We start from the raw sequence: 461373 nt of genomic DNA, 5'->3' as shown, positions 1-461373 counted from the left end.
TCATATTTCATATAACGAAGGATCGGCTCAAACTCTAGCCACCCTTGACCTACAGGGACTATTTTTATGGCTCCTTCTTGGACGATAAAGTCTTTTAAATGAATGACAGCAATTCGATTTCCTAGAAGCTTCAAAGCCTCCGTAATAATAGCTTCTTGATGCAAGTAATTTGTAGGCGACATTAGATTTGCGCAATCCAATATGACCTGAAGATTGTTAGAAGGGACTTCATCCAGAAGTCGGCGGGTTAAGGGCGCGGTGTACAGCGGATGATGAAGTCCTGCTTCGATTCCTACCGTCACACCAAAACGTTCGGCCTCCGCCACCATGGCCTTAACTGATCCCACCACCTCTTGGAAGGCTTCTTCTGTAAAATTATCTATGGTATACCCAAGTCCCACACTTCCGGTTTCCGTACCTACCAGACTAGCGCCGAAATCTCTGGCCAAGCGCAGATGGGTATTAAACGCGGCTAACGCTTGCGCCCGTTTGTGAGGATCGGTGTCTACAATATTTACATAGCAGCCCAGAACCGCAATCTGAATACCTGTTTGTCTAAAGGCATTGCCATAATAGCTGGCTGTTCCAGGGCTTATAGCCGTCAGGCTAGGGGCACTATCAGGAAAAGATTTCTTAAGTGCGAACTGGATATGAGTGAAATGATAGGACTTAATCTTCTCAATTAACTCTTGCAATGGAACTTGTGTGAAATCATGTGCTCGAACACCTAGTTGAAGGGGAATGCTCATATGATCGATCGCTCCTATTAGTATTGTTGTTTGTGAGGTGCTAATTTGTCCCAGTCAAAGGTAACACCAGTGCCCGTTACTTCTGGCGCAACTGCCATCCCATTGTCTTTATTAATCACTAGCGGACGTGTAGTGTATTGATCGATAGGGAAGCTATGCATTTCGAGATAACCTGCATTTGGCATAGCTGCTAACAAACTAACGTGCAATTCCTGCATTCCATGTGTGGAAATGGAAAGGTTATAGGCTTGTGTTAAGTGAGCTACCTTTAACCAGCCCGTAATTCCGCCTATATTGGAAGCATCAGGTTGAGGAAAATCAACATGACCATATTGCAGCATGTGATGGAATTCGGTTAATGTGCGCAAGTTCTCTCCGCCTGCAACGGCCATTCCTGTTTCTTCAGCAATCCGTGCATAGCCGGCATAATCCTCCGGAATCGTTGGTTCTTCTAGGAAGAGAATGTCGTATTTCAAAAATTCACGTGCGGCTTTTATCGCTTTTTCCACACTCCAGCTCATATTGGCATCGACCATAAAGGCTACATCCGGGCCGACCAATTGGCGTACCGCAGCCACTCGTTCCACATCTTCAGCTAATGTTTTTTGGCCTAGTTTAATTTTGATCGCCTGGAGGCCCATATCTAAGTATTTTTGATTGTTGCGCAGGAGCTTTTCTAATGGGAAGTTTAAATCAATCGCTCCACCATAACATTTGACCTCATTGCTTGCGCCACCCAGAAGTTTGTAGAGAGGTTCATCTGCTTTCTTTGCACGTAAATCCCATAACGCAATGTCACATGCCGCAATGGCGAAGCTAGCCAAGCCCCCGCGAGCAACATAATGTATTCCCCAGTTCATCTGCTCCCAGATACTTTCCACACAGCTGGCGTCTTTGCCAACTAAGATATGTGTTAATTCATTAGCAATTAGTGAGCAGATCGCTTTGCCGCCAAATCCGCCAGTATAGGTATAACCTACACCTTCACGACCGTCATCCGTTCTAATTTTGACAATGGGAACTTCAAAATGAGTATGCAAGCCATGTTTAGCATCCTCCATGATTTCTGGCAAAGGGATACGATAGTATTCCGTAATAACTTCTTTAATTAGAGACATCTTTGATCACTCCTTATAAAAGTTGTTGTAAGTTTGATAGAGATGAGGCTGTATTTTGTTTAAGAGCTTGAACCACAAGTTTAGCAATTTCCCGGGCACCTTCATCTGAGAAATGAGTATCATCCGTAACCCCATTTGGGTAATTGGGATGTGTTTTCGCTGGCAAATGCATGAATAACTTCTTGGATTCCTCTTCGCCTAATGAACGATAGAGCGCTTGCGAGGCTGGGAAAATATCAAGTAGCGGAGTGTGCGTTTCTTCAGCCACTTGTCTCATTACCTCGGGATAAGCACCTACAGCAAACGGGTCCAGCTCTCCATCGGCGTTAAAGCGGCGGCGACTTACAGAGGTTAACAGAACCGGAGTCCCCCCTAGCTGCCTAGCAGCATCTATATATTGAATGAGATTATGGCGATATTCGGTTTCAGGATCGGTGTAACGTAATGGATCCTCTTTTTTCTCATCGTTATGTCCAAATTGAATAAACAGGTAGTCGCCGGGTTGGAAGTCTTTTCTGATAGCATCGAGGCGGCCGTCTGTTATGAACGATTTGGTGCTTCGACCATTAATTGCACGATTCTGGATTTGAATAGAAGTCCGAAAATAACTTTGCAGGTATTCTCCCCAGCCGGTCATAGGTTTTTCTCCAGCGCCTTTAATGGCCGCAGTGGAATCGCCTGCAATAAATAGTTGTTGTCTCATAAGGTCTTCTTCTCCTTTAACGTATTGGCGTTCTCTTAACCAATTCTCAGCAAGGGAAAGCCATTGCTGGCAATGAGGGTGTTCTTTTGCAAGCCCTAAACCATGCCGCCCTTCTTCAAAGATATGTAATTCAAAAGGAATTCCCTGATTAGACAGGGCAGAGGCGAACAACAGACTATTCTCCACGGGAACGCTGGCATCGTTCGCTGTTGTCCAGATAAAGGTTGGAGGTGTGAGTGAATCCACCTGGGCTTCTGAGGAAAAGGAGTCAAGCTCCGCTTGTGATGGGTCGTCTCCAAGAAAATGTAGCCGGCTTCCCTTGTGCGAATGGGGCTCTTGGAAAGTGATTACAGGGTAACCTAATAGAAGAAGGTTTGGTTTCTCTGCTCTAGTGGTAGAAAAGATAGAAGCTAAGTGTCCTCCTGCCGAGAATCCAATCATCCCTACTTTGTCTGAGATCACATTCCAAGCTTTGGGTGCTTCCCTAATCCATTTGAGAGCTTCCTCAACATCATTTAACAAAGAAGAGACGTTGAAATCTCCGACCTGATAATCTAGTACACCTGCATGAATACCTAGACTGTTTAGCCATTGAGCTACAGGTTCTCCTTCATGTTTGGCTAAGTGCTGATAACCTCCACCAGGCAATACCAATATAAAAGGACGGGGGTGATCCGTCTCGAGCGGATAGAGGGTGAGTAGTGAGGTTTCCTGAGAAATCGCATCTTGTTCTACACGGTTAGTATTTAGACGAAAGTTCAACATTGCGTTCAAATTCCTCCCTAAATGGTTATATGCACACGTTAACATATTTTCCGAAAAAAAGAGAGACTCTTTTTTTTTAGATTCGGCCTTGAACGATTATTTTGTGATTTTTACATAGATTCGTCAAATGTTGGTTTGGATTTAGTGCCTGTATTGTTATCCCGGTACTGTCCAGGGGTCATCCCTTCCTGTTTACGGAAAGATCGAATGAAATTTTGAGAATTGTTGTATCTTAATTTGGCTGCAATATCTTTGATCGGCATATCGGTTTCCTGCAGCCATTTTTTCGCCATTTTAAATCGGTACATCGTTAAATATTCGCTGAAATAGTATTGGGTCTCCTTACGGAAGACACTGCTGATATAGTTGGCGTTGTAATGCAGCCGTGAAGCGCATTCTTCCAAGGTTAGATCCGTATCATATTCATGTTGGATCAGATCAATGATTTTCTCAGAGATGTTTTGGTATTGGGCATTTTGCCTGCTGATAAAAATTTTGATCATCGGGTAAATGACCATGCTCCAGAACCAATCCTCAATCTCAGCCACGGTATGAAGGTCATGTAATTCCTCAAAAATAGAGCCATTAGCATGATAGATCTGATTTAAGCTAATGCCCGATTCCTGCATCATAATGAGCAAGTTATTGAGTAAGCGGGTCAACGGGATTTGATATTCCTGTGGTGAAAGCTCAAGGGCAAAGATAGATTTAAAAAGCAAATGAATCAGTTCCTTGGCTTTATCCGTTTCAGCCAGCTTGATCGCATCCATTAGATCGTTTTCTTTATGCGTAGGGTAGTTCAAGTTCAGATAATGTTTGCCGGAGTTAATGTTCTCATATTGAATAATAACGCCTTTGCCAAGCTTAATGCGATGTTTCAGTGCTTCAAGACCTTCTCTGTAGGCGATGGCTAGTTTATCGAACGCGTTGAAGGGAAGGCTTAGCCCAATACTCACCTGCACCTTTAGATAATTGTTTATTTCTTGCTGCAGCTTCTCCGTTAATGAGTACAATGTCTTATGAAAAGACTGGGTATCGCAGTCTGGACTGCCCAATAATACGACTACCGCATGGTCCATGATCACTGGAGCCAGCCGTTGTTCAGGACAGATTAATTCTTCGATCATATTGTGGGCAGCGAACAATAAGAGGCTGAGATCTTTTTTCTCATAGCTGGAATCCTCGGCATAATCAATAGACAACGTAATTACTGCCATGGTTTTCCATTCTTCAAGCTGGGTTTGGTAGCCGAATTGCCCTAATTCTTCGAGTAAATCACGTTTCTTAACATTGCCGTGGAAGGCATTGATCAGAAAAAATGTACGAACCTGCTGAAAGTGTTGCCGGACTTCTTTTTCCAGCTGTGATTTGGATTGGAACAAAGAATGAACTTGTTCTCCTATAATCTGAAATTCATTGCGATGTCTCGATTTAATATCCGGTTTGCGTTGGCCCATCTGATTAAGCAGTCTTTCGATAGGGGTGTACATACGTCTGGAACCGATCCATGCTAGAAGAATGGAGAACAAGAGCATAATGGTGCACACGATTATCGTAAACATCCCGATTTTATTGGACTCCTTCGTCAAGCTTTCCATAGAAGTAACCGATAGATAAACCCAGCCATTTAACTGAGAACGCATGAAAGTGACGGAGTAATTCTTTTTGTTGATCACAGTCTTGAACTGTCCGGATTGTTTAGAAGGATCAGAGATTAAAGGGACTTCTTTAAATCCGCCTTGCTCTTTAGGTTTTCCGATTAAGCTGGTATCCGGATGGAGCAGGAAGCGGCCAGCTTGATCCAGAACGATAATGTCATCGAGTGGCTGCACATCTGAATTAATGAAATCCTGAAGACTGCAGACCGGAATATTAGCTAGGGCAAGCCCATATTTTTGCAGCTTATTGGTGGGAAGTTTTTTGATAAGACTGATACTGTAATTGCAGCCAGTGACGTTAATGCTCTCCTCGCTATAAAATAAGGACGATGGATTCAAAATCCATGAAGTATCGTCAGCTATATTCATTAGATTAGAGAGTTGCGCGTGGTTTTTGTATTCATTCAGACGGTAGACGCCTGAATTTTTGATCATCCAGTTCTGCTGCTGATTGAGCAGGATGACATCCTCAAGTTTCGTATCGAAGGATTGCATATTACGGATTTCGTTTCTTAAATCATTATATAAAATGAAATCGGTTTCACTTAAAGGGTTATTTAGTGCTTTTTTTAATACACTAGAGTTGATCACTTGGTTTAATGTTTGATTGACAGTTGTTAACTTATGTTCTACATTTGAGGTGATTTGTAATATAAGTTCCATTTTACTGTTGTTTACGTTCTTTTGGATCTCATTAGATGATGTGAAATAGGAAAAAGAACCGATGAATATCACCGGCAACGTGCTAATTACAAAGGCAAAAATCGTTAATTTACTTAAAAAGCTTAATGGTCTCACGGGACTCAGCACCTTTACTTATGTAGAAGTAGACACTTGTTCTTAGTGTATGAAACCTGGTGGAAAATAACAATAATCATCTCGTTCTGTAATAATCATTAACCCTAATTATGACTACAAAATGGAAAATCTTCAAGCTGTAGGGTGAAAATCCTTACAATACCTTAGGAGGCTGTAGAAATGTTTAGACAATTTTTGTGTAGAAGGGCAACGTTATGTTGCTGCTTATTTTTCATGCTTGTTTTCCCTATGTTAAGCGCTTGCAGTGATGGAAAGTCAGCTGGTTCTGTACTGCAAGAAGCTCGCCCGAGCATCTCCATTTTGGCACCTCTTCATTTTCCACAGCAGCCTTCAAAAAAGATTATAGCTGAGATTGAAAGATTAACAGGGGTGGAGCTTGATATCACGTGGGTGCCTGAGGGTGTTTATACCGATAAAATGAATACAGCGTTGACCACTAATTCCTTGGGAAAAGTCACCTTTGTGAAGTTCTCAGACTATAATCTGGTGAAAAACGCCATCCGTTCTGAAGCATTTTGGGAGATCGGCCCATATCTTCAGGAGTTCCCCAATCTTAAAGCACTGGACCCCGCTATTCTTAAGCAGACAGCTGTTGATGGTAAGATCTACGGCCTGTATACAGAACGCCCTTCCTCCAGACAGGGTGTCATAATACGTAAGGATTGGCTGGACACTCTTCATTTAAGCAATCCACAGACCTTAGATGACCTATATGAAGTAATGAGGCAATTTACATATAACGATCCGGATCAGAATGGCAAACAAGATACCCTTGGATTAGTCGATCGTAATGATCTTGTTTATGGTGTATTTAAGACACTAAGCTCTTATTTTGGCACACCAAATAATTGGAAGCTAGAGAATCATCAATTTGTTCCGGAATTCGTAACAGCGGAGTATATGAACACAATGAATTTTATGAAGAAATTATATGATGAAAAAATCATAAATCAGGACTTTGCTCTTACCAGTAAAGAGGTTCAACGCGATAAATTCATTAACGGTATCGCTGGTGTGTTTATTGGCAGCATGACTGATGTGCAGCGGTTGTCAATTGAAGCTCAAGCATACAATCCAAAGGCTGAACTTACGCTGATCAATCGTATCGAGGGGCCTGATGGATATAAAGTGTGGTCTATCCCCAATTACAACGGACTGTATCTCTTTTCCAAAAAGTCCATTGCCACAGAGGAGGAGCTTCGGCAGGTGCTTGGATTTTTTGATCGGACCATGGATAAAGATGTAGCCAATATAATGATGTATGGCTTTGAGGGGCGGCATTATAAGCTTGAAGGCGGCAAAATTATCCTTCCCGAGGAAACCTCACAACTGCGGGTACAGGAAGTGAATCCGCTATATGCTTTAATGATTGCGGACATTAGTAATAAAAACATTATGGAAGTGGCTCAGAAGGAGCAATTAACCTCTCTAGCAGATCAGCTGAGTAAAGATAATGAATCTTTTCTGGTTGATGACCCGACAGTTTCTCTGAGCTCATCTACTTTTGATGAGAAGAATATGGAATTATCTACAATCATTGTGGATGCTACATATAACTATATATTAGGTAACATTACCGTCGAGGGATTCCAGCAAGAGGTTGAGAAATGGAGAGCTCGTGGAGGCAATCTTATTATTAAGGAATATGCTGAGGCTGAGTTTGGGACAGAAAAGTAAATAGGTTAAAAAGGTTTTGATCCACTGCGGATAATGCGGTGGATTTTTTTTGTGCTGCGATATCCCGATAATCATTTGCTCAGATCCCTTTCAGAACGCGCCGTTATGGGGAAATGATTGTTTTCGTAACCTTGCCGACGATGTAACGTGGAACTCGTAACCAATACAAATTATGGAGGTCAAAATGGTATGAAGAAGAAATCCTTCACCATGTTGTTAACAGCACTGTTAACATTCAGCACATTGTTAGCTGGATGCGGTGGTAACAACAATAACAAAGAAGAAGCAGCAGCCCCAACTACAAGTGCAGAGAACACTACGAAGGTGGAAGAGACTGAAGCACCTAAAGAGGAACCTACAGAAATCAAAATCATGCTTCCATTGAATACATCAGAGACTCCGCCTGATACGATTAAGAATGAACTTGAGAAATTGACCAACACGAAGCTGACTTATCAATTTTTTCCGGCTGATACTTATGAAGAAAAACTGAATTCATCTTTTGCAACGGGTTCATTGCCGCAAGTAACATATTTGAAGAATCAGACAACCTTCATTCAGATGAAAGAAGCGATAAAAGACGGACAATTCTGGGAAATCGGTCCACTATTAAGCGAATTTCCGAATTTGAGCAAATTGAAACCAGAAATTCTTAATAACACGAAAGTAGATGACAAGCTTTATACCCTATATATCGGGCGTCCACTTGCACGCCAAGGGATCATTTACCGCAAAGACTGGGCAGATAAATTAGGACTTGCTGCACCAGCTAATGTAGATGAATTATTTGAAATGGCTAAAGCCTTCACAGAACAAGATCCAGACGGTAATGGAAAGAAAGATACTACCGGTATTATTGACCGTAATGAGTTGACCTATGGAGCTTTCAAAACTGTTTCGTCTTGGTTCGGAACACCGAATACCTGGGGTGAGAAGGATGGCAAATTAGCGCCTGAATTTACCTTCGATGAATATTTCGACACAATGGATTTTTTCAAAAAAGCTCGTGATGGCGGATACATTAATCAAGATTTCGCTGCCACCAGTAAAACGGATGCAGTAAATATGTTTAAGGCAGGAAAGGGTGGACTCTATATTGGGGGCTCCATGCAAGATATTGATTCCCTCAATAAAGATACTATTAAGAATAACCCTGACGCTGTTTTGGATGCGCATAGTATGGTTGCAAGTCCAGATGGAAAATATGCTCAATGGATGATTCCAGGCTATAACAATGTTGTCTTGTTCCCGAAATCTGCTGTCAAGGATGAGGCAGAGCTGAAGAAGATTCTTGCTTTCTTTGATCAAATGATGACCCCAGAAGTAGCTAATTTGATGTATTGGGGAATTGAAGGTACTCACTATACCGTTGAAGACGGTAAAGCAAAAGCTACTGACGACAAAGAATTGATTGAACGTGAAGTAAAGGGATATAAGGACAGTGTTATCGGCGAAGCTGAAACCAATGGAATGTACGAGAACTATAACACGCTGCCAGGAAGAATTCATGCAGATCAATTGGTTCTTGAGAATGTCAAAGTTGGTGTAGCGGATCCAACAGCTGCTATGGATTCGGCTACCTATACAGAAAAAGGCGTAGAGCTTCAACAGATTATTACAGATGCAACCTATAAATATATTTATGGTCAGATTGACAAGGCTGGATTTGAGAAGGAAGTAGAGAACTGGAAGAGCCGTGGTGGAGATAAGATTATTGAAGAATACAACGCCTTATACAAAAAATAGTAACCCGTACTCGAATAGTTAAGCGACAAATTGTAGCTGAAAAGGTTGTTGATCTTGTTTCAACAACCTTTTCTATTCCTCACTGGGTTCAGAAATATCGTGTTTGAATAAAGAAGGAGAAAGGAAGAATATCATGCAGGAAGTCACCGCACAGCCCAGCTCAGCTCCTCAAATGAATCCTAAGCCTGAAATTTATAAAAGCAGCAGCGAACTGAAAAAGCGGCTGTGGAGAAATAAATGGCTCTACGTCATGCTAACTCCGGGAGTACTGTATTTTTTGATTTTTAAATATCTTCCAATGTACGGATTAATTATCTCATTTCAGGATTACAAACCCTATCAAGGGATCAACGGTAGTGACTGGGTAGGGATGAAGCATTTCAGCAGGTTGTTCACAGAGCCGGATTTCTTAAATATATTAGTGAACACACTTATTCTTTTCGGATTAAATATTCTTATCTATTTCCCGATGCCGATTATTCTTGCCCTGATGTTAAATGAACTTCAAGGCAGCTTTTTCAAAAGAACCTTTCAGACGATCTTCTATTTGCCCCATTTTCTGTCATTGGTTATCATCGTCTCCATTTCTTATGTAATGGTCACGATGGATGGAGGGATTATCAACGAGCTGCTTGTCTATTTTGGCTTTGAACCAATCAATTTCCTGCTTAATCCAGGGTGGTTCAGGCCCATGTATATTATTCAGGTGATTTGGAGAGAAGCAGGTTGGGGAACGATTATTTATCTAGCTTCCATAGCTGCGATTGACCCAGGGCTTTATGAAGCATCGCGTATGGACGGAGCTGGAAGACTTAGACAAGTCTGGCATATCACTCTTCCAGCGATTAGAGGCGTAATTATTACATTATTTATTCTGAAAATTGGTTCCGTTCTTGATCTTGGATTTGAACATGTATATCTGCTACTTAACTCCATGAATCGAGAAGTTGCGGAAATTATCGATACGTATGTATATACTGCTGGTTTGAGACAGGGCCAGTTTAGTTACAGTACAGCTATTGGATTCTTTAAATCGATTGTAGGCTTTGTAATGGTGATGATGGTGAATAAATTATCCAAGAAAATGGGAGAAGAAGGCGTTTATTGATATTTTGTGGGAGGAATCGAAATGGTAGAAGATAAAACAATCAGTGGTAGAATCTTTTCTGCTATAAACTTTACGCTGCTTGCGATCATTGCTTTAATTACTGTGCTTCCCCTTGTTCACGTTGTAGCAGGCTCTTTCACAACGAGTGCAGAACTAGCTTCTAGCAAATTTGTACTGATTCCAAAGGTATGGAGTCTGGAAGCGTACAAGTTCATCTTTTCGACGAATACAATATTTAAAGCCATGGGTGTTTCCATTGGTGTCACGGCAATTGGTTCTATTTTTAGTTTGTTTATAACTTCTTTGATGGCCTACGCTCTTACCAGAAAAGATCTGGATGGTCGTAAAGTGGTTAACTTCATGGTTGTGTTCACCATGCTTTTTCATGGTGGGATGATTCCAACGTTCCTCGTGGTGAAGGAATTAGGACTAATTGACACGTACGCCTCACTGATTCTACCGTCAGCGATTAGTGCCTTTAATATGATCATTTTGAGAAACTTTTTCCAAAATATACCTGAAGGTTTGGAGGAATCGGCCAAAATTGATGGTTGTAACGATTTTGGAATATTATTTCGGATTGTATTGCCACTATCCTTACCTGCGTTAGCGACTATCGGATTGTTCTATGCGGTAACGTATTGGAATACCTACATGAATGCGATTCTGTATTTGAATGATAGTGCGAAATGGCCAATACAGGTTCTGCTCAGACAAATTGTCGTCCTTGCCAGCGGTATGGATCACAGCGCTACACTGGATGCTGCTGTTCCACCGCCAGATCAATCAATTAAAATGGCTGTTATCGTTGTAGCTACCTTACCAATAGTTTGTGTGTATCCGTTCCTGCAAAAGCATTTTGCCAAAGGTGCCATGCTGGGTTCTATGAAGGGCTAGCAAGAAAGAGAGAGACTATACTTAGGGGAGGAGCTTAGAGATGACTGTACAGATACCTACAACGCCGATAGAGTGGGCAAAAAAAGCTTGCGATTCACTAATGGATACTTACAGGGCGGGAGAGCTTCCCCCCGCGCATCGATGGCACTATCATCAGGGTGTATTTCTGTGTGGCATGGAGCTTTTGTGGAATGCTTATCAAGAAGACCGTTATATCAACTATATTCAGGAATATGTAGATGATTTGGTGGATGAATACGGGAACTTTTATTTTGCACGTGATGAGCTGGATGCGGTTCAAGCAGGACAGCTACTATTCACTCTTTATGAACGGACAGGCAAACTAAAGTATCGTATTGCAGCAGAGAAGCTAAGGAATTTACTGCTCACACTAAATAAAACCTCTGAGGGCGGGTATTGGCACAAGGATAAGTACGCCAACCAAATGTGGTTGGATGGACTTTATATGGCAGGCGTATTCTCCTTGAAATATGCTAATGTCTACGATGAACCAAGCTTGCGTGAAACGGTCCTTCATCAGGAAATGTTAATGCGCAAGCATATGAAGGATGAGACAACGGGTTTGTTATACCATGCCTGGGATGAGAGCCGGCGGATGCCTTGGTCGAATCCGGAGACGGGTTGTTCACCGGAGTTCTGGAGCCGATCATTAGGATGGTATGGTCTCGCCTTATCGCAATTTCTGGATCTGTTACCTTCCCATGATTCAGCCCGGACAGAGCTTTCTACTACGCTGAGAGATTTTGTGGATGCACTTATTCGCTACCAAGATCAAAAAAGTGGACTTTGGTATCAAGTCGTAGATAAGGGACATGAGCCAGATAATTGGCTGGAGACTTCAGGGTCATGTTTGTTCGTCTATACGATTGCCAAAGCCGTGAAGCATGGCGTTGTAAGTGATGTGACTATCGCTACAGCTGCCGCTAAAAAAGGATATGAAGGGTTAACCAAAGTAATCCAGTGGGATGAGCATAACCGATTAGTTCTGCCGGACATTTGTATCGGTACCTCAGCTGGAGATTACGAGAGTTACGTGACTCGGCCTAAGGTTAAAAATGATCTGCATGGTGTGGGCGCATTGGTGATGGCTTGTGTTGAAATACAGTCAATGCTTCAAGAGTTAATCGCTCCGTATCCTTACTAAACAATGACTTGATTCTCTGAGATTGCAGAGAATCAAGTCGTATTATTTTATGTGCGAAGAATCCTTAAATCGGCTGAACCTATTTTTAGTTTTTGAGCTCTTAAATTTATAAATATTTTGGGGGTTGGGATGAAGAAATCACAGTGGGCAATTCAAACGGCAGACTCTATTATGGCGCGGACACCGAAGCTTTATGAAGATAAAGGCTACAAAGGAAGCTGGACCTACGATTATGGCGTGGTATTGAACGGTTTTGAATGGCTTTGGAAGCAGACCGGTGATTCGAAGTATCTGCAGTTCATTCAAGATAATATGGACTATTTTATTCAGGAAGATGGCAGTGTCAAGGGCTACCACCTAGAGGAGTATAATATCGATCATATTAACAACGGAAAATTATTATTGACTCTATATAAAGAAACGAAGCAAGAAAAATACAAAAAAGCGGCTGCTTTACTTAGAAAGCAACTTGAGACCCATCCGCGAACCTCGGAAGGTGCTTTTTGGCATAAAAATATATATCCCTATCAGATTTGGTTAGATGGACTTTATATGGGCGCTCCTTTTTATTTAGCCTACTTGCTAGCTTTTGAAGAAGGGCAGGGACTTGAGGATGTAACCAAACAATTTATCTTGTGTGAGAAGCATACGAAAGATCCGGTAACAGGTCTGCTATATCATGCATGGGATGAGCAGCGTATTCAACCTTGGTGCGACCCTGAAACAGGACATTCGCCTAACTTTTGGGCCCGTTCACTTGGCTGGTATCTCATGGCTTTAGTTGATGTTCTGGCATTGCTGCCTAGTGAGCACTCAGATTATCCAGAGCTGGTACGAATACTAAATGATACCTTAACTGCGGTGAAGACATATCAGGATAAGGAATCCGGGGTCTGGTATCAAGTGATGAATCTAGGGGAACGCAAAGGAAATTATCTTGAGGCCTCTGCTTCAAGTATGATCGTGTATGCCATGGCTAAAGGTATCCGATTAGGCGTGTTAAACGCTGGATGGTACGAAACATTAGATCTGGCTCAACAAGGACTTATCTCGGAGTTTGTACTAGAAACCAAAGAAGAATGGGTCAATTTAAATAAGAATTGCCAAGTAGCCGGATTAGGTGGAGTGGACCAACGTGACGGTACTTTCGCTTATTACATTAGCGAGCCTATTGTCACTAACGACCAAAAAGGTGTGGGTGCTTTCCTACAGGCTTGTGTGGAATATGAACAATTAAGAGGCTGGATCTGATATAGAACAGGAGGGATATGAATGTTGATCTACAATATTGAGGATTTTGGAGCGCTTAAGAATAGTAAAAAGTTAGCGACGGAAGCGATAACGCGTGCGATTGAAGCGGCAAATAAAGCCGGTGGAGGAACCGTTTATGTACCGGCTGGTACGTTCTTAACCGGTGCAATTCATATGAAAAGCAATATCGAATTGAATTTAAATCCTGGTGCCATTCTTTCATTCAGTACGAACCCGGAGGATTACCCTGCAGTGGAATGCAGATGGGAAGGAGTGAAGCAGCAGGTTCATTCACCTTGTATTTATGGAAGAGAGTTAGTTAATGTATCAATCACTGGCAGCGGAATGATTAACGGAAATGGTGAACTCTGGTGGGAGAAGTTTCGGAACCGCCGGGAAGAGCTGCAGTATCCCCGGCCGACTCTAATCGGCTTGGACAGCTGTCAGCGGGTAACCCTTAAAGATATCGCGCTGGTCAATTCTCCAAGCTGGACCGTTAATCCGATAGGCTGTTACAATGTGACTATTGATAATATTTCCATTCTGAACCCGGCCGACTCTCCGAATACAGATGGCATTAATCCAGAGTCTTGCACCAATGTGCGAATTAGCAATTGCAATATTGATGTCGGTGATGACTGCATTGCGATCAAGGCAGGAACTGAGGACACCAAAGAACGAGTTCCTTGTGAGAATATCACGATCACCAACTGCACTATGGTACATGGACACGGGGGTGTCGTACTCGGTAGTGAAATGAGTGGAGATATTCGTAATGTCACGATTAGTAATTGTGTGTTTAAACAAACCGATCGTGGAATCCGGATGAAATCAAGACGGGGACGCGGGGGAACGATTGAAGATATTCGGATCAGCAATATTGTAATGGAGGATGTTATTTGTCCGTTTACTCTAAATCTATATTATTTCTGTGGACCACGCGGGAAAGAAAAATATGTGTGGGATAAAAATCCTTATCCGATTACAGAGGAAACGCCGTGTTTTAGACGCATTCATTTTGCCAATATTACCGCACGTAATGTTCATGCCGCAGCGGGTTTCTTATACGGGCTTGCTGAGCAGTATGTATCCGAGATTACGTTTACCAATGTGGACATCTCCATGGCGACGAATGCAATTCCCGGCCATCCAGACATGATGACAGGGATCGAAAACATGAATAATCGCGGGTTTTTCCTCGGGAATGCAAGAGATGTTCAATTTCATCAGGTGACGATTGAGAACCATGAAGGGCCTGCTTTTTACATTGAAAATGGAGAAGCTGTAGAGATCATAAATTGTCGATCAAAAAACACGAAGAAGCCGGAAAAATTAGTAGAACAAGCTACAGTGTCACCTGAAGCACAGAATGTCTGTCCATAAGAGAGAGTCATCAATTTATTGAAAGGAAAAGAATCCACTATGCTTGTTGTAGGAAAAGAATCCTTTTGCGCTTATCACACGATTCAAGAGGCGGTAGATTCACTAGAGCAGGAGCCATCCGCTCAAGCGGATACGCTTTATATTTTGTCAGGGGTCTATAAAGAGGCAGTGCGGATTTATCGTTCTAATCTTACGATCATAGGGATTGGCTACGTGGAGATTGTTATGAATCGTTACGCGAAAGAGCGTGATGAAGCGGGCGAAGAAATCAATACATTCTCTACACCAACGTTATTTCTGGGCGGGAGCCATCTGGTCTTGGAAAATCTGGTGATTACCAATAATGCAGGGCAGGGTGAAAATATCGGGCAGGCGGTAGCCGTGTATGCTAATTGTGATCAAACCGTATTCAGAAATTGTACTTTAAAAGGGTATCAGGACACGTTGTTCACGGGACCTTTGCCACCTGCACCCAAAGAGCGATCTACGTTTGGAGGTATACCACTGAGAGAACACCATTCCCAATATCGGCAGTTGTATCAGCATTGCTATATAGAGGGAACAGTGGACTTTATATTTGGTGGGGCTACAGCATATTTTGACAGATGTGAAATTCGCAGCTTGCGCCATAGTGAGAATCAAGCAGGTTATATTACGGCTGCCTCCACACCTGAGGGACAATCGTATGGTTATATTTTTAAAAATTGCTTTTTAACAGCAGCTCCTGATATTGCTCCGGTGTTTCTGGGCCGTCCTTGGCGTGAGTATGCTAAAACCGTATTTGTAGATTGCCAGTTGGGTGCACATATACATCCACTTGGCTGGGATAACTGGGACAACACCGCTAATGAACAAACCGTTAGTTATCAGGAATATGGCGTGAAGGATGCAATTCCCCTGAGTAAGCAACGTGTGTCTTGGGCAGATTGCTTTGAAGATGGCGACGAGACGCTGGATAAAGAGTTTGTTTTTGCTGGAACGGATTTTTGGAAATAGATAATTTAATTAACGAGTACACAAGTAAAAAACGGTAGTCTAGACAGAAGCATAAAGTCTTAGACTGCCGTTTTATTTAAATGTTGTATCACTTTATTTTTAATATGATCTTTCCTTTAGCTCTGCCCGATTCGGAATACTCCATCGCTTTCTGCGCCTCTACAAAAGGAAACACTTGATCAATAACAGGTTTTATTTGTCCGGATTCAATAAGCTCTGAAATGATTTCTAATTGACTGCCACTTGGTTTCATGAACAGAAAGCTGTATTTAACCTTGTACTTTGCCTCTAATTTGCTCAGCTTCCGGGTAATCAAGCGAAAAATATTAGTTTTTATGAACCCAGCTCCATACTCTTTTCCGAAGCGTGCATTAGGCAACCCTGAAACCGATACAATTTGTCCTCCCTGTTTGACTGTTTTAAAAGCTTTTTCTAATGTTTCACCGCCAATGGTATCGAATACTCCATCATAATTTTGTGAAATCTTATCAAATGCTTCGGTTTTATAATTGATAATTTGATCGGCTCCAAGTGACTTGACCAATTCTGCTCCAGCATCGCTTGTAGTAGTAGCCACGTATATCCCCATCGCTTTGGCAAGTTGGATAGCAAAGGTGCCAACACCGCCCGCTCCCGCTTGAATCAATACCTTTTGTCCTGCCGTTAGCTGTAATATATCATGTAATGCTTGATAAGAAGTAAGCCCGACTAATGGGATGGATGCAGCTTCCTCAAAGGAAAGATTGTGAGGTTTGAGAGCTATATCCTCTTCATGTACGGAGATATATTCTGCGAAGGTTCCAATTCTATCTTTTCTGGGCCGTCCGTAAATCTCATCACCTATCTTGAATTTTTTAACATTCTTTCCTACTTGGATGACAATCCCTGAAAAATCATTTCCTAAAACTAGGGGCATGTTGTATTTCAACAGCGTACGTACTTTGCCATCCCGCACTTTGAAATCGATAGGATTAATACTTGCTGCGTGGATCTCTGCCAATACATCGTAATCACCCACTGCGGGTGTTGGGATGTCGGCTAGTTGAAGAGGGTAATTCCCGTATTTTTTTATGATCATTGCTTTCATCCTAAAAACTCCAATTCATTAATTATTCATTTTTGCTGATCCAGAAAAATAACTCATCTCAACAGGGGAGATGTTTTTTGATTTCGATTTGTCCTCGCTTTTATCTGAGCAGTCTCGGCGATATTTCCCTTGTTCCAGCTTCATATCAATAAAATCGACAACCTGCTGCAGCGACGAGATTTGGCTGACGATGTTTTCTCGATGGTTCCTTAAATGCTCCACCAGTTCAGGATAATCTGCGGGATCAGCGTCAGCGGAGACCGCCAAAAATGGTTGCATTTCCTGCAAGGGCATGCCTGTTTTTTTGAGGCAGGATAGCAGCAGGATTGTATCTATGTCTTCCTGCCGGTAAACGCGGTGCCCGTTGTCCTTCCGGTCTGCCCGGGGAAGCAGCGCGATCTTTTCGTAATAGCGGATTGTATCCTCGGATATTCCGGTTTGCACGGCGGTTTCTTTTATCGTAAACGTTTGCTCTGCCTTCATACTGTACCTCCTGGAGATTGCTTTGTGTGTGCATTATACAACTTGGAGCTGACTCCAAGTCAAGACCTTATCTCTGGGACAAAATCTTTTTATTACGCCTTGACTTGGAGTCGACTCCAATTAATAAAATGTGCGTTATAAGAAGAAGATATCCCGAATTCAGGAGGAGATTTACAATGAGCACACAGCAACGTGAAAATATCGCATTGATTACAGGCGCTAACGCCGGGATTGGATTGGAATTAACTCGAAAATTGCTAGCGGAGGATTGGCAGGTGGTTGCTTTGAACCGTTCCGGTTTTCCAGCCGATGATGAGAACATCCAAAAAGCCATCAAAAACGGTTGGCTTCGTATTTATAAAACAACCGATCTCGCGGATTTTGCCAGCTTGAGAGGGACACTGGAAGAGATCAAAGGCAAGGAGCAGCGGATCGATATTTTGTTCAACAATGCCGGCGGGAGCTTCCCTGAACTGAGCTATTCGACACAGGGGCGCGAAAAGCACTATGAGTTGATGACCGTTGTGCCGTATATTATTTTAATGGAATTGAAGGATATCCTACAAAAAGGACGCTTAAAAACGGTGATCAACACCTCATCCTCCGCGCTTAAGTTTACGAAAGAGTTTACGATTGAAATCCTGGAGCGTCCCACCACCTTCCGCAAGCTGCTTGGTCCTTACGCCACCTCAAAGCTGGCATTATCGTTATGGACACAGGCCGCTGCGCCGCAGCTTGCTAACGAGGGCATCATGATTCGCAGTGTTGATCCGGGTAGCAATAACACGCTGCGAAAAGGAAAAAATTCTGGACTGCCTCTAATAGTTAAACCGTTGATGAAGCTGTTTTTCTCTCCGCCTACCCACGGCGCCGACCAATTGTATGAGGGTGCTCTGGGAGAACACCGTGGGGAGACGGGGGTGTTTCTTTGGAAAGGCCAGGTTGCGGATTTGAAATTTAAGGATCAAGCCCGGAATGTTTTGGAAAGGATTAGTGATATTTACGAAAATGAGTATCTTCGTTATTAATCAGATCTTTAGTTGTCTCTAATTATTTTTTGTAATTCCTCCAAACGTATGAGATAATAGAGTTTTTCCGTTGATTCTATTTTTCATGGCATGGTAGAGATGCCTGATCAAATATTGGAGGTAGGCTTGTTGGCGAAACAGTATCCTTTTGAATATGATCGGACCAAACCTTTTATGGAGCAAGTAGGGGAATGGGTCGGAGATGTATTCTATGAAATTCTTCCTGAGGCTGGATTTGAAGTACGTGATGAACAGATATATATGGCCTTTCAGGTAGAGCGGGCTTTTGCCGAGAAAAAGACGATTTTTGCTGAAGCAGGGGTCGGAACAGGCAAGACATTAGTGTATTTGTTGTATAGCATTTGTTATGCGCGTTATATGGGCAAACCTGCGATTATTGCATGTGCGGACGAGTCCTTGATTGAGCAGCTTGTGAAACCGGAAGGCGATATCGCCAAGCTTGCGAAGCATCTGAACATGAATATTGATGCTAGACTAGCGAAATCTCCGGATAAATATATGTGTCTGAAAAAGCTGGATCAGGCTCGGAACCATGATGATGAAAGCTTACCACTGGAGAGCTTGTACAGTACATTACCTGATTTTGTACATTCACATGCACCGATGCAGCAATTCCATGCTTATGGAGACCGCAGAGATTACCCTGATCTGAATGACGAACAATGGAACAAGATTAACTGGGATACGTTTCAGGACTGCTTTACTTGCGATATGCGTCACCGCTGCGGGCAGACCTTGTCCCGTGATCATTACCGGAAATCAAGTGATCTGATCATTTGTTCCCACGATTATTACATGGAGCATATTTGGACCTATGAAGCGCGTAAGCGGGAAGGGCAAATCCCTTTGCTTCCGGATCACTGTGCGGTTGTATTCGATGAAGGACATTTATTAGAATCAGCGGCCATGAAGGCGCTTGGCTATAAGATGAAGCATGTCGTCTTTGAAGAATTGATTTCTCGCCTGCTACAGAATGAAATCCGTGAAACGCTGGCGGTTCTGATTGATGAAGCGATCATGCAAAGTGAGCAAATGTTCAAAGCGATTCGCCGTCAATGCCGAAACATACCGGGATCAGATCGGAAAAGCATTGCGCTGAATGCTTCATTGATTCGTGAGGTACACCGGATGCGGAGTGTAATTGCTGCTATCGAAGAAGAATTAGTATTCGAGAGCGGACTCTACACGATTGATGAATACCAACTGCGAATTGTGGAGGAACGTTTGGAGACCATAGAGATCGCTTTGCGATTGTTTGAGGATTCAGGGGCTCTAATCTGCTGGGCGACAGAAGAAAGCGATGGTCTAACGCTGTCGGTCATGCCACGAAATGTCAAAGAGGTACTTCAAGACAGCCTGTTCACGCAAAAAATGCCAATCGTATTCTCATCGGCTACATTGTCTGTGGATAAATCATTCCAATACTTGAAGGACAGTCTTGGGATACAAGATTTTTTATCCTTCTCTGTAGACTCACCTTATGACTATGAGCACCAGATGAATGTCTATGTGCCAGAGCTTCAGAGTGGGGATTTTGCTGAGAAAATGGAAATTTCCCTGAAGCTTATTCAGCGGACTGAAGGTAGAGCGCTGCTACTGTTCCGTACTCGTGAAGAGCTTCTGCAATTCAAGCAGCTTAACTCATTACGACCGGAAAGCAGTTCATATTCATTTTTATATGAAGGGGATCAAGAAATCAGCTATTTGATTTCGGCGTTCCAACGGGATGAGCATAGCGTGTTATGTGCGGTCACCTTATGGGAGGGGCTGGACATCCCTGGACCTTCATTATCTAATGTGATCATATGGTCGCTGCCGTATCCTCCGCTTGATCCAGTGTTTATGGCAAAACGGGCGGAAACCTCCACTCCCTTTGAAGATGTGGATTTGCCTTACATGCTGTTAAGACTCAAACAAGGGATGGGGCGGCTGATTCGAACCGGTACAGATCAAGGAATTGTAACTGTACTTGCGGAAGAGGAAGGGCAACATCCGGTACACGAATATATAACTTCTGTACTTCCAAAAGGGACTCGATTACAGAAGCTGGAAGCTTAAATATCACTAACGATTATAATTGCTCCTTTGGTGAGGCAGATGCTACGGCATTTATGTTTCACTCGAAGGAGCTTTTTTGTCTAAAATTAAGCATAAGTATTCCTAATCTTACGGATAGGATATTGGTATTTAACTTCCGGGCGGTGTCGTATTATTGTTGAGTCATGGGATGTATTTATACAGCATCATCTAGAGATTCATCAAGGAGTGTATACGACATGGGTCAATCAGAAGGTTTGTATCAACCAGATCACAACAAAAAGGTTGGGTTTGCATTAGGGATAGGGCTAACCTTAGTTATCGCATTATTGGCGAAATTTTTAGCGGGTTTTCCATTCCTATCTATTATGGGGCAATTGGTCATTGCCATCTTAATCGGGATTATTTGGCGAGCTACGATAGGAGTGCCAAATAGCATCACACATGGCACCGATTTTTCCAGTAAAAAACTGCTTCGTCTTGGGATTATCTTGCTCGGTATGCGGCTTAATCTAAAGGATATCGTTGCGGCAGGACCCCGGGTATTTCTTTTGGCAGTCATCGTCATTATATTTGCGATCTCCGTTGTATACGGACTGGCTCGACTGTTCAAAGTAGATAAGCGCCTCAGTATCTTAACTGCCTGCGGAACTGCGATTTGCGGTGCGGCAGCGGTGGTTGCCATCGCTCCACAGATAAAAGCCAAAGATGACGAAACTGCTATTGGTGCAGCTATAGTAGCTATATTAGGCACAATATTTACACTGCTGTACACATTTTTATATCCTTTTCTCGGCTTATCAGATTTAGGTTATGGGGTATTCTCAGGAGCGACTTTACATGAAATTGCTCACGTTATCGCGGCTGCGGATGCTGGTGGAAATGCTGCCGTTGATATGGCGGTCATCGTTAAATTAACCCGGGTGGCTTTACTTGTGCCGGTGGCTATTTTAATTGGGATTTGGTCCAATCGTGAAGAAAGAAAAGTGCAAGGTGGAGCGGCAAAAGCTTCGTGGAAAAGCATTCCAATCCCTTGGTTTATTCTAGGATTTCTAGTTGTCAGTGGTGTGAATTCGTTAGGAATCGTCTCCGCATCAGTAGCCAATGGGATCGTTACGATTGCTTATATGTTAATCGCTATGGCGATGGCAGGGCTTGGATTAAACGTTGATTTGGCGGCATTTAGACGGCTTGGAATGAAGTCTTTTGCAGCGGGACTTATAGGTTCGGTCATGTTATCTTTAGTTGGATTTATGTTAGTTCACTTACTTGCGCTAGCGTAGTTAGCATGTACACCCTGAGTATGAAATGAGTTACTTCATATCCAAACAGCATCCTTCTCTTTATCATTTAGTGTGGTAGGATATGCATGAAATGAATGGAGGGACTTCAAGTGAAGTATTGCATAGGTGAATTTGCTTCCATTCTCGGGGTAACTGCGGATACGCTGAGATTATACGAGAAACATGATATTGTTAGGCCTACAAAAGATAACAGCAATAATTATAGATATTTTAATGATTTAGATGCAAGGGATCTGTTAATGAGCAGATGGTATCGCAGTATGGAAATTCCATTGCCCGAAGTGGCACTTCTGATGAAGGATTCCTCTATTGAGCAAGTTATGGGATTGATGCAGCAGTCTCAGCAGAGTTTAGAAGAAGAGATTAAGCAAAAGACGATGCTGCTAAACAAGATGAATGAAATTCATAAAGAGCTTAAGGAAATAGAGTCCTCATTATATATATGTAAACTTAAACAACTGCCAGGCATGTACAGGCTTAAGCAAACGGATAAAAATGCATTATTAAAAAATGATATCGTAAAAAGCCTCGTCAACACTTGGATGGATAGGCTTCCTTATGCGTTTTATTCTTTTAAGATTGAGGACGCGGGGGTGTTATCCGGTGATAATAACTTTGACTATAGCTGGGGGCTTACCTTACCCGAGGAGGAAGTGCAGAAATTTGCAATGGATATCGATGAATATGTAGAGTACATTAGCCCGAGTACCTGTATCTCTGCTATCATGTTATCTACGGATGGACATTATATCACGAAGAAATCTTTGCAGTTTATGATAGATTACATCGAAGCAAATGGTTATACCATAGCGGGTGATGTGGTGGGTAAATTAATGCTTACTGAAAAAATAGAAGGCAATAACCGCTCATATTTGGAAGTGAATATTCCAATTGTATAAGTTTATTTTTATAAACACCTGCTCTAAGAGCGGGTGTTTTTTCTTTTTGGACAAGAATTGGACATTGACCTTGGTGCTGCACCAATGTTTATACTTCGGTATATAGCTTGGCAACGTTCGGTAGATATGTATAGATATGAATGTGAAAAATATCACGTTCTTGGCGAGCTATAAGATATTAGATACTGGGGGAGAAGAGAATGCGCAACAGAAATTTCACCAAGAAAATGCTCATGTTAACTTTTTGTATGGTGCTGATCGTTTCCATGCTGAGCGGATGCAAAGGAAATGGGGAGTCGGCAAATTCGTCATCATCATCTTTTAAAGCCGGTACATTCGCAGGGGAAGCGGAAGGCAAAGAGGGCGTGATTAAAGTAGAAGTCACTATGGATGAGCCAGATAAAATTAAAGATATTAAGATCGTAAGCCAGTCAGAAACGGGTGGTCTAGGCGATAATGCACTTGAAAAAATAAAAGATCAAATTCTGGAAGGACAAACCTTGGCAGTAGATGCTGTTAGTGGTGCGAGTCTTTCCAGTGAAGCAATGCTCGCGGCAGTTGAAGATGCCGTAACCAAAGGTGGAGGAAATCTGGAAGTCCTTAAAGCCGGTGGCGTGCAAAAAGCAGGTGAAGGTAAAACGGAAAAGCTTGAATCAGACGTAGTGGTAGTAGGCGCCGGTGCATCTGGTGTGTCCGCAGCGGTAACCGCTGCTGATAAAGGTGCCAAGGTTATTATTATCGAAAAAACAGGAGTTATCGGGGGAGCAAGTAATCTATCCTGGGCCGGTAAGTTCTATAATTCTTCCGCAGCTACTGACAATAATCTTAAAGTAAATGTGGAAAAAGAAATTGCCGATTGGATTGTCAACAATCACTGGAGAGTTGACGCTGCAGCGATTAGACAATACGTAACGAAATCCGGCGAAACTTATGATTGGTTAGCAGAAAAAGGGTATAAAACCAGCTTCCTAAACTTCTTCGGAGAGCAGCTGCATGTGCTGCCAGCTTATGAAACCCGGGAAGAGACCCTTCGGAAAATGTTGGCTGAATCGGTTGAACAAAAGGGTGGACAAGTGATCACCGAAACCACTGCCAAAAAGCTGATTACCAATGAAGCAGGAGAAGTTACAGGTATTGTGGCTGAGAAATCGGACGGGACTACTCTTGAAATCACAGCAAAAAGTGTCGTAATGGCAACAGGCGGTTATGCCGCAAATTCGGAAATGGTTAAAGAAGCTTTTGGTTTTGAAGGGGTTAACGGAGGACTAGGTCAGAATGTTGGGGAAGGTCTGAAAATGGCTTGGGAAGCAGGAGCCAAGGTTCCTGATAACTTCGGTGGACAAATGCTGCACCAAACATTAGCCAGAGCAACACAAGGACTAAAAGCACAATATGAGCCTTTTGAAGCAAGTTATCCGCTGATGTTGACGTATCTGCCTAACTTCATGAATGTCGGTTCTTCCGGAGCACGTTTCAGAGATGAAGCAGCTACATTAACATCGGTCGCAGCAGCTAATACGAGTGCATTTAATGGTGCTTACCATATGGTTATCGTATCAAAATCTCAATTGGCTGCTCTTCAGTCCAAGGGGATGAAAGGTGTTAACGCACCAAGCCTGCCAGGAATGCCACCAGAATTTTATGCCGAATTTGCAGATCAATTCACGTTAGAGAATCCATGGGTAAATGCAGAAAAGGTGTTTGATTCTATGGTAGAAAACGGAGATGGCTACAAAGGAAATACAATCGAAGAATTAGCAACAAATGCAGGTATGGATGTAGATGTGTTTGTAGAAAATTACAATAGTTATAAAGAAGCTACAAAAACTGGTGTGGATACTGAATTTGGTAAAGCTGCTGATTATTTAGAGCCAATGGGCGAAGAAGGACCGTATTATGCCATCGTCGCTGAAATCAACAACTTGGGTTCTGTAGGTGGCTTGCTGGTAAACACTAAGTTCCAAGTGCTAAATGATAAACGTACACCAGTAAAAGGATTGTTTGCTGTAGGGCTTGAATCGGAAGGCGTATTATTCAATGATACCTATGTGGGCAATGGGGTCGGAATTGGTTATTCCTTTACCTCAGGTCGTCTAGGTGGAGAGAGCGCGGCAAACAGTGCTTTGAAAGCTAATTAACGACAATTTCCCGGAAAATAATTCAATCTTTTTAAAGCCGCAGAGTAGACAACTCTGCGGCTTTTTTTTGCTGGAGATTAGAGCCAATCTTCTTTTAGCAAAGATTTAAGAAGCTCTACATTTGTTACTCCCAGCTTGGCAGCGATCTGCTGCTCTAATTCAATTTTGGTGATCATCATTCTGTTATTGCATTCTATACCCTTTGGAGTGAGGACAATATTTTTGTCACGCTGATTTCCTTCGACTTCAACGGCTTCAACATAACCACGGGATAACATGCCTTGAATGCTTTTATGCGTGCCCTGTCTTGAAATATGAATTATTCTACTGATTTCTGAGATCGATAACATTTCTCGGGCCTCAAGAACTGCAAGAATGTGGGATTCGGTCTTATTGATTTGATCCGGGTCTTTGTCTGTCACTATTTTACGTAAAGCTAGATGCTTCTCACTGAGTAAATCAATCAGGTTCATTTTTTGCAGCTGCTTATTCATTAGAACACTCCTAAATGATGGCTCGTTTATCCCAGTATAAGTCATTTGCGATTATTGTCAACTTGGTTGACTTGATTTGAGGATTTGTGTTATTGTAATCCAAGTTGACAATATAGAGATAAAAGGAGCTTGAAGATGGGAAAAAACAAAAAAGAGGCATTTTTATTTACGTTCATCATGTGTTTTTTGATGGTGCTGGGGATGAGTATTTACAATGTAGCACTAATGGAGGGTTGGTCAGGCACGATAGTTAAGGATGTGATTGTCGGCTACTTGCCTGCATTTATAGTTGCACTCATTCTAGATGTGTTTGTTGTAGGCAAGGTTGCGAAGGGGATCGCGCATAAGCTGGTTAAAGAAAATGATCCGATGATCAAAAAAATCATGTTCATATCCTTTTTTATGGTGACCGGAATGGTATTGTTCATGTCCTTCTATGGCGCAGTTCTCCATGTTGGATTTTCTGCTGAACTACCAAGAGCTTATCTGTCTGCCATAGGTAAAAATTTTATTTTTGCACTTCCACTGCAAATCATTTTAGTTGGGCCGCTTACACGATTTATTTTTGTGAAAATTACTCCAGCTGTGTCTGCGTAGGGAATAAATCAATAGAAGCAATGTACAACAAAACGCTCTCCGTCTGCCCGAATAAGCAGAAGTGAGCGTTTTGTTTTTTTAAAGATTAGAGACGTTTATCTATGGCTCGCTCGTTTACGCAAGCGCGTGAACTCTCTTTTTTACAGGTTCGAGTAGATTTAGGGCATACTCATTTCCGCTACCTTTGGGACTATCGTTACGGATATGCTCCTCCAGACATAATCTGGAATTGTGATCCGCTTGATAATCAGGATGAGTATCCAGATACCCCATTAGGGCTTGCCATGAGCCGTAGATATCATCAGTGCTTTCTGTCAAAGCATAGAGGCCGCCGTCGAGCCGCATTTCCTTTAGATGAGCTGGTATCTTCACATTTTCCGGAATTGAGGCACAGAATCCATATCCGTAAGGTTTATTCTCACCACTTGGATGCGGGTTCGTATTGCCGCCAAACAGCCGTGCTGTGCCTAATAGTTGACTAGCGTCCAGCCAATCATTAACTGGAATCATAGCTTCATCTTCTGGAGAGGTACTAACCGCAACATTGTAGGCAAATCTCATAGCTGGGAGAGTAATGAATCTTACATGAATAGGGGTAGAGTGATTAATAGTTGGCATAGATATAACCTCCTCAGTTTTAGTCATACCATCCGATGGACTGCATGACTTTTCGTTTAGTTCAGATAATAATTGATTTGTAATGGGTTCCTCGAGATGGGCGGATATCCACTGTAAAAAGAGATGGATTTCACCTTCTCTATTTGTTAGTTCTGTTTTTTGATTGTGAATAGAAGCCGCTTGCTGGCTGAGCGCTTCGTACATGGACTGAACGGACATATTTTTAAGCACGGTTCCAATATCCTTGATGCTAATATCCAGCTTTCTTAATAATGAGGTAACCCGAATGGCGAGTATTGCTTTCTCATCATAAATCCGCCAGCCAGAGCTGCTGTCCCGCTTACTTTCAAACAATCCTTGTGCTTCCCAGTGACGCAGAGTCCGACTCGTCAGTCCGAATTGCGCAGAAAGCTTATCAATGGTAACAAATCCGCTCATAGACAACTCCCATTTCATAGTTTGATAAGGCGCCTTATGTGGATTATTTTAGCATTTAACGTTACGTCAATTGCAAGGAGAATTAATGATTGGGTATTCGACATAATTTACATTTCTCATACAAAACATTGTCCAGTATTTAACGTCCAGCTTCTACAATCAAGATATTGGTAGAATGTACCTATTGCAATATGAAGCTTTATACGGAGGATGATATTGTTGAAAGCTAGGTCTATGCATCTAACTATGAAATGGAAGTTGATTTTGAGTTTTTCCGCCGTTGTTCTTTTCTTTTTGGGAGTAGCGTTTTATCAAAACCATAAAATCAGCCAAGTGGAGATTTCTATGGAAACGCAAAAAGCTGAGATGGAAAAACGAATTACCGTGTCTATAATTATGCAACTGCTGCAGGAAATGAATGCGGTAGAATCTTCGTTAGCGGGTTCGAGTGATTTGGAATTCGTCCAACCTTTTAAGGACAAGCAAACAAAGCTGACTAAAGAGTTGGCGACGGTGAATTTTGCGGCAGATTCGCCGGCATTTAAAGAGTTAGAACAATTACATAGTCAGATTGGGGAATATACGGGATATTTTGACGAATTGGTAAAGACCATAGAAGACGAGCAGCTTGATCCCATGAGTGTGCTGGAACAAATCGATGAATTACATACGAAAGCTACAGCGTTGAGTGAAGTCATGCTAGTGACTAATGAACAATTGTATACGGCAGCAGCAGAGAATGCAGAAAAAGCACAGGATTATTCTTTTGATCTGCTTAATCTGACCACCTCTATAGTTGCTTACGCAGCTGTGCTAGTGTTTATTTTCACATTAGTGATTGCGGTTATGCTCATACGTTCCTTCCTCAATCCTATTCATAAACTGCAAGTGGCTCTGCGAAAAATTGCCGAAGGAGATTTGCGTCAGCAGATTAATTCACCTTACAACGATGAGTTGGGCAGTTTGAGTCATCATTTTGATCATATGGTGGAGCGGGTCCGGGAAATGCTTCAGCATACCCAGTCAGTAGCCTCTTCGCTGGCAACTTATTCGCATTCTTTTCAAGAATCTTCATCTATAACGGCGCATACGAATCAAGATATCGTAAGCACTATACAGGAAATCTCGGTAGGCGCAGAACAGCAGGCAGGACAATCTGAGCAGAGCGCTGGCCTGATACAGGAGCTGGAACGTGAAGTGAATGAGATCACGGAGTATACCGAGGTTATGCTGGCTACCAGTCAAACGGCTAATCACAATACTCGTAAAGGATCTGAATCCGTCATCGCCCTCCGGGAGGTGTCTGAGCATTCGCGAGAATCTGTTAATAAAGTATATCTGGCTTTAACCAAACTGAGTGATCAATCAAAGGACATCTCGCGCATCACTAAATCCATAACAGATATTTCTAATCAGACCAATATCCTCTCACTTAACGCAGCAATTGAAGCAGCCCGGGCAGGTGCCTACGGAAAAGGGTTCGCTGTCATCGCTGATGAAGTAAGACAATTATCTGTGCAGACCAAAGAGTCCTCCGTACATATCAGTCAGATTATTAGCGAGCTGCAATCCGGGATGGATGAATTCCAGCAATATATGCTGGTGACCAAAGGAAATCTTGAGGAACAGGATCATAAAGTGGCCGAAACGTTGTCCTCTTTTGAAGCGATTGATCAATCTATTGTGGAGATTAGTAAACAGATTGGGCAAATTCACGACAAAGTGGATATGACTCAGACTATGAACCGTAGACTCGCAGAGTCTGTGCATGCCGTCGCGGCCATCGCCGAGGAAACTGCGGCCGGGGTGCAAGAGGTGAACGCCTCCAGCGTACAGCAGGATCATGCTATCCGTGATATAGCCCGTCAAGCCATTGAGATTAACGAAATTTCGCAGAATTTATTCAAAGAAATCAACATTTTTAAGATTAATTCGGATGGGGACGATGGGGTCAGCGATGAAGGTGGTAGGGATACAAAGCATGCTGGCAATCCAGAAGCTGGGGACACATTAGGAGACGCATTAGGAGACGCATTAGGAGACGCATTAGGAGATGATACATTAGGTGCTGGTGATCCTCCAGATGATGGCGGTACTCCAAATGATGGTGGTACACCAAATGATAGCGGTACTCCAAATGCAGACGCTTCTAAAGAGGGGTCTTATCTGACAATCTCTGCTTAGCTCAGCGGGAATTGGCATTCGTAGCGTAAGGTGGAGTAGAGAGTAGAGAAAAGAGTAGGGAGAAGGGAGAAGGGAGAAGGGAGAAGGGAGAAGGGAGTAGAGAGTAGTGAGTAGTGAGTAGGGAGAAGGGAGTAGTGAGTAGGGAGTAGGGTCTAGAGATTAGAGTTTATAGAATAGAGTTTAGAGATGAGAGGCTAAAGTTTAGCGCTTAGTGAGGTTCTACCTGCCGTTTTGATTTTAAGTGTATTTTATACAACTAAAAAAGTTTGTATTTAGCTTGATTAGGGTTTAGTTGTATTTAGTGCAGTTATTTCGAGGCGAAATGACGATAACGGTGGTTTGGTGGGGATATAATTGCATGAAATACAACTAAAACCAGATGGGAGTGCACATACCTGAAAATAGTTGTATAGAGTGCAATTAAATCAACGTATAATTGTGTTTGGTTACATGAAGAAGCTGGCTCATTCGTGGGAGTGTCCACGAAAAGCCAGCTTTTTATCGTAGTAACATAGTTGGTAATTAGTCCTCATAAGTTTGATTTAGGGTGCTAACTAACTCTGGGAACCAGTCGCTTAGAGTGAGAAACTTGTATCCCTCCGATTGAGCTTTAGCTGTATCCATAAACCAGGATTGTGTGATCCCGAATGGAGAATTATGCGCATCCGCTGTTTCGCTTTGAATGACGGCTTGTTTTCCGGTCTCTTTTTCAATCAGCGAGATAAGGTCTTTAATACTAACGGTACCGTCTGAGCAAGCGTTGAGAGGACCCGTCAACGTCGAGTTGCCGAGCCAATACAGAAAATCAGCGGCTTCGTCCGAGCGGATAAAACAGATATTTGCATCTGGATTCGGAATCCCGATGGGCAGTTCGTTACGTACATGTTCTATATGAAAATGGAGTCTTCGTGTATAATCGTCAGTTCCCAGAACAATCGGAAAGCGGACAGCAGCTACAGGGAAGTTAGCTTGTTGGATAAGGACGGCTTCCGCCAGTCTTTTCCCCTCCTGATAGGTGAAATCCTTTCGTCCTCCATAACGAATTGGGTACGTTTCAGGATCGAATATCTCTTCCGTCAGCGCTTGCTCACTGAAATCATAGACAGATAAACTTGAAGTCAGTATGTAACGTGTGGTTTTGCCGTCAAAAATACGGCGCGCCTGATCCGCTTCATCAGGTGAAAAACAAATATTATCGTAAACCACATCCCAACTCGTATCACCTAATGCTTGAGCGAAGGCCTCCGGTTGAGACCGATCTACCTGTATCCGGTGAACGAGATTGCCAAAAGGATCGCTTGTTTCCCCGCGCGTTAATATGGTTACTTCGTTCTTAGAATCCTCAAGCAGACGCTCGACCAAACGTTTTCCAAAAAAGCGTGTGCCGCCTAAAATAAGAATCTTCCTCATCAACCTCACTCCTTGATTGCTATTAATGGTTATTAAAACGACTGTTTATTGGTTTATATAAAGCTTCTGACTCATTGTAGATAAGCAGCGGGATCAGCCAGATCAGCAGCAATGTATTGAGTTTTGAGTGATACAAATTGGACTAAAGGGAAAGAGTTAGTTTGATTGTACCTCGTGCAATAGAATTCGTATTAGAGTGGAGAAAATTTGATCCTATTGCACTCTATACAATCAATGGATGAGCAAGTGGCATTAAACTAACTTTTCACTAGAATCTATTGCAGAGAGTGCAGCAGATTCAATTTTTGCGGCCAGGACGGCGGATTCTGTTGCACAATATGCAACGTTTGTAGCTAGTTACCACAAACAGCCCAAATGTTAATTACATATTAAGCGCACTAATCACAATCATATCTGTTCGTTTTTAACGTAACGAGACACTTAGCTGCCCGAGATCCAGCTTAACGAAAAACTACGCCACCATACACATTCCTGGCGTGGTATAGTTCCAGCTGTTTGAACTGAATCCACCAGCTTGGAAGGTCTGGAAGCCTTGCAAGCTTTGGCTCGATACCGCCATTACAGGTTCCTGGCTTTCGTCCGCAAATACAAGCTCGATCAGCTCGTCAATTTCCCCATGTTCATACGCGGCTGCAAGGCGGCTCAAGACGATCTGCATGGCTGTGTCCTGTGGTAAGGAAGGACCATCGGCCTGAAGCAGCTCTTGTCTTACGAGAGGAAGGGCTTGCCGGGCTCGGTGCAGAGCGGCTTTTATTGCCCCTTCTGTGGTATCGAGAATCTCGGCAGCTTCCATTGCAGAGTGTCCCAACACATCTCGAAGCAGGAACACCGCCTGCTGCAGCGGAGATAAATACTCCTGTAGTGCTTGAAAAGCAGCTTCAATCTCAAATGAACCATACTCCGCAGAGGCCTCAGTGGGGGACTGATCCAGCTCCAACACTCGTGACAAGGTGGCTTTACGCCGCATGATATCAATCCATGTGTTTCGGGCAATCCGAAAAAGCAATGCCTCAGGATTTGGGTGATTTGTAGAACGGGTATGATGAGTAGAATTTGTAGGAATCGTAGAATGCATTGCAGATTTTGTAGACGGTGCAGTCTTAGATGGCGTTACAGCCTTTGCAGCCGTTGCAGCCGTAGAAACCATATAGTTCATTTGATTAGTTTGATTAGTTTGATTAGTTTCAAGTTTTTGATTAGCTCTATTAGCTTCATTAGCTTTATCATTTTCAATGGTTTCTTTATTTTGTTTAACTTCATTCATTGGACTGTTCCCATTATTTGCGCTCGTTGGGTTCGAAGTCTTCATATAACCTAGAGCCTTGACCCATGTATCCTGAGCTAAATCATCGGCATCCCACGGGGATTGTGTCAATGCAAGACAATATCGCTTCAGAGCTTTCTGCAAAGACCTGGTGTTACTTTCATCCGGCGCATCTCCGGTGCTAAGCTTCTCAAGGATGATCACTCTGCATAACTCCTTTTCCAGTAAGGTGATTTCGATTACTTCTAATAATAAACGAATGAGCAGGAAATTAAGATACGCAATTTTAAAAAATAAAAATTCTCACGCCTAACGTATCCTATCCCCATACTAATCCGTTTACAGGGTAGATTTCAAAACTCTAAAACAGATGGAGGTCGAATACGGATGGCGTACGTTCCTTATGTAGTCGAACAAACGAATCAAGGTGAAAGATCTTACGATATTTATTCGCGGCTGTTGAAGGACCGGATAGTGTTCGTAGGTGCGGAAATTGAGGATCAGCTGGCTAACAGTATTGTTGCCCAGTTATTGTTTTTATCAGCAGAAGATCCGGATAAAGATATACACATGTATATTAATTGTCCAGGTGGCTCTATCACCGCAGGCTTCAGTATTTATGACACGATGCAGCTTATTAAACCGCCGGTGAATACCATTTGTACAGGAATGGCGGCTTCCTTTGGTTCTTTGTTGTTATTGGCTGGGGCCAAAGGGAAACGTTATGCCTTGCCGAATAGCGAGATTATGATTCATCAGCCGCATGGTGGGGCGCAGGGGCAAGCTAGTGACATTGCGATCAGTGCCAAACGTATTTTGAAGGCAAGGGAAGTGCTTGTGCAAATTACAGCGGACCGAACTGGGCAGACGGTAGAGAAGGTACTGCAAGATATGGATCGAGATTATTTCATGTCAGCCGATGAGGCGGTTGAATACGGAATTATCGATAAGGTCATCACAAATCTCTAAGACGAAGGAGTGAAGAAGGCTATGCTGGAGGTTTTGCAGGGAAAAGAGGTAACAATCTATTTTGTGGATGGCTCCAACGCTACAAAAGGAGTGCTGGAAACGGTAAGTGAAAAGTTCGTCAAATACCGGACGGATTTTGAAGAGTTTTATATTCCAATCAGCTCGATCTGTTCCATCTCTCTAGATACCAAAACGCGTGAACGAGCCAAAGTAGGATTCACACAATAACATCAACAACATCATCTGTATAAAAAAGGGTTAGGAGCTCCACAGCTCCTAACCCGTACTTTCCCGAATAGCCAAATAATGAGCCACATTTGCATGATGCGGCACAACGGTCTCCCCTTTAATCAGCTTGATTAAGGTTCGGGTGGCGGTCATCCCAATCTCCGTTCCAGAGTATTCAACCGAGGAAAGCTTAGGTCGAACGATAGAGGCAATGAAGCTGTTATCAAATCCGAACACGGCAACATCAGCTGGCACCCGTAGACCGTTATCGATTAAATGATTCATGGCTCCAACTGCCATCCAATCTGTAGAGCAAAACACCGCAGTAGGTAACTCCCCGCTATCCATAATTCGGCGCATGGCGTCGCTCCCATCTTCGACGGCCATCGCACTTTCTACTACCCATTCTTTTCTTAAGGTTATGCCTGCATCCATAAGGGCTTGTAGATAGCCTTTATACCGATCCCCACCCACCGCATTATCTCCCGAGCCGCGAATCATAGCGATTTTGCGATGACCTTTTTGAATCAGATAAGTAACAGCTTCATAAGAGGCAGTTATATTGTCCAGATGAACGGAAGGAATCGTATCCACCTGCGATTGTTGCCCGACAAGCACGCAAGGTGTATTTGAGCTGCGGATGATCTCCAAATGTTCATGGTTTGGAATAGAACCCACAAATATATTTCCTTCTGTCCCCATCCGCTGGAACATCTTCAAATAATGTTGTTCACTTTCTGCACTGCCGTCCGTTAATCCGACCATAATGTCGTATCCATACAAATCCGCGAGATCGCGAATGCCAACATTGAAGTCATCCAGTACAGTGTTGCTATTCTGCGGAATGATCACACCGATCAGCTGTGTATTAGCTTTGTCCGTTTCAAGGCCGATGACATTCGAACGGTAGTTGGTTTGTTTAATAGCTTCCAGTACTCGTTTACGGACATCATCGTTAACTGGTTTGCTGTTATTGATTACCCTGGACACCGTAGAGATCGAAACGTTCGCCAATTGGGCTATATCTTTTATCTTTACCTTCAAGAAGATCACCATAACTTTCCATATGATTCACTTGGTGTTTCAACTCTCGCAAGCATATCACGGATAGCTTCAAGAATCCAAAAGATTGTTGTTGACCTAGGAAATAAAAGGTCCTATAATGATCGCTGTAGGAAAATTATTTCCTTGAAAAATGCTTGTTTTGCACGATAAAGTTGAATTTTTGCTAAAAACAATAACTGAATTATTAATTCTAATGAATTTCGGGAAAATATTTTCCTGTGAAGGGTATATGAATACGAAGGAGCTGCATGCATTGAACAGAACATGGTGGAAAGAAGCCACAGCGTATCAAATTTACCCACGGAGCTTTATGGACAGCAATGGTGATGGTGTAGGCGATCTGCAGGGAGTCATTTCTAAACTTGATTATTTGCAGGAGCTTGGCATCAATGTCATTTGGATCTGTCCTATTTATAAATCCCCAAATGATGATAATGGTTATGATATTTCGGATTATCAGGATATTATGGCGGAGTTCGGCAGCATGGCCGACTTTGATCAGCTGCTGCACGAGGTTCATGCACGAGGCATGAAGCTGATTCTGGATCTAGTGATTAATCATACTTCGGACGAACATCCATGGTTTGTTGAAGCACGTTCAAGCAAGGATAATCCGAAGCGGGATTATTATATTTGGAGTGATCCCAAGGACGGGAAGGAGCCGAATAACTGGGAGAGTATTTTCAGCGGTTCGATTTGGGAGCTTGATCCCGCTACAGAGCAATATTTTATGCATGTATTTTCCAAAAGACAGCCAGACCTCAACTGGGAGAATCCTGAGGTGCGCCGTGAATTGTATAGCATGGTCAACTGGTGGCTGGACAAAGGAATCGACGGCTTCCGGGTGGATGCCATTTCACATATTAAAAAAATCACCGGACATCCCGATCTGCCGAATCCACAGAATCTTCCGTATGTTCCGTCTGGCGATGGGCACATGAACCGTGAGGGGATTCACGATTTCTTGCAGGAGCTCAAGCAGGAGACGTTTGACCGATATGACATCATGACAGTTGGCGAAGCGAGTGGTGTAAATGTTGATCAGGCGGAGTCGTGGGTGGGTGAAGAGCAAGGCAAATTTAATATGATTTTTCAATTCGAGCATTTAGCTCTTTGGAATAAGAGTGTGACAGGTGGATTGGATGTTCTGCAGTTAAAATCAGCGCTCTCCCGTTGGCAAAAAGGTCTTGAGGGCAGAGGCTGGAACGCATTGTTCATCGAAAATCACGACCAGCCGCGTTCAGTTTCTACTTGGGGAAATGATGGCCAGTATTGGAAAGAGTCAGCTAAATCGTTGGCTACGATGTATTTCCTGATGCAGGGAACACCATTTATTTATCAAGGTCAAGAAATTGGGATGACCAATGTAAGATTTGAATCAATGGATGATTACGATGATGTGGCGATGAAGAACTTGTATCGTTTGGAGACTGAAGCCGGTAAATCACATGAAGAAGTCATGGAGGTAATCTGGAAGAACGGTCGGGACAACTCTAGAACACCAATGCAATGGAGCGACTCTGAAAACGCTGGTTTCAGCAGCGGCAAGCCATGGATGAAGGTGAATCCGAATTATACGGAAATCAATGTGGAGCGGGCGAAGCAGGACCCTTATTCCATCTATCATCATTACAAAAAGCTTATCGCTCTTCGGGCTGCTAATCCCGTTACTGTTTACGGGACATATGATCTCATTTTGCCTGAAGATGAACGTATTTATGCTTATACGCGGACGCTTGGAAATGAAAAACTGCTGGTTATGTCTAACCTGACAGCAGAGGAAGCACTGTTTGACCTTCCATTTGATTTGGAGTTTGATACTACTGAATTGCTCTTGCATAACTATGAGGTTGATCCTGCGGAGCCGATTGAGACTGTCGCATTACGGCCTTACGAGTCCCGAGTGTATATGCTGGTTAACGCACCTGTAGAGCAAGAGGGTAGCAGTGAACTTGTACCTGCACAAGAGTTAAGTGAAGCTTCTTTTCCAGAAACCGTTTAATATATTCATTGTAATTCAAAGCGTCCGGTTATCCGGGCGCTTTTTTTGTTGCGGTAGTGTAGGGCTCTTGCACAAAATGAATGCGCTTACTTAGGCGAGTCGTATAAAAATATTATTTTTTCTATTATTTTTGTTCCCAAAATTAATAGAATACTATATTATGTTATGAATACAGATTCATATAAGTGTATATTCATTCAATTTGGGGTGAAAGTAGACAAAATTATAGGAGGTAAAAAATGTCCAAGAGAATACTATCTTTATTACTAGCTTTTACACTTATGATGTCGGGTCTGCTTCCAGCTGCATATGCAGGTGAAGTTGCAACCGAAATTAACCCGCAGGCGGTTGTTGCTCCGGTTTCTACGGAGAACACAGCTGATCCAGCGGTGCTTTCTTCAGAACAAACTACGGTAGCGACTGCTGTCTATGAACAAATAGCGGCGACAGTTTCCACAGAAGTATACAAAGCTTCTATGACGGAAGCTAGAACATTAGAATTGACTTTAGATCTTCCTGATGGGGCATCGCCTCAAGATATCATCTGGAATTTTGGCAGAACGGCGGAAGAGATGAAGCCGCTGGCAGAGTGGAAGAAATGGAATAAAGATGCGAAAGATTATTCAGGTAATCCTTTCGTAACAGTGACCTATGAGCCGATCTCAGGTTCAAAAGTAAAGGCTTTAATTCATTTTGATTTGCTGTACGGAGAGAATCTTTCATTAACGGGTATACGTGCAGAGTACGTCAAACGAGTGGGAATTTATAATCTAATCGGGACATTACCTGCTGGAGATGTGCTGGTAGAGCAGCAAGTCAAACTAAATCCATATGAAACCTATCATACATATGATGAGATTAAACCGGCGATCGATAGGATTACTGCTGAAAGCAATAATAAATATGATCGATATGTAGAGTATCAGCAAATTGGGACCTCAACTCAAGGTCGTGCCATTCATTTCTCTATTGTTGCTAAGGATAAGTCCTCAGTAGATCAATATTTGAACGAGACCTTACCGCTTATGATGAATGGTCCTGAAGCCCTGCAAAAGAAAATTAACGACGGGGATCTGCAGGATTATAAGGTACCTATCTGGTTGAACAACATTCATGCCGATGAAGCCAATGGTGTCGATGTAATCATTAAGTTTTTGGATACGCTGATGACACAGCAAATTGTCACCTATGATACCACTGATGAGAATGGAAATCCGAAAAAGGTAGTTCTGAACATCGACGAAGCGCTTGACCATGTGATTTTCCTGCTTGATTATGTAGAGAATCCTGACGGTCGCGCGTTAAACACGCGTCAAACTTCAACACTGCTTGATCCAAATCGGGACAACTCTTACCAGACCCAGCCTGAGACACAAGCGGTAACTGCACAAATTGCTAAGTGGACGCCGCTTACCTTTTTGGACATGCATGGATTTGTAAGTGGCTTCTTGATTGAGCCTTGCACACCACCTCATGATCCTAACATTGAATATGATCTTGTAATGCCAAGTATGCTTGAGCAAGCAAATGCCATGGGGAAGGCGGGAATTGCTAATACTAAATATGATTCCTACCATATCCCTTATGAAGAATACGAAAAAACACAACAGGATCCGAACTATAAAGGAACGAATGCAACAGGTTGGGATGATGCTTCACCAGCCTACACAGCTGTATATGCCATGCATCAAGGAGCACTTGGGCATACGATTGAAGTGCCTGAATTGAATGAAGATTCACTGGATGCCTTTTATTATGCGGCTTTGGGGGCAACCGATTATGTGATCAACAACAAGCAGGAACTGTTCCTGAATCAATTGGAAATCTTCAAACGGGGTATCCAAAATGAGAATACTAATGCTGCTGTTAAAGATTATCTAATCAATGCACAGAATGAGTCCATTGGACGTCCAGGGGTAGATGAGAATACGAATTTCTTCCCTGAGTATTACATTCTTCCGGTTGCAAAAGATTTGCAAAAAAATGATCTGGAAACCTACAAAATGGTTCAGTACCTACTGCGTAACAATGTGAAAGTAGAACGGACAACAGCCAGTGTAACTGTAGATTCTGTAGTCTATCCGGCTGGAACCTATGTGGTGAATATGCATCAAGCCAAAAGAGGTTATGCGAATCTTGTCTTGTATGATGGACTAGATGTCTCGGATTTTAATGAGATGTATTCAGATACGGTACAGAATTTCTCGGCTATGCGTGGTTTTGACCGATATATTAGCCGTTCTGTTGGAACATTCACTGGGAAGACAGAACAGGTTAGCAGTGTAACGATCCCTAGTACGAATCTGGATCAATCTCCGTTCGAGCAAAATTATGTGATTAAAAACAGCAACAATGATGCGATAAAAGCTGTGAATGAGCTGCTAGCCAACCATAAGGCAGTGACACTGCTGGAGAATGGGGGGACGGGTTACGAGAAGGGAAGTTTCCTTGTATCCAGATCCAACCTTAGAACGGTATCGTCTAAATATCTGCTGGATATTGTGCCGTTTAGTGCTTCAGAGAACAGAACGGGTAAATTGCTTAAGGCTCCTAAGGTAGCTATTGCAGGAGCGACTGCATTTATGCTGAAGGATCTTGGATTTAATGTAACTACGGATACAGTGGCAGCAGATGTTCTAATCAATTCGGGAACGAATCTGATTGCTACAGGTAAACCATTTATCGGTTATGGAAGAACGATGCTGAAAACTGTTAAAGGGCTTAAGGTCCTCCCTGGACTGGACTATTCAACTCCGGTCAATAAGGATGGCAAAGAAGATGCTCATGAGGGATTGTTTAAGGCTGAGGTCTCTCAGGACAATGTAATTACAGCGCCTTATGCCGATAGCGAATACCTCTACACGGTTTCCGCGGCTTATATTACAAAAGTGCCTGAAGGCGCAGAGATCTTGGCGAAATACGGATCAGGCGCTGACTTTTTCAAAGCAGGCTGGTGGCCGAATAACGAGGCTGCACAAGACCAAGTATTGGCGCTTACTTACAATACAGACAACATTCATGTGACGTTATTTGCGAATGATCTGATGAATAAATATCATCCGCAAAATCAATTCAGATTGCTTGCCAATTCAATCTATGCTGCCGCTCCAGCGGCGACTGAAGAGGATGGTATGGATAACGGGGTGAATGAACAAGAGCCAACAATACCTTCGACACCGTGGCAGCCATCTGTAACATCAACACCTGCACCGACCGTGCAGCCGTCTGCAACACCAACGCCAGCTCCAACTCCAACTCCAACTCCAACTGTGCAGCCGTCTGCGACACCAGCCCCAATAGGTTCTAACTTCACGGATCTAGGTAAGGTGGCGTGGGCAGCATCGGCGATTAAAGAGCTGGCGGCAAAAGGGATTCTGCAAGGGGTGAGCGATAATACCTTTGCTCCGCTTAAAGAGGTGACGCGTGCCGAGTTTATTACCATGATCGTGCGAGCTTTTGATCTGCTTGATGTGAAATCATCCGCTGCCTTCAGTGACGTGAAAGCTTCTGACTGGTCTTACGGATACATTGCATCCGGGGTCAAGAACGGATTGATTAACGGTGTAGGCAATGGAAAGTTTGATCCTAACCGTGCGATTACACGCGAGGAAATGGCAATCATTGTATCCAATGCACTTAAGAAATTTAAAGGCAAGTCGGTAAGTGATACAAATGCCGCTTTGGCTAACTTTAAAGATCAGGCAACAATCGCTGCTTACGGTAAAGAAGCGGTGGCATTACTAACTCAGGAAGGTATTGTGCAAGGTCTGACTGCGGATACCTTCGGTCCTAAAAACATTGCCAACCGTGCTCAAGCAGCAGTGATTATCGATAGGATGTTGAAGCTTAATTAAGTTTTAGATTCTTATAAAAAAAACAAAAATGCCCCTCAGCTATTTGGCTGAGGGGCATTCTTTTTATAGTTACTTTGCATCATCCGTAGAAGGTAAATCCGGCAGTTGTTGAATGTAGCTGTTTGACATATTTAGAAGCCGCTGAACGGCGTCAAATTGTTCTTTTGTCGAACCGCCCTCTGTTTCAGAGCCATCGATTAGATTAAAGTTGTCTCCATCGTCGTAATCGACACCAGTTAAATACATGCTTGTGTCATTAATGAAAGAGCCGGTAGGCAAAAAGTGTCTGACAGGCAGCATGTTGGTCTGTTGGTTCATCAGGTCTTCTCCGAAGTGGAGCTGGTCTTTCATTGAAATCCCTAACAGGTTAGCTACAGTTGGCATAATGTCGATTTGGCCGCCAGTTTGGCTGTACACGGCAGGTTCACCTACACCAGGGGCATGAACGATGAAAGGAACATTGAACATATCGGTATAACCATATTCGTGGCCGACCATTTCTTCCATTAACGATTTCTCGTTGCCATCAAGGGAATATAGCGATACACCCTGATGGTCACCGTAAAAGACAATGACGCTATCATCCCATAGACCACTGGACTTTAATTGATCCAGGAATTGTCCCATTGCATAATCTGCGTAATTTTGAGCTAGAATATAGTTGCCAACTAGGGTGCCTTCATACCGTTTAGGCAGTGTCATTTTATTTTTTAACTCTGGCATTTTATAAGGGTGATGAGCACTCATAGAAATGACCATCGCGTAAAAAGGATCATCTTTAGCATCCATTTTGACTAATTCTGGAACAGTCTTGGCATAGAGTACCTCATCTGAAGCACCGAATGCGATATGATCATCATCCCCATAGAACGCTTGATCATAATACTTATCAAAGTCTAGAACTTTGTATAGGGTTTTGCGGTTCCAGAATTCTACGCTATTGGTGTGAAAGGTTGCTGTGTTATATCCATTAGCTTTCATTAACTTAGGCAGGCTCGGAAGCGCCTTATCCATATAATTGGATGAAGTGGCTACTTCGTGGTGAGGAACGTACAACGAAGTATTCACTACAAATTCAGCATCCGAAGTTGTTCCTTGCCCGGCATTAGTATAGAAGTTATTGAAATAATGTTCGCTTTTCAAAAGCTTATTTAGATTGGGTGTTACTTCCTGCCCGTCAATGCTCAGGCCCAGCAAAAAGTTCTGAAAAGATTCCATTTGTACCACGATTAGATTCTTACCTTGAGCTGCCGCCCAGTACTTCGGTGAGACAGGTTCTGTAATCCCTTTGGTCTCGTTAATGGATGGTTGCGTGATTTCTTTGCTGTCGATTATTTCTTCTGTTTCCCTTGTATCGGCAAAAATAGTATAGACCTCGTAATTAAGAATCCCCATACTCTCCGCTTTTTTGTTCTCGTTCATACTGGCATGATTTGGCCAAACATTAAAGACACAGACCGCCAAAGAAACACTGATGATTCCAAACAAAACAGTCCGGTTCATGCGGCGGTTCATACCTCTTTCTTTCCAGATCGCAATATATTTCGGACGGAACATAAAAAACATGAAAACTACAATATCCACAAAAATGAACAAGTAGTAAGGGTCCAGCAATGAGTATGTGCTTTCTCCCACCTTAGTTACTTTATCTGCTTGTTCTAAGGCATGATAAGTAGCAATTACACCGTAATATTTGTAATACATTAGCACGGCAAAATATATGACTGAAATCAATAGGTTGGCTATCATGTAATACAGAAACTTTCGTTTGGAAGCCATCCATTCTATGAGTCCAAATACGATAAAGAAAAATGGGATCTCTGTCAGCAGCATGCTCCAGTTAGGACCGTCGCTAAAAACTACGAACCAGGCCACTGCGCATTTTAGCAGCAGGACGAAGCTAAAGACTAGGAAGGGTTTATTTTTTATATCAAAATCTTTTTTCACTCGTTATCATCCTCTCTGATGCAATTACACCAAGGTCCTGCATATACCTGTATTTCATGGAAATCCGTTGCAATATGCCGAAGCTTATTATGCTCTCGAAGTTAACAAGTGTCAAAAGGTGGACGGGAGCCCTAGAGCGAAGCAACAGGCGATTTATGCCGCATAAGCAGGTAAAATCAACGCCAATCCCAAACTACAGGGTCCTATGCGTATAAAATGATTTTAATAATTTCCAGTATCCCGCAACTTTGTATAATATTCCTCAGTCTAAATATAGAGGAGTGATTAGAGAGGCGGGAATCAGATGACTAAGCGGCAGTTTGTAACGATGGTAACGATTTGTTTTTTTGTACTCTTAAACTCTGGATGTAATCAAGGGGAGAACTCCATAGGTGTGGAACCTGCTGCCTCTATAGCTTCAACGTCTGTACCACAGGTAACGCCAACATCTGCTCAAGTAACTATGATTCCCGAAGACTTTTTGCAAACACTGGATTATAAAGTTCAGAGCCATCCGGAGGCATTTGCAGTTGAGGTACCGCAGAACTGGGAGGTTAAGCTGGGGGAGTATCCAGTGGGACTTTACTGGCAATTAGCGAATGAGTTCTCTAAAGATGCAGGATTGGATTTGACACTGCTGAAGGGGACCACGGTAGAGGTACAGCGGTATTCCTTAGTCGATGGTTTACCTGGTTCTGGCGAACAAAAAGAATTTTCTTATCCCTCCAACCTCGTTTTGCTTGTGCAATCAGGGAATACCGTTGGTGCGTGGCTGGAATTTAATATTCAAAGTATCGGCCCGTCTATTAAGAAGCGTAGCTTGACTGACATTACAGGACTTACATTTGAGGAGTGGATGGAGAGAGAAGGTTTGTTTGCTGAGGAAGGAGAGAATGGTGATTTAGCCTCATTAGGCCATTTCGAGCTGCTGGATGCTTTTTTTCAGGCTATTCAGGATGGTAATCATACCCGTGCCCGCGCATGTTTGAATCCTAATGCCTTCCTCACTGCATTAACGGTTAACCGTCAAGCGCATCAACTCTATAACCCGGGTTTTGGTGGTGAAAATGCTCTCAGTGAAAGTATTGTTGAGGCTAAGCCTTCCTCTTATAAAGTGATGGATTATGATACTGGCTCAGAAATTAAAGACATCGGCGACCGCACAACGTTAAATATTGTGGTCGATCTGTATATGAAATCACTAAATCCTGTTTTTAATACCCCAGATGGCCGGGAAACTCGCTTTGCAGTGTTGACCAAACACGCTAACGGCTGGAAGATTGGAGGTTTTGGAACGGGACCGTGAGTTGTTGCGTTATCTATTTTTTAATAAAAAGGAGTGATCTCAAGTGTTTAAACAAAGTTTGATGTCAAAAGTGCAGGTAAGTCGGATTTGTAGAGTTGTTGTTGGGACTGTTCTTTGCCTGACTATGGTCTCACCTTTAGTGGCAGCAGCAGATAATGTGAATTCACTTGAAGAAAAGAAATTATTGTCTGGCATCACCCAACTGGACGCTGGTGACAGAAGTGCGTATGCCGTCACTGCGGATGGAACAGCCTGGGCGTGGGGTGGTGGGTATGGCTCTATTGGTAATGGGGCGACCACACCAGCGTATACTCCCGTCAAAATGCATATCGATCATGTAAAGCAAATCTCAGGTGGTTATCGCCATAACTTGATGTTGAAGGACGATGGTACAGTGTGGGCGGTAGGGGGGAACGAGCATGGACAACTTGGCATTGGAACACAGTCTTCTAAGATTCTTGTAGAGCCTGTTCAAGTGCAAGGGCTAACAGATGTGAAAGCTGTTTCTGCGGGGGGCACCTTTAGCTTAGCTCTTCTTAAAGATGGAACGGTCTGGGCGTGGGGAGGCAATGAACAAGGAGAACTCGGTGACGATTCGCGGAAAAACAAGCTAACCCCGGTGCAGGTGAAGGGACTACCCACCGTCCTGTCTATAGCAGCGGGATCGAATAATTCAGTGGCTCTTGGTAACGGCGGAGAGGTATGGGTGTGGGGATCACAGCAACCACTGGGAACTCAGAAGGGCGTAATCTTGAAGCCTACGCTTATTAAAGGAAGCGGAGAATATAGAGCGGTTGATATGGATGGAGCCTATGGACTTTATGGGGCGGCATTGAGATGGGATGGCACAGTATGGATTTGGAATAATTACATAGATCCATATCTGGGAGAAGCTCTAAAGCCTGTTCAGGTTCCAGGACTTACAGACGTCATTTCGCTGACAACAGATTCCGCAGTGAAGGCGGATGGGACCGTGTGGCAGTGGACGGTTGGTGATAAGAACAAGATTAATGTTACACAGTCTAAAGGCATCCAGAATGCAGTTTCCGTTTCTAAAGGGAGCAGAAATCATTATGTACTCTTAAAAGATGGTCATGTCCTTGCCTGGGGGGCAAATGAATTTGGACAGACGGGTCTGGGGGTCAGAGAGATCGAGGTGAATACGCCTCAGCTGGTGAAAAAATCTATTCAAGTGTTGTTGAATGGGAATGAAATGGAACTGACTATGCCGCCGTTACTAATCAATAATTCGACATATGTTCCTTTAAGAGGAGTCTTCGAGCAGATGGGAGTTAATGTTCGTTGGGATGTTCCATCGAGAGCTGTGGTTGCTGTGAAGGGATCTACAACGCTGATCTTGAATTCGGTAACTGGACAAACGACTGTTAATGGAAAGATTATCGCAACAGATCAAAAACCGGTCTTCATTAATGATAGCGTTTATGTACCCCTCAGATTGATAAGTGAAATGTTGGGGGCGCAGGTAGAATGGGATGCAGATGCTTATGCCGTTCGAATAAATTCCAATAAATAAGTTGACTATATATTAGAAGCTTTAGGCTGAACTCTCCTTCAGGGGAGCTCAGCTTTTTTGCGTGGAAGGCAGAAGATTTAGGGGGATATGCAATGACCGTAAACAAAGCGTACGCGATTTTGAAGAATGTGTGCGGGAATCTTTTCGAGGATTCTTTATACGGATGATGATGAATATTGGAAAAATGGGACAACTTATAATTATCCCAATGATCGTTCAATTATGGGCGCGAAACGGATGGGCATAGCAACAACGATTAATATTGGGACAAAAACGGGTAAGAGTATATATTACGGCCTCTTTGTATTTGCTGCAGTGCTGTTGATTGGAATGTGTGGAAACCGAACTTCTTTAGGCGGAGTTGAAAGGGTGGTGAGATTTTTCATTGATTTTAAAATAAATCGTATGAAGTATAACCCTCTTGTGATAGAATAATCTAGTTGCCCTAGTTTCTGAAAATTCACTCTGTTCCAACTAAACACCTGATCTATAAACGTGGATAATCGAGGAAATATGAGCATTTAAGAGTATTAACAAGATTTCTTAGAGATTTTACACAAAACACATCATTTTTTGTCGGTTTTTATTGATTTATTCAAAAATATTATGTATAATCAGCCTTGTTGATTTTGCAAATGGAATTTTAGGAGGTTTTTATTTTGGGAAAAGCGTTAATTATTGGCGCTGGCGGCGTAGCAAGTGTTGTTGTTCATAAATGCTGCCAGAACCCGGATGTATTTGAAGAGATCTGCATTGCTAGCAGAACTGTCGCGAAATGTGACGCTCTGAAAGATAAATTAGCCGGAGGCCGCACGAAGATTTCTACTGCTCAGCTCGATGCAGATAACACGGACGAAGTCATTGAACTGATCAAGAGCTTTGAGCCGGATGTCGTTATTAATGTCGCTCTCCCATATCAGGACCTGACGATCATGGATGCGTGCCTGGCAACAGGAGTGCACTATGTGGATACTGCCAATTATGAACCACAAGATACAGCGAAATTCGAATATTCCTGGCAGTGGGCTTACAAAGAAAGATTTGAGAAAGCTGGCCTTACCGCTTTGCTCGGCAGTGGATTTGACCCAGGAGTAACTGGCGTATTCACGGCTTACGCGCAAAAGCACTATTTTGACGAGATCCATACCATTGATATTGTTGACGCCAACGCTGGCGATCATGGATATCCATTCGCTACAAACTTTAATCCTGAAATCAATATTCGTGAAATTACAGCTAATGGCCGTTATTTCGAGAATGGCGAGTGGATTGAAACTGCACCACTTTCTGAGAAGAAAGTTTACGATCTTCCGGAAATTGGACCTAAAGATATTTATCTTTTGTACCATGAAGAGCTGGAATCCTTGGCTGTTAACATCAAGGGCGTGAAAAAGATCCGTTTCTGGATGACTTTCTCACAGAACTACCTGACTCACTTGAAAGTGCTTGAGAATGTGGGTATGACTTCTATCGAGCCTATCATGTACGAAGGTAAAGAGATCGTTCCTTTGCAATTCTTGAAGGCAATGCTGCCTGACCCAGCTTCCCTGGGACCAAGAACAAAAGGTAAAACTAACATTGGATGTATCATCCAAGGTACTAAAGACGGTAAGCCAAAAACTTATTATGTATACAACGTTTGCGATCATGAAGAATGTTATGCAGAGGTTGGCTCCCAAGCCATTTCCTATACTACAGGCGTTCCTGCAATGATCGGAGCAATGTTAATTATAAAAGGAATCTGGAAGAAACCAGGCGTGTACAACGTAGAAGAGTTCGATCCAGATCCATTCATGGAAGCTTTGAATAAACATGGTCTGCCTTGGCAAGAAGATTTCTCGCCAACGCTGCTAGACTAAGGCGCGATTGATGGATATTGATATCAGCGTTGTCCCGTCACCATGTTACCTTGTAGATGAAAGATTGCTTACCCGCAATCTTGAGATTATGAATTCTGTACAAGAACGTACAGGAGCTAAGATTTTGCTCGCGCAAAAAGGCTTCTCTATGCACTCCTTGTATCCGCTAGTTGGCAAGTACTTGCATGGCGTAACTTCCAGCTCCTTATTCGAAGCCAGACTTGGCTATGAAAAAATGGGCAAAGAGGTTCATGTCTACGCACCAGCTTATGTGGACAGTGAATTCGATGAGCTTCTTGAATACTCCGATCACATTGTGTTCAATTCTTTTGACCAGTGGAATCGATTCAAGGATCGTGTGAAAAATGCACCGAAGCACATCAGCTGCGGCATTCGAGTGAATCCGGAGTATTCCGAGATCGAAGTTCCGCTGTATGATCCATGCTACAATTATTCCAGAATGGGAGTAACTCTCCCTAACTTTAGACCTGAAGAGCTTGAGGGGATTGATGGATTACACTTCCATACCATGTGCGAACAAAATTCTGACACACTGGAGCGTACGCTCAAGGTAGTCGAAGAGAAGTTCGGACCTTATCTCAAAGGGATGAAATGGCTTAATTTTGGTGGCGGTCATCATATTACACGTCCCGATTATGATCTGGAGACCCTTGTCCGCTGCATTTTGCATATGAAAGAGACTTACGGTGTGGAAATCTATCTGGAGCCAGGTGAGGCCGTTGCGCTTAATACTGGATATTTGGTAGCTACCGTTCTGGATGTTATGCATAACGGAATGGACATTGCGATTCTCGATACTTCGGCTGAATGCCACATGCCAGATGTACTGGCTATGCCATACCGTCCGAACATTATCGATGCTGGACAACCTGGGGAATATCCTTATACGTACAGATTAGGTGGAATGACTTGCCTAGCCGGAGATGTGATTGGAGATTATTCCTTCAAGGAGCCTTTGAAATACGGCGATAGACTCGTATTCCTAGATATGGCGCATTATTCTATGGTGAAGAACCATATGTTTAACGGCGTGAATCTGCCAGCTATCGTCAGCTACAATGACGAAGAAGGAATTAAAGTAATCAAACAGTTCGCTTTCGAAGATTTCAGCGGACGTTTATCTTAATAGAATGATCTAAAAAGGTGTCCCTTCAGGGACACCTTTTTTGCTATGGTTCCAGTCCTTTGAATGCGCGATTACATCTAGGAAAAGAGAAGTGAAGCTAAGGACCGTATAGCAGCTATTGGTATTTATTAGCTTATTTAGCTAAGGTTATGGACAGTATAGCTCTTATTGGCCGGATAGTGACTATTATTAGGGCGCATTTGGTAGAATTGCTGCAACTGAGTCCGATTGTATGCTGATACAGCCGATTTTTCGGAAATAGAGTCTCCTCGGTCCGCTTCATGCTCGTGGGGATGGGGAGAAGATAGATATCGAACCGTTTTTTCATAGGGATCCTTCTCTTGTTATTGGGTCTAGCTTACAGTTGTATACTTGTATTGCTGGAAAAGTTTCTTCATAATTAGCCGCTCACAAGTAAGGTCTCATGTGATACAATAATTTAGTCTGTTTTTAAAAATAGTTATTGAAGGGTCCGTATCTGAGGAGGAAGTCAGCATCAATGAAACATGCACCGTTTATTGCAGTGGAAGGCCCGATCGGGGCTGGAAAAACAACATTAGCTTCGATGCTTGCAGAGGAATTAAACTTACCGATTATTAAGGAGATTGTTGATGAGAATCCGTTTCTGGCTAAATTTTATCAGAACATGGATGACTGGAGCTTTCAACTGGAGATGTTTTTTCTCTGTAATCGGTACAAGCAGCTTGAAGATACAGTAACTCAATACATAGATAAAGGTAAACCGGTGATCTCGGATTATCATATTTATAAGAACCTTATCTTTGGGGAACGAACGCTGAAGGGAACGAAACGAGAAAAGTATCGACAAATCTATCATGTGCTGACGGATGACCTGCCGAAGCCAAATATTATTCTCTATATAAAAGCGGATCTCGATACCTTGTTAAAAAGAATCGCCAAACGCGGACGCCCTTTTGAAGGGGACATGGATACTGCGTATTTGCAGCAATTGATAGAAGATTATGATGATGCGATGGCCTCTCTAGCGATTCAAGAGCCGTCTACCGCTATTATTACCATAGATGGAAATGCAGTCGATTTCGTGGAGAACCCAGAACACTTCGTCGAAATTGCCTCTCACCTAAAGGAGCTAATGAAATGAATCCATATAACATCCCAGATAACGCCATAATTACCGTGGCAGGAACCGTGGGGGTAGGAAAATCCACTTTAACAGGTGCTTTGGCTAAAAGGTTGAATTTTCAAACCTCGCTGGAGCAAGTTGATCATAATCCTTATCTTGAAAAGTTTTATCATGATTTTGAGAGATGGAGTTTTCATCTACAGATCTATTTCCTAGCCGAACGTTTTAAAGAACAGAAGAAAATGTTCGAAATGGGCGGTGGTTTTGTTCAAGATCGCTCGATTTATGAAGACACTGGTATTTTTGCTAAAATGCATGCGGATCAAGGCACGATGTCCAAGACAGACTATGAAACCTATACAAGCTTGTATGAAGCTATGGTTATGACACCTTATTTCCCGCACCCTGATGTGCTGATTTATATTGAAGGCAGTCTTCCTTCTATTTTAGCGCGAATTAATGAACGTGGCCGTGAAATGGAAATACAAACGGACGTGTCCTACTGGGAACATATGCATGGCAGATATTCGAAATGGATCAATGAGTTTACAGCTTGCCCAGTGCTCCGACTGAACATTGATGATTATGACGTGAATGATTCGGCATCAATGGCGGATATTCTTACGAAGGTAGGCAACACCATTCGTAAGCCTGTTGATACAATATAATAGTTGATGATTAGCAGCTCCCGTGGTTTGGGGGTTGTTTTTTTATGTGCTCAAAAAAAGACCCAAATCTATGATTTGGGCCTAATAGGGAAGTGTCAGTTGTCCTAATCATAAAATACGAAAAGTAAATTAAAATGGTGTGGACATTGTAATGTGCTTAAGGGCCACCTCCTATTTTATTAGCCCTTTTTTATAAAAATAGGTTCCAGTCTAATAGAAACTAGTTATTGGTCCATGTCTAAAATTAATAAGATGCGTACACTGAACTATCTTTATAGGGAGGTGTACGCATTGAGTTGTCCAGACGATAAAAAGTGTCATAAGAAAAAAGTCGCCACTGTATTTCCTTCGAAAAGAAAAAGAAAAGAACATCGCCGAAAGGTTATTAAGAAGATTGTAAAAGTAACCTGTCCTCCACCAGAAGTGAATGTTACTACTCCGACAGTTGTTGGTGCTACAGGACCGCAAGGGCCGCAAGGAGCACAAGGACTCCAAGGAATACAAGGGGCCCAAGGCATTCCCGGAGCTCAAGGAGCACGAGGATTCCAAGGAGCTGAAGGACCTCAAGGACCTGCCGGCGGACCTCCGGGACCCCAAGGACCTCAAGGTGAACCCGGGCCAGCGGGAGCGATTGGTCCTCAGGGTGTAGCGGGCCCCGTTGGTCCTCAGGGTGCGCAAGGCGTTCCGGGTGCCCAAGGAGTTGTAGGTCCTCAGGGATCGCAAGGTTTACCGGGTCCTGCAGGAGCTATAGGACCACAAGGTTTTGTAGGAGCAACCGGAGCGCCGGGAGCGCCGGGAGCACCAGGAGCACCGGGAGCAACCGGAGCAACAGGAGCACCGGGAGCGCCGGGAGCGCCGGGAGCGCCGGGAGTAGCTGGAGCAACAGGAGCACCGGGAGCGGCCGGAGCACCGGGAGCAGCAGGAGCACCGGGAGCAGCAGGAGCACCGGGAGCAGCAGGAGCAACGGGAGCAACCGGGGCGCCGGGAGCAGCAGGAGCACCGGGGGCAGCAGGAGCCGCGGGAGCAACCGGAGCACCGGGAGCAGCAGGAGCAACGGGCGCAACCGGGGCAACAGGAGGCGTATTAGGTTTTGCTGATTTTTTTGCCCTAATGCCTCCTGATAATGCAGCAACTGTAGCACCGGGCACAGACGTAAGTTTTCCTCAAAACGGACCTACTAGCGGGACAACAATTGCACGAACAGGTCCTAGTTCTTTTAATTTAGCGGCAATAGGGACTTATCAGGTGTTGTTTCAGGTTAGTGTAACCGAAGCGGGACAACTAATCTTGACTCTTAATGGCGCAGATCTCGCTTATACCGTAGTTGGACGCGCAACAGGTACATCGCAAATCGTAGAAATGGCTATAGTGCAAACAACGGTCATTAACACCATCCTGACCGTTCGCAATCCTGCTGGTAACTCTACTGCACTTACTATTACTCCTCTCGCTGGAGGAACAAGATCTGTTTCAGCACATCTCGTTATTACACAATTAGCGTAATGAAAGCTCTGACCTAAAGATAATTTGGAAGTTTGCCACCTCTAATTAGGTGGCTTTTCTTATGAGTTTAATTAAAGGAAGGATGTACAAGCTACCTGCCCTTACTTGGCGTCTACTGGTATTTTTATTTGACTTCAAATCAGAGTTGACGCAAAATAAAAGGGAGATGATGTAAATTTGATTTTTTTAGGGAGAATTGTACATGAATAATAAATCAGGTCGTCAATCCTTCCGAGAGCGACTGGATCATATGATTGGAAAGCTTCGTACGGATATTCTGAGTGGAATTCTACAGCCAGGTGCTTATCTGCCAGCTGAGAGTACATTAGCGAAGCAATTTGAACTAAGTAATAAATCGGTTAGAAGAGGGCTGGATGTGCTTGTACAGGAAGGCCTAATTGTTAAAATTGATCGTGTAGGCAGTATGGTTATGGAATCTGTGCAGGAAAGAATCCGTATCCATTTTGGCTGCAGTGCGTCGCTGACCAAAGACTTTCTGTTGGATGATCTAATTGGCGAATTTCATCGGCTGCATCCCGGCATTCATATTCTTCCACTGGCCCTGAATGATTTTGATCATGTGAATTCTGCTGTGGAAATGATTAATAATGGAATGCTCGATGCCGTATCACTGAATAGTACACAGTTTCAGGAAATGGCCGAAAGTGGATCGGCGGAATTGTTGGAAACGCTTGATCCGGATCCCGAATTGTATCCAATTGCGACGGAAGCTTTTTATCATGGAGAACAATTGTATGCTTATCCGATTTCTTTCTCCCCCGTGGTGCTTTGCTACAATAAGGCACATTTTCGGGAAGCTGATCTGCCGGAACCGGATAGCTACTGGACCTGGGATGACTTGATTGATGCGGCTCGTCAGTTGGCTGAGAAACGTGGACGCCATGCCATTTATTTTGTGCCCGCTTCCGAGAACCGTTATTCTGTATTCCTGCTGCAGAGCGGGATTCAAACTGTGGCAGACGGAGCCGAGCATCGTACACTTAGCCCGGAGACGGCTAATAGTCTAAGTGTGTATAGTCGGTTGGTGAACAACCATCAGATTTTCCCGAAATATCTTGCCGGCAATCATGAAGATGAAACGATATCTTTGTTCGTTCAAGAACAGGTTTCGATGATTCTAACGACATTTTTTAATTTAAATGATTTCAAAGATTTAACGCTGGATTACGATCTCGCACCATTACCTAGGCTGAAAACAAAAGATCCCCAGAAGACGCTATTAGTGACGATCGGGGCAGCAGTGGTTGGGAATTCAAGACAAAAGGAAGCGGCTCGCCAATTCGTCAATTTCCTTGCTTCAGCAGAAGCTCAGAAAATCATCCGGGAGCGAACAGTTAGTATTCCGGCTCGAAAGCGGATTGCTGAGATGAGCATTACGGATCATTTGAATCGACCTTCGAGATATCTGATGTACAGAGAGCTATTTCCAACCTTTTCATATCTCAAGGATTTAGGGCTTCCCATAGCCGTTCTTAAAAGCTTTCGTAAATTGTTAAATGCTTATTGGTCAAAGATGATAGATGAGGCTACGCTTCATGAGGAACTAAGTGTATTGATATCTGAGCGGGATAGTACGGCCGAAAGGGATTCATAAGTGAATAAATGTTATGGCGTGATTATGGTACTACTATGCCATGATTACGCATTTTTTTAAATGTTTTTTGTAAGCGTTTTCTATTAAATTTGATGGATTTCTGCATTTTACGACAGGTACATGTCATATAAGATTACACATATTAGAGATATTTCTTATTATTATATTGACAGCATGCAGGCTGGAAAATATAATAAAATACATCAGATGTATATCAGATTAAATGCAAAAGAAGTCTGAAACTCTGATTTGTAAATCAAAAAGAAGTCAGTGTGCTTGTTTTTGTCTATTCTAAGTAGAAAAGGGGCCAATGAAAGGAGGATATACCCTATTAAAGGTTATTTACAGTAGGATTATTCATTTAAAAATTTATTGATGTATCGTTGATTCCTTCTTCTTGATGTTAGTGAATATATCATAATGATTATCTTATTTTTAGTTATTAATAGGGGGTTGAATTATGAATGTTGCTAAAAGGAAGTTAGTTCTGCTGTTTCCTGTCCTCTTAGTACTGGTCATACTCGTATCTGCTTGCGGCAGTTCGAACAGTAATGCAGGCAATAGCGCAAACCCTACTGCGGATGCTCAGAAATCTACGCCAGCGCCCGCTAAGGAAGGCACAACAGTAGGGGGGCTGCAGCTCCCGATTGTTTCAGACAAATTGGATCTGTCTCTCTGGTCGCCTAGCGGCGGTAATTTCAGGGGAACTAATTTTAATGAGAAATTATCCTTTCAGCAAATGGAAGAGAACACAAACATTCATATCGACTTTCAACATAGTACGGAAGCCAGTGCGGAAGCCTTCAGTCTGTTAATGTCATCGGGGAAGTTGCCGGACATTATATACAATGACTTGTGGGGCACGGATTCCGGAAAATATGGCACACAAGGCGCGCTTCTTCCACTCGAAGATCTGATTGAAAAGCATGCGCCAAACTTTAAAAAAATCCTCGACGACAACCCGGATATTCGGGGACAAATCACCTCGCCTGAAGGCCACATTTTTTACCTGCCTAATCTCGTTCTTGATTCACAAGATCTCACTCAAATGTTCCCGCAAGTGCGGAAAGACTGGATCGATAAGCTGGGTCTGTCTATGCCGGAAACCACAGACGATTGGTACAACATGCTTAAGGCGTTCAGGGAGCAGGATGCCAACGGAAATGGTGCTAAGGATGAAATCTCTCTTGTTACGGTCAATCTGGAGAATATCATGATGTTATTTGCTTCTGCATTTGGCGTTGATTACGGCTTCTTCGTTGAGGATGGGCAAGTAAAATATGGCCCAAATGATCCACGATTTAAGGATGTCGTAACTTACCTGCATCGTCTATACGATGAACAATTACTCGACCCGAACTATTTGGTAGATACCACATTCCAGACACTGACGGAGAAAGTGACCACGGATGTAGCTGGCGCCTGGTTTGGCTGGTCTGGCTCCTATATGGGGAACTTTACAACCCTGATGGAAGGGAAACATCCAACCTTCAAAATAGCACCCGCAATTCCTCCTAAAGGACCCAATGGTGATCAACGTCATGTCTCTTTCCGCTGGCAGGCAGCAGCACACGGTTTGGCCGTCTCCTCAAGAACTGAGCATCCTGAAGAAGTGATCAAATGGCTGGACTATCAATACTCAGAGGAAGGGATTCTGCTCAACAACTTTGGGGTTGAAGGCAAGTCCTACGATCTGGTGAACGGAGAGCCTATCTATAAAAAAGAAGTAACTCACCCCACTAATGGGTTGACGAATACACAAGAATTGTTGAACCATACCATCGGCGGCGGAAGCTGGGCTACGGTAGCCGATACCAGATATGCTCAACAAATCCGGGAAGCGAACGGACAGACGGAGAATCCATTAGAGCTTTATAGCGACTATATTGATTTTGATAGCAAATTGCCTCCAGTACAATTCACGACCGAAGAAAATGACGTTGTTGTTCCATTGATGGCTGATATCCAGACCTATGTTGCAGAAACGGCCAATGCCTTGATCATGGGGCGCCAAAAGATCGAAGACTACGACAAAGTAATTAAGCAGCTGGAGAAAATGGGGATTAACGATGTGCTGAAAGAATATCAGACGGCCTACGAGAGATTTAAAGGTAAATAACTAATAACTCAGCTTGTGAGAGGTTGTCGTGTCGAGCGGCTCTGAGTAATTTAGGTGACCGCTCGCCACAGGACAGCTATGACTAACGCCAGTGTCCGGGAGAGGAGAACTTTATGGCTGTACCTGTAAAAGTCGCCAAAGTTAAAAGCGGGAAACCTCTGGGCAAGATGAGCTCGATTTCCTGGAAACGAATAGCCTCTAATCGCTACCTGTACCTCATGCTGCTCCCTACCGTTTTGTATTTTCTGATCTTTGAATATAAGCCAATGTATGGTGCGATCATTGCTTTTAAGAATTTCAATCCTTATTTGGGAATCGCGGATAGCCCTTGGGTGGGTTTCAAGAATTTCGAGAAGTTTTTTGAAAGCTATTATTTTCTCAGACTACTTAAAAATACCTTCCTAATGAGTTTCTTCTCACTGATCTTCATTTTTCCTGCTTCGCTAGCTTTTGCTTTGCTGCTCAATGAGCTGCGCCTTAAGAAACTCAAGTCCTTTCTTCAGACCGTGTCTTATCTGCCGCATTTTATTTCACTGATCGTAATCTGCGGGATGATTATTGATTTCACTAAGCCTGGTGGGATTATTAACAGCCTGCTGCTAGGCATCGGCATCATTTCTGAACCTATTCAGTTCCTGATTTTGCCGGAATGGTTTCGGACGATTTATGTGGGTTCTGGCATGTGGCAGAGCCTCGGCTGGAATTCGATCATTTACTTAGCGGCATTATCCGGCATTAATCCGAGCTTGTATGAGGCTGCAGTTGTCGATGGGGCGGGACGCTGGAAACAGCTTATTCATATTACGCTGCCGGGAATTCTGCCAACGGTGCTAATTCTCTTAATTTTGAATGTGGGTACCTTGCTGAATGTGGGCTGGGACAAAATAATATTGCTTTACAATCCCGGAACGTACGTGACCGCGGATGTTATTTCGACATTTGTTTATAGACGAGGTGTAATGGAGGCGGATTATAGCTTTTCTGCGGCGGTTGGATTATTTAATTCCGTGATTAACTTTACATTATTAGTCATAGCGAATCGGATCAGCCGTAAAACAACCGAAAGTAGCCTATGGTAATAACCTGTATTCAAAGCGAGATATGCTGAAGCTGGATTAACGCAGTATAGCTTTAGGAGGGTAGACAATGGTTGTGAAACGCAGTCTTGGTGAAATCATATTTGACAGCTGCAATATGCTGTTTCTGATCTTGTGTTCATTTCTGTTTTTGTACCCGATGTGGTACGTGCTAGTCTCTTCATTCAGTGACGCGCATGCTATTGCTGCGGGGAAGGTAAGTTTCCTTCCGATTGGTTTCAATCTGGATGCTTACAAGCTGGTATTTGAGGATGAGCGGGTCTGGACAGCTTACGGCAATACTTTCTTTTATGTACTTGTTGGAACACTGATTAATCTGGTATTAACGACACTTGGTGCTTATCCGCTGTCCAGAAAAAATCTGGAAGGCAGAAATATTATTATGGCGTTCATTGTGTTTACGATGTTTTTCAGTGGTGGACTAATTCCGGCGTATCTGAATGTTCGAGAGCTTGGGCTGTATGACACGAGATGGGCACTCCTGTTGCCGGGTGCGGTTAGTGCCTTCAATTTGATCGTGATGCGGACCTTTTTTCAGTCTATCCCAGATAGCCTGATCGAGTCTGCCAAAATAGACGGTGCCCATGATTTCAGAATCCTGCTGCGGATCGTGCTTCCGCTCTCAATGCCGGTTCTGGCTGTGATGACTCTCTTTTATGCGGTTGGCCACTGGAACAGCTGGTTCTCAGCCATGATTTATTTACAGGATAGAAATTTATTCCCGCTTCAGCTGATTTTGAGAGAGATTCTGATTCAATCCTCTGCTCAAAATATGCTTGCAGGCGTCACTCAGGATGAGGTATTTCGTATCAGTGAATCTATTAAATTCGCTACGATTATCATTGCTACCGTTCCGATTCTGATGATCTATCCATTTCTGCAAAAGTATTTCGTTAAAGGTGTCATGATCGGTGCTCTGAAAGAGTAACAGCCAGAGAGAAGATGCTGCTTGTGACAGTATCGTTTCTAAAGCAGCCGGGAGGAGAAAATGTATGAAGGCGGTAGTATCTCAAGAAGGACAGATTCGTATGACGGATGTTCGGACACCTGTTATAGAAGATGGATTTGTACTGGTGGAGACTGAATATTCGGCAATTAGCCCCGGAACGGAAATGATGATGAATGGCCTGCAGCGAACCCATCAGATTGTTCTTGGATACAGTGCGGCAGGTGTAATTCGAACGCGGGGAAAAGGAATGGAACATTGGCCCGAAGGACTTCGGGTAGCTTGCTACGGTGGACCCTATGCAAAACATGCGGAATGGCTGCTGATGCCTCAGCATCTGATGGTGCCTATTCCTGATCATATCAGTTCAGAGGAGGCATCGACTGTAGGGCTTGGAGCTATTGCAATACATGCATTAAGGCAGGTTCTCTTGCAGTTTGGGGAGACGCTTGTGTTGATCGGTGCCGGAATTCTTGGGCAGTTGATTGCGCAGATTGCCAGAGCCGCAGGATGCCGGGTGATCGTTTATGATCTGCTTGCGGAACGCTGCGAGGTGGCTGAGAGCCTAGGAATTAGGCATATCGCAACTAGCCCCGCGCAGGTGGAAGAGCATCTCGTTAACCTGACAGCGGATATGGGTGCTGATGCAGTCATCGTATGCGCGGGTGGAAAGACTGGAGAACTGATCGATCAAGCGCTGAAGTGGGTACGGGATCGCGGCAAGGTATTGCTAGTTGGCGATATTAAACCGGATTTCTCGCGTGAGCTGATGTTCGGCAAGGAAGCTCAAGTTCTAATTTCTAGGGCTGGCGGCCCTGGAAGATATGATCCTGTTTATGAGCAACAGGGGGTGGACTACCCTTACGGCTACGTTCGATGGACAGAAGGTCGTAATATGGCAGAATATATTCGGTTAATCTCCGAAGGGGACATTCAGGTGAAACCATTGATTAGTGCAGTGTTCCCGGTTGAGCGATGCGAAGAGGCCTTTCGGCGTTATGCCGAGGATCCAGTGGATTTGCTGGGAGCGGTGTTAGCTTATCCTGCGGCAGTTTCTATACCAGAAATAGTTGGCAAGGAACAACAACTGACGGAAAAAGGCGGGAGCCGATGAAGGCATTTCGGATCGGTGAGCCACTTCATGGTTTGGCGGTATGGGCTTCAGCTTACGGTTCATGGCAAGGAACAGAGTGGGTTTACGCGGTTTCTTCTGGAAGCCCCTGTATTTTATTTGTCCTGGACCCCAGCGGTGAGAAGACCACTGGACGATATGCGCTTGAAGGATCCGATCATTGCTGGGGCGTAGTGTCAACGGCAAGCGGGGTATACATCGGGGGAAGTGGCATCTTGTACAGATACACCCATGATAGGGGTGTGGAGAATCTTGGGGAGATGATTCCCGGCGAATTCTATACCTGGCGGCTGGCGGCAGATGAGCAAGGCAGGATCTATGGAGGTTGTTATCCTGGTGGCAAAGTATTTCAGTATGATCCAGTAACAGGAATCTTCAGGGATTACGGTGTTATGGTGAGCGGGGAGCAATTTGCTCGCTCGATGGAGGTGTGGAACGGTAAGCTCTATGTGGGTGTGGGTACCCAGTCCCCACATATTGTTGTGCTGGATACAGAGACGGGGAGCCGCTCAGAAATTGGGCTGCCTGATGAATGCTGTGGTGAACAGCTGGTCTATGACTTAAATATCATTCATGGCAAGTTGTTTGCCCGAGTCACACCGTCTGCACGATTGTACATTTATGATCTGGAACAGCAGGAGTGGGGCGACGTTCTGGAGTGTGTAAGTGGACTAAGTGTTTCACCCCCGGATGAGCAAGGAAATGTGTACTTTATTAAAGATGACTATTTACAGCGATTTGATCTTCAGACAGGGAGTTTATTTGTTACCTCGTTAGCTATGTCGGAGCCTGCGGGAGATTATGGTTGGCTCCATAATCATCCGCTAAATTCCAAGGGCCGATGTTTAATCGGTGTGTATAGGGATGGAAGCTGCTGGATCTACGACCCGGATACTGATCAACATAGGGTTATGGATTTCGGGCTACAGGGTCAGCCGGTTCATCTGCAATCCATGACCCGCGGCCCTGACGATGCGTTATATATTGGAGGTTATTTTGCAGGCGGGTTAGCCAGATTTGATACGTCTAGTGCTGAGTTAATCTCTTATCGGGGGATTGGGCAGACAGAAGGCATGCTTGCTGGGGACGACTGTCTTTATTTAGGAGTATACCCTAGGGCAAATATTTACAAATATGATCTGAGTCGAGAATGGAAGCCAGGAGACAATCCAGAGCTATTGTTCTCCCTTCAGGAAGAAGAGCAGGATCGTCCTTTTGCGTGGACTTGGGCGGGCGATCAATTGGCAATCGGAACGGTTCCTGCCTACGGTCGTCATGGAGGTGCACTCACTTTCTATCATCCTGCGAGCGGTGCGCGAGAAGTGTTCAGAAATCTTTTGCCGCTGCAGAGTATAGTGTCCTTAACTAGCCGGGATCAGCTGCTGTTCGCTGGAGGGTCCGTATGGGGTGGGCTTGGAATTTCGCCGCAGCGAGAGGATGCATCTTTGTTGATCTGGGATTTGCAGAATCGTTGCAAGGTATGGGAAGGGGTTCCAGTGCAAGGGGAACGGGCAATATCTGCTTTGGTACTAGATGATGAAGGTAATCTGTGGGGCTTGACGGCGGGACTTCTGTTTCGGTTCGATCCACAGCTGAAGTGTACTGTGCAGACCTACTCTTTATTTTCGATGGATTGGACTGTTGTGACTCATTTTTGGCGTAGTGGCAATGAACTGCTATACAAGGATGGCATGTTATATGGCGTGTTGATGAATCGATTGTTCAAGTTTGATGTGAAGCGGGAAGAGCTTGAAGTACTGGATGATGAGGCAAGATTGCTGACGATGGATCGTAAGGGTGACCTGTATTTTGCAAGAACAACGGTATTGTATCGCATGCAATAGAAGAGGCAGCACTATCCTTGGAGAAGGGTGGAGAGAGTTTGAAAATTCTATATTTTTATAAGTTCTGTGTTCTGGGCGGAGTAACGACTCAACTTGCCAATCGACTTAAGTTTTTGCGGCATCACTCGGAAGTGCACTTTGCCTTTCTGGAGGATTATGGCGGGGCGAGCGCTTTTGAAGGATATGAGCATGTCCGTATTCTCGGGACTGTAGAAGAAATTAAGAGTTATATTGCAGCCTATAATTTCGACGTCATTATTTCTATCGATACTTATGAACTTTACGAAGCACTTGGGCCTGTTGAAGAAGGCAAGGTTATTATTCATGAAGTGCATACCACCTATTCTGAACCCTTGCAGAAGTTGGCTCATTCTAAAGATAGCTTGCCCTTTCACTATGTGATCACTCCATCCGCTTATATGAAGGGTTATTTGCACAGCATTGGCATAGTGGGTGCTTTTCATATTAATAATTGCCTGGATACCGATTTGTTCCAGTATGAAGCGGATACGGAGCAGAGGCCTGCCACTATTTTGTGGGTTGGCAAACTGGATGATCATAAGAACTGGTCGTCCTATTTGAACATAGCGGGTAAGCTGAATGCCAGGATGCCAGAGCTGCAATTTATGCTTGTTGGGGGATACACTGCTCCCGATGAGATCAAAAATCAGCTTATGGTTAAGGTGGAGCAGCAAGGGATCAAACATTTTAAGTGGATTTCTAAAGTAGATTACGATGAGATGCATAGCTACTATTCCTCTGTTGCACAGAGTGGTGGAATATATGTGAGTACCACAATCAATGAATCCTTTGGAATGACCGTACTGGAGGCGATGGCTTGTAGGTGTCCGGTGGTGGTTCCGAGTGTCGGAGCGCTTCCGGAATTATTGGATGGACCGCTGAACGTTTCCTTGTATGAGTCAGGTAATGAAGCAGAATGTGTGGACAGATTAATTACATTGTTGGAGCGGAATACCTTGAGGGAAGATTTGAAGTCATTGGGAGAACAGAAAGCAAGAACTACTTACAGCATCGAACAAGTGGGAAGAGAATATATGGAACTCCTAGAGCGTTGTAAAGAAGAACGTTTAATTTCGAACAAGTGTTGATATGAAAGAACTGCAGATTGGTATGGTAGGAATGGACACCTCACATAGCAGAATCTTTGCTGCGCTGCTGAATGATAAATCACACCCTTTGCATGTTCCGGGCGGTAGACTGCAGTGCGGTTATCCAGGTGGATCTCCAGATTTTGAGTTGAGTTATTCACGTGTGAAAATGATTAGCAGTGAGTTACAGATGAGTTATGGTGTTGAACTGCTCCATTCTATCGTGGAGGTTGCAGAAAACTCTGATGCTATCTTGTTGACCTCTGTAGATGGGAGAGTGCACAAGGAACAGTTTGCAATACTGGCTCCTTACGGAAAGCCAATATTCGTGGATAAGCCGTTTGCTGTTACCTCTGAAGAAGCAAAAGCAATGGTGCGATTGGCGGAGAAATATGGAACCCCATTTTTCTCCAGCTCCATGGTTCGATTTGGGAAACCACTAACAGCACTTTTGAAGGATAATACCGCAGGCGCTATTCTAGGTGCAGATTGCAGTGGGCCGCTCGAACTGCAGCCGACACAGCCGGGGTTGTTCTGGTACGGCATACACACTGTCGAGATGCTCTATGCAGCACTGGGGGAAGGCTGCCTATCGGTACGGGCGATCCGTCACGATAGGCAGGAATGGGTGGTCGGACAGTGGAAAGACGGGCGGATTGGGACGGTTCGAGGTAACCGTACGGGTGGATCTGATTTCTATACCGTACTGCACCGTCAACGTGGCAGTGGTGGAGTAAATGCGCTTGGAGTGCATTATAACGCAGGGCATCAGCAACTGCTGAAGCGCTTTATAGCTATGGCACGAGGGGGAAAACCGCCGATACAACCTTCTCTAACGCTGGAGCTGATACGCTTCCTTGAAGCGGCTAACGAAAGCAGGGTAAGTGGAGCTACCGTTCTTTTATAAAGGAAAGTACAGCCTGAAAGGAGTGAAGAGAAGTGATCAGGACAGCAGTAATCGGATGCGGGGGCATGGGGAGTATCCATGCAGATCGTTACAAGTCTATGCCCGAAGCAGAGCTTGTCGCCGTATGTGATATCGATGAGAAGGCTGCGGAGGTACTCGGGAATTTAGTGGGAGTTCGCTATTATATATCCGCCGTGGAAATGCTTGAACAAGTGAAACCGGAAGTGGTGAGTATTGCTGTGCCTACCTTCATGCATGTTCCACTGGTTCGGCTAGCGGCTGATCATGGCGTACATGTGATCTGTGAGAAACCACTCGCATTAACTTCGCAGGAAGCGGAGGAAGCTATCCGTTATTGTGAGGAGCGTGGCGTGAGATTATTTGTAGGCCATGTTGTCCGCTTTTTCCGGTCCTACAGACAGCTCGCAGAGGGAATAAAGCAGCTCGGCAGCGCTCAAGGCGGGATATATCATGCTAAACGTGCGGGTTCGCATCCCGGTAACGTGAAAGCGTGGTTTCGGGATCCACAGCTTAGTGGCGGCGTCATTATGGATTTAATGATTCATGATATTGATTACATCCGTGGAGCCTTCGGAGAAGCGCTGGAGGTGTATGCCTTCCAGCATCAGTCGGAAACCATAAATTACGCCTCAGCTACCTTTCGCTTTAAGAAGGGTACCCTTGCTCAGCTTGAGGCATTTTGGGGTTACCCCGGATCGTTTCATTCTTCCTTTGAGTATGCCGATGCAGAGGGAATTATCTCAGGGGGAGCTAATGATGGCGAAAGCTTGCATATTCGCAGATCGGTGGCAAGCAGCTCCGCTTCGGGAGCTGTGGAGACCCCTTCGAGCGTGCTGCTTAAGGACCCATATTTTGAGGAACTGGAGCATTTTCTCGCCTGTTTGAGAAGTGGGGAAGAGCCTATAGTTACTGCGCAGGATGCACTGGAGGCTGTGCGCTGGGCAGCAGCTGCTCAGAAATCGGGAGCAACAGGTCAGCCAGTGAGGCTTGATGGAATGGAGGGGATTTAATGAGCCGGCTGAATATTGGGATGATTAGTTTCGCGCATGCTCATGCTTTTGATTATTTGGAGAATCTGCTGCGTTTCTCAGAAGTGATAGTCGGTGGAATTGCCGATGAGGTGCCTGCGCGAACGCGGGCCTTAGCGGAGAAACATTCCATTCCCTATTATGCCAATTATAAGGAGCTTCTGGCTGATCCGAAGATTGATGCCGTAATTATTTGCTCGGAAAATGTGTTTCACGCCAAGCTAACAATAGATTCAGCCCGGGCAGGCAAACATGTGCTGTGCGAGAAGCCGTTAGGTCTTTCAGTGGAAGAAATGCAGCAAATGATATCGGTCTGCGCCGAGGAAAAAGTCCAATTAATGACAGCCTTTCCTTGTCGTTTCTTGACTCCGGTTGTGCGGGCTAAGGAAGCGCTAGATCGTGGGGATATTGGAGAAATTATCGCGTTCAAGGGAACGAACCGGGGTTCCTTTCCGGGACCCAAATGGTTCGCTGACGAAGCTCTCTCAGGAGGTGGCGCTGTTCTGGATCATACTGTGCATGTGATGGATCTGATGAACTGGTTCGCTAATTCTCCGGTTGATCAGGTTTATGCCTATGCGGATACGCTGTTTGATCCAGAACACAAGCGGACAATTGATGATTCTGGCATGGTTCATGTCACTTTTGAGAATGGTGTATTCGGAGTGCTGGATCCGAGCTGGTCACGTAATCCAGGCTTCCCGACATGGGGGGATGTGACGCTTGAAATCATTGGCACTAAAGGTGTTATTTCTATTGATGCATTTAATCAGAAAAATAATGTATATGGAAGAGCATCTGGCAAAGGAAATTGGTCCTTCTGGGGTGACGATATGAACGAGCTGATGCTAAAGGCTTTTGTCCAGGCGCTTTTGGAAGAGACGGAGGTGCCAGTTTCAGGAGTAGACGGACTCCGATCCACGGAGGTCGCGCTTACCGCATATCAGTCTGTGCATGCTGGTCACCCGGTACGGTTAAGTAAATGAGGTAAGTTGTGTACACACAATCTTGAGGAGGGTGGGACCGCTTATGAAGGATCAAGAATTGTTCGACAGCATGTGCGAAACGCTCTATTCTGCGGTAATCTCTGATACATTGGATCAATTGGGTTATCGAAATCAGGTGATGCGTGAAAATATCAATCCGATAGATCCGACCTGGATCATCGCCGGACGAGCAAAAACCATTCTGTCTGTGGATATTCATCACCTGCCGGATAATCCGTACACTAAGGAGATTGAGGCAGTGGACAGCGTCAAACCCGGAGAAATTGTCATCGGCTGCACAAATGAATCACGGCAGAATGGACTGTGGGGAGAGCTGCTGTCCACCGCTTCCAAAATGAGAGGCGGCCGCGGAGCGATTGTGGATGGATTAATCCGCGATACTGCCAAAATTCTAGAGCTCGGCTTTCCTGTTTTCGCTACCGGGACTAAACCCGTTGATTCTCAGGGACGTGGAATTGTCATCGATTATGATATTCCGGTGCTGTGCGGGGGTGTGATGGTTCATCCCGGAGATGTTATCTTTGGTGATCGTGACGGGATCGTTGTAATCCCGGGAGCTATCATCGATGAAGTATTTCAGCTGGCAATGGATAAAGTGACTCGGGAGAATCACACTCGGGATGAATTGCTGAAAGGATATACGTTGCGGCAGGTCTACGATAAATACGGGGTGCTCTAAGCTGAGCCAGAGGAGTGATGAACATGAGGCTGGCTGGCAAAAAAGCACTGGTCACAGGTGCAGCAAGAGGGATTGGACTGGGGATCGCTCACCGATTTCTGGAAGAAGGCGCTCAAGTGGTGCTGTTAGATCGAAATGAGGCGGAGCTCCTCACTGCGCTGGAAACCTTGAAGGTGTATGGTGAAAAAGCCGACATGGAAATATGTGATCTGCGTGACGTGTCACAGTTAGAGCAAGCCGTTTCCCGCGCTTTTGCAAGATTCGGAGGGATAGATATTGTAGTGAACAATGCGGGCATCGCCTTCCGCGAACATTTTCTCGATATTTCTGCTGAGCACTGGAACGCGGTTTTTGATATTAATGTAAAGGCGGTTTTCTTCATTGGCCAGCTAGCAGCAAGACAAATGATTTCCCAAGGTGGCGGTGGGGTCATTATTAATATGAGCTCCAAAAATGGTCTGGCGGCAAGCTCCGAGCTTGCGCATTACAATGCTTCCAAAGCTGCCGTTATTTTGCTCACTGAATCTATGGCCGTGGAGCTGGCACCTTATGGTATCCGGGTAAACGCAGTTGCACCGGGATTCGTGGATACTCCACTTGACCGTAAATTAAGGGAGGTTTCGAAGCTCCCGGCGTATTCGGAGCATACGCCCATGCGGCGGGCGGCAACCATTCAGGAAGCCGCTAATGTATTTCTATTTCTAGCATCTGACGAAGCTTCTTATGTTACTGGAGAGACGATTCGGGTGGATGGTGGACATCTGGCTAATGGCAGTGAACTGTAAAAATAAGAAGGAGTGAAGGTTTTGAAAATTACAGAAATTCAGGCAGAATTGATGCTCAGGCTGAGCTAGGGGAAGGACCACATTGGGACGCTGAATCCAATCAGTTGTACTGGGTGGATATTATGGGCAGGAAGCTTAGAATATACGACCAGATTACAAAAAGTGAAGAAGTGCGCTCTTTTGATCTTATGATTAGCGCGGTTATTCCAACCGCTGAGGGTGAACTTCTTCTGGCAATGGAGGATGGAGTCTATCTCGCTCAAACTGACGGATCCCCGGTTCTGCTGACTTCGATAGAAGCTGATCTTCCGCGCAATAGAACGAATGATGCCAAATGTGACCGACATGGCCGGCTGTGGCTGGGAACGATGAGCATGGATAATGAGCCAAAAGCTGGAGGATTATATGTCCTTGAGCCTGGTGGTACCTGTCGCCAAGTGTTATCTGGCATCGGGATTTCGAATGGGCTGGCTTGGGATTATGCACGAAGCAGAATGTATTACATTGATACGCCTACGGGACAGGTGGATGTATTTGATTACGATGAAGATTCTGGAAATATAGACAATCGTAAAATAGCGTTTCGGATTCCTGCCACGGAAGGAAGTCCAGACGGAATGACGATAGATGGCGAAGGAATGCTTTGGGTTGCTCATTGGGGCGGCGGTTGTGTCTCCCGTTGGAACCCGGATACGGGTGAGCAGATTGGACGGATCCGAGTTCCGGCGCCTTTGGTTACCTCCTGCACCTTTGGCGGCAGTGATCTAACAGAACTTTACATTACGACTGCGAAGACAGGGATGAACGAAGAAGAGCTGCGTCGATATCCGCATGCAGGCGGATTATTTATGGCTAAGCCTGGTGTAAGTGGTTTGCTGCCTAGCAACTATCGGGCTAAGGAGTAATAGAGGAGGAAGCTCAATGCGACTCAAAGATAAGATCGTCATTATAACCGGAGCAGGCTCAGGGATTGGGAAAAGCACAGCCGTATTATTTGCTTCAGAAGGAGCGACGGTAGTTATTGCGGATGTTCAGGTGGATTCAGGAAAAGCCGCAGTCGCTGAAATAGAGGCGGCGGGTGGGAAGGCGTTGTTCATCCCTTGTGATGTTACCGATGCTGCCAGTACAAGGGTAATGGCTGATCAGGTCGTTAATGCTTTTGGGCGAATCGATGTGCTCTTTAATAATGCAGGGATCAGTGGCGTGGGGCCTGTACACGAGGTTGCCGAGGAAGTATGGGAGCGGGTTATGCGGGTGAATGTAACAGGCGTGTTCTTAACCTGCAAGGCAGTTTTACCTTATATGATGAACAGTAAGACGGGTTCGATCATTAATATGTCCTCAAGTATTGCCGAGATTGGTGTGGCACAGCGAGCTTCCTATAGTGCTTCTAAGGGGGCAGTCTTGTCCTTAACCAAGACCATGCAAGTCGATTATGCGCCATACGGCATTCGTGTAAATGCTCTGCTGCCCGGTACCATTATGACTCCGTTCGTAGAAGAATATTTAAAGGAGTCACCGGATCCAGAGGCTTCGGTTGCGGCAATCAAGCGGAGACAGCTTAGTGGTGAGCTGGGTAAGCCCAAGGATGTGGCGCGAGCTGCATTATTTCTAGCTTCGGACGAGTCGGAGTTTGTGATGGGTTCGCCGTTTTATGTGGATGGCGGCCTTGTCTTCGGCAAAAATGCATAAAGTAAAGGGGTGTTTTTTATATGAAGCTAATTACATTTTTGCAAAAAGAGGATAATCATATGGGTGTGCTAACCGACCGTGGAGTGGTGGATATTGAGGCTGCACAGACTGCCTTATCCACACGGCTGGAGGCTCCGGTTCCTGTAACAGTTAAGCAACTGCTTGACGGCGGCATGGAGGCGCTGAATCAACTGAGGAATTTTGTGAATGAGCTGCCTATGGAAGAAGAAAACCCAGCCTGGCTGAAGCAGGTGGAAGACTTGACCTTCGGTCCCTGTGTTACCGATCCTGGCAAAATCATCTGTATCGGCCTGAATTACCGCAGGCATGCAGAAGAGACAGGAATGGCAATTCCGGAATATCCGATCTTGTTCAATAAATTTAACAATACATTAACCGGACATGGCTCGGAGGTTCCGTTGCCGAGGACCGCTCACAAAGTGGATTATGAAGCAGAGTTAGGCATCGTAATTGGACGGACTACGAAGTATGTTGCCGAGGAAGCTGCCTTAGATTATGTATTTGGATACTGTTCTGCTAATGATCTGTCAGCGCGTGATTTGCAGCTGCGGACGAGTCAATGGTTAGCTGGAAAGTCCTGTGACAAATTTTCACCGATTGGACCCTATCTTGTATCTGCGGATGAGGTGGGTGATCCCAATCAGCTCGATATTCAGTGCACGGTGAATGGGGAACTGCGTCAGAGCTCGAACACTTCGGATATGATTTTTAACTGCAAGCAGATTGTTAGTTATATTTCTCAGTGCATGACACTTTCTCCGGGTGACATTATTCTGACCGGAACACCGGAAGGAGTCGTGATGGGCTACCCTCCAGAGAATCAGGTTTACCTGAAGACTGGTGATGTGGTGACGGTGCAGATTGAGAAGCTTGGCGCCCTTACTAATACGATGGTCAGCGAATAGGAGGAAACAGGGATGATCTTCGATTGTCATACCCATTTGTTTGGGCCGGGCATGGTTTCAGGACCTACGGATGAAGCGATCAAACGAGCTTGGGGGCCGGATATGAATATCGAAGCAACCCCTGAGCAGCACCGCCGTAATTTGGAAGGTTTCTCCGGTGCTATTGTACTTGCTATGGCTGCGCATGCAACGGGACTTGTCGTGCCAAATGCTTATGTCGCTGACTACTGCCGCACTGATCCAAACCGGCTATTTGGTTTTGCCAGCGTAGATCCTAACCATCTGGATTGTGTTGCTGAATTTGAGACTGCGATCCGGGAAATGGGGTTAAAAGGGCTGAAGCTTGCCCCTATTTATCAGAACTTTTACCCTGATGACCCCAAATATTTTGCTCTCTATGCCAAAGCTGAACAGCTGAATGTGCCTATACTTTGGCACCAAGGCACCTCATTTGTGCCAGAAGGATATCTGGATGCCTCCAGACCGGCGATGCTGGATCCCATTGCCCGTGCTTTTCCAAAGCTGAAGATGATTGTGGCGCATATGGGCCATCCGTGGGTTGACGAATGTATTTCGCTGGTACGTAAGCATCCCAACATGTACATGGATGTATCTGCGTTAGGTAGCAGACCTTGGCAATTCTACAATGCGCTCGTATCTGCTATGGAATATGGGGTTCAAGACAAACTATTGTTTGGGTCAGATTATCCGTTTTTTGGGACACAGAAAATGCTAGAAGCGCTTTACCATATTAATGATCTGGCGGAGGGAACAAAGCTGCCGCAAATTCCGCAGGAATTCATTGAAGGCATTATTCATCGCGCTACACCGGAAATTCTCGGGCTGGTTTAGTCAACAACTGTGGTTGCTAAAGGAGATGGGGTCATGGCGGAGTGTAGAGACTGCGAGGAGAGTGCAGCTAGATTCGGTGGTAAGTTGAAGAGTGAAGCTTTTTTTCAGGAAAAGGATCTTTGGGGATTCATCCACCGTTCCTTTACGAAGTCGATGGGATACACCGAAGAGGATATCCACAAACCGGTGATTGGCATTTGCAATACGTTCAGTGAGCTGAATAAATGCCATTCACATTTTAATGAATTAGTAGATTATGTGAAGCGCGGCGTTTGGCAGGCTGGGGGAGTGCCGATGGAATTCCCGACCATCTCTATCGGTGAGCCTTATGTGAAGCCAACGACGATGCTGCTGCGAAATTTAATGGCGATGGATACGGAAGAAATGATGAAGGGGCATCCCATTGACGGGGTAGTGCTGCTTGGGGGTTGCGATAAAACAGTGCCCGCACAGTTGATGGCAGCAGCTAGCGCCAACATTCCAGCCATTGTGTTGACAGGTGGACCCATGCTCAACGGGCGGTTGGGTGGCCGCAGTCTCGGAGCGTGTACGGATTGTTACGGTTTTACACTGGAACACAAAGCAGGAAATATCAGTGACGAGGAACTGGCTATTGCAGAGAACGCAATCTGCCGCAGTGACGGTCACTGTATGGTAATGGGCACAGCCAGCACTATGGCCTCGATTGCGGAGGCCATCGGCATGGCTTTACCAGGCTGCGCAGCTATTCCGGCTCCGGACAGCAGACGCCGACATATGTCTGAGCGCACCGGCAAGCAGATCGTCGAGTTGGTACGCCGCGATATCCGTCCACGTGACATCATGACTGCGGCGGCGATAGAGAACGCGATCACGGTTACGATGGCCAGCGGCGGCTCGACGAACGCGATTATCCATCTCGTGGCGATCTCCCAGCGCCTTGGGATGAAGCTCCCGCTGGAGACCTTTGACCGCATCAGCAGCCAGACACCGTTCATTTTGAATCTGCGCCCTTCCGGCAAGTATCAGATGGAGGAGTATTTTGAGGCGGGTGGAGTGCCAGCCTTAATGAAGGAGCTGGAGCCGCTGCTGCATGGGGATTGCATTACTGTCACAGGTAGAACGGTTAAAGAGAATCTGGTTCAGGCAGCCACACTGGACAGGGATGTGATACGTACCTTGGAGGAGCCGCTCGACAGCCAAGGTGGAATTGCTGTATTGCGCGGAAATCTGGCGCCGGATGGGGCGCTGATCAAGCAAACCGCTGTATCGGCGCATCTCAAAAAGCATATCGGACGCGCAGTAGTCTTTGAGAGTCCGGCTGATCTAAACGAGCGGATCGATGACCCTGATTTGGTCGTGGATAAGAACAGCGTGCTGGTGCTCAAGAACGCAGGGCCTAAGGGCGCGCCTGCCATGCCGGAGATTGGGCAAATTCCGATTCCGCAAAAACTGCTGAAGCAGGGCATCCGCGATATGGTCCGTATCTCTGATGCTAGGATTAGTGGGACCTCTTATGGCGCATTGATTGTACATGCGGCACCAGAGGCGGCCATTGGCGGAACGTTAGCACTTGTGCAGGATGGCGACGAAATTGAGTTGGATATTTCCGCAAGGCGCCTGGAGTTGAAGGTGGCGGATGAGGAGCTGGCCCGTCGGCGGCTCTTATGGCATGCGCCTAAGCCGCACTATGACAGGGGCTATGGCTTGCTGTTTCACGAGCGGGTGCTTCAGGCGAACCTTGGTTGTGACTTTGACTTTCTTCTGCCTGTTGAGCTTAGGGAAGAACTGCTGGGCGCTGCGAGTTCGCTTCACTCGAAATAATCTAATACATGCGCGTAATAATTGTACTTTATACAACTATAGCCTGCCGAAATGCCCTTTTTGAATTTTAACTGTATTTTATGCAGTTAAATCTTAGCAAACTATCATTTGTAGCCTCATGCTGAACTATTAATTGCAGAAAATACAACTAAATAATCATCTATGGATTTGCGAGGCGTTTTAATTGTATGAAATACAACTAAATTGCGAAATCACTAATGTGGCTGCCATAGAACGCTACAGTTAACCAACTGTCCAATCCATCTTTCATCATATAAACGTAGCTTGTTAACAGCCAACAGAGGGGAGAGTTCAATGATGCAAACCGTTCAAGAGCTGGAAGACCGCTTAGCCCGTCCGTCCGCAGCACTGATTGATGAATTGAGCCAGCTTGATGGGGATATTATGCTGCTGGGTGTGGGGGGCAAAATGGGTCCAAGCTTAGCAAGGTTGGCCGTGAACGCGATTCGCCAAGCAGGGCTGGACAAGAAAGTCATCGGCGTTTCACGCTTTTCGAACAAGGTGCTTAGCCGCGAGCTGGAAGCGGCTGGGGTTGAAATTATCTCCGCTGATTTATCAGACGATAAAGCATTGCAGGCACTCCCTGAAACGCAAAACATTCTCTATATGGCCGGGAATAAATTCGGCACCACAGGCAATGAGCATTTTACTTGGATGATGAACGCCTATTTGCCGGGACGCGTAGCAGAACATTTTCGTAATTCCCGGATTGTGGTGTTCTCGACAGGTAACGTTTATCCGTTCACTCCGGTTGGTCAAGGGGGAGCAACGGAAAGAACCTCTCCGAACGCAAATGGGGAGTATGGGCAATCCTGTTTGGGCCGGGAGCGGATATTTGAGCATTTCTCACATAAAAATGGAACACCGATGTTTATATATCGGTTGAACTATGCTATTGATCTGCGGTATGGCGTGTTGCTGGAGCTGGCTCGGTCGGTTAAGGAAGGCCGGTCCATTGATATAACAATGGGTCATGCCAATGTGATTTGGCAGGGCGATGCTAATGAAATCGCCTTGCGAGCGCTGCTTCGTTGCAGTTCCCCGCCAAATGTGATGAACATTACCGGACCGGAGACGTTGTCTCTCCGCTGGGCCGCTAATGAATTTGGCCGAAAACTGGGCGTTGAGCCGATCTTTACGGGGCAAGAAGCACCCACCGCACTGCTAAGCAACGCGGCGAAGGCTGCCGCCACTTTCGGCTATCCCCAGGTATCGCTAGCCGAAATGATCGATTGGATTGGCGATTGGGTAGGACGAGGCGGAGAAACCTGGAACAAACCCACGCATTTTCAGGAGCGGGAGGGCAAATATTGATGACGCTGAAAAGAAAACCTCTGACTACAGCTTTAAATGCCGCACTTCATGATGGATTGGCTATTCCCGCGCATCCGCTTGCTCTAACTAAGGAACGAAAGCTGGATGAACGTCGTCAACGAGCGCTGACTCGCTATTATCTCGCTTCTGGGGCGGGAGGAATCGCGGTCGCAGTGCATTCCACTCAATTCGAGATCAGGAATCCGGAAATAGGGCTGCTAGAGCCCGTGTTACGTCTCGCTGCGGAAGAGGTAGAACGTGCCCAGCTAAATCGGCCATTCTTGAAAGTGGCAGGCATCTGCGGTGGGACGGAGCAGGCGGTCCTCGAAGCTCGACTTGCTGTAAGCTTTGGTTATGAAGCCGGACTGCTCAGCATGGGAGGTCTGCAAGCCTTAAGTGAGAAAGAGCTCCTGGAACGGGCGCGCAGAGTAGCGGAAGTGATTCCTGTATTTGGTTTCTACCTGCAGCCATCTGTGGGCGGGCGGATCTTAAGCTTTGATTTTTGGAAGGCATTCGCTGAAATAGAAGGCGTGATCGCCATAAAGATGGCACCATTCAATCGTTATCAGACGCTGGACGTAGTCAGAGCCGTACTTGACTCCAGCCGTAGTGAAGAAATTGCCCTCTATACCGGAAATGATGATAATATTGTCAGCGATCTACTCACAACTTTCCGATTCATGGTGAACGGCAAGCCGGTTGAGAAAAAAATAGTTGGTGGCCTGCTGGGTCACTGGGCGGTATGGACGAGCAAAGCTGTGCAAATGCTGAATGAGATTAAAAAGATCCGCAGTGAACCCTCGTTAGCAGCAAGCTGGTTAACCTTTGGGGCTGAGGTGACAGACAGTAATGCAGCGTTATTTGATCCGGCCCATCATTTTCATGGCTGTATTCCTGGTATACACGAAGTGCTTCGCCGACAGGGATTGCTTGAAGGCTTATGGTGTCTGAATCCGGAAGAACAATTGTCACCGGGTCAAATGGAGGAGATCAACAGAGTCTGTAAGGATTATCCCCATCTGGTGGATGATGAATTTGTCGCTGCTCATTTGGATGAATGGCTGCAATAATTCGAGGTTGTACCAGAGTGAGTTATGGAGAGCGTGCTTTTGCGAGTGCGTTCTTTTTTTGTGCAGTATGCCATATCGGTTTCCTCATGATACAATAAAAGATAAGTTTATAAGGATGAGGTGACTTTAGTTGAAGTATGATTTCGATCGCGTAATTGACCGCCGTAATACTAGCTCTTACAAATGGGACCAATCCGAGAAGTTGTTTGGTGAGAAGGATATTATGCCGCTTTGGGTGGCAGACATGGATTTTGAAAGTCCTCCCGCAGTGAAGGAAGCCATTCTGCGCCGCGCAGAACAAGGAGTTTACGGTTACAGTGTACCTAGTGATACTTATAAAGAAGCCATCACGTCATGGTTTAAAAGACGGCATGATTGGCAGATCAAACCGGAGTGGATTTCAGATTCTCCCGGAATTGTAACTTCCTTAAGCCTCTCTGTTGAACTGTTTACTGAGCCTGGGGACGGGGTTATTTTACAATCGCCAGTTTATTATCCCTTTTATGATGTCATCCAGATGAATGACCGGAAGGTTGCCAAGAATCCGCTTATCGTCCGTAATGGGCGCTTTGAGATGGATTATGAGCAATTGGAAGGGTTGATGTTGGGTGGAGCGAAGCTGCTGCTGTTATGCAGTCCGCATAATCCAGGCGGTAGAGTATGGGAAAGAGAAGAGCTGTTGAAGCTCGGTGAACTGTGCTTGCGTCACGGAGTGACAGTTATCTCTGATGAGATCCATTGTGATTTGGCGCTTCCAGGTTATGAGCATATTCCTTTTGCATCCTTGTCTGAGGAAATTGCCAATATTACGTTAACCACCCTTGCCGCTACCAAAACCTTCAATCTTCCGGGGCTTCAATCCTCTTTTATCGTGTCCTCGAATCCGGAATTGAAACGTAAATTTGATCAAAAAATGAAAGCCTTGAGCTTACATATGGCTAGTTTCTTCGCGCAAGGAGCGGTACAAGCCGCTTACAATGACGGAGAAGAATGGCTGGATGAGCTGTTACAATATGTATCAGATAATGTGGATTATACGGTCAGCTATTTGGCGGAGCATTTACCACAGGTTCATGTGATGCAGCCGCAAGGAACCTACCTGCTCTGGGTGGATTGCCGCGAACTGAACTTGGAAATAGACGGTCTGAAGCAGCTGATGTACAAAGAGGCTAAAGTGGCTTTTAATGAAGGTTCTGTTTTTGGAACAGAAGGCAAAGGCCATCTGCGGATTAATCTGGCCTGTCCGAGATCCACGTTAGTTGAGGCATTGGAACGCTTTTGCAAGGCAGCCGCAGCTTATACAACGAAATAAACGGTGATTACTGAAGCTTGATGATTCCGCTAATGGGATCGTTAAGCTTCTTTATTTTGCAATAGGGTAAAAAGAATAATAAAATGGAGTCCATTACGACAAGCAGGAGGACTGCAAATGAAATGGGTAGCTCAGCTTCCGTATTATAAGATACAACGAGAAATTAGGGATGGAGAACAACGAAGTGTTGCTTCCAATCGGCTAATGTATCTGTATCAAGATAGAATTGTAACACGTCATCGGGAATTCCCGCTAAAAGATATTTTCGATATGTCTTATCGCTCAATGGGGGATATGGGCGGCATGTTCTATCTCCACACGAGTAAGGGCGTGTATGCTTATTTGATAGAGTGCGATCCTGAGCGGTTTATTGAAGCCTTTAAAGAACAGGAATTGAACAAAAATTGAGCGACCCTCGTTGGCCGTGATATGATAGCTTTTATGAAAAAAACATAATGGGAGAGAACATAAATGAGCAAAACACGAATTATTATTGATGCAGATACAGGTATTGACGATGCAATGGCGATTCTATATGCCTTACGTGCTCCAAACGTAATTGTAGAAGGAATTACAACCGTTTTTGGGAATATTGAGGTCGAAAAGGCGGCGGACAATTCACTGCGGCTAATTGAGCTTGCTAAGCCCGGTTATGAGATTCCTGTAGCGATCGGAGCATCCAAGGCACTTGTTCGTGAGCACTCAGGCTACGCCACTCATGTGCATGGTGAGAACGGTATTGGCAATGTGGAAATTGCTCCATCCAGCCAGCGTCTCATTAGCGAAACTGCATCTGAGTTTATTGTTCGGATGGCTAATGAGAATCCCGGAGAGATTGTATTAGTCACACTGGCACATCTAACCAACCTTTCTATGGCGCTTGATATGGACCCTGGTATTAAGAATACTTTGAAAAAAGTAGTGGTGATGGGCGGTACGATCTTCAGTCCCGGCAATAGAACACCGGTTGCGGAAGCGAATATTGCCGGGGATCCGGAAGCTGCTGATCATGTATTTACATCTGGGCTTCCTGTTATGATGGTGGGTCTAGACGTTACGCTTAAGACGCGGATTACACAAGAGCATATCGATTTATTAAAACGTTTTGGACGTGAAGAAAATAAAGCGATCATTTCGTTTATGGAACAATCGCTTACTCATTATTTTAATTTCTATCGTGAAGCGAACTTTTTGATCAACAGCGCACCGCTGCATGATCCACTCGCACTTATGGTTGCGCTGCAACCAGATCTAGTAACCTACAAAGAGATGAATGTTCGTGTGGAGCACAAAGGTGAGTTTACATCGGGAATGGTCGTAGCGGACTTGCGGGCTCAGCCAAAAGTGGGTAAACCCATACAAGTTGCAGTGGATGTAGATGTTGAACGAGCAGTGGGAACCTTTTTGAGCGTGTTTATGTAATTTTGCCGACCTCTTCTAATATGACAAATAATTTCGAAGCTCATAGATGACAATCTATTAATTTTACAATTGGATAATCTTTGGTAAAATGGTAGAGGACATATAAGAGTTTACAAGATTAGACTGCATATCATAGAAGAGGGAGACTTAACATTCATGAATAAGCGAATCGGTAAATTAGTATTATGTATGGCTATTTCGCTAGGAGGCACCACGGCGTTATTCCAAAATACCACACAGGCAGCCACAGCTGGTGGAGTTAGCATTGTGCTGGATGGTTATCCACTACCATTTCCAGTAGAACCTGTTGTGATGAGCGGAACAACGATGGTGCCATTCCGAGCTATATCTGAAGCTTTGGGAATTAATGTCGAGTGGAATCAAGCGCAGAAGAAAATTACGGCTACCAAAACAGATACTGCAGGGACCAAAGTGGTAACCCTGACCCTTGGCAGCAAAAATGCAGGTGTTAACGGCGCGGTTGTGAAGTTAGGAGTTGCTCCGCAGACGATCCGGGATACAACGATGATTCCCCTTAGCTTCTTCGGCCAGCAGTTTGGTGCGGGTGTAGCTTGGAATCAATCTACGAAGACCGTATCTATTACTTCGCCGAAGACTGAGCTGTACACTCTTGGTTTCTATGCTCTGAGTTCTTATAGTGAGATTTCCTTACTTCCTAATTTTGATGCTATGGCCTTCGGTTGGAGTGGGATTGATAAAAGCGGGCAATTCACCACAACGGGGACTGATTTCAAATGGCCTCAGGCGGCTGGTGACGTAACACCAGAATCGATTGTCACGAATGCAGCGGCAGGTGGAACTGCTCCTTATCTGATGGTCTTCTCTGGAGACACCGCATCAGAGTTAACTAAGAACCTGGAAGATAAGCAGCTTCAAGAACAGACGATTACTGGAATCGTAGATCTTGCAACGCAAAAAGGATTCCAAGGCATTACCCTGGATCTGGAGGGCCTAGGTCTAACCGGTGATAAGGCGAAGGTGCAAGCAGATTACAATGCTTTTGTGAAAAACCTATCACAAAAAGCACATGCAGCAGGACTTAAACTTACCGTTATTCTTCATCCATTAAATAGTTCTTATAAAGGTTATGATTACAAAACTTTAGGAACACTTGCAGATGATTTGGTCATTATGGCGTACGATTATTTACAAGAGAAAAAAGTTCCAGAGCCGATGAGTTTAGTTGATGAAGGCATCCGGCTTGCGCTTCAGCAAGTGAGTAAGGATAAGCTGATCCTCGGGATCTCTGTGTATAGCGAAAACGAATCTTCAGTGAATTCTAAGGTAGGACTTGCTAAACGTTATGGTCTTAAAGGAATTGCGATCTGGCGTTTAGGTCTGATCGGACAGCCTGTCTGGAACGAGATGGGGAAGTCAGTAGAGCTGTAAGTGGAATTTGTATTGACAGGGAATAATTACTAAATATATACTAGGTCAAAATACAATACGGAATAAACGTAATGATTGGGAGTATTAAGGAATAACTACTGCCCAGAGAGCTGCCGGTTGGTGCAAGACAGCGGAGTAGGTTCCCCAACTCACCCATGAGCGGTAAGATCGAACCTCAGTAGATCTTAACGGCTAACCCTCCGTAATCGGGTTCTAAGATTCGTTGTTTATTATACGCAATATGCAACGATCAAAAAGAGTGGTACCGCGAAGGTTAAACCTATCGCCTCTTTGGAGGCGATAGGTTTTTTCTGTTCTCTACAGAAAAAAATACAATTGAAGGCGGGTGTTTTGGTAATGGGCAATATTATTGATTATTACTCCCAATTTGATGAGTGGGGAAGATTGGATAGGGAGCCGCTGGAGTTCATCATTAATCTGCATTATATAAAACAGTATTTAACTACCGCACAATCTATACTGGATAATGGTGCTGGGCCCGGTAAATATGCCATGGAGCTGGCGAAGCTCGGCTATAACGTAACGTTATCGGATCTTACCCCTAAGTTAGTTGAAATAGCTCAGCAGAAGGTTAATGAATTAGGATTAACTGAGCAATTTAAAGGTTTTCATGTGCTGAATGCAACTAGTTTAGAGGGAATATCAGACGAGAGCTTTGATGCTTCTCTGATGTTAGGCCCTTTATATCATTTGCAAGAAGAAGAGGATCGGATTTTAGCAGTTAAGGAATTGTTTCGTGTGACAAAGAAGAATGGCATCGTATTTGTAGCCTTTCAAAGTCGGATGAGAATGACTCTTACATCCTTACAGTTCCCACAACATTGGAAGCCTAATGACAACATGGATTCAATACAAGAATTTTATGATAGCGGGATTTTTAATCATAAAGATGAAGGTAGGTTTACGGGAGCTTATTACTTCAATATTGAGGACATAAAATCTTTCATGGAGGAGAATGGATTTCAAACCATTGATTTAATTGGTTCTTCTAGCCTAGGAGCATTACTGACAAATGAGCAGAAACAATACTGGACTGACCGGGGTGAACATGAGGAGCTCTTAGAATTTCTCATTAATGCAGCAAAGGATCCATCCATTTTGGGGATTTCATCTCATCTGTTGTATATAGGGCGAAGAAAATAAATAAGAAAAAAATCATTTAATCATCACGGGATTGAGGTAGGTCTAGTGAACAATGATTACAGGGTGCGTATTCAGACGGTTCTTCATTTTATTGAGGACAACTTAGATCAAGAAATAAATCTAGAAACGCTAGCTGAAGTTTCTAATTTTTCTAAGTATCATTTTTCTAGAGTTTTTTCTGCAATTACAAATAAAACACCAATGACCTATCTGACGGAAAGACGTCTACATCACGCGATAACCTATCTTGAAACAACCCATAAAACCATGCTAGATATCTCAACTCTATGCGGTTTTAATTCCATCTCAAGTTTTAATTCATCCTTTAGGAAACTGTTTAAGACAACCCCAAGCGAGATGAGAAGGTCAAGGCAAGAACATAGCAATTATCAGTTAATGTCCAGCAATAATCAGGAAGAATTGTCTCCTTCTAAAAATTATGATGTGAGTATCAACATAAATAATTTTTTAAGGAGAGTATGGGAAATGAACATTGAGGTAAAAGAACTTCCAAGTTATCAAGTGGCATACGTAAGGCATGTTGGCAGCTATCTTGAAACGTATAAGGCATGGGGAACACTCAGCAAGTGGGTTGAGAAAAATGATTTACCGTCAACAGAATACTTCATTGGTATTTCTTTAGATGATCCCAGCGTGACTGACGAATACTCTTGTAGATATGATGCCTGCATAACCATTCCAGAAGAGTTTGTTAAAGAGGGTGATTCGAGCGTAGAGTTCAAAACTTTATCTGGTGGTCTTTATGCCTTATATTCGTTTTATGATACGATCGACAAATTGGCTATTGCCTATCAAAGTGTGTACGGTCAATGGCTAACTAACAGTGATTATGAACCGGATGATCGGTATGCGCTCGAATTTTGTATGAATGATCCATATACAGACCCTGAAGGTAAAGCAAAAGTTGATCTTTATATCCCTATAAAAAGTGTCGGTGGACATCACCAGTTTGAAGATAACCTGTAATATACATGCCTGAATGCGTATCGGTTTATCCATCACTCCACGAGGCTTTCGGACTTGGATGACGTTATTTGTATGTTATCAGCTATCAAAACATGATTTCGGACTCCGCTGACGCTATTCATTGGCAAAAGGCTCATATTGGGCGTTTTTCCGGTCAATAGGTGCACTGGAGTCCGTTGCCATTCTTAAAATAGGATAATTTTAGGTTTAGGGTCAGCTGAGTCCGTTACAGATTACTATGCGTATCTGAAAGTGATTACGCATGCGCTTCCGACTAATTCGTTAATCAAACCGTACATTCGAATGTTATAAAACTCACATTAACCTAAGCCATAAACCTATATAATCTCTAAGGTTGAACTTTTGAACTAAATTCATTATTTTTCGGGAGGACTTTAGAGTATGAGATATAAAGCATTAGAGCTCGACAAACCGCTTACTTATGAGCTGGAAGGGTTAGAAATAGGGGTAACTTCGAACTGTAATTTCCGCTGCGATTATTGCTGTGCATATAATAGAAATGATGGACAAAGCATCAAAGCCAAAGAGGTCATCCGCATTCTGGACGAACTTCCAGGCCTTAAAAGAGTACGCTTATCAGGTGGAGAAGTGACGCTGAAATTCGATGACTGTGTGGAAATTGTAACCTACTGCGCATCCAGAGGGATTCAGACACAGTTAAATTCCAACGGCAGTCTTTTAAATGCTGAACGAATTGGCCAATTGGTCTCCGCAGGATTAACGACTATACATATTTCCTTCAATTTTACTACTGCGGAAGCTTTCTCAAAATATTATAATATTCATCCAAGCATCTATGAAAAAATAAGAGAAAATATTACCCTATTCGCTGCAACAAGTGTGGATACCGTACTGGAGACGCTGCTGTTCAGTGAAACCCAGGATAATATGAAGGAGATCAGCGATCATGTCTACGCAATGGGCGTGCGCACACATGAAATTCAGAACAGTATTATCATGGATCATACAGGTTGGAAGTCTATAGCTGCACGGGAACAATTAAAGAATGCAGTGAGTGAGCTGATCGCACGGAAGAAAGAAGATACGATTCTGTATTTCACCTGTATGGACCGCTTTATGGACGCCCTTGGGTTCGAAGAGCAGCCGGGTGTGTATTTTCCTCACTGTATCGAGGGGAAGAAGCAGCTTCATCTGCATGGAAATGGCGACATTTTGATTTCAGAGCTTTGCCATCCGGTGATTATCGGCAACATTTATCAAGGAACTTCACTAAAAGATTTATACAATAATATGCCAGCGCCATTGGCACAGTTTTTGGATAAGCAACCCTGCCCAGCACTGGATGCATTGTTTCCACAAGGCATAGAAGTTTAACACTCTATATAGATTACTTCGAGGGACCAATTTAAGAATTGGTTCCTATTTTTTATGGTAGACTGAATAAAAAACATAGATAAGGGATGTATGAGCTTCATACATAAGGTGTACTGCCAAGTGTTTGCTAATATAAGAAATGGACTCATCAAATCTAATGTTGTTCTAGAAAAGATTATGCCGTTATTAACACCCACGGCCATCGTGGTCGGGGTACTTAACGAAAGCAGACTGCTGCCGTTCACAGGTCTCGTGCCCTGGATTTTCGCTGTAATGACGCTGATAGGGAGCTTGAAGTCCAATCTAAAGGATCTGCTGGGGGTACTTCTGAAACCTCAGAAGCTGATTATTCTAATGGTAATTTTACATATTGTAATGCCGCTGATCGGCTGGCTTGCAGCCATGGCTTTTTTTCCGGGAGATCCATATACAGTAACTGGTTATGTATTGCTGTTCGCGATTCCTACAGGTGTTGTAAGTGTGGTATGGGTGTCGATGTACGGAGGGAATATTGCGCTGACATTGGCGCTTATTCTGATTGATACGCTCTTGTCGCCCATTGTTGTCCCGGGTACCTTATATTTGCTGATGGGAGCGAGTGTTGAAATTCAGCTAGGCGATATGATGAAAGGGCTGCTATGGATGGTAGTCATTCCTTCTGTAGTTGGGATGCTGCTGAATCAATGGACAAAAGGGAAAGTAAATACGGTATGTGGACCGCCGCTTGCTCCGTTTGTTAAAGTCGGATTGTTTGTAGTTGTTTCTATTAATGGGGCCAGCATTGCCCGTTATCTGAAACATCCGGATGGCAAATTAGCGATCATTATTGGAGTGACCTTCATAACCGTTGTGCTTGGCTATGTGATCGGAGCTTTGGTGTCACGCCGTTTCCGCTTTAGTTATGAAGATTCCGTTGCGGTGCAGTTTAATTCGGGTATGCGGAATTTAAGTGCAGGAGCTGTATTAGCGGTGAAATATTTTCCTCCTGCTGTTGCGCTTCCAGTAATTTCGGGGATGTTATTCCAACAAATACTCGCTGCGATGTCTGGTCTATTTTTACGTAGTAGAACTAAACGACTGTTAAGTGAGGGTGCATTAATGCAAGCGAATACGGTCTCTCAGCTAGAACCACATAGTTCATCTAGGACAGATGACAGGCCTTGTTAAACATCTTGTGAAGGATATATGACCTAAAAGCTGTGATATTTTATTCATTTACATGAAAAATTTCGACATTTTATGATATATTTCTTATTTTTGCGCGATTTATATTCACTATTCAACTTTGCCACCCGATAGTAATTGTATTATTTACAATTTCATTGTTCGCAAATGAACAAGCAGTCGGAAGGATGAAAAGAATATGAAGATTCGTCTAAAGTTATCACTTGTTATGATAGGTGTGACCCTTTTATGTATTTCTGTAATGGGGATATTTACGTATTTGAAATCAACTCAGGCGATTGTGAATCTTACTGAGAATTCTATGAAGCAGGTCAATACGAACAAAGCTCAGACTATATCAGCCATGATAGCAAAAGAGCAGAGAAGTACAGAGCTTATTGCGAGCCGTTCGGAAATTGTTGATCTACTGCTGCAAGCTGGGAATGGTGGAGTTAACAAAGGCGATAAGCTTCAGAATGAGGTGAACGCCAGTCTACAAAGCATTGTGGAGGAAGCGGGAAACCTTGAGCACATTCTAGTCAGTGATATGAAAGGTATTAGTGTGGCTGACAGTGATACTAAGCTTATAGGGACAGATTTTAGTGAAAGAGATTATACGAAAAGAGTAATGGAGACGGCTGAGCCTGTGATCAGTGAAACGCTGAAATCAAAATCTACAGGAGCTTATGTAGTGGCTTTTGTACAGCCCGTAAAGAGTAATGGAAAGATGATTGGATTTATTGCATCGGCTGTTTCCGCAGATAGTATGATTAAGTATTTGGCCGATACCAAAGTGGTAAACACGACGAGCTCCTACGCTTATTTACTGGATGAGAACGGCAATAAATTATATTATCCGGATAAAACACAAATTGGTCAGCCTATTGAGAATACGCAGATCGCAGCTGTTATGGAGCGTGTGAAATCTGGTGAGAAGGTAGCGGATGGCCTGCTCAATAATACATATAATGGTGTGGAAAAAAAATCAACCTATACAGTTTTACCTGAGACGCACTGGTTGCTTGTATTAACCGCAGACCTCGATGAAATCGTGAAACCTGTCACTGATATGAGAAATTTCAACTTATTTCTTGGTGTGGGAAGTTTGATTATTGCCTTGCTGATTGCTCTTTATTTTGCTAAAAAAATCTCTTCTCCGATTGTTAAACTAACGGACATGATTAATAAAACGGCAGAATTGAATTTAACGCATGACTCAGAGTATGAGTATTTGACTAAAAACAAAGATGAGACAGGGACGATCGCCAAAGCGATGTTCAGCACTCGGGCTACACTTCGTGAGATGGCTGGAAGCTTAATTACGATCTCGTCCAAAGTGCTTGAAAATGCAGAAACGCTGGAGAAGCTGTCTATAGATGTGCGGGAAAATGCCCACGATAATTCAGCGACTACGCAGCAGCTATCGGCAGGTATGGAAGAGACCGCAGCCTCCACAGAGGAAATGACAGCAGCAATTACTGAAATTGATAACAATGTATCCGGGATCACCAATAATGTGAAGGAAGGCGCTGCCGTTTCTAGACAAATTAGTGAGCGGGCGCTGGCTCTCCAAGATGAGGCAACAGAATCTACGACGAATGCTAAACAAATTTATGAATCCGTGCGAATGGATATGGAAAAAGCGATTGAGCAGTCGAGCGCGATTGCAGAGATTAATGTACTGACGGATACGATTCTCTCCATTGCCAGTCAGACCAATCTGCTGGCCCTGAATGCAGCTATAGAAGCGGCAAGAGCGGGTGAGGCAGGTAAAGGTTTTGCGGTTGTAGCTGGTGAGATTCGGAAGTTGGCTGAGAAGTCGTCTAAGATTGCGGCCGGAATTCAAGGTGTGGTAACAGGTGTTTATTCCTCTGTTGAATCCATGAAGGAGAATTCTGAGGCATTACTTTCTTTTATTGACCAGAATGTCCTAGCAGATTATGAACGATTAACTGAGGTAAGTCAGCAATACAACAGTGATGCTGCCACCGTAAATACGCTGTTAAAACAATTCGAGAGCGCAGCTGATCATTTGAGTATGGCTATATCAAGTATTAATATTGCCGTTAATGAGGTAGCTGCTACAGTAAACGAGGGAGCTATAGGGATTCAGGATATCGCGGTAAAAACGGCGGATATCGTGGAAAAAACATTCCTGGAGGTTACTATGGCTGATGAAAATACTCAAAGTGCCAAAGAGCTTCAGGGGTTAGTAGATAAGTTTAAGATCTAAGGGTTTGAAATGAATTAAGGGAATCCTTATCTCTTTTTCATAAAATATTAAGCTTGCAGGGTTATAGTACATGTATAACCTCCCTTATATATAGACTTTACCCCGCCGGTCGCCGGCGGGGTCTTTTTTTTATGCAGATCTTTTTAGGAGGATATCAGGCAGCAGTTTAGCCAGTAATAAGGTAGATAGCTTCATCTAATGGAACTATAACTTCTGTTTGTTCCTTCATATCCTTCAGCCGCACCTTATCCACACTGGATTCACTCTCGCCGATCAGAATAACGTAACGGATTTTTTTGGATGAGGCTGTGGCGAGTTGCTTTTTAAGTTTTCTTTTACCGGATACCAGAGTGGTCCGGATAGAACAGGCACGGAGCTCGGCGGCTGCAATTAAAGCCTGTGGGAGCGTCTCGCCAATCGGAATGACCATAACCTCTGCTGTCTTGCGCTCTTGGATAGGACGTTCTGCAAGGAGCGCCATGATAGACTCCATACCAAAAGATAAGCCAACCGTAGGATATTGAATATCCTCTCTGCCCACTAGCTGTCCGATGATAGCGTCATATCTGCCTCCACCACCCAAGCTTGAGGTAAAGGAACCGGATGCATCAAAGATCTCGTAGACGGTTCCAGTGTAGAAAGAAAGCCCGCGGGATAAGAAGGGATCGAAACGGCAAGTCTGCTGCAGCTGAATGTCTTGGAGCAGCTTTTGCAGGACAAGAACCTCCATTGCTCCCGGTTGTCCGGTAAGACTATATTTTTCGCATAACTGCTCAAAGCTTGGATTGTCCATTTCAATAAGCTCTAGAATAGCAGCGATGGTTGCAGATTCGATTTCCTTGCTGATCAATTCATTTTTCACGCCGACGAGGTTGATTTTTTCTAATTTATCCAAGGTTAGCATAACGGACAGTTGGTCCTCGGCAGGTACACCAATCGATTCCAGGATCTCACCGAGAAAACGTCTGTTGTTCCATTTTAGGATGATCGGGATGTCCAGCTTACGAAAAGCTTCTGTGGCCAGCTGCATCAATTCAGCTTCCGCCTCAGGTCCTGAAATACCAACAACATCAACATCGCATTGCAGAAATTCACGCAGGCGCCCACGTTTCACGGGACCATCACGGAATACTTTTCCGATCTCATAACGCTTGAAGGGAAACACTATTCCAGGATTTAAGGCGATCACTTTGGCAAAAGGGAGGGTCAGATCATATCGTAAGCCCAGCTTGCGGTTGCCTTGATCGGTGAGTTGGTACATCTCCTTGAGAATTTCATCCCCACCTGCATATTTCGAGGTTAATAACTCCAGTTCATTTAATAATGTGGTGTCCATGGATTCAAAATCATAGAGTTCGAACAAATCCTGCAGCGTATTTTGAATGTTCTTTCTGAGCGCCTGCTCTTTTCCGAAGTAATCATAAGTTCCTTTAATGTTTTGCATCGTTAGTAGCTCCTTTGAATTGGCATAGTTTAGAAATAAAAAAACGCGCAGGACCTCATGGTCCTGCGCGTGATCTATGCCGCAGGGAGGCCAACGCGAGTAGCGTTAGCCTCCCTGAGAATTTCAGGGTTGCTAACGCTGTTTGTGATAATAATGAAGTTGATTCAGCATGATTGTTATGGTGTTCATCAGAATCAATTCCCTTCGACATTTTGATTACTGCCGATTATAGCGGATCATTTGGAGTCGTGCAAGTAAGAATTTGTTATAACGAAGATTTTTAGTAGGCGAATGGACAGGCAATCAGCTATAATAGGGCTTCGATATTTCATAGGCGAGGGGAGCTTGTTGACGATGAATCAACCTTTAATAATAGCCCGGGCGGAAGAATTTGTGAAAGAACAACTGGGACAAGATACTACGGGGCATGACTGGTGGCACACCCATCGGGTCCGCAGCACGGCATGTGAAATTGCTGAGATCGAGCGTGCGGATGTTTTTATCTGTACGATGGCAGCCTTGCTGCATGATGTTGCAGACGAGAAGCTTAATCCGTCAAAAGAAGCAGGTCTGCTTAAAGTCCACACTTGGCTTACGGCAAACCTTACAGAGGAGGAGCAAATTCGTCATATCATGCTGATCGTTGAAACGATGTCTTTTAGTGGTGGTGGAGGAGAACCTATGCAGACTCTGGAAGGTCAAGTGGTGCAGGATGCAGATCGACTAGATGCACTTGGCGCGATTGGCATTGCCAGAACCTTTATTTTCTCAGGCGCAAAGGGACGTCCGGCTTATGATCCGGAAGTTTCTCCACGCGAGGAGTCGCTGCAGAAGGAATACAGGGATTATAGCAAAGGGACGGCTGTGAATCATTTTTATGAGAAGCTGTTGAAACTAAAATTCTTAATGAATACGGCTTATGGACGCAAGTTAGCGGAAGAACGGCATGATTTCATGTTGAATTTTCTGGACCAGTTCTATAAGGAATGGAATCAAGGACGCCAATAACTGTTATAATGATAAGTATGCACAAGATGGAAGGATCGCGGAGTTTCCGCTTTAACCAGAACAATCGGCATAGAAGAGGTTGAACGATGAGTGAATTGCAATTTAGAGATTATGAGTTAGACGAAGAGATAATTAAAGCACTGGATGTTCTGAAATTTATGACACCTACGGAGGTACAGAGCAAGGTAATTCCTGTGGCTTTGCAGCAAAAGGATCTGATTGTGAAATCGCAAACAGGCAGTGGCAAGACGGGAGCTTATGGTATTCCGCTTTGCGATCTGGTGGATTGGGTGGAGAATAAGCCGCAGGCTTTGATTCTTACGCCAACTCGGGAGCTTGCGATGCAGGTGAAAGAGGATATTACGAACATCGGACGTTTTAAACGGATTAAAGCAGTTGCTCTTTTCGGCAAGCAGCCCTTTGCCCCTCAAAAGATAGAGCTTACGCAAAAAACACATGTTGTCGTAGGTACGCCTGGACGCGTATTTGACCATATTGAAAGAGGCACACTTCCGCTAAATCGAATCAAATATTTGATCATCGATGAAGCTGACGAAATGCTGAGCATGGGCTTTATTGAGCAGATCGAGAAGATCATTAAGCAGCTGCCCAAAGAGCGAGTAACGATGTTATTCTCAGCTACCTTACCCGAAGTCATTAAGAATTTGTGCCTAAAATATATGAGCGATCCAACGGATATCGAGATTCAGGCAAGTGGAATTACGACGGCTACGATTGAACATGCGTTGATTGAAGTGAGACAAGCTGCCAAATTCTCTTTGCTAAGCGATATCATAACGGTGGAGAATCCGGATAGCTGTATTATTTTTTGCCGTACGCAGGAGCAGGTAAATGCTGTATTCAGAGGATTGGCGGATCTGGAATATCCTTGTGATAAGATCCACGGAGGTATGGAGCAGGATGAGCGCTTTGAGGTCATGAATGCTTTTAAAAGAGGGCAATTCCGCTATTTAATCGCTACCGATGTAGCGGCTAGAGGGATTGATATCGAGAATATCACCCATGTGATTAATTACGATATTCCACTGGAAAAAGAAAGCTACGTGCATCGTACAGGCAGAACCGCGCGTGCAGGCAAGACGGGTAAAGCGATCACTTTTGTCACTCCGAATGAGCAGAAGTGGGTAACTGAAATTGAAAGCTATATTGGCTTCAGCATTCCGCATATGAAAGCTCCTTCGGACGACGCAGTTGCCTACGCAAAGGAAGCGTTCGAGCAGAAGATCAATAAGCAACCTGTCCGCAAGAAGGACAAAAGCGAAAGCTTAAACAAAGAGATTATGAAGCTATACTTCAACGGCGGCAAGAAAAAGAAGCTAAGAGCCGTCGATTTTGTCGGCACAATAGCAAAACTTGAAGGTATTTCCGCCGAAGATATCGGGATTATCTCGATTCAGGACAATGTGACCTACGTGGATATTTTGAACGGTAAAGGCGCAATGGTGCTGCAAGCGATGAGAGAGACCACCGTGAAGGGTAAGCAGCTGAAGGTTCATATTGCGAAAAAATAAATCAAGGATGACAGCTTATTGCTAAGCTCCTTGCAAATATGCCGCTACTGATGCGGTTTATATGAAGAGGGAGTCGTGTTCACAACACGGCTCTTTTTTTTATTTGTTGTTGTATCTCAGTATCTCCAAGGAATGCCGAAATGAACGGTAAAACTCCCGTACAATTGGTCGATTCAGCTGGAAGTGGCGAAATGAACGGTAGAAATCCCGTACATTGTGCTGATCCAGCTTAAAGTGCCAAATTGTACGGTGAAAATCCCGTACAATGCGTTGATCCAGCTGAAAGTGCCGAATTGTACGGTAGAAATCCCGTACAATGTGCTGATCCAGCTGGAAGTGGCGAAATGAACGGTAGAACTCCCGTACATTGTGCGGATCCCGCTGGAAACGCCGAAATGAACGGTAGAACTCCCGTACATTGTGCGGATCCCGCTGGAAACGCCGAAATGAACGGTAGAACTCCCGTACATTGTGCTGATCCAGCTGGAAGTGGCGAAATGAACGGTAGAACTCCCGTACATTCAGCCAGCATGTTATGTAACCCAAGAGACAACACCATAATGGTGTCGTCTCTTGGGTTTTTTCGACGCTAAACGGATCTGATAACGCAGATCCGTTCAGCTTAAGTAAGATAAGATCGAAAAAAATTAATTTTAGTTCCATAAATGGAAACAAATGTGATATTATGGCGATATAGAGCCCATACTTCACGGATGACCTGCCTAGCTTGGTTCCTCCTGAGGATAGGCTCTGATTTTTTTATGAGGAAGGTGGTGTGGCCCGAGCGGTATCGGGGACAGGAAGAAACGAAGCCATAAGGTTCGAACCTAACTCAGAAGGGAGAATCGAAGCGATGAAAAAAGGAACTTTTTTGAAAGCGCTTAATTTTGTTTTGGTTTTATGTTTGCTTGTACCTGCGTATTGGGCTGCACCCGCACATGCGGAGAACACGCTTATTCAGCAAAGCGATTTTGAAGATGGCACTGTTCAGGGTTGGAGTGGACGTGGGGAAGTTGAGGTGCTTACAGCCAAAACAGATGCGGCACGCAGCGGCACATATGGCCTGGAGGTAAGCGGCCGAACAAAAACGTGGCATGGACCTTCACTGGATGTGACTAGCCAGCTGGAAGTGGGACAAACTTATGTGTTTATTGGATGGGTGAAGCTGCCTGCCGGATCATCCAACGCGAATATCTATATGTCACTGCAGCGGACATTACCTTCTACCATTCATTATGACAATTTGACCTTTGGAGCAGTGACAGCGAACGGTTGGGTGAAGCTTCAGGCGCAGTACAAGCTATTGGAGCCGGCAGATCAGCTTTCTATTTATTTTGAAGTGCCGGGTAGCGCGACAACTTCTTTTTATTTGGATGATTTTCGATTGGAAAAGCTACCGGATCTCGGTCCAATTGTCATCGAGGATGCGATTCCTTCGCTGAAGGATGTGTTTGCAAACAAATTTCTGATCGGCTCGGCGTTTACGAATAGTGAGCTGCTGACAGCTCCGGATCGGCAATTGTTGGACAAGCATTTTGATAGTGTAACGCCAGGAAATGTTCTGAAATGGGATAGCACGGAGCCGCAGGAAGGTGTGTTTAATTTCGCTGAAGCTGACACGGCAGTAGCTTTTGCTACCGCAAATGGGCAGCAGGTACGTGGACATACCCTGGTCTGGCATTCGCAGACACCGGATTGGGTGTTCCGTGACGCCAGCGGTAATTTGGTCTCCAAAACGGTGTTATATGAGCGGATGAAGAGTCATATTAAGACCGTTATGGAACGTTATAAAGGTGAAATCTATGCTTGGGATGTCGTCAACGAAGTGATTGACACTTCGCAATCTGATGGCATGCGCCGCAGCCTGTGGTACCAGATCGCGGGTGAAGAGTATATTGAGAAGGCGTTCCAGTTCGCTCATGAAGCTGATCCTAACGCAAAACTGTTCATCAATGACTACAATACCCATGAGCCAGCCAAAAGCCAGGCGCTATACAATCTGATTGTACGACTTCAGGCTAAAGGGGTTCCTATTGACGGAGTAGGGCATCAAACGCACATTAGTTTGTATTATCCTTCGCTCTCTGAAATCGAAAATTCGATTATCAAGTTCAAGGCTTTAGGGCTGGAAACTCATATTACTGAGCTGGATATTAGTGTGTATTCTGATAATTCTCAAGCCTATGAGACCTTCCCTGATAATTTGAAGCAGCGCCAAGCGGCTTTATACAAATCATTATTTGAGATCTTCCTGCGGCACACGGATACGGTCACGAATGTCACTCTCTGGGGGAAGGATGACAGTAATACTTGGCTGCGCACTTATCCGGTAGCCCGTAACAATTGGCCTTTATTATTTGATGAGCGCCTTCAATCTAAGCCGGCCTACTGGTCCGTATTGGAGACAGTGGCAGCTCCCGTAGTTCCAGCAGCTCCTGCTAACTTGAATGCAGCTGCAGGCAATGGGCTCGTGAATCTTAGCTGGAGCACCTCGGCGGGCGCAACTTCCTATACGGTGAAACGGTCACTTACGAGTGGTGGCCCTTATACCACTCTGACTACGGCTACCGGGACGAGCTATAGCGATGCGGCGGTTAGCAACGGAACGACTTATTATTATGTTGTGAATGCAGTCAATAGTGCGGGTACGAGCAGCAATTCTGTACAAGCGATGGCTACACCGCAAGGCTCGGGGCCTGTCGAACCGGTCACCGGGCTTGCAGTGGCGTATCGGACAGCGGATACTAACCCAAATGACAACCAGATGAAGCCCTATTTTAATATTAAAAATAACGGCACAACTGCAGTCGATCTTAGCGAGCTGAGCATCCGTTACTGGTATACGATCGATGGAGACAAGCCGCAATCCTTTTTCTGTGATTATGCCCAGATCGGCAACAGCAAGGTAGCAGGCAGCTTTGTAAAGCTGGACACGCCTCGAACGGGAGCAGATTACTATTTGGAAGTGAAATTCAACGCAGGTGCGGGCATGCTTGCCGCTGGAGGAACTTCCGGGGATATTCAGACCCGGATACACAAGACAGATTGGAGCAATTTTAACGAGGCCAATGATTATTCGTTTAATTCACTTCAGACCGCTTATGCGGATTGGAACAAGGTGACCCTTTATCGGAACGGAGTGCTGGTATGGGGAACAGAGCCGCAATAGCTAAAGTAGGAGAACTGAGCTTTAATTGTGCCGTTTTTAATTTTTAGGGAAAACCTCCCTGAAAATAGCTAATTTTTGCTGGTTACTTAGCTTTTCAGGGAAATCCTCCCTAAATATTGCCTGAATTCCACTATTAAGAGCAAATTGGGGTGAATTGCGGGAGGTTTTCCCTGATTGCAAGGGTTAGAGCAATAAACCAAAGAAAATCAGGGAGGAATTCCTTAATCAAGCAGCACGTTTGCTGCAAACAGAGGAGTTACGTGAAAAAGCAAGCCTAGTCGCCAAAAACATGGTGACTAGGCTTGCTTCATTTTTGCCCAGCTGTGGCAAAATACTTTTTAAAAGTTATATTGCGCCTGATGCAGACGGCTGTAAATTCCACCAGCATGGACTAATTCCTCATGTCTGCCTTGCTCAGCGATTCCTTCTTCATTCACGACCATAATCCGGTCGGCATTTTTGATCGTCGTCAAACGGTGAGCGATGACGAGTGTGGTTCTGCCTACGGACAGATCAGCCAGGGATTGCTGAATCGCGGCTTCGGTCTCTGTGTCCAGCGCGGAAGTAGCTTCATCCAGAATCAGAATCGGCGGATTCTTGAGGAACATGCGAGCGATAGCCAGGCGCTGCTTTTGTCCACCGGACAGCTTCACACCGCGCTCCCCGATGACTGTCTCCATTCCATCTGGCAGATTCTGAATGAGCTCCTCCAGATGAGCACGTCGCGCAGCTTCCCAGATTTCAGGCAGCTTTGCATCCAGTTTCCCATAGGCGATATTCTCGCGAATTGTCCCGGAGAACAGGAAAACATCCTGCTGCACGATCCCGATTTGTTTGCGCAGCGATTCCAGCTTCATGTCACGGATATCGATGCCATCAATCGTGATGGCCCCGGCTGTGACATCATAGAAGCGCGGAAGCAGGCTGCAGATTGTTGTTTTGCCTGCGCCGGACGGCCCAACAAAGGCAATGGTTTCGCCAGCCTTTACGTTAAGGCTTATATTTTGCAGAACCGGACGATTCTCTTCGTATCCAAAAGATACATCCTGGAATGTAATATCACCGCGCAAAGCGTTGATCTCCACGGCATCCGGTTTGTCACTGATGTCAGGTTCCGTGTCAATGATTTCCAGATAACGTCTGAAGCCGGCAATTCCTTTAGGATAACTTTCGATCACGGCATTGATTTTCTCGATAGGGCGGAAGAAGATATTAGACAACAAGATAAACGCCACAAATTCACCGATTTGCAGCTCGCCATTGATAAAGAACCATGCGCCGCAGATCATCACCAGGATAGTAATGAGGCGGGTCATCATATAGCTGACGGACAAGCTTCTAGCCATGATTTTATAAGCCATAAGTTTTGTTTTGCGGAACATTTGATTATCTACTGCGAATAGTTCTTGTTCATGCTGCTCATTGGCAAAAGATTGCACGACCCGAATCCCGCCGACATTGTCTTCGATACGGGCATTGAAACTGCCTACATTTCCAAATAGCTGGCGATAAGTTGAAGTCATATTGCGGCCGAAGTAGATGATTACCCAAGCCATAATTGGAACGATAATAAAAGTAATAATCGCCAGCTTCAGATTAATATCAGCCATTAGGAGAAAGGCTCCGACAAGGGTCATGATTGCAATAAATACATCCTCAGGACCGTGATGCGCCACTTCGCCGATATCATTTAAGTCATTGGTGATTCTTCCGATTAGATGGCCTGTTTTATTATTATCAAAGAATCGGAACGAGAGTTTCTGAATATGGTCAAACATTTTTTTGCGCATATCAGTTTCGATATTTATGCCCAGCATATGACCCCAGTAGGTGACAATATACTGCATCACCGTATTTAAGGCGTAAATCGCCAGCAGCGCAACACAAGCGATAAGAATAAGCGGCCAATCTTGACCAGGAAGCAAATCATCAATAAATTTATTGACGGCTACCGGAAAAGCCAGTTCTAGCAGTCCCGCAAAAACAGCGCAGGAGAAATCCAATATAAATAATTTTCTATACGGACGATAGTAGGAAAAAAACCTTCGAAGCATTCTGTTCACTCTTTTCTGTGGTTTAAATATGAGTTCAAATGAAATTGATTCTCAACTACCCGATGATATGGATACTAAAGATGGTCAGCGGTTTTGTCAATAATTCGGGTATAAAATTACTTAAGGGTTGTAACTTCTAATAGAATAGTAGATGATGGTTCATAGTGTTTAAAATATTTCAAATCCTTGACAAGCTCTGTGCTTGGCGGGGTTATTTGTTTGTAATTTAGGAGGATACACGATGAAAGCTTCACAAAGCGAAGGACACATTCAGAATAATAGCTTAATGGACAGCAAATATGATCGCTGGCTACTTGTGCTGGGAATTATTTTTATCGCTGCAGCGCTGCGGGCTCCATTTACTTCTGTGGGTCCATTAATACAATTGATTCAGGATGACCTCGGCTTATCCAATACTCTAGCAGGAGCTATTACTACTTTACCATTATTGGCTTTTGCCATCTTGTCCCCGTTTGCTCCAAAGCTGGCCCGCCGTTTTGGTTTAGCTAATGTGTTATTAGTTGCCATGGTCATGCTGGCTATGGGAATTCTAATTCGCTCGGGATCTGGAGCAGGTCTGTTGTTCACAGGTACTGCTATACTTGGATTATCCATTGCCGTGTGTAATGTACTGCTTCCAGGTCTTATTAAAGGGAAGTTTCCTCACAAAATCGGGCTAATGACAGGTATCTACACAGTTTCTATGAATTTATGCGCAGCTATTGCCTCAGGTATTAGTGTACCGCTGGCAACGAATGCTGGATTCGGTTGGAGAGGGACCTTGGCCATCTGGTTTATGATCGCAGCTCTAGCAACAGTGTTCTGGATTCCGCAAATGCGTAAGCTTAATCAAGGAACCGGCTCTAAGAGTGCAGCCTCAAGCAAAAATATGTGGCGTTCATCTCTTGCTTGGAAAGTCACGATCTTTATGGGCTTACAGTCACTGCTTTATTACGTCTTTATTGCCTGGTTTTCGGTTCTCCTTGGTGAACGGGGAATGTCGTCGAGTAATGCGGGTTGGTTTCTCTCGCTCATGCAATTGGCACAGCTACCCTTTACTTTCTTCGTACCGCTGTGGGCAGGCCGGATGAAGAACCAACGTATTCTAGTTATAATCACTGCTGTTCTTTATTTCATCGCATTAGGTGGCATCTGGCAAGGCAGCGGCGCTTTAATGGCTGTCTGGGCGGTATGCTTTGGTATTGCCGGAGGATTTGCCTTCGGTCTTGCGATGATGTTCTTCAGTCTAAGAACAAGAAGCACGCAAGAAGCGGCGGAGCTGTCAGGAATGGCCCAATCTGTGGGTTATGTACTGGCAGCAATGGGACCGGCATTATTCGGCTGGCTGCATGATGTAACGAACAGCTGGACGGTGCCATTGATTTTACTGCTGGGTGCAAGTGTGCTGTTGATGGTTGTGGGACTTGGCGCTGGCAGTGATCGGTACGTTGGAGATAGAAAATAGGATCCCGTGTAAAAAGAGTGTGCTAGCGCGTGTTAAGCGCCAGTGCACTCTTTTTTTGGCTATTGAACATGAGAAGTATTTCTTATCTATTCTAGCTTCGTTTGTAAGCAACAATCCGGATTCTGCGATAATCCATTACCCAGCGGCCGTCCTGATATAGCTTGGGTTTCAATTTCTGTTCCATAGAAGAGAGAACTTCTGCGCGTTCGGTGGGTGTGAGCACACTTAAGATTCCATCGGCAAAAGTATTCAGCCACCGCTGAAATCCTTGCTCCAAGCCTTCCAGTGGTGTTGGCCGGTCAAAACAAAGAGCGAGGTCCACGGTCAGTCCGTGCTTCTCTAGAAGAGTTGCATACTCGCCAACGCTTGGAAAGTACCAGGGCAAATGCAGCTTATGACTACAGCCAATGGCTGCAAAAGCTTGTGGAAGGCCAGCGACGATGGAAGCAATATTACCCAGTCCACCGAACTCGGCCACGAAACGGCCGCCTACCCGCAGGCTGGCCACGATGGACGCCGCCGCTCCGTTTGCGTCTGTTAGCCAGTGAAGGGCAGCGTTGCTGAACACAGCATCGACTGGCTGTTCCGCGACATAAGTTTGCCCATCAGCTAAGACAAAGCTTAGATGGGGATGTTTGTCACGGGCTGTCTGAATCATTTCGGCAGAGGCATCAATACCTGTCACAGTGGCGCCCCTAGCAGCAATGGCTGCCGCCAAATCCCCGGTTCCACAGCCCCAATCGATAATCTGTTCGCCTGGCTGTGGGTGAAGCAGCTCAATTAATGATTCTCCAAACTGAGACACAAAGGCCATATCAGTATCATAGGTTTGGGTATTCCACTGCTGGTTCATAAGTATTCATCCTTTCTATTGATCGATTATTCCGACATCTCCGTCATAGCGCCTTACTTTATCTCTGTTGTACCATAGGAGGCTTTATAATAGAAATATATAAACTGAATAATATTGATTGGTTGTGCCTATGAGTCTATATGAAGCCTATTTCAAAAACACAAAAACCTTGCGTTTTAAGTGCAGAGGGAGTATAGTATTATGTACAGGCGGTTTTGGTCGCCAGTTACATAATATGCGGTCATGGCGGAATTGGCAGACGCGCTGGCTTCAGGTGCCAGTGGTAGCAATATCGTGGAGGTTCGAGTCCTCTTGACCGCATCCTATCAACAAAAACAGGTTTCTGATTTACCTATTCAGGTAGATTGGAAACCTGTTTTTTTTATTGAATCAGGTTCGAGTTCTTCTTCGAAAAAATACTTACTTAGCTAAGTATTGATATTCACCGATTACTATGTTATTATTTTCACAATCTTAAGGAGGAGGTAATACATATGTTAACTACTTTTAAAGCGACAGCTAAAAAACTGCCTAATGGAATGCAAGTTGAAACCAATTCTAGAGGTTTTAAGATTATTATGGACGAACCAGAGGATTTGGGGGGGACCGATGTTGGTTTGAATCCCGTCGAGGCGTTATTGTGTGCCTTTGGTGCATGTCAGTCCATTGTCGCTAGTGCCTTTGCAGACGCTAACGATTTTAGCTTCGAAGAATTTTATGTTGAACTTGAAGGAGACTTAGATCCGGATGGTTTCATGGGTCTTGCAGATGTGAGAAATGGTTTCCAAGAAATTCGTTTTGTTATGCATTTTAAAACCAACGAAAGCCAAGAAAAGGCAGATGCTTTTGCAGACTTTATCGAGAAGACATGTCCTGTTGGGGATTGTCTTGCTAACGGTGTGAAGCTGGTAAAAGCAGGCGTAGTCATTCACTAATACATTCGCTTGAGGGGGCTCTTTATGAGTCCCCTCAAGGATATGAGGAGCATAACGATGGAAATAAAAATGTCTATGATTCCAGGTGGCAAAAAGGGGAAAGCAGGCAAGATAAATGTAAATATCGGAGACAAGATATCTGCAGGAGATACCTTGGTACAGATTGAAACTGGAAAAGGCAACAGATCGATTGAAGCGGCAGAAGAGGGTATTATTATCAATATATTATTTGAAGAGGGGGGCGAGATTGCCTCAAATCAAGTCTTATTTGAAGTAAATCCAATCCAGGTGGAGGCTCCGGTCCAATCATCTGTCCCACAACCTGCAGTCGCCGTGCAACAAACTCATGCTATAAACCCTGACTTGCTTATCATTGGAGCAGGACCAGGAGGTTACGTTGCCGCTATTTATGCAGCAAAAAAAGGACTTCAGGTAGCGATGATTGAGAAAGAAGAATTAGGAGGTACCTGCTTAAATGTTGGCTGTATCCCTACAAAATCTTTAGTCAAATCATCTGAAATCTGTCATGAAATAAAAAACTCCTCTTTGTTTGGTATAACAACAGGATCTGATCTTCAAGTGGATATGAAGCAGGTTATTCGTCGTAAAAATGAAGTCAAAGAGAAATTGGTCTCCGGCGTTGGTTATTTAATGGAAAAAAACGGTGTTCAGGTTGTTCGCGGCCACGCTTCGTTCCTATCGGCGCATGAAGTGAAGGTAACCGGCGAAAATAGTTACCATATTTCAGCAAAAAATATCATTGTGGCAACAGGCTCGAGGATTTCCAAGGTGAACATCCCAGGAATTGATCTGCCATTTGTAATGAACAGTACTGAAGCGCTCGCCTGCGAAGAGTTACCAAAGGTAATAACTATCATCGGTGGTGGGGTTATCGGCATGGAATTCGCCTTCATTTACCGTAACCTAGGAGTTGAAGTTCATGTTGTAGAATTTATGGACCGTCTGCTAACGATGCTGGACAGTGATATTTCGGTAGAAATTATGTGTTTAGCTCAGCGGGCTGGGATTCATATTCATACCAACTCCAAAGTTTCCAAAATCCAACGTGCGGATGATGGTCAGGCGATTGTAACCTATGAGAATAGTGAGGGTGAGCATCTGCTAGTTAGTGAAAAAGTATTGGTCGCTATTGGACGCGAGCCTAACCTAGAGGGTCTGGATATCGAAAAAGCAGGTATTCAACTAAATGAACGTGGTAAAGGTATTGCCGTTGATAAACAAATGCGTACGAATGTAGAAAATGTGTATGCGATTGGCGATGTAACTAACATTATTCAGCTTGCTCATGTTGCTTCACATCAGGGCATTACGGCTGTAAACACCTTACTCGGTGAATCCCAAGATATGCATTATTCCGCGGTACCGAATGTAATTTTCACCTCTCCAGAGATTGCCAGCGTCGGGCTGTTGGAAGATGAATGTAAGGAGAATGGGCTGGACTATCGTGTGAGTAAGGTATCTTTTGCAAGTAACGGAAAAGCATTGACAATGAATGAACCGGAAGGTTTTATCAAATTAATCAAAGATAATGGCTCCGGACAGATTGTGGGAGGGTCTATCATTGGTCCCGATGCGTCTTCTCTGATTAGTAGTCTTACACTTGCGATTGCCAATGGGCTTACGGAACAACAGATTACACAGACAATCTTTGCCCATCCAACTACTGGGGAAGTAATTCATGAAGCAGCATTCGGTTTAGGAATTGGGGCGTTGCATCAAGGATAAGTTGTTCTAAGTATCTCGGGAGACGGATCCTGCTGCAGCCTAAATAAATGAACTATGTGATCACTTGAAAAGTATGTTCAGCTTCCTTAATATATTTTGCTATAATAAATTAGAAAAGAGTTGATTATTTTAAGATAAAACAGTTGGGATTGGTTGGTGTAAACAGTGTTTAATTTAGATGACTGTATGGCCTTTATTGCAAACCGTAGTGCAAAAATATTCGCGGAAGCCTTAGAAAAGGAATTTCGGCCATATAATATGACCCGGAGCCAATGGATTGCGATGTATTACATCTATACTAGTGAATCCATTACCCAGAGAGAACTAGCAGATAAAATGTCTATAAAAGAGCCCAGCGTAGTCAGGCTGCTTCAAAAATTAGAATCTGAGGGGTTCTTGCATCGCTCTGGTACCCATGCGGATAAGCGAGTCAAGCAGTTGGAATTGTCAGATAAGGGAGTACAGATCTATCTCGATTTACTGCCAGTTGCCGAAAAGTTTAAAGATGATACGATCACCAATATTTCCGAACAGGATCTTCAAACGTTTAAAAATGTATTAGGTGTTATGGTTGAAAATGCCTCAAAAGAGAGACCATAAAAAACTATGCAGAACAAAATAAAGAATAGGTCAGGTTGGGTATGTTCCTTTTTTACATATCTTATCTGGCCTATTTTTTGTATAGACTTTTGTAGTTTTAGAATCTGTACGAACAGTGTCAGCTAACGGACCGTATGGCCGCTATTATTGATTTTTGGCACATTTTACAGAGGTTTCGGACTGCATAGCGCTTATTGCTAAGGAATCGTGTGAAAAGCGAGTGTTTGGAGACGAATAGCTGCATCTGAGTCCGAATGTAAGCTGAAACACGCTATTTTTCGGAAATAGCGGCATCTCAGTCCGATACATCATAATGGGGAGGAATAGTTGCCACGGTGGGAGTATCTAGCTGTTGAGTAGCCCCCCAACAAATCCGTCCTAGCTAAGTGCTAGGCGTTTTTTTGTTGCGTTCATGATCGCTGCGATTGAAAAAAATGGGTGTTTTTGTATTGACAATTATATCGGCTTCCGTAATAATGATATTACGTAAGCCGATATATCGACAACAGTAATAGAATGGGGATGAAATGATGCCTGAAAGCACAGAAAGAGGCGCATTAACTGAAGCTGTATTTTATATCTTATTGTCTCTATATACAGCAATGCACGGATACGCAATTATGCAGAATGTGAAGGACTTAAGTAACGGTCGGGTTGATCTGGGCGCGGGCACTTTATACGGAGCACTTAACACTTTACTGGAAAAAGGCTGGATAAAAGCAGTGGAAGGGGAGCAAGGTTCCCGTAGAAAAGAATACGAAATTACCGGCTTAGGAAAGTCAGTGATTCAGGGAGAGATCATCCGTCTGGAAGAATTGATAGCGAATGGGAAGAGAATAGCTGGAGGTGAGTCCAAATGAAACATGTGGTTCGCAAGCTAATTTGGGATTATGAGAAGGAAGAAAAGTGGCTTAATGAAATGTCTGCGAAGGGGATGGCTCTATCAGAATTATCTTGGTGCAAATATGTGTTTACAGAGACCCCCAATAATGAGTACACGTATAGAATTGAGCTTTTAGATAACTTGCCGGATCATCCGGATAGCATCAAATATCTCAAGTTTTTAGAGGAAAACGGTATAGATTGTGTGAGTACTTACATGCGCTGGGTTTACCTTAGAAAGAAGTCAGTGGAAGGTCCGTTTGATATTTACACAGATCTGGAATCCAGAATAAAACACTATAAGCGAATCAACAGGTTATGGAAATCTGTAATGTGGTTAGAGTTGATTTTAGGCCTATTTAATGTGATGATTGGTGTAATAAATTATTCTTTTTCATCACAGAATCTCAGTATGGTAAACGTAATAATGGGCGGTATGTTGATTTTGTTAGGTTTTGCTTTTTTAATTCTTGGTGCACCTATCCGGAAGAAAATTAAGAAGCTTCAACTGGAAAATTTGATAATAGAATAGGACTTTAGAGTTGTAACATGCACACACGGCAAGTTTCCTTATCAGAGGGAGACTTGCTGTTTATTTTTGCGGAGTTTTACTGCGAAAGTTACCAGTCTATCATTTAGGACTCAACTATCAAGCTTATTTACCGAAAAAAAGGTATACTGAAATTATTACAAGTTTGTTAATATAGTCCCCCATTTTCAAAAGAGGAGGCTTACAGGTGTCTGATTTTCTTTTTAAACAGCTATACTTACGGTCTTCTATCGGGATTGCGGTAGTCTCTCCGAAGGACGGGACGTTATTACAATCGAATCCTGCGCTATGCCAAATGTTTGGTTATGCAGAAGAAGATCTTTTGAATATAAATTATCTGGATCTTGTGTATCCGGAAGATAAAACTAATAACGATCATTCCGTTATCCTGAACGATTTGCTAGCTGAGCCTGGGACTGCATTGGAGAAAGAACGGCGGTTCTTGCGTAAGGATGGAGAAATCATCTGGGTAGCCCAACATATATTTTTAATCTATCAGGAGAATTCCAGTGAACCCTATGTCCTGATTTCTGAGTTAACGGATATCACTGACCGAAAACTTGCTGAACAAAAGATTCATGAAGATGAGCAGTTATATAATTTGATTACGAAAAATACACCGGATATGATTTCTTTTGGCGATCCTGACGGGACACTGCACTACGTATCTCCCTCAGTGGAGCTGCTATTAGGTTATTCTGCACAAGAAATGATAGGTACCAAAAGACCCGAGTATTATCACGTAGATGATGCTCTAGAGATGATTGAACAAGGTAAGATATATTCCGATACGGACGTATTTACTCGTAGAGCCCGTCATAAAGATGGACATTATTTGTGGATAGAGAGTTCTTCCCAAGTGGTACGTGATGAGCAGGGGAACGTTAAACAAATATTAACCATTGGTCGCGATATTACTCAGCGCAAGAAATACGAGGATATGCTGGCTAAAGCGCAACACCTTGCGAAGATGGGATCCTGGGAATGGGACATGACAAAATCACGGCTGACGGTTTCCAGAGAGATGCGTAATATTTTTGGCTTTTTGGAAGATGAGAGCAATCATTCTTATTTTGATTACAGACGTGTTTTTGCTTGCATTGATCCTGACGATTTCATCAGACTTGAACGGTTAGTACATCAATCCATGGAGAATGGGACTAATGGCGAAGTAACGGTCCGTATTCATAGTGCGGATGGAGAGCTGAAATATCTGGATGCGCACTGGGAAGTGATTACGGATGAAGAAGGAAGACTGCTGCAGATCAGCGGGATAGCCCAGGATGTCACCGAACGTCAACGAATGGAAGAACAACTGCGGGAAAGTGAGCAGAACTATCGTCTGATCTCAGAAAATTCTATGGACTTCATTTCACGTAATGCAGCGGACGGGAGCTTTACCTATCTTTATGCCTCACCCATCTGCCAGACTATGTTTGGCTATGCACCAGAAGAAATGTGCGGAACTAGAGGGATTGATTACATACATCCGGAGGACAGAATCAAATTAACTTCATATCTCAGCAATTGTATGGAGGGGAAGAAGCTTGAGCCTGTTATTCTCCGGTTTATTTGCAAAGACGGAACCTGTATTTGGACAGAAACGACACTGCGGTATATTTACTCTGAGACCTGCGGGAATCAGGAGCTTGTCTGTGTAACCCGCGACATTGGGGAACGTACGCGTCATTTTGAAGAAATACAGAAATTAAGTAACGAGTATGCGCTGATCTTGAATTCGGTCTCTGAGGGCATATTTGGGATGAACCTTGAAGGCAACACGATGTTCATTAATCCAGCAGCCATTACTATGTTGGGTTTCGATCCTACTGAGTGGGGAAACAGCAAATTTCATGCGATTCACCAAACCTGGCTGGATAACGAGTCTTTTACAGGAATTCAGAAGACGCTGCTTCCTTCGCGCTCCAATAATCTCACTATTGAAGATAGGGAGGGTGTGTTTTGGAGGCAGGATGGTTCAAGCTTTTTAGTCAGATATCGAATGACCCCACTGTTTGATGGTGATGAACGGATTGGGGCGGTTGTCGTCTTTCGTGATATCACGGAGGAGAAGGAGATTGTGCGGGCGAAGGAGTCTGCCGAGGAAGCGGACCGGGCAAAATCGGAGTTCCTAGCGATCATGAGCCATGAGCTGCGTACGCCTATGAACGGTATTATTGGGATGGCTGATCTTTTATCTGGGACGGAGCTGGATGAAGAGCAAAGCTACTACACACAGATCATTAACAAAAGCGGAGAGGCATTGCTTCATATTCTGAATGAAGTGCTGGATTTCAGCAAAATTGAAGCAGGCATGATGACGCTTGAACTGCAAATGGTGGATTTGCATGAAGTGATACAGAACGTTTGTGAACTGTTTTATCCGAAGGTTAAGGAAAAAGGGCTTTTACTTACTAGCGAGTTATCTCCTGAGCTTCCAGCCGTCATCATGACTGATGGGGCGAGATTGCGTCAAATTCTCGTAAATCTGGTTGGGAACGCAGTGAAATTTACGGAGACAGGTGAAATCAGTATCTCTGTTATGCTAGAAGCCTCAGAGGCATCCGGAAATCTTATCGTGAAATTTGTCGTAAAAGATACTGGGTTGGGGATTCCAGTTTCCAGCCAAGGTCTATTATTTCAATCCTTCTCGCAATTGCATCCGTCGATCAATCGTAAATATGGCGGAACAGGGCTTGGCCTTGCCATTAGTAAAAAGCTGGCCGAGCTTCTTGGCGGATCTATCGGTGTAAATAGCTGTGAGAATGAAGGCTCGGAGTTTTATTTTACAGTGGAGGTTTCTCTACCCAAAGAGGAATGGGATCAGAAATTGACCGTCAACGCCTCAACGGATTTGGTCAGAAATGATAAATCCACTGTTAAAGAGTTAACTACCGGTGAATATGGACCGATGTCCATTCTTATTGCTGAAGATCATCCTGTGAATCAGCAGCTTATGCAGGCGTATCTGAAAAAGAGGGGATATGTTCCTGACATCGCCTTAAATGGTGAGGAAGCAGTTCGGGCTGTGCTTTCCAATCATTATGATCTGGTATTTATGGATATTCAGATGCCTATTATGGATGGAATAGAAGCAACAGGAATCATACGTGAGAAGCTTGGGCTGAATCCAATCATCATTGCGGCTACAGCCTTTGCCAGAGATGAAGATAAGATGATGTGTCTTAGTGCTGGAATGCAGGATTTCATTTCTAAACCCATCTCGATAAAAGAGCTCGACCGGGTATTAAGAGAGTGGTCTGCCCAAATTCGTTTAGGTGAGCATCATTGACAAATAAGGTTATGATTAATATATTGATATTAATCGTAATCATTACGTATATTATTTGTCATGAAAGGATTCTTATCTTGCTAACAATGAAGCGCGGGGATATTTTAATTATTGTGATAGCCTTGTTAGCTGCGGGCTTGATTTATGGCATGAAGTGGTGGGACAGCAGCAATGAGCAGTATCAGCAAGGGGATTTGAAAGCTATAATTACGGTGGACGGTAAAGAGTACAAAACCGTTTCTTTGACTAAAGAAGAACAAATTATAGATATTCAAACGAAATTCGGTCACAATACGCTAAAGGTGTTTGATTATGGAATCCAAATGACCTATTCTGATGCTCCCTTAAGAATTGCTTTGGAAATGGGGTTCATCTCAAGACCCAAACAGCAAATTATCTGTATTCCAGCTCGTATTATGGTAGAAGTATTTAATCCTAATAAGTCTGAGAATGATGAGGATGAGCTAGATGCGATTATTTAGTAATCTTAGTTGAGCCTTCTAGCCCCTTCCATGCGGTGATAGAGTCAGGACTGGTGTAGATGTAAGGTGTTACGGGTTGTTTGATAGGTGTAATAGACTCTGCACTAATTTGCATAATTTCTTGACCTTTATAGGGAACAACTTGAAGCTTGCCCCGGACCTCTATCCAGGTATCGGTAGGCAGGCTTTTTAGCTTGCCGGAATCCACTAATATCCCAAAAGGTGTAGCATCGGCAGTACAGCATTGGACCAGAAATCTACCTATGGCAAAAGAATTCTCTGAATGTTCACCTTGATCACGATATAAAAAGCCGGAAATAGTAATTTCTTTGCCTGCAAATTGTTGTTTGTACAGCTCAAGCGCACCTAAAGTTTCGGAGAAAATCGCCGAATAAACTGGGACCACAGGTTGTGCATAAAGGATCTTGGCCAGCTCGGTAAGCTCTTCATGGTAAGGATCAATGGACTCGAATCTCGCGGAATTTTTAGCTTCAGTGGGCAAGGAGGATAGGGAGATTCCTTTTTTAGCAGCAGCCATACTTCCCAATGCGCGATCAGGAAGAAGAAATCCGAGCAGCAGTGGAAAAAGGAATAATCCATATAGCGCTGTACTTTTGAAAAAAGAATGTGGGAGCCGATGCTCGCAGTCACAGAGAACACTACCTTTGCCAAATAAAGCCTGTATGGTCAGACTGAGCGCCATAAGTGTCAGCGGGATTGGGCATAATTGAACCCAGCGTGCCAGTTTAGGAGCTACATAATAATGCAAAGCGTCCTGCTGTACCAGATGCCCGATATAGAGGGCGAAAGCGAGCAGAATGACCGCCCTTAAGAAATAGTGAAACCGGATGCTACGAGAGTCATTCATGCTCTATCCTCCTACCCATGTTGTAAGCAACAGCTTACCACCTCTATGAATTACAGCCACAAGGACATGAATACCGCCCCAACAAACACGCTTGCGAAGATCAGAAAGAACAAATAAAGAGCGAATTTGGTCTTAAACAGTGAGAGCAACATCAATGAATTTTTGAAATCCAGCATGGGTCCGAATACCATAAAAGCGAGCAGAGCCCCCGATGGAAAAGAATGTACGAAGGTGGAAGCTACAAAGGCATCTGAGGTGGAGCAGAGCGAGAGCACAAATGCCAGTCCCATCATGAAGAAATATGACCCCAGCGGCTTAGCTCCGATCGCGGCCAGACTGTCTTGAACCATAAATGTCTGAATACCAGCGGTTAACAAGCAGCCGATAATTAAATATTTCCCCATCTCAAAAAACTCATCTGAGGTATGGACGAAGACAGCGGCTATTTTTCCCCCACGAGAATTATTGTGGTGAGCTTCCCCCGTTTCACGCTGAACATTTAGGCGGATGGGAGATTTTTTGACCGTTGCGTAGATTATCAAGCCTATGAGACAGGCTACAACAAACGCCAGACCCATACGGGCATAGGCCAGCTCCGAGTGGCTGCGAAATGCTGTCATGGTCGCCCCATAGACGACAGGATTTAGGATCGGTCCGGACAAAATAAAGACGATAGCCACGTAAACAGGCATACCTTTATGGATAAGTCGGCGGACGAGTGGGATCATTCCACATTCGCAGACCGGGAAAATAATTCCGAGCAGACATGCGAACAGAATGGCCGGAAGAGGTCGCCGCGGAATCCACCGGGAAATCATTTCATCCGGGATAAAGACGCGAAGCAGTGAAGATAACAATGCTCCTGCTAATACAAACGGCAAGGCTTCCAGCAATATACCGATAAAAGCGGTTTTGAAGGTGTCGATGTACGCATTATCCAGCAGTTCCAGATGATTCGGCAGCCATACAAAACCAATGATAATCAGGAACGAGATCGGGAGGAGCAACGGCAGTATTTTTAATGGTGAAAAGGTAGTCAAAACTCGAATAAGGCGGACCACCGATCTGCCAGCTGTTCTTCATCTATATTCATCCCGATGAACACTACATAAGGCATACCAGGATAACGAGAGGCATCCCAGGTAGTACGCATCCCCGCATATTGAACAAGCTGAACCGGCTCCTGTTCGGACAAAAGAATATGCCCCTTGGCACGTAATAGGTTGTCACCCCATTCTTGGAAGAAGGCCTCTAGGCGTTCTTTAGAAGGCATAGTTGTCCTTACCTGCGGAATGGTTAACGTGATGGCTGTTACCTGCGAGAAAGAAGCATGCTGCTCCTCATGCAGCTCTTTTACAGCGGTTCCCCCATGCTCTGAATGCATTTGTTTCAATGATGCTCCTTTGAAGGTTTGAGGCGCTCGCTGTGGAGCCGGAGCTATGATTTTACGTGGGATAATTCCTGACAATATCGGAGACAGGTTGATTTCGCTGTAATGGGTGTATACAATTTCAGCCTCCGTATTTTGTTTACGAACTCCCTTTTCAATTCGCCATAAGGTTTCCGGTTCTACGAGATCACTTTTATTAACGACAATAAGATCAGCTGTGGAGAGCTGCTTACGCAGGGTCCGAACGAGCTGTTTGTCAGAGGAGAGTCTGCTGTTATATTCCAGAGCATTTTCCGCATCTAACAGAGTGATGGTATAGTGCAGCTCCACCAGATCCTGTAGAGGAGTTTCCTGCAACGTTTTGGCGATTTCTTCAGGATCGGCGACGCCGGTCAACTCCATATAAATGGCATCTGGACGTCCTCTCAGCAGCACCATCAGGCTATCTGCCAAATCCTCTTTACGGCTACAACATACGCATCCGTCCAGCAGTTTAGTTACAGCTGTACCGGTATGCTCCTGCAAAATATACCCGTCCACATCTCGTTTGCCCAGTTCATTCATTACTACTCCTGGATTCAGCCCTCTTACCTTGCTCTCTTTCAGCAGGGACAACAGCAGAGTTGTCTTCCCGCTCCCCAGAAACCCGCTCAAAATAATTACTGGTACCTTCATGATCTCCACTCCTGCCTGATTCTCTAGGAATTACAAGAATCATATTTTTTATAATTCCATCTATACGTAATTTGTCCACCAGAAAGACCACAAAATTAAGAGAGTTGAAATTTTTACAAGATCATAGTTGACAGATTGTGAATAAACCGTGTACGATGTGTTAATCGTAATTATTACGATTTAATCAAAAGGAGATGGAAATGATGAGAGTAATCATTACTCTGGCATGTACGGAGACAGGAGATCGCAACTATACCACTACCAAGAATAAACGAAATCATCCAGGGCGTATGGAAATGAAAAAATATTGTCCACGCCTAAAGAGAGTAACCTTACATCGCGAAACCCGTTAAGGGCGGATGTTTTTAATCTTGATTTTATAAACGATAGGAGTGGTATAGTTGAAAAAGCTCCCTGTTACCGTGCTCAGTGGATATTTGGGCTCTGGGAAAACAACATTGTTGAATCATATTCTGCACAACCGTGACGGTCTTAAAGTAGCTGTTATTGTAAATGACATGAGTGAAGTGAATGTGGATGCGAATCTGGTGAAGTCCGGAAATACGCTTTCCAGGACTGAAGAGAAATTGGTTGAGATGTCCAATGGTTGCATCTGTTGTACACTTCGTGATGATTTGATTGTCGAAGTACAAAAACTGGCTGCGGAAGGGCGATTTGATTACATCCTGATTGAATCCTCAGGCATTAGCGAACCTGTACCAGTAGCACAGACCTTTACCTATGCCAATCCCGAGTTGGATATTGATCTGACTTCGCTTGCTCAATTAGACACGATGGTGACTGTTGTGGATGCTGGGCGTTTCTGGCATGACTTCTCCTCAGGTGATAGTCTGATGGACCGCAACCAAACGGCTGGAGAAGGGGATTTCCGCGATATTGTGGATCTGCTTATTGATCAGATCGAAACTTGTGATGTCTTGCTGCTTAATAAGTGCGATCTGTTGAAAGAAGATGAACTCAATAAGCTTGAAGCTGTGCTGCGTAAGCTTCAGCCGTCTGCTAAGCTGATCCGTACAATTAACGGCGTAGTAGATCCAAAGGAAATTCTAAATACCGGATTGTTTGATTTTGAGAAAACAAGCTTATCCTCTGGTTGGATCGCCGAGCTGAATAAAGAGACCCATACCCCTGAGACGGAGGAATACGGGATTTCTTCTTTCGTCTATCGCCGGAGAACACCGTTCCACCCGCAAAGATTAAGTTTTTTCTTTAGCAACTGGCCGGAAGAGGTCGTTCGGGCAAAAGGGGTGGCATGGGTAGCGGCAAAAGGTGATCTTGCAGCTACTGTAAGTCAGGCAGGACCTTCCATTCAGTTCGGACCTGCTGGTTACTGGTTGGCTACAATGCCTAAGGATCAGCAGCTGGAGGTGCTGGAAAGCGAACCTGAGCTGCGGGCAAAATGGGACGAGCAGTGGGGCGATAGAATAAATGAAATCGTATTTATCGGTGTAAATATAGATCAGGCACAACTCGAAGCCAGATTGGACAGATGTCTGCTGACAGCGGAGGAGCTGAAGCAGGATTGGACAAAGTTCAACAATCCACTTCCGTGGCCTGTTGAAGAACTCCTTGCGGCTGCTGAGGAATAGATACTTAGTAAATTAACGGTGGAAATCCGGAATCCAGAAGGTGGGATTCCGGATTTTTGTTGTATTCGAAAAAGGACTAATAGTTATTATTACGATTAATTTTCAGTTTTGGGTTTACAAATCGTAATGATTACGATATTATCAAATTTGTTAAATCGTAAAACTTACGATTTAATCTGGGTTGGACATAATATCAGTCAGAAGGGAGGCGAGGCATGATGATCCTATCATCCATGCGGAATGTAGTGTTCGGGTATGGGGATGAACCTGTTCTTGATGATATCTCATTAGATATTCATATCGGTCAGTTTATTGGTATAACGGGACCCAATGGTGCTGCTAAAACCACCCTGCTGAAGCTAATGCTCGGCCTGCTTCGTCCATGGAGTGGAACGGTTCAGTTGAATAAAGAGTTATCAGATAACGGAAAGATGGTTATCGGCTACGTTCCACAGCAGGTAGCTTCTTTTAACGCAGGGTTCCCAAGTAAGGTGATCGAACTGGTTCGCTCGGGTTGTTATCCAAGGCTTGGATTATTTAGACGCTTTACACCTGAGCAGGACGAGATCGTTGAGCGAAGTTTAAAGCAGGTGGATATGTGGCATTTGCGAGACCGGAAGATAGGAGAACTGTCAGGCGGCCAGAAGCAGCGGATTTGCATCGCTCGAGCATTAGCACAACAGCCGCAGATATTGGTTCTCGATGAACCTACTACGGGGATGGATCTGGACAGTCGTATTGGGTTCTATAAGCTGATGCGCCATGATGTCAGTGAACACGGCCGGACCGTAATCATGGTGACGCATGGCCTGGAAGAGACCAGCTCCTATCTGGATACGTTGATCAGCCTGGAACGAAAGGAGAATGAGGGTTGGCAATGTTTAGTTACGAATTCATGCAACGTGCATTTTGGGCCGGTGGATTAATTGGCATTATCGGTCCGCTACTCGGGGTATATCTCATGCTTCGCCGTCAGGTCCTAATGGCGGATACCCTCTCTCATGTTTCGCTTGCAGGAGTAGCACTAGGCTCAATACTACAGCTTAATCCGGCACTAAGTGGCTTCATGGTAGCGATTCTCGGTGGTATTGTCATCGAACAGCTTCGACGTTCTTATCGTACATATAGCGAGCTTCCGGTAGCGATTATTATGACCTCTGGATTAGCATTGGCAGTTGTACTTATGAGCTTAAAGCAGAATTTAAGTAAAAGCTTCAGTTCCTATCTGTTTGGTTCCATCGTTGCGGTCAGCGACACTCAACTAAAGATTATCGCTGTGGTTGCTGTAATCGGTCTGATCTATTTTATTGTGTTACGCAGATCCTTATATAATCTGACCTTTGATGAAGAGACAGCTAGTATCAGTGGAGTTCATGTGGGCTGGTTATCATTTTCGTTTGCTGTACTAACTGGAATGACAGTCGCTGCTGCGATGCCAGTTGTTGGAGTGCTGTTAGTCTCAGCGCTTATTGTTTTGCCAGCTTCGATTGCTTTGCGTATAGCGTCTGGTTTTACGACAGCTATATTGATCTCAATCGGCGTAGGATTACTCGGCGTTTTTAGTGGCCTAAGTGCCTCGTATTACATCAATACACCGCCTGGTGGGACGATTGCTCTTATACTGCTATCGTTCTTATTAATCGCAATTTTGGTACAGAAGCTGATCCGACTAAGAAATCGTCGGCGAATTCATAAAACTATTTCCAGTAAAGGAGTTACACCTCTCAATGAAATTTAGAATCCATCATTTAGCCATTTTGTCCCTGTCCGCGTTACTTATTGCCGCCGGTTGCGGTAATAATGCTGTTAATTCTTCTACTACTACGAATGCTTCTGGAGCCGCAGAAGCTACAGCCCTTCCGGAGTCATCTAAATTAAATATTAAAGTCAGTTTCTATCCTATTTACGAGTTTACCAAAAATGTGGCAGGAGATCTGGCGGACGTGGAAGCACTCATACCGGCAGGAATCGAACCCCATGATTGGGAACCGACTGCAAAAGATATGGCAGAAATCTCAGATGCGGATATGCTGATCTATAATGGCGCAGGAATGGAAGGTTGGGTAGATCAGGTGCTGGAAAGTGTATCTGGCACTCCGTTAATTACTGTAGAAGCGAGCAAGGGTCTGGACATCATGGAAGGCACGGAAGAGGAAGAAGCTGACCACCACCATGAAGATGGAGAGCATGCTCATGAAGAAGAGGAGCATGCTCATGAAGAAGGAGAACATGCTCATGAAGAGCATTCGCATGATCACGGTGGATTAGATCCGCATGTGTGGCTCAATCCTACATTAGCCATTCAAGAAGTGCGTAACATTGAAGCAGCTTTAGCTGCTGCCGCACCTGAACATGCCGAGGATTTTAAGACAAATGCAGATGCTTATGTAGCTAAGCTGGAGCAACTGGATCAAGAATTTAAGGACGGTCTTAAGGATACTAAACGCAAGGATTTTATTACTCAGCATGCGGCTTTTGGATACCTTGCCAAGCAGTATGGATTAACTCAGGTCCCGATTGCCGGACTATCTCCGGAGCAGGAGCCTTCTGCCGCAAATATGAGTAAGATTGTGGAGTTTGCGAAAGAGCATAAAGTGAAGACGATTTTCTTCGAGACACTTGTATCCTCCAGTGTGGCAGACACAATAGCAAAAGAGATTGGTGCCAAAGCAGCCGTTCTAAACCCAATTGAAGGATTAACAGAGGAAGATCGCAGTCAAAACCTGGATTATTTGAGAATCATGCGTCAGAACCTGGAAGCCTTGAAGAGTGCATTGAACGAGTAGATTTAAAGGATGGAAGGAGAACGAACATGGCCAAGAAATCTAAAGTTGTGAAAGAATTGAAGAGACAAGCACTAGTCGCCAAATACGCTGTTAAAAGAAAAGAACTAAAGGAACAGGGGGACTATATGGCTTTGCAAAAGCTGCCACGTGATTCCTCCGCAACTCGTCAAAAAAATAGATGCCAAGTGTCTGGCAGACCTCGAGGCTATTTGCGGAAATTTAATGTTTCCCGAATTGTATTCCGCGAATTGGCGCATAAAGGTCAGATTCCGGGCATTACCAAGTCGAGTTGGTAAATGAGAACGGCTAATCCTCCGTAGTTTAGAGGATTGGCCGTTTTTTCTGTTCATCCATCATGGGCTTTAGAAAATTCGGCTATGCTTAGAATAGGAAAATGATTTATCATATAAGGAATATATTTCTATTTAAGATGGAGGGGATGCAAATGAGCTATACCGATACTTTTATTCGTGTAGCAGAGGACTGTCCTGAGGAAATAGGAGTTCCTCCGATGTCTTGCCGAACGCTCCCGCCTGCACATGTGATTCAATATGAACTGTTAATCAATGAGCCCTACAAATACAATCATGAAGAACTTCTGTACGAGGTTCATGTGCGCCATAAACAAATTCCACAGGAAGAACGTTTGGCCCGTAAGGAAGAAATATGGAACGAACTATTTTCCAAAAATCATCCTTGTCTAAGGGCTTCACTGTTGCCGAAGCGTTTTGGTTGGGGTGTTCATTATAACGGTGAGGGGAAAATAGCTCTCTATGGCAAAGAGTCTCCCGAATATGACTATTTCACCTCCCAAGGGGAGGGAGCTGTGAAATTACTGCCTGCGATGCGTAACAAACGTGCTTCAAAAGGAGCGGATTAAGCTGTATAAATTCATAGAAGAAATCACACTTAATACTTGGCCGGCGGAGCAAAGCGTTCTCCTGCAGGGCTGGATTCTACGTTCGGCAGCTGGTTATACAAAAAGGGCCAATTCGGTCAATCCATTATACGGGGCTGACAGCTCTCAGGTTGAACTCACAGAACAAATCAAGCTTGCGGAGCGTTATTATGAGCATGCTGGACTACAGTCCGTGTTCAAAATAACCCCCTACATCCAGCCGCCAAAGCTTGATGAGATTCTTGCAGAGCGTGGCTATACAATTGCCGAGCCTTCATCTGTAAGGCTTCTTGATCTGGGGGACTTAGCGAGCCCCGATCTGCGTTATACGGTTCAGATACAGGAGAGCTTGACTGAAGAGTGGCTGCACACCTTCAGTGAGCTTACCGGCTTGTCTGATAAGAACCGGGAAACCTTAACTAGAATGTTGTCTGCATCACATTTGCAGCAGGGTTATGTCCTGTTGTTTAATCATGGTGTTCCTGTCACCTGCGGTCTTGGTGTGATTCAGAACGGGTACTTGGGTCTGTATGATATTGTCACTTCCCCTGCTCATCGTAGAAAGGGAATGGCGGAACAGCTGCTGCTAGCGTTGCTTAATTGGGGTAGAGCAAAGGGAGCAACAACTTCCTTTCTGCAAGTTGTGCAAGCGAATACGGGGGCTTCAGCCTTGTATGACAAGCTGGGTTTTAAGGAGATCTATCAGTATTGGTATAGAGTGAAAAACTAGCTGAGGAGGGGATGCGGTGAGAAAATTAGGATTGAATCTCCTGATCATTATTGTGTACTGTTTTCCATTTGTATATTTCGCGATGGATAAAGATTTCAATAATGGTTCAATGGTTGGTTATTTAATGATGATCGTCATAACATCACTAATAGCTTTTTTGGGAAAATGGTCTAATAATATAATTGCTATAGTCATTGGGAATATCGCTTCTGCATTTGTCTCTTATTATTTTATTAGCAACTTGTCAGGGGAAGGCGGTTGGGACGGGACGTTTTTCAAACCACTTGGACCTACAGGATCGTTTATATTTTTTAGTATGCTAAACCTGATCCCTCAGTTCCTTGCGATGAAATTAGCGAATAAATTTAAAAAGAAGGTCTAATCTATGTCCGAATACTGGAGTCGAAGATTTGCTCAGGAAGGAATGATCTGGGGGAGTGAACCTAGTCCTACAGCTCAGGCAGCAAGGGATATATTCCGGCAACATAACGTGAAATCAGTTTTAGTCCCGGGTGCGGGATACGGAAGAAATACGAAGGTGTTCTCAGATGAGTTTAAGACCTTAGGCATTGAGTTGAGCGAGGACGCGTTAAAGATGGCGGCAGAATGGGATCCCAAGAGCCATTTTATCTCAGGTTCCGTATTAGATCCTATTTCTGAAGTACAGGTTGATGCTGTCTACTGCTATGACGTATTGCATTTATTTCTCGAAGAGGATCGCCGCAGGCTCGTAGCTAATTGTCTGGAACAGCTGCGGCCGGATGGCTTGCTCTATTTTACCAGTTTTTCCGATGAGGATGCGAACAACGGCTGTGGAACACTTTTGGAACCGGGAACCTACGAATACAAAGAGGGAAAATACGCCCATTTTTTTAGTGAAGAAGATTTAAGACAACATTTTGCAGGTACGAAAATAATTACGACCGGCTCATGTGTGGAGACTTTATGTGGGCCGCTTGGAAAAAAACATCAATACATACTGAGATATATCGTCGCACGTAAATCTGCACTAAGCAAGTAATTTAGGGAGGAACTCCCTATAATTTCGTTGAATATCCGTAGAATCGGCTATATCAAATGAATTATAGGGACTTTTTCCCTAGACCTCTGTGCGCTGATCAGGAGTACCTTTTTTACACAAATTTACCTTGACCCGGTAGCGCCATTTCTTTGAAATTTTTGCACAAATGAGCAAGCTGAGTAGACAGCTCCTCACCTTCCATGGGTACTCCATGTCCCGAAAGAACAAGATGTGGATTCAGCAAGGCAAGGGTACGGACCGATTTCTCAGCAGCTTCCCAGTCTGTCGTGAAATAAGAGGGTGGGCCATGCACCACCTGATGCTGCGTAGCCACTGCAAATACAGATTCCTGTTTGACCGTAAGGAACGTATCACCTGCGATCAGAACTCTATCCTCAGGCCTGAACAGGGAGATATGTCCGGGACTATGTCCAGGGGTATGGATCCATTCCCAGCCCTTCGCACCAGGGACAGTCCTGTCTTCCGGCAAGGGATGAACGGCTGAACCAAGGTCAATGCCATGATGTGAAAATAAAGGGGAAATCATGCTCATAAGCCCGCCGCCTACGGCCGGATCGGCTGGAGGGTAGTCTTCTTTACCTGTCAGAAAAGGTAGTTCTAGAGGATGAGCATATACAGGCACATTCCATTCCTCAACAAGCCTTTTTACACCCCCAATATGGTCAAAATGCCCATGCGTCAGGATAATTGCCACCGGAGGTTTATCATAATGCTCCGTAGCAAAATCAATAATATTGCCTGTATATGAGCTAAGACCAGTATCTACAAGAACCCAATCCGAAGAGGGCTGGCCAATTAATGCGACATTTACAAACATAGTGCGAAGTCCAATGACACCAGGGGCCACTTTCCAAGTATCGGTATAGCCCTTTGACAGAATTCCGTTAAGTTTCATCTTGCGCCTCCTGACCCGTTCTTTAGTACTAGACAATATATTTACACACAGTAGTATGACCTCTTTTTAAGAAAAAAAGGTATGGCAAATAACCCTTCTCATGATTTCTTGAAGAAGGGCTGTGTTAGACGTGTTTTGTGAGAGGATTGTATTAGAGCGTTCCGCAGTCTGCAAATAGAATATGGCGTGGAATCCGAAAGAAAGCTTCGGCTTTTTCCTGCAGAGCAGGGGTCGGCAGATGGCTGTTGTGGAGCCATTTTCGAAATGTTCCAGGATGGACGCCTATCCAGATACTTACATCCGTTACTGAGAAATCGTAAACCATACAAAGTCCGGTCAGGATAACATTGCTGCGCGGTGAACTGGTAATACTTCTTTTCATAAAACGTGAAGGTGTAGGCTGACATACAATGGGGCTTTGACGAATCAACGCTTCATTGAACAGAATGTGGGGTGGGTACCCCAATAGGCGGCAGGTCTTGTCAATGTTATTGTTGGAAGGGATACGACCTTCGTATACCCAAGCGCTTACACTGCGTGAGGATATACCAAGCTCTTCTGCGAGTCGTGACAGCTTGATATCCTTAGCCATCAATACAGCAAGCAGCACACGGTTTCTAATCTGGCTGCGCTTTGGACGGCGAAATCTTTTGACTCGAACGCCTTGTCCAAGGTATTTGCGATTGATCAGAGACCACGCCTGGATATTATGAGTTTCTTGTTGGTTATTAGGCATAATTCCTCCGATTTTTTAAAAATATACTACAACACTTTCTGGTATATCGGCAATGGTTAATGCTGCTATTTCTGACAACACCGTTTAAGTTTCTTTCAGAACAGCTACGCTTATGATATATTTTTAATATCTAATTACAATATTACATTAGGGAGCGATATAGAATGATCAAACATATTGTGTTTTTCAAATTAAAAGATCGGTCCGAAGAAAGCGTAGCGGCAACGGTAGCGGTACTGCGTAATATGGAAGGTAAGATCCCGCAGCTTCTCTCCATCGAGGTGGGTGCTGACATCATTCATTCCGATCGTTCCTTTGATATTGCTCTAGTCACAGAAGTGGCTTCTCTAGAGGATTTACAGGCGTATCAGGTTCATCCGGCGCATAAAGAAGTTATTGCTCACATTAATGAAGTCAAAGAACTCTCGATTGCTGTAGATTACGAAATTTAAGCAGCTGCTTGAATATAGTATCATCATTTTATACCGGAAGCGGTGACAGGAATGCGTGAGCTTGAGTATCCAATGGAAGCGTTAACTTATTTAGTCGTTTTTCTCGGAGCATGTTTCGTAATGTTCTTCTGGCTGAAACGCCGTGGCAAACGCGGTAAGTAGAGATTAGGACGATTCTCTAACAATTATCGACATGGGGGTATTGCTGTGTATTATGTCAACCGCAATCAAATCGAAACCATTCTTGCTCAAATCCCTGATATTACCGCTGGTCTTCGGACTGTATCAGCTTCCTGGGATGGTACAACATTAACTGGACTAATACAGGAACGCTGCCTCCATCTGGCAATAGAGGTTGTAACAGACGTTGGTAGCTGTCTCATTGACGGGTTTATTATGCGTGATGCTGGAAGTTATGAGGATATAATTTCTATTATTCATGAAGAGAAAGTGCTAGGTCAAAGTGAAATTTATGAGAGATTGATAGAATTAGTTGCTCTGCGTAAGCCACTCGTTCAGGATTATTATGCCTGGGAGAGAGGTGATCTGCATCCACTTACCCCCATTCTTTCGGAAGTACTTGAGCAGTTTGCCGTTGAGGTACGGAAATATTTGGACCAGGAGCTTGGAGCCAGTGTACCGCTATAATAGCATAGGGTAGAATCACATAGAATAGGCGATAGCCGTGAAAGAGAGGGGTTCCTTTATGATGAAGATGGGGCAGGAAAACGGATCGACAAGACAAATGATTATGACGCTCCTGAAGACGAAAGGAACACTGACCATCGGCGCGCTGGCAGAAGAATTGGGAATTACAGAGATGGGTGTCCGTCGTCATGTGCTTCAGCTGGAGCAAGAAGGGCTTGCAAAGACAAAAGTGGTCCGGCAAGCGATGGGGCGGCCTTTACATATGTACTCATTAACGGAGAGAGCCGAAGAATATTTTCCAAAAAGTTATCACAACTTGGCTTTGGAGCTTCTGCGTGAATTGGATTACGGCAGTGGACTGGATGCTGTTAATACATTATTTGAAGGACGCCGCCGCCGAATGCTCGCTCAGTATGCTCCGATGATGGAACGGCGGAATTTGGAAGAACGCGTCGCCGAATTATCTTCCATCCAAAATGCCGGTGGATATATGGCAGAATGGAACCGCGAAGAGGATGGCTCATATGTCATAAAGGAGTACAATTGCCCGATTCGCCAAGTGGCTACCCAGTATCGTAAGGCTTGCCAATGTGAGCATAGTCTTTTCGAAGAACTGCTGGATGCTAAGGTAACACGTAATGAATGTATGGCAGAGGGCGGCCATTGCTGCCGCTACGCTATCGTACCCAAAAATGTTACAGACAAAACTTCTGAAAAGTTATAATAATTAGTCACAAGACAATCCCCTGCTGCTTATGATATAGCAGATATAGGCATTAGCCCGGTAGAGCGGGGAGCAATGAATTTAAAGGAGAGATGAAACGATGAAAAAGGACACCAAAGGCTTATTATGGGGCGCTTTAGTCGGCAGTGTGGTTGGATCGGTGACAGCATTGCTGTTCGCACCTAAACCAGGTAAAGAGCTGCGCAAGGATATTGCGGAAGGAACTGCCGCTGGTATTGAGAAGGTTCAAGAAATTGCCGTTCAAGCCGGAGACAAGAGCATTGAGATTTATGACAAAGCAAAAGATTCGATTGGGCATGTAGTGCATGAAGTTCGGGAATGGAGCAAATCATGTGCGAATGCTGTTGATGAAGAAGAAAAAATCACAGTAACTGTAAGCGGTATTGCTACAGAAGATGCTGTAGAAGCAGTTGACGCTGTAGAAGCTGTTGAAGAGGCTGCTGCCACTTTGGAAATGGAAACTGAGTTGGTTGAGGCCACTATAAGTGAAGATGTAAGCAAAGAAGTTAGCCTGGAAGAAGTCGTTCAAGATGACAAGGTTGATAAAGAAATTCTATAATGGGACCGTGGTTTAAATCCTCTGTTTCAGTGGTAAAAGAGTACTCATTCTCTTATAATAGAGCCGCTTTTTCGCATTGGGCGGAGGGTGGCTTTTTTAATTAGTTTGCACCCGCTTGTTAAATGATGGAAGAAGACTAGTCTTGAACTAAGAGGGCAAAAGGAGTAATATCTGCAATTGGGGCTGAAAGCCAGGTACATTTTGTTTTCACCTTACATAAGCTACACAAAACAAGTAGAAGGAAGCGGTGTGTTCGTGCAGCAAGCTATAGCAATATTAGACTCAGGTGTGGGAGGGTTAACAGTTGTCAAAGAAGTGATGAGGCAACTCCCGCGGGAGAAGATCATTTATTTCGGAGATACTGCCCGAGCTCCGTACGGACCCCGTTCGACCGAGGAAGTACAACTGTTTACTGAACAAATTGTAGATTATTTGATCCAGTTTAATCCTAAAATGATCGTTATCGCTTGTAATACCGCAACAGCTGCGGCACTCGATTATATCTCAGCCAAGGTCTCCATCCCTGTAATTGGGGTGATTCATCCCGGAGCCCGCGCAGCAATTAGCGCAACCAAAAGCGGACATGTCGGCGTGATCGGTACGGTAGGAACCATCAACAGCGGAGCTTATACTAACGCATTAAAGCAGTTGTCCCCTTTTGTTGAGGTTGTAAGTCAAGCCTGTCCAGCGCTTGTCCCACTTGTCGAGCAAGGCAAGTTCCGCTCAGAGAAAAGTTACGATATCGTAGAAGAGGCACTCGAAGGCATTAAAGACACTAACATCGATACTTTAATTTTAGGATGCACTCATTATCCATTTCTTGTAGAACCCATTGGTGAGACTATGGGATCAGGAGTCAAGCTGATCAGTTCTGCAGATGAGACCGCTCGTGAGATCAGCACAATTTTATATGACAAAGGCAAGCTGTCCATCGGCGATGAAAGTCCAATTCATCAGTTCTTCTGCAGCGGTGATGCTGAGATGTTTCAAAGCATCGCGCGAGACTGGCTTGGAGAACAAATTAGACGTACTCCAGTAGTGTGGCAAGTATCCACGTTATAAGCAGGAGCAATGTTGAATTGAATAGGGACAAACTCCATGGGAGTGTAAAAAGAAAAACAGACTGGGAAAGCACATTTCCCAGTCTGTTTTTTTGAAATATAAGCATTTATACGCTGCGGATCTGTAATATCCTTATTTTCATGAGAAATGGTTGCCATCTATAAAGGGCGATGACGTTGTTTTTTCTTGTGATTCATTTCTCCTTCATGCCGGGTAGTGGCGCTTGCATACAATAGAGTTAAGTGCTGTATGCCGCTGTTTTTGTATTGCTGTATCAGCAATTTAAGGCCGAGAGGATGAGACCTAATGCGACAATATATTGCAAACAGGGGAGATACCGTAAGCCGAATTGCCGCTCTACATGGATTAACACCTGAGCATGTTATTCAAGGTAATCCATGGGTTGGGAGGCAGTCTTATTTATACCCAGGCCAGGTTTTATTTCTGCCATCTTCGCCGCGTAAAAGGTATGCTGTGCAGGAAGGGGACACTCCAGAACGGATAACCTCATTATTTAATGTGAATTTAGAGGATTTGGAGAAGCTTAATCCTGGTGTGACCTCAGGGCGCTGCTGTACACCTGGAAAAATACTTGTCATTCCACCCCCGATTCCAGACCGCGTGGTGTTTCTGCGCGGGGAGTACGGTCCGGCTGATGTTGAGAGTGACATTGACAGCTTGCTTGTCCAATACCCGTTTATACAAGCAGCCACAATAGGCACGAGCGTACTCGGCAAGCCACTCCATGTACTCAAGATCGGGAACGGCACTCGTCATCTGCATGTTAACGCCGCTTTGCATGCCAATGAATGGCTGACTTCGCCATGCTTGATGTCCTTCATAGAGGAGTATGCGGCAGCTTATGCTGAAGGCTTGGAATGGAATGGACATAACCCTGAGGTTTGGTTCCAAAACTGGACATTATGGGTCGTGCCTATGGCTAATCCAGATGGTGTGGAGCTGGTTCAGGAAGGGGTTTTGCCTGACCATCCATTTTATGATGACCTCATGAGATGGAATGGTGGACGAAGCAGCTTCCGGCATTGGAAAGCTAACATCCGCGGTGTGGATCTTGGGGATCAATTTCCCGCTCATTGGGAAGAGGAGCGGGAACGTCGGGGAGTAAGGCAGCCCTCACATCGGGATTACAGCGGCCCTGAGCCGCTGAGTGAGCCTGAAGCAGCTGCTCTGGCAGCCCTGGCTGAGGAAGCGCCTGGCGAAGCTGCAGTGTCTCTGCATAGCCAAGGAGGAGAGATTTATTGGAACTACCGCGGGTATGAGCCTCCCGAGAGCCGTGAATTAGCCGCGCAGCTGGCAGTTGCGAGCAGTTACCGGGCAGTGGAGCTGACGGGAAGTGATGCCGGATATAAGGATTGGTTTATTCAGACCTTCCGCAAACCTGGATTTACTGTGGAGCTTGGGATTGGCAAAAATCCACTGCCACTAGCAGATTTTGAAGATATGGCCCTGGAAACAGGACTTATATTAGCAACGCTCCTTTCCAATGTGAAATAATTATGAAACATTTACAGTAAACTTGCGTAAAATAAACCATAGGGTATGGCCGCTGTCGTCATTACACGTTATCCGCGGCTGTATCCTTTTTACTTGGGAGGAGGGTCACCATGAAACTGAAAAAAATACTGTCACTAAAACAATGGTCCCATATCTTCAGTAGCTCCTGGCAATACATCCGCTCCCCTAAAGTAGCAATGGGGGACAAGCTGTTATTTACAATTCCAGTATTGCTCTATTGGGTCTTGCCGGACTTCATGCCATTTATTCCGATCGATGATATTGGAGTGACCATGCTGCTAATGGGCTGGTTCGTGTCACGAATGGGCCGGAAATATCCTACCCTTCAGCAGGGTGAAGGATAGCACCGCACATTTTCGACAAGAACTTCAGAGCTAATTAGCCAATATAGTTGCTTTTAGATGTCATTTACCTTTAAAATAAGTAATTGAGTATTTAATTTTCGGACTAGGAGATGGAATATAGATGAAGGTCAAAATTACCCGTAATGCGGCTAAAGTGATAAAGAAACAAATGGAGCTGGAAGGAAACAGTGAGTTGAAGCTGCGCGTAGCAATTACACATGCACACGGTGATCATGCTCACTACGGACTGGACTTGGACACGCCTAAAGAGAACGATGTTGTAGTATCGACAGATAAGGAAATCGATGTTATTCTTGATCCGAGCCAACCACTCCTTGATGGCGTGGTCGTTGATTATTTGTATCTTCCACAAGAAGGTTTTGTCATTACGAATCCCTCTAAAGGTAATCACGGCGATCACTAAACACTCGCCTGTAAATTTCGAACACAAAGAAGGGTTGCTCCATGGCTAACGAAATACAAGTGTGCGATGAATGTAATTTCATGAAGTTGAAAAGTATTATCCCAAAGCTGCAAAAAATGGCACCTGATGCCGAGATCAAGGTCGGCTGCAAGTCGTACTGCGGTCCATGTGGCAAACGGGCTTTTGTTTATGTGAATGGTCGTTATGTGAGTGCTCCAACGGAGGATGAAGTGTTGAAGAAAGCGGAAGCTTTTATCAAACAGCCCTCCGTTCAGAAATAATACTGAGTTCTTATCAACTAAGATAATAGGGTCGATCCCTCTTCATTCTCAGAATAAGTAAAAGTAAACAGAGCAGCGATTCTCCTGTTATTTGGAGGATCGCTGCTCTGTGTTTTCTGGCCATTGACGGCTTACTTCAATCGTGCCCATCATCCCATCATTTCTCCGTCTCATCATCTCATCTTCCCACCATCTCACCGTCTCATCGAGCCCACCATCCCATCATCCACCATCCTATCATTCCACCATCCCATCATCTCCTCATCCCACAGGTGTTACGGACTCAGATGACGTTATTTGCCTGTTTTTAGCCTTTAAAGCAAGATTTCGGACCCCAGTGACGCTATTCCTTAAAAAGAGGCTCATATCGGCGTTTTCTAGGCTAATAGCTGCTCTGGAGTCCGTTAGCATTCCAAATCTCGGATAATGCTGCGTTTAGGGTCAGCTGTGTCCGTTAGTGAGATACTTCGCGGATCCAAGTCGGAAAACCAAACGTGCTTTCAACAACGATCAAGTGGTAAATGTCCAACATAGAGAGGATATCGCAGCAGCCCTTTTCGATAGTTTTTTGGACAGTCTCTTCGTTTACCCGGATGTAAGCTTAAGGTGCAGATTGTGTGTTCTTGAGCCTCTTGATTCCATCATATTTCATGATATCGTCGGAGATCTGTAGCCGGAGCTTGCTGGTCTCATACCCGATGCTGCACTTCCCTACGTCAATGGCTTCGCGGCTTTCGAGACTATAACAGGTTCCGCTGGCAAATTGCCCATTTTCGCTGGGGAGATAAGACAGCTTTGCATCGGCATAGGCGCCGGATCGCAGCGTTACAAGACGCTCATGCCCGCTAAACAGATTATTGCCCATGAGATAATAAGGATCACGTGAGATCCCCAGCAAATGGAGCAAGGAAGGTGTAAGATCCAACTGACCAGCTGGAGCTGAATCTAGGACAGAGGCGTTAGAGCCTGGCAGATGAATGAGCAAGGGAACCTGATGCATTATTTTCTGCATATCGAGTGCGCTAAGGCTTTTGCCGAGAAATTGTTCGTAATAAGAGGTCTCCTGGATCGAATTATCATGATCTCCATAGAAAGCAACAATGGTATTATCCCACAGCCCACGCTGCTTCATCTCTTTGACCATTTCCCCTAAAGCTTCATCCGTATAGTGAACAGCCTGCAAATAATCTCCGAAGATCGTGCCCTTGAACTCTCCAGTATCAAGCCCTTGTTTATCTGCAGGGAGAGAATAAGGATGATGGCTGGATAGTGTAGTCAAAAATGAATAAAAAGGCTGCTGTATCGTTTCTGAAGTGTCCATAATATCGAGGGATTGCCGCAAAAAGGATTTGTCACCCAGAGACCAGCCTAGAGGTTCGTCTATTGTATAGTCTTTTTTGTTATAAAAATGGTCATAACCCATCGCGTTATACATAATCTGCCGATTCCAGAAGCTACCTTCGTACGCATGAAAAGCATTGGTACTGTAGCCCTTTGATTTCAAAATAGCAGGCAGCGTGTGAAACTGATGATCCGGGTAACGGACAAATACCGAGCCGGAGACCAGCGGGTACAGGGAAGCGTTGGACGTGAAATCCGCATCGGAAGTTCGGCCTTGTGAGGTCTGATGGTAGTAATTGCTGAAATAGGTGTTTTCTTTGATTAGAGCGTTCAGATTAGGCGTGATCTCCTGGCCGGATATTGAGCGTCCAACTACAAAGTTCATAAAAGCTTCAGCTTGAATAACAACGAGGTTGCTTCCGCTGTATTTTCCAAAGCTGTCATTATTGGCATTTTGCTCAGTGTTTTGTTTATTGAACCAGAGCTGCATTGAGGTGGCTTCTTCTTGCGAAAGCTCGGGCTGCGGACCTAGATGATCTTTAGCATATAAGTAAATATCATAACCGTGAAAACCGATTAGTCCGGTTACGTTATACATCGCCAGACTCCACCAGTTGCCAGTGAATAGATCTTTAGCCCAGGTAGTAGCGTAGGTGTGGATAGGGCCAAAGGTCAGCGCGCAACCTAGCGCCAGAGCAACGATGCCATTTACGCTTCTTTTTAGCATCCTGCTCAGGCGTGAAGAGCGGCGGGAATAACCGTTTTGAGAATAAGAGTGAGATTGCCCATAACGGCGAGGGGCGGCATTAGACAAGTATGTATGGGTTTTCCGGTGGTAGAACCCTATTCCGATTCCATAGGCAATAAGCAGAAGCCAGTCAGCGAACAAATAAAGATCGGAAGGACGCAGTAGGGCGAAGATACTTCCACCAAGCGCATCCATCTGTCCAGCCTGAAACAATACGGGTACCGTGATAAAATCCTGAAAATAACGATAGTAGACGATATCCGAATAAATAAGCAGTGTCAGAAGCAAGTTTATACTTAACAACGCTATCGTCTGTCCCCGGCGGGGAAGCCACAGGGTCCAAAAAGACAATAACATGACTGAACCTACAGCAATCCATTTGTCCTGCCGGTTCATATCTATATTGGGAGCATGCAGCCCACTATGCAGAAATAATAACTTGGCCAGCATGATGCCAAGAAAAAGGAGATAACCGATATATCGGGAGCGAATCACAGCTATTGTACTTGTTACGGTTGTGCTGCTCCGACTTGATGGAAAGCCAGACATTATAAAACCTCCTAACACAGAAAATAAATAAAACCAGAATAAACAACGTTGTTGTCTTTTTTAGATGATAAACGTTTCTTGTAGAAATATATGAGCGTAAAGTTATAGGCGCTAAACTAAAACAGTCTTATACTCGGAGAAAAACGGACATCCTCCTCATACGAGGTAGATGTCCGTTCTGCATTCAAAACAATGGTGATCCTAATTATTTCGGATTTCTAGGTGGAAGTGGACCCAAGTATTGATAATATTGACACTCGATACGTCCGTTATACAGTTTGCGGCGTTTGTCTGCCTTACGACCGTAAAATTGTTCGAATTCCTTGTAAGGGCTGATCGCAAAAAATGACCATGTTGGCAGATATATCATCATTTCACCAAACTGGCGGGTCAGCTTCTCCACTTCTTTGTCATTACTGATCCGTTCCCCATATGGAGGGTTAGTAATGATACAACCATATTCTCCTTCAGGTCTTGCTTTGGCGGCAGCCATCACTTTGAAGGTAATTTCTCCGGACAGTCCAGCACTCTTGGCGGCAGCTTCAGCAATTTCAATTGCTTCTGGATCGATGTCCGTACCTGTTAATTGCAAAGGATAATCATCGCGCACCGCATCGAAAGCTTCTTCGCGAGCCTCTTCCCAAAGATGTTTGGGGATGACTGGCCAATGTTCAGATGGAAATGAGCGGCGTAGTCCTGGAGCAATATTCCAAGCGATCATGGCAGCTTCAATTAACAGTGTTCCCGAACCACAACATGGATCGAAAAGCGGCCGATGGCCATTCCAGCGGCTAAGCTGGATTAGTGCAGCAGCCATTGTTTCCTTCAGCGGAGCCTCTGTTGCATGTCTGCGGTAACCCCGTTTGTGAAGCGCGGGTCCTGTGGTATCTAATGTGATCAAAGCGATGTCATTTAATAAAATCACTTCGATCACATATCGAGGACCGTTCTCCGGGAACCAGTCTGTATGATACGAAAGCTTCAGCTTCTCGACGATAGCTTTTTTGACAATCCCTTGGCAAGCGGGTACACTCGTTAGTTGTGATTTATGGGACCGTCCTTCAACCGGGAATTCTCCATTCTCTGGAATCCAGTCTTCCCAAGGCAACGCTTTAACCCCTTCGAATAACTCGTCAAAGGTTTTAGCAGGGAATTGGCCCATTTTAACCAATACGCGGTCAGATGTACGCAGCCACAAGTTACAGCGACAGATATCGATGTAATCACCGCTGAATAATACTCGTCCGTTCTCGACCTTGGTCTCATAACCCAGTTCGTTTAATTCGCGTGCTACCACAGCTTCTAAACCCATAGGGGCAGTAGCGATTAATTGTAATTTGCTCAAATACTCTCAACTCCGTTTAACTTGTAGATAAATACAAAAAGCCAGTACAATAAGAAGAGACGGCATTGTCGTCCTTTAAAGCATCCATACAAGTATAGGGGAATGTGGGACACTTCACAATGCCCGGCATTCCATAAATCATAAAATGTTCCCCGTCATCCCTTACTATGAGCAAACGGGGGATCCTCAAAGGAGAATCTTTATGCTTACGCAAGAAGAATACAGTGAACAACTTTATACAGAGGACGAAATTCTGCTTCAAGTAAAAGAAGCAATCGTCCAAGCAGGCATGCCGCCGGTGTCTGTCGAGCCAGGGTACGGAAGACTGCTCACCATGCTAGTTAGACTGTCTCGCTCTAAGCGTATTTTGGAAATTGGCGCACTTGGCGGTTACAGCGGAATTTGTTTGTCCCGCGGTTTCTCTGAAAGTGGCACACTGACTTCGCTAGAGCTGAGAGCCGACTATGCCGAGCTTGCCCGCCGTAATTTAGAGCTGGCAGGCTTCGGCGATACTACGGAGTATAGAATAGGACCCGCAATGGACAGCTTGAAGGCACTGGAAGCAGAGGGCGCTAGGTTCGATTTCTTTTTCATTGACGCAGATAAGTTGAACTACACTAACTACTTGGAATATGCCATCAAGCTGGCCAATCCAGGAGCGATCATTGCGGGTGATAATATTTTTCTCCGTGGACGGACCTTAAATACAGATAGAAATGGTCCTGCCATCCTGGCTGTGCGCCACTTTAATGAGATGATCGCCACGGATGAACGCCTTATCAGTACATGTCTGCCTGCCTATGATGGACTGGCACTAGCGATGGTCAAATAGCTGATTAGCGAAATAACCGCGGTGTTGTTACTTTGTACAGCTTCAATCGAACCCAAATCGTATTAACCAGCAGCAAGCAGCCGGATATAATGAAGAGCCCCTCAATTCCGATGTAACCTGATAGAAAGCCGCCCAAGATAGCTCCCAGCATATTGCCTAGCGCCAATGTACTGCTGTTGAAGCCGAATGCGCGGCTTTCTTTTCCGTCAGGGGTATAGGAGCGGATAAGCGCATTAACGCTGGGCAACAGTCCGCCCATGAAGACTCCCATTAGGAAACGGACTATAATCAGCTGCCAGACACTAGTTACGAATGCCTGCGGAATTAGGAAGAGTGAAGCGCCAATTAACGCATAGGTCAGAATACGATGTGCGCCGACTTTGTCACTTAGCTTCCCAAGCAAGGGAGAAGCCAGCATATTGGAGATCCCTGTAACGGCACTGACCATCCCGGCCAAGAAGGCTATATTCTCAGCGGGTCCATTTAATTTTTCTACATAAAGTGGCAACAAGGCCATAGGACTAATCATTGCAAATTGCAGCAGAAAGGTTACACCGAATAGAGCTGGAAGCTGAGGGATTTTGATTAATTCCTTCAAGCCTGCGAGTACAGAAACCTGTGGCTCTTGTGCGGCTTCGGCGCGGTCGAATTTTTCTTTAACAAGAAATAATGCCAGCAGAGAGGCGATAAAGAGCAAGGCTCCAACGACATAAAAAATCGGCCGAAATCCGATTAAATCGGCAAGTAAGCCACCAATCAGTGGCCCTAGAATTGTTCCTGCTACAGATCCTGATTGCATCAATCCCATGGAGAAGCCCATACGTTCTTTGGGGGTAGTACCTGACACCAGTGCGATGGAGGCGGGATTGAAGCCAGAGATTGTACCGTTTAAGAGACGGAGCAGGAGCAGCTGTAAAGGGGATTGTGCGAAGCCCATTAATACCATGACAATAGCCATCCCAAAGCTGGAACGCAGCAACATGATTTTGCGTCCATATTTGTCTGCAAGCTTGCCCCATAATGGCTGGAATATGAAAGAGGTTAAGAAGTTTGCGGCAAAAATAAGTCCCGCCCAGATTCCAATTTCATGTTCACCCTGGACACCAAGATCCTTCGCAAGGTACAAGGTCAGGAAGGGTGTAATCATTGTCATTCCAGCATTCACCAAAAATTGCCCGAACCAAAGCACTAAGAGGTTGACCTTCCAGGTCTCCCATTTCTTCATAGTGCTTTCACATCCTTTCAAAGAATTTCAGAGAATATATGATTCACGGAAAAAATGCCATTTTATCAGTATATCATTTTTTGCAGCTTCATGTGTGCAACACATGTCATAGTAATGTCATAGGATTGTCATTCCAAACTCTTCGTATTAGTTGTTACAAGCTTTTAAAAAGGGCATAATAGTAGATATGCCGATTAAAAAAATCTAATAAAATATAATGGAGATCTTATCATGACCTACAATGACACTTTTATCCGCGCCTGCAGAAAGCAGGACACGGAGCACGTTCCCGTATGGTACATGCGGCAGGCCGGCCGTTATGATCCCGAGTACCGTAAAATTAAGGAAAAGTATTCGTTGCTTGAAATCTGCAAGCAGCCTGAGCTGGCGGCAGAAGTAACCATGATGCCCGTTCGCAAGCTGGGTGTGGATGCGGCCATTTTGTATTCCGACATTATGAATCCAGTTGCTTCAATCGGAGTGAAATTCGATATCGTTAAGGATATCGGTCCAGTGATTGAGAATCCGATCCGTAGTGCAGCTGATGTGGAGAGACTAAAACCCATTGATGTGGAGGGTGATCTGAGCCACATTTTGGAAACGATTGCTATTCTGGATAAGGAACTGGACGTTCCTTTGATCACTTTTGCAGGCGCGCCGTTTACAATTGCCAGCTATTTGATCGAAGGTAGACCTTCCAAAGGATATATCCGTACGAAAGAGCTAATGTACAGTGAACCCCGTGTCTGGGAAATGCTGATGGACAAGCTGGGCGATATGATTATCACTTACCTCCGAAGTCATGTGCGGAGTGGAGGCAAAGCCTTCCAATTGTTCGACAGTTGGGTTGGTGCGCTTGCTCCACGCGATTTTGAAACGTACGTGCTGCCGACGGTTTCTCGTATTTTTTCCGAATTATCTGATCTTGATGTACCTAAAATATACTTTCCTGGCGTAAGCTCTGGAGAATTGCTGCCAAGCCTTACGAAGCTTCAAGCAGACGTAATCGGGCTGGATTGGCGAGTTAGCTTGACTGAAGGCCGACGCAGAATAGGCAATAAATTTGCGATTCAAGGAAATCTTGATCCATATTTGCTTACAGCTCCGATGGACCTCTTGAAAGAACGCGCGAAAGCACTGATCGATGAAGGTGTGCTTGAGCCAGGTTATATCTTCAATCTGGGCCATGGATTATTCCCGGAGGCCTCATTAGACAAACTTAGAGAATTGACGGAGTATATTCACGCTTATTCTCAGGAAGTATTACAAGAAACGGCTAAGCAACGTTCGTAAAAATATAAGAATTTATATGTTCCACGCTATTAAATTGTAAAGGGGACGGAATCCGTGACAGTAAAAATAGGTGTTCTCGTCATGTCGTATGGCACTCCTAAGAGCCTAGAAGATGTTAAAGCTTATTACACGCATATTAGACGGGGGAATCCGCCAACAGCGGAGCAGCTTAAAGAGTTAACCGACCGTTATGAAGCAATCGTCGGGGGGGTATTCCCACTGCGGGAGAATACAGACCGGCAAGTAGAAGCTTTACAAGCAGCATTAAATGCGGATAAAGCGGGAGCAGATGTTGAATTTGTCTGCTATCAAGGCTTGAAGCATGCCAGTCCCTTTATTGAGGACGGCGTGGAGGCTATGGCGAAGGATGGCATTACTCAAGCAGTGGGTATTGTTTTGGCGCCACACTATTCCAGTATGAGTGTAGGGAGCTACATCAAGCGTGCGCAGGAAAAGGCTGATGCATGCAAGATTGACATGGGTTTTGTGGAGAGTTACCATATGCATCCTGAATTGATCGATGTGTTAAGCCAAAGAGTGTCGGCGAAGCTGGATCAATATATTGAAGCAGGTGCGACCCGTGATGAGATTCGCGTATTATTCAGCGCTCATAGTCTTCCAGAACGTATTCTGGCTATGGGTGATCCATATCGGGATCAGCTGCTGGAAACTTCGCAGGCAATTGCAGCTCAAGCAGGCATAACCAACTGGCAGTTTACTTGGCAAAGTGCTGGCCGCACAGCTGAACCGTGGCTTGGTCCAGATATTCTGGACACGCTGCAACAGCTTAGTAAAGAACAGGTGGAATACGTATTGGTGGCCCCTATCGGATTCGTATCCGATCATTTAGAGGTACTGTACGATCTCGATATTGAGGCAACAGCCGTAGCTGCAGAGCTTGATATGCGTCTTATGCGGATTGACTCACTGAATAGTGATCCCGCATATATGTCTGTATTGAGCGATGTAATTCGTAAACGACTGGAGCAGATGAAGGCCGCTCAATCATGATTGGCCCCACAAGAAAAATTGTTATCATAGGCGGAGGGCTGAGCGGACTCAGCGCCGCCTTTTATATTCGTAAATTTTATAAAGAAGCGGGTATTAAGCCTGATATTGTCTTGCTTGAGAAAGAGAAAAACCTCGGTGGAAAGATTGAAACCTTACATCGCGATGGTTTTGTGATTGAAAAGGGACCGGATTCATTTCTGGCGGAAAGGGCGGAGATGTGCGAGCTGGCTAAGGAATTGGAATTGGATCACGAGCTGGTATCCACTAACCCTCTTGCTAAGAAGCGATATATCTTGCAGCGGGACAAGCTTAATCCTTTGCCAAACGGTCTTGTACTCGGTATCCCTACCGAACTGAAACCTTTTTTATCAAGTGGGTTAGTTTCGTTTGGGGGCAAAATACGTGCGATGATGGATTTTATTCTTCCTCCGCGGCGTAATGATGAAGACGAATCGCTTGGTGAGCTTATTGAGCGCCGTCTAGGGTCTGAAGTGCTGGAGAACTTAACCGAGCCACTCCTCTCTGGCATGTACGCCGGAGATATACAAAAAATTAGCCTGCATGCTACTTTTCCGCAATTTGGACAATTAGAACAACAGTACGGCAGCCTTATTCGTGGAATGCGCACAGGGCGAAAGAATAAAAAGGCACAGGAAGGTACTACACAGAGTACCTTCTTGACGTTCCGCAAAGGGCTGCAAAGTCTCGTGCATAGTCTGATTTATGAGCTGCATGATGTAGAACAACGGACGGAATCTAACGTAGTTTCTATTCAGGCTGTTGGGAGTCCTTCTATTTATGAGGTAGAGCTGGAGAATGGCGAACGGTTGCTTGCGGATGATGTATATATCACTACGCCTAACTTTTCGGCTGCTGACTTACTTCGTCCCCATATGGAGGTTACGGCGCTGGAAGCGGTGGATTATGTTTCAGTAGCGAATCTAGTCATGGCTTTTAACAAAAAGGATATTGTTAACGAATATGATGGATCAGGTTTTTTTGTGCCTCGTAAAGAAGGGCGAAATATTACTGCCTGCACATGGACATCTACGAAATGGCCGCATACGGCTCCTGATGATAAGGTGCTTTTGCGCTGTTATGTGGGTCGTTCTGGTGATGAACAGAATGTTCAGCTGCCTGATGAGGCTTTGACGGAGCTTGTGCTTAAAGATTTGCGAGAGATCATGGGCATTACTGCGAATCCAATATTTACGGAAATCACCCGCTTAGAGCATTCCATGCCTCAGTATCCTATAGGACATCTTGATAATATTACCGAATTCCGCAAAGAATTAGCGGCTTCGCTTCCTGGTGTGTATGTCATTGGCGCCGGATTTAATGGCATAGCAATGCCGGATTGCATCAAGCAGTCCAAGCTTATTGCGGAAAGCGTTGCTAAACAGCTAATGAATGAAATGTGAGTACGATGACTAAATAAAACAGTGAAGCGAAGCATGAGGCGCTTCACTGTTTTTCTTTAGTTAGTAAAATTTTCTATTTCTATCGACTCTCTTATTTGTAGGGTGCTGTGATAGATATGCTATAATAAAAACAATTTGAGAGTAGAGGAGATCACAGAAACCATGTATCCGCCGCGATCGCGTTCTAGACAAAAGAACAAACATAAGAGCAAACGCAAGCGCAGAACGGCCTGGGCTTGGATCAATGCAGGTCTTCTTTTGATGATTACCGTGTTATTGACTTATAGCTTTACGAATGACCCTGACAAGAAAAGCGCCTCACCGCCTCCGGTAGCAGAAGCGACAGCTACGCCTATACCAGAGAGTAGTGATCAGCCTCAGACAGCACCTCCGGTGGTTGCAGTTGCAACGCCTGAAGCTACAGAGACGCCAAGCCCTTCTCCTACGGCAACTCCAGAGCCAACGCCTACACCGCAGGAGGAGCCCGAAGAGATTATTGAAACACAAGCTCCTGAAGCGACAGCGACCCCTGCGAAGGATGAGGACAGCTCGGAAGCAGCAAATAATGATGCAGTGTCTGGTCTGCCGTCAGATGATAACGCGTCTGGTAAGACGGTAACTTTGAATTTTGGTGGAGATGTTATATTTTCCGGGAAAGCTGGAGAACTGCTGGAGAAGAAAGGTTATGATTATTCGTATGCCGCATTGGAGGGTCTGTTCAAGAAAGATGATCTTACGATCTTGAATCTGGAAACTCCAGTGACCACAGGTGGCGTAAGTGCCACTAATAAGCAATTTGTATTCAAAGGATCACCACTCGCTCTGGATGCGCTTAAGTCAGCGGGTGTGGACGCAGTAAATATGGCGAATAATCACACGCTTGATCAAGGAGAGCAAGGCTTGCGGGATACCCTTAACCACCTTGCTGAAAGAGGAATTCCTTATGTGGGTGCGGGGCTTAACAGTAAAGAAGCATATTCGGCGCAATATTTTGAACGTAAGGGCATTAAGATCGCTTTGCTGGGATTCACCCGGGTGATTCCTGCGTCGGATTGGATGGCAGGGAAAAATAAGCCGGGACTTGCCTCCGTATACGATAGTGCAGAAGGACTGAAGGCTATTGCTGCAGCCAAAAAGAAAGCCGATTTGGTGGTCGTAGTGGTCCATTGGGGTAAAGAACGGGTAGAACAATATGATAAAACGCAACAGTCGCTGGGCCATAGCTTTATCGATGCAGGAGCCGATCTTGTCATTGGCGGCCATCCACACGTGCTGCAAGGCGTGGAGCCATACAAGGGCAAATGGATTGCCTACAGCACCGGGAATTTTATTTTTACGAGATCTACAGTGCCTGCCACTTGGGAAACTGCGGTTTTTCAGGCGGAATGTAGTGTAAAAGGTCAATGCTCCTTAAAGCTGAAGCCTATGAAAGCCGAGCTAGCACAGCCTGTGCCGATGAACGAAGTGGATGGAAAGCTTTTGTTAAAAAGAGTAGAAGCTCTATCCTCAGGACGGGTAAAGATCGGTAGCGACGGTAAAGTCACTCAAGTTACCAAATAGGGTTCCTGGGAGGTCCTTATGATGAACAATTTGTGTGTAGCCCATCGAGGGTTTTCCGGTAAAGCTCCAGAGAATACATTGGCAGCCATTCGGATGGCGATTGCCATGCCCTATGTGCACTGGATGGAAATTGATGTCCAGCTCTCCAAAGACGGCGTTCCTGTTGTCATTCATGATTATACGTTGGACCGGACGACCAATGGTCATGGCAAGGTGAAGAACATGGACTGGGAATATATCCGGCGTCTGGATGCGGGGAGCTGGAAAGGGCGTTCTTTTCAGGGCGAGCGGGTGCCTTCTTTGGAAGAGGTGCTGTCACTAGCCTCCGGAAGATTGCATCTGAATATTGAACTGAAAACAGTGGGAGATATGTATCCTGGCATTGAGAAGACGGTGACGGATCTTATTTCTGCAAAAGGTATGCGGGACGACGTGATCTTGACCTCTTTTGATACTGGAGCATTAAAAAAAGTCAAGGAAATTGATCCCCGTTTTCGCACCGGATTGATCTTTGATTCCAGATTTGGCAATCCTGCACGCAGGCTGCATGAACTGGATTGCTCTTTACTTTCGATTAGCTTCTCGCGTCTGAATCCTAGACTGGCTAAGCTTTTGTCCGAGCGTGGGGTGGAAATTATGGCTTGGACTGTGAACAAAGCGAAAGAGATGCGTCGCTTAGCCGACATGCATTCTGATATAATGATCTGTACAAACCGCCCGGATATATGGGGCGACACCTTTCTGAAGGTATAAATAATCCAAATCGATGGGAAAGAGAGCTGACTGTTTATGTGCGCTGCTGTTAATAATCTATATTGTGTTGGACGCAACTACAAGCTACACGCGGAGGAATTGGGTAACAATGTGCCCGTGGAGCCGCTCATCTTCATGAAGCCCTCACATGCGGCTGTTTCCCTCGATAAAACAGTAATTAAGCTGCCAAAGGATGCGGGTCAGATTCATTATGAAGGTGAACTTGTACTGCGTATTGCACGTGATTATACACCAGGCATGAGCGTGGAGGATCTGGTAGATGTTATGGCACTGGGACTGGATTTCACGCTGCGTGATGTGCATAATGATCTGCAGAAGAAAGGTTTGCCGTGGACGCCAGCTAAAGGCTTTAAAAATGCCGCACCACTCACCCCTTACATAGCGTTTCCAGATAAGGAAGAGCTGGAGGGAACTGATTTTACAGTGGTGAAAAATGGGGTGGAAGTACAACGCGGCAATGTTAAAAACATGATTTTTTCACTTCAAAAAATTGTTGATTTTATCGCGGAGCGCTACGGGTTAGGGAAAGACGATGTGATATTTACAGGTACTCCGGCAGGCGTGGGTCCTACTGTAGCTGGCGACGCTTTCGAGCTGTACTGGGGCGACAAGCTGATGGGGACTTGCCTGATCGGTTAATAGATCTGTTGGAGATGAATCTATGCAGTGGGTTATTGGCGCTTTAGGCGCTTTGATTGTTGCGGGAGCGGCATATTGGAAGCAGTCTTTAAGTCTCTCTGGCATGATTGCCGCGGTAGTGATGGGCACTATTTATTTTGGTGCCGGAAATGCTTTTTGGTTTGGGATATTGCTGATCTTCTTCATCACTTCAAGCCTGCTGTCCAAACTTCATCATGATAATAAAGCAGAATTAGAGCTGACGTATGCTAAGACGGGCCGCCGCGATGCCGGGCAGGTCTTTGCTAACGGTGGACTTGGCATGGTTCTGGTTCTTCTGAATGCGATCTTCCCGCATGAGCTGTGGGGGTTCCTATTTATTGGTGTAATGGCTACAGTAACCTCGGATACATGGGCTACGGAGATCGGAACACTGAGCAAGAAACCGCCTCGTTCTGTCCTTACGGGTAAAGTTCTTCCTGCCGGAGCTTCGGGTGGTGTATCCAGCTTGGGTACGCTGGCGGCGGCAGCAGGAGGCGCACTCATCGGTGCGTCAGCTTGGCTGCTGCGTATGATATCCGGCATGCCGGATCACTCTTTCGTGCTGCTTACCCTAGCAGGACTTGCCGGAGGATTAGTCGGCGCCTTTGCCGACTCTATCCTTGGTGCAACCGTGCAGCAGATGAACCGCTGTACTGTATGCGGCCGCGAAGTGGAAGGCTCACAGCATTGTGGGGCTCCAGCTGTACACGCAAGAGGCTGGAAGTGGATGAGCAATGACGCAGTCAATGCCATCAGCTCTATCCTAGGAGGTGCGGCAGCCTTACTGCTGAGCATGATCATTTAGCATTTGAATTTAAGCTTTGAACGGCACAGTTTAGGGAGGGACCGATGAGTAGCACATCCAATCAAAAACATACTGCTATTCTGGATGCCGCATACGAGCTCTTCGGTTCAGGTGGATTTTACGAAACGAAGATGTCGGAAGTGGCGGAGCAAGCCGGGATAGCAAAGGGCACCGTTTATTTATACTTCAAGAGCAAGGAAGAATTATTCATGGCAGTGACTCGCCGCGATTGTGAGGGATTTCTCCTGCAATTACAGGAAAGGCTGAAGGCTAGTGATACTTTGGCCGGTAAACTGTCGATCATTGCTAAACATCACCTGAATTATTATTATGAACGCAAGCGGCATACGAAGCTCTTTTTCCGTGCCCCTAACAATAATCCTGAATTAGTGGCGTATATGACTCAATTTATGGAGCAGTACATGCAAGATGTGGTCAAGGTATTATTAGAAGGTGGAGCATCCGAGCCTGAGCTTATGGCACAGTCCTACATAGGGATGCTGGATCGTTTGAAGATGGATATTTTATTTGATCCGTCTTTTACGGAGGAGGACGCGTATAAACGCGCTGATTTCGCTGCTGGTCTTTTTATTAGAGGGGCCATGATCACCTGAATTTTGGATAGGATGATAGACCGGATAAATAGCATTGGTTAGATGCGGGCCGGTTTTATGAAAATATAAGGCAAGCGAGGAAATAGCATGAATATTATGACCGTGGAACATCTTTCCAAGAGTTATGGCGAGAAAGTACTCTTTAGCGACGCTTCATTTGGTATGGACGATCGGGATAAAATTGGCTTGATCGGTGTGAATGGAACGGGTAAATCAACCTTTTTACGGATTATTGCCGGTCTGGATACTCCGGATGGTGGACAAATTGCCATCGGGAATAATGTAAGAGTACAATATTTGGCGCAGAATCCTCCTTATGATCCTATGAATACAGTTTTGCAGCAAGTGTTCGCCGGGGATGATCCAGACCTTGCTACCATGCGTGAGTATATGGAGACTATGTCCCAGCTTGAACAGCAGCCTGGTAATGCTGAACTGGAAGGAAAACTAGTAAAGATTGGGCAGGCGATCGACGCTGCGGGAACATGGCATTTGGAGAGTGAAGCCAAAAGCGTGCTTACCAAGCTAGGCATCTTAAAGTTTGATGCGTTAATGGACACACTTTCTGGTGGACAACGTAAACGTGTGGCTCTGGCAGCTGCACTGATTACCCCCTCTGAACTGCTGATTCTTGATGAGCCTACCAACCATATTGATACGGATTCCGTGGCTTGGTTGGAGCAATATTTGCAGAAACGGCGCGGCGCTCTTTTGATGGTGACGCATGATCGTTACTTCCTGGAGCGTGTGGCTAGTGTCATGCTAGAGCTGGATGGTGGCCAGCTTTATCGTTATGAAGCTAACTATTCACGGTTTCTAGAGCTTAAAGCCGATCGAGAAGAACGAGAAGCCTCTGCCGAACAGAAGCGTAAGAATCTGTTGCGTACAGAGCTGGCTTGGATTCGTCGCGGTGCCAAAGCCCGTTCAACAAAACAGAAGGCAAGAATCGACCGCTTCGAGAAGCTGAAAGAGAGTACGGGAAGCAGCTCGAACGGTTCATTGGATATCTCTGTGGCTTCTACACGTTTAGGTCGCAAGATCATTGAAATTAATGACCTGTCGAAAGCGTTGGATGGTCGTCAGCTAATCAAAGATCTCAGCTATATCGCTGTACCCCAGGATAGAGTGGGCATCGTCGGCCCGAACGGCAGCGGCAAATCAACACTCTTAAATATGATTGCAGGTCAGCTGCAACCCGATAAAGGTGAAGTTCAGCTTGGCGCTACGGTTAAGCTTGGTTACTTTACACAAGAGCATCAGGATATGGATGACAGTATGCGTGCCATTGAATACGTGAAGGAAGAAGCAGAAGTGATACGGACAGCAGACGGCAGTGTGATTACGGCTGGTCAAATGCTGGAACGCTTCTTGTTCCCTCCTGCGATGCAATGGACACCGATCTCCAAGCTGTCCGGGGGCGAAAAAAGACGCTTGTATCTGCTTCGTGTATTGATGGGAGCGCCTAACGTATTGCTTTTGGATGAACCTACGAACGATTTGGATATCGGCACATTGGCTGTTTTGGAAGATTATCTGGATGAATTTCCGGGTGTCGTCTTTACCGTATCCCATGACCGTTATTTCTTGGACCGTACGATAGATAAGCTGATTGCTTTTGAAAATGGCGATATCCGGATTCACGTTGGCGATTATACGGAATATGAAGAATGGCTGGCCAAAAATGTACCGTCACGCATTGGAGAACCGAACAAAGAAGGAAGCTCAAAGCAAAAAGAGGCCGCGGACACTGCCAGCAACCCTGCAGCTTCAACGGCTCCCAAAACAAAACTCAAATTCAGCTTCAAGGAACAGCGTGAATATGAGGGCATTGATGAGCAAATTGAGCTTGCAGAGCAACGTTTGACGGATATTAGTGTACAGATGGAGGCGGCTTTTGCTGACTCTGGAAGGCTGCAGGAGCTAGTAGAGGAGCAACGCCTAGCCGAAGCAGAGCTGGAGCGTCTTATGGAACGCTGGACCTATCTGAACGAGCTTGCGGAGAAAATCGCTGGTAAGGCTTAAACCCGTTGGATGGCTTTGAATGAAAATAGGGGAGGGCTCTGTGTGGAAGATAAACTTAAAGCTGCCGTAGCCCTACGCAACGCTGGTAAAGCGGAAGAAGCCAAAATGATGCTGTTTGAGCTATATGAGCAGAATGCTGGGGACGCTGAACTTCTATATCAATTGGCCTGGACGCATGATGTGCTGGGTTTGGAGCGGGCGGCAGTACCCTTTTATGAGAAAAGCTTGGCGTTAGGATTACCTTCTGAGCAGAGAGTTGGCGCTCTATTGGGACTGGGCAGCACCTACCGGACACTCGGAGAATACGAGAAGTCAAAAGGTCTTCTGATGCTGGCTGTTCAGGAGTACCCGGAGAATAAGGAATTTCCGGCGTTCCTAGCCATGACCTTGCACAATCTTGGAGAGCATAGTCAAGCGATGGAGCTGCTGCTTAAGCTGTTGGCAGAAACCTCTGCGGATGAAGGGATAAGAAGTTACAGTAAGGCCATTTCTTATTATTCAGATAAACTGGAGCAAGTCTGGGATTGATGCTTGTTTTTAGATCACATTAATACTTACGAAGTACTATCCGGACACCACTGACCTTAAACGCAGCATTATTGCACATTTGGAATGTTAACGGACACCACAGTCGCTATTGACACTAAAAGCACCCGATACGTTCCTTTTTTGCGTGAATAACGTCGCTTGGGTCCGAAACAATGCTCCAAAGGCTAATAATTTGCGAATAACGCCATCTGGGTCCGTAAGCACCAGCCGTAAGTGATGACCACCGGAAAGTCCGGCAGTGTCTGTTGAAGAACAAGCGAACCACCAATAAAAAAAAAGAGTAGGGTCCTCCACTAATTGGAGAATTCTACTCTTTTATTTTTCTACTTATTTATTTCGTTCCGTCCACAGCAATCATTTGTACTACAGACCGAGAATCGCCGGGTACAATGATTTCCTTCGCATTCATCTGGGAAGAGCCATCTCCGTCCAAGAAGATGCCCTCCAGACCCTTAGCAGGAACTGTCTGGAGGATCGCTGAGCGGAACTCTGCCGCTGTTGAGAGCGTTGGGGTAACAATCAGCCAGAGCTTTCCTGTGTTGTCATACACCATGCCTGAGCGCAGGCGTTTCTCATCAGCGTAAGGAAGATGCTCTTCAGCTACTGCCGCTTCCCATAAGTCTTCGTGTCCCAGATTCATACTAATGCCACCTTGCGCAAAATAATGCTGGCGATCAGTAATCTTCAATTCTTCTCCAGAAGAGACAACCTGTACGGAGAAGCTACGGCTGGCACTATCCCAGACAAGGGTTCCACGTGCGTATTTAGCATTGAACCAGCCAGACCCATAACCCTTCTGGGCTCCGTTGACTGGAGTATCATTCATGATAGCCATGGATAAAAGCGCATCTTGATAGAAAAAACCACCGTTAATCCCATATGCATTAACTTGCCGTAAAGGGACACCCGCGGCCCTGAGCTTAATATCCTCAGGTGAAAGTGACATCATATAGAGCTGCACGTTATCTGTACTCACTGTTTCCAAAAAGCTATAGGCGTGAGGAAGACCTTTAAAGGGATCTTCCTTATGATTTCTAAATACCAGAAACAACGATAGCGCTAACCCCACTATCAATAACACCAGAAGTGAGACGATAAGTCCCTGTCTGCGCCTCCAGAGCTGGTTCAGCTTGCCAGAGCTACCCTCAGTTTGTCCCCACATAAGCAGCGAGAAGCTTAGCAGTGTTCACTACAGCTTGCTTATGCGTACGTTCCATGGAGTGGGAGGCATGTACACCTGGGCCAATCAATGCTGCACGGATATTGTTTCCGCCTCTGAGCGCTGCGGAAGCATCGGAGCCGTACATAGGATAAATATCAACGGCATAAGGAATTGCGAGTGCTTCTGCCAGTTCAATCAAACGACCTGTCATAACATAATCGTAAGGGCCGGAAGAGTCTTTTGCACAGATGGATACATCGGTTTCTTTACAGCTGAGATCATCACCCATGGCGCCCATATCGACGGCAATCATTTCATTGATTTCACCAGGAATCCAAGCTGTACCATGTCCCACTTCCTCGTAGTTAGAGATGAGGAAAGAAAGGTTGTGGAGAGGTTTCCAGCCTTCACGTTTAATACTTTCCAGCAATCCGAGAAGGGCAGCCACGCTTGCTTTGTCATCTAAATGACGGGATTTAATGTAGCCGCTAGGCGTAATCACTGCACGTGCATCGAAAGAAATGAAATCTCCGACGGAAATGCCAAGCTTAAGTACGTCTTCTTTAGAAGATACCAGCTCATCAATACGTACTTCCATGTTCTCCTCTGATCGTTTGAAGTCACGAGCGTCTGGATATACGTGAACAGATGGATGGCTGGTTAAGATGGTTCCTGTATAAGTTTTGCCGCTACGGGTATGGATCGTGCAGTATTCATTCTCAATGCTGTGCATGGCGAAGCCACCCACAGAGGTCAGACGCAGTGTGCCATTAGCTTTAATCGAGCGGACCATGGCACCAAGTGTATCCACGTGAGCGCTGATGCCAATAGTACGAGAGGGATCTAAGCCAGGGACGTTAAGAATTACGCCGCCTTTTTCATTCCAGCTTAAAGGTACGTTCAGCGCAGCTGCTTCTTCAGCAACTAGTGTCATTACCTGTGCGGTGAAACCGCTTGGGCTGGGGGTGTCGAGTAATTTTTTTAGGATGGAAAGTATGTAGTCTTCATTAGGTTGAATGGTAATCATTAGTTAAGCCCTCCTGTTAAGCCATCATTGTCTGTGTTAAAAGAATCCAGTGAAGTGTCGGCATCACGAAGCTTGGTAAGCTCAGCAGTTAAGCTTTTAATTTGCTTTTGTAGTTTGTATTGACGAAAAATGCCGTAAGAGCCCACGATGATTCCGCCAATTAACGCGCAGCCAAGAATAACGAGTATAAGTGGTATATTAACCACATCAAAACCGAAATTGACTTGAACGGGATCAACGTTGATGACTGCGAATATGGCGGTTAGCAGCGCGAAGATTAGACCCGCAATTAGTGACCATTGAATTCTCATTGAATTCTTCCTCCTCAGGGGGATATAACAATATAAAATCCCCTGCCCAGATAGGGCAAGGGATTAATGTAATACTAAGCTCTCTGCCTTATTTGGTCAACTGTTCCATTTGCTCGATAACACTTTCGAACACACTCATCGCTTCGCGAATCGGCTCAGGAGACGACATATCAACGCCTGCTTTTGACAAAATATTGATGGAGTAATCACTGCCACCGCTCTTCAGGAAGCCGAGGTAACGATCTACCGCCGGTTTACCTTCTTCAAGGATTTGTTTGGCAAAGCTAGTCGCTGCCGAGAAGCCTGTTGCATATTTGTAAACATAGAAGCTGTTATAGAAATGCGGAATTCGTGCCCATTCCATCTCGATATCCTGATCCACAACCATTTCTTTGCCGTAGTATTTGACATTCAGGTCGTAGTAGATACTCGAAAGATCTTGTGGGGTAAGCGAATCGCCCTCTTCAACACGCTGATGAATGATCTTTTCAAATTCTGCGAACATTGTTTGCCGGAAAATCGTCGTCCGGAACTGATCGGCATAGTAAGTGAGCAGATACATTTTTTCCTTAGGATCTGTAGACTTTTTGAGTAGATAATCCATAAGCAAAGCTTCATTGGTAGTTGAAGCAACCTCTGCAAGGAAAATGGTATACTGTGCATTCCGATAGTTCAGAGCGTTGTCTGAAAAATAAGAGTGTAGAGCATGACCCATCTCATGTGCCAGAGTAAACATACTGTTTAGATTATCGTTATGGTTCAGCAGGACGTATGGGTGTGTGCCATAAGGGCCCCAGCTGTATGCTCCAGAGCGTTTATTCTCGTTCTCATAGACATCAATCCAGCCATTGTCGTAGCCTTTTTGCAGCACATTCAGATAATCTTCACCCAGCGGTTTGAGGCCTTCTTTGGTAATTTTCTTCGCTTCTTCGTACGTGATATCCAGCTTATATTCATCTACTAGTGGTGCAAATAGGTCATACATATGTAACTCATCCACACCAAGCAGCTTTTGACGCAACTTTATGTAACGGTGCATTAAAGGAAGACTTTCATGAATCGTATCGATCAGGTTGGTGTATACCTCTTTTGGAATGTTATCACCGTAAAGAGACATTTCCATTACAGATGGATACTTGCGGACGTGTGAGAAAAAGACGTTTTTGTTCACATTGGCGCTAAGCGTTGCTGCGATGGTGTTTTTTTGCTTACGATAGGTTTCATAGACTGCTTTAAAAGCATTTCGGCGAACCTCGCGATCGGAGCTTTCCAAGAACTTGATATAGTTGCCGTGAGTCAGCTCGACCTCTTTGCCATCTTCATCTTTAATCTTAGGGAATTTCAGATCTGCGTTGTTCAGCATACTAAAAATGTTCTGAGGCGCTTGTGCTAGGTTTCCAACTTGGGCAAGCAGAGCTTCCTCAGCCTTGGACAATACATGCGCTTTCTCACGTTTCATCTCTTTTAAAGTGAAGGTGTAAGCGGACAGTTCAGGATCAGCAATAAATTGATCCAGCTTCTCAATAGGCAGTGCCAAGATTTCTGGGGTTACAAAAGAAAAGGCTTCGCCTGCTTCGATCCCAAGCTTCTTCGCTTTGGAGGACAAAGCTTGATATTCAGGATTAGCAGTGTCTTCATCCTGACGCATATGAGCATAGACAAAGAGTCGCTCAGTGGAGACGGACAGCTTGTCATCCAGCTCAAAACATTGTTTCACAGCTTCTGCGGAATCAAGTTTACCTTGGAAATCAGCAGCTTTTTTGATCAGTGATTTAGCTTCAGCATATTCTGCATCCCAATCCTTCTGAGAGGCAAATATATCTTCAAGCTTCCAACGATTCTCAGCAGGTACTTCACTTCTCTTCAATAATTGTTCCATAGAAACCCTCCTAGAATGATGAGATGTAGTAGGCATAATCTCCCTCGGCAATACTGTGGATGATATTTCACCCGGTAGCAAGCTGAGCACAAGTAGAAGAGGGATGGACTTGAGTGTAATAGGCATGACGTCCTCCTCTTTGAAAAGTAGAGTCAGCTTATTATGTCCTGCTAAGTCCTGATTATTAATATTTAGTCTTCTTTATATGGTAGTTATGCCAACAAGCTATAAATAACAAAGATGAAAGCAAACAGAATCATTACGACCGCAGCCATGGCCATGCCCCGCTTTAGTTTCGGCGGGACACGATCCTTGGTCATAATTAATACTGCGCCTAGACAGAGGACTAGGACAACATAAATCGTGAGATTTTCGTTATTCATTTCCTGTTATACCTGTTTGAAAGCTGCAATGATGTTTTTGTACTCTTCTTCATTGTCTTTATAAGATTCTTTGTTGAAGCGGTTATTCACCCATTGCATCATCGCTGGACGACTCAGGAAGGTATGTGTTTCTTCTCCCCATTGATCGGAAATTTCGCGGAGTACAATGTAGCGGCCTTGAACTTCTACCGTCATCATATTCCATTTGTCTGTTTTGTATATTTCATGTTTTTTGATCATTATCATTACCACCCTGGCGATTTTTGGCTTTTGGCTCAATGATAACGCACTGGAGAAGGGAAAAGCAAATTAAATCATATATTAAGGGTTGGGTTTGATTGATTTGAACAGAAGATTGCAGTATACTATAGTTATACGCCATATATGGCGGTTATTTTTAGGAGGTTGTTCAATTGAAAGGTACAGTAAAATGGTTTAACGCAGAAAAAGGTTATGGTTTTCTTCAAGTAGAAGGCGGCGAAGATGTATTCGTACACTTCTCAGCAATTCAAGGTGAAGGATTCAAGACTTTGGACGAAGGTCAAGAAGTAGAATTCGACATCACTGATGGTAGTCGCGGACCGCAAGCTGAAAACGTAGTAAAATTATAAGAAACAGCAGGACAGTTAAGCTGTCTGCTACAAATATATAATTTACTTGGCAAGCCCTTGCAAGAGTGGTTACCAACTTACAGAACACAGTTCTTTCGGGAACTGTGTTTTTTTACGCCCACTATAGAAGTTATCCAAAATGAAAAAGGTCGTTTCACTCCAGTGAAGGGGAGTGAAACGACCTTTTTGTATTATGGAATAACACCAACCCTAATTATAGGGAGGCTTTTTTGTTCTTTTTTCTGAAATAATTGATCGGCTCCAGGTTGGATTTCAATAAATGCTGTCCCAGAAACCCTGCAAAAGCAAGCAAGCTGAAACCCGTAGCCACTATATAAAAAATATAACGCCCCGCCTCTTGATAAATAATGCCGCCAAAGGTACCGCTAAGCAGCCCAGAGGCACTTGACCAAACGACGGTGAAAATGGCAAGACCTGTTGCCCGAAGGCGATCCGGGATAATCCGGGTGATATAACGGACAGATGTTACATAAAAAACACCAAATGATATACTGTGCATGGCTTGAATGGCAATCATTGAGCCTGGATGATCCGCCAGGGACATCAAAAGAAAACGCAGAGCATACATCAGACTCCCCAAGGCCAGCAAGGGCAATTCTTTGAATTTGTCGCCGTATCTGCTGAGGATAAATAATACAGGGATCTCACTAAGAGCTGACGCGAGCAATGCCCAGCCAATGATTTCCTCACCTGCGCCTAGTTGTTTTAGACTGATCGTCAGAAAGGCTTCGTTCATTCTATGGCCTAACGCGAGTACAAACACACAGCCGAAGAACCACAGCACCTCTTTTTGCAACAATATATCTTTAAGTCCATTTTTGCTATTATCAGCTTCAGCTGTGTCCTTATCTTGATTCGTTGTTTCTATAACAGCAGGTCTCTTAACATCCTTAAGACCTAGGGTAATTAAAAGTGCAGCGATAATGATGATGATACATAGGGTCAAGCTCCAAGTAGAGCCCAATGCTCTTAATGCATAGCCAACGGTTAGAGCAAAGAAAGAGTAGCCTAAGGAGCCAAAAACGCGAATGGTAATGAAGTTCCGTCCGTGCCTTTCGGCAACTTTGATAGCCATTGTATCGGCAAGCGGAAAAACTGGGTAATAGAAGAAGTAGAAGAAGGACAAAATAAGCATGACAGATGAAAATTCGGCCGCTCTGGCTAATAGAAGACCAGTTACTAATTGACCCGCAAGTAGTATGAACATGATCTTTCGAACGGTGCCTAACTTATCGCTTATCATACTCCAGAATAGATTGGATAGGATGGAGATAAGGGGGCCGAGGGAATACAAGTAGCCTATCTGAGAACTGCTAAACCCTAAATGTGTGTAGAATAAAGGAAAGTAGGATACTACAAGGACGCTGGTACCATATATGGTAAAGAGAAAGGAACGCAGCCAGTTTTGATCGCTGTAAAGGCTGCCGGTCCGTTTTGAAACCATGGATTGCACTCCTCCGAAATTGAAATATGCCTAGTATAGCATAAAGCAATGGGGAGATGTTTTTAAAAACTGCTGTATTTCTGAATCTTTCATGATTTTACGAAAGTGATTTTGTTGTTTGTACAAATACGCCTGATCATATTATAATAAGTGGTGATTTGGATAAGGAGACAACAATGTGGAGGCACTGTCATTGAGTGAATTAGAGCAAGGCCGTTACCTTAGCCCGCGTGGTCCACTGGGACTTATGAACAGGGTCTATAAGTACGTGCTGCCGGAAGTGAGAGAATGTCTCCATTTCTGGCGCCAAGATGCGAACGGGATTCCCGATCCCGAGCTCCGGAAGCAAGCACTTGCCAGCATTGAAACTAAAGAGTTTCATTGCATAGGCGGTGGTATTTATGCCGCCGGCAATTTATCGATGAAACATATACTGATTCCGCTAATTGTTGCTTATCAAACTATCAGTGATTATCTGGACAACTTATGTGATCGCAGTACTTCGCTTGATCCTGCAGATTTCAGGCTGCTGCATCAATCTATGCTGGATGCTATTGATCCAAATGCTGAGCCAGGTAATTATTATGCGCTTCGAAGTGAACAGAATGACGGCGGATATTTGTACAGGCTGGTTCGTAAATGCCAAGAAATGATTTCTTTGTTGCCAGGTTATTCCGCTGCTGCAGCGGAGATTCGAGAACTGGCTGTGCTCTATACAGATTTACAAGTGTATAAGCACATCCGCCCGGAACTCAGGGAAACAGCCCTGAAGGAGTGGTGGGAGGAACAGGGCAGTCGAGCGCCGCATCTGCAATGGAATGAGTTTTCGGCTGCAACGGGATCAACGCTAGGTGTATTTATGTTATTTCTATCTGCATGTGATCCGAAGCTGAACCAAGCTTCTGCGGCTTCGATTCGAGCCGCGTATTTTCCGCATGTATGTGGTCTGCACATTATGCTGGATTATCTGATTGATCAGGAAGAGGACCGAGCAGGCGGTGATCTTAATTTCTGCAATTATTATGATGACACGGATACCATGCTGAGTCGGATCGCTGCAATGGTTGAGTGGGCCCGTAAGGATGTTCGTAATCTTCCAGAGTCTTCGATGCATCGTATGGTGATTGAGGGATTGCTGGCACTTTATTTATCTGATCCGAAAGTTAGCGAACAGCGGGAAGTTCGCTCTGTATCTAAAAGCCTGATGAAAGGCAGTCCGCTTACAAGACTGTTCTTCTTCGCTAACAGCCGTTGGATACGCAAACGCTTTTTGTAACCATGTCGCGAAGTTATTTTTATAAGAAGTATCAGACTTCGCACAATTTTAAGGAGGAACAACAGAATGTCTAAAATTCAAAAAATCGCAGTATTGACTAGTGGTGGAGATTCACAGGGAATGAACGCCGCTGTTCGTGCGGTTGTAAGAAGCGCACTTTATTTCGGTATTGAGGTATTTGGGGTGCAACGTGGTTATCAAGGTCTGCTGAATCGCGATATCTTCCCAATGGATCTTCGCAGTGTAGGAGATATTATTCAACGTGGCGGTACTGTTCTGCAGTCTGCAAGATGTCTGGAGTTCACGAAACCGGAAGGACAACAAAAAGGCGCGGATATCCTTAATGAACTGGGTATCGATGGTCTAGTAGTTATCGGTGGAGATGGTTCTTATAAAGGAGCTAACAAATTAAGTAAACTCGGTATCAAGACTATGGCTTTGCCAGGTACGATTGATAACGATATCTCCTTCACAGACTACACTATCGGTTTTGATACAGCGGTTGGCGTTGTTGTAGACGCTATTAACAAGTTGCGTGACACTATGTCCTCTCATGAACGTTCTTCCATTGTAGAGGTTATGGGACGCCACTGTGGCGATATCGCGCTGCATGCTGGACTGGCTTCCGGAGCAGAAACAATTCTTGTGCCGGAAATGCCGTATGATTTGAATGAAGTTGCTGACCGGATGCGCGATAACTTTATCAGAGGTAAACGTCACAGTATCGTAATTGTTGCCGAAGGCGTTGGCAAAGGTGAAGATGTGGCTCAAGCTCTGAAAGACCGTCATGCTTCTCTGGACGCACGTGTTACTGTACTCGGACATATCCAACGTGGTGGAACACCAACTCCTGGAGACCGGAATTTGGCTAGCCGTCTTGGCGATTTTGCCGTACGTAAGCTAATCGAAGGTGAATCCGACAAGGCTTGTGGTATCATCAAAGGTGAATTAACCCTTACGGATATTGATCTCGTTGTGAATACGAAAAAAGGCTTTGACCTGGAGCTGTACGAGCTGGCTTCCCGTCTTTCCCAATAATTAGCGACCCTATATATAAAAAGGAACAGCTGCGAGATGCGCACTGTTCCTTTTTTGTGTAATATGGATCGTTAACTCTGTGGTTGTTCCTGTATGTATTGTGCGGCATAACGCCGTTGAACTTTGATAAGCCGAGACAATAGCAGGGTCGCACCGATGGCAAGACCGGTGATAAGACCAATCCAGTAGCCGAATGCTCCTAGATCTGTATAAGTTGCAAGTATATAACCTGTAGGTAAGCCAATTACCCAATAGGCAATAAAACAAATGATAAAGGCTGGGTTAACATCCTTATATCCGCGAAGCGCCCCTTGAGTAGGTGTAGCAATTGCATCTGAGATTTGAAAAAAGATTGCATAGATCAGGAAATGCTGAATCAACGAGATGACATCGGGTTCATCTGAATATAGACCAGCTACATGATTTCCGGCAAACAAGAGTAATAAAGCTGTGGCCAGCGAAAGGATTGCCGCCAGCCCGATACCCATTATGGCATATTGGCGTGCATCCTTTTGTCTGCCAGACCCGGTCTCGAAGCCGACGAGGATGGTAAGGCTGATGCAAATACTGAGCGGAATCATATAGAGTGTTGTTGCAAAATTGATTGCTGCCTGATGCGCGGCAATTGTTACGGTATCAAATCGGCTCATTAACAAGGTTACAGCGGAAAAGACAGCCGTTTCGAAAAAAATCGAGAAACCGATGGGTACTCCGATTTTAAGCAAATCTTTAATGCTGTTTAACGATATGAAGTAGAAATTACGGAATAATCTGAGATTTACAAAGGCCTGAGAACGATATATGAACAATAGAGCAACGGCAAATATAACCCAATAGGTAATGGCTGAAGCTACCCCTGCACCAACACCCCCGAGACGAGGGAATCCGAAGTTCCCGAAGATGAGCAAATAGTTCAAACCTACATTTACAGGCAAAGCTATTAGTGTAATACACATGGATACGCGTGTTTGCCCTAAAGCGTCTATACAGCTACGAAGTACCGTATATCCAAACAGGGGGATAATTCCGAACGAAATAGAACTGAGGAAGCGGAAAGCAACAACTCTTACACCAGGCTCCAAGTTCATAAAATTAAGAATAGGTGACAAGGCAAAGCTGCCAATCAGCAAGACGATGATCGAAACAATTAGTGACAGCCAAATACCTTGTGTGACTTGAAAGGCGACATCCTTATCTTTTTTGCTCCCGATGAGCTGTGAAACAATAGGTGTGATCCCCATAAGAATACCGCTGAGACCGGTTTGGATTGGAATCCAAAGACTAGTTCCTATCGCAACTCCTGCCAGATCGACGGTCCCGAATTTACCGGACATATTAGTATCAAAGAAGGTGATCGCGGATAAAGCAATTTGTGTAACAAGGATTGGGAATAAAATATGAAAAAATTGTCCTGCCTTTTGTTTTAAAGAGGTGGTCTGTATCATAATTCTGTGCCTCATTCTTTATGATTTTTCATGGAATAGGTTAAATAGTTCAATAAGTTTCCGTTAAAAGACCCGGCAAACGCCGGGTCTTTAGCATACGTATATCAGATCAGCTATAAATAATAAGGGCTGTATTCATTGTTTTTCGTAATCAACATCGGCTGTATAGCGATTGTTGGCGTTCCAGAGAAGGAACTCATCCACATTCTCATCTTTCAAAGCGCGGATTTGATCTTCCACCTGTTTTTTACCATATTTCACATAATGACCACTTCCGAGCCAGCTTGCTGTAAAGTCTTGAATCCAAGGCCGAATAACGGGTTTGTAGCTGCCCAGTGGATCAAGCTTCTTATGTGTATCAACCATGGAGCCTTTGATTGTAGCGTAAGGATCTAAGTCGGGCTCTTTCACGCCAAACCATCCCGTTGAATAGTGACTTGGATAAACCATTGGACTGATAACATCCACATTCTTGGATATTTTAACAAAGTCTTGGCCGATACCCTCAGCAGGGGCAGATGCGGCATATCCAAAAATATCTACGGACACACGGACACCAAGTGGAGCTAGCTCTGCTTTGGCATATTTAACAAAATTAGATACAATTTCTACGCGTGAATCACTGGTTTTAGTGTATTTAAGGGTTTCAGCGCGTTTTTCGAATCCTTCCGGAAAACGAACATAGTCGAACTGAATTTCTTTGAAGCCGAGCTTGACAGCTTCCTTGGCGATATCCACATTGTATTTCCAAACATCTTCATTATAAGGATTAACAAAGCTGTCGCCGCCCTTATTCTTCCATACAGTGCCATCAGAATTAACAAAAGACATCTGCGGGTTCTTCTTGGCAAGAATAGAATCTTTAAAAACAACAATCCGGGCGATAGGATAAACATCATGTTTCTTCAAACGTTCCATTAACTTGCTGATATCTCCAATAAAAGGCTGAGGGTTACCGAGTTTCTGAAGGTCGGCATTATCGGTCTTATACGTGATATAACCCGCATCGTCCTTAATGTCTATAACCATTGAGTTAAGTTCGGTTTGGTCAAGCAGTGTAAGCAGCTTTTCCATTCGTTCCCCACCAGCACTGTAGGCGGTAACATAAATGCCTTTTACTTTGGGTGCATCTGGCTGTGGATCGGTGTGTAACATACTTTCTGAGTTTGTTGCTTCAGGTGAAGCGCTTGGAGCCGGAGTTGCTACATTCGAATTGTTGTTTTGTTGTGCAATGATGGGGGGATTCATGGCGGACTTCAAAGCGATCGCCACTTCAGCGTCATGTTGGTTCTGTTGTACGCCTACGCTTCCCAAGGCCATCATCAGTAGAGCCCAGGTGATGTTCATTCGTTTTTCTCTCCCTTTATGTACTTTCCCCTAAATTATATAGGAACGGTTGCTCCCAAAAAGAACAGTGTTGTAACAATATTAGCTCAGATTGGGAATAAAAAACCGCCTTTGTTGTTTATAAACGAGATGTATGGATTCGAAACGGTATGAAAAAAGTAAATGCCGCCTTAAATCGGCAACAGGGCCGAACCCAAGGCGGCAACTATCAAGACTTCTCTTGCGGCTTGCTCATTGAAGATACGCAGAATTCTGATGTTCACAGATGCTGTAATGGATAATATCCATGGCATCTGCAGGTTCCAGAATACTTAGCCCGTCTCGCAGAACGATTACTGAATTTAATTCGTCCTGTTTGAGAAACGGCATCATATCAGGATACCACCTCATGACGATTGCTGACAGTTTTACCGTTTCCATTTCCACAAAAATCACCCTTTCCTTTTTCGATAGTTCTGAATAGATTCAGTGTTCATCGGAAAACGAAGTGCTTTGGAAAAAAGAGGGGTAAATCTCAATCTTTATGAAATTGTTAGGGTTCTGCGTGTGTATAATATATCATAATTCTGAGTTTGGTGCATTTTCCAATACTAGGAATTTTTATTTCCTCATTTTGTCTTTCCGGAAGGAACCCATAACACCCACTGTTTCAACAATATTTACAAAAGCTTGCGGATCTGTCGTGCGGATGATACGTTGCAGTTCTGCAAGTTCGTAGCGGGTTGTTACCGTCATTAGCATGTCCTTTTCAACGTGAGAATAAGCGCCTTCTGTTTTAATCTTTGTGACACCTCGTTGAAGGCCTATTAGATGTTGCAGTAATTCATCTGTACGGTTTGTTACAATATATACGGTTACCTTTAAGTGGCTGATATGAATCATATCCAACACTTTACCTGTTACATATATAGATACCATTGATGAAAGTGCTAAATTCCAGTTCTGGTCAAGATAAGCGGCCGCCAGGATAACTAGTCCATTTAAACTTACCACTACATTGCCGACCGGGAAATCACGGTATTTAGTGATAATTGAACCCAAGATGTCAAAACCTCCGGAAGAACCTCCTGCACGGAAGGAGATACCGCAGCCAATCCCAACGAGAACTCCGCCAAATACAGAGGACAGCAGCATATCTGTAGCCACCAGATGCTCAGGAATCACCGTTAAGAACCAGGTTGTAAACACAACGGATAACATGCTCATAATAATAAATCTCCGGCCTAACTGGAACCAGCCTGCAGCCAGCAGAGGAATATTAAAGAGCAAGTATAGGAGGCTTATGTTTAATGGGGTGAAATAACCCACTAACATGGAAAGCCCAGATACGCCACCACTTAGTAAACGGTGTGGAATTAAAAATAGATTAAATCCACTGGCGATCAGTGCTGCCCCTAAAAAAACAACCAAACAATTCAAAATCTGTCTTAACAAGTAAATCCACCCTTATATATATATTTAAAAAAATAAAACATGAAAGCAATGAAAAGAAAGGAACCCACTGGTATTCTCACATGTGTTTGTGATATAATGTATAGGATATTCTTGAGTAGAACGTTACAATGGTATTTTTGCATTGCATCGGATGTAAAGCTACAGTTGCTCAGGTACAACAAGGTACCTGATGATTAGGGAGGCTTTTCGTCCCAAAAGCGCTATATCATGCAGAAAATAGAGCATGATTGGACAGCCTATAAATGTGTTTACCGCTACTTAAGAATACAGACAAGCATGTGGAATGTCCACTGTATAGAAGGAGCATGAATAATTTGAAAACATTCGCAGAATTTGGCTTGGAGCCAAAAGTGCTACAAGCAATCACAGAGTTAGGATTTGAGGAGGCAACACCGATACAGGAACAGTCGATCCCATTAGCATTGACTGGGTCGGATCTGATCGGTCAAGCTCAGACTGGTACAGGTAAGACTGCTGCTTTTGGTATCCCCCTCATTTCGAAGATTAACCGTGAAGACGAAAAAATCTTGGCCCTTATTATGGCACCAACTCGTGAGTTGGCCATCCAAGTGTCAGAAGAAATTGGCAAACTAAGCCGTTTCAAAGGTCTTCGCTCGTTGGCGATTTATGGCGGACAGGATATTGGACGTCAAATCCGTGGATTGAAAAAGAAACCACAAATCATTATTGGTACACCTGGTCGTTTGCTCGATCACATCAACCGTAAAACGATCCGTTTGGATGATGTTCAAACCGTTGTATTGGATGAAGCAGATGAAATGCTGGATATGGGCTTTATGGAAGATATTCAGACGATCTTGAAGCTCGTTCCTGTAGAACGTCAAACCATGTTGTTCTCTGCTACAATGCCACCAAACATTCAACGCCTAGCTCAACAATTTCTTAACAACCCGCAACATGTCTCCGTTATTCCGAAACAAATCAGTGCCCCACTGATTGATCAAGCTTATGTGGAAGTGCCTGAGCGTCAAAAGTTTGAAGCTCTTAGTCGTTTGATTGATATGGAATCTCCTGAATTAGCTATCGTATTCGGACGTACTAAGCGCCGGGTTGATGAGCTTGCTGAAGCTTTGCAAAAACGCGGATATTCTGCTGATGGATTGCATGGTGACTTGTCACAGAACCAACGTGATGCTGTAATGCGTAAATTCCGTGATGGCAGCATTGACGTGCTGGTAGCTACTGACGTAGCGGCACGTGGTCTGGACGTATCCGGCGTAACTCACGTAATTAACTTTGACTTGCCACAAGATCCTGAAAGCTATGTACACCGTATTGGTCGTACAGGACGCGCAGGTAAAGAAGGTACGGCTTGGTCATTCGTTACTCCACGCGAAATCGATCACCTGCATTTGATCGAACGTGTTACTCGTCACCGGATTACTCGTAAACCTTTGCCAACAATGGCTGAAGCTATTGAAGGTAAACAACGCGTTACTGCTGAGCGTTTGCTTGAAGTGGTAGAAAGCGGAGAATTGAACGAGTACAAAGGAATTTCTATTCAATTGCTTGAGCAATATGATTCCGTACAATTGTTGTCCGCAGCTATGAAGCTTCTCACTGGCGACAAGAAGGATTCTGCAATTGAATTGACTCCTGAAGATCCAATTCGTGCTAAACGTCGTGGTGGCAAAAACGATATCCGCAGTGGCCGTAAACCTAATGGTGGTTATGGCGGAAACCGTGGCACTTCCGGTGGCAGCAGTAGCGGTGGTGGATACCGTGGTAACCGTGATAATAACGGTGGCGGTAGTCGTGGTGGCTATAGCAGCGGTGGCAGTAACTACGGTAGCGGCAGTGGCGGCTATGGCGGTGGCTATAAAGGCAACCGTGATGGCGCACCAGCTCGTGACGGTGGTGCAAACCGCAGCGCAGAGCGTAAACCATACACTCGTCCAAGCAGCACGAGCACTCGTCCTGCAAAACGTGAAGATTTCGATAATTAATACTTCGTCAAGATACCAAAGAAGACGAGATGCCGCATTGCGGTTCTCGTCTTCTTTTTGCTGAAATATAAGGATGTTTGGTGAATTGTTGTGTCCTTATTAGGGCGCCAATTTGTTTTGTGAGATATTAGTATCCGAATGTACGAGTGATGATAACGAGCAAGATAAACAATACGAGGATCGTGCCTGTAGAAGTCCAACCGCCGAAGCCAACAGGTGTAGACATGAGATAACCTCCTTTAGAATGTGGGGATTTTGGTATTTCTTATGGTTACAATCCTAATATATGGACTATAAAGGCTTTACGTATAGACGATAGTCTATAATTCAGAAAGTTGGGCTATGGAAATGAGGAGGTCAAATGAGGTATAGTTAAGATATGTAGTATGTAAGAGACAGAGGAGGAAGGGAATTGGAGTTTAAAGGAGCAATGGGCGGCTTATACCGCGTGACAGAATGGATTTCACGTATCGCAGGAAGTAATATCTTATGGGCACTATGTTCCGCCCCGTTTTTGTTTTTTGGTGTTTTAAAGATGATTATGTTAGGGACAGGCGCAGGTGGAGCGAACGAGCAAATTACATTGAACTGGGCAATGGGGATTCTAGCGCCCTTTACGGTGTTTCCAGCTTCAGCCGCTTTATTTACTGTAGTACGTAAGTGGGTAATGGGGAATACGGATGTAGGAACTTTTCGTACATTTTTCCAGGGGTATAAAGAGAACTATGTAAAAAGCATGCTCGGAGGAGTTATCTATACATTGATGTTCGTTGTTATGTACGTTGATGTAACAGTTTACATGACACAAATGCCTAACTTCAGAATTGTTGGTATTTTGATGTTGGTGCTGATGATACTTTTGTCGGTATCCATGTTTAACTTCTTTTCCATTGTGGTTCATTACCAAATGGGCTTCAAGCAAGTGATGACCAATTCTATATTGCTGACTATAGCACGCCCAATTCGTGTGTTCTCTACATTGATTGCAGCCGCGGTTCTTGTTTATATCGGTCTTAGATATCCGGCTCTGTATTTCATTTGTATTCCAACGTTGATTGCAATGGCGGCCTTCTTTAACTTCTACGCTACTTATAATAAGCTACAGCTGCAAGTAGAAAAGAAGAAACTGAAAGAGCAGGAAGAAGCAGAAGCAGCAGCATTGAACAATCGGGCGGATGAATACGACGACGATGACGATGACGATGACTACGAGGATGAAATTGATGAAAAGGACACCAAACGCATTTAACAAAATGCTGGATTAAGCGTTGGATATTTCCAGGTAATTAATTCCTGTGTAAAAATAAAGCGCATACAGGTTTACTTTTTCGTTAAAACGCAATATAATAATAACAAATCCTGCGATGTACGTTACGGTTACTCGTTGTTTTGAACCAATGATAATGTCTTGGGAGATCTACACGAAGCGCAGCTGAACCGCCCTGTCTATATGACTTGGGGAATTCAAAAACGTTTTCTGCGATCACCCACCTGCTCTAGCAGGTTCAGAAGACACTGTAGCCGGACGGCATAAGCGGGTTTTCTCTTGTTTAAGCCAAGGCGCCCTGTTTCCCGTGAATAATGGGAGCGGGCGCTTTTTTGTATGTCTGGAATAAAGGGAAAGTGAGTTATACCCTTTTGTTCCTGAGACAAGAGTGTTACACTTATAATAATGAACTTGGGATTTGTAGAGGGGGAAGAATTTTGTCGTTAAAAAGAACCTTGGTTGGCTTATTCCGCAGTCATGATGGAACAAGCGACCGCGCCAAAGATCCGACATTAAAAACGCGTTATTACAATCTAACTAAAGACAAAGCATGGGAAGAAGTTTCATCAACTTTAAAGAAAGTTCCTGGATTTAAGGTGCTTCACGAAGTGGAGTCTGTAGGTGAGATTACTCTTGAGAAAAGAACGGCATTTGGCCGTACGCTGGACATTACGGTATCGGTGCTAAATACGACGCCTGTTCGTTGTGGTGTAGATATGTATTCTGCATCTAGAGGTTCACTTGGTGATCTCGGGGCGAATTACCGTGTGATTCAACGCTTGTATGCATCTTTGGACAAAAAATTAGGAAAATACAAAGCAGACTGAATTTTAGAGGCCCGTCAAACCCTTCTTGCTTAGGGGTAGTATGAATGCGTTTACGTAAACGGTGAGCTGCTCAGTGTGTTATCGATAAATCTTTCTATTACAAAAAAAAGCGGGAGAAGGATGGACCTTCTGCCGCTTTTTTAACAGAGATAATTAAGTATTGTTGGAATAACCGCTACTGATTAAAGAATTAGAGCAGCTTCTTCACGGCAGCAATAGCATCTTCATAGTTAGGGTGCTCGGTCATTTCACTCAAATATTCAACATATACGATCTTGTCGTTCTTATCCAGAACAAAGATGGAGCGCATATCTAAGCGGAATTCTTTAATCAGCACACCATAGGCTTGTCCAAATGAGGTTGCTTTGTGGTCGGATAGAGTAATAACTCGATCGATACCGGCAGCACCGCACCAGCGAGCTTGGGCAAACGGCAGGTCCGTGCTTACCGTGAGAATTACCACATCGTCACCAAGCTCTGCGGCTTCACTGTTGAACCGGCGGGTCTGTGCGTCACATACCCCGGTATCAAGAGAAGGGACAACACTGATTAGCTTGATTTTACCGGCATAATCACTTAGAGACACGTCTTCTAGAAGATTCTTGCTCAGAACAAAATCGGGTGCAGGATCACCAGCTGTTAGCTTAGGTCCTACGAGAGTGATGGGGTTGCCTTTAAAAGTAGCTACGCCTGTTTTTTCTTGCGTCATATCCTTGTTTTCCTCCTCGAATTATAATATTGGATTCTTACTGCCACAATAAATTATAATCTTAATAGCAGGAAGATGTCCAACCGGACAAGATATATATGTAAAGGGATGGGTGTTATGATATTTATTCGATACGAAAATTGGAAAAGTTATGTCCGGTATTATCCGGTAACCTGTTTGCTCATATTGGCCAATGTGATCATGTTTATCCTGACGGTAATTAACGGAGGATCAACTAATATTCAAACGCTTATTGATTTTGGTGCTATAGTAGATGTGAGTCCGTACAAAGAGGAACTGTGGCGCTATCTGGCCGCTATTTTTTTACATAATGGGTTTTCCCATCTGTTCTTTAATTGCTTCGCTCTCCTGGTGTTTGCACCGCCTCTGGAGCGATTGCTGGGCTGGTGGCGTTATGCGCTGCTCTATGTGGCGGGTGGTTTTCTGGCAAATCTGCTTACAATTGCGATTAGTGCCCGCTCAGTAGTAGAGGTTGGTACGGTTTCGGTTGGTGCTTCTGGAGCAATCTACGCCATTTATGGTGCATTTTTATACATTGCCGTTATTCAACGGGCGATGATGGATGAGGGCTCGCGTAAGACTTTATACGGATTGCTAATGATCGGGATCATTATGTCGTTTGCTACACCGAATGTGAATTGGGTTGCACATCTCGGAGGTTTGGTTTCTGGCTTTTTCGTATATGGGCTAATTATTCGTATATTCAAAAAAAGCCTAAGACAGGGGCGATGATGGAGTGGAGCTAAGACAGCTGCAATATTTTTTAAAGGTAGCTCAAAAAGAACATGTAACAAGAGCGGCAGAAGAGCTTCATGTAGCGCAGTCTGCGGTAAGCCGTCAGATTCATCAGCTGGAGCAAGAGCTTGGGGTTGATCTATTCATGCAAAAAGGGCGCAATCTGCAGCTTACCCCTGTTGGGCAGCTCTTTTGCAAGAAGGTTGAGAGTATCCTTAAGGAGCTGGAGCATTCGGTAAATGAGGTGCATGAATTTCTGGATCCCGAGCGTGGTGAGATTCGGATTGGATTCCCGCATAGCCTTGGCACACATCTCATCCCGACTATCGTTGCAGATTTTCGTAAGTATTATCCTCATGTCAAATTTCGTTTTAAACAAGGATCTTACCCTTCTTTGATAAAAGACGTATTGTCTGGCGAAGTGGATTTAACTTTCATTTCGCCTTTTCCGGAGAATGATGAGCATGTCTCGGGGGATATTGTAATGACTGAAGAGTTGTTTGCGATTCTTCCTCAGAATCACCGGCTGGCAGGAGAATCTGAAATTCGGTTGGAACAGCTGCAAAAAGAGAAGTTTGTTCTATTCAGCCAAGGCTATTCGTTGAGACCTATCGTTTGGCAAGCTTGCTTGCAGGCGGGATTCCAACCGCAGATTGCTTTTGAAGGTGGAGAGACCGATACCATTCGTGGTTTGGTGGCCGCAGGGATGGGTGTAAGCCTGCTTCCGGAGATGGCGTTCTATCAGACGAATCCTCTTCAACCAGCCCAGGTGAAGGTTGTGGAGCCTGCGGTGACGAGAACGGTTGGCTTGATCTACCGTACAGATAGTAAATTACCGCTGGTGGCACGTTCCTTTCGGACTTTTTTAATCTCCTACTTTAAAGCTAGGCAAAATAATACCCCGGTCGGCTCTTAGCCTTCCGGGGTTTTTGTTGTTTAGAGGTATGTGATATTAGTCGCGGTTGCCTAAAAAGACGGTGATCAAGCGGAGCAATTCAAGCAACGATACTAGAGCGGCTGCAACATAAGTTAAAGCAGCGGCGTTGAGAACCTTTGCTACTCCGCGTTCTTCTTCGTTGCGGATGAAACCTTGTTCTACCATGACCTGACGAGCCCGGTTACTGGCGTTGAATTCTACAGGCAGCGTTACGAGCTGGAATGCAACAGCTGCTGAGAAGAAAATGATACCCAAGCCTATAAGATTAAAGTAACCGAAGATGAAACCTGCCATCAGCATGAAAGGCGCGATGCCTGATGCGAAATTAACTACCGGGAACATCCGGTGACGAAGTGTCAACATAGGATAACTTACTTTATGCTGAATCGCGTGGCCTACTTCGTGACAAGCGACAGAAATTGCAGAGATGGAACTTTCATAATAGACAGGCTCAGATAAGCGTACAACTCTGTGGATGGGGTCATAATGGTCTGAGAGTGTACCTCTTACAGGTTCAATCGGAACATCGTGTAAGCCATTAGCGTCGAGCATACGTCTCGCGGCTTCATATCCAGTCAGGCCGTTCGAATTGGCTACCTTTGACCACTTGCTGAAGGTTCCTTTAACTCTAAACTGTGCCCACAATGAGAAAAGAAAAGCAATAATTACTAATAGGTACATAAACATAGATGCATTCCTCCACTGTATTGTAAATATGGTATTTACATTGGCGGTCCTTGCGTAAGCAATAGCCGGATCGCTTCCATGCAGGCTAATCCCTGAGGGAGCAGATTTGAAAGTACGCGACTGGCCTGTCCTGGCTTCAAACCACTAATAAGAGGTTCAAGGGCTTTTACTTCCCGTTCTAGCCGCTGCATTTGCTGCTCTAACTCAACTAATTTATCAGAGACGTCAGTTTCTGGTGTTGCCTCGTTCCATTTGCCTAGCATAGATTTGATTTCTTCCAATGAATACTTGTCATGCTTTAATTGAGTAATACGTTCTAAAGCAGCCAAGGTTTCATGGCTGTATAGCCGATAATTTTTGGTGCTTCTAGATTCCGGGGAGATTAATCCCAGTTTCGTGTAATAATCAATAGTTCGTTCACTAATGTGAGCAGCCTTAGCTAATTCTCCAATTCGATACAAAATCATATCCCCATTTAATCTCGCCTCACTAATTGAATACGACTGCCGATAAGTGGCGGTCATCTCCTAAATTGATGGTTTCTTATGCTATCTGTAATGATAACAAACTGGAAACCATACAGTCAAACGTCATACTTTCATAAAGTATATGCAGTAAAGAAGGGTTAATTCATGAACGGTGATCTGTAGTTTCTATACAATACACTCAAACTCAAAGGGATATCAAATTTGAAGAATGATTGGGGTTGAAAACTATAAGTTACCCCAATATATAACATTAAATGTTATGTATTTTGTGATTTTGGTAAAAGATGCGTTCAATTATCAGGTAATATAAATGAGGTTGTGCGCGTAGTTATTTTAATGAAAATGCAGCTAGAATCAGGCCTTTAGGACCTCTAGTCCATTAGTACTGTGAAAATTTCGTGTGCTCAAATAAAATAAAATAAAAACATTCCTAAAATAGTCTTGTCAATTTACCTGACTTCTGATTATAATGACATTAAGAGTTTCACGCTTTGTTAGAAAATATAACATTGGGGAGTGGGGTAAAAATGAAAAAGAAATGGTTGATGATGTTACTGGCCATGATTACACTGATGATTTATCCGGTAAGTGCTTTTGCAGCGGACGGTCCGACGAACGTTGACTTACAAGTCGGATTGGACACAGCGTTTACCTTCCTGGCATTCATTTTAGTATTCTTTATGCAAGCAGGGTTTGCAATGCTCGAAGCGGGTTCGGTTCGGATGAAGAATGCAGGGCACGTAGCAGGTAAGACAGTACTTACTCTGGCTATCGCAAGTCTTTGCTTCTGGGCTATCGGCTTTGGACTTGGTTTCGGTAACGGCAATGGCTTCTTCGGTACTACAGGCTTCTTGTACGGAGGAGATTCAACCGCAGCTTCTTTTGAATCACTTGCATTTTCTGATGTTACTTTAAATGTTAAATTCTTATTCCAAATGGCCTTTGCAGCAGTTTCCTTGGCTATCGTATCTGGTGGTATGGCAGAACGTGCGAAGCTAAGTGTGTATATCATTTTCGGAATTTTGTTCTCCGTCGTAATTTATCCAGTTGTAGCTCACTGGGTATGGGGCGGTGGCTGGTTGGCTGAGCTGGGTATGCAAGATTATGCAGGTTCCACGGTTGTCCATCTTACAGGTGCAACGGCAGCAGTGGTAGCAACCATATTGCTTAAGCCTCGGCTTGGTAAGTTTAATAAAGAAGGTAAACCCGTGATCATTCCAGGTCATAACCAAGTATTTACTGTACTCGGTGTTATTATCCTCTGGTTTGGTTGGTTCGGATTCAATCCAGGTAGTGCTTTGTCCCCAATGGGCGGTTTCTTCGGTCACGTAGCCCTAACAACGAACATCGCAGCAGCAGCAGGTGGTTTGGCAGCATTGATTGCTTCTTGGTTGTACTTTGGTAAATCTGATATTCCAGCAATGCTGAATGGTGTTCTGGCTGCATTGGTTGCAATCACAGGAGCGTGTGCTTTCGTTGATCCATGGGCAGCAATCATTATTGGTTTTGTAGCCGGTGCTTTTACATTCATGACTTCCCAATGGCTGGAACGTGCAGGGCTTGATGATCCAATCTATGCTTTCTCGGTGCATGGTATTGCGGGGATCTGGGGTGCAGTTTCAACGGGTCTGTTCGCTGTACCTGAGCTTATTACTAAAGGCGGCTTGGTAGGTGAAGCTGGGTTGTTCTACGGTGGCGGTTTCCATCAACTAGGGGTTCAAGTGCTTGGTGTGGTTGGAACATTTGTTTTCGTAGCCGTTCTTTCTTTCATCATCTTGTATGTAATGAAGGTAACTATCGGACTTCGCGTTACAGAAGAAGAAGAATTAATGGGTCTGGATATCAGTGAGCATGGTACTTACGGATACCCTGAGCAAATGAAATTGATCGCAGATTCGGAATCCAAAACCCTTAAACAATAACATTTCAACTCGGACAGGGAGGCGGACCGTGTGGCATCGATGGAGTTAACAGATGAGTATAATGAAGAAAGCTTTAGGACCATCGTATTGGCCGGTTCGTCAGAGGAGCTTAGGGAGAGGCGTGTTGCCTGTCAAAAAGTACTTCTCGAACAGTTGAATGTTATTCCTATAGAGGAATGGATGTTCCGTGTGAATACTATGCATGATCTTATTGCCCAAACCGCAGTACTCATATGTGAGGCGCAGATGAAAGAGGCGGGCTATGGCCCGCCTCCCTGTGCTTATTCCTTTATTGTGTTTGGCAGCAGTGGGAGGCAGGAGGCAACGCTTTGGAGCGATCAGGATAATGGCCTGATAGTCGAAGGAGAGCCTGATGGGGAAAAAAATCGCTATTTCGAATTTTTCGGAACTTTGTTATCCGATATGCTTGAAGAAGTAGGATATGAGAAATGTGCGGGGAAGGTAATGTGCTCCCAAGTCATGTGGCGTAAGACATTATCTGAATGGATAGAGCAGCTTGATAGCTGGAGAACTCAGTTGGAATGGGAGCCGATCCGGTATCTTATTATCTCTTCTGATATGCGTCATGTGGCAGGAAGCGTGAAGTTATCAGCGAAGTGGCAAGAAGCTTTCTATGAAGGCTTTGAGGAAAATGAGCAGCTGTCTAATGCTGTTCTTCGCAATACAGTACGCCACAAAGCGACTTTGAATTTACTGGGACAGGTGTTAACAGAACGGTTTGGTGATTATGCAGGCGGATTTGATGTTAAGTATGGGGTCTATATTCCGTTAGTGAACATTGTTAGACGGTTGTCATTACTACATGGCATTAGAGCTGGCTCGACATTAGAGCGGATTGAAGCGCTTGATAGGCTTGGGAAATATCAACATTTAGAGGATATCCGCAGAGCTTTCTTATTAGCAATGCGGTTGCGAGTGAACACGCCATATAGTGTTCAGGATGGATTGTTAATCAGCAGTGATTATGTAGCTGAGAGTGAATTGAAGAATAAGCAGCTGCTGTCTGAGCTGCGTGAAAGCCTGCTGCTTGTCAGACGCCTTCATCGGGCGCTGCAGCGTCAGCTCCGCTCAGCGGAAAGGTGGCGGTCATGAGGGAGCCGAACAAAAGCGGAGGATTCTGGAGTAATCTAAGACAAGGTGGAATGCCCTCGGCAATTGCTTCGATGAGAGGTGGAGAAACTGCACAACAGACTGCGCAGCAAATGGCCTTTATTAGATCTTTGATGCGAGAGAAACGGCGGCCTGAGGTGCTGCATACCCCATTGTCTGAATTAGAGACAGTGATCTTTGATCTAGAGACTACAGGCTTTTCCCATCAGCATGGGGATGAGATTATGTCTTTTGGAGCCGTCAAGGTTGTTGGAGAGCAGATCAAAGAAGAGGAATGCTTTTATACACTGGTGAACTGTCAGACGGCTATTCCGGAGGATATTACAAGGCTGACTGGGATTACGGAAGAAATGACACAATCCGCTCCCTCCTTAATGGATGGCCTTCATAATTTTATGTCCTTTGTAGGTCAGAATGTGCTGGTTGCACATGCAAGCTCACATGATAAGGCTTTTCTTAATGCTGCTTTATGGAAAACCTCTAAAGTTCAGCTAACACACCGTGTGCTGGACACGATGATGTTAGCGCGATGGCTTGAGCCACAGCGAAGTAATTATTCGCTGGATGAGCTGCTATATGTGCATGAAATTCCGATTCATGGCCGTCATCATGCCTTGGAAGACGCAAAGATGACAGCACAGCTGTGGGTGATCTACCTGCGGGAAATTTCGGAGCGCGGCCAAGTGGATACCTTGGGTGATCTTTATGCTTATTTAAGTAGAACGTGAAGCGGGGCTTGAGATAAACCGCGGAACAAATTACCGCCGCGGTCATCAGGCAAACGCTCAATATAAAATCCGTTCAGAATGGGATTGCCGCTATCTTTGGTGTTGGGAGAACCTATAAGATAAAGCGCAAACTCAGGTCCTAGTGCTGTTAGTCCTTTATAATCGGCAACTGAAGGGATAGGTGCTGAATGTGGGTGGGAATGAAATAGTCCGATGATAGTTGGTTCATTGTACAATACATTAATCCACTCTTCAGGGTGGGGAGTAAAGGTTTGCAGCGGGTCTGGCGCTACGTTGCGCAAGGGTACGTAAGTATCTATGAGCATGCCACCCGCTGCGGCAGCACCCAGCAGGACTCCGCATGCTTCATGCGGATAACAGGACAGCAGGTGCTTCCCCAGTGCTTGCTGTACGGAATATTTCAGTCTAATAGGCTGGACATTTCCCTGGAATGCTGCCATTTGTTCACCCCTCTCTCTTCATTAGGGTTTCGTCGCAGACGAAACCCTCTTTTTTATTATAAAAGTATATATTATTGTGTAAAAAATGGATGGTTTGAAATTTAACCTATTGAGGGTACAATAGTAGAAAACTATTCCAATCGTAAAGGAACAGATGACTATGAAAGCAAGTAATAAATTAAATATAACAGTATTACTCATAGTTGTATGTGTTGCTGTGTTTGCGGTGTGGCATAATCGTGAGCCCAAAGCAGAAGCTGTGCTTGCGCAACAAAATGAGCTGCCGATGAAGAGCGGACCTAAGGCTGGACTGCGTGCACCTTCGTTTTCACTTCAGGGAACAGATGGGACTACCTATGTTGTTGATGGCCCCAGAGATAAAGCGGTAATCCTTAATTTCTGGGCTTCATGGTGTGATCCCTGCCAGCAGGAAGCTCCTGAACTTAATACCATGGCCACTAAGTATAAGGATGTTCTAGATATTTACGGTATTAATGTGAGCAGTCAGGATTATAAACCCAATGCTGAACGTTTTATCACGAAATACGGTCTTGTGTTTCCGGTTATGTTTGATGTAAAAGATGAGGTGTACAGCAAATATAATGGAGCTGTTTTTCCCACCAATGTGCTCATTGATAAGAATGGAGTGATCTCTGAGATTATTCTAGGTATTCTTAGTCCTGAAGAGTTGGAGGAGAAAATAATCAAGCTTACCGAATCATGAAGCAGGCTATCCCATGTGGAGCCAGATCTGCTTTTTTCTCCAAACAGCAAAAGTCTACAGATCAGCGATTCTTCTTATTGGAGGATCGCTGATCTGCGTTTTTGGTCAGCCGCGATTTACTTTAGTAGACAGCAAGCATTAATTTCACTATACCGTGGAGCAGAAATGGTTTGAACCCCGAAGGAAGCCGAGTTAGAACAATTGGGGAATTTCTCCCTATTATTTCGAGATCTCGGGTCATTCAACGAATAATTAGGGAAAATATCCCTCTAATCTAGCTGTTTTGGTGGGAAATAATGAAATTACCTTGGTTTTTAGGGAGGAATTCCCTATTTCTGTTCATTTATAGCGAATATCGGCTATTTTCAGGGAGTTTTTCCCTAATTACTCTACCGCACCCGCACCCGAACTCGCACCCCACGCACCCCGCACCGCACACTGCCCACCGGCCATAGTCTATGGGCTAAAGTAATAGTCCGTTATATAGCCTATTTAATAAAAAAGAAGCTGCCCTATAAGTAGAATTCTACTTTTGGGAAGCTTCTTTTTTGTCTTACAAAATTCTATAAGTGATCAATTAATGATTGACCAGGCCTCTAGGTTCATTGCTGGTCGTCTTCTCATTCTCCAATGAGAGCTCATTGAGAAGCGCGTAGCGCATACTGTCAACAAGAGCCTCCCAGCTGGCTTCAATTACGTTACTGGAGACACCAACCGTACTCCAGGTGTCTGTGAAGTTCTTGGATTCAATCAATACCCTTACCTTCGCTGCAGTCTGATCCTGTTCATCTATTACACGGACTTTATAGTCGGATAGATGCATTTCCTTTAATTGTGGGAAATAGGTCTGTAATGCTTTACGAAGCGCGTTATCGAGTGCGTTGACTGGACCGTTACCTTCAGCAGCAGTATAAAGATTCTCACTGCCAACTTTCAGTTTCACGAACGCTTCAGATACTACTGGATGTTCTGCGGTTTTCTCAACTAACATCTTGAAGGATTCAAAGGTAAAGGTTTCATTCATCTCGCCGGTAGCTTCCCGAAGGAGTAGCTCCAGTGAGGCATCGGCACCTTCAAATTGATAACCTTGATGTTCCATCGTTTTAATCTTCTCGATCACCCGGCGAGCCTGCTCGCTGCTTGGATCCAGATTTAAACCCATGTCCTGTGCTTTGGAGAGTACATTGCTCTGTCCGGCAAGTTCGGAGACCAGCACACGCTGCTTGTTCCCGACAAGCTCAGGAGCGATATGCTCATAGGTCCGTGAATCACGCATGATGGCGGAGACATGGATTCCACCTTTGTGTGCGAAAGCTGCATTTCCGACATAAGGCTGATTTACCGGCAGATTAACATTAGCCACTTCACTAATATAGCGGGCAGTGTTGGTAATCTGCGATAATGAATCGCCTGGAATACAGTGATAACCCATTTTGATCTGTAGTGTAGGAATAATAGAACATAGGTTGGCGTTACCACACCGTTCACCGTAACCATTAATGGTACCTTGTACTTGCCGTGCTCCAGCTCCGATGGCGCTAAGTGCATTGGCAACCGCTAGCTCACAGTCATTGTGAGTGTGAATTCCGAGATTGGCTCCGGGCAATTGTTGATTTAGAGCGGTAACAATCTCATGAATTTCGTAAGGTAAGGTCCCACCGTTGGTATCGCACATTACAAGCCAATCTGCTCCGGCTTCCCGGGCTTTGGACAGAACAGCTGCTGCATATTCAGGATTATTCTTGTATCCGTCGAAGAAATGCTCGGCATCAAAAATCACTTCAAGGCCTTGGCGTTTCAAGTAGGATATGGAGTCGCCGATCATGGCGAGATTCTCCTCAAGCGTAGTCTGTAATGCAGTGTGTACATGGAAATCCCAAGATTTTCCGACGAGTGTAGCAGCAGGAACCCCTGCGTCAATCATACGTTTTAAATTGTCATCGTTTTCGGCCAAGGAATTCTTCCGCCGAGTGCTGCCGAACGCTGTAATTTTGGCGTTCAGATGAAGCTCCTTGACTCTTTTGAAAAATTCAATGTCTTTATTGTTGCTTCCCGGGATGCCACCTTCAATATAGTGCACACCCAGATCATCGAGTTTCTTGGCAATCTTCAGCTTGTCGTCAGCCGACAGACTGATGCCTTCACCTTGGGTGCCGTCGCGTAATGTAGTATCGAAGATGGAGATGGACTTAGACATGAGAGTCCTCCTTATAGGGAAATGAATTTATATATTATAGCATTTTTACGCGGGAATGTAACAAAGAACTTTACAGCCTCTTAAGTTGACCTAACCGCAGCGGAGAGTTATTCTAAATTGGACAATAGAAAACCTGAGGATAAGAAGGTAGATATTGTGCAGAATGTTGATCAGTATTATCCAACGAGTGGCAGGGTTATCCTGCATGTCGATATGAATGCTTTTTACTGCTCTGTGCATGAGGCAGAGGACCCTGACCAATATAGAGGCAAAGCTACTGCGGTTGCGGGTAGTGTTGAATTGCGGAAAGGGATCATAGTGACTTGTTCCTACGTCGCCCGCAGAATGGGGATTTCGACGGGAATGCAGGTTCAGAAGGCGCTTCGTATTTGTCCATCGCTTATCGTTATTAAACCGGACTTCCATTTATACCGCAAATATTCTAATGCTTTTATGCAGATTGCATATAGCTATACTCCGTTACTGGAAGCAGTGTCCATCGATGAATGTTACCTTGATATAACTGGCTCCAGACAATTCGGTACACCCATGGAAATAGCGGAGACGATTCAGCGCCGTATAATGGAAGAATTGGGCTTGCCATGCTCAGTGGGGATCGCTCCCAATAAGCTGCTTGCGAAGATGGCTTCCGATTTAAAAAAGCCAAACGGCATTTCGGTGCTGCGGCTGCGGGATGTGCCCAAGATATTATGGGACAAGCCCTGTAACGAAATGTTCGGCATTGGTGGAAAAACAGCAGAAAAGCTCCGCAAACTGGGCATTTACAGTATTGGTCAATTAGCAGCGGCTGATGAAAATATGCTGGTTGAGAATTTCGGAGTTATGGGCTCATGGCTAAAGCGTGCTGGCAACGGTATTGATCATGGGATCGTTAACCCTGAGCGGGAGCAGAGTAAGTCGATTGGACACACCACAACATTGCCGCGGGATGTCATAGGTCTAGCTGAGGTACGACCGATTTTGTTGAATTTAAGTGATCAGGTAGCCCGGCGCTTGCGTAAGCAAGGTCTTGTTGCCTCAGGGGTGCAGCTGACCATTCGGACACCGGATATGAAGACCATAACCCGTTCGCGTCAGCTAGAGGCTCCTTCGGAGAGCGGGGAGGATATCTACAAGTCCGTCTGCGATCTATATGTTCGTCATTGGAATGGGGAGAAGCCTGTGCGGCTGCTGGGTGTGACTCTGCAGGGCTTGATTGCTAAAGAGGATTCCGCCATTCAGCTTGATTTGTTCGATTACGAACGTCAGCCTAAGAAAGAATCTCTTAACAAGACTATGGACATGCTACGTAATAAATTCGGTGAAAATGCAGTGTTGACCGCCGGGATGTTAAGCGATTCTCACTCTGCAAGGCTCCGCAATCATAAAGAACGTGGCACTTCGTTGCAAAAGGATAATCTTCTATCTGTCGAGTCTGATAAAGAGTAACAAGATCATTCTACGACATGTCAAAATAGATGCCGTAGAATGCGTCAGAAATGCAAACGTATTGAAAATCAATTGAAATTGTATTCTTTTTATATTAATATGAGAAAATATAAGACGCTGGTACAACAGCGCTGTATTGTTCAACGGGAGGCAGAGATAAAATGGCTAAGTACACTTGGGTCGAAAAAGACACTTGTATCGCTTGCGGTGCATGTGGCGCAACGGCTCCTGATATTTTTGATTACGATGACGAAGGTTTGGCAGAAGTTATTTATGAAAATGACGGAAACCACGGCATCACAGTGATTCCGGATGATTTGTTTGATGATCTCCAGGATTCTTGTGATGGATGCCCAACCGACTCTATTAAAATTGCGGATGAGCCTTTTAACAAAGAGGGCTAATTAGCCGGGATTTTGTAACTTCTAGCACAACATAAAGACATCTCCTGCGAACTTTTGTTCAGCTAGGGATGTCTTTTTTGCGATGTCTGACCGATATTAATGTAGGATGGAATTATAAAATTTCGGAGGTTCCGATGAAAAATTCTCAGCACCTCAAAGCATATGTACAGATGCATCCAGACAATAAGATGGCATGGTACTTGCTGGGTAAGGAATACTATAAGAACGGTCAACAGGGGAAAGCTAACTATTGCTTCAATCAGGCTGGAGAAGTATATGAAGCTTTCGAGCATAGTAAGGTGCCTGCGGAAACGCTACGGGAATATGAGGAAGGGCTGCTTCAGGCAAGCCGCCAGCGGGACCGAAGGCAGCAAAGATTCCGCTACATTATGCTTGGGCTGATGCTTCTATTACTGGTTATGGTGCCATCGGCTGTGGCTCCGGGTCTAGATATTGCGGGAGATCAGGATACGGTCCAAGACACGGTTACTTCTGAAGTTAAAGATCCGCTTGATCAAAAAGATGTTGAGAAGGAACCCGTTCTAGAGGCACGAAAAATGATGTATACAGCGCAAGAGAGTGGAGCTTCTGCTTCGTCAGGGAAGCTGATGGCAACTATGCTAATGCGCGAGGAACCGTTTCAAGCTGCTATTTTGGGCATGGAGCGGGAAGGGAAGTGGCTGCTGTGGAAAGAGAAGCTTCCGCTTAATTCCACACTGCAGAAGAATGGGAACGGACGGTTGGTATACCAATCCTATGATCCAGCGGCATGTGCATGCGAACCGCCAGAGCAAGGGGAACTTGCGGTGGATGCAGCTAAGTGGCAGGGGGATCAAGAGGAGCTAGCTACATTATGGAGTGCAATGAGGTCTTATCAGAATCATAAAGGCAAGCTTCCGGCTTCTTTGGCGGAATTGACCAGACCTTTTCCGGAAAATTGGATTGGCGGGACGACACCAGTTATGAAGCGTGAGTTCAAATCTCTTAAGGAAATAGCAACTGCTAAGGCACTGGGTACACCGGAAGTTGCAGGTGAGCCTCCAAGCTCAACTGCTGAGGCGGGAATGGTCATACCGACAGCGCTAAGTGAGAGTGCAAGTAGTGGGAAGGGTGTTCCCTTTTTTGACCAGCCGCTTAGAGTGATTGTGGATAAACAAAAACACCGCTTGGCAGTAGTCAGCGGCTCTGTTATTCTACGAAATTATGAGGTAGGGCTTGGGGGAGACAAGACCCCGGAAGGCAACTTCATCATTACAGATAAAGTGGTCAATCCAAACGGTCATGATAATGGGGAGTTCGGAAGCCGCGGACTACAACTTTCAGATAGTAATTATGCTATTCATGGCACCAATGAGCCAGAAAGTGTCGGCAAGGATGAATCCCTTGGCTGTATTCGGATGAGTCGAGAAGATGTGGAAGAACTATTCGCTATGATTCCAAAAGGAACAAAAGTGGTGATTAGTAAAGGGGTTCTGCCTGACAAGCAGCTGCTGCCGGCGAAACGCTTCAACCCTGCTGCTCCGTATGATCAGACCAACCCCCACAAAGTATACCACTGGCTGAATTAGTTCCCGGCAACTATAAACAGAACGATGATGAGAAGAATTAGTAAAGTTAAACTTACGCCGATCCACATTAGCGCTTTACGATTAACTTCTTCTTTCTTTTGCTGCAAAGTTGGTGGTTTACGTTTAGTTGACATCCAGCATACCTTCTTTCTCTCTTAATCGCTGATTACCCCTATATTGTAATGCGTTTACAAGAAAATTACTATACTTTGGGTTAAGCCTCTGCACACTTACAGGGTAAAATGCTTTTCTTTTGTTCAAGAAAAGGCTAAAATTAAGAAGAAACCTACAGAATCGGGTAGACACGTGGATTAGTGAAGTACCCCTTAAGGAGCGAGAACGGTGTTGTATCGTAATTTTGGTAAACCAATTTTCTTTAAGCTGGACCCTGAGAAGGCTCACCATCTCGTCATAGGTGGATTGGATAAATCATCATCAGTTCCAGGGGGAAGCGCGGCATTGCGTTTAATGTATGGCGTTCCTGAAACGGCAGATTTAGCAGTTGATCTGTTTGGCATACATTTTCCGACTCCAGTTGGACTGGCAGCAGGCTTGGATAAGAATGCCGAGGCTGTTTCTGGATTCTCTTCGATCGGATTCGGATTTATGGAAGTGGGGACGGTTACCCCTAAGGGTCAACCGGGAAATGATAGCCCACGTTTGTTCCGTCTTCCCTCTGATGAAGCTCTGATCAATCGTATGGGCTTCAATAACGAAGGGGCTGACGCTATGGCAGAGCGTCTAAAAAAATTAAAAAATCGCAGAGTTCCAATAGCAGTAAATATTGGACGGAATAAAATAACTAGTAATGAAGCGGCTCATGAAGATTATCGTCAGTGTATCCGTACGCTTTATCCGTACGGTGATTTTTTTGTGGTCAATATCAGCTCACCAAATACACCGGGGCTGCGCAGTCTCCAGCATGGCAGCGAATTAGCGTTCCTGCTAGCACAAGTAAAGGAAGAAATGGAGATTCAGCGTAAAGCCACCGGCATGAATAAGAGCTTGTTGGTTAAGATTGCTCCAGATGTAAGTGATTCTGAATTGGAGTATATGGTTCAATCACTGACAGAAGCTGGTATGGATGGTATTATTGCTACGAATACTACATTGAACCGGGATGGACTTAGTCATGAAAAGGCTAATGAGACAGGTGGATTAAGCGGTAAGCCACTTCGTGACCGGTCAACGGAAATCATTCGTAGGATTTATCGCCAGACTGAAGGGAAGATGCCGATCATAGGTTCAGGGGGCATATTCACCAGTCAGGATGCGTATGACAAGATAAGAGCAGGCGCAAGTCTGGTCGAAATTTATACAGCACTCATCTACGAAGGACCGGAGGTTAACCGCAGGCTGCATGCCGGATTACGGCAGCTCTTACGGCGGGACGGATTCAGTCATATCTCTGAAGCAGTGGGTGCTGATCATCACTGATTGAAGGAGTCGAAAGGACAGGAGGACGAAGGCGATGGACGGCAGGGACTGGGGAACTTTTTTGCTTCCATATGAACAGACTGTGGAAGAATTGAAAGTTAAATTCAAAACAATGCGTTCGGAGTTGAAGAAAAGAGAGGAATACACGCCGATTGAATTCGTAACTGGTCGTGTAAAGCGGCTGTCAAGCATTTTGGAGAAGGCTAAGCGCCTGAATGTGAAGATGGAGGATCTGGAGACAGGCATTGAAGATATAGCCGGGATCCGGATTATGTGCCAGTTCGTGGAGGATATCCGCAGAGTGGCCGAATATATCCGGGCTCGTAAGGATCTTGAAGTCCTGTATGAGAAGGATTACATCACCAATTATAAAGAGAGCGGGTATCGCAGCTTTCATATGATTATTAAATATCCTGTGCAGACAGCTCTGGGACAAAAAATAGTGCTCGCAGAGATCCAAATTCGTACACTAGCTATGAATTTCTGGGCAACCATAGAGCACTCTCTGAATTATAAATATCGGGAAAGCTTACCGGATGAAATGCGAGTGCGCCTGAAAACCGCAGCTGAAGCAGCCTCCATCTTGGACAGCGAAATGTCCAGTATTCGTGATGAAATCCTGGAAGCACAAAAGACCTTCGAGGAAAACTCGAATATGACGACTCAAATTCTCAAATCTATTCATCAATTGTATTTCTATCATTTGGTGAATGAGGCTATAGATACTCAGGCTCGATTTAACGAAATATGGCAGGCTCAGGACATGGAAGCGATGAAGGAGCTTCTGGATCATGTACGGGGACTTCTCTCCGCAGCTAAAAAGGATAGTTTGCCGGATGGCTTATGATCCGTTGTACTTGGCGTATCTAGTGTACTTTAATCGTGACCGGGATTATTTCGAATGTCACGAGGTGCTCGAAGAGCTATGGCTTGCCAAGCAACGCGACCCATTGTACAAAGCACTTCTCCAAGTAGCTGTTGGGTTGTACCATTGCCGCAATAATAATATGCGTGGTGCAACGATTATGCTAAGCGGGGCTGCTGCCAAGCTGGAAGAATATTCAGCAGTGACACTCGGCATTAATTTGGCTAAGCTAGTGGTGGAAGTGAAGGATTATGTTCGCCGCATGGAGTCGTGTGAGCAGCAGCCATTTTCTTATTATGATCTGACTATAGAAATCATTGATCAAGGTCTAGCGGATGAAGTGAACTCTGCGGCTGAGGTGATCACACCGAATAATCCTCAACGACGAGGTCCTCAAAGACCGACCTCTTCTCATCGTAAATAATGATCCTCTATAAATGAGTATTGCCAAAGGGACACCCGTAAGGGTGTTCCTTGAATCTTTAAACACCTAAATTTTAGCAGTACTATCAGGAGGACGGCATCATGGCGGCACAACTGCCCAGTTCTTTCAGCGAGCGTATGATGGACTTGCTGGGAACGGATTATAATCAATTTGCGGATTCGTACAAGGAGACCCCTAACGGAGGCGTTCGTGTTAATACCTTGAAAATTTCAGTGGAGAAATTGCAAGCTCTTTCCACTTTAGAGCTGGAACCCATTCCGTGGTGTCCAACCGGATTCTATACAGAGGATGGGGCCAGACCAGGTAAACATCCACATTATCACGCGGGATTGTATTACATTCAAGAGCCAAGCGCTATGGCACCTGTGGAACTGCTTGATGTACAGCCAGGAGATCGTGTCCTTGATTTATGCGCTGCACCTGGGGGCAAATCCACACAGATTTCTGCCAAGCTCTCAGGAGAAGGCTTGTTGGTTACCAATGATCTTCATCCAGAACGCACGAAAGCCTTAGCCAAAAATCTAGAGCTATATGGGGTGCGCAACGGTATCGTATTAAACGAAAGTCCAGATCATATTGCAGCGGCATTCCCGCTTTATTTTGACAAAATCTTGATTGATGCTCCTTGCTCAGGTGAAGGGATGTTCCGTAAAGATGAAGACATGGTGAAGCAGTGGGATTCAGGTACACCTGCCAAATATGCTGCCATGCAGCGGGATATTTTACGTTCTGCTGCAACAGCGTTGGCACCGGGAGGTACACTTGTCTATTCAACCTGTACATTTGCTAAAGAAGAAAATGAAGAAATTATAGCGGAGTTTATTTCTGAACATCCACAGTTTTCGGTGATTACAGTTGGAGGCACTGGCTCATTTGCTCCTGGTTTTGGAGAACTATCAGGGACAGCAAGACTATGGCCGCATAAAGTAAAAGGTGAAGGACATTTCATGGCTGTGCTGCAGCATGTGGGGCCAAAGGTATCTGCAGAGGAACGTGATCAAGCCGAAGTTAAGTTGAGTGCAGTTACACGGAATACGAATAAAAAAGGCACTGCTCATATTAAATCCGCAAACAAACCAGAAGCCAGACGAGGGAAAGAAGGTAAGTTCTCTAATAAATCTGCTGCTGGCGCTGAACGTGGCCGTCAAGGTTCAGGAGAAGAGCAAGCCTTGGCTGCATATGGAGATTTTATAAAAGACCAGCTTGGCTGGGAGCCAAAAGGGTATCCGATTTTCTTCGGTGATCATCTGTACATCTCCCCACTACCTAAGGAAAGATTAAATGGATTAAAGGCGATTCGTCCAGGATGGTATGTAGGACATGTCCGTAACGGCAGATTTATCCCAGGACATCCAATGGCTACCGCGTTACACCCTGAAGAGAGCTGCCGAAGTGTCTCACTTTCCAGTACGAGTAATGAAGCTATTTCCTATCTTAAAGGAGAGACATTGTTGATTAGTCAAGAACGTCTCTCTATTAAAATAGGAACTACCCAAAAAGGATACGTACTGGTCTGCATAGATGGTTATAGTGCAGGCTGGGGGAAGTGGCAGGACGGTGTGCTCAAGAATGAATATCCCGCAGGCTGGAGGTGGATGTAAGAATGAGCCTATCAGGGAAAACTGCAAAAAAGCAGCGTTTAGATAAAGTATTGTCCCATATGGGGGTAGGATCACGCAGCGATATTCGTAAACAAGCCAAGCAAGGTTTAATTACCGTGAATGGTGCAGTCGTCAAGGATAGTGGATTTCATGTAGACCCTTATCACGATAAAATTGTGGTTGGCGGCGAGCTTGTTACCTATCGTGAATTTATTTATCTTATGATGAATAAGCCACCGGGAGTTCTGTCGGCAACAGAGGACAAGCGGGATCGGACCGTTCTGGATCTTTTAAAGCAGGAATATGTACAGTTTGAACCTTTTCCTGTAGGAAGGTTAGATAAGGACACAGTAGGGCTGCTTCTGCTCACCAATGATGGAAAGCTTGCTCACGAGCTACTATCGCCACGCAAGCATGTCCCTAAGACGTATGAAGCAACAGTTGAGGGAGACGTAGATGCAGACGATGTAGCGGCTTTTGCGGCAGGTGTCGAGCTGGAAGATGGATATGTTACTTTACCTGCACAGCTAACTATATTGGGAAGAGAACGCGGCAGTAAAGTAATCTCACATATTTCGCTGATCATCACAGAAGGAAAGTTTCACCAGGTGAAGCGAATGTTCCAAGCTGTCGGCAAAAAAGTCACTTTTCTGAAACGAGTATCTATGGGAGAATTGAAGCTGGATGAAAGCCTGCCACTGGGAGCTAGTCGTGAAATTACGCTAGAGGAACTGGCACTCTTAAGTACAGAAGCATCAGAACAATAATATAGAGAAAAAATGGTATATAAATTGAATTTGGAAACTTGGGATAAGGGAATGGAGTGGCGGAGGGGAAATTTGGAACTGTAAGAGCGATAGCGGCCGCCTTTGTTTCCGGATTTCAACCACTAGTAAACGGTATAAATCAAGAAATCTGGAAACAACAGCGGCTGGAAGTCCAAATATTCACCGCAGTTGCGACTGAAACTTAACTCAAATAGCCAGGTTCAATATATATAGAAAAAGAAAGACAAGGATGGTGGGAGTATGAGATACAAACTGATTGCACTAGATGTAGATGGTACACTGTTGAATGATGATCACCACTTGAGCACTGAGAATAAAGAAGCCATTGCTGAGGTTACACGTCTTGGAGGACAAATCGTGTTATGTACCGGCCGCAGTCCGCAGAACTCGATTCCTTTTATGGAGGAAATGGGGCTGTCTGGTTATGTGCTGGGTCATAATGGAGCTGCTACGGTTCGTGTGAAAGATCGGGAAGTGCTGCATCAATACGGTATGGATGCTCGTGGTCTTGACCCTTATATTGATTATTGTAGAAAGCATGATATTCATTATGATGTGAATACGGCTTTTGATATGTATGTAGATAATGTAGAAAACCTGACCAAAGAAGCCAATTATATGTATGAACACTTCCGTATCGTGCCGGCTACACTGCCAGCATGGGAAGATTTCCGTGAACCGGTTGTTAAGTTTACTGTATTTACACAACCAGAAATCCTTGACGAAGCTGAACGTGAATGGCGTACTTGGACCCATGAGTACAATATTTTGCGCAGTGGTGAATTTTTCGTTGACTTGATGCATCCGGAAGCCTCCAAGGGCAACGCCTTAAAGAATCTGGCTGTGAAGCTGGGAATTCCGCAAGAGGAAGTTCTTTCGATCGGTAATTATTTTAATGATATTTCTATGCTTACATACGCGGGTATGGGCGTTGCGATGGATAATTCTCCGGTTGAGGTCAAAGCGGCAGCGAATGCTGTCACGGGGTCTAACAACGAGCATGGTGTGCGAGATGCGCTGGTTAAATATTGTTTATCTTAATAATGGAAAGCATAAAGCGGACTTGAGTCCGTTCTATGCTTTTTTTGTTGTGAAGGAAATAAAAGAGATACCTAAACAGAAATGATTTTATCCATAAATAACCCGCCCTTAGGATTAACTAGAAAGGGCGGGACATAGATTAACTTCCTGCATTAAAGTTTAATTTCCTCGTTCCGGCTAGGATCGCTATATTTATAGATACCAGGGTTCAGTTCGATTTTTTCGTCGAAAGGGATATCTTTGTAGCTATCAATATTAGTTCCTGTAGATATCATGCCCTTAGGTGTAATTTCAGGCACCACTTCTTTGCCATTAATCCGTAACGTAGTTTGGTTAACGCTTTTGAAGCCAGAAGATTTGGATGTTGATTCGACAATCAAATTTTCGCCCTCAGTATAGTAAGTGAATTCAATTTTTAACCCATCGACATCAAGTGAAGTGAACTGCTTTTCTTCTTTAGGTTTGTTTATAGTGATCCAATTCTTAGTAGTATCACGTTTCTCAATGACAGCATCCTTTAATATAAGTTTCATTGGAACATCGGACCAGTCGTTATACCATTCCGGAGATTCGAATTGAAATAAATGCTGGTAGCTTTCGGAATGATCTCCTTTCAAATTCCAACCCCCAGTGATTGTTTGATCACCTATAACCAACTGAGCGGTATTATAGTGGACAATTCCTTTTTTAAGCGAATCATTTTCATCTATTAGAATTTGGATATCCAAAGGGGTAACTACTAGCTGATCTAAGGTTATACCTGTCTTTTCTTGAAATTCAGGACTGTTATACAGTTTCTTAGTGTAAATCGCCTCACTTGCTTTTTGTCCATCTGCGTTAAAATCGAACTTCCACGTACCTGAAAATCGTTTCGCTTCTTCAATGTAACTAAAATGAAGACTAGCTTCCTTCCAATCTGATTCAGTTATATTGAAGACCTGTTCAATAAATAAATCCGATCCTTCGTTAGGCATGATGGTTGGAATTGCTTCATTCTCTTGACCACCAGTACTAACTACCAAATGTGGGTTACCCCGTCCTAAGTCAGATGGTGATGCAGCGACTTTGTAACGGATAATGGTTTGATTGGAAACATATCGAACGGATTCGATTTGAAGGCTTGGATATTGCTTAACTCCAGTATTGATAGTATCCCCTGCTTGATGATTAGATTGTAAGGGGATATTCCGATCACTGTAAAAAATGAGATTCCGTGCTTCAAACCTGTAGTCCTTTTTATCATCCTTTAATGTATCAGGTGTCTCATATACTCCAATGAGTTTCTGGCTTTCAGGATCGTATTCTAAATAACCGTATACCTTTGCCTCGGCACCGGATTCACTAGTCATGATGTTTTCCTCTGTAGCAAATCCAGTATATTTGGATAGATCAGATTTAGTATCAAGTGATAACAGCATTTTCATTTTTTCTCCATCAGTTACAACACCGTTCAAATTCATTGTTACTCCTGAACTGGAAGTTTGAAGATTATACTGTTGACCGATGCCGTTATTTAATGCATTACTCACACTTCGACCACCAATTTTATCCCAATTAATCGTCATACTAGCGAATACAGGAATGGCTACAAGTAAGAGGCATGAGAAGACAATACTGATAGGAATAACCTTTTTATTAGACCTAGGAATATTCTGGGAGGCATGCAGATTTCTTTGACGTGTATATGCTTCTTGTTCTATGGCAGTCCACATCAAATCATAATCCGGTCGGGGAATATGTTTATCTTTTTCAATATAGAGACTCATTACTATTCAGCTCCTTTAGTTGGGTTCCACCCATTCTATTTAGTATTTTAAGTCCCATGTTCAGTCTGGATTTTACAGTTCCTTCGGGTATGCTCATAACTTTAGAGATCTCGGGTACAGTCAATTCGTTTATAAAACGAAGGACTACTACCATTCTGATTTTGTCGGGAAGCTGACTGTATAACCCTTGTAATTCTTTTTTAGTTTCCTGTCGATCCAAACGTTTTTCTACAGGGTTTGATTCCTCAGACCTGGATAGTAAATAATTACGTACTTCTTTCATCCACCCCGTCTTACGCCTTTTGATCACACTGTTGCACTCATTCGAAGCAATTCGTAAAATCCAAGCTTTCAAGTTTCTTACCTTCGACTTATCCGCTAAGATAACTTTTACAAATACCTCTTGGGAAATATCCTCCGCATCTGCCTGATTTTTCATTAAGTAGTAACAAAAATAATATACTTGTTCTTTATAGAGCTCGAAAATTTCCCGGTCACTCATTTTGCTGCACCCCCTGTCTTTGCTGTTCTCATTAATAAGACTTATAAGCGTATGTAATCGTTCATTTTTCATTTTGATTGTAGTATTTCTTCTGAGTATCATAGCGAATTCGAATGGAAGATAAGTCGTTTACAGGTAATTATAACCATGATAAAATTAGCGGTGGGACATGCGTCCGTAATCTATTAAAACTAATTGAATGTCCGCGTTAAAGGTAAAATCATCGAAAGATGATGACACAAAGCCATGGGTCTAAAACCTTTCGACAGAAGGAAATGATCGCCAGGCCGCCATAGGGATGTCTTATGAAGCATAAAGGATAGCTCTAAGAATATGTAGTCTATTTTGAGCTCTTTTATTATTTCGACCTATACGGCGTTACATTATCGCAAGGGGCCGAAAGGGGAAGTACATGAACAGTTTTTTCAAAACAATAGGTACTAGTTTGGCAGTAGGTGCTTTATTGCTGTCCGGAACGATCGGATGGATGTCTAATCCAGGAGTAGTGTCAGCAGCTACCTCAACAGTAGTAACCGCGGATCAGATGATCAGCAAAGTAACGGCAGCCTCCAAAGCAATAAAGAATTTCCATCTGGATGTGACCAAAAAACAGGATATTCAAAGCGGCGGGGTGCGTATCAGCAACACCAACACTCTGAAGCTGGATATCAACCGTCTGCCGAATTTTGCCGCAGCAGGCACTGTCGCTAGTAGTCTTTTAGAAACATCGTACAGTCTATATGCCAATGACAAGGAGTTTTACTATCTTGTAGACGGAAGTGAACTGATCGATGAATCTGAAGATGAAGGTTACGACGATGACGGGGAGCCAATCGATCCTGATGCACAATATTGGCTTGGACTGGAGAAAACGGAATGGGATGCCTTTTACTCTAAAGGCCAATACGATCCTGTTTCCATGCTTGATTCGGTCAAAAGTTATAAAAAATCCATGAAAGTCAGCACTGCTGGCGCACAAACAGTCTTACAATTCACGGTAACCGATCCGACAGCAGCTAAGGGGATAATCAAACTCTATGACCAGGAGAACCTCTGGGATGGAGAGACAGTTCAACCCAAAAGCGTAACGTGGAAATTATTCGTCAATACTAAGACCTGGCAAACGGAAAAGCTGACAGTCGATCTGAGTTATGTGCTGGTAAGTGATGGAGCTAAAGATACATACACCACGAAAATCGAAGCTAAATATTCCAAAAATAATAAAGGTGCAGCCATTGTAAAACCGGCCGAACTAGAATAATAAGGACGATTCATAACGAGCGAAAAGCGCTGTTCAGCGGAACAGCGCTTTTTGTTGTATCCAACAGCAGTTCTTTATTAGTTGACAAGAATAAATCATTGCTGTAATTTATATGTATGCGCATGTATATAATAATTTCTCTAAATATAATTTAATGAAAGTTGGGAAAAAGATGATAGCACTAGACACAGCATTAACTTTTCGCAGAGGGCTGACATTAAAAAACCGAGTGGTTATGGCTCCAATGACCACGCGAATGAGCTTTTATGACGGTGTAGTAACACAAGATGAATTGAAATACTATTCGCTAAGAACGGGCGAAGTAGGTGCGGTCATCACTGCGGCAGCAAATGTACAAGAGGGTGGAAAAGGATGGGAAGGTGAACTTAGTGTTTCCTCCGATGAATTTATTCCTAGCCTCAGCCGATTAGCATCTACTATTAAACGAAATGGAACAAAGGCTATTTTACAGCTATTCCATGCAGGAAGAATGACAGATTCAAAAATATTGCGTGGCGTACAACCCGTTTCCTCCAGCGCCATTGCTGCCGAACGCCCGAATGCAGAAATTCCAAGAGCATTAACAGAAGATGAAATTTTCGGTGTAATTGAGGATTTTAAAAAAGCGACTCAACGTGCTATTCAAGCTGGATTTGACGGGGTAGAAATTCATGGAGCAAACACATATTTAATCCAACAATTCTTCTCTCCACACTCCAACCGTCGTGAAGATCAATGGGGAGGAAGCTTAGAGAAAAGATTTAATTTCATTAACCAATTAGTGGATGCAGTTATTGCTGTCGTTGACAATTCAAAGGTTAAGGATTTTATTGTCGGTTATCGTTTTTCTCCAGAAGAATATGAAGAGCCTGGAATTAAAATCACCGATACCTTTTATCTTATTGATAAATTAGCTGATAAAAAGCTGGATTATCTGCATATTTCATTAGGGGATTTTAAGAAAGTATCTGCATCAGAAGATTTTAAAGAAAAATCAATCCTGCAATATGTGCATGAGAAAATCAATGGCCGTGTACCTTTAATTGGGGTAGGAGATATCCGTACCAAACAGGACGCAGAGGACACGTTGACAAATGCTGAATTAGTAGCAGTAGGACGATCTCTTATCATTGATCCTCATTGGACAAGTAAAGTGCTGGAGGGTAAAGAAGATATCATCAGAAGAGTACTTGCTGATCAAGATAGAGAAGAACTCGTAGTAGAGAATGGTATTCTAGAATTCCTTAAATTAATGATGCCTGATCGTTTACGCTAAACTCAAACACAGTTTTGAGGTCTAAATCTATAACGTTCCGCGGTAAATTCCGCGGAACGTTATTTTTCTGTAACGACTCTATTCCCTCTTTAAGATTGTTGTCGTATGTTTCAACATTCGATTCATGAGATTTCGCCGCTCTGTTTTTATGTCGGTGTCGCTTCTCTTTAATGCGTCGCGGATGGGGATGATCTCTGTAATTTTCCTGCCGCTTTTTATTCTTCGATCTACACAAGTCGGGATGTAACCTACGTTAGTTATACTCGTGTGTCCTTTTTCATCCTTCTTTATTTTAAGCGTAAGAATGATACCGCTTTGTGTATAAGGAATATTCATTAGTTTAGTAGAAACAAAATTCCCCAATGAGTAAATAACGAATTGTTTTTTTCCACGAAGTGCTAACGGTTGAAGAACATGTGGGTGAGACCCCAGTATGATGTCGGCGCCATTTTTAAAAAAGAGATTGACCAGCTCTTTTTGTCTCTTGTTTGGAGTGTAACGATATTCGCTTCCGAAATGCAGATAAAGCAAGACTAGATCGACTTTCTTTTTTAAATCTCGAATCTCCCGAATGATCTTGGGCGTAGATATCCGGTTAACCAGCCATGGCTTACTCACTGGTACAGGAATTCGGTTAGTTCCTGCTGTGTAGGAGAGGATGCCAATCGTAATTCCTTTGACGTTTTTAATAAGCGTTCTCTTGGATTCTTCTAATGATTTAGCTGTTCCCGTGTGGTCGATTCCATTACGGTCCAGAACTCGTAACGTCCGAACCAGACCCGGGGCACCATAATCCATGCAATGATTGTTGGCCGTTACTAATACGTCGAATCCGGCTTCCTTAAGTGCAGGGGCCAGTTCGTCTGGACATTTGAATATCGGACCGCCTGATCGGGGACTTTTCCGGCATTCGGGGCCGCTTCCAGCAAAGGTGGTTTCGAGATTGCCAATCGTCAAATCAGCCTGTTTCAGATAAGGAGCTACTTTTGCAAACAGGGGGCTGAACGAATAGGTTCCGTCAGGCTGTTTAGCATCCGAAATAATATAACGTTTGACCATTAGATCTCCCACAGCAGCTATTTGTATTTCAGTCATGGATATCCACCTTTTTATTATTTTCATTAGGATATGGCATAAAGTTGTTAGGGGTTATTCTTTCTTTAAGGCGAAGTGCAAACATTTGTGTGGCTTTTTATTTAAAATGTGACTCAACGCATAATCACTTTATTTAGATCGTCTAAATTTAAGGTATTCATTTTTTTCAAACTTTTATAATTTGATTCAAATCCTCTTTTTTGTTTGGCAGCCATAATAAAATAAGGTTGTTGATAAACATTATCAATCAAACATTGGAGGTTAAAGAAATGAGTACACAATTCAAAAAAATCGCCGAGGATACTTACTGGATAGGCAAAATCGATAACCGCCAGGTTCCATTTCACCGCCTGATTCTGGCAAAAGGAACTACCTATAATTCTTATTTATTAAAAACAGGTAAGCCAACTGTCATTGATACCGTAGATATGGAATTCGGACGTGAATATGCCGAGTGTCTGGGTGAAATGATTGATCTTCTAGATATCCATTACATTGTAATTAATCATACAGAGCCTGATCACTCTGGTGGACTGGCAGCTCTCGCTGCCAAGGCTGCAAATGCCACGATCGTATGCACCGAGATTGCTGTTCCCGAATTGCAGGAAATGTACAAGCTTCATAGCCGGAACTTCCTGGTGGTTAAAGACGGAGATAAGCTGGATATTGGCGGGAAAACGCTGCTGTTTAAAGAAACACCGTATCTCCATACCGCAGAAACGATGATCACCTATTGTATCGAAGATCAAATCTTATTTCCTTGTGATATTTTCAGCACGCATGTTGCGGTGGAGAGTCTATTCAGCGATGAAGCCGGGTTTGATATTACGGAAGATTTCGAGGGCTATTACGCAGCAATTATTCATCCTCACAGAAGATATGTAAGAACCCTGTTAGAGGCTGTTAAGGATCTTGAGATCCGGATGATCGCTCCTTCCCATGGATTTGTGATCCGGAAGGACATACGTAAATATATCGGGATGTACGCCACATTGAGCCGTGAAACAACGCAAGGAAAAAAGGCAACCATCGTATATACCACCATCAAAAACAGTACCAAGAAGATGGCCAAAATCATACAGGATTGCTTGCAGGAAAATAATATAGAGACAGAGGTCTGGGATGCAGATAAAAGTAGTGCCACTGATATTCTGAACAGCATAACGTCAGCGGACGCGGTCTTTATTGGCAGCTCCACTAAATACGCGGACATGATTGGGAACCTGGAGAACATTCTGAAAGAATTGCACAATATGAATCTGGAAGGTAAACTTGCTGCAGCCTTTGGCTCCTACGGCTGGAGTGGTGAAGCCATTGAAGTCATTCAGGATTATCTGAATGGAACAAACATGACGGTGCAAAGCACATCTGAGGTTATTAAAACCACGGGGATGACACATGTAGAGTTCCCTGTACGAATCAGATTTTCCCCGAAAGAGCCTGAGAAAGTTCAAAAAATTAAAAATGCGGCTGAATTTGTTTCGGATTTGCTGCTGAGTTCATTTTAGGGAGGAGGAACATAGGATGACAAAACATTACGTTATTGTTGGCGGAGGAGTAGCCGCCGTCCATGCCGCCAAAGCCATCCGTGATCAAGACGCAGAATCGGAAATTTCGATCCTCGGGGAGGAAAGTCAACTGCCCTATAACCGGATTAAGCTGACCAAAGGGCTGTTTACCGACCTGCACAGTGAGAAGGTGCTGATTAAAAAGGAAAAATGGTACCGCGATAACCGTATCTCCGTAAAAACCTCGACCCGAATCCGTTCTGTCCACCCGGACCGGCAAATAGTTGTGACAGAAGATGGGCAGAGTGTTTCTTATCATAAGCTTTTATTGTGTATGGGAGCGAAGAATCGTGCACTCTCCCTTGAGGGCTTCGCCCTGAACAATGTTCATACCCTCCGGGATATGAACGACGCGGACAGATTGAAAGAAAACCTGCAGGATGGCAGCCATGTAGCCGTAATCGGTGGGGGAGTGCAGGGAATCGAAACCGCTTGGGCGCTGCATGAAGCTGGATATCAGGTAACGGTGATCGAAGCTTTTCACCGGTTGATGGGCAGACAGCTTGATGAGAAATCCTCACAGCTCCTTAAAGAGAACCTTGAACAAGCAGGTGTGAAGGTTATTCTTCGAGCTGATGTAGCGTCTATAACAGGAACTGAGTATGTTACCGGAATTACGCTGCACGACCAATCTCATTTTTCCTGTGACCATGTAGTCTACTCTATTGGTATTGTACCGAATACGAAACTGGTAAGTGGCTCGAATATTCAAGTCCGGCAGGGCATTATCGTAAATGAACAAATGCAAACAAATGATCCGCATGTGTATGCAGCCGGAGATGTGGCTGAAATTAACGGGCATGTGGAAGGACTGTGGGGCGGAGCGATTGAGCAGGGCAGGATTGCCGGCAGTAATATGGTCGCCAATCTGACGGCGTATCGTAGAACTGTTCCGGTTACCTTGTTTACCGCCTTTGGTATCTCTTTATTTTCGATAGGCAACGTGGATGAACAGTGTTGCGATACGGCGGTAAGCGGAGATGACAATGGGGCGTATACGCGTATCTATGTGAAAGATAACACAATGATCGGTGCGATATCCTGGCAAGGTGCAGCTGCTTCTCTGGGGTATAAAACCGCTGTAGAGTATGGCATCTCCCTTGAGGGGATCGATGTTAACGGGAGTAGCATCGAGGAGATTATGGCTGAAGTACAAACCAGGTTGAACTAAACTATTAACTTTTTAGGAGATGATAAAGATGAAAAAATACATTTGTCTACCCTGTGGTTATATCTATGATCCGGCATTAGGCGATCCCGATGAGGATGTTGTTGCAGGCACTGCATTTGAAGATTTGCCTGAAGATTGGGTCTGTCCGGTATGCGGTGAAGATACCAGTCATTTTGCGCCGGTTGAAGATAAAAAAACTTCTGTATCCTAAAGGAAAGTAGGAGTTGTACAAAAAAATGAACAACAGGGGGGACAGTTATGAAGGAGTATTCTTGCCAATACGCTGCTGAACCTTGTACCCGCAAGGTGCCTATTTTTGCTGCGTTAAGCGATGACGATCTCTCCCGGATCAGCGCTATGATCAAGCATCGTAAGTTTACTAAAGGTCAACCTTTAATTCTGGAAGGGGCGCCGTCAGATACGCTGTACATTATTCAGCGAGGGCATGTTAAATTATCCAAAACAACTCCTGAGGGCAAGGAACAAATTTTGCACATCTTGACGAATGGAGACTTTTTCGGAGAACTGAGCATTTTTAACAGCGATGAGCTGAGTAACTTCAGTGCTTATGCTCTGAAAGACACTAACATTTGCATGCTGACCCGAACGGATATGGAGCAGCTAATGAGGGATAATCCGGATATTTCGCTCAGACTACTGAAGAGTGTGACCAAAAGACTAGCCCATACGGAAAATCTGGCGCAAAGCCTGGCGACCAAAGATCCCGAAATACGAATTGCTTATATGATCATGGAACTCAGCGACAAATATGGTAAGCAGCGTGGCACTCATATTCATATTGACCTTCCGTTGTCTCGTGAAGAGCTGGCCAGTTATGTTGGGGTCACCCGCGAAACTATTAGCAGAAAATTCTCAAGGTTTGAAGATTCAGGTCTTATTGAGCTAATCGGAAACAAGCAAATGCTCATTATAGATCCAGCCGGTTTGGAGAGTTATATGGGGTATTAAGAGGATTACAGTGTATTGACCGCTCTGTATGACACCGTGGGTGCAGAACATACGCTATATGGGGCCAGACTCCGATACTTGTCGTTCCCAAAGGATTTCAGTATGATGAATACTATATAAACTTGTCCCTATGGGCTCGATTAATCGGAAGATGGCGAGGAAACCCAATGCAGAAAAGGAATAGCAGAAAATTTTTCCGTATCAGGCTAGAGGAAATGATTCAAACTTTGCGACATGAAATTCATTCGGGAAGTATAGCGATCGGCAGTTATCTTCCTTCAGAAAGTGACTTAGAGGTGCGCTTCGGACTTAGTAACGCTTCTGTGCGCAACGGGCTTAAGGTGCTGGTGGATGAAGGATTAATTGAGAAAATTCCGCGTGTTGGCAATCGGGTAATTCCTCCGGTAGAGGAAGGCAGAACGACGATCAAGTTCGGATATGTGAACACCATCCCCAAGCTTGTAGAGATGCAAGAGCTACTGAATGAGTTCGGCAAACGCTATCCGCATATCGACGTTCAGCCGCTCGAGTTGTCTTCAGGAAACTACTCGACATCTTTGAAGGAATATTTGCAGTCGGAAATCATGGATGTCGTACTGATGAATAATAACAATTATCAGGATTTTTTGGAGCAAGGCTGCACGGAGCTGCTGGAGCCGATGGAGGAACAGCCGGACACGTATCGTTTTCTTTCCGACCCGTTCCGGTATGGTGACCGTAATCGCGTTCGCCCCTTCATTTATTCTCCAGTCGTGCTTTGTTATAATAAACAGCATTTTAAGGAAGCCGGCGTATCACCACCAGACAGTAGCTGGACCTGGGACGATTTGTTTGCTAATGGTCGAAAGGTAGCTGAAGGTCATGACTGGTATGGTTTTTATTTTTATTTGCCCTCTCGTAACCGGTGGCCGTTGTTCCTGCTTCAGAGCGGTACGACGTTTGCGGCAGAGCAGGATGACGAAGGCAAATTCCGGTTCAGTGGCTCAAAGCTACTCGACAGTTTAGGAACCATTCGTAAGCTGATAGGCATGAAAGATGTATTTCCAGCCGTATTGTCCGAGAGCGATGCGGATGCGGAAGCCTTGTTCTTGCAAGGTAAAGTGTCCATGATTATGACGACCTATTACTTCTTGAATCAATTGCGTCAATCCGATTTGGCATTCGATATTGCTCCATTGCCGCGGCTGCAAAATGCTGATACGCTGCTGATTATAAATGGACTGGCGGTTAACAGCAAATCACAGAACAAGGATGCATCCATGCTGCTCGTTGATTTTCTCACCTCACACGAGGCGCAACTGATCATTAGGCGCAAGACGCTGAATATTGCAGCCAACCGTTTGGTGATGGATTGGGAAGGTGAGGAAGTGGGTTATCGTCCGGCCCGTTTTCAGCTTTATCGTGAGATCTTCCCTACCTATCGTCTGGTTACAGAGCTGGGTTTAAGCAACCTCCAGTTGAAAGAGATTCAACGTGATATCATGATGTTTGTTTCAGGTCTACTGGACAACGACGAGTTATGCCGCAGACTTGAGGAAATATTGAATGCGGTAAATCAGGAGACTCAGCACTCTTGAGGACTGAAAGTTTATTTGAACATCCCGGCACAGGTTCAATTCTGAATCTGTGCTTTTTGTTATGTTGAAGTATTTGTTTGTCGCACAAGAATTGACTCATATATGACTCATAACAAACAAAAAAACTTGTTGACTATGCTTTTGTTGTTATTATATGATGCAATAGAAGTCAGATATGAGTTAATACGAACTCAATTTTATTAAGGTGGTGTAGCTGCAAAGATGGAAAAGGAAGGCGTTTATTTTCACAATGTTTCGGAGCTGGTTCATAAACCCTATCAATCTGGATTGCATCTCCAGCGTTTTCCGCAGCATGTGCGCAATGGCTTGTCAGAGAAAGGAAGAACCAAAGCTATACAATCGAACGGCTGTGAATTGCGGTTTGTCACCGAATCCAAGCATGTTAGGGTCACTGTCGGATCGAATGATAGTAACGGCCGCGTTGTGGTATGCAGAGGGGATTTTTTTCATTCTCAGCATTTTCTGCAGGCGGGTACGGTAACCACTCTGCACTTGGAGGAGCCGGAACGTTTTACAGAGGTATCAAGTAAGCGGCTGAATCAGTCTGGATTTTCCTCTAACGTATGGCGTTTGCATTTTGATCGTTTCGGAGCTGTTTACTACGATGTGGATGCTTTTGGTTGTGAAGTACGTGCGCCTAGACCGGAAGAGGTACCGAAGCTTACGATGCTCGCCTATGGATCTTCCATTAGCCAGAGCGCGGGATCCACGCATCATTTCAATGGTTACTTACAGCAGACAGCGCGCAGACTTGGTGTGGATGTGCTAAATCTTGCGCTTAGCGGATCTTGTTATTGCGAGGACGTAGTTGCCGATCATCTGGCTGAACGTGAGGATTGGAATTTTCTGTTTCTGGAACTTGGTGTCAATATGCGTGCTGTAGTGTCTCCCGAGGAATTCAAGCGTAGAGTGTCTTACATGCTGGACCGGGTTATCAAAAATCATCCTGACAAACCTGTGTTCGTTACTACGATTTATCCGAATCGTGCAACGTATTTTCTTGATACAGGCCATCTTCTTCATGTCCAAGAGGCGGTTTTTAACGAAGTGCTGCTTCGTTACTGTGAGAGCAATAAACATCCACAACTACATCTGCTGGATGGCGCATCAGTCATGCGCGATCTTACCTCGCTGACCTCCGATCTGATTCATCCTTCCGATTATGGACACACACTAATGAGCGAGCATTTAGCAAAGCTGTTGCGGCCCATGATCGAACCCCTCCGAACTTCTAGTCATTCTACTGAAGTGTCCCCAATTTTATAATAGGGAGTTGATGGAAATGAAGCGTTGGATGCTTACCATGGTGGGAGTTTCATTATTAGCCGTCTCTATGAATGGATGTTCCTCTTCTAATAAGGGGGGAGAAGAGCAAGCGGGGGAGAGTCCAGAAAAAACCACTGCTTTCTCCATATCGTTCCGGAGCGGAAACATTTCGTATGCAGACAATCATCCGAATATCAATGATGACAAATGGGTCAAAAAGCTGGAGGACCTTACAAATACAGATCTTAACATCCGTTTGATGCAGCAGAAAAATTTTGATTCGCAAATGATTCAAATGTTCGCGATCAACGACATTCCGGATGTCGTGCAAGCAAGCTCTGGGTTGACGAACCCTCAGTTGGCAGGTTCCGTGGAGGCCGGAGTATTCATGCCCCTAAATGAATTGCTTGAGCAGTATGGGCAGGATCTTCTCAAGAAAGTTCCGAAGGAGGCATGGGAGAAGGAGACCGATGCCAAAGGTAATATCTATGCGATTCCGGAATGGCTGTCCAATCCGTCACGCCGGGCAACTTGGATTCGTGCGGATCTTTTGGAACAAACAGGGCTGCCAGAGCCTAAAACAGTAGATGACTTCCTGAATGTCATGCGTGCTTTTAAGAAGCTGGGTGTGGAGAATCCTTATATGGGCCGGGAGGACTTTGTATATTCGGATATGTTCTTCGGATCTTACGATACCTTTGCTAATTTCTTTATGAAACAAGGGGATCAAATTGTCCCGAAATTTATGAATATCGAAAATATGCAAAAGACGATCCAAACGTACAAGACAATGTTCGACGAAGGACTGATCAACAAGGAATTCGTCACAATTAATCCCACGAAATTTAAGAACGATATTCTTGCAGGCAAGGCGGGCATCTGGAACATGAATGCGAACCTGTTGATCCAATGGGATCAGCAGCTAAGAGAACAGGTGCCTACTGGTAAAATGAAGCTGATCGCCTCGCCCACAGGGCCAGACGGTAAGGGGGGACTTCGTCTTGTCGGTACGGTGCCGCGAGCGTATTTAATTAACAAGAATGCGAAAGACCCTGCCGGGATCGTCAAGTTTTTCAACTGGATGGTTAGTGACGAAGCGGAGAAGTTTTTTACCTTCGGAATTGAAGGGGAAAACTACACTGTAGAGAACGGAAATATTAACTATAACAGACCGAAAACAGCTGATGAAGTTGATGAAGAAACGTTCCGTCAAATCCTGCTGTGGTTCGTACAGGATACTACCTACAATAAAGGTGCGCTTAGTCTCACACCCGAAGGAAAAGATTTGATGAAGCTCTACGACACAGTACTTGCGAATGAGGGACGCGACGGGATTCAATTTGAACCGCAAGTAAAAGGCTATCAGAAAAACCCGGACATCACCCCAGGTGGAGATAAATTGCCACCAGTTATATTGACGCATGTGATCAATATGGTATACGGAAAAAAGCCGATTTCCGACTATCCGAAGGTGGTGGAGGAATGGCTGCAGAAAGGGGGAAGTGACGTCGTCAAGGAAGCAACAGAACGTTATAACAATAACGACGGTGTGATTTTGTCCCGACATTAATAAGCTGCATCTCACAAGAGGTTTGAACTCCATAATGCTTGTGATTACCTATACCATGTCAAGGAGGAATTTATTTGAGAAACGGACTATATAGGAAAGCTTTTCGAGTGGGCATTAGAGTACTGTTGTCTTTGGCTTTGTTATATTCACCTTTGGAAATGCAAGCGCTTACCGAAGTTTATGCAGACGGAATAACCGATGACTATGTTACGCTCTACGAGGAAAACTTCGATGACCCTGACAATTTTGGATCTACCGGTGGTATTGCCATTCCGGGGCCTTGGCTGCAGGAAGGCGAAGGAAACAGTATGGCGAAAACTTCGGTTTCGTCCACGGCCCCGTCCGTACCGAATCTGGTGAAAATCGATGGCAAGGATGCATTGGCGCTGTCAGTGAATTCGACGGGGTACCGCAATCTTCAATTGAGTTATTATACACGGGCATCCTCCTACATCGGAGGAAGCGTCATCGTAGAATGGTCAAGTGACGGAGGGATAAATTGGACAACGCTGGAGGAATTTAAGCTGCCCCCAGGAATGCTGGAACAAAAGAACAGTGAGCCGAACCAACTCAAAGTCCAAAACTTGGGCAGCGGAGCTGACAACAACCCGAACGTCAAAATCCGGGTTCGTGTGGGGGAGCTTATGAGCGCGAATATGTACATCGATAGTGTCGCCCTCAAAGCTCAAGCGATTCCCGGAATACCACCCGCAGAGACACCGGTGCCAATCCCTACACCGGCTGAACCTAAGCCGTTTGTGGTTCCTGAAGGCGTTAAGCTGTATGAAGATGTGCGGATTGGGAATGCTGGAACGCGGCCGATTTATACTTCGATTGCCGTACCCAAGATCCTGCCTCAAGCACCCGTGCCAGTGATGGTATACATTCATGGCGGAGGTTGGAATCACGGAGACCGGAAGCAAGCCCTTGCCAGTATCTGCAACTATGTAACCAAGCGAGGATATATCGGAGTATCGCTGGATTACCGCTTAACCCCGGAAGCGCCATTCCCGGCGCAAATTCAGGATGTGAAGCTTGCTATTCGTTACTTGCGCGCGCATGCGGCAGAATACCATCTGGACCCGAGTCGGATCGGTGTATGGGGTTCGTCATCAGGGGGGCATCTGGCCTCACTGCTCGGTACGACTAGGAACATTAAGTCAGGCGAGACAATCACATTGGATACAGGACATACCGTAAATGTTCCGGATTTGGCAGGAAATGGCGGTTGGCAGCAATATTCTGATCAAGTGCAAGCCGTTGTCGATCTCTACGGTCCAGCGGATTTTACAACAAACTTCGCTAATAGCTATAAATCAGTGAAAGCGCTTTTAGGCGGGAACGACGCGTTCTCTGTGCCAGACCAGGCAAGGTTGGCCATGCCTGGCACTTATGCGTCACCGGACGATCCGCCTTTTTTCATCCGCCATGGGGATGTGGATGCAACGATCCCATACACGGACAGCATTACGTTCTCCAATCAATTGAAGGATGCAGGCGTGAAAGTGGTCGATGTAAAAATTGTACCTAAACAAGGTCACGGTTTTATAGGCGAAGCGGCTGAGCAAGCAAGCGCCGAGGCTTGGGCTTTTATGGATCAATATGTAAAGAATCGAATGGCAACAACATCTGATGATGAGGTTGTATACCGCGATCTAGCCAGTCTGGCACCGAGCGACGATGCAGTCATCGACAGCAGCAAGCCCACTGTAAACTTTAATAGCGCGACGGGCAGCAGCAATGGATTGTTCAGTATTTCTTCTGGCGCCGAGAACAAGAAATATGTGTATTTTAAATTTGATGTCTCTTCATATAGCAATTCTGCAAACAGGTACATTTTTAATGTTGCTGCCAAAAAGGGTTCATCCAATGCGGACCTCGAACTTTCGTTATTCGGCCTAAAGGATACAAATTGGACTGAATCGGAGCTGACTTGGAGCAATGCGCCTGTCACAGATCTGACCATTGCTTCGTTAAGTGGGAAATTTACCGTAACGGCAGACAAATCAGGAGCTCCACAGGTTTACAGCATCGATGTGTCCGAGTTTGTCAGAGAAAGATTGTCCGCATCGGGCGGTAATATCGCTTTTCTGCTTGGTGATGCGGCAAGCACTGGAATTTCCCTCAATGTCTATTCGAAAGAAGCTAATGGCAACAGCAACCCCCGTCCACAGCTTGTTGTTCAAGAAGCGGTTGCACCTTCAAGCGACCATGAGAAACCTTCCTGGCCGGATGGAAGTTCTCTGGAAGCTGTCAATATAGGTACAGAGTTCATTCAACTTTCATGGCCGGCCGCCAGCGATAATCAAGGTATCGGCTCCTATCGCGTATACCGGGATAACACCCTGTTATCCAATGTTACCGGTGCAACGTATACAGCCGTTGGGCTTAGCCCTAGCACGGCGTACAGCTTTAAGATTGAAGCGGTGGATCAGTCGGGCAATACATCCGTACCGCTTTCTTTTACGCGGTCAACGCTTACAGAACCCATCATTCCTTACGCGATTGCAAACGTGACAGCCAGCGACAGCGATGGCAATATCGCAACGAATACCATCGATAATAACTTGTTCACCCGTTGGTCCGCCGCAGGTAACAGCCCGTGGATCCAATACGATTTAGGCGAACGGAAGCAGATCAGTTATTTAGGTATTGCCGTTTATAAAGGTGACACGCGTACGGCTCAATTGAGTATCGAAACTTCAAATGACGGTTTGGCTTGGACTACGATATGGACTGGTGCAAGTATGTTCAGGACCATAGAGATGCAACCTTTTGATTTTCCTGACACAGAAGCCAGATATGTGCGGATCGTGGGTCTTGGAAATTCTGATGGCAGCGCGTTTACAAGTTTATCGGAGGTAAACATCTATGCGCCGTTCGCAAATGGCGATACACCTGTAGCCAGCATCCCGAACTACACACCTAATCCCCCCCGGGAACCGATCCCATTCACAGCTCCCGGATTAACCGAACCTGAGGGTACGGTGCATCCGGTTCATTCCTCACCTACTACCACTGGGCGCATCTTGAACGTGCTGGACTATAATGCTGATCTCGCCGATAACGACACAGATGACGGTATTGCTATTCAAGCTGCCATAAACAGTGCTGAGCCCGGCGATGAGGTCTATTTGCCGTCTGGGGTTTATAATTTGAACTCAACATTGGATACTCTTGTCAATTTGAAGCTCAAGTCAGGAGTAAACCTTCGCGGTGAGGATCAATCAACAACCATCCTCAAGACATCTCTCAATAAGGTAAAAAACAGCGCCCTGATGAAAGTATCCGGACAGCATGATCTGTCCATAACTAATCTCACATTGACTTCTACATGGAACGGTGTCTACACGACGGATCACAAAGTGAACAACCCGGACGCCGGTGGTCCCGACAGCATGATTACCATCGCAAATTTTGGTGAAGTTCCGTCATACAACGTCACGGTTGATGGAGTTACTGTAGAGAAGTATTCACGTATGGGTGTGCGTATCGACAACAGCCGTGATATCGTCGTACGCCGCAGCACGTTCCGAAATGCGACAGATGTAGGTCCGGGCGGTGCTGGCTATGGTGTGTCGATTCAGGGCATGGCCAAGCAGGATCGCAACGGGTATGAGAACGACACGGTTTGGAATGTTGTGGAGGACTCCCATTTCGAAGGCCCTTATTTGCGGCATGGGGCGCTGATCCAATTTGTTGCCCATAACAATGTCCTGCGAAACAATCAGTTTATGAATACAAAGCTGGATGCCATCGATCTGCACGGAGAACTCGAATATTTGAACGAGATATACGGCAATGTGATTAGCGATATTCCCTACGGCGCGGCGATCGGACTGGGAAACACCGGGGGTACAGCACCCAGCAATCACAGTAAGTCAGGACCGCGTAACTATATCCATGACAATACGATTCGTAATACAAGAGAAGGAATCAATGTAACTATGGGCACCCCGGATACAGTCATTGAGCGAAATGTGATTGAGAATACAACGCATATAGAGAACGCCAAGGGCATTCAGATTTTGAACGGGCCAGGTACTATCATTAAGGAGAATATCATTCGCAACAACACCGCGTCGAATTATTGGGCTGTATCCCTTGAGCATGATCCCGGCGACAGCAAAGCAAATGATATCGGAGCGGGCGACCCGCAGGACGTTCAATTGATCGCAAATTCGCTGATTGGCAATACGAACGGTATTCGACTTCTTGCTGGAAAAGGGATCATCCTGCAGGGGAATCTTATTAACAGTATAAGTTGCAATTATTTCAAAAATGATCATGTAGTAGTAGAGGGTTGGCCGTTACCGATTATACCCTAAAGAAAACACAAGCTCACTCATAGAAACTCCATATTGCAAGCGCTTTATTGTAGGTAGAATGAGGTTAGATTCATTCACTATTTAAGGAAATGGAGGAAAGCCGATGCCACATATTGAGATTAGGATGTACGAAGGCCGAACGAGTGAGCAGAAGGAGGAGATAGTCACCGTATTCACGCGGGAGTTATCCCGAATTATTGAACGGGAGGAACGATTTATTACCGTCGAATTTCAAGAAATTCCCCTGGATGAGAATGCTCCGGCGAACCTGCTGAAAACAGGACCTATAGGAAACGGTTATGAAAGCTAAGTTAACTGGGGTTGACCTTATTAACTACAAAGCCGACACGAAAAGGTCCTTGCTTTTAAACATGTGGAAATTCAGAGCACTCTATGTGATTGCGATTCCCGGGATCTTGTATTTTATTATTTTCAAGTACTTGCCGTTGGCTGGTTCAGTTATTGCGTTTCAGAACTACAATATTTTTAAAGGCTTTACAGGCAGTGAATGGGTGGGACTCGAGCACTTTAGGACGATGTTCCAATACCAGGATTTCGGAAGAATCTTGAGCAATACAATTCTGCTAGGCTTGTATGATCTTATATTCGCCTTTCCGGCTCCAATATTGCTTGCGCTTCTGCTGAATGAAATTCGGCTTGTGTTTTACAAACGGTTTTTGCAAACGGTGGTTTATATGCCCCATTTCCTATCTTGGGTAATTGTCAGCGGTATCGCCTTGGGTATCCTCTCCCCAGGAACAGGGATTGTGAATCAGGCTTTACAAGCTTTCGGCTTTGAACCGATTTATTTTCTTGGTGAAAATTCATACATTCGCACGATTTTGATCAGTTCCGGTATCTGGAGGGATTCCGGGTATGGTACGATCATTTATCTGGCCGCGTTGGCAGGAATAAACCCAGATCTTTATGAGGCTGCTGAAGTAGACGGAGCCGGGCGCTGGAAACAAACCTTAGCCATTACACTGCCGTCTCTGATACCGACGATTATGATTTTGTTCCTTCTCCATATCGGGAGATTTCTTGATCTTGGCTTCGAGCGGGTATGGGTATTCCTGAACGCGCTTAATACCGGGAACGGGGAGATTCTGGACACTTATATCTATAAGGCGGGGCTGCTGTCTCAGCAATACAGCTATACAACAGCAGTGGGGCTATTCAAGTCGGTAGTTGGACTCATTCTGGTGCTCATCGGCAACATTTTGAGCAAAAAAACAACCGGTGAATCGCTGTATTAATCGCTCTTTATGGAGGTAGGGATGATGAGAGTACGCTATACTCGCGGCCAGAATCTATTTAATGTGTTCAATCTTTTGTTTCTGACCGCTCTCGCTTTGGCTATGTTTCTGCCGTTTCTGAATGTGATTGCCCAGTCCTTTAGCAGCTCTGAAGCAATTATTAATGGCAGGGTAGGCTTGCTGCCAAAGGAATTTACCGCGATCAATTATCAGTACGTTTTCAGCGATCATTCCATTTGGCGGGCGTTCGGTGTTTCCGTCTATATTACGGTACTGGGCACCGCCATTAATCTGATTGCGACAGCTTCTCTCGCTTATCCGGTGTCGCGGCCGGAATTCGTAGGACGTAAATACATCGTCATGATGGTATTGTTCACTATGGTATTCAGTGCCCCTCTTATTCCAAACTTTATCCTGATCAAAAATTTGGGGCTTATGAACTCCTTATGGGCACTTATGATTCCGGGGGCCATCAGCGCATTTAACTTTTTCGTGATGAGAAGCTTCTTTATGCAGCTGCCTCAGGAGCTGATAGATTCCTCCAGAATCGATGGGTGTGGCGAGCTGCGGATCATAGTCAATATGGTACTGCCGTTGTCCAAACCGGTAATGGCCTCATTGGGGATTTTTTACGCCGTCGGGCACTGGAATACGTACATGAGCGCTCTGTATTATATCAACAAGCCGTCATTATGGCCTCTGCAAGTGATGTTGAAGAAGCTCTTCGAGACGGACGATATCAGCATTGATCCGGCTTCCTCAGTTTATAGCTCTTTGGCCCACACCTCACCTGAGGGCATCAAAATGGCTGTTATCATTGTCGCTACTATTCCGATTATCATGATTTATCCGTTTCTTCAACGCCATTTCGTTAAAGGAATGATGGTCGGATCCGTCAAATCCTGATCTATCATAGTGTGGTAGAATAGGAACGCGTTAAGCGAGACGAATCGGAAGGTGGTATCCATGGATGAGATGTGTATTAATCGTAGACGACGAGCCCATGATTCGAAAGGGACTTTCTATCATGATCCAGCAATGCGGCGAGCATCCGTATAACATTAAGCTGGCCCAGAATGGCGAGGAGGCCATCCAGCTCATTATGGAGGAGCAGCCGGATTTTCTTTTTACAGATATCCGTATGCCCAAGGTAGACGGACTGGAGCTGTGCCGGCGGCTGTCGGAGATGGAGACGGATATTCAGACTGTTGTCATCTCGGGTTATGGGGATTTTGAATACGCCCGCCAATGCGTGTCCTATGGAGTGAAAGAATATCTCCTGAAACCCGTGAGCAAAGGGAACCTTCAAAATGTGATCGCCAAACTGGAAGCGCATAGAGAGAAGTTAGAGAGTTTTGTCTCTGTCGCTAAGCTCGATGAATGGGTCGTGCGTATGGATGATGCCATCTGGACCTTGGATAAAGAAAGGCTGTACCTTGTACTGAAGGAATGGGAAACTGACTTCCTCCAGCGTAAGATGAGCCGAATTCAGCAAAAAGAGCTTCTGGAAGAGGGCTATGCTTTACTCGTGAAGAAGCTGCTTGTCAATTCAGTTACACCCGGTAAAAGCGTGTTAGACTTGTCCGCAGCAGCTGGACCTGAGCAGTTATTTCACTGCTTCGCAGAAGCGTCAGCAGCTATATTGGAAGAGCTTCGTAGAAAGCGCAAGGGTAAAGCGAAGGATCCGATAGAGGAAGCTAAAGCATTTATTGAAAAGCACCTCGCCCAGGAAGTATCGCTGGAAGAAGTGGCGGAAGTGCTTGGGCTAAATGCCTCTTATTTCAGCCAGATGTTTAAGCACTCAACAGGAGAGACCTTTGTACATTACCGCATAAAACGCAGGATGGAGAAGGCCAAAAGATTACTTGCCGATGCAAGCTATCGGATCACCGATATTTCCTATGAAGTCGGGTATGCAGACCATCCTCATTTTACGAAGACGTTCAAAAAGTTCACCGGGCTGGCTCCTTCGGAGTACCGCAACCAGCTGGGGATCGATTGATGAGAAAGAGTCTGTCGAACAAGCTGTTTGCCTCCTTTCTGACCGTCATTCTTCTATCCTTGTCCATGGTTGGATTTATCTCTTATTTTCAGGCTTCGGCTGAGCTGGATAAGTCTTCTGAGAAGTCCATTGCTCAAGTCATCAGAAGTGCGTCTTATCAAACGGATCTGTATTTGCAAAATTATGAAAAGGCTAGCGATTCCATCCTGTCCTACAATCAAGTCAAGGAGTTCTTGGATATGGACCCGGAGGATAGCTTCTCCTACTATCAATATACGAATGACATTCAGAAGTATTTGTTTCGTTCTTTGTTTATTCTGTATCCCCAGATTAATCTGATGTACGTCATCGGTGAACACGGCAAGGCCATTAGCGATGATAACTCCTATCAGGCACATAGCCTGCAGTTTCATCCTCAGGAACGCTACCGTTTCTTAAGCGAACATACGCCGGAGAGCGGCCGCATCACCATTCTCAACACGAATGTGATGAATGAAGGGGATAAGAACATTATTACGATGGTCCGCCGAATCAGAGGGGTCTCTTCCTATCGTCCCAAAGGTATAGTCGCCATTGAATTCAAGGCAGAGGATCTGGCCCGTATATGGGAACCTCTTGATCTGGGACAGGGCGGGTCCTATTTTATCATGGACGAATTCGGCAAGCTCCTTTACCGGGCGGAAGGGAATAATAACCACCCTGGGTTATCTGCTGAGCACATTCAGAACGTATTTCAACACCCAAATGACTCTGTGGTGGAAAAAGTAGACGGGAAAGAGTATTTGTTCGTGTCGAGAAAATCCGAATATTCCAAATGGCAGCTTGTAGTATCCATACCCGTTGGTGAGCTGCGCAAGCCTATTTCTACCATTCGTACGACCACGCTGGTGGTGGGAGTTCTCACGCTTGTCGGCACACTGCTCCTTGCAGCCTGGTTCGGACGATCCATCACGAAGCCCATCCTGATTCTTAAGGAGGGCATGAGGGAGACGGAAAAAGGCAAGTGGCGCAGGCTTGAGATGAACGGCCGTCAGGATGAACTGGGGGGATTGATGCGCAGCTACAATCTCATGGTGACCCGGCTGTCCGAAATGATTGAGCGGGTATACGAAGCGGAGCTTACCACCCAGAAGGAGGCTCTGGAGCGTCATCAAGCTGAATTCCAGGCACTCCAGCTGCAGATTAATCCGCACTATCTATATAACACATTAGAAACTATCAAATGTTATGCGGTCGTTCAGGATTCGGATGAAATCACAGAAATAGTGGAGGCCATGGCATTCATGCTTCGCTACTCCATCCAAACTAATCTGGAGGAAATTACGATTGCCAATGAGCTTAATCATGTACTGAGCTACATGACGATTCTCAAGCACCGGATCGGCAGAGAGTTCGAAATTGACGTAGTGATTCCGCCGACGCTGCTACTGGCTAAGATGGTCAGGCTGACACTTCAGCCCTTGATCGAAAATATTTTTCAGCATGCGTTTCCCGAGGGAATTGAAGACAAGCACTATATTAGAATCGACGCCAGAAAAGAGGGAGATCGTTTTCTAGTTCTTGTAGAGGATAACGGCGCAGGGATGTCCCGCGAACGGCTTGATAAGCTTCGTGAGAAGCTGAATCTGAATCAGCTGGCGGATACGGAAGGAGACTCCCTCTATCATAGAGGTGGAATCGGGCTCATGAACGTGCACCGGAGAATTCAAATGGTGTTCGGTGAACAATACGGATTAAGTGTCGAAAGCGTGGAGAATGAGGGAACCCGGTTGATCTTATCCATGCCTGCGGAGTGAGGAAAAAGATGTTTTCAGAAAAAATTACTATTAGGAGGAAATAGGCAATGAAAATTGATTTGACTGGTAAAATTGCGCTTGTTACAGGGTCCAATGCAGGGATAGGCCGACAAATCTTGGAGACTTTGGCTGCTTCCGGCGCCAAAGTGGCGGTAAACTATTTGTTCGGTTCTGCGGAGGAGACGGTGGACGCGATCCGTCAGGCCGGAGGAGAAGCTTATGCATTTCAGGCAGACGCAACAAGTCCTGGTCAACTGGACAATATGGTGAAGGAAATAGAGGAGCATTTCGGCGGAACCATCGATATTCTCGTCAACAATGCAGGCGGCATGATCAATCGGGTTCCCAATACTGAAATGAACGAAGAGCATTACAACAAGGTGATGGACGTCAATTTTAAATCATGCGTGTTTGCCTGCAAAGCCGTATCCGCAGGGATGATTGCCAAGAAAAGCGGTAAAATCATCAATGTATCTTCCCTTGCGGCCCATGACGGCGGCGGACCGGGCGCTTCCATTTATGCAGCGGGCAAAGCTGCGGTATGGTCTTATACCAAGGGACTTGCCAAGGAGCTGAGTCCTCACGGGATTAATGTAAACGCTATCTCTCCTGGATTTATCGGTCAGACCGCTTTCCATGCTACCTTTACTGCGGATGCGGCAAGACAGGCAACGATTGCGAAGATTCCGCTGGGCCGGGAAGGTGCTCCACAGGATGTGAGCAATGTGGCACTCTTCCTCGCTTCAGAGCTGTCGGATTATCTGACAGGCGAAATTATTGAAATTAACGGAGGCTTGTTCATGCGATGATGAACCTTAAGGAGAAAGCAGATACTTTTTCCTGGGTTGGTCTTGAGGTGGATAAATTGAAAATGGAGCTGGATCCCTTCCGGAGAGAAGAGATTCTGCTCCCGACAGAACCTGGTGGCTGGTGGCACCAATATGTATGTCCCCAGCATCATACTGAGCTAATCTTCGATGTTATGGAGCAAGATGCGGTTGTCTTTTCTTGCCCGAAGGGCTGCAAGCTGGAAGGTGAACCCTACCGGGGAGCGTGGCTGGTATACCGGCATCAGGCAATGGCGCGATACGCCCTGCAAGCTGCCGTGGTATTCGCCGCAGACGGAGAAGAATTCTACAGCAGCTTAGCCCGGAAGATTCTTGTCGGTTATGCGGAGCAGTTTCCTTTGTATCCGGTTCATCCCGATGCTCAACCCTGGATGCTTAGTGGCCGTGCCTTTCATCAGGCGCTGACAGAGGCTATCTGGTCCACTACGCTTATTCGGGCCTATCTGCTGCTTGTGGATCATGGAGTAACGTTCACTGGGGAGGAAGAGGTAAAGCTGCAAGTGTTCTTCACGATGCTGGAGGAGAGTATGGAGCAATACCTCCACATCCTCATTTACGAGAAGAAGAATGCAGAGAACAATTATACCGCATGGCTGAATGCTAGCCTGGCTTGTGTATATGCCGCCAAGGGTACCAGAGAAAAGCTTGCTTCTTTGCTGGAGGGAGAAGGCGGATTCTATCATCATCTGTCCATTGGCGTGAAGCCAGATGGTTTTGAATTTGAAGGCAGCACGTACTACCATATTTTTGTATTGCGGGCTTATCTCATAGCAGCCGAGATGTACGGGCGCTTCGGGATTGACCTCTATGCTGCCAAAGGAGAACAGGGACAATCCATCCGTGGCATGTTTCAGTTGCTGGCAGAGCTTAGCGGCGATAACGGGGAGCTTCCAGCCGTGCATGATGGTCCTTATGCGCGCGTTCCTTTCGCCCGAGAAATTGCTGAAGTATTTGAAATAGGTATTGCGGTTTACAAAGACCCGAGTCTCCAGCCAATACTGGCGAATGCTTATAGATATCTATACGGGCAGGAATTAAGGACTGGTCTGGAGGCAGTGCTGTATGGAGCAGGTGAGAGTAAGGAGCTTCAGACCAGTTACAGGGTGAGAGACTCTGTCCTACTGCCGGATTCCGGATTCGCCGTGCTCCGCCACCCGGGCAATCCGCTGTCCGTGCTGGCGGATTTCGGAGAGCATGGCGGATCACATGGACATTTCGACAAGCTTCATATCACGATTATGCACCGATGGGGCGAGGTTGCTCCCGAGCTGGGTATGGTTCCTTATGGATCTGTTTTGCGCAAGGAATGGTATTCCGAAACTGCGAGCCATAACACGGTCACCATCGGAGGTCGTTCCCAAGCTCCACATACCGGAAGCTGCTGTCAATTTCGCCAGGAAGGCAACGCTACGTACTTATGGATTCGTTCAGACAGCGCATATGAAGGAGCTGTTCTAGAGCGGCATCTTGTATTGGCCGACGGTTGGCTGCTGGATTGGTTTCATGTTGAGCAAGTAACGGAGCGGAGTCAGGAAGTAGACTTATGGTTTCATCCGACGGGACATTTGCTGTTACTGTTCGACCCTCACCGTGTCCAGACGGACTCTCCGACAGTCCTTGGTCTGGAAGCTGGTTATGGCTCAGTAGAAGTACTGTCCGCAATGAAAAATGAGACGGACTGCCCGTTAAATACGGAGTGGAATATCCGTTATGATGGAGTGAGCACCGGCCGGGAGTATGAAGTATCCACGAGTACTCTACTGGCGCCTGGCTCCACTATGTATGAAATCCGCACACCGGGTAATGCCGAAGACCCGAGTAGATTGCTACGAGGTATTATGCTTCGGCACAAAGGCCCGTCGGTTGATTTTATTACGGTTTATCGGGACGGTCACGAACCTGCTGTACTGAAGCTAGTGAGTCAGGTGGGCGAACCGCCCCGAATCCAAATAGCAACAACTGGGCAAGCAGTGGTGTATTGCCTTGACCCTAAAGCGGGACTGATTCAGGAAAAGTCCCGGAATACGGAGGAGTAGAGATGTTAGAACCTTTATTTCAACCTACCAGCGGCGTACTCGACCTGTCGTATGGGCCAGATGAACATATAGATGTTGGAGAGAATCCTCCGCGGTTTACTTGGATGCCTGCTTGTCTGGAAGAGAGCATGTATGAGCTGCAGATCTCCTCAAAAACTGAATTTGAGTCTGAAGATACGTTGACCTACAGTAGAATTCCCTATAATTTGTTTACCCCGGATAAGCCGTTGGCGCCCGGCTCGTATTATTGGCGATACAGTCTTATCGGGGAGAATGATATCCGTTCCGAGTGGAGTAAAGTAAGAGCTTTTGTGGTGGAGGATGAATTGCCGCTAACGCCACTGCCTTCCCGTACAGAACGATATTCAGCTGCTTCCGCCAACCATCCGCGGCTTTGGCTTCAATCGGAGCAACTTCCGTCTTACCGGGAAGTTGTCCGCCAAGACCCGATTTCAACTGGCTGGGAAGACTTCCTGAAGCATTCCGTTCTACCCTGGACAAAGCGCGAGCTTATTCCCGAGCCTGCACCGTATCCAGATAATAAGCGTGTCGCCACACTATGGCGGCAGATGTATATGGACTGCCAGGAAGTCTTCTATGCTATCCGGCATCTTGCTATAGCTGGAGTTGTGTTGGAGGACGAGGCGCTTATCGCCAAAGCTAAAGAGTGGCTGCTTCATGCTGCAAGCTGGAACACAGATGGTAGCACCAGCCGGGATTACAACGATGAATGTTCCTTTCGCATAGCCGGAGCGTTGGCATGGGGCTATGATTGGCTTCACGGCTCTCTGACGGAAGAAGAACGCCTTAAGGTAAGGCAGGCGCTACTGCGAAGAACCGGGCAGATCGCATTCCATGTCATCGAACGCTCCCGCATCCATCAAGTTCCTTATGACAGCCATGCGATCCGCTCTTTATCCTCTGTTCTCGTACCTTGTTGTATTTCCATGTTGGGTGAGGAGGAGAAGGCGCAGGAATGGCTTGATTATACGCTGGAGTACTTCTCCGCCATGTATACCCCATGGGGTGGCAAAGACGGCGGGTGGGCCGAAGGTCCGATGTATTGGACCACTCAGATGGCATTCGTTACGGAGGCGCTCAATCTAATTCGCAAATACATGGCAATCAATTTCTATGACCGTCCTTTCTTTCGCAAAACAGGTGACTTTCCGCTCTATTGCTTCAGTCCGGATACCATGAGGGCCAGCTTCGGCGATCAATCGTCACTGGGAGATCCGGTCAATCTTAAAACGGGCTTCAATATCCGTCAATTCGCGGGTTTAACCGGGAATGGCCAGTACCAATGGTATTTTGAGCAAACTAAGGAACTGAACCCTGACACCCAGATGATCTTTTATAACTACGGCTGGTGGGATTTCCGGTTCGATGAGATGGTTTATCGCACAGATTATCCGCAGATTTCTTCAGAGCCACCGGTGGCTGCAGAACCTCTGAAGTGGTTTCAGGATGTGGGATGGGTGGCCATGCATCATCGGATGGAGGATCCGCAGGAACATATCATGCTGTTGACCAAGAGCAGCCGTTACGGCTCTGTGAGCCATAGCCATGGGGATCAAAACGCCTTCCTGCTGCATGCCTTCGGCGAGCCCTTGGCTATTGAAAGCGGCTATTACGTTGCATTCAACAGTACGATGCATATGCAGTGGCGCAGGCAGACCCGCTCCAAGAACGCAATTCTTATTGACGGCAAAGGCCAATATGCTGGCACGGACAAGTCGAAGAACATGGCAGCCTACGGCAAGGTGTTGAAGGCGTATAGTACGCCCGGAATCAACTACACGCAAATGGATGCCACCGAAGCCTACCGCGAGAATGTGCCCTATATCAAGCGGTATGTGCGGCAAATATTTTTCTTTGATAACGCTTACTTCGTTATCACAGACAGTGTCGAGCTGGAACGTCCGGGAAAATTGGATTGGCTGTTTCATACGCTGTATCCCATGAAGCTGAAGGATCAATCTTTTAAAGTACATGGTAAAAAAGCTCAGTTGGAGGGCAGATTTGTCTATAGTTCCTCGGGAGAAATGACACTTAGCCAAAGCAATCAATTTACAGATGTAGATCCGAAAGAATGGGAAGGGCTGCCCGAGCATTGGCATTTGACTGCCTCTACTCAAGAGGCCGTAAGCCATCGGATCGTCACTCTTCTGATTCCCCAAAAAGCAGGAAGCCGGGATTACGTATCGTACTTTATGGACGATCAGGACCATGGGGTTCATGTCTACTTTACGAATCAGGGAATTACCCACCGGGTTGAGATCCCAAAAGCTTATTAGTCTTAAGATATCTTCATTTTACGTATACACCCCATTGTACAAGGAGAGGGTTATATTATGAAAAAATGGATTGGCATCTGTCTGGCTATCGTAATGGGTGCTACCGTTATTGCAGGTTGCTCGAACAAGGACAAAGAAGAGACTGCCGGAGGCGCGTCAAATACGCCGCAGAAAACTGAATTCTCGATCTCGATGCGGACGCTGGCTTTTAACTATGTTGAGAAATCACCCGACTTGAATAAGGACAAATGGGTGAAAAAGCTGGAGGAGATGACAAACACAGACTTGGATATTGTGTTGGTTCCTCATAAAGAGTTCGAGCAGAAAATGGTGCAGATGTTCGCTACTAATGATATACCGGATGTCGTTCAAGGTTCGGGCGGCGTAAATGGCAAGGAGATGGCTGGTTCTGTTGAAGCTGGTGTGTTCATGCCCTTGGATGATCTGCTGCAGCAAAACGGCCAGAACCTTTTGAAAGTAATCCCAAAGGAAGCTTGGGAGAACGTCACCTATCAAGGGAAAATTTATGCAATACCGGAGTTTCTGTCCAATCCCTCCCGCCGGGCGACTTGGATTCGCAAGGACCTGCTGGATCAAACCGGCTTGCAGGTTCCAAAAACGGTCGATGAGTACTTGACTGTGTTGCGTGCCTTCAAAAAGCTGGGGATAGAGAACCCGTACATGGGCCGCCAAGACTTCAAATATGCGGATGCTTTCTTTGGCGCTTATGATGTTTTTCCGTATCTGACTATGTTCGAGGAAGTAAACGGCCAGGTTCAGCCGAAGTTTATGGATAGCGAAAATATGATGAAGGCGTTACAAACCTACAACACCATGTATACAGAGGGTTTGATCAACAAGGAATTTGCTACCATTAACCCGACCAACTACAAAAATGCGATTCTCTCAGGCAAAGCGGGCATGTGGACGATGAATGCCAACGAGCTTCTGCAGTGGGAGCAGCAACTGAAGGCTACGACGCCATCCGCCAAGCTGGAGATTATTCCTTCGCCAGTGGGACCTGATGGAAAAGGAGGCTCCTACTTGTACGGCTCCGCCACGCGCACCTATTTTATTAAGGAAGGTACGAAGAATGCTGCGGATATTGTGAAATTTTTTGACTGGATGCTGAGCGAAGAGGCAGAAACCTTCTTTACCTTTGGGATTAAGGACGAAACCTATAAGGAAGAGAACGGCAAAATCGTATACACTTCTCCTGCGGATTCCGCCGCTATAGATGAGGAGCGCTACCGCCAGTCATTCCTCTGGATGGTGCAGGATACTACTTATAATAAGGGTGTCCTTAACATGACAGAAGAAGGTAGAAGCTTGATCAATGTATACGATACTATTCTGGCTAACGAAGGCCGTGACGGAATTCAGTTCGACCCGCGGCTAGATGCCTTGGTGAAGAATCCAGACATTGCACCTAACTCGGACACGGCTCCTCCGGTACTGCTGACGCACATGGTAAAGATGGTATATGGCAAGGAACCTATCAGCGACTGGCCGAAGGTTGTGGAAGAGTGGCTTTCTAAGGGCGGTAACGATGTCATCAAGGAAGCTACGGAAAAATATAACAACAAAGCTGGCGTCACCATGCCTCGCAGATAGACTTATCCTACAGGGGAGTTGGAATTCAATTAAGGGCTGCCGAGAGGTAGCCTTTTTAGTTAGGGTCAGTTTACTTTAATATAATATCCAAAGTATGGATTATATGGTAAGTTAAATGGAGACATTCTAATGAACTATATAAAAAGAAATGGAGTGATTTCATGAAGATGCGGAATTCAAAACTTTTATATTATCTTGTCTGGATCATAGTGGGGGCGCTCTTATTACATTATGGAAACTCGCTAATTAGTCATTACACTGAAGAGGCACAAAAGAACTATCAATTAGAAAATACTGTATGGATCACGGCTATTATCCCGTTTGTCTATGGAATCTATCTGGCATTATTAGAAGGATTACCTAAAGCTTTTGTTGTTAATTGGCTTCTGTTGTTTATTGTGTTTCTTCCAAGTTTTCTTCTGCTTATGTATCCAACTTTAGTAATGTATTTTAACATTTCGAATATCGAGATCTACAAATTTGCAAGCATACATGATGGAATAGTATTTGGTCTGGTTAGTGGAATGGCACTAGTTAAATCTCTAACGACAAACCGTTAACGAGATTACAGCATTGCTGTTACAGAATTATTGGAGCAGTATAAAATAGTTATATGTAAAATCACCCTTTCAATTATTTGGGTTTTATTGCAAGATATTTATGCATCATGTATTTTATTGAATAATAAGGGGGAGTGCGAATAATGTTATCATCCACAGAGCTTAGCAAGCTGAACGAAGTGAATTACAGGGAGGACCGTTTAGAGGTAGTTAATCATTTTTATGAGGATCTCTGTGATAAAAAAGTAGTCGATGGTTATATTTATTCTCTTAGTCGTTACGGGAAAATCTTTGCTAGTGCTGCCGGAGGTCGTTTCAGTTACGAAGAAGAAAGCACCCAGGAAATGAAAACGGATACAATTTTTCGTGTTGCTTCAATTACGAAGCTGTTTACGGCGACAGCGATTTGGCAGCTTGCGGATGATGGTAAGATTTTTATGGGGCAGCCTGTGAGTTCTATTCTTCCAGAGTTTGATGCCGACCCTTTTAAGCCGATTACCATTGCACATTTACTGACTCATACCTCTGGCATCGCTCCCGATCCTGGCACTATAAGTGATACTTACTATAAAAGTGCATGGTGGTATATTTTTGAATCAGAGCTTGGAAAAGAAAACTGGATTAAAGCCGGTCTATCTAAAGGGATTCATTTTCCGGTAGGGACTCAATGGATGTATTCATCGTTTGGATACGCGATCTTGGGTGCAATTATCGAGAAAATAACGGGTGTTTTTGCAGAAAAATACATAATGGACCACATTGTAAAACCGTTAGGCATGAAAGATACCTTCTTTGATATACCAGCAGAAAAAGCAGGTAGGATCGCCATTCGTTCGGAAAGGGCTAAGGAATATCTTCAGAAGCTGCAAAACGGGGAAATTACGGACGCGGGACATAGGTCTGAGGAAGAAATCAACGTTCCCGAAACTGGTGGTGGGTTATATTCCACAGTTGCTGATCTGCAAAAGTTCGGGATTATGCTGCTTAATCAAGGGGAATACGAAGGGGGTCATATCTTAAGCCGTATGGCTGTACAAAGAATGACCAAGCGGTTTAATTCTGAGAAAATTCCAAACTACGCATGGGGAGATGCAGGAGCGGATCGACCATACGGACTGGGACCAGACCTTCGCTATAATGTGAGTACTTCTTACTCTGAAGGCACTTTTTTTCACGAAGGGGCTGGGGCCTGTGCCTTATTCGTTGACCCGGTTGAAAAGCTGATTGCCGTTTGGTATCTTCCTTTTCACAAAGGGGTATGGGACGGTAGAGCGGTATTTGGCACCCACAATGTGATCTGGTCCGGACTCGAATAAGAAAAAGACTTTTTTTATGTGATATCTATAGATAGGCAGGATGTGACTTATGTTTGAGATGATAAAGCACCGCTTTCGCATTATGAGGGCGGTTGCTTTTGTTACTTATAAGGAATGGAGTGCGTACAGGACGCATTCGATGGTTTCTATTTTTGTAGGCCCAGTGTACTTTTTAGTGCAGTATTATATATGGAGCGCTGTTTATAGCGGGGAATCTTACATCAACGGGATGTCACTCTCCCAAATGCTTTCCTATTTTTGTGCTACGATGTTGATCAACTATTTGACGATGGATTTTGCCGATTGGAATTTACAAATGCTTATTCGCACCGGGAAATTCATTACGTTTTCGTTAAGACCGCTAAATCATATGTTCTTTGCTTTGTCTCAGAAGGCAGGGCATAGGGTACTTGGGCTTTTATTTGAATTTTTACCCTGCTTTATGATCTTTTTCTTTATTTTTCATATTGATGTCTTACCTGCAAATTTACTATACGCGATTCTTTCGATAGCTATGGCGTTTATGATGAATTTTTTCATTCATTATAGTATTGGAATGGTCGCCTTTTGGATGGTGCAATCCTCTAGTATTCGTAATTTTTTTAATCTTTGCGAAGGGATATTTTCAGGATCGCTGATTCCATTAGTATTTTTCCCAAAATCCTTACAAATGGCGTCCTTTTTCTTACCCTTTCAATACACGGCCTTTCTTCCTGCAATGGTCTATACAGGTAGCTATACTTTAGCGGATATAACCTTACCTATTCCTCAAGTGTTATTGCTGCAGCTCATAGCGGTAATTATTGCCGGAGTTGTCTGCCGGGTGCTGTATGCGGTGTCGCTTAAGCATTTTACGGGGGTGGGCGCATGAAACGTATGTATCAAATATATAAAACCTGCATGAAGGCGAATATTGCTTCTGCTATCACTTATCGTGTTAATTTTATTCTTAATAGTCTTATCATGCTCATAGGGAATGTGCTGTTTCCTCTAGTAACGGTATTCATTTATAATTCGAATGCTTCATTTGCAGGTTGGACCTTTAAAGAGGCGCTGTTGATTCAATCCGTTTTTATTCTGTCTACGGCTTGTGCCGGGATTTTTTTTAACGGAATTATGTGGAATACGATGTCTCATGTTGTAGAAGGGACTTTGGAAGTGGTATTAATTAAACCGACCTCGAGCCTTTTTCTGCTGTTGGCCAGATCTTTTGAGTTCGAAAGTATCGGGCTTTTAGGCGGAGGAGTAATCATGTTCGTATACGCACTTAGCGGAATCGATGGGATGACCATCGGCTCTTGGTTATTGTTCCTGTTGTTGTTTGGCGCAGGGCTGCTTGTTATGTTCGGCGTGGCGCTTATTGTGGCAGCGATTTCCTTCAAATGGGTAGCGAATTCCCGCTTGCCGGAGATGTTTGAGAGCATTAAGTCTTTTGGACGTTATCCAGGGACGATTTTTCCTAAAGCAGTCGTAGCCGTGAGTTCTTTTCTGTTTCCGGTTTCCATGATTGCTTACTTTCCAGCATCTACACTGATTGGCCGATGGGAACCTTATTTTTTTATAGCGATTATCCCTTGTGTGTTATTTGCTGCCTTCGGAATTTGGCTCTATACATACATGCTTCGCAGTTACAAAAGCGCCGGAGGATAAAAGATTAGTTTAGCTCTAAGAAGGAGAATTTCACTTGGACATTATTATTACCGTCAAGAACTTAACCAAGCAATATGAAACCTATCACCGTGGACAAGATGCAAAAAGCGTATTTAAAAGTCTGTTTCACCGTGAAAAATCGATCATTACCTCTGTAGAAGATCTTTCGTTCAGTGTTGGAAAAGGAGAAATCATTGGCATTCTGGGTCCAAACGGTGCGGGGAAATCTACGACTATTAAAATGCTGACAGGCGTCCTTTATCCTACCTCGGGCGAAATAAATGTTCTAGGGTACAACCCTCATAAGCAGAAAAATCAATATGTAAAACAAATCGGGGTATTGTTCGGACAGAAATCGCAGTTAATATGGGACATACCCCCTTTGGATAGCTTTTATATGAACAAGGAAATCTATGATATTCCTACGAACGACTTTCGTACAAGACTAGACCGATTTGTAAACATGTTTGAGATTGGCGATATTATCACTAAACCCACACGCACCCTTTCCCTGGGAGAACGAATGAAATGCGAGTTTATTATGGCGATGCTTCATTCACCACCTGTGGTTTTTTTGGATGAGCCGACGATCGGGCTGGATGTGATAGCTAAACAAAGAATCAGAGAATTCATTAAGCAAATGAATCAGGAAGGCACCACATTTATTCTGACAACACATGACTTGGAAGATGTAGAGCGTTTGGTTCAAAGAGTACTTATAATTCATCAAGGGAAAAAAGTATATGACGACAAGTTTTCTGAACTTCGACTGCATCTGGGCGCCAAAAAAGTAGTTAGGCTTTCAGCCGCCACAACTATTGGAGATATTGATCTGCCTGGGACTCTGATATCGGAAAGAATATCGGATTACGAAGTGGAGCTGCTGATCGATACCGAGCAATGTAAAATGGGCGAGTTTCTGCATATTCTTAGCGAAAAGGTAGAGATCCTTGATATATCTATTAAAGAGATTCCCATTGAAAAAATCATCAGCTCCATTTATGAGATGGATACGGGAGAGCATATTCAAGCTTGAGAACGGATCATCTGCAGATTTAGATCGAGCATGGACCATAACTTTTCAGTGATCTCTTTTGCAGAGCAAGGATTACTATGAGTAAACCACCATTCAATCACTCCGACAGTCGCCGAACTCAAAAATTGCACAGATATATCTTTACTCAGCTCATCCAGGTTAAAATTGTTTTCTGAAAATTGTACCTTAATCTGCTCATTTATCATTTCTTGTAATTGGTTTCTAAAGGAGAGTAAAGCTTTGTTTCTTAATAAAGTCTTATAAAAGAGAGCATTCTCCTCCAATTGTTCCAGCGTGCGGAGCAATGACGCCTTCGAGGGATTAGGTTCGGTTTCATCCTCCACTGCGGAGCAGCTTTCGATTAGTTGCCGGATCTGAGCCTCCAGACATTTATCCATCAGATCGTATTTATCCGCATAATGGGAATAAATCGTTCCGCGGTTTACATCAGCGCGCTCTGCGATTTCGTTGATCGTTATTTTTTCAAAATCTTTTTCAGCCATCAGTTGAATTAATGCATTCATGATGGCTGTTTGGTTTTTTTTAATTCTTCTGTCCATGGTAAGACTCCCTTTTTATTAAACAATGTATTGTATTCTGTTGAAAAATCAACAAAATCGATCAAACTAACGATTGAACCCTACCGGAGATGTGATAATCTGATTTTATCGAACAGTTGATCAAAATTCAACAAATGTCTAAAAAGGGATAGAGGAGTTAAATATGAGAGTTTTAGTTTTTGGAGCGGGAGTATTAGGCAGCTATCTTGCACATGTTCTAGTGCGTGGGGGAAATGATGTCACCATGCTTGCCAGAGGGAAGCGAGCAGAGCAATTGACGAAAGACGGACTTGTGCTTCGCCATTATTTTCAAAATAAAAACACTGTGGATACAGTAAAGGTCATCTCTACGCTTAGATCCGATGATCTCTATGATCTTATTTTTGTTGTTATGAAATATAATGATTTTCCATCTGTGCTACCTATTCTAGCTGAGAATCAGAGTCAGAATATAATTCTTGTGGGGAACAATGGCGATGCTCCTGGCATGCAAAAGGATCTACAGGAAGTGAGCAATGTGAGGAAAAATATACTCTTCGGATTTCAGCTTAGTGCAGGAATTCGGGAAACGAGCGGTCGCGTTATCAAAATACACGCAGGAGGGCAAATGGTACTTGGCAGTTTAGACGGTGAGATTCCAATAAAGCCTGTACTGGATGATGCGTTTAAAAATGTTAAGTATAAGCTAACTTATCATGAGGATATGGATGCTTGGCTCAAAAGTCATATCGTGCCTATAGTGGCTTTGAACTCCCTTAGTTATCTGCATGACGGGGATTTGAAAAAGGTATCCAAAGATAAGAAGCTATTAAAACAAGCCATTTCAGTAATGGACGAGGGGTTTCAAATCATGGAGCAATTAGGTTATACTGTCACTCCAGCAGGGCAAGTCAACTTTGTTCGAAAGCACAAGCAGGCTGTATATTATGGTCTGACAATAATTCATAAATTACCGTTTATGAAATTAGTGGACGGTTCTTTCAGCGAAATAGCAGCTTTGTTTGATTCATTTGATATTTTGAAGCAACAAGCAAACATCGCAACGCCCAATTGGGATCAACTTAAAAAACAAGCGTTTTCGAAGTTTAATGCAAATGTATAACAATCTTGTTCAGGAGGTATACAATCGATGGCTATATATTTTATAAGGCATGGAATAGATGAAGAAGGTTTTCGTGGGGGTTGGAGTCAACGTGGACTTGTAGTAGAGGGATATAGACAAGCCGAACGTCTTGGATATTATCTTAAGGAAAATCAATCTAGCTTTAACATAACCCGTATTCTTTGTAGTGATTTGCAACGTGCGTTAGATACAGCAAATGAGATCGCCAGAGAGCTTAATTTGCCTGTTGAAAGCAGCCAGTATTGGAGAGAAACGAACAATGGTGTAATCGCTGGAATGCCCCATGAAATCGCAAATGAACGATACCCGGGTCTTTATTTCTCGGCTTTAAGAATGGATGAGAGATTTCCAGGAGGAGAAAGTCCTCAGGAATTTTTTGCGCGAATAAGTTCAAGTTTCTCAAAACTATGTAATGAACTGGAGAGTACTGATCCAAATGAAAATGTAATTATGGTCACTCATGGTGGCGTAATTAATGTTATATACCATATTTTAAAAGGGCTAACGTGGACGAATAAGAATGCTCATTTCCCGACTTCATATACTAGTATTCATAAAATAGAGTATCAAGCAGATAAGTGGGCAGTTACAGCAGAAAATCTTACGGAACATATATCAAGGGATCAGGCTGCTGGTATGGCCAATTGATTGGGAGGTACAAATATGGGTTTATTGAATGCGCTGATTGAGCAAGCCAAGAATCCTAGAGGGTTCGTAGGAAATATCATGATCAAAATCATGAATCAGGCACATACCAGCATCACAACATGGGGGCTTAGAAAAATAGAAATCAAGAGCGGCACTCCTATCCTGGACATAGGCTGTGGTGGCGGTCAAACTATACATACTTTAGCAAAACAAAATAAACAACATGAAATTTACGGCATAGATTACTCACAACAAGCTGTAGAGACATCTATTCAAAAAAACAATAAGGCTGTTGCCGCTGGTAGGGTGAGGATTAGTCAGGGAGATGTGTCGGCGTTACCGTACAACGATGGATTTTTTGGGACGATCACAGCGATTCAGACGCATTATTTCTGGCCGGACCTCGAACAAGATATAAGTGAAGCATTTAGGGTGCTGATAGCAGGCGGTACATTTGTTATTATTTCTGAGATCTATAAAATCAATTATCATATGAAGCAATTCACTAAGAACGAAGAGATGGAGCAGTTATTATGGAAATCGGGCTTTCAGACGGTAAATATTCACGAGAATAACAAATGGAGATGTTATGTCGGAAAGAAATAAAGCGGCCGCACCGCCCAAAAAAGGACGACACAGCCGCTTCGTTTCACCAGCTAATTAAGCCGGGAAGGTTTTAAACAAACAACGAACGGGAAATGATGACCAGCAAGATGAAAAGTACCAAAATCGCTCCGGTCGAAGTGAAAGCTCCTCCTTGAAATTCACCCATGATTTATTCCTCCTCAACTTATGTCTTCTTCTCAATTGCTGTGACTGGTGTCGCAGCTTTCTGAGATAATGACATCATATGCCGAAGAGGGCCTGTTGCACTGGTCTATGGCCTATTGCTCGTCAATATGGGCTTTTAGGATACGTAATCCTTTAGGGAGATGATTTTTAAGCTGGCCTAAACTCGCCTTGCCCCAACTAATTGGCAAACCATCTAAAGTTACAAGCGTCCATCCATGTAATTCGCTGGGGACAGGCAGGCTTTCACCGCGGAGCCAAGCATGTATTTCCGGGCCCTCACTGCTGAGATCAAAGCTTCGTGATGCTTGTAGGGGCTGAAGTGCCATAGCTAATGCATGAGCAGGTTCAATCCGATTTTTCTTCAAATGGGCAATATGTAGTCCAGCTCGTGGAATACGCAGTCCGTCCAGCAGCCCGGTATGGAGGTTGCCATTAAAGGATTCTGGCAGCAAATAAAGAGATTCACCGAAGAGCAGGGGTACACCTTGGCATGAAAGACCAGGCAGTTCTACCGCAGCCCAGTCTTGAAAAAGCTGGTAGGCATCACGTACAGAAGAATTAGTTTTTGGGTTGTTTTTGCTTCGGCGTTTTTTGGCGTTGCGGTTGGCATCGTCATTCACGGATACAGTGTCAATTTGCTTACGCAGGAGTGCAACAAAGTGACCTTCGCCCTTTTCTAAATGCGGCCAAAGGCGTTTGCAGGTGAGTAGTTCCATATCGGGGTAACTAGCCGTCAATCGAGCAATGGTTTCTTCATTCTCTTGACGGTTAAAGGTGCAGGTAGAGTAAGCTAAAGTACCCCCTGGTTTAAGCATAATGTAGGCGTCTTGCAGGATATCCCATTGTCTCGCTGCGCACATAACTACATGAGCAGGAGACCATTCTTGAATGGCTTTTGGATCTTTTCGGAACATGCCTTCTCCAGAACAAGGAGCATCCAGCATAATTCGGTCAAAAGCTTGCGGGAAACGCGCAGATAGCTGTTCTGGTGTTGCACAGGTTACGAGGGTATTCTTAATGCCCAGACGTTCAACGTTCTCTGCTAGAATTTTTGCGCGTTCCGGATGGATTTCATTAGAGATTAAGAGGCCTTGTCCCTGCATTAAACCAGCGATATGCGTAGTTTTACCTCCAGGGGCTGCTGCAAGATCGAGGACGGTTTCACCGGGTTTAGGTGCCAGCAGTTCAGCTGCGGACATTGCGGAAGGCTCCTGAATATAATATAGTCCAGCTGCATGGTAAGGATGTCTGCCTGGTCGAGCGGGCTCATCATAATAAAACCCGCCCTGGCACCATGGGATAGGCTTCAAATTAAATTGTGAGACTGTACGGTCCACCGCAACTTGGCCTATGGCTGAGGTGCTTTTTAGCGGATTAAAGCGCAGTCCTTGAGTTCGTGGTGCTGAATAACTTTCTAGAAAAGCATCTGCCTCTTGCCCCAGCATTTCTTTAATAGATGCGGTGTAAGAGGCAGGCAGCTGTTCTTCCTTCATAGATCATTCTCCTTTTTCTTAGTTGCTGTTTCATGTTTATACCGATAAAATCAAGGTATGGGGAACGTAATCGTACCTGAAATTCTACATATATTCAACTATATCATAATTGCCGAGTCTTACAGTACACAGGGCAATTGTAAAGGGGATGTACCATATGAATTTGCTGCAAGCGCTCTTCTTCCCGCCGGAGCAACCCGGTGGTGTATCATCTATGATCCCTTATCTTCAGGAAAGATTCCGTTCAAGCCGTTGGGAGATGGATTTGTTTTGGCTGCCTAAGCGGATTCGCAATAAGGGGCATGAGGAAGTAATATTCGAGACGTTTGATTGGACGCAGTATGGAGAAAGTCCGATCGTTCAGAAATATATTCAGACCTATCGTGATTATTTATGGTGGACAAAACTGCGGATGAGTAAGCCTTATGATCTTATTCATTCTCATCATCCGATTGCTGGCTTAGCGATGAAAAAAGTGTTCCCTGATACTCCGTTAATTCATACCCTGCATTCCAGTTACGAGCGAGAATTGATTCTAAATGGAGCGATTTCCGAGGATGGCTTGGAGCATCGTTTTCTAGTCTCACTTTATCGTGAACTTGAGCATGTTAGTGATCGATTAATGACGGTGTCGCGATCTTTTGCAGAGTATGTGGCCCCTTATATTATTGATCCTTCTAATATAGGTGTTATACCGAATGGTTTTGATGAAAAAAGATTTAAGCCTGTTCCGCATGATAACGCTATTCCGCAGCTAGTGACCGTGACACGTCTGGTTCCGGCCAAAGGAATAGATATATTACTCAACGCTTGCGCGGAGCTTAAAAATCGCGGCCATGAGTATGTACTGCATATTATTGGCGACGGTCCTTCACGTGCAGATCTGGAAAAGATGGCCCAACATTTAGGGATCTATAATGAAACGATCTTTTACGGATATACGCTGCACCCTGAAGAATTCATGCCATTCTTTGATATTTTCGTATTGCCCTCTCGGGCGGAGGCGTTCGGTTCAGTGTTTGCGGAAGCGGCACTTAGCTGCCTGGCTTTAGTGGGGACAAATGTGGGCGGAATACCGGAGCAGATTGAAGATGGTGTGAATGGTTTATTGGTCAGTCCTGACGATGAGATTGCTCTTGCTGACGCATTAGAGAAGGTGATATCTGATCCGGCTTATCGTTATGAGCTTTCACGTTCCGCATGGGATAAAGCCAAAAGCCTATATTCGTTGACACGAGTTGCTAATGAACTTAAAAAAACCTATTTACAGTATCCTTCAGGAACGAAAGGGTGAGCACCTATGATTCCATTTCGCTTTCTGCATACTGCTGATTTACATCTGGATAGCCGTTTTGCCGGGCTGGCGCATATTTCGCCAGCCATTCGTGCTTATTTACGTGAGTCTACCTTTGCCGCCCTCGGGCGGCTTGTCCGCGTTGCGATCCAAGAGAACGTTGATTTTATTGTCATTAGTGGAGACGTGTATGATGTTTCAGATGCATCATTACAGGGACAGCTGCGATTTCAGGAAGCGCTCAAAGAACTCGGTGAGCATGGGATTCACGTGTTCCTGATTCATGGCAACCACGATCCGCTTGACGGACTGCGTCTGACAACGGAAATGCCAAGGCATGTTACCGTATTTGGCGGAGAGAAGCCAGAACACGCTACAGCTTACCGCCGTATAGATGGCCAAGAAGTTGCCATCGTTAGTGGAATCTCTTACCCAACGGCGAAAGTTTCAAACAACACGGCTGTAACCTTTTCTCGTAAACCTGGCAGCCGCCTGTTTCATATTGCGATGCTGCATGGCAATGTAGACGGTGATTTGCTGCATGAGACCTATTCTCCTTGCAGTCGCAGGGACCTTATCGAACGGGGGTTTGATTATTGGGCGCTTGGACATATTCATAAACGTAGTGTATTGCATGAAAAGCCTGTGATTGTGTATCCAGGGAATATACAAGGGCGCAGCATTAAGGAAACCGGAGCTAAAGGTTGTTATATTGTGGATGTAGATGAGGCTGGAAGATCCACTCTGCAATTTCATGAACTGGATTTCGTTCGCTGGCAGGTTAGAGACTTATCTATAGAAGGATTAAGCAATGAAGCTGAATGGATACAGAAAGTGGAGCAGGTTATTGAAGACATCCGCGCGGAGCTCCCGGAGCTCATGTCGGTGGTCAGATTTCGTCTGATTGGGCGAGGGGACGTACATAAAGTATTGGCTGAAAAAGGGGCAGCAGAGGATTTGCTGTCTGAACTCCAGCGCCGTGAGGCGATTAGGGCTGAGCGTAAAGATTATAAAGGGCTTGTCTGGACGGAAGGGTTCGCTATAGAGTCCGGTTTGGCTATTGATCGCCAACGCTTATTGGAAGAGGATAGTTTTCTTGGAGAAATGCTGCGCATTGCAGAGCATACGGAACATTCCCCGGAAGCGCTCGAAGAACTATTAAATAGTGCGCTTAAACCGCTATTGGAGAATCAGGAGCTGCGAAAGCTGTTGTCTATGACTAGTCAAGAAGAGAAATTGAGCTGGCTACGTGCTGCAGCAGAGCAGGGAATCACGATGCTTGGCGGGATGGATGATACTGTTGAAGCGGCGGAAAGTCTTTCGTATCAACAATCCGGAGGGCAAAACGATGAGAATTGAACATTTGCATATCAATGGCTTCGGGCGTCTTCACAATCGAGAGATTCATTTAACGCAGGGAGTGACCGTACTTTATGGGCGTAATGAAGCAGGAAAAAGTACGGCACTGCAATTCATACGCTCTATGCTGTTTGGAATTCCAAGCCGTGGAAATCCCTTGGAAAGGTATGAACCTATGCAAGGCGGATTGCATGGGGGAACCTTGAAGCTACGTGACAGTAATGATGGTTTGTGGACCATTCGCCGTTTTGCTTCAGGTGCTGAGGGATCAGGAAGAAATGAAAAGCTGAACATTACAGTAAATCATCCAAATGAAATGACTCAAGAGCTGGGACAAGCTGAAATGGAACGACATTTACTTGGGGGGATCTCTAGGAGTATGTTCCAGCAATTGTTCGCAGTTTCACTGGACGAGCTGCAGGAGCTTGCTGCCCTTCAATCTGAGGAGATGAGCAGCTTTCTTTTTCATGCAGGTATGGGCGGTGGCGGTGCAATCATGCGTGCGGAACGCCGTTTGGTGCAGGAAGCTGAGAAGCTGTACAAACCTCGTGGCAAGCTGCAAGAAGCAGCAAAAGTTGTGCAAGCCATTGAAAAGCTTGAGCGACAAATGGTTGAGAGCCGTTCTTATCTTCCGCGATATAACGATAATATAGTAGCATTGAGGGTAACGGAGTCGGAGCTAGATGAATTGGAGCAACAGCGCAAGCTCACTGGAGAGCAGCTAGTGATGTTTCGAAAAGCACAGGAAGTCCGTGAGCTGTGGTTAAAGTGGAGCGAGGCTCAGCTAGAGCTGCAAGGATTGCCATTGATTTCAGCCTTTCCTGAAGAAGGGGCAACTCGCTTTCAGGCGGTTGAAGGAGAAATTCGTAATGCACAGGGATCAGTAGTACGTTATGAACGTCTTCTAAGCGAGCTTACTATTGAACTGGCAAAGAACCCTCCAGATGAAGTATTAGCAGCGCAGGGGCCTGTTTTAGAGCGGCTGGACCGGCATCGGAGCAGTTACGAGAACCGTAGAACGGAAAGACAGCGGCTTGAGGGAGAATTAACGGCGCTGAATGAGCATTTGCGGCGAATTCTGCGCGGCATTGATGTGAGCTGGGGCCCTGCAGAGCTGACTTCATTCTCTGGGACAGCGGCGGATCGTGAAGCTGCACGGAAGTTTGCGGCGGCGTTCGCTAGTTATGACCGCCGCATGGAGGCGGAGGGTGCAACGCGGCAGTCGTTGCGCTCCCGTTTGGCCGCTGCCTCAGCGTCGCTCCAAGCAGCAGAACGGGCGCTGGCGCGTGAGCACGCTACCGGCGCGGAAGCTTTTGCGCAGCTGGCTCCGCGCAGCGCCCGTGAAGTGCTGCAGCTGTGGGACGAGCTGCAGCAGGCGGCCGAACGCTGGCGCGAAGCGCAGCTCAGCGAAGGGCCAGCGCGCGGCGCCGGAAGTGACGGCCTTGGCGCGAAGCGCATGGCCGCGCTCTACCGGCGCCTGCTGTGGGCCGGGGCAGCACTAACCGTGCTGCTGCCCGCAGCGCTGTGGCTGACCGGTGCTCCGCCGGCCAGCGCCGTGCTTGCGATCGGCCTGCTGGGCGCGGCCGATCTGGCCCTTTGGGCCGGCTTGCGCGGAGCGCGCCGGCCGGAAGCGTCCCCGCCAGAGCATGGCGGGGACGTCAGCGCAGCCGCAGCCGAGATGCTGCGGCTGCGGGGCAGCTGCTCTCCGGGGCGGAGCCGGAGAGCATTGTGCCGGGGCGGCGGACGGCCGCCCTGGGGTCCAGCCCTGACGCAGGCGGGCTGGAGGCCTCCATGAGGGAGCTTCGCAGGCTCATGGAGGCTTGGTCAGCTTGGCGGCAGCGCATCGAACGCTATGCCGCCGAGCGTGATGCCTGCCGCACGGAGCTGGAGACGCTGGCAGGCCAAGAGAAGCTGCTCGCTGAAGAAATGCACCGGGCGGAGGCGGCATTCACGGAAACGGCTGAGCAATATGAAGAATGGCTTCGCCAACGCAGGTTGCCTGAAGGATTATCTCCTGAAGGGCTGCCGGATATTTTTGCTATGGTTGAACAAGGGAATGAGCTGCTGCGCCAAGAGAATAAACTCTCCTTACGATTGAAGGAGCTGGAAGCAGAATGTAACGTGTTTGAGGAGGAGCTGCTCGCTCTTATTTATGAGTCGGGTGCTGATCTTGGCGACGAGTCTGGTGTAGCGGCAGCTGGCTTTGAAATAGATCCGCAAGAGGGGAAACGAGTATCTGCATTAACCTTACTAAGCTGGCTGGAACTGCGAAAAAGAGCATGGGATGATCTGAAAAAGGACTTGATTCGCCGGGAAACTATTCAGTCAAGATTGCAGGATGTGGATGAAGAACTCAAGGAGAGCCACAGGATATTAGGTGAGCTGAGAGAACAGCGTGAGCTTCTGATACAGGAAGGCGGGGCGACTGGTGGAGAGGATTTCTTACGCAGGTCAGCAGCTGTGCAGCGGCGCAGTGATCTGAATAAATTGATTCGCCAGTGGGAGCTTGCTATGTTCGGTGGTTGGGAGGAGGAGCGGGTTGCTGCTCTGCTGGAATTATTAAATTATCATGATGCGGAAGCATTGCAGCTGGAGCGGTCATTGGCTGAAGAATTGATGGAACGGCAGGAAGAGGGTTGGAACACCCTGCTGGAGCAACGAGGCAAGCTGCTTCAGGAAAGGGAGTATTTGAAGGAGCGCTGCGTGGAGGATTCCGTTATTCAGCAACTGGAAGAGCAGAGAGCAGCCTTGCGGATCGTGGCTGATAAATATGCAGTGGCAGCGATAACTGCCGAACTAATCGGGCGAACTCGCCGTGTGTATGAGCAGGAGAAGCAGCCACAGGTATTACTGCTTGCCTCAGATTATTTCTCCAAGCTGACGGAAGGGGAATACAAAAGGGTTGTTATGACACTAGGGCATAAAGAGCTGAAAGCTGAACACAAGGACGGGGGACTGCTGGACAGTGGACTGCTCAGCCGAGGGACGGCAGAACAGCTGTATCTTGCCATCCGGCTGGCATTGGCAGAGACCATGTCACGGCAAGTATCGCTGCCGCTGTTATTCGATGATCTCTTCGTTAACTTTGATGAGTCTCGTCTTCATGCTGTGCTTGGACTTCTTGGAGAACTGTCGATCTCCCGCCAGATTGTGATGATGACCTGTCACAAGCATGTGGCGGAAGCGGCAGCACGTATGATTCCTACAGCAGCGGTTATTTCCGTGTAGTTCGGGTGATTGGTTTTACAGATACGAGACTGTTCCCCTTCTCCTTTGAGTTCGATAAGGTATTATCTCCTGGTGGAGTGGACCATGGCGTTCGCAGCAGCTTGACAGCCCAGACTAATGATAAGCCTCCGAAGATTGGGTAGAACACCGAGAGAAGTGAACTAAAGCCAAACTGGCTCAGTAAATAGCAGACCAACATCAGAAGAGGTGTGATTAGTGCAGTTGATAGGGGAAGCCGTTGCTTAAGCTGTACAGCTACTCCATAAATATCGGCGACAAAAGTGCTGAAGATCTCCAAAAAGATCAGCAGCAGATATATAGTTTGCACTACAGTACCCAACCGGACGGCGATGCTGCCCATCGGAATTTCAAACTTGAGAATCCCTGGCATCTGTGAGCTCATTGCGAAATGTGCGGCAATCAACATAAAACCAATCCCGGTACCCCCAATAATACCGCCCCATACAAGGGATTTTTCTTCCTCTGTGTGACGAGCCATTGGGACTAAAACAGCTTGTGCCATCCCTAAATTAAAGGCGGTGTAGAGCAGCGGTGACATCCATGCCCCAAAGAGAGAGCGATCGTTATCAAGGAACAGGAACCTTCCAGCTCCCGGAATTTGAAAAGTATTAAAAATAATGATAAGTGACAGAGTAAGCATTAAAGGAACAACAATACTGTTCATTTGCAGAATACCGGAAATCCCTCGTTTTAGCAGAAAGTATGAACCAAGCAATGTGATAAGTAGTCCAGTCTGATAATGAAGTCCGAGATGCTCCTGAAAAATAGCGCCGGCCCCTGCAAGCATAATACTGTTTACACCGATCAGGACGACCATCGTGAACAAACTGATGGTGCTTCCGACCTGTTCGCCGAAGAGGTGACGGTTAAAGTCTTCATAGGATTCCGCTTCTATTCGCCGAGCAATGACCATCATTTTTGTACCCAGCCATATGAACAATATAGTTGAGAGCAGGATGGTCAGGACTGCCCAGTGCCCGTAACGTGTGAAGAATTTTAATATTTCCTGCCCGGTGGCGAATCCGGCTCCTACAATGGTGCCAATATAAGTGAAAGCGATCTGTAATGTTCGGACATGTGATTTCATGGCTCCCCTCCTAATAGTTTTACGAAGCTAAAGAAAAATCATAACGAGTGCTATGCAGGATAACCTTGTGTACTCTGTATAGTACAGGTTATGATGAGGATCAGTAGGACATGACTTCCGTCGTAATTGCTTTATGATCAGTGATTAATTTGTACGGAATGTCTGCGATTATAAAGGGTATTGGAGGTTCAAAGTCATGGAAGTGTTGAAACAGCGGATTTTGGAAGAAGGTGTCGTCGTTTCGGATGAGGTGCTGAAGCTGGATGCACTGCTAAATCATCAGGTTGATCCACAGCTTACGATGGAAATGGGACGGGAGTTTGCCGGGAGGTTTGCGGACTCAGGAATTACACGTATTGTGACCGTTGAATCCTCGGGCATTGCCGTGGCATTTGCCACCGCGTATGAATTAAAGGTGCCGCTAGTTTTTGCACGCCGCAAAAAAACACTGTTAGCTGATCCGGATGCGCTTTGCGAAAGAGTTCCGTCTTTTACAAAAGGTATCGTTACCGATATTATGTTGTCTCGCCAGTTCATCTCTCCAGAGGATAAAATCCTCTTTATTGATGATATTATTGCCAATGGTGATGCAGCGCGTGGCTTGATTAAGATCATTCAACGTTCTGGCGCTGAGCTAGTTGGTCTTGGTGTTGTAGTAGAAAAAAGCTTTCAGGCAGGGGCTCGGACGATCAGAGAGCAAGGCATTCGTCTGGAGTCACTCGTAAGAATCACCTCTCTAAATGGAGGCACCATCGAATTTGGGGAATAACCTAATTGGCAATAAGAACAGGCCTATTTTTTAAACAACTGCTTTTCACCCTATGGATTTTCCTTTATAATAAAAATTAGACATAGGGAGGAGGCGTCACAATGGGGAAAGAACCGGTGACTGAACAATTTTTTATTGATAAATTAACCGAGGCCAAGGATCATTTCGAGCGTGCGCTGGATTGCAAACACACGGAATTCGACGATCTGTATCCCTATATGATTGAACATCCTCAGTTTTTTTGGTACAAACGCTATGTAGCCTGGTCAGAGCTTCTGACAATCAAAGGTTTGTGCGAAGAGTTATCCTTCCCGTGGAGGGAGAAATTCACAACTAACCAAGTGGAGTATCTGGAGCAACGTGTGATGTCCGCTAAAGTTCTTGACTTCTGGTTTGAGAAGAATGAAGCGCTGATATAAGAATGCTTTAGTAGACATGCAAGTCGTTAATTGCCTACATGAGACCCAGATGATTTATCATTTGGGTCTTTTTTCTGAGACTAAATAGGACAAGCTATGACAGGAGGGATTAATGATGATTAGCGATGAGCAATTGGATGCCTATCGGATTTCCGGTGAGAAAATTCGTGTAGTGCGTGATGGCTTGGAAAGTAACGATGTAAAAGGGATAGTTCTTGCTTGGGATGATTCTCAGGTGATGATACGTCGTCAGAATAGACGAGTAGTGAAGTTGGATCGCAATTATATATTCCAGCCATTTAGTGAACCAAGACAAGATCCGGATAATATATAATCTTCACAGTAATAATTTCCGCAGTAATAATCTTCATAATACAAAACAGCTCTCGCCCTACTGGGCGGGAGCTGTTTCTGTAATGTCATTTGGGACTATATAGTTAGAGCTAATTCAGACGCATTCTCTTCTCTGGAGAGTATGGAGAGTTCTGTGGACAGTCCAAGATACGCGCGCATGCGCAGCATCATTTCTCTACGGAAGCCTGGCCATAATATATTCATCTCTCCTTGAAATCCTCTGCAGGAATATAAGGCTTCGACTCCTCGCTGATCTTGGCGAACGGTAGTAATCTTCAAATCATGGGAGCTCAGCTCGCGCGTAACCTCTTGAAGCATTAGTGACGTCTTCTTAGTGGCACCAGATACGAGCTCCATATATAGCTGAGGGGTCTTAAACAGGCCGCTTCTACTGATTACACGGCAGTCACGTTCGAAAACTTTATGAATAAACGTTAGCAGCAAATAGCTTCTGACCAAGGACAGTTCTTCTTTAGTTACTTCTTCATCAATAATGGATGTGTTTAGCTTAGTAGTCGCCATTATAAATCACCTCATTTATATTATGCGAACTTTTGTTCTCATTATACCTTATATTCGGCAACAAAAGCAATAATTATCCATAAATTAATGAATGATAAGAAAACGACGAAAATATATTGACGTGGAATTCTCAGCGTGGTATGATCTATCTTGTGACCGCAATAAGCGAGTCATTATAATACGCGGTCATGGCGGAATTGGCAGACGCGCTGGCTTCAGGTGCCAGTGGTAGCAATATCGTGGAGGTTCGAGTCCTCTTGACCGCATAGCTAAAAGGATTATAGAACTGCTCTAGTAGCAGTTCTATAATCCTTTTTTTATGTTTTTCAGCAGACGGTAGTGCGAAAGAGGAAGGTATCCTAAGAACCATCACCTGAGGCTAACGGACCCAGATGAAGCTATTTGCTCATTTATCGCCTTTTGAACGTAGTATCGGACCCCAGTGCAGCTATTGCATGGAAAAAGGATCACAATTGGCGTTTTTTATACCAATAGCGACTGTGGGGTCCGATAGGAATCCAAATCTGCCCTAATGGTACGAATAAGGTCAACGTGGTCCGATAGGAATCTAAATGTGCTCTAAAGCTGCGAATAAAGTCAGTTGGTCCGATAGCGTCTCTCCACGCGCAGATTGGAGAAATACTAATTTTTATTTTGCTTCTAAGCTATTCGCCCCGCGGAGTCGTCATCATCACCTGAGGCTAACGGACCCAGATGAAGCTATTTGCTCATTTATCGCCTTTTGAGCGTAGTATCGGACCCCAGTGCAGCTATTGCATGGAAAAAGGAACGAATTAGGCATTTTTTATACCAATAGCGACTGTAGGGTCCGATAGGAATCCAAATGTGCTCTAAAACCACGAATAAGGTCAGCTGGGTCCGATAGAATCCAAATGTGCTCTAAAACCACGAAAAAGGTCAGCTGGCTCGATAAAATCCAAATGTGCTCTAAAGCCACGAATAAGGTCAGCTGGATCCGATAGAATCCAAAATGCTCTAAAACCACGAATAAGGTCAGCGGAGTCCGATAGAGCCTTCGGACGCGCTGATTAGCGAAATACTAATCTGTGTTTTGACCCGTCGATATCTGCAATAGCGACACTGTGTTTGCTTCTAAGCTACTCGCCCCGCAAAATCCGATAGTACCATCGCACGCGCAACTATGCTCGAATCCAATAAAGTTTGTTGTCTAGATCAAAGTCTAAGACACGAAAGAAAACAGGTGCACCCGGCATGGCTTTTGGGACACACCTGTTTTTTTATAGGATAATGAATTACACTGTTGCTCTACGCAGCATCAAAAACGATAAAAGAGCGTATACAACTGTCAAAGGCATGGACCACAAAGCAAGTTCAAATGCGGTATATCCAGCAAACCAGTTGAAGAGGTCTACCCACCACTGATTATAGGTCATTAATAATACACCGAGACTGCACAGGATAAACATAGCCCCTGAGAAAATGAACAAACCGCTTCGGCCAAATCTCCGGAAGATGCTGGATATCATTAGCCCCAGAAAAAACATATTAAGAAAGAGCACAAAATACATCCACAGCTGTTCCATGGCATTACCATCATTTAAAAAGGGCAAATGAAAATAATGTAGTTCCAAACCCCAGCCACCCGTAAGCTTGCTTTCAATGATTGCGAGCAGGTAGAGGAGAATTGAGTAGGTGGCGCTAGTTATAATAGCCATTAAGGAAGTGCCTATGAAATAATCCGTTCTTCGTTGGCTTAAGCCCAGAGCAAAAGGGAAGGTCTGCACCAAAATGAGTATACCGGTGATTAACATATAAATGAAGATGGAGACGAGACCGCCGGTATAGATTGGTTCTTGGATGAAAGAAGCGACGATGACATTTACCAAGAAGCTGGATAACAAGATTACCCAAGGCATATACAACCATAACCACTTATCTCTGAAATGCATTTTTATCATGCCTGCCGTAGGATTCATTACACGGTCACTTCCTTTCCTAGAGTTTTTTTATTTGTGAGATGAACGATTAATTGCTGTAAAGATACAGGTGAGATCTCTAAGCCTAACTTTTCAGCATGTGCGTGATCTTTCGCGTTGAAACCGATAATGGTGGCCGTAAGCAATCCGCCAAAAGACTCGCGGGAAATGACTTGTTTGCCGGCGATAAAATCTTCGATCTTCGCTGTCGCGCCGATTACCGTAACAGCTTGCCCGCGAAGGGCTTCAGCATCTTCGTTAATAATTAGCTTGCCGTTGTCGATGACGATAACATGCTCTAAAAGCTGACTTACCTCATCGATCAAATGGGTGGACAAAACAACTGTGCGTGGATTTTCAGCATAATCTTCAATTAGGCGATCGTAAAACAGGCTTCTAGCTACAGCATCAAGTCCTAAATAGGGTTCGTCAAAAATGGTAAGCGGGGCACGGCTGGCTAGACCTACTACAATTCCTACAGCCGAGAGCATACCTCGGGATAGCTTTTTTATTCTTCTTTTTAATGGCAGATTGAAATCCTTGATTAAAGAGTGAGCATATTCCCGATCAAAGTTTGGAAAAAATAATTCGGATACCTCCAGTACATCGATGATTCGGTACGTGTCCGGATACCTTTGGCTTTCCTTAATGAAGCAAATCTGCCTGAGAACCCGGTTATTCTCGTACGGATGTTCACCAAATACGTTCAGGACACCACTTGTGGGGAAAAGCTGAGCTGTGATCATATGCATTATTGTGGTTTTTCCTGCACCGTTTCTGCCGAGAAGCCCGTATATCTTGTTTTTCTCCAAAGAAAAACTGAGTTCATGGATGGCAGTGACATTTCCGTATGACTTAGTCAATCCTTTGATTTCAACAACTTCATTCATGACTTGTTGTCTCCCCTCTGAATCATAATTGTTAATTGATCCAACGTAATTCCTAATTTTTCAGCTTCACGGATCATGGTTACTACATACTGTTCATAAAATTGTTCTTTTCTCTTCTCCATCAATACTGCACGCGCTCCAGATGCCACAAACATACCGATTCCTCGTTTTTTGTACAATATCCCTTGATCCACAAGCAAATTCACACCTTTCGCAGCTGTAGCCGGATTGATCTGGTAGAAAACAGCAAACTGATTTGTCGAAGGAACTTGTGATTCCTCCAGCAGTGTTTCTTCGATGATGTCATTTTCTATTCGTTCGGCGATCTGCATAAATATCGGTCGTGTATCATCCATTAAGTTTCCCATGTATTCACCGCCAACTTCATTGGTTAGTTAGTTATGTAATTAACCATATATGCAACGAAGTTAATTGTCAATATTTTTAATTATTTTGGGCTGTATCCACATAAATAAAGGCTGCCCAGAATGCTCTGGATAGCCTTTTATTTGCACAACATATCTGCTATGATTTTGTCCTTGGTAAAAAAGAAGGGGGAGTTCAGCTATGAATGATTATGGTCCGGATCTGTTCAAAGATACTGCAAGCTATTACACCAGATATCGCCCGCTATATCCGTCCTCACTGATTCGATATCTAGTGGACAAATTCTCACTTCACGGAGAGGGCCGGTTGCTGGACTTAGGTTGTGGTACTGGGCAGTTAGCGCTAAGGTTTACGGATTGGTTCGAAGAAATCATTGGCGTAGATACTGAACTAGAGATGCTAGATGAAGCAAAGCTGTTATCACAGTACAACAGGGTTGAGAATGTTAGCTGGCAACAGGGGAGAGCGGAAGAACTATTCAATGACTGGGGTTCCTTTCGTCTCATCATGATGGCTAAGGCGTTTCACTGGATGGACCGAGAATCCATACTTGAAGTTCTCTATCATAGTTTAGATGATAACGGTGGTATTGCTGTAATTGATACTTTTAATGAACAACAAGAACCGTTACCTTGGCAACAAAAGGTAGAGGAAGTAGTGAAACGCTGGTTGGGTGACGAAAGAATAGCCGGAAAAAGTACATATAAACATCCCCAAGAAAGACATGAGGATGTTGTAAAGCGATCCAGTTTTAAAGACGTTAAAAGACGGGTATTACCGAGTTATTCCATCACTTGGACTGTTGATTCGATACTAGGAAATTTGTATTCTACGTCTTATGCTTCTAAGCGATTATTTAGAGATAACTTAGAATGTTTTGAAGATGATATGAAATCAGCTTTATTAGAAATAGAACCTACAGGTGTATTTACAGAGGATTTGTCGGTTTCCGTCATTACTGCCTTTAAAAAAGAAGCGGATTTACGATAAAAACCGCGCATTGATCTCACCGCATCCTGCTGTGTTAGGACTTAGTTTAAGGCGATACGTGTTCTTTTTTAGTATGGATTTTACTTGCTTAGGCGTAAGAGAAGGGTTCTTCTGGAGTAATTGCGCGATCACACCCGAGACGATAGGTGTTGAGACACTGGTACCGGACAGCACAAAGTAATCTTTAGCTATCCGCAAATAAGGAAGCTCGCGATCCAACTTGGATCGTGGAGCACGAAGGGAGATGATCGTCTCGCCTGGAGCAACGAGATCTGGTTTCTTCCTTCCTCCCGGTGCGGGTCCGCGACTGGAGAACCAAGTAATTCGGTCGTCCGCTTGTGTGAGCGTGCGACGGTCATCCACTGCACCGACAGTAATTGCTGAAGGACTAATCCCTGGAGATTCGATCGTACTGCGTCCCGGGCCGCTGTTTCCAGCAGCTATTACAACGTTAAGTCCGGCTTTAATTGCTTTTTCTACAGCTTGGCAGAGTGGATCATCTGAACAAGGAAGATTCACCTTACCCCCGAACGACATCGAAAGAATACGAAGATTAAGTCTTCTCCGATTCGCAATACACCATTCAATTCCTTTAATGATTGTGGAGTCATATCCATCGCCATTTTTATCTAGTACTTTGACACCTACTATCCCTGCCTCTGGAGCAGGGCTTTTGTATTTTCCTTTACTCATCCATCCGTTGCCTGCTGCATCCCCTGCGATATGAGTTCCATGGCCGTTATCGTCATAGGGCTGTTTTCTATGATTGATAAAATCTTTAAAAGCAACTATACGGTTAACAGGGCGAAACAGGTCAGGGTGCCGATACACCCCTGTATCAAGAATGGCAATGTTGATGCCTTTTCCGGTAAGCCCCTTTTTCTTTTGGGCGGTTGTAGAACCAATGGATGGTGTGGCTATATTAAGGGATGTTTTTTTGACTTGATCCAAATAAATTTTCTCGATTCCATCCCAGCGGCACATCCGGTTCAAGCAGCTTTTTGAAACTTTGGATGATATCGAATTGAGCAGGTGAAGATGATGTCTGATCGGAAGGTCGTGGGATTTTAAATGCTTTTGTAAAGACTGTAGCTGGGCTGTAGTTATTTTTTGTTTGAATTTAATGATAACTGAAATGGTATTCGCTTTATGCCCTGGAAGATAGGAACGTTGAACTCTTTTTCTCAAGGAATGTTGTATTTTCGAATGATATTGCTCTAGCCATTTTTGACCGTTCATTAGTAATGAATCACCTCTTGAAGGTATTATATGCACTGCAGAGCTAGTGGACACGAAACTATGAAACTAGGATTTAACACATTTTCAGATTTGTAGGTGAAAGAGAGGTCAAACCTTACGATTCTTGCATTTACTAACGTATCCTAAAAAGAAAGTGGTGAAGTAAATGGCAATTATTAAAAAACCAGTTAACAAGAAAGCAGTTATGGCTAGCAAAGTTCTCGCGGCTAAAAAAGCGAAAGCAGCTCCTACAAGAAAAAAACGTAGAATTAGACAGACTCTGGATAGATTTATTGTTGTTGCTATTGGTACAAATGCAACGGGTACACCTAAAGATACTACGGGGTGGACAGCTTCATTGAGAGCTGGAACTACAACAGTTACTGCTGATTTTGACGAATTTGGTGTAGTTAGATTTCCAACAATTAGTACCTTAACATCGGTACCTTATCTTCTCACTTTGAGAGATGAGAGTGGAGCTACTATAAGAAGTTTTAACGTTCCCGCAGACCGCGAATTTTTTGTGGCTAGATTCTAGTTTGGACAAGCCAGGTCAAGTAAACAGCATTCGTCGATTTTATATCGATGCATGCTGTTTTTTTATTTTTCTAACTTTGATTCAAGTGAGTGATTTGTTACAGACAAACAGATTGAGGGGATGCCATACTTTCAGCATCATAATTTTGGGAATATAGTACAAAAATGGACAATATATAAGGCGGGTGAGAGGTTTCGTGAAAGAAAAAGGGAATATATCAGGTATTCAATATTTTTTATTAGGACTGCTTATAATTTTAATGTTAGGAATGGATATGTTCATCATGGGATTAGATCAATGGTTATGGGGGGATTTGTTTAATATAGACGACTTTTTTGTCAGCCCTTGGTACGTACTAGTTGTTCATTGGAGCATAGTTACCCTATTGTGGGCAGTAGGAGCTATGATGTTTCTACTTTGGTTCAGGAAGAGGAAGTTGATTGAACAGGTTATATCTTTTCATTGGAGCTCTAAGGTCATTCCTTTGTTAATTGTAGCTTTTATATCAAGCTTTTTGTTCGCTGTGTTGGAATTTTGGATTAATGGGGAGAGCATTCCACAGATTTATAGAGAATATGAAAACTTCAAGTTAGAACATGGTTTTATGGGCATATGGGTTGCCTTGGTTCAAAACATATATTACATTGTGGAAGCTGTACTAGTTGTACTATTGGTTGCGCTAATGCAGCGTGCAGGAGAAGTATGGTTTAAGAATCCTTCTCTTCCTTATGGGGGAATAGGTTTAATGCTGACTTGGGGATTAGGTCATTTGACGCATGGTCTGCAAAGCGGCTTGTATATTACTGCTTTTTCTTTGGTATTTGGCTGGCTGTTTGTGAAAGCGGGCAAGCAGTGGTGGCCAAGTTTTCTGTTTATCTGGCTTGTATTTGTTTTATAATATTTAGTTTAACGGGGGGGACACCATTGTACAATTCAGAGAAGAGAACAATTACTACTGAAAGATTGATTTTAAGACCTTTTGCATTGTCTGATGCACAGCATGTCAGTGAGCTCTGCAATAATTATAATGTTTACAAAAGTACATTAACTCTACCTTATCCATACCCTATTGATTGTGCATTATCATGGATTGAAACACATGAAGTTGAGTTCAATAATGATAATTCATATGAATTCGCTATTACTGATAAAAATACAAACGAACTGTATGGTGCTATAGGTTTGAGAAATAACCGGACACACAGAAATGGCGAGCTTGGATATTGGATAGGCGAGGAACACTGGGGTAATGGATATGCTACAGAAGCAACAAAAGCGGTCATTAATTTTGCTTTTACAGAAAAACATTATCACAAAGTGTACGCCAGATTCTTTGCTTCAAATCCTGGTTCGGGACGAGTTATGCAAAAATCTGGCATGCTGAAAGAAGGCGTTTTGTTACAGCATATTTATAAAGAGAATGAGTTTGTAGACCTTATTCATTATGGGATATTAAATACGGGAGTTACTAACTAACGCTTGGATTTCATACACCACTATTTGAAGTCACGCCCATAGGGCGTGGCTTTTTTATTAGAAATGCTAGTTGGCTTCAACGGACAATAATGAAATTCCTTCTTATTTAAAATTAAAATAAAATTCTTGACACTTCTCATTGATAACGATTATCATAGGAATCGATGAGTGAAAATGAAAATCATTATCACTACATGAAACGTATAAATATACATATTTGGAGGGATAGATTTTGAAAAAAATATTAGTACTACTGGTTATTGCAGCGCTTATGGCAATGACTGCATGTTCGTCTACAAATACAGCGGACAATCCAAAAAATGAAGCGGTAACGAATACAACTGCTAATGAATCGAAAGAAGCAAATGCAGCAAAAACAACAGAAGTAGCAAATACAGCGGAAGCTGCCGGCAAGGTGTACAGTCTGGAGAATGATGGTGTGGATGAAGCGTTGTTCAACGAAGCGTTAAGCCAATTCCCAGCCAAAGTACCGGAGCGTATTGTAACAACTTCTGTACCGTTAACAGAAATGCTTTATTTGCTCGGCATAACACCGGTAGGTGTACCAACTTCAACGAATCCAATCCCTGCTGATTTCGAAACAATTGATCGTATTGGATCACCTATGGCGCCGGATCTGGAGGTAGTAACCAAACTCGAACCGGACTTGCTGCTGGGAGCGGAATCTCTTCGCAGCACCTTGGACAAATCGCTAGAAGGAATCGACCTACAAAAAGCATATTTGAGAACAGAATCATTTGAGGATCTAAAGCTTAGTCTCAAAGTATTAGGCACTTATTTTAATAAAAAAGATGAAATGAATGCTGCTTTAACTAAGATTTTGAACAAAGAAAATGAGCTGAGTCAATTAGCCGAAGGCAAAGAACTGCCAAGCGTGCTGCTAGTAATCGGAACCGCAGATTCCTTTATGGTTATGAGTGAGAAATCTTATTTAGGTAGCTTGGTTAAAAAGCTTGGTGCTGATAACATCGCAACTTCTGTATTGCAAGTTACTGACACTTACTCACCTATCAATATGGAGAACATTGTAGCCGCTGATCCAGACATCATTCTCGTACTCGCTTCAGGCGATCACGGAGCGACTGAGGATAAGTTCAAAAAAGAAATAGAGAAAAATGAAACTTGGACAAAGCTTTCGGCTTATGCAAATAACAAAATCAACATTCTAGATTACAGCGTATTCGGTGTCACTTCGATTATTAACGCGGAGACAGCCTTAACCGAAATTGCAAAATACTTCTATGAATAATTAAAGGAGACAGCAAGTGATAAATACATCTCGTAGCAGAATTATTGTTATTGTAACGTTAGCACTTGCGCTCGTTGCCGCTATAATTGCGATTGGACTAGGCTCAGTATACATTCCTATACCAGACATCCTAAGCACGATCTTTGGTTCAGCGGCAAAAGCGGTGAATGCGACCATCATATGGGATATTCGTTTGCCGCGTGTATTACTGGCGATGATCATTGGGGCAAATATCGCGGTTTCGGGTGCTCTTCTGCAAGCCGTGATGGGCAACCCACTTGCTGATCCAGGATTGACCGGTGTAACGAGTGGAGCGGCTGCATGTGTGCTTGTCATTATGCTTGCAGCCCCACAATATACGGAGTTCATTCCAATTGCGGCTTTTGTGGGTGGACTAATTGCTGCAGGGATTGTATATGCATTAGCGTGGAGAAGAACCGGTATTTCGCCCATCACTATTATTTTATCAGGAGTTGCTGTGAATGCTCTTTGCGGGGGATTAATAGGACTCCTGACCATCATGTACAGCGACAGACTTCCGGCAGCGGTCCAATGGTTAAACGGCAGTCTGGCTGCTAAAGGGAACAATGCTTTGATGATGGTTTTCCCGTATGCCATAGCAGGCTGGATCTTATCCTTTTTCGCGATCCGCAAGGCGAATATTATACGTTTAGGGGATCAGGTAGCTTCGAATTTAGGTGAAAATGTGGACCGAATTCGTATTCTACTTTCCTTGCTGGCAGTATTTCTAGCGGCTATCTCTGTAGCGGCTATTGGGATGATTGGCTTTGTAGGGCTTGTTGTGCCACATATGGCTCGATTGTTGGTGGGTTCAGACTATAAATTTCTTTTGCCGATGAGTATGGGACTTGGTGCATTGGTATTGTTGATAGCAGATACAGGTGGACGTACCCTATTTGCACCTTTAGATATTCCTGCGGGTATCCTTATGGCGGTGATCGGTGGACCTTATTTTCTATACCTGATGAGAAAGAAGGCGTTCTAACATGTTTACTGTCGATTCTATTTCGATCCGGTATGAGCAGAAAAACATTATTAACAACTTCTCTTTTTCCGTAAAAAAGGGTGAAATCGTCTCGATTATAGGACCAAACGGCTCAGGTAAATCTACATTGCTTAAGGCGGTATCACGGCTAATTCCATATCATACGGGTGCGGTCACACTCGAGGGTACGGATCTAAAGTCTATGACTGCCAAACAAGTCGCTCGAAAAATGTGTATGCTGAGCCAGAAGAACCAAGCACCTAATGATATGACTGTGATCGATCTCGTCTCCTATGGAAGGTATCCACATAAAAAATGGTTCGAAAAATTAAATCATGAGGATATGGACATTGTCGACTGGGCACTGGAGAAGACACATTTAAAGGATTATAAGGATCGAGCCGTTTCCTCGTTATCCGGTGGTGAATCACAGCGTGCTTGGATTGCTATGGCCTTGGCGCAGCGTCCTTTGGTTATGTTGCTTGACGAACCGACCACTTACTTGGATATTTCGCATCAGCATGAAGTTCTTGAGTTAGTACGTGAGCTAAATCAAGACATGGGGATGACCGTCGTGATGGTGTTGCATGACCTCAATCAAGCCTCTACCTATAGTGATAGTATTGTTGTGGTGCAGGCGGGTGAAAAAGCGATGTATGGGACACCAAATGAAGTTATGACAACCGATATGATCCGGGATATATACCGAATGGATGCCGAAGTTCAATATGTTCCTACAGAGACGAAACCTCGTATTCATTTGCTAAGTACCGTTCGCTAGATTCGTGGCTAGATTACATAACCTATTAATGGAGGGATTTTATAATGAAGAAGCCTGTAGATGTTGAAAAAAATAAAGAAAACTATTTGCAATTTATTGCGAATCGTAAAAATCTGATTTTGAGCTTGATTGATGACGAAGGAAAACCTTTTATCAGCTATGCTCCTTTTGTTAAGCATGAAGGCAAGCTGTATATCTACATTAGTAAGATCGCCGAGCATTACAGATATATGGAAAATAACGATTTTGTAGATGCGCTTCTAATTGCAGATGAGTCTGCGACGAATAATAAATTTGCAACGGAACGTGTGCGGTGGAATTGCACATCAAGCAATATCGGGAATGACGGGCATGAGGAGATCTTTGAATTGTTTAATGCTGATCATGGGGCGGCAATGGTGAATTTGCTGCGTGGATTGGATTTTTCATTGTTTGAATTGACCCCTCTCCAAGGGCGTTATGTTGTTGGTTTTGGCTTGGCCTTTGACATCGACGTAGATGCGAACCTGTTCAACCATGTGGTGATCGACAAGAAAAAAGACGAAGAAGCCACTGTACAAGGGAGCAAATAATCTATGGCTTTCACTTCAGTGTTGCCAATCTGGCAAGCGGTGCAAACGCGATTTCATAAAATGGTGAAGGCTTTGCCGGAAGAAGATCTTAACCTTAAGCTAGGGAACTCTACGATTGGGGGATTAATTCAGCATAATGCGGAGGTTGAGTTTATGTTCGCAGAGTGGTTTTTTGGAAGACCTAATCCTCAAGGCGACAAGGCGACATATTCTACATTAAGTGAACTCGTTGATCTGCTGACTGTTTCCAATGAGAATCTAACTGCTGCGATGCAGGAGCTTCCGGACGAAGCGTGGAATGTGAGTGTGGAGTCGGCTTTTGGCACATCTACACCGCTTGAAGCGATAGGCAGACTTATGTATCATACAGGCATTCATGCCGGACAGATTTCGCTTATACAGAAAAATGCAGTTCGAAGTGAAGTATAGTGAATTGGGAAATGATTGATGAGAAAACGGCAGAAATGTCGTTTTTTTTGTGCGTAAATAAGGAGTTTTTAAAAAGGAGTTTGGGTAGTTGTTGACGTTCTTTTGATGTCCTCTGCAGCCTCTGTTTGGTATAATATAGGGGATTCTAAGGGGGCACTGATTATGACAGAGTACTTGCGAGGCCAAATTGCCAAAATGGCGAATGTGAATATGGAGACGTTAAGGTATTATGAAGAGCTCGGATTAATTAGCACTCCCTTACGTTCGGAAGCTGGTTATCGTCTTTATTCGGATGAGGTGTTTAGCCGACTTGTTTTTATACATAATGCTAAATTGTGTGGTTTCACTTTAAAGGAAATTAAGAAGGCACTCACTAAATCTGAAAGCAGCGGCATTAGCATAGATGATTTTGTAAATGTTGTGGATAAGAAAATGGATCGAGTTCGTGGCGAAATTGCAAAACAGGAAATAAAACTAACAGCCCTCGCAGATTTGAGAAAAAATTTGTTAGCCACAGATAAACATCCAGGCGTACAGTCCACGCTCGAAATCCTAAAAATGGATTCTTAACTTGACCTTGTAGTCTCCTACAGCCTTTACAATCTGAGTTGAAAAGAATTGTAGGAGGGATTTACGAGATGGAAAAGACAAGTACAGAGCAGCTTGCAGCGATCAAAGTTTATTTGCGACAAAGCAACCGATTGGATTGCAAGTCTATCGGGCAAATACGGCAGGAGATGGCCGCGACGGCTGCGAACATGCCCAGTCCTACGGATGTTATCGTCGAGCGGGTCATGATTGGACCCTTAAGCGGAGAGTGGATTATTCCTGTGAATTCTGCTCCACCCGCTGATGAAGTGATCCTTTATTTCCACGGTGGGGGTTTTATTTCGGGGACTTGTGAATTTTATCGGGATCTGGTTACACGAATTGCAAAATCTAGTGGCACGAAGATCCTAATCATTGAATATCGCTTGGCACCAGAGTTTACTTATCCGGCTGCTAATGAAGATTGTATAGACGCTTATCTGTGGCTGCTCGCGAATGGATATTCTGCCGGGAATGTCGTGCTTGGAGGGGATTCTGTTGGAGCCAGCCTTGCGCTGATGACGTTGATTACTTTACGGGATGCGGGTGGAGAATTGCCGGCGGGTGCTTTTTTAATCTCACCACATACAGATCTCGTCCATTTGGATGGTGAATCGTATCTGAGTCGAGCGGAGTTTGATCCAACAGGCAGCTTAGACGGAAATAAACGAATAATTGATGTTTATCTAGGTGCTCGGACAGAACTAGCTCCTATATTATCTCCCTTAAGGTTGGATTTGCAGGGATTACCTGATTTATTTGTTCAAGTAGGCGACCACGAGGTATTGTTAAGTGATGCAACGAGGTTGGCTGAACGAGCACAAGCTGCGGATGTTCATGTAGAACTGGAAATATGGGAGAACATGTGGAGTGTCTTTCACTTTTTAGCTTATATGCTGCCAGAGGCGCAGCAAGCGATTGCGAATGTCGGTAAGTTTGTTAGAACGAGACTAGATCGGATTGAGCAAAAAAGCAGCTGATATTCCCCGCCTTCTTGAGAGATCAAGGAGGTTTTTTGGTGAAATCGTAGGTTAGCAGAAGGTGGATTGCTAGATACTAGGCTTCTTCATCGTAACGGACCGTATTGCAGCTATTTGCTCAATTTGGCGCGTTTGACTAACTTTTCGGACTGCACAGCTCTTATTGGCACATAAGAACGCTGAAAAGGTGGGGATTTGGGTGAATAGCTGCATTGGAGTCCGATAGCATGGCGAATTACGGTGATTTCTGAAAATAAGGGCTCCTCAGTCCGAATTCATGTAGTACGGGGGCTACGGAGAATAAGATACTAAACTGGGACTTAAGTTTAATAATTGGGTGCGAGTATATACTGATAATGATTTAACGAATGACAAAGTGGTAATATTGTCAGTTCGTTTTTGAACATAATATGCTATGATAATTACCACCAGAGATAGAGCGAGGGGAATACATATGTCGAATGATCTTCCATTATCAAAAGAAAACATTTTGGACGCGGCTGAACAAGTGCTCCGGCGTTTTGGCCCGGACAAGACTTCTGTTGTAGATGTAGCGAAGGTGCTTAAAGTAAGTCATGGTACGTTGTATAGACATTTTTCCAGTAAATCTGCTTTGCGAGAAGCCGTAACCGAAAGATGGTTGCAGTATAATATTTCAGAGCCTTTAAAGAATATTTCAGAGCATTTTGATGGGAATGCCAAAGAGCAGCTCCGATTATGGATGGATACGCTGATTCGTAGTAAACGCACCTATGCTGTGGATGATGCCGAAATGTTTGCTATGTACGCAGCTGTAACTTTAGAAGCGGTGGATATGATTACCCTACACGTAGATCAATTAATTGGGCAAATCGCAGGCATTATTGAAAAAGGCATACAATCCAAAGAGTATAGAGTGGTTGAACCAGTGGTAACGGCTAGAGCAATTTTTAATGCTACTTCGCGGTATCATCATCCAGCACATGCTATAGAGTGGCAGTCGGCTACGATTGATCAGGATTTCGCCTCCGTTTGGGATTTGATTATTTCCGGGATTTCTTTGTAACATCTACTTAAAACCTTCTGATATTCAGGAGGTTTTTTTGTGTCTTAAAGAGGTATAAATCCCGTAGATATGATTGAATTGTGCGACTAGCGGCGAATGAACGGTATAAATCCCGTAGATTAGTCTGAATGGAGCGACTAGCGGCAGATGAACGGTATAAATCCCGTTGAATTGATTGAATTGTGTGACTAGCAGCAGATGAATGGTATAAATCTCGCAGTTTAGGCTGAATCGAGCGACAAGCAGCAAATGAACGCTATAAATCCCGTAAATTAGTCTGAATCGAGCGACTAGCGGCGAATGAACGGTATAAATCCCGTAGATTAGGCTGAACCGAGCGACTAGCGGCAGATGAACGGTATAAATCCCGTAGATTAGGCTGAATCGAGCGACTAGCGGCGAATGAACGGTATAAATCCCGTAGATTAGGCTGAATTGTGCGAGTTGCAGCAAATGAACGGTATAAATCCCGTAGATTAGGCTGAATCGAGCGACTAGCGGCGAATGAGGCGAATGAGAGGTATAAATCCCGTAGATTTGATTGAATCGAGCGACTAGCAGCAGATGAACGGTATAAATCCAGTTGATTAGGCTGAATTGAGCAACTAGGGGCGAATGAACGGTATAAATCCCGTGTGCAAAACCAATATTAATGACAAATATTAAAAAATGTCACTTGTAATTTGTAATCGATCGATTTATAATCAGACCAACAAGAAGGACAAAGTGATAGGAGGAGTAATTATGAATCAGAATTTAGCTGGAAAAGTAGCATTAGTAACAGGTGCATCGAGAGGCATGGGCCGGGAGATTGCGGAGAACTTGGCACAACAGGGTGCGAAGGTGGTCGTTAACTATTCGAGTAACCCCGGCAAAGCAGAGGAAGTCGTAACCGGTATTAACCTGAAGGGTGGAGAGGCCGTCGCTATTCGGGCAGACATCAGCCAGGTGGCAGAACTTGAACAATTATTCCAAACCACACTAGAAGCCTATGGACAACTCGACATTCTCGTCAACAACGCCGGGATTATGATTACGAAGCCGATACTAAATATGACGGAAGAAGATTTCGACAAGCAGTTTGCGATAAATGTAAAAGGCACCTTTTTTGCTTGCCAGCAAGCAGCTAAATATATGAATGATAACGGACGGATTATCAATTTTTCAACTTCCGTTACGGGTCAAATGTTCCCGACCTACAGCGTCTATGCAGGAACTAAGGGAGCAGTGGAACAAATCACTCGTCAGCTGGCCAAAGAATTTGGACGAAAAGGAATCACTATCAATGCTGTTTCACCTGGACCTGTGAATACGGAGTTATTTACCGTAGGGAAATCAGTGGAAGAGATTGCGACCGTGGGGAATATGAATTCCTTTGGACGTTTAGGCGAGCCTGAGGATATCTCAAACATTGTGTTGTTCTTAGCCAGCAAAGAATCACAGTGGGTTACAGGTCAGACGATCCGTGTGAATGGTGGATTTATTTAAGCTGGTGGTTAAAGGGATCTTTTTAATAGCTGAATGTGGTCAATCCTTCTAATATGAATGTAAATAAAAGGAGGAGTGAAAACATGACGCAGATCATCTGCTCACCGACTAAATATATACAAGGACATGGTGAAATTCGTAAGCTGGGAGATTATTGTTTGCAGCTAGGAGCGACAAGAGCTTATGCCATTATTGATCCTTATATTTTCTCTGTGTACAAAAAAGAGATCACATACAGTTTTGAAATGAACGAAATGCCACTAGTGATGTGTGAATTCAAGGGCGAGTGTAGCCGTAATCAGGTCAATGAGATAGTAACCGCAATTGGCTTGAAGGATACCGAAGTCATTATAGGGATTGGCGGCGGCAAGACCTTAGATACGGCAAAAGCAGTAAGCCACATGAGTAACCTCCCGGTGGTTATTGTACCCACAGTGGCTTCAACGGATGCACCTTGCAGTGCTTTATCAGTGTTGTATACGGATGAGGGAGACTTTGACTGTTATCTTCCATTAAAAAGAAATCCTGATCTGGTTGTCGTAGATGTCGATATCATTGCTAAAGCTCCTGCAAGATTACTTGTTGCCGGAATGGGAGACGCTTTGTCCACTTTTTACGAAGCAAGAGCTTGTCGAGAATCTGGGGCTATTACACACGCAGGTGGGACTAGCACAATTGCAGCCCTTTCATTAGCTCGTGCCTGTCTGGATACCCTTCTTGCAGAGGGTGAAACGGCATTAAAAGATGTTAAGCAAGGCATCACCTCTCCTGCGGTGGAACATATCATTGAAGCCAATATTTACTTGAGTGGCATTGGGTTTGAAAGTGGAGGACTTGCTGCGGCGCATGCGATTCATAATGGATTGACGCTGCATGAGGAATGCAGGAATACTCTTCATGGTGAAAAGGTTGCTTTTGCTACGATCATTCAGCTTGTACTGGAGAAAGCACCATATGAAGAGATTGATCAGGTGATTGGTTTCTGCAAAAAAATCGGTCTTCCCGTTACTCTCAACGATCTTGGAATTACCAGTAAGGATATTGATCCATTGATGATGGTGGCGGAAGCTAGCTGTTCTGAGGATAGCCCCATCTGGAATATGCCATTTGAAGTTAAAGCTGTGGATGTGCTGGAAGCAATTCTTGCCGCAGACGCGCGGGGACAATAGAAAAAGCCCGATTGTAAATTATTGCGAACCCTCCCCGTACATATTTAACCTTCGTGAACCAAACAATGAGAATAATTGTTTAAGACGAAGGAGGCGTTCCTCTTGATGAAGGACAGTCGAAAGTTCAAACGTTATTTACTAATTTGGATTGCTGTTGCTGTTTTAATGGTTACTTTAATCGCTCCCATGCCACCGTCTGTTTCAGCTGCCGAGTCCAGAGACAACCCTACAAACACACCAAGTGAAGAGAAGACATCTCAACGTAATAAGGTCGTAATTATTATTGACGATTTCGGCAATGGCATGAAGGGGACGGATGAAATGTTTTCGCTGCCAATAAAGCTTACTGTGGCGGTTATGCCCTTTTTGCCTACATCTGTGAAGGATGCCACACGCGCGCATGAACGCGGAGATGATGTTCTGGTCCATTTGCCGATGGAGCCCCGCCAAGGGAATCCTAAATGGCTTGGACCCGGAGCTATACTGGCTAAGATGTCTGATGAGGAAGTGCGTCAAAAGGTGGAGGCAGCGCTCGATAATGTGCCCTATGCTATCGGTATAAACAACCACATGGGCTCTAAAATTACTGGGGACGAACGGATTATGGGTGTGATCTTATCCGTGTGCAAAGAGCGGGGATTGTTTTTTGTGGATAGTAAAACCAACTACCGTTCTGTTGCTGGTAATATGGCTTATCGAATGGGACTGCCGCGCGTAGAGAACCATATCTTTTTGGATGATACACATACAGCTAATCATGTGCTGAAACAAATGGGTCTCGTAAATAATCTGGCGAAGGATCAACGATTCTGCGTAACTATCGGTCATGTTGGTGTATATGGAAAAGAAACCGCCGCAGGCATCCGCAGCGGTGTGGAGCAAATAAAAGATGATGTTGAATTTATAGGCATTTCTGATCTCGTTAAAAACGAAATGAAATGGAACTCGAATCCTACACTTCCATAAGATAAGCTACTATGCCGCCAGCAATTGCTTCAGCAATTTCTTGTTGCCCTTTAGGGGTGCACAGCTTTTCGCGATCTGTCGGACTGCTTACAAAACCCGCCTCAACAATTACGGTTGTGGCGGTTATTTTGTTGAGTAAATAAAAAGGTTTACCTGGTCTTGTCTCAGCCTGGATATTATAGAGACTGTTTAATTGTTGCTGAATGGTCTGGGCAAGAATAAAGCTGCGGCCTTCTTGGCGATATAACACAAGCGGACCATGCTTGGATGGTGAAGGTGCCCAGTTAACATGGATGCTGACCACTACAGTAGCTGGTAATGTCTCAGCCAGCTCTTTACGCTGGGCAAGGTCGCGCAGATGCCGGGATTTACTGCGCAGCCAGCGGTTCTCATCGCTTGGGGCGTAATCTCCATTACGATTTAAGGCAACGTCAAATCCATCGCTGCGCAGCAGCAGAAATAATCGGCGTGAGATATCTAATGTAATATCCTTCTCAAGAATGTTGCCGTAGGAAGTTCCTCCGTCGATCCCCCCATGTCCTGCATCAATTAAGATCATCCGGTGGCCGTGGCTTAAGAGATGCTGACGTTCATCATTCACTACGGGTTTGGATGGAGTTGCAGTAGCATATGCACTCCCCATAAACAGCATTAGAAGTCCAACTGTGGTTAAAGTAATACGCAAGCCGCATATTGCAGCTGCTGTCTTGGAATAAGCTTTATTTCTCCCAATGTTCAAATGAACTCCTCCTTGCATGTGAATAACCTCGTGCCCTAGATTCTTTGTTAGATTGTGCTTTAATAGGTAAACCTATTCGAACAATTCGAGACAAGAGTTTAGATATATGCTCGGTGGTGCACACTAAGAGCATGGAACGACGCTGGCTATCTTAATTCACTTACAATGTAGGAGGTGTTACAAATGGCTTCCGGCGGCGATGAGCTTGTAAAGTATATCACTGAGAAGGTAGTTGTTTATATCGAGGATCCGCGTGCCATTCATGCTCGTAGAGCGGCTACAAAGCAGCCGTGGTCACAGAAATGGTTCGGTATGCTTCCGCTTGGTTGGTCGATCTGGCGAAGCAAATGGAGCCACAGTGACAAGGATTGAATTTCACAAATAACAAATAACCTTCCAGTGCCTTGTTGAGGGTGGCAGCGGAAGGTTATTTGTTATGTTTAGTTATAGATATTTCTGTCGGGCAGCTTGTGCAGTGTTCCTATAGCCTGCAAGGCAGTGAGTGGCAAATACCGTCTTCCTTCTGGCCCTGATGCTGCGTAAACGGTAGGCATGTTGTTTATTGCTTTTGTTTTATTCGAAGCAGGCAACCAGTTTTGATAACCTGTAATCATAAAAGGTGCCCCTACGATATCATTTCGGCCAGCGGCTTGATAAGCAATACTTTCCTTGGGACGAATCAGTGTGGCGATATTGTCACCGCCTACAGCAAGCAGTTTTGGGGAGGTCAACCACATGATATCTTTATAAGGATCATCTGTTCCCCCGCTTTGATAGGCCGAAAGCGGAGACAAATCAGTAGTTAGGTTAGTGATTACATCCGTTTCTGTCTGCTGTCCTTTAAGCACTTCTTCCGCTTTACTTAGCGTCCACGGTAAAACTTGCGGCACGGAAGCATTGATAAATATTGTCTTATCGTCAATGACGATTTTCCATACGGGTAGAAGTGGTGCATATAAGGCTGTGAGTTTTATTTTTCCTGTATAAGATGAAGGTATAAGTCCTTCCTGCACCAAAAATTGGCGCAGTTCTAACAAACTATAGGGGAGTCCGTAAGTGCCAGCTCCATATTCGCTAAGCATATAACCACCTTGATCCGTAGCGGAAATGATCATGTAGCCGATCCGCTGTTCACCTTTCATAACGTTGACAAGCCAGCTATGAGTACCTGGACCCAGAGGATAATATTCTATTCCTGCGTCCTTCCAGGCTGTAAATGGAGCTTCTGCTGCGAGCTTGTTCAGTGTACTCTTGGCAAATTCTTGGACCGTACCGGGTGAAGGTAAGACATCCATCTGCAGTACAGGTATCAAATCCTGTGTGACTGAATCAACTACACTTACTCTGGAAGCGGCAAGCGCAGAAGAGGAACCGGAGCTCGTTGCGATGAGTCCGATGCATAGAAGCAGGAGGAAGCAGCTTTGACCTGCAAGAAGCAGCCTCCGCCGTACACTTATTTTCATGGCGTTGTTCACCTTTCTTTGTTATGAAATATCAGAAAGTATAAGCTTCCTTTTTATTATAGAGGACAAGCTATAAAAAGGCTGTTGCTTGCTGTCGCGCCGGAAGGCGGAAGTTCTCTTGTTTTTTTGCCTGCTTTTAGCGAGTAGGGTCGCATTCTATAGGCTCCGCAGATGAAACAGTCCATAGGTCACCGCAGAAACTGCGATTTGCGGCTCATATTGCCAAATGGTCTCTTGTCGACGCCGATTATACTGCTCTTGAGTCGCTAGGCGTTTTTCTTCGTCAGGCTCCTTCAGCAGCTCTCCATAATAGACATCAATGATGTCCAGTTCAACCCTTAGCCGCTCACGTGCCTGTTCTGCCCAAGTGTAGTCCAGTTCGGCTAACTGAGTGGTAAGATGAGTTTCCAATAAGTCGGTAGCGGCTGCTACTGTCATTTCATAAGGCTGGATATGCACATTTTCCGGCAAGCGTGGCATCATCTCTTTTGTGGAAACTTTTGCATTAAAGTCATCAATGATGGTTCCCTTTGTTAGGGAGATGCCAAGATAATGGAGTTCTTCACGTTTCAAATCGCAGCTCATCTCCACTTTATAGCAGACACTAAGCCATGGCTCGTAAGCGGCAGAGAACAGCGTGTTTCGCTGCCTGCTGCCCGGGTCCTCAAATAAGTAAAGGCATTTCCCTTCGTCCCGAGCGGCGTTCCAAATCTGTTGCAATCGCTTGCTTCCGTAAATAATATCCTCTCTGCGGATCATTCCTGGCCCAATTCGTGGGAGTGCCGGCACAATGCCGAAGTAGCGGGCTAGGATACTTTCCTCCGGGTCAGTAGATGGAGCATTCACTGCTTCTGAGCCCGGGGAGGCGGATTCGAGTAAGTCAGCGCTAGCCTCTGCATCGTTTGTTCCGCCTGTAGCTAGGCTTCCGGTGACAACTTGATTCAAAATGCCAGCACTACGATTTGCAATGGGGGGAACCTCTACTGCAGCTTGACTGTCGTATTTTTCCGGATCAAAAACAAAGGTGAAAGAAAGGGTCTCAGGATCTACACCTGTGCGCTCCACGAATCCCCAATAATACGGCCGGTCGGTGAGCATTTTGTCAGCTCTAGGTGATAATTTCACAGTTACGTGAAGGGGCGAAGCCTCAATGATGGAGCATTCAGTGGCTTCAAGATAGTCCATCACATGCTTGCGTACTTCCTGTGCGGTGAGGGTCATGTCGCAGTCCCACTTTCTTTTTTTATACCCTGTGTCAATTCACTGAGGGATTCACCAATATGGTCCAGCTCATGCCGCAATTCTTCGTCGGAGCGGGATTCGAGCATGATTTTGTATAAACTTTTCTCCAGCGATTCCTTCTTTTCAAAACGTTCCAGGATTACATCCAGCCCGCCAATCACCATTTCAAACATATTGATTTTTTCATGCAGCAGATGCAGGATATGTTCTTCAATCGTGCCTTGCGTAGACAAGTTGTAGATCACTACGTCATTTTCTTGCCCTAACCGGTGGACACGGCCGATACGTTGTTCCACGCGCATGGGATTCCAGGGCAGGTCAAAGTTGATCATATGGTGGCAAAATTGCAGGTTAATTCCTTCACCACCGGCTTCCGTTGCAATCATAACTTGAGCGCGGCCGCGGAAAAGATCCATCATCCAATCTTTTTTTCCACGGTTCATTCCGCCGGAATAAGAGACACACATCAGCCCATGTTCACGGAAATACTGTAGTAAATACTCTTGAGTTGCGCGATATTCCGTGAAAACGATGACCTTTTCATTCATTTCTTGAATGAGGGCTAAGGTTGTTTCAGCTTTAGTGTTTGTTTTAACGGTACGGAGGGTCTGTAGCAGCTCCATCATCCGGTCTCTTTTTGGGGAATCCGCAGGCAGCTTTTTGATCAAATTAACTAAAGTGATAAAGACGGCATCCCGGCTGCTGCACACCTCACGTTGAAGGGTTACCAGAGAAAGCATACTGCTAAGATTGCCGCCGGATTCCTGATACTGGTCTTTGACAAAGGAAGTAACACTGTTATACAAATCTTTCTCTTCTTGGGAGAGAACTAAGGGAATATTACGGACTTTTCGTTTCGTGAAATTAACTGGACCTTCACCACGGCGATTGCGGATCATGACCTTCGAAAGCTCGTCCCGCAGTTGACCTTCATTCTTGGGCTGGCGTTTATCAACCACGAAATTCGAGGCAAAATCGCCCTGATTTCCAAGTTGCCCCGGCTTCAGTATAGTGATCAGATTAAAGAGTTCGCCCAGATCATTCTGAACGGGAGTCGCGGTGAGCAGCAGGCAATATTTTTTGCGTAATTGCTGTACAAATAGATAATTGGTCGATTTTTTATTCTTCAGCTTGTGAGCCTCATCAATGATCAACATATCGTATTCATTTTCCAGCAAGATTTCCTTATGAGGATCTCGTTTGGCGGTATCCATCGATGCGACGACTATGGCGTTGCCCCAAGAATAGGCTTTTTTCTGAGCGACAGCAGTGATGCCAAATTTCGCATTCAGCTCACGAACCCATTGCAATACTAGAGAAGCAGGTACGAGAATAAGCACTTTGGAGACAAGACCGCGTACGAGATATTCTTTGAGCACCAGTCCTGCTTCAATGGTCTTGCCCAGTCCAACCTCATCTGCAAGAATCGCGCGGCCTGACATTTCGAACAGAACCTTATGCGCTGTATCCAGCTGATGGGGAAGAGGGGACAAGCCGGATAAATGCTTCATACATTGCAGCTCATCGAAGCTCGTTACTAGACCTGTTTCCTCTCCTTGTACGGCAAGCTTAGATAAACGGTAGTCTCCCCATGGGCCGCCCTTTTCCAATTTGAGCTCCAGATCTTGCAACCAATTCCGGTCAAAAGAAAGAGGAACAGGCAGTATCGGCGCGGGTGTTCCCCCTTGCTGGGGTAGAGAATTACGGAATAATTGCGTCATAATGCAGCCTCCTCAAGCTCGGATTTATATCACCATTCGTAAGAGTAGTATGCTCGTAAACGAGAGAATTCATAACCTCCTATTTTTCACGATAGCCTTTAAAAAAGAGAGCAAGAGCGAGAAAAAGCAGCAACGTTTGCGATAATTCGGCAACTTGACTCTATTTTCGAATAAGACCTTCGATACAATATGTGGTATAGTTTAAAAGCTGACGCACACAATATATTGTGACAAAAGCTTGAAAATGTATTTTTTATAGAGTGCTTAGCTGGTATTTGTTATTGACAAGATGAGCTTCCTACATACACCTGTTAAGCAGTGGAGGATGGTAAGGGAGTTTTTGTTGTGGGCCCATACCTTGGACCGGAAACTAATATCTACTACACATGCGGGAGGTTTTTTTATTGAGTAAAGTGGAACGTAAGCAACGCCTTGAAGGGCTAAGTGAAAAAATATTTTTGGATCGTTATGCTTGGAAGGATGCAGACAGCAACAATGCTAAAGTAGGCGACGTTGTATTGGTGCTGACCAAAGATGATCCGAAGTTTCCAACTAAGGAAGTCGGAGAAATTGTAGAGCGCAGTGGTCGAATCGTAACTGTAAAGACGCGCAGTGGCGAACTTGTGAAATCGGATGTTGAAAAGTTGACCCTTAATATAGAAAAAACTCCTGAGGAAATGTGGGACCGTCTATCCACAGCGATGGCTTCTGTAGAGAAGACATCTGAGCTTCAAGCAGAATGGGCGGGCAAATTCCGTTCAATCCTAGATGATTGGAAGCTTGTGCCGGGTGGACGTATTGCGGCTGGTGCAGGTGCTAGTGAAGAATTAACATTGTTCAACTGTTATGTAATCCCTTCTCCAAAAGACAGCCGTGGCGGCATCATGCAGACATTGTCTGAAATGACGGAGATTATGGCCCGTGGTGGCGGTGTGGGCATTAACCTGTCTTCATTGCGTCCTCGTCGTGCGATTGTTAGAGGGGTTAATGGTTCATCCAGTGGTTCCGTATCTTGGGGCGGTTTGTTTAGTTATACTACGGGGCTTATTGAGCAAGGCGGCAGCCGTCGTGGTGCGCTCATGCTGATGATTAATGACTGGCATCCCGATGTTGAGGACTTCATTACCGTGAAGCAAACGATGGGCCAAGTCACTAATGCTAACCTTTCGGTATGTGTGAGCAATGGTTTTATGAAGGCTGTAAAAGAAGATCTGGACTGGGATCTCGTATTCCCGGATACAACCGATCCTGAATATAACGAAATGTGGGATGGCGATCTCGACAAGTGGAAAGCTGCCGGCAAAAACGTTATCCATTATCGCACCGTAAAAGCGCGTGACGTGTGGCGTACGATCATTGAATCGGCATGGAAATCCGCTGAGCCAGGCGTCGTGTTCATGGAATACTATAACCAGATGTCTAACAGCTGGTATTTCAACCCGATTATTTGTACAAATCCTTGTGGAGAGCAAGGCCTGCCAGGCTGGGGAGTCTGCAATCTGTCTGCGGTGAACCTGTCCAAGTTCTACGATGAGAAAAATCATGATGTAGATTGGGAAGATCTTGCGACTACAACCCGTTATTCGGTCCGTTTTCTGGACAATGTAATTGATAAAACACCTTATCATTTCCCGGAAAATGAAGCGAATCAGAAAAAGGAACGCCGCGTGGGTCTCGGAACCATGGGATTGGCGGAGCTGATGATTAAATTGAACATCCGTTACGGCAGCCCGGAATCGTTGGAGTTTCTGGACAAGCTATACGGCTTTATGGCTCGTGAAGCCTACCTTGCTTCGGCAGAAATTGCTGGAGAGAAGGGTTCCTTCCTAGCTTTTGATACTGAGAAATATCTAATGAGCGGCTTTATGAAAAATATAGTCGAAGCGTATCCAGAGGTTGGCGAAGCGATTCGTGAACATGGTATGCGTAACGTTACAGTGATTACACAAGCACCTACAGGTAGTACAGGTACAATGGTAGGTACTTCTACGGGAATTGAGCCTTATTTTGCCTTCAAATATTTCCGTCAAAGTCGTCTTGGCTATGACGAACAGTTTGTTCCAATCGCTCAAGAGTGGCTGGAGGCTCATCCGGGTGAAGAGCTGCCTGACTACTTTGTAACTTCGATGGATCTGTCAGCTAAAGATCATATCCGTGCGCAAGCAGCGATCCAACGCTGGGTAGATAGCTCTATTTCCAAAACAGCGAACTGCCCGTCTGACTTTACGGTTGAGGAGACGGCTGAGCTATATGAAATGGCCTTTGATCTAGGATGTAAGGGTGTTACGATCTACCGCGATGGAAGTCGTGACGTTCAAGTTCTGGAAACCACGAAGAAGGAAGACAAAAAAGAAGCTGCTACGGTTGCGGCAGAGGAAGCTACAACTACTGTAGAAGCGAGTACAAATGTTGTAGCAGCAAGCCCGGCGCCTCAAGTGACTACAAAAGAGGCGGATAAACAATACAAAAAACGTCCGCAGGTTCTGCGCGGCGCTACCTATAAAATCAACACACCATTTGGGATGGCATATATTACGATCAATGATCTTGATGGAATACCGGCTGAAATCTTCCTGAATGTAGGTAAAGCAGGTTCTGACGTATTTGCTATGGCAGAAGCATTAGGCCGCGTCTGCTCCTTGTTCCTCCGTTACGGAGATCATGGTGAGAAAGTGGAGCTGTTGATTAAACATCTGAAAGGCATTGGCGGATCAGGAGCTATCGGCTTCGGCGCGAACCGGGTTGAATCCATTGCTGACGCTGTAGCTAAGGCACTGGAATCACATGTGCTGAACAATGCTCATGATGATCATGTACCTGCTCCGATTGCGGCAACTTTGGAGCTGGAGGATTTCAATGAAGCATTAAATGCGGAGTTGAAATCGAGCGTTCCGTCAGCTACGGAAGATGGACATGGTGGTCATCATGGACATAACCATGCTACGGCTTCCCGTGACCTTTGCCCATCCTGCGGCAGCGCCTCGCTGATTAATATTGAGGGTTGTAAGACTTGTGGCAATTGCGGTTATAGTCGTTGCGGGTAAACGGTAGAGCCGATAAGTGTTTTGTGGGAAAATGTGTGGTGGATCACCAAAGCTGCGAAAACGACCAAGAAATCTGCGAAAAATGGCTCATGAAAAGTGAGAAAAATGGTCGGCACTCAATATTTTGTATAAATATTCATTTAGGTATATTTATATGTTGCATTGAATAATTATTCAAATGTTGTTATGTGTTTGATTCAAGCAAACAATTATATTATAACTATACAAAAGGTCCCGATTAGGAAATTTCCTATATCGGGACTTTTATCTGATGTTGGATAAAGCCACTCCACTAACCCTAAGGAAGTATTCCCTCGAAGGGTGTGCATCCACCTGTTTATCCAATACCATACTGTAGTGTATTACAAAAATGCACTGAAGGGGCCCTTCTGAAGTGGGACATCGCTTTAAACAAGGCTTATCAGACTTTGTAGGAGATTAAGGAGGAGCGAAGAGAGTCCTTTACTACCAACCTTCTGGTCCAGCCATCCATCATCCGCGCTATACCAGGCAGACCATCAACTATGTATTGCAACAAAATTTGTACTCGCTGGTTCCACAAAGGGAAATATCCATGTGCGTGGCCGAATCTTGGAAGTCGCAAAGGAACTTCAGAACGCATTCATCATCTGCCGGATAAGAGATTGTGAAGGGAATGAGTGAGGAGTAATATTTCACATTTAGAAAGGCGATGTGTTGCAATCATAATTATTTATACGAAGACCAGCCCGGTTTACTATTTACATGTAGACGACACCCTGTCTTTGTTGAAAATTTGAACTACCACTATGTTCCTTTTTCCTGCTCTGGTGAATGTATAGTCGATTAAGACAATTGAGTCAATCACAAGCTTTTATATAAGCTCTCACAGTCTGGGGGTCATAGGGACTGTAATCTGGAATCAACTGACTTTTTTACTTATTGTACAGACAACACAAGGCAGTTGAACAATATTCCTCCGTTAATGAAGATCACGAAATTGCAAAGCAACTTTTATATGCTTATTTAAACCCTCAGTTGCCTCTTAATGATAAATTAGAGCAAGCAGAGGGCGCCTAGGATATGAGAAAAATGGCACGTGAAAAATGAGAAATCAATGAATTTTGTTACATTAATATTCAATAGAGCATATTTATGCTGAATTTTGCAATGACATTCACTTTGTTTTTCTTTTGTTTCTAAGATTAAATACAATATAGTTTTATTCTCAGAAATTTGTATTGGAAAAATAAATAACTATTCAAAAAGTCCCGATTAGGAATTTCCTATATCGGGACTTTTTGAATGTAATAAATTATGTTTGGCATTTTTTATTATGTCGAATATCTTTATTGGAATTATAAGTAAATGAGTCGATGACTCTCATATTAGGGAGGGAGCAATTAATGCCGCAATTTGCTTTTTTGGAACCGTTTGATGGTTGTGAGTAGGTTATCCCTAGTGGAGAGCTAGAAGAAATAAGCGAGCAGAGATTTATAATATGAGATACAGAGAAAATAACTTCTGTAGAAGTAGCCAATTTGAGCGTCAGAAAAGCCATTTAATTTGCCCAATCTGTGATGAGCGAGATTTTTTCGTATCAATGAAATTTATTGCGGTATTTATATAAGTTGATGATATAGATGGAACATTAAGTACAAAGGGCATTTTAATGATGATTGCTCCATTGGACTGTAGAAACAATTCCTGTGGATGTTTGAGGCTGTCGAGTGTGAGGCTCGAAGATACCTAAATGTATTTTCCCGTCGGCCTGCTCCCTTAAGGGAGCATTTTTAATTGGTATAGCGTCAAGATATCGGGATTGAAAGGACGCATTACATACCGTATAGAGAAGTTGCTGTGAGTTGCAATTCAAATTATCATCGTTTGAAAAGCACGTATTGGCTTCATTCAAGACATAGTCTCTCTGCGATCCGCAGGCTGAGCGTCAGTTGCAGAACGTTCTTTATCTCAGTCTCAGTCTACTACATATTTTTCAATGCTTATTTTTTCGTGCCCAAAAAGCTGATGAAATCAACTGCTCCAGTTCACCTCTTTATTTTCATAACATTTTTTTGTTTTGCCTGGGCTTACTCTTCACAGGAAAAGCCCATTTATACATATAATGCAGCAATGATAGCAGGGAGGTAAATCACTTGAGCATAAACAGCAATATTGACATCGTACAAAGAAAGATCGCACCATGCACAGGACCTTTGGTCTGTTTTACATTAATCGGTAAAGGTGATTATAAGATCGAAGCTGTAGTTGAGCTTTATTCGCTGAAAGGCAGTGAGGTTGACCTTGCAAGAGTTAAATTCAGGATCGGAACTTCATACATGGTCATTGAAGGATCATCGATTGACCGTGTGCTGTCGGACAATAAAAGTTTGGAGCAATCCACCTGCTTTGTATCCGGGATACATGGCTGTCCGCAAAAGTTCCATGTATGCATCAGTTACGTGCCAGCGGTCGACCGCCAGAGCGGGAAAATATATGTCCAGGGATTACTTACAGACCGATATGGCCACTCTCCCAAATCCGTTTCCTATTTAATCGCAGAATGGCAGGGAATGGCGAACCTCTGTATCACGAGGCTATGCGGCGCTCCTATAACAAGCTCTCCGATATGCGGTCCGCTGAGAATGGATATTGAACTTTCGAAAGATTTTGTGAAGGAGGCTAATTCCTGCCCAGCAATTAATGTGGCTTCCATATCTTTCGTCGATATAGCAACAGGTTTAGGTTTGGTTCAAGCCTACAAGGTGGGAAGGAGACAAAAGGACCCAATCTTTCTGTTCAATCAAAATCTGGAAGAAAAATACGTCGCATTATTTCCGGCAGGAGGCCCTTTTTCAGATAGTGTTGTTAAAGAGATCAGGATTAACAGTCTTCGCATGACCATTCCGAGTGCAGAAGTATATGGGAGCTTATGTATAGATGGATATTACTTAGCGCAAAATAAATGGCATTGCATAGAGCCGAATTTGTTAAAACAATGGACTTAAATATTAGTGAATGAACTCACATCAACGGATGAGGTGATATATCATTGTTTTATAAAAAAATGAGCAGTCGAAGCTTATTTGAGGCCGAGGATGACCCTTCTGTTGGCTGGAGGGGGTATCGACCTCGTGAGGGGACATACGAGCGGGATACTCTGAGTTTGGTTGAAGCTTGGGGCGATAAGGGAATATTCCTGTTTGCGGCAATTCGTCCGCAAGAAAATCAACTTTTAGATGCTTTGGAAGAGTACGAGCGAAACAGAAGAGATTCCGATGAAATCCAGCTTATCTGGCTGAACACTATTGAGCTTGACAAATGTAGTATCCTCAAGATCGTATCTGGTATTGGGGGAATGAAAGTAAAAGAAAATCTAAATGTAATGATAGGAAATGGCGCCTATGAATTAGATATTGATATGAGCGTAAAAGTTAACTTTTTGTACGAGGACATGAGACTTGATTTATGCAATACCACCTCTGCGTTTATTGATTTTATGAGCAATGATAATGCAAGCATTGATGGAGGAGTGATCCATCTACCGTTTGCCGGCAAGGACGCCGGGACCTTTCGATTTCGCATCGAAATACCCTCTGATTCTGTGTTTGATGAGAACGGGAATTTTAATGTCGGACTTAAATATTTTTATGCGCAACAGAATGGGCATACCATTGCAACTGAGGAACATAACTACCCGGTTTTTGAGAAACAAGATGGGAAGTGGCTTCATTATCTGGTGTCTCTGGATGAGCTTGATCCATTTAACCGGAATTATGAGACTCTGCCTGATTTAGGTCTTCGGTCTTATCTAGCCTTTGATCCATCGACGGATGCATTGCCCAGTCATTTCCGAACCCCATTCGGTCATACTATAGAACTCCAACCAGATGTCCGATTGGAACCAAATGTTGAAGGGGTACTGCCGCGACCGTTGCCTGGCAGTGGATTGCTGGTGTTATCTCCGAAATATAAAATAGCGGCATTCGAACCGGCATATACGGTCCCACAAGGGAACTTTTACCTTTCAGTCTCCGATGCAGAACCGTTTGCAGGAGCTATGCGCCTGCTTTGTGGCAGCACTGGAACGGAAACCATTGCTTTTGTACCTCAAGGCAATGGTTACAGAGGTGACCGCATGGAGTTCATACGGGGCAAACCTGCTTTCTGGTCCTCTGATCCAGCCGGTAGCGAAACAGAACAACCTCCAGAATTAACGGATGAGGCTTATACGTCCTGGATAGCAGTACGCCCGAGCGACAACCGTATTTTCGAGGCTCCACCAATCACTTATTCGGCACAGCCTGAGGATGATCCTCATTACCGCCCGGCGGCTGAAAGTGTTAGTCACTTTCATGAACCGGTTATCTTCGATTGGACAAGGGATACAGATAACAGTATACCTCTGGTTCCTCTTCTTGGGGTTCAACGGAATGATGAAATGCAGCTCACACAGGCGCTTACATTGGAGCGGCGAGGAATTGCCCCGGATCGCAAGCGGCGTATGAACCAACTCTCAGCGAGATCAGCCATCAACAGCACTGCCTTTACAGATGGCCTTTCGAGCACACCGCAAGGCTTGTTTGTTCAGGACATCGCCGGACAGTGGTCGGAATTAATTATCGGGCAGAACATCCGAAACGCAGCAGGTCTCGTTCCGGGGGCAGCCGAAGCATGGGACATGCTGAAATTTACTAACCCTTCTGCGACTTTCCGAAACGCCCTCTTGTCCAGCAGGCTCTTTCTTGTCGTTTCAATGAATCCCACGGCTTCGCCGCTATGGGAAAAGTTTGATGACCTGGTGACTATATCGGGTTGGCCCTTCAAACTGACAGTACCGGGTGGTACGAATTACCAGAATATCCTCATCTTCAAATTTTGCCAAGGATCGTTGTTGGATGGCATCGAGCAGCCCGGACGTTGGACGGATGGTGAAGCATTCAATCAAGCAGGGCAATTGGGCATATTATCAAAGTGGTTGAGCGATTACTGTATGGGTGGAGCGGCCGAAAATGAGATTCCCCCAGAATTGGTTCCATTTTACCGGATGTGCCGTGATCCGAAATGGAACGGAATTCTTGCTCTCAATGTGGATATTATACCGGAACAGATGCCGGATGATTTAATAGGTCTTATTGGCGGCATTAAACCAGGAAGCCTGCGCGCACACCATGTGGGCCTCGATTCCAGCCTGGTGGAGTGGGATGCTGTTGCCGGCCTGAAATTGGACAAGCCAAGCTCGCTATTCGGGTATGTCAGGTACGAGGATCTGGATACTGTCGATTGGGACATTCATACTTACAAATTTCGCGTAACCGAGCTGCAGGCCCGATTTGTAAACACAAAAATTGAATTGTTCCACGCCAAAATTGAGCTGCTTGTGCGTACGTTATATGGGAGTCCAGTAATAGTCAGTGAGGATGGTGGCCCTGAGTTCCCAAAGCCTATCCTTACTTTATACGGATCGATGGAGCAGCATGAAGGTGTACCTACCTATGTCTTTCAGACGAAGACACCTGTGCGTGCAACTCTCCAGAAACTGGTTCTCCCACCAATATTACAAAACTTGCGCTTAGACAAAATCAGCTTCCAGACGCTCGACGCTTCGGATAAACAAAATATAAAGACTGTATTTTCCATATACGGTTCGAAAATTTTTCTTGATAAGTTGAACCCAGAGGTTGATCAGGTGATTGATTTGTTTGGCTATGGAGTCGATGAGGGTTTGTTAGGTCTCTTGTTTGGCAACTTAAGGGTCACAATGGATTTTGACATTAATGACCCCGTAAATTCCGGTAAGTTTGCTTTTGATATCTCACAAGTCTCCCTCGATCCCGCCAAAAGCAACGGACGTCCTGGCAGCTTGGGCGCCAACTTTCCGCTCCGTCTTCGCTATCTGGTATCCGTAGAATCTGTGGCTGATTGGAATAAGCTTGGTTACCGTGATGTGCCCATTGCCGGATTGCCAAACCATAATGCTGCAAACGGACCATGGTACGGACTCGGTTTTGACTTCGAAATGGGTACTCTTGGCAAGCTGTTGCCCGAGGGCATGCTTGTCGGCAATTTTATTGCAGGCTGGAATGCAGAGGGGAAGTTTTATTGCGGGCTCAAAATACCAGGGCTTGATCTGGATAAGGAAAAGGGGCTGCTGGCTCTGGAGGAAATGTTGGATCTGAAGTTGCCAAACGATCTTCAGCTTGCTTTGACCAGTGATGGTTATCTAATGAGCACTCAAGCTGCTGTACGATTGTTCGGGACAAGCTACAAGACTCAATTTACGATCTTTCAAGCCAGTAATCAAAAAGGACAGATCGGCTGGTATCTAACAACTGTCTGAAAGGAGAGCGAGAGAACATGAGTGATCTGTTTGCAGGATTAGGTCAGTTTGTTAGTTCTGATGAGTTTAAAGCAGATATGAAGACCAAGGCAACAGTCGATAGAATAAAAGACTTATTTACAGTGATGCATGATGGCCATTTACCAAATGGTCTATTTTATAACCCCAATGCCAGATGGCTCGCCGGTATCCAGTTCAAACCGGTTCCATTCGTTGATCTTTCCGCTTTATTTCAGGATGAGCATAACCGTTATGGCATTTTTGTTCAATTACTTGGAGATGGGGCAGGTCCCTTCGCTGGATTGAACGGTGATTTCAGTTATGAAAAAAGAAAAGGCTCCGTTGGACGGTTCACCGGAGCTATCAGTCTACCTGAAGAACAGCGGCGTATCGAGATGGGCGCAGTAACCGTGATCGTCCCCGAAGTTGCACTCGATCTCTACCGAAACGGAGATTTCAAGATCGATGTCGGGTTTCCGGTCGGCTTGGATTTTAGCCGTTCATTATGCATAGAGGCTCCGCCGTATGTTGGATGGGGAGGCTTTTATTTTGCCCGCTTAAGCGCTGAGACGTCTGCGTATAGCAGAGTTCCAGAAATTAGTGCGACAATAGGTACTTTCAGTTCAATTATTGAGGCCGGACTAGCTGTCAATCTGGGGTACGGCAAATACTTCAAACGGGGAGTGCTGAATGCTGGACTTAGTTTGACGGGGATTGGAATCCTGGAAGGAACGAATGCAACGTTTAACGCGAATTGCGACCCTTCCAAGAATGGAGCAAAGTTCAGCTGGTACCAAGGAATATTGGGACTATCCGGCAAAGTTTTTGGAGAGGTGGATTTAAAGGTACTTAAGGCCGTAGTGGATTGCGAAGTCAACGCAACGGCCAACATGATCATTGAAGCCTATAAGGAAACGAATATCGATTTTGTGCTGGAAGTCCATGCGCATGGAGAAATAGAAGCCGATTTCGGTATCGCAAAGGGGAAGATATCACGAAGCTTTCACGACAAAATGAATATGGATTTTGTAATGGGCAAAGAGACTACAGCTCCATGGGATACATGCTCTCCCCTTCAATCCCCACACCATTCATTGACTACGGACAATCTGGTCTGGTGGCCGGTTATCGTTCCTGCGCTGGAACGGCGCAAATTAACGCTCTATTGTATGCCGCAGCTTTCCGTCGGAGAAGAGGGCGGCAGCAAGAAGGTTCAGTGCTCAGCCATGTTGTACATGATTGACGATCCTCTTCAACCCGACGGATTTAAGGCATGGGCTAAGGGGGTACTGCTATGGACGCTGAATGCTTACTTGAACCGTAATTCTAGCTCAGGTACTCCCATCGACAGGTTGCTTCAACAGAACATTACTAAAGAAGAATTAAAGAGTATTGAAAGATACACAACAGACGGCCAATCGCCGATTATCTATAATCAGAGCGGAACGGGTATTGTATCATTTCTGGCCGAATATTTTGAGATTTCGATATGCCATCCGGAAATAGGTTGCAGCGGAACGCCGGAAATCAAACAATTAGTATTTTTTCCGATCTTCCCCGATATCGAACTGACAGTCGAACAGGCACTCCTTGGGGTAGCAATGCCGCAAACCTCAAAAATTGATTTCACAAATAACCAAACGATCTCCACGGATAAGCTTGAGTATATAAGACAACATTCGCGTCGGATGATGGCCGAGCCAGTTCATGAAGATAAGTGTGAAGAAACTAACCCTCAACCCGATCCTCTACCATTGCTTAATATAGAGCTATCAATGGCTACCTTGTGGATTCAGGATGTTGTAACCATGTGTACGCGTGCCCTGGCCAGAGAAGCCGTTGATCAATCAGGCTTAGGTTTGCCAGGGGATATGATATTAATAAGCGATCTTGTCGATAAAGTCGTCGATAATAATGAGCGGATGAAAATAGTCGCGGCAAGCATCTCCCAATTCACTCTGTTCGGGCTCCTGGTGAAGCAGAGTAAGTCTTCGGAGCAAAAATCTGTTTATAGCGAGATTGGGCAGCAATTTCCGTTATCCGATTCGTTGACTGGGCTTACCTTAAAACTGGAGCTTCTGCCAAGCAATTTGCCGGTAACAATGAACAATTGCACAGAGCCTCACGGTGATCTGTCTACCCTCACGATCATTTTTCCCGATTGCGAATTGGATCGGATAACGGCGTTGCGACATACCGAATTACCGAATGATGATTGGTCATGTGTCCGTCCGCTTACACCCTATGTTGACGTTCCCAACACTTATCCGGGGAAACAGCTGCAGATATGGGAAAACACCCGTTCAGCGACAGGAATCAGACGGAAACTGAGTGTGTTCACGGCAGCGCTTGGTCATAGATTGGCGGCACAGGCAGGAACTTTGGCTTTGTGGCAAATGGATAAGCAACAAGCACATAAACTAGATCCCGCCAGAGACGAATATCGACTTGCGACATTTGTAGAAATCCGGTTGTGGCCAACTAATGTTCTTAATATGTATGAGCTGAAAGGCGCGAGCGGATACGGACAACTGCTTCTTGAACGGTTAAGCCGGGAGATCGCAAATGAATCAAGTAGAGGTCCGGTAGGTCTGGAGAGTGTTCATGTTCTTCACTTGCGTAAAGAATCGGATGGTCAGGTTATTTGGAGTTCGGACAGCAAGCTGCCTCTGGTTCTCAGCAGTAATCTGACAAAGTTCACTGAACCTCCGGTAAACGGCTTGTCTGCGGTGACAGCCCAAACTCCCGCAACATTCGCACAACTGCTGCATACCAGCGGCACTATCCGATCCGGAGGCTTTTATCTTTGGTATGAGAATCCATTTGACCAGCCGCCAGACCCGGATAATCCTATACTTGCACAGATCCTTTTCCGGTATGTTAACAACGCGCCTCTCGGTGCATACGTGAATGCGGCGGATACGGTAATAGGTTCCGATTCGGATGAAGCCTTTTATTTTCTGGATACCCTCCGAAGCAGCAAACCTGCATTTCCTTCCGGTCATGCAGGCATTGAGATATACCGTCCTGCCGACAAGGAGTCAACGGATTTGCAGGCGTATTTGCGCCGGATGTTTTATCTGATCGGTACAAAGCTGAAGGGTAATCTGGCGTTTGCTGAGCAGGATCTTTCAGACGTGCCCATCGCACCGGTTGGGGAAGTAGATGCACTGCCCTGTGATTTACCCACAGATCCCTCCAGGTGGCCGGGACCATGGTATCAGTATCGGCCTGTATTGCCGATTGTCAAGCATGCTATACAGCCGCCGGAGACTGTAGAATGCGATAAGCCCGCGGGTAACCCCTATGCCGGTCTGGGAGAAAAAGTAGTAATAACCCTATATCCACGGGATGTTCTTGGAAATACACTGTCCAAACCAAAACACGATTACATTATACCGGTGCTTTACCGTGATTTTGTTATTCCTCCTCACCAGTGGCCGGGGACAACCCTGTGCTACCGTCTGGATCAGAACGGGCTTGTTGTAACTCTGGCTTTTTTTGCGGACGGTCTGACAGATGAACAAGCCCGTGCTGCCAAAGACAGCTATGCGCTGGCTTATCATCAGTTGTCGCAGGAGTATGTCGAAGTGGGAGTGACCTTGTCGATTGATGAGACGAAGACGCATGATGTGAAGGATATCCTGACTGAATATGCCCTGGAATGCTGGCGTTCACTTTGCAAGAAGCTTTCCGGCGAGCCTTATAATCGGGTGATCAAAAAGTGTGAAATTGATCCTTCAGCGATAACACTCACCAAGGAGAAGCCTCTCTATGAGCTGACCCTTGAATTGACAATATTACGCGCATTCGAAGAGCATATAGATCCTGACATGAAATCCATTCCAGAGACAGTCAGTGGCACCAGCCGCATCCAGCATGAATCGTCAACCAGAATTGCTGGAACACAAACGATCGAAGCGTTCGCCCGATATTTTGAAGTGGCCTTTGATCGAAAGATAGGTGCGGGTGCATGGCGTGATAGCGAGGATAGCAACCGACTCTGGGTTGTCGGTATAGGTACCAAAGCCACAGCTTGCTTGAAAACAGAACGACAAGCCGCTGAATTCTTCTACGGTGCAGCACCGTTTGAGACCATGAAGCGCAGCCGCACATTAACCGTTCAGCCGTATGAATTATTCTCTGCCACAGGCGGTACAGTATTGGCTGATGCTCTGGAGACGGAATCCGTGGAAGACTTGGATATTTGGGTTCAGCAAGTGTTCGCTTTCATTGACGAAATGCTCGACAAGGATTGTCTGAGCGTGATAGGCAAACATGATGGAGCCATACAATTGGAGAGTCTTCGCAAGGCAAAAAGCGAAATAGCCGAAGCATATGCGAGCAAAGTCAGTCATCTGGGCAAGCTGAAGGTTTCCGATATTTCCGATTTGGCCGCTGCACGTGAACGATTCAAGCAGCAAATGCTGGTCCAGCTCGCCGAAGCCTATAAGCAGGATACAGTCATACAGCAGCCGTTTAACGTGGGAATCGCTTGCGGTGATCCGGGTGAAATGGATCAAGTGAGTTTTTATGGGCCGATTGAGGCGGAAAGCTTCATTGGATTGTCTGATGAATGCAAGGCGGAACCGGGAAGTGAGATTTACGTCCAGGCAAGCTTTACTCCGGCTAAACTGTCGCTTCACAGGGGTACACAGCAATTGACCTATTTGTTTAATGTTAAGAACACCGGTCATTTTCCGCGGTATCAAGCCAAAGGTGTGAATTATCGGGTTACACATTTGGAATATGCGCTTGAGGAGAAGGGGGTTGTTTCATCAGCCTGGATATCGTTAATCGTACCGTATGATCTTCCATTGGGAGACATGGTTATCCCTGTAGTGATAAAAGGGCATCCGGAGCCCCCGTTGCTTCTGCGCCATGGTTATATCGACCCGGAAGAACCGGATATTGACAATGCCAGGACTCTTCTTGATTTGACTAAAGAATGGAAGTATACGTTTACGTATAAGCTTCGGCAAGAAATGACAGGACAAGATCGTTTGAAGCATGAAATTGTCTGGAATGAAGAACTGCCAGTTGCTAAGCGCACATTAGCAGATGAGCTTCCTCAGGCTCTTGCCCAGCTCATCCATATCATGCCGGATATACGCATGGCTTTGCAGCCTGAAGCTGATTCAACTGGAGTTTCCAAAGCGGTGGAGTGTTTGAAGAAATGTATGGAACAGATCGTCTCGAAATGGAATTCCTGGCTCTCCAAGGCGGCATTCGGAGTGAACAGCGGCGAGCCCACCACGTTCGATACGTTCGATACGTTCGATACTTTGGAGCAGCAGGATAGTTCTTCCCTGTTGAAAGTGATGCTGGATAAGCTTACAGGTCCGATCTCGGTAGGGGATTTCTCCATGCAGATAGGTAAATACCAATCCGAACCCGCCGGCCCGGGAGCATTTCTCTTCTACTTTATGGGGGCAGACGGGAACCGGGAATATCTGCTGTTTGATCAGCGTATGCTGCCGGAAAATACGGAGCGGACTGTTCAAATCGAGAAGTTCAACATTTTCAGACTCCAGAGATCCCGGATAAGTCTTTATGAGACACGCAATGAGAGCTTAATGAAATGTTGCAGCTCCTATGAGGAAGCAACGGCAGAAGAGTTTGTTTACCGGACGCCAAAGGTCAGCCTCACGGAATCCATTGCACCTTGTTTAAGAACGACAAGGGAGATTGATTTTTCAACACTCTCCGGAGCCATGGAACATCCTATTAAAGAGCATGTAGGCACCTTATTGAACCAGCTGTTCGAAGATGGAGGTATTCCATTGCTGTCGCATTCGATAGTCTGCTCAGCATCCTATAAGTATGCGTACCTGTCCGTACACACCTTTCAGGACGACGCCACAGGGGAAATAACAGTTCCGGTCTGTTTTAAACATGCTAACCTGTATAAGGAAAATGAAGGATCAGTTGTGGAATTCTGCAGACAATTGAATGAGTGCATGAAACGAAAGGATGGACCTCTAAACAAACAAGGAAGGTTTGTCATTCAACTCAGCATTTACCCGGGAAATGCAGTAAATGCTAATACACTCCCAGTGTTGGTGATAGAAAAGCTCACATTGCCGCTTAATAAAATCAGCATTGTGGAGTAAGTATAATTAATGCAAGAGTGAGGGGGCTCATAAGCCATGAAATGGCTACTTGGGACACCCTTCTTTTTTTGTAGGGTCAACGTGAATACTCGGGTAGATGCTCCACCAACGGACTGTTATTCTGATCGCTATGCTCTCAAGATTTCTTTCATTCGCCTTAATGGTGAAAATCCGGGGAATAAGACGACATTTCGAATGGTTGCCAGGTGTGGTCAAGATTTTCTCGAAAGTTTTTCATCCCATGCGTCTATCAATTCAATCAATTTATAAATCACTGGAGCTTTCCAGTTGAACTAAATAAAGAAACAAAAACTGTAATAATTATACTTAATGAAAATATTCTTTTCATATTATATTCCCCCTTTATTATTTCTAACGATTAGATTTTTTCTTATTTTGATTAGATAATATAGAGTTAAGATAAATTGTATAATAGAAATACTCCAAGGAAGCAGAAAGAGCATTTCCACTTGATATTTTGGAAAAAATTCAATAGAAACGACAACTCCATATTCAATATCACTGTCATCTTGCATTGCATTGAAAAATAAAAGAAGTAAGAGGCTGGATAGCATAGTTACCAAAAACCAAATGGCATTGTACTTTATCCTCTGAGTCCTTATAAACAAAAAAGAATTAATAAAACATAATAAAAGTGGTATAAAGTACACCTTAAATGAAATATTTAATAACTCCGTTCCCCATCCCTCTATTCTTATCTTTAAAAAATAGATTAAGATCAGATGCAGTCCAACCACCAGTATTACATAAAGAATGGCTTGTAGTCCTGTCTTGAATGACTTCATCTTTCGTTCCCCTTTTCCATTCGTTCACTTAATGCTCTAATGATATCATCACCCTTCATCGAGATTTTCTTCTTACTTCAAGCACCTATATACCACCCCTGAAATTATATGGATTAATTTTAACTAAAACACTAAATATCCTTATAATGTAATCATCGGGAATTTTAAGGCGAAAATTAATAGTAAACCCCTCTTCCGAGTAACAGTACTAACTCAACCCCGACAATTGTAATTGGACTTAGCAATATAAAAGTCATAACAGCAGGCAATCTATTTAGTTTTGCAATTTCTAAGGATGGAAATGTGTGGGGCTGGGGAGCTAACACGAATGGCGAACTGGGAGATGGTACGAGAATTAATCCAGTTTCACCTGCATGGTAGCCTTAACTTAAAAGAGACGTGTAGAGGAGTTTTTTATTTTGGGAGCGGCAGGGAGTATTTTTAAACCAAAAATATTGAGCAAGAAACCTGGTATTTTAACATATGGGATGACACCACCGAAGGTAAGCCATTCACCAGAAAAGATATCAGAAATTGCACAGAAACAGGTTGAAAGACTTAAAAACGTTGATTTAGATGCTTTAATTCTTTACGACTTCGAGGAGGAGGTAGAAAGAGTTGATCATGAAAGACCTTACCCATATTTACCAACGATTGATCTGGCTATTTATGGTGATAAATATCTAGGACAAGTGGAGGTCCTAGGATTTCATTTGAAGGAGCAAACAGTATATTACATTATTACGTTAAATGAAAAGTGTACCCATTTTACGGTACTCTTTTTAATAGCGCATTTTCTCATTTAAAATGAAATATTAGATGATTATTAGTTACTGGGGATTTAAATTCTCAATTAAATTGAAACAGTCTCTCTTATTTTATAAGGGTTTTCTAACAGTGAATTCTCATTTAAAATGAAACATCACAGGAAAACTAGAAATGTGACTATGCATAGCTACTAAAAGCAAGCGATCATCGAGAGGAAGTGTTTATCCTTTTATCTCAATGGATCGCTTGTTTTTTATTATTGATGATGTTCATTGAGAGGTTTTAACTATATGAGTTTTAGATACTATAGAACTACATACAGACTATGATAAAGAATTTATTGAATTTAGGGTAAGAAATGCTTTGGAAATGATAAAGGTAGTATTTAAAGAAAAAGATAAGGTTGGAATTGCGATTTGGTAAGTAACAACGTATTTACGCGGTGTGTCTGGTCTGTGAACTCTGTGTTCTGACTAAGCTTTTTAACACAAAAAACACGCGTACTTGTCTAACACAGGTACGCGTGTTTTTGTTATTCCACTACGAGAGGAATTATTTTTACATATCTAAATTTTTGAATGCATAAGGCAATAAATCCTTTAAACTCAGCTCTAAGATCTCTTTTTTCTCATTGGTTAAATAGACAGGCATGTCAGGCAAACAGAATTCCGATAATACTTGTCTGCAGATGCTGCATGGCGGCAGAAAATCCATTGTGTCACCTGCTACAGCTATAGCCTGAAAATCACCTTTAGTATAGCCCTTTGTAATAGCTGTGAAGATTGCTGTTCTCTCTGCACAATTAGTAGCGCCAAAAGATACATTTTCTACGTTTACTCCATTAATAACATTTCCATCTTTAAGCAATAAGGCTGCTCCAACTGGAAATTTAGAATAAGGGGCATAAGCAGCTTTCTTTGTGTTACGTGCGCTTTCCATTAATTCTTCTTTATTCATAATACTCACCCTTTTTAAATAAGAATGAACCTTTCGGTCCCCTTATCGCCAACTTTAAGGTTGGCAGGACTTCTAATATTATAGTCACATCAAATGGTTGTCAACATGTACTACTCGATAAGTATCATTAAGGAATCATAGCTTTAAAATATAACTAGATATAGTAAATAGAAGTTACACATATTAAGCCTGCCATGGTAACCTTATCTTAAAAGCGACGAGTAGAGGGGTTTTGTAATGTGGGAGCGGCAGAGAATACATTTAAACAAAAAATATTGAGCAAAAAACCGGGTATTATAACATATGGGATGACACCACCGAAGGCAAGCCACGCACCAGAAAAGGTCTCGGAAATCGCCCAGAAACAGGTTGAGAGACTTAAAAACCTTGATTTAGATGCGTTAATTCTGTACGACGTTCAGGAAGAAGTAGACAGAGTGGATCATGAAAGACCTTATCCCTATTTACCAACGATTGATCCGGCTGTCTATGGTGATAAATATCTAAGACAGGTGGAGGTCCCGAAAATAATTTACCGGTGCGTCGGTAATGATACTAGAGCTCAGTTCGAGGATTGGGTTAAAACTGACGAAAATGAAGATAGATTTTCCGTGTATGTGGGCGCTTCGTCAAGTAAACAAGAGGTGAAATTGAATTTACCAGATGCTTATAGGCTAAGTAAACAGCTAAATAACAATTTAACTTTTGGCGGAGTTGTCATTCCGGAAAGACATATAAAAAAGAATGATGAGCATATACGGGTTGTCGAAAAGACCAACAGTGGGTGCAACTTTTTTATTACACAGGCAACTTATAATGTAGAGGCATCTAAGAATTTATTGTCTGATTTATATTATTACTATACAAATAACGGTTTTGAGATGGTTCCTATTTTATTTAATCTTGCACCATGCGGCACCGCGAAAACATTACAATTTATGAAGTGGTTAGGGATCAGTATCCCGGGATGGTTAGAAAACGAGTTAAAATACTCGAATGATATTTTGGATAAATCAATCCAGCTATCGCAAAAAATCTTTGAAGAATTACTAGATTTCGGGCTGGAGAAGGGAATTCCTATTGGTTGCAGTATTGAAAGTGTTTCAACAAGTAAGTTGGAGATTGAAGCATCCGTACAGCTTGTTAAAGATGTGAAGGCCATTTTAGATAAGAAGCTGCCTACCAAATAGAAAAAGATTCCTCAAATTATTGAGAAACCCAGGTCATTTAAAGACCATGGGTTTCTTTTTAGGTTATATACCACTAGGTCAACTTATTAAACATTATAGCCGAAGCCAAGTATAGTAAAAGACTTGTCCTGATCTTCCGGCACCATTCTGATTTCTACCTGATGCTCCCCGCTAACCTCATTTTGATAAAGAATTACCGGATTGCAATGTGTCCAGTTGTTCTCATGTGGATCAGCGGTGACTACAAGACAACCATCGACGTAAATGTTCGCCTTGCCGAATTCGCTGCTGCCAGAATCCTTGTATACGAGGATGAGATTTTTGCTTGTTATCGTCAGCTTGAAGCTGTGTTCCCCAGAAGACGCTGAATGCATCCAATTATGAGGGAATTCCGGAGTTCCGAAAGGATCGGCATCCATTTCTACCCGCTGCAAATCGGTATCGATCCCCGAAAATCCGCCCACCTCGATCCTGCCTGCGTCAATATGGCTTTTGCGGTCCAGCAGGAGGGTTCCCACAAAATCATTCCCGATGACCGGATGTTGATCCAATAGGAGATCATCTTCGTCCATTAGCGTTTTGTGGGTTTCGGAGAATAAATAAGCCAGACAATCAGCCATTACCCGGTGACCATCATTAGTAGGATGATAGATATCATAGAAAAATTGCCGTTTCGAGAGGATGTTCCCCTCATTTTTGCTTAGGCGGAACTGCCCGGATACCGCATCTTTTACACTAACCATAGGAAGATTATAACGCCGCCCAATGGGGGAGAGCCGTTCCTGCAGGTTCCAGTCATTCATAAACACGCTGAACAGGAGAACTACTGCCGGCCTATTATCGGCGGAAAGTATTTTTAGGCATAAGCTTTCAAAACAGTTGCCTTTCGTTTCATCTCCTTCGTCGTTTACCGCAAATTCTACCACCACGATATCAGGTGTTACAGAACCTTCCCGGAGAATATCCCTTTCATAACGGATGACCCCAAGCTCGGACGGAGTTCCACCTACCCCAGCCTTCACAAAATGGATGTTCTCACCACCATTCGTACCGAATAATTCCTTAAATCTCAGATACGATTGGTAGGCATAACATTCTGTATGGATCGGCTTAGCACCTGCTCCCTGTGTAATGGAACCCCCAATATAAGCAATCGTGACATCCTCACCTTTTATAGCCTTATGGATGGCCGTTTTTAATCTTTTATTATTGCCCGGATGAAGCAAGGATTGGGTAATGATCTCCCGGTATTCGTTAGAATCAAACGCTACAGGCGGTTCAATGATTAGCTCTGGTACAGAATAACCGTCATGCAAATAAAAAATTATACTCGCGATGGCCAGTTCGCCTTCATGTTTAAATTCAAAAGCGAATTTGCCGAGCACCGCATCCTCTTCAGACCATTCCAAATCCTCTAACTTCAAGAGGACTTCGGAACCGTCGGAGGGACAGGGCACACGTATGCTGCTGCCTGTTTCGTATTTGCTGGTTTTGCCCCAGTTCTGCAATAGAAAAGAGATGGGCTCGTTCTGCTCAGGATCCCTTCTCACAGACACTCCGATACTATGGACTAATTTGCGAAATCCAACGCAGTTTCCTAGCAGCTCCAGTATTGTCTCATCAGTGACGCCGCCAATATATCTGGCCTTGTCGATTAGATAGTTACCTTCCAGATAAACTTCCTGTGAAGGTGGACCTTCGGCCCGGGCTGTCGCCTCAATCGCGGTTTCGTAGAGCACAAAAAAACCGTTCCTGCGTTCAGCCGGATCCTTGGGCGCCTTTGGACCTTCAATCTTGCCTCCTGTAATGATCCCGTTATTGTTTTTCATATTGATCATCCTCGCTTTTTGTATAAGCTTTTCTTGTTATGGATGCGCTTGCAAAAGACATATTTTTATTAGAAGGAATACCTGTTAACAGTAACACCAAATATCCAGATTGTTCAACCGATAAACAAAGTTTCATTTAATAATTACAAAAAGTTGCTAGTTTACACATGGATGTTGAAATCGCTTACTTATATAATGTGCCTAGTCATACGAAAATAGGATGCTTAAGGGGAGAATTATCATGCCTACGAAGGAATTGCACCTTGTGAAGCAGGGCAGTGCTGCCAAGATTTACGTGGACCCTAAGGGGAAAGATTATGAGGGATTACGCCGGGTGGCACAGTCTTTTGCAGCAGATGTTAAACAGGTAACAGAGGTAGAACCTGAGATATATACACAATTGAACAAATTGGATGGAACAGTCATAATCGCTGGATCGATAGGCAGCAATGATTTTATCGATGATTTAATCGCGGAGGGAACCGTTGATGTATCGGTCATCCAAGGTAAAAGAGAATGTTATAAAATTCAGGTGGTTGAACAACCCACAGCGGGAGTGGACAAGGCGCTCGTCATTGTAGGAAGTGATAAACGGGGGACGATTTACGGGTTGTATTCGATCTCCGAAAAGATTGGAGTTAGTCCTTGGGTGTACTGGGCGGATATTGTGCCGGAGAAGAAGCCGGCATTGTCCATTCCTGATAACCAGCTTCATGTGATCTCCAAGGAGCCTTCGGTTAAATATAGAGGTATTTTTTTGAATGACGACTGGCCGTCTTTAGGTTCTTGGGTAACTCAAAGATTTGGTGACTTTAATGAAGATTTCTATGACAAGGTATTTGAACTCATTCTTCGCTTGAAGGGGAATTATTTATGGCCGGCGATGTGGAGCGCCGAATTTAGCCTGAATGGTAAAAGCAGCCCGATTGCCAACGCTAAGCATGCGCAAGAATACGGAATTATTATGGGAACCTCCCATCATGAACCCTTATTCCGGGCAGGCAGTGAATGGCAGAAGGTATACAGCCAATACGGGACAAGTAACCTATGGGATTTCGCCCGTAATAAACAGGCGATTACAGATTTCTGGGAAGACGGAATCAAGCGCAATCAGGACTTTGATAACTTGATTACCCTAGGCATGCGGGGGGAAAGTGACTCTGCGCTGGAGGGCTCCGACCAGGAGAATATTGATCTGCTGAAGGACATTATACTTACGCAAAAAGAACTATTGAAGAAATACAATCTTGAACATGCGCCGCAAATTTTGGCCGTTTATAAGGAAGTTGAGAAGTACTGGTATGGCACTGCCGGGGTGGAAGGGTTGAAGGACTGGGATGTTCTGAATGACGTTACGATCCTGCTTGCTGACGATAACTTTGGCAATCTCCGCAAAATCCCGACAAAAAACGAACGTAACCGCAGCGCAGGATGGGGGATGTATTATCATTTTGACTATCATGGTGGTCCGCATTCCTATGAATGGTTAAATACGACCCCGCTTGAAAAAGTCTGGGAGCAAATGTGTATGGCATACGATTATGGCATCCGTGATGTATGGATTGTGAACGTCGGGGATTTGAAGCCTATGGAATTGCCCATTTCCTACTTTCTGGATTTGGCCTACGATTTTGAGGCTTGGGGGACAGGTGCAATCAATCGGACTGTGGAATACACCAACCGTTGGGTAGAGAAGCAATTCGGATATGTGCTGGAACAAGAGACATGTCTGGGAATCGCACAATTGTTAGGGGATTATATCCGGATGAACGGTCGGCGCAAGCCTGAAATTATTTATCCGTCCACCTTCAGTCCTATCCATTACAATGAGGCGCACAGAGTTCTGGAGCAAGCGGTGATGATCGAGAAGGCTGCCGGCAAATACGATGAGCTAATCCCGGAACAACTAAAGGATGCTTACTTCCAGCTCGTATATTTCCCTGCTGTTGCCTCGGCCAATGTGGTCAAAATGCAAATTTATGCTGGACTGAACCATCTATACGCTAAGCGAAATAGTATGTTGGCAAATACTTACGCTGCTCTGACCCGCGAAACCATCGAACGGGATAAGTATCTGGAGCTGGTTTATAATAGCGGAATTTCGGATGGAAAATGGCAGGGAATGATGAGTTCCCCTCATGTAGGGTATATACATTGGAATGCAGAAGGGTGGAAATATCCGGATGTAAACACCTTGACGCCCGCCAGAGGTTCTTTAATGATTGTCGATGTGGAAGGAACGGAACAAGCGTATGTTTCCGGCACAGCTAATCTTCGGGTATTTACAAATCTCCAAAAAGAAAACTATCGCATCACAATCAGTAACGGTGGAGAAGCGGGTTTTGAATATCAGGTGCGGAGCAGCGTAGATTGGATCAAGCTTGAGAAAATACGCGGCTGGATTGAGGCAGGGGAGACGCTTCAGGTTTCCGTAGATTGGGAGAAGGTCAAAGAAGCATCGACGGGCGAAATTACGATCTCCGGTGCCGGGAATATAGTTAAGGTGAAGGCAGCCGTGGATTGGATAGACATTCCGGATGTTCCACCGATGACATTCATCGAGACCCATAATATCGTGTCCATTGAAGCGGAGCATACCATAACTCGTGTTTCGAAATCAGGGGTGGTATGGAAGACCATTGACAGCTATGGACGTTCTTTATCCTCGGTTAAAATGTTTCCGGATGCTGTATCTTTTGAACAACCGGAGGATGCACCTTGTCTGGAATATCGGATTCTAGTGCAGCAGGACACCGATTATAGCTTAACCGCGTATATTGCGCCGACAAACAATCTGTCACAAACTAGCGGGTTAAAATATGCGATAGGTTTCGATGATGAGGCACCCGTGATTAAGGATGCTTTACCAACGAACTTTGAAGGCGGCAATCATGATAATGAACCGTGGTGCCGTGCGGTTATGGACAATATTCATGCTGTAACCACCAGCCATGCTTTAACGAAGGGTCTTCATACCCTCCGCTTTTACGGATTGGATGCGGGTCTGGTTCTGCAAAAGCTTGTATTGTCCGCTGCCCAGCTTCCTTATTCCTATTTAGGGCCGGAGGAGAGCTTTTATACTAGCGGGACGGCGTCCATTCTTAGTTAGGTTGAATTAAAAGGGCGAACAACTAGGTTGTTGCTTCGAATCCTCCGTTATTTCAGGGCAGATGACGGAGGATAACCCTTTATATTTTTGAAAACGTTGCTGAAGTAGGCGACATCTTGATAACCACAGTGCGCTGCCACTTCGGACACATTAAAACCACCTGCCGATAGAATCATCTCAGCATTGTTCACGCGCACCTTGTTTATAAATTCTTTACAGGTGGAGCCAGTGTTCTGCTTAAACAGCTTACCAAGATATACGGGATTTAGGGCAACCAAATCTGCCAGCTCCTTGATCGTAACTTCCTCCGAATAATGATCCATGATATAGGTCATCACTTTTTGGATTCTTAGATCTATCAGAGGTGTTTCTTGATGGTGGGCGATACTTAATAAGCGGTACACAATCAGTTGAAAGATGGCCCGGGCCTTCATTTTGTAGAAAGGTTGTTTGCCCATCCAGATATGTGAGAATTCTTTAATATCCTCTAGAATCTCTTTAGTTCTCCAATTCCTAGTTACAGTCTCAAAAGGGAGCTGCACATGATTGTCCTCACCCTCCCAGAAGAAATTGAAGGCAAAGGAACGCATGGGTGCCTCCTTGAAAGTCTGAGCTTCCCGAATGCTGCCAGAAGGGGCATAGAGCATATCCCCGGCTTCAACCGTGAATTTCTCTCCATTAATAAAATAGTCAGACTTCCCTTCTACGATGAAGGTAAGATCATGGAAATCAATTTTACTCCTCGTAATCTCCCAATCCGGGAAGGATCGGCGATCAACGAACAAAAAAACACGGGGAACAAGATTTTCGTATTTGGTAATGTCCATTTCTACCATCCCTCTTTCCTTATAAATAGATCCGCGCTAATGCCGATTGGTATATTATACAAAAATGAATCCGATTAAGAAATGGGATTGTAAATTGACTTTGCGCAATCAGAAGAATACAATAGTTTTATGACTATCGAACAATATTCCTTAAAAGATGATGAAAAGCGAGTGAAGATTTTTAAAGCATTAGCAGAAGTGAAACGAATTGAAATGATTCGTTATCTTCATCTCCATAAGGAGAACAATACATGTGGGTCCATTGGTGAATCTATGGGAATGGATAAATCCAATGTGTCGTACCATCTGAAGATTTTGTATGAAGCTGATTTAGTAAGTGTCACACGTATGGGGCAGAATAAGATTAGCCAGCTTCGAGAGGATACGTTTAGCGAATTATTACCGGGTTTCTTGGACAGTTTATAATATGTCCGGAAACCTATAATTTTTTCTTGATAGTTTGATAGTTTTATAACTATTTGATAATCATGTACAGGGTTTGGTTAATAGTTATAGGTAGCAGCAAAAATAAATATTAATGGAGTAGTGATCTATGAATCAGTTGAAAAATAAACAGGTCCTGTTAATTTCACGTCCTGTAGGCATGCCAACCCAGCAAAATTTCGAGTTCAAAGATATTCCTGTAGTTGAAGCAAAAGAAGGACAAGTTGTTGTACGTACGTTGTATTTGTCAGTGGATCCTTATATGCGCGGAAGAATGAATGATTCTAAATCGTATATTCCTCCTTATCAGCTTAATGAAGTCATCGCTGGAGGACTTGTGGGAGAGATCGTAGAATCCAAATCGGAGCGATTCAAAGCTGGAGATAAAGTCATCGGTATGCTGGGCTGGCAGTTATATAATACTGTAGATGCTAAAGCAGTAACCAAAATCGATGATTCGATTGCACCTGTATCGGCTTACTTAAGTGTTCTAGGTTTAACAGGGCTCACTGCATATTTCGGTTTACTTGATATCGGGCAGCCGAAAGAAGGAGAGACTGTCGTAGTGTCTGGAGCAGCGGGTTCAGTGGGGATGTTTGTTGGACAGATTGCCAAAATCAAAGGCGCTCGTGTCGTTGGGATCGCAGGTAGCGATGATAAATGCGACTATTTGAAAAAAGAACTTGGCTTTGATGCAACCATTAATTATAAAACAACGGAAAATTTAGACCAGGCTTTGGAAGAAGCATGTCCAAATGGTGTGGATGTTTATTTTGACAACGTGGGTGGATCGATTTCAGATGCTGTGATGAGCTTGCTTAATGATTATGCACGTATTCCCCTATGTGGCGCTATTTCTTCCTATAATAGTACAGATGGAGATATGGGTCCACGTATTCAGAGCAGATTGATCAAAACCCGCTCCCTTATCAAAGGATTCGTTCTTAGTGATTACGCAGCCCGCCAGTCAGAAGGCCTTCAAGAGCTTGGAAAATGGCTAACAGAAGGTAAATTAAAATATGAAGAAACAGTTGTTGAAGGATTCGACAATGTGGTTGAAGCATTCCTGCAATTGTTCCAAGGTGCGAACCTCGGGAAGATGCTTGTTAAGGTGAGCGACTCCGAATTCTAAAACAACACAAACAGCTCTGGTAGAGATTTTTATATATCAGGGCTGTTTGTATTATTACCAATCAAATCCGTTCAGACCATACCCTGTTTGGACTTCATGCATTTAAGATTGTATGTGCGGCCATAGGCTTTTGCATATTTGACGATTCGCTCAATCATGCTGGTGTCATTCAGTTTGGTAAACGGGCACGGATCGGGGGCAGTATTTACTTCCAAGATCCATGGTTTAAGGCGTCGATCCAAAGCAATATCCACACCGATTTCCTGCAGGCCGGGATAGGCTGTGCTCAGCTGTCTGGCGGAGTTCACTCCGATTTGTTGCATGGACCGGATCAACGCGCTACTATTCTCTACGTTTGTGTAGGATTCTAATAATGCCTCTACCGGATAAATCGTTCCCCCTTGGCTCCCATTCGTAACCACTTTGCGAGGATGAGCTACGCGACCCGCAATGCCTGTAGCTTTCCACCCACCCTTAAGATTTCTTTGCACCATAACCCGGATATCAAATGGCCTTCCCTCATAAACCAAAAGCCAAATCCCTTTTTGCACCAAATAGGACTTTCCTTGGGTCTCGCTAGAGATTGCCCGATAAGCCATCTCGTAATCAGAAAATGTATGTTTATGCGTACCGGACTGATAGCTGTAGGCTGGTCGTTTTTTGGGGGAATGATCTTGCGATCTTTCAATCCGGATTACACCCTGTCCCAAAGATCCACAGCAGGGCTTAATGTACACCATTTTATGTTTTTGCAACATCTCATAGAGTACGTTTTTATTCATTTTTTTCGTTACCGGGATATACTTCCTTAGCTCTTGTTTTCTAAGCAGTACCCTTGTTTTCGTCAGCTTATTGGATATCCGCCGTATTGGCTCCTTCATTTTGTTCCTCCGTTCTATATATCTATAGGCTATATTACGGGAATACGCAGTTTTTGCTTGGGCAAACACAGAATAATAGAACACATGCAAAGAATTCTACATATGAATATTGGAGGCATTTATTAAACTTGGGCTGCAGCATGCGGTCAACGGGAGGCGGCTATGATGCTGCTCGGGAAATTGCAGAATAAGGTGCAAGAAGTAATGGACGAATACCCTTGGTACAAGGGGCTGATTGATGGGGAGAAAACGAATTATAACCTGCAGAACTTACCTCTTATGTCTTCGAAAATACTTGAAACCTTCTATTATAACCAACCCATCGATCCTTCTTGGACTGTTTATAGGACGTCTGGTACAAGCTCAGGCCGTAGAAAAGCAATCCTTTACTCTGAGGAAGATGACAAACACTATGTGGATATTAAAACGAAGCTATTCGGCGAGCTTATTGCGGGAAGCGGATGTAACAGAGCGTTGGCGGATATGGGCACTGGACATGCAGCAAATACTGCGCTGGCCATTTTTGAAAGGTTAGGATTGGAGAAAAGTTCAATACCCTTTGAACTGCCAATCGAACAGCATATTGAACAGCTTAAAGCTTTTAAACCTGACTTGCTCTATACGATGCCGTCCATCCTTGACCATATCGTATATGCTGCCGGAAACCCGCGTGAATTCGGAATTCGCAAGATTATTTTGGTAGGGGAAATTGCTCCGCCTGAGTGGCAGCGGAATATGGCTGGCTTGTTTGGTATTGATCCTAGAGATATCATCGATACTTACGGCTCCATTGAAATCGGTACGATCGCTTATTACTCCCATGATCACGGCAGGTACATTTTTGCCGACGGAATTTTTGCGGAAGGAATCGGGGTTCAGGAGTTAGACGAAGAAGTAAGGCCGCTTCGAAACAATGAAAGTATTCTGGTGCTTACCTCAACTGTCCGCAAGATGCTGCCAGCTCTTCGTTTTGTTACTTATGACGTCGTAAGGGATTTTAGGCCTGTGATGATAGACGGCGTTGAACAACAAAGCTTTGAGTCCATTGTAAAAAGAGTGGGTCAAGAACTGAAGCACGGTGAGAAGATCAGCCTGTACGATATCGAACAGGTCGTATACCGTCATATTGAAGATGCAATCATTCGGGTCAAAGTAAAAAACAATGCGCTCTCTATTTATATCATGAGTAAATCTGTGAAGCCCTCTATTATTCCGGTAATCAAAGAGGAAATCAGGGAGTGTATTCCGGAAATCGGGATGATGATTCGCAACCATCTGCTTGATGATATTGAGATCATTATAGTAGCTAAAGGGGAGTCGCTGGCCAGCGGGCAGGTCAAGAACAAGAAGTTATATTATCAGAAGGACAAAGCTAAGGTGGACATAAATATCCAAGGCGGTATCTTGTCGACTATCGGAAAAACGCCATTAATCAAGCTGAATAATCTGTTCCAGAACAGTGAGTTCGAAGTCTACGCAAAAATGGAACTGCTAAATCCGGGAGGAAGTGCGAAAGACCGTCCAGCTCTGCGGATGATCCATGAGGCATGGAAGGAAGGGAAAATCGGGCCGGGAACTACTATTATTGAGTCAAGTTCGGGAAATATGGCGATTAGCTTGGCGATGATTTGCCAATATTTAGGGCTGCGGTTTATTAGCGTGGTTGATCCAAGAACCACCACAACAAATCTGCAGATTCTGAAAACATTAACTGCAAAAATTGACTTTGTTAGCGATCCCGACCCCGAGACCGGTGAATATCTGCCTGCTAGACTGAATCGAGTGCAGCGACTCTTGGAGGAAATACCGGGCAGCTACTGGCCGAATCAATATGCAAACGCAAATAACTATTTGTCCCACTACCATACGACCATGAAAGAAATCGTGACTGAGCTTGGCGAAGTAGATTATTTGTTTTGCAGCGTAAGTACATGCGGCACGATTCGAGGTCTCGCGGAATATGTAAGGGATCATGGTCTGAAGACTAAGATTGTTGCCGTCGATGCGGAGGGAAGTACTATTTTTGGTGGCAACAAAGAGAAACGGCGGTTCCCGGGACTGGGTGCTGGCATCGTACCCCCTTTCTGCAGAACGGATTTAATCGACCGTATCGTGCATGTCTCAGACTTGGATATCGTAAAAGGATGCCGAGCACTCGCTCAGAATGAATCGATTCTGGCCGGTGCATCCTCAGGGGCTAACCTTGCCGCTGTTAGGCGTATGGAGCAAGAATTGGCTCCAGGATCTGTCTGTGCGGTGATCCTGCATGACAAAGGGGAGCGTTACCTCGATACGGTATACTCTGACCCATGGATTCAGAATGAATTTGGGCAGGAGTTCTCGGCTGACGGTGGAGATGTCCTTGCTTAACGAACGGCAAAAGGAGGTTGTGGAATGCTGTATTTAAACGATCGGGACATCCGGGAGGTGGGGCTTGATTGGCCTTCTCTCGTGGAATCGATAGAAACTACGGTGCGCATACTTGATTCTGGAGATTACGCGCAGCCCGTAAAACCTTATCTAAGGTATAAAAATCCCCAAAATCGTATTATTGCAATGCCCGCATACGTAGGGGGGAACGTGAACGCAGCAGGGATCAAATGGATTTCCAGCTTCCCGGATAATATCCAGGTTGGTCTTCCCCGCGCGCATAGCATCATTGTCTTGAATGATCCCATTACGGGCGAGCCTATATCCGTCCTAAGCTCTCCGCTCCCCAGCATCGTAAGGACAGCTTCCATCAGTGGACTGATGATTGGCTACTTTTTGCAGGCACGTTCACTTGAACGGATTCATCTTGGCATTATCGGCTGGGGACCAATCGGGCAATATCATTTTCAAATGGTTATGGCATTGTACGGAGATCGAGTTGAACGTGTCCGCATTTTTGATATAAGGGAAGTAGATTTGTCAGACATCTCATCTATATATAAGAATAGGATAGAAGTGGAGGAGACGTGGGCGGACGTTTATCGAAAGTCCAATATCTTTATCACCTGTACCGTATCCAATCATAGATATATCGATATGCTTCCGGCGGAAGGTAGTCTTCTACTGAATATTTCACTGCGTGATTATAAGCCTGAGGCATTAGCTTCGGTGAAGGCCATAATCGTCGACGACTGGGATGAGGTGTGCCGCGAAAATACTGACATACAGCAGCTCCATCTGAAACATGGGTTAACTCGTGCCGATACCCGAATGATTACCGATGTCGTCTCGCGCCATTGCCTGAATGAACTCAGAGCAGATGAGCCGATTTTCTTTTGTCCGATGGGGATGGCGGTTTTTGATATCGCAACAGCGGTATACTTCGTGAAGAAGGCTAGAGAAAAAGGGATCGGGACTGAGCTACAGTAAGGTTGTAGGCATACGTTCGCTATGGGATTTTTTATAGATTTTTCTGATGTAACTAGACTATGATCCGTCACTTTTAAGGGTGGATTGCTGTCTAGTTTTTTTATTGTCTTGTTAACGTTCCATTCATAATACTCTGATAATCTCTATAAGTGTTAGGCGGATGATCATCCACCCCAATAAATGATGACTCGGAGGATAATAATGTTGACACCTATGAAAAAAAGGCTGATCGCTGGTCTGACCCTATTGGCTGTGATTAGTGCCGGCTTTGGCGCAAGCTTGGTATTTCCCGGGAAACGGGCCTCTGCTGAGAACCAAACGGGTCAAACCGGACTGCCGGCAGCGCAAATTGAAGCATTTGCCAATCTCGATGATACCTCGGGACTGACTAGCTTCGTTGATGGAATTATGGAAAAAGATATGAACCGGCTGCAAATTCCGGGAGGGGTTATCTCCATTGTAAAAGACGGCAAGATTATTTTGGCCAAAGGTTATGGCAGTTCCAATCTGGAAGAAGCGGCACCGGTTAATCCGACAACCAGCATGTTTCGAATCGCTTCAACAACAAAGCTGTTCACCTGGACAGCGGTGATGCAAATGGTCGAACAAGGTAAGATAGATCTGGACACTGATATTAACACCTACCTGAAATCATTGAAGATCCCTGCTACTTATCCTGAGCCGATCACGATGCGCCATTTGATGACACATACAGCGGGGTTTGAAGAGGGTGGAGTGGGTTATCAAATCACTACCGACCCTGCCAAATTGCCGGGATCAATCTCGGAAACACTCAATAAGCATATGCTGGCACGGGTAAGACCCCCCGGAGAGATGAGTTCTTATTCGAACTTCGGGGCTACTCTCGCGGGTCTGATTGTGGAGGAAGTCAGCGGTGTTCCTTACAATGACTATATACAAAAGTATATTTTCGATCCGCTCGACATGAAATATTCGACGGTGGTAGAGCCTTTGCCGGAGTCATTCATACTCATACCCAATCAAGTTGTAGGGTACACGAGTGAGAACGGTAGCTTTATTCCTGGCACACCTACCTTCGAGGGCGGCTTTCGTCCTGCCGGCTCGGGTACAGTATCAGCAGTAGACATGGCGCACTTTATGATTGCCCATCTGCAGAACGGGAAATATGGTGACCAGCAGATTCTTAGAACGGAGACTGCAGAACTAATGCATTCAACGGCGTACCAATTCGATAAACGTATGCCGGGAGTAGATCTGGGGTTCTCTGAGAAACGCATCAATGGTCTTAGACTAATCACTCATGGTGGTTCCGACCCTATGTTTAATACGGAGTTTTATCTTGTGCCTGCCAAGCATGTAGGTATCTTTGTTTCCTATAACGGCGGTCAGGGCGGTGATTCCGCGGCAGGCCTAGTCCATGCCTTTTTTGAGCGCTATTATCCCGATCCTGAAGCGAAGCAGCCTGAATTCTCCACTTCTGCAGAATCTGTTCAGAAATATGCGGGAACCTATCAATTCACACGCCGTAACCACAGTGATATTGATAAATTTTTCAATTTTTTTGCCCAGCTAAATGTTAAGGTAAAGGACAATAAGCTATCTTTGGGAAGTGGTAGTGAACAACAGTTGTATAGAGAAATCGCTCCGAATCTGTTCCAGCTCGAGGGAGGCACCGAACAAATCGGCTTCCGCACAAATGAGTCCGGTAAGGTTACACATATGCTCTTAGGTATGGCACCGGAAATGCCACTGGAGCGTACGCCACTCTTGAATCAGAATAAGTTTTGGCTTATCGTACTTGGCGGCTCGGGGTTGATTTTCATCACTGCATTGCTTGGACTAATCTTCTCAAGACGCAAGATCAAGGCGATGACGCCTCCGGAAAAGTGGGCCATCCGCTTATCTGCGGGAACTGCTGGGTGGGCGCTGCTATCTTTCGTTACGATATTTATGGTGGTTATGTCCATGGATACGATGCAGAAGTTCAGCGGTATCAGTCTTTCGCTTTCTCTCAGTTTAGTTATGCCAATCCTTTTGGTTGGACTGACTTTAGCTTTGCTAATCTCGGCTATACTGGTTTGGAAGAATAAATACTGGACAGCTTTCAAGCGTGTGCATTATACACTAGTGGCACTTTCGGCTGTAGTGATGACTCTGTTTTTCTACTATTGGAACCTGTTGGGTTGGCAGTTCGGATAACTTCGTTTCTTGTCAAGAATATATCATATATAATGTAAGCTTAAGAGAGGAGGACAATCGTGGCTACTATACTTATTGCTGATGATGATGATAACATCCGAAAGCTAATGTCTTTGTTTTTGCGAAAAGAAGGTTTTGACCTCAAAGAAGCCAGGGATGGTACCAAAGCGCTGTCCATTATAGAGAACTCGCGAGTCGATCTCGTCATCCTAGATATTATGATGCCAGGATTGGATGGTTGGGATCTGTGCAGAGAAATCAGGCGCTCTGATGCCAACATTCCCCTCCTCATGGTGACGGCTAAAGGAGAATCTGCACATAAAGTGAAAGGTTTTCAACTCGGCACGGATGACTATTTGACCAAACCGTTTGATCCGCTTGAACTGGTGATGCGAGTAAAAGCTTTGCTTAAACGCTCGCTGGTTGTTTCTTCCCAGTCTGTGCAGTTGGGCAATGTGGTGCTTAACCGCCGCACTTTCCAGGTTACGCGTGATGAAGAACCGGTAACGATTCCTTTGAAGGAATTTGAGCTACTGTTTCTGCTGGCTAGTCACCCTAGGCAAATCTTCACAAGAGAACAGTTGATTTCTCAAATCTGGGGATTGAACTATGAAGGAGACGGCCGGACTGTAGATGTGCATATAAGCCGGTTGAGGGAGAAATTCTGCGGTAACGACGAGCAATTTCAAATCGAAACGGCCCGCGGCCTAGGATACCGGCTGATCCCTGCGCTATGATCAAGACATTGTATGTACGCGTCGTTCTCACGTTTCTAGGCATCATTATCTTTAGTCTGATCTGTTCCTTTTTCATTGGTTTGTATGTCTTTCAGAAACAAATAAGTTACGAGGGACAGAATGAAATGATCACAGTGGGGAAGGAGATCATTCACCGTTATGATGACGCCAAGCCTGAGGATACAGACGAGTTCTTGAATAGTATGGTTAAGGTATCTGCATACCCTATCCACTTGTATAATCATTCCGGGGAATATACCTTTTATAGGCTCAAGGATAGTCCGGCCGTCACTATCACCCCCGAGGCTGTGAAACAAGTGCTGCAAGGAAAACTCTATCGTTCCTCCGCGAAAGATAAGGATACCTTTATCGGGATGCCCTTTATGTTTAACGGGGAGTGGCAAGCAATGTTCTTGCAGTATTCTGCCGAGAACGAAAATATCGTCAATCGGATGCTGCTCTTTGTGCTTTTACTCGTGCTTTTACTGGGTAGTCTATGCATTCTTATTGCCGCCAGATATTTGGTGGAGCCGATCAAAGCTTTGACGAATGCGACAAGAAGGCTGGCCAAGGGTGATTTCGAGGTAGAGCTTAAAGTAAACCGAGTAGACGAAATAGGGGAACTGACACAAAGCTATGTGGAGATGGCCGGGGAGCTGAAGCAGCTGGAACAGATGAGGCAGGATTTCGTATCCAACGTTTCTCATGAAATTCAGACACCGCTTACGTCTATTTCCGGCTTTGCCAAGGCATTGCAGAACAATGATCTAATCGTGGAAGAGGAACGTTCTGAATATCTTGATATCATCATTGCAGAGAGTGAACGTCTGTCGAGGTTAAGTGATAATTTGCTGAAGCTCGCTTCCCTGGATTCTGAACATCATCCCTTTAATGCAGGTTCCTTCAATCTTGACGAGCAGATTAGAACCATCGTTGTGACCTGTGAGCCACAATGGTCAGCCAAAGGCATCGTTATCGATCTTGAGCTGCCGGAAACTGTCAAAATTAAGGGTGATGAAGATCAGCTGAAGCAAGTATGGATGAATTTGCTGAGCAACAGCATCAAGTTCACACCTGAAGGCGGGAACATCCGCATTAGTATAGATGACAGTGCAGCAGATGTATCGGTCACCATCAGTGATAACGGGATCGGGATTTCCCCGGAAGAGTTCAACGCCGTATTCCAAAGATTTTATAAAATAGACAAGTCACGGAATGGAAACAACAATGGCAATGGCTTGGGACTTGCAATCGTTAAAAAAATTGTCTCCCTGCATCAGGGAAACATAGAAGTGGACGGTGCGGTTGGAGCGGGAACGACGATTATCGTCAGGTTGCCCCATAAGTGAAATTAAGGGTTTGTCTGATTCTTGGATTGCCGTACGCCAAACATAATGAAATCCTTGAATTGCCGGTCCATAACCCGATCTTCCTCCGTAACCACACCCCCCCGCTGATGAGTAATAATGACGGCTTTTTGTAAATACATGAAATACAGGTGGGTGGACTTGTGCAGAATGTCCAGCCACTTATTTTTTTCCTCCGGAGCGACTGATATGGACTCAAGGAGAATTAACCGTGAATACCAGCCTTCTATAGCCTGCTTAAAGTCAGGAAGTTCCGCGGGATTTTTGGAAAGCGTGCTGTAGTAAACTCCAAAAATGGCATCATAGTAGATCAGGGCTTCCTGCTGATCTCTTAATGCCAGATATTTATCGAGAATGTTCTCCAATGACTGTACAGGGTGTTCAAAATCAAAATCAAACAGCAGTTGTCCAAACATCCGCTCCAGATTAAGGACATAGATTTGAGCGGCTAACTCTTCCTTGTCTTTATAATGATGATACAAAGTACGCCGGGAGATGCCGGCTTGTTCCGCAATCTGTGCCATATCCGTGCGCTCAATACCTTGAGCACAGAATAAGCTAAGCGCTGTATCCTTAATGATCTCCCTTGTCATTTGCATTTGCTTTTCCCGCAAATTCATTGATTTTCTCTCCTGTCTTGTTGCAACTCTTCCGCTGCTTCTAGCACTATTTCTGAGCTGGCTTCGAATTCATGAGGAATTTGCTGCCCACTGAATAGGGGTTCTGCCGGTTGATCGCATCACCTAACCAATTCAGAAGCTTCACACCATCCTGTTCAGCCTGAAAGAAGGTCTCTCTGGTGGCAAAAGTGTGCGGAGTTGTACCCATCTTAGCGTTCAGTCCATAGTCGGTGAGATAGTAATAATAATTAGGTAAAGTGGCTGCCAAAGAAGAAACAGATTGCCGCATTTCCTGTGACCACTCATTAATGATGCTTTGATCTCTTGGCCCCTTGTAATCGTTGATATTGTTCTGAAAGTGGATTAGAATCTCGTCAAATACCGAGTAGGATTGCAATATTATCGCATTCGCAGGAAGTAGATGGCCGTTCGCTTTAAAAGCTGCCCCGATGATATCCGCTTCAGGGGCATATCCGAAGTTCTTCACGAAGTCTGCCTGCCATTCCTGCTTCACAACATTTGGCCACTTGTCTGATTTCAAGAAGGAACTGTCTGAATATTGGAAAATCTCGGAGTTCTTGTAATGAGAGGCGATCTTGGGAGCCCAAAAAGCGGACCCGAAGCCACCGGCACTTTCGCCAGCAATCAGTAGTTTGCCGGGTTTATCCACGTTGGCATATATCCAATCGAGGCTGCTTCGCACATTATTGCTGCCGTTATAACGCATAGTAAAGGGGCTGCCGTCATCTTTTTTATATTCAACTGTGCGGTTGCCGATATGGAAGTCACCGGTTGAATAGGGAAGGTAGACCACATTCCAGCCATGAAAAGGATTGGCAGGGTTATCCGTATCCATCATGCCTCTCAGCAATGTCAACATATAGAAGGGGATGTTCTGGAAATAGTTGCCTGTATCTCCACCTTTAATAAAGTTCATAAGCTTGATGGGGTGTGCGGCACTTTGGGCATCCCAGCTGGCTCCGCCACCGGAAAAAAAGATGATCCAGTTATTATTTTCACCCTTTTTATTCCACAAAAAATACTCTGATCCATCACTTGATATGACATTTCCGTCTAGCGTGACTTTATTCCACTTGTAAGGCTTCACTTCCGCAATTACAGGGGTGGTAGTCGCCGGTCTTTTGATTACAAAAGCGCTGATTGCAAACATGGCAATCAAAACAAGGCTGAATAATCCAATACCTGTGAATATTGTGATTTTCCTCATTTTTCTCATATCCATCTCTCCCTTACTCGGAGTATACGTCAAGATCACTCATTACACAAGGTGTATACCTAAAATCATAAAACAATCGTGAGAAAATATATAAAGAGGTGTCCTCGCAGCCTTTGATCCATGGCTACAGGGACACCCCGATTTTTGTATGTTACTTTATTTGTATGTTACTTTATTAATTTTGCTGCTTCAATTTCAAATGTTTTTAGTTCGTAAGGTTCAAGTATAAAAGTAATGACAGGTTCAGTGTGGACTTCCCCTTCAGGACGCTCCATTAGATTACACTCTTGCCACGAAATAATATTCAAGTCGCTAGTCATATCAATTTGCTGACGGCTTCCGGAATAGTCGTGCACACGTACGATTAATTTTTGACCATCCTCAGACTTCTTGATCGCAGAAACCATAACCGTCTGAGTAGAAAGGCGAATAAGCGACTTGGATGCTCCTTCTGCTTGCCCCATGGTGCTCCGTAGAGGGTTGTTGACGGACCAAGCTTGACGGACGGTGTCACCCTGTAGCCAATCCCCAGTATGAGGCAGGATAGAGTAGGTGAAAGTATGTTCACCTTGATCCGCTTCAGGGTCAGGGTGCGTTGCCGATTTGATTAAGGATAGACGCATCACATTATCCTTGATGTCATAACCGTATTTGCAGTCGTTCAGCAAGCTAACGCCATAACCACGATCTGATAAATCTGCCCACTGATGCCCCACAGTCTCGAATCTAGCATAATCCCAGCTAGTGTTCCAATGTGTTGGACGCGTAACATTACCGAACTGGATATCATAAGTGGCTTCGGTAGCTCGTATTGCAACAGGGAAAGCTACTTTCATTAGCTGTTGTCGCTCATGCCAGTCTACCTTTGTCACGAAATCGATACGACGATGGTGTGCATGTAAGATCATTTGCTGCTTAATCGTGGAATCCATATAACTCCATGTGAATTGTACAACACATCGCAGTGAACCCTTTTCTATGACTTCAATGCTACGGCAGTCGATTACTTCGCGCATTTTTTGTTGATAGTAGATGTCAATATCCCACGCTTCATGGGCCAGGGGTTTATCTTCAAAGACTTGGAACACGTTACCGTGACTTCCGTTTGCTAATACTTGTCTTTGTTCATTTATATCATAGACGGATACTAATTGACCTTGTTCGTTCCATTCAATTTCGAAGTGAGGCGTTGAGATTCCTGATTCATTTAGCTTGAATGGAGCGCTTAGTGACTTAGAATTCACATCTTCTACGAAGGAGATCGTTGTGTATCCAAGAGAAGGAATGTTAGATACTTCAACGATCCAGCGGTCACCTTCACGCTGAGCTTGTAGTTGTTTTCCTTCTGAGCTTATCCAATGTCCTGTTTCCATCCCGGCTTCAACAGTAATTTCTACGAGTTCTGTCAGCTCCCAAGCAGCATTGTTCCAGATCGTATATTTACCGGCTTCATTTCCGCTCACAAGTGCCTTACTGGATTGCTCCCAGACAGACTGACCTATTGCTTCTGCTTGTGCATATTCAATAGTACTGTCTTCATATACTTCACGAATCGAAGAGCCCGGAATAATATCATGGAATTGGTTGCGCAAAATAATTCTCCAGCCCTCGTCTAACTCGGTCTGACGATAGTTCGACCAGTCACCTGTCATCACACTTTGCAGTGTATTTAGCCATTCCGCCTCACGGTATAGCAGCTCAAGCTTACGGTTCATCCGCTTATTGTAGGCTTGGCTTGTGTAGGTGCCGCGGTGATATTCTAAGTAAAGCTCGCCATCCCATACATGGACATAACGATCTGTATTTGCAACAGTTTCTTGCAGGGTACGGAAGTAGTCTCCCGCTGTTCCTGTTTCAATCTTCGGCAGACCGGGAAGATCGTTTAGCCGACGGCGCATCTCTAGCATTTCACGGTTCACACCCCCGCCACCATCGCCATATCCGTAAGAAAGTAACAGATTGCGATTCACTTCTTTATCCCGGTAAGTATCCCAAATTCCTTTCACAGTCTTAGGAATAATCCGGCCATTATAAGTGTAGAACCAAGAATCTTCTTCGGACCAAGGCTCAGGCGTTGTAATAAAGTGTGTTAACACCTCTGTGCCATCAATCCCACGCCATTGAAAGGTATCATGTGGCATCCGGTTATATTGATTCCAGCTAATTTTTGTGGTCATGAAGGTATTAATTCCTGATTTTTTTAGAATTTGTGGCAAGGACCAGCTGTAGCCAAATACGTCCGGCAGCCATAAATAGTCACATTCAACCCCAAATTCATTACGTAAGAAGCGAGTTCCATAGAGTAATTGACGGACTAGAGACTCCCCTGAGGTCAAGTTGCAATCTGCCTCAAGCCACATGCCGCCGCCAGCTTCCCAGCGTCCTTCAGCTACACGTTCACGAATATTTTCATAGATTTCTGGATAGTCATTTTTGATATATTCATAGAGTTGCGGCTGAGTCTGTAAAAAGGTATAGTCCGGGAACATTTCCATCAGACGTAGTACGGTTGAGAAGGAACGCGCACATTTCTCACGGGTGTGTTTCAATTGCCACAACCAAGCCACATCAATATGGGTATGGCCAATACAGGTAACTGTGACGGGTGAGGATTTCTCCATTTTGTTAATTTCATCACGCAAATAATTGCGGGCTTCCCCGATCGAAGCGTAGAAGTTGTCTGAACCTGGACGAGACCAGTCGATCAGAAGAAAGGAGCGGTCTACTGTACTCATAAGTTGTGTATATTCTGGAGTTTTGGCATCGAGTACGTTCAGCGTCTCAACTACAGCAAGCGCGGTAAAATAGAAATCATCCGTTGCTTCATCCAGCCAACAAATTTCAGCCATGCGAATGCCATGTGTCTGATCTTTTTTAGGGCCGCCACCTTCGAGTCCCGACCATAACCGGAAGGTCAGTGGAAGCTGAGTGCCTGCCGTTTCATTTGGCAAGAACACTTCGGTATGATTGGAATCTACACCTTGATAGGGTTTGCCGTTGAAAAAGAATAAAGATTCAAATCCGGAGTTGTTTCCAGCACCCGTCTCGCCAAAATCAAATCGACCCAGTACTTTACGGCCTGCCCAAGTAGCGGGTACGTCTATATTTGTCGTTAGCCATAAATACAAATCGCGGCCTTTCCAGGTATCGCCAACTCGTAGCTTAGACCATTCTCCATCCACGGGCGGTACGGCTGCAATTTCACCTTGTTCGTCAATCATTGAGTTGAAAAAAGGAATGTGTATACGATCCCTGTAACGATATTCGGAAATTTCGTTTAGTTGGGAGTTGAGTTTGCGTTTGGTTAGAAACATGAGTAATAGCCCCTCCAATATGTTGATGGGGGACGAGGAAATTAAGATCTATTTGGGTTATTATAGGTTTGTTTGGGGGGTAGAAATCAACTATAGACGATTTTGTGTGAGTTGTAAACTCTCGGTGGAGAGAAAAGTTGGAGCGCTAGAATATATAAATAAAAAAATGCATGCGCTTCCATTGCAGAAAAAGAAGTGTGATGTTAAGCTTCTAATCCTAAAGGTGATATTCAGAAAGAAGGTGGCTTTGTTGAATGTAAAGAAATTTTATCAAAACCATTTGCAGAAAAAACTGTTCAATAAAATTTTAGCTATATACTCTTCGATCATTATAATTACGTTAATTGCCTCATCCATTACCGTATATAAATACTATGAACAGACGATCACTCGCCAACATGTAGATGCCAATCGGGAGGTGCTGGATTATGTAAGTTTGTATATGAATCAGCAGTACGAAAGCATCCAAGTGGCTATCCAGCAAATTTATAGCGATGCCTCTGTCAGTGAGGATTTGTCCTACTTTTTGCAAAATGATTATGGGGATTATCTTAAATACCGTTTAGATCAATATGCAGACATAGGGAGCTCCGTTCCTCATACGTTCGATACTTATTTCAAAACCTATTTGAATCAGAAAAACGGGATTTATGACGTTATTTTATACAGTACAGAGAAAGAATTTTATTATTTATATAAAAATAATACCCGACAATTCTACTTGAGCGACATGGACGGTTCTAAGCAAAAGTTATCCTTACCGAAGAATGGCTGGGTCTCGCATGAAACCAAATTAGTGCTTAAGGAAATAAGAGAAGACAATAACAATTTGTATACAATGACTAGGGAAATTAAAGATCCGATTACACTGAAAACGATCGGGATGCTCATAGTAGATTTTGACGCAGAACTTATTTCAAAATGGCTTGGCACAAAAGTTGCAGAAAATAATGGTCAATTGTTGGTCTTAACCCCAAGCGGTGACGTTATATATGATTCATTGGGAAGGTATATGGGACAGCGATATCCACATCTCGATGCGCTTCATGCGGATGGCTGGACAACACTGGATGGGATCTCCAAGGTTAACTTAAATACAACGAATAGCTCAGGTCTCATTATGGCAGGGATCATTCAGAAGTCACAGGTCAACAACGAAATGAAAACGGTTCGAACTTGGATTATCGGGATTACCACAGCGCTTATTATTACTGCAATGTCTTTTACATACGGAATTATTTTACGTTTTTCTAAAAAAGTGAAGATCATTATCAAATCTATGAAGCGCTTACAGGAAGGTGATTTAAGCACACGTATTCACCTAAATCGAGAAGATGAATTGCAGCTAATTGCCAACAACTTTAACTATATGTGTGAAAGGTTAGAACTCTATATTAATAAAGTGTACATTTCGGAGCTTACGCAGAAAAATGCAGAGCTAGTTGCACTTCAATCGCAGATTAATCCACACTTTTTATATAACACACTTGAGGCGATTAGGATGCGGGCAATTACGCAAGGAGCGAAGGATGTAGGTCAGATGATTTACATTTTATCGACATTATTTCGAACGATGATTAAGAAAAGCATGGTCGTTACAATATCTGATGAGATTGAATACTGCAATTTGTATCTGGAGCTGTTTCAGATTAGACATAAAGATAGGCTCCAAATCATATCACAAATAAGTCCAGTTGCCATGAATTGTTCTATCGTTAAATTGCTCATCCAACCGGTCATTGAAAATTATATTGTTCACGGATTTAGACCTGACCGTTTTGGCAATCTCATCCGTATTGAAGTTACTGAATCTGGCGGGGAAATTCAAATTGCTATAAGTGATAACGGGAATGGAATTACTGCCAGCAAGCTGACAGAGCTACAGCAAATGCTTCAAGTCAGTATGAGAATGGATGAACCTCCTTCTTCGGTAGGCCTATGTAATGTGAATGAACGAATTAAACTTTATTATGGGACTGAATATGGATTAACGATCGCTAGTGAAGTAAATAAAGGAACAATAGTCATCATGAATATACCAGTAGTAAGGGAGAGTACTAATAATGCACAATATACTTATCGTGGATGATGAACCTCTTATTCTTGAAGGATTACGTTCAGTGATTGAATGGGAAAAATATGGATTGAGAATCGCGGGACAAGCGTCTAATGGGGAAGAAGCTTTAGAATTTCTACGCAATCATAATGAAGGGATCGACATATTAATTACTGACATTACGATGCCAAAACTTACGGGACTTGAACTGATTCAGCTAATAAAGGTTTTTGATTCAAAAATGAGGTTTATAATCTTGAGCGGGTATGAGCAATTTGAGTATTTAAAAGCTGGAATGAGTCTAGGCATTGAAAATTATATTCTCAAACCCATTAATATACATGAGTTGGAATCAACCATTGAACAAATTGTTGAAGTGCTGAATCAAGAGGATGTTGAACAATTTCATGCTAAAGATGATTGGCAAGTTCTACGCAATAATATTCTAAACCGCTGGGTAACTGGCAATATAGGCCGGCAGGAGCTACAGCACCGTTCAAAAGTCTTAAATATCTCACTGGACTGTTCATTTTTTACGGTGGCTGCGATTCGGCTTATCACCGAACAGGATGACGATGAGGGCCAGGATAAACTCCATAGGAATCAGCTTATGGATGAATGTTATCGTATCGCTGTGAAATCATTAGAGCAACTTGGAACCGTTATTGTATTTATAGATATGGAAGGTGATCTTGTTCTTATTATTGCTGAGCGGGCTGAAGCTGAGAACAAAGAAGAGCTTTATTGTGTACTGGAGCAAGTGCAATGTGAGATTATGCATGAGTTAGAAAAGTCTGTCTGGATAACGATAGGAAGTAAGGAGCATGCTTTTCAGGAAGTCCCAAATAGTTATAAAAAGGCGAAGAGTTTATATGTTGATCATCTTATGCTACCGGGTTACCCGATTATAGATGTGGAACAACTATCAAAGATGGTTCTGCATGAGGAGAAGCTCGAAATTGATTATGAGGAATTCACCAAATTATTATTATCTGGAGACCGGGAGGCTACGAACCAATTTATCGCAGAAACGTTCGAAAAGCTGTTTGGCTGTGGCATGATTACCCGCATTGATAATTACAACGTAGCGATTGAGTTAATGTTGATTGCTAAGAAAATGGAGAAAAACTCTAATTTTAGTGCCGTGTTTAATCCATTGCTGCGCATACATACTATTGAGCAATTGGTGCACCATGTGCAGGAAAGTGTGAAAGAAACACTGGACCAATTATCATTAGTAAATGATGAGCTCAGTCCGAATATGAGATATATGGTTGATCAAGTAAGCAAACACTATAGAGAAGAGCTATCCCTGAAAACGCTCAGTCAGCGTATGGAAATGCATCCTAATTATTTGGGCCAGCTATTTCAGAAGGAAATGGGCCGTAGTTTCTCTGATTATGTTAATCAATTTCGAATTGAAAAGGCAAGACAATTGCTGCTTCAAACTACGTTACTAACCAACGAAATTGCAGCTGAAGTAGGATATCCGGATCCAGCATATTTCTATCGCCAGTTTAAAAAATCAGTAGGTGTATCGCCGACAGAGCTTCGGAATATGTACAAAAAAGCAAAATCCTAAAATAAAGGAAATGTTCCTGAGTATCACGTTCAAGTACGGGCTTCATGGACGTTGATAACGAGAATGTTTCCTTTTTTTTGCTCAAATTTAAGGGGAAATAGACTTTTTAAATGTCCCTTCTGCTGTGGATCTTTAATTTTTACATCTGATTCTGGAGTTTTTCAACTTTATGAAACCGCTTTTATAGCGCAGAATTAAGGGTAGTTAAAGGGGCGAGGGAAAAAGATCGAAGGGATATATAGGGGTTGTTTGGGGATAGAGAGAAGGGGGATGTGGAATAATGCCTGCATTTTTCAAAAGTTTAATTAAGGATAAAGTACTCTGGTTTATGGTATTACCAGGGACATTATGGTTCCTGATCTTTTGCTACTTACCGATGTTTGGAACAGTAATTGCATTCAAGGATTTCAAGATTCATCGGGATGGATTCTTTGCAAGCGTTTTAAACAGTAAGTGGGTTGGCCTTGAAAATTTCAACTTTTTGTTCTCGACGGAGGACGCCTATATCATTACAAGAAATACGATTCTTTATAACTTGGCGTTGATCTCTCTCGGTTTAGTTCTTGCGGTGGGTATTGCGATCACCTTAAATGAACTTGTGAACAAACGGATGGCTAAAGTTTATCAAACGGCGATGTTTATGCCTTACTTCCTTTCTTGGGTCATTATTAGTTTCTTTACCTTCAGCTTTCTGAGTGTAGATAAAGGAATATTGAATCAAGTGGTTGTTTACTTCGGAGGCGATCCTATTTCCTGGTATGGGGATACTCGCTTTTGGCCATATATCCTAATTTTCATGGGGATTTGGAAATCAATTGGTTATTCAAGTGTTGTTTACTTAGCGGCTATAGCGGGTATCGACAAGTCCTACTATGAAGCAGCTATGATTGATGGGGCCAGCAAATGGCAGCAGATTAAGTTTATTACACTTCCTTTGCTTAAACCTTTAATGGTAACGCTAACGATTTTAGCGATTGGTGGTATTTTTAGATCGGACTTCGGTTTATTCTATCAAATCCCTCGGGATTCAGGTGTTCTATACTCCGTAACGAATGTTATCGATACTTATATTTATCGCAGCATGAGTACGACAGGTAATCTAGGGATGAGTACAGCAGCGGGTCTATATCAATCGATTGTTGGATTTATCATGGTGCTTGTAACGAATTCTATTGTGAAAAAGATCAGCAAAGAGAATGCGATATTCTAGAAAGGAGTTAGTGACGTTATGGCAGTATTCAAACGTAAGCCAAAAGAAATCGACAACAACGCCATTACTCCTTTATGGAATGTGGTACTCAATATTATAATTGGCATCTTCGCTTTTACTTGTGTGTTTCCGTTCTTGTTTGTCATAGCCATTTCTTTTACAGATGAGAAAGTACTTGCTCTAAATGGATTTAGCTTGTTACCCGAAAAATATAGTTTAGCAGCTTATCAGTTTGTTTTTAACACAGGTGATCAATTGCTTCGTTCCTTTGGTGTTACTTTGATGGTTACTGTACTAGGTACGCTCATTAGTTTATTTCTAATAACAACTTATGCGTATGTTCTCTCTCGAAGATCATTTCGCTATCGTAATTATTTCAGCTTCTTCGCCTTCTTCACGATGTTATTCTCAGGCGGAATGGTTCCCAACTATATCGTGGCTACGCAGTTTTTACATTTGTACAACACGATATGGGCTTTGATATTGCCCATCGCGATGAATGCATTCTTTATTCTAGTAATGCGGACCTTCTTCCAGACTAGCGTACCTGATGCACTCATTGAGGCTGCCAAAATTGATGGGTCTGGTGAGTTTCGGACCTTCCTGCAAATTGTACTTCCAATCTCTTTACCGGGGATTGCAACGATTGGATTGTTCTGTACGCTGGGCTATTGGAATGATTGGTTTAATGCCCTGCTGTATATAGATGATGCGAGTCTTGTTCCACTCCAAGCGATGCTGATGCGAATTCAGAATAATATGGAGTTTGTCATTCAGAACAGTATGCAGATGGGATCAAGCTTTGAGATTGCTGCAACCTTGCCAACAGAAACCGTCCGTATGGCGATGGTTGTACTGGCGACCTTGCCTATAGCACTAGCGTATCCGTTCTTCCAAAAGTATTTTGTACAAGGCTTAACCGTGGGCTCTTTAAAGGAGTAACACTACTAAGATGTATTTATTCGAATCGCTAGGACAGGAATCGATATAAATAAAGCGTTTATTAATCTAAAGGGGGAAAATAGAAATGAAAATGAAAAAAGGCTTAACACTCGCTCTTGCAGGGACAATGCTTTTTTCTGGCCTTCTAGCTGGATGTGGTTCGAATAATAATACAAATGCTGCTAAAGAAACAAACAATTCAGCGGCAGCAGGGAATTCAGCAGGGAACACATCAGAATTAAAGCCATATGAGTTGAAGATGTATTTAATTGGTGGACCTCAAAAGGATTTAGATCTTGTCTTAAAAGAAGTTAATAAATATACCCAAGAAAAAATTAACGCGACGTTGAACATTACGATGTTCGATTGGGGCGATTACGATAAGAAGATGCAAGTCATCACCGCTTCCGGTGAGCCTTATGATATTGCCTTTACCTCTTCTTGGACAAATGACTTCCGTCGTAACGCTGCTAATGGGACGTTCTTGGGTCTGAATGATCTGCTAGATAAGTATGGTAAGGAAACGAAAGAAGTTTTGGACCCTCGTTTCTTAGAAGGAACTAAGATTAAAGGTGAGATCTATGGTGTTCCTGTAAATAAGGAGCTTGGACAGCAATGGGTATGGCGCTTCAATAAGAAATATGTTGATAAATATAACATGGACATTTCCAATATCCGTACATTGGATGATCTAGAGCCACTTCTTAAAACGATTAAAGAGAACGAGCCGGCTGATATTACACCTCTAGCTGTTCCTAAAGGCTTTAAACCATTCATGCCATTTGACTATGTACTAGGTGATGAGCTACCTATCGGGGTCTATATGGATTCCACAGATGGCAAGGTTGTTAATATTCTGGAGACACCTGAACTTGCAACATCGTTAGATACGATGCGTAGACTTTACACAGCAGGTTACTTACGCCCAGACGTTGCGACACTTGAAGGTATTGATAACATTAAGACCGGTAAATGGTTTGCCGATCGCGAAATCACACAGCCTTATGCAGAAAAAGGTTGGTCTCGTTCAGCAGGTTATGAAATTGTAACTTCGCCTATGCATGAGCCTTATGTATATACACAGTCCGCCGCAGGTTCGATGCACGCGATTTCCGTAACCTCAGGTGATCCTGAGCGCGCGATGATGTTCTTGAATCTTTTGAATACAGATAAGTACTTACGCAATTTGCTCAACTATGGTATTGAAGGCACTCATTATAAGAAAATCTCCGACAATGTCATTGAAGATCTGCCAGCTATGCAAGATAGCTATGCAATGCCAGGCTTCACACTTGGGAACATGTTACTGACTTATCTGCATGCTGATGACCCTGCTGATAAATGGGATGCTTTCAAGAAGTTTAATGATTCTTCAAAAGAAGCCCCTACCTTCGGTTTTGCATTTGATCCTACACCTGTAAAAACAGAAGTAGCGGCTATCAACAACGTAACTAAAGAATTTATGCCAGCGCTATACACAGGTTCTGTTGATCCTAAAACATATCTGCCAAAAGCAGCGAAGAAATTTAAAGAAGCTGGACTTGATAAAGTCATTGCAGAAGTTCAAAAGCAACTTGATGAGTGGAACCAGACAAAGAAATAAGCTATGAACGTAACACGCCTAAGATTAATCACTAAAGGTAACACAAATAGGATTAGTGGAGACGGGCAGCTATGCTGCCCGTCTCTCTATCTATCCCCATTTATTATGAAGGAGTGAGAATATGGAACAATTCCGACTTCCCACCATCTCTATGCCGAAGCTGCCGCTTCCTCAAGCGGTTCAAGAAGTATTGAACGAAGCAGAGGAGAAGTTAGCTCATCGGCCGAAGCTGTTGCAGCTTTTTAAGAACTGTTTTCCCAATACGCTTGAGACAACGACTAAGCTTATGGATGATGGGACAACGTTTGTAATTACAGGAGATATCCCAGCTTCTTGGTTGCGAGACTCTGTGGAGCAGGTTATGCACTACGTGCCCTTTGCTAAAAACGATCCCGATCTTCAGCGGATTATTGGCGGGTTAATTAAACGTCATATCGAGTATATTCATATCGATCCGTACGCCAATGCGTTTAATGAGACAGCGAATGATTGGCATTGGAGCACTAGCGATATTACGGAAATGTCCCCCTGGGTGTGGGAGCGTAAATTCGAGATCGATTCTCTTTGTTTTTCCATGCGTCTGGCTTATGCCTATTGGAAAGAAACCGGAAAGGCTGATATATTCGACGCCGGATTTAAGGCAGCAATGTTCAAAATATTCAACCTGTTCAAAACTGAACAGCGCCATAGTGAATTATCTCCATACCGCTTTACGCGTAACAATGGGATTCCTGAAGATACACTGCGTAATAACGGTCTAGGTATGCCTGTTAATTACACGGGTATGGTCTGGTCCGGATTCCGCTCGAGTGATGATGCATGCGACTTTCATTACAACATCCCGGGGAATATGTTCGCTGTTGTTGCATTACGTCATATGCAGGAATTCGCTGAATGGGTATTCCGTGATCTAGAATTTCTGGAACAGCTTAAAGCATTAGAAGCTGAGATTGATCACGGAATTCAATTGTATGGTATTTATCGTCATCCGAAGTTCGGTCCAATCTACGCCTACGAGACCGATGGTTATGGCAACTACTGCTTGATGGATGATGCGGGAACACCAGGACTCCTGTCGATTCCTTATCTCGGCTATGTAACCGCAGAGGATCAAATTTATCAGAATACGAGACGATTTGCTCTGAGCAAGGAGAATCCTTTTTATTTTGAAGGAACCGCAGCGAAGGGAATCGGCAGTCCGCATACTCCCAAAGACTACATCTGGCATATGGCATTATCGATGCAAGGTTTGACGGCATCAACTAAGGAAGAAAAGCTGGAGATGCTTGAGATGTTAGAAGCTACAGATGCGGATACTGGCTTTATGCATGAGGGATTCCATGTTGATGATCCGAATACGTTCACTAGAAAATGGTTCGCCTGGTCCAATAGTCTGTTCTCCCAACTTGTCTATAAAACGATGAAGGAAGGACTACTATGACCAGCCCGAGCAGACCTGTCATCATATTTTATGATTCTGATTTTCCAATTTCCAGTCCCATTCCTAGCGATGCGATTACATCTATGAGTGAGTTCGGATCTATTGTAAATGAGAATCTGCTTGCACAAACGCTTCGGGAAACGGAAGGCGGCTGTTTCATCAATCTGCATGCCCCTTATTTCCCGAAAGCGGCCTGGATTGCCATTCTTGAATACCTGCAAAGAGGTGGCGGGCTGATTAGCATTGGAGGCGCACCCTTCAAACAACCTGTTCGTTGGGAAAATGGCCGATGGCATGTCGAAGCGGAGCAGACTTCCTATCATCAGGAGCTGTATATTCATGAGGCACTTCGTGTTGAATGCTCACGCAACCATTCATTGCTTGCCTTGGATGTCATTCCTCTGCTTAAGGGTCAAGAATCTCTTTTTCTAACGAGTGCGGACACATGGAACCTCGTGCCACATACGACAAAGACGAGTGATTTACCACATCAAATGGGCTCGGCAGGTCCGATGAGCACACGGATTTACCCGCTCTTAAAGGGAATTACGTCCGAGGGTCGAGAAACCGCTGCCCCAGTGGTTCTTTGGGAGAATACGATTGGTTTATATGCAGGTTCACGCTGGCTGTTCGTAAATACACCTGCAACAGCTTCTTTTTGGGAGCAAAAAGGTCCTTCCGCGATATCCAATTGGGCGCGTTTCTGCAGCAAGGGTGTTACGGAAATGTGGGTTAAGCCCAATTACGCGTCTTATGAATCAGGAGAACGTGCTTCCCTAACCCTTCAGATTCAGCAGCTTGAACGAGTGAGACCTTCTATGCGAAATGAAGATACATGGAATTTCACAATTCATGTAGAGCATGAATCAGATACCTCTTTGAAGTGGTCTCAGAGTTTGGAAATGAAGGCGAATGCAGAACTAAACATGGTGCGTCTGCCTATTCCTTTGGAGATAAGTAGGGGCCTCTACCAGATTGTCTGTGAAGCAGAAGCCAGTGATGGTGAGGTTCGCATTCTGCGCCAAGGGTTCTGGGGTCATGCTCCTGAGCTGCTGGCAGCAGGCCATCCGGTAACGAGCGGCAGAGATTATTTTATAAAAGATGGGCGTCCGCTACCAGTGGTCGGCATGACTTATATGGCGAGTGATGTGGCGCGAAAATTTCTTTTTCTGCCGAACGTCGGAGTTTGGGATCGTGATATGGGCCAGATGCGGAAGGCCGGGATTAACTGGATCCGTACAGGGATCTGGACAGCTTATCGCAATGTGATGCAAGACGATGGACATGTCTCGGAAGAAGTATTGCGGGCGATCGACGCCTTCATCATGACGGCGAAAAAGCATGATCTTCAAGTCACCTTTACTTTCTTTTCCTTCACCCCGGAAACTTGGGGAGGGGTGAATCCTTATCTGGACCCACAAAGTGTGGAGGCTCAGAAGCGGTTCATTCGGTCTATTGTATCTCGTCATAAAGATTCTTCGAATGTAGACTGGGATCTTATTAATGAACCGTCGATGTTTGATCCGGACCGTATTTTCTCGGACGGCCCGAGTTCATGCCATGATCGCTTTGAGCGACAAGCTTTTAGGGAATGGCTACAAGAAAGACATGGTGTAATCGAAGTGCTGCAGGAACGCTGGAATATGACGCCCGCACAGCTTCCGGACTTTGCTTCGGCAGGGCTGCCTGAAGCAAAAGAGATGAACTTCGACGTACAAGATATGCACAGTGCTAAGAGGGGGACACGCTGGTTGGATTATTGTTTGTTCTCTATGGAAATGCATAACCGTTGGGTGAAGCAATTATACGATACCATTAAGGAGCAATGTCCAGCTCAGATGGTTACGGTTGGCCAGGATGAGGGACTAGGAGCGCAGCGTCCTTCGCCGTTTTTCTATGAGGAGGCGGTAGATTACACTACTGTGCACTCCTGGTGGTTTAACGACTATTTGATATGGGATGGCATTTTTGCCAAAACCCCCAATAAGCCAAACCTAATTCAGGAGACAGGCGTCATGTATGTAGAAACTCCAGATGGCCGAGCCAAACGTTCAGAACAAGAGCTGCGGAATTTGCTGGAACGGAAGTATGCTTACGCTTTTGGAACGGCAGGTGCGGGAGCTATTCACTGGATCTGGAATACGAATTTCTATATGGATAATGCGAATGAGTCCCATATCGGAGCGCTGAGAGCGGATGGAACCGAGAAGCCTGAGGCAGACGTATCTTATGATTTCGGGAAGTTTATAGAAGGTATCCGTGATATATTTGGTAATCGGAAATTGGAAGAGATTGCGGTGGTGTTCCCTTATTCGAATGATTTCTCTAATCGAAAGTTGGCTTTTGCGGCTACAACAGAGCTTACCCGCATTCTGTCTTATGAGCTCAAGATGTCTTTTCGGGGGGCTTCTGAATACCACCTAGATGATTTGGAGAAGAACCCTGCGAAGCTGATTATACTGCCAAGCGCGCATAACTTCGCTGATGCAGCGATGGAACGGTTGTTACATATCGTTGAAGAGACAGGAGCGGTATTGCTTGCCACTGGACCGTTAAGCATTGATGCCTACTGGCGTTCTTCGGATCGGTTGAGTGATATTCTTGGCAAACGTGAATTGCGTAATGTGCGCCGCGAAGAAGTGCTTATGCTTCAAGGTCAAGTACTGCCTGTCTCTTTCGGCCACCGCCGGATAGCTGAGGTGACGAAGGAAACGATCATTCAAAAAAATGGTGGGAGTTCTACTATAGACACTGTCGTGAACCTTCCGCTGGGCAAGGGTCGACTCCTATGGAGTCCACTGCCAGTTGAATTGAGTGAGCGTAGGGATACTACGGCTGCACTTTACCGCTACGCGGTTAATGCTGCTTTTGTGGAACGTGATTTTGAATGGATTAGTGGTGGGGACTTAGCGGGTATCTACGGACGAAAACTGAGCTTTGCTACGGGTGCACTTTTTACCTTCGTGTCGGAATATGCCCAAGATGCAAAGATCGAGGTGAAGGATTCAGCCACTGGCCGAACTTATTCGTTCGTGTTGGAACAGGAACGTTCTGTTCTTTTTGCCACGGATAGTAAAGGAGATTTGCTTGGTGTTTATCGCCCGCAGGAAGTCGAGATCCATGTGAATTATCCACATTTTCTACATTAAGCATCTTAGTAGATAGAACGCATTGCATATAAGGAGGTCTTCACTTTGGAAAGTTCAAAACAATCAATTAGCCCTCAGACAGCCCATATCATTTCACATACACACTGGGACCGGGAATGGTATCTTCCCTATGAGAAGCATCATGTACGCTTAGTGAAACTGGTTGATGAATTACTGAACCGGTTGGATGAGGATAACGAATTTAAGAGTTTCTATCTGGATGGACAGACGATTATTCTGGAAGATTATCTTCAGGTACGTCCCGAAAATCAAGAGCGGCTGCAGAAATATATTACGGAAGGTCGCCTTCTAATAGGACCTTGGTATATTTTGCAGGATGCGTTCCTTACTAGTGGGGAGGCCAATGTTCGTAATATGCAGATTGGCCATCAGGATTCGAAGCGTTACGGGGAACCCTCCAAAATCGGTTATTTTCCGGACACCTTTGGTCTAGTCGGCCAGACTCCACAATTAATGCTGCAATCCGGCATCAATAATGCCTTTTTTGGAAGAGGTGTGAAGCCCACTGGATTCAATAATACGGTGTCGGATGGAGGTTACGAATCCTCATTCTCGGAGCTGATTTGGGAAGGTCCTGATGGATCAAAAGTGCTAGGCATCCTATTTGCCAATTGGTATTCTAACGGAAACGAAGTGCCTGTAAATGAAGCAGAAGCCAAAGTGTTCTGGGAGAAAAAGCTGGCAGATGCGCGGAAGTTTGCTTCTACAGGTGAGCTGCTGTTCATGAATGGTTGCGATCATCAGCCGGCTCAACTGGATTTGCCAGAGGCTATCGAAACTGCGAAGCGGTTGTATCCAGATATGGAGTTCATTCATTCGAACTTTCCTGATTACCTTAAGGCCGTAGAGGGTGTAATGGATCGCAGCAATCTGTCGACTGTAAAGGGCGAACTGCGGAGCCAGCATACCGATGGATGGGGTACGTTAGTGAATACCGCGTCTGCTCGTGTCTATTTGAAACAGAGGAATCAGGAAGGGCAAATCTTGCTTGAAAAGTTGGCCGAGCCACTTGCTTCGTTCGCACATTTACTGGGGAAAGAGTACCCCCATCATCTGTTCACCTATGCATGGAAGACATTAATGCAGAATCATCCGCATGATAGTATTTGTGGATGCAGCGTGGATGAGGTACACCGTGAGATGGTCACCCGTTTTGACAAAAGCCGTCATGTGGCAGAGACCATTGTTGAGGATAGTAAACGAGTGATTGCAGAAGCTGTGGATACGTCCGGGTTTACAGCATATGGTGAAGACGTGCTTCCACTAGTAGCGATGAATATGACGGGTTGGAGTCGCACGGGTACTGTGAGCGTAGAACTTGATGTGGCGCGTCTATATTTGCGAGAAGGGTTTTCTCTGGAAGAAACGGCTAGCCGTATGACTGGAATTGACTTGCACGGTTGTGTGTTAGTAGACGATCAAGGGAATAACATTGCCTGCCAGCTGGAGGACTTGGGGCTTCAGTTTGGTTATGATTTGCCAGATGATAAGTTCCGTCAGCCGTATATGTGCCGCCGGGTAAGACTTACCTTTGAAGCCGTAGAAGTTCCTGCGCTAGGTCTTCGATCATATGCTTGGGTTCGCCGAGCAGATGCAAAACTGCCAATAGCCGCTGAATCTTTGCTATATGGAGATCGGGTGCTGGAAAATGACGTTATCAAGGTAGTCATTAATGATGATGGTTCGTTTATGCTAAGTGACAAAACTAGTGGAGTGACCTATCAAGATCTTGGTGTATATGAAAACACCGGGGATATCGGCAATGAATATATGTACAAACAGCCAGAGGCTGAACAAGATTTGACGACTAAAGGACTGAAGGCTAACATTTGTGTACTGGAAAATACATCGTTTCGCGCCGCTATAGAAATTAACCATAACTGGGAGATTCCAGCCTCGGCAGATGATAAGCTGGATGAGGAGCAGCGTGCACTGGTTTATTATCCGGAGCGCAAAGCTCAGCGCAGTAGTGACACAGTCATTCTGAAACTTCGTACTGTAATCTCCTTGGAGCGGGGCGGAAAGGGATTGTATATCGAAACGACAATAGATAACCAGGCCAAAGATCACCGGATTCGTATACTGTTTCCAACAGATTTGAACGCTGCCACGCATCGTGTAGATTCGATGTTCGAGGTTGCTGAGCGGAATATTGAACCAGCCACAGAATGGAAGAATCCGAGTAACACGCAACATCAGCAAGCCTTTGTTGATATTAGTGATGGGAAAGCGGGTCTAACCGTCGCTAATTTTGGATTAAATGAATATGAAGTGCTGCGAGATGGGCGTAACACTATTGCGATTACGCTGCTACGTTCTGTTGGCGAACTTGGTGACTGGGGGCTATTCCCAACTCCAGAAGCGCAGTGTCTGGGAGAGCACGTTGTTCGTATGGAGCTTATCCCGCACACTGGTGAGGGTATAATTTCCGGTGCTTATGCTGAAGCTTACCAATTTCAGGTTCCGTGGATTGTATGTCAGACAGATGTACATGCAGGTGTGGTTGCGCCGGTGTATACTCCATTTGATTGGGAGAGTAAGGAACTCGCATTTTCTTCACTAAAAATGAACGAGCAGACTGGAGATATACTGCTGCGTTGGTACAACATGAGTCAGCAGAACACCAACCTGGCCTTCCATTCGTCTATTCCACAGCAGTATTTCTATAAAACGACGATTCTAGAAGAGGAGAGCCACCCAGTCTCTAGGGATGAGAAAGGTAGCTTGGACTTACTGATCGGTCCATGCGAAATTGTAACGATTGGTATTAGAAAATAAATGAAAAAGGACGGTATCCAGAGAGTCGTATGACTTTTGGATATCGTCCTTTTTTGTATAAATACGTATCTTAGGAAGAAGATTTGCCGCGCGCAGTGGATCCAAGCTGATCAATCTGCTCTTCCAGAACCGCACTTGCTTGGCCTAAAAACTGCGAAATAAGGGCGAGCTCTTCATCCGTATAAGAAGCTGCGAGCTTAACCATGGCGGTATGGAGCGGTTGGTACGTATTAATGACATCATCTTTATTCTCATATAATGGCACGATAATCACTTTACGGCGGTCATTCGGATCATTTTGTCTGCGGACATAGCCATTTTTTTCGAGCCGGTCTATTAATGCCGTAACACTGCCTGTGGTCAGACCCGTTAATTTGGACAGTTCTCCGGCAGTGATCGGACCTTTCTCCCGTAGAATATCTATAGATAAGAAATCATTATTGTATAACCCAAGTGAGGCGGCTACATTTTGTTGGTACAATACCGTTCGGTTTCCCAAACTGCGCATAAGCAAGGTGAATTGTTCCTGCTCTGGTGTAGGTTGTTCGTGGCTTGACAAAAGATAACGCTCCTTTTAAAATAATTATATCTTGATAGTCAAGATATTAGATTATAAAGTTATTCGAAAATTTTGTGATATATCAAATACATTCTATCGAAATTAGAAATGTTTTGCAAAATAATTGCAATCCAACAGCTTTGGGCAACCATATGGATAGAAGATATAACTACGAACCAGTGGGTTGAATTGAGAGGGGAATAGATGTGAAAGAGACTATTGTTATTAAAGGTGCAAGAGAGAATAATCTGAAAAATGTCTCGCTCACGATTCCTAAGTATAAGCTAGTTGTCCTGACAGGACCTTCGGGATCAGGGAAATCGACGTTAGCTATGGATACACTTCAGCGGGAATGCCAAAGACAGTATTTGGATTCCATGGGCATGACGTCAGATACGATCAGCAAACCAAAGGTGGAGTCTATTATTGGACTGTCTCCGTCCATTAGTGTTGGACAACATATCACCAATCGTAATCCCCGTTCGACAGTTGGGACAGTCACCGACATCTATACGTTTGTCCGGTTTATCTTTTCCAGATTAGGCGAGCGGGTTTGCCCTTCCTGTAGTGGCAGCATCCCACCTTCTTTTGAAGCGAGGGGATTGCTGATCGAGGAAGACGAGGAAATGGATGGTCAAACGATGGGGTGTCCGCATTGCGGAGCTGAGCTTGAGAGGCTGGGCATGTCCCACTTTTCTTTTAATAAACCGGAGGGAGCTTGTGAAGCCTGCGGTGGTGTTGGATCTGTGGCAACTATAAATGAAGCGGCGGTGTTTAATCCAGAACTTAGTATGCATGAGGGTGGTGTTGCCTCGCTGAATGGTGTTCATCGTGATATACAGATGCGTATATTAGTGGCCGCTGGCAAGCATTTTGGCTTTGAGTTTGACCCGGATCAGCCCTTAAAAGATTACGGTGAAATTCAGCGCGACTTGTTGTATTACGGAGTGGAAAGTGAGGCGTTTAAGCGCCATTTTCCCAATGTTAAGCCGATTCAAGGCACCAAATTTGAAGGCGTCATTCCTGGTTTGTGGCGGCGTTACAAGGAGAAGGAAGGAGAAGCTGGTACACAGGAAAAAGACGGCGGATTTTTTCATGAGCAGCAATGCCCGGAATGCCTTGGCGCTCGCCTAAAAAAAGAAGTTCGTCTCGTTCGGGTAGCTGACGCATCGATTACGGAGGTATCGGATTGGTCATTAAGCGATGTTTACGAGTGGACGAAAGGCTTGGAGGCGGCTTTGCCCGCCGAGGGATTTCATCTGCTTGAACCCATCCTTCACGATATGCCTACCCGACTAAAACGGATTATCGATGTTGGTCTTGGTTATCTTTCCATGAACCGTCAGACGGTCTCCCTCTCTGGTGGAGAGGCACAGCGGCTGCGCCTTGCCTCATTGCTGGGGTCAGGTCTGACTGGAGTGTTATACATTCTAGATGAACCGACGACCGGGCTTCATCCGCGGGATACTGTTGGCCTCATTCGTGTGCTTCAGGAGCTGCGCGATTTGGGTAATACGGTGCTCGTTATCGAGCATGATATCGAGATGATGCGCGCTGCCGATCATATTATTGATATGGGTCCGGGTGCTGGTTTGGACGGCGGGCAAGTTGTTGGCGAGGGCAGCATTGAGGATTTGATGGCAAGCGAGGCTTCTGTTACGGGAGCCTATCTTAGAGAAGAGCGTCATAAGACTGCTGCATATGTTCGCCGGAAAGGTGACGGAAAACAAATCACCATCCGACAGGCACAGTACCGGAATATTGATATCCCGGAAGTTTCTTTACCTCTAGGTTGTCTGGTCTCTGTAACTGGAGTTTCGGGTTCAGGCAAGTCGACCCTAGTCTTTGATATTCTTGCGCAAGGCAGTACGAAAGGACATGAGCAAATAGGCTGTGCGGAGATTGCGGGCTTAGATCAGGTTGGAAATATAGTGATCTTTGACCAATCGCCCATGGGTAGAATGTTGCGTTCTAATGTAGCGACATATACAGATGTATTCACACATCTGCGCCAGCTGTTTGCTGCATTGCCGGAGGCGAAAAAAAGAAAACTGACCTCCAAGCATTTTTCCTTTAACACACCGGGTGGACGCTGCGAAACCTGTCAGGGTCTTGGGGTGCTAACTGTAGACATGAATTTCTTACCCGATCTGGAGGTTAAATGCCACGCATGCAAGGGGAGAAGATTTACGGATGAGGTTCTCCAGGTGAAATATGATGGATATTCCATCTCGGATCTGCTGGACATGTCCGTACAGGAAAGCTTGCCGATTCTTAAGTCGGAAGCCAAAATGGCGGGGATTATCGAGACATTGTGTGAGGTGGGCCTCGGTTACCTTAAATGGGGACAATCTGTCAAAACCTTATCCGGTGGTGAAGGGCAACGGATTAGACTGGCTAAAGAGCTGAGCAAACCTTTCAAAAACCATACGCTCTATCTGCTTGACGAACCAACAACAGGCCTTCATCCGTCAGACATCAAGCAGCTCCATACCTTGTTGAGCAAATTGGTTGATACGGGAAATACCGTCGTGGTTGTGGAGCACAGCTTAGAGTTGATTCGGGAGTCCGACTGGGTGATTGACATCGGCCCTGAAGGTGGCGTTGTGGGCGGTAAGCTTGTAGCTGAAGGTACACCGGAGCAGATTGCTGAAGTGCAGGAATCCTACACAGGGATGTTCCTGAAACGGATTCTGGCTGAAGGGCTGTAATCCAATAAAAAGAGGTGCCCAAAAGCCATGAAAATGGCTAGGGCACCTCTCTTTTTTTGAACTTAAACCAAACCTCTGCTCTCAACTCTAAACTTCATCTGAACGTCTGAACCAATCTCATTCGCGCGTACTTAGCACTTTGGGATTAACTGATGAATTATACTTACGTAGAACTGTAGAATTAACAGATGATCATGAGTCGATGGTGTTTGATCCGCAGATGATTAGGATACGGTAGCATCAGACAGCGAATGACCATGCTTCGGCGGTATGGGACTCAGCAGACCAGCGAATGATCATTCTTCGGCGTGTCGGACTCAGGAGTCCAGCGAATGATCATTCTTCGGCGTATCGGACTCAGCAGACTTTATAAGCAGGAAAATCCGCCAATTGGAGTATTATCGGACCGCATAGCTCCTAATGGCGGAAAAATCACCGTATAAGAGCCTGATTCTAAGAAATAGCTGCGCTGAAGTCCGATGAGTTGCTGAAAAGGCGATAAATTAGTAAATAGCGTCATTGGAGTCCGAAAGCCTCAGCAGGAGATCATAGTATCAGTAGCAGTAGCAGTAGCAGTAGCAGTAGCAGTAGCAGTAGCAGTAGCAGTAGCAGTAGTAGTAGCAGTAGACCCGGCGAATGATCATACTTCGGCGGTGTCGGACTCAGGAGTCCAGCGAATGATCATTCTTCGGCGTATCGGACTCAGCAGACCTTATATGCAGGAAAATCCGTCATTTGGAGTATTATCGGACCACATAGCTCCTAATGGCGGAAAAATCACCGTATAAGAGCCTGTTTCTAAGGAATAGCTGCACTGGGGTCCGATAAGTTGCTGAAAAGGCGATTAATTAGTAAATAGCGTCATTGGAGTCCGAAAGCCTCAGCAGGAGATCATGGTAGCAGTAGCAGTAGCAGTAGACCCGGCGAATGATCATACTTCGGCGGTGTCGGACTCAGGAGTCCAGCGAATGATCATTCTTCGGCGTATCGGACTCAGAAGTAGAGCGAATGATCATACTTCGGCGGTATCGGACTCAGCGGACCTTAAATGCAGGAAAATCCGCCATTTGGAGTATTATCGGACCGCATAGCTCCTATTGGCGAAAAAAACGCCTTATAAGAGCCAGTTTCTAAGGAATAGCTGCACTGGAGTCCGATGAGTTGCAGAAAAGGCGATAAATTAGTAAATAGCGTCATTGGAGTCCGAAAGCCTCAGCAGGAGATCATGCATCTAGCGCAGCTTAATAATCTAGCAGACGTCCATTATCATGCCATTGCCCGTACATTTTATTTTCTTTAGTGTTTGCTATGAATTTGTCTAATTTACTCTTAAATAAATCTGGCTGATGTTTATTGCTTTGGATCGTGTCGATCCGAACTCTTTTATAAAGGGGGGGAAAGGCCCGGAAATTCTCATATACTTGCCTGTCCTCTTTTAGCCTTTGCTCTATAATCTTATCTACTATAAAAGAATCAGGGTTCATATCAGGAAGTATCCGTTTTCCTTCAGCACTCATTAACCCCAGCTTTTCGAGGCGGCGGACCCGTTCTTTGTTCAATTCAGTCCAAGAGCTTTTTTTACTTCGGGGAGAGAGTCTTTGCGCCAGCTCTGTTTCCGAAATTTTCTTTTTCACTCCATCGATCCATCCAAAACACAAACATTCCTCAACTACGTCCAAATATAGCAACGTTTCTGGGTTTGGCGTCATACTAACGAGTACCCAACAAGATTTTTCAGTCTTACAATTCTCCTGCAGCCAAACTCTTAAATCTTCTCTCGTTTTTACTGTAATTAGATTTTCAATCTCCATAATTAAAATACAATTTCCTTTCTAGGTATGGAGTGGGGCAGATTGCCCATTAGAGTTTAAATAGCTTCCGCTGTTACCTGATACCAAAAAAGAGAATAGTCATTCATGGTGGAAGCGTGGCCTAACTGCCGTAACATAGTAGATATATTACCTCTATGATAAGTCCCGTGATTGACGACTTGCAACACAATTTCTGATAGGCGTGTTTGGCGGATTCCGGCGAATGGATTGTCAAGCAGAATGGTTTGCTCCAAATCGGATTGGTTGTGTAACCATTCTTTGTATTGTTCTGATAGCTGGGCAAAGATATTTACGTATTCATCCACAGAATCTAGAATGCTCAAATTTAGCGGGATACTTTGTTGAAAAGCCTCAGGCATGGCAGTGCCCGTTAAAACAAGATACCACATCGTATCAACCGCATAGATATGGCTAAGGGCATGAGCGATGGTGGGAAATGAGCTGTTCACTTCTTGACTTAGCACAGAAGCCGGGAGTTCCTTTATTCTCCCCAGGATAGTTTGGTTTGCCCATGTGTGGTATTTAAACATTTCTACTGGATAATTTGTCATTCGTATGGTCTCCTTTTGAATTGTCATGGATTTGTTTTTGTTACTGTTGTTAATATAAAAGAAGAAGTATGACATCAGACTGTCATACTTCTTCATAAAGTTTGAGTGTGTTTTGAAGCTGCTCTTTTAAAATACCTCGCAATGCAGGGGGTTCGAGGACTTCGGCCCCGCTGCCGAAACTCAGCAGAATGGACCAAAGCCAACGAGCTTCCAATGGCTTATACACAGGAATTCGCATCGTCATGCTTTTATCGGAATGAAATTCCTTGTCGACTTGATGAAACTGATCCAAAGCTTCTGCCAAAGCCTCAGGGCCCACCCGGATTACTATTTCCTCCACCTGATCTGCCCTGTTTGAACAGCCAGCCTCTTTGGGTACTTCATGTTGTGATTGAAAGGTATCCTGCGTCAGGAACAAATTCAGCATCCGGGAAAGACGAAACTCCCGATAATCCTGCCGTGCCCGGCAATAACCATAGATGTACCAGTTGCTATATTTAAAATGAAGCTTTACTGGTTCCATTTCACGGGTTGTACGTTCATTTTTTACACTGATGTAATCAAAACGGACAACATTTCGTTCTGCTATAGCCGCACGTAAAAGAGGTAGTGCGTCAGGATCCGTACGCCGGGTTTCAAGATCCACCGCGAGACTAGAGGTCTGTGGCTCCGTTCCAATCGTTTGCAGCCGTTCAATGGTTCCTTGCGCATGCTCATCTTCAAACACGGAAGAGAGACTGTTAAGTACAGTAATCAGAGAAGTGACATCATAGGAACGGAGCAGGCTTTTATCCATTTTATATCCGTCCATGATGCCATATCCACCTTTAGTTCCCTGATACGATACGACCGGGATACCAGCGGCACAAATCACATCAATATCCCTATAGATTGTTCGCTGGGAAACCTGAAACTCTTCAGCCAGCTTGGAGGCAGATAAAACTTCATGGTTCAATAGCTTGTAGATCATAGAAATCAATCGTTCCAATTTCATATGTGTATTCCCACCCATTAGTCCATTTCGTGTTACAGCGTGATTATATCATAGATTTTTTCGGGCTAATTTTGGGAGGGAGGAGTTTTGTTGTTGGTGATGAAGAAATATCCTATGACAGAGTCTGACAGAGCTGATTAATCTATTTACAGATTAAATCCGCAGGCTCGCCTGATAAATCATTAACAGAAATAATAGCATCGTTTTTTTTCACAGGTGGGGTCCAATATTGCTCATTCCCAGGCAGGTCATCGAACCATTCGGCGTCCTTTGGACAATCTAGAATCATAAATTTTCCGTACTCCTGATCTCTGGATTGATGGTATTTGAGATAGGCTTTCCCGTTATCAATGGCGAGAATTTCTATTTTTCCTGAGGTGTGGCTCATGGATAAGCGTACTCTTTTGCCAAGTCCTGAGGTTCTGGCTTTGGCTTCTTCTACAATTTGATAGACTTGCTCGAGCGGTAATACGAAATCCCGGTTTCCGGCAACGGGCCGGTTCACAAAGAAATAGTAGGGTGTAACGCCAGCCCATGAAAGCCGGTCCAATAGTTCCCCTAAAATAACGGGATCATCGTTGATGCCTTTGAGGATGGGAGTCTGATTTACGACAATTGCCCCTGCGTTGTGGAGAGCTTTAAATGCTTTTTTGGCTTCAGGTGTGATTTCACGAGGATGATTGATGTGCGCCATAACATAGATTCGTTTGTCTTCGGTAGAGTAAGTACGAATCAGCTCCAGCAGCTCTTCGTCTTCAGAGATCCGCATCGGATTAAATACGGGTATCTTCGAACCTAGTCTAATGATTTTAACATGCTCAATGCTTCTTAGATTTTCAATAATGGATCTTAGCTTCGGTGTGGAGAGAATTAAACTGTCCCCGCCCGTAAGAAGTACGTTGTTAATCTCCGGATTCTTTGCGATATACTCCAAGCCCGGAGAGACATCAGCCATCGCCTCTTTCACGTCATTTCGAAACAGACGCTTACGGAAACAGTAGCGGCAATAAGCCCCGCAGACCTCGGATACAATCAGTAGTGCAGTGGTTCTATACTTGTGCTGACAACCAGGTACCACATAATTCGTGTCCTCATCGGAGGCGTCCCAGCGCCCATACTCCAGCAGTTCACCTTCGTTAGGAATAACCAGCTTACGGATGGGATCATCTGGATCATCCCAGTTAATCAAAGACAGATAGTAGTCATTTACACGAAAAACAAATTTGTCTGTAATTTCTTTCAGATTCTCTTTTTCCAGCTCAGACAACATAGCTATTTTGTTAATATCCGTGAAGTACTTTACCTTTTGCACGTACATCTCTCCTTTGTCTCGTAGTGTGAGAAATGAGGGAGCCTTAGTGTCAAAGGCCAATCTACTGCCAGCAGGGTCCAAAAAAGCACAAAAAGAGACCCTTAGCAAGGGTCTCTGGTTATGTAAATAACATGAAAAGCAGACCCATCCACTGCTGACGAGGTTAGCTGACGGACTCGGGTAAGATGGTACCCTACATTCTAATGCTCAATGATTCGCCCCAATTAACTGGTTCCCCCGCTTTTCAACTGTAAAAGTTGGAAATTAAGCGTAGATAAAGTATACCCTATGAAGTTTTGAAAAGTCAAAAGAGAATCCTAGATTCACCCTCAATTGCTAGCGCTACTTCCGCCGAGTAGTTTAGGCAACAGCGTTAGCAGCTTCTCCCGGGTTAACGCATCACTAGAGTTCCATTTGCTTCCGTCGAGCAGATAAACATGTCCCTGACGTACTGCCGGGAGAGTGTTCCAAAGTGAGCTGTCTAGTAATCGTTCCATCGCAGCTCGCGAGTCTTTGCGTTCCGGAATGAACATGAAGATATGATCTCCGGCGTAGGCAGGCAGTCGTATTGGATCAACTTCGGCGAACCCTAACTCTTCGTCCAATATGGCTTGGATCTCTTCGGTCGGTTGTAAACCAAATGGGGCATAAAGCGCAGTGGAGAATCCGGACATTCCCATAGCATATAGATGATCTCCATGATCATAGACCAAAGCAGAGGCGGTTTCTCCAACTTGGAGAGTTGTCGAGTAAAGCTGCTGCCACATGGCAGCGTTTTTGATTGTGAATGACTCCAGCCATGCTTCGGCTTCGCGCTGTTTACCTAGCCAACTGCCTAATGTCCGCATTCGGTTGTCGAGAGGCGCAAATGAATCAAAGGTGAGTGTCGGAGCGATACCAGAAACTGCTCTGTAGGCTCTTTCATCACTATTTGCCAAAATGATCAAATCTGGGTTTAGGGAAGCGGTTAACTGCGGGTCCAGTGGAAACCCGACGTTGGCGAGCTTCTTAAGCCGATGTTTATAGACGCTGTTCCGGGCGAACGCTTCATCTCCACCGATAGGCTTTACACCTAACGCGAGAAGGTCGCCAAGTGTCTCGCCATGATAGACAATACGTTTCGCTCGTTCAGGAATTTCCACCTCATGACCCGTCCAATCCTTGACGGTAAGCTTACGACCTTGCTGATGTGCATATTGTCCGGGTGTAACGCCGGTTTTTTGCCGAAAGCGGCGGCTGAAATAGTATTCATCCGAGAAGCCGACCAGTCTGGCGATTTCCCGCAGTGGTTCAGTCGATTCCTGCAGGAATCGTTTGGAATGATTAATACGCAGATCCGTCAGGTATTCAAGCGGCTTTTTACCCGTAAGCTGCTGAAAGATCGGTGTATATTGCCAGATTGATATTCCCGCCAGTTCAGCTAACTGCTTCACGGTGATACTCTCTGTATAATGCTCCTGAATGAATGTTATGGTCATTTCTACGGATTCCGTAGGACTTGGCAGGTGTTTGGAAGGGTAATTATGCTCAAAAAGTAGCAGCAGCAATTCTTGGAATTTTAATTGTCGCTTAAATTGTTGTACATCATCGGTGTTATTCCTGTTCATGAGCAGGTCTTCGACTAGTCGGATTACCTTGGTGAACGGGTGCACAATTAACTCCCGTCTGCCGGAAAGCAGCTCTCCAGAATATCGTTTAGGATGCTCGGTTGTATAGATTGCTGTAAAGGTGATGAGGTAATAATACAACGTCAGCTCCTGGTTGTCCGTACTATAGGAGATTCCAGGAGATAGTAGATAACATTTATCCGTACTTAGTATCACGCTTTGATCATCGAGGTTCAATTGTCCGTTCCCTCCAGTAAATATGAGAAGGGTATAGTCCTGGTTTGTACGCGTTATAGAGCTTGAATCGGCAGCTTGAATCATCAGTTCGGCCTCGTTTAGCTGAAATAGCAGAGAGTGGAGTGGGGGGCAGGACGATGATGTATGCAGCATGGGTTCAGCCTCCGTTCATTTGGTGAGAATGATTATCAATGAATTCATTGTATATAAAAAAAAGAAGCATATCAACAGCTGTTGACATGCTTCTTGCAGTTTTTTATCAGCCTTGTGTTAAACTCTTCATCACAGAAGGTTATTTCATATTCAATAGCTGTGGAATTTCGCCAAGCAGCCATTCTCTTGTTGTCGCATCACTTGAAGTCTTCATGATGTCTTGTGTATAGACATAACCGTTCTTGACGGCAGGAAGGCTCTTCCAGATAGGGCTCTTTAATAGATTCTCTGTGGATTGTTTTGCTTCTTCTGCCACTGGAGTCAAGAGGAATATCCGGTCTCCGGCATATTCTTTCAGGACTTCCATGGATACTTCCTGGAACCCTTTACCTTCATCAAGGATCTTCTGAATAGCTGGAGTTGCCTTGAAGCCATTCTCCCCATAGAGTACCTGTGAAAGTCCGGTTGCTGCCATTATAAACAGTCTGTCTCCTGGATAATAAGTGAAGACCGCAGCCGATTCGCCCTCTTTCATGCCTGCGGATTTCAATTGCTTCCACATGTTCTCTTCAGCGGTTTTATACTGCGCAAGCCATGCTTCTGCTTCAGTCGTTTTCCCAACAATTCCACCAATGTCCAGCATACGTTCCTGGAGTGGGGCAAAGGTATCAAATATTATAGTGGGTGCAATTTTGGAGAGCTGTTCGAAATCAGCTTCATCTGTGCCCGCATAGATGATCAGGTCAGGCTGAAGTTCCAATGTTTTTTCCAGATTGATAGGGAAGCCTACATCCTCCACACCTTGTAATTGATCTTCAAAAACCTGGCCTTCGCCCATAGAAAGAGGATAACCTACCGCCTGCACACCAAGTGCGAGCAAATCGCCATAAGTTTCTCCAGAATAGATAATTCGCTGCGGATTCACCGGAATCTCTACAGTATGCCCTATGTAATCTGTATAGGAGCGGGTAGTCGCTGCTGCTTCATCTGTACTGCTATCTGAGGGTTCTGCTGAAGGTACTGCGGTTGCAGCGGAAGAGTTCCCGGTTGCGTTTGCCGTACTATTGGCAGAGGATTGTTCCTTTGAGTTTCCGCACGCCAGTAGCAATGTACTCAGCAAAAATAGTACACATACCACAGCGAAGGACTGTCGTACCTTGTTCATATCTTATTGCCTCCCTATTATATGTAACGACCACCAATAATGATAATCATTCTCGATTAAAATATATCATAAATTAAAGCCTCTTTTTACTCAATGGACAAAAAATAACCCCGTAATTTGATTTGTACAATCAAGTAAAAAGGATGTGTTTAAAATTATTTTGAATTATTTTTAGCTGCTTGGAAAAATACTCTGAATAACAGCAATCGAGAGAAAGAGAGGGAGCTTGTCTTCATAATAAACTTGGCAAAGGAATCCCTTGAAGCACATAGGATTGTGGTGTTTTTTTGAATCTGATTACTGTTATGTATTAAGAAGTTCAGGTGATGAAAAAATCCAGGTTTGTCCACATTGATTGTAATCGTTATCATTACGTGGCATGTTATCTACCGTGCTTGACGTCAGTAGAAGGGCTTTGTTATGGTTTTTATAGTCAAACGCAAGCCGAAATAGCTTTTTGTAGAATATGCAGAAGGTTTTGCGTAAGATATTCTAACCAAACATAATACGAGGGAGATGGTTGATTGTGATCAAAGGAATTATTTTTGATTTTGACGGAACGATTATCGACACGGAGACTGCTTGGTACACCGCATTTAACGAGGCTTATGCAGAATATGGAGTGGATCTGACGCTTGAACAATATTCCACCTGCATCGGCACGAGCTTGAACAGTTTTAATCCTTATGAATATTTAATGACTGATCTTAAGCTAGCGATTGACAAAGAAGAGTTCAGTAAGGCTGTTAAACAGAGACACAGCAAACTTATGGAGCTTGAAACAATACGACCAGGCATTCAGCATTATCTTGATTCCGCCAAAGCAGCTGGACTACGCATAGGGCTGGCCTCAAGTTCTTCACTGGAATGGGTGGAAAAATATCTGAATCAATTGGGTATTCGCGAGTATTTCGAATGTGTTCGGACTGCCGACCATGTGGCAAAAGTGAAACCAGATCCGGAGCTATATAACCAAACGTTAGCTTGTCTTGGAATCACAGCTGATGAGGCGGTTGCTATCGAGGATTCACCGAATGGATCTAAGGCAGCGGCAGCAGCTGGCATCCGTTGCATTGTGACGCCTAACGAAATTACTAATTTTCTTGAATTCGATAAGCAGCACCATAAAATTGATAATCTAAGTCTTCTTGAATTTGATCATGTAGTTACTCAACGTTGCTTCGTATAGAGAAACCGAGAAACTAAGTTCAAATTAAAGGGGGATACCAAATTGAGAGCCGTACATTTTGGAGCAGGCAATATTGGCAGAGGTTTTATTGGGCCTATGTTGTCGGACTCCGGTTACAATGTTTGTTTCGTCGGAAGAAATAAGAGTAAAATTGCCCAATTGCAAAAACGTGGGCAATATCCTGTCACCCTAGCTAACAAGAACCGGGACAGCTTTATTGTTGATAATGTTACTGCAATCAATCTGAATGATACTGAGGACGTTACTAGAGCTATAGCAGAAGCTGAAATTGTGACAACTGCCGTCGGAATATCCGCTTTAAAAGATATTGCTGAGACCATTGCGCAGGGCATCGAACGAAGGCTTGAAAATAGCAGAAATCTCAACCCTCTTCATATCATTGCCTGTGAGAATGGGATTGGAAGCAGTCAGAAGTTGAAAAAATCAGTTTATCGGCATATGAAGCAATCCTTCAAGGAACTTGCCGACCGCAATGTCGCTTTTCCCAATGCGATGGTGGACCGGATTGTACCTATGCAGAAAAATACAGATTCACTTGAAATCCTCGTTGAACCCTTCAGTGAGTGGGTTATTCCCCGCAGTGGAATGATTGGTAATTACAATGAAATTAAAGGCGTCCATTATGTGGATTCGCTGGCGCCATACCTCGAACGGAAGCTATATACTGTGAATACAGGTCATTGCAGTGCAGCCTATTTTGGATACCTGGAAGGTTATACTAGCATTCAAGAAGCGATGTCTGATCCCGGAATCAGAGTTCGTGTTCACGGGGTGCTTAAGGAAACAGGGGCCTTATTGGTGCATTTATATGGCTTCAAGCCCATAGAACATGACCGGTATATAGAAAAGATGATGGAACGATTCACTAACCCCAACTTTAACGATAAAATTACACGTGTCGCCCGCTCCCCGCTTCGCAAGCTTTCACCTAATGATCGACTCGTAAAACCGGCAATGCATGCTCATGAACTTGGTTTTGAGACTTCACATTTAGTCTCAGCTATTGCTTCTGCACTTTATTTTGATCATGAAAAAGATCCAGAAGCCTTACAGCTTCAAGCGGACATCCGAAACCACGGGCTAAGTGAAGTCATTGCTGCACAACTAAAAATCCCCACGGAGCATCCGCTTCATGGTCGCATTATTTTGGAGTCCAACAAATTACGCGCGAGATATCCTCATAGGACTAGAATGAAGACAATAAACGTCAGGGTACCCTACTTTTAATATAAATCGATGGTTATAAAACTATAAAAGAGTGTTCTCTGCTGGATGGGCAAGAACACTCTTTTTATAGGTTACGAAGGTCTGTAAGTCTCTAATCCAATTCAATCCGCAGAACAACCGGAGTCTCACTGCGAACCGAGGTCGTTTTTATAACCAAGGCTTCATCGGTTCTTTCCCATGCAGGTTGTTCCTCAAAACCTAAGATTTTGATCTGTTTAATCATCCCATGGAAGTGCGCAGAGTTTTCTTTAAGGGATTTGATTTGCACTATTCCGTTGTTTGGATAGACAAGAACAGTAGCGTAAAGATAACTGCCTTTTACCGTAAAGCGGATATCTTCATTAGTGAAAATTTTCGTGATCCCATCTGTAAACTGACCTTCAACGATCTCTGTAGGGCCTTCCCCGAAGGTGCGCCAGTAGGTCGTATCATAGATTGCTTCACCATTCACCTTTAGCCATTCTCCGATGCCAAGCAGAATTTCCTGATCCTGAGCTGGAATGCTGCCGTCCGCTTTAGGACCTATATTCAGCAGCAAGTTGCCGTTTTTGCTTACGATATCTATTAGATCTCTGATAATTTCTACGGCAGATTTATAATCATTTTCCGGAGTATAACACCATGAATTTTTAGCCACTGCTGTATCCGTTTGCCAGAAATAAGGTTTAAGCTCGGAGAAATGACCTCTCTCAATATCCGGGATTGCTGAGCCAAACATGAAGGCATCATGCTTATAATTGATTGCAACCGGAGTTCCCCATTCCTCTCCCTTATTGTAATAGTAAGCGGCGAACTTTTTGAGATAGGGTTTGAAGGCAGCTGTATGAATCCACCAGTCAAAGTAAAAGATTTTCGGCTGATAATTGTCTACCAGCTCGCAGCAGCGAATCAACCAATCCTCCAGAAATTCTTGATTAGGTGGGGAGCCGAATAAATCGTGATGATCGGGTTCGGGCATAGATGGCCAATAGAAATCTCCACATACAAGCGGTTCATGGATATCGGAATCAAATTCCTTGCCATGAGACAGGAAGAACCAGTGCTCAGCTCTATGGGAAGATACACAAAACTCTAATCCCTGCTGCTCAAAAGCGTCTTTCATTTCCCCGACTAAATCCCGCTTAGGACCCATCTCATATGTGTTATAGTGGGAGTAAGCGCTCTTATACATTTGAAAGCCGTCATGGTGCTCTGCAACAGGCATCACGTATTTGGCACCAGATAATTTGAAGAGATTGGCCCATTCCTCAGCATTGAAATGCTCAGCCTTGAACAAGGGGATGAAGTCTTTATAACCAAAGGTTTTATGCTCACCATAAGTAGCAAGATGATGTTCATATTCCCGCGAACCCTGGATATACATATTTCGGGGATACCACTCATTGGCGAAAGCCGGAATAGAATAAAGACCCCAATGAATGAAAATACCAAACTTAGCGTTCTCATACCACGTAGGCACTTGAAATTGACTTAGTGAATCCCAATTGGCTTTGAATCTTCCAGTTGCGATCGTATCTTCGATTACTTTTAAATATTTGCTTTTATCCACCATTTTGCAATCATCCTTTCAAACGTTTATTTCTTCTTCATTGTAGTGATTAGAGGTGGAAATCAAAATGTAGGACATTAACTTTTAGATGTACAAAACTAACCTGATAAGGCGGAGTAAGGGATGGATAACCATGTTTTGCTTACAAATTATTTATCCAATTTAAAGGTTGATTTATTTATGGCTGATTACAATCTTTGTGGCCGTGACTGGAAAGATCTTGACTACACACCTGACTATAGTAAATTTTATTTTATTTGCGATGGGGAGGGTTGGTTAAAGATTGGCGATCGAGAATATTATCCGAAGCCTGGTCAGCTTTTTTTGATGCCTGAGGGAGTTAAGCAATCTTATTCTTGCATAAGTGATCAACCCTTTGAGAAGTATTGGTGCCATTTCAGCGCAAAAATCGGAGACATTAATCTATTCAAAATGTTAGAGTTAAGTCATGTATGCAGAGAAGTAGATCCTCATGTAATCCAAAAGATTTTCAGCAGCCTAACGAGTCATATGAAATCTGATGCGGTGTATGCTCATTTATTAGCCAAAAGTAAGTTAATGGAGTTATTTTCTTATTTTATTATGAACATAGATGTAGACGAAATCACTTTTAAGAATCTAAGCTCGATCGAAAAATTAACGAAAATATTAACGTACATAGACGCTCATATCGAGCGAAATATCACCATACACGAGCTTGCCGAGATTGCGTACATGCATCCCAACTATTTTATCCGGCTATTTAAACAGCAAATCGGAGTTCCCCCCATTCAGTATATCACCAGAAAAAAGATAACTAAGGCCAAGGAGCTATTGAGGGGGACGCAAAGTTCTGTCGGTGAGATTGCCCATGATCTTGGTTTTAGCGATCTCTATTATTTCTCCAAACAGTTCAAAAAAAATGTAGGTTTAAGCCCTTCGGAATTCAGACAAGGAACAGTAGCTGTGAAATAAATAGAAGAAGGCCGTCCTGTGTGGTAGAAACCAACCAGAGACGGCCTTTTTTATAAGTGGAAGAGATTAGAGCAGTGAGACAGTGAAACGGAAGATGTACGGGCGATTAGCCGGCAGAGTGAACTCTTCGTGAGTTGGTGCGCCCCAGCTGTCGTCCCCGCCAACACCCATTTGCTTGTAGTTAACTCTTAGTACGCTTTTGTTCGAAACTGGCAATTTATAGACGTGGTCATGGGCTTCCAGTTCTTCAGGCTTCCAAGGCAGGGCATTAATTTCGATAGGCGTTGCACTTTCAAAATAGAACCCTGATCCATCGTTGCCCTCTGTAATTGAAGCGAATCTGACATCAGTCTTGTTGCCGCACTCTTGAGGTTTGAGATAAGGTGTGAATTGATCACTGACCTTACCAGTGTAACGTCCAAGTGGGGCTCCGGTTTGTCTATCCCAATAATTCTCATGAGGTCCGCGGCCATACCATGACAGGGTATCAAGACTTCCATCTAGAACGAACATCATTCCGAACTCAGGGATTTCTGGCAGAACGCTGCTGCCCGGACTCAGTTCTTGCGTGATCTCTAAAGTCCCGTCAGCACGAATCACATACTGGACCCGAAGCGTGGAATCCGGACTTGTAGCCAGAAGGTAGCTGGCAGAGACGAAACAGAGAGAGCCTTCGGTTCTAAATGTAAAGCTGATTAAGTGTTGTTTATGCGATGCCTGCTTCCATACTGCACACCGCTGTGGCAATTTATTACCACAATCATTATCAGTGACTGCTCTCCAGAAGTTAGCTCTTACAGGTTCAAGCAGACGTTCTTTGCCTGAGGAACGATAAGAGTTCAGAGCACCCGTAGTGGTACTAAAGCTCAGTTCGAAATTATCACCTTGTACATTCAAAACATTCTCAAGCTCGCTGACACGCAGTGGTTCTGCGATTGTCTTTGAGGTATTGGTTACAAAACGGGGTGACAGAATGAACTGTTCCCAAGCGATTTCGTGATTGGCTTCTGCCCATATAGTTGCTGAAGGCTGAATAAAGGAAAGATTCAGAACTGCTTCATGATTGCCACGCAGTGAATCCAGCTCGTAAGGAACTTTGCATGAAATGCTCTCACCTGGTGCACATGAGATCTTCAGCAAGCCTTCTTGTGCAGTTACTCCGTCTAAACGAACTTCCCATTTGAGATCGTATTCCTTTAAGTTGGTAAATAAGAAGGAATTGCGAATCTGGAAGAGTCCTTCTAGGATATTTTCAGCCGTTACTTTAATATTTTGATAACATTTTTTGACCTCAAAGAGCTTAGGAGTAACCGTACGATCAGCAAAAAGCAATCCGTTGCCACTAAAGTTGCCATCATGAGGCGATTCACCAAAGTCCCCGCCATAAGCGAGATATTCAATTCCCTCGGAGGTGTGGGTCCGAATGGCTTGATCTACCCAATCCCAAATGAATGCACCTTGAACAATATCATATTTGTCGAACAAGTCACAGTATAAGTGCAGCCCACCGCATGAATTGCCCATGGCATGACTGTATTCGCAGAGGATATAAGGCTTTTTCGGATTATTAAGCGCATATTTTTCAACATCCTGCGGTTTAATGTACATAGTAGATTCTATGTCACTTGCTGCTTCCGATTCTCTACAGTGGAAGATTCCCTCATAATGAACCGGCCGCGAAGGATCGATTTCTCTCAGGTAGTCGTGCATAGCGATAAAATTGTCGCCTCCGAAAGATTCATTGCCGAGAGACCAAATGATGACTGAAGGGTGGTTTTTATCCCTTTGCATCATGGAGTTGCAGCGGTCAATGACATTGGCCCGCCATTCCGGTTTGCTTCCAGGGACATTCCCGTCATTCAACCCTTCTTGGCTGTATGCCCAGGTGCCGTGAGTTTCCAGATTAGTTTCGTCAATCACATATAATCCGTATTCATCACATAACTCGTACCAGATAGACTGATTCGGGTAATGGGAGGTTCGAACAGCATTAATATTATGTGTTTTCATTAATTGGATGTCGCGCAGCATATCTTCTTTGGCTAAAGCACGACCTGTGTCGCAAGAGAATTCGTGGCGATTGACACCTTTGAGTACGATTCTTTTGCCATTGATCTTCATAAGTCCGTCTTTAATCTCAAACTTGCGGAATCCAACCTTACAGCTGACCGTTTCTTGTGTATGCCCGTTGCCGTCATTTATAGACAGAACTAAGGTATAAAGATAAGGGGTTTCAGCACTCCATTTAAAAGGCTGCTCAACCGGGGCAGCAAGCTTGAGTTGTTGAACGCCTTCTTGCTCAAAGGAACCAGTAGCGGAGATAGGAGTCTCCCAAACAGGCTGGCCCTCTTTATTGTAAAGCTGCATTTGCAGTGTATATGGGCTTTGCTCGTTAAAGTAATTTTCCACCTTGATATCTACATTTAAATCCGCATGTACGAAGTTTTCATCCAGATCTGTGTGGACGAAATAATCAGCAATATGAACGGAAGGAGCCGAATAAAGATAGACTTCCCGAAAAATACCGCTCAGGCGCCAGAAATCCTGATCCTCTAGCCAGCTGGCATCACACCAACGATAAACCTCGACAGCTAGTTTGTTGTCCCCTGCCACTAAATATGGGGTGATATCGAATTCTGATGGAGTAAATGTATCTTCACAGTACCCGACAAGTTCACCGTTTACCCATACGTAGAAAGCGGATTCAACACCCTGAAAGCTTAGGTACACCGGTTGACCGTTCCAAGACTCAGGTACAGTAAAGGTTCGTAGATAAGAGCCTACTGGATTATATTTTGTTGGGGCAAAGGGGGCTTTAAGCTCTGGCTCGGATTCCGCCCAAGGATACCGGAGATTTGTATATTGTGGGTAGTCATAATCTTGGAACTGCCAGTGGGACGGTACAGGAATTGTATCCCAAGTACTGCAATCAAAATCGGTTTTATAGAAATCCACAATTCGTTGATCCGGTGTTTCGGAAAAAGCGAATTTCCAAAGCCCATTGAGGGTTTGGTAGAAAGGTGAGGTTTCTTTATCGTTAGTTAGCGCTTGGGATAAGCTACGGTAAGGGATCATGGAGGCATGTGCATCCAATCGATTCAATTCAAAAGTCTCTGGGTTGTTATTCCATTCCGGATAACCGTTAGCAGGTGGCTGGTAGACAAACTTTGCTCGCATGAGTTGATCTCCTTTATAATCATTGTAATGTTATTATATTCATATTATAAGTTGAAGTAATGTTAGGATAAATAAAAGAATTTTAGTCCCAGATAACAAAATATGAAACGAGGACTTTTTATGGAGAGCAAAATTATTTTTTGCCAAACAGAAGATGTAATCATGCTGCCGCTTTATGCTACAACCCTTGGATTTTGGGAGCATCAGCCAGAAACTATACGTCCTGCAGGCTTTCCAGACTATCAAATACATCAGATTCACGAAGGCAAGGGTGAGCTTATCATTCATGAGAACCGATATCTCGTGGGTCCAGGGGATGTGTTCTTTTTGTTCCCGGATATTCCTCATTCGTATGCCCCTATCAGTGGGAAGGAATGGAAGGTATCATGGGTCTCGTTCAATGGCAGAGAGGTTGGTCAAATGCTGCTCTATGCGGGCATCCGCGAGTCTGGTCCTGCTAGATTAAAAGAAGATCAATGGCTCAATCCTCTAAAGCAAATCCTTATGCTGCCAGATAGCAATGAGCTGGAGACTAATTTGGCACGATCTAAACATCTTTATGCATTGCTTCTGGATTTAAAAAGAAAGCTAGTATCGCCTCTGAATGAGGCACATGAATTGGAGCGAATTAAGCCGGTGCTGCGTTATATTGAGAGCAATCTGCATAGGACGCTTCCTTTAAAGGAGCTGGCGGAGATTATTTCTGTATCGCCACAGTATTTATGCAGGCTTTTTCAAAAAACAATTCATGATCGACCTGTAACCTATATCAATAAGCAACGTATCAATTTGAGTAAACAGCTTATGTTTAATGGACGCGATAAAAAAATGTATGAAATTGCCCAGCTAGTGGGTTTTGATAATGCTAGTTACTTTTGTTTGGTGTTTAAAAGATTGACAGGGATGAGTCCTGAGCAATTTAAGCAGCTGCATGGTTTGGATTAGATAAACGCTTACTTGTTACCGTCTAGCACAACATGATATAGTTTACTTGAGTTCCTGCGATGTTTTTTTTGCGGCTTAGCCCATACTTTTACTGCCACAAGAATTCAATACATAGAACCAAATTAACGATCTGAAATGACGAAAAGCATCAGGAAGGAGACATCATTTTGAATGAGAAGCTAAAGCAAGCCTATGAGCGTTTGAACTTGCCTGAAGACGTTACCCGGGAGGAATTGAACAAAAGGTTAGATATGCATTTGAAACGCCGTCGATCGAATTCGACTGAAGATGAGGTTGCAGCTTATGAAGAGGAATTCCGCGCTTACAAAACCATCCTAGATGGCTTGGATCAGAAGGAGATTCAGGAAGCAGAGGACAAGCGGCTGGAGAAGTGGGGAGCCATGTCCGGCGTAGCACGTAAATCGGAGAATTTCTTTCGCCTCTACAAAACGCACACTATTATTTCTATTATCGTGCTGCTGGTAGTTATCTTTGGAGGGAAAGCGCTCTATGATCAATGGCAGGAAAGAAAATATGAAGCTACGCTCCCACCGGTAGATGTTCGAATCATGTTCCTAGGCAACTATGAATCTCAGGACTCGTCAGGTAAGAATGAAGAGCTAAAACAAGAAATCATCAAACGTTACCCGGCTTGGAAGAGAGTGGAGGCAGAAATCGTTTATCTACCCTCAACAGGTGGGACGGACGGTGGAGCCTTGGATATGAGCTATATGCAGCGGGCTATGGCGATGCTGGCAGCCGATCATCCGGATATCCTGATTATGGATGATGCTACTTTTGAATGGATTGGCCAGCAGTCGGGACTGCAAAATCTGGAGTCGTTTATTAAATCCGCAGGACTTCCTCTTGATGATAACCGTCTGAAACGTATGACTAACCCGGAGAGTGGTCAAGAGCTGATTACTGGCATAGATATCACAGATACGGATTTTGCTACAGAACTCCCTATCCATTCAAATCAGATGATCGTCGGAACGTTAGGACAAGATGACAGTAAGACTAAATCAACTGATTTTGTTGAGTTTTTACTTAAACAGATCACTAATCAATAAATTAATAGGGCCGATGTTGTATGGATGTTCATACGACATCGGCCTTTTTATGATCTGTAGAGCTTGCGGTACGCGATGGGTGTCTGGCCGACTATTTTTTTGAATACAGCGTTAAAGGAGTCGATGTCACGGTAACCCACTAGCTCGGCAATCATATTAATTTTATGTCCAGAAGTACGCAGCAATTCACAGCTTTTATGCATTCGCAGATTCTTCAAGTAGGTCCCAAAGGACTGGCCAGTATGCTTGTGGAACATGCGCTGAAGATGCCTGCTGCTCCACTGTGAAATACGGGCTAATTCGGCAAGTGTAATCTTTTCCGACAGATTATGCTCTAGGTATTGAATGACTTGCGTGAAGTCTGCCATATCCATCGTAGATTTGTCATCTTCTCCGTATTTTTGCCTGTACACTGCTATGATTAATTGACTTAAGAGGGTGTAAAGCATTGTTTTGGAGCCCATACCGGATACCGACATTTCATGATATAAATTCAGCATTAAGCGCTCAATAGAGCCATCTCGATCTGAGACGGAAAAGTAAGATGAGCTGCTACTCCCAAGAGTGGCTAGGTGCTCCCGGATAGATGGCTCTTGAAGGACGATATTTAATTGCTCCACCATTTGCATATCAAAAAGGCAGTTATAGACGATCAGGCGATTCCCTAAAGTATCAGAAGATGCTGGACGGAACACATGGGGGGCACCTACAGGAATCACGAACAGCATTCCTTTTCTAACGGGAAAGATCTCATTTTCAAGGTGATGAAAACCTCTTCCTTCAGCTACATAGCAATACTCAATAAATTCATGAGCATGAAAAGGGGCATGGAAGTTCTCTGAATAGCGGTTAACGAGCAGATGCAGATCGTTTTGAAAAAAAATTTCATTTTTGAACAACTCGGTGGTTCGTTGCATATTGAATTCCCCCTTCCAGATTCATGGCATGATTGCAGGGATATGATGTCCTTTTTACCGGGTGATGAAAGCGGTAACCCAGCTATAATTATAGGGCAAAGACTAATTTGTCGCTATAGAAGGAGGTTTTTATCTATATGTTCGCAATGACTAAGCTTCGTTGTGAGTACAAAGAAAATCCGCTAGGAATTGATGTGATCAGACCCAGAATCAGTTGGCAGTTAGTTTCAGATGACAGGGACTGCATGCAGTCTGCTTATCAAATTCAAGTGGCGGAGAATATGCTTTTTCAAGGCAAGCTATGGGATACAGAGGAAGTAAAGTCTTCTCAATCGATCCATGTTGAGCTTGAAGGTCTGCTGCTGGAAGCTCGCACGCGTTATTATTATCGGGTTCGGGCATGGAATCAGAATGCAATAGACTCGGGTTGGTCTGAGGTTGCATTTTTTGAAACCGGACTATTAGATGCAGGGAATTGGCAGGCGGAGTGGATCAGCGCTCCTACAGCCTCTTTTTCACAAGATTCTGAGATTTGCCCACAGCTTCGTACATTCGTGGATGTAAAAGGTCCAGTGGAAAGTGCAAGGATTTATGCTACTGCTTTGGGCTTGTATGAACTGCAGCTGAACGGAAGTCGGGTGGGAGATCATTATTTTACTCCAGGCTGGACCAGTTACAGTAAGCGGCTGCAATATCAAACTTATGATGTCACAAAGCTTCTGCATGAAGGTGCGAATGCGTTAGGCGCACTGTTGGGCAATGGCTGGTACAGAGGGTATTTGGGCTGGGATAATCAAAAGGAGATTTATGGATCAAAGACTTCACTTCTGCTGGAGCTTCATATCCAGTACGCAGACGGTTCAAATGAGCTTATTAGCTCAGATCAGAATTGGCAGGCTGCAAAAAGCGCAATTATGATGTCTGAAATTTATAATGGTGAAACCTATGATGCTCGGCTGGAGCTGGATATCACCGATCCTTCATCAGAAGGTTGGCATCCAGTGGAGATTATTAATTATTCCAAAGCGATCATCGTTGCCCAGGAAAATGTGCCAGTGACACAAGTTGAAACCTTGAAGCCGATTGCACTGCTGACTACCCCGCAGGGAGATAGAGTGCTGGACATGGGCCAGAACATGGTAGGGTGGTTAAAATTTAATGTAAAAGGTCAATCTGGTCAGGCGGTAGAACTTCAGCATGCTGAAATATTAGACCGGGACGGAAATTTCTACACGGAGAATATGCGTAAAGCGAAACAGTGCATCCGCTATACTCTGAAAGGTGGAGAGCAAGAGGCGTATGAACCGCATTTCACCTTCCAAGGCTTTCGGTATGTGAAGCTTAGTGGGTTCTCAGCAGATCTTCAACTAGAGGATTTCACAGGAATTGTGATGCACTCTAATATGGAACGTACGGGTGATTTTCAGTGCTCAGATCCACTTGTGAATCAACTGCATCACAATATCCTGTGGGGGCAAAAAGGGAATTTCCTCGATGTGCCCACTGATTGTCCACAGCGTGATGAGCGGCTCGGCTGGACGGGGGATGCTCAGATGTTTGTCCGAACAGCCTCCTATTTGATGAATACGGCACCTTTCTTTACGAAATGGTTACGGGATTTGAAGGCAGACCAAACCCCTGAGGGCGGCATTCCGTTTTTTATTCCAGAGCTGAGAGCAGCGCCTCCTGGCGACGGAGATACTAACCATTCTTCTGCAGCCTGGGGGGATGCAGCTACGATCTGTCCATGGACAATCTATGAAATGTACGGCGACAAAAGGCTGCTTGCAGAGCAATACGAGAGCATGAAGCAATGGATTTCATATATCTATGCACAGGGAAGTAACCCTTATCTGTGGAATACTGGCTTTCATTTCGGCGATTGGCTAGCGCTTGATTCCAAGCCAGACAGCTATGTGGGAGCTACAGATCGGGATTATGTCGCCACCGCTTTTTATGCCTATTCCGTTTCTCTTACTTTAAAAGCGGCAATAGCCTTAGAAAAATCGGAGGACGTGGACTATTATAGTGAGCTGCACGCCAAAATTATAAAAGCATTCAGTAATGAGTTCATAACACCTGCGGGAAGGTTGTCCGTCTCTACCCAGACTGCACAGATATTAGCCCTACGTTTCGATCTTATAGAAGGGGTCGCCAAAGAACGTGCAATTCAGAAGCTAACTGAGCTGATTGCTGAAGCTAAGGATCATCTGACTACTGGATTCGTGGGCACACCATATCTGAATCCTGTGCTCAGCGAGATTGGAAATAATGAACTCGCGTATAAGCTTCTTTTTCAAAAGGATTATCCATCCTGGCTGTATCAGGTGACGAAAGGTGCGACTACGATTTGGGAGCATTGGGATGGGATCAAGGAGGACGGCAGCTTCTGGAGTGCAGATATGAATTCCTTCAATCATTACGCCTATGGCGCAATAGGTGAATGGTTGTATCGTTACGTTGCAGGAATCGGAACTGATGAGTTGGAGCCTGGTTTCAAAATCGTTCATATCAAGCCACAGCCTGGCCCCGGTCTGGATTACGCAGAAGCTAGTCTTGAAACCATGTACGGAAAAGTAGAGTCAGCGTGGCGGCGATCAGAGGATGATGGAATGATGATTCACGTTACGATTCCTGCCAATACCAACGGTATTGTCGTTCTGCCTGGAGCCAATCAACTAGGGTTATTAGAAAATGAAGTTCCTGTGGAGCAGTCCAGAGGCGTGCACAGCATCAGCTTGGTCGATAACGGAGTGAGACTTCAATTAGGTTCGGGCAGCTATCAATTTACGTATTCTTTATAACCTATACTAGGGGGATTCCTAGTGTGAACTGACATCGAGCGAGGGGTATTCGGTGTCAGTTTTTCGTTTTTGAATTGACGAATATAGAGAGGAGTTATTATAATGATTTATATTGATATGAACTAAGTAATATAAATATAAATCAAATTGGAATTCACAAGGAGGAAGACAATAGAATGAAGACAGAAGGAAAATTGACGATACATACGCAGCAGCGGGGGGCGGAGTTAGGCGATCTATTCGGTATTTTCTTCGAGGATTTGAATCATGCGGCCGATGGTGGGCTTTACGCTGAACTAGTTCAGAACCGATCTTTTGAATTCGACCCGATTGACCGGGCAGATTATCATGCGCTGATGGCTTGGGAGCCTGTAGAACGTGGAGATGGAAAGGTAAATATCTCTGTAGAAGACAGCAAGCCCTTAAATGATCGTAACCAACATTATGTTGCCATCGATATTGTGGCTGAAGGTGACGGCGTTGGCCTGATGAATCTAGGCTTTAACAGTGGTATTCCGGTAAAAGAAGGCGAGAATTATAACTTCTCGGTGTATGCCCGCCGGGAGACAAGCTTTGATGTGCCGCTTACCGTAAACATCGAAAGCACAGACGGCACCATTCTTGGTGAAGTGGAGATCGCCGTAAGCAGCTCTGAATGGACCCGATATGAAGCCGTTATTACAGCTAATAGCACGGACACAAGCAGTCGTCTTGTAATCGTTACCAAAGGTAACGGGAAGGTATATCTGGATATGGTTTCCCTGTTTCCTGAGAAGACCTTTAAGAATAGACCCGGAGGCATGCGTGAAGATATTTCGCTGCTGCTCGCTGATTTAAAACCTAAATTTATGCGGTTCCCAGGAGGATGTCTGGTGCATGACGGTTCCTTGGATCCAGATGACAGAGACTCCATGTACAGATGGAAGAATACGATTGGGGATGTTGCACAAAGACCGGCAAGACGCAATAACTGGTCATATAATCAAACGCTTGGGTTAGGTTATTATGAATATTTTCAGTTCTGTGAGGATATTGGAGCTAAGCCGATCCCCGTTCTTCCGGGCGGCTACGACCCGCATCATAAACGGATGGTACCGCTGGATGAATTAACGCCTTGGATTGAGGATGCTTTGGATTTAATTGAATTCGCCAAGGGGGATTCTTCCACGAAGTGGGGAGGCATTCGTGCAGAACTGGGTCACCCTGAGCCTTTTGGGCTGGAGTATGTCGGCATTGGGAATGAAGAGGTAGGTGCACCCTTTTTCGAGAGATATCCTTACTTTCATCAAGCCATCAAAGCAAAATATCCGGAAATCAAGGTCATTAATTCTAGTGGCCCGTTCTCTGCCGGCCAGGAATATGAACGGGGCTGGACGTCGGCAAAAGAGAACAAGTCTGACCTCGTAGACGAGCATTATTACTGTACACCTGAATGGTTCCTGGCTAATCATCATCGTTATGATGATTTCAAAGCCGATGAGCCAAAGGTATTCCTCGGTGAATATGCCTCATGGGGCAATACCTATTACAATGCATTGGTGGAAGCAGCATTTATGACAGGTCTGCAAAATAATGCCCATGCCGTTGGCTTAGCTTGTTATGCTCCAATGCTCTGTAATGTGGATTATATTAACTGGAAGCCGGATATGATCTGGTTCAATAATCATGAAGTGTACGGAACGGCAAACTATTATGTGCAAAAGCTATTCATGAACCATCAGGGAGATCATTTGCTGAAGATGGAAGCAGATGGCTTCACGGCACCGAAGGAAAGCAGAAAGGAAGCGATCACTGGAGCCGTCAGTTTCGGTGTGGATGCCTCTGCTGCTCGTTTCTCCGAGATCACCTTAGTCAACAATATTACGGGAGAAGTGAAAACGTATTCTGACTTATCAGAGGAAGTTTCAAATCTGCCTGACCCTGCTCAGAACAGAACGGCTAAACGGACACTAGAGCTTGGTGAGACAGAGTGGGAAAACTATACTTTGCATTTTAAGGCTACACGAACTGCAGGAAATAAAGGGTTTATCTTTTATTTTGGTAAAGCGGATGATCAGAATCATTTGTACTGGGAGCTGGGTGGCTGGCAGAATCAGGATTCGATTGTGGCCTCAATTATCAACGAAAGAAATTCTGTTCTGACGCATGCTATGTTTACGGTTGAAACAGATGTAGAATACGATCTTAAGCTAGAAGTAGTGGGCAGACAGATCCGTACTTTTATTAACGGAGAACTGGTGAATGAGACAGAAGATAAACTTCCGGTCATCGAACCGCTGTATTACACGGCAAGTGTGGAAGATTTAACGGGGGATATTATCCTCAAGACTGTAAACGTACAAGAGAACAGCGTTTCTGCTGAGGTTGTACTGGAATCTTTGGCAAAAGAAGCACTGACCATCGAAGTCTATGAAATGTCGGGATACCCGCTTGAGGACGAAAATAACTTCGAGAATAAGCAGCAGGTCTCTCCGAAACAAACCAGCTTTAAGACAGAAGGAAGCAGCTTTAGTTATGAGTTTCCGAAGCAATCCGTGACAATTTTCAGAATAAAATAACGAAGACGCCCCCATGAATCGATGGCTTATTAAAGATTCATGGGGGCATTTCTATGACTATTACAAGTTAGCTTAGCCGTTCACCCGCAGACGAATCACATTCCAGGAAGCTTTTGCGAGAAGGGCTTTTACATGTCCACTCTCAACAACGGCTTTGCCTTGGCTAGGCATCACGTTATGAGGATTGGATTTGGTATTTACAGCTTTTATATCTTCATGTTCCAGTACAATATGTTCAATAATGTTTACGGAACTGAAGCTGCGCAGATCCACGTCGAGCTCTAGTCCTTCGGATAAATGGCGGTTTACAGCGAAGACGGTTACTTCATTCAGCTCTTCGTTGTATACACTAATGGCTTCCAAGTAAGGCACATCAGTGAAATCTTTGGAATCGTATTTAGGGCTGGAAATCAGCGGGTGAAGTACGGTTCCACGACCATAAAGGGAAGCATGCAGGTACGGATAATAAGTAGTCTGCAGCCAAAGCGGTCCGCCATTTTCAGTCATAATTGGGGCGATTACATTGATCAGCTGCGCTAAGCAGGCCATTTTCACACGATCAGCATGCTTCAACAATGAAATAAGACAGCAGCCCACAACAAGTGCATCTTCAAGTGTGTACACATCTTCGAATTCTGGCGGTGCGATCTGCCAATGTTGTTCGGCACGGCTGCTGCCTTGTGATTTCCATACATTCCATTCATCGAGCGACAGATTAATTTTCTTTTTGCTCTTTTTCTTCGCTTGAACATAATCACAGGTGGCAGCCACACTGCTGATGAAATGATCCAAATCCATAGAGCGGGCTAGGAAGTTAGGCGTGTCGTCATTGTTGTTATTGTAGTACGTATGCAGTGATAAATAGTCCACATTATCATAAGAAAGATCAAGCACGGTAGCTTCCCACTCGGCAAAAGTGTCCATGCCGCTGCCGGAGCTGCCACAAGCCACAAGCTCAAGCGTTGGATCGACCCAGCGCATAGCTTTTGCAGTTTCGTTCGCTAACCGTCCATATTCGACCGCGGTTTTAGCTCCAATCTGCCACGGACCATCCATTTCATTTCCGAGGCACCAGGTCTTAAAAGCGTGAGGCTCTTTATACCCATGAGAGATCCGCAGGTCACTGTAGTAGGAGCCGGAAGGATGATTGCAGTACTCTACTAGATTTCTAGCTGCATCGATGCCGCGTGTTCCAAGGTTAACTGCCATCATGACTTCGCTGCCTACGAGCTTAGCCCAATCTGCAAATTCGTTGGTACCCACTTGATTGGTTTCCGTGGTCCACCAAGCTAATTCAAGAGATTGCTTGCGTTCGTGCTTGGGTCCAACCCCATCTTCCCAATTGTAACCGGATACAAAGTTGCCTCCAGGATAACGGATGATAGGAACGTTTAAGGCACGAATAGCTTCGATGGCATCGTTCCGAAAACCATTCTGATCCGCAGTAGGGTGACCCGGGTCATAAATGCCACCGTAAACTGCTCTTCCTAAATGTTCGATAAATGAGCCGTAAATCCGCGGGTCTACTTCAGCTAGTCTGAAATCTTTGTCAATAATCATTGTCGATTTAATCGGCATGAGTGTACAGCTCCCTCTAGTTGAATTAATGATTTCACTAATTAAGTAATTGTTTTATGATTACATGATACTGATTTTAGCTTATAATAAGCAATGAATTAATTTAGGATTCGTTAAAATACTAATTCAATAAGCATTGGAGACGTTGAAATGTACTTAACCACAGATTCTGAATCCTTGCAGGTGTATGAAGCGCTGGCAAGTGAAGTTAGGCTGCGAATTATTGAACTTCTGGACCGCAGAGAGATGCACATCAAAGAGCTGGCAGCGGAGCTCTACCTTAGTAGTGCAATTGTCAGTACTCATGTAGCAAAGCTGCAAAAAGCAGGCCTGATCAGTTCTAAAATGAGACGAGTAAATGGAGGGACCTATAAATATTGTTCTTTGTCTGCGAATTACCTGCAGATTAAATTATCGGGCTCCCGTGGAGTTGCCAGAAAGGTGGTTGAGGTGTCTATCCCTGTAGGGCAATATACCGATATTCAGGCTTTACCTACCTGCGGGATTGCTACTACTGAGAAGCTGATCGGCTATTATGATGATCCACGTTATTTTCTGGACCCGGAACGGGTGAATGCCGGCATTGTATGGTTTGCGAAAGGTTCTATCGAGTACAAGATTCCAAATTATCTATTTCAAGATCAAGTGGTGCAGGAAATTGAGATTTCGCTAGAAATAGGTTCCGAAGCTCCACATGTAAATGAGAAGTGGCCGTCGGATATTGGCTTTATGATGAATGGTCAGGATTTAGGAAAATGGACCAGTCCGGGCGACTTTGGCCTCACTAGAGGACGATTAAATCCCATTTGGTGGCGTTCGGATGTTAACCAATATGGTTTGCTGAAGGTTCTGCGGATTAATACAGGTGGAACCTTTGTAGATGGCCAGCAAATCTCAGATATTACCTTGGAGGATGTACGAGTAGAGCAGGATCAGTGGACCTTTCGTTTAACGGCAGAGAATAGCGGACGGAGAAGAGGGGGACTAACCATATATGGCCGTGGGTTTGGGAATTACGAGCAAGACATTATGTTTAGAGTGTATTATGAATGATTTCGAGTTTGCAGAAGAGGTGTTTTATAAGATTCTGTAGAAAATTTAAGCTTGTGTACCAATTATTACCTCTGATAAAATAAAAATAAAAAATATATTGTAATGAAAACGTTTTTATGTTAATTTAAATCTATAAAAACGTTTTTATTCGTAAAGGAAGATTGAATCATTATGGAAAAGGTAACGATCAAAGATGTTGCCAGAGAGGCTGGAGTCTCCATTTCTACGGTTTCCAACGCGCTAAATGACGTAGATGTATTGAACCCGGAGACGAAATCACATGTTCTTAAGGTTGCGAAGCGATTAAATTATGTTCCTAACCTGAACGGTAAGCTCCTTAGGAATGGGAAAACCAAAATGCTGGGTTTTTTCACAACAAGTGTGTCGGGTCCATACTTCTATAAGCTGGTTGAGTCCATGTCGCGTGAATGTGATCGGCTAGGTTACGGGCTGAATGTATTTGTTACCAAGGATAAACAAGTGATTATGAGCAATATTCTAGGCCGGCGAGTGGATGGTGTCATTATCTACGAAGAGCTGAGAATAGACGAAGAAGAAATTGCTGCAATGGTGAAAGACAAGATCAAGGCTGTATTTCTGGATCGGCCGCTTAAGAACGACACGATGGGAAGCGTGATATTTGATTCCTTTGAAGCGGGGTTTGAAGCGACCAAATATTTAATCAGTCTAGGGCATAAAAAGATTGCTTACATATCTGGTGTGGATGAGATGTACGACAGTGTTCAGCGGAGAGAAGGATACTTAGCTGCTTTGCGTCAGTATCAGCTACCCACGCATGAAGAGTATATTATACAAGGATATTTTGAAGAAGAAAGCACTTACAACGCTATAAAATCTTTTCTTCACTATAGTCCTGATAAAATACCTGATGCCTTCTTAGCAGGGAACGACTTGAGTGCAATTGGATGTATTCAAGCTTTGAAATCGCATGGATACGAAGTTCCGCTAGATGTTAGTGTTATGGGGTTTGATGATATTGATATTGCGCAATATTTCTCACCGCCTTTAACTACTGTAAGAAATCAAATTGCTAGACAAGGTATTTTGGCCATTAATCACCTCGTTCGTATGATTCAGAAGAAGGAACAGGGCGAGATGATGAAATTGGCGGGTGAATTAGTTGTAAGAGGTTCTAGTCAAGTAAAGATTGGTCGGTAAGAACACATATATGTAATGGGTTCAAGGTTTCACCCGATCATTTTTTAAAATTTTGTTGTTTTGGGAGGGTTTTTTTTTCGAAAAAATAAAAACGTTTTTATTGTTTGGGGATCATGATTTGGAGGGGAGAAGAAAAAGTGGATAAATTAGCCGTAGTGCCAACAAACGGAAAGAATCCAATGAGCGGGAAAAAGCCTATGGGGCAGAGGGTCAAAGAATTTGTAATTGATTATAAGAGACAATGGGAAATTCAATCCATGGTCATCCCGGGAATTATTTTTATGATTATCTTTTGTTTTATTCCGATTTACGGATTGACGATTGCTTTTAAAAGCTACACCGTAATTGATACGCTCGATTCTGCACCTTGGGTAGGGCTCGATAATTTCAGAATTATTTTATCTGATAAATATTTTTGGGACGCTGTAGTCAATACATTAGGGATCAGCTTTCTGAAATTAGCCATAGGGTTTGTTATTCCTATTATTTTATCCGTTATGATTTACGAATTAAGTGGTGGACGTTTTAAAAAGATAGTGCAAACCATCTCTTATTTACCACACTTTTTGTCCTGGATCGTTCTCGGCGGGATGCTGATTGCCTGGTTTTCCTCATCCGGTATGTTTAATGAGATTATGCTCAGTTTGGGACTGATTTCGAAACCGGTAAATATTTTGCTTGATGCGAATAAATACTGGTGGATTGCAACGTTATCCGATATTTGGAAAGAGGCTGGTTGGGGAACGATTCTCTACTTAGCCATTATGTCGAAAATTGATCCTACTTATTATGAGGCTGCCAAAATAGATGGCGCAAGCCGTATGAGACAAATTTGGAATATCACGCTTCCTAACATGAAACCGATTATCAGTTTAAATCTGATTCTCACTGTAAGCGGTTTATTAGGATCAAATCTGGACCAAACCCTGGTATTGATGAATTCTCAGAACCGCGTTAAGGCGGAGGTCATTAATTCTTATGTGTATCGTATGGGTATGACGCAAGGTGACTTCTCTTATGCTACTGCTGTTGGTTTAGGTGTCTCCATCGTTTCAGTCATCCTACTGATTAGCGCCAACAAAGTATCCAGTAAATTAAATGATAATCAATCAGTTCTGTAGAAGGAGGCATTTCTGTGAATCGTACGGTGGCTAAAGAAGATCTCGATAGTCGAATCTTTAATACCTTAAATATTATCCTGCTCTGTATTTGTACAATCATTATTGTCGTTCCTTTATGGAATGTAGTCATATCCTCTTTAAGTTCGGGCAAGGCGCTTGCGGAAGGCGGATTCATATTTTGGTCTCCAGAGTTCTCTTTGGAAAATTATCGTGCTGTATTTCAAGATGAGACCATTGGTTTAGCATTCGTAGTATCGCTTGCCAAAACATTCATTGGTGTCATTACCCACGTATTCTTTTGTGCCATGATCGGTTATGGCTTGAGTAAGAAATACATACGTGGACGTAAGCTGTATGTTGCCATGGGTGTAATCACTATGTTTTTCTCTGGTGGAATGATCCCTACGTATTTATTGATTAAATCATTAGGCCTCTTAAACAGCTTCTGGGTTTATATTATCCCGGCCTTGTTCAGTTATTATGATGTAGTTATTCTAATGAACTTCTTCAGAAATGTACCGGATTCACTTGAAGAGTCAGCCAAAATTGATGGTGCAGGTGACTGGCGCATTTTCCTAAAAATCTTTATCCCTCTTTCCATGCCGGCTATGGCCACCATTGCGTTATTTAACGGGGTTGGGCAGTGGAACGACTTTATGACTACCAAGTTATATATTACCGATCAATCGCTCTACCCGCTGCAGATGAAGCTCTATGAAATCATTGTTCAGTCGCAAACACAATCCATGCAAAATGTTGGTGGATCTGCGATTATCGAAACTACGACTAAAGGGGTTCAACTAGCAACAATTGTCATTACAACTTTGCCGATTGTTGTGATGTATCCAATATTACAGAGGTACTTTATCTCAGGCATGATGATGGGGGCGGTGAAGGAATAGTAAGTAAATCTCCAAGTAGTGAATGCTTACAAAACATTTTAGGGGGAAATAAAAGATGAACAAAGCATTTGGGAAAAAAGGACTCAAACTTTGTACGGCACTTATGGCTGTTGTATTAGTATTTACAGGTTGTGGATCGAAAGGTAATTCTGACAGCTCCAGTAAAGAGTTAAGCTCCATTGAAGGCCGTTATACTATAGATCCGGAAACACCGGCATGGAAGCTGGATACAAAAAAAGAGACAACAGATCTGACTTGGTACGTGAATGCAGACTGGTGGAATACTGATTTCGGAAAAGACCTTGTCACCAAGAAAATTAAAGAGGATTTAAACATCAACATTAAATTCATTACAGGCGATGACACTAAGCTGAATACGATTTTTGCCGGCGGTGAAATGCCAGATCTGTTGACTATTTTTGATTCCAACTCTCCAGTCGTACAAAAAGCTGCTACATGGGCATTGCCTTTAAATGATCTGGCAGATAAATATGATCCGTATTTCAATAAAGTTGCAGAAAAAGATACGATGAACTGGTTCCAGTTAGCAGATGGCAAGACCTATGGATACCCTAACTATTCCAATACGCAAAACGATTATGATAGCGGTAACATCCCTGCTAAAACAGCCTTTGTCATCCGCAAGGATGTTTACGAAGCCATTGGAAAACCAAGCTTTGGAACTCCTGAGGAATTCAAGAGCGTTATGCAACAAATCAAAAAACAATTCCCGGACATGATTCCTTTTGGTTTTAACTCCATTGGTTCAGGCACTGGTTCTTTGGGAGATGTATTGGAGGACTTCATCGGAGTGCCGATGGAAACTGAAAATGGCGAATTCTACAACCGTAACCTGGATGAGGATTACTTGACTTGGTTGAAAACGTTAAATGAAGTCTACAGAAATGGTGATATCAGTGATGACAGTTTTGCTGATGACGGTACTGCCTTTGAAGAAAAAGTGAAATCCGGTAAATATGCAACAATACTTTTGGATGGAACCCCTCAACAAAGTGGTAACCTGCAAATCTTCATGACAGAAAATCCAGGCAAGGAATATATCGCTATTGATGGCCCACAAAGTACTGTTGGACATGAACCAACGTTGAATCAATCCGGAATTACAGGTTGGATGATTAGCTATGTTACTAAAAAGGCTAAGGATCCTGCAAAAGCGATTCAAATTTACACTTATTTACTCAGCGACGAAGGACAAAAGCTCATGAACTACGGTATTGAAGGAGAGACCTATAAAGTTAACGACAGCGGTAAAATTGAATTCTTGCCTGAAATCAAAGACCTGCAATTAAATAATGCCGATAAATTCAAAAAAGATTACCGGATGGGCGAATTTATGTTCTTTGGACATGACCGTGATAAAGCGCTGAGTAATGACGCGTTCGCAGATTCCATTAAACAAATGCAAGAGTGGGGCAAAGGAAAGCTAAAACCACACTTTATTCTTGAAAACATTAACCCGGCTCAAGGAACGCCTGAAGCTCGCAGTCTTACTGCAATTGATACTACTTGGAACACTACGCTTGTAAGTATGATCCGTGCTAAAGACGATGCTACATTCGACAGCACCTTGGCTGCTTACAAAACATTTTTGAATGATAACAACTGGGATAAGATTGTAGAAGTTCGTTCTGAAAAAATGAAAAACAACAAAGAAAAATTAGGCCTTAAATAAGTTAGATAATAGAATGTGGCCCCTTCACTGGGGCCTCTTCATAGAAAGATGGAGGGAAACAACATGCCAGAGCTTAAAATTTATCAATCCACCGGGGAGAATACATTGTTTGTAGAGCAAAGTCTGCAACAATTAACTCCAATTGCTGACGCAGAGGCGACCACTACTGTAACTATTGACGAGAATCAAACCTTTCAGGAAATGGATGGCTTTGGAGCATCCTTTACGGATTCATCCGCTTATTTGATTAATCAAGTCCTGGACAACGAACAGAAAAAGGAAGTCATGAGCAAGCTTTTTGACGCACAAGATGGAATTGGTTTGTCCGTATTAAGAAATCCAATGGGGGCATCGGATTATGCTAGAGATATTTATAGCTATGACGATAGACCTGCACAGGAAACGGATACGGAATTAACCCACTTCTCTATCGCACATGATGAAGCAGACATTATCCCTTTGTTGCAACAAGCTCTGGCAATTAACCCTGAGATCAAACTGATGGCTTCTCCATGGAGTGCACCAGGTTGGATGAAGACTAGCGGATCGATGATTGCTGGAGAACTTAAACAAGAATATTATCAGGCTTATGCCGATTATTTTGTTCGATATATTCAAGCTTTTGAAGGGCACGGATTGCCAACTTATGCTGTAACACCACAGAACGAGCCTTTATTTGAACCCAAACACTACCCTAGTATGTTAATGTTGCCTGAGGCGCAAAAAGATTTCATTAAAAACTACCTGAAGCCGAGCTTTGTTAAGCATAACATCGCTACAAAAATTCTCTGCTACGACCACAACTGGGATCGTCCAGATTATCCGTTAACCGTGCTCGATTATGCAAAAGATGAAGTGGATGGTGTAGCTTGGCACTGGTATGGTGGCAATGCGTCAGCGCAATCAGAGGTTCTGAAAGCTTTTGCCGATAAAGAAGTGCATTTTACAGAAGGTTCTGGTGGAGAATGGATTCCTCCGTTTGAACAAGCCTTCTCCAATGTAATGAGAACAGGGATTGATATTCTTAGAAATCATAGTAAATCCTTTGTGTTATGGAATATGGCCTTAGATGAAAAGAACGGCCCAACCGTACCGGGTTTTGGCAAAAGTACTTGTCGTGGTGTTGTGACAGTCAACCAAGAGACCAAGGAGCTTACGTATACGCTCGACTATTATGCGCTGGCCCATTTCAGTAAATTTATTCGTCCGAAGGCTGTGCGTATTGACGCCTCCACCAATCAAGAAGTGATTCGTTCCGTAGCTTTTAAGAATACAGATAACTCTATTGCAGTTGTTCTGTTCAACGATAGTGAAAAGGCTGAGAATGTGGCTTTGAACTTGCCGGGAGCGGATGAATTATCTTTCCGTTTGGCGTCAAAAAGTGCTTTATCCATTTTGATAAAATAATTAGAGGACGTAGCTCAGAAGCACTCGAATCTTGATTCGGGTGCTTTTTTTATGAAAATAATCGTATAAAAAATCAATGTTCGGTAAGCAAAGTTTTGAATTTACGGATTTTCAATAATAGTAAATAAAAATGGCAGTCCAGAGCTGAAGTTCAGCGTCTGGACTGCCATTTATTTTTTGTGTAATTGGATTGCGAGTTCTAACGTTCTAAACGGTAACCACCGTGAAATACAGGACCCACATATTCATTAAACGCAAATCCATTACGAATGGCTGCGGAGACAAAATCTTTAGCTTTTGCAACAGCTTCATGAACCGTTAAGCCATTAGCTAGACCGCCTGTAATTGCTGCGGCAAAAGTACATCCAGCTCCATGATTGTGAGCGGGTTCGATTTTGGCTGTTTGGAATACAGTGTACTCAGAACCGTCGAAGAAGATATCAATCGCTTGATCGCCGCCGAGTGCTTTGCCGCCTTTAACCACGACATTACGTGCACCGAGCTTATGAATCAGACGGGCAGCTTCTTTCATTTCCTCAAGGGTAGTAAGTTTGCCAAGACCTGAAAGAACACCTGCTTCAAACAAGTTTGGGGTGACCACAGTTGCTAGTGGTAGCAATAAGTCACGAATAGCCTCAGCGCTGTCAGGGTTCAAGACTTCATCTTCACCCTTGCACACCATAACTGGATCAATAACTACATTAGTCTGAAGATTTTCTTTGATCGCTTGCTCTGCAACGCGCACAATTTCAACACTTCCAAGCATACCTGTCTTCATGGCATTAACCGGGCCACCAGCGAAAATAGTTTTTAACTGCTCAGCAACAATGGAGGCATCAATTGGATAAACATTATGGTGCCAGCCGTTGTCCGGGTCCATAGTAACGATAGTGGTCAAGGCACTAAAGCCGTAGGTACCATACTCTTCAAATGTTTTTAGATCCGCTTGGATGCCTGCGCCACCACTGGAGTCGCTGCCTGCAATAGTTAGAGTTTTAATAATTTGAGTCATGGTTACGTCCCCTTTATATATGTCTGAATTCATAAACAACGCATTGCATTGATTATAACAAAAAATAGCACCTACGTCTTTCTAAAAGCAAGAGCAAGGTTGAAAATACCTTCCTCTAAAAATTCCCACCCTTAGTCCAGCTTCTCTGCGTTTGGGTCAGCAATGAAGAGCGGTCCATGATTATCTGTAAAGAATTTCATGAGGGTCTCCACTACTTCCTGCTGTGGGGATGTCTGAGCTTGATGTATTCCGATACTGCGGAATAAATAACCCCATTCTCCCTTATCGTAATAGGCAGCACCCTCATCCTGATAGCCATTCGCGTCTGCTTGAAGCGTATATCTGACCGTTCTTGCTTCAGCTCCTGCAGTACCTAAAATATGCTGCTCGCTAAACTTAAGCGGATTATTAATGGTAAATCCCAGCGCGTCAGCCCATTCGGCTTTTTCCGGGAAATAAGCTCCGATTGCAGTAATGGCACAGCCTATACAAGTCCAAGCCGTATCTGAATAGTTCATGTTTTGTTCCGGATGGTTCGGATCCTGAAAGGTAACTCCATAAGAACCGTTAGCGCCGACAACCGCGGTAGCCTGCCATCCGGCAGGAGCGAGTAGAAGATAACCTCCACCGATATCAGGACGGTAGACCAGGGTTGCTTCTACTTGGTTTTTCATGTCTTGAGATAAAGCAAAGGTCATTTCAGGTATGGGGGGGATTTCTGTATTTACATATTCGTCACCACTATCAATATTTAGCTGCGCGAGCGTAGTGTGCAGTGGAATGATGACCTGCCCATTATCGGGATCACTGCTAGGAAATTCGAGCATTTCTTGAGTGGAGCTGGGTTTGTTATCTGCTTCATTATTAGTTTGTGCGTTGGTGGATGTGGGTGGTGTGGTAGGTGTACCCCAGTCGAGCCCTTTATATCCAATCAGCAGCACTAGTACAATTACGACGCACAATATTGAAGTTAAGATCCAGCCGTTTCTAACTCCTCTTCGTTTGGATTTCATATATGTTGTACCTCCTTTGATCTTACTTATATAGACCTAAGAATGGAGTGGAAAGTTTCTTAAATAACCTTTATATTTCTGAAGTTCTTCATGATCGGGCGGGATAGAGTGGGAGTCCGTTTCTTAAACCCTGCATATCAATATAGAAAGAATTTCAAACAAAGCGTGTAGGAGGGCGAGTATGGTTACGATTAGTTTATGTATGATAGTGCGAAATGAAGAAAAAAGCTTGCACCGATGTTTGTCTACCATTGCAAGTCTCGTAGATGAAATTGTTATCGTGGATACAGGCTCGACGGATAAAACAAAAGAGATTGCGTTGTCCTTCGGAGCTGTAATTTATGATTTTGAATGGATTGATAATTTTAGTGCCGCACGTAATTTTGCCTTTAGCAAAGCTACTCAGGAGTACATTTTGTGGCTTGATGCGGATGATTATATAAAGGAAGAGGATCAGATTCTTTTTAAAAAACTAAAAGAAATCCTGCCCGGACATATTCACAGTGTGAACATGCAATATAATCTGGCTTTTGACGAAGCGGGAAATGTCACAGCTAGTTTACGCCGCAACAGGCTGGTTCGGCGCAGCTGCAACTTTCAATGGATTGGGCCTGTTCATGAGTATTTAGAGGTAAGTGGTCCTTCTTTTAGTAGTGATGTCTGCATCACACATGAGAAAGATAAGGAATACACAGATCGTAATTTGCGGATTTATCAAAAACGAGTTGCACAGGGTGAAGTATTTTCGCCGAGAGACCAGTATTATTATGCGAATGAATTAAGGGATCATGCTATAAATGAAGAGGCTTGCAAATACTATGAGATTTTCTTAGCGGGTGGGCAGGGCTGGATTGAAGATAATTTCCAGGCTTGCCTAAAGCTTGCCGAATGCCGGGAACGGTTGGGGGATAAAGACGGTGCATTTGAAGCGTTATGTAAAACCTTGCAGTATGATAAACCACGGTCAGAGTTCTGTTGCCGACTGGGGGCACTTCTGCTGGAAAAAGGCCAGTTGCATCCAGCCGCATACTGGTATGAGCTAGCGATTCAGCTACCGCGGGATAACGATTCGATGGGGATGAAGAATGGGATCTTTTATACCTGGCTGCCGCATCTTCAATTGGCACTTTGTTATGATCGTCTCGGCCAACACGAGAAGGCGAATCATCACAATGAAATGGCGTTGAGTTTTTATCCATCCCATCCTAGTATGTTATACAATCGCACCTATTTCAAAAATCTGCTTGGCGATAAATATGTAGCGCTCCAGGTTTAATTTAGTAAAAGAGATGCCCCAGCCGTTCTGATTATGACTGCTGGGGCATTAATGCGTTTTTGGAGCTTGCAAGATTACTGGCAGTGGGGAACCTTCCCGTGATCCCCGGCAAGATTCGCGGATTTGCTCCAGATTTCCGCGTAGGAAGCAGCTATCGGACCCAGCTGACCTTAAACGTTGCTTTATGCCACATTTGGAATTCTAACGGACTCCATAGTCGCTATTGACCTGAAACACACTCGATTTGGAGCAATATCTCAGGAATAGCTGCACTGGAGTCCGAAACTGTGCTCAAAAGGCGATAAATGGGCAAATAGCGTCATCTGAGTCCGGAAGCACCTGAGGCGAGAGTGGGGCGGGTGGTTACTGGCGGAGTTGCGCTGTCCCCTTGATCTCCGGCAATCTTCGCTGATTGGCTCCAGATTTCCGCGTACGAAGTAGCTATCGGACTCAGCCGACCTTAAACGCTGCTATATGGCACATTTGGAATTCTAACGGACCGCATAGTCGCTATTGGCATGAAACACACTCGATTTGGAGCAATATCTCAGGAATAGTTGCACTGGAGTCCGAAACTGTGCTCAAAAGGCGATAAATGAGCAAATAGCGTCATCTGGGTCCGGAAGCACCTGAGGCGAGAGTGGGGCGGGTGGTTACTGGTTGTAAGAGTAAGCTCGGCGTAAATGACTCCGGTAGTGTAGGAGAAAAGGCGTGGCGGATGATTACCGGGTGTAAGAGTGAAGCGCATAGTTACTGGTGGGGTCTTGGTCTTTTCCCGTGATCCCCGGCAAGCTTCGCGGATTTGCTCCAGATTTCCGCGTAGGAAGCAGCTATCGGACCCAGCTGACCTTAAACGTTGCTTTATGCCACATTTGGAATTCTAACGGACCGCATAGTCGCTATTGACCATAAACACACTCGATTTGGAGCAATATCTCAGGAATAGCTGCACTGGAGTCCGAAACTGTGCTCAAAAGGCGATAAATGGGCAAATAGCGTCATCTGAGTCCGGAAGCACCTGAGGCGAGAGTGGGGCGGGTGGTTACTGGTTGTAAGAGTAAGCTCGGCGTAAATGACTCCGGTAGTGTAGGAGAAAAGGCGTGGCGGACGATTACCGGGTGTAAGAGTAAGGTAAGAGGTGTAAGATTCCCGGTAGCGTAGGAGTAAAGGTGCGGTGGATGATTACTGTGTGCAAGAGTGAAGCGGATAGTTACTGGCGGAGTTGCGCTGTCCCCTTGATCCCCGGCAAGCTACGCTAATTAGCTCCAGATTTCCGCGTAGGAAGTAGCTATCGGACCCAGCTGACCTTAAACGTTGCTTTATGGCACATTTGGAATTCTAACGGACCGCATAGTCGCTATTGACCTGAAACACACTCGATTTGGAGCAATATCTCATGAATAGCTGCACTGGAGTCCGAAACTGTGCTCAAAAGGCGATAAATGGGCAAATAGCGTCATCTGGGTCCGAAAGCATCAGAGGGGAGAGAGTGAAGCGGATAGTTACTGGCGGAGTTGTGCTGTCCCCTTGATCCCCGGCAAGCTTCGCTAATTGGCTCCAGATTTCCGCGTACGAAGTAGCTATCGGACCCAGCTGACCTTAAACGCTGCTATATGGCACATTTGGAATTCTAACGGACTGCATAGTCGCTATTGACCTGAAACACACTCGATTTGGAGCAATATCTCAGGAATAGCTGCACTGGAGTCCGAAACTGTGCTCAAAAGGCGATAAATGGGCAAATAGCGTCATCTGGGTCCGGAAGCATCAGAGGAGCGAGGGTGGGGCGGGTGCTTACTGGATATAAGAGTAATGTTCGGCGTAAATGACGCCCGCAGCGTAGGAGTAAAGGTAGACAGTAATTAATATTCAGAAGATATCCCAAAGAGGGTAACCCAGCATCCATGAACTAGATGCTGGGTTACCCTCTTTTAGTAAGCTGGATTGTATTGTTGTTCCTTTTTATAATCGTTTGGAGGGAGACCTACCTCTTGTTTGAAAAGCTTGGAGAAATAGGAGTAGTTGCTATAGCCGACTTTGTTCGCGACGGTATATACAGACATATTTGTGGTTTCTAATAGATGTTTCGCAGCAGCGATTCGGACGTGGATGACGTAACTGCCTAATGAAACCCCAGTTTCTCGTTTGAATATCCTCGCCAGGTAATCAGGATTGAGATAAACAATTTCAGCCAAATCATTTCGGGTCAGATCATCGCCGTAATGTGAATGAATGTATTGTTTGATTTCTTCTGCGACGGACTTAGGCTGGGCAGCAAAGTCACGATATTTCATGGCTGTAGTGACAAGGTATTTAAGATATTCTTCCATATCCTCGATTGAATCCAAAGAGTGCATAGATAATTTATCATTAGTTTTGCCAGAGTATAATTTGTGCGATCGTATCCCTTTCAGATTGAGAAATGAATAGACTAGCTGAACTACATCTAAACGGAACAAGCTAAGGACAGAGGTCTCAAGTGTTCTATTGTTAAGCATGACCTTTAAATATTGTGTAACTTCTTCAAGAAAAGCAGTGAATTTATTCTGGTTCAGCAGCTCTTCCAAATAGGCAAGATCCGGTGGTGTATAGCCCGGTTTATTTTGCTGCAGATAAGCCTCCACCAAAAAGGTCTGATTTCTGCATCTCGTAATTTCTTCATCCATAGTCAGGGATTGTTTTAGAACATTCCCTACATTACTCAGTTTATCGTATAAGCCAATATTGCAGCAGACATCACATTTTAAATAAGGATTCGCCTTTTGAATAAAAGAAGAACATAATGCTTCAAGCCGTTGCGTGTCTGGTGCCTGGTTCCATTTTAAAATGGCGATCCAGTTATAATCTCTATATTCCAGAATGCTTTCGATGGTAAAACAAGGGTGCTGAAACAATTCGTACAATACATTTAGCAGGGCAAAATCAAACAGATCCTTTTCTTCTTTTCCCATGCTGCCATTGTAAGGGAATAAGTTAAATATCAAAGGCTGTAGAGTATCGCTCATTTGATAGGAGAGGTTTTGTTCTTCAATGGCATGTGTGATGTCTGCCAACTTAATCGGAAATGATGTACTGCCACTGACTAGCTTCCGCCAAAAATGCTCAAGAATCTTCGCCTGATTTTTTTGCCAAAAGTAACCGCCCTGAATGGCTTTTTCGTTTTTTTGCTGCTCTTTTGCTTGGGTGACCGCCTTTTGGATGATCAACATCAGCTTGTCAAATTCAATGGGTTTGAGGAAATATTCAAAGCTCTGCAATTCGATTGCTTTCTGCGCATAGTTGAAATCTGCATAATTGGTAAGAAGAATAGTCTGAATACTATAATTTCCCTCGCGAATCCATGCCAGTAATTCCAGTCCGCTGCCCTGCGGCATTTCAATATCTGAAATCAGAATTTGAACAGAATGCTTTTCTATTATTTCACGTGCTTGAGCGACATTATTAGCCGTATAAACGGTATCAATGTGGAGTGATTCCCAATCTATTTTCTTTTGCAATGCGGCAATAACATAAAAGTCATCATCAACAAGCAGTACATTCATAGTTTGCTCTCCATTCATTTAGATTTATCAGGAAGTTTCGGAAGATATAAGATTACACTAGCGCCGCCGCCCTCCAAATTGGAGAAGGTGACGGTTGCTCTTTTTAAATATAGGTACTCTAGTCTTTTAAGCGTATTCATAATGCCGATTTGCGTACCTTTACTTTGATCTAAGGGCTCTCCAAGATTAAGTTTCTCTAACACCTGAGGTGGAAAACCGGGACCGGTATCGGTGAGCTGGATAACGAGCATTTCTTCTTCCTGCTCCATCTGTAATCGTTGTACTGTAAGTCTGATCTCGGCTTCATGTTCGCGTGAAATCGCATATTTAATTGAATTTTCGATAAAGGTTTGCAGCACTAACGGTGGAATTTCCACACTGCCTGCCTGATCCTCTTGTTCGATGTAATAAATAAATGCGTCCTGATAACGTTGCTTTTGAATCTCCAAGTAGGTTCGGACATGCTCGATTTCATCCTCTAACCGGACAAAATTCTCGCCATTCTGAAAAATGTAACGGAAATACTTAGAGGTAGACAACGTCATATTTTCAATTTCTTTATACATATGAATTTGCGCCATGCTATAGATGCTAGTCAGACAGTTTAAGAAAAAGTGTGGTTTAATCTGTAGCTTCATATAGTCCAGCTGTATTCTCTGTTTCTCCAGTTCCTGCTCGTACATAGCGATTTTAAAGGTTTTGATTTGTTCAACCAAGCCTTTAAACTGAGTGTTTGCTTGTTCCAGCTCTATAATCTCACTGCTTTTGAAATCTGCGGGTTGCCCAGACTCATTAATGAAAGCAAGGTTATCGGAGAAGCTTTGAATCGGACCTAACACTCTTTTTTTGAAAAAGAGCAGAACAATGCATAACGTGGAGGTCACAATGAAGAACAATAACATAATAAGCAGCTGGGCCATCATGATTTTTTCGAATATGCCATATTTAATGACCATTTTGGTGCTGAAGGTGGTGTCTGAGAATGCGCTGTTGATGGTTGTACGCGATTGCAAAAGATTAGCGAATCCCCCATTTTCCGTTATTAACGTTCCGCTATTGGAGATCGGACTGGTTAAAGGCTGTTCATTCTCATCTACTAGAGAAACATAACCATTGGCGCCAAGATTAATTTGGCGTAGCGGCCGGATCAGATTATCTGCGGAGATCAGTCCAATTAAATAACGATTGTAATAGGGCACGATATTAATTACATAATAATGGTTGTTCACAAGAATAGGCGTCCATTTGGAATAAAACTTCTCATACATCTCCTTATCATCAATATAAGAAATAATCTTCTTTTTCAGCTCCCTGTAATCCGTATAGCTTACGCTGATCGGTGCACAATTCAAAAAATAGGTCTCATTTTTCAAATAGTAGAAGAAGTTATACTCATGCCCGTAGTTTTTTTGCAGCTCGGTAAAGCGTTTGAACAGATTATCATTTGCCTTTAAGAACTCGATACTGTTGACCCCGTAAGTATTCATCGTTAGTAAGCTCTCATCGTTCCCAAGCGTCCAGCCCATATAGTGATTAATGTAGGCAAAATCATGATTAATACGATTGATGTAAAGCGCCGCAGTATCCTGCAAATTCCGAGTGGACTGCTGCTTAACGATGGAAATGGAAGCGATGCTGATTCCTAAATCCAGAATAAGGACTGTGAATGAAACCAACATCATGACTTTTATATAATGGCGAATGGGGTAGGTTTTATGTTTCGCTGTTTTTTTGATCATAAAGTCATTATAAAACCTCTGCGTGAAAAAAACATAAGAACTCGCTAGTGATTTCCCTCAAAGTCCGGATAGCACATACAGAAGTCGGGATACTGTTATTAAATCTCCCCAAGTAGAGCATTTAGCTTTTGTATTTTTTGTAAGCGAATTCAAAGGTCTGGATAACCGTCTTAATGTGTCCGGAATACGAAAAAATAAGAAGTTATTATAAAGCTATTCAGATGCATTTTGATAAATTGAAATGGGGGATTAAGAGATGAGTCAACACAGTAAGAAAAAAACTGCAAAGAAATGGACTGTGGGTCTGCTGGCGGCTGCGATGGTATTTGGAATTGCTGGCTGCGGCGGTAACAACGGGAATAATGCAGCGACAAATGAAACGAGCAGCTATAACAAAGAAGGTCTGCCGATTGTGAATGAGCCTGTGACACTTAAAGTGCTGACTGTCCGTTGGGGGAGTATGGGGGACACCTTTACGCAAAACCAATGGCTGAAGGATCTGGAGAAAAATACGAATGTCAAAATCGATTGGCAAGTAATGTCCTCCAATGACTGGGGTGAGCAGAAGTCGATTATGCTGGCAAGTGGCACGCTTCCGGATATCGTTTTGGGAGATCAAACCTTTGGGGATGCCGATATCGTAAATAATCTGAGCTTTTTCCGGCCGCTTGATGATTATATCGAGCAAAATATGCCTAATCTCAAAGCAGCTATGGAAGAAACCCCAGAAATGAAAAAAATCAGCACATTTCCTGACGGGAAAATCTACTCCCTGCCAACAAGACTTCCTGCACGTCCAAAAAGCTCACGTCAGCCTGTGATTAACAAGACCTGGCTGGACAAATTGGGCTTGAAGGTGCCTGAAACGATTGATGAGCTTTATAACGTGCTCAAAGCTTTTAAAGAACAAGATCCGAATGGGAATGGAAAACAAGATGAGATTCCTTTTATTGAAATTGGTAATGACTTGATTAGTCCTTTCGGAATTGCCGATTTAAATAACAATAATATGATCATCAAGGACGGAAAAGCGATATATTTCCCTATTTCGGAGGAGTTCAAAGAAGGTCTCAAATGGGAAAATAAATTGTATGCGGAAGGCTTGCTAGATAAAGAGGTATTCACTCAGGACGATACGATGAGATCGGCTAAGTTCCAGAATCCGGATGCTCCAATCGTAGGCTTTACGTACCAATGGACTCCAGACGCCGTGTTTGGGAAATGGAGCGATCAATATGTGACGATTCCACCGATTGCCGGACCAGATGGTAAACGTTATACGATCGGGAATCCGATTGGGATGAATCTTAACCGTAATGAGCTGCTGATCACCACGTCCTGCAAATATCCTGAGGTTGCCGCACGTTGGGCAGATCAGTTCTATACTGACGAAGCGAGCATTCAGAATTTCTGGGGTGCGATTGGAACGGTTATTAAGAAAAACGATGATAGCACTTATACATTGATGGATCCACCAGCTGGAACCAGCGCAGATGCTTGGTATTGGGATCAATCGCTACGTGATTTTGGACCGAAATATGTGAGCCCATCCTTTGAATCGAAAATTGTCCTGAACCCTGAAAGTGGAGATGGACTGAAGCTGCAGCTGGATAAGCTGGGCAGTGAATATGTAACCACACCTTTCCCTAACGTAATGTACACTTCTGAGGAGTTCGAGGAGCTGCCAACCTTGACTACGGATATCGACAGCTATGTGAATACTATGCGGGCGCAATTTATTAGCAAAGGCGGAATTGACGAGGGCTGGGATGCTTATGTGAGCAAGCTTAATAAAATGGGACTTGAAAAGTTAGTTAAGATTCGCACGGATGCTTACAGCCGTTATATGAACGTGAAATAACCTATTCGTCTTTCGAAAAAGGTGCTGCCCTGCAGGATAGCTGTGGGGTAGTATTCTCTATTTTAAATAAGGAGGGGATGTCATGAAATCTAGTCCACTTCATTTCGGGCGGAAATTCGGACAAATCAAACAAAATTGGGGTCTCTATCTATTGCTTTTTCCTGCTGTAGTTCTGACGTTATTATTCGCGTACAAGCCAATGTACGGGGTGCTGATTGCTTTCAAGGATTATAGCCCGGCGTTGGGAATTGGAGGCAGCCCTTGGGCTGGATTCAAGTACTTCGAGAAATTTTTTCATTCCTATCAATTTTCATCAACGATTAAAAACACATTGATCATCAGTGTGTACAGTCTGATTACCTTTCCGATTCCAATTATACTGGCGCTGATGGTTAACCAGATGAGACCTAACCGGTTCAGACGTTTTTTCCAGACGGTGTCCTATATGCCGCACTTTATCTCCACAGTAGTAATGGTGGGTTTAATGATGATTTTGTTCTCACCTAGCACCGGACTGCTGGGCAATATATATAGTCTTTTTGGAAAAGAGGCTCCTGATCTGATTGGCTCCGCTGGATTATTCAGCAGTGTATATGTTTGGTCGGATGTGTGGCAGCATGTCGGCTGGGACAGCATTATCTTTATCGCTGCGCTCTCCGCAGTTGATCCTAGCTTGTACGAGGCGGCAACCGTAGACGGAGCAAGCCGGATGCATAAAATTCGTTATATCGATATTCCGATGCTGATGCCAACAGCGATAACCTTGCTTATTTTGCGGGTCGGTGGATTGCTTGGGGTTGGGTTTGAAAAAGTGTACTTAATGCAAAATGACTTGAACATCACTTCAAGCGAAATTCTTTCTACTTATGTCTACAAAATTGGCTTGCTCAGCAGTCAATACAGCTTTTCCTCGGCGATCAACCTGTTTAACACCGTTATTAATTTTATTTTATTGATCATGGTCAATCAGATTTCTAAAAAACTAAGCGAAAATAGCTTGTGGTAGAAGGGAGGAGAATTGAAATGGGAGGTTTAGAGACAGTTACTAAAGGGAATGTGGGGAAAATAAAGAAGAATCGTTCTTCGGATACTATAATGGAAATAGTGATGTATGTTATATCAGCAATTTTTCTAGTTATCTTAATCTATCCGCTGTATTTTATCGTCATTGCTTCGTTCAGTGATCCTTCCGCGGTGGCGGGGGGGCAGGTTTGGTTATTTCCTAAAGGGTTCACCTTCGATGGTTACAAAGAGCTGCTGCGTCATGAAAATATTTGGATCGGTTACTGGAATACCATCATGTATACGGTGGTAGGGACCGCAATCGGTTTAATTGTAAATATTTCTGCGGCCTATGCGTTGTCCAGAAAGGATCTTGTGGGGCGAAAATATCTTTCCCTGTTTTTCATCTTTACGATGTTTTTTAATGGGGGGTTAATTCCGACTTTTCTAACGATCCGTGATTTCCATCTGTACGACACATTTCTGGTGATGGTACTGCCTTTCTCCGTTGGGGTGTTTAACATTATCGTTGCCCGCACCTTTTTTCAGTCGAGTATTCCGGGAGATTTATGGGAAGCTGCACAGATCGATGGTTGTGGAAATCTTCGATATTTTGTACAGATCGTTTTGCCACTATCGAAGGCGATTATTGCCGTGCTGGGTCTATGGATCGCCGTTGGTTACTGGAATTCATATTTTAATGCCTTGATCTATTTGAAAAATCCTAATATGTATCCTTTGCAGCTGATTCTGCGAAATATTCTGATCACCAATCAGATGCAATCGGGGATGGGAACCGGGGAAGCTGCGCAAATCGCACTACGACTCGCCAATATGATGCGGTATTCTGTTATTATCGTGGCAACGGTTCCGATCATGTGTGTGTACCCCTTTGTACAAAAATACTTTAACCAAGGGGTAATGATCGGCGCAGTGAAGGAATAGTACATTCGGCTATTCTACTAACATTCATTCGTAAGGAGCAAGAACGTTATGAAAAAGCAACAAAAAAACAGGATATATAGAACAATCACCGTCATTCTTTTAGTGACAACGTTGCTTGCTAGCCTTACTGCCTGTAAAGGGAGCAATAGGGTTAATTCTGTTGAACCTGAGACGGGCGAATTTAACAAAGAAGGATTGCCGATAGTGGATAAGCCTGTGACGCTGAAAGTACTCACTGTCCGGTGGGTAAGCATGGGAGATTCTTTTACCGAGAATCAATGGCTCAAGGATTTGGAGAAGAACACGAATGTCAAAATCGAGTGGCAGGTGATGTCCTCCAATGATTGGAGTGAACGGAAGTCTATTATGCTGGCCAGCGGCACACTACCAGATATCATTTTAGGGAGTCAGACCTTTGGAGATGCGGATATCGTCAATAATTTAAGCTTATTTCGGCCGTTAGATGATTATATTGAGCAAAACATGCCTAATCTCAAAGCAGCTATGGAAGAAACACCGGAAATGAAAAAAATCAGCACCTTTCCTGACGGGAAAATCTACTCGCTGCCTGCAAGATTACCCTCACGTCCTAAAAGCTCACGTCAGCCTGTGATTAATAAAACCTGGCTGGACAAATTGGGTTTGAAGGTACCGGATACGATAGACGATCTTTATAACGTGCTAAAAGCATTCAAAGAACAAGATCCGAATGGAAACGGAAAACAGGATGAGATTCCTTTTATCGAATTAAGTAATGATCTAATCAGTCCCTTCGGAATTGCAGATTTGAATAATAACTTCATGGTGGTCAAGGACGGAAATGCGGTTTATTACCCGATTTCAGAGGAATACAAAGAAGGGCTCAAATGGGAGAGCAAATTGTTTAAAGACGGATTACTTGATAAAGAAGTATTCACTCAAGACGAAACGATGAGATCGGCAAAGTTTCTAAATCCGGATGCCCCAATCGTAGGCTTCTCTTATCAGTGGACGCCAGACGCTATGTTTGGCAAATGGAGTGATCAATATGTGACCATTCCGCCAATTGCTGGACCAGACGGGAAGCGCTACACCGTTGGGAACCCGTATGGGATGAATCTGGAACGCAACGAGCTGTTGATCACCACATCCTGCAAGTATCCAGAAATTGCAGCACGCTGGGCGGATCAGTTCTATACCAATGAAGCCAGCATTCAGAATTTCTGGGGTGCCATTGGAACGGTGATTAAGAAAAATGACAACGGTACGTATACATTGATGGACCCTCCAACCGGCACCAGTGCGGATGCTTGGTATTGGGAACAGTCACTCCGGGATTTTGGGCCGAAATATGTAAGCCCAGCTTTTGAAAAGACCATCTTTCTAAATCCTAAAACCGGAGATGGACTGAAGCTACAACTCGATAAGCTGGGAAGTGACTACACAACACCACCTTTCCCCAACGTAATGTACACTGCAGAAGAGTTTCAGGAGCTGCCGACCTTGACCACCGATATTGATAGTTACGTCAATACAATGCGTGCTCAATTTATAATCTCAGGTGTTATTGACGAGCAGTGGGATGACTATGTGAAGCAGCTACGGGGGATGGGCCTCGAAAAGATGGTGAAAATTCGGACAGATGCTTTCAGCCGTTATATGGGCGTTGAATAACAAGAAATGAGGTTTTTACTTGATGGGAAATATAATGAAAGAGCCAACCCCTTTGGCGGCCCAATTAAAGCTGCATTCTGAACCAGGCAGTAATGCTGACGCGATTATTCAGGGGGAGTGCTATCGGTTCACTGTCTTAACTCCGGAGCTTATCCGGATGGAATATAGTGAGGAAGGTTTTTTCGAAGATCGGGCGTCGCAGACCGTTGTGAATCGCAATTTCCCGGTTCCAGAGTTCCGCGTAATGGATCTGGGGAATAAACTTGAGTTGATTACGGAGCGCCTGCATTTAACTTATGACAAGCAGCCTTTCTCCCGGCATGGTCTCAATGTTCGGGTGAGAAACGAAGCGGGTCACCTAATGAGTGTCTGGAATTATGGAGATACAGTCCAAGATTTGGGAGGGACTGCACGTACCCTGGATAATGCAGATGGTGCCATTTCGCTGGAGCACGGACTACTTTCACGTGCGGGGTATACGTTAATTGATGATAGCACCTCCCTAGTACTGGAAGAGGATGGACGGGTCGAGCTACGGGCGTTGGCTGGCCTCGATGTTTATTTTTTTGGATACGGTCATGATTATTTGCACTGCTTGAAGGATTTCTATCACCTTTGCGGTCGTACGCCCCTATTGCCACGTTATGCCCTTGGCAACTGGTGGAGCCGTTATTACCGATATTCAGAAGAAGAATACAAAGCGTTAATGGAGCGGTTTGAGCTCGAGCGAATTCCGTTCTCCGTCGCTGTTATAGATATGGATTGGCATCTCGTCGATATTGATCCGCAGTACGGCAGTGGCTGGACGGGTTATACCTGGAACCGGGAACTGTTTCCGGAGCCTCAAAGATTTTTGGCATGGCTGCATGAAAAAGGCCTTCGAGTAACGCTCAACGTACATCCAGCAGACGGTGTACGGGCGTTTGAAGATCCTTATCTGGCCATTGCTGCAGAGATGGGGATGGACCCGGAAAAAGGGGATGCTGTGGAATTTGATATCACGGATCCGAATTTTTTGCGGGCATACTTTAAGTTTCTGCATCATCCGCTAGAGGATGAAGGTGTGGACTTCTGGTGGATTGATTGGCAGCAGGGTGGAGTGACTAAAGTACCGGGACTAGATCCGCTTTGGATGCTGAACCATTATCACTATCTGGATAGCGGCCGGCGCGGCAACCGGCAGATTACTTTTTCCCGTTATGCAGGTCTTGGCAGCCATCGTTATCCTGTGGGCTTCTCTGGAGATACCATTGTCACTTGGGAGTCGCTGGATTTCCAGCCATACTTCACAGCCAACGCCGCCAACGTGGGATATGGTTGGTGGAGCCATGATATCGGGGGCCATATGAATGGTTATTTAGACGATGAGTTGGCAATGCGCTGGGTGCAATTCGGTGTGTTTTCACCTATTCTGCGGTTACATAGTTCTGCTAGTGCCTTTAACAGCAAGGAGCCATGGCGATTCAATAAGATTGCGGAAGATGTGATGAAGGATTGCCTGCGCTTGCGGCATAGTTTACTTCCCTATCTGTACACTATGAATCGCTACGCCAGCCGCGATAGTCTTCCGTTAATCCGACCGATGTATTATCATCATGCGTTGTCGAATGAAGCCTATGAAGTGCCCAATGAATATTATTTCGGAACGGAACTTATTGCCTGTCCGATTACACAGCCGGTCAACCCAAAGGTAGGCGTTGCCGAATTTAAGGCTTGGTTACCTGAAGGGATTTGGATAGATTTTTTTAACGGAAGAGTGTACGACGGTGGCAGAAAGCTTTCTCTTTATCGCAATCTTGAGAATATCCCTGTATTAGCTAAAGCGGGTGCTATTGTGCCCATGGCAGATCTGACGCAATTTACCTCTTCAGTGGATAATCCGAGGCATATGGAGGTCCGTGTATTTGCGGGAGGAAGGGGTCATTTTCATCTCTGGGAGGATGAGGGCGATACTGCGGAGGATCAGGACGATCAATGGTGTGATACAGAAATGATCCTGGAAATGGGGGATAGAGCGAGCTTCAAGATCCTCTCTGCTAAGGGAAATACAAAGGTTGTGCCTGAGCGGAGATCGTGGAAGCTGTCCTTTGTTGGTTTTGCTGATACGAAGGTACAGGTATTCGCTGGCGGCACAGAAATCGAAGCAAACATGGACTATGATGAGGCTACACATACGCTTACGATCATGATTTCGGATCAAGCGGTAGAGCATTCATTGGAGGTAACGTTCACAGATGCCCGGATTGCGGTGAATTCGGTAGATGATGAGGTGTTCAGCCTTCTGAACCGTGCGCAAATTCTTTTCCAATTGAAAGAACAAATTTACCATGTAGTCAAAGCAGCAGTAACGCCGATGGCAGCCCTGGCTTCTCTTGCCTCGTTGGATCTTGAACATACACTGTATGGAGCGTTATGCGAAATACTGTCGGCAAGACTTTAAGCACTATTTCATTGAATTTAATAAAAAAGGAGGTTCTCTCTGTGCGCTGGCATAAAGAGAACCTTTTTTTTATTAGGAATGAACCGCTGCTACTTAATTAGCAGGGTTTGAATGGCATGAGCCGGAATCATGTTCTCAGCCAGTTCGTCATGGAAGCGCAGGGTGAATGGAAGCTCTTGCTCTGTGCGATTCATAACGATAACAGCAATAGTGCCATCAGGGTTGCGGAAAGCTGTTGTTTCAAGCTTATCTGTATATTTGGAGAAACCAATGCGTTTAGCACCCGGACGAATATATTTACTGAAGTGCCCGATGTAATAGAAAGAGCTCTCAAAAGTAATTTCATCGTTTTTGGTATCTCCGATAATTGGAGCGTCACAGTAATTTCCTACATGATTAGGTCCACCTTGCTCATCCAAGACAATGTTCCAGTCTGTCCAGCTCGACATCCAGTTGTTCAGATTGCCAATGATATCATGTCCGTAACGTTCACCGGTGTTCCATGAGCCGAGATGAACGCCACCTTCTTGGCAGCCTTCGCTGAAGAACAGCTTTTTATCTGGGAAACGATCATGTACAGCAGAGAGGGCTTCGAAGTGATCACCGGAATACCAATGGAAGCAGATTCCCCATATGTATTTGGACGCTGCTTGATCTTCAAAAGCAACCTTAGCACGGTCATATACCCGTTCTTTGTTATGATCCCAGATCATAACTTTTACATGGCCCAAGCCCGCTTGTTCCAGAGCAGGTCCCAAGTAGTCACGCACAAAATCCTTTTCTTCTTCAGCGGTATACAGGCAGGAATCCCATCTTTGTACAGCTTTGGCTTCATTCTGAACACTGACAGCCCAGATATCAATCCCTTCTGCAGCGTACGCCTCAATATATTTAACGAACATGTTAGCCCAAGCCTCACGATATTCAGGCTTAAGAGCTCCGCCTCCGTTCATTTGCCCGTTTGTCTTCATGAACGCTGGAGGACTCCATGGGGAAGAGAACAGACGAAAATCTTCACCTACTGCTGCGGCAGCATTTTTTATGAGGGGGATAATTGATTCGTGATCTCTGGAAATATCGAATGAACGTAGCTCCGCATCGCCTTCCTCTACATAAGCATAGTTGCCCAGTGAGAAGTCGCAGCTTTGGATGTGTGAGCGGCAAAGGGTGTATCCGATGCCGTGCTCAGGATGAAAATAAGCGTCAATGATTTCTTTTTGTTTAGCTTCACTAAGTTTAGCGATAGTAACGGCAGAGGACTCCGTAAGGGCTCCACCAAAGCCTTCAATTTCTTGATACTCCAGATCATCATAGATATTGATTAGCTCTGATTCGACTCCTGACGTATCGGGAAGGAAAATCAGAGGGTCCTTTTCTGTTAAACGATCCGTGGTTTCTTTAGCGGTTTGAATGACGCGAATAGTTTTACTCATAATGGTTGATAACCTCCTACATATGAATTCTGTCTTTATTATAGAAGGAGATTCACTGCACTTTGAAGAAACTATATGGCTAAGAACCTCAACAATCTGGTCATTGATTACTATAGAAAGAGGAGCAAATGCGATGGAAACAAACAGCGTTCAAATTAGTTTGTGTGGATTTATCCGCCATACTCAGCCTTTTCGGCAACTATATCGCAGTGGGTTGGATACCTATATCATCAGGCTGCAAGCCGAAGGGGAATGTGAAGTCCTCATTGATGGAGAAATGACTACCGTAGTACCTGGGGATCTACTATTATTTAAGCCCTATGATATATATGATCTGAGAATCGGTGAAAAGAAAAGTCCTCTGGGACATAGTGTGGACTATTTTGTAATGTGTACAGGGGAATGGGTGGACCACTGGTGGAACCTGCGTGAGCGACCCAAAAAGGTAAGAATTGCGGATGATGGTAAGCTGCAAAGTATATGGCAACAGCTTGATCTGGAGAATAGAAGACTAGACGGGGGTAGCCCTGAAATACTAGAAGCGCTATTTAAAGCTTTATGTTTGCTGTTAGATCGGGCTATGGAAGAGGCACCTGCATCATCTTCGGCTTCACTTCTACACGGACTTAAGATGAAGAGTTATGTGGAGGAGCATGCTACTTCAGAGATCAGACTAAAGGACGTAGCCGCTCATGCTGGAATTAGTGTGACAAGGGCCGTGCATGTATTCAAAATCCAATTCGGTTATTCTATTATGCAATATGCGGGGCAAATCCGGCTTGCGATGGCACTGAGATTAATGGACAATACCAATTACACCTTAGAGCGTATAGCAGAGGAGACGGGGTTTGGAAGTTATACCTATTTTCACAGGGTGTTTCGGGAGCGTTATGGTGTCTCGCCAGGTATTTATCGAAAGAGAGAGTAGAAGGTTTAGCAGTAAAAAGAAGCTGCCCCATAAATCACAGAATAGGGCTTAGGGGCAACTCCTCGATTAGACGTTAATTATAGTAAGGCCAGCCAGCAGAATCCCATTCGAGATCACTGATTAACAATTTGGGTGCGCCATTCTCAGCGACACTGTAAGCATGGCGGACGATAACGTTGGTTCCGTATATATCTTGTCCACCAGGACCCGCCCAAAAACTGTTGCCGCTATCGATGACCGTAGCCCCGCCATTTTTCATATCGGTACCGTCCTTTGCATAGAAAGGCCCCAGTACGCTGGTTGAGCGTCCCACTGCAATTTTATAGGTGCTGTTTACGCCTGAGCAGCATTGGCCAATGGATACGAATAGATAATAATATCCAGTATTTGGATTGTAAACCATGCTGGAACCTTCAATCCCCCCGGATTTAGTGGCAATGCGATACGAGTTGCCCGTTGGCTTCATGGTTGTTTTGTTGATGGAGGTAATGTAAATCCCGTTGCTCCAGGAACCGAAGGTCATCCATAGGTTTCCGTTAGCATCTGCCGTAATGTTAGGATCAATGGCGTTATAATTGGAGGCGTCATTTGATGAGATAACGACACCTTGGTCCGTCCATTTTCCCCCGGAGATCGATTTAGTAGTTACTAAACCAATAGCAGACACTCTTGAGCCGAATGTGGAGATAGAATAATAGAGGTAATAGGTACCGTTATAGTAGAAAATTTCTGGAGCCCATACATCTAGCCCTTCTTGATTGGGAACGTAAGAGCTCCACCAGGAGGGTTTCGAGTTATAAATCGGAAGGGAGCGAATATAGTTCGTTCCATCGTTTGAAAACATCACTTGGAGACCTGATCCCGTGCTGAATACCCAATGTGTGTTTCCCTCTTTGATATATGAAGGGTCGTGTACATTGGTATCTCCAGTCAGATTCCAGGTTGCTGCATAAGCTTGCGATCCTGCTGAAAAAACAGTTGTAAAAAGCATTAAAAAAGACAACAATAACAACCGATAACCTTGCCTACCTTTTTTCGCCATATTCCTTCTCCTTTTAGTTTAGATTTCCCTAAAGTGTTTCATTATTTTGCAATTGATAACGCTTACATAATATCTTGTATTATTTCTCTAGTCAATGATTCTTTTGGATCAATAAAAAAGCAAATCTCGGCCACCGGAGACTTGCTTTTTTATATTTTTATAATAAATCTGTGATCGCTTGTTCAAATAATCTGACACTATTTTCCCAAGTCCATTTGCGCGAATATCTTTCCCCCTGCTCCGCTAATTTAGTTCTTAAGTTGGGATCACGTATTAAGCGGATGACATCTTCACCGAGCCGGTTCTCATATCGATAAGAGAGCAAACAGTTTTTCTTGTGATGGGCGTATTCCATATTCCCACCCGAATATACACAGACTAACGCTGCTCCACAACGCATGGCCTCAAGTCCCGGTAAAGAGCCTGTATCAAAAATACTTGAGCTAACAAAAATATCCGCACCGTTATAGTGATAGCAGAGCTCCTCATCATTTGCTGGCGTAAAGAACCGATATTTGCCAGTAGCTTTCATTCTTTGGAGAATTTCTGAGGTGTTGAACTCGTCAGGCGGACTGATGAAGTTAATATTTACATCGGGATATTGGCTTTTTACGTAATCCAGCTGTTCTATAAGATAATCTTGCTCACGGTGCCAGGAGAAACCTCGTTCTGTTTTTCTTAATATAGCTGTTATGTTTAAAGGCTCTTGAAGACTGTGACGGATATTCATATTTTTAAAAGAGGAGCTAATGCCAATGGGCACGATACTGCCGGTGATACCATGATTTAAACGGATCAGCTCCTGCTGCCAACGTGATAAAACGATTAGATGCTCAGTGATGTGATAGGAGGGGAAGGAGCGTCCGTTATCCGGTAAAAAAGGTGGCTCATAACATAAAGATAAACGTACATGAACCCCTTTTCCTAGTTGGCTTGCTGCTTGGGCGATGGGGACAGTTGTATAATAATTAGAAACAATGACGTCTCCGGGAGGAAAGTCATGCTCGTGAATATTCATATGTGAGGAGCGGATTACGTTTGCGCGCACATCATAAGAAATAGCGCCATCCACAGGCAAAAGGAGATTGACCTGATGACCCAAGTCTGTCAGCCCATTGGTGAGCTCTACTAGCATACGTTGTGCTCCGCCATGAGATAAGGTCAGAATAGGGAATGTGAATCGCATTGATAATCCCGTCCCTTCCAAGTTAGAGCTATAATATGAAAAAATATGATTCAATCGTTCCTTTTTTTATTTTATTCAGCTCCTATAGAAAAGTACCATTTATCAAGTTTATAAACAAAAGGAGAAGGAAGAGGGGGGAGTATGAGGGAAGAAAGCCGTTCGGTGGTGGGCAATTTGACGAAGGCTGATCTAGAACGGGAGGTCACCATTAGTTTCCCTGAGGGGGCTGGAATGGAGAATTATACTTGGAGTATTCAAAAGATTATGATCGGAGCGGCAGAGCATTATTCCTATCATACAGGTCAAATCGTATATGCCTCTAAATTGCTGCAGAAAGAGGATGATCATCTGCTCAATAACTGGAAGCATTATTTTTGAGCATAGATAAAGCTGGGGATAGATGCGCAGCTGCTGCTAACACCTATCCTCAGAAATGGATTTTTATTGTGTTATAGGTGCAAGCTTCTTCAGTAAAGCAACGGTTTCATTAACCTCCAGATCCTTGATATCTTCTAATGACACATCGATCATTGGCTTATATACTTGGAGTTTGCGCAGGAAAGCCTCGGTATGGAATACTCCGCTGCCTGCTTTTCCGTGGTATGCTTTTTCACCATCTTGATAGATATCTTTTAAATGCGCCAGAATGATACGGTCGCCGAATAATCTGAAGGAATCATCGACAATTTGATCCTGCAAATGCGCAGCCGTGCCAATAAAATTACAAGGGTCCAATACAACACCTATACAGCTTGATGGGACTTCATCTAAGATGCGGCGCATCTTGTCTGGTGTAGAAAGTGTATGTGTGCAGACCCCTTCTAGTCCTAGAAAAACGCCCCATTTTTCAGCTTCCTCTGCAAGTTCTTCTACAGTTGCCCTTAACGTATCCCAGCCGATAGCTTCGTAATGGATCGGATCTTGTGCTTGAAAAGTAGTCAGCGCACCTGTTTCTGTTGCCACCATAGGTGCGCCGAATTGGCGGGCATAACGAAGATGCTCTTTAAAACGATTGATCTCAGCTCTCCGGATGACAGGATCCGGATGAACAGGGTTGATGTAACAGCCCAAAACACCGATACGTATTCCTGCTTTGTCAAATTGTTCGCCAATATAGCTGGCAAGACCTGGACTTAGTTTACCGGTAGAAGTGTCGATGTCCTGAATGGCTTTGGATAATGCAAGCTGAACAAAATCGATATCATAATTCTGAAGGGTTGCAGTTAACGACTTGAGCGGCAAGCAGCCAAATGTGTGGGCCAGAGTTCCGTATCTGATGAGTAACCTCTCCTTTAATAGAGTAAGTATGAGTAATAACCTTCATAATAGTAACGCTTTCATAAGGATGCAATTGATTTATCATTATCGCGGGTCAGGAAATTGATGATTTCAGTGTTGACTCTATCCGGTTGCTCATGATTAATGCCGTGTCCCGCACGGGGGATCACTTGGTAATGAAACTTTCCATCCTCAAAATATCTATGAAGTCCTTTGATTGTTTTAACGCGTGTTCTCCTACTAAAAAATAAAGCTTATCTCTGACGGCAACTGCGGCGTTTTTATCATATTTTTGAAGCTTATGAACAAACATAGCTTGCTGATTATGAGCTCGCATTAAAAGAATTAGATGAGCAGCTACTTCTGGGTGATTGTCAAATAAAGGGGAGTCAGGCGCACTTAACTTCTTCAGCACTTTCAGTAAATTGCGATCCGTGGGAATCAGAATCTCTGGGAACATCATCATTAGCGTTTGCAGCATGGCTTTGATGGGTGTGGTGACCATTCCGCCTTCCAAACAAATCACACGGTTCACTTTGTCCGGTTGCTTGGTTGCATAATTAAAAGCAATATAGGCTCCATTTGACACCCCTGCAATATTAAAGATGTCTATGCTCAGATGTTTGGCTATTTCATTAATCCATTCCACCTGCTCAAACTTTTGTTTATTAAAGTGCGCATTAGGAATACTTTTTCCGGGTCCGCCCAGAGTATCAATAGCAACGCAGTAAAAATGCCGCGATAATTCCTCGATGTTAAGGAGCCACATGACCGCCGAGTTATCACCAACGCCATGAAACAGAAATAAAGGGGGATTACTCTTTTGCCCGGTAAGGATACAATGCGTCAGCCCATATGTGGTTGGGAGATCGAGCTCTTCAAGAGGAATAGGCCACTGATCAACTAGCTGTTGGTAGGATTGCCACACTCGTTCTTGCACCTTGGCATTTTTAAAGCTATTTACCATCACAAACCTCCTTAGTGAAAATACAACATCTGTATCTTATTCCAATAAGTATACTACGAGAGTGGGGAAGGAGGAGCGCGCAATAGGAACATTCCTGTGAAAAGAGGGGTGCAGACCAGATAAGTGTATTTCATACAACTAAATTGCTACTTTACTCTTACTACGGTGATATAGATGTACTTCGTACAACTATTTCTCTCGTATTTAGCTGATTCAGCTAAATTGGGCGAATTTAATTGCACAAAGTACACTTAACACATTAGGCGTGAGCATTGAAGTTCATTTTAGTTGTAGAATGTGCAATTAAATAATGCATGCCGGTCTCTTTTGCGGTAAATTTTGATAGGGAAGTTATTAATAACGTTCTAGGTGGGGATGATTATGCTCGTTGAGCTAAAGGAAGCTAGTGTTTCAGATGGACGCGATATTTTTGAGCTGATTGTGGAGATAGGTCCGGGGGAAAATGGATTCGTCAATAACGGATTTGATCTGGCTTACAGTCAATTTCCTGATTTCATCCAGGATCGGATAGCACTTTCACAAGGTGATAATCTTCCACCACAGTATGTAGCACAAACCAACTACTGGCTACTGATTGACGCTTATCCCGTTGGTGTCGGAAAACTAAGACATTCCTTAAATGATCAATTGAGGAAGTCAGGTGGACACATCGGTTATAGTATCAGACCCAGTGAAAGAGGAAAGGGTTATGGCACGATTTTTTTGGCAGAGCTGTTAAAAAAAGCTGCGGACATGGGGATTGATAAGGTCATGCTGACTTGTGAGCCGGACAATATATCTTCGAGAAAGGTTATTGAGGCGAACAAAGGAATACTACATGGCATTGAGAATGAAAAATGTAACTACTGGATCACCCTTTAAGCTGGTGTGAAAAATAGGGGAGGAGTTGCCAAGAGGCAGCTCTTTTTTGTTATTCGCGATGTTATTGTAGTTCATCCAATAGAGATTCGTCTAAAATGTGAAAAAAATTTAAAATTTTGTTGAAAGCGCTCTATTCAAACACAAACAAATAGTTTAAAATCAAAACAAACAAAAATAAACAAAAAAACAAACATTCAAAAACGGAGGTATTCACAAATGGTACAAAACTTATGGGATTCATCTCGGGAAACGAAATTAGACGGGGGATTGGATGCATTAGTGTTCCGCTCTAATCTGCTGGGCGAAGATCGCAGAGTCTGTAACTTTGGCGGAGGGAATACCTCCAGCAAAACGATAGAATTGGATTTTCGCGGGCGTGAGGTAGAAGTAATGTGGGTGAAGGGCAGCGGCTCTGACCTTGCTACGATGAAAGCAGGCAACTTTACCGGACTAAGGCTTCAGGATATTGCCCCGTTATTTGAACGTGATGAAATACCAGATGAAGAGATGGTAGCTTATCTCGCAAATTGTATGATTGATCCTAAACATCCGCGTGCTTCTATCGAAACGTTACTGCATGCATTTTTACCTTTCAAGCATGTGGATCATACGCATCCAGATGCCATTATCAGTTTATGCTGCGCTCATAACGGTAAGGAAATTGCCCGTGAGATTTATGGGGATCGTTTCGTATGGGTGCCATACATCCGTCCAGGCTTCACTTTATCCAAAATGATTGCCGAAGGTGTGCTCGCAAACCCGAAAGCTGAATTAGTGCTGATGGAGAAACACGGTCTCGTGACTTGGGGGGATACACCTGAATCTTGTTATGCCAAAACAATCTCCATAATTAACGAAGCGGAAAGTTATATTGAAGAAAGAATTGAAGATCAGAACCTATTTGGCGGCCGCAAATCAGAAGCACTTCCAGAAGCAGAGCGGCGGGCTGTAGCGGCGGTAGTGATGCCACTGATCAGAGGCGCGGTCAGCGATGAGCGTAAAATGATTTTGACCTTCGACGATGCGGAGGATGTGCTGCGTTTTGTAGGAGGGGCTGACTCGGAGAAGTTATCCGGTGTAGGCGCAGCTTGTCCAGATCATTTGGTACATACCAAAATGAAGCCGCTTTTTGTTGCGTGGGAGCCAAATACTAATGATATCGATGGCTTGAAGGTGAAGCTGAGCGAAGCGATTAGCGTTTATAAGGAGCAGTACAAAGCGTACTTCGACCGTAATAAACATGAAGGCGATGTAATGTTCGAGGCTGCGCCACGTGTGATCCTGATCCCTGGCGTAGGCATGATCAACACAGGTAAAAGCTGGAGCAATTCTAAGATCAGCGGAGCCTTGTATCACCGGGCGATTGCTGTTATGCGCGGAGCTACTGCGCTGGGAGATTTCGTCTCTCTAAGTGAGAATGAATCGTACAATGTGGAATATTGGGCCCTGGAATTATATAAATTATCATTGGCTCCGGCAGAAGCGGAGTTCTCCCGTAAAGTTGCCTTTATTACAGGTGGTGCTGGGGGAATTGGGAGTGAGACGGCTCGTCGTTTAGTATCAGAAGGAGCGCATGTTGTATTGGCAGATCTCAATCTGGAGGGTGCACAAAAAGTAGCGGAAGAGATTAACGCTAAGTTTGGTGAAAATCGTGCATTCGCCGTTAAAATGGACGTAACTCAGGAAGAGCAGGTAACCGCAGCTTATGCGGAGACAGCCCTTTTTTATGGCGGGGTCGATATTATTGTTAATAATGCTGGGCTTGCAACCTCCAGTCCGTTTGATGAGACTTCATTGAAAGAGTGGAATTTGAATATTTCTGTGCTGGGCACAGGATATTTTCTCGTTGCACGCGAAGCTTTTAAAGTGATGAAGGAGCAAAAAATCGGAGGCAGCATGGTATTCATCGGCTCCAAAAATTCTATTTTTGCAGGTAAAAGCGTCTCGGCTTACAGTTCTGCCAAGGCGCTCGAAGCCCATCTGGCCCGCTGCATAGCAGCTGAAGGTGGAGAGTTTGGCATCCGTGCCAATACGATTCTGCCCGATGCAATTCTACAAGGATCAGCTATCTGGAATTCGAACTGGCGTAATGAACGGGCGGCTGCTTACGGGATTGAGCCGGATCAATTAGAGGAGCATTACCGTAAACGCACGACGCTGCTAGTTAATATTTATCCACGTGATATTGCCGAAGGCGTTGCTTTTTTTGCTTCTTCCAAGTCAGAGAAAACTACGGGTTGTATGCTGACAATCGATGGTGGAGTGCCAGCAGCTTTTACTAGATAAGAGGTAGCTTGAATATAGATAGGGATAACGGAGGGAAATCATGCTGATTGCAGACAGATATGAACGAATCGTAGAACTAGTGAATGAACGCGGCAGTATCCGTGTCTCAGAATTGAGTACATTATGCCAAGTGACGGAAGAAACCATTCGCCGCGATCTGGATCGATTGGAAAAAGCGGGGCGGCTGCTGCGTTCGCATGGCGGAGCAGTTAGCCTGCGTGACCGGCAACCGGAGACCCCTTATGCTGAACGAGAAATCATGAATGCAGCGGAGAAACAGCGGATTGCCCGTGAGGCGGTAATGATGATTAAGCCGGGCGATCGGATTCTACTGGATGCCAGTACAACGGCTTGGTATATGGCTTCGCATTTGCCGGATATGCCGCTCACTGTGTTGACCAATTCTACTAGAGTGGCAGCAGAGTTAAGCGGGAAGGAGCGGATCGAGGTCTTTTCTACAGGCGGGCAACTGAGCCGCAGATCAATGTCCTATGTGGGTCATTTAGCAGAACGTTCGCTTGAATTGTATCACGTGGATAAAATGTTTTTTTCCTGCAAAGGATTTCATCTCGAACGTGGCGCTAGTGAATCAAATGAGCTGCAAGCTATGGTGAAACGAAAGATGATTTCTATAGCGGAGCAAGTGATCTTATTATGCGATTCCAGTAAATTCGGAATTCAAGCGTTCACACATTTTGCGGCTCCTAGTGATGTGGATGTTCTAATAACGGATTACAGCCCTGTTGAAGAACAAATGAAGCAGTTGCAGAAGCTGAACATCGCAATAACGACGGTGTAGTAAATAGTTGTGCAGGAGGTGAAGGCATGAAGGTATCGATGTTTATAACTTGCGTCAGCGATGCCGTGTTCCCGAAGGTCGGGGAAGCCATGGCTCGTCTGCTGGCCAGATATGGCGTACAGCTGGAGTTCCCGGAGGTGCAGACCTGCTGCGGACAGCCTGCGTACAACAGTGGATATTGGAATGAAGCGCGGCAAGCTGCACTTACGATTCTGCAGGCCTTCGATGACAGTGATTTTGTCATTGCACCTTCCGGATCCTGTACGGGGATGCTTCATCATTACCCTAAGCTGTTTCAGGAAGATCCGGTTAATCTGGTCAAGGCGCAGAATTTGCAACGCAAATCCTATGAATTCAGCCAGTTTATGGTGCAGGTGCTTGGCGTAACTGATCTAGGAGCAGTGTTTCCGCATAAGGTTACCTATCATCCTTCCTGTCATGGCACAAGGATTCTAGGGATTCGCGACGAACCAATGCAGCTTATGCAAAATGTGAAGGCGATGGAGCTGGTACCACTGCCTTTTGCTGAGGACTGCTGTGGGTTTGGTGGAACCTTTGCCGTGAAAATGTCTGATATCTCCGGGGCGATGGTCACTGAGAAATCAGATCATGTGCTGGAGACGGAAGCAGAAATCCTAACGGGTCTGGATATGGGTTGTCTGATGAATATTGCCGGGAATCTGCGTTACCGCCGCGAACCCGTTCGAGTTATGCATTTAGCAGAACTGCTGTATGAGGGGGTGACTGATAAATGAGTCAAACCACCACCAATCTAACGGCGAAATCAGAGAACGGGAAGCCAGCAACAGTAAAAGAGCGTGCAGACTTGGCACTGAATAATGACTTTTTACGCAAGGCTGTTCGTTTTACCACGGAGAGACTGCGTGATGGAAAACAAAAAGCAGCTAACGATCATGGCCACTGGGAAGAGTGGCGTGAACGTGGGCGGCAAATCCGTCTACACACGATCGCCCATCTTGATTACTATTTGAATCTTTTTGCAGACAAGGCAAGAGCAAACGGCACACATATTCATTTTGCAGCAACGGGTGAAGAGGCTGTGAAGATTGCCCTTGAAATCGCGCAGCGAAAACAGGCAGCTTCTGTGGTCAAATCCAAATCAATGGTTACTGAGGAGCTGCATTTAAATAAGGCGCTGGAATCCATTGGTGTGGAGACCATAGAGACAGATCTGGGGGAGTATATTATCCAGCTTGCCGGGGAAACCCCGTCACATATCATTATTCCGGCGATTCATAAGAACCGCTACCAGATTGCCGAGCTGTTGTCCAAAGAGGCAGGGGAGGAGCTTTTGCCTGAAACTACTATCCTTGCTGGATTTGTACGGCGAAAGCTGAGAGAGAAGTTCCTTGATGCGGATATCGGAATGACTGGCTGTAACTTTGCTATTGCAGAGACGGGTTCGATGGTGCTGTTCGAGAATGAAGGCAACGCTCGTATGGTCACCACTTTACCGAAAACACAAATTACCCTGATGGGGATGGAGCGGATTATTCCTTCGTGGAGTGATCTTGAAGTGATGGCTACATTATTGCCTCGTTCGGCAACAGGGCAGAAGTTAACGGTATATATGTCGGGTATTTCTGGTCCCCGCAGAACCAACGATGGTGATGGGCCGGAAGAGCAGCATATTATTATTCTTGATAATGGCCGATCTGAGCAGCTAGGCGATCCTGAGTTTCAGGAGCTGCTGAATTGCATCCGCTGTGGAGCTTGTCTGAATGCTTGTCCTGTCTACCGTCATATTGGCGGTCATGCATATGGGGGAACGTATAGCGGACCTATAGGAGCGGTGTTGACCCCGGCGCTGAATAAAAATGTAGATCAATGGGATGACATCGCCTCAGCCTCTAGCCTATGCGGAGCATGTTATGAAGCCTGTCCGGTCAAAATCCCTCTGCATGATATGCTCATCTATTTACGGCGGCGGAAGGTTGAACGTGGTTATGGGGATAAGGCAGAAGGTCTCGGCATGAAGGGTTTTGGGGCGATTATGGCGAAGTCACAGCGATTTAGTAATGTGATGAAGGTAGGTAGAATCGGGCAAAAGCTGCTCGTGCGAGACGGAGGAATTCCGTCGAAACTGGGGCCGCTGAAAGGCTGGAACAATTATCGGATCGCCCCGAAGCTGGCAGATCAATCCTTCCGTGAGAGCTGGAAGGGGCTGCAACAGGAGCTAGACAAGAACAGTCGCGAAATGGACCCGGCGATACAGAAGCGAATGGAAGATTTACTAGCGAAGCGGAAGCGGGAAGAGCTGGAAGGAGGGGCCGGACATGACTGAAGAGACGCACAGTAACTGGTTGGAACGTATGGAGCAGGATTCACGTGAAAAGCAGCAGACATTCATGAATGATATCGCTCGCCGCCTGAAGCGGCCGAGAATTACTGAAGCTCCTGCACATCCTTTTCGCGGCGCACCGCAGTATTGGCAGCAATTCCAGTGGAGTCCGGAGGAAAGGATTGAACAATTTACGGCGAATTTTCAAAGCGCCGGTGGTCATGTATTTCGTGTGAAGGATATGGATGAAGCCAAAGCTTTCATCGTCAGCAAAGTCAATGAGATGCTCGCACGGTATATTCTCCGGCAAAATGTCACCGAGCTAGCAGCACTTCGACTAGAGGAGGAACTCACAGATACACGGGTGTCTGTCTGGAATACAGATGATCAGGAGGCATGGAAAGCTAGGGCGGCCGAGGCTGATATTGGAATTGTGATTGCGGATTATGCAGTTGCTTATACAGGCTCCATTACTGTGCTGTCCTCTGAGAATAAAGGCCGTTCAGTCAGCTTATTACCTACCGCATTAATTGCCATCGTTCCATTGGAGCGGCTGAAGACTCGTCTCGGTGAGGTGCTTATTGATTTTGATGAAGCTGGGCCATCGGGGCTGCCGGCGGGCATCCATTTTATCTCCGGACCTAGCCGTTCAGCGGATATTGAGAATGATCTGACGATAGGCGTGCATGGTCCAGGAATCGTATTCGCTTTGCTAGTAGGCTGATAGGAGATAAGGAGTGTTGTATAGGGATGAATACACAAGCTCATAATCAAAATCAGAATCATATTGCTGTTGATATCGGAGCCTCTAGTGGGAGAGTGGTCTGTGGAACCTTGCAGCAGCCGGGAGGAACCCTGTCTATAGAAGAAATTCATCGCTTCAGTAATGGATTCGCTGAACAAAATGGTAATCTATATTGGGATATAGATTATTTAGTTGCTGAAATCGTCAAGGGCTTACAGCAGGCCAAGGCTAGAGGGATCGAGCGCTGCACCGTGGGCATCGATACTTGGGGTGTCGATTATGTACTTCTCGATCAGGAGGGAGCGCGGATCCATGAGGTTTTTTCTTATCGTGACTCCCGAACGGATGGAGCGATAGAGAGGCTGCATCGTAACATCTCAACTGAAAGCGTTTACGGAAAAGTGGGGATACAATATCTCCCGATAAATACGTTGTATCAACTGTTTGTGCATGATCAGGCGGAGCTGGAAGCAGCACATTCCATCCTGCTGGTCCCTGATTATCTTTATTATCGGCTTACGGGTCGCAAGATTAGTGAAGTGACGATAGGTTCCACCTCTGGGATGCTGAATCTTCACACTCGTGATTACGATGAGGATCTTCTGTCGGTGCTTGGTCTTTCTAAAGAGCAATTCCCTCCCTTAACAGAACCTGGGGAACCCGTTGGGAGGTTGACGGAGGACTTGGCGGCTCGCGGTGATCTTCCAGATTGCGAGTTCATAGCAGTAGCCTCTCATGATACAGCATCAGCTGTATTAGGGGTTCCGGCAAACAGCGAGAAATGGGGATTTCTCAGTAGTGGTACTTGGTCACTCATCGGGGTGGAACGGGGTTCAGCCATCACAAGTAAAGAGGCAATGTTACGCAACTATACGAATGAATGGGGAGCCTACGGCTCATTCCGGTTTCTTAAAAACATTATGGGCATGTGGTTGATTCAAAAGGTTCGTGAGGAGTACGGCGGACAATACAGCTTCGGCGAGCTGGTAGAGCTGGCAGCACAAGAAATCCCTTTTAGATCGATCATTTATTGCAATGATGAACGCTTCATGAATCCACCGAGCATGATCGACGAGATCCGCAGCTATTGTGTGGAAGCAGGACTGCTGGTCCCTCAAACACCTGGGGAAATGGCTCGATGTGTTTTTGATAGTCTTGCTTTATCTTATTATTTCTACATTCAGGATCTCCAGCAATTGACGGGTGACAACTTAGAGAGGTTGCATATCGTTGGCGGAGGTGCGAATAACGGCCTGTTGTGCCAGATTACGGCAGATCTGTTGGAGATGGAAATTCACGCCGGACCAACGGAATCTACGGCTTTAGGCAATCTGGTGGTGCAGATGATCAGCACGGGTGCTGTAACTGATCTTCAAGAGGCGAGAGAAATTATAAGTCGTTCATTCCAAGTAACATCTTATATACCGAAGGGGATGGACCCCACGACCAAAAAAGCGGCTTTGGCACAGTTCGCCCGGCTGCAGGTCGTTAATTAGTAGCTAAGTTTAGTGGAACACGAGCGAAAGAGAGGCAAAAATGCCTCATCTAAAACACACTAAGTTAAAAATCAGGAGGCTCAAACATGGAGCAGAGTAAAGAGAGCTTACAGAGCATTCAGAACAGCTACAATGAAGCGAAAAAGCTTTACGCACAGCATGGGATCGACGTAGATAAAGTGTTGGAGCAGCTAGCGGAAATTAAGATTTCTTTGCATTGTTGGCAAGGTGATGATGTGAAGGGTTTTTTGAATAAGGAAAAAGAACTGAGCGGCGGGATCGCAGTCACCGGAAGTTACCCGGGGCGGGCCGGGAATCCGGAGGAGCTGCGCCGGGATTTGGAACAGGCTCTAGCACTCATCCCAGGGCAACATAAAATAAATTTACATGCTATTTATGCGGATACAGAAGAGACTGTAGATCTCGACGCGTTAGAGCCTAAGCATTTTGAGCGCTGGGTGAGCTGGGCCAAAGAGCAGGGACTCGGATTGGATTTCAATCCTACCTGTTTTTCTCATGAAAAAGCAAACGATGGCTTCACACTGAGTCACCCAGATCCTGAAATCCGCAACTTCTGGATCGCTCATTGCAAGGCCTCACGTCGAATCGCCGAGTCCTTTGGCCAAGTATTAGGTCAGCCTTGTGTCACTAATTTTTGGGTTCCAGATGGTTATAAAGATACGCCGATCGACCGCTTGTCACCAAGGGTACGGCTTCAGCAGTCACTCGATGAAATCTTCAGCGAGGAAATCGATCAGCAATATAACATTGATGCTGTAGAAAGTAAGCTGTTTGGTATTGGTTCGGAAAGTTACGTGGTTGGCTCACATGAATTCTATATGGGTTATGCGCTAAGCCGGGGCAAGGCGGTGTGCTTCGATGCTGGGCATTTCCATCCAACCGAGACGATTTCGAATAAGCTGTCTTCCTGGCTGCTGTTTGGGGATCAATTACTGCTGCATGTTAGCCGTCCAGTACGCTGGGATAGTGATCATGTGGTAACTATGGACGATGAGCTGCTCGAGATTGCCCGTGAACTGGTTCGTGGTCAGTTTCTGGACAGAACGCATATTGGATTAGATTTTTTTGATGGAAGTATCAATCATGTTGCTGCTTGGGTGATCGGAACACGAAATACATTAAAAGCTTTGCTTCGTGCCATGCTGGAGCCAATCGAGCAATTGAAGCAAATTGAGCTGGATGGAGATTACACTTCAAGGCTTGCCTTGGTCGAGGAATTTAAATCGTATCCGTTTGGAGCCATTTGGGATTATTATTGTGCGAAGAATGGCGTACCGGTCCGGGAAAGCTGGCTAAATGAAGTGAAACAGTATGAGGCTGAGGTTTTATCGAAAAGATAGAGGTAGAAGTAGAAGTGAAGTAGAACGAACTTTAACAATATAAGTAGATAAAAGATAGGCGGTTACCGGCAGGTAGCCGCTTTTTTATGTTTATGAATCGTACATGATTTGAATTCAGCTCTGATCTCTGCTATGTTTTATCCAAAAGAGAGCGAGGCGCAAACTATGAAACAATATGGACCGAACCCGAATACGCTCTATCCCAATGAACAAATTAAAAGTATCTGCTATATAAAAAATGCGATTACAAGAGACAATATCATTGTTGGCGATTATACCTATTATGATGATATAAACGGTGCAGAGAAGTTTGAGGAACGTGTGACTCATCATTATGATTTTATTGGCGATAAGCTTATTATTGGAAAATTCTGCGCGATTGCCAAAGGCATTGAATTTGTCATGAATGGTGCCAACCACCGGATGAATTCGGTTTCGACCTATCCGTTTAATATCATGGCCCATGGCTGGGAACAGGCGGTCCCGGATTTAAAAGATCTGCCGCTAAAAGGTGATACAGTCATCGGAAACGATGTTTGGATTGGACAAAATGTTACGGTTATGCCAGGTGTGCATATTGGAAACGGAGCAGTTATCGCAGCCAATTCTACAGTTGTAAAGGATATTCCGGCGTATAGTGTAGCTGGAGGAAATCCCTGCAAAGTGATCAGACAACGTTTTGATGATGAAATGATCGAATATCTTGAAGCGCTGAAGTGGTGGGATTGGGATGCTGAGCGAATCTTTAAGAATCTTGAAGTGTTATGCAGCAGCGATTTAACGAAAATCAAAGCGATCAATTAATCGTAAGTAGGTTCAGGATACGGACTTTAGTTTATCTTAAAGATATAAACCTCAATTGAGGGAATACTTTAGGTATGTACGTCATATGAACCTTTCGGAGGGAACCGGCAATGAAGAAGGATAAGGTCAAGAATAGCATGGAGCTCACTGCAGAGGAATTTCCATATAGCAAAGAAAATGAGGAAATGGTAACGCAAAATTTTTGGACGAAAACTAAAAAGTTCGCAGGCAAAATTCCATTTACTAAAGATGCTATCGCAATGTATTATTGTGCCGTCGACGCTAAAACACCTTTATGGGCGAAAGGAATTGCTTTCGGTGCATTGGCTTATTTTATTTCTCCTATAGATGCTATACCCGATGCGATTCTAGGCCTTGGATTTACAGATGATGCAGCGATTATCGCAGCAGGCATTAAAGCGATATCCGGTCAGGTAACCAACGAACATAAGGAAAAAGCTGCAGCGTTTTTTAATGGGGAAAAATAAAAGGTGCAGCATTGAGCTACACCGTAATATCTGTACCTTCAGGACAGCTTTCTGCGGAAAGCTGTTTTGTTTTGTACACCTCGCCCCAATCTTTCATGAGTTTAATAATAGGAATCAGTGTCTTGCCGAATTCAGTTAAAGAGTATTCGACTTTTGGGGGAACCTGATGGTAGACCTCACGGTGTACAACCCCATCCTCTTCCAACTCTCTTAGTTGCAGGGTCAGCATACGTTGGGTAATGCCCGGGCAGATCCGGCGGAATTCGTTAAAACGTTTCGTGCCATCAATCAAGTGATAGATGAGAATTCCTTTCCATTTGCCTCCTATAACGTCCAGTGTGAATTCTACAGGGCAAGCTTCTTTGTTGCTTTCCGGGAAATTTCCGAAGCCACCTTTTCGGTCACGCATAGCTGTTCAACTCCCATGGTATCATTTTGTATACTACATAACATTATTGTGCGTACTTTTAAAGAAGTGATATATACACTAATATTAAGCATGTGATCGGCAAACAGTCAAATGCTCGTCGATGCTAATCAAGTAAAGGGAGTGTTACTCATGGATACTTTATCGTTAAACAAGAATGAAATCCTGTCTGCATATCAGTTCAGACATGCAACTAAAGAATTCGATAGCCATAAAAAAATTAGTGAATCGGACTTTCAATTTATTCTGGAAACTGGACGATTGTCACCAAGTTCATTCGGATTCGAGCCTTGGCGTTTTGTGGTAGTACAAAGTCCGGAAGTACGTGAAAAATTACGTCCTTATGCCTGGGGCGCACAAAAGCAATTGGCAACCGCAAGCCATTTTGTGCTTATTCTCTCACGTCTTCCTAAAGATATGGCTGCTGACTCCGATTATATTAAAGGGATCATGGAGAATGTGCAGGAGTTGCCTCCGCAAGGAATGGAAGGAAAACGTAAAGTTTTTGATAAGTTTTTGAAGGTTGATTTCGGACTGATGGAGAATGAGCGGGCAATGTTCGAATGGAGCTGCCGGCAGACTTATCTGGCGCTTGGGAATATGCTGACTTCAGCTGCGTTAATCGGGATCGACTCCTGCCCAATGGAAGGTTTTGATAAAGCTAAGGTTGAGCAGATTCTGGAAGAAGAAGGGATTTTGGACGCTGAGCATTTTGGAATCTCCTGTATGGCAGCTTTCGGATATCGCCTGAATGAACCACGTGGTAAGACGCGTCAAGGTGCAGAGCAAGTAATTCAGTGGGTTTAACGAAATTGAATCTTAATCTTTGAGCCTGTAAAGTCTCTGTATTCTGGGGATTTTGCAGGTTTTTTTGCGATATTTCTTATAAGATTCAAAAATTAATTGAAAGTTTCATGAAAACTCTGATACCCTTATGAAGGTGACTCCATATTAGCGCTATCGCTTTAACTTAATAATGAAGGGATCCTGCATCATGAAAATCATTCGCATTATTATCCAAGTGTTCCTGCTATATTTGTTCTACTTGGCTGGGGACTATCTGCAAAAGCAACTGCATCTCCCCGTTTCCGGGAGTATCGTAGGATTACTGTTACTTTTTGTTCTATTGTTATTCAGGGTCGTGCCTGTGAAGTGGATTGAAGAGGGTGCTACAACGATATTAGCTTATCTTCCGTTATTTTTTATTCCAGCGACAGCTGGGATCGTGAATCATATGGATATCTTTAGTGGTAGAGGTTTACTATTAATCCTAATCCTTATCGTTAGCAGTGTTCTCACGATTGCCGCAGCTGCACATTCTAGCCAATGGCTTACTAGCGTAAACAACAAGCTGAAAGCGGGATGGAGCGGCAAGAGACTAAGCGAAAAGGGGAAGGAAATATAATGTTTTTTATCGCAACAGGTATTGTACTGCTTAACGTAGCTATTTATTTGATGATGTCAGTAGTATATAGACGATTTCGTATTCCTGTACTTATTCCCGCGCTTACAGCAACAGTGATTGTTGTAACTTTACTACTATATTTTCATATTCCGTATGATACATATATGATAGGCGGCAAATGGATTAATCAGCTGCTCGGTCCTGCTGTAGTATCGTTAGCCTACCCATTATATAAACAACGTAATGTGTTGATTGAGAATCTCCCGGCAATTCTGGGCGGAGCCATTGTAGGTCTGCTTATAGGGATGTTTAGTGGACTGCTTTTGGCGGCAGGTCTAGGCTTCTCTAAATTATATGTTTTATCTTTATTACCTAAATCGATCACTACACCTGTAGCGATACAGATCTCGAACAGCTTAGGTGGGGACTCTTCTTTAACCTCTGTATTTGTTATGATTGCTGGATTTACAGGTGCGATTGGCGGACCTTTTATCATCAAACTGTTTAGAATTCGTAGTGAGGTTGGAATCGGAATTGGTCTAGGAACCGCTTCACATGCTCTAGGAACAGCAAAGGCCTTGGAATATGGTGAACAATCCGTTTCGATGAGCTCGGTTGCGATGACTGTTTGCGCCGTAGTTGGCTCTTGTATCGGCCCACTTGTAGCGTGGATGATGTACCCTTAAATTATTCTTTTAATTGGACTATGTTTGCAAAACACTCCATCGGGTAACTATAACTAAGGAACAAAAAAAGCAAAGCACCTGAGGAGGATTTCACATGTCCGATCACACACAAGATGAAGCGGAAATCCGCAACAAGGAAAATAAAGAAGGCGATTCATTAGCTGAAATTAAGAAGATGGAGAACGGTGTAGACATCGAGCCAGAGGCAGATGAGTGGGTAGCCAAACCTGCTGAATCCTCACACCCAGATCCGCTTCCCGATAATTTGGAGTAAATGATTCGGAAGACAGGCTGTCCTTTAGGGGACAGTCTGTTTTTGTTGATGATTATAGTAAGTATTGTATAATAAATAAAAGTACAACCTCATCAGAGTGTTTTCTCCAAGTTCGTCTTAGCTTTTCGCAAATTTCACAGATCTTTGCCAACAGGGAGGAAATGGAATGCGTAGTCGGAATGAGAACAGCCGTTACCGGCAAAAACGTGGTGAGGCTCTCGCAGGAAACTTTGAGAAAAAGTACGGTTCAAACTTTGGCGTACGCAGTGAGCTTAAGATGGATGCACTGAAGAAACAAAACGACGATCAGTTGCTGACGACACCTCATGAAGAAGAGCATAAATAATTAGAGGTAACAAGTGGGAGACTTTTACTCCTGGAATTCTGGAATGGAGGCATAACCTTTTGGGTTATGTCTTTTTTTGTGCGCATATTTCCAGAACGATCAAGACATAATAGGGCCGGATGGACAACTAAGAAAATAATGACAACGGGAGGCGAGATTAGGTCATGATTATTCCTATATTTTCGTTAAGTGGAGATATAGCAGTTACTGTGGTGGGCCAATACTTTTTTTATTTTATGGTCTATTCCTTTTTAGGTTGGGTATTGGAAGGGACCTATAATCTATACAGTAATGGAAGCTTTCGCAAAGAAGGATTTCTAAAAGGTCCATTTAAGCCGATGTACGGCTTTGCTCCACTATTGCTATTGATTGCTAGAGATTTGACGCTGCCACTTCCGCTTTTCCTATTTCTTGCGCTAATCATTCCTTCTGCTGTGGAATTTATAAGCGGTTGGCTGTTAAAAACGGTATTCCATAAGCAATGGTGGGATTACTCAGGAATGTCTTATCAACTGCAAGGGCATATTTGCCTGCGTTTTTCTCTATATTGGTGGGGGCTTTCAGTAGCTAGTGTGTATGTAATTCAGCCGCTTATGGAGCTTTTATATTCGGGTGTTCAGCCTATTTGGAAATTCGTGCTTCCGATCGTGGGGTTCTACTTTATGGCGGATTTATTATGGACCTGCTGGAGCCGGTATCGGATGGAGAAAACCCCTCAATATCAGAAATAATGGTTTTCTATATGTGTACTACGAGTCTTCTTTTGTGTATCAAGCACAAACATTTCGTGGACAGGCATTTCGATATTGCATATCCGTTTCTAGTCATAAATAATATAGCAATATATTAAATACTAGACGGACTGGTGGCGATAACGATGACAGGGAAGATTCTAGTGAGCGCATGTCTGTTAGGGCATAAAGTACGTTATGATAATGGCGATGTTCCGTGTCTCGATGCCCGATTCCTAAAGTGGTATGAGGAAGGGCGTTTTGTCCATATTTGTCCAGAGGTAGTGGGAGGTTTGCCAACCCCTCGTCCTGACGCACAGCGGCAAGGAGATCGGGTAGTGACGGGGGCAGGCGTCGATGTTACGGAGCCATTTATGAAGGGGGCTCAAGCCACACTAAAGCTGGCTAGGGAGCATCAGGTTGCATTAGCTATTTTAAAACAAGACAGTCCTTCATGCGGAAGCCTGTATATTTATGATGGAACCTTTAAGGATACGAAAGCACCGGGAGAGGGCACCACTACGGAGCTGTTGAGGAAAAATGGGTTTAAAGTATTTGGCGAAGATCAGCTGGATGAAGTCGAGCAGGAACTCGCACGTATGGACGGGCAGGGCATTCTTTAAGTAATAAATAGGCAGCAGGATACATAGTGTGTATAAGGGGAACGAAGCAGTGTCCTTGGGAGAGGAAATGCCGTCCGATGAGCCATCCTTCATTTGGGATAGGAGGCGGACGCAGATGAGTATTGATCAGCTCATTGCTTTGCTCGTTCTTGTCATTATGATCGTACAGCTTGCTGGCACAAAAGGTAAACACTAAGACTCACCTCATTGTAACTGCTTCCGGAGCTCAGCATTTTTTGAGTTCGGAAGCTTTTTTTGTCCACGGCTATGCATATTGTGAAATCTAAAGGATTCCTTCATAGTGATGTCTAATATACATATAGTGGGTTTTTGGGAAGTCCAAGGAAAGAATTTAGGGGGAACTATGAAATTTAGAACATGGATAATCATTGTGCAGTTATTTATGATTGCTGTGCTTGTAGGCGTGTTGGCGGCCGATCTAGGTGAGACAGGCTCAGATGAGTCTAAACATGATGATATTTTAATACATTTTGATCAAAAAGATTTAAACAGGATGAAAGAAACCGTTCAAAGGTTTAGTGAAGGTAAAGGAGATAACCTGATGTTGATTGAGCCAACCACGGATAGTGGACGGTTAATTCATGATTTCTATTCTAATGGTAAAGAGCTTCATTGGGTAAAGGATGATACAAGAGATGCATGGAGTAGTAGTCCCGGGAAGATCGAATATGTATGCCAAGCGATTGAACTAATAGAGACAGGTGAGCGGTTTAATGTCGAGTTATCTCAATGTAATGTTCAGCCAGACGGTGAGAAAATAAACGTGATCAGCTTTTTAAAAGAAAGATTATAAACCCATTTACGGAGAGGATGGATGATCAATATGCCGATGTCTGAGTACTATCAAGGGATTCGTGGGAAAGTGGGCTCAGAATTATTAATGATGCCTTCCGTAGCTGCAGTAGTAAGAAATAAAGAGGATGAGATTCTGTTCATCCGCAAGCCAGGAGAATCTTTGTGGGGATTGCCTGCGGGAGCGATTGAGCCAGGGGAGCGTCCCGGAAGAACCTTACGCAGAGAGGTATATGAAGAGACAGGGTTGATGGTTCATCCTACGTCGATTTTAGGTGTTTTTGGTGGAGCGAAATATAGATACGAATATAGTAATGGCGATCAGGTAGAATATACGGTTATTGTATTTGAGTGCTCTATTATCAGAGGAACGCTTAGAGCTATAGATGGGGAGATCGAAGAATTTAAATTTTTCAAAGAGAACGAGCTGCCAGAGATTGCAATTCTTTATCCTAGAGAGATTTTTATAAAAGACCGAGAGAAGACTGCAACGATATTTGAGTGACTGAGAGGAGTGCCTCATGAAGACATACATTTATATGGTTAGACATGCAGTGTCACCTTTTGTATTAGGGAATGAGCGGGAACGGGGATTATCCGAAAAAGGACACGCAGACGCTTATAGAATCAAAGAGCTTTTGACGGAGGAGGAAATTACATATTTTGTATCCAGCCCATATAGACGAGCCGTAGAGACAATTAAATATTTGGCAGAAGCTTCGAACCAAGAGATTGAACTGTATGAAGAACTCAGAGAACGAGCAATCGGAAGTGTCGAGATTGAAATCAGTGAAGATGATTTTCTGCAGGGCATTCGGACATCGTTCAGCGACAAGCAATATAAAATGCCGGATGGAGAGAGTACCCAGGGAGCACAAGAGCGTGCAATTCCTGTCATCAAGCAATTAATTCAACAGCATAAAGGCGGCAAAATCGCATTAGGTACGCATGGGAATATCATGACCATTATCCTGAACTACTTCGATAAGAAGTATGGATATGAGTTCTTTGAACAGACGTCCAAGCCGGATATTTATAAGCTGGAATTTGAAGAATTGGAGCTTACCCATGTGGAGCGGCTGTGGGACTCCGAAGTGCTGAACAGATGAAATATTTTATAAAGCTGAATGCACTAAGCGTACTTTATGCCTTTATGTTGTTTGTTGTAATAGAGCTGCCATTGAATATTTATCGAATCAGCAGAATTTCCGGCTTGGAGCTGGGAAAAGTAGATACCTTGCTGTTTATCTTCAAGCTTGTTTTATTTTTATTATCTTCTATAGTATTTATTTGGCTTACAAAAAAATATTTGAGCGGAAAAAAATCCATGTATTTCACTACGATCCTATGGTTTCCCTATTTGATTCTATTCATTAGTTTATTCGCAACCTGGTTCCCAATCACAGAACCTGCAGATAAACCTGCACCGGTAACAGGACTGATCATAATAGGAGCCATGATTATTTATCCGTTTTATATCGCAATGATTAGTATTATCGCAAGCATCAATTTTAAGTCAGAAGCTGGATAGAGGTTGGAAATGAGGATCAATGATTTGAAAGAAAGACTTTTTTATACTTGTATCTGCCTCGTTGTTATTGTATTGGGGTTAAGCTCTAGAGTATTCACGGATCAGCTGCCTTTGTTTGTATCTAGACATTTCGGAGATGCGCTTTGGGGCAGCATGGTTTATTTTATGTTTCGGGTCCTACTGGTAAATCAAAAGCTAAGGCTCGCCTTTGTATGGAGTTTGGTGTTTAGCTTCGGTATAGAATTTAGCCAGCTGTATCAAGCGGAATGGATCAACAGCATCCGTTCTACAGTATTGGGTGGTCTAATTCTCGGAAAAGGATTCCTGTGGATCGACCTTGTTAGATATTTAGTGGGCATTGCCCTTTGTTATGGATTGGATCAATACTTTCACCAAAAGGTGCACCGAAATAATAAATAGTGTTTATTGGAGAGGAACCTTTAAATGGTAAATAGTTTGATTGTGGTATGCTTGCTTACGATGATTATTCACACGGCAGAAACCTTATCGTATTCGGTACGATACGCCGGAGTGAAGCTGAACAAGATAGCCATTGCGTTATCTCTCACAGGCATTATTGTTCTCGTCTCAAGAACTGCAAATATGATCCAAGCTCCACTGACGGCTAAATTCGTAGATTATGCCAAAATACATTCAGATTTTCCACTTCTTAATTACTTGAGAATTATATTATTGGCTTCTTCATTAGGGACTTTAATTGCCATTGCTGTGTTCCCTACCTTTGTAGGCTTGTTTGGGAGAATCATCTCTAAGCTTGAAATCGAAGGTTCTATCCCAAAACTGCTTACCAGTGTGACGATCGGGCAACTTAAGAACACAAGAAAATACATAAGAAAACCAAAAGTGAACTTATATAACTTCAGATACCTGGGGATTCCTAAACGTTTTATTGTGATGAATGTTTTTGTTACAGCCTTTTACACCGTAGGTGTCATATCATCTTTGTACGCTGCTCATCTAATGCCTCAATATAGCACGACTGCTTCTCAAGCTTCCGGACTGATTAACGGTATGGCGACTATTCTGCTGACCATATTTATCGACCCACAGCTTGGTCTTATTACCCATAAGGCTACTGAAAATGTAGAATACCGTGATCAGCTAGGAAAAATATATGTGGTATTGATGGGTTCACGATTTGTAGGCACTATATTTGCTCAGCTCCTAATTGTGCCTGCAGCCCAATTAATTAGTATGTTAGTGAAGCTGATTTGAGCCGGTGGGGGCGAATCATAATCATTAGGGAAGTTTAGATTCTGCTGCTCGTAGTGCTAGCGAAATCTTCTGTTCCCAGCTGTAAATATTCTGCTGCATGGAATGAATTCGTTTCATTTGCTCATAGGATGATTTCAATTCTGTAGCGGCTCTAACTGCATCTCCTTGCTTAACAGCTGCTTTATATTGTTTGTCAGCTTCCGCGCGTACTTTCTGCGTGGCAGTGAGATTCTTACTTTCGGCAGTTATTTGTTTCTTTAAAGCAGTGATGGGTGCCAACGCATCTTTGACGGGTTTAAGCTTAGCAGCGGTTTGCTTGCGAGCGGCTGCCAAAGCGGTTGTCTTTGTCTTAATTTCGGCTCGGGCGAGGGTTACAGCAGCCTTTAGTTTATTACGCTTCAGGTCCAGCAATGTGACTGTTTTCAAGTCTTTAGCTTTCTTGGCTGCGGTAGACTGTTTACTGAGTGTGCTGTATTGTTCCAGAAGGGGAGCATGTTTCTTCTGAACTGAGCTAGCTTCTGAAGATAAGCGGCTTAACAGTGCTTGATCTGTTGACTGTATGACGGTACGAATAGATTTCAGAGCGTCATTATTCTGTTTGCGTAACTTCTGAATTTTTGAGTTATCTGTCTTGAGGGTGGCTTGAAGCGCGGTATAATTACCATGAAGACTGTTAATGTCATCCAGCGCGGAATCCCAGCCAGTAGCAGCAGACACAAGTGTGAGGTTACAGGTTAAGAAAGCTGCTACCAGCATTACTTGAGCCACCCATTTTAAATCCCTAATTCTGAAAATGTTCGTTCTACATCTGACGGTGTTTTTTGGCTTAAACATTCCTCTCAGCTCCTTAATGAATTAGTTAATATACGCAAAAAAGCACCTCCAAGATAGGCATTGACGCCTGTCTTGCGAGGTGCTTCTCCCGCACAGAAATATAAAAGATGCTCTTACTATAACTTGAAATTAATGGATAGTCAATAAACAATAGAACATTTGTTTGCTTGTTTTTATAATTGTGAAATACAAAGGGGAGTAAATATGAGTTCACATCTAGAGTATGGGCACGATCGAGTGGCTCTGATTACCGGAACCTCCAGTGGATTTGGACTGCTGACAGCGCTCAAATTAGCTGGACAGGGGTTTAAGGTGATAGCAACCATGCGTGATTTAAGCCGTAAAGGCGAGCTGGTGCTGCAGGCAGAGCAGGCAGGAATTTTAAAGCAGCTTCATTTAATGACCATGGATGTAACTGACAGCGATTCTATAGAGACAGCAATATCTTCAGTACACGAAACATTTGGAAGAATTGATGTTCTAGTCAATAATGCAGGTTTTGCCATTGGCGGTTTCATAGAAGAAATATCTATGGAGGAATGGCGGCGGCAAATGGAGACGAACTTTTTTGGATTAGTGGCTGTGACAACAGCTGTGCTGCCCATTATGCGAGAACAGCAGAGTGGCACGATTATTAATGTGGGAAGTGTAAGTGGATTATCCGGATTTCCAGGTTATGCGCCTTATGCAGCTTCTAAATTTGCTGTTGAAGGCTTCAGCGAAAGCCTGCGTCATGAAATGTCCCCTTATGGAATAAGGGTGGTATTAATTGAACCGGGCTCCTTCCGTACACCGATATGGGGAAAAGGCATGGAGCAAATTCGACGTAAGGAGGATTCTCCGTATAAAGCGCGTCTTGACGCTGTGCTACGATATTCCAAACATACTGCTGAGACAGCGCCTGACCCTAGTCAAGTGGCTAATCTTATCGGTCGTATTACCGAAATGAAAGCACCACGGCTACGTTATCCTATCGGCAAAGGTACGCGAATCTTAATTTTAGGCAAAACGCTGCTTCCATGGAAGTGGTTGGAGAGAATTATTGCGAAAGAATTGAGGTGATAGGATGGAGTCATCCATAAATTTAACAATCATTAAACTAATAGGTTATGTGTCCAGTTTGATGACCGTTTTTTTATGGCTAATTTTTATATTCATCAATCCTTATGCTGAGATTACGAATCGCTCCACTCTTGTGATTAGTATAATCATGTTGTTATTACCGGCGGGGTTATTAGCAATAGGTGTCTTTTTAAACAGAAGTCGGCTAATGCTGCTTGCATTTATCTGGAGTTTTCCCTACAGTTTATATATGTTATTAACACCCGGAATCTTTAGGTTGTTCGGGATTACGAGTCTAATGTATTTACTTTGTTTTGTGTTATTTAGAATGAACAAGATTAGATATTGAACAAGGATAGAGGTGTGCCGATGCTAGAATCGTCCGGAATCCATATCTGCTTCAACGCAGATGGCCGTGAAATAGAAATCCTCGATGTTACTCCATTTGGCAAAGATAAATTTCGAATTGAAGAGACACCGATTTTTAATCCGGCTGTTACAATGGGAGATATTATACAGGTGAAGGAAGAAAATGGAGTCTATTATTACCAAGAGACTGTTCAGAAATCTCCTTTCAAAAGATACGCTTGGCTGCTTAGTAAAGAAGCTGTTGATTCAACGGCCATTGCAGCTTTTAAACATAGAATTATAGAGAATGAAGGCAAATGTGAGTTGATCTTTGGCGGTTTGTTCGTCATTCATATTCCTAAGAATACTTCAATTGATGTTGATGGGGAAATGAATCGAATTATTGAGCGGTTCGAAATTTAAATACTAAGGAAAAAATGCTGCGTCATGAAATGCAAGGAAACTTGCACATGATGACCGCAGCATGGAGAATAGAAGAAACGCTTTTTATTTTATTTCTTCCATAAATGTCTTAAAATTTTCGGCAATTTCTTTTGATTTGGTATGGTGCAGATAATGTCCTGCATCAAGTTTTACCAATTTTCCTTGTACGGAATTTTTGACTTGCTCTTCATGCAATGATATCCAATCTTTTAAGAGAGTATCATCCCCTTGAACAAAGAGCAAAAGGGGGAGATCCTTTGGAAAAGTTGAATTTAGAGCCCCTTTATAATTAGAAGACATATGTTCCACTTCATTTAAGTTAGTGTAATTATAAGTGTTTCTAAGCGTAAGCAATCTCAATTGTTCTTTAGTTTCATCATCAAACGGCAATTCAGCATAGGGATTTCCACTTGATTTAAATAACAATCTGCCCAAGCCTGATTCTCTAAGTAGTTTTAATTTTCCTGTTGGTATTTTAACACCTATTCTGTCTTCCGTTGCAATACTATTATCAATCCCGACAAATGCACTCACTTCGTTTGGATATTTGTTCACATAATTCAAACTGTACATACCGGAAATAGAGTGTGCCATTAGAATATAACGGTCAATATTAAGCTGCTTTACAGCTTCATGAATTTCACTCACAATGTTTTCTGTGGTTCGCTCTTTTTCAGTTCTATCACTTAATCCATAACCGAAAGGCTCAATCACGACAACTTTGTAAAATGGAGATAGTTCATCTATTAACAGCTTAAAATCAAGTCCCGGTGCCACCGTTCCATAACCAGGTAAGAGCACGACTGTCTCTTCACCCTTTCCTTGAATCAAAACGTTCATATTTTTACCATCGACGCTTACAGACTGACCATAGGGTTTTATTTTAGCTTGGTCCGATTTATTGAGGAAAATATTAGCGACAAAAACAGTCACTAGAAAAAGTACTATTGCAGTAGCTAAAGCCCCTAAGGAAATAAGTATAATTTTCAGCGGTTTATTCATCCTTTTTTTAATAACCTCTTCTTCTGGTTTCAATCGCATCTTCTCCTGTTCTAATCGCTTTATTCTAGCTATCTTAATGAGTTGCTAAAGAAAGCTTACCCGATGAAGATGAACTATACATGACGACAATATGAACTGAATATGAACCAGCTAAAAAAAGTTTGACTCTATAAAATGAATGTGAGGTGAGCAATAATGTTGAAATTTATGAAGCAATGGTTGCCGAGTATTGTGATCGCAGTGGTTATTTCTTTGTTTGTTAGAACCTATGTTGCTGAAGCCATGAGAGTTCCAACGGGCTCTATGATCCCAACGATTCAAATCAATGATCGCTTAATTGTTGAGAAAATGTTATGGATGACCACACTGGAGCATGGAGATATTGTTGTATTTACGCCACCTGTAGCTGGTGATGAGAATAAAAGATATGTAAAAAGGCTAATGGGGCTGCCTGGAGATACCTTGGAAATTAAAGACGGCGCACTTTACCGAAATGGAGCGAAGGTTAACGAACCTTACCTCAATGAACAGATGGATTACACTTTTGGACCGGTTACGGTACCCGCCGATCATTATTTTTTTCTCGGAGATAACCGGAATATAAGCTATGATGCTCATTTGTGGGATACTCCATTTGTGTCGAAGGATAAGTTGATTGGGAAAGTAATCGCTGAATTTAGCAATCCCTTTTAGGTAGTGTGTAAGACGGATAAATGTAAGGCTTAATCTCTAAAAATAGATTTAGGGGTGCTGAAGTCGCGGGGGTCTTTTGAACTAACCGAGTGGTTTAATGAGTCTTTAACCATATTGTTACTTTGGAAGAATTTAGCTATCCTTAAGGTAAAATATACCTACATATAGTAAGGGGTGCTGAATTTTGAAAGCTCATGTCACAGATCTCAAACATGGCGATTGTCTAATCACAGATACATTCAATAGTGTTGGCCTACACGTGCTTCCGAAGGGGACAGTGGTCTACGGAGAAGAAATCACCATCCTGATGAGGCATCAAATTGATTATGTCGATATTGAACCACGCATGATGGTGCTGGATAATGAAGAAATGAATGTGGCACAAGGGATAGATGGTAATTTTGATCAAGCCATCCAAAACTATGAATCTATATTTCTGGAAGCACTCAGCAAGGGTAGCTTTACGCAGTCGGATGTTGATAATACGCTGCAGCCATTGCTGGAAAAATTGGATGAACAAAAGGATGTCGTTTCTTTATTATTGCTGCTGGAACGTGATGATATCAGTACATACAACCATTCATTGCAGGTCGGACTGTTATCTTTTTACATAGCGACTTGGTTAGGTCATACAAAAGCCGAAAGATTTGAGATTAGTAGAGCCGGTTATTTGCACGATATCGGAAAAAGCCAGATTGCTCCACATATCTTAAATAAGACGGATAACTTAACTCCCGAAGAATCAGAAGAACTAAAACGTCATACTTCGTATGGATACGACATTATCCTTAAATCGATGAATGACGAAAAGACCGCACTAGTGGCGCTTCAGCATCATGAATTCGAGGATGGTACAGGTTATCCTAACAATCTCCGTAAACAGGACTTGCACCCGTATACGCAGATTGTTGCTGTTGCAAATACTTATGTAGGCATGACCTTAGGAAGAGCGAATCAACCAAAACAAGGCCTGATTAACGTTCTGCGCAAGGTACATGAGCTTGGATTTGGCAAGCTGAATGGAAATGCGGTACAAGCTCTAATCGGACATTTATTGCCGAATTTTGTGGGTAAGAGCGTTCAGCTTAGCAATGGTGAGCAAGGTACGATTATTATGAATAATCCGTTGGATATTTTCAAACCTCTGGTAAAAATAAATGAGACTACGTTCAGAGACTTATCTAAAGAGCGTAATTTGACTGTTGAAGAAGTATTTATTTAACGAATATTTTTGTGGCGATAAATAGGAGGCTATCTCCCTGATCCGTAAAATCAGGGGATAGCTTTTTTGTGTTATAATCGAAATTGGGTTAAAAACCCTTCAATATGGAATAGGAGAGTGCTTATCGTGATTATCAAATTCATTCGTTTACGTTAATTTGAGGTGCAATTCAATGATGACATCATCCATTTTTTTGAAAATGTATTGAGTCTTATTTAACTGTGCATTCATTGATAAAATTCGAATGAAATGAGGAATGAACAATGAGCGAAAAAATAGTAAAAGTAAACGGAATTGATATATGTTCGGATAGTTTTGGAAATCCTAGCAATCCTGCGATATTGCTGATTATGGGTGCCACCTGTTCTATGGTTTATTGGGATGAAGAGTTCTGTCAGCGATTAGCAGATACCGGACGTTACGTTATTCGTTATGATAACCGGGATGTCGGACGTTCCGTTGTTTATGAGCCTGGGAGTTCCAATTATACCGTGATGGACATGGCAAATGATGCTGCTGGGTTACTAGACGCCTATAATATAGAACAGGCAAATATCGTTGGAATGTCCTTAGGCGGAATGATTGCGCAAGTCCTTGCTACACGTCATCCGCAAAAAGTTCTAACCTTAACCTTGATCGCATCAAGTTTTTTCGAATCTGACGATAATGATCGGAACTTGCCTCCTATGGATGAGCGGATCCTCGCATTCCATGCAAATGGAGCAACACTGGATTGGTCTAATGAGGAAGAGGTAGCCAATTATTTGGTTTCAGGTTCCGGCATACTCTGTGGTTCAAAACATAAATTCGATGAGAAAAGAGCGTATAAACAAGTAAGGCTGGAAATAAAACGTGCCAACAACTTGCTTAGCATGTTTAATCATTCTCTTCTTACAGGGGATGACGGCTACGAGGGCAAGGCAAAAAATATCATGGTTCCTACCTTGGTTATCCACGGCACAGAAGACACGGTGCTTCCTATAGAGCATGGCTTGGCGCTTGCGGCGGAAATTCCTGATGCGTCGCTTCTAACCCTGGAAGGAACGGGCCACGAAGTCCACCCGGATGATTGGGAAACAATAATCAAAGCCATTTCGAATCATACTTTAGGCGGTAAAGCTTAACAGGGCTTAAAGAGTAAAATAAAGAAGGGCTACAATTCGGTCTTGCCGATTGTAGTCCTATTTTTTTAGGATTACTTCGTCCCTAGGAATTAAATCGCTTCACTAATTTTTCTTTATGTGCAGTAAAAGCCTCTTCTAAAGTGATGCCATATAAGTCAGCTAACAATGCGATATTTCCGAGAACATCCCCGATTTCCTCAATCAAGTCGTTTTTCAGTTGCTCTGGAGTACGAGTCGATTCATCCGGTCGATCTCTGCCGATTTCATAGGAGCGTACAGCTCGAGCGACTTCACCGGTCTCTTCCATTAAGAATCCGACTCTTATAAAAGGACCATAAGTAGTCCAGCCTCGTTCTCCATAAAAATGATTAATCCATTTCTGCACATCATTAATTTCCATATTATGTAGCACTCCTTAATCTTTCACATGATTTATACTCCAACATATAGTATATTAGATAGCGGACATTATCAATATATAGTTTGGAGATGAGATTTTGAAATCAATATGTGTTTTCGCAGGATCGAATTTAGGGGTGCATGAGGATTATAAAGCTAAAGCTGTTGAACTTGGTAACTACATGGCTATGCATAATTATCGTTTAATTTACGGTGGTTCAAAAATCGGATTAATGGGTGAGGTCGCTAATGCTGTTTTGAATGGTGGAGGCGAGGTAATCGGGGTAATGCCTAGAGGATTATTTAATGGGGAAATGGTACATAGAGAGTTAACGCAGTTGATAGAAGTAGAGGATATGCATGGCCGTAAAGCAAAAATGGGAGAGCTGGCAGATGGCTTTATTGCTTTACCTGGAGGGTTTGGAACGTATGAGGAGCTCTTTGAGGTTTTGTGCTGGTCACAAATTGGCATACACAAGAAGCCGGTAGGGGTTCTAAATATCAGGAATTATTTTGATCCTCTGATGAATCTGATACATAACAGTATCCAAGAAGGCTTCTCTAATTCTTCGCATCTAAGTCTGCTAAACGTATCCAACGAGCCGTTGGAACTCTTGACTCTTTTGAAGGAGTATGTTCCGCAAACGCTTGAGCAAAAGTGGAAACAGCTCAACTGAATAATGAAACTTTCAGTTTAATGATCGGGTACTCGGGTAGACTGTGTTCCTGGACGTAAACCAACCGACATCAGGCATTAGTTTCTGCATGACCTTTACCGCTGAGCGTTCGGACTCAGAAGGCGTTATTTGCACTTAGGTTACTTTGGGTTCTCGCGCGATTTGAACTATCCCCCATGCTTGTGAACACACTTTTCCGATGGATCGGACTCAGCTGACCTTATTTCTCCATTTCGAACGTTTTAGGCGAGCTATCGGACTATATTGCAGCTATATACTCATAACCACACCGATTCAGCACTGTTACATGGTGATAAGAGCTATACGGTCCGATACTTCTGTAAAAATGACCAAAAAGCTCAAATAGCTGCAATACGGTCCGTAACATATTGAGGGTCTTTGGCTAGTTTGGTTATTTGGGTTACTTTAGTTTCTTGGGCATCATGGGTTTGGTTCTTAGGTTTATCTCCGTTTGAGCAGGGTTTCGGACTCCAGTGACGTTATTTCTTATGAAGAGGTTCATATTTTGTGTTTTTTTGCCAATAGCGATTATGGAGTTCGATAGCATCCCGATTATGGGATTATACTGTGTATAAGGTCAACTGGGTCCTATAGCGACTTCGAAAGTGGATTCGCGGCGCAAAAGGTACGTAATCAAACGAAGTGTGAGGTTTGGATTATGGCTACATTACCGCTGAATTTGAAATTCACTAGTGGATTGGCTATGATAAATATAGAGAAACGCTACAAGAGGAGAAATGAGATAATGACCCCCGAGAATCAAATCGAACAATTTAAGAAGCTTAAGCACGATATCACTCGTTTCATGTTAATTTATAAATTTGCATTGGATGAGATGGAAACGAAGATTGAGATCCTAAAACAGGAGTTTCAGTCTCTGCATGATTACAGCCCAATTGAACATACCAAATCGCGTATTAAGTCTCCAGAAAGTATCATGAACAAGATGCTGCGCAAAAATGGTGAATTATCGCTGGATTCAGTGAAAAATTGTATTAAAGACATCGCTGGTCTGCGGATCACCTGTTCTTTTATCTCTGATATCTATCATGTTAGTGAGATGCTTCAGAAGCAGGATGATCTAACGGTCCTTGAGGTAAAGGATTATATTAAGAACCCTAAACCTAACGGATATCAGAGTCTTCACTTGCTGATTCAAGTCCCTGTTTTTATGTCCGATCGTCAGGAGCTTGTCTGTGTAGAAGTTCAAATTCGTACCATTGCTATGGATTTCTGGGCAAGCCTCGAACATAAAATCTTTTATAAATATAATAAATCAGTACCTGAGAGTATGACTCGTGAACTGAAAAATGCGGCGGATGCCGCTCATGCCCTTGATCTGCAAATGGAGCGTCTGCACCGGGATATAAAGGAAATTAAAGACGATGATGAAGATGATCTTAGCTCCTTCGAGGAAGAGCTTCGCCGTATAGTGGTTCATAATAAGCAGTTCACACTTCCAGCTAACTTTATTAAATTGCTTGACGACAAATAAGCTGTTTTGTCCGCCTAGAGTTATCCGTTTCCTTTCGGGTGACTCTAGGTTTTTTTCTTGTATACATCATTGCCATAGATAACTAGAATAGAGTATTCTCAACTAGAAGAGAATGGTTACTTTAGCTTCATCATTTTTACATAAAAGGAGAATGAAGATGAGCGAGCGTACACTTCGCACCATTACTGTGAATCAAATCGGATATCCGCTGGATGGACAAAAGATCGCAGTATTTACAGGTACTGAGCATGATTTTCAGGTAGTTGATGTTGATAGTGGGACTATTGTGTTCAAAGGTAGTTCAGATGCTGGAAGATTTGATAAAGCCAGTGGAGTAACTTTGCACACAGGTGATTTCTCGGAGGTCAATACTGAGGGAAGATATCGGATTGAGCAGAGCGAGGGTGTAGCTTCGGCATCCTTTACAATCTCAGATCAGCCTTATCATGAGCTTCAACAGGGCTTGCTGAAAGCTTTCTATTATTATCGCTGTGGCGTTGAGTTGACTGAAGAATATGCTGGAGATTGGAAGCACAAGGCGTGCCATACCGCAAAAGGGATTGTATATGGGCAACCGGATCTTCAACTAGACTGTTCGGGTGGCTGGCATGATGCAGGTGATTATGGAAAATATAGCGGTCCCGGAGCGAAAGCTATCGCGGATATGCTGCTTGCCTATGAATTATATCCCTCGGCTTTTGTAAGCGCTATCCCATTGCCTGAAAGTGATGGATCTACGCCAGATGTGCTGCTGGAATGCAGGGTGGAGCTCGATTGGTTGTTTAAAATGCAAGACTCCGCAACAGGTGGTGTATACCATAAATTGACTACGTTAAGCTTTCCTGGTCTGGATGTTATGCCTGAGGACGATACAGCAGATCTGTACTTCTCACCAATATCTGCTACTGCAACTGGGGATTTTGCTGGTGTTATGGCTATGGCTGCAAGAGTGTACAAGCCTTTTGATGCTGCTTATGCGCGGAAATGTCTGGATGCTGCGGGGGCAGCATGGGAATGGCTTGTACAGCATCCAGATGTACCCGGTTTTACGAATCCGCCTGAGATTAGCACTGGAGAATACGGGGATGGAGTCGATAAGGACGAGCGGTATTGGGCAGCGGCGGAGCTGTATCGTACGACAGGGAAAGAGGAATATCATCAAGCTGTTCTGCAGCTAGTGCAGCTTGCTTTTCCAAAATACAGTTTAGGCTGGGGTGATATGGGGGGCTATGGCACTATTGCTTATCTGTTAAATGGTGAGGAGCAAGCAGACCGTGCTTTATATGCCTCGTTAAAAGAAGGGCTTGTTGCTGAGGCGCAACGATTAGCGGAACAGAGTCGTGAGGAGGGCTATAGGATCTCCTTAAAAGAGGAGGACTATATCTGGGGCAGCAATATGCTAGTAATGAACAATGCAATGCTGCTGCTGGCGGCTGAATATTTTAGTGGAGACTCCGGTTTTGCGGACTGTGCCTTAGATCATCTACATTATCTGATGGGGCGTAACGTTCTGGATATCAGCTATGTTACCGGGTTTGGGGATCATGCCGTGATGAATCCGCATCATCGCCCTTCTGTAGGTGACCATGTGGCTGATCCGGTGCCGGGATTGGTGTCAGGGGGGCCAGATCGTGGGCTGCATGATGAATATGTAGTTGAGCATTTACAAGGAAAACCAGCTGCGCAGTGCTTTGTCGATCATGAGCTTAGCTATTCTACGAATGAAGTGACGATCTATTGGAATTCACCTGCGGTGTTTGTTGTGGCCCGTTTTAATCAATAAAAAGCAATAGTTCGAATAGGGAAAGACGTCCTGAAACTGGATGTCTTTCTCTTTTTTATAGCTGAAATGCTATAATACTAGACGGTATGCTATTTTAGCGGATGGTATTAGGAGGTAGGGGATTGAGTAGTATTTTTGAGATTCAGAGACTTGCAAAACTTAATTGGAAAAGTAACGACCAAACTTCGAAATATCTTTTCTCGGAGATCTCCGCAGACATAGCTGAATCGGACCGCATCGCATTGATTGGTGCCTCTGGCCAAGGGAAAAGTACATTCCTTAGAATCCTGGCTCTCTTGGATGCTCCGGATGAGGGAGATATGTTGGTAAATGGGACTTCATATAAAAGTATGGATGCGAGATTATGGAGGATGAAAATAGGGTTTGTAGCACAACAAGCGGTCATGCTGTCTGGCAGTGTGGAGGATAATTTAAGAACTGTCAGCAGACTGCATGACAAACCTTATGATCTTAAACTAGTGCAGCGACTAATTGGGCAATTGGGGCTGGAGCATTTGGATTTAAGCAAAAAAGCGGCAGATTGTTCGGGTGGTGAAAAGCAGCGGATTTCTTTAATTCGATCCTTGCTGCTCCGACCTACGGTATTATTGCTCGATGAAATCACCGCTTCGCTCGATGTTAACAGCACTCAAATGGTTGAGAAGCTACTAGTGGATTGGCATAAGGAAGAAGGCACTTCGATGATTTGGGTCACTCATGATCTTAAGCAGGCGAGCAGAATAAGCACAACTACATGGTTTATGGGAAAAGGCAGGTTGGAACAGCATGTGAGCGAGTCTTTTTTTGCTGAATCTGCGGAAGAATTGGCTAAAAGGTTCGTTCGGCCTTCGGAAGGAGCGTCGTTGTTATGAGTTATACAGCACTAAGTTTCACGCTTCTGTTTGTATTAGGGACAATGTTGGTCTCCGTGTGGCAAAAGCTCGGACTGGAAAAAGATATCATTGTAGGCACAGTGCGGTCGGCCATTCAATTGCTTGCGGTGGGGTATGTGCTGCAATTTATTTTTAAATCGGATCAGGTCATTTATGTAATTGTGATAATACTCTTTATGATCAGTGTAGCCGCATGGAATGCAGCCAAAAGAGGCAAAGGCTTGCGCGGATTAGTCTGGAGAATTGGACTGGCGATTGCTACTATGGAACTGCTCATGATGGGCATTCTGCTCAGCTTACATATCATTGAGGCTACGCCACAATATATCATTCCGATTAGCGGTATGACCATTGGCAGTGCTATGGTGGTTTCAGGGTTGTTCATTAACCATATCAAGCATGAAATTCAGCAGAGCAAAGGGGAGATTGAAACGTTGTTGTCTCTTGGCGCAACGGTCCCACAGGCGATCCAGGAAGTTAGAAAAAGATCTGTAAAATTCAGCATGATTCCTACCATCGACGGTATGAAGACGGTTGGGCTTGTTCAACTCCCTGGAATGATGACCGGAATGATCATCGCGGGCGCTGATCCTGTAGTAGCTGTTCGTTATCAGATATTAATTGTGTTCTCGTTCACTGCCTCTGTTGCCATAACGAGTATGCTGCTCAGTGTACTGAGCTACAGACTCTTTTTCACGCCGGATCTAAGGCTCAAGCAAATAGTGGAGCAAGGCTAAGCCTATTTCTCACAAGCGATTCCGTCTTTGTCACGGTCGCTTTTTTTATTGGCATTATAGAGTTCTTTCGATACGTAGGGTTTGTATTTCGTTTTGCCGCCTTTGTTCTTGGTTGAGCTGGAAATGGCAACTCCACCTTTGTAATCTTTGTTTAGCTCCGTGCAGTTTTTGTAGGTTTTGACCTTGGATTCTGCGCTTGCTGTGTTCAAGGTAGCGACGGATAGAGTGAGTAGCAGACCTGCTGCTAGACAAATGTTTAAGATTTTTTTCATGGGAACCTCTCCTATAAAAATCTAATGGAATTAATGATTGTGTAGTATCGTTGTATTTTATATTACCAGTTTAATTCATTGAGGTATACATTATTGGTGGATTTGGAAACCGTGTACATATTTATGAGTGAAGTGGGGGAATAATTAGATTCAATTCACATGTAGTGAACAGGCTACGAATGAGGTGATTCTAATTAGCAAAATGAAAATGGCGACTGCCCTAATTGCGGGATTGTTGCTTCTGCCGGGAATGGCTATGGGTGCATCAGCTCCCGTTACTATGACTCACGTTAATGGAGAACTGCTATCGGCTATGCCCAAGCCAGCTCCGGAGTCTAGGCGCATTATATTACCTTCTGCAATTCAAGCATCAGAGCTATACGGGTTCGGATTACAGCATCGGAATGCCTCGATTCAGTATTCGATCTTCTCCAAAGATTTCAAAAAGATTATGTATCCGCGGTTTGTTGAACTAAACTGGGTGACGGGTGTCTCCAGCCCTTGGATCACGAACTACGAGGTCACTAAAGAAACGATAATTAACAAGAATTCAGAGGTCATAGAAATGCGTCTGGATACTGCGACTTCAAGTGGACCAGCACCTTCTATACTTTTGACAATCTCACTTGTGCAAGAGAAGAATAGCTGGGTGATTACCGGAGTGACATCGGACCCCGAGCTGCCGCGTGGCGGATTGCCTAGGAAGTAGGTTGGTTATGGATAGGAAAAAGAGCAAGCGTAGTAGGGGGTTCCCATACGCTTGCTCTTTTTTTGATTTGAAAGCACAATCGTTTAGTCCACGTGGTCTGTTTCTCCAAATGATCAGTGACAATGTTCGGCCCAGAGTGACAATACCAACTTAGCTTCACAAATGATCAACCTACGTTGTTAAGAAACCTCGCTTCACAGATCGTTACGGACCGTATTGCAGTTATTTTGGCATTATGGTCGTCCTGGCGAGAGTTTCGGACTGTATGGCTCTTATTCCCCTAAAATCACGCATTATAGGAGTACATTTGGGTGAATAGCTGCATCTGAGTCCGATAGCAAGGCTAATTCGCCGAAATTATGAAAATAAGGGCTCCTCGGTCCGATCACCGCCAAGCTCTAGTGTATTTAGAGTGACAATGTACAGCTTAGAGTGACAATGCCAGCTCAAAGTAGCAAGGCTAACTCAGAGTGGTAATGTTCAGCTCAGAGTGACAATGCCAGCTCAGAGTGACAGTGCAGCTCAAAGTGGCAAGGCTAACTCAGCGTCACAAATGATCAGCCTACGTTGCTGATTACTTAAGAGACAGCGCTTCAGACATCGTTACGGACCGTATTGCAGCTATTTTGGCATTATGGTCGTTCTGGCGAGAGTTTCGGACTGTATGGCTCTTATTCCCCTAAAATCACACATTATAGGAGTACATTTGGGTGAATAGCTGCATCTGAGTCCGATAGCATGGCTAATTCGCCGAAATTATGAAAATAAGAGCTCCTCGGTCCGATCACCGCCAAACTCTAGTGTATTTAGAGTGACAATGCCAGCTCAAAGTGGCAAGGCCAACTCAGCGTCACAAATCATCAGAGACAATGTTCAGCCCAGGGTGACAATGCCAGCTCGCGTCACAAATGATCAGCCTACGTTGGTGATTACTTAAGAGACAGCGCTTCAGACATCGTTACGGACCGTATTGCAGTTATTTTGGCATTATGGTCGTCCTGGCGAGAGTTTTGGACTGTATGGCTCTTATTCCCCTGAAATCACGCATTATAGGAGTACATTTGGGCGATTAGCTGCATCTGTGAAGCTAGAATAAAAAGTGGACAGTAGTTAACAGACTGGCGATAATGAGTCCACGGAGGTGTGTTCACATGGGAGAACATCGACAACGGTATAACGAAGAATTTAAAAAACAGACAGTGCAGTTCATTCAAGAGCAAACAAAGACAGTGGGCGACTTGGCGGAAGAGCTCAACATCCCAAAAAGTACCCTGCATCAATGGATGAGCCAGTATCGAGAATTAAAGAATGAACCGGCAGCTAGCGTGGATCGAGTACGAGAACTCGAGGCACAGTTGAAAGAAATGAGCCGTCAACTTCAAGAAAAAGATAACAAGATTGCCGATGTGGAAGAGGAATTAGCGATCGTAAAAAAAGCAGTGCACATCTTCAGCAAACCAAGGAACTGAGATTCCAGTTTATTGAAAAACATCGCTCCGAGTTTCTCTTGGAGAAGATGTGCATGACCCTACATGTGTCACGGAGCGGGTACTACAAGTGGCGGACAGAAAAAAACAGTACGCATATGCTTCGTAAGGCTGCGATAATGAAGCGAATTCAGTATCATTTTACAGACCATCAAAAGCGGTATGGGAGTCCGAAGATCACCCGCCTGTTACATCAAGAAGGTTATACCGTTACCGAACGCACGGTGAGTGTGTACATGCGACATATGAAGCTTCGCTCCATTGTCTCCAAAACGTATCGGGTACAGACCACTGACTCCAATCATGACCATCCGATTGCCCCGAATACGCTGAACCAGCAATTTAAAATACTCAAACCCAATTCAGTATGGGTTACCGACATTACGTACATTCCTTGCCGGGGAGGGCGCTTGTACCTGGCTAGTGTGATGGACCTTTGCACGCGCGAAATCGTGGGGTGGCGTTTGGAGAACCATATGGAAACTAGCTTGATTTCGGGCGCTTTACAAGATGCCTACGAAGCTAAACAACCGGAAAAGGGTCTATTACATCACTCCGATAGAGGTTCTCAATATACTTCTCATGAATACACGAAGCAGTTGAAAGCGTATGGCATGGAGTCCAGCATGAGCCGCAGAGGTAACTGTTATGATAACGCCTGTATCGAGTCGTGGCACAGCATTTTGAAAAAGGAGCTCATTTATTGTAATCCACGATTCAAAACTAAGGAGCAAGCCTACCAGACACTTTTTCAATATATTGAGTTTTACTATAACCGCAAGCGAATGCATGGCGCGCTGGGGTATCTTTCTCCAGTTCGTTTTGCTGAGCAATTGACTAGAATGTCTGTTGCGTGACTGTCCACTTTCTTGACAGAGGTCCACTGAGTCCGATAGCAAGGCTAAATCGCCGAAATTATGAAAATAAGAGCTCCTCGGTCCGATCACCGCCAAACTCTAGTGTATTTAAAGTCGCAATGTTCAGCTCAGAGTGACAATGCCAGCTCAAAGTGGCAAGGCTATCTCAGAATGACATAGCCCAGCTCAGCGTCAGTAGTCTAGCTTGCTCACAAAGCGCAGCTCGAGCCGCCAGCTCAGCTCACATCGCATAGCCCGGCCCAGCGTCATCAGCCCAACTCGCATCGCATAGCCCAACTCACATCACACAGCTCAGCTCAATCACCAGCTCAGCGCCAAAAACCCCAGCTCAAGCCACAACAGCTACCTAGATTATCCAGCTGTTAAGCGACTAATCTCTTCCCGCCTTCACCATTAATTCCGCCAGCATTTTGGGTTCGGTTCGAACGGTGGTCATGTGATCTCCTTTGCCCTCGATGAAGCGGAAGACGCCTAAATGACTGGATTGTGTAGGGTGGAATCCGTATGGACCTTGCGGTATCGCGGTGTCCTCCGTTAGATAAAGGTAACTTTTAGGGATCTGGAGACTGTAAAATTTCTTGAGATCAAGCTTTTCGAAAAGTGGACTTGCTGGCTCAGGAGGAGCTTGTTTATAAAAAGCTTGCGCTTCCGCAAGACTGGCGGTGTTGACGAATGTATCCCGGAAAAGAGGGAAAGGGAGCGTTATGGTGTTATTGCCGGAAGTATCTCTCAGCTGTTCAAAGTACTTCAGCGAATCAGCTGGAAATTGGTCCGCCACACTTTGCCCATCCAGCGGTACGAAGGCGTCGAAGAATACCAGACGTTTGATCCGATCCGGTACTTCCTGAGAGACGGTTTGGATCACCGAACCACCAAAGCTATGTCCGAGCAGAATGATATCCTTTAAGTCTTTTTGCTTGATATAGTCGACAACAGACTGTGTGATTTGCGCATGCGTTACATTATTGTTTTTGTCCCCGCCATGTCCGGCATATTCCGGAGTATAGACGGTGTGTCCTAAGCTGCGAAGTGCGGCGGCCGTTTGATCCCAAAAACCAGCAGTAGCCCAAGACCCATGAACTAGAACGAATGTAAGAGGCGCCTGTTTCGCTGCTGTTTTGTTATTGGCGGCCTCAACTGTGGAGCTAAGATTCATAGGGTGGAAACCCATAATTGTAAAGACAGTGATACATAAAGCTAACACTATTTTTGTGCGAATCGATTTCATACTGTGCCTCCTATGTGGGGTGAGAGTGTAATACTTAGAGGATGCCCCGTTTAGAAAAGAAAGATGAATTTTTATCAGGAGTAGTGAATCTCCGCACCTAGGCATAGGCAAACGCATATCTTGTGTTTAGGGAAAGCAAAAATTTATAGCAACAGAAAGGTAGGAAAAAAAGTGACTTCATACATGGACTATACGTCCCCCAATACAGAGTTTACTTTTGATGTGAACACTAATACACTTTTTAAAAAAGATGCCAACAACTTCATTAACTTGCTGTCGGTTAAACAATTGAATACGCTCGAGAACATATCACTGCTGGATATTTTTCTTAGCAAATCAAATGTGGTTGAACCTCATTATCATCAAAATGCTGCAGAGCTTGTATATTGTATCTGCGGTTCAGCGGTAGTGTCTTTAATCAATCCGTTCACAAATGAACTTCTGCATTTTCCGATTTGTCCGGGTCAAGTGGCAAATGTGCCGCAAGGCTGGTGGCATTATGAGATAGCTACTGTCGATAATACACATCTACTCGCGATTTTTGACGCACCTATTCCTGAGGTTATCTTAGGTTCGGATATTCTTAGCAAAACCCCGGCAAATGTATTAGCCCATACTTACTGCTTAAATGAAGCTAAGGTAAAAGAAGCTTTAGCTCCAATCAAGCCTGGAACCTTCATCGGCCCTCCTGCTGACTGCTGCGAAGAAGATAAAGTAATGGGCAGCAGCAATATGGCTCCTAATATGGCCCCTAATATGGCTCCAAATATGCAAGCCAATGTTAAACCAAATATGCATCCTAATATGCAGCCAAATATGAATCCATACGCTCATATGCAGGCACAACCCATCCCGATATCTTCACAAATGCCTCCAGCTACACAAGCCTTTAATTATCAGCCATACCCGATGCAAGGGTACTATACGCAGGGTTATGATCAGCATTATCGCCAACAACCCTATGTACAGCAGCAGCCGCATTACCAATATCCGAATAACCAAGAGTAAACTAAAAAAACCTCCCGGAACTCTAGATTCCGGGAGGTTTCGTTGTTAAACCTAGGATAAACGGACAAGTACTCTTCCTCTAAGGTTTCCTTGTAGAATATCTTCCAATGCTTGCGGTAGCTCGGTTAACGTGACTTCACGATCCACGAGGTTCTCCAGCTGACTTGGCTTCAGATCGCTCGCCATCCGTTTCCAAGCCTTCTGGCGAAGGTCTGCAGGACATTCAACGGAATCTATGCCGAGAAGGTTAACACTCCGAAGAATGAACGGAAGTACTGTAGTTGGAACTGAAGTGCCTCCGGTTAAGCCACTTGCAGCTACAGAACCTCTGTAGGTGATTTTACTCAAAACTGCGGCAAGGGTGTCACCACCCACCGAATCTACTGCGCCTTGCCATAATTGTTTGTCCAAGGGTTTGCTGGCGCCGCCAATGACCTCTTCACGTGAAATCACGTCTTCGGCTCCTATACCTCTAAGGTAATCGGTAGCTTCGGCGTTACCTGTGCTTGCCACTACGCTATACCCTTTTGCGCCAAGCATGGCAATAGCAGATCCACCTACACCGCCGGTAGCGCCTGTTACAAGTACTTTGCCTTTGTCCGGGGAAACGTCATGATCTTCCAGGGCCAGTATGGATAAGGCGGCTGTCAGTCCTGCAGTACCGTAGATCATAGCTTCTTTAAGCGTCAGGCCTTCGGGAAGAGGAGTGATCCAACCTGCGGGAATACGAGCGTATTCGCTAAAGCCACCAAAGTGTGATACGCCAACACCATATCCTGTCGCAATGACTTGCTGCCCTTTATGAAACCGTTCGTCTGTGGAAGATACCACAATACCGGATAAATCTATCCCTGGAATAAAGGGATATGTTCTTAGAATTTTACCGTTTGGAATACTGGCTAAACCGTCTTTATAGTTTACACTGGAGTAAGCAACCTTAATTACAACCTCTCCAGCTGGCAGATCCTCTAGGGTAACCGGTTTAACAGCTACGGAGAAGGATGATTCTGTTTTGTCGACAACTAACGCTTGAAATGATTCTGTCATAAGTGTGAGCTCCTTCAACTACGTTATAGGTAAGACATGTATATAATATTTATTCTGCCCGGTCAACTAGTGATTGTCTATGATATAGCGCAATTGTTTATTAAGGTTCCGTTAAATCACGTGATAGAGGGTGAAACTTATGAAATGGAAAAATTTAAGGGTTACAGTCTTAGTGGGTATCACATTAGTCTCACTTGGTTTTAATGGATATTCTTTTTACAACAAGCCACCAAAAGAGACTAACCCAACTACCAAGGAGCTAGTTCAAACTATGGGTGTGATTTCAATCCAATCTAACTCTGAGAGCGGAGTGCAGGGTGAGAGTGTGGAGGAACTGAAAAAAATTATTTATAAGTTACCGCAAGTGGAGAAAAAATTAGCTTTTATAAAGGGCGTTATCACAGAAGGGAATACGGTTTATCTGGATCTGGATGAGGTGGAATGGTTCGGTGGAGCGGCGGCAGAAATTGCAGCTAAAGAAGATGGTGTACTAGAACCCGAATCATTGCCTAATGGATTCTATATCCGAAATGCAAGCGAAGAAATCAAGCGGGTTAAGCTGGAGCCTGATGTAACTATAGCTGAACTAAACGGGGCGAGACATCAGCAAGGGGACTATACGAGTTTTATTAGCGAAGAGCTAATGGATAGATTATTCCATCTGACATTTGTAGAAGGTAAGGTTGTTTTGCTAGAAGAGCAGTACAGACCTTAGTGAAGGAGAACAACTAGAAAGGGTTAGTGGAGAAAAGAAATCGGCAGGATGCTCTACAGCATGCAGAAAAGGTAATGAAGAGTAGAAGAGCTTACGGTTTGTTTATGCTTACATACACTTAAGATTATGATGAATTTTATTTTTATGGGAAAAATGGCTCTGTGCCCGTAGCTGTCATACCTGATGTATTTGGACCGGGTGCGGATGGGAATACTGTAAGAAGAAAAATTTTTCGTTGATCTAGTTAATAGGCGGAAGATATGTTTAAATGGGAAAGTATAGTATTTTTTAAATAATAGGATTGAAGAAAGAGAGGCTAATTCATGTCGATTGCGACTACAATGATTATCAGGCTCGAAATTCGGAAATCGGTTGCATCTTTTGGCGATGTTGCTTCAGGAATTGCCGCAGCTGGCGGAGATATTGTTGCTATTGACGTGATACGTGCAGGGAAGGATGTCACTACCCGAGATATAACAGTGAATGTGCAAGACGCAGCTAATGGAGATATTATCTCAATATTATCGAAGATGCCGGGAATTAAAATAATCAACGTGTCGGATCGGACCTTTCTGGCTCATCTTGGCGGAAAAATTGAAATCACACCTAAAATGCCGATTAAAAATCGGGAGGATTTATCCTTAGTGTATACGCCGGGGGTAGCCCGAGTATGTACGGCGATTGCCGAAGATCCCAGAAAAGCTTATTCTCTGACGATGAAAAGAAATACAGTTGCAGTCGTTTCGGACGGCACTGCTGTGCTTGGACTAGGAGATATCGGCCCGGAAGCAGCTATGCCTGTCATGGAAGGTAAGGCGATGCTGTTTAAGCAATTGGCGAACATTGATGCTTTTCCGCTGTGCTTAAATACCAAAGATCCGGATGAAATTATCAATATCGTAAAAGCAGTTTCTCCTGGCTTTGGAGGGATAAACTTAGAGGATATAAGTTCGCCACGCTGCTTTGAAATCGAACGCCGGCTTGCGGAAGAGCTGGACATTCCGGTATTTCATGATGATCAGCATGGAACATCCGTGGTGGCTTTTGCAGGACTTTTGAATGCGCTTAAAGTTGTAAATAAATCTATTGAAAATGCACGGATTGTTGTTGTGGGTATTGGGGCAGCTGGGGTGTCCATATGTAATCTGCTGCTGGCAGCGGGCGCGCGTTATATTTATGCGGTTGATCGTGAAGGCGTTCTCAGAAAAGATCTCCAGTATGATAATCCGGAATGGCAGAAGCTTGCTGCCGCAACCAATCCTGAGGGAATTGAGGGTGGAATAACGGAGGTTATACGAGGGGCAGATGTCTTTATTGGGGTGTCCCGTGGGGGAATTCTAACCGTGGATCATCTCAAAAGCATGGCTAGTGATAACATCGTTTTTGCGATGGCTAATCCTACACCGGAGATTGAACCGGATTTGGCAGAACCTTTTGTTCGTGTCCTAGCGACAGGCAGAAGTGATTATCCGAACCAGATCAACAATGTGTTATGTTTTCCGGGTATTTTCCGTGGCGCACTTGATTGCCGGGCTAGAACTGTGAATCTCGAAATGAAGCTGGCTGCGGCAAAAGCCATTGCATCGGTCGTTCATCCGGATGAACTCAATGAGCAATATATCATCCCAAGTATTTTTAACGAAAAAGTAGTTGAGCAGGTGCGCCTGGCAGTAATCCAAGCGGCTATATCCACGGATGCAGCACGCCGGATTCCTAAAGACGTAGCAGCTATAACGGAATAAGATCTTTACGATAAATGGACTGCTTTGCTTCATTAGAGAGCAGTCTATTTGTTTTTATATTTGGAGGAAAATTGCCCGAATTGCAACTTTAAATCCACTTAAAGGTGGGGGAAGGTATGAGAAGAATTCATATTATGGGAGCCTCAGGCGTAGGAACGAGTACACTAGGTTACGAATTAGCTAAAGTGTTGCCACATGTCCAGTTAGACAGTGACGACTATTTTTGGGAGCATAAATTCACTAAGCAGCGTGAGGTCAATGCGCGATTAGCGAAACTTACAAGCGATTTGACCCATAAGGAGCCTTGGATTTTAAGCGGTGCGGTATGTGGCTGGGGAGATGGCCTTCGACCATTATTCGATTTGGTTATTTTTCTAGGACTTCCACCGGAAATTCGTTTAGATAGATTAAGAGCCAGAGAGTACGAGAGATATGGTGATCATATTTTGCCTGGAGGAAGTAAATACGAAGCATATCAGACCTTTATGGAGTGGGCGGCATTGTATGATGTTGCTGGAGTTGAAGTCAGGAGCAAAGTGCTGCATGAGGAATGGATGTCCACACTGGAATGTCCTATTTTACGAATAGAGGAAGATTTATCGGTTGGAGAGCGCGTTGAGATCGTGCAGAGATATTTACAAATGGTATAGGAGGAACTTTTGGTCGGCGGAATATATTCAACAGGCTACAGAAGAAGTCAGCAATAATATTGAGGGAGTCAAAGGTGAGTTGAAGTCCGTACATTCTGGGATTGGTGCGTTTGAGCGAGAGGATTCTATCATCAAAGTGGTAGTAGAGTGGGATGGACAGAAAGATGAATTCGAGTTGAAGGAAGTTTGGAATTATGGGCATTACTCTTTATGAAGGTATTGACGCAGCAGTTGATCCAAAGAGGTTATAATGGAAAGCGTATATCTCATCCACGGAATGGTGGACTATATGTGTATGAGCAGGGCTGTTAATTTAAAAGAAAGCAGGATGAACAATCATGGTTGTTATTAAAGAAATAGAAATGGAATCTCTTCCTGAACTGGGGAATTTATATCAAGAGCTGATGAATAAACCGTCTGACCTTAATAAGCTTGAAGAAGTATTTAAAGGGGTCAAGGCGGATAACCGCTACATTCTATTGGGTGCTTTTGTAGAGGGTGAGTTACTAGGGTCTTTGATGGGCATCGTGTGTCAGGATTTAGTGGGGGACTGCAAACCGTTTATGGTGATTGAGAATGTGGTGGTTTCAGCGCGGGCACGCCGTCAAGGCGTTGGCAAAAAACTTATGAACGCCATTGAACAAGCAGCCCGGGAAAGAGACTGCTATTATATCATTTTAGTCTCCGGTGAGCAGCGGAAGGAAGCGCATGTGTTCTATGAATCGTTAGGTTATAGAGATGAAAAGGTGGAGGGATACCGAAAACATTTAAGCTCCCATTAAAAAGCACACAACTTTCTAGGAGGTTTTTAACCTGCATACATTTTTTAAATATAACTGGATGGTCCGTGAACAATGGTATGAGTGGTGTGGAGATATTTCTGAGGAGGAGCTGCTCGCAACACGTATAGGTGGTGTAGGCAGTATTCTTAAGACGCTTTTTCACATTGTTGATGTGGAGTGGAGCTGGATTCAAGTATTGCAAGGAAAGCCGGATTTCCAAGAGGATTTTGAGCGGTACAAGACTTTGCAGCAAGTACGAGAATTGGATGTAAAATTCCACACAGAGGTGGAACCCTTTGTAACGGCTTGGCATGAGGGGCTGGAGCAGAGGATTTTTGAGGATCATCTTCCGGATGGCAGGATCGTGACCGATGCCTGGGGTGAGGTAATGCGCCATGTGATTGCTCATGAGATTCATCATGTCGGGCAATTATCGGTCTGGGCTAGAGAGATCGGAAAACCGCCAGTTTCAGCTAATCTGATTGGCAAAGGGCTGATAAACAGCCTACCTGGCAAAGCATAGACAAGCTATTCAGCGTATATTCAGATTCATATTTTACAATCTCCTTGAACTGCGAAAACATAAATCTGTACTTCAAGGAGGATTACACATGGTGAAGAAGAAAAATTTGCTGAGAAAGTTCATGGCAGCTACACTAAGTCTTGCTATCGTCTCAACGGCGTTTGGTGTTGCTGGAAACACGCCCGTAGTTAGTGCGGCGGATGCAGGTGTAACGAAAGCGTATGAATCCCTGTTCGCGGGTGACAGAATCATTGATGTTAAAGTAACGATTGATGATGCGGATTGGAAAAGTATATTAGCAAGTCCCCTCGAATAAGAATACAAAAAAGTTAAGGTTGAAGTTGACGGGAATGTTGTTGAAAATGTTGGATTTTCTACTAAAGGGAATCTGACGTTAAAATCGGTAGCCAGTATGACAGACTCGGACAGATACAGCTTCCGGCTGAAATTTGATAAATATGATAAGAAGCAAACGTTACTTGGTCTTGATAAAATGGTATTGAACAATAATTTCTCGGACCCTTCGTATATTCGTGAATATTTACATTACGAAGCGCTTCGTTCTGTAGGTGTGGATGCACCTTTGACTGTGTTCACCAACCTGTATATCAACGGAGAATTATATGGTTTTTATGTAGGTGTGGAAGCGATAGATGATAGCTATCTAGAACGTACCTATGGAGAAAATTATGACGATGGTGTTCTGTATGATACAGAAGAAAAAAGTTATCTGCAGTACAAAGAAGGCAGTGACTACGAAACGATAACTTATGATACAGGTAAAGAAGATGATAAAGCTTCGTTAAAGAACTTCATCAAGGTGCTGAATGAGATGCCTGCCGGTGAGAAGGGTTCTATTGAAAGTGTGCTAGATGTGGATTCGGCACTGAAGTATATTGCCGCTAATGCTGTATTGGGTAACTATGACAGCTATAACGGGGATAAAGGTCATAATTATATGTTGTACGGGGATGCATCCGGTAAATTTAGTGTACTTCCATGGGATATGAACATGTCCTTTAACGGGTATTCTGGTGGCGGAGGCGGCAGAACAGGTACAACAGACACAACAGCTGCTGCGGGCACAACTTCTACATCGGCAACAACCCTTGCAGCCAATACCAGCGCAGTAACTGCATCAATTGATAATCCAACGCTTGGGATAAGTTTAGATCAGGTCCCAATGATTGCTAATCTGTTGGAAGTGCCTGAATATAAGACTAAATACCTGAAATATGTATCTGAGCTGGTTGATTATTTGGAAGGAATTCAGAGCAGAATTACTGAATTGGCTACCTTGATCAAACCTTACGTTCAAGCAGACCCAACCAAATTTTATACCATGGAACAATTTGAAAGTAATGTTACTTACTCAGCAACAGGTGAAATGGGTGGTAGTGGAGGAATGACTCCGCCAGCTGGGATGGAAGGCATGACTCCTCCTGAAGGGATGGAGGGCATGACACCTCCGGATGGAACGACACCGCCAGCACGTCCTGATAATACAGGGACTGCGACTGATGGCAATCCTACACCTCCAACAGGTAACGCTGGAGGCGGGGGACAAGGTATGGGGACAATGGCAGCAGGTTCGATTATGACCTTTGCGCTGAACAGACTTGCTAATCTGCAAGGCCAGCTAGGACTTAACGTCACACCTCTACCCTCTGTAACTACAACGCCATCAACAACGAATCCGAACACGACGGGCACTAAGGGAATATCCGTACTTTTAAACGGAACAGCGGTCAGCTTTGCAGATCAGCTTCCTGTGAATAAGGATGGCCGGGTGCTGGTGCCAGTGAATGCAATCTTTAATGCTCTGGGTGCTACAGTAACCATGGATCAAACGACTAAGAAAATTACCGCAATAAAAGACAATACAACGATCGTAATGGCCATTGGCAGCAAGACTGCTTACATCAATGGCAAAGCACTCACACTCGACGTTCCTCCGCAAATTATCGGAAATCGGACACTGGTTCCGGTAAGATTTATTTCCGAGGGATTGAATATGGATGTGAAGTGGGATGCAGGGACTTCTACAGTTACAGCTACGACTAAAACAGCAGCTTAATAATTAGCTTTATCGCGTATGCGGAAATCCGGGGCAAGCTCTGGATTTCCGCATTTTTTAATTCAAGCAGATCAACTCGTGCTGCTGCTAGAGAGCAGTGGCGGAAACCAGACATGACGAAGATCGACCCAACCCTGGCTATTGAAGCTAACCCCGCGGACAGAGGGGAGATAAGCTGTCTGAGTCGGCTTTTCATACAAAATATGTAGGTGGTGCTCTTTAATCAGACGGTTCTCGATGATACTGAAACTTTCCGCTCGGGCCACCGGATTAGGTTCGCGCGCGATGGTATACAGCCAGCCTTCTATATCCGCCCGGGTATGCGGTTCAATATGCTGGGAGAGCGTGAGGTATAGATCAAATAAACGAAGTTGTTCATCCTCGTCACGGAATAATGAGAAAACAATCAGGTCTGATTCCAGCCGAATCGGACCTTTAAATTCCTCTGGAGACACGGAAATGACATTGCATTTATAACCTTGTTGCTCTAGTCTAGTGGCAATAAAATCAGCATCGCCAGCATATTGTGGAATCGTAGAGATTTGCAACGTGATTTCTTGATCTATTATCGCTTCTTGCTCGATGGACGCTGAATCGTCTTTTAAACAGGAGACTATTTTTGCCCGAAGCAGGGGATCGCTTAGCGGTCCCTTTTTTTGCGTATTGCAGGTGACGAATTTCCGAATGGAAGACTCCGAATGAATTCGGCTCCAGGTCGAAGAACTGGCGGATGAGGGATTCTGAATCACGTGAAAAGCAGAACCCGTATCAGAGGATGACGTTTCGGTATCCCACGGGACATAAAGGATTTCAACCCGATCTAAATGAGCCCGTCCTTGAAAATAATAAGGAAAAACCTCCAGCACACAAGTGTCCTCGGTCATATCCACAACCTTAAAGGGGCCAGTCCCCACGGGTCTACGGCCAAAGCTCTGCTCATCCATTCCTTCTAAATCACGCGGTACAATTGCGGCTCTGCTCGTACACAAAAATGGCAGAAATAGTTCATTAGGCTGCTTAAGCGTAATTTGAACGGTAGATGGATTTAATGCGGTGACCCGCTGGATTTCTTTGAAAATATAGCTATAGAGTGTCCGTTTAGAGGTTTGCATCAACCGTCCCAGGGAATAGACTACATCCTTGGCTGTCAGCACTTTTCCATGATGGAATAACACCTCTTTGCGCAGAAAAAAAGTCCAGAGCGTCCGGCTCTCATCGACTTCCCAGGCGTGAGCCAGACAGGGAACAATTTTGTCCCGTTCACCGCTTCGTTTCACTAACCCGTCGAAAACATGGCTGGAAACAAATGACTCTGCCAGCAAATTCATATAGAGCGGATCGAAGGTATGGAGCTGCTGGGTAATAGGCAGCCGGAGAGTATCAATTTGTTTGTCACTACGAATTTCAGAATGATGCCCAAAATAGGTCAGCAGCCAACCCTGCAGTGTATCCTGCAGTGAGGTGGAGCTGGCATGGGTTTTGATGCCTTCTATAGCGTTGTGGACATCTTTGCGGCTAATCGCCTGCATCATGGATTGAAGGGCAATTTCTTCGGAGGGAACAAGAAATTGCAGCAAAGAGCGGCTTCCCCGCCCACGCTTAGGCGTCCATTTGATCCATTCCTGCAACATCATTTTATTCACAATATGCATGGCATTGCGGTGTGTACAGCCGAAAATCAATGCCAACTCATCCATCGTCACTGAGATTTCTGTGGCTCCCCCAAAATGAGATTGCAGCTTTAAAAATTGGCTATGCAGCTTCATTGTTTTGGTTCCTTTCGGAAAATAGGAAATTATAAATAAATTCTTTCTCTTTTTTTTCTTATTTTATCACGTAAAATAAGGATGAGAAAGTAAGAAAATGGGGGTAATTACCATGACCGAGGAAATGGAAACGGGAACGGGACTTAGGCTTAATCGATCGCTTGCTGCTTTGCTTGCCGCGTTCTTACTGGCAATAGTTCATCAGTATTTATTTTATGGGAAGCTGGCGGGCCTATCGTATCCAATCTTTGTATGTCTGTTCTATGCGTTCATGCTTTATTATGCCAAGGCTAAAATCCGCAAGCTTAACAAATTCAGTTACTTCTGGTTTGGAGCGATTTTTCTACTTTCATTAACCTATTTATTCTTTCATAATTTTTTCTTCTTTGGGCTGAACCTGCTGGTGATCCCGGTGTTGATTTTATTACATATGACTTATTTGCTTAGTGATAAACGGCCGGCTTGGAGCCGGCTTGGATTAGTGGGGAACACGCTGGAGCATGTGCTTCCACAGAATTTCCGCCATTGGAGCACTGTGTTTACGATCATTAAAAGGTCTGGCGGCAGTAAAATGAAGGACGAGCGTAAGCAGGTTATGGGGAAAGTGCTGATAGGACTTGCGATCTCTTTTCCAATATTGCTGGTTGTGGTGACTCTGCTGTCCTCAGCGGACGGAGTGTTTCATCATGTACTGCTGGCGCTGCCGAATGTGCTGGATCAGATTTCATTTGGGGAAGGTTTTGTGCGGGTGCTGTGGATTATCCTGCTGGGCATGGGCTTGTTCGGCTTAGTGTGGGGGTATGTGGATTCGAAAATCTATGACTGGAATATGCAGCCTAAGGAATATGGTCCAGTGCTGGCGCCTGTAAGCTTTAAAATGGATCCGATAATTATGACGACGATTCTTATAGCCATTAACACGGTATATGTATTGTTTGTTTTCGTACAGTTTTCTTACTTGTTTGGAGCATGGGAAGGGATTTTACCAGAGGGCAGCTCATATGCTGATTACGCACGTAGTGGATTTTTTGAGCTGATTATGGTGGCTGCGATTAATTTCGTGATTTTGCTGCTGGCTTTGGTGTCGGAAGGAAAAAGAAGTGGAGGGCTGCAAAAATTTATTAATGTTCTGCTCTACATTCTGGTTGGTTGCTCGACAGTTATGCTATATTCCGCCTATACCCGTCTGACTCTTTATGAAGAGGTGTATGGCTATACCACGACTCGGTTTTTAGTGCATGCATTTATGATATTTATGGGCTTATTGTTGGTGGTTGCAGCCTTACGGATAGCTGTTCAGCGTGTGCCATTGGCGAAATGTTATATTGTGCTGGGCTTGATCTCCTACGTCGTCATGAACTATATCGGGATGGATGTTATTATCGCTAATAAAAATATGGATCGTTATGCAGCGAGTGGTAAATTGGACGCCAATTATTTGGTCCGTTTATCTCCGGAGGTCATCCCTTCTCTGATAAAGTTTAGTGAACAGGAAGATGGGATGCTGGATGATTTTTTGAAGAATGAATGGAGAGAACTCAATAAGCGTGAGCAGGCATGGCAGTCGTTTAATTTCCCGCAATATCTGGCGCAGCGTGAGCTGGCTGAATATTTTGCACAGTAAAGGTAAGAAGAAGGTGTGAGGTCAGTGAGGAAGAAGCCATTTAAAAGAGGCTGGTCATTTATCATCATTTTTATTACGGTAGGTTTAAGTTACGGGATCTATCATATCTATTTATACAATGCGCCCAAACAAAATCATTACTCGCGTGTTTCCAGCACCCATCTTGAACAGGAAAGTCTGGGCGGCATTCAGCTGCTTCAAAGCCTTGATTCAATCGCTAGGGAACCTAAGCCAAATAATGATATAGAGCGGTATCAGTATTACGATCTGGGTCACGAGACAACAATAGCCACAGCACGTGGTGATGATAAGATCATTCTAATCAGCGTCTATTCCGATCATACGATGAGTACGGCAAGAGATATTCATATTGGAGCTTCAGCAGACGAAGTGATCAAGGCTTATGGCACTTCTTATTATAAAAGAGGGGAGCAAGGGGCTGAGATTATCGGATACGTGGATAAAATCAACCATCGGAGTATTGAATTTTGGCTGCAGGATCAGAAGGTAGATATGATTCGTTATTGTGTGGATTCTGTTGTAATGTAAAGTGTCATAGGAAAACCTTATTAAAAAGGACATATGTCCTTTTTTTGTGGGGTATTCTAAATTACACTGGAGCAAACAATAGAGGGGGCACTACATGCAGACGATAAATGACCGTGAGGCTGTCCGTGCCTTGGCAGTGAAGAACGGTCTGGACGGAATATTTAGCCCGCTGGTAACGCATAAAATGGAGTTGAGACGTTACGCGGATGAAGAAAAGCTGTGTTTGGTTGGCGATCAATTGGATGGGATGTTCATATTGGTTGAGGGCAAGCTCAAAATTCAGACCTTGCTGCCAAATGGCAAATCTATGCTGGTGCGGTTTACAAATCCGATATCTGTGATTGGGGATGTAGAGCTCCTTCACCGGTTCCCTGTTAAGAATCAAGTGGAGTCTGTGGGTGAGAGCTTGATTCTTTTTGCAGGGAGAAGACTACTCCTGAGAGAGCTTGAGGAAAATACAGCGTTGTTACGTTTTCTCGTCGGAGAACTTAGTCACAAATTGCATACGCTCGGTCAAGCCTCCGCACTTAACCTGTTGTATCCTGTGGAGAATCGATTTGCCAGTTATTTAATGTCTTTGTTCGCAGATAAAAACGGTGACCGGCGAGTGGAGGAGATTCGGACCTCAAGTCTTATTGAGACAGCAGAATTGCTTGGCACAAGCTATCGGCATCTTAATCGAATCGTACGTCGTTTTATTGATGAAGGAATCATTACACGAAATCGTGGACGCTTAAGCGTACTGGATGAATCGAAGCTGGCAGAGCTGGCTAACGGAAATTTATACGAATAAAAAGATCTCAAAAGACCATTAGTTCCTGCCCTCGGCCGGAAATAGGGGTCTTTTTGTTTTTTTAAGCAAACATTCAGTTCAAATTCAGAGAGGCTTAAGGGAGAGCTAGTAGGATAAAAGTACCAAATAGACCTACATACATATAGAGATGAGGAAAACCGATGGTGAAAAGTATCCGTGGGAAAATAGTCTTAGGATTTACTGCTGTGATCATAGTCTTTCTAGTGGCGATAGCCGGAAACACATTGTTTCAGGGGAAGGTTACCCAATTGACAGATCAGGTTAATCGTAACTGGGACAAGCTGTCACTTGTTCAAGGCTTAACGGATAAGATTCGTACCGCAGATGAGCTGGGTGCTCGTTATGTGATGAGTAACACAGATGATGAGCGGAATTCCTATCTGGCGCAGTATGAAGAAATGCTCCCATTGATTGAAAATGCTATTACAGAGCTGGAGAATGCCCGATTAAGTGAAGCTGAGTTAAAGGGTGTAGCTGAGCTGAAGAGCAAATGGAATGATTATTTAATCGTTCTGAAGGAAGCTTTTGCCTTAGCTAAGGAAGGCAACTTCCCGGAAGCGCAGAAGAAATTCACGAACCTGTCATTAGACGCTATGATTGAATCTCAGATTGTGTTTCAGAACATGCTCATGGAGGAAATAGAGAATGGACAAAGCCTGGCAAATTCGCATCGTAATAACGGTTTGATTACTAGCTTTGGTGTGACCGGATTGTCGGTAGTGCTCGCGGTGATCCTTGCGCTGCTAATTTCTGGACGAATTATTAAACCGCTTCGTGATGTGAACACTCAGTTGAAGGAAATTGCAGATGGGGATGCCGATCTTACGCGCAAGTTAAGTGTTCGTTCTAAAGATGAGATTGGTGAACTGGCGTTTAACTTTAATAAAATGACAGATAATCTGGGCACGATGATTGAACAGGTGAAGTTATCAGCAAATAGTCTCGCGAGTTCCTCTACAAAGCTTAGGTCAGATAGTGGAGTGACGGCAGGCGCCACAGAACGAATATCGGATATTATGGGTGAAGTCGCTTCTGGAACAGCCAAACAGATGAATGATTTGCAGACTAATACAATTACAATCTCAGAAATATCACTAGGAATCGGCCAAATTGCTGCCAGTGTCCAGGACATTTCGGAAGCCTCCCATCGCTCTGCGGCATTTGCCATTACAGGAGATGAATCCCTTCACGCCGCTGGACAGCAAATGGAATCGATTAATCGCTCCATACAATCTTTATCACAGCAAGTCCAAGGTTTTGTGAATCGATCCCAGGAGATTGGCAGTATTGTAGGAGTCATAAAAGGAATCGCTTCGCAGACGAATATGCTGGCTCTAAATGCGACGATTGAGGCAGCTCGTGCTGGTGAACAAGGTAGAGGTTTCGCTGTGGTTGCCGATCAGGTCCGTAAGCTGGCAGAGCAGTCCGCGGAATCCGCCAATCAAATTGCAGAAATGGCGACTGGGATCCAAAGTGAAGCAGATGATGCCATGAAGGTGATGATGAGCAGCATGCGTGAAGTAAAGGGAGGTACGGAGATTATCGAGGAAGCGGGACGTTCCTTCGGTGAGATTCGATTATCTATAGATTCACTCGCCGAACAGGTTCAGGAAGTATCTGGAGCCGTGGAGGAGATTACGGCGGCTGCGGATGAGATTGTAGAGTCAATTCGTAACGTTACGCAAATCTCGGAAACAACCGCTGCGAGTACTCAGCATGTGTCAGCAGCCTCACAAGAGCAAATGGCTTCAGTCGAACAAATTGCATCCTCTGCAAGTGAATTAAGTACAATGGCGCATGGACTGCAAGGGTTGGTAGCTAGATTTAATGTATAACACGAAGCTTCGGAGAGTTAAGGGGCAATATAGTCCCCTTGACCTCTCTGTGGCTTTTTTTGGTTGAACGTAATATCCCACATACAAAGCATAGAAATCGCCATCGACGGCCATCTACCTATAACTTATATTATTAGCGTTATTAGTAGCTTGTATCCGTAATCCATCATTTCAAATGTAGGAGGCGAATGTCTATAAAACTACTGTTTTGAAAGCGCATCCTTTCTGCTGTATAGCTCCACAAAATTTTGGGAGGTGGTTATTCAATGATAGCAGCTTCTAAAAGATTTACCGGGAAGACGGCAGTACTTTATTGTTTAATTGTTATATTATTTGTAGGTCAGTTAACGTTATATCCCTCGGTGAGTTTAGCTGCGGGGAATTTAGCTCAAGGGAAGACTATTACTTCAAGCTCCTTCGGTGATGTATACGTAGCAGCCAATGCTAATGACGGCAGCCAAGGAACGTATTGGGAGAGCGCAAGCGGTGTTTTTCCGCAATGGATTAAAGTGGATTTAGGGGCAGCAAGCAGCGTGAATCAGGTTGTGCTAAAGCTGCCAACGAATTGGGAAACAAGAACTCAAACGTTAGCGGTGCAAGGAAGTACAGATGATGCAACTTACAATAACTTAGTAGATTCCGCCAATTATACATTTAATCCAACGATTGATTCCAATACAGTGACCATCAGCTTTACAGCTGCGAATGTCAGATATGTTAAACTGAATTTCACATCCAATACGGTCTGGCCAGCAGCACAGTTAGCGGAATTTGAGGTTCATGGTAATACAACTACAACTCCATCCTCAGGATATGAAGCGGAGAATGCCGCATTATCCGGTGGTGCCAAGGTTAACACGGATCATACAGATTATACAGGTACAGGATTTGTTGATGGTTACCTAAATCAAGGTGCTGCAACTGCATTTAGCGTTAATGTGGCTTCTGCTGGTAACTATGATGCTACATTAAGATTTTCAAATGCATCAGGCAGTACAAAAACCATTAGTGTTTATGTGAATGGAACTAAAATTAAGCAAACCTCACTTGCGAATCTGGCCAATTGGAATACTTGGTCAACAAAGATTGAGACGCTGGCTCTGAATGCTGGTGCTAACACGATTACTTATAAGTACGATGCAGGAGACACTGGAAATGTGAATCTAGATAATTTGAACGTCACTCCAGCTTCTGCGACAACACCTACGCCAACGCCGACGGCAACTCCGACACCAACGGCAACACCTACCCCAACGCCGACGGTAACACCGACACCGACGGTAACACCGACACCGACGGTAACTCCGACACCGACAGTAACACCTACGCCAACACCGACAGTAACACCTACACCAACTCCAACGGTAACACCGACCCCGACACCAACAGTTACACCAACGCCTGGGGCGGGTTCCAATCTGGCCTTGAACAAAAGCATCAACGCTTCCTCTTCCGTCTTTACCTTTGTTCCTACAAATGCGAATGACGGTGATGTAACTACTTACTGGGAAGGAGCAGGAGGAGGTTATCCCAATACATTATCTGTAAACCTGGGTAGTAATGCCGATATTACATCCATTGTCCTCAAACTGAATCCATCATCGGCCTGGTCCACACGTACTCAGACTATTCAAGTGCTTGGGCATAATCAGAATACAACAGCCTTTACTAGTCTTGTGCCAGCAACCGTGTATACTTTTAATCCGGCAACTGGCAATACGGTCACTATTCCGGTAACGGCCACGGCTAGTGAAGTACAGTTGAAGATTACCACCAATACTGGTTCAACCGCTGGACAAATCGCTGAATTCCAAGTGATGGGTGCACCAGCTGCTAATCCGGATTTGGCGATAACCGGTCTTACATGGTCACCTTCAGCTCCAGTAGAGACCAATGCCATTACTTTAAATGCAACGGTAAAAAACCTTGGAACGTTAGCTTCCATAGCGACTAATGTGAATTTCTACTTGGGCAGCACACTTGTAGGCACTAGCCCAGTGGGGGCATTAGCGGCTGGCGCATCTACGAACGTCACTTTAAATATGGGCGCAAAGGATGCTGCTACCTATACTTTAACTGCAAAGGTTGACGAGAATAATACGGTTATTGAATTGAACGAAGGCAATAACAGCTTCACTAGCCCAAATTCTCTTATTATTGCTCCCGTATCCAGTTCTGATCTAGTAGCTTCCCCTGTTAGCTGGACACCAAGCAATCCAGCAGGCGGCAATGTGGTCAGCTTCTCGGTGGCAATCAAGAATCAAGGGACAGCAGCATCCGCAGGGGGTGCGCATAACATAACCTTGAAGGTTCTGGATGCTACTACGAATGCTGTACTCCAAACCTTAACTGGAACCTATAGCGGCGTGATTGGCAGTGGAGTAACAGCGCCTCCTGTTAGTCTTGGCACTTGGACAGCAGCTAATGGCAAATATACTGTGAAGACGGAAATTGCCGTAGACACTAATGAGCTGCCAGTTAAACAGGCCAATAATATTCAAACACAGTCTCTTTTTGTAGGTCGTGGAGCCAATATGCCTTACGACATGTATGAGGCTGAGGAGGGTGTGATTGGTGGCGGGGCTGTGAAGCTTACTGCTAATCGGACCATTGGAGATCTTGCGGGTGAGGCTTCAGGCAGAAGAGCAGTCACACTGAATACTACAGGCAGTTATGTAGAATTCACTACTAAGGCTGACACTAATACACTGGTCACCCGCTTCTCCATTCCAGATTCGGCGAGTGGAGACGGTACGAATGCTACACTGAACATCTATGTGAACGGAGTTTATACCAAGGCGATTAATCTGACCTCTAAATATGCATGGCTGTACGGTTCAGAGATAAGTCCCGGCAATTCACCAAGCGCGGGTTCTCCGCGGCATATTTATGATGAAGCTAACATTATGTTCGACAGCACGATTCCGAAAGGTAGTACGATTCGACTGCAAAAGGATGTGGCAAATACCTCGCAGTACGCCATTGATTTCATCAGTTTGGAGCAGGTATCACCGATTGCCAATCCAGATCCGGCCAAATATACGGTCCCAGCCGGCTTTACACATCAGGATGTGCAAAATGCGCTAGATAAAGTACGCATGGATACGACCGGAAATCTCGTAGGTGTGTATTTGCCGGCCGGTAACTATCAGACCTCCAGTAAATTTCAGGTCTATGGAAAAGCAATGAAGATCATTGGTGCGGGCCCATGGTATACCAGATTTTACGCTCCAACGAATCAGGAGAATACGGATATCGGTTTCCGGGCAAGCGATACCGCTAACGGCTCTACTTTTGCGAATTTTGCTTACTTTGGGAACTACACATCACGTATTGATGGCCCGGGTAAAGTATTTGATTTCTCCAATGTGGCAAATATTACGATCGATAACATCTGGACCGAACATCAGGTGTGTATGTATTGGGGAGCTAATACGGATTACATGGTGATCAAAAACTCCCGTATCCGCAACACCTTCGCTGACGGCATCAATATGACGAATGGCAGCACGAATAATCTCGTATCCAATATTGAGGCACGGGCAACAGGGGATGATAGCTTTGCATTGTTTTCGGCTATTGATTCCGGTGGTGCAGATATGAAGGATAATATTTATGAGAATCTCACTTCAATCTTAACCTGGCGGGCAGCAGGTGTAGCCGTCTATGGCGGATATGCCAATACCTTCCGCAACATTTATATTGCCGACACGCTTTGCTATTCTGGAATTACGATCAGCTCACTTGACTTCGGGTATCCAATGAACGGCTTTGGCGCTTCACCGACAACGAATTTTGAGAATATTTCCATTGTTCGTGCAGGTGGACATTTCTGGGGGGCACAGACCTTCCCGGCAATCTGGGTATTCTCAGCCTCTAAGGTATTCCAAGGCATTCGTGTCAGTGATGTGGATATCATTGATCCAACCTATCATGGCATCATGTTCCAGACCAACTATGTCGGCTCCACTCCGCAATTCCCAGTGACAGATACCCTCTTCACGAATGTCACAATTTCCGGTGCGCAAAAGAGTGGAGATGCTTTTGACAGCAAATCCGGAGTGGGCATCTGGGTAAATGAAGCGGCTGAGGCTGGGCAAGGTCCTGCCAGAGGGTCAGCCACCTTTAACAATCTGAAGATTACCAATACGGTAACGAATATTAAAAATAATACGTCTACTTTTACGATTAACGTTAATCCGTAAAAATAAAGCTGCCAATACTGAACAGCCGTCTCCCGCTTTCGTGGGGGGCGGTTGTTTTCAGGTTGCAGAAACCAAGGGTTCTGAATCGACAGGAGGTGCTGCTCACGTTACAATAATGGAAGGTACAGAAATGAAGGAGGCTCTAAAATGACATCCTTAGTGGTTAACAATATAACAGAGCTGATTGGGAATACACCGGTTGTAAGATTAAATCGGCTGACTAGCCCCCAAGATGCAGAACTATATGTGAAGCTGGAGCTTTTTAATCCAAGTGGCAGTGTAAAAGACCGGGCAGCTTATAATCTAATCCTGCAAGCCGAGCTAGCAGGTTTGTTGAAGCCGGGCGGGACGATCATTGAGCCGACTAGTGGAAATACAGGGATAGGATTAGCGATGAATGCCGCGGCAAAAGGGTATAAAGCGATTCTTGTCATGCCTGATAATATGACCAAGGAACGAATCAATATTCTAAAGGCTTATGGTGCGGATGTTGTGCTGACGCCGGCAGCAGAACGGATGCCGGGAGCTATAGCAAAAGCGATTGAGCTGGGAAAAGAAGTGGAAAACAGTTTTATTCCACAGCAATTCGAGAACAAAGCCAACCCTGATATTCACCGGACAACGACCGCTCTGGAAATCCTGGAGCAAATGGAAGGTAAGCTGGATGTGTTTGTTGCTTCATCAGGAACTGGGGGCACGATAACTGGAACCGGTGAGGTTTTGCGTGAGCATCTACCTGATATCCGGGTTCTTGTGGTTGAGCCGCAAGGCTCGCCCGTATTATCTGGAGGAAAGCCAGGACCACATAAGCTGGTAGGAACGAGTCCGGGCTTCGTACCCGCCATTTTGAATACACAGGTCTACGATGACATCGTTCAAGTCGCGGATGAGGCTGCCTTGGAGACGGTAAGAACGCTGGCTGCAAAAGAAGGAATTCTGCTGGGTCCATCCGGTGGTGCCACTGTATGGGCGGCGTTGCAGGAAGCGCGTCGTCTTGGGGCTGGCAAACGCGTGCTTTGCATTGCACCTGACACAGGGGAACGGTATCTTAGTATGGGAATATTTTAGTTTCGTCTGGAGGAATGGGAATGAATAAGCTCAGTGTGAGTTTCCTTATTGTTCTACTGCTGGCGGGCTGCTCAGGCTCTAACAAGCCAACCCCTTCTCCAAGTGCAGAGCCGACACCAACGGCAAGCATGCAGCAGCCGGCAGCTTATCTGGAAGCTGAAAAGCTGAAGGCGAATTTTGGTTTTGCAGATGAGTCTGGCAAGAGCATCTTAGTCACCGGGCAGGAAAAAGGGCTGGATGCGCAAATGCAACAATTGAATGAGGCGATCGGCGATCATGGGCAAGTGCTAAAAGTGAAATTGAATAAATGGCAGGAGGGTACGGAGAACAGTAATGGCCGGGAGATGGCTCACAATTTTGTGAATCTGCCAGGGTATCTTTATACGGTTGAAGAGGGGAATGCGACCCCTGATGAGACCTATTACCTGACGGATCAGGCAGAGTTTAATGCGAATGCGCTAATCTCTGTTAAGCCTACGGAGGTTAAGCAAGCCTCGCTAAATGTTGCAGAAAGTGTGCGGCAGAATATTGTTTCTGCGAAAAATCGTGAAGTAGAGCACATTTGGAAACTTGCTGACCTGTCTGGTGATCGGCAGCTGTATCTCGTTCAATTCATTAGGCAGGATCAGGAGATGTTATTTAGTCTCGTGCTGGAAGATAAGGCCGGGCTTACCTTTATGGATTATCCGGCTGTCATTCAAGGCGATGAATTTTCCGTCTGGAGAGTGGATGATGGCGGGGAAGTGATACCTGAGATGTTCTCTATTCTTTTTGCGGCGGAAACTGCTGAAGGTCCATTACTCGGTATGGAGTGGTGGGGAGCGGAAGGCGTAAACACATTTTTCCTGAAAAAAGAGGGAGATGTTTTTAAAGAAATGGACATTCAATACGGACGCTACACATCACCACTATAACTGGGATGCAGATACATCGAAGGATGTATCTTTTTTTTGCTACAATATAAGAAAGTATAAATTTTCACTATATATTGCTTATAATATTATGAAGGATAGCATTATTTTTTTAAAATACTTAAATTTGTAACAATAAGAACTTTAAATAGCCCGATCGAGTCATGTAGCAGAATTGTGACGGTGATATTGTTAATCATAAGATGTACGGGAGGGGACAGCAACGTATAACCGAATCAAGTATATGATCCTGTTACTGCCAACGCTAATGGTAGGGATCTGGGAGGTCGTGCGCCATCAGTTTCTAATGCCTTATATCTCGATGGATCTGGGGAATTATTTGACACCTGTCCTCGTATTTTTGTTCACTCTTGTTTTGCTCGTCCCTTTGTTTTCGCTGATGGAGCGGAATCAGCGGGAGTTGGAGCAGGAACGTGCGCTCAAAGAGGCAATGAAAGCCCGGGAAGGGCTAGCTAAGGAACTGCATGATGGGATGGCGCAATCTTTATTTCTTTTATCTGTCAAAATAGATCGTTTGGAAGCAAGCCGCAGGAATGGGGAAGTCAGCGAAGAAAATGTGGATCAGATCAAAAAGACCGTCCACGAGGTGAACCGTTATGTTCGACAGGCGATCGCCAATCTGAAGGTACCAGTGTCTGAGCAGCACTCTTTTTCATTGGAACAGTCGGTTAAAGATCAGCTTGCTCAAATGGCTAACGAGATTATGATTGAGGTTTCCTTGGATTGGAGTCTACAGGATGAAGCCCTCTCTCCTTCGGAAAAAGCAGAGCTGCTATCTTGTATCCGAGAGGCTATTATTAATGTGCGTAAGCATACAAGAGCGGCGAAGGTTTCTATCACAGGTGCAGGCACTGAGAAAAACTGGAGCGTGGCGATTGTCGACAATGGCGAAGGATTTCAGCATGATCCCTTTGAGGTGAACGGAAGTTACGGCCTTCAGATCATGAAGGAACGTGTCGAAGGAATGGGATGGAAGCTTCAGGTGAGCTCCGGCAATACGGGGACAAATGTGGAAATTACGAAAGGAGGGGGAAGTTTATGAGCAGGTACCGGGTTTTGGTTGTGGATGATCATGCGCATGCACGTGAGGCGATGTGTGAGATTTTGTCCATGGATGATAGTTTTGAGGTCATTGGAGTAGTGGAGAGTGGTCCTGAGGCGATCGCGTTCACGGCCCAGTGGATGCCTGATCTCATTCTTATCGACATTCAGATGCCGGAGATGGACGGGCTGGAGACTACTCGCCGGATCAAGCAGGAATATCCCTATGTCAAAATCGTTATCGTTACGGTATCGGACGAAATTTCCCACCTCCTCGAAGCATTGAAGCAAGGCGCACAAGGGTACTTACTCAAGAATCTGGCACCTTCCACCTGGATTGAATATTTGCAAGCCATTGTGAATGAAGAAGCACCGCTAAGCCGGGAGCTGGCTTTTCAAATCTTGAAAGAATTTACCGTTCCTTCATTAACGGACGAAGGGGAGTCTTTGACGGCGAGGGAGAAGGAGATTTTAAGCTGTGTGTCTTCCGGATCGACGAATAAAGAGATTGCCATAAGCCTGTCGATTTCGGAGCATACCGTAAAAAACCATCTGAAAAACATCCTTCAGAAGCTTCAACTCCAAAATCGTACGCAGCTAACGCGTTATGCTCTGGAGCAGGGGCTTGCTTCACGTAAACGTGATTTTCCGCGGTAAATATGAGGATAGAGATGAAAGTGAAAAATGATAAAATTACTTAAAGAAAGAGGCACTCTAACTATGAACAGATTATCTCGTAAAATAATGACACTCTTCGCACCAGCCGCTGCAACACTTCTGTTGTTCGCAGCCGTGGCTAGCGCGCACGTAACCGTAGCACCAGCACAATCCAGTACCGGAGCATGGGAGACTTACACACTTAAAGTTCCTTCAGAAAAAGATGTGGCGACTGTACAAGTCGATCTACGAATCCCGGCGGGTGCCGAGTTCAAGCAATATGAGGCTACACCGGGCTGGGATGTTACCATTGAGGGGAACAAAGTTAGCTGGATAGCTAATGGAGAAGGAATTAAAGCAGGGCAATTCCAACGTTTCTATTTCACAGCAAAGAATCCTGATACTGCAGGCGACATTGCTTGGGATGCTTATCAGCATTATGCCGATGGCAGCTTGGTGCAGTGGTCTGGTGAGGCAGGAACAGAAAGTCCGCATTCTATTACTTCGATTGTGCAAGCCTCCGGTGGGGATGAACATTCTCATGGTTCCAGTGACAATGGCATGAGCATGGAAGAACATAATGCCATCATGGAAAGCGAGAACAACTCCACCAGTGTCAACCCAATGGTCTATATCGCATTAGGGATCTCTTTACTAGCCTTTTTAATAGCAACCATAAGTATATTGCGCGGGCGAAAAGAGTAAGCGGGAACTAGTTGTGATACAAGAATATAGTGTTCATGCAAGAAGCCTCCGTCAATAAACGACGGAGGCTTCTTGCATGAATTAATTGGTGATGAGGATACTTTTTACTTATCTACAGCCGTTTGCGTTTGTAAAAGGTTACGAAAGCAGCGGTTAGTATTAGGAGAAGGATGGCGACGCCAGTTGTGATGGCTTCACTCGTGCTGCCTTTTTGCTGCATAGTACCAGCACCACCAAAGTCGCCACCGCCCATACCACCAGGCATACCGCCACCAAAGCCACCGCCGCCCATGCCGCCACCACCAGGACCATTTCCGCCGCCTTCAGGGAAAGCGGGTCCGCCCATAGCACCAGGCTCACCACCCGCGCCGCCGTCAAATCCACCTTGAGCAGCTTGGCCATTAGTGTTGGCCTGTCCCTCTTGAGCAGCTTGGCCGTTAGTCTTGGCCTGTCCACCCTGAGCAGTTTGCCCTGTTTGTGTAGTCTGCCCACCCGCAGCTGCTTGTGAGTTACTGCCAGGCCCCTCGCCGCCATTAGGGATAGCCGGTCCGCCCATGGCACCAGGCTCACCACCTGCACCGCCTTGGGCAGTCTGTCCACCCGTAGCCGCTTGCCCTTCGGTATTTGGTGCAGCTGCATTTGCGCCAGCATTACCAGTAGCGCCAACCGCACCTGTGGCCTGCCCAGCACCCGCAGCGCCTTGAGCTGCGCCATTTTTAGCGCCGCCACCAAAGCCACCGCCGCCCATGCCACCACCACTTCCTGATCCGTCACCGGAGGAAGGAATGGTACCGTCGAGCTGCTGCTGGATACTTTTGGCCATGTTCGACATGAAGGTCTCAACAGCCTTTATCCCATTTTCATACTGTTCGAAAGTGTAGAAGGCGGATGGATCCGCTTTGACATAGCTGGAAATCATCGTGTTCAGCTCATCCATCCGAGCCTGGAACGTATCGTCCGCTAGATAGCCAGTAATCATCTCATTAACAATTTCGTGATATTTCGTTTTGTATTCATCATTAGCGAGCAGTTTCGCAATCAGTGGGCGTTCTGCCAACGCACCTTGGGTAGGCTCGTCAATTAACACATCTGCGCTTCCCATGCCGCCAAAAGCCATATTGTAATCCCACGGCAGAATCGAGAAGACCCCATCGTCTTCATATAAGTAATAATTCTGCTTATTTCCACCTAAATAACTGTCCATATTACCCGTGACCGCATTTAGAGCGATATACTTCAGCGATTCCTCTACGTCGATGTATTTTTCATAATCGGTGCCGTTGTTTAGCTCATTCAGCATGTCGACAAGAATATCATCGTTAGACTTATCGGATTTCATTTCTAGTCCAGTATAGAGGGATGGATCATCGCCCAGCCAAGTCAAATCACTGCCCTGACCGGTCATTACACCTTTATAAAGTGCACCATAAGTGTTGCCGAAATTGCGTTCCAGATAAGCATCACTGATCTGTTCTACTGCAAGATAAAAACCCTTCAGTTCATCATTTACATACACATTTACGAAGGAATATTTCGGCGTCGGGAGACCGACACTTTCAGCGAGCTCATAGGTCAGAAATTCACGCATATAAGAAGCATCGCTGTAATTATTATTCAGGTTGATCTTAGTAATGCCGAATAAATTCTGGTTAACATACTCATCAAAAGAAATTTTGAAGCTGTAGCGGTCAGAGTCTGTCATCTGTACTACGCTTCTGAGACTGAGATTTCCTTTGGTCCGTACAGCTACATTATCGTATTTCATACCGTTGTACTCGACGGAAGCCATTTTATATTCTTCAGCACTGGCATTATCCAGCATATCCTGAAAATCGTCCGGGTCCAAGGTGATTTTGACATCCACGACCTTATCTTTTGGAAAGACCTGCTCGTCTAGCTTTTTCTCATCGCTCGAAATGACCTTGTCCTGAGCATCAGACGTTGGATTATTTGTTGCAGACGGACTTGTATTCTGACACCCGGCTACGGCGATGACCAGCAGCAGGCAGCAAAAACTCAGCAGGATTGATTTACCTCTGGTTTTCATCTGGGGCACCGCCTTTCATCTCGTTGTAATTAAGATACATAGTCACCGCTATAGCTGATCAAGAGTGCATTTTTGACACCTTTTAGGTCAGAGACTGTGTTGACAAAGCCGCCTACTTTATCATCCAGACGAAGCTCCAGCGTCAATTCAATATTGTTTGCGGAGACTGTTTTTTGCTTCACATTGTAGCGTTTTACGGATTTGGTGATATGGCTGTGTACTTCACGTTCGCTTTCATCACTGTCGCAGTTAATGACCAGTAAGTATGGCGTTTCGATAGAAGAGTGTTTAATGAACAGGAACAAAATAAGGCCGATAATGATCGAACCGATAATAGCCAAGGTGAAAAATCCTGCTCCAGTTACAATCCCTGCTACAGCTGCCCAGAACAAGAAGATCAGATCAGTTGGATCTTTGATTGGTGTTCTGAAACGAACGATGGACAATGCGCCGACCATACCGAGGGACAGCACAAGGTTAGAGTTAATCGCGATAATGACAGTAGCTGTAATCATGGTCATGCCCATGAGTGAGACGTTAAAGCTTTTGGAATATAAAACGCCGCTAAAGACACGTTTGTAGAGCAGGTAAATGAAGTATCCGATCAGAAAAGCTACGCCCAAGGTAATCAGCATCTTGGAGATACTAATATCAGATACAAAATTGTCGATCACCGAGTTTTTAATAATGTCTGAAAAATTATTTGTAGTATCTGTAGTCGTTGTTGTAGCTGCTAGCGGTGCTAGTGATGCATTCATAATCAATAATCCTCCCAAGTGTTAGTTTTTAAGAATTTGCGGCAGATCACGTATTTTGAAGCGGACTGCCTATTCAGTCCCTCCAGCTGCAATGCGATTTTAATGTACTCCGGAATATACTCATCGAATTTCACTTCAAAAATTATAAAGTTCTCATCAATCGCCCGAATCGGATGCAAATCCTTATCGAAAATATCCGTAGAATGCAGGCCCGTACGTAATTCTTTATCGAACGTTATTCGCACATTGCCGTTGTGGCAAACATAAGGCTCGCGAACATAATCCACGATGACCTTGGGTCGCAGCAGGTTATGGCGCATCTGATCGTATAACTCCATGAACAGCGGACTGTCCGGGACGTTCAGCACTTCGTAGTTGCCCGCCATAATCTCGTCGTACATTTGCCGGGTTAGTGGTTCTTTGATTTTGGCGATATAATCGTCCATTTTAATTTTTTTCTCAAAGTGAATGATGTTGTCTTGGATGTTGTAAATGCGAATCCGGTATTTGGCCCGCTCTCTGAGACCGCCGAGCTTGTCTGCAAGTGCCGTGTTGTTGATATCGTCAAAATACAAACTACGAATGTGGTATTCTCCACTCTCATTAGCGTGTTGATCTTTATCAATCAAGCTTTGCAATCGTTGGCGCAATATAAGGTATTGATGATAGTTAATGAAAAATTTAAGTTCATGCCGGAATTGAAGCTTCTTATTCATTTTCACACCTCGTTTCTCTCTCTATCTCTGGCTAACCTTCCTGCTTGACTAATTCTAGGAGACAGACCTTATGCTTAACTTAAAATAGACTGAATGTTTGCTGAATGTTTTACACTGCGTTAACAAAAGTCTGTATAAAGAATCGTGTGCAGATTTGACTTCTGACTTTGCAGGGGGCTATCTTATTTAGAAGGCTAGAGAGAAATTTTCATAAGGAGGTACCGTGATGAGAGACTATAAATTTGCCATAATCCTAGGGGTGCTTGTGATTATGGTTATTTTAGTGGCTTATGGGTTGGAACGATCGAAAAGCGGAAGTAATGCAAATTCACCAGCACCGTATGATCTCGTGACTACCTTTAAGGGAGATGCGAGCACAAGCCGCGCGTTTACTTGGTATACAAGTGATTCGAGTGCAGCAGGCATTCTGGAGATTGTAAAGGGACAGGTGTCCTCTTTTGCGAATACGGATGTACAAAGGGTAGATGCGAAAAGTAGTTCCATCAAAACAGACAATGGCACCAAAGGTGTTCATAAAGTGGAAGCTACGGGTCTTGAACCCGGGACGTTATATACTTATAGAGTGGGTAGTGGCGTTGAAGGAGAATGGAGTCCGGCAGCGGAATTTACAACGGAAGAAGATGGACTGGCAAGTGTGTCTTTTATCAATGTAACGGATTCTCAAGGGGAAACGGCAGAGGATTTTAAGCTGTGGGGAAATACACTGAACAAGGCTTTTCAGACATTTCCTGAAGCCAAATTTATTGTGCATAACGGGGATTTGACGGAGGATCCGGAGGATTCGGCAGGCTGGGATGATTTTTTTGGCAATGTGCAGGGCTGGATTTCGGGGATTCCGTTAATGCCGGTAACAGGCAATCATGATGAGGTGGATGAGGATGCAACGTATTATACTTCACACTTCAACCTGCCGGATAATGGGGCAAAGGGTTCAATTGCAGGCACCTCGTATTCCTTCGATTATGGACCTGTGCATGTGACGGTACTGAATACAGAGAGCAATCTAAAAAAGCAAACGGAGTGGCTGAAGGAAGATCTGAAGAACACAGACAAGAAGTGGAAAATCGTTGCGATGCACCGACCGGCTTACGGGGGGAACTCCTATAAGAAAGTTGAAAATTGGACGGATATTTTTGATACGTATGAGGTTGATTTAGTGCTGCAGGGTCATAATCATGAATACTCCAGATCCTACCCGTTACGTGGCGGAAAAATAGTTCCAGAAGGCGAGAGTTCCAAAGGTGCTAAACGAGGGACAGTCTATGTGGTGACCAACGCTTCTGGAGGGAAATTTAACGAGAAAAAAGAAGATCAGTTCTATCATGCGGTGCATTTTCAGAACTATAAGCAAATGTTTGCGGGCATTAACGTTACCGGGGATACATTAACCTATCAGGCCTATGATGTGGATGGAAAGCTGCTGGATGAGTTTGTGTTGACACATTGAGCTAAGAGAATTGGATAATATTATTTAAATACCTTCTCTGCTGTAAAGTCGGGGAGGTATTTTTTGATTTGCATTAAAACACTAAATTCAGCGCAACAACTGTGTATCTTAAGCCGTTTTTTCACATGTCTACCTTTTCCGTCATATAAGCTGTTAACTTTATAATGATAAAATAGATTTAGTTATATTTGGATTTCATTTGAAGTGAAGGGGAAGTAATATGTTTATCAGAAAAATGGTTTTTATCGGTATCATTTGTATGTTAGGTTTGACAGGTTGTGCAACGAACACTAAATCAGGTGCTGAAGGAGAGGGAGATAAGCGTGCAGAGGGGCTGCTCAGCATGTCTCGGAGTGAACTGGCTAAGCAGGAGAGCTATACTATAGAAATGGAGAAACAAGAAGAAACATCCAGCAAATCGGAAAAAAGTGAAGATAAACATTGGTCGAGCGCTGTTTCATTTCATGTCGACTATGTTAGAAATCCTTATACCGTATATCTAAAATCGGAGACTGCGGAAGGAAAGGAACGAGAAGAATACATATCGGATACTGAATATCATACAAAGGTAATGGATGATTTATTTATTAAGCAGGACGATTATATTCCAGCGAAAGAAAAACAAATCGCACAAAGATTTATTGACCCGTATGATTATATAGACATATACCGGATAGATTCTCAGGGGATCGTTGTTTCTGAGGAGGAACAAGAATACATACTTTCGATAGAGATATCGTCTCATGATGCGAGTAAGGAAACGATGAAATTGATGAAGCAGAATTTGACAGACAAGATTAAACTAAGATATACGCTGGATAAAACTACACTTTTGCCGCATAAAGTGGAGGCAGAAATATTCACTTCATTGAAATCAGAAAACTTAAATTCAGAGTCAGTGCTCACGTTGCAAACAACTATCAGCAATTTTAATGGTATAAAAGAGATTGTTATGCCTGTAGATACTAGTGAAGAATAGTTATATCAGAATCCTCTGGGATTTATTCCGGAGGTTTTCTTTATCAGCAGAATTATTTTCAATCAAAATTTAGTGAAATTGTATCCAGAAGTGTGAAAATGGTACGATTTTTAGAGACAATCTTCTGCAAAATATAACCATTTTCTCTCGATAATGAAAAACCTTACCATTATAATGAAAGCGTTATCAGAAAATGGAGTCTAAGTTCTGAAGGTATGGATTAAGGGGGAGGGAGGAGCAGGGATATAGAGTAAGAAGAAGGCATAAACAAACCAATTATATCGTAGGAGGCGTAAAACGTGATTCGTAACCGTATCCGGAAAACAGGACTTTTGGTCCTGCTTGGCGCGATGGTAGGCTCTTTATTCTCTGCATTCCCAGCTACTACCCATGCAGCCTCAAGTGAACCTTACACCTGGAAAAGCGTTGTAACGGGAGCTGGCGGGGGCTTTGTACCCGGAATTATTTTTAATCAAACTGAACCGAATCTGATTTATGCCAGAACAGATATTGGCGGGGCCTATCGCTGGAATCAAGCTACGTCTAGCTGGACATCAATTAGTGACTCGGTAGGCTGGGTGGATTGGAACAAGAATGGTGTTGATGCTCTGGCTACAGACCCAATTGATCCTAATAAAGTCTACATGGCAACGGGTACGTATACTAATCATTGGGATAATAATGGCCAGATTATGCGCTCTAATGACCGGGGGAACACCTGGCAAACTACTCCACTGCCTTTTAAAGTAGGTGGCAATATGCCTGGCCGTTCCGCTGGTGAACGTCTAGTCATCGACCCCAATAAGAACAACATTCTCTATTTTGGAGCTAGAAGTGGTAATGGTCTCTGGAAAAGTATTGATTCGGGTGTAACTTGGTCAAAGGTAACCTCTTTTCCAAACGTAGGAACGTATATTCAGAATCCGACACTTGATTATGGGAATGATCTTGTCGGATTGTCTTGGATCACGTTCGATAAGAGCACAGGTACACTTGGCAACGCTACTCAAACGATATATGTCGGTGTGGCCGATACGGCTAGCAGCGTATATCGGAGTACAGATGGTGGAGTAACCTGGACAGCTCTGGCTGGACAACCTACGGGGTTCTTGCCACATCACGGCGAGCTGTCATCCACAGGTGATCTCTATATTACTTATAGTAATGGTGTAGGTCCCTATGATGGCAGTAAGGGTGAAGTTTGGAAATACAACAAAACTAGTGGGGCTTGGACCAATATCAGTCCTACGACCGGTGAAGATAACTGGTATGGCTTTGGTGGATTGGCGCTGGATGCTCAGCACCCTAACACATTGATGGTATCCAGCTTAAACGCTTGGTGGCCTGATGAAGTTATTTTCCGCAGTACCAATGGTGGGGCTACTTGGAGTCGCATTTGGGATTGGGGCAATTATCCAGAACGGACTTATAAGTTCAGCATGGACATCACCGCTGCTCCATGGCTCGATCATGGAACTACTTCAACATCCCTGGATCCTTCACCGAAGCTAGGCTGGATGATGGGTGATTTGGAAATTGATCCATTTAACTCGAATCGAATGATGTACGGCACTGGAGCAACAATTTATGGCTCGAACAATTTGACCTCATGGGATACCGGAGGCAAGGTAAATATCTCTGTCATGGCAAAAGGTGTGGAGGAAACTGCAGTGCTGGGGCTAATTAGCCCGCCAACGGGAACCTCCCATTTGATCACTGCACTTGGTGACGTTTCCGGTTTCCGTCATGAGGATTTGTCGGTAGCGCCGACTAAATTCCAGACCAGTCCTTCATGGGCAACGACGATGAGTATTGACTATGCTGAACTGAGTCCGTCCTATATGGTGCGGGTAGGCAGTGCAGATAAAGAAAAAACGCCAAGTATGAAGTCCATTGGTATCTCTAACGATGGTGGAGTGAATTGGTACATGCCAAACTCCGAGCCTTCCAATGGAACCAAAACAACGGTTGGCCATGGACAAGTAGCTGTCTCTGCAAGTGGTAATTCCATTCTGTGGAGCACCTCAGATATCGGGGTGTATTATTCCAAAACCTCAGGCAATTCTTGGACAGCAAGTGCAGGATTACCGGCAGGCGCGAAGATAGCGTCTGATCGCGTGAATCCTAACAAATACTATGGATTTTATGCAGGAATCTTCTATGTAAGTGTGGATGGTGGAGCTACATTTACTGCCACCGCAGCTTCGGGCTTCCCGACCAATAATGTGGCTGGATTACAGCCGAACGAAGCCCAAATCAGTATGAAGGCAGTTCCAGGTATTGAAGGTGACATTTGGTTTGCCGGAGGAAATACGGTTGAGAATAAATATGGTCTATGGCACTCCACTAATTCAGGTGCGAGCTTCACGAAGTTAACGAATGTAGAAGAAGCTGACCTTATTGGTTATGGTAAGGCTGCTCCGGGCCAAACTTATATGGCATTGTATACCGTAGCTAAGATTGATGGTGTACGGGGCGTATTCCGTTCCGATGATGTTGGCGCAACTTGGGTTCGTATTAATGACGATGCTCACCAATACGCTAAGATCAATATGGCGATTACTGGGGATCCAAGAATCTATGGACGTGTATATCTCGGTACGAATGGCCGAGGCACTTTGTATGCTGATCCTGTAAATCCACCAGCTACAGGCTCGACCATTACGCCAATAACTGCAAGCTTTGATAAGAAAACAGCGAATCAGGCAGACGCCGCAGTAACTATGACGTTGAACGGAAATACGCTGAGCACGATCAAGAACGGAACGGCAACCCTCGTAGCCGGAACGGATTATACGGTAAGTGGATCAACAGTAACGATTAAAAAAGCGTATTTTGCGACACAAGCGGTAGGAACGACAACGCTGACGTTCAGCTTTAGCGCTGGAGCTACACAATCCTTGGCGGTAGCCGTAACAGATACTACAACACCAGTATCTAACTCCACGATAACGCCAACAAGTGCGGGATTTGATAAGAAAACAGCAAATCAGGCAGACGTTGCAGTAACTATGACGTTGAACGGAAATACGCTGAGCACGATCAAGAACGGAACGGCAACCCTCGTAGCCGGAACGGATTATACGGTAAGTAGATCAACAGTGACGATTAAAAAAGCGTATTTAGCGACGCAAGCGGTAGGAACGACAACGCTGACGTTCAGCTTTAGCGCTGGAGCTACACAATCCTTGGCGGTAGCGGTAACGGATACTACAACACCAGTATCTAACTCTACGATAACGCCAACAAGCGCGGGATTTGATAAGAAAACAGCAAATCAGGCAGACGTTGCAGTAACTATGACGTTGAACGGAAATACGCTGAGTGCGATCAAGAACGGAACGGCAACCCTCGTAGCCGGAACGGATTATACGGTAAGTGGATCAATAGTGACGATTAAAAAAGCGTATTTAGCGACGCAAGCGGTAGGAACGACAACGCTGACGTTCAGCTTTAGCGCTGGAGCTACACAATCTTTGGCGGTAGCGGTAACGGATACTACAACACCAGTATCCAACTCCACGATAACGTCAACAAGCGCGGGATTTGATAAGAAAACAGCGAATCAGGCAGACGTTGCAGTAACTATGACGTTGAACGGAAATACGCTGAGTGCGATCAAGAACGGAACGGCAACCCTCGTAGCCGGAACGGATTATACGGTAAGTGGATCAACAGTCACTCTCAAGAAGGAGTATTTGGCAACTCAAGCGGTAGGAACGACAACGCTGACCTTTGAGTTTAGTGCCGGAGCGGCACAATCCTTGGTTGTCACTCTCTCAGATACGTCAGTAGCTCCTACAGCAGCACTGAAAGTGCAGATGTATAACGGTACAGTGACTGCTTCCGGAAATACGCTAAATCCAAAGTTTAAGCTGGTGAACACAAGTACAAGTGCCGTTGCACTTTCTGATGTGAAATTAAGATATTATTACACAATTGACGGTGAGAAGGCACAAAGCTTCTTCTGCGATTGGTCACAGGCTGGAAGCGCGAATGTAACAGGCACATTTGTGAAGCTGCCAACGGCTAAAGCGGATGCGGATTATTATCTGGAGCTTGGATTCTCGAGTGCAGCAGGTTCACTTGCTGCGGGTGCGAGCATCGATATCCAAGTGCGAGTAGCTAAAGAGGATTGGTCAAATTATACTCAAACCGGAGATTACTCCTTTAATGCGGTTGATACCAATTTTGTAGACTGGACAAAAGCGCCCGCCTACATCTCAGGTAACCTGATCTGGGGTAATGAACCTAACTAAGAATCTTCACCAATAGTTATGCTGAAGAGGCTGTCCTAAAAGTAGAAAATTCTACTTTTGGGGCAGCTTCTTACTTTAACCCTCAGGCTATAGGTGGTATGTACGCTATGTGCTACGTTCTATGAGAGGGGGTGTGGTATACGTTATGTGGTATGTCGGATGCATTTATGGTTCCTATAGTGTTGGCTATATAATAATTAGGGAAAACCTCCCTGAAAATAGCCGATATTTGCTTTAAATCAACGAAATCAGGGAATTCTTCCCTGAAAATCAGGCGTATTCGTTAGTTTCCAGCAAATTAACCAATAATTAGGGAGTTTTTCCCTAATTATTGGCTGGATGACCAAAAAACTTAGAATTTTAGGGAGAAATTCCCCAATTATGCTATCAACGCTTCACTTCCTCCTGTACGGTACGCAAAAACCAGCTAATGATATTTAAAGGTAGTTCTGAAATACCATTTGCTGTTTTGGCTGTTACAATGTTTGTCCGCTATCTATGGTAATGATCTGTCCAGTCATTGCTTCCTGTTCTAGCGCAGCGCAGACGAACTGGGCGATATTCTCGGCGGTTGAAATATGCTGAAGCAGCAGATTAGGGGCTAGTTTATGCATTTGTTCTTCTCGTCCAGACCACCATCTAGTAGCAACGGCTCCCGGTGCTACACAGTTAACTCTAATATGGGGAGCCAGCGCGTGTGCCAGCGATTTGGTAAGACCGTGGACAGCCGCTTTGGAGACGGCATAAGGAAGGGATGAGCCTAAGCCTGTCTGTCCAGCGATGCTGCCGAGATTGAGGATGGCTCCTGAATTTTTTTGGTTCATATACGGTGCAACCGCTCTGGCGCAGAAAAACATTCCTTTCACATTTACATCATATAACTCATCCCATACTTCCTCTGTTGCCTTTTCCAGATCTCCGAGAGCAATATGTTTAGTTATACTGGCGTTATTCACTAGCAGATCAATTGTCCCGAAATGCTGAATAATCGAATCGACCATACTTCGCACATCCTGATCTTTAGACACATTCGCTTGTATTGCTATAGCCTGCCCTCCTTGATTCAGAATCGTCTTTACGGTTTCATTGGCTTCATCCTCAGATCTAGAATAGTTCACTACGACGTGAGCCCCGCGTTTGGATAGCTCCAAGCTTACAGCTTTGCCAATTCCAGTCCCTCCACCCGTTACTAATGCGACTTTATTGTTGAGATCCATCCTCATGCACTCCTTAAGTTGGCGTATGTTGTTGTTATAAAGTATTCTATAGAGAAAAGTGAATTTCGTATAATTGAATATAATGAAGGTTTGATTCAATTTATTTGAATTGAATAGGGGAGGGCACTAGGATGGATCTGAAAACAATAAAAACCTTTCAAACGATCGTAACTTCCGGAAGCTTTAATCGCGCAGCAGAAGAATTGAACTATGCCCAATCTACAGTTACGATGCAGATGCAAAGGCTTGAATCTGATCTGGGATGTCAATTGCTTGAGCGGGGGAAGCAAATCAGCTTAACAGAAGCAGGCAGATTGTTTTATGAAGAGAGCTTACATATCGTTAAAGATATGGAACGATTACAGAGCCGTTTGACTGATTTAAAAATAGGGGAAGCTGGCAACGTGCGATTAGGGGTAACGGACCCTACGGCGAGCTATCGTTTGCCGCAGCTTTTAAGTAGGTTTATGGTGCAATTTCCTAAAGTGAAAGTCTCCGTGGATATTGCGGGAACCGCCGCACTTAGTGAACTACTCCTGCGTGGTGAAATTGATTTGGCAGTGTGCTCGGCACCAGAGCTCGGTAAGGAGCTTTATTTTGAACCGTTATTTGCGGAGGAATTCTTGTTACTTTTACCAGAAGAGCATCCGCTAGCATCCAAGGAACGTATCACCCCAGAGGATCTACAGAGTCATCGCTTACTGATTACGGCAGCGAATTGTCCTTATCGTAAAAAATTAGAAAGTGTGCTGCAGGAATCAGGCGGGCCGCCACTAGATACAATGGAGATTGGGAGCATGACAGCGCTGAAATATTTTGTGGGAAGTGGTTTAGGCCTGGCACTTGTTCCTGAGATTGTGCTGAATCCAGCCCCAGCAGGAACTATAGTACGGAAGCTGGAGGGGAAGGTTATTGATATGACCTGTGGGATCCTATGTAAACTTTCAGATTATCCGCTTAAGCAAGCGAGCTCCAGATTGTATCATTTTTTAAAACAGGAACTAACCGTGACAAGGATATTTTGAATTTTAAACGAATTGTTAAGAAATAGAAAAAATAGAAAGGGCGGTGTTTGATGTTTTTTAGGAGGAAATTCAGTTTCTGGCTTTCGATTATAAGTATCATCATCTGTCTGAGTGACTATCTGGGGGTGGGGATCGCGAATATTATTCTTGTACGTTTGAACCCTATTATAGATACACTGATCTTTACAGAACCTTTTGAAAGCTTCATGGTTGATGTAAATAATCCGAGATGGGGAACCAATAGTGCGTTAATCAGCGTCAGATTCCCAACTTATATTATTCATTTTGGAACGTTTTTGATTTTGGGTATTCTAATGGATTACCTTATTCGTATATTAAAACAGAAGTAGAAGTGTAGATGAGCCTAGAAGAGGAAAGGTGAGCTGAGATGAGCGGAGCAAAGGGAAAACTTGATTTGGAGAGAATTGTTTTTATTGGCAGAACCTATGAGGAATATATACGTATGTTTGATTTGCTGGAATCAGATCTTATCGGCCAGAGCATTCTGGATTGTCCTGCGGGTGCTTGCTCTTTTACAGCAATAGCGAATCAGTTGGGTGGTGAAGTAACGGCTGCTGATATTGCTTACTATTACTCTGAAGATGAGCTGGCAGACAAAGGGGTTCAAGATATTGCGCATGCGATGTCCGGAATGGAAAAAGTACAGGATAATTTCGTTTGGAACTACTTTAAATCAATCGAGGCACTGACCGAAGCGAGGAACGCAGCTTTAACCGCCAGCACTAAGGATCGAAGACAAACCCCGGAGCGTTATGTTCCTGTGATACTTCCGGATCTGCCTTTTGCGGATGAAGCATTTGATCTGACATTATCTGCTCACTTTCTATTTATGTACAGCGATCGGCTGGACTATGAATTTCATCTAGAGACTGTTAAGGAACTCATGCGAGTGACGAGAGGCGAGCTCCGAATCTTTCCACTAGTCGACCTCTCTTGTAAAAGGTATGAGCATTTAGACCGCCTTATTGATGATTTGGTGAGGCAAGGGTTTACTGCAGAGGAACTAGAGGTTCCTTATGAATTTCAAAAAGGTGCAAAGCAGATGTTGAAGATTAGAAGAGCAGAATTGTTCCTCTGAAATATAAAAAACGAGGGTGCCTCAAGCCATGATGACTTTGGGAGCACCCTCGTTTTTGTATACATATCTATAAAGCTTACGCTACAGTTTCTTTCCGTTCTGCTACAAAACAAGCTATGCCTAATACCAGACCAAGGCCCACTAGAACCGCACCGACCCAAGGAAGCGAAGTGATCGCTAGATGAGAAATAACCCAACCGCCAATAAAGGCACCCGCTGCGTTACCGAGATTCCCGGCGGAGTGGCTGGTCGTTGAAGCAAGTGCAGGGGCTGCCTGAGCCAGACTCATAATCCGTATTTGCAGACCTGGCATGACGGCAAAGGACACCATACCCCAAAAAAATATTGTGATTACCGCAGCTATTGGGCTATGCATCGTGAAGGAAAAGATCGTTAGAATCATACTGACTGCAAAATAAAGTCCCACGATAGAAGGCATCAGCTTCCAATCCGCAAGCTTTCCGCCAACGATGTTCCCGATGGTCACCCCACAGCCGAATAAGACTAGAATCCAAGTCACACTATGTTCAGCAAAACCGGTCACTTCTTCAAGCAGTGGAGTAATATATGTGAACACGGTGAACAAGCTGGCGTTCCCTAACGCCCCGATCAATAAGAATAGCAGCAGCTTTGGATTAGCCAGAGCAGCAATCTGCTGGATAACACTCGCTGGTTTCTCTTGTTTAAGCTTTGGAATAAAAATGAGGATGCCGATCAGCGCGGCGACTCCCATGACAGCAATCGCTGCAAATGAGGCCCGCCAGCCCATACTTTGTCCAATAAATGTTCCTAGAGGAACTCCGACAATATTGGCTATCGTTAAACCTGCCATCATAATAGATACGGCTCCGGCCCGCTTATTGGGTTGTACAAGATTGGATGCAATGACTGCGCCAACCCCAAAAAAAGTACCATGAGTTAAAGCTGTAATTATACGAGCTACCATGAGAACGGTATAGTTTGGTGCAAACACAGAGATTCCGTTGCCCAGTATAAAAAGAATCATGAGAAGACATAACAGTTTCTTTTGCGGAATGCGTTGCGTGAGAATGGTCAGGATGGGGGCGCCAACGGCCACTCCAAGTGCGTACATTGTAATGAGTTGGCCAGCAGTCGAAATACTAACCTGTAAATCGTTGGCCACATTTGGTAAAATACCCATAATAACAAACTCAGTCATACCAATTGCAAAAGCGCCTACCGTAAGAGAGAGTATAGAGATGGGAAAGGGCTCTTTCCCTGCTCGCTCTTTGCGTGTTTGTGCCTTGTTGAGGTTTGGAATTGCATTCATGATGCCGATGTTCAACCTTTCTTCTGCCTGTAATGAAGCTCCACCTTGGTTAAGATGATAGATCCGACATGTAAGTATTGCTTTTCTATTATTTAGTTTTCTGAAAATATTTTCAAGATAAATATTTTTTCAGATAGTTTTCATTTTTATAGATCATTGAAGGGATGGTTATTTATGAATGATGAAAGCCAAGTCCAAGTGCTTGAATTGCCGGAAATGAAGCGAGAATTTAATAGCAGTTTGCAGAGTAATGATCGTGGATTGGTTATAGAAATCTATCAATTTGCGAACCCTTCCTGGCCCGATGAGACTGAATTGTTCCTTCCTTTGCGATGAGAAAAAATTATAAGCAGGCAGCTTTAATAGCGCTTCAGAACTTTGACCTGGATTGGACGCAGATTCGTTTTAACCAGCTATCGGATACCTGTACCTTTGTTATCGAAACTAATAAAGAGGGAACTTTTTTACTGCGCCTTCATTCGGGGAGATCTAAAGAGGAAATTAACTCCGAAATCGCGTGGCTGGAGCTTTTGAAGAGCAAAATTGATGTCCCCCTGCCAAAAGGTGTTCATGATCGCACGGGTGCTGTAACGTTCAGAGTGGAACAGGGAAATGGAGAAGGTGTTTATGCCTCTTTAATGCGCTGGGTTGAAGGGGAACATGCGAATGAAAATCTTACCGAAGAACAAATTTACAAAGAAGGCGTTCTATTAGCCAAGCTACATAAGGCGGCACAGGAGCTGGAGTTACCCCCTGGCTTTAATCGTCCTGTTTGGGATGAACATAGCTTTCGAAAAGCAATGCTTCGTTTAAAGCTGCATTATCATTGTTTTCTTACAGATGAAGAGTTTGTGCTGTATCAGTCGGCAGCTGAGAAATTATACAATTGGTTAAGCAAGCAGCATAAAAATAAGAACAGAAGGTCTTATGGCGTTATCCATGGAGATTTACATCAAGGCAACATCATATTTAAAGAGGGCGAACCTCGGCCGATAGATTTTGGAAGATGTGGTTGGGGGTATTATCTTTATGACGTGGCACATACCCTTCTTGGACTATATCCATTGCAAAGAGAAGGGGTCATTAAGGGGTACGAAAGTATCGCCAAGCTTGATGGGGAGTGGGTTCAGACTTTAGAGAATTTTACGGTCATGGTTATGATCGAAAATTATTGCCATCACGCATCCGATCCTAGGGAAACCGAGGGTCTAAAAGCAGAACAGCCGTATGCGTTAGCGATCCTGAAAAATTATCTTAAGGGAGAACCCTTTCTTTTTAACAGGATTGAGATTTAACGTATAGAAATAGGGTCTCTTTGGGGAATTTATATAAAGTTCCCTAAGGAGGCTATTGTGATGAAAAAAAGCTGGATTGCTCCCCTTCTTGTCGCAGTGATGCTCGTTCTGACGCCACAACCTTGCTCCGCAAATAGGTTAATTCAACCTCAATCTGTAACACCTTCCAGGTCTGATTCGGGACTTCAACTGCCAGATCAAGATTCTCGCGAACTTAAGTTTCAAGACATGCTGATGTTATTTCTTTTACCCCATATTGAGAAAAAGATTGCAGATATTTATTCGCCGCTTTTGCGAGAATCGCCAATGGTTTATCCTTACTTTGTGGATGTGACTGAGGTGAAGCGGCTCAATGGTTTCCGTGGGTTTGATTTCTTGATTACACTTAACGTATATCCTACAGTTGGTCCACATATTTCAGTTGGAGAAGATACCATGACTTTTAGGATCTCACCTGGTCCTAAGGTGAAGCTTGAATCGTTCAAGCATCTAAAAGACCCCAAAAAATCAGACTTTCCACCAAATTATCAGAACATCCTTAGATAGTGTAGTTTCGGTAAGGCGCGTGGGTGGAAGAGTAGATATTAATATGTGCCACACGTTGAGTGATGAGGCGAGCTATTTTTACATAAGTAGGGAGTTCTGAGGTAATGGTGATGGGAGTTGTAGGGAAAGGAGTCTTTGGGAGAGGGGAGGAAGGTTGGGTTAGTGGCATGATGAGGTGAGGGAGAGGGGAGGAAGGTTGGGTTAGTGGCATGATGAGGGTGTGTGAGGGGATGAAGGTTGGGTTAGTGGCATGATGAGGGTGTGCGTGAGGGGATAAAGATTGGGTTAGTGGGATGATGAGGGTGTGCGTGCGTGTGTCCGCGAGCGGGCAAACGGGATAGTTGCAGTTTGTACACTTATTTGCAGGAGATAAGAAGCTTAGTCACTTTTAGTTGCATTTGGTGCAGTTAAAAGAAGTCTTTTCACACTTATTTGTTAATATCGTTGAATTTAGTTGCAGAGAATACACTTATTTCGCTCGGGCAGCACAATGTATTGTTTATAGTTGTATAAAGTGCAATTAACTCATACATTCCCAAACGATTTTAAGCAAAATAAAAAAATCCATGGGTTAACGTTGCAATACCCAACTCATGCCCAACTCATACCAACTCATACCCAACTCATGCCCAGCCCACCGCACCGCACACTCCGATCTTTGGGGTGTTTTTTTGTGGTTAGAATTGTGGTGGATTAATGGCGATTATGGTATTATGAAATTAGTGAATATATTGATTTAAGTTACTAAATTCAAATTGGGAGGTGCAAGGGATTGGGTGATCATAAATTCGAGGGCGAACAAAAGGGAAGCAGTATTAGCGAAATTAAAGATAAAGTCACTAGCGATAGCGCAAGTAACAACGAGGATAAAGTCAAAGTAGGTGTAGCTACTAAAGACGGGCAGTTGGGGTTTCTTTTTACAAGGGGAGGTCTTCGGGAAGGTGCAGGTAGAAAAAGCACTGGTGTAACTAAAAAGGTATCTTTGACGTTATCTGAGGACGTTTGGCAGGAGATAGAGCAGGCTTGTGCGGATCAGAACGCATCTCGCTCCCAAGTATTTCGGAACATCATTGAGGCGCATTTTGTAAAGGAATCTAAGGAGAGTTAGGTGAAGTCTTTGCTAATCCATGTTTCAAAAGATTCTCTTAGTACCGCTTTGCAGGCAGCATTAAAAGCCATATCCGCGAATAGCTCCTCACGTGTTCTGTCAGGAATACTTATTCAGGCGCAAACTCAGGGTCTGATATTAACAGCCAGCAATATAAGAATGACCATTGAATATAAGCTCCCTGTGAAAATGGATTCGGTGGTTGTGCACAACACAGGTGAGATCGTCGTTCCGGCGCGTTATTTTTATGAGATCATTCGTAAGCTTGATCCTGGACTAATTAGGCTGGAAATCGAAGAGTCATTGATTTTAAATATTCAATCAGGGAGCACTCAATTTCGTTTATGTGGAATGGATGTGGCAGAGTTTCCAAGAATCCAATACATAGATTATCCAAACATTCAAAGGATAAGCATGAAGAACACTCTCCTGAAGCAAATATTTAAAAGAGTGGTTTTTGCGGTCTCTTCATCGGAAACCAGACCTGTGCTTACAGGAGTTTTGCTGCAAATAGAGAAGCATAATATTCGTGTAGTCGCCACTGATGGCATCCGCTTCGCCCAGCATGTTGTTGAAAGCGTAGATGATTACGGGGCAATTCCTTTAGATGTTGTAATCCCGGGCAGCACCCTGGAGGATCTTTTGAAAATATTAAACGATGATGCAGACAGCAGCACCGATTTAGAAATAGGCCCCAAGCAGATCAGATTTATTTCTAATGGATTGAGGGTTCAGTCTGCTCTTCTAGAAGGAACTTATCCCTCTGTCAATAATTTAATCCCAAAAGCGTACCTCTCCGAAGTGATTGTTAAGAAGGACCGTTTGTTACATGTGGTTGAACGTATTTCTATATTGGCTAGTGAGAGTGTTATGCTCAGCGTACTTCCTTCTAACATGCTAAGTTTAGTGTCCAAGACTGCAGAAATTGGGGATGTAAAAGAAGAGATTCCTTTGGAGCATCTGGAAGGTGATCATTTTCGAGTAGCATTTAACGGAAAATATTTCAGGGACATCCTTCGGGCGATCGATAGCGAGACGCTTAGAATCAGGTTCGCGGGAAAAGAAAGGGCACTGGTGATCCTGCCTGTGGACGTATCTTCGTCCACACTTTTTTTAATTACTCCTGTGAGGACGCATGATTGAGGATTTGTTAAGTACAGTATTTGAGTAGGTTTGGGTGAATAGCTGCAACTGAGTCCGATAGTGTGATAAAACGAGCGAAATTATGGAAATAGCAACTGAGTCCGGACAGTTGCTAAAAAGAACATCGCCTGCCAAATTTGATCCTAGACGTGCTGCCCATTGCTTAAACTAGCTGTCTTGGGCTCAACTTATCTACTCCGTGCGGAATTAGCTATCTATAGCTCAACTTAACTACTTCGTGCGGAATAAGCTACCTATGGCTCAACCTATCTACACCGTGCGGAATTAGCTACCTATAGCTCAACTTAACTACTTCGTGCGGAATTAGCTATCTATAGCTCAACTTAACTACTTCGTGCGAAATTAGTTACCTATTACTCAACCTAGCCGTCTACGTCCCAAACTTAGCAGCCTACATCTCGAAACCAGTTCCCTTTTGCTCGATCTAGATCGTATCGGACCGTATTGCAGCTATTTCAGCATATTGGTTCATTTTGCGAAGGTTTCGGACTGTATAGCTCTTATTGCCGCTGATTTGTGCAGAAAAGGAGTACATTTGAGCGAATAGCTGCAACTGAGTCCGAATAGTTGGTGGAAAAAACGTCGCCTACCAAATTTGCTCCTAAACGTGCTGCCCAGTGCTTAAACTAGCTGCTTATAGCTCAACCTATCTACACCGTGCGGAATTAGTTCCCTATAGCTCAACCTATCTACACCGTGCGGAATTAGTTCCCTATAGCTCAACCTATCTACACCGTGCGGAATTAGTTCCCTATAGCTCAACCTATCTACACCGTGCGGAATTAGTTCCCTATAGCTCAACCTATCTACACCGTGCGGAATTAGTTCCCTATAGCTCAACCTATCTACACCGTGCGGAATTAGTTCCCTATAGATCAACCTATCTACACCGTGCGGAACTAGCTACCTATAGCTCAACCTATCTACACCGTGCGGATTAGCTCCCTATAGCTCAACCTATCTACACCGTGCGGAATTAGCTCCCTATAGCCCAACCTATCTACTCCGTGCACGAAATTAGTTACCTATTACTCAACCTTGCCGCCTACGTCCCAAACTTAGCCGCCTACATCTCGAAACCAACTACCTTTTGCTCGATTGAAATCGTAGCGGACCGTATTGCAGCTATTTCAGCACATTGGTTCATTTTGCAAAGGTTTCGGACTGTATAGCTCTTATTGCCCCTGATTTGTGCAGAAAAGGAGCACATTTGAGCGAATAGCTGCAACTGAGTCCGATAGTGTGGCAAAATGAGCGGAATTATGGAAATAAGAGCAACTGAGTCCGAAATAGCCAAAACCCACTTCAACTTCACAGCTTTCCCAGACGGGAATGAGGTATATTTGATCTGGGAGGGGATGGAATGCATAATGCAAAGACGGCCATATTTTATTTCTCAGGTACGGGCAATACGGAGATTATTGCTAAGCAATTTGCTGAAAGGCTAAGAAGTAAAGGGCAAGATGTAGATTTGTTTAGAGTGGAAGATGTTTTTAAAGGCACTCGTTCTGTAGAATATGAAGCCTATGATCTTATAGGTATTGGTCATCCGGTTCTAGGCTTTGGCGCTTCCGGTTTTGTTGAACGTTTTGCAGAAGGGCTACCTGATTGTAATGGAACCCCGGTATTTGTATTCAAAACGGCATCCTCTCCACACTATATCAATAACGGTGCTTCGAATACGGTGCTTCGTTCTTTGCGTGGGAAGGGATATAATCCCTTTCACAATTCGATTTTGGCGATGCCATGTAATTTTTATATTAAATATGATGACAGGTTGAATAAGCAGTTGTATCAAGCCGCACAGCGTAAGGTGGAATTGTTTGCAGAGGAAATCGTAAACCGGACACTACGAAATCTGCCGATTCACCCTGTGTTGGAGAGGGTTCTGAGAACAGTATATTATTGTGAGGAGCACCAAGGGGGAAAATACTTCGCCAAAGGATTGCGTACAACGGACGCTTGCACACTATGCTTAAAATGTGTCAGAAACTGTCCAACATCCAATATTAGTAGCGGCGTAGAAGGAATTGTTTTCAGTCAAAATTGTTTATTATGTATGCGTTGTGTTTATTCTTGTCCTCAGAAGGCAATCCAAGCGACACGACTTAAGGCTAGCGTAGTAGATCCCTATACTGGAGGTCCGAAGCTTCATAAACTAATGAAGGATTCTGCGAATGATGGACGGTTTGTTACTCCCAAATCCAAGGGCTACTACAAGCATTTTATTAAGTATTTGGAGGAATGACATATGAATCTGTTTCGGATGGGATCGAAGCCACTGGGGATTGAGCGGATCACCACATTTTTGGAGGATAATTATGTGAGTATCGGCTACCCCGGAATAGGGGATCTGGAGAATCTAAGCACAGAGGAACTTCGTGATCGATTGATTGGCACATACCAATATAGTGAGTTGGAGCTTACGCAACATCTGCGAGCCCTTCAGCTATTTGTACATACGATGCAAGATGGAGATTATGTGCTGGTGGCCGATGGAGATTGGGTACATCTCGGGGACCTCGGAGATTATTTTTACAACGAGTTTACTGATAATGTTGACGAGGGTACATGCCATCGGCGTGGTGTGACGTGGTTGAAAAGTGTGCCGATTTCTGAACTAAACACAGGCGTGCGGGAGTTATTTAACCAAAGTGCACCGGTTGTACAATATAAGGGTCCCAAACCAAGTGCTCGCTTGGATCTGTGGATTACAGGTGTTTCTGCTAATGAACAAGAAGTGAATAGTCCGCTGGAATTGGATGAGGAGACACTCTCTAAGGCGCTTAATATTTTGAAAGATGCTTTGATTTGTGATGACTCCGAACGACGGGAACGAGCAGCGATAGCCATTTTACAATATGCGAAGTAGAGCTCCTCTTGTATATCGGGTGTACGGTTCATTATCTTCATGATGAGTTCCAATTAAAAAACGTTCCACCCGCTACTTGCCTCGGATGGAACGTTTTGCTGTATCTATAATCAGATGAATTCAACGAATTCGTTGACTGGCTTACGGTAGCCGCGGGGTCTGATTTTATGTTTTTTGTCTTTGCCGATCGTGATCAGCATAACAGGTACCATATGATCTGGCAGATTCAAGGTGGATTGGATAGCATCAGCATCGAAGCCGATCATCGGGCAGGTATCCCAGCCTTTATCTTTGGCGATCAGCATAAAGTGCATGGCAGAGAGAGAGGCATTACGTATTGCTTCATCTCTTTGAAAAGCATCCTTATCAATGTAAGCATTGTTAATCATCTCTATTTGCTCATCATATTCCTCTTGTGACATCGCTCCTAAAGCTTTAAGCCCGCCATAGATTTCTGGAGCCTGCTGATAAGCATGCTTATCTCCTAGCACTACAATAACTGCTGAAGCAGTATGGATTTTATATTGGCCGTAAGCTGCTTCGCGAATTTCTTCTTTTAAGCTTTCGTTAGATATCACTTTGTAATTTGTATGCTGTAGATTATAGGCCGAGGGTGCCAATCTGGCATAAGAGAACATTTCCTCTAATTCATTCTGAGGGATGATAACCCCTTCCACAAAATTCATAGCGGATCTGCGTGACTGAATCAAGTCTGTAAAAGCGCTCATAAGTATTCCTCCGTTGTGTATGTATTCGGTTGTAAAATATCAACACCTGATATTTGTAAATGAACTAACTAAATGTTACTAACTCAAAATAACACAGCTTAAAAAATTCGTCAATGATAAAATTTATTGAAGTTAATCTTGAACACCCTGTTGTCAAAAAATAGGACATAAATTAGGATATTAGGATATGTAGAAACACAGTGGATGAAAGGGTGGATAAATTGATTAATAGTAGAGAACAATTGATGATAGATTTGCAAAGAATCGAAGAGAATGACTACGAGCTTAGAAGTGGAGAGGACATAAAGGATTATGTGAAGTTGATGCTTGAGCATATAGGAGATCCCGAGCCTGTACTGCGTGATGAATTGATTTATTCCACATTCTACAAATGGATTAATGAGAAACGTTGGTTTAATGATGCGGAGCTTCGTGAACTGCTGTGGATACTTCTTGACGAGCAGCATCTTTTTTATCACATTGGGAATAAAGAAGATCTGACGGTGTATACAAGAACATTTTCTGTATTGGTTGTTGCTCTTATTCTCCAGAGGCATAGGGAAATGGCTATATTGGATAGCTCTGAATTTATAAAGGTGAAGCAGGATTTGATTCGTTATTATGAGGAAGAACGGGACTTAAGAGGTTATATGGAAAAAGAAGGCTGGGCACACGCAGCAGCCCATGGCGCAGACGCCTTGGATGAGCTGGTTTTATGCTCGGAGAGTGATGCCGAGGTGCGGGAAGAGGTTCTGGCAGTTATTCAAAAGATGCTTTATAACGATCAATACATATTCAGGGAGGAAGAAGATGAAAGGATTGCTACTATTATAGTTACAATCATCGATCATCATTTACTTCCACAGCAGTCTATAACCGATTGGATTCTCAACTTGGCGCAATGTGGCAGTTGGCCTAGAAGCCACAGCCAGTACGTTACTCGAATAAATACAAAGAACTTCCTGCGTTCTCTTTATTTCAGGTTACTTCTAACAGAGAAGAATATGGACATTGTGGATGTTTTGTTGAAAACTGAGAAGAATTTGAATGAATTTGTACATTAATTCACTCAAACGGTTTTAATTAACACTAGTAATTTAAATAATTTATTATAATGTAATAAAAATCACAAATTTTTATGGAAATTCAAAAACTTTGTGACATTTATAACTTGATAAGTGCTATAATAGAAATATGGCGTTAAAAGTTCTTATGTTTTTCATTACTATTAAGCAGCAAAGCTTATTGCAGAGGAGATTTGGATATGTCAGAATCAATCACTCAAACACAACCTGAACAAGAATCACCAAAAGTAGCTGTTAGCAAGGAACAAATGGATGTTCTAGAACAGCTCTTGAAACCAGAAGTTCAGGAATCATTAACAGTCTTGGTGGAACAGCTGCCAAAATTAACTGAGCTTGTTGGCGTGCTTACAAAGTCCTATGACTTTGTGCAAACTGTCGCAGCGGATGATGTCTTGAAAAGTGATACGGTAAGTGCAATTAAAGAACTTGCTGAACCTGTAGTGCATTCCGCGAAGAATATGGCAGCTACAGTGATCGAAGCAAAAGATCGTGCGAATGAAAGTAACGAAGTTATTGGTCTTTTTGGTCTTATGAAGTTGTTGAAAGATCCGCAAGCGCAAAAGCTTTTCCGTTTCGTAAATGCATACCTTCAAGTTGCTGGAGAACGCAGTAAGCAGAAATAATCATTTTCATATCTTATACGTAAGGGACGGAGGAAACATCATGTCTAAACATATTGTCATTCTAGGAGCAGGTTATGGTGGTCTACTAAGCGCCTTAACCGTACGCAAATATCTCAAAAAAGATGAAGCTAAAATTACTGTAGTTAATCAGTATCCTACCCACCAAATCATTACAGAATTGCATCGTCTTGCAGCAGGTAGTGTTGCAGAGGGTGCTGTAGCTATGCCTCTAACTAAGCTTTTCGCAGGGAAAGATATTGACCTGAAAATCGCGAAGGTTAATTCATTTTCTGTGGAGAACAAACAAATTGTTCTTTCTGATGGTGTGACACTTACTTATGATGCGCTTGTTGTAGGTCTTGGCAGCACTACAGCTTATTTTGGCATTCCAGGGCTTGAACAATACAGTATGGTATTGAAATCAGCTGCAGATGCTAACAAAATCCATCAACATATTGAAGATCGTATTCGTGAATATGCGAAATCGAAAAATGAAGCAGATGCAAACATCCTGATCGGTGGCGGCGGCTTAACAGGTGTTGAGCTTGTTGGTGAAATCGCGGATGTATTGCCTACACTTACTAAAAAATATGGCGTTGATCCTAAAGAAATTAAGCTTATGCTCGTTGAAGCAGGTCCTAAAATCCTTCCAGTATTGCCAGATGCATTAATCGAACGTGCTGTAGCAAGCTTGGAGAAACGTGGTGTTCAATTCCTGACAGGTCTTCCTGTTACGAATGTAGAAGGCAATGCGATTGACTTGAAAGACGGTCAAAAAATTATTGCTAACACATTTGTATGGACTGGTGGCGTACAAGGAAATCCACTCATCGGCGAATCGGGTCTTGAAGTTAACCGAGGTCGTGCAACGGTGAATGAATTCTTGCAATCCACTTCCCACAAAGATGTATTCGTTGCTGGTGACAGCGCGGTGGTCTTTGCAGAAGATGGACGTCCTTACCCTCCAACTGCGCAAATCGCTTGGCAAATGGGTGAATTGATCGGATACAATCTGTATGCCTTCTTGAAAAATAAATCGTTTGAAAGCTTTAGCCCAATCAACTCTGGTACACTTGCTAGCTTAGGCCGTAAAGACGGTGTTGCCATCGTTGGTGCAAGTTCTACTCCGTTAAAGGGCTTGCCTGCAACTCTGATGAAGGAAGCAAGTAATATCCGTTACTTGTCCCACATTAAAGGATTGTTCAGCCTAGCTTACTAATATAGCTTAACCCTAAACCCTGCTCAAATCTGAGCGGGGTTTTTGTTATTGTTTTTTTAGTGAAATGTTTGCATTATTGATGTTTCACAGTAGGCTGTATTCATTGTATTTGATATAATAGATTGGGTTATATTAACAGAGGTAGTTAGAGGAGGATTTCATTTATGATATTCCAACAAAACGATGTCATTCTGTTTCAAGGGGACAGCATAACAGACTGGGGGCGTAATCATGAAGACGCTTCATCACTTGGAGTAGGTTATGCAATGATGGTCGCCGCTCGTCTGGGGTATTTATATCCAGAGAAGAATCTTACTTTTATTAACCGTGGTATTGGTGGCAACCATATTGTTGATTTACAGGGACGTTGGGATCAGGATTGTCTGGATTTGAAGCCGACTTGGGTGTCCATTTATATTGGAATTAACGACACTTGGCGGCGTTTTGATTCTGGTGAAGAAACCACTCCCGAGCAGTTTGAAGCTTCGTATCGGGACCTGATCGAACGCACTCAGAAATCTTTAGATGCTAAATTAGTGCTTATAGAGCCTTTTGTTTTGCCTGTACCGGAAGATCGTAGAACTTGGCGTCAGGATCTTGATCCTAAAATTCATATTGTCCGCGAGCTGGCACGTGAATATGGGGCGCCGCTGGTTCCGCTAGATGGACTTTTTGCAGCGGCTTCCGTAAAAGCAGAACCGGCTTACTGGGCATATGATGGAGTACATCCTACTCCTGCAGGTCATGCACTTATTGCGGATGCTTGGCTCAAAACGATGGGAGTAATCTAATCAATTGCCATTTTAAGACTAGAACCACGCTTTAATAAGCAGGTTGTAGTCTTTTTTTAATCGCGTGTTCATAAAGTCGTTTTTATATATTTATAGACACTGTTATAATTGGAATATGCTTATGTATTGGAGGCGATTCGCATTAGGCGGTTAATATGGATAGCACCTTTGTTATTGGTCGTAGTGTTAAGCGGATGTAAAAGTGATTTGGGCTTCATCAATGCCAGATGGATCGAAGGCGTGTCGTTGACACCCGTGGCAACGAGTGATCAGAAACAAGCGGATCGTCCTTTGCACTCAGAGAGCTTAACGCTAAAGGATTCTGTTTTGATCAAGACGCTTGCGGAGGCTATGAACAAGAGTAAGAAATTTTCTGATGATCTGGATTGGGGTCCGGAATTTGAAATGAAGCTTGTTTATGGGGACGGCTATTCGGAAGATTATTACATAGCGCTTGGAGATCAACTTGGACATGAAGGGATGTTTACTACAGCAGAGAACAGCAGTCAGGGCTATACAATTCCTGTAAAAAACTCTGACCAGTTAAGAAAGCTCATTTATGGAACAATCGATACGGAGAACATTGAACAGGCAGACCCTGTGGAGACTTCTGTCGAGGTAACAGGTCCAGTAACCCTATCACATAATGAACTGTCTCCGGTCACAGGCAGAGCGGGATTTTTAAATCTGCAACTGCTAGACGGGACATATAGCGAAGATTGGACTACACCGAGTCCGTTAGCGGGAAGAAACTGGAGTGGCCGATTTAGGCTAGTAGTGACTGATGAGCATGGAAAAACACTGAGTAGCTATCCGTTAAATGATCAATTTGCCCAGACCTTTAATGATTTTTTCCAGCTTCAGTTTGAGGATTATAATGGAGATGGTGATCCCGATTTTACGATCGGACAATATGGAACGAGTAACGGTTATTTCTACAAGCTTTTTACACTCAGAAGAAATAACGTGATAGAAGAACTGCCTATTAAACCTGAAAATCAGCTGTTTATCAGCAGTCCTGAGCGGTATTCCATAAAACTGGATAAAGTTGATGAGCATAGCTTCAAGAGAAGTTACTACGATAACGCAGCAGGCAAACAAGTGGAAGATACTTTTCAGTGGGTAGGGAGTGCATTTCAGAGGCTGGACAAATGATTAATTCATGAAGTGAGAGGAATGTGTGTTGGATGACAAGTGATACGGTACAAGATTTAGAAGGGTTAAAAGCTATTGGAAAAGTGGTGGGCCACACCATCGCCGAGATGAAAAAGAAAGTAACCCCTGGGATGACGACTGCGGAGTTAGATCTTATTGGAGCTGAGATTCTGGAAAGCTTCGGAGCATCCTCAGCCCCGAAGATAACTTATAATTTCCCGGGCAGCACCTGCATCAGTGTGAACGAAGAGGTTGCTCATGGTATTCCGGGTCCGAGAGTGATTAATGCTGGCGATTTGATCAACATTGATGTCTCTGCTGAGCTGAATGGGTATTATGGGGATGCTGGCGTTTCTTTTCAACTGCCGCCCTATAACGATGATATTCTGCGTTTATGCCGGAGTACAGAGGAAACCATGATGAGTGTGATCAATCATCTGCGGGCAGGAATGAAGGTTAACGAGATCGGCAGAATGATGGAACTTGAAGCTCGCAAACGCGGTTATAGAGTGGTGCGTAATCTGTGCAGCCATGGAATTGGCAAATCACTGCATGAGAAGCCTTTTGAAATTCTACCCTTCTATAATCCAAGAGTGACCACGGTGCTGAAGGAAGGACAAGTAATTACAATAGAGCCCTTCCTCTCGACTGGAGCGGACTATGTGGAGCAGCAATCGGATGGCTGGACGCTAAGTGTTGTAGATAACGGTCGGGTAGCACAGTTTGAACATACGATTATCGTGACTAAAGGTGAGCCTGTTATTCTGACTAAGGCATAAAGAGTAGTGTGCGAACAGACCTTATTATTTATAGGTTGTGCCCCGCATACGCGATGCAAGGAATTGTTCAAATCTGAAGATAACTATCGGAGGGACCAGAGATGGCTGAGCAAAAGATGATTGAAGTGCCGTTTCAGCAATGGGTAAACGATAAGGAGCTGTGGGTACAGCTTAATGATTTGATGATGCAGGAGAGTAAACTCCCAGGACCACGAGTGAATTTGGAGCTCTCAGACCATTTTGCCAAACAATTCGCTCATCCTAATCTAACAGATACAGGCTGGGAGCTGCTCGTCTCTTGGACTGACATTAGTGAAGCTGAAGCTGGGGTGAATGATCCCCGTGAGTTTCTGCCGTTTTGTGCAGTTAGGGCGTTGGGTGCTTATTACAGTTACGCTGGAGAAGAGCAGCAAGTAGTGATTCAAAACATCATCAAGACAGCTATGAATGATTCGCGATGGAGGGTGCGTGAAGCGTCTGCTATGGCGCTGCAAATTATAGGGGAGGATGATTTCACCCTGCTCAGGCAGCTGATTGACATGTGGGAGAAAGGTGCGAACAGGCTTGAACAGCGGGCTTTTGTAGCAGCATTAGCGCATCCTCCTCTTTTAAAAAAGAAAGAAAATACGCTATATTGTCTTCAGTTGGCTGCCCGAATCATGGAGAGTATAGATGGTGGGGGAGCGCAACATGAGGACGCTGAGCATTTTCGCGTATTATCTAAGGGACTTGAATACAGCTTGAGTGTATTAGTGGCGAATGAGCCTGAAGAAGGCTTTGTTATGCTGGAGAGATTTGCAAAGAGCCGAGATGCCCGAATCCTTAAGATTGTGAAGAGTAATCTTGGTAAATCGCGTCTGAGTAAAAAATATGCTGCCCAGGTGGCTGAGATCCTAAAGGAATTCGATAACATAGGAAAAGACACTTAGGATACGAGTGCCATTTGGCAGTTGTATTTAATCATTTTTTTTGTTTTTACTTATATTAGAATTAACAATTAAAGAAACAAAGAGAATTAATATAATCAAAGAAAACCACTCTATGGATTGTTCGAATATTAAACTGTAGGTTATATTAATAAATTCAAAGACAACTATTATTAAAAGTATTGCCCAACGATCTTTTTTCATTAAAATGCACCAACCTATCTATATGGAGAATATTGATAGATTATAAGTTGTTCATATCCTCAAAAGTTTGACAAATGCATGAAATGTAACTATTATAGTTGCATCTGAAGGATGTTTTGCAGCAAGGCAGAAGGAGAGATTTCCATGAATATTAGCACCCGATTTGCGGTAGCCATTCATATATTAACGTTAATTGACAGCAATAAAGAAGGCAAAAGCACGTCGGAGTGGATAGCTGGTAGCGTAAACACAAACCCTGTAGTTATCCGTCGGCTTACGAGTATGCTGCAAAAAGCAGGACTAGTAAATGCACGCCCCGGAGTCGCAGGCGCTTCGCTTACACGTAGCGCATCCGAGATTACGCTGCTGCAGATTTATAAGGCAGTTAATGCGGTGGAAGAGGACTCGTTGTTTTCTGTACATGAGCATCCTAATCCAGATTGTCCTGTTGGCAAGAATATAGCCAGTGCAATTGTACCTGTGTTCTCACTCGCCCAAAAAGCAATGGAGAATGTTCTCCAGGAGGTTACATTGGAACAGATTGTGAATGAAATGCCAGAACTATGATTCCTCCATATCACAGCTTAGAAGTAAGGCCAGAACATGTGAAAACGTGATTCTGGTCTTTTTTTGCTTAATTAGGTTTAGGGTCAAAGAAGGGAAGTAAGAGGGAATATAGAATCTGTATTTAGAAGCCGGATTAAAGATAATATACATACATACATTGAGGGAGAGAGCTAAAGAATGTTAAAGAAATTACTGCCTATACTACTAATTATAGTAATGATTACCGGATGTAATGAATCAAAGGATACCACTAAATACGAGGATACTAATTTTGGAATCACCTTTAACTATCCGGATGATTGGGTTGTAACTGAGAAGTATGGAGCGCCATTATGGTTGATAGTCTCTACGACTGATTATAAACCTGCTGAGGGACTTAAAGGTCCGGGAGTAATGCTCTTTGGATTTAAGCCTAAGGACATGGAGCTTGTCAACAAATGGCTCGAGGATGCCCAAACGAATTACAACAACGGGGCGGAGCTGACAAAAAGTAAAGCTAGTTTAGGCGGGTTAGAGTCCGTAAAGTACGAAACTGAAGTATTCGAAGAGGAAGGGAGTAAAGGAAAAGCTATCTATTACGTTATTGAGGCACCGGAAATGTCATTTATGGTGCAGTTCCCTTATAGTGTGGATGAAGTACATAAAGAAGATATGAAGAGGATAGAGGATATTTTACAATCCATAAAGTTTACAAAAGATTAAGTGTGACTAGAACGAGGTAGCTGGAATGGTGGAATGTACGGTATAAATACCGTTGAAATGGGCTGAAGTAGCTGGAATGGTGAAATGTACGGTATAAACGCCGTTGGAATGTGCTGAAGTGGCTGGAATGGTGGAATGTACGGTATAAATGCCGTTGAAATGTGCTGAAGTGGCTGGAATGGTGGAATGTACGGTATAAATACCGTTGAAATGGGCTGAAGTAGCTGGAATGGTGGAATATACGGTATAAATGCCTCAGATTTGGCTGAAATCATCCAAAGTAGCAAAAAGAAAGGCAAAAATGCCCTATAAACGAGCAATAGTCGCTGAATGAGCGAAAAGAAAGGTAAAAATGCCCTACAAACGAGCAACAGCTGCTAAATGAGCGAAAAGAAAGGCAAAAATGCCCTATAAATGAGCAACAGTCGATGGATGAGCGAAAAGAAAGGCAAAAATGCCCTATAAACGAGCAACAGTCGATGGATGAGCGAAAAGAAAGGCAAAAATGCCCTATAAACGAGCAACAGTCGATGGATGAACTAAAAGAAAGGCAAAAATGCCCTATAAACGAGCAACAGTCGCTGAATGAGCGAAAAGAAAGGCAAAAATGCCCTATAAATGAGCAGCGGCCGCTAAATGAGCAGCGGCCGCTAAATGAGCAGCAACAGCCAACATTGAGAATGCAGTACAATTAGTTTTAGGATAAGTAACTTTTTTAAAGATCAATATATACGGAGGTTCTACAGTGGAGCAAATTGCAATAATCTCAGACATTCATGGAAATATACCGGCCCTTACGGCCGTTTTAGATGACATCCAGCAGCGGGGAATCAGCAGAGTCTTTTGTTTAGGCGATATTGTTGGAAAAGGACCGAACTCAGACCTAGCCGTTGATATCATAAAAAAGAATTGTGAAATCAGTGTTATGGGGAACTGGGATGATTTAATGAATCAGGATGTTGATTTTGAGATGGCTCGGTGGTGCCGCGGGTTGTTAGGTCAAGAGCGCCTAGCTAATTTAAGCACGTTGCCGTTTTCGATTGAGTTTATGATGAGTGGTAAATTTGTACGATTATTTCATGCTTCGCCACGAAGCCTGTATGAACGCGTTCAACCTTGGGATGATTATGAAAAGCGATTATCTTTGTTTGATTATTCTGATCTCTGCCAGGAAAAACGACAAGCGGATATCGTAGGTTACGGGGATATTCATAATGCTTTTATTCAACATCTAGAAGGTAAGACCTTATTTAACGTAGGCAGTGTGGGGAATCCGCTTGATCTAACCCAGGCATCTTATGTGATTATGGAGGGAGAATACATGGGAGTGTTAGCATCTCCTTTGAATATGCAATTTGTAAGAGTGCCTTATGACATCGAGTTAGCTGTTCAACAGGCCGTTGAGGCAGATATGCCAGCTGCAGAGCCTTATATTCGTGAGCTTAGAACCGCGCAGTACAGGGGAAGTGTCCGGGGATAATAAAGGAAAGGATAATAAAGGAAAAAGTCAAACTGCAACCCTGATCCAAGCCATCAAAAAGTAATGGAGGGAACAAATTGAAGCTTAGTCACGTATTTGAGCAATTCCCTACTTTGGAATCCGAGCAATTATTACTGAAAAAGATTGAAGTCAGCAACCTTAATGAGGTATTTGGGATATATAGCAATGATCAAGTGTTTGAGTACTGTGGAATTATTCCGAAACATAATAAAGATACAGTCAAGAATATGATCGGTCATTTCGAACGTGATTTTACCAAAGGGGTAAGAGTGAAATGGGGGATTTTCCTCAAAAATAACCCTTACATACTGCTAGGTATCATCGAAGTTATGGATTTTAATCAAAAGGTGGATATGGTGACGATCGGTTACTTTTTGGCGGAACCTTATTGGGGAAAAGGGATTGCAGCTCAGGCCATTCAGTTAGTGGTGAAATATTTATTTGAGACTGCAGAAGTCAATCGAATTCAAGCTGAGGTTATGCCCTTTAATGAACGATCGAAGCGGGTGCTTTTGAAAAATGGCTTTACGAAAGAAGGCACGTTAAGGCAGGCGCATGTATGGTCAGGTAAAGGTCTGGTGGATCTGGAGATCTACAGCATTTTGGCAGAGGAATATTTTGCAAGCATCGGTAAGCCAAGAGTGAGCAATAGGATGTAATCCTAGTGAAAGAAGGGGAAATCATGGGCACTATCGTAGTGATTGGCGGGGGAGAGTTAATCGAGCTTGAAACGCTGGAAATTGATCGTAAAGTTGTGCAGCTAACTCAAAAGGCTAAGCCGAAGGCGTTATTTATTCCAACAGCCAGTAGTGATGCGACAGGGTATTGTGATACTTTTAGCAAAGTATATGGCGATATTCTTGGATGTGAAACAAGTCACTTATTGCTTGTGAGCCAAACCTACACTCATGATGAGATTACAGATTTAATTACAGCTGCTGATTTGATTTATGTTGGTGGAGGCAATACCCGAAAGATGCTGGAGATTTGGAAAAATACAGGGGTAGATACGCTTTTGAAAGAAGCTTACTCCTCTGGAACCGTATTGGCCGGGCTTAGCGCAGGTTCCATCTGTTGGTTTGAATATGGGCATAGTGACTCTGAGGCGTTCGACGATCAGGGGGAATGGCAGTATATCAAGCTTGAAGCCATGGGGATTCTGCCGGGCATTCATTGTCCGCATTATAATGAGGATATTCGGGTTGAAGATTTTACACGCATGGTTAAAGGTGGAGGTTTGCCTGGAATCGCGGTGGATAACAATTGTGCAATCATCTATAAAGATAAGGAATATAAAGTGATGTCGACCAGAGAAGAAGCTAAAGCCTACCGTGTGATTGACTCCGAGCAAGGTGTTGTCGTAACGGAAATAGAAGAACATCCAAGCTACAGACCTCTTTATGAACTGTATAGTGCGTTATGATTATTTTTGAAAAGCAAGAGATCAGACTGAGAACACTTGAGCTAAACGATGCCGCATTACTTGTAAAATGGCTCTCAGACCCCGTTGTACTGGAGTTCTATGAAGGTCGTGATCGCCCGCATGATTTGGAGCTGGTGAAGGAGCATTTTTACGACGAGCAAGCTGAAGTTACACGGTGTATTGTGCAATACAAGGAGCGGGATATAGGTTATCTCCAGTTCTATCTTATAGATGATGAAGAATTAGAGGTGTACGGCTACGTGGGATTCGAAGGTCAAATCTTTGGGATGGACCAGTTTATTGGCGAGCCTGATTTATGGAATCAAGGAATGGGTTCGCGACTCATTAAAGAAACGGTTAATTATCTTATCGAAGCAAAACAGGCTGAAAAAATTGTCATGGACCCGCAAGCCTGGAATAAAAGAGCCCTTAGAGTATACGAAAAGATTGGCTTTGTGAAAAAGAAATACCTTGAACAGCACGAACAACATGAAGGAGAGCTAAGAGATTGTTGGTTGATTGAATACACGAAGCAGGCGAGACAATAAATATCTTTTTAACAATCGGATAAGGAAGGTGCACTTATTAAACTCCTGTTTGTCTGCAGCCAGAATCGCTGGCGGAGTCTAACTGCGGAGAAGATCTTTCAAGGAATTGATGGTCATGAAGCGAGATCAGCAGGGACTGAAGATCATGCCAGAATTAAAATTTCTGAAGGGCATTTGGGTTGGGCGGATGTGATTTTTGTGATGGAGAAGAAACATGTTCGAAGAATTCAAGATAAATTTAGAGACTGTGTAAGGGGCAAAAAAATAATTTGCCTGAACATAGCTGATGACTATAAGTATATGGATGAAGACTTGATCGGCCTTTTGGAATCCAGTGTATCCGAGTATTTACTGGAATGGAGCAACAAAAATGAGAATTAGAGCAGAAACTGTGGCAGACTATAATGAAGTATTTCAAGTGAATGTTAAGGCTTTTGGTGATCGGGAAGATGAAGCGCAGTTGGTCGAAAACATTCGTTCAGAAGCAAGGAATCGGCAAGGCGCTGATCCAAGAAGGGTTAGAAAGATGTAGAACGCTCGGATATGAGCTTGTCTTTTTGATCGGGCATCCCGAATATTATCCAAGATTCGGATTTCAACCCGCAGGGCTACATGGGCTGGAGTTGAAACAATTCGCGGTACCGGAGAATGTCTTTATGGTCTGTGAGCTGAAGGAAGGCGTACTGCAGAGGATTAAGGGAGAGTTGAAATACCCGGAAACCTTTTTTTGAATTACTTATTATATGTTCCTGTGAATCATGTTTGGCTGTGAACCAGTCGACATGATTTTTTTATAGGTAATTGACAAACATATAGAAGGTAACTATACTAAAGATAGTTAATTTGTAACTAAAACAGTTACAGCATGACTGGGAGGAATTTATAATGACGACTAAAACAATACTTCAACCAGACACTCAGATCGGTCTGGTGCAGATTAGAGTAAGCAATTTGGAGCGTTCGCTCACCTTTTATCAGAATGTTGTGGGGTTAAGCGTTTTGCGGCAGACTGGCCGCGAAGTTGAAATGACCGCTGACGGTCAGATTGTGTTATTGATTTTGCGGGAGATTGAAAATGCGCGGGTGATCCGCCCTAATTCTGTGGCTGGGTTGTATCATTTCGCTATCCTTGTTCCAGATCGTCCTAGCCTTGGATTGGTTGTGCGCAATTTGATCTCTTCGCGGATTGAAGTGGGGCAGGGGGATCATCTGGTCAGTGAAGCGTTGTATATTCAGGATCCAGATAATAATGGGATTGAAATCTATCGAGATCGTCCTAAGAGTGAATGGAAATATGATGCGGAAGGGCATGTAATGATGTCCACTGATCCAGTGGATGTAGATGGACTATTGGCAGCTTCTGAAGGTTTATCATGGAACGGGCTGCCAGCGGGAACAGTGATTGGGCATGTACACTTTCATGTGGGGAATTTAAATAAGGCGAAAGCCTTCTACGTCGATTTGCTTGGTTTTGAACTAACAGCTAATTATGGAAGTGCTGCTATGTTTATCTCTGCTGGTGGCTATCATCACCATATCGGGCTGAATGTTTGGGCTGGACAGGGCGCACCTGCGGCTCCAGCTGATACTGTGGGGATTGATTATTTTACCTTAATTCTTACGAATGAAGAGGAACGCAACGCTGTGGTGGAGCGAGTACGGCAGGCTGGTTACGCAGTTACAGAAGTGAATGGAGATCCTACATTCCAAGATCCTTGGAACATTGGAATCAGACTTGTTTTAGAGAGATAATTATATATCCATTTTCGTCCATTTATTTTATAATATTGGAAATAGGTGGGCGGAAGGGTGAAGTTTGTTGGAAGCATTCAAAATGGCGTATATCATTCTTTGTCATAAGAATCCGGAGCAGATCAATTTGCTAATTGATAGTTTAACTAACGAGTCCGTAGAGTTTTTCCTGCATGTCGATCAGAAAAGTAATATTGAAGCTGACATTATTCATCGTAACGATATTCATTTTGTGGAAAAGCCTATTGATGTGCAGTGGGGGCATTACAGCCAGATTGAATGCATTTTGAAGTGCTTTTCGCTGATCAAAGAACATGGGGATTTCAATTATATTCACATTCTAAGCGGTCAGGATCTGCCTCTGGCTTCGAATGAAGTGATTCTAGATTTCTTTAAGGGGAATGAAGGTAAGGAATTTGTGAAGTATTTGCAGCTGCCTAATGCTGCGGAAACTTGGGGATGTTACGAGCGGGTCTCAGTTTACTATCCTAGATTCCTCATCTCAAGGACCCGGCGTATGACAGCGATCCGAATGAGGTACATTAAACTAATTATGAGCGTTCCGTTTCTGCAAAGAAGATTAAGCGCTCTGCCGAACGGTTTATATAAAGGCTCAAACTGGATGTCTATTACAGGTGGATGTATGGAATACATCTTGGATTTTACAAAAAGCTCTCCGGAATACGTCAGATTTTTTAGGAACACTTTATGTGGAGATGAAATCTTTTTCCATACGATAATTTTGAATAGTGTTTATAAGATGCATGTGCTGAATGAAATTAAGCGGTATACAGATTGGGAAACAGGACCGGATTATCCTAGAACGCTAACGATTGAAGACTATGATCGGATCACTCAACGGGGCACGGAATGCTTTTGGGGGAGAAAATTTGATCTCGATATCGATAGAACCATCGTTCAGGAGCTCCTTGATATAAATATTAAAGCGAAAACATCGTAAACTCAGGAGGACAATCATATGAAAATCGCAGTTGTTGGAGCAAGTGGAAAAGCTGGAAGCCGAATTACGCAGGAAGCGTTGGATAGAGGTCATGAAGTTACAGCGATTGTGCGGGATGCATCTAAAGTAACAAATAGTAAAGCGAATGTCGTTGAAAAGGATGTATTTGCACTTACCGCTGAAGATTTGCAGGGGTTCGATGTGGTTGTAAATGCTTTTGGTGCGCCGTTTGGACAAGAACATCTGCATGTGGATGCCGGGAATGTGCTTATTGAAGCGTTGAAGGCTTCGCCCGATACAAGATTGATTGTAGTTGGGGGTGCAGGAAGTCTTTATGTAGATGAAGCCAAAACGCTTAAAGTAGTGGATACGAATGACTTTCCTGACTTTATTAAGCCAACAGCGACGAATCAAGCCAAGAATCTGGAGATTCTGCAAGGGACAGATGCACTCTCTTGGACCTTTGTTAGCCCATCTGCTAATTTTGCCATCGGCACAAGAACGGGTTCTTATGTAAAAGGTAAGGATAATCTTCTGGTGAACTCCAAAGGCGAGAGTTATGTCAGCTACGAAGATTATGCCGTTGCTATTGTCGATGAAATCGAACAGCCGCAGCATATTCGTGAACGGTTTACGGTGGGTTCAGAGTCTTAAGTGATAATGAAGAATAACGATTATATATAACAAGAGAAGACAGAGCCGGATTCCAGGCTCTGTCTTCTTTTGTATCATTACAGCTTTCCTTTTCCTTCTGCTAGTTCAGCAATGCGTCTGTTTGCATCTCCGCGGTAGAGTCCGCCATGATAACAAATGACCGTATCGATCTCATACTCAGAGAATTTGTTCAGAGAGGACAAAGCCAGCTCCATGTCAGGTGTGGCGGAAGGAGTGGGACCCTGTAGCTCGCCATCCTGAACGGTCAAGGCATCGGCGGCAATAAGTGTACGGCTATCATGATGGTAAAGACTGAGATGCCCTGGGCTATGGCCAGGGGTATGGATCACCGTGATTCCACCGGCAAAAGGTAACTTTTCTCCATCCACAAGCGTTTGATCCACTTTTCCTTTAGGAGGATGGGCTAATACAGAGAGGAAGGCACGCCGCCACTCCTCAGGTACATGAGCTGGGATCATAGCCGCTGCCGCCGCTAAAGCTTCAGGAGTGTGCTTAAGGAGCATTCGCTCTCCTTGAATATAGGGCTGCTCAATTTCATGAGCCAGAACAGTAAGCTCTAGATCTTCATCAGCCAATAGGGCAGGGAGGCAACCGATATGGTCTAAATCCTGATGCGTGATAATAAGGGTACGGAGCTTCTCCCAAGGCACATTCGCTTCTTTTAGAGCCTCTTTGAAAGTAGAGAGTAGACCCGGGAATCCGGTATCGACGAGTACGGCGGCATGTTCATCCCAGAGTAGCGTGGGGTAAATCGTGTCTTTTCCACCCATAACCTGCGCTGTAATCTCGAGCATTTCTATTCCTTGAGCAATGTACATTATATCCCTCCGTGATTGATAATAAGAGCGACGCCGTGAGGCTAATGCATATATTACTCAAAACTGAAAATAAAAACAATAGATAAATATTTAATTATAA

General features: G+C 44.2%; 402 protein-coding genes, 2 tRNA genes, 1 other RNA gene, 3 pseudogenes, 2 riboswitches and 1 other annotated feature (1 of these 411 cut by a window edge). Of the genes and pseudogenes, 305 read left to right on the top strand and 103 right to left on the bottom strand.

Translation table 11 applies throughout. From position 1 onward, the window contains the following. From MHH63_RS18280 to MHH63_RS18265, 4 genes are all read right to left on the bottom strand, one after another. Positions 1-749, bottom strand: the 5' portion of a protein-coding gene (locus MHH63_RS18280; RefSeq protein WP_339247677.1) for a sugar phosphate isomerase/epimerase family protein. It extends 94 nt beyond the left edge of the window; the window shows 749 of its 843 coding nt (coding positions 1-749); the start codon lies at positions 747-749; its stop codon lies beyond the left edge, outside the window. A gap of 17 nt (positions 750-766) precedes the next feature. Then, entirely contained in the window at positions 767-1867 is a 1101-nt protein-coding gene (locus MHH63_RS18275; protein ID WP_341171892.1) for a mandelate racemase/muconate lactonizing enzyme family protein, read from the bottom strand. 13 nt (positions 1868-1880) lie between these two features. Continuing rightward, a complete protein-coding gene (locus MHH63_RS18270) occupies positions 1881-3335 on the bottom strand; it encodes a GDSL-type esterase/lipase family protein (RefSeq protein WP_076191232.1) in 1455 nt (484 codons plus the stop codon). A 110-nt stretch (positions 3336-3445) separates the two neighbouring features. Continuing rightward, positions 3446-5791 (bottom strand): helix-turn-helix domain-containing protein, encoded by a 2346-nt coding sequence (locus MHH63_RS18265; RefSeq protein ID WP_076184310.1) that lies wholly within the window; start codon positions 5789-5791, stop codon positions 3446-3448. 180 nt (positions 5792-5971) lie between these two features. On the opposite strand from MHH63_RS18265, the gene MHH63_RS18260 reads away from it, so the two are divergent. The 8 genes from MHH63_RS18260 (at position 5972) to MHH63_RS18225 (ending at position 16035) form a co-directional block, all read left to right on the top strand. Further along, positions 5972-7489 carry an extracellular solute-binding protein gene (locus MHH63_RS18260; RefSeq protein ID WP_341171891.1) on the top strand — a complete coding sequence of 506 codons (1518 nt, stop codon included), beginning with the start codon at positions 5972-5974 and terminating at the stop codon, positions 7487-7489. A gap of 189 nt (positions 7490-7678) precedes the next feature. Then, the gene (locus tag MHH63_RS18255; protein ID WP_076191234.1) at positions 7679-9235 is read left to right on the top strand and encodes an extracellular solute-binding protein; all 1557 of its coding nucleotides are present in this window, start codon (positions 7679-7681) and stop codon (positions 9233-9235) included. A 133-nt stretch (positions 9236-9368) separates the two neighbouring features. After that, positions 9369-10343, top strand: coding sequence for an ABC transporter permease (locus MHH63_RS18250; RefSeq protein WP_036679252.1), 975 nt, complete (start codon positions 9369-9371; stop codon positions 10341-10343). Positions 10344-10364: 21 nt separating this feature from the next. Continuing rightward, positions 10365-11240, top strand: a complete 876-nt coding sequence (locus MHH63_RS18245; RefSeq protein WP_036679255.1) for a carbohydrate ABC transporter permease — start codon at positions 10365-10367, stop codon at positions 11238-11240. A gap of 40 nt (positions 11241-11280) precedes the next feature. Then, complete coding sequence (locus tag MHH63_RS18240; protein WP_341171890.1) at positions 11281-12405, top strand: glycoside hydrolase family 88/105 protein; 1125 nt, start codon at positions 11281-11283, stop codon at positions 12403-12405. Positions 12406-12534: 129 nt separating this feature from the next. Then, the gene (locus tag MHH63_RS18235; RefSeq protein ID WP_341171889.1) at positions 12535-13656 is read left to right on the top strand and encodes a glycoside hydrolase family 88/105 protein; all 1122 of its coding nucleotides are present in this window, start codon (positions 12535-12537) and stop codon (positions 13654-13656) included. Between the two features lie 21 nt (positions 13657-13677). Further along, entirely contained in the window at positions 13678-15039 is a 1362-nt protein-coding gene (locus tag MHH63_RS18230; RefSeq protein ID WP_341171888.1) for a glycoside hydrolase family 28 protein, read from the top strand. 39 nt (positions 15040-15078) lie between these two features. Next, positions 15079-16035, top strand: coding sequence for a pectinesterase family protein (locus MHH63_RS18225; protein WP_341171887.1), 957 nt, complete (start codon positions 15079-15081; stop codon positions 16033-16035). Between the two features lie 88 nt (positions 16036-16123). Here MHH63_RS18225 and MHH63_RS18220 read toward each other — a convergent pair whose 3' ends face one another. Both MHH63_RS18220 and MHH63_RS18215 read right to left on the bottom strand, forming a co-directional pair. Further along, the gene (locus MHH63_RS18220) at positions 16124-17122 is read right to left on the bottom strand and encodes an NADP-dependent oxidoreductase (RefSeq protein WP_341171886.1); all 999 of its coding nucleotides are present in this window, start codon (positions 17120-17122) and stop codon (positions 16124-16126) included. A gap of 18 nt (positions 17123-17140) precedes the next feature. Further along, a complete protein-coding gene (locus MHH63_RS18215; protein WP_076124989.1) occupies positions 17141-17605 on the bottom strand; it encodes a MerR family transcriptional regulator in 465 nt (154 codons plus the stop codon). Between the two features lie 176 nt (positions 17606-17781). On the opposite strand from MHH63_RS18215, the gene MHH63_RS18210 reads away from it, so the two are divergent. From MHH63_RS18210 to MHH63_RS18190, 5 genes are all read left to right on the top strand, one after another. Then, positions 17782-18633, top strand: coding sequence for an SDR family NAD(P)-dependent oxidoreductase (locus tag MHH63_RS18210; RefSeq protein ID WP_340012263.1), 852 nt, complete (start codon positions 17782-17784; stop codon positions 18631-18633). Between the two features lie 174 nt (positions 18634-18807). Next, the gene (locus tag MHH63_RS18205) at positions 18808-20712 is read left to right on the top strand and encodes an ATP-dependent DNA helicase (protein ID WP_370510779.1); all 1905 of its coding nucleotides are present in this window, start codon (positions 18808-18810) and stop codon (positions 20710-20712) included. 218 nt (positions 20713-20930) lie between these two features. Further along, entirely contained in the window at positions 20931-21974 is a 1044-nt protein-coding gene (locus tag MHH63_RS18200; RefSeq protein ID WP_076184311.1) for a YeiH family protein, read from the top strand. A 110-nt stretch (positions 21975-22084) separates the two neighbouring features. Beyond that, the gene (locus MHH63_RS18195) at positions 22085-22894 is read left to right on the top strand and encodes a MerR family transcriptional regulator (protein ID WP_076124994.1); all 810 of its coding nucleotides are present in this window, start codon (positions 22085-22087) and stop codon (positions 22892-22894) included. Positions 22895-23094: 200 nt separating this feature from the next. Further along, on the top strand, positions 23095-25032 hold the full coding sequence (locus MHH63_RS18190; RefSeq protein ID WP_076191245.1) for an FAD-dependent oxidoreductase: 1938 nt from the start codon (positions 23095-23097) through the stop codon (positions 25030-25032). 77 nt (positions 25033-25109) lie between these two features. On the opposite strand, the gene MHH63_RS18185 is transcribed toward MHH63_RS18190, so the two are convergent. Continuing rightward, entirely contained in the window at positions 25110-25526 is a 417-nt protein-coding gene (locus MHH63_RS18185; RefSeq protein ID WP_038569750.1) for a MarR family winged helix-turn-helix transcriptional regulator, read from the bottom strand. A 135-nt stretch (positions 25527-25661) separates the two neighbouring features. On the opposite strand from MHH63_RS18185, the gene MHH63_RS18180 reads away from it, so the two are divergent. Further along, positions 25662-26123 (top strand): DUF2798 domain-containing protein, encoded by a 462-nt coding sequence (locus MHH63_RS18180; RefSeq protein ID WP_341171885.1) that lies wholly within the window; start codon positions 25662-25664, stop codon positions 26121-26123. A gap of 114 nt (positions 26124-26237) precedes the next feature. On the opposite strand, the gene MHH63_RS18175 is transcribed toward MHH63_RS18180, so the two are convergent. Beyond that, the gene (locus tag MHH63_RS18175) at positions 26238-27179 is read right to left on the bottom strand and encodes a MerR family transcriptional regulator (protein WP_076191251.1); all 942 of its coding nucleotides are present in this window, start codon (positions 27177-27179) and stop codon (positions 26238-26240) included. A 345-nt stretch (positions 27180-27524) separates the two neighbouring features. On the opposite strand from MHH63_RS18175, the gene MHH63_RS18170 reads away from it, so the two are divergent. Continuing rightward, positions 27525-29363 (top strand): methyl-accepting chemotaxis protein, encoded by a 1839-nt coding sequence (locus tag MHH63_RS18170; protein ID WP_341171884.1) that lies wholly within the window; start codon positions 27525-27527, stop codon positions 29361-29363. A gap of 522 nt (positions 29364-29885) precedes the next feature. Here MHH63_RS18170 and MHH63_RS18165 read toward each other — a convergent pair. The 3 genes and pseudogenes from MHH63_RS18165 to MHH63_RS18155 all read right to left on the bottom strand — a co-directional run. Next, positions 29886-30773 carry an NAD-dependent epimerase/dehydratase family protein gene (locus MHH63_RS18165; protein WP_341171883.1) on the bottom strand — a complete coding sequence of 296 codons (888 nt, stop codon included), beginning with the start codon at positions 30771-30773 and terminating at the stop codon, positions 29886-29888. Between the two features lie 472 nt (positions 30774-31245). After that, positions 31246-32058, bottom strand: a complete 813-nt coding sequence (locus MHH63_RS18160) for a sigma factor-like helix-turn-helix DNA-binding protein (RefSeq protein WP_341172009.1) — start codon at positions 32056-32058, stop codon at positions 31246-31248. Positions 32059-32100: 42 nt separating this feature from the next. Then, a pseudogene (locus MHH63_RS18155) lies at positions 32101-32202 on the bottom strand (sigma factor); the annotation flags it as partial. Positions 32203-32445: 243 nt separating this feature from the next. Here MHH63_RS18155 and clpP point away from each other — a divergent pair. Next, a complete protein-coding gene (gene clpP / locus MHH63_RS18150) occupies positions 32446-33027 on the top strand; it encodes an ATP-dependent Clp endopeptidase proteolytic subunit ClpP (RefSeq protein WP_036679301.1) in 582 nt (193 codons plus the stop codon). Positions 33028-33048: 21 nt separating this feature from the next. Continuing rightward, positions 33049-33255: a hypothetical protein gene (locus MHH63_RS18145; protein ID WP_076125006.1), complete on the top strand. Its 207-nt coding sequence runs from the start codon at positions 33049-33051 to the stop codon at positions 33253-33255. 48 nt (positions 33256-33303) lie between these two features. On the opposite strand, the gene MHH63_RS18140 is transcribed toward MHH63_RS18145, so the two are convergent. Further along, complete coding sequence (locus tag MHH63_RS18140) at positions 33304-34311, bottom strand: substrate-binding domain-containing protein (RefSeq protein WP_076304413.1); 1008 nt, start codon at positions 34309-34311, stop codon at positions 33304-33306. 262 nt (positions 34312-34573) lie between these two features. On the opposite strand from MHH63_RS18140, the gene MHH63_RS18135 reads away from it, so the two are divergent. Together MHH63_RS18135 and MHH63_RS18130 are read left to right on the top strand one after the other, a co-directional pair. Then, positions 34574-36322 (top strand): glycoside hydrolase family 13 protein, encoded by a 1749-nt coding sequence (locus MHH63_RS18135; RefSeq protein WP_340397899.1) that lies wholly within the window; start codon positions 34574-34576, stop codon positions 36320-36322. 239 nt (positions 36323-36561) lie between these two features. Continuing rightward, a complete protein-coding gene (locus MHH63_RS18130) occupies positions 36562-40176 on the top strand; it encodes a M14 family metallopeptidase (RefSeq protein ID WP_341171882.1) in 3615 nt (1204 codons plus the stop codon). 69 nt (positions 40177-40245) lie between these two features. Here the strand turns inward: MHH63_RS18130 and MHH63_RS18125 are convergent, their stop codons facing one another. After that, positions 40246-42123, bottom strand: a complete 1878-nt coding sequence (locus tag MHH63_RS18125; RefSeq protein WP_341171881.1) for an LTA synthase family protein — start codon at positions 42121-42123, stop codon at positions 40246-40248. Between the two features lie 304 nt (positions 42124-42427). Between MHH63_RS18125 and MHH63_RS18120 the strand changes: the two genes are divergently transcribed. The 36 genes from MHH63_RS18120 to MHH63_RS17945 all read left to right on the top strand — a co-directional run bounded on the left by MHH63_RS18120 (position 42428) and on the right by MHH63_RS17945 (position 84260). After that, entirely contained in the window at positions 42428-43429 is a 1002-nt protein-coding gene (locus MHH63_RS18120; RefSeq protein ID WP_341171880.1) for a DUF4830 domain-containing protein, read from the top strand. A gap of 43 nt (positions 43430-43472) precedes the next feature. Continuing rightward, the gene (locus MHH63_RS18115) at positions 43473-44963 is read left to right on the top strand and encodes a stalk domain-containing protein (protein ID WP_076304417.1); all 1491 of its coding nucleotides are present in this window, start codon (positions 43473-43475) and stop codon (positions 44961-44963) included. Positions 44964-45185: 222 nt separating this feature from the next. Then, complete coding sequence (locus MHH63_RS18110; RefSeq protein ID WP_143759894.1) at positions 45186-45398, top strand: hypothetical protein; 213 nt, start codon at positions 45186-45188, stop codon at positions 45396-45398. A 224-nt stretch (positions 45399-45622) separates the two neighbouring features. Further along, positions 45623-46822, top strand: coding sequence for a saccharopine dehydrogenase family protein (locus MHH63_RS18105; protein ID WP_036679313.1), 1200 nt, complete (start codon positions 45623-45625; stop codon positions 46820-46822). A 10-nt stretch (positions 46823-46832) separates the two neighbouring features. After that, positions 46833-47969 carry a carboxynorspermidine decarboxylase gene (gene nspC / locus MHH63_RS18100; RefSeq protein ID WP_076125019.1) on the top strand — a complete coding sequence of 379 codons (1137 nt, stop codon included), beginning with the start codon at positions 46833-46835 and terminating at the stop codon, positions 47967-47969. A 499-nt stretch (positions 47970-48468) separates the two neighbouring features. Continuing rightward, on the top strand, positions 48469-49092 hold the full coding sequence (locus MHH63_RS18095; RefSeq protein ID WP_076304418.1) for a deoxynucleoside kinase: 624 nt from the start codon (positions 48469-48471) through the stop codon (positions 49090-49092). Then, the gene (locus MHH63_RS18090) at positions 49089-49742 is read left to right on the top strand and encodes a deoxynucleoside kinase (RefSeq protein WP_076125023.1); all 654 of its coding nucleotides are present in this window, start codon (positions 49089-49091) and stop codon (positions 49740-49742) included. Before MHH63_RS18095 ends, MHH63_RS18090 begins: the two co-directional genes overlap by 4 nt. 291 nt (positions 49743-50033) lie before the next feature. Beyond that, entirely contained in the window at positions 50034-51245 is a 1212-nt protein-coding gene (locus MHH63_RS18085) for a collagen-like protein (protein ID WP_341171879.1), read from the top strand. A gap of 202 nt (positions 51246-51447) precedes the next feature. Next, positions 51448-52860 (top strand): extracellular solute-binding protein, encoded by a 1413-nt coding sequence (locus tag MHH63_RS18080; RefSeq protein WP_341171878.1) that lies wholly within the window; start codon positions 51448-51450, stop codon positions 52858-52860. A 460-nt stretch (positions 52861-53320) separates the two neighbouring features. Continuing rightward, positions 53321-54979, top strand: a complete 1659-nt coding sequence (locus MHH63_RS18075; RefSeq protein ID WP_341171877.1) for an extracellular solute-binding protein — start codon at positions 53321-53323, stop codon at positions 54977-54979. Positions 54980-55092: 113 nt separating this feature from the next. Beyond that, complete coding sequence (locus tag MHH63_RS18070; RefSeq protein WP_081383132.1) at positions 55093-56058, top strand: ABC transporter permease; 966 nt, start codon at positions 55093-55095, stop codon at positions 56056-56058. Between the two features lie 67 nt (positions 56059-56125). After that, entirely contained in the window at positions 56126-57004 is an 879-nt protein-coding gene (locus tag MHH63_RS18065; RefSeq protein WP_076301259.1) for a carbohydrate ABC transporter permease, read from the top strand. Positions 57005-57068: 64 nt separating this feature from the next. Beyond that, positions 57069-58136: a zinc-dependent alcohol dehydrogenase gene (locus tag MHH63_RS18060; protein WP_076301258.1), complete on the top strand. Its 1068-nt coding sequence runs from the start codon at positions 57069-57071 to the stop codon at positions 58134-58136. Then, positions 58133-59998, top strand: a complete 1866-nt coding sequence (locus MHH63_RS18055) for a WD40 repeat domain-containing protein (RefSeq protein ID WP_341171876.1) — start codon at positions 58133-58135, stop codon at positions 59996-59998. Before MHH63_RS18060 ends, MHH63_RS18055 begins: the two co-directional genes overlap by 4 nt. A 38-nt stretch (positions 59999-60036) precedes the next feature. Further along, positions 60037-61107 (top strand): glycosyltransferase family 4 protein, encoded by a 1071-nt coding sequence (locus tag MHH63_RS18050; RefSeq protein WP_340395375.1) that lies wholly within the window; start codon positions 60037-60039, stop codon positions 61105-61107. Position 61108: 1 nt separating this feature from the next. After that, on the top strand, positions 61109-62014 hold the full coding sequence (locus MHH63_RS18045) for a Gfo/Idh/MocA family protein (RefSeq protein ID WP_340395376.1): 906 nt from the start codon (positions 61109-61111) through the stop codon (positions 62012-62014). A 32-nt stretch (positions 62015-62046) separates the two neighbouring features. Then, on the top strand, positions 62047-63045 hold the full coding sequence (locus tag MHH63_RS18040; protein ID WP_341171875.1) for a Gfo/Idh/MocA family protein: 999 nt from the start codon (positions 62047-62049) through the stop codon (positions 63043-63045). Further along, positions 63045-64049, top strand: a complete 1005-nt coding sequence (locus MHH63_RS18035; protein WP_341171874.1) for a Gfo/Idh/MocA family protein — start codon at positions 63045-63047, stop codon at positions 64047-64049. The genes MHH63_RS18040 and MHH63_RS18035 overlap by 1 nt, the downstream gene beginning before the upstream one ends. A 43-nt stretch (positions 64050-64092) precedes the next feature. Then, positions 64093-64749 carry an RraA family protein gene (locus MHH63_RS18030; RefSeq protein ID WP_341171873.1) on the top strand — a complete coding sequence of 219 codons (657 nt, stop codon included), beginning with the start codon at positions 64093-64095 and terminating at the stop codon, positions 64747-64749. A gap of 23 nt (positions 64750-64772) precedes the next feature. Beyond that, positions 64773-65534 (top strand): SDR family NAD(P)-dependent oxidoreductase, encoded by a 762-nt coding sequence (locus tag MHH63_RS18025; protein ID WP_340395379.1) that lies wholly within the window; start codon positions 64773-64775, stop codon positions 65532-65534. 2 nt (positions 65535-65536) lie between these two features. Then, positions 65537-66439, top strand: coding sequence for an SMP-30/gluconolactonase/LRE family protein (locus tag MHH63_RS18020; protein WP_341172008.1), 903 nt, complete (start codon positions 65537-65539; stop codon positions 66437-66439). A 16-nt stretch (positions 66440-66455) separates the two neighbouring features. Continuing rightward, the gene (locus MHH63_RS18015) at positions 66456-67226 is read left to right on the top strand and encodes an SDR family NAD(P)-dependent oxidoreductase (protein ID WP_341171872.1); all 771 of its coding nucleotides are present in this window, start codon (positions 66456-66458) and stop codon (positions 67224-67226) included. 20 nt (positions 67227-67246) lie between these two features. Next, complete coding sequence (locus MHH63_RS18010; protein WP_341171871.1) at positions 67247-68152, top strand: fumarylacetoacetate hydrolase family protein; 906 nt, start codon at positions 67247-67249, stop codon at positions 68150-68152. Between the two features lie 12 nt (positions 68153-68164). Further along, positions 68165-69004, top strand: a complete 840-nt coding sequence (locus MHH63_RS18005) for an amidohydrolase family protein (protein WP_341171870.1) — start codon at positions 68165-68167, stop codon at positions 69002-69004. Between the two features lie 33 nt (positions 69005-69037). Then, positions 69038-70807 carry an IlvD/Edd family dehydratase gene (locus MHH63_RS18000; RefSeq protein ID WP_341171869.1) on the top strand — a complete coding sequence of 590 codons (1770 nt, stop codon included), beginning with the start codon at positions 69038-69040 and terminating at the stop codon, positions 70805-70807. Positions 70808-71125: 318 nt separating this feature from the next. Further along, positions 71126-72142 carry an NAD-dependent epimerase/dehydratase family protein gene (locus MHH63_RS17995; RefSeq protein WP_076301377.1) on the top strand — a complete coding sequence of 339 codons (1017 nt, stop codon included), beginning with the start codon at positions 71126-71128 and terminating at the stop codon, positions 72140-72142. Continuing rightward, positions 72142-73212, top strand: a complete 1071-nt coding sequence (locus MHH63_RS17990) for a dihydrodipicolinate synthase family protein (RefSeq protein ID WP_341171868.1) — start codon at positions 72142-72144, stop codon at positions 73210-73212. Before MHH63_RS17995 ends, MHH63_RS17990 begins: the two co-directional genes overlap by 1 nt. Positions 73213-73342: 130 nt before the next feature. Then, on the top strand, positions 73343-74524 hold the full coding sequence (locus MHH63_RS17985; RefSeq protein WP_076278615.1) for a MalY/PatB family protein: 1182 nt from the start codon (positions 73343-73345) through the stop codon (positions 74522-74524). Positions 74525-74641: 117 nt separating this feature from the next. After that, the gene (locus MHH63_RS17980; RefSeq protein ID WP_036679330.1) at positions 74642-74932 is read left to right on the top strand and encodes a hypothetical protein; all 291 of its coding nucleotides are present in this window, start codon (positions 74642-74644) and stop codon (positions 74930-74932) included. A 63-nt stretch (positions 74933-74995) separates the two neighbouring features. Then, positions 74996-75946, top strand: coding sequence for a nucleoside hydrolase (locus tag MHH63_RS17975; RefSeq protein WP_341171867.1), 951 nt, complete (start codon positions 74996-74998; stop codon positions 75944-75946). 156 nt (positions 75947-76102) lie between these two features. Next, positions 76103-77356 (top strand): stalk domain-containing protein, encoded by a 1254-nt coding sequence (locus MHH63_RS17970; protein ID WP_445254241.1) that lies wholly within the window; start codon positions 76103-76105, stop codon positions 77354-77356. 62 nt (positions 77357-77418) lie between these two features. Beyond that, positions 77419-77650: a binding site (T-box leader), on the top strand. Between the two features lie 63 nt (positions 77651-77713). Then, positions 77714-78520 (top strand): class I SAM-dependent methyltransferase, encoded by an 807-nt coding sequence (locus MHH63_RS17965; protein WP_340975572.1) that lies wholly within the window; start codon positions 77714-77716, stop codon positions 78518-78520. 45 nt (positions 78521-78565) lie between these two features. Beyond that, a complete protein-coding gene (locus tag MHH63_RS17960; RefSeq protein WP_341171866.1) occupies positions 78566-79507 on the top strand; it encodes an AraC family transcriptional regulator in 942 nt (313 codons plus the stop codon). A 402-nt stretch (positions 79508-79909) separates the two neighbouring features. After that, entirely contained in the window at positions 79910-80863 is a 954-nt protein-coding gene (locus MHH63_RS17955) for a radical SAM protein (protein WP_038569765.1), read from the top strand. Between the two features lie 120 nt (positions 80864-80983). After that, complete coding sequence (locus MHH63_RS17950) at positions 80984-82030, top strand: bile acid:sodium symporter family protein (RefSeq protein ID WP_076125035.1); 1047 nt, start codon at positions 80984-80986, stop codon at positions 82028-82030. A 196-nt stretch (positions 82031-82226) separates the two neighbouring features. Next, the gene (locus tag MHH63_RS17945; RefSeq protein ID WP_076191290.1) at positions 82227-84260 is read left to right on the top strand and encodes a methyl-accepting chemotaxis protein; all 2034 of its coding nucleotides are present in this window, start codon (positions 82227-82229) and stop codon (positions 84258-84260) included. A gap of 166 nt (positions 84261-84426) precedes the next feature. On the opposite strand, the gene MHH63_RS17940 is transcribed toward MHH63_RS17945, so the two are convergent. After that, positions 84427-85704, bottom strand: a complete 1278-nt coding sequence (locus MHH63_RS17940) for a histidine--tRNA ligase (RefSeq protein ID WP_341171865.1) — start codon at positions 85702-85704, stop codon at positions 84427-84429. A gap of 354 nt (positions 85705-86058) precedes the next feature. On the opposite strand from MHH63_RS17940, the gene MHH63_RS17935 reads away from it, so the two are divergent. Together MHH63_RS17935 and MHH63_RS17930 are read left to right on the top strand one after the other, a co-directional pair. After that, positions 86059-86712 carry an HD domain-containing protein gene (locus tag MHH63_RS17935; RefSeq protein WP_076276371.1) on the top strand — a complete coding sequence of 218 codons (654 nt, stop codon included), beginning with the start codon at positions 86059-86061 and terminating at the stop codon, positions 86710-86712. A gap of 86 nt (positions 86713-86798) precedes the next feature. Next, a complete protein-coding gene (locus tag MHH63_RS17930) occupies positions 86799-88244 on the top strand; it encodes a DEAD/DEAH box helicase (RefSeq protein ID WP_076184329.1) in 1446 nt (481 codons plus the stop codon). A gap of 173 nt (positions 88245-88417) precedes the next feature. Here the strand turns inward: MHH63_RS17930 and MHH63_RS17925 are convergent, their stop codons facing one another. Beyond that, positions 88418-88765, bottom strand: a complete 348-nt coding sequence (locus MHH63_RS17925; RefSeq protein WP_340395390.1) for a hypothetical protein — start codon at positions 88763-88765, stop codon at positions 88418-88420. A 332-nt stretch (positions 88766-89097) separates the two neighbouring features. Between MHH63_RS17925 and MHH63_RS17920 the strand changes: the two genes are divergently transcribed. Next, on the top strand, positions 89098-91413 hold the full coding sequence (locus MHH63_RS17920) for an endo-1,4-beta-xylanase (RefSeq protein WP_341171864.1): 2316 nt from the start codon (positions 89098-89100) through the stop codon (positions 91411-91413). A gap of 338 nt (positions 91414-91751) precedes the next feature. Here MHH63_RS17920 and MHH63_RS17915 read toward each other — a convergent pair whose 3' ends face one another. Further along, complete coding sequence (locus MHH63_RS17915; protein WP_076125049.1) at positions 91752-93467, bottom strand: ABC transporter ATP-binding protein; 1716 nt, start codon at positions 93465-93467, stop codon at positions 91752-91754. Between the two features lie 286 nt (positions 93468-93753). Here MHH63_RS17915 and MHH63_RS17910 point away from each other — a divergent pair, with 286 nt between their 5' ends. After that, on the top strand, positions 93754-94932 hold the full coding sequence (locus tag MHH63_RS17910) for a CynX/NimT family MFS transporter (protein ID WP_248549329.1): 1179 nt from the start codon (positions 93754-93756) through the stop codon (positions 94930-94932). Positions 94933-95023: 91 nt separating this feature from the next. On the opposite strand, the gene MHH63_RS17905 is transcribed toward MHH63_RS17910, so the two are convergent. Next, positions 95024-95785, bottom strand: coding sequence for a methyltransferase domain-containing protein (locus MHH63_RS17905; protein WP_076280983.1), 762 nt, complete (start codon positions 95783-95785; stop codon positions 95024-95026). Positions 95786-96022: 237 nt separating this feature from the next. Between MHH63_RS17905 and MHH63_RS17900 the strand changes: the two genes are divergently transcribed. From MHH63_RS17900 to MHH63_RS17865, 8 genes are all read left to right on the top strand, one after another. Further along, positions 96023-96106: transfer RNA gene (locus tag MHH63_RS17900), tRNA-Leu, on the top strand. Between the two features lie 173 nt (positions 96107-96279). After that, on the top strand, positions 96280-96720 hold the full coding sequence (locus tag MHH63_RS17895; protein WP_076125055.1) for an OsmC family protein: 441 nt from the start codon (positions 96280-96282) through the stop codon (positions 96718-96720). A 57-nt stretch (positions 96721-96777) separates the two neighbouring features. Beyond that, complete coding sequence (lpdA, locus tag MHH63_RS17890) at positions 96778-98466, top strand: dihydrolipoyl dehydrogenase (RefSeq protein ID WP_341171863.1); 1689 nt, start codon at positions 96778-96780, stop codon at positions 98464-98466. A gap of 186 nt (positions 98467-98652) precedes the next feature. After that, positions 98653-99066, top strand: a complete 414-nt coding sequence (locus MHH63_RS17885; RefSeq protein WP_248549275.1) for a MarR family winged helix-turn-helix transcriptional regulator — start codon at positions 98653-98655, stop codon at positions 99064-99066. A 530-nt stretch (positions 99067-99596) separates the two neighbouring features. Next, positions 99597-99926 carry a PadR family transcriptional regulator gene (locus MHH63_RS17880; protein WP_076133666.1) on the top strand — a complete coding sequence of 110 codons (330 nt, stop codon included), beginning with the start codon at positions 99597-99599 and terminating at the stop codon, positions 99924-99926. Further along, a complete protein-coding gene (locus MHH63_RS17875) occupies positions 99923-100480 on the top strand; it encodes a DUF2812 domain-containing protein (RefSeq protein ID WP_076304426.1) in 558 nt (185 codons plus the stop codon). The genes MHH63_RS17880 and MHH63_RS17875 overlap by 4 nt, the downstream gene beginning before the upstream one ends. 205 nt (positions 100481-100685) lie before the next feature. Further along, entirely contained in the window at positions 100686-103790 is a 3105-nt protein-coding gene (locus MHH63_RS17870; RefSeq protein WP_076278625.1) for a PAS domain-containing hybrid sensor histidine kinase/response regulator, read from the top strand. 86 nt (positions 103791-103876) lie between these two features. After that, on the top strand, positions 103877-104272 hold the full coding sequence (locus MHH63_RS17865; protein ID WP_036679457.1) for a NusG domain II-containing protein: 396 nt from the start codon (positions 103877-103879) through the stop codon (positions 104270-104272). Here the strand turns inward: MHH63_RS17865 and MHH63_RS17860 are convergent. Genes MHH63_RS17860 through MHH63_RS17850 form a run of 3 tightly spaced genes read right to left on the bottom strand, consistent with a single transcriptional unit; the run spans position 104265 to position 107205 of the window. Further along, positions 104265-105140, bottom strand: coding sequence for a TIGR03943 family putative permease subunit (locus MHH63_RS17860; protein ID WP_339190444.1), 876 nt, complete (start codon positions 105138-105140; stop codon positions 104265-104267). The two genes, MHH63_RS17865 and MHH63_RS17860, sit on opposite strands and share 8 nt — an antisense overlap. 50 nt (positions 105141-105190) lie before the next feature. After that, positions 105191-106180 carry a permease gene (locus tag MHH63_RS17855; RefSeq protein WP_076276362.1) on the bottom strand — a complete coding sequence of 330 codons (990 nt, stop codon included), beginning with the start codon at positions 106178-106180 and terminating at the stop codon, positions 105191-105193. Beyond that, positions 106177-107205 carry a CobW family GTP-binding protein gene (locus tag MHH63_RS17850; protein ID WP_341171862.1) on the bottom strand — a complete coding sequence of 343 codons (1029 nt, stop codon included), beginning with the start codon at positions 107203-107205 and terminating at the stop codon, positions 106177-106179. The genes MHH63_RS17855 and MHH63_RS17850 overlap by 4 nt, the downstream gene beginning before the upstream one ends. A gap of 203 nt (positions 107206-107408) precedes the next feature. Between MHH63_RS17850 and rpmG the strand changes: the two genes are divergently transcribed. The 10 genes from rpmG to MHH63_RS17800 all read left to right on the top strand — a co-directional run bounded on the left by rpmG (position 107409) and on the right by MHH63_RS17800 (position 114250). Further along, a complete protein-coding gene (gene rpmG, locus MHH63_RS17845) occupies positions 107409-107558 on the top strand; it encodes a 50S ribosomal protein L33 (protein WP_076098468.1) in 150 nt (49 codons plus the stop codon). A gap of 48 nt (positions 107559-107606) precedes the next feature. Further along, positions 107607-108815 carry a GTP-binding protein gene (locus tag MHH63_RS17840; protein WP_076125069.1) on the top strand — a complete coding sequence of 403 codons (1209 nt, stop codon included), beginning with the start codon at positions 107607-107609 and terminating at the stop codon, positions 108813-108815. Positions 108816-109033: 218 nt separating this feature from the next. Beyond that, positions 109034-109741 (top strand): metal ABC transporter ATP-binding protein, encoded by a 708-nt coding sequence (locus MHH63_RS17835; protein ID WP_076281165.1) that lies wholly within the window; start codon positions 109034-109036, stop codon positions 109739-109741. Next, complete coding sequence (locus tag MHH63_RS17830; protein WP_076125073.1) at positions 109687-110553, top strand: metal ABC transporter permease; 867 nt, start codon at positions 109687-109689, stop codon at positions 110551-110553. The genes MHH63_RS17835 and MHH63_RS17830 overlap by 55 nt, the downstream gene beginning before the upstream one ends. Next, on the top strand, positions 110543-111601 hold the full coding sequence (locus MHH63_RS17825) for a metal ABC transporter substrate-binding protein (RefSeq protein WP_341171861.1): 1059 nt from the start codon (positions 110543-110545) through the stop codon (positions 111599-111601). The genes MHH63_RS17830 and MHH63_RS17825 overlap by 11 nt, the downstream gene beginning before the upstream one ends. A gap of 26 nt (positions 111602-111627) precedes the next feature. Then, positions 111628-111897 carry a 30S ribosomal protein S14 gene (rpsN, locus tag MHH63_RS17820; protein ID WP_038569786.1) on the top strand — a complete coding sequence of 90 codons (270 nt, stop codon included), beginning with the start codon at positions 111628-111630 and terminating at the stop codon, positions 111895-111897. Positions 111898-112046: 149 nt separating this feature from the next. Next, a complete protein-coding gene (locus tag MHH63_RS17815; RefSeq protein WP_081383129.1) occupies positions 112047-112481 on the top strand; it encodes a DUF6157 family protein in 435 nt (144 codons plus the stop codon). Continuing rightward, complete coding sequence (locus MHH63_RS17810) at positions 112459-113229, top strand: GNAT family N-acetyltransferase (protein ID WP_081390515.1); 771 nt, start codon at positions 112459-112461, stop codon at positions 113227-113229. The genes MHH63_RS17815 and MHH63_RS17810 overlap by 23 nt, the downstream gene beginning before the upstream one ends. 16 nt (positions 113230-113245) lie before the next feature. Next, on the top strand, positions 113246-113611 hold the full coding sequence (locus tag MHH63_RS17805) for a hypothetical protein (RefSeq protein WP_076125079.1): 366 nt from the start codon (positions 113246-113248) through the stop codon (positions 113609-113611). Positions 113612-113614: 3 nt separating this feature from the next. After that, the gene (locus tag MHH63_RS17800) at positions 113615-114250 is read left to right on the top strand and encodes a class I SAM-dependent methyltransferase (protein ID WP_076125081.1); all 636 of its coding nucleotides are present in this window, start codon (positions 113615-113617) and stop codon (positions 114248-114250) included. 112 nt (positions 114251-114362) lie between these two features. Here MHH63_RS17800 and MHH63_RS17795 read toward each other — a convergent pair whose 3' ends face one another. Beyond that, a complete protein-coding gene (locus MHH63_RS17795; RefSeq protein WP_076125083.1) occupies positions 114363-115166 on the bottom strand; it encodes an MBL fold metallo-hydrolase in 804 nt (267 codons plus the stop codon). Positions 115167-115317: 151 nt separating this feature from the next. After that, positions 115318-115902: a helix-turn-helix domain-containing protein gene (locus MHH63_RS17790; RefSeq protein ID WP_036679391.1), complete on the bottom strand. Its 585-nt coding sequence runs from the start codon at positions 115900-115902 to the stop codon at positions 115318-115320. Between the two features lie 164 nt (positions 115903-116066). Here MHH63_RS17790 and MHH63_RS17785 point away from each other — a divergent pair, with 164 nt between their 5' ends. The 9 genes from MHH63_RS17785 to MHH63_RS17745 all read left to right on the top strand — a co-directional run bounded on the left by MHH63_RS17785 (position 116067) and on the right by MHH63_RS17745 (position 121953). After that, positions 116067-116354 carry a Dabb family protein gene (locus MHH63_RS17785; protein ID WP_036689213.1) on the top strand — a complete coding sequence of 96 codons (288 nt, stop codon included), beginning with the start codon at positions 116067-116069 and terminating at the stop codon, positions 116352-116354. A 207-nt stretch (positions 116355-116561) separates the two neighbouring features. Continuing rightward, positions 116562-117002 (top strand): DUF86 domain-containing protein, encoded by a 441-nt coding sequence (locus MHH63_RS17780; protein WP_076301229.1) that lies wholly within the window; start codon positions 116562-116564, stop codon positions 117000-117002. Between the two features lie 58 nt (positions 117003-117060). Beyond that, positions 117061-117726 carry a helix-turn-helix transcriptional regulator gene (locus tag MHH63_RS17775; RefSeq protein WP_076184345.1) on the top strand — a complete coding sequence of 222 codons (666 nt, stop codon included), beginning with the start codon at positions 117061-117063 and terminating at the stop codon, positions 117724-117726. Positions 117727-117826: 100 nt separating this feature from the next. Continuing rightward, positions 117827-118306, top strand: a complete 480-nt coding sequence (locus MHH63_RS17770) for a YtxH domain-containing protein (RefSeq protein ID WP_339190447.1) — start codon at positions 117827-117829, stop codon at positions 118304-118306. A 255-nt stretch (positions 118307-118561) separates the two neighbouring features. Further along, positions 118562-119368: a glutamate racemase gene (gene racE / locus MHH63_RS17765; protein ID WP_036689641.1), complete on the top strand. Its 807-nt coding sequence runs from the start codon at positions 118562-118564 to the stop codon at positions 119366-119368. A gap of 306 nt (positions 119369-119674) precedes the next feature. Further along, positions 119675-120883, top strand: coding sequence for a M14 family metallopeptidase (locus tag MHH63_RS17760; protein ID WP_076308289.1), 1209 nt, complete (start codon positions 119675-119677; stop codon positions 120881-120883). 110 nt (positions 120884-120993) lie between these two features. Next, complete coding sequence (locus MHH63_RS17755; protein WP_076125091.1) at positions 120994-121248, top strand: hypothetical protein; 255 nt, start codon at positions 120994-120996, stop codon at positions 121246-121248. A gap of 121 nt (positions 121249-121369) precedes the next feature. Continuing rightward, positions 121370-121672, top strand: a complete 303-nt coding sequence (locus MHH63_RS17750) for a HesB/IscA family protein (protein ID WP_036689223.1) — start codon at positions 121370-121372, stop codon at positions 121670-121672. Between the two features lie 41 nt (positions 121673-121713). Then, positions 121714-121953: a DUF1450 domain-containing protein gene (locus tag MHH63_RS17745; protein ID WP_036689224.1), complete on the top strand. Its 240-nt coding sequence runs from the start codon at positions 121714-121716 to the stop codon at positions 121951-121953. A gap of 601 nt (positions 121954-122554) precedes the next feature. On the opposite strand, the gene MHH63_RS17740 is transcribed toward MHH63_RS17745, so the two are convergent. Both MHH63_RS17740 and MHH63_RS17735 read right to left on the bottom strand, forming a co-directional pair. Next, positions 122555-124591 carry an LTA synthase family protein gene (locus MHH63_RS17740; RefSeq protein WP_248549269.1) on the bottom strand — a complete coding sequence of 679 codons (2037 nt, stop codon included), beginning with the start codon at positions 124589-124591 and terminating at the stop codon, positions 122555-122557. 205 nt (positions 124592-124796) lie between these two features. Further along, entirely contained in the window at positions 124797-125936 is a 1140-nt protein-coding gene (locus MHH63_RS17735) for a THUMP domain-containing class I SAM-dependent RNA methyltransferase (protein ID WP_036689227.1), read from the bottom strand. Positions 125937-126138: 202 nt separating this feature from the next. On the opposite strand from MHH63_RS17735, the gene MHH63_RS17730 reads away from it, so the two are divergent. Next, positions 126139-126768, top strand: coding sequence for an O-methyltransferase (locus tag MHH63_RS17730; protein ID WP_076184347.1), 630 nt, complete (start codon positions 126139-126141; stop codon positions 126766-126768). Positions 126769-126772: 4 nt separating this feature from the next. Here MHH63_RS17730 and MHH63_RS17725 read toward each other — a convergent pair whose 3' ends face one another. Beyond that, on the bottom strand, positions 126773-127993 hold the full coding sequence (locus MHH63_RS17725) for an MFS transporter (RefSeq protein WP_038569803.1): 1221 nt from the start codon (positions 127991-127993) through the stop codon (positions 126773-126775). Positions 127994-128224: 231 nt separating this feature from the next. Between MHH63_RS17725 and hemE the strand changes: the two genes are divergently transcribed. From hemE to MHH63_RS17675, 10 genes are all read left to right on the top strand, one after another. Continuing rightward, positions 128225-129286, top strand: coding sequence for a uroporphyrinogen decarboxylase (hemE, locus tag MHH63_RS17720; RefSeq protein ID WP_076125097.1), 1062 nt, complete (start codon positions 128225-128227; stop codon positions 129284-129286). 54 nt (positions 129287-129340) lie between these two features. Further along, positions 129341-130297: a ferrochelatase gene (hemH, locus tag MHH63_RS17715; RefSeq protein ID WP_076191329.1), complete on the top strand. Its 957-nt coding sequence runs from the start codon at positions 129341-129343 to the stop codon at positions 130295-130297. Beyond that, positions 130294-131718 (top strand): protoporphyrinogen oxidase, encoded by a 1425-nt coding sequence (gene hemG / locus MHH63_RS17710; RefSeq protein ID WP_076301227.1) that lies wholly within the window; start codon positions 130294-130296, stop codon positions 131716-131718. The genes hemH and hemG overlap by 4 nt, the downstream gene beginning before the upstream one ends. A 162-nt stretch (positions 131719-131880) precedes the next feature. After that, positions 131881-133278: a CapA family protein gene (locus tag MHH63_RS17705; protein ID WP_248549268.1), complete on the top strand. Its 1398-nt coding sequence runs from the start codon at positions 131881-131883 to the stop codon at positions 133276-133278. 21 nt (positions 133279-133299) lie between these two features. Further along, a complete protein-coding gene (locus tag MHH63_RS17700) occupies positions 133300-134031 on the top strand; it encodes a glycerophosphodiester phosphodiesterase (RefSeq protein WP_076276351.1) in 732 nt (243 codons plus the stop codon). Positions 134032-134067: 36 nt separating this feature from the next. Beyond that, positions 134068-134691 carry a fumarylacetoacetate hydrolase family protein gene (locus MHH63_RS17695; protein WP_076301226.1) on the top strand — a complete coding sequence of 208 codons (624 nt, stop codon included), beginning with the start codon at positions 134068-134070 and terminating at the stop codon, positions 134689-134691. Between the two features lie 22 nt (positions 134692-134713). After that, positions 134714-135517 (top strand): DUF92 domain-containing protein, encoded by an 804-nt coding sequence (locus MHH63_RS17690; RefSeq protein WP_036689254.1) that lies wholly within the window; start codon positions 134714-134716, stop codon positions 135515-135517. 44 nt (positions 135518-135561) lie between these two features. Continuing rightward, complete coding sequence (locus MHH63_RS17685; RefSeq protein WP_036689257.1) at positions 135562-136131, top strand: TetR/AcrR family transcriptional regulator; 570 nt, start codon at positions 135562-135564, stop codon at positions 136129-136131. Between the two features lie 87 nt (positions 136132-136218). Next, positions 136219-138153 (top strand): ABC-F family ATP-binding cassette domain-containing protein, encoded by a 1935-nt coding sequence (locus MHH63_RS17680; RefSeq protein ID WP_036689259.1) that lies wholly within the window; start codon positions 136219-136221, stop codon positions 138151-138153. 42 nt (positions 138154-138195) lie between these two features. Further along, entirely contained in the window at positions 138196-138681 is a 486-nt protein-coding gene (locus tag MHH63_RS17675) for a tetratricopeptide repeat protein (protein WP_248549266.1), read from the top strand. Between the two features lie 352 nt (positions 138682-139033). Here MHH63_RS17675 and MHH63_RS17670 read toward each other — a convergent pair whose 3' ends face one another. The 6 genes from MHH63_RS17670 to MHH63_RS17645 all read right to left on the bottom strand — a co-directional run bounded on the left by MHH63_RS17670 (position 139034) and on the right by MHH63_RS17645 (position 143704). Beyond that, a complete protein-coding gene (locus tag MHH63_RS17670; protein ID WP_076301224.1) occupies positions 139034-139864 on the bottom strand; it encodes a hypothetical protein in 831 nt (276 codons plus the stop codon). Continuing rightward, positions 139848-140888, bottom strand: coding sequence for a M42 family metallopeptidase (locus MHH63_RS17665; RefSeq protein WP_076184364.1), 1041 nt, complete (start codon positions 140886-140888; stop codon positions 139848-139850). Before MHH63_RS17665 ends, MHH63_RS17670 begins: the two co-directional genes overlap by 17 nt. A 2-nt stretch (positions 140889-140890) precedes the next feature. Further along, complete coding sequence (locus MHH63_RS17660; protein WP_042126298.1) at positions 140891-141202, bottom strand: LapA family protein; 312 nt, start codon at positions 141200-141202, stop codon at positions 140891-140893. 88 nt (positions 141203-141290) lie between these two features. Then, the gene (pepF, locus tag MHH63_RS17655) at positions 141291-143081 is read right to left on the bottom strand and encodes an oligoendopeptidase F (RefSeq protein WP_341171860.1); all 1791 of its coding nucleotides are present in this window, start codon (positions 143079-143081) and stop codon (positions 141291-141293) included. Between the two features lie 212 nt (positions 143082-143293). Next, positions 143294-143464: a hypothetical protein gene (locus MHH63_RS17650; RefSeq protein ID WP_036689267.1), complete on the bottom strand. Its 171-nt coding sequence runs from the start codon at positions 143462-143464 to the stop codon at positions 143294-143296. A gap of 6 nt (positions 143465-143470) precedes the next feature. Continuing rightward, positions 143471-143704 carry a hypothetical protein gene (locus MHH63_RS17645; RefSeq protein WP_036689271.1) on the bottom strand — a complete coding sequence of 78 codons (234 nt, stop codon included), beginning with the start codon at positions 143702-143704 and terminating at the stop codon, positions 143471-143473. A gap of 173 nt (positions 143705-143877) precedes the next feature. Between MHH63_RS17645 and MHH63_RS17640 the strand changes: the two genes are divergently transcribed. Then, a complete protein-coding gene (locus MHH63_RS17640) occupies positions 143878-144075 on the top strand; it encodes a cold shock domain-containing protein (protein ID WP_036689272.1) in 198 nt (65 codons plus the stop codon). 214 nt (positions 144076-144289) lie between these two features. Here MHH63_RS17640 and MHH63_RS17635 read toward each other — a convergent pair whose 3' ends face one another. Then, the gene (locus tag MHH63_RS17635) at positions 144290-145540 is read right to left on the bottom strand and encodes an MFS transporter (protein ID WP_248549264.1); all 1251 of its coding nucleotides are present in this window, start codon (positions 145538-145540) and stop codon (positions 144290-144292) included. A 193-nt stretch (positions 145541-145733) separates the two neighbouring features. Here MHH63_RS17635 and MHH63_RS17630 point away from each other — a divergent pair, with 193 nt between their 5' ends. Both MHH63_RS17630 and pfkA read left to right on the top strand, forming a co-directional pair. Further along, entirely contained in the window at positions 145734-146816 is a 1083-nt protein-coding gene (locus tag MHH63_RS17630) for a tetraprenyl-beta-curcumene synthase family protein (protein WP_036689648.1), read from the top strand. Between the two features lie 66 nt (positions 146817-146882). Continuing rightward, positions 146883-147854, top strand: coding sequence for a 6-phosphofructokinase (gene pfkA, locus MHH63_RS17625; RefSeq protein ID WP_036689277.1), 972 nt, complete (start codon positions 146883-146885; stop codon positions 147852-147854). 71 nt (positions 147855-147925) lie between these two features. Here the strand turns inward: pfkA and MHH63_RS17620 are convergent, their stop codons facing one another. The 4 genes from MHH63_RS17620 to MHH63_RS17605 all read right to left on the bottom strand — a co-directional run bounded on the left by MHH63_RS17620 (position 147926) and on the right by MHH63_RS17605 (position 152080). Then, a complete protein-coding gene (locus tag MHH63_RS17620; protein ID WP_341171859.1) occupies positions 147926-149299 on the bottom strand; it encodes an MATE family efflux transporter in 1374 nt (457 codons plus the stop codon). Between the two features lie 135 nt (positions 149300-149434). Next, entirely contained in the window at positions 149435-150646 is a 1212-nt protein-coding gene (locus MHH63_RS17615; RefSeq protein ID WP_076125118.1) for a putative glycoside hydrolase, read from the bottom strand. Between the two features lie 231 nt (positions 150647-150877). Further along, complete coding sequence (locus tag MHH63_RS17610) at positions 150878-151066, bottom strand: hypothetical protein (RefSeq protein ID WP_036689649.1); 189 nt, start codon at positions 151064-151066, stop codon at positions 150878-150880. A 180-nt stretch (positions 151067-151246) separates the two neighbouring features. Beyond that, positions 151247-152080 (bottom strand): YitT family protein, encoded by an 834-nt coding sequence (locus tag MHH63_RS17605; protein ID WP_036689285.1) that lies wholly within the window; start codon positions 152078-152080, stop codon positions 151247-151249. Between the two features lie 335 nt (positions 152081-152415). On the opposite strand from MHH63_RS17605, the gene MHH63_RS17600 reads away from it, so the two are divergent. Further along, positions 152416-154068, top strand: a complete 1653-nt coding sequence (locus MHH63_RS17600) for a DEAD/DEAH box helicase (protein WP_076308293.1) — start codon at positions 152416-152418, stop codon at positions 154066-154068. A gap of 127 nt (positions 154069-154195) precedes the next feature. Here MHH63_RS17600 and MHH63_RS17595 read toward each other — a convergent pair whose 3' ends face one another. Next, entirely contained in the window at positions 154196-154294 is a 99-nt protein-coding gene (locus MHH63_RS17595) for a hypothetical protein (RefSeq protein ID WP_036689290.1), read from the bottom strand. A gap of 186 nt (positions 154295-154480) precedes the next feature. On the opposite strand from MHH63_RS17595, the gene MHH63_RS17590 reads away from it, so the two are divergent. From MHH63_RS17590 to MHH63_RS17580, 3 genes are all read left to right on the top strand, one after another. Next, positions 154481-155317 carry a YesL family protein gene (locus MHH63_RS17590; protein ID WP_076125120.1) on the top strand — a complete coding sequence of 279 codons (837 nt, stop codon included), beginning with the start codon at positions 154481-154483 and terminating at the stop codon, positions 155315-155317. 104 nt (positions 155318-155421) lie between these two features. Beyond that, a non-coding RNA gene (gene ssrS / locus MHH63_RS17585) (6S RNA) lies at positions 155422-155613 on the top strand. 159 nt (positions 155614-155772) lie between these two features. After that, positions 155773-156162 (top strand): DUF1499 domain-containing protein, encoded by a 390-nt coding sequence (locus MHH63_RS17580; RefSeq protein WP_036689295.1) that lies wholly within the window; start codon positions 155773-155775, stop codon positions 156160-156162. Positions 156163-156352: 190 nt separating this feature from the next. Here MHH63_RS17580 and tpx read toward each other — a convergent pair whose 3' ends face one another. Further along, positions 156353-156871, bottom strand: coding sequence for a thiol peroxidase (gene tpx / locus MHH63_RS17575; protein ID WP_076125122.1), 519 nt, complete (start codon positions 156869-156871; stop codon positions 156353-156355). A gap of 117 nt (positions 156872-156988) precedes the next feature. Here tpx and MHH63_RS17570 point away from each other — a divergent pair, with 117 nt between their 5' ends. Both MHH63_RS17570 and MHH63_RS17565 read left to right on the top strand, forming a co-directional pair. Next, complete coding sequence (locus MHH63_RS17570) at positions 156989-157624, top strand: rhomboid family intramembrane serine protease (protein WP_076125160.1); 636 nt, start codon at positions 156989-156991, stop codon at positions 157622-157624. Between the two features lie 4 nt (positions 157625-157628). Continuing rightward, positions 157629-158543 carry a LysR family transcriptional regulator gene (locus MHH63_RS17565; protein WP_076125124.1) on the top strand — a complete coding sequence of 305 codons (915 nt, stop codon included), beginning with the start codon at positions 157629-157631 and terminating at the stop codon, positions 158541-158543. Between the two features lie 36 nt (positions 158544-158579). On the opposite strand, the gene MHH63_RS17560 is transcribed toward MHH63_RS17565, so the two are convergent. Together MHH63_RS17560 and MHH63_RS17555 are read right to left on the bottom strand one after the other, a co-directional pair. Continuing rightward, a complete protein-coding gene (locus MHH63_RS17560) occupies positions 158580-159251 on the bottom strand; it encodes a zinc metallopeptidase (protein ID WP_076125126.1) in 672 nt (223 codons plus the stop codon). A 35-nt stretch (positions 159252-159286) separates the two neighbouring features. Beyond that, positions 159287-159718 (bottom strand): MerR family transcriptional regulator, encoded by a 432-nt coding sequence (locus MHH63_RS17555; RefSeq protein WP_036689305.1) that lies wholly within the window; start codon positions 159716-159718, stop codon positions 159287-159289. A gap of 548 nt (positions 159719-160266) precedes the next feature. On the opposite strand from MHH63_RS17555, the gene MHH63_RS17550 reads away from it, so the two are divergent. Genes MHH63_RS17550 through MHH63_RS17540 form a run of 3 tightly spaced genes read left to right on the top strand, consistent with a single transcriptional unit; the run spans position 160267 to position 163520 of the window. After that, positions 160267-161661 carry an ammonium transporter gene (locus MHH63_RS17550; RefSeq protein WP_341171858.1) on the top strand — a complete coding sequence of 465 codons (1395 nt, stop codon included), beginning with the start codon at positions 160267-160269 and terminating at the stop codon, positions 161659-161661. A gap of 39 nt (positions 161662-161700) precedes the next feature. Continuing rightward, complete coding sequence (locus MHH63_RS17545; protein WP_076125162.1) at positions 161701-162774, top strand: DUF294 nucleotidyltransferase-like domain-containing protein; 1074 nt, start codon at positions 161701-161703, stop codon at positions 162772-162774. Beyond that, positions 162771-163520: an exonuclease domain-containing protein gene (locus tag MHH63_RS17540; protein ID WP_038569828.1), complete on the top strand. Its 750-nt coding sequence runs from the start codon at positions 162771-162773 to the stop codon at positions 163518-163520. The genes MHH63_RS17545 and MHH63_RS17540 overlap by 4 nt, the downstream gene beginning before the upstream one ends. Here MHH63_RS17540 and MHH63_RS17535 read toward each other — a convergent pair. Next, the gene (locus tag MHH63_RS17535) at positions 163502-163981 is read right to left on the bottom strand and encodes a M67 family metallopeptidase (RefSeq protein WP_341171857.1); all 480 of its coding nucleotides are present in this window, start codon (positions 163979-163981) and stop codon (positions 163502-163504) included. The two genes, MHH63_RS17540 and MHH63_RS17535, sit on opposite strands and share 19 nt — an antisense overlap. 154 nt (positions 163982-164135) lie before the next feature. Here MHH63_RS17535 and MHH63_RS17530 point away from each other — a divergent pair, with 154 nt between their 5' ends. Next, positions 164136-164705: a TlpA family protein disulfide reductase gene (locus tag MHH63_RS17530; RefSeq protein ID WP_341171856.1), complete on the top strand. Its 570-nt coding sequence runs from the start codon at positions 164136-164138 to the stop codon at positions 164703-164705. Between the two features lie 577 nt (positions 164706-165282). Here MHH63_RS17530 and cimA read toward each other — a convergent pair. Further along, positions 165283-166902, bottom strand: a complete 1620-nt coding sequence (gene cimA / locus MHH63_RS17525) for a citramalate synthase (protein WP_340975599.1) — start codon at positions 166900-166902, stop codon at positions 165283-165285. A gap of 117 nt (positions 166903-167019) precedes the next feature. On the opposite strand from cimA, the gene MHH63_RS17520 reads away from it, so the two are divergent. From MHH63_RS17520 to MHH63_RS17510, 3 genes are all read left to right on the top strand, one after another. After that, positions 167020-168351, top strand: a complete 1332-nt coding sequence (locus MHH63_RS17520) for a DNA polymerase IV (protein ID WP_282579938.1) — start codon at positions 167020-167022, stop codon at positions 168349-168351. A 161-nt stretch (positions 168352-168512) separates the two neighbouring features. Then, positions 168513-168755: a ferredoxin gene (locus tag MHH63_RS17515; RefSeq protein ID WP_076133627.1), complete on the top strand. Its 243-nt coding sequence runs from the start codon at positions 168513-168515 to the stop codon at positions 168753-168755. A gap of 134 nt (positions 168756-168889) precedes the next feature. After that, positions 168890-170323, top strand: a complete 1434-nt coding sequence (locus MHH63_RS17510; protein ID WP_340975600.1) for a L,D-transpeptidase — start codon at positions 168890-168892, stop codon at positions 170321-170323. Here the strand turns inward: MHH63_RS17510 and MHH63_RS17505 are convergent. Then, complete coding sequence (locus tag MHH63_RS17505) at positions 170320-170457, bottom strand: hypothetical protein (protein WP_167348489.1); 138 nt, start codon at positions 170455-170457, stop codon at positions 170320-170322. The genes MHH63_RS17510 and MHH63_RS17505 overlap by 4 nt on opposite strands. Before the next feature lie 208 nt (positions 170458-170665). On the opposite strand from MHH63_RS17505, the gene MHH63_RS17500 reads away from it, so the two are divergent. From MHH63_RS17500 to MHH63_RS17475, 6 genes are all read left to right on the top strand, one after another. Next, positions 170666-171760 carry a quinone-dependent dihydroorotate dehydrogenase gene (locus MHH63_RS17500; protein WP_036689322.1) on the top strand — a complete coding sequence of 365 codons (1095 nt, stop codon included), beginning with the start codon at positions 170666-170668 and terminating at the stop codon, positions 171758-171760. A 34-nt stretch (positions 171761-171794) separates the two neighbouring features. Then, a complete protein-coding gene (locus MHH63_RS17495) occupies positions 171795-172607 on the top strand; it encodes a GTP pyrophosphokinase (protein WP_036689325.1) in 813 nt (270 codons plus the stop codon). Continuing rightward, positions 172597-173049: a DUF309 domain-containing protein gene (locus MHH63_RS17490; RefSeq protein ID WP_076130116.1), complete on the top strand. Its 453-nt coding sequence runs from the start codon at positions 172597-172599 to the stop codon at positions 173047-173049. Before MHH63_RS17495 ends, MHH63_RS17490 begins: the two co-directional genes overlap by 11 nt. Before the next feature lie 101 nt (positions 173050-173150). Next, positions 173151-174671: an RsmB/NOP family class I SAM-dependent RNA methyltransferase gene (locus tag MHH63_RS17485; RefSeq protein WP_076186701.1), complete on the top strand. Its 1521-nt coding sequence runs from the start codon at positions 173151-173153 to the stop codon at positions 174669-174671. Positions 174672-174673: 2 nt separating this feature from the next. Further along, positions 174674-175438 carry a pseudouridine synthase gene (locus MHH63_RS17480; protein ID WP_076130118.1) on the top strand — a complete coding sequence of 255 codons (765 nt, stop codon included), beginning with the start codon at positions 174674-174676 and terminating at the stop codon, positions 175436-175438. A 261-nt stretch (positions 175439-175699) separates the two neighbouring features. Beyond that, a complete protein-coding gene (locus tag MHH63_RS17475) occupies positions 175700-176500 on the top strand; it encodes a Cof-type HAD-IIB family hydrolase (RefSeq protein ID WP_036689337.1) in 801 nt (266 codons plus the stop codon). Positions 176501-176652: 152 nt separating this feature from the next. Here the strand turns inward: MHH63_RS17475 and MHH63_RS17470 are convergent, their stop codons facing one another. Together MHH63_RS17470 and MHH63_RS17465 are read right to left on the bottom strand one after the other, a co-directional pair. Next, complete coding sequence (locus tag MHH63_RS17470; protein WP_076130119.1) at positions 176653-178266, bottom strand: DUF4179 domain-containing protein; 1614 nt, start codon at positions 178264-178266, stop codon at positions 176653-176655. Next, the gene (locus MHH63_RS17465; RefSeq protein WP_076130120.1) at positions 178250-178768 is read right to left on the bottom strand and encodes an RNA polymerase sigma factor; all 519 of its coding nucleotides are present in this window, start codon (positions 178766-178768) and stop codon (positions 178250-178252) included. The genes MHH63_RS17470 and MHH63_RS17465 overlap by 17 nt, the downstream gene beginning before the upstream one ends. 203 nt (positions 178769-178971) lie before the next feature. Beyond that, positions 178972-179063: riboswitch (cyclic di-GMP riboswitch) on the top strand. Between the two features lie 117 nt (positions 179064-179180). Between MHH63_RS17465 and MHH63_RS17460 the strand changes: the two genes are divergently transcribed. Both MHH63_RS17460 and MHH63_RS17455 read left to right on the top strand, forming a co-directional pair. Further along, entirely contained in the window at positions 179181-180029 is an 849-nt protein-coding gene (locus MHH63_RS17460) for a DUF6612 family protein (RefSeq protein WP_076186691.1), read from the top strand. A 112-nt stretch (positions 180030-180141) separates the two neighbouring features. Beyond that, positions 180142-181305 (top strand): NADH-dependent flavin oxidoreductase, encoded by a 1164-nt coding sequence (locus MHH63_RS17455; RefSeq protein ID WP_341171855.1) that lies wholly within the window; start codon positions 180142-180144, stop codon positions 181303-181305. Positions 181306-181383: 78 nt separating this feature from the next. Here MHH63_RS17455 and MHH63_RS17450 read toward each other — a convergent pair whose 3' ends face one another. Further along, positions 181384-182400, bottom strand: coding sequence for a CapA family protein (locus MHH63_RS17450; RefSeq protein ID WP_076130122.1), 1017 nt, complete (start codon positions 182398-182400; stop codon positions 181384-181386). Positions 182401-182669: 269 nt separating this feature from the next. On the opposite strand from MHH63_RS17450, the gene MHH63_RS17445 reads away from it, so the two are divergent. The 22 genes from MHH63_RS17445 (at position 182670) to MHH63_RS17340 (ending at position 211281) form a co-directional block, all read left to right on the top strand. After that, positions 182670-183908 carry an FprA family A-type flavoprotein gene (locus MHH63_RS17445; RefSeq protein WP_248549255.1) on the top strand — a complete coding sequence of 413 codons (1239 nt, stop codon included), beginning with the start codon at positions 182670-182672 and terminating at the stop codon, positions 183906-183908. Between the two features lie 16 nt (positions 183909-183924). Continuing rightward, positions 183925-185139, top strand: a complete 1215-nt coding sequence (locus MHH63_RS17440) for an NAD(P)/FAD-dependent oxidoreductase (protein ID WP_341171854.1) — start codon at positions 183925-183927, stop codon at positions 185137-185139. Between the two features lie 28 nt (positions 185140-185167). Continuing rightward, positions 185168-185350, top strand: a complete 183-nt coding sequence (gene rd, locus MHH63_RS17435; protein ID WP_076130123.1) for a rubredoxin — start codon at positions 185168-185170, stop codon at positions 185348-185350. 47 nt (positions 185351-185397) lie between these two features. Continuing rightward, positions 185398-186108 (top strand): Crp/Fnr family transcriptional regulator, encoded by a 711-nt coding sequence (locus tag MHH63_RS17430; RefSeq protein ID WP_051491610.1) that lies wholly within the window; start codon positions 185398-185400, stop codon positions 186106-186108. A 215-nt stretch (positions 186109-186323) separates the two neighbouring features. After that, entirely contained in the window at positions 186324-187685 is a 1362-nt protein-coding gene (locus tag MHH63_RS17425; RefSeq protein ID WP_175620024.1) for an extracellular solute-binding protein, read from the top strand. A 222-nt stretch (positions 187686-187907) separates the two neighbouring features. Further along, positions 187908-188972: an SGNH/GDSL hydrolase family protein gene (locus MHH63_RS17420; protein ID WP_076130126.1), complete on the top strand. Its 1065-nt coding sequence runs from the start codon at positions 187908-187910 to the stop codon at positions 188970-188972. A 16-nt stretch (positions 188973-188988) separates the two neighbouring features. Continuing rightward, positions 188989-190542: an extracellular solute-binding protein gene (locus MHH63_RS17415; protein ID WP_341171853.1), complete on the top strand. Its 1554-nt coding sequence runs from the start codon at positions 188989-188991 to the stop codon at positions 190540-190542. Between the two features lie 74 nt (positions 190543-190616). Beyond that, complete coding sequence (locus MHH63_RS17410) at positions 190617-194870, top strand: alpha/beta hydrolase fold domain-containing protein (protein WP_341171852.1); 4254 nt, start codon at positions 190617-190619, stop codon at positions 194868-194870. A 103-nt stretch (positions 194871-194973) separates the two neighbouring features. Next, positions 194974-195180: a tautomerase family protein gene (locus MHH63_RS17405; RefSeq protein ID WP_076130129.1), complete on the top strand. Its 207-nt coding sequence runs from the start codon at positions 194974-194976 to the stop codon at positions 195178-195180. Between the two features lie 61 nt (positions 195181-195241). Beyond that, positions 195242-196126, top strand: a complete 885-nt coding sequence (locus MHH63_RS17400) for an ABC transporter permease (protein ID WP_248549251.1) — start codon at positions 195242-195244, stop codon at positions 196124-196126. A 21-nt stretch (positions 196127-196147) separates the two neighbouring features. Further along, entirely contained in the window at positions 196148-197032 is an 885-nt protein-coding gene (locus MHH63_RS17395) for a carbohydrate ABC transporter permease (protein WP_139329962.1), read from the top strand. 64 nt (positions 197033-197096) lie between these two features. Then, complete coding sequence (locus MHH63_RS17390) at positions 197097-198128, top strand: response regulator transcription factor (protein WP_076186675.1); 1032 nt, start codon at positions 197097-197099, stop codon at positions 198126-198128. Beyond that, a complete protein-coding gene (locus MHH63_RS17385) occupies positions 198128-199924 on the top strand; it encodes a sensor histidine kinase (protein ID WP_076130133.1) in 1797 nt (598 codons plus the stop codon). The genes MHH63_RS17390 and MHH63_RS17385 overlap by 1 nt, the downstream gene beginning before the upstream one ends. A gap of 47 nt (positions 199925-199971) precedes the next feature. Beyond that, positions 199972-200733: an SDR family NAD(P)-dependent oxidoreductase gene (locus tag MHH63_RS17380; RefSeq protein ID WP_076280949.1), complete on the top strand. Its 762-nt coding sequence runs from the start codon at positions 199972-199974 to the stop codon at positions 200731-200733. Further along, positions 200730-202808, top strand: a complete 2079-nt coding sequence (locus MHH63_RS17375) for a heparinase II/III domain-containing protein (RefSeq protein WP_341171851.1) — start codon at positions 200730-200732, stop codon at positions 202806-202808. The genes MHH63_RS17380 and MHH63_RS17375 overlap by 4 nt, the downstream gene beginning before the upstream one ends. Before the next feature lie 2 nt (positions 202809-202810). Next, positions 202811-205105, top strand: coding sequence for a DUF4962 domain-containing protein (locus tag MHH63_RS17370; protein WP_341171850.1), 2295 nt, complete (start codon positions 202811-202813; stop codon positions 205103-205105). 57 nt (positions 205106-205162) lie between these two features. Then, a complete protein-coding gene (locus MHH63_RS17365) occupies positions 205163-206719 on the top strand; it encodes an extracellular solute-binding protein (RefSeq protein ID WP_076130137.1) in 1557 nt (518 codons plus the stop codon). A gap of 161 nt (positions 206720-206880) precedes the next feature. Beyond that, positions 206881-207279 (top strand): hypothetical protein, encoded by a 399-nt coding sequence (locus MHH63_RS17360; protein ID WP_076280946.1) that lies wholly within the window; start codon positions 206881-206883, stop codon positions 207277-207279. 143 nt (positions 207280-207422) lie between these two features. Then, positions 207423-208595 carry a serine hydrolase domain-containing protein gene (locus tag MHH63_RS17355; RefSeq protein ID WP_076280250.1) on the top strand — a complete coding sequence of 391 codons (1173 nt, stop codon included), beginning with the start codon at positions 207423-207425 and terminating at the stop codon, positions 208593-208595. 49 nt (positions 208596-208644) lie between these two features. Beyond that, positions 208645-209466: an ABC transporter permease gene (locus tag MHH63_RS17350; RefSeq protein ID WP_076191374.1), complete on the top strand. Its 822-nt coding sequence runs from the start codon at positions 208645-208647 to the stop codon at positions 209464-209466. Then, positions 209463-210245, top strand: coding sequence for an ABC transporter permease (locus MHH63_RS17345; protein WP_036689373.1), 783 nt, complete (start codon positions 209463-209465; stop codon positions 210243-210245). The genes MHH63_RS17350 and MHH63_RS17345 overlap by 4 nt, the downstream gene beginning before the upstream one ends. A gap of 34 nt (positions 210246-210279) precedes the next feature. Continuing rightward, entirely contained in the window at positions 210280-211281 is a 1002-nt protein-coding gene (locus MHH63_RS17340) for an ABC transporter ATP-binding protein (protein ID WP_340397919.1), read from the top strand. Here MHH63_RS17340 and MHH63_RS17335 read toward each other — a convergent pair. After that, a complete protein-coding gene (locus MHH63_RS17335) occupies positions 211272-211841 on the bottom strand; it encodes a TetR/AcrR family transcriptional regulator (protein WP_341171849.1) in 570 nt (189 codons plus the stop codon). The genes MHH63_RS17340 and MHH63_RS17335 overlap by 10 nt on opposite strands. 163 nt (positions 211842-212004) lie before the next feature. Here MHH63_RS17335 and MHH63_RS17330 point away from each other — a divergent pair, with 163 nt between their 5' ends. Genes MHH63_RS17330 through MHH63_RS17320 form a run of 3 tightly spaced genes read left to right on the top strand, consistent with a single transcriptional unit; the run spans position 212005 to position 214218 of the window. Continuing rightward, positions 212005-212943, top strand: a complete 939-nt coding sequence (locus MHH63_RS17330; protein ID WP_341171848.1) for a ketopantoate reductase family protein — start codon at positions 212005-212007, stop codon at positions 212941-212943. 27 nt (positions 212944-212970) lie between these two features. Then, a complete protein-coding gene (locus MHH63_RS17325) occupies positions 212971-213612 on the top strand; it encodes a histidine phosphatase family protein (protein WP_341171847.1) in 642 nt (213 codons plus the stop codon). Between the two features lie 15 nt (positions 213613-213627). After that, positions 213628-214218 (top strand): class I SAM-dependent methyltransferase, encoded by a 591-nt coding sequence (locus MHH63_RS17320; RefSeq protein ID WP_339281926.1) that lies wholly within the window; start codon positions 213628-213630, stop codon positions 214216-214218. Positions 214219-214288: 70 nt separating this feature from the next. Here the strand turns inward: MHH63_RS17320 and MHH63_RS17315 are convergent, their stop codons facing one another. Together MHH63_RS17315 and MHH63_RS17310 are read right to left on the bottom strand one after the other, a co-directional pair. After that, on the bottom strand, positions 214289-214384 hold the full coding sequence (locus MHH63_RS17315; RefSeq protein WP_081383126.1) for a sporulation protein YjcZ: 96 nt from the start codon (positions 214382-214384) through the stop codon (positions 214289-214291). A gap of 112 nt (positions 214385-214496) precedes the next feature. Continuing rightward, positions 214497-215897, bottom strand: coding sequence for an RsmB/NOP family class I SAM-dependent RNA methyltransferase (locus MHH63_RS17310; protein ID WP_341171846.1), 1401 nt, complete (start codon positions 215895-215897; stop codon positions 214497-214499). Between the two features lie 157 nt (positions 215898-216054). Here MHH63_RS17310 and MHH63_RS17305 point away from each other — a divergent pair, with 157 nt between their 5' ends. Genes MHH63_RS17305 through MHH63_RS17290 form a run of 4 tightly spaced genes read left to right on the top strand, consistent with a single transcriptional unit; the run spans position 216055 to position 221778 of the window. After that, on the top strand, positions 216055-217191 hold the full coding sequence (locus MHH63_RS17305; RefSeq protein WP_076191391.1) for a glycosyltransferase family 4 protein: 1137 nt from the start codon (positions 216055-216057) through the stop codon (positions 217189-217191). 6 nt (positions 217192-217197) lie between these two features. After that, positions 217198-218550, top strand: coding sequence for a metallophosphoesterase family protein (locus tag MHH63_RS17300; RefSeq protein ID WP_340975617.1), 1353 nt, complete (start codon positions 217198-217200; stop codon positions 218548-218550). Next, positions 218540-220345 (top strand): AAA family ATPase, encoded by a 1806-nt coding sequence (locus MHH63_RS17295; protein WP_341171845.1) that lies wholly within the window; start codon positions 218540-218542, stop codon positions 220343-220345. The genes MHH63_RS17300 and MHH63_RS17295 overlap by 11 nt, the downstream gene beginning before the upstream one ends. Beyond that, complete coding sequence (locus MHH63_RS17290) at positions 220342-221778, top strand: ATP-binding protein (protein ID WP_341171844.1); 1437 nt, start codon at positions 220342-220344, stop codon at positions 221776-221778. Before MHH63_RS17295 ends, MHH63_RS17290 begins: the two co-directional genes overlap by 4 nt. On the opposite strand, the gene MHH63_RS17285 is transcribed toward MHH63_RS17290, so the two are convergent. After that, positions 221765-222886, bottom strand: coding sequence for a YkvI family membrane protein (locus MHH63_RS17285; RefSeq protein ID WP_076301199.1), 1122 nt, complete (start codon positions 222884-222886; stop codon positions 221765-221767). The two genes, MHH63_RS17290 and MHH63_RS17285, sit on opposite strands and share 14 nt — an antisense overlap. Before the next feature lie 196 nt (positions 222887-223082). Here MHH63_RS17285 and MHH63_RS17280 point away from each other — a divergent pair, with 196 nt between their 5' ends. The 3 genes from MHH63_RS17280 to MHH63_RS17270 all read left to right on the top strand — a co-directional run bounded on the left by MHH63_RS17280 (position 223083) and on the right by MHH63_RS17270 (position 224408). Beyond that, complete coding sequence (locus MHH63_RS17280; protein WP_038569895.1) at positions 223083-223655, top strand: xanthine phosphoribosyltransferase; 573 nt, start codon at positions 223083-223085, stop codon at positions 223653-223655. A gap of 101 nt (positions 223656-223756) precedes the next feature. Next, on the top strand, positions 223757-224074 hold the full coding sequence (locus tag MHH63_RS17275; RefSeq protein WP_036689410.1) for a hypothetical protein: 318 nt from the start codon (positions 223757-223759) through the stop codon (positions 224072-224074). Positions 224075-224189: 115 nt separating this feature from the next. Continuing rightward, positions 224190-224408 carry a hypothetical protein gene (locus MHH63_RS17270; protein ID WP_076186635.1) on the top strand — a complete coding sequence of 73 codons (219 nt, stop codon included), beginning with the start codon at positions 224190-224192 and terminating at the stop codon, positions 224406-224408. 95 nt (positions 224409-224503) lie between these two features. Here the strand turns inward: MHH63_RS17270 and MHH63_RS17265 are convergent, their stop codons facing one another. After that, positions 224504-224950 (bottom strand): hypothetical protein, encoded by a 447-nt coding sequence (locus MHH63_RS17265; RefSeq protein ID WP_051491615.1) that lies wholly within the window; start codon positions 224948-224950, stop codon positions 224504-224506. Positions 224951-225132: 182 nt separating this feature from the next. Between MHH63_RS17265 and MHH63_RS17260 the strand changes: the two genes are divergently transcribed. Continuing rightward, positions 225133-225216: transfer RNA gene (locus MHH63_RS17260), tRNA-Leu, on the top strand. A gap of 1008 nt (positions 225217-226224) precedes the next feature. Here the strand turns inward: MHH63_RS17260 and MHH63_RS17255 are convergent. The 3 genes from MHH63_RS17255 to MHH63_RS17245 are packed head-to-tail and all read right to left on the bottom strand — an operon-like array spanning position 226225 to position 228166. Then, complete coding sequence (locus tag MHH63_RS17255) at positions 226225-226908, bottom strand: hypothetical protein (protein ID WP_076186438.1); 684 nt, start codon at positions 226906-226908, stop codon at positions 226225-226227. After that, on the bottom strand, positions 226908-227798 hold the full coding sequence (locus MHH63_RS17250) for an ABC transporter ATP-binding protein (RefSeq protein WP_076301198.1): 891 nt from the start codon (positions 227796-227798) through the stop codon (positions 226908-226910). The genes MHH63_RS17255 and MHH63_RS17250 overlap by 1 nt, the downstream gene beginning before the upstream one ends. Further along, the gene (locus tag MHH63_RS17245) at positions 227795-228166 is read right to left on the bottom strand and encodes a GntR family transcriptional regulator (protein WP_036689422.1); all 372 of its coding nucleotides are present in this window, start codon (positions 228164-228166) and stop codon (positions 227795-227797) included. Before MHH63_RS17245 ends, MHH63_RS17250 begins: the two co-directional genes overlap by 4 nt. 199 nt (positions 228167-228365) lie before the next feature. Between MHH63_RS17245 and MHH63_RS17240 the strand changes: the two genes are divergently transcribed. Next, complete coding sequence (locus tag MHH63_RS17240; RefSeq protein WP_339173052.1) at positions 228366-229175, top strand: class I SAM-dependent methyltransferase; 810 nt, start codon at positions 228366-228368, stop codon at positions 229173-229175. Here MHH63_RS17240 and MHH63_RS17235 read toward each other — a convergent pair. Next, positions 229167-230414 carry a S8 family peptidase gene (locus MHH63_RS17235; protein ID WP_341171843.1) on the bottom strand — a complete coding sequence of 416 codons (1248 nt, stop codon included), beginning with the start codon at positions 230412-230414 and terminating at the stop codon, positions 229167-229169. The two genes, MHH63_RS17240 and MHH63_RS17235, sit on opposite strands and share 9 nt — an antisense overlap. A 166-nt stretch (positions 230415-230580) precedes the next feature. On the opposite strand from MHH63_RS17235, the gene MHH63_RS17230 reads away from it, so the two are divergent. The 11 genes from MHH63_RS17230 to MHH63_RS17180 all read left to right on the top strand — a co-directional run bounded on the left by MHH63_RS17230 (position 230581) and on the right by MHH63_RS17180 (position 239099). Continuing rightward, positions 230581-230952 (top strand): hypothetical protein, encoded by a 372-nt coding sequence (locus tag MHH63_RS17230; RefSeq protein ID WP_076129971.1) that lies wholly within the window; start codon positions 230581-230583, stop codon positions 230950-230952. Positions 230953-231148: 196 nt separating this feature from the next. After that, positions 231149-231850 carry a hypothetical protein gene (locus MHH63_RS17225; RefSeq protein WP_341171842.1) on the top strand — a complete coding sequence of 234 codons (702 nt, stop codon included), beginning with the start codon at positions 231149-231151 and terminating at the stop codon, positions 231848-231850. A 26-nt stretch (positions 231851-231876) separates the two neighbouring features. After that, on the top strand, positions 231877-232428 hold the full coding sequence (locus MHH63_RS17220; RefSeq protein WP_341171841.1) for a GNAT family N-acetyltransferase: 552 nt from the start codon (positions 231877-231879) through the stop codon (positions 232426-232428). A 232-nt stretch (positions 232429-232660) separates the two neighbouring features. Then, positions 232661-233698: an ABC transporter substrate-binding protein gene (locus tag MHH63_RS17215; protein WP_081390516.1), complete on the top strand. Its 1038-nt coding sequence runs from the start codon at positions 232661-232663 to the stop codon at positions 233696-233698. A 16-nt stretch (positions 233699-233714) separates the two neighbouring features. Beyond that, the gene (locus MHH63_RS17210) at positions 233715-234704 is read left to right on the top strand and encodes a FecCD family ABC transporter permease (RefSeq protein WP_051491618.1); all 990 of its coding nucleotides are present in this window, start codon (positions 233715-233717) and stop codon (positions 234702-234704) included. Position 234705: 1 nt separating this feature from the next. Next, positions 234706-235485 carry an ABC transporter ATP-binding protein gene (locus MHH63_RS17205; protein WP_076129974.1) on the top strand — a complete coding sequence of 260 codons (780 nt, stop codon included), beginning with the start codon at positions 234706-234708 and terminating at the stop codon, positions 235483-235485. 44 nt (positions 235486-235529) lie between these two features. Continuing rightward, a complete protein-coding gene (locus MHH63_RS17200) occupies positions 235530-236057 on the top strand; it encodes a HugZ family pyridoxamine 5'-phosphate oxidase (RefSeq protein ID WP_076129975.1) in 528 nt (175 codons plus the stop codon). A gap of 3 nt (positions 236058-236060) precedes the next feature. Beyond that, complete coding sequence (locus MHH63_RS17195) at positions 236061-236486, top strand: DinB family protein (protein WP_340034295.1); 426 nt, start codon at positions 236061-236063, stop codon at positions 236484-236486. 162 nt (positions 236487-236648) lie between these two features. After that, on the top strand, positions 236649-237056 hold the full coding sequence (locus MHH63_RS17190; protein WP_076309880.1) for a MerR family DNA-binding transcriptional regulator: 408 nt from the start codon (positions 236649-236651) through the stop codon (positions 237054-237056). Between the two features lie 68 nt (positions 237057-237124). Continuing rightward, positions 237125-238054 (top strand): alpha/beta hydrolase, encoded by a 930-nt coding sequence (locus tag MHH63_RS17185; RefSeq protein ID WP_341171840.1) that lies wholly within the window; start codon positions 237125-237127, stop codon positions 238052-238054. A 454-nt stretch (positions 238055-238508) separates the two neighbouring features. Continuing rightward, positions 238509-239099: a TetR family transcriptional regulator gene (locus tag MHH63_RS17180; protein ID WP_076186459.1), complete on the top strand. Its 591-nt coding sequence runs from the start codon at positions 238509-238511 to the stop codon at positions 239097-239099. A 24-nt stretch (positions 239100-239123) separates the two neighbouring features. On the opposite strand, the gene MHH63_RS17175 is transcribed toward MHH63_RS17180, so the two are convergent. Beyond that, positions 239124-239552 (bottom strand): hypothetical protein, encoded by a 429-nt coding sequence (locus tag MHH63_RS17175; RefSeq protein WP_341171839.1) that lies wholly within the window; start codon positions 239550-239552, stop codon positions 239124-239126. A gap of 291 nt (positions 239553-239843) precedes the next feature. Here MHH63_RS17175 and MHH63_RS17170 point away from each other — a divergent pair, with 291 nt between their 5' ends. The 3 genes from MHH63_RS17170 to MHH63_RS17160 all read left to right on the top strand — a co-directional run bounded on the left by MHH63_RS17170 (position 239844) and on the right by MHH63_RS17160 (position 242722). Beyond that, the gene (locus MHH63_RS17170; RefSeq protein WP_248549236.1) at positions 239844-240587 is read left to right on the top strand and encodes an SDR family oxidoreductase; all 744 of its coding nucleotides are present in this window, start codon (positions 239844-239846) and stop codon (positions 240585-240587) included. A gap of 83 nt (positions 240588-240670) precedes the next feature. After that, the gene (locus MHH63_RS17165; RefSeq protein WP_341171838.1) at positions 240671-241756 is read left to right on the top strand and encodes a glycerol dehydrogenase; all 1086 of its coding nucleotides are present in this window, start codon (positions 240671-240673) and stop codon (positions 241754-241756) included. Between the two features lie 105 nt (positions 241757-241861). Next, on the top strand, positions 241862-242722 hold the full coding sequence (locus MHH63_RS17160; protein ID WP_341171837.1) for a divergent polysaccharide deacetylase family protein: 861 nt from the start codon (positions 241862-241864) through the stop codon (positions 242720-242722). On the opposite strand, the gene MHH63_RS17155 is transcribed toward MHH63_RS17160, so the two are convergent. After that, a complete protein-coding gene (locus tag MHH63_RS17155) occupies positions 242709-243461 on the bottom strand; it encodes an N-acetylmuramoyl-L-alanine amidase (RefSeq protein WP_254847629.1) in 753 nt (250 codons plus the stop codon). The two genes, MHH63_RS17160 and MHH63_RS17155, sit on opposite strands and share 14 nt — an antisense overlap. 183 nt (positions 243462-243644) lie before the next feature. Here MHH63_RS17155 and MHH63_RS17150 point away from each other — a divergent pair, with 183 nt between their 5' ends. Next, on the top strand, positions 243645-243833 hold the full coding sequence (locus MHH63_RS17150) for a YqzE family protein (protein WP_036689445.1): 189 nt from the start codon (positions 243645-243647) through the stop codon (positions 243831-243833). A gap of 68 nt (positions 243834-243901) precedes the next feature. On the opposite strand, the gene MHH63_RS17145 is transcribed toward MHH63_RS17150, so the two are convergent. The 3 genes from MHH63_RS17145 to MHH63_RS17135 all read right to left on the bottom strand — a co-directional run bounded on the left by MHH63_RS17145 (position 243902) and on the right by MHH63_RS17135 (position 247887). Continuing rightward, positions 243902-244924 (bottom strand): hypothetical protein, encoded by a 1023-nt coding sequence (locus MHH63_RS17145; protein ID WP_341171836.1) that lies wholly within the window; start codon positions 244922-244924, stop codon positions 243902-243904. 156 nt (positions 244925-245080) lie between these two features. Next, on the bottom strand, positions 245081-246145 hold the full coding sequence (locus tag MHH63_RS17140; protein WP_341171835.1) for a YqhG family protein: 1065 nt from the start codon (positions 246143-246145) through the stop codon (positions 245081-245083). Beyond that, positions 246142-247887, bottom strand: a complete 1746-nt coding sequence (locus MHH63_RS17135) for a DEAD/DEAH box helicase (RefSeq protein WP_076129985.1) — start codon at positions 247885-247887, stop codon at positions 246142-246144. The genes MHH63_RS17140 and MHH63_RS17135 overlap by 4 nt, the downstream gene beginning before the upstream one ends. 404 nt (positions 247888-248291) lie before the next feature. On the opposite strand from MHH63_RS17135, the gene MHH63_RS17130 reads away from it, so the two are divergent. The 4 genes from MHH63_RS17130 to MHH63_RS17115 all read left to right on the top strand — a co-directional run bounded on the left by MHH63_RS17130 (position 248292) and on the right by MHH63_RS17115 (position 263363). Further along, positions 248292-250931 carry an adenosylcobalamin-dependent ribonucleoside-diphosphate reductase gene (locus MHH63_RS17130; RefSeq protein ID WP_445321760.1) on the top strand — a complete coding sequence of 880 codons (2640 nt, stop codon included), beginning with the start codon at positions 248292-248294 and terminating at the stop codon, positions 250929-250931. A 2135-nt stretch (positions 250932-253066) separates the two neighbouring features. Continuing rightward, a complete protein-coding gene (locus tag MHH63_RS17125; protein ID WP_339173158.1) occupies positions 253067-253918 on the top strand; it encodes a hypothetical protein in 852 nt (283 codons plus the stop codon). A 44-nt stretch (positions 253919-253962) separates the two neighbouring features. Next, positions 253963-257250: a hypothetical protein gene (locus MHH63_RS17120; RefSeq protein WP_341171833.1), complete on the top strand. Its 3288-nt coding sequence runs from the start codon at positions 253963-253965 to the stop codon at positions 257248-257250. A 17-nt stretch (positions 257251-257267) separates the two neighbouring features. Further along, complete coding sequence (locus MHH63_RS17115) at positions 257268-263363, top strand: hypothetical protein (RefSeq protein ID WP_341171832.1); 6096 nt, start codon at positions 257268-257270, stop codon at positions 263361-263363. Positions 263364-263713: 350 nt separating this feature from the next. Here MHH63_RS17115 and MHH63_RS17110 read toward each other — a convergent pair whose 3' ends face one another. Next, a complete protein-coding gene (locus MHH63_RS17110) occupies positions 263714-264169 on the bottom strand; it encodes a hypothetical protein (RefSeq protein WP_340917821.1) in 456 nt (151 codons plus the stop codon). 225 nt (positions 264170-264394) lie between these two features. Between MHH63_RS17110 and MHH63_RS28615 the strand changes: the two genes are divergently transcribed. Together MHH63_RS28615 and MHH63_RS17105 are read left to right on the top strand one after the other, a co-directional pair. Then, entirely contained in the window at positions 264395-264550 is a 156-nt protein-coding gene (locus tag MHH63_RS28615) for a hypothetical protein (RefSeq protein WP_445321769.1), read from the top strand. A 38-nt stretch (positions 264551-264588) separates the two neighbouring features. Further along, positions 264589-264975 carry a hypothetical protein gene (locus tag MHH63_RS17105; RefSeq protein ID WP_341171831.1) on the top strand — a complete coding sequence of 129 codons (387 nt, stop codon included), beginning with the start codon at positions 264589-264591 and terminating at the stop codon, positions 264973-264975. A 520-nt stretch (positions 264976-265495) separates the two neighbouring features. Here the strand turns inward: MHH63_RS17105 and MHH63_RS17100 are convergent. Beyond that, positions 265496-265894 carry a cytidine deaminase gene (locus MHH63_RS17100; protein ID WP_076186474.1) on the bottom strand — a complete coding sequence of 133 codons (399 nt, stop codon included), beginning with the start codon at positions 265892-265894 and terminating at the stop codon, positions 265496-265498. Positions 265895-266133: 239 nt separating this feature from the next. Here MHH63_RS17100 and MHH63_RS17095 point away from each other — a divergent pair, with 239 nt between their 5' ends. Further along, a complete protein-coding gene (locus MHH63_RS17095) occupies positions 266134-267084 on the top strand; it encodes a methylenetetrahydrofolate reductase (RefSeq protein ID WP_280752736.1) in 951 nt (316 codons plus the stop codon). Between the two features lie 86 nt (positions 267085-267170). On the opposite strand, the gene MHH63_RS17090 is transcribed toward MHH63_RS17095, so the two are convergent. Further along, on the bottom strand, positions 267171-268913 hold the full coding sequence (locus MHH63_RS17090) for an SGNH/GDSL hydrolase family protein (RefSeq protein ID WP_341171830.1): 1743 nt from the start codon (positions 268911-268913) through the stop codon (positions 267171-267173). A 241-nt stretch (positions 268914-269154) separates the two neighbouring features. Here MHH63_RS17090 and MHH63_RS17085 point away from each other — a divergent pair, with 241 nt between their 5' ends. Beyond that, positions 269155-272022, top strand: coding sequence for a glycosyl hydrolase 115 family protein (locus MHH63_RS17085; protein WP_341171829.1), 2868 nt, complete (start codon positions 269155-269157; stop codon positions 272020-272022). Positions 272023-272069: 47 nt separating this feature from the next. On the opposite strand, the gene MHH63_RS17080 is transcribed toward MHH63_RS17085, so the two are convergent. Continuing rightward, on the bottom strand, positions 272070-272849 hold the full coding sequence (locus tag MHH63_RS17080; protein ID WP_076186480.1) for a helix-turn-helix domain-containing protein: 780 nt from the start codon (positions 272847-272849) through the stop codon (positions 272070-272072). Positions 272850-272978: 129 nt separating this feature from the next. On the opposite strand from MHH63_RS17080, the gene MHH63_RS17075 reads away from it, so the two are divergent. Continuing rightward, positions 272979-273275 carry an ArsR/SmtB family transcription factor gene (locus tag MHH63_RS17075; protein ID WP_038569940.1) on the top strand — a complete coding sequence of 99 codons (297 nt, stop codon included), beginning with the start codon at positions 272979-272981 and terminating at the stop codon, positions 273273-273275. Positions 273276-273402: 127 nt separating this feature from the next. Continuing rightward, the gene (locus MHH63_RS17070; RefSeq protein WP_341171828.1) at positions 273403-274425 is read left to right on the top strand and encodes an NADP-dependent oxidoreductase; all 1023 of its coding nucleotides are present in this window, start codon (positions 273403-273405) and stop codon (positions 274423-274425) included. A 71-nt stretch (positions 274426-274496) separates the two neighbouring features. Here the strand turns inward: MHH63_RS17070 and MHH63_RS17065 are convergent, their stop codons facing one another. Further along, positions 274497-275306 (bottom strand): YheC/YheD family protein, encoded by an 810-nt coding sequence (locus MHH63_RS17065; RefSeq protein ID WP_341031885.1) that lies wholly within the window; start codon positions 275304-275306, stop codon positions 274497-274499. A 162-nt stretch (positions 275307-275468) separates the two neighbouring features. Here MHH63_RS17065 and sbnA point away from each other — a divergent pair, with 162 nt between their 5' ends. The 5 genes from sbnA (at position 275469) to MHH63_RS17040 (ending at position 282933) form a co-directional block, all read left to right on the top strand. Then, the gene (sbnA, locus tag MHH63_RS17060) at positions 275469-277676 is read left to right on the top strand and encodes a 2,3-diaminopropionate biosynthesis protein SbnA (protein WP_341031883.1); all 2208 of its coding nucleotides are present in this window, start codon (positions 275469-275471) and stop codon (positions 277674-277676) included. A 24-nt stretch (positions 277677-277700) separates the two neighbouring features. After that, complete coding sequence (locus MHH63_RS17055) at positions 277701-278666, top strand: 2,3-diaminopropionate biosynthesis protein SbnB (RefSeq protein WP_076129992.1); 966 nt, start codon at positions 277701-277703, stop codon at positions 278664-278666. Positions 278667-278867: 201 nt separating this feature from the next. Continuing rightward, positions 278868-280847 (top strand): serine hydrolase domain-containing protein, encoded by a 1980-nt coding sequence (locus MHH63_RS17050; RefSeq protein WP_341031882.1) that lies wholly within the window; start codon positions 278868-278870, stop codon positions 280845-280847. A 59-nt stretch (positions 280848-280906) separates the two neighbouring features. Beyond that, entirely contained in the window at positions 280907-281584 is a 678-nt protein-coding gene (locus MHH63_RS17045) for a response regulator transcription factor (protein WP_076100805.1), read from the top strand. Continuing rightward, positions 281581-282933, top strand: coding sequence for a HAMP domain-containing sensor histidine kinase (locus MHH63_RS17040; protein WP_076186489.1), 1353 nt, complete (start codon positions 281581-281583; stop codon positions 282931-282933). Before MHH63_RS17045 ends, MHH63_RS17040 begins: the two co-directional genes overlap by 4 nt. Before the next feature lie 2 nt (positions 282934-282935). Here MHH63_RS17040 and MHH63_RS17035 read toward each other — a convergent pair whose 3' ends face one another. The 3 genes from MHH63_RS17035 to MHH63_RS17025 form a co-directional block, all read right to left on the bottom strand. Continuing rightward, positions 282936-283571, bottom strand: coding sequence for a TetR/AcrR family transcriptional regulator (locus MHH63_RS17035; protein ID WP_341171827.1), 636 nt, complete (start codon positions 283569-283571; stop codon positions 282936-282938). A gap of 46 nt (positions 283572-283617) precedes the next feature. Next, on the bottom strand, positions 283618-284808 hold the full coding sequence (locus MHH63_RS17030; protein ID WP_341171826.1) for a pectin acetylesterase-family hydrolase: 1191 nt from the start codon (positions 284806-284808) through the stop codon (positions 283618-283620). Between the two features lie 167 nt (positions 284809-284975). Beyond that, positions 284976-288122, bottom strand: coding sequence for an alpha-mannosidase (locus MHH63_RS17025; RefSeq protein ID WP_341171825.1), 3147 nt, complete (start codon positions 288120-288122; stop codon positions 284976-284978). A gap of 250 nt (positions 288123-288372) precedes the next feature. Between MHH63_RS17025 and MHH63_RS17020 the strand changes: the two genes are divergently transcribed. The 8 genes from MHH63_RS17020 (at position 288373) to MHH63_RS16985 (ending at position 302904) form a co-directional block, all read left to right on the top strand. After that, a complete protein-coding gene (locus tag MHH63_RS17020) occupies positions 288373-290211 on the top strand; it encodes a cache domain-containing sensor histidine kinase (protein WP_175617386.1) in 1839 nt (612 codons plus the stop codon). Beyond that, positions 290186-291760, top strand: a complete 1575-nt coding sequence (locus tag MHH63_RS17015; protein ID WP_341171824.1) for a response regulator transcription factor — start codon at positions 290186-290188, stop codon at positions 291758-291760. Before MHH63_RS17020 ends, MHH63_RS17015 begins: the two co-directional genes overlap by 26 nt. 280 nt (positions 291761-292040) lie before the next feature. Beyond that, positions 292041-292970: an ABC transporter permease gene (locus MHH63_RS17010; RefSeq protein WP_076129998.1), complete on the top strand. Its 930-nt coding sequence runs from the start codon at positions 292041-292043 to the stop codon at positions 292968-292970. Between the two features lie 18 nt (positions 292971-292988). Next, on the top strand, positions 292989-293912 hold the full coding sequence (locus MHH63_RS17005) for a carbohydrate ABC transporter permease (RefSeq protein ID WP_038569957.1): 924 nt from the start codon (positions 292989-292991) through the stop codon (positions 293910-293912). A gap of 85 nt (positions 293913-293997) precedes the next feature. Beyond that, a complete protein-coding gene (locus MHH63_RS17000; RefSeq protein WP_076129999.1) occupies positions 293998-295515 on the top strand; it encodes an ABC transporter substrate-binding protein in 1518 nt (505 codons plus the stop codon). Between the two features lie 121 nt (positions 295516-295636). Further along, positions 295637-296956, top strand: coding sequence for a glycoside hydrolase family 125 protein (locus tag MHH63_RS16995; protein ID WP_341144133.1), 1320 nt, complete (start codon positions 295637-295639; stop codon positions 296954-296956). Then, a complete protein-coding gene (locus MHH63_RS16990; RefSeq protein WP_341171823.1) occupies positions 296953-300105 on the top strand; it encodes a beta-galactosidase in 3153 nt (1050 codons plus the stop codon). The genes MHH63_RS16995 and MHH63_RS16990 overlap by 4 nt, the downstream gene beginning before the upstream one ends. A gap of 45 nt (positions 300106-300150) precedes the next feature. Then, positions 300151-302904 (top strand): alpha-mannosidase, encoded by a 2754-nt coding sequence (locus tag MHH63_RS16985; protein ID WP_341171822.1) that lies wholly within the window; start codon positions 300151-300153, stop codon positions 302902-302904. Positions 302905-302974: 70 nt separating this feature from the next. Here the strand turns inward: MHH63_RS16985 and MHH63_RS16980 are convergent, their stop codons facing one another. Further along, on the bottom strand, positions 302975-303412 hold the full coding sequence (locus tag MHH63_RS16980; RefSeq protein ID WP_076130010.1) for a MarR family transcriptional regulator: 438 nt from the start codon (positions 303410-303412) through the stop codon (positions 302975-302977). Positions 303413-303669: 257 nt separating this feature from the next. Between MHH63_RS16980 and uvrA the strand changes: the two genes are divergently transcribed. Continuing rightward, positions 303670-306174 carry an excinuclease ABC subunit UvrA gene (uvrA, locus tag MHH63_RS16975; protein ID WP_341171821.1) on the top strand — a complete coding sequence of 835 codons (2505 nt, stop codon included), beginning with the start codon at positions 303670-303672 and terminating at the stop codon, positions 306172-306174. An 893-nt stretch (positions 306175-307067) separates the two neighbouring features. Continuing rightward, a complete protein-coding gene (locus MHH63_RS16970) occupies positions 307068-307265 on the top strand; it encodes a hypothetical protein (protein ID WP_341171820.1) in 198 nt (65 codons plus the stop codon). 150 nt (positions 307266-307415) lie between these two features. Here the strand turns inward: MHH63_RS16970 and MHH63_RS16965 are convergent, their stop codons facing one another. The 6 genes from MHH63_RS16965 to MHH63_RS16940 all read right to left on the bottom strand — a co-directional run bounded on the left by MHH63_RS16965 (position 307416) and on the right by MHH63_RS16940 (position 314025). Continuing rightward, positions 307416-307985 carry a YdeI/OmpD-associated family protein gene (locus tag MHH63_RS16965; protein ID WP_248547987.1) on the bottom strand — a complete coding sequence of 190 codons (570 nt, stop codon included), beginning with the start codon at positions 307983-307985 and terminating at the stop codon, positions 307416-307418. Between the two features lie 56 nt (positions 307986-308041). Further along, positions 308042-308557 (bottom strand): DinB family protein, encoded by a 516-nt coding sequence (locus tag MHH63_RS16960; protein WP_248547988.1) that lies wholly within the window; start codon positions 308555-308557, stop codon positions 308042-308044. Between the two features lie 82 nt (positions 308558-308639). Next, positions 308640-309551: a helix-turn-helix transcriptional regulator gene (locus MHH63_RS16955; protein WP_248547989.1), complete on the bottom strand. Its 912-nt coding sequence runs from the start codon at positions 309549-309551 to the stop codon at positions 308640-308642. Between the two features lie 142 nt (positions 309552-309693). Next, positions 309694-310869, bottom strand: coding sequence for a KamA family radical SAM protein (locus tag MHH63_RS16950; protein ID WP_282579735.1), 1176 nt, complete (start codon positions 310867-310869; stop codon positions 309694-309696). Positions 310870-311000: 131 nt separating this feature from the next. Then, a riboswitch (cyclic di-AMP (ydaO/yuaA leader) is annotated at positions 311001-311144 on the bottom strand. A gap of 48 nt (positions 311145-311192) precedes the next feature. Then, the gene (locus MHH63_RS16945; RefSeq protein ID WP_341171819.1) at positions 311193-312860 is read right to left on the bottom strand and encodes an AraC family transcriptional regulator; all 1668 of its coding nucleotides are present in this window, start codon (positions 312858-312860) and stop codon (positions 311193-311195) included. Positions 312861-312999: 139 nt separating this feature from the next. Further along, complete coding sequence (locus tag MHH63_RS16940) at positions 313000-314025, bottom strand: ABC transporter substrate-binding protein (protein ID WP_339173231.1); 1026 nt, start codon at positions 314023-314025, stop codon at positions 313000-313002. Between the two features lie 526 nt (positions 314026-314551). On the opposite strand from MHH63_RS16940, the gene MHH63_RS16935 reads away from it, so the two are divergent. Both MHH63_RS16935 and MHH63_RS16930 read left to right on the top strand, forming a co-directional pair. Beyond that, positions 314552-315214: an HAD family hydrolase gene (locus MHH63_RS16935; protein ID WP_036689719.1), complete on the top strand. Its 663-nt coding sequence runs from the start codon at positions 314552-314554 to the stop codon at positions 315212-315214. Positions 315215-315256: 42 nt separating this feature from the next. Then, complete coding sequence (locus MHH63_RS16930; protein WP_341171818.1) at positions 315257-316462, top strand: mannitol-1-phosphate 5-dehydrogenase; 1206 nt, start codon at positions 315257-315259, stop codon at positions 316460-316462. A 91-nt stretch (positions 316463-316553) separates the two neighbouring features. Here the strand turns inward: MHH63_RS16930 and MHH63_RS16925 are convergent, their stop codons facing one another. Further along, positions 316554-318014, bottom strand: coding sequence for an alpha-L-fucosidase (locus MHH63_RS16925; protein ID WP_341171817.1), 1461 nt, complete (start codon positions 318012-318014; stop codon positions 316554-316556). A gap of 120 nt (positions 318015-318134) precedes the next feature. Between MHH63_RS16925 and MHH63_RS16920 the strand changes: the two genes are divergently transcribed. Continuing rightward, a complete protein-coding gene (locus tag MHH63_RS16920) occupies positions 318135-318965 on the top strand; it encodes an AraC family transcriptional regulator (protein ID WP_341171816.1) in 831 nt (276 codons plus the stop codon). A gap of 66 nt (positions 318966-319031) precedes the next feature. Here MHH63_RS16920 and MHH63_RS16915 read toward each other — a convergent pair whose 3' ends face one another. Continuing rightward, positions 319032-322142, bottom strand: coding sequence for a glycoside hydrolase family 2 TIM barrel-domain containing protein (locus MHH63_RS16915; protein WP_341171815.1), 3111 nt, complete (start codon positions 322140-322142; stop codon positions 319032-319034). A 120-nt stretch (positions 322143-322262) separates the two neighbouring features. Here MHH63_RS16915 and MHH63_RS16910 point away from each other — a divergent pair, with 120 nt between their 5' ends. Next, positions 322263-323087 carry an AraC family transcriptional regulator gene (locus MHH63_RS16910; protein WP_076143215.1) on the top strand — a complete coding sequence of 275 codons (825 nt, stop codon included), beginning with the start codon at positions 322263-322265 and terminating at the stop codon, positions 323085-323087. A gap of 167 nt (positions 323088-323254) precedes the next feature. Continuing rightward, positions 323255-324160: a hypothetical protein gene (locus MHH63_RS16905; RefSeq protein ID WP_076130585.1), complete on the top strand. Its 906-nt coding sequence runs from the start codon at positions 323255-323257 to the stop codon at positions 324158-324160. Positions 324161-324207: 47 nt separating this feature from the next. Here the strand turns inward: MHH63_RS16905 and MHH63_RS16900 are convergent, their stop codons facing one another. Continuing rightward, positions 324208-325077: an AraC family transcriptional regulator gene (locus tag MHH63_RS16900; RefSeq protein ID WP_076130584.1), complete on the bottom strand. Its 870-nt coding sequence runs from the start codon at positions 325075-325077 to the stop codon at positions 324208-324210. A gap of 137 nt (positions 325078-325214) precedes the next feature. Here MHH63_RS16900 and MHH63_RS16895 point away from each other — a divergent pair, with 137 nt between their 5' ends. Continuing rightward, positions 325215-327881, top strand: coding sequence for a family 78 glycoside hydrolase catalytic domain (locus MHH63_RS16895; RefSeq protein ID WP_076303051.1), 2667 nt, complete (start codon positions 325215-325217; stop codon positions 327879-327881). Between the two features lie 176 nt (positions 327882-328057). Beyond that, entirely contained in the window at positions 328058-330439 is a 2382-nt protein-coding gene (locus MHH63_RS16890; RefSeq protein WP_076303050.1) for an alpha-L-arabinofuranosidase C-terminal domain-containing protein, read from the top strand. Positions 330440-330511: 72 nt separating this feature from the next. On the opposite strand, the gene arfA is transcribed toward MHH63_RS16890, so the two are convergent. Continuing rightward, complete coding sequence (gene arfA / locus MHH63_RS16885) at positions 330512-332017, bottom strand: arabinosylfuranosidase ArfA (protein ID WP_076187265.1); 1506 nt, start codon at positions 332015-332017, stop codon at positions 330512-330514. 150 nt (positions 332018-332167) lie between these two features. Here arfA and MHH63_RS16880 point away from each other — a divergent pair, with 150 nt between their 5' ends. The 6 genes from MHH63_RS16880 to MHH63_RS16855 all read left to right on the top strand — a co-directional run bounded on the left by MHH63_RS16880 (position 332168) and on the right by MHH63_RS16855 (position 339372). Further along, the gene (locus MHH63_RS16880) at positions 332168-333070 is read left to right on the top strand and encodes an ArsR/SmtB family transcription factor (protein WP_076130581.1); all 903 of its coding nucleotides are present in this window, start codon (positions 332168-332170) and stop codon (positions 333068-333070) included. A gap of 171 nt (positions 333071-333241) precedes the next feature. Further along, on the top strand, positions 333242-334249 hold the full coding sequence (locus MHH63_RS16875; RefSeq protein ID WP_036689737.1) for a LacI family DNA-binding transcriptional regulator: 1008 nt from the start codon (positions 333242-333244) through the stop codon (positions 334247-334249). A gap of 179 nt (positions 334250-334428) precedes the next feature. Continuing rightward, complete coding sequence (locus tag MHH63_RS16870; protein WP_036689816.1) at positions 334429-335370, top strand: ABC transporter permease; 942 nt, start codon at positions 334429-334431, stop codon at positions 335368-335370. Positions 335371-335384: 14 nt separating this feature from the next. Then, positions 335385-336272: a carbohydrate ABC transporter permease gene (locus MHH63_RS16865; RefSeq protein ID WP_036689738.1), complete on the top strand. Its 888-nt coding sequence runs from the start codon at positions 335385-335387 to the stop codon at positions 336270-336272. Positions 336273-336327: 55 nt separating this feature from the next. Then, the gene (locus MHH63_RS16860; protein WP_038569996.1) at positions 336328-337965 is read left to right on the top strand and encodes a sugar ABC transporter substrate-binding protein; all 1638 of its coding nucleotides are present in this window, start codon (positions 336328-336330) and stop codon (positions 337963-337965) included. 63 nt (positions 337966-338028) lie between these two features. Next, complete coding sequence (locus MHH63_RS16855) at positions 338029-339372, top strand: glycoside hydrolase family 30 protein (RefSeq protein ID WP_076303048.1); 1344 nt, start codon at positions 338029-338031, stop codon at positions 339370-339372. A gap of 199 nt (positions 339373-339571) precedes the next feature. Here the strand turns inward: MHH63_RS16855 and thiD are convergent, their stop codons facing one another. After that, positions 339572-340384, bottom strand: coding sequence for a bifunctional hydroxymethylpyrimidine kinase/phosphomethylpyrimidine kinase (thiD, locus tag MHH63_RS16850; protein WP_038570000.1), 813 nt, complete (start codon positions 340382-340384; stop codon positions 339572-339574). 131 nt (positions 340385-340515) lie between these two features. Then, positions 340516-341397, bottom strand: a complete 882-nt coding sequence (locus tag MHH63_RS16845; protein WP_076303047.1) for a DUF4850 domain-containing protein — start codon at positions 341395-341397, stop codon at positions 340516-340518. A gap of 181 nt (positions 341398-341578) precedes the next feature. On the opposite strand from MHH63_RS16845, the gene MHH63_RS16840 reads away from it, so the two are divergent. After that, positions 341579-342673 (top strand): glycosyltransferase family 2 protein, encoded by a 1095-nt coding sequence (locus MHH63_RS16840; RefSeq protein WP_076303046.1) that lies wholly within the window; start codon positions 341579-341581, stop codon positions 342671-342673. 1931 nt (positions 342674-344604) lie between these two features. Here the strand turns inward: MHH63_RS16840 and MHH63_RS16835 are convergent. Together MHH63_RS16835 and MHH63_RS16830 are read right to left on the bottom strand one after the other, a co-directional pair. Beyond that, positions 344605-346215, bottom strand: a complete 1611-nt coding sequence (locus MHH63_RS16835; RefSeq protein WP_076193819.1) for a response regulator transcription factor — start codon at positions 346213-346215, stop codon at positions 344605-344607. Positions 346216-346229: 14 nt separating this feature from the next. After that, positions 346230-347954 (bottom strand): cache domain-containing sensor histidine kinase, encoded by a 1725-nt coding sequence (locus MHH63_RS16830; RefSeq protein ID WP_076303045.1) that lies wholly within the window; start codon positions 347952-347954, stop codon positions 346230-346232. A 256-nt stretch (positions 347955-348210) separates the two neighbouring features. Between MHH63_RS16830 and MHH63_RS16825 the strand changes: the two genes are divergently transcribed. From MHH63_RS16825 to MHH63_RS16805, 5 genes are all read left to right on the top strand, one after another. Beyond that, positions 348211-349815, top strand: a complete 1605-nt coding sequence (locus MHH63_RS16825) for an extracellular solute-binding protein (RefSeq protein WP_076130367.1) — start codon at positions 348211-348213, stop codon at positions 349813-349815. 82 nt (positions 349816-349897) lie between these two features. After that, positions 349898-350821: an ABC transporter permease gene (locus tag MHH63_RS16820; RefSeq protein WP_076130366.1), complete on the top strand. Its 924-nt coding sequence runs from the start codon at positions 349898-349900 to the stop codon at positions 350819-350821. Positions 350822-350838: 17 nt separating this feature from the next. Then, positions 350839-351762, top strand: coding sequence for a carbohydrate ABC transporter permease (locus tag MHH63_RS16815; RefSeq protein ID WP_076130365.1), 924 nt, complete (start codon positions 350839-350841; stop codon positions 351760-351762). A gap of 48 nt (positions 351763-351810) precedes the next feature. Continuing rightward, a complete protein-coding gene (locus MHH63_RS16810; protein ID WP_076303044.1) occupies positions 351811-353415 on the top strand; it encodes an extracellular solute-binding protein in 1605 nt (534 codons plus the stop codon). Positions 353416-353449: 34 nt separating this feature from the next. Next, positions 353450-355855, top strand: coding sequence for a TIM-barrel domain-containing protein (locus tag MHH63_RS16805; RefSeq protein ID WP_081383456.1), 2406 nt, complete (start codon positions 353450-353452; stop codon positions 355853-355855). A gap of 89 nt (positions 355856-355944) precedes the next feature. On the opposite strand, the gene MHH63_RS16800 is transcribed toward MHH63_RS16805, so the two are convergent. Continuing rightward, positions 355945-357288, bottom strand: coding sequence for a glycoside hydrolase family 30 protein (locus tag MHH63_RS16800; RefSeq protein WP_076130363.1), 1344 nt, complete (start codon positions 357286-357288; stop codon positions 355945-355947). A 133-nt stretch (positions 357289-357421) separates the two neighbouring features. On the opposite strand from MHH63_RS16800, the gene MHH63_RS16795 reads away from it, so the two are divergent. Beyond that, the gene (locus tag MHH63_RS16795) at positions 357422-358216 is read left to right on the top strand and encodes an AraC family transcriptional regulator (protein WP_076130362.1); all 795 of its coding nucleotides are present in this window, start codon (positions 357422-357424) and stop codon (positions 358214-358216) included. Positions 358217-358289: 73 nt separating this feature from the next. Here MHH63_RS16795 and MHH63_RS16790 read toward each other — a convergent pair whose 3' ends face one another. Both MHH63_RS16790 and MHH63_RS16785 read right to left on the bottom strand, forming a co-directional pair. Continuing rightward, positions 358290-359258 carry a glycoside hydrolase family 43 protein gene (locus MHH63_RS16790; RefSeq protein WP_076130361.1) on the bottom strand — a complete coding sequence of 323 codons (969 nt, stop codon included), beginning with the start codon at positions 359256-359258 and terminating at the stop codon, positions 358290-358292. Between the two features lie 157 nt (positions 359259-359415). Then, positions 359416-360444 (bottom strand): glycosyltransferase family 4 protein, encoded by a 1029-nt coding sequence (locus tag MHH63_RS16785; RefSeq protein ID WP_341171814.1) that lies wholly within the window; start codon positions 360442-360444, stop codon positions 359416-359418. 141 nt (positions 360445-360585) lie between these two features. Here MHH63_RS16785 and MHH63_RS16780 point away from each other — a divergent pair, with 141 nt between their 5' ends. Further along, positions 360586-360822 carry a DUF1572 family protein gene (locus MHH63_RS16780; protein WP_076303043.1) on the top strand — a complete coding sequence of 79 codons (237 nt, stop codon included), beginning with the start codon at positions 360586-360588 and terminating at the stop codon, positions 360820-360822. 63 nt (positions 360823-360885) lie between these two features. On the opposite strand, the gene MHH63_RS16775 is transcribed toward MHH63_RS16780, so the two are convergent. After that, the gene (locus MHH63_RS16775) at positions 360886-361686 is read right to left on the bottom strand and encodes a sugar phosphate isomerase/epimerase family protein (protein ID WP_256721092.1); all 801 of its coding nucleotides are present in this window, start codon (positions 361684-361686) and stop codon (positions 360886-360888) included. A gap of 202 nt (positions 361687-361888) precedes the next feature. Beyond that, positions 361889-362689 (bottom strand): alpha/beta hydrolase, encoded by an 801-nt coding sequence (locus tag MHH63_RS16770; RefSeq protein WP_341171813.1) that lies wholly within the window; start codon positions 362687-362689, stop codon positions 361889-361891. A gap of 381 nt (positions 362690-363070) precedes the next feature. Here MHH63_RS16770 and MHH63_RS16765 point away from each other — a divergent pair, with 381 nt between their 5' ends. From MHH63_RS16765 to MHH63_RS16720, 10 genes are all read left to right on the top strand, one after another. Then, positions 363071-363571 carry a GNAT family N-acetyltransferase gene (locus MHH63_RS16765; protein ID WP_248548008.1) on the top strand — a complete coding sequence of 167 codons (501 nt, stop codon included), beginning with the start codon at positions 363071-363073 and terminating at the stop codon, positions 363569-363571. A gap of 216 nt (positions 363572-363787) precedes the next feature. Next, a complete protein-coding gene (locus tag MHH63_RS16760; protein ID WP_341171812.1) occupies positions 363788-365857 on the top strand; it encodes a bifunctional aldolase/short-chain dehydrogenase in 2070 nt (689 codons plus the stop codon). A 40-nt stretch (positions 365858-365897) separates the two neighbouring features. Next, positions 365898-366656 carry a DeoR/GlpR family DNA-binding transcription regulator gene (locus MHH63_RS16755; RefSeq protein WP_036689767.1) on the top strand — a complete coding sequence of 253 codons (759 nt, stop codon included), beginning with the start codon at positions 365898-365900 and terminating at the stop codon, positions 366654-366656. A 26-nt stretch (positions 366657-366682) separates the two neighbouring features. Then, positions 366683-367411 (top strand): (Fe-S)-binding protein, encoded by a 729-nt coding sequence (locus MHH63_RS16750; RefSeq protein WP_076130354.1) that lies wholly within the window; start codon positions 366683-366685, stop codon positions 367409-367411. Beyond that, the gene (locus MHH63_RS16745; protein WP_076305641.1) at positions 367408-368961 is read left to right on the top strand and encodes a LutB/LldF family L-lactate oxidation iron-sulfur protein; all 1554 of its coding nucleotides are present in this window, start codon (positions 367408-367410) and stop codon (positions 368959-368961) included. Before MHH63_RS16750 ends, MHH63_RS16745 begins: the two co-directional genes overlap by 4 nt. Then, positions 368954-369682, top strand: a complete 729-nt coding sequence (locus tag MHH63_RS16740) for a LutC/YkgG family protein (protein WP_339190567.1) — start codon at positions 368954-368956, stop codon at positions 369680-369682. The genes MHH63_RS16745 and MHH63_RS16740 overlap by 8 nt, the downstream gene beginning before the upstream one ends. A 26-nt stretch (positions 369683-369708) precedes the next feature. Further along, the gene (gene rhaB, locus MHH63_RS16735; protein WP_341171811.1) at positions 369709-371199 is read left to right on the top strand and encodes a rhamnulokinase; all 1491 of its coding nucleotides are present in this window, start codon (positions 369709-369711) and stop codon (positions 371197-371199) included. An 86-nt stretch (positions 371200-371285) separates the two neighbouring features. Further along, complete coding sequence (gene rhaA / locus MHH63_RS16730; RefSeq protein WP_312151373.1) at positions 371286-372560, top strand: L-rhamnose isomerase; 1275 nt, start codon at positions 371286-371288, stop codon at positions 372558-372560. A gap of 165 nt (positions 372561-372725) precedes the next feature. Further along, a complete protein-coding gene (locus MHH63_RS16725) occupies positions 372726-373364 on the top strand; it encodes a Vat family streptogramin A O-acetyltransferase (protein WP_076130349.1) in 639 nt (212 codons plus the stop codon). A gap of 110 nt (positions 373365-373474) precedes the next feature. Further along, the gene (locus MHH63_RS16720) at positions 373475-373852 is read left to right on the top strand and encodes a YkvA family protein (RefSeq protein WP_081383451.1); all 378 of its coding nucleotides are present in this window, start codon (positions 373475-373477) and stop codon (positions 373850-373852) included. A gap of 16 nt (positions 373853-373868) precedes the next feature. Here MHH63_RS16720 and MHH63_RS16715 read toward each other — a convergent pair whose 3' ends face one another. Then, positions 373869-374261 carry a winged helix-turn-helix transcriptional regulator gene (locus MHH63_RS16715; protein ID WP_076130348.1) on the bottom strand — a complete coding sequence of 131 codons (393 nt, stop codon included), beginning with the start codon at positions 374259-374261 and terminating at the stop codon, positions 373869-373871. 150 nt (positions 374262-374411) lie between these two features. Here MHH63_RS16715 and MHH63_RS16710 point away from each other — a divergent pair, with 150 nt between their 5' ends. The 14 genes from MHH63_RS16710 to MHH63_RS16645 all read left to right on the top strand — a co-directional run bounded on the left by MHH63_RS16710 (position 374412) and on the right by MHH63_RS16645 (position 381924). Next, positions 374412-375086 carry an NAD(P)H-dependent oxidoreductase gene (locus tag MHH63_RS16710; RefSeq protein ID WP_076130347.1) on the top strand — a complete coding sequence of 225 codons (675 nt, stop codon included), beginning with the start codon at positions 374412-374414 and terminating at the stop codon, positions 375084-375086. 169 nt (positions 375087-375255) lie between these two features. Next, positions 375256-375684, top strand: a complete 429-nt coding sequence (locus MHH63_RS16705) for a CidA/LrgA family holin-like protein (protein ID WP_256716148.1) — start codon at positions 375256-375258, stop codon at positions 375682-375684. Further along, the gene (locus MHH63_RS16700) at positions 375684-376370 is read left to right on the top strand and encodes an LrgB family protein (protein ID WP_076130346.1); all 687 of its coding nucleotides are present in this window, start codon (positions 375684-375686) and stop codon (positions 376368-376370) included. Before MHH63_RS16705 ends, MHH63_RS16700 begins: the two co-directional genes overlap by 1 nt. 94 nt (positions 376371-376464) lie before the next feature. Next, positions 376465-376644 carry a hypothetical protein gene (locus tag MHH63_RS16695; RefSeq protein WP_036689781.1) on the top strand — a complete coding sequence of 60 codons (180 nt, stop codon included), beginning with the start codon at positions 376465-376467 and terminating at the stop codon, positions 376642-376644. A gap of 166 nt (positions 376645-376810) precedes the next feature. Next, entirely contained in the window at positions 376811-376990 is a 180-nt protein-coding gene (locus tag MHH63_RS16690) for a hypothetical protein (protein WP_038570027.1), read from the top strand. A gap of 164 nt (positions 376991-377154) precedes the next feature. After that, positions 377155-377721, top strand: coding sequence for a putative ABC transporter permease (locus MHH63_RS16685; RefSeq protein WP_036689784.1), 567 nt, complete (start codon positions 377155-377157; stop codon positions 377719-377721). 146 nt (positions 377722-377867) lie between these two features. Beyond that, a complete protein-coding gene (locus MHH63_RS16680) occupies positions 377868-378344 on the top strand; it encodes a DUF523 domain-containing protein (protein ID WP_076186997.1) in 477 nt (158 codons plus the stop codon). A gap of 49 nt (positions 378345-378393) precedes the next feature. Next, positions 378394-378540, top strand: coding sequence for a hypothetical protein (locus MHH63_RS16675; protein ID WP_155288116.1), 147 nt, complete (start codon positions 378394-378396; stop codon positions 378538-378540). Positions 378541-378708: 168 nt separating this feature from the next. After that, positions 378709-379158: a DUF4362 domain-containing protein gene (locus MHH63_RS16670; protein ID WP_076130343.1), complete on the top strand. Its 450-nt coding sequence runs from the start codon at positions 378709-378711 to the stop codon at positions 379156-379158. Between the two features lie 30 nt (positions 379159-379188). Then, positions 379189-379662 carry an NUDIX domain-containing protein gene (locus MHH63_RS16665; RefSeq protein ID WP_076130372.1) on the top strand — a complete coding sequence of 158 codons (474 nt, stop codon included), beginning with the start codon at positions 379189-379191 and terminating at the stop codon, positions 379660-379662. A 16-nt stretch (positions 379663-379678) separates the two neighbouring features. After that, a complete protein-coding gene (locus tag MHH63_RS16660; RefSeq protein WP_248548017.1) occupies positions 379679-380266 on the top strand; it encodes a histidine phosphatase family protein in 588 nt (195 codons plus the stop codon). Beyond that, on the top strand, positions 380263-380688 hold the full coding sequence (locus MHH63_RS16655; protein WP_076130341.1) for a hypothetical protein: 426 nt from the start codon (positions 380263-380265) through the stop codon (positions 380686-380688). Before MHH63_RS16660 ends, MHH63_RS16655 begins: the two co-directional genes overlap by 4 nt. A gap of 24 nt (positions 380689-380712) precedes the next feature. After that, positions 380713-381108 (top strand): ribosomal maturation YjgA family protein, encoded by a 396-nt coding sequence (locus tag MHH63_RS16650; protein WP_248548018.1) that lies wholly within the window; start codon positions 380713-380715, stop codon positions 381106-381108. 24 nt (positions 381109-381132) lie between these two features. Further along, entirely contained in the window at positions 381133-381924 is a 792-nt protein-coding gene (locus MHH63_RS16645) for a lipid II flippase Amj family protein (protein WP_036689792.1), read from the top strand. Between the two features lie 24 nt (positions 381925-381948). On the opposite strand, the gene MHH63_RS16640 is transcribed toward MHH63_RS16645, so the two are convergent. Then, positions 381949-382758 (bottom strand): hypothetical protein, encoded by an 810-nt coding sequence (locus tag MHH63_RS16640; protein WP_340397936.1) that lies wholly within the window; start codon positions 382756-382758, stop codon positions 381949-381951. A 204-nt stretch (positions 382759-382962) separates the two neighbouring features. Here MHH63_RS16640 and MHH63_RS16635 point away from each other — a divergent pair, with 204 nt between their 5' ends. Together MHH63_RS16635 and MHH63_RS16630 are read left to right on the top strand one after the other, a co-directional pair. Next, the gene (locus MHH63_RS16635; RefSeq protein WP_076193852.1) at positions 382963-383820 is read left to right on the top strand and encodes an SDR family oxidoreductase; all 858 of its coding nucleotides are present in this window, start codon (positions 382963-382965) and stop codon (positions 383818-383820) included. A gap of 369 nt (positions 383821-384189) precedes the next feature. Next, entirely contained in the window at positions 384190-384591 is a 402-nt protein-coding gene (locus tag MHH63_RS16630; protein WP_076130337.1) for a DUF4265 domain-containing protein, read from the top strand. Positions 384592-384675: 84 nt separating this feature from the next. Here the strand turns inward: MHH63_RS16630 and MHH63_RS16625 are convergent, their stop codons facing one another. Further along, positions 384676-385653, bottom strand: a complete 978-nt coding sequence (locus MHH63_RS16625) for an alpha/beta hydrolase (protein WP_076187003.1) — start codon at positions 385651-385653, stop codon at positions 384676-384678. A gap of 168 nt (positions 385654-385821) precedes the next feature. On the opposite strand from MHH63_RS16625, the gene lepB reads away from it, so the two are divergent. The 3 genes from lepB (at position 385822) to MHH63_RS16610 (ending at position 388653) form a co-directional block, all read left to right on the top strand. Beyond that, positions 385822-386307, top strand: coding sequence for a signal peptidase I (gene lepB / locus MHH63_RS16620; protein ID WP_341171810.1), 486 nt, complete (start codon positions 385822-385824; stop codon positions 386305-386307). A 184-nt stretch (positions 386308-386491) separates the two neighbouring features. Next, positions 386492-387529, top strand: a complete 1038-nt coding sequence (locus MHH63_RS16615) for an HD-GYP domain-containing protein (protein ID WP_076187005.1) — start codon at positions 386492-386494, stop codon at positions 387527-387529. Positions 387530-387792: 263 nt separating this feature from the next. Next, positions 387793-388653, top strand: a complete 861-nt coding sequence (locus MHH63_RS16610; RefSeq protein WP_076187007.1) for an alpha/beta fold hydrolase — start codon at positions 387793-387795, stop codon at positions 388651-388653. 82 nt (positions 388654-388735) lie between these two features. On the opposite strand, the gene MHH63_RS16605 is transcribed toward MHH63_RS16610, so the two are convergent. Then, positions 388736-389053, bottom strand: coding sequence for a MazG nucleotide pyrophosphohydrolase domain-containing protein (locus tag MHH63_RS16605; RefSeq protein WP_076130332.1), 318 nt, complete (start codon positions 389051-389053; stop codon positions 388736-388738). Between the two features lie 97 nt (positions 389054-389150). Between MHH63_RS16605 and MHH63_RS16600 the strand changes: the two genes are divergently transcribed. From MHH63_RS16600 to MHH63_RS16580, 5 genes are all read left to right on the top strand, one after another. Then, positions 389151-389729, top strand: coding sequence for an LOG family protein (locus MHH63_RS16600; RefSeq protein ID WP_076193859.1), 579 nt, complete (start codon positions 389151-389153; stop codon positions 389727-389729). A 766-nt stretch (positions 389730-390495) separates the two neighbouring features. Beyond that, positions 390496-391245 carry a GTP pyrophosphokinase gene (locus tag MHH63_RS16595; protein ID WP_076130330.1) on the top strand — a complete coding sequence of 250 codons (750 nt, stop codon included), beginning with the start codon at positions 390496-390498 and terminating at the stop codon, positions 391243-391245. A 157-nt stretch (positions 391246-391402) separates the two neighbouring features. After that, positions 391403-393028: a glycoside hydrolase family 9 protein gene (locus MHH63_RS16590; protein ID WP_341171809.1), complete on the top strand. Its 1626-nt coding sequence runs from the start codon at positions 391403-391405 to the stop codon at positions 393026-393028. Positions 393029-393150: 122 nt separating this feature from the next. After that, on the top strand, positions 393151-393900 hold the full coding sequence (locus MHH63_RS16585; protein ID WP_341171808.1) for an ABC transporter ATP-binding protein: 750 nt from the start codon (positions 393151-393153) through the stop codon (positions 393898-393900). Next, positions 393897-394658, top strand: coding sequence for an ABC transporter permease (locus tag MHH63_RS16580; protein ID WP_341171807.1), 762 nt, complete (start codon positions 393897-393899; stop codon positions 394656-394658). The genes MHH63_RS16585 and MHH63_RS16580 overlap by 4 nt, the downstream gene beginning before the upstream one ends. 2 nt (positions 394659-394660) lie before the next feature. On the opposite strand, the gene MHH63_RS16575 is transcribed toward MHH63_RS16580, so the two are convergent. After that, entirely contained in the window at positions 394661-394930 is a 270-nt protein-coding gene (locus MHH63_RS16575; protein ID WP_076187014.1) for an excalibur calcium-binding domain-containing protein, read from the bottom strand. Positions 394931-395138: 208 nt separating this feature from the next. Here MHH63_RS16575 and MHH63_RS16570 point away from each other — a divergent pair, with 208 nt between their 5' ends. From MHH63_RS16570 to MHH63_RS16560, 3 genes are all read left to right on the top strand, one after another. After that, positions 395139-395639 (top strand): hypothetical protein, encoded by a 501-nt coding sequence (locus tag MHH63_RS16570; protein WP_139331043.1) that lies wholly within the window; start codon positions 395139-395141, stop codon positions 395637-395639. Positions 395640-396790: 1151 nt separating this feature from the next. Beyond that, the gene (locus MHH63_RS16565) at positions 396791-397108 is read left to right on the top strand and encodes a transposase (RefSeq protein ID WP_036683594.1); all 318 of its coding nucleotides are present in this window, start codon (positions 396791-396793) and stop codon (positions 397106-397108) included. Next, entirely contained in the window at positions 397057-397983 is a 927-nt protein-coding gene (locus tag MHH63_RS16560; RefSeq protein ID WP_341171986.1) for an IS3 family transposase, read from the top strand. Before MHH63_RS16565 ends, MHH63_RS16560 begins: the two co-directional genes overlap by 52 nt. A 391-nt stretch (positions 397984-398374) precedes the next feature. On the opposite strand, the gene MHH63_RS16555 is transcribed toward MHH63_RS16560, so the two are convergent. Beyond that, the gene (locus tag MHH63_RS16555; RefSeq protein ID WP_076187335.1) at positions 398375-399232 is read right to left on the bottom strand and encodes an alpha/beta hydrolase; all 858 of its coding nucleotides are present in this window, start codon (positions 399230-399232) and stop codon (positions 398375-398377) included. A gap of 171 nt (positions 399233-399403) precedes the next feature. Here MHH63_RS16555 and MHH63_RS16550 point away from each other — a divergent pair. Then, positions 399404-399991 (top strand): annotated as a pseudogene (locus MHH63_RS16550) (cupin domain-containing protein); the annotation flags it as partial. A 300-nt stretch (positions 399992-400291) separates the two neighbouring features. On the opposite strand, the gene MHH63_RS16545 reads toward MHH63_RS16550, so the two are convergent. Then, positions 400292-401287 carry an acrylyl-CoA reductase family protein gene (locus MHH63_RS16545; protein ID WP_341171806.1) on the bottom strand — a complete coding sequence of 332 codons (996 nt, stop codon included), beginning with the start codon at positions 401285-401287 and terminating at the stop codon, positions 400292-400294. A 139-nt stretch (positions 401288-401426) separates the two neighbouring features. Here MHH63_RS16545 and MHH63_RS16540 point away from each other — a divergent pair, with 139 nt between their 5' ends. From MHH63_RS16540 to MHH63_RS16505, 8 genes are all read left to right on the top strand, one after another. Further along, on the top strand, positions 401427-402002 hold the full coding sequence (locus tag MHH63_RS16540; protein WP_076130639.1) for a hypothetical protein: 576 nt from the start codon (positions 401427-401429) through the stop codon (positions 402000-402002). 323 nt (positions 402003-402325) lie between these two features. Beyond that, positions 402326-403744, top strand: a complete 1419-nt coding sequence (locus MHH63_RS16535; protein ID WP_076130640.1) for an NAD-dependent malic enzyme — start codon at positions 402326-402328, stop codon at positions 403742-403744. Between the two features lie 116 nt (positions 403745-403860). Beyond that, complete coding sequence (locus MHH63_RS16530) at positions 403861-404394, top strand: AAA family ATPase (RefSeq protein ID WP_341171805.1); 534 nt, start codon at positions 403861-403863, stop codon at positions 404392-404394. Positions 404395-404473: 79 nt separating this feature from the next. After that, positions 404474-404608 (top strand): hypothetical protein, encoded by a 135-nt coding sequence (locus tag MHH63_RS16525; protein ID WP_256715869.1) that lies wholly within the window; start codon positions 404474-404476, stop codon positions 404606-404608. 124 nt (positions 404609-404732) lie between these two features. Then, on the top strand, positions 404733-405176 hold the full coding sequence (locus MHH63_RS16520) for a GNAT family N-acetyltransferase (RefSeq protein ID WP_340012366.1): 444 nt from the start codon (positions 404733-404735) through the stop codon (positions 405174-405176). Positions 405177-405207: 31 nt separating this feature from the next. Further along, positions 405208-405699 (top strand): DinB family protein, encoded by a 492-nt coding sequence (locus MHH63_RS16515; protein WP_076309241.1) that lies wholly within the window; start codon positions 405208-405210, stop codon positions 405697-405699. A gap of 88 nt (positions 405700-405787) precedes the next feature. Beyond that, positions 405788-406015 carry a hypothetical protein gene (locus MHH63_RS16510; protein WP_341171804.1) on the top strand — a complete coding sequence of 76 codons (228 nt, stop codon included), beginning with the start codon at positions 405788-405790 and terminating at the stop codon, positions 406013-406015. Positions 406016-406111: 96 nt separating this feature from the next. Beyond that, the gene (locus tag MHH63_RS16505; protein WP_341171803.1) at positions 406112-407776 is read left to right on the top strand and encodes a CotH kinase family protein; all 1665 of its coding nucleotides are present in this window, start codon (positions 406112-406114) and stop codon (positions 407774-407776) included. Between the two features lie 71 nt (positions 407777-407847). On the opposite strand, the gene MHH63_RS16500 is transcribed toward MHH63_RS16505, so the two are convergent. Next, complete coding sequence (locus MHH63_RS16500; protein WP_076193877.1) at positions 407848-409542, bottom strand: ABC transporter substrate-binding protein; 1695 nt, start codon at positions 409540-409542, stop codon at positions 407848-407850. A 112-nt stretch (positions 409543-409654) separates the two neighbouring features. Between MHH63_RS16500 and MHH63_RS16495 the strand changes: the two genes are divergently transcribed. From MHH63_RS16495 to MHH63_RS16450, 10 genes are all read left to right on the top strand, one after another. Continuing rightward, positions 409655-411166: a DUF4153 domain-containing protein gene (locus tag MHH63_RS16495; protein WP_076280476.1), complete on the top strand. Its 1512-nt coding sequence runs from the start codon at positions 409655-409657 to the stop codon at positions 411164-411166. Positions 411167-411190: 24 nt separating this feature from the next. Further along, a complete protein-coding gene (locus MHH63_RS16490) occupies positions 411191-411715 on the top strand; it encodes a hypothetical protein (protein WP_076130648.1) in 525 nt (174 codons plus the stop codon). 94 nt (positions 411716-411809) lie between these two features. Further along, positions 411810-412508, top strand: a complete 699-nt coding sequence (locus tag MHH63_RS16485; protein ID WP_036683474.1) for a Crp/Fnr family transcriptional regulator — start codon at positions 411810-411812, stop codon at positions 412506-412508. Positions 412509-412669: 161 nt separating this feature from the next. Then, complete coding sequence (locus MHH63_RS16480) at positions 412670-414364, top strand: methyl-accepting chemotaxis protein (RefSeq protein ID WP_341171802.1); 1695 nt, start codon at positions 412670-412672, stop codon at positions 414362-414364. Between the two features lie 266 nt (positions 414365-414630). After that, the gene (locus tag MHH63_RS16475; protein ID WP_341171801.1) at positions 414631-418569 is read left to right on the top strand and encodes a discoidin domain-containing protein; all 3939 of its coding nucleotides are present in this window, start codon (positions 414631-414633) and stop codon (positions 418567-418569) included. Between the two features lie 147 nt (positions 418570-418716). After that, a complete protein-coding gene (gene cysK / locus MHH63_RS16470; RefSeq protein ID WP_036683481.1) occupies positions 418717-419637 on the top strand; it encodes a cysteine synthase A in 921 nt (306 codons plus the stop codon). Between the two features lie 20 nt (positions 419638-419657). Continuing rightward, a complete protein-coding gene (locus tag MHH63_RS16465) occupies positions 419658-420551 on the top strand; it encodes a hypothetical protein (protein ID WP_076219842.1) in 894 nt (297 codons plus the stop codon). 241 nt (positions 420552-420792) lie between these two features. Then, the gene (locus MHH63_RS16460) at positions 420793-421611 is read left to right on the top strand and encodes a sensor histidine kinase (RefSeq protein WP_076130653.1); all 819 of its coding nucleotides are present in this window, start codon (positions 420793-420795) and stop codon (positions 421609-421611) included. After that, positions 421608-422267, top strand: a complete 660-nt coding sequence (locus MHH63_RS16455; protein ID WP_076130654.1) for a response regulator — start codon at positions 421608-421610, stop codon at positions 422265-422267. Before MHH63_RS16460 ends, MHH63_RS16455 begins: the two co-directional genes overlap by 4 nt. A gap of 63 nt (positions 422268-422330) precedes the next feature. After that, on the top strand, positions 422331-422972 hold the full coding sequence (locus tag MHH63_RS16450; RefSeq protein ID WP_076130655.1) for a DUF1775 domain-containing protein: 642 nt from the start codon (positions 422331-422333) through the stop codon (positions 422970-422972). Positions 422973-423084: 112 nt separating this feature from the next. Here MHH63_RS16450 and MHH63_RS16445 read toward each other — a convergent pair whose 3' ends face one another. The 3 genes from MHH63_RS16445 to MHH63_RS16435 are packed head-to-tail and all read right to left on the bottom strand — an operon-like array spanning position 423085 to position 426493. Next, the gene (locus MHH63_RS16445) at positions 423085-425019 is read right to left on the bottom strand and encodes a CotH kinase family protein (RefSeq protein ID WP_341171800.1); all 1935 of its coding nucleotides are present in this window, start codon (positions 425017-425019) and stop codon (positions 423085-423087) included. 29 nt (positions 425020-425048) lie between these two features. Beyond that, a complete protein-coding gene (locus tag MHH63_RS16440; protein ID WP_036683492.1) occupies positions 425049-425777 on the bottom strand; it encodes a DUF4956 domain-containing protein in 729 nt (242 codons plus the stop codon). 2 nt (positions 425778-425779) lie between these two features. Then, positions 425780-426493, bottom strand: a complete 714-nt coding sequence (locus MHH63_RS16435) for a polyphosphate polymerase domain-containing protein (RefSeq protein ID WP_036683495.1) — start codon at positions 426491-426493, stop codon at positions 425780-425782. Between the two features lie 226 nt (positions 426494-426719). Between MHH63_RS16435 and MHH63_RS16430 the strand changes: the two genes are divergently transcribed. The 4 genes and pseudogenes from MHH63_RS16430 (at position 426720) to MHH63_RS16415 (ending at position 433199) form a co-directional block, all read left to right on the top strand. Continuing rightward, positions 426720-427961, top strand: coding sequence for a purple acid phosphatase family protein (locus MHH63_RS16430; protein ID WP_076193895.1), 1242 nt, complete (start codon positions 426720-426722; stop codon positions 427959-427961). Positions 427962-428181: 220 nt separating this feature from the next. Beyond that, on the top strand, positions 428182-428940 hold the full coding sequence (locus MHH63_RS16425) for a DUF6612 family protein (RefSeq protein WP_076179752.1): 759 nt from the start codon (positions 428182-428184) through the stop codon (positions 428938-428940). 350 nt (positions 428941-429290) lie between these two features. Next, positions 429291-432176 (top strand): annotated as a pseudogene (locus MHH63_RS16420) (X2-like carbohydrate binding domain-containing protein); the annotation flags it as partial. Further along, positions 432177-433199 (top strand): X2-like carbohydrate binding domain-containing protein, encoded by a 1023-nt coding sequence (locus MHH63_RS16415; RefSeq protein ID WP_445321768.1) that lies wholly within the window; start codon positions 432177-432179, stop codon positions 433197-433199. A 476-nt stretch (positions 433200-433675) separates the two neighbouring features. Here MHH63_RS16415 and MHH63_RS16410 read toward each other — a convergent pair whose 3' ends face one another. After that, entirely contained in the window at positions 433676-434416 is a 741-nt protein-coding gene (locus tag MHH63_RS16410; RefSeq protein WP_341171799.1) for an SDR family NAD(P)-dependent oxidoreductase, read from the bottom strand. 131 nt (positions 434417-434547) lie between these two features. On the opposite strand from MHH63_RS16410, the gene MHH63_RS16405 reads away from it, so the two are divergent. From MHH63_RS16405 to MHH63_RS16395, 3 genes are read left to right on the top strand one after another with little or no spacing between them, the layout of a single operon-like run. Beyond that, positions 434548-435441, top strand: coding sequence for a LysR family transcriptional regulator (locus MHH63_RS16405; protein WP_341171798.1), 894 nt, complete (start codon positions 434548-434550; stop codon positions 435439-435441). 50 nt (positions 435442-435491) lie between these two features. Continuing rightward, on the top strand, positions 435492-435791 hold the full coding sequence (locus MHH63_RS16400; protein WP_076129917.1) for a hypothetical protein: 300 nt from the start codon (positions 435492-435494) through the stop codon (positions 435789-435791). Between the two features lie 38 nt (positions 435792-435829). Further along, the gene (locus MHH63_RS16395) at positions 435830-436540 is read left to right on the top strand and encodes an SAM-dependent methyltransferase (protein ID WP_341171797.1); all 711 of its coding nucleotides are present in this window, start codon (positions 435830-435832) and stop codon (positions 436538-436540) included. A 76-nt stretch (positions 436541-436616) separates the two neighbouring features. Here MHH63_RS16395 and MHH63_RS16390 read toward each other — a convergent pair whose 3' ends face one another. Further along, positions 436617-437831, bottom strand: coding sequence for an MFS transporter (locus MHH63_RS16390; RefSeq protein ID WP_076190144.1), 1215 nt, complete (start codon positions 437829-437831; stop codon positions 436617-436619). Positions 437832-438005: 174 nt separating this feature from the next. On the opposite strand from MHH63_RS16390, the gene MHH63_RS16385 reads away from it, so the two are divergent. The 7 genes from MHH63_RS16385 to MHH63_RS16355 all read left to right on the top strand — a co-directional run bounded on the left by MHH63_RS16385 (position 438006) and on the right by MHH63_RS16355 (position 444816). Continuing rightward, complete coding sequence (locus tag MHH63_RS16385; protein WP_175617408.1) at positions 438006-438167, top strand: hypothetical protein; 162 nt, start codon at positions 438006-438008, stop codon at positions 438165-438167. After that, positions 438164-439126, top strand: a complete 963-nt coding sequence (locus MHH63_RS16380) for a phosphotransferase enzyme family protein (RefSeq protein WP_341171796.1) — start codon at positions 438164-438166, stop codon at positions 439124-439126. The genes MHH63_RS16385 and MHH63_RS16380 overlap by 4 nt, the downstream gene beginning before the upstream one ends. A 60-nt stretch (positions 439127-439186) precedes the next feature. Continuing rightward, the gene (locus MHH63_RS16375) at positions 439187-439672 is read left to right on the top strand and encodes a DUF3888 domain-containing protein (RefSeq protein ID WP_256715141.1); all 486 of its coding nucleotides are present in this window, start codon (positions 439187-439189) and stop codon (positions 439670-439672) included. A 772-nt stretch (positions 439673-440444) separates the two neighbouring features. After that, a complete protein-coding gene (locus MHH63_RS16370; protein ID WP_248548037.1) occupies positions 440445-440780 on the top strand; it encodes a hypothetical protein in 336 nt (111 codons plus the stop codon). Further along, complete coding sequence (gene dnaN, locus MHH63_RS16365; RefSeq protein ID WP_341171795.1) at positions 440781-441923, top strand: DNA polymerase III subunit beta; 1143 nt, start codon at positions 440781-440783, stop codon at positions 441921-441923. 1384 nt (positions 441924-443307) lie between these two features. After that, positions 443308-444192, top strand: coding sequence for an EFR1 family ferrodoxin (locus MHH63_RS16360; protein ID WP_341171794.1), 885 nt, complete (start codon positions 443308-443310; stop codon positions 444190-444192). A gap of 3 nt (positions 444193-444195) precedes the next feature. Continuing rightward, positions 444196-444816, top strand: a complete 621-nt coding sequence (locus MHH63_RS16355; protein ID WP_340395483.1) for a hypothetical protein — start codon at positions 444196-444198, stop codon at positions 444814-444816. 110 nt (positions 444817-444926) lie between these two features. Here MHH63_RS16355 and MHH63_RS16350 read toward each other — a convergent pair whose 3' ends face one another. Then, positions 444927-445544, bottom strand: coding sequence for a nitroreductase family protein (locus MHH63_RS16350; RefSeq protein WP_076129923.1), 618 nt, complete (start codon positions 445542-445544; stop codon positions 444927-444929). Between the two features lie 221 nt (positions 445545-445765). Between MHH63_RS16350 and MHH63_RS16345 the strand changes: the two genes are divergently transcribed. The 19 genes from MHH63_RS16345 to MHH63_RS16255 all read left to right on the top strand — a co-directional run bounded on the left by MHH63_RS16345 (position 445766) and on the right by MHH63_RS16255 (position 460434). Then, complete coding sequence (locus tag MHH63_RS16345) at positions 445766-446608, top strand: DUF2785 domain-containing protein (RefSeq protein WP_339190610.1); 843 nt, start codon at positions 445766-445768, stop codon at positions 446606-446608. 200 nt (positions 446609-446808) lie between these two features. Further along, a complete protein-coding gene (locus MHH63_RS16340) occupies positions 446809-447252 on the top strand; it encodes a DUF1641 domain-containing protein (protein ID WP_036685888.1) in 444 nt (147 codons plus the stop codon). Positions 447253-447292: 40 nt separating this feature from the next. After that, complete coding sequence (locus MHH63_RS16335) at positions 447293-448471, top strand: NAD(P)/FAD-dependent oxidoreductase (protein ID WP_036685891.1); 1179 nt, start codon at positions 447293-447295, stop codon at positions 448469-448471. 164 nt (positions 448472-448635) lie between these two features. Beyond that, a complete protein-coding gene (locus tag MHH63_RS16330) occupies positions 448636-449262 on the top strand; it encodes an SGNH/GDSL hydrolase family protein (RefSeq protein WP_341171793.1) in 627 nt (208 codons plus the stop codon). A gap of 168 nt (positions 449263-449430) precedes the next feature. Next, complete coding sequence (locus MHH63_RS16325) at positions 449431-450417, top strand: hypothetical protein (RefSeq protein ID WP_341171792.1); 987 nt, start codon at positions 449431-449433, stop codon at positions 450415-450417. Positions 450418-450449: 32 nt separating this feature from the next. Next, the gene (map, locus tag MHH63_RS16320) at positions 450450-451196 is read left to right on the top strand and encodes a type I methionyl aminopeptidase (RefSeq protein ID WP_076218952.1); all 747 of its coding nucleotides are present in this window, start codon (positions 450450-450452) and stop codon (positions 451194-451196) included. Between the two features lie 101 nt (positions 451197-451297). Further along, positions 451298-452125, top strand: coding sequence for a HEAT repeat domain-containing protein (locus MHH63_RS16315; RefSeq protein ID WP_076303458.1), 828 nt, complete (start codon positions 451298-451300; stop codon positions 452123-452125). Between the two features lie 345 nt (positions 452126-452470). Further along, positions 452471-452893: an Rrf2 family transcriptional regulator gene (locus MHH63_RS16310; protein ID WP_076100677.1), complete on the top strand. Its 423-nt coding sequence runs from the start codon at positions 452471-452473 to the stop codon at positions 452891-452893. 177 nt (positions 452894-453070) lie between these two features. Beyond that, positions 453071-453595, top strand: coding sequence for a hypothetical protein (locus MHH63_RS16305; RefSeq protein WP_076189801.1), 525 nt, complete (start codon positions 453071-453073; stop codon positions 453593-453595). A gap of 428 nt (positions 453596-454023) precedes the next feature. Continuing rightward, positions 454024-454290 carry a hypothetical protein gene (locus tag MHH63_RS16300; RefSeq protein ID WP_076303459.1) on the top strand — a complete coding sequence of 89 codons (267 nt, stop codon included), beginning with the start codon at positions 454024-454026 and terminating at the stop codon, positions 454288-454290. A 50-nt stretch (positions 454291-454340) separates the two neighbouring features. Beyond that, positions 454341-455075, top strand: a complete 735-nt coding sequence (locus MHH63_RS16295) for a metallophosphoesterase family protein (RefSeq protein WP_341171791.1) — start codon at positions 454341-454343, stop codon at positions 455073-455075. 77 nt (positions 455076-455152) lie between these two features. Next, the gene (locus MHH63_RS16290) at positions 455153-455755 is read left to right on the top strand and encodes a GNAT family N-acetyltransferase (RefSeq protein WP_051491425.1); all 603 of its coding nucleotides are present in this window, start codon (positions 455153-455155) and stop codon (positions 455753-455755) included. A gap of 5 nt (positions 455756-455760) precedes the next feature. Next, positions 455761-456519 (top strand): Type 1 glutamine amidotransferase-like domain-containing protein, encoded by a 759-nt coding sequence (locus tag MHH63_RS16285; protein WP_248548043.1) that lies wholly within the window; start codon positions 455761-455763, stop codon positions 456517-456519. After that, positions 456516-457067: a GNAT family N-acetyltransferase gene (locus MHH63_RS16280; RefSeq protein ID WP_076129949.1), complete on the top strand. Its 552-nt coding sequence runs from the start codon at positions 456516-456518 to the stop codon at positions 457065-457067. Before MHH63_RS16285 ends, MHH63_RS16280 begins: the two co-directional genes overlap by 4 nt. Before the next feature lie 36 nt (positions 457068-457103). After that, positions 457104-457448, top strand: a complete 345-nt coding sequence (locus MHH63_RS16275) for a low molecular weight protein tyrosine phosphatase family protein (protein ID WP_076129950.1) — start codon at positions 457104-457106, stop codon at positions 457446-457448. Positions 457449-457489: 41 nt separating this feature from the next. Continuing rightward, positions 457490-457798 (top strand): GNAT family N-acetyltransferase, encoded by a 309-nt coding sequence (locus MHH63_RS16270; RefSeq protein ID WP_248548044.1) that lies wholly within the window; start codon positions 457490-457492, stop codon positions 457796-457798. 154 nt (positions 457799-457952) lie between these two features. Next, positions 457953-458819: a VOC family protein gene (locus MHH63_RS16265; protein ID WP_341171790.1), complete on the top strand. Its 867-nt coding sequence runs from the start codon at positions 457953-457955 to the stop codon at positions 458817-458819. Between the two features lie 67 nt (positions 458820-458886). Beyond that, positions 458887-459780, top strand: coding sequence for a beta-1,6-N-acetylglucosaminyltransferase (locus MHH63_RS16260; protein ID WP_139329833.1), 894 nt, complete (start codon positions 458887-458889; stop codon positions 459778-459780). 18 nt (positions 459781-459798) lie between these two features. Further along, positions 459799-460434, top strand: a complete 636-nt coding sequence (locus tag MHH63_RS16255) for an NAD(P)-dependent oxidoreductase (protein ID WP_076129952.1) — start codon at positions 459799-459801, stop codon at positions 460432-460434. Positions 460435-460511: 77 nt separating this feature from the next. Here MHH63_RS16255 and MHH63_RS16250 read toward each other — a convergent pair whose 3' ends face one another. Next, positions 460512-461273 carry an MBL fold metallo-hydrolase gene (locus MHH63_RS16250; RefSeq protein ID WP_248548046.1) on the bottom strand — a complete coding sequence of 254 codons (762 nt, stop codon included), beginning with the start codon at positions 461271-461273 and terminating at the stop codon, positions 460512-460514. Positions 461274-461373 lie beyond the last annotated feature (100 nt).

Source organism: Paenibacillus sp. FSL H3-0310, assembly GCF_038002785.1.
GTDB lineage: Bacteria > Bacillota > Bacilli > Paenibacillales > Paenibacillaceae > Paenibacillus_AQ > Paenibacillus_AQ odorifer.
The sequence above is the reverse complement of the archived record's forward strand: the minus strand, read 5'-3'. Positions and strand labels throughout refer to the sequence as shown.

Bases quoted from the DNA above. Each gene is read 5' to 3' on its own strand.
- MHH63_RS18275 (WP_341171892.1), bottom strand. From the start codon at position 1,867: ATGTCTCTAATTAAAGAAGTTATTACGGAATACTATCGTATCCCTTTG.
- MHH63_RS18270 (WP_076191232.1), bottom strand. From the start codon at position 3,335: ATGTTGAACTTTCGTCTAAATACTAACCGTGTAGAACAAGATGCGATT.
- MHH63_RS18260 (WP_341171891.1), top strand. From the start codon at position 5,972: ATGTTTAGACAATTTTTGTGTAGAAGGGCAACGTTATGTTGCTGCTTA.
- MHH63_RS18255 (WP_076191234.1), top strand. From the start codon at position 7,679: ATGAAGAAGAAATCCTTCACCATGTTGTTAACAGCACTGTTAACATTC.
- MHH63_RS18250 (WP_036679252.1), top strand. From the start codon at position 9,369: ATGCAGGAAGTCACCGCACAGCCCAGCTCAGCTCCTCAAATGAATCCT.
- MHH63_RS18245 (WP_036679255.1), top strand. From the start codon at position 10,365: ATGGTAGAAGATAAAACAATCAGTGGTAGAATCTTTTCTGCTATAAAC.
- MHH63_RS18240 (WP_341171890.1), top strand. From the start codon at position 11,281: ATGACTGTACAGATACCTACAACGCCGATAGAGTGGGCAAAAAAAGCT.
- MHH63_RS18235 (WP_341171889.1), top strand. From the start codon at position 12,535: ATGAAGAAATCACAGTGGGCAATTCAAACGGCAGACTCTATTATGGCG.
- MHH63_RS18230 (WP_341171888.1), top strand. From the start codon at position 13,678: ATGTTGATCTACAATATTGAGGATTTTGGAGCGCTTAAGAATAGTAAA.
- MHH63_RS18225 (WP_341171887.1), top strand. From the start codon at position 15,079: ATGCTTGTTGTAGGAAAAGAATCCTTTTGCGCTTATCACACGATTCAA.
- MHH63_RS18220 (WP_341171886.1), bottom strand. From the start codon at position 17,122: ATGAAAGCAATGATCATAAAAAAATACGGGAATTACCCTCTTCAACTA.
- MHH63_RS18215 (WP_076124989.1), bottom strand. From the start codon at position 17,605: ATGAAGGCAGAGCAAACGTTTACGATAAAAGAAACCGCCGTGCAAACC.
- MHH63_RS18210 (WP_340012263.1), top strand. From the start codon at position 17,782: ATGAGCACACAGCAACGTGAAAATATCGCATTGATTACAGGCGCTAAC.
- MHH63_RS18205 (WP_370510779.1), top strand. From the start codon at position 18,808: ATGGAGCAAGTAGGGGAATGGGTCGGAGATGTATTCTATGAAATTCTT.
- MHH63_RS18200 (WP_076184311.1), top strand. From the start codon at position 20,931: ATGGGTCAATCAGAAGGTTTGTATCAACCAGATCACAACAAAAAGGTT.
- MHH63_RS18190 (WP_076191245.1), top strand. From the start codon at position 23,095: ATGCGCAACAGAAATTTCACCAAGAAAATGCTCATGTTAACTTTTTGT.
- MHH63_RS18185 (WP_038569750.1), bottom strand. From the start codon at position 25,526: ATGAATAAGCAGCTGCAAAAAATGAACCTGATTGATTTACTCAGTGAG.
- MHH63_RS18180 (WP_341171885.1), top strand. From the start codon at position 25,662: ATGGGAAAAAACAAAAAAGAGGCATTTTTATTTACGTTCATCATGTGT.
- MHH63_RS18175 (WP_076191251.1), bottom strand. From the start codon at position 27,179: ATGAGCGGATTTGTTACCATTGATAAGCTTTCTGCGCAATTCGGACTG.
- MHH63_RS18170 (WP_341171884.1), top strand. From the start codon at position 27,525: ATGGAAACGCAAAAAGCTGAGATGGAAAAACGAATTACCGTGTCTATA.
- MHH63_RS18165 (WP_341171883.1), bottom strand. From the start codon at position 30,773: ATGAGGAAGATTCTTATTTTAGGCGGCACACGCTTTTTTGGAAAACGT.
- MHH63_RS18160 (WP_341172009.1), bottom strand. From the start codon at position 32,058: ATGAATGAAGTTAAACAAAATAAAGAAACCATTGAAAATGATAAAGCT.
- clpP (WP_036679301.1), top strand. From the start codon at position 32,446: ATGGCGTACGTTCCTTATGTAGTCGAACAAACGAATCAAGGTGAAAGA.
- MHH63_RS18145 (WP_076125006.1), top strand. From the start codon at position 33,049: ATGCTGGAGGTTTTGCAGGGAAAAGAGGTAACAATCTATTTTGTGGAT.
- MHH63_RS18140 (WP_076304413.1), bottom strand. From the start codon at position 34,311: ATGGTGATCTTCTTGAAGGTAAAGATAAAAGATATAGCCCAATTGGCG.
- MHH63_RS18130 (WP_341171882.1), top strand. From the start codon at position 36,562: ATGTCCAAGAGAATACTATCTTTATTACTAGCTTTTACACTTATGATG.
- MHH63_RS18120 (WP_341171880.1), top strand. From the start codon at position 42,428: ATGACTAAGCGGCAGTTTGTAACGATGGTAACGATTTGTTTTTTTGTA.
- MHH63_RS18110 (WP_143759894.1), top strand. From the start codon at position 45,186: ATGGGCGCGAAACGGATGGGCATAGCAACAACGATTAATATTGGGACA.
- nspC (WP_076125019.1), top strand. From the start codon at position 46,833: ATGGATATTGATATCAGCGTTGTCCCGTCACCATGTTACCTTGTAGAT.
- MHH63_RS18095 (WP_076304418.1), top strand. From the start codon at position 48,469: ATGAAACATGCACCGTTTATTGCAGTGGAAGGCCCGATCGGGGCTGGA.
- MHH63_RS18090 (WP_076125023.1), top strand. From the start codon at position 49,089: ATGAATCCATATAACATCCCAGATAACGCCATAATTACCGTGGCAGGA.
- MHH63_RS18080 (WP_341171878.1), top strand. From the start codon at position 51,448: ATGAATAATAAATCAGGTCGTCAATCCTTCCGAGAGCGACTGGATCAT.
- MHH63_RS18075 (WP_341171877.1), top strand. From the start codon at position 53,321: ATGAATGTTGCTAAAAGGAAGTTAGTTCTGCTGTTTCCTGTCCTCTTA.
- MHH63_RS18070 (WP_081383132.1), top strand. From the start codon at position 55,093: ATGGCTGTACCTGTAAAAGTCGCCAAAGTTAAAAGCGGGAAACCTCTG.
- MHH63_RS18065 (WP_076301259.1), top strand. From the start codon at position 56,126: ATGGTTGTGAAACGCAGTCTTGGTGAAATCATATTTGACAGCTGCAAT.
- MHH63_RS18060 (WP_076301258.1), top strand. From the start codon at position 57,069: ATGAAGGCGGTAGTATCTCAAGAAGGACAGATTCGTATGACGGATGTT.
- MHH63_RS18055 (WP_341171876.1), top strand. From the start codon at position 58,133: ATGAAGGCATTTCGGATCGGTGAGCCACTTCATGGTTTGGCGGTATGG.
- MHH63_RS18045 (WP_340395376.1), top strand. From the start codon at position 61,109: ATGAAAGAACTGCAGATTGGTATGGTAGGAATGGACACCTCACATAGC.
- MHH63_RS18035 (WP_341171874.1), top strand. From the start codon at position 63,045: ATGAGCCGGCTGAATATTGGGATGATTAGTTTCGCGCATGCTCATGCT.
- MHH63_RS18030 (WP_341171873.1), top strand. From the start codon at position 64,093: ATGAAGGATCAAGAATTGTTCGACAGCATGTGCGAAACGCTCTATTCT.
- MHH63_RS18025 (WP_340395379.1), top strand. From the start codon at position 64,773: ATGAGGCTGGCTGGCAAAAAAGCACTGGTCACAGGTGCAGCAAGAGGG.
- MHH63_RS18015 (WP_341171872.1), top strand. From the start codon at position 66,456: ATGCGACTCAAAGATAAGATCGTCATTATAACCGGAGCAGGCTCAGGG.
- MHH63_RS18010 (WP_341171871.1), top strand. From the start codon at position 67,247: ATGAAGCTAATTACATTTTTGCAAAAAGAGGATAATCATATGGGTGTG.
- MHH63_RS18005 (WP_341171870.1), top strand. From the start codon at position 68,165: ATGATCTTCGATTGTCATACCCATTTGTTTGGGCCGGGCATGGTTTCA.
- MHH63_RS18000 (WP_341171869.1), top strand. From the start codon at position 69,038: ATGGCGGAGTGTAGAGACTGCGAGGAGAGTGCAGCTAGATTCGGTGGT.
- MHH63_RS17995 (WP_076301377.1), top strand. From the start codon at position 71,126: ATGCAAACCGTTCAAGAGCTGGAAGACCGCTTAGCCCGTCCGTCCGCA.
- MHH63_RS17990 (WP_341171868.1), top strand. From the start codon at position 72,142: ATGACGCTGAAAAGAAAACCTCTGACTACAGCTTTAAATGCCGCACTT.
- MHH63_RS17980 (WP_036679330.1), top strand. From the start codon at position 74,642: ATGAAATGGGTAGCTCAGCTTCCGTATTATAAGATACAACGAGAAATT.
- MHH63_RS17975 (WP_341171867.1), top strand. From the start codon at position 74,996: ATGAGCAAAACACGAATTATTATTGATGCAGATACAGGTATTGACGAT.
- MHH63_RS17970 (WP_445254241.1), top strand. From the start codon at position 76,103: ATGAATAAGCGAATCGGTAAATTAGTATTATGTATGGCTATTTCGCTA.
- MHH63_RS17965 (WP_340975572.1), top strand. From the start codon at position 77,714: ATGGGCAATATTATTGATTATTACTCCCAATTTGATGAGTGGGGAAGA.
- MHH63_RS17955 (WP_038569765.1), top strand. From the start codon at position 79,910: ATGAGATATAAAGCATTAGAGCTCGACAAACCGCTTACTTATGAGCTG.
- MHH63_RS17945 (WP_076191290.1), top strand. From the start codon at position 82,227: ATGAAGATTCGTCTAAAGTTATCACTTGTTATGATAGGTGTGACCCTT.
- MHH63_RS17940 (WP_341171865.1), bottom strand. From the start codon at position 85,704: ATGCAAAACATTAAAGGAACTTATGATTACTTCGGAAAAGAGCAGGCG.
- MHH63_RS17935 (WP_076276371.1), top strand. From the start codon at position 86,059: ATGAATCAACCTTTAATAATAGCCCGGGCGGAAGAATTTGTGAAAGAA.
- MHH63_RS17930 (WP_076184329.1), top strand. From the start codon at position 86,799: ATGAGTGAATTGCAATTTAGAGATTATGAGTTAGACGAAGAGATAATT.
- MHH63_RS17925 (WP_340395390.1), bottom strand. From the start codon at position 88,765: ATGTACGGGAGTTCTACCGTTCATTTCGCCACTTCCAGCTGGATCAGC.
- MHH63_RS17920 (WP_341171864.1), top strand. From the start codon at position 89,098: ATGAAAAAAGGAACTTTTTTGAAAGCGCTTAATTTTGTTTTGGTTTTA.
- MHH63_RS17915 (WP_076125049.1), bottom strand. From the start codon at position 93,467: ATGCTTCGAAGGTTTTTTTCCTACTATCGTCCGTATAGAAAATTATTT.
- MHH63_RS17910 (WP_248549329.1), top strand. From the start codon at position 93,754: ATGGACAGCAAATATGATCGCTGGCTACTTGTGCTGGGAATTATTTTT.
- MHH63_RS17905 (WP_076280983.1), bottom strand. From the start codon at position 95,785: ATGAACCAGCAGTGGAATACCCAAACCTATGATACTGATATGGCCTTT.
- MHH63_RS17895 (WP_076125055.1), top strand. From the start codon at position 96,280: ATGTTAACTACTTTTAAAGCGACAGCTAAAAAACTGCCTAATGGAATG.
- lpdA (WP_341171863.1), top strand. From the start codon at position 96,778: ATGGAAATAAAAATGTCTATGATTCCAGGTGGCAAAAAGGGGAAAGCA.
- MHH63_RS17885 (WP_248549275.1), top strand. From the start codon at position 98,653: ATGGCCTTTATTGCAAACCGTAGTGCAAAAATATTCGCGGAAGCCTTA.
- MHH63_RS17880 (WP_076133666.1), top strand. From the start codon at position 99,597: ATGCCTGAAAGCACAGAAAGAGGCGCATTAACTGAAGCTGTATTTTAT.
- MHH63_RS17875 (WP_076304426.1), top strand. From the start codon at position 99,923: ATGAAACATGTGGTTCGCAAGCTAATTTGGGATTATGAGAAGGAAGAA.
- MHH63_RS17865 (WP_036679457.1), top strand. From the start codon at position 103,877: ATGAAGCGCGGGGATATTTTAATTATTGTGATAGCCTTGTTAGCTGCG.
- MHH63_RS17860 (WP_339190444.1), bottom strand. From the start codon at position 105,140: ATGAATGACTCTCGTAGCATCCGGTTTCACTATTTCTTAAGGGCGGTC.
- MHH63_RS17850 (WP_341171862.1), bottom strand. From the start codon at position 107,205: ATGAAGGTACCAGTAATTATTTTGAGCGGGTTTCTGGGGAGCGGGAAG.
- rpmG (WP_076098468.1), top strand. From the start codon at position 107,409: ATGAGAGTAATCATTACTCTGGCATGTACGGAGACAGGAGATCGCAAC.
- MHH63_RS17835 (WP_076281165.1), top strand. From the start codon at position 109,034: ATGATCCTATCATCCATGCGGAATGTAGTGTTCGGGTATGGGGATGAA.
- MHH63_RS17825 (WP_341171861.1), top strand. From the start codon at position 110,543: ATGAAATTTAGAATCCATCATTTAGCCATTTTGTCCCTGTCCGCGTTA.
- rpsN (WP_038569786.1), top strand. From the start codon at position 111,628: ATGGCCAAGAAATCTAAAGTTGTGAAAGAATTGAAGAGACAAGCACTA.
- MHH63_RS17815 (WP_081383129.1), top strand. From the start codon at position 112,047: ATGAGCTATACCGATACTTTTATTCGTGTAGCAGAGGACTGTCCTGAG.
- MHH63_RS17800 (WP_076125081.1), top strand. From the start codon at position 113,615: ATGTCCGAATACTGGAGTCGAAGATTTGCTCAGGAAGGAATGATCTGG.
- MHH63_RS17795 (WP_076125083.1), bottom strand. From the start codon at position 115,166: ATGAAACTTAACGGAATTCTGTCAAAGGGCTATACCGATACTTGGAAA.
- MHH63_RS17790 (WP_036679391.1), bottom strand. From the start codon at position 115,902: ATGCCTAATAACCAACAAGAAACTCATAATATCCAGGCGTGGTCTCTG.
- MHH63_RS17785 (WP_036689213.1), top strand. From the start codon at position 116,067: ATGATCAAACATATTGTGTTTTTCAAATTAAAAGATCGGTCCGAAGAA.
- MHH63_RS17775 (WP_076184345.1), top strand. From the start codon at position 117,061: ATGATGAAGATGGGGCAGGAAAACGGATCGACAAGACAAATGATTATG.
- MHH63_RS17770 (WP_339190447.1), top strand. From the start codon at position 117,827: ATGAAAAAGGACACCAAAGGCTTATTATGGGGCGCTTTAGTCGGCAGT.
- MHH63_RS17760 (WP_076308289.1), top strand. From the start codon at position 119,675: ATGCGACAATATATTGCAAACAGGGGAGATACCGTAAGCCGAATTGCC.
- MHH63_RS17755 (WP_076125091.1), top strand. From the start codon at position 120,994: ATGAAACTGAAAAAAATACTGTCACTAAAACAATGGTCCCATATCTTC.
- MHH63_RS17750 (WP_036689223.1), top strand. From the start codon at position 121,370: ATGAAGGTCAAAATTACCCGTAATGCGGCTAAAGTGATAAAGAAACAA.
- MHH63_RS17745 (WP_036689224.1), top strand. From the start codon at position 121,714: ATGGCTAACGAAATACAAGTGTGCGATGAATGTAATTTCATGAAGTTG.
- MHH63_RS17740 (WP_248549269.1), bottom strand. From the start codon at position 124,591: ATGTCTGGCTTTCCATCAAGTCGGAGCAGCACAACCGTAACAAGTACA.
- MHH63_RS17730 (WP_076184347.1), top strand. From the start codon at position 126,139: ATGCTTACGCAAGAAGAATACAGTGAACAACTTTATACAGAGGACGAA.
- MHH63_RS17725 (WP_038569803.1), bottom strand. From the start codon at position 127,993: ATGAAGAAATGGGAGACCTGGAAGGTCAACCTCTTAGTGCTTTGGTTC.
- hemE (WP_076125097.1), top strand. From the start codon at position 128,225: ATGACCTACAATGACACTTTTATCCGCGCCTGCAGAAAGCAGGACACG.
- hemG (WP_076301227.1), top strand. From the start codon at position 130,294: ATGATTGGCCCCACAAGAAAAATTGTTATCATAGGCGGAGGGCTGAGC.
- MHH63_RS17705 (WP_248549268.1), top strand. From the start codon at position 131,881: ATGTATCCGCCGCGATCGCGTTCTAGACAAAAGAACAAACATAAGAGC.
- MHH63_RS17700 (WP_076276351.1), top strand. From the start codon at position 133,300: ATGAACAATTTGTGTGTAGCCCATCGAGGGTTTTCCGGTAAAGCTCCA.
- MHH63_RS17695 (WP_076301226.1), top strand. From the start codon at position 134,068: ATGTGCGCTGCTGTTAATAATCTATATTGTGTTGGACGCAACTACAAG.
- MHH63_RS17690 (WP_036689254.1), top strand. From the start codon at position 134,714: ATGCAGTGGGTTATTGGCGCTTTAGGCGCTTTGATTGTTGCGGGAGCG.
- MHH63_RS17685 (WP_036689257.1), top strand. From the start codon at position 135,562: ATGAGTAGCACATCCAATCAAAAACATACTGCTATTCTGGATGCCGCA.
- MHH63_RS17680 (WP_036689259.1), top strand. From the start codon at position 136,219: ATGAATATTATGACCGTGGAACATCTTTCCAAGAGTTATGGCGAGAAA.
- MHH63_RS17670 (WP_076301224.1), bottom strand. From the start codon at position 139,864: ATGTGGGGACAAACTGAGGGTAGCTCTGGCAAGCTGAACCAGCTCTGG.
- MHH63_RS17660 (WP_042126298.1), bottom strand. From the start codon at position 141,202: ATGAGAATTCAATGGTCACTAATTGCGGGTCTAATCTTCGCGCTGCTA.
- pepF (WP_341171860.1), bottom strand. From the start codon at position 143,081: ATGGAACAATTATTGAAGAGAAGTGAAGTACCTGCTGAGAATCGTTGG.
- MHH63_RS17650 (WP_036689267.1), bottom strand. From the start codon at position 143,464: ATGAATAACGAAAATCTCACGATTTATGTTGTCCTAGTCCTCTGTCTA.
- MHH63_RS17645 (WP_036689271.1), bottom strand. From the start codon at position 143,704: ATGATCAAAAAACATGAAATATACAAAACAGACAAATGGAATATGATG.
- MHH63_RS17635 (WP_248549264.1), bottom strand. From the start codon at position 145,540: ATGGTTTCAAAACGGACCGGCAGCCTTTACAGCGATCAAAACTGGCTG.
- pfkA (WP_036689277.1), top strand. From the start codon at position 146,883: ATGTCTAAAATTCAAAAAATCGCAGTATTGACTAGTGGTGGAGATTCA.
- MHH63_RS17620 (WP_341171859.1), bottom strand. From the start codon at position 149,299: ATGATACAGACCACCTCTTTAAAACAAAAGGCAGGACAATTTTTTCAT.
- MHH63_RS17615 (WP_076125118.1), bottom strand. From the start codon at position 150,646: ATGAACATCACCTGGGCTCTACTGATGATGGCCTTGGGAAGCGTAGGC.
- MHH63_RS17610 (WP_036689649.1), bottom strand. From the start codon at position 151,066: ATGGAAACGGTAAAACTGTCAGCAATCGTCATGAGGTGGTATCCTGAT.
- MHH63_RS17595 (WP_036689290.1), bottom strand. From the start codon at position 154,294: ATGTCTACACCTGTTGGCTTCGGCGGTTGGACTTCTACAGGCACGATC.
- tpx (WP_076125122.1), bottom strand. From the start codon at position 156,871: ATGACGCAAGAAAAAACAGGCGTAGCTACTTTTAAAGGCAACCCCATC.
- MHH63_RS17570 (WP_076125160.1), top strand. From the start codon at position 156,989: ATGATATTTATTCGATACGAAAATTGGAAAAGTTATGTCCGGTATTAT.
- MHH63_RS17560 (WP_076125126.1), bottom strand. From the start codon at position 159,251: ATGTTTATGTACCTATTAGTAATTATTGCTTTTCTTTTCTCATTGTGG.
- MHH63_RS17555 (WP_036689305.1), bottom strand. From the start codon at position 159,718: ATGATTTTGTATCGAATTGGAGAATTAGCTAAGGCTGCTCACATTAGT.
- MHH63_RS17550 (WP_341171858.1), top strand. From the start codon at position 160,267: ATGAAAAAGAAATGGTTGATGATGTTACTGGCCATGATTACACTGATG.
- MHH63_RS17545 (WP_076125162.1), top strand. From the start codon at position 161,701: ATGGAGTTAACAGATGAGTATAATGAAGAAAGCTTTAGGACCATCGTA.
- MHH63_RS17540 (WP_038569828.1), top strand. From the start codon at position 162,771: ATGAGGGAGCCGAACAAAAGCGGAGGATTCTGGAGTAATCTAAGACAA.
- MHH63_RS17535 (WP_341171857.1), bottom strand. From the start codon at position 163,981: ATGGCAGCATTCCAGGGAAATGTCCAGCCTATTAGACTGAAATATTCC.
- MHH63_RS17530 (WP_341171856.1), top strand. From the start codon at position 164,136: ATGACTATGAAAGCAAGTAATAAATTAAATATAACAGTATTACTCATA.
- cimA (WP_340975599.1), bottom strand. From the start codon at position 166,902: ATGTCTAAGTCCATCTCCATCTTCGATACTACATTACGCGACGGCACC.
- MHH63_RS17515 (WP_076133627.1), top strand. From the start codon at position 168,513: ATGGCTAAGTACACTTGGGTCGAAAAAGACACTTGTATCGCTTGCGGT.
- MHH63_RS17510 (WP_340975600.1), top strand. From the start codon at position 168,890: ATGAAAAATTCTCAGCACCTCAAAGCATATGTACAGATGCATCCAGAC.
- MHH63_RS17505 (WP_167348489.1), bottom strand. From the start codon at position 170,457: ATGTCAACTAAACGTAAACCACCAACTTTGCAGCAAAAGAAAGAAGAA.
- MHH63_RS17495 (WP_036689325.1), top strand. From the start codon at position 171,795: ATGGACGGCAGGGACTGGGGAACTTTTTTGCTTCCATATGAACAGACT.
- MHH63_RS17490 (WP_076130116.1), top strand. From the start codon at position 172,597: ATGGCTTATGATCCGTTGTACTTGGCGTATCTAGTGTACTTTAATCGT.
- MHH63_RS17485 (WP_076186701.1), top strand. From the start codon at position 173,151: ATGGCGGCACAACTGCCCAGTTCTTTCAGCGAGCGTATGATGGACTTG.
- MHH63_RS17480 (WP_076130118.1), top strand. From the start codon at position 174,674: ATGAGCCTATCAGGGAAAACTGCAAAAAAGCAGCGTTTAGATAAAGTA.
- MHH63_RS17475 (WP_036689337.1), top strand. From the start codon at position 175,700: ATGAGATACAAACTGATTGCACTAGATGTAGATGGTACACTGTTGAAT.
- MHH63_RS17470 (WP_076130119.1), bottom strand. From the start codon at position 178,266: ATGAGTCTCTATATTGAAAAAGATAAACATATTCCCCGACCGGATTAT.
- MHH63_RS17465 (WP_076130120.1), bottom strand. From the start codon at position 178,768: ATGAGTGACCGGGAAATTTTCGAGCTCTATAAAGAACAAGTATATTAT.
- MHH63_RS17460 (WP_076186691.1), top strand. From the start codon at position 179,181: ATGAACAGTTTTTTCAAAACAATAGGTACTAGTTTGGCAGTAGGTGCT.
- MHH63_RS17455 (WP_341171855.1), top strand. From the start codon at position 180,142: ATGTATGCGCATGTATATAATAATTTCTCTAAATATAATTTAATGAAA.
- MHH63_RS17450 (WP_076130122.1), bottom strand. From the start codon at position 182,400: ATGACTGAAATACAAATAGCTGCTGTGGGAGATCTAATGGTCAAACGT.
- MHH63_RS17445 (WP_248549255.1), top strand. From the start codon at position 182,670: ATGAGTACACAATTCAAAAAAATCGCCGAGGATACTTACTGGATAGGC.
- MHH63_RS17440 (WP_341171854.1), top strand. From the start codon at position 183,925: ATGACAAAACATTACGTTATTGTTGGCGGAGGAGTAGCCGCCGTCCAT.
- rd (WP_076130123.1), top strand. From the start codon at position 185,168: ATGAAAAAATACATTTGTCTACCCTGTGGTTATATCTATGATCCGGCA.
- MHH63_RS17430 (WP_051491610.1), top strand. From the start codon at position 185,398: ATGAAGGAGTATTCTTGCCAATACGCTGCTGAACCTTGTACCCGCAAG.
- MHH63_RS17425 (WP_175620024.1), top strand. From the start codon at position 186,324: ATGATTCAAACTTTGCGACATGAAATTCATTCGGGAAGTATAGCGATC.
- MHH63_RS17420 (WP_076130126.1), top strand. From the start codon at position 187,908: ATGGAAAAGGAAGGCGTTTATTTTCACAATGTTTCGGAGCTGGTTCAT.
- MHH63_RS17415 (WP_341171853.1), top strand. From the start codon at position 188,989: ATGAAGCGTTGGATGCTTACCATGGTGGGAGTTTCATTATTAGCCGTC.
- MHH63_RS17405 (WP_076130129.1), top strand. From the start codon at position 194,974: ATGCCACATATTGAGATTAGGATGTACGAAGGCCGAACGAGTGAGCAG.
- MHH63_RS17400 (WP_248549251.1), top strand. From the start codon at position 195,242: ATGTGGAAATTCAGAGCACTCTATGTGATTGCGATTCCCGGGATCTTG.
- MHH63_RS17395 (WP_139329962.1), top strand. From the start codon at position 196,148: ATGATGAGAGTACGCTATACTCGCGGCCAGAATCTATTTAATGTGTTC.
- MHH63_RS17390 (WP_076186675.1), top strand. From the start codon at position 197,097: ATGAGATGTGTATTAATCGTAGACGACGAGCCCATGATTCGAAAGGGA.
- MHH63_RS17385 (WP_076130133.1), top strand. From the start codon at position 198,128: ATGAGAAAGAGTCTGTCGAACAAGCTGTTTGCCTCCTTTCTGACCGTC.
- MHH63_RS17380 (WP_076280949.1), top strand. From the start codon at position 199,972: ATGAAAATTGATTTGACTGGTAAAATTGCGCTTGTTACAGGGTCCAAT.
- MHH63_RS17375 (WP_341171851.1), top strand. From the start codon at position 200,730: ATGATGAACCTTAAGGAGAAAGCAGATACTTTTTCCTGGGTTGGTCTT.
- MHH63_RS17370 (WP_341171850.1), top strand. From the start codon at position 202,811: ATGTTAGAACCTTTATTTCAACCTACCAGCGGCGTACTCGACCTGTCG.
- MHH63_RS17365 (WP_076130137.1), top strand. From the start codon at position 205,163: ATGAAAAAATGGATTGGCATCTGTCTGGCTATCGTAATGGGTGCTACC.
- MHH63_RS17360 (WP_076280946.1), top strand. From the start codon at position 206,881: ATGAAGATGCGGAATTCAAAACTTTTATATTATCTTGTCTGGATCATA.
- MHH63_RS17355 (WP_076280250.1), top strand. From the start codon at position 207,423: ATGTTATCATCCACAGAGCTTAGCAAGCTGAACGAAGTGAATTACAGG.
- MHH63_RS17350 (WP_076191374.1), top strand. From the start codon at position 208,645: ATGTTTGAGATGATAAAGCACCGCTTTCGCATTATGAGGGCGGTTGCT.
- MHH63_RS17345 (WP_036689373.1), top strand. From the start codon at position 209,463: ATGAAACGTATGTATCAAATATATAAAACCTGCATGAAGGCGAATATT.
- MHH63_RS17335 (WP_341171849.1), bottom strand. From the start codon at position 211,841: ATGGACAGAAGAATTAAAAAAAACCAAACAGCCATCATGAATGCATTA.
- MHH63_RS17330 (WP_341171848.1), top strand. From the start codon at position 212,005: ATGAGAGTTTTAGTTTTTGGAGCGGGAGTATTAGGCAGCTATCTTGCA.
- MHH63_RS17325 (WP_341171847.1), top strand. From the start codon at position 212,971: ATGGCTATATATTTTATAAGGCATGGAATAGATGAAGAAGGTTTTCGT.
- MHH63_RS17320 (WP_339281926.1), top strand. From the start codon at position 213,628: ATGGGTTTATTGAATGCGCTGATTGAGCAAGCCAAGAATCCTAGAGGG.
- MHH63_RS17315 (WP_081383126.1), bottom strand. From the start codon at position 214,384: ATGGGTGAATTTCAAGGAGGAGCTTTCACTTCGACCGGAGCGATTTTG.
- MHH63_RS17310 (WP_341171846.1), bottom strand. From the start codon at position 215,897: ATGAAGGAAGAACAGCTGCCTGCCTCTTACACCGCATCTATTAAAGAA.
- MHH63_RS17305 (WP_076191391.1), top strand. From the start codon at position 216,055: ATGAATTTGCTGCAAGCGCTCTTCTTCCCGCCGGAGCAACCCGGTGGT.
- MHH63_RS17300 (WP_340975617.1), top strand. From the start codon at position 217,198: ATGATTCCATTTCGCTTTCTGCATACTGCTGATTTACATCTGGATAGC.
- MHH63_RS17295 (WP_341171845.1), top strand. From the start codon at position 218,540: ATGAGAATTGAACATTTGCATATCAATGGCTTCGGGCGTCTTCACAAT.
- MHH63_RS17290 (WP_341171844.1), top strand. From the start codon at position 220,342: ATGAGGGAGCTTCGCAGGCTCATGGAGGCTTGGTCAGCTTGGCGGCAG.
- MHH63_RS17285 (WP_076301199.1), bottom strand. From the start codon at position 222,886: ATGAAATCACATGTCCGAACATTACAGATCGCTTTCACTTATATTGGC.
- MHH63_RS17280 (WP_038569895.1), top strand. From the start codon at position 223,083: ATGGAAGTGTTGAAACAGCGGATTTTGGAAGAAGGTGTCGTCGTTTCG.
- MHH63_RS17275 (WP_036689410.1), top strand. From the start codon at position 223,757: ATGGGGAAAGAACCGGTGACTGAACAATTTTTTATTGATAAATTAACC.
- MHH63_RS17270 (WP_076186635.1), top strand. From the start codon at position 224,190: ATGATTAGCGATGAGCAATTGGATGCCTATCGGATTTCCGGTGAGAAA.
- MHH63_RS17265 (WP_051491615.1), bottom strand. From the start codon at position 224,950: ATGGCGACTACTAAGCTAAACACATCCATTATTGATGAAGAAGTAACT.
- MHH63_RS17255 (WP_076186438.1), bottom strand. From the start codon at position 226,908: ATGAATCCTACGGCAGGCATGATAAAAATGCATTTCAGAGATAAGTGG.
- MHH63_RS17250 (WP_076301198.1), bottom strand. From the start codon at position 227,798: ATGAATGAAGTTGTTGAAATCAAAGGATTGACTAAGTCATACGGAAAT.
- MHH63_RS17245 (WP_036689422.1), bottom strand. From the start codon at position 228,166: ATGGGAAACTTAATGGATGATACACGACCGATATTTATGCAGATCGCC.
- MHH63_RS17240 (WP_339173052.1), top strand. From the start codon at position 228,366: ATGAATGATTATGGTCCGGATCTGTTCAAAGATACTGCAAGCTATTAC.
- MHH63_RS17235 (WP_341171843.1), bottom strand. From the start codon at position 230,414: ATGAACGGTCAAAAATGGCTAGAGCAATATCATTCGAAAATACAACAT.
- MHH63_RS17230 (WP_076129971.1), top strand. From the start codon at position 230,581: ATGGCAATTATTAAAAAACCAGTTAACAAGAAAGCAGTTATGGCTAGC.
- MHH63_RS17205 (WP_076129974.1), top strand. From the start codon at position 234,706: ATGTTTACTGTCGATTCTATTTCGATCCGGTATGAGCAGAAAAACATT.
- MHH63_RS17200 (WP_076129975.1), top strand. From the start codon at position 235,530: ATGAAGAAGCCTGTAGATGTTGAAAAAAATAAAGAAAACTATTTGCAA.
- MHH63_RS17195 (WP_340034295.1), top strand. From the start codon at position 236,061: ATGGCTTTCACTTCAGTGTTGCCAATCTGGCAAGCGGTGCAAACGCGA.
- MHH63_RS17190 (WP_076309880.1), top strand. From the start codon at position 236,649: ATGACAGAGTACTTGCGAGGCCAAATTGCCAAAATGGCGAATGTGAAT.
- MHH63_RS17185 (WP_341171840.1), top strand. From the start codon at position 237,125: ATGGAAAAGACAAGTACAGAGCAGCTTGCAGCGATCAAAGTTTATTTG.
- MHH63_RS17180 (WP_076186459.1), top strand. From the start codon at position 238,509: ATGTCGAATGATCTTCCATTATCAAAAGAAAACATTTTGGACGCGGCT.
- MHH63_RS17170 (WP_248549236.1), top strand. From the start codon at position 239,844: ATGAATCAGAATTTAGCTGGAAAAGTAGCATTAGTAACAGGTGCATCG.
- MHH63_RS17165 (WP_341171838.1), top strand. From the start codon at position 240,671: ATGACGCAGATCATCTGCTCACCGACTAAATATATACAAGGACATGGT.
- MHH63_RS17160 (WP_341171837.1), top strand. From the start codon at position 241,862: ATGAAGGACAGTCGAAAGTTCAAACGTTATTTACTAATTTGGATTGCT.
- MHH63_RS17150 (WP_036689445.1), top strand. From the start codon at position 243,645: ATGGCTTCCGGCGGCGATGAGCTTGTAAAGTATATCACTGAGAAGGTA.
- MHH63_RS17145 (WP_341171836.1), bottom strand. From the start codon at position 244,924: ATGAAAATAAGTGTACGGCGGAGGCTGCTTCTTGCAGGTCAAAGCTGC.
- MHH63_RS17140 (WP_341171835.1), bottom strand. From the start codon at position 246,145: ATGACCCTCACCGCACAGGAAGTACGCAAGCATGTGATGGACTATCTT.
- MHH63_RS17135 (WP_076129985.1), bottom strand. From the start codon at position 247,887: ATGACGCAATTATTCCGTAATTCTCTACCCCAGCAAGGGGGAACACCC.
- MHH63_RS17115 (WP_341171832.1), top strand. From the start codon at position 257,268: ATGAGTGATCTGTTTGCAGGATTAGGTCAGTTTGTTAGTTCTGATGAG.
- MHH63_RS17110 (WP_340917821.1), bottom strand. From the start codon at position 264,169: ATGAAGTCATTCAAGACAGGACTACAAGCCATTCTTTATGTAATACTG.
- MHH63_RS17100 (WP_076186474.1), bottom strand. From the start codon at position 265,894: ATGAATAAAGAAGAATTAATGGAAAGCGCACGTAACACAAAGAAAGCT.
- MHH63_RS17090 (WP_341171830.1), bottom strand. From the start codon at position 268,913: ATGAAAAACAATAACGGGATCATTACAGGAGGCAAGATTGAAGGTCCA.
- MHH63_RS17085 (WP_341171829.1), top strand. From the start codon at position 269,155: ATGCCTACGAAGGAATTGCACCTTGTGAAGCAGGGCAGTGCTGCCAAG.
- MHH63_RS17080 (WP_076186480.1), bottom strand. From the start codon at position 272,849: ATGGACATTACCAAATACGAAAATCTTGTTCCCCGTGTTTTTTTGTTC.
- MHH63_RS17075 (WP_038569940.1), top strand. From the start codon at position 272,979: ATGACTATCGAACAATATTCCTTAAAAGATGATGAAAAGCGAGTGAAG.
- MHH63_RS17070 (WP_341171828.1), top strand. From the start codon at position 273,403: ATGAATCAGTTGAAAAATAAACAGGTCCTGTTAATTTCACGTCCTGTA.
- MHH63_RS17065 (WP_341031885.1), bottom strand. From the start codon at position 275,306: ATGAAGGAGCCAATACGGCGGATATCCAATAAGCTGACGAAAACAAGG.
- sbnA (WP_341031883.1), top strand. From the start codon at position 275,469: ATGATGCTGCTCGGGAAATTGCAGAATAAGGTGCAAGAAGTAATGGAC.
- MHH63_RS17055 (WP_076129992.1), top strand. From the start codon at position 277,701: ATGCTGTATTTAAACGATCGGGACATCCGGGAGGTGGGGCTTGATTGG.
- MHH63_RS17050 (WP_341031882.1), top strand. From the start codon at position 278,868: ATGTTGACACCTATGAAAAAAAGGCTGATCGCTGGTCTGACCCTATTG.
- MHH63_RS17040 (WP_076186489.1), top strand. From the start codon at position 281,581: ATGATCAAGACATTGTATGTACGCGTCGTTCTCACGTTTCTAGGCATC.
- MHH63_RS17035 (WP_341171827.1), bottom strand. From the start codon at position 283,571: ATGAATTTGCGGGAAAAGCAAATGCAAATGACAAGGGAGATCATTAAG.
- MHH63_RS17030 (WP_341171826.1), bottom strand. From the start codon at position 284,808: ATGAGAAAAATGAGGAAAATCACAATATTCACAGGTATTGGATTATTC.
- MHH63_RS17025 (WP_341171825.1), bottom strand. From the start codon at position 288,122: ATGTTTCTAACCAAACGCAAACTCAACTCCCAACTAAACGAAATTTCC.
- MHH63_RS17015 (WP_341171824.1), top strand. From the start codon at position 290,186: ATGCACAATATACTTATCGTGGATGATGAACCTCTTATTCTTGAAGGA.
- MHH63_RS17010 (WP_076129998.1), top strand. From the start codon at position 292,041: ATGCCTGCATTTTTCAAAAGTTTAATTAAGGATAAAGTACTCTGGTTT.
- MHH63_RS17005 (WP_038569957.1), top strand. From the start codon at position 292,989: ATGGCAGTATTCAAACGTAAGCCAAAAGAAATCGACAACAACGCCATT.
- MHH63_RS17000 (WP_076129999.1), top strand. From the start codon at position 293,998: ATGAAAATGAAAAAAGGCTTAACACTCGCTCTTGCAGGGACAATGCTT.
- MHH63_RS16995 (WP_341144133.1), top strand. From the start codon at position 295,637: ATGGAACAATTCCGACTTCCCACCATCTCTATGCCGAAGCTGCCGCTT.
- MHH63_RS16990 (WP_341171823.1), top strand. From the start codon at position 296,953: ATGACCAGCCCGAGCAGACCTGTCATCATATTTTATGATTCTGATTTT.
- MHH63_RS16980 (WP_076130010.1), bottom strand. From the start codon at position 303,412: ATGCGCAGTTTGGGAAACCGAACGGTATTGTACCAACAAAATGTAGCC.
- MHH63_RS16970 (WP_341171820.1), top strand. From the start codon at position 307,068: ATGGTAGCAGTAGCAGTAGCAGTAGACCCGGCGAATGATCATACTTCG.
- MHH63_RS16965 (WP_248547987.1), bottom strand. From the start codon at position 307,985: ATGGAGATTGAAAATCTAATTACAGTAAAAACGAGAGAAGATTTAAGA.
- MHH63_RS16960 (WP_248547988.1), bottom strand. From the start codon at position 308,557: ATGACAAATTATCCAGTAGAAATGTTTAAATACCACACATGGGCAAAC.
- MHH63_RS16955 (WP_248547989.1), bottom strand. From the start codon at position 309,551: ATGAAATTGGAACGATTGATTTCTATGATCTACAAGCTATTGAACCAT.
- MHH63_RS16950 (WP_282579735.1), bottom strand. From the start codon at position 310,869: ATGTACGTGCAAAAGGTAAAGTACTTCACGGATATTAACAAAATAGCT.
- MHH63_RS16945 (WP_341171819.1), bottom strand. From the start codon at position 312,860: ATGCTGCATACATCATCGTCCTGCCCCCCACTCCACTCTCTGCTATTT.
- MHH63_RS16940 (WP_339173231.1), bottom strand. From the start codon at position 314,025: ATGAACAAGGTACGACAGTCCTTCGCTGTGGTATGTGTACTATTTTTG.
- MHH63_RS16925 (WP_341171817.1), bottom strand. From the start codon at position 318,014: ATGGTGGATAAAAGCAAATATTTAAAAGTAATCGAAGATACGATCGCA.
- MHH63_RS16920 (WP_341171816.1), top strand. From the start codon at position 318,135: ATGGATAACCATGTTTTGCTTACAAATTATTTATCCAATTTAAAGGTT.
- MHH63_RS16915 (WP_341171815.1), bottom strand. From the start codon at position 322,142: ATGCGAGCAAAGTTTGTCTACCAGCCACCTGCTAACGGTTATCCGGAA.
- MHH63_RS16910 (WP_076143215.1), top strand. From the start codon at position 322,263: ATGGAGAGCAAAATTATTTTTTGCCAAACAGAAGATGTAATCATGCTG.
- MHH63_RS16900 (WP_076130584.1), bottom strand. From the start codon at position 325,077: ATGCAACGAACCACCGAGTTGTTCAAAAATGAAATTTTTTTTCAAAAC.
- MHH63_RS16895 (WP_076303051.1), top strand. From the start codon at position 325,215: ATGTTCGCAATGACTAAGCTTCGTTGTGAGTACAAAGAAAATCCGCTA.
- MHH63_RS16890 (WP_076303050.1), top strand. From the start codon at position 328,058: ATGAAGACAGAAGGAAAATTGACGATACATACGCAGCAGCGGGGGGCG.
- arfA (WP_076187265.1), bottom strand. From the start codon at position 332,017: ATGCCGATTAAATCGACAATGATTATTGACAAAGATTTCAGACTAGCT.
- MHH63_RS16880 (WP_076130581.1), top strand. From the start codon at position 332,168: ATGTACTTAACCACAGATTCTGAATCCTTGCAGGTGTATGAAGCGCTG.
- MHH63_RS16875 (WP_036689737.1), top strand. From the start codon at position 333,242: ATGGAAAAGGTAACGATCAAAGATGTTGCCAGAGAGGCTGGAGTCTCC.
- MHH63_RS16870 (WP_036689816.1), top strand. From the start codon at position 334,429: ATGAGCGGGAAAAAGCCTATGGGGCAGAGGGTCAAAGAATTTGTAATT.
- MHH63_RS16860 (WP_038569996.1), top strand. From the start codon at position 336,328: ATGAACAAAGCATTTGGGAAAAAAGGACTCAAACTTTGTACGGCACTT.
- MHH63_RS16855 (WP_076303048.1), top strand. From the start codon at position 338,029: ATGCCAGAGCTTAAAATTTATCAATCCACCGGGGAGAATACATTGTTT.
- thiD (WP_038570000.1), bottom strand. From the start codon at position 340,384: ATGACTCAAATTATTAAAACTCTAACTATTGCAGGCAGCGACTCCAGT.
- MHH63_RS16845 (WP_076303047.1), bottom strand. From the start codon at position 341,397: ATGAAATCCAAACGAAGAGGAGTTAGAAACGGCTGGATCTTAACTTCA.
- MHH63_RS16840 (WP_076303046.1), top strand. From the start codon at position 341,579: ATGGTTACGATTAGTTTATGTATGATAGTGCGAAATGAAGAAAAAAGC.
- MHH63_RS16835 (WP_076193819.1), bottom strand. From the start codon at position 346,215: ATGAATGTACTGCTTGTTGATGATGACTTTTATGTTATTGCCGCATTG.
- MHH63_RS16830 (WP_076303045.1), bottom strand. From the start codon at position 347,954: ATGATCAAAAAAACAGCGAAACATAAAACCTACCCCATTCGCCATTAT.
- MHH63_RS16825 (WP_076130367.1), top strand. From the start codon at position 348,211: ATGAGTCAACACAGTAAGAAAAAAACTGCAAAGAAATGGACTGTGGGT.
- MHH63_RS16820 (WP_076130366.1), top strand. From the start codon at position 349,898: ATGAAATCTAGTCCACTTCATTTCGGGCGGAAATTCGGACAAATCAAA.
- MHH63_RS16815 (WP_076130365.1), top strand. From the start codon at position 350,839: ATGGGAGGTTTAGAGACAGTTACTAAAGGGAATGTGGGGAAAATAAAG.
- MHH63_RS16810 (WP_076303044.1), top strand. From the start codon at position 351,811: ATGAAAAAGCAACAAAAAAACAGGATATATAGAACAATCACCGTCATT.
- MHH63_RS16805 (WP_081383456.1), top strand. From the start codon at position 353,450: ATGAAAGAGCCAACCCCTTTGGCGGCCCAATTAAAGCTGCATTCTGAA.
- MHH63_RS16800 (WP_076130363.1), bottom strand. From the start codon at position 357,288: ATGAGTAAAACTATTCGCGTCATTCAAACCGCTAAAGAAACCACGGAT.
- MHH63_RS16795 (WP_076130362.1), top strand. From the start codon at position 357,422: ATGGAAACAAACAGCGTTCAAATTAGTTTGTGTGGATTTATCCGCCAT.
- MHH63_RS16790 (WP_076130361.1), bottom strand. From the start codon at position 359,258: ATGGCGAAAAAAGGTAGGCAAGGTTATCGGTTGTTATTGTTGTCTTTT.
- MHH63_RS16785 (WP_341171814.1), bottom strand. From the start codon at position 360,444: ATGCGATTCACATTCCCTATTCTGACCTTATCTCATGGCGGAGCACAA.
- MHH63_RS16780 (WP_076303043.1), top strand. From the start codon at position 360,586: ATGAGGGAAGAAAGCCGTTCGGTGGTGGGCAATTTGACGAAGGCTGAT.
- MHH63_RS16770 (WP_341171813.1), bottom strand. From the start codon at position 362,689: ATGGTAAATAGCTTTAAAAATGCCAAGGTGCAAGAACGAGTGTGGCAA.
- MHH63_RS16765 (WP_248548008.1), top strand. From the start codon at position 363,071: ATGCTCGTTGAGCTAAAGGAAGCTAGTGTTTCAGATGGACGCGATATT.
- MHH63_RS16760 (WP_341171812.1), top strand. From the start codon at position 363,788: ATGGTACAAAACTTATGGGATTCATCTCGGGAAACGAAATTAGACGGG.
- MHH63_RS16755 (WP_036689767.1), top strand. From the start codon at position 365,898: ATGCTGATTGCAGACAGATATGAACGAATCGTAGAACTAGTGAATGAA.
- MHH63_RS16750 (WP_076130354.1), top strand. From the start codon at position 366,683: ATGAAGGTATCGATGTTTATAACTTGCGTCAGCGATGCCGTGTTCCCG.
- MHH63_RS16745 (WP_076305641.1), top strand. From the start codon at position 367,408: ATGAGTCAAACCACCACCAATCTAACGGCGAAATCAGAGAACGGGAAG.
- MHH63_RS16740 (WP_339190567.1), top strand. From the start codon at position 368,954: ATGACTGAAGAGACGCACAGTAACTGGTTGGAACGTATGGAGCAGGAT.
- rhaB (WP_341171811.1), top strand. From the start codon at position 369,709: ATGAATACACAAGCTCATAATCAAAATCAGAATCATATTGCTGTTGAT.
- rhaA (WP_312151373.1), top strand. From the start codon at position 371,286: ATGGAGCAGAGTAAAGAGAGCTTACAGAGCATTCAGAACAGCTACAAT.
- MHH63_RS16725 (WP_076130349.1), top strand. From the start codon at position 372,726: ATGAAACAATATGGACCGAACCCGAATACGCTCTATCCCAATGAACAA.
- MHH63_RS16720 (WP_081383451.1), top strand. From the start codon at position 373,475: ATGAAGAAGGATAAGGTCAAGAATAGCATGGAGCTCACTGCAGAGGAA.
- MHH63_RS16715 (WP_076130348.1), bottom strand. From the start codon at position 374,261: ATGCGTGACCGAAAAGGTGGCTTCGGAAATTTCCCGGAAAGCAACAAA.
- MHH63_RS16710 (WP_076130347.1), top strand. From the start codon at position 374,412: ATGGATACTTTATCGTTAAACAAGAATGAAATCCTGTCTGCATATCAG.
- MHH63_RS16705 (WP_256716148.1), top strand. From the start codon at position 375,256: ATGAAGGGATCCTGCATCATGAAAATCATTCGCATTATTATCCAAGTG.
- MHH63_RS16700 (WP_076130346.1), top strand. From the start codon at position 375,684: ATGTTTTTTATCGCAACAGGTATTGTACTGCTTAACGTAGCTATTTAT.
- MHH63_RS16695 (WP_036689781.1), top strand. From the start codon at position 376,465: ATGTCCGATCACACACAAGATGAAGCGGAAATCCGCAACAAGGAAAAT.
- MHH63_RS16690 (WP_038570027.1), top strand. From the start codon at position 376,811: ATGCGTAGTCGGAATGAGAACAGCCGTTACCGGCAAAAACGTGGTGAG.
- MHH63_RS16685 (WP_036689784.1), top strand. From the start codon at position 377,155: ATGATTATTCCTATATTTTCGTTAAGTGGAGATATAGCAGTTACTGTG.
- MHH63_RS16680 (WP_076186997.1), top strand. From the start codon at position 377,868: ATGACAGGGAAGATTCTAGTGAGCGCATGTCTGTTAGGGCATAAAGTA.
- MHH63_RS16670 (WP_076130343.1), top strand. From the start codon at position 378,709: ATGAAATTTAGAACATGGATAATCATTGTGCAGTTATTTATGATTGCT.
- MHH63_RS16665 (WP_076130372.1), top strand. From the start codon at position 379,189: ATGCCGATGTCTGAGTACTATCAAGGGATTCGTGGGAAAGTGGGCTCA.
- MHH63_RS16660 (WP_248548017.1), top strand. From the start codon at position 379,679: ATGAAGACATACATTTATATGGTTAGACATGCAGTGTCACCTTTTGTA.
- MHH63_RS16655 (WP_076130341.1), top strand. From the start codon at position 380,263: ATGAAATATTTTATAAAGCTGAATGCACTAAGCGTACTTTATGCCTTT.
- MHH63_RS16645 (WP_036689792.1), top strand. From the start codon at position 381,133: ATGGTAAATAGTTTGATTGTGGTATGCTTGCTTACGATGATTATTCAC.
- MHH63_RS16640 (WP_340397936.1), bottom strand. From the start codon at position 382,758: ATGTTTAAGCCAAAAAACACCGTCAGATGTAGAACGAACATTTTCAGA.
- MHH63_RS16635 (WP_076193852.1), top strand. From the start codon at position 382,963: ATGAGTTCACATCTAGAGTATGGGCACGATCGAGTGGCTCTGATTACC.
- MHH63_RS16630 (WP_076130337.1), top strand. From the start codon at position 384,190: ATGCTAGAATCGTCCGGAATCCATATCTGCTTCAACGCAGATGGCCGT.
- MHH63_RS16625 (WP_076187003.1), bottom strand. From the start codon at position 385,653: ATGCGATTGAAACCAGAAGAAGAGGTTATTAAAAAAAGGATGAATAAA.
- lepB (WP_341171810.1), top strand. From the start codon at position 385,822: ATGAAGCAATGGTTGCCGAGTATTGTGATCGCAGTGGTTATTTCTTTG.
- MHH63_RS16610 (WP_076187007.1), top strand. From the start codon at position 387,793: ATGAGCGAAAAAATAGTAAAAGTAAACGGAATTGATATATGTTCGGAT.
- MHH63_RS16605 (WP_076130332.1), bottom strand. From the start codon at position 389,053: ATGGAAATTAATGATGTGCAGAAATGGATTAATCATTTTTATGGAGAA.
- MHH63_RS16595 (WP_076130330.1), top strand. From the start codon at position 390,496: ATGACCCCCGAGAATCAAATCGAACAATTTAAGAAGCTTAAGCACGAT.
- MHH63_RS16590 (WP_341171809.1), top strand. From the start codon at position 391,403: ATGAGCGAGCGTACACTTCGCACCATTACTGTGAATCAAATCGGATAT.
- MHH63_RS16580 (WP_341171807.1), top strand. From the start codon at position 393,897: ATGAGTTATACAGCACTAAGTTTCACGCTTCTGTTTGTATTAGGGACA.
- MHH63_RS16575 (WP_076187014.1), bottom strand. From the start codon at position 394,930: ATGAAAAAAATCTTAAACATTTGTCTAGCAGCAGGTCTGCTACTCACT.
- MHH63_RS16570 (WP_139331043.1), top strand. From the start codon at position 395,139: ATGGCGACTGCCCTAATTGCGGGATTGTTGCTTCTGCCGGGAATGGCT.
- MHH63_RS16565 (WP_036683594.1), top strand. From the start codon at position 396,791: ATGGGAGAACATCGACAACGGTATAACGAAGAATTTAAAAAACAGACA.
- MHH63_RS16555 (WP_076187335.1), bottom strand. From the start codon at position 399,232: ATGAAATCGATTCGCACAAAAATAGTGTTAGCTTTATGTATCACTGTC.
- MHH63_RS16545 (WP_341171806.1), bottom strand. From the start codon at position 401,287: ATGACAGAATCATTTCAAGCGTTAGTTGTCGACAAAACAGAATCATCC.
- MHH63_RS16540 (WP_076130639.1), top strand. From the start codon at position 401,427: ATGAAATGGAAAAATTTAAGGGTTACAGTCTTAGTGGGTATCACATTA.
- MHH63_RS16535 (WP_076130640.1), top strand. From the start codon at position 402,326: ATGTCGATTGCGACTACAATGATTATCAGGCTCGAAATTCGGAAATCG.
- MHH63_RS16530 (WP_341171805.1), top strand. From the start codon at position 403,861: ATGAGAAGAATTCATATTATGGGAGCCTCAGGCGTAGGAACGAGTACA.
- MHH63_RS16520 (WP_340012366.1), top strand. From the start codon at position 404,733: ATGGTTGTTATTAAAGAAATAGAAATGGAATCTCTTCCTGAACTGGGG.
- MHH63_RS16510 (WP_341171804.1), top strand. From the start codon at position 405,788: ATGGTGAAGAAGAAAAATTTGCTGAGAAAGTTCATGGCAGCTACACTA.
- MHH63_RS16505 (WP_341171803.1), top strand. From the start codon at position 406,112: ATGACAGACTCGGACAGATACAGCTTCCGGCTGAAATTTGATAAATAT.
- MHH63_RS16500 (WP_076193877.1), bottom strand. From the start codon at position 409,542: ATGAAGCTGCATAGCCAATTTTTAAAGCTGCAATCTCATTTTGGGGGA.
- MHH63_RS16495 (WP_076280476.1), top strand. From the start codon at position 409,655: ATGACCGAGGAAATGGAAACGGGAACGGGACTTAGGCTTAATCGATCG.
- MHH63_RS16485 (WP_036683474.1), top strand. From the start codon at position 411,810: ATGCAGACGATAAATGACCGTGAGGCTGTCCGTGCCTTGGCAGTGAAG.
- MHH63_RS16480 (WP_341171802.1), top strand. From the start codon at position 412,670: ATGGTGAAAAGTATCCGTGGGAAAATAGTCTTAGGATTTACTGCTGTG.
- MHH63_RS16475 (WP_341171801.1), top strand. From the start codon at position 414,631: ATGATAGCAGCTTCTAAAAGATTTACCGGGAAGACGGCAGTACTTTAT.
- cysK (WP_036683481.1), top strand. From the start codon at position 418,717: ATGACATCCTTAGTGGTTAACAATATAACAGAGCTGATTGGGAATACA.
- MHH63_RS16465 (WP_076219842.1), top strand. From the start codon at position 419,658: ATGAATAAGCTCAGTGTGAGTTTCCTTATTGTTCTACTGCTGGCGGGC.
- MHH63_RS16460 (WP_076130653.1), top strand. From the start codon at position 420,793: ATGATCCTGTTACTGCCAACGCTAATGGTAGGGATCTGGGAGGTCGTG.
- MHH63_RS16455 (WP_076130654.1), top strand. From the start codon at position 421,608: ATGAGCAGGTACCGGGTTTTGGTTGTGGATGATCATGCGCATGCACGT.
- MHH63_RS16450 (WP_076130655.1), top strand. From the start codon at position 422,331: ATGAACAGATTATCTCGTAAAATAATGACACTCTTCGCACCAGCCGCT.
- MHH63_RS16445 (WP_341171800.1), bottom strand. From the start codon at position 425,019: ATGAAAACCAGAGGTAAATCAATCCTGCTGAGTTTTTGCTGCCTGCTG.
- MHH63_RS16440 (WP_036683492.1), bottom strand. From the start codon at position 425,777: ATGAATGCATCACTAGCACCGCTAGCAGCTACAACAACGACTACAGAT.
- MHH63_RS16435 (WP_036683495.1), bottom strand. From the start codon at position 426,493: ATGAATAAGAAGCTTCAATTCCGGCATGAACTTAAATTTTTCATTAAC.
- MHH63_RS16430 (WP_076193895.1), top strand. From the start codon at position 426,720: ATGAGAGACTATAAATTTGCCATAATCCTAGGGGTGCTTGTGATTATG.
- MHH63_RS16425 (WP_076179752.1), top strand. From the start codon at position 428,182: ATGTTTATCAGAAAAATGGTTTTTATCGGTATCATTTGTATGTTAGGT.
- MHH63_RS16410 (WP_341171799.1), bottom strand. From the start codon at position 434,416: ATGGATCTCAACAATAAAGTCGCATTAGTAACGGGTGGAGGGACTGGA.
- MHH63_RS16405 (WP_341171798.1), top strand. From the start codon at position 434,548: ATGGATCTGAAAACAATAAAAACCTTTCAAACGATCGTAACTTCCGGA.
- MHH63_RS16400 (WP_076129917.1), top strand. From the start codon at position 435,492: ATGTTTTTTAGGAGGAAATTCAGTTTCTGGCTTTCGATTATAAGTATC.
- MHH63_RS16395 (WP_341171797.1), top strand. From the start codon at position 435,830: ATGAGCGGAGCAAAGGGAAAACTTGATTTGGAGAGAATTGTTTTTATT.
- MHH63_RS16390 (WP_076190144.1), bottom strand. From the start codon at position 437,831: ATGAATGCAATTCCAAACCTCAACAAGGCACAAACACGCAAAGAGCGA.
- MHH63_RS16385 (WP_175617408.1), top strand. From the start codon at position 438,006: ATGAATGATGAAAGCCAAGTCCAAGTGCTTGAATTGCCGGAAATGAAG.
- MHH63_RS16380 (WP_341171796.1), top strand. From the start codon at position 438,164: ATGAGAAAAAATTATAAGCAGGCAGCTTTAATAGCGCTTCAGAACTTT.
- MHH63_RS16375 (WP_256715141.1), top strand. From the start codon at position 439,187: ATGAAAAAAAGCTGGATTGCTCCCCTTCTTGTCGCAGTGATGCTCGTT.
- MHH63_RS16360 (WP_341171794.1), top strand. From the start codon at position 443,308: ATGCATAATGCAAAGACGGCCATATTTTATTTCTCAGGTACGGGCAAT.
- MHH63_RS16355 (WP_340395483.1), top strand. From the start codon at position 444,196: ATGAATCTGTTTCGGATGGGATCGAAGCCACTGGGGATTGAGCGGATC.
- MHH63_RS16350 (WP_076129923.1), bottom strand. From the start codon at position 445,544: ATGAGCGCTTTTACAGACTTGATTCAGTCACGCAGATCCGCTATGAAT.
- MHH63_RS16340 (WP_036685888.1), top strand. From the start codon at position 446,809: ATGTCAGAATCAATCACTCAAACACAACCTGAACAAGAATCACCAAAA.
- MHH63_RS16335 (WP_036685891.1), top strand. From the start codon at position 447,293: ATGTCTAAACATATTGTCATTCTAGGAGCAGGTTATGGTGGTCTACTA.
- MHH63_RS16330 (WP_341171793.1), top strand. From the start codon at position 448,636: ATGATATTCCAACAAAACGATGTCATTCTGTTTCAAGGGGACAGCATA.
- map (WP_076218952.1), top strand. From the start codon at position 450,450: ATGACAAGTGATACGGTACAAGATTTAGAAGGGTTAAAAGCTATTGGA.
- MHH63_RS16315 (WP_076303458.1), top strand. From the start codon at position 451,298: ATGGCTGAGCAAAAGATGATTGAAGTGCCGTTTCAGCAATGGGTAAAC.
- MHH63_RS16310 (WP_076100677.1), top strand. From the start codon at position 452,471: ATGAATATTAGCACCCGATTTGCGGTAGCCATTCATATATTAACGTTA.
- MHH63_RS16305 (WP_076189801.1), top strand. From the start codon at position 453,071: ATGTTAAAGAAATTACTGCCTATACTACTAATTATAGTAATGATTACC.
- MHH63_RS16300 (WP_076303459.1), top strand. From the start codon at position 454,024: ATGGATGAGCGAAAAGAAAGGCAAAAATGCCCTATAAACGAGCAACAG.
- MHH63_RS16280 (WP_076129949.1), top strand. From the start codon at position 456,516: ATGATTATTTTTGAAAAGCAAGAGATCAGACTGAGAACACTTGAGCTA.
- MHH63_RS16270 (WP_248548044.1), top strand. From the start codon at position 457,490: ATGTTAAGGCTTTTGGTGATCGGGAAGATGAAGCGCAGTTGGTCGAAA.
- MHH63_RS16265 (WP_341171790.1), top strand. From the start codon at position 457,953: ATGACGACTAAAACAATACTTCAACCAGACACTCAGATCGGTCTGGTG.
- MHH63_RS16255 (WP_076129952.1), top strand. From the start codon at position 459,799: ATGAAAATCGCAGTTGTTGGAGCAAGTGGAAAAGCTGGAAGCCGAATT.
- MHH63_RS16250 (WP_248548046.1), bottom strand. From the start codon at position 461,273: ATGTACATTGCTCAAGGAATAGAAATGCTCGAGATTACAGCGCAGGTT.